The sequence below is a fragment of the Citrobacter amalonaticus genome (genome assembly GCF_037053465.1).
Classification (GTDB): domain Bacteria; phylum Pseudomonadota; class Gammaproteobacteria; order Enterobacterales; family Enterobacteriaceae; genus Citrobacter_A; species Citrobacter_A amalonaticus_H.
The window spans coordinates 115343-576715 of the sequence record NZ_JBALIF010000001.1 but is presented as its reverse complement, the minus strand read 5'-3'; the positions used below and the strand labels follow the sequence as shown (position 1 = coordinate 576715).

At 52.7% G+C, this 461373-nt stretch carries 416 protein-coding genes, 2 tRNA genes, 1 other RNA gene, 3 pseudogenes, 2 riboswitches and 1 other annotated feature (2 of these 425 only partly in view); of the genes and pseudogenes, 203 read left to right on the top strand and 219 right to left on the bottom strand.

The features are described 5' to 3' along the window. On the bottom strand, positions 1-556 hold the start of the coding sequence (gene dgt, locus WB371_RS02650; protein ID WP_336218569.1) for a dGTPase. It extends 962 nt beyond the left edge of the window; only the first 556 of its 1518 coding nucleotides appear in the window; it begins with the start codon at positions 554-556; the stop codon falls past the left edge of the window. Between the two features lie 82 nt (positions 557-638). Here dgt and mtnN point away from each other — a divergent pair, with 82 nt between their 5' ends. The 3 genes from mtnN to WB371_RS02635 are packed head-to-tail and all read left to right on the top strand — an operon-like array spanning position 639 to position 2790. Further along, positions 639-1337 (top strand): 5'-methylthioadenosine/S-adenosylhomocysteine nucleosidase, encoded by a 699-nt coding sequence (gene mtnN, locus WB371_RS02645; RefSeq protein ID WP_336218568.1) that lies wholly within the window; start codon positions 639-641, stop codon positions 1335-1337. Then, positions 1330-2130 carry a vitamin B12 ABC transporter substrate-binding protein BtuF gene (gene btuF / locus WB371_RS02640; protein ID WP_336218567.1) on the top strand — a complete coding sequence of 267 codons (801 nt, stop codon included), beginning with the start codon at positions 1330-1332 and terminating at the stop codon, positions 2128-2130. Before mtnN ends, btuF begins: the two co-directional genes overlap by 8 nt. Before the next feature lie 36 nt (positions 2131-2166). Beyond that, entirely contained in the window at positions 2167-2790 is a 624-nt protein-coding gene (locus WB371_RS02635; RefSeq protein ID WP_336218566.1) for a TRIC cation channel family protein, read from the top strand. 368 nt (positions 2791-3158) lie between these two features. On the opposite strand, the gene erpA is transcribed toward WB371_RS02635, so the two are convergent. Genes erpA through clcA form a run of 3 tightly spaced genes read right to left on the bottom strand, consistent with a single transcriptional unit; the run spans position 3159 to position 5006 of the window. Further along, entirely contained in the window at positions 3159-3503 is a 345-nt protein-coding gene (gene erpA, locus WB371_RS02630; RefSeq protein WP_336218565.1) for an iron-sulfur cluster insertion protein ErpA, read from the bottom strand. Next, positions 3500-3550, bottom strand: coding sequence for a small protein YadW (gene yadW / locus WB371_RS23770; RefSeq protein WP_350396263.1), 51 nt, complete (start codon positions 3548-3550; stop codon positions 3500-3502). The genes erpA and yadW overlap by 4 nt, the downstream gene beginning before the upstream one ends. A 34-nt stretch (positions 3551-3584) precedes the next feature. Next, positions 3585-5006: a H(+)/Cl(-) exchange transporter ClcA gene (clcA, locus tag WB371_RS02625; protein WP_336218564.1), complete on the bottom strand. Its 1422-nt coding sequence runs from the start codon at positions 5004-5006 to the stop codon at positions 3585-3587. 168 nt (positions 5007-5174) lie between these two features. Here clcA and hemL point away from each other — a divergent pair, with 168 nt between their 5' ends. Next, positions 5175-6455: a glutamate-1-semialdehyde 2,1-aminomutase gene (hemL, locus tag WB371_RS02620; RefSeq protein ID WP_336218563.1), complete on the top strand. Its 1281-nt coding sequence runs from the start codon at positions 5175-5177 to the stop codon at positions 6453-6455. Between the two features lie 111 nt (positions 6456-6566). Here hemL and fhuB read toward each other — a convergent pair whose 3' ends face one another. From fhuB to hrpB, 6 genes are all read right to left on the bottom strand, one after another. Further along, a complete protein-coding gene (fhuB, locus tag WB371_RS02615) occupies positions 6567-8549 on the bottom strand; it encodes a Fe(3+)-hydroxamate ABC transporter permease FhuB (RefSeq protein ID WP_336218562.1) in 1983 nt (660 codons plus the stop codon). Then, positions 8546-9433, bottom strand: a complete 888-nt coding sequence (gene fhuD / locus WB371_RS02610) for a Fe(3+)-hydroxamate ABC transporter substrate-binding protein FhuD (RefSeq protein WP_336218561.1) — start codon at positions 9431-9433, stop codon at positions 8546-8548. Before fhuD ends, fhuB begins: the two co-directional genes overlap by 4 nt. Further along, entirely contained in the window at positions 9433-10230 is a 798-nt protein-coding gene (gene fhuC / locus WB371_RS02605) for a Fe3+-hydroxamate ABC transporter ATP-binding protein FhuC (protein ID WP_336218560.1), read from the bottom strand. Before fhuC ends, fhuD begins: the two co-directional genes overlap by 1 nt. Before the next feature lie 47 nt (positions 10231-10277). Beyond that, entirely contained in the window at positions 10278-12530 is a 2253-nt protein-coding gene (gene fhuA, locus WB371_RS02600; protein WP_336218559.1) for a ferrichrome porin FhuA, read from the bottom strand. 283 nt (positions 12531-12813) lie between these two features. After that, entirely contained in the window at positions 12814-15345 is a 2532-nt protein-coding gene (gene mrcB, locus WB371_RS02595) for a bifunctional glycosyl transferase/transpeptidase (RefSeq protein WP_336218558.1), read from the bottom strand. Positions 15346-15433: 88 nt separating this feature from the next. After that, positions 15434-17863 (bottom strand): ATP-dependent helicase HrpB, encoded by a 2430-nt coding sequence (gene hrpB, locus WB371_RS02590; protein WP_336218557.1) that lies wholly within the window; start codon positions 17861-17863, stop codon positions 15434-15436. A gap of 73 nt (positions 17864-17936) precedes the next feature. Here hrpB and thpR point away from each other — a divergent pair, with 73 nt between their 5' ends. From thpR to panD, 9 genes are all read left to right on the top strand, one after another. Next, positions 17937-18467, top strand: a complete 531-nt coding sequence (thpR, locus tag WB371_RS02585; protein ID WP_336218556.1) for an RNA 2',3'-cyclic phosphodiesterase — start codon at positions 17937-17939, stop codon at positions 18465-18467. 16 nt (positions 18468-18483) lie between these two features. Then, positions 18484-19212 carry a DNA/RNA nuclease SfsA gene (gene sfsA, locus WB371_RS02580; protein ID WP_336218555.1) on the top strand — a complete coding sequence of 243 codons (729 nt, stop codon included), beginning with the start codon at positions 18484-18486 and terminating at the stop codon, positions 19210-19212. 153 nt (positions 19213-19365) lie between these two features. Continuing rightward, positions 19366-19821: an RNA polymerase-binding protein DksA gene (dksA, locus tag WB371_RS02575; protein WP_003829221.1), complete on the top strand. Its 456-nt coding sequence runs from the start codon at positions 19366-19368 to the stop codon at positions 19819-19821. Between the two features lie 72 nt (positions 19822-19893). Further along, entirely contained in the window at positions 19894-20790 is an 897-nt protein-coding gene (gluQRS, locus tag WB371_RS02570) for a tRNA glutamyl-Q(34) synthetase GluQRS (RefSeq protein ID WP_336218554.1), read from the top strand. Positions 20791-20870: 80 nt separating this feature from the next. Further along, positions 20871-22268 (top strand): polynucleotide adenylyltransferase PcnB, encoded by a 1398-nt coding sequence (gene pcnB, locus WB371_RS02565; protein WP_336218620.1) that lies wholly within the window; start codon positions 20871-20873, stop codon positions 22266-22268. Then, positions 22265-22744: a 2-amino-4-hydroxy-6-hydroxymethyldihydropteridine diphosphokinase gene (gene folK / locus WB371_RS02560; protein WP_336218553.1), complete on the top strand. Its 480-nt coding sequence runs from the start codon at positions 22265-22267 to the stop codon at positions 22742-22744. Before pcnB ends, folK begins: the two co-directional genes overlap by 4 nt. A gap of 119 nt (positions 22745-22863) precedes the next feature. Beyond that, complete coding sequence (gene panB / locus WB371_RS02555; protein WP_336218552.1) at positions 22864-23655, top strand: 3-methyl-2-oxobutanoate hydroxymethyltransferase; 792 nt, start codon at positions 22864-22866, stop codon at positions 23653-23655. A gap of 11 nt (positions 23656-23666) precedes the next feature. Beyond that, complete coding sequence (panC, locus tag WB371_RS02550; protein WP_336218551.1) at positions 23667-24521, top strand: pantoate--beta-alanine ligase; 855 nt, start codon at positions 23667-23669, stop codon at positions 24519-24521. Positions 24522-24617: 96 nt separating this feature from the next. Next, positions 24618-24998, top strand: a complete 381-nt coding sequence (gene panD / locus WB371_RS02545) for an aspartate 1-decarboxylase (protein WP_042323756.1) — start codon at positions 24618-24620, stop codon at positions 24996-24998. A 6-nt stretch (positions 24999-25004) separates the two neighbouring features. Here panD and WB371_RS02540 read toward each other — a convergent pair whose 3' ends face one another. The 4 genes from WB371_RS02540 to WB371_RS02525 all read right to left on the bottom strand — a co-directional run bounded on the left by WB371_RS02540 (position 25005) and on the right by WB371_RS02525 (position 28535). Beyond that, positions 25005-26231, bottom strand: a complete 1227-nt coding sequence (locus WB371_RS02540; RefSeq protein ID WP_336218550.1) for a polysaccharide deacetylase family protein — start codon at positions 26229-26231, stop codon at positions 25005-25007. 64 nt (positions 26232-26295) lie between these two features. Beyond that, entirely contained in the window at positions 26296-26736 is a 441-nt protein-coding gene (locus tag WB371_RS02535) for a PTS sugar transporter subunit IIA (protein ID WP_336218549.1), read from the bottom strand. A gap of 105 nt (positions 26737-26841) precedes the next feature. Next, entirely contained in the window at positions 26842-27612 is a 771-nt protein-coding gene (locus WB371_RS02530) for an ABC transporter permease (RefSeq protein ID WP_336218548.1), read from the bottom strand. Further along, positions 27609-28535, bottom strand: coding sequence for an ABC transporter ATP-binding protein (locus WB371_RS02525; protein ID WP_336218547.1), 927 nt, complete (start codon positions 28533-28535; stop codon positions 27609-27611). The genes WB371_RS02530 and WB371_RS02525 overlap by 4 nt, the downstream gene beginning before the upstream one ends. 108 nt (positions 28536-28643) lie before the next feature. Here WB371_RS02525 and can point away from each other — a divergent pair, with 108 nt between their 5' ends. Next, a complete protein-coding gene (gene can, locus WB371_RS02520) occupies positions 28644-29306 on the top strand; it encodes a carbonate dehydratase (RefSeq protein ID WP_336218546.1) in 663 nt (220 codons plus the stop codon). Positions 29307-29371: 65 nt separating this feature from the next. Here the strand turns inward: can and hpt are convergent, their stop codons facing one another. After that, positions 29372-29908, bottom strand: coding sequence for a hypoxanthine phosphoribosyltransferase (hpt, locus tag WB371_RS02515; protein WP_336218545.1), 537 nt, complete (start codon positions 29906-29908; stop codon positions 29372-29374). Between the two features lie 205 nt (positions 29909-30113). Here hpt and WB371_RS02510 point away from each other — a divergent pair, with 205 nt between their 5' ends. Next, on the top strand, positions 30114-32504 hold the full coding sequence (locus WB371_RS02510; RefSeq protein WP_336218544.1) for a pyrroloquinoline quinone-dependent dehydrogenase: 2391 nt from the start codon (positions 30114-30116) through the stop codon (positions 32502-32504). 109 nt (positions 32505-32613) lie between these two features. On the opposite strand, the gene cueO is transcribed toward WB371_RS02510, so the two are convergent. Next, positions 32614-34173, bottom strand: coding sequence for a multicopper oxidase CueO (cueO, locus tag WB371_RS02505; protein WP_336218543.1), 1560 nt, complete (start codon positions 34171-34173; stop codon positions 32614-32616). A 165-nt stretch (positions 34174-34338) separates the two neighbouring features. Between cueO and WB371_RS02500 the strand changes: the two genes are divergently transcribed. The 3 genes from WB371_RS02500 to speD all read left to right on the top strand — a co-directional run bounded on the left by WB371_RS02500 (position 34339) and on the right by speD (position 36465). Next, positions 34339-34686, top strand: coding sequence for a YacC family pilotin-like protein (locus WB371_RS02500; protein WP_012134034.1), 348 nt, complete (start codon positions 34339-34341; stop codon positions 34684-34686). A 102-nt stretch (positions 34687-34788) separates the two neighbouring features. Next, positions 34789-35655 carry a polyamine aminopropyltransferase gene (speE, locus tag WB371_RS02495; RefSeq protein WP_336218542.1) on the top strand — a complete coding sequence of 289 codons (867 nt, stop codon included), beginning with the start codon at positions 34789-34791 and terminating at the stop codon, positions 35653-35655. 15 nt (positions 35656-35670) lie between these two features. Continuing rightward, positions 35671-36465, top strand: a complete 795-nt coding sequence (gene speD, locus WB371_RS02490; protein ID WP_336218541.1) for an adenosylmethionine decarboxylase — start codon at positions 35671-35673, stop codon at positions 36463-36465. Between the two features lie 41 nt (positions 36466-36506). On the opposite strand, the gene WB371_RS02485 is transcribed toward speD, so the two are convergent. The 7 genes from WB371_RS02485 to acnB all read right to left on the bottom strand — a co-directional run bounded on the left by WB371_RS02485 (position 36507) and on the right by acnB (position 44080). Further along, entirely contained in the window at positions 36507-36755 is a 249-nt protein-coding gene (locus WB371_RS02485; protein ID WP_336218540.1) for a YmjA family protein, read from the bottom strand. 37 nt (positions 36756-36792) lie between these two features. Beyond that, complete coding sequence (locus WB371_RS02480; RefSeq protein WP_336218539.1) at positions 36793-37560, bottom strand: DeoR/GlpR family DNA-binding transcription regulator; 768 nt, start codon at positions 37558-37560, stop codon at positions 36793-36795. A 9-nt stretch (positions 37561-37569) separates the two neighbouring features. Next, the gene (locus WB371_RS02475; protein WP_336218538.1) at positions 37570-38553 is read right to left on the bottom strand and encodes a D-threonate 4-phosphate dehydrogenase; all 984 of its coding nucleotides are present in this window, start codon (positions 38551-38553) and stop codon (positions 37570-37572) included. Next, a complete protein-coding gene (gene dtnK / locus WB371_RS02470) occupies positions 38543-39814 on the bottom strand; it encodes a D-threonate kinase (RefSeq protein WP_336218537.1) in 1272 nt (423 codons plus the stop codon). The genes WB371_RS02475 and dtnK overlap by 11 nt, the downstream gene beginning before the upstream one ends. Next, positions 39811-40764 carry a 2-keto-3-deoxygluconate permease 1 gene (locus tag WB371_RS02465; protein ID WP_336218536.1) on the bottom strand — a complete coding sequence of 318 codons (954 nt, stop codon included), beginning with the start codon at positions 40762-40764 and terminating at the stop codon, positions 39811-39813. The genes dtnK and WB371_RS02465 overlap by 4 nt, the downstream gene beginning before the upstream one ends. A 181-nt stretch (positions 40765-40945) precedes the next feature. Continuing rightward, a complete protein-coding gene (yacL, locus tag WB371_RS02460) occupies positions 40946-41308 on the bottom strand; it encodes a protein YacL (protein ID WP_336218535.1) in 363 nt (120 codons plus the stop codon). 174 nt (positions 41309-41482) lie between these two features. After that, positions 41483-44080: a bifunctional aconitate hydratase 2/2-methylisocitrate dehydratase gene (gene acnB, locus WB371_RS02455; protein WP_336218534.1), complete on the bottom strand. Its 2598-nt coding sequence runs from the start codon at positions 44078-44080 to the stop codon at positions 41483-41485. Between the two features lie 398 nt (positions 44081-44478). On the opposite strand from acnB, the gene WB371_RS02450 reads away from it, so the two are divergent. Together WB371_RS02450 and WB371_RS02445 are read left to right on the top strand one after the other, a co-directional pair. Then, complete coding sequence (locus tag WB371_RS02450) at positions 44479-46098, top strand: DUF3300 domain-containing protein (protein ID WP_336218533.1); 1620 nt, start codon at positions 44479-44481, stop codon at positions 46096-46098. 12 nt (positions 46099-46110) lie between these two features. Beyond that, a complete protein-coding gene (locus tag WB371_RS02445; protein WP_336218532.1) occupies positions 46111-46902 on the top strand; it encodes a DUF2950 family protein in 792 nt (263 codons plus the stop codon). Between the two features lie 59 nt (positions 46903-46961). On the opposite strand, the gene lpdA is transcribed toward WB371_RS02445, so the two are convergent. From lpdA to pdhR, 4 genes are all read right to left on the bottom strand, one after another. Beyond that, on the bottom strand, positions 46962-48386 hold the full coding sequence (gene lpdA, locus WB371_RS02440) for a dihydrolipoyl dehydrogenase (RefSeq protein WP_336218619.1): 1425 nt from the start codon (positions 48384-48386) through the stop codon (positions 46962-46964). A gap of 176 nt (positions 48387-48562) precedes the next feature. Beyond that, the gene (gene aceF / locus WB371_RS02435; protein ID WP_336218531.1) at positions 48563-50452 is read right to left on the bottom strand and encodes a pyruvate dehydrogenase complex dihydrolipoyllysine-residue acetyltransferase; all 1890 of its coding nucleotides are present in this window, start codon (positions 50450-50452) and stop codon (positions 48563-48565) included. A 14-nt stretch (positions 50453-50466) separates the two neighbouring features. Further along, entirely contained in the window at positions 50467-53130 is a 2664-nt protein-coding gene (aceE, locus tag WB371_RS02430) for a pyruvate dehydrogenase (acetyl-transferring), homodimeric type (RefSeq protein WP_336218530.1), read from the bottom strand. 162 nt (positions 53131-53292) lie between these two features. Next, the gene (gene pdhR / locus WB371_RS02425; RefSeq protein WP_336218529.1) at positions 53293-54057 is read right to left on the bottom strand and encodes a pyruvate dehydrogenase complex transcriptional repressor PdhR; all 765 of its coding nucleotides are present in this window, start codon (positions 54055-54057) and stop codon (positions 53293-53295) included. A gap of 596 nt (positions 54058-54653) precedes the next feature. On the opposite strand from pdhR, the gene aroP reads away from it, so the two are divergent. The 3 genes from aroP to WB371_RS02410 all read left to right on the top strand — a co-directional run bounded on the left by aroP (position 54654) and on the right by WB371_RS02410 (position 58546). After that, positions 54654-56024: an aromatic amino acid transporter AroP gene (aroP, locus tag WB371_RS02420; protein WP_336218528.1), complete on the top strand. Its 1371-nt coding sequence runs from the start codon at positions 54654-54656 to the stop codon at positions 56022-56024. A gap of 166 nt (positions 56025-56190) precedes the next feature. Beyond that, the gene (locus WB371_RS02415; protein WP_336218527.1) at positions 56191-57603 is read left to right on the top strand and encodes an MFS transporter; all 1413 of its coding nucleotides are present in this window, start codon (positions 56191-56193) and stop codon (positions 57601-57603) included. Next, positions 57596-58546, top strand: a complete 951-nt coding sequence (locus WB371_RS02410) for a family 43 glycosylhydrolase (protein ID WP_336218526.1) — start codon at positions 57596-57598, stop codon at positions 58544-58546. The genes WB371_RS02415 and WB371_RS02410 overlap by 8 nt, the downstream gene beginning before the upstream one ends. A gap of 18 nt (positions 58547-58564) precedes the next feature. On the opposite strand, the gene ampE is transcribed toward WB371_RS02410, so the two are convergent. Both ampE and ampD read right to left on the bottom strand, forming a co-directional pair. Further along, positions 58565-59419, bottom strand: a complete 855-nt coding sequence (ampE, locus tag WB371_RS02405; RefSeq protein ID WP_336218525.1) for a beta-lactamase regulator AmpE — start codon at positions 59417-59419, stop codon at positions 58565-58567. Beyond that, entirely contained in the window at positions 59416-59979 is a 564-nt protein-coding gene (ampD, locus tag WB371_RS02400; protein WP_336218524.1) for a 1,6-anhydro-N-acetylmuramyl-L-alanine amidase AmpD, read from the bottom strand. The genes ampE and ampD overlap by 4 nt, the downstream gene beginning before the upstream one ends. An 87-nt stretch (positions 59980-60066) precedes the next feature. Here ampD and nadC point away from each other — a divergent pair, with 87 nt between their 5' ends. From nadC to WB371_RS02390, 3 genes are all read left to right on the top strand, one after another. Beyond that, the gene (gene nadC / locus WB371_RS02395; protein ID WP_336218523.1) at positions 60067-60960 is read left to right on the top strand and encodes a carboxylating nicotinate-nucleotide diphosphorylase; all 894 of its coding nucleotides are present in this window, start codon (positions 60067-60069) and stop codon (positions 60958-60960) included. A 205-nt stretch (positions 60961-61165) separates the two neighbouring features. Next, positions 61166-61294 (top strand): prepilin-type N-terminal cleavage/methylation domain-containing protein, encoded by a 129-nt coding sequence (locus WB371_RS23765; protein WP_420704025.1) that lies wholly within the window; start codon positions 61166-61168, stop codon positions 61292-61294. A gap of 274 nt (positions 61295-61568) precedes the next feature. Then, positions 61569-63566 carry a DUF262 domain-containing HNH endonuclease family protein gene (locus WB371_RS02390; RefSeq protein ID WP_336218522.1) on the top strand — a complete coding sequence of 666 codons (1998 nt, stop codon included), beginning with the start codon at positions 61569-61571 and terminating at the stop codon, positions 63564-63566. A gap of 42 nt (positions 63567-63608) precedes the next feature. Here WB371_RS02390 and WB371_RS02385 read toward each other — a convergent pair whose 3' ends face one another. From WB371_RS02385 to WB371_RS02365, 5 genes are all read right to left on the bottom strand, one after another. Beyond that, complete coding sequence (locus WB371_RS02385; RefSeq protein ID WP_336218521.1) at positions 63609-64181, bottom strand: recombinase family protein; 573 nt, start codon at positions 64179-64181, stop codon at positions 63609-63611. A gap of 376 nt (positions 64182-64557) precedes the next feature. Further along, positions 64558-65433 (bottom strand): hypothetical protein, encoded by an 876-nt coding sequence (locus WB371_RS02380; protein ID WP_336218520.1) that lies wholly within the window; start codon positions 65431-65433, stop codon positions 64558-64560. A 291-nt stretch (positions 65434-65724) separates the two neighbouring features. Beyond that, positions 65725-66081, bottom strand: coding sequence for a hypothetical protein (locus tag WB371_RS02375; RefSeq protein ID WP_420704024.1), 357 nt, complete (start codon positions 66079-66081; stop codon positions 65725-65727). 23 nt (positions 66082-66104) lie between these two features. Continuing rightward, positions 66105-66671: a hypothetical protein gene (locus WB371_RS02370; RefSeq protein WP_336218519.1), complete on the bottom strand. Its 567-nt coding sequence runs from the start codon at positions 66669-66671 to the stop codon at positions 66105-66107. A 20-nt stretch (positions 66672-66691) separates the two neighbouring features. Next, positions 66692-66952: a helix-turn-helix transcriptional regulator gene (locus tag WB371_RS02365; RefSeq protein WP_336218518.1), complete on the bottom strand. Its 261-nt coding sequence runs from the start codon at positions 66950-66952 to the stop codon at positions 66692-66694. 102 nt (positions 66953-67054) lie between these two features. Here WB371_RS02365 and WB371_RS02360 point away from each other — a divergent pair, with 102 nt between their 5' ends. After that, positions 67055-67669: an XRE family transcriptional regulator gene (locus WB371_RS02360; protein WP_336218517.1), complete on the top strand. Its 615-nt coding sequence runs from the start codon at positions 67055-67057 to the stop codon at positions 67667-67669. Positions 67670-67878: 209 nt separating this feature from the next. Here WB371_RS02360 and WB371_RS02355 read toward each other — a convergent pair whose 3' ends face one another. After that, positions 67879-68376, bottom strand: a complete 498-nt coding sequence (locus WB371_RS02355; protein WP_336218516.1) for a hypothetical protein — start codon at positions 68374-68376, stop codon at positions 67879-67881. 932 nt (positions 68377-69308) lie between these two features. Further along, complete coding sequence (locus WB371_RS02350) at positions 69309-70871, bottom strand: recombinase zinc beta ribbon domain-containing protein (RefSeq protein ID WP_336218515.1); 1563 nt, start codon at positions 70869-70871, stop codon at positions 69309-69311. Positions 70872-70912: 41 nt separating this feature from the next. Between WB371_RS02350 and ppdD the strand changes: the two genes are divergently transcribed. From ppdD to hofC, 3 genes are read left to right on the top strand one after another with little or no spacing between them, the layout of a single operon-like run. Further along, positions 70913-71314 (top strand): prepilin peptidase-dependent pilin, encoded by a 402-nt coding sequence (gene ppdD / locus WB371_RS02345; protein WP_336218514.1) that lies wholly within the window; start codon positions 70913-70915, stop codon positions 71312-71314. A gap of 9 nt (positions 71315-71323) precedes the next feature. Then, positions 71324-72709, top strand: coding sequence for a type II secretion system protein GspE (gene gspE / locus WB371_RS02340; RefSeq protein WP_336218513.1), 1386 nt, complete (start codon positions 71324-71326; stop codon positions 72707-72709). Beyond that, positions 72699-73901, top strand: a complete 1203-nt coding sequence (hofC, locus tag WB371_RS02335; protein ID WP_336218512.1) for a protein transport protein HofC — start codon at positions 72699-72701, stop codon at positions 73899-73901. The genes gspE and hofC overlap by 11 nt, the downstream gene beginning before the upstream one ends. A 64-nt stretch (positions 73902-73965) precedes the next feature. On the opposite strand, the gene WB371_RS02330 is transcribed toward hofC, so the two are convergent. Further along, positions 73966-75009, bottom strand: coding sequence for a GMP reductase (locus WB371_RS02330; protein ID WP_336218511.1), 1044 nt, complete (start codon positions 75007-75009; stop codon positions 73966-73968). A gap of 225 nt (positions 75010-75234) precedes the next feature. Here WB371_RS02330 and coaE point away from each other — a divergent pair, with 225 nt between their 5' ends. From coaE to yacG, 3 genes are read left to right on the top strand one after another with little or no spacing between them, the layout of a single operon-like run. Then, positions 75235-75855: a dephospho-CoA kinase gene (coaE, locus tag WB371_RS02325; RefSeq protein ID WP_336218510.1), complete on the top strand. Its 621-nt coding sequence runs from the start codon at positions 75235-75237 to the stop codon at positions 75853-75855. After that, positions 75855-76598: a cell division protein ZapD gene (zapD, locus tag WB371_RS02320; protein WP_336218509.1), complete on the top strand. Its 744-nt coding sequence runs from the start codon at positions 75855-75857 to the stop codon at positions 76596-76598. Before coaE ends, zapD begins: the two co-directional genes overlap by 1 nt. A gap of 9 nt (positions 76599-76607) precedes the next feature. Next, complete coding sequence (gene yacG, locus WB371_RS02315) at positions 76608-76802, top strand: DNA gyrase inhibitor YacG (RefSeq protein WP_336218508.1); 195 nt, start codon at positions 76608-76610, stop codon at positions 76800-76802. A 51-nt stretch (positions 76803-76853) separates the two neighbouring features. On the opposite strand, the gene mutT is transcribed toward yacG, so the two are convergent. From mutT to leuO, 23 genes are all read right to left on the bottom strand, one after another. Further along, complete coding sequence (gene mutT, locus WB371_RS02310; RefSeq protein ID WP_336218507.1) at positions 76854-77246, bottom strand: 8-oxo-dGTP diphosphatase MutT; 393 nt, start codon at positions 77244-77246, stop codon at positions 76854-76856. A 59-nt stretch (positions 77247-77305) separates the two neighbouring features. Then, positions 77306-80011: a preprotein translocase subunit SecA gene (gene secA / locus WB371_RS02305; RefSeq protein WP_336218506.1), complete on the bottom strand. Its 2706-nt coding sequence runs from the start codon at positions 80009-80011 to the stop codon at positions 77306-77308. A gap of 64 nt (positions 80012-80075) precedes the next feature. Beyond that, the gene (gene secM / locus WB371_RS02300; RefSeq protein ID WP_336218505.1) at positions 80076-80582 is read right to left on the bottom strand and encodes a secA translation cis-regulator SecM; all 507 of its coding nucleotides are present in this window, start codon (positions 80580-80582) and stop codon (positions 80076-80078) included. A 275-nt stretch (positions 80583-80857) separates the two neighbouring features. Beyond that, positions 80858-81775 carry a UDP-3-O-acyl-N-acetylglucosamine deacetylase gene (gene lpxC, locus WB371_RS02295; protein ID WP_336218504.1) on the bottom strand — a complete coding sequence of 306 codons (918 nt, stop codon included), beginning with the start codon at positions 81773-81775 and terminating at the stop codon, positions 80858-80860. Between the two features lie 100 nt (positions 81776-81875). Beyond that, positions 81876-83027 carry a cell division protein FtsZ gene (gene ftsZ, locus WB371_RS02290; RefSeq protein WP_336218503.1) on the bottom strand — a complete coding sequence of 384 codons (1152 nt, stop codon included), beginning with the start codon at positions 83025-83027 and terminating at the stop codon, positions 81876-81878. A 62-nt stretch (positions 83028-83089) separates the two neighbouring features. Next, positions 83090-84352, bottom strand: coding sequence for a cell division protein FtsA (gene ftsA, locus WB371_RS02285; protein ID WP_003018755.1), 1263 nt, complete (start codon positions 84350-84352; stop codon positions 83090-83092). Then, positions 84349-85179 (bottom strand): cell division protein FtsQ, encoded by an 831-nt coding sequence (ftsQ, locus tag WB371_RS02280; protein ID WP_336218502.1) that lies wholly within the window; start codon positions 85177-85179, stop codon positions 84349-84351. Before ftsQ ends, ftsA begins: the two co-directional genes overlap by 4 nt. 1 nt (position 85180) lies before the next feature. Next, positions 85181-86101: a D-alanine--D-alanine ligase gene (locus WB371_RS02275; protein ID WP_336218501.1), complete on the bottom strand. Its 921-nt coding sequence runs from the start codon at positions 86099-86101 to the stop codon at positions 85181-85183. Beyond that, the gene (gene murC, locus WB371_RS02270) at positions 86094-87569 is read right to left on the bottom strand and encodes a UDP-N-acetylmuramate--L-alanine ligase (protein WP_336218500.1); all 1476 of its coding nucleotides are present in this window, start codon (positions 87567-87569) and stop codon (positions 86094-86096) included. Before murC ends, WB371_RS02275 begins: the two co-directional genes overlap by 8 nt. A gap of 54 nt (positions 87570-87623) precedes the next feature. Further along, entirely contained in the window at positions 87624-88691 is a 1068-nt protein-coding gene (gene murG, locus WB371_RS02265) for an undecaprenyldiphospho-muramoylpentapeptide beta-N-acetylglucosaminyltransferase (RefSeq protein ID WP_336218499.1), read from the bottom strand. Next, positions 88688-89932 carry a cell division protein FtsW gene (ftsW, locus tag WB371_RS02260; RefSeq protein ID WP_336218498.1) on the bottom strand — a complete coding sequence of 415 codons (1245 nt, stop codon included), beginning with the start codon at positions 89930-89932 and terminating at the stop codon, positions 88688-88690. The genes murG and ftsW overlap by 4 nt, the downstream gene beginning before the upstream one ends. After that, positions 89932-91248 carry a UDP-N-acetylmuramoyl-L-alanine--D-glutamate ligase gene (gene murD / locus WB371_RS02255; RefSeq protein ID WP_336218497.1) on the bottom strand — a complete coding sequence of 439 codons (1317 nt, stop codon included), beginning with the start codon at positions 91246-91248 and terminating at the stop codon, positions 89932-89934. The genes ftsW and murD overlap by 1 nt, the downstream gene beginning before the upstream one ends. 2 nt (positions 91249-91250) lie before the next feature. After that, on the bottom strand, positions 91251-92333 hold the full coding sequence (mraY, locus tag WB371_RS02250; protein ID WP_336218496.1) for a phospho-N-acetylmuramoyl-pentapeptide-transferase: 1083 nt from the start codon (positions 92331-92333) through the stop codon (positions 91251-91253). Beyond that, on the bottom strand, positions 92327-93685 hold the full coding sequence (murF, locus tag WB371_RS02245) for a UDP-N-acetylmuramoyl-tripeptide--D-alanyl-D-alanine ligase (protein ID WP_336218495.1): 1359 nt from the start codon (positions 93683-93685) through the stop codon (positions 92327-92329). The genes mraY and murF overlap by 7 nt, the downstream gene beginning before the upstream one ends. After that, positions 93682-95169 carry a UDP-N-acetylmuramoyl-L-alanyl-D-glutamate--2,6-diaminopimelate ligase gene (gene murE, locus WB371_RS02240; RefSeq protein ID WP_336218494.1) on the bottom strand — a complete coding sequence of 496 codons (1488 nt, stop codon included), beginning with the start codon at positions 95167-95169 and terminating at the stop codon, positions 93682-93684. Before murE ends, murF begins: the two co-directional genes overlap by 4 nt. Then, positions 95156-96922 carry a peptidoglycan glycosyltransferase FtsI gene (gene ftsI / locus WB371_RS02235; protein WP_336218493.1) on the bottom strand — a complete coding sequence of 589 codons (1767 nt, stop codon included), beginning with the start codon at positions 96920-96922 and terminating at the stop codon, positions 95156-95158. Before ftsI ends, murE begins: the two co-directional genes overlap by 14 nt. A 15-nt stretch (positions 96923-96937) precedes the next feature. Beyond that, positions 96938-97303, bottom strand: coding sequence for a cell division protein FtsL (gene ftsL, locus WB371_RS02230; RefSeq protein ID WP_336218492.1), 366 nt, complete (start codon positions 97301-97303; stop codon positions 96938-96940). Continuing rightward, positions 97300-98241: a 16S rRNA (cytosine(1402)-N(4))-methyltransferase RsmH gene (gene rsmH / locus WB371_RS02225; RefSeq protein WP_336218491.1), complete on the bottom strand. Its 942-nt coding sequence runs from the start codon at positions 98239-98241 to the stop codon at positions 97300-97302. The genes ftsL and rsmH overlap by 4 nt, the downstream gene beginning before the upstream one ends. Before the next feature lies 1 nt (position 98242). Next, positions 98243-98701 (bottom strand): division/cell wall cluster transcriptional repressor MraZ, encoded by a 459-nt coding sequence (gene mraZ, locus WB371_RS02220; protein WP_336218490.1) that lies wholly within the window; start codon positions 98699-98701, stop codon positions 98243-98245. A 604-nt stretch (positions 98702-99305) separates the two neighbouring features. After that, positions 99306-100313 carry a catabolite repressor/activator gene (gene cra, locus WB371_RS02215; protein WP_336218489.1) on the bottom strand — a complete coding sequence of 336 codons (1008 nt, stop codon included), beginning with the start codon at positions 100311-100313 and terminating at the stop codon, positions 99306-99308. A 183-nt stretch (positions 100314-100496) separates the two neighbouring features. Continuing rightward, positions 100497-100988, bottom strand: coding sequence for an acetolactate synthase small subunit (gene ilvN, locus WB371_RS02210; RefSeq protein WP_336218488.1), 492 nt, complete (start codon positions 100986-100988; stop codon positions 100497-100499). A 2-nt stretch (positions 100989-100990) separates the two neighbouring features. Beyond that, a complete protein-coding gene (ilvI, locus tag WB371_RS02205; protein ID WP_336218487.1) occupies positions 100991-102715 on the bottom strand; it encodes an acetolactate synthase 3 large subunit in 1725 nt (574 codons plus the stop codon). Positions 102716-103034: 319 nt separating this feature from the next. Further along, entirely contained in the window at positions 103035-103985 is a 951-nt protein-coding gene (gene leuO / locus WB371_RS02200; protein WP_336218486.1) for a transcriptional regulator LeuO, read from the bottom strand. Between the two features lie 468 nt (positions 103986-104453). Here leuO and WB371_RS02195 point away from each other — a divergent pair, with 468 nt between their 5' ends. The 6 genes from WB371_RS02195 (at position 104454) to leuD (ending at position 109507) form a co-directional block, all read left to right on the top strand. Further along, positions 104454-104615: a hypothetical protein gene (locus WB371_RS02195; RefSeq protein ID WP_336218485.1), complete on the top strand. Its 162-nt coding sequence runs from the start codon at positions 104454-104456 to the stop codon at positions 104613-104615. A gap of 32 nt (positions 104616-104647) precedes the next feature. Beyond that, a complete protein-coding gene (leuL, locus tag WB371_RS02190) occupies positions 104648-104734 on the top strand; it encodes a leu operon leader peptide (RefSeq protein ID WP_042323878.1) in 87 nt (28 codons plus the stop codon). 91 nt (positions 104735-104825) lie between these two features. After that, a complete protein-coding gene (gene leuA, locus WB371_RS02185; protein ID WP_336218484.1) occupies positions 104826-106397 on the top strand; it encodes a 2-isopropylmalate synthase in 1572 nt (523 codons plus the stop codon). Beyond that, on the top strand, positions 106397-107488 hold the full coding sequence (gene leuB / locus WB371_RS02180; RefSeq protein WP_336218483.1) for a 3-isopropylmalate dehydrogenase: 1092 nt from the start codon (positions 106397-106399) through the stop codon (positions 107486-107488). Before leuA ends, leuB begins: the two co-directional genes overlap by 1 nt. A 2-nt stretch (positions 107489-107490) precedes the next feature. After that, a complete protein-coding gene (leuC, locus tag WB371_RS02175) occupies positions 107491-108891 on the top strand; it encodes a 3-isopropylmalate dehydratase large subunit (RefSeq protein WP_336218482.1) in 1401 nt (466 codons plus the stop codon). A gap of 10 nt (positions 108892-108901) precedes the next feature. Next, on the top strand, positions 108902-109507 hold the full coding sequence (gene leuD / locus WB371_RS02170) for a 3-isopropylmalate dehydratase small subunit (protein WP_336218481.1): 606 nt from the start codon (positions 108902-108904) through the stop codon (positions 109505-109507). A gap of 85 nt (positions 109508-109592) precedes the next feature. On the opposite strand, the gene WB371_RS02165 is transcribed toward leuD, so the two are convergent. Next, positions 109593-110771 carry a sugar efflux transporter gene (locus WB371_RS02165; RefSeq protein ID WP_336218480.1) on the bottom strand — a complete coding sequence of 393 codons (1179 nt, stop codon included), beginning with the start codon at positions 110769-110771 and terminating at the stop codon, positions 109593-109595. Between the two features lie 116 nt (positions 110772-110887). Beyond that, entirely contained in the window at positions 110888-111010 is a 123-nt protein-coding gene (sgrT, locus tag WB371_RS02160; protein ID WP_336218479.1) for a glucose uptake inhibitor SgrT, read from the bottom strand. 102 nt (positions 111011-111112) lie between these two features. Here sgrT and sgrR point away from each other — a divergent pair, with 102 nt between their 5' ends. The 4 genes from sgrR to thiQ all read left to right on the top strand — a co-directional run bounded on the left by sgrR (position 111113) and on the right by thiQ (position 116376). Beyond that, positions 111113-112768, top strand: coding sequence for an HTH-type transcriptional regulator SgrR (sgrR, locus tag WB371_RS02155; RefSeq protein ID WP_336218478.1), 1656 nt, complete (start codon positions 111113-111115; stop codon positions 112766-112768). A 219-nt stretch (positions 112769-112987) separates the two neighbouring features. After that, positions 112988-113091: riboswitch (TPP riboswitch) on the top strand. Between the two features lie 33 nt (positions 113092-113124). Next, positions 113125-114108 carry a thiamine ABC transporter substrate binding subunit gene (gene thiB / locus WB371_RS02150; protein WP_336218477.1) on the top strand — a complete coding sequence of 328 codons (984 nt, stop codon included), beginning with the start codon at positions 113125-113127 and terminating at the stop codon, positions 114106-114108. Next, positions 114084-115694: a thiamine/thiamine pyrophosphate ABC transporter permease ThiP gene (thiP, locus tag WB371_RS02145; RefSeq protein WP_336218476.1), complete on the top strand. Its 1611-nt coding sequence runs from the start codon at positions 114084-114086 to the stop codon at positions 115692-115694. Before thiB ends, thiP begins: the two co-directional genes overlap by 25 nt. Next, positions 115678-116376, top strand: a complete 699-nt coding sequence (gene thiQ / locus WB371_RS02140) for a thiamine ABC transporter ATP-binding protein ThiQ (RefSeq protein ID WP_336218475.1) — start codon at positions 115678-115680, stop codon at positions 116374-116376. The genes thiP and thiQ overlap by 17 nt, the downstream gene beginning before the upstream one ends. Before the next feature lie 90 nt (positions 116377-116466). On the opposite strand, the gene WB371_RS02135 is transcribed toward thiQ, so the two are convergent. Together WB371_RS02135 and araC are read right to left on the bottom strand one after the other, a co-directional pair. After that, positions 116467-117234 carry a DedA family protein gene (locus WB371_RS02135; RefSeq protein WP_336218474.1) on the bottom strand — a complete coding sequence of 256 codons (768 nt, stop codon included), beginning with the start codon at positions 117232-117234 and terminating at the stop codon, positions 116467-116469. An 85-nt stretch (positions 117235-117319) separates the two neighbouring features. Beyond that, on the bottom strand, positions 117320-118198 hold the full coding sequence (gene araC, locus WB371_RS02130; protein WP_336218473.1) for an arabinose operon transcriptional regulator AraC: 879 nt from the start codon (positions 118196-118198) through the stop codon (positions 117320-117322). A gap of 339 nt (positions 118199-118537) precedes the next feature. Between araC and araB the strand changes: the two genes are divergently transcribed. The 6 genes from araB (at position 118538) to rluA (ending at position 128689) form a co-directional block, all read left to right on the top strand. Continuing rightward, positions 118538-120247: a ribulokinase gene (gene araB / locus WB371_RS02125; RefSeq protein WP_336218472.1), complete on the top strand. Its 1710-nt coding sequence runs from the start codon at positions 118538-118540 to the stop codon at positions 120245-120247. 10 nt (positions 120248-120257) lie between these two features. After that, complete coding sequence (gene araA, locus WB371_RS02120) at positions 120258-121760, top strand: L-arabinose isomerase (protein ID WP_336218471.1); 1503 nt, start codon at positions 120258-120260, stop codon at positions 121758-121760. An 86-nt stretch (positions 121761-121846) separates the two neighbouring features. Beyond that, positions 121847-122542 (top strand): L-ribulose-5-phosphate 4-epimerase, encoded by a 696-nt coding sequence (gene araD, locus WB371_RS02115; protein WP_336218470.1) that lies wholly within the window; start codon positions 121847-121849, stop codon positions 122540-122542. 83 nt (positions 122543-122625) lie between these two features. Next, positions 122626-124977: a DNA polymerase II gene (gene polB / locus WB371_RS02110; protein WP_336218469.1), complete on the top strand. Its 2352-nt coding sequence runs from the start codon at positions 122626-122628 to the stop codon at positions 124975-124977. Positions 124978-125111: 134 nt separating this feature from the next. Continuing rightward, a complete protein-coding gene (rapA, locus tag WB371_RS02105) occupies positions 125112-128018 on the top strand; it encodes an RNA polymerase-associated protein RapA (protein ID WP_336218468.1) in 2907 nt (968 codons plus the stop codon). Between the two features lie 11 nt (positions 128019-128029). Beyond that, positions 128030-128689, top strand: a complete 660-nt coding sequence (rluA, locus tag WB371_RS02100) for a bifunctional tRNA pseudouridine(32) synthase/23S rRNA pseudouridine(746) synthase RluA (RefSeq protein ID WP_336218467.1) — start codon at positions 128030-128032, stop codon at positions 128687-128689. A gap of 91 nt (positions 128690-128780) precedes the next feature. On the opposite strand, the gene djlA is transcribed toward rluA, so the two are convergent. Then, entirely contained in the window at positions 128781-129599 is an 819-nt protein-coding gene (gene djlA / locus WB371_RS02095; protein WP_336218466.1) for a co-chaperone DjlA, read from the bottom strand. Positions 129600-129854: 255 nt separating this feature from the next. Here djlA and lptD point away from each other — a divergent pair, with 255 nt between their 5' ends. Genes lptD through apaH form a run of 6 tightly spaced genes read left to right on the top strand, consistent with a single transcriptional unit; the run spans position 129855 to position 136595 of the window. After that, positions 129855-132209 (top strand): LPS assembly protein LptD, encoded by a 2355-nt coding sequence (gene lptD / locus WB371_RS02090; protein ID WP_336218465.1) that lies wholly within the window; start codon positions 129855-129857, stop codon positions 132207-132209. A gap of 53 nt (positions 132210-132262) precedes the next feature. Continuing rightward, a complete protein-coding gene (surA, locus tag WB371_RS02085; RefSeq protein ID WP_336218464.1) occupies positions 132263-133549 on the top strand; it encodes a peptidylprolyl isomerase SurA in 1287 nt (428 codons plus the stop codon). After that, positions 133549-134538, top strand: coding sequence for a 4-hydroxythreonine-4-phosphate dehydrogenase PdxA (pdxA, locus tag WB371_RS02080; RefSeq protein WP_336218463.1), 990 nt, complete (start codon positions 133549-133551; stop codon positions 134536-134538). The genes surA and pdxA overlap by 1 nt, the downstream gene beginning before the upstream one ends. Then, complete coding sequence (gene rsmA, locus WB371_RS02075) at positions 134535-135356, top strand: 16S rRNA (adenine(1518)-N(6)/adenine(1519)-N(6))-dimethyltransferase RsmA (protein WP_336218462.1); 822 nt, start codon at positions 134535-134537, stop codon at positions 135354-135356. The genes pdxA and rsmA overlap by 4 nt, the downstream gene beginning before the upstream one ends. A gap of 2 nt (positions 135357-135358) precedes the next feature. Next, complete coding sequence (gene apaG, locus WB371_RS02070; RefSeq protein ID WP_336218461.1) at positions 135359-135736, top strand: Co2+/Mg2+ efflux protein ApaG; 378 nt, start codon at positions 135359-135361, stop codon at positions 135734-135736. Between the two features lie 10 nt (positions 135737-135746). Then, positions 135747-136595: a bis(5'-nucleosyl)-tetraphosphatase (symmetrical) ApaH gene (apaH, locus tag WB371_RS02065; RefSeq protein WP_336218460.1), complete on the top strand. Its 849-nt coding sequence runs from the start codon at positions 135747-135749 to the stop codon at positions 136593-136595. 89 nt (positions 136596-136684) lie between these two features. On the opposite strand, the gene folA is transcribed toward apaH, so the two are convergent. From folA to WB371_RS02020, 9 genes are all read right to left on the bottom strand, one after another. Further along, a complete protein-coding gene (gene folA / locus WB371_RS02060; protein WP_000624381.1) occupies positions 136685-137164 on the bottom strand; it encodes a type 3 dihydrofolate reductase in 480 nt (159 codons plus the stop codon). A gap of 197 nt (positions 137165-137361) precedes the next feature. Next, complete coding sequence (kefC, locus tag WB371_RS02055; RefSeq protein WP_336218459.1) at positions 137362-139224, bottom strand: glutathione-regulated potassium-efflux system protein KefC; 1863 nt, start codon at positions 139222-139224, stop codon at positions 137362-137364. Next, positions 139217-139747 (bottom strand): glutathione-regulated potassium-efflux system oxidoreductase KefF, encoded by a 531-nt coding sequence (gene kefF / locus WB371_RS02050; protein WP_336218458.1) that lies wholly within the window; start codon positions 139745-139747, stop codon positions 139217-139219. The genes kefC and kefF overlap by 8 nt, the downstream gene beginning before the upstream one ends. A 103-nt stretch (positions 139748-139850) precedes the next feature. After that, positions 139851-140084, bottom strand: a complete 234-nt coding sequence (locus WB371_RS02045; protein ID WP_336218457.1) for a YgdI/YgdR family lipoprotein — start codon at positions 140082-140084, stop codon at positions 139851-139853. 102 nt (positions 140085-140186) lie between these two features. Further along, the gene (locus tag WB371_RS02040; RefSeq protein ID WP_336218456.1) at positions 140187-141518 is read right to left on the bottom strand and encodes an MFS transporter; all 1332 of its coding nucleotides are present in this window, start codon (positions 141516-141518) and stop codon (positions 140187-140189) included. Between the two features lie 356 nt (positions 141519-141874). Next, complete coding sequence (fixX, locus tag WB371_RS02035) at positions 141875-142162, bottom strand: ferredoxin-like protein FixX (protein WP_336218455.1); 288 nt, start codon at positions 142160-142162, stop codon at positions 141875-141877. Next, positions 142159-143445 (bottom strand): FAD-dependent oxidoreductase, encoded by a 1287-nt coding sequence (locus tag WB371_RS02030; protein ID WP_336218454.1) that lies wholly within the window; start codon positions 143443-143445, stop codon positions 142159-142161. The genes fixX and WB371_RS02030 overlap by 4 nt, the downstream gene beginning before the upstream one ends. Positions 143446-143469: 24 nt before the next feature. Next, the gene (locus WB371_RS02025; RefSeq protein ID WP_336218453.1) at positions 143470-144411 is read right to left on the bottom strand and encodes an electron transfer flavoprotein subunit alpha/FixB family protein; all 942 of its coding nucleotides are present in this window, start codon (positions 144409-144411) and stop codon (positions 143470-143472) included. 12 nt (positions 144412-144423) lie between these two features. Further along, positions 144424-145197 (bottom strand): electron transfer flavoprotein FixA, encoded by a 774-nt coding sequence (locus tag WB371_RS02020; RefSeq protein WP_336218452.1) that lies wholly within the window; start codon positions 145195-145197, stop codon positions 144424-144426. A gap of 478 nt (positions 145198-145675) precedes the next feature. Here WB371_RS02020 and caiT point away from each other — a divergent pair, with 478 nt between their 5' ends. The 6 genes from caiT (at position 145676) to caiE (ending at position 153126) form a co-directional block, all read left to right on the top strand. Beyond that, the gene (caiT, locus tag WB371_RS02015; RefSeq protein WP_336218451.1) at positions 145676-147193 is read left to right on the top strand and encodes an L-carnitine/gamma-butyrobetaine antiporter; all 1518 of its coding nucleotides are present in this window, start codon (positions 145676-145678) and stop codon (positions 147191-147193) included. Positions 147194-147221: 28 nt separating this feature from the next. Next, positions 147222-148364, top strand: a complete 1143-nt coding sequence (caiA, locus tag WB371_RS02010) for a crotonobetainyl-CoA dehydrogenase (protein WP_336218617.1) — start codon at positions 147222-147224, stop codon at positions 148362-148364. Between the two features lie 336 nt (positions 148365-148700). Continuing rightward, positions 148701-149918 carry an L-carnitine CoA-transferase gene (gene caiB, locus WB371_RS02005; RefSeq protein ID WP_336218450.1) on the top strand — a complete coding sequence of 406 codons (1218 nt, stop codon included), beginning with the start codon at positions 148701-148703 and terminating at the stop codon, positions 149916-149918. Between the two features lie 63 nt (positions 149919-149981). Then, positions 149982-151535, top strand: a complete 1554-nt coding sequence (caiC, locus tag WB371_RS02000; protein WP_336218449.1) for a crotonobetaine/carnitine-CoA ligase — start codon at positions 149982-149984, stop codon at positions 151533-151535. A 51-nt stretch (positions 151536-151586) separates the two neighbouring features. Beyond that, on the top strand, positions 151587-152372 hold the full coding sequence (gene caiD, locus WB371_RS01995) for a crotonobetainyl-CoA hydratase (protein WP_336218448.1): 786 nt from the start codon (positions 151587-151589) through the stop codon (positions 152370-152372). A gap of 157 nt (positions 152373-152529) precedes the next feature. Beyond that, complete coding sequence (caiE, locus tag WB371_RS01990; protein WP_336218447.1) at positions 152530-153126, top strand: carnitine operon protein CaiE; 597 nt, start codon at positions 152530-152532, stop codon at positions 153124-153126. Positions 153127-153195: 69 nt separating this feature from the next. Here the strand turns inward: caiE and caiF are convergent, their stop codons facing one another. From caiF to WB371_RS01965, 5 genes are all read right to left on the bottom strand, one after another. Continuing rightward, the gene (gene caiF, locus WB371_RS01985; RefSeq protein ID WP_336218446.1) at positions 153196-153585 is read right to left on the bottom strand and encodes a carnitine metabolism transcriptional regulator CaiF; all 390 of its coding nucleotides are present in this window, start codon (positions 153583-153585) and stop codon (positions 153196-153198) included. Positions 153586-153834: 249 nt separating this feature from the next. Beyond that, positions 153835-157059 (bottom strand): carbamoyl-phosphate synthase large subunit, encoded by a 3225-nt coding sequence (gene carB / locus WB371_RS01980; protein ID WP_336218445.1) that lies wholly within the window; start codon positions 157057-157059, stop codon positions 153835-153837. Between the two features lie 18 nt (positions 157060-157077). Next, positions 157078-158226: a glutamine-hydrolyzing carbamoyl-phosphate synthase small subunit gene (carA, locus tag WB371_RS01975; protein WP_336218444.1), complete on the bottom strand. Its 1149-nt coding sequence runs from the start codon at positions 158224-158226 to the stop codon at positions 157078-157080. Positions 158227-158683: 457 nt separating this feature from the next. Further along, positions 158684-159505, bottom strand: a complete 822-nt coding sequence (gene dapB, locus WB371_RS01970) for a 4-hydroxy-tetrahydrodipicolinate reductase (RefSeq protein WP_336218443.1) — start codon at positions 159503-159505, stop codon at positions 158684-158686. A gap of 133 nt (positions 159506-159638) precedes the next feature. Continuing rightward, positions 159639-160646 carry a LacI family DNA-binding transcriptional regulator gene (locus WB371_RS01965; protein ID WP_336218442.1) on the bottom strand — a complete coding sequence of 336 codons (1008 nt, stop codon included), beginning with the start codon at positions 160644-160646 and terminating at the stop codon, positions 159639-159641. Positions 160647-160834: 188 nt separating this feature from the next. Here WB371_RS01965 and WB371_RS01960 point away from each other — a divergent pair, with 188 nt between their 5' ends. The 5 genes from WB371_RS01960 to WB371_RS01940 are packed head-to-tail and all read left to right on the top strand — an operon-like array spanning position 160835 to position 165145. Continuing rightward, on the top strand, positions 160835-162580 hold the full coding sequence (locus WB371_RS01960; protein ID WP_336218441.1) for a class I mannose-6-phosphate isomerase: 1746 nt from the start codon (positions 160835-160837) through the stop codon (positions 162578-162580). 4 nt (positions 162581-162584) lie between these two features. Then, positions 162585-163013, top strand: coding sequence for a PTS fructose transporter subunit IIA (locus WB371_RS01955; protein WP_336218440.1), 429 nt, complete (start codon positions 162585-162587; stop codon positions 163011-163013). 11 nt (positions 163014-163024) lie between these two features. Continuing rightward, entirely contained in the window at positions 163025-163519 is a 495-nt protein-coding gene (locus WB371_RS01950; RefSeq protein WP_336218439.1) for a PTS sugar transporter subunit IIB, read from the top strand. A 10-nt stretch (positions 163520-163529) separates the two neighbouring features. Then, a complete protein-coding gene (locus tag WB371_RS01945) occupies positions 163530-164327 on the top strand; it encodes a PTS sugar transporter subunit IIC (RefSeq protein ID WP_336218438.1) in 798 nt (265 codons plus the stop codon). Continuing rightward, positions 164327-165145 (top strand): PTS system mannose/fructose/sorbose family transporter subunit IID, encoded by an 819-nt coding sequence (locus WB371_RS01940; protein WP_336218437.1) that lies wholly within the window; start codon positions 164327-164329, stop codon positions 165143-165145. The genes WB371_RS01945 and WB371_RS01940 overlap by 1 nt, the downstream gene beginning before the upstream one ends. Positions 165146-165301: 156 nt before the next feature. On the opposite strand, the gene WB371_RS01935 is transcribed toward WB371_RS01940, so the two are convergent. The 3 genes from WB371_RS01935 to rihC all read right to left on the bottom strand — a co-directional run bounded on the left by WB371_RS01935 (position 165302) and on the right by rihC (position 167656). After that, entirely contained in the window at positions 165302-166084 is a 783-nt protein-coding gene (locus WB371_RS01935) for a glucose-6-phosphate isomerase family protein (RefSeq protein ID WP_336218436.1), read from the bottom strand. After that, positions 166077-166640: a glucose-6-phosphate isomerase family protein gene (locus WB371_RS01930; RefSeq protein ID WP_336218435.1), complete on the bottom strand. Its 564-nt coding sequence runs from the start codon at positions 166638-166640 to the stop codon at positions 166077-166079. Before WB371_RS01930 ends, WB371_RS01935 begins: the two co-directional genes overlap by 8 nt. 98 nt (positions 166641-166738) lie before the next feature. Beyond that, positions 166739-167656: a ribonucleoside hydrolase RihC gene (gene rihC / locus WB371_RS01925; protein ID WP_336218434.1), complete on the bottom strand. Its 918-nt coding sequence runs from the start codon at positions 167654-167656 to the stop codon at positions 166739-166741. Positions 167657-167750: 94 nt separating this feature from the next. Here rihC and WB371_RS01920 point away from each other — a divergent pair, with 94 nt between their 5' ends. From WB371_RS01920 to WB371_RS01895, 6 genes are all read left to right on the top strand, one after another. Then, on the top strand, positions 167751-168482 hold the full coding sequence (locus tag WB371_RS01920; RefSeq protein ID WP_336218433.1) for a FadR/GntR family transcriptional regulator: 732 nt from the start codon (positions 167751-167753) through the stop codon (positions 168480-168482). Positions 168483-168581: 99 nt separating this feature from the next. After that, positions 168582-169484, top strand: a complete 903-nt coding sequence (locus WB371_RS01915) for a 2-dehydro-3-deoxygalactonokinase (protein WP_336218432.1) — start codon at positions 168582-168584, stop codon at positions 169482-169484. After that, positions 169481-170155, top strand: a complete 675-nt coding sequence (locus WB371_RS01910) for a 2-dehydro-3-deoxy-6-phosphogalactonate aldolase (RefSeq protein ID WP_336218431.1) — start codon at positions 169481-169483, stop codon at positions 170153-170155. The genes WB371_RS01915 and WB371_RS01910 overlap by 4 nt, the downstream gene beginning before the upstream one ends. A 42-nt stretch (positions 170156-170197) precedes the next feature. Beyond that, positions 170198-171559, top strand: a complete 1362-nt coding sequence (locus WB371_RS01905; RefSeq protein ID WP_336218430.1) for an MFS transporter — start codon at positions 170198-170200, stop codon at positions 171557-171559. Between the two features lie 20 nt (positions 171560-171579). Then, positions 171580-173292, top strand: coding sequence for a dihydroxy-acid dehydratase (gene ilvD, locus WB371_RS01900; RefSeq protein WP_336218429.1), 1713 nt, complete (start codon positions 171580-171582; stop codon positions 173290-173292). Then, on the top strand, positions 173289-174197 hold the full coding sequence (locus WB371_RS01895) for a dihydrodipicolinate synthase family protein (RefSeq protein ID WP_336218428.1): 909 nt from the start codon (positions 173289-173291) through the stop codon (positions 174195-174197). Before ilvD ends, WB371_RS01895 begins: the two co-directional genes overlap by 4 nt. Before the next feature lie 31 nt (positions 174198-174228). On the opposite strand, the gene ispH is transcribed toward WB371_RS01895, so the two are convergent. The 6 genes and pseudogenes from ispH to WB371_RS01865 all read right to left on the bottom strand — a co-directional run. Further along, a complete protein-coding gene (gene ispH, locus WB371_RS01890) occupies positions 174229-175179 on the bottom strand; it encodes a 4-hydroxy-3-methylbut-2-enyl diphosphate reductase (protein ID WP_336218427.1) in 951 nt (316 codons plus the stop codon). Between the two features lies 1 nt (position 175180). Then, positions 175181-175630, bottom strand: coding sequence for an FKBP-type peptidyl-prolyl cis-trans isomerase (gene fkpB / locus WB371_RS01885; protein WP_336218426.1), 450 nt, complete (start codon positions 175628-175630; stop codon positions 175181-175183). 114 nt (positions 175631-175744) lie between these two features. After that, positions 175745-176233, bottom strand: a complete 489-nt coding sequence (lspA, locus tag WB371_RS01880) for a signal peptidase II (RefSeq protein ID WP_336218425.1) — start codon at positions 176231-176233, stop codon at positions 175745-175747. Continuing rightward, on the bottom strand, positions 176233-179049 hold the full coding sequence (gene ileS, locus WB371_RS01875) for an isoleucine--tRNA ligase (protein WP_336218424.1): 2817 nt from the start codon (positions 179047-179049) through the stop codon (positions 176233-176235). The genes lspA and ileS overlap by 1 nt, the downstream gene beginning before the upstream one ends. Before the next feature lie 34 nt (positions 179050-179083). Continuing rightward, positions 179084-180022, bottom strand: coding sequence for a bifunctional riboflavin kinase/FAD synthetase (ribF, locus tag WB371_RS01870; protein WP_336218423.1), 939 nt, complete (start codon positions 180020-180022; stop codon positions 179084-179086). Between the two features lie 7 nt (positions 180023-180029). After that, positions 180030-180231 (bottom strand): annotated as a pseudogene (locus WB371_RS01865) (DUF2575 domain-containing protein); the annotation flags it as partial. A 108-nt stretch (positions 180232-180339) separates the two neighbouring features. On the opposite strand from WB371_RS01865, the gene rpsT reads away from it, so the two are divergent. After that, positions 180340-180603: a 30S ribosomal protein S20 gene (gene rpsT, locus WB371_RS01860; protein ID WP_002887965.1), complete on the top strand. Its 264-nt coding sequence runs from the start codon at positions 180340-180342 to the stop codon at positions 180601-180603. A 59-nt stretch (positions 180604-180662) separates the two neighbouring features. Here rpsT and nhaR read toward each other — a convergent pair whose 3' ends face one another. The 4 genes from nhaR to dnaK form a co-directional block, all read right to left on the bottom strand. Further along, positions 180663-181562, bottom strand: a complete 900-nt coding sequence (nhaR, locus tag WB371_RS01855; protein ID WP_336218422.1) for a transcriptional activator NhaR — start codon at positions 181560-181562, stop codon at positions 180663-180665. A 66-nt stretch (positions 181563-181628) separates the two neighbouring features. Beyond that, positions 181629-182795 carry a Na+/H+ antiporter NhaA gene (nhaA, locus tag WB371_RS01850; protein ID WP_336218421.1) on the bottom strand — a complete coding sequence of 389 codons (1167 nt, stop codon included), beginning with the start codon at positions 182793-182795 and terminating at the stop codon, positions 181629-181631. Between the two features lie 177 nt (positions 182796-182972). Further along, the gene (dnaJ, locus tag WB371_RS01845) at positions 182973-184103 is read right to left on the bottom strand and encodes a molecular chaperone DnaJ (RefSeq protein ID WP_336218420.1); all 1131 of its coding nucleotides are present in this window, start codon (positions 184101-184103) and stop codon (positions 182973-182975) included. Positions 184104-184190: 87 nt separating this feature from the next. Continuing rightward, positions 184191-186107, bottom strand: coding sequence for a molecular chaperone DnaK (dnaK, locus tag WB371_RS01840; RefSeq protein ID WP_336218419.1), 1917 nt, complete (start codon positions 186105-186107; stop codon positions 184191-184193). A gap of 355 nt (positions 186108-186462) precedes the next feature. On the opposite strand from dnaK, the gene satP reads away from it, so the two are divergent. Beyond that, positions 186463-187029 carry an acetate uptake transporter gene (gene satP, locus WB371_RS01835; RefSeq protein ID WP_336218418.1) on the top strand — a complete coding sequence of 189 codons (567 nt, stop codon included), beginning with the start codon at positions 186463-186465 and terminating at the stop codon, positions 187027-187029. A 208-nt stretch (positions 187030-187237) separates the two neighbouring features. On the opposite strand, the gene mog is transcribed toward satP, so the two are convergent. Together mog and tal are read right to left on the bottom strand one after the other, a co-directional pair. After that, the gene (mog, locus tag WB371_RS01830) at positions 187238-187825 is read right to left on the bottom strand and encodes a molybdopterin adenylyltransferase (protein ID WP_336218417.1); all 588 of its coding nucleotides are present in this window, start codon (positions 187823-187825) and stop codon (positions 187238-187240) included. A gap of 119 nt (positions 187826-187944) precedes the next feature. Beyond that, a complete protein-coding gene (gene tal / locus WB371_RS01825) occupies positions 187945-188898 on the bottom strand; it encodes a transaldolase (protein WP_336218416.1) in 954 nt (317 codons plus the stop codon). Positions 188899-189178: 280 nt separating this feature from the next. Here tal and WB371_RS01820 point away from each other — a divergent pair, with 280 nt between their 5' ends. Continuing rightward, complete coding sequence (locus WB371_RS01820) at positions 189179-190609, top strand: sodium:alanine symporter family protein (protein WP_336218415.1); 1431 nt, start codon at positions 189179-189181, stop codon at positions 190607-190609. Positions 190610-190678: 69 nt separating this feature from the next. After that, positions 190679-191452: a peroxide stress protein YaaA gene (gene yaaA, locus WB371_RS01815; RefSeq protein WP_336218414.1), complete on the top strand. Its 774-nt coding sequence runs from the start codon at positions 190679-190681 to the stop codon at positions 191450-191452. 96 nt (positions 191453-191548) lie between these two features. Here yaaA and thrC read toward each other — a convergent pair whose 3' ends face one another. The 6 genes from thrC to yjjY form a co-directional block, all read right to left on the bottom strand. Beyond that, complete coding sequence (thrC, locus tag WB371_RS01810) at positions 191549-192832, bottom strand: threonine synthase (RefSeq protein ID WP_336218413.1); 1284 nt, start codon at positions 192830-192832, stop codon at positions 191549-191551. A 3-nt stretch (positions 192833-192835) separates the two neighbouring features. Continuing rightward, entirely contained in the window at positions 192836-193765 is a 930-nt protein-coding gene (thrB, locus tag WB371_RS01805) for a homoserine kinase (protein ID WP_336218412.1), read from the bottom strand. A gap of 1 nt (position 193766) precedes the next feature. Next, positions 193767-196229: a bifunctional aspartate kinase/homoserine dehydrogenase I gene (thrA, locus tag WB371_RS01800; RefSeq protein ID WP_336218411.1), complete on the bottom strand. Its 2463-nt coding sequence runs from the start codon at positions 196227-196229 to the stop codon at positions 193767-193769. Positions 196230-196254: 25 nt separating this feature from the next. Beyond that, positions 196255-196374, bottom strand: a sequence feature (Thr leader region). Beyond that, positions 196310-196375, bottom strand: a complete 66-nt coding sequence (gene thrL, locus WB371_RS01795) for a thr operon leader peptide (protein ID WP_222699670.1) — start codon at positions 196373-196375, stop codon at positions 196310-196312. (Overlaps the previous feature by 65 nt.) A gap of 211 nt (positions 196376-196586) precedes the next feature. Further along, positions 196587-197273: a tRNA/rRNA methyltransferase gene (locus WB371_RS01790; protein WP_336218410.1), complete on the bottom strand. Its 687-nt coding sequence runs from the start codon at positions 197271-197273 to the stop codon at positions 196587-196589. A 398-nt stretch (positions 197274-197671) separates the two neighbouring features. After that, a complete protein-coding gene (gene yjjY, locus WB371_RS01785) occupies positions 197672-197812 on the bottom strand; it encodes a protein YjjY (protein WP_001303782.1) in 141 nt (46 codons plus the stop codon). Positions 197813-197907: 95 nt separating this feature from the next. On the opposite strand from yjjY, the gene arcA reads away from it, so the two are divergent. Beyond that, positions 197908-198624 carry a two-component system response regulator ArcA gene (arcA, locus tag WB371_RS01780; protein WP_001194359.1) on the top strand — a complete coding sequence of 239 codons (717 nt, stop codon included), beginning with the start codon at positions 197908-197910 and terminating at the stop codon, positions 198622-198624. A gap of 66 nt (positions 198625-198690) precedes the next feature. On the opposite strand, the gene creD is transcribed toward arcA, so the two are convergent. The 4 genes from creD to creA are packed head-to-tail and all read right to left on the bottom strand — an operon-like array spanning position 198691 to position 202704. Further along, entirely contained in the window at positions 198691-200046 is a 1356-nt protein-coding gene (gene creD / locus WB371_RS01775; RefSeq protein ID WP_336218409.1) for a cell envelope integrity protein CreD, read from the bottom strand. A gap of 58 nt (positions 200047-200104) precedes the next feature. Beyond that, positions 200105-201529 (bottom strand): two-component system sensor histidine kinase CreC, encoded by a 1425-nt coding sequence (gene creC, locus WB371_RS01770; RefSeq protein WP_336218408.1) that lies wholly within the window; start codon positions 201527-201529, stop codon positions 200105-200107. Continuing rightward, positions 201529-202218: a two-component system response regulator CreB gene (creB, locus tag WB371_RS01765; protein ID WP_336218407.1), complete on the bottom strand. Its 690-nt coding sequence runs from the start codon at positions 202216-202218 to the stop codon at positions 201529-201531. The genes creC and creB overlap by 1 nt, the downstream gene beginning before the upstream one ends. 12 nt (positions 202219-202230) lie before the next feature. Continuing rightward, positions 202231-202704 (bottom strand): protein CreA, encoded by a 474-nt coding sequence (creA, locus tag WB371_RS01760; RefSeq protein ID WP_336218406.1) that lies wholly within the window; start codon positions 202702-202704, stop codon positions 202231-202233. Positions 202705-202915: 211 nt separating this feature from the next. Between creA and robA the strand changes: the two genes are divergently transcribed. Next, entirely contained in the window at positions 202916-203785 is an 870-nt protein-coding gene (gene robA / locus WB371_RS01755; protein WP_336218405.1) for an MDR efflux pump AcrAB transcriptional activator RobA, read from the top strand. Here robA and gpmB read toward each other — a convergent pair. Beyond that, positions 203782-204429: a 2,3-diphosphoglycerate-dependent phosphoglycerate mutase GpmB gene (gene gpmB, locus WB371_RS01750; RefSeq protein WP_336218404.1), complete on the bottom strand. Its 648-nt coding sequence runs from the start codon at positions 204427-204429 to the stop codon at positions 203782-203784. The genes robA and gpmB overlap by 4 nt on opposite strands. 49 nt (positions 204430-204478) lie before the next feature. On the opposite strand from gpmB, the gene yjjX reads away from it, so the two are divergent. After that, positions 204479-204994, top strand: a complete 516-nt coding sequence (gene yjjX / locus WB371_RS01745) for an inosine/xanthosine triphosphatase (RefSeq protein ID WP_336218403.1) — start codon at positions 204479-204481, stop codon at positions 204992-204994. An 87-nt stretch (positions 204995-205081) separates the two neighbouring features. On the opposite strand, the gene trpR is transcribed toward yjjX, so the two are convergent. Together trpR and sltY are read right to left on the bottom strand one after the other, a co-directional pair. Further along, on the bottom strand, positions 205082-205408 hold the full coding sequence (gene trpR, locus WB371_RS01740) for a trp operon repressor (RefSeq protein ID WP_336218402.1): 327 nt from the start codon (positions 205406-205408) through the stop codon (positions 205082-205084). Positions 205409-205464: 56 nt separating this feature from the next. Further along, the gene (gene sltY / locus WB371_RS01735; protein ID WP_336218401.1) at positions 205465-207402 is read right to left on the bottom strand and encodes a murein transglycosylase; all 1938 of its coding nucleotides are present in this window, start codon (positions 207400-207402) and stop codon (positions 205465-205467) included. A 211-nt stretch (positions 207403-207613) separates the two neighbouring features. Here sltY and ettA point away from each other — a divergent pair, with 211 nt between their 5' ends. Then, on the top strand, positions 207614-209281 hold the full coding sequence (gene ettA / locus WB371_RS01730) for an energy-dependent translational throttle protein EttA (RefSeq protein ID WP_336218400.1): 1668 nt from the start codon (positions 207614-207616) through the stop codon (positions 209279-209281). A 196-nt stretch (positions 209282-209477) separates the two neighbouring features. On the opposite strand, the gene WB371_RS01725 is transcribed toward ettA, so the two are convergent. From WB371_RS01725 to WB371_RS01690, 8 genes are all read right to left on the bottom strand, one after another. Further along, positions 209478-210218, bottom strand: coding sequence for an oxidative stress defense protein (locus tag WB371_RS01725; protein WP_336218399.1), 741 nt, complete (start codon positions 210216-210218; stop codon positions 209478-209480). Positions 210219-210334: 116 nt separating this feature from the next. Continuing rightward, complete coding sequence (gene argO, locus WB371_RS01720; protein WP_336218616.1) at positions 210335-210970, bottom strand: arginine exporter ArgO; 636 nt, start codon at positions 210968-210970, stop codon at positions 210335-210337. 151 nt (positions 210971-211121) lie between these two features. After that, positions 211122-211982, bottom strand: a complete 861-nt coding sequence (locus tag WB371_RS01715; RefSeq protein WP_336218398.1) for a small-conductance mechanosensitive channel MscS — start codon at positions 211980-211982, stop codon at positions 211122-211124. A 122-nt stretch (positions 211983-212104) separates the two neighbouring features. Further along, on the bottom strand, positions 212105-213043 hold the full coding sequence (gene allS, locus WB371_RS01710; protein WP_336218397.1) for an HTH-type transcriptional activator AllS: 939 nt from the start codon (positions 213041-213043) through the stop codon (positions 212105-212107). After that, positions 213000-213827, bottom strand: coding sequence for a DUF2877 domain-containing protein (locus tag WB371_RS01705; RefSeq protein WP_336218396.1), 828 nt, complete (start codon positions 213825-213827; stop codon positions 213000-213002). Before WB371_RS01705 ends, allS begins: the two co-directional genes overlap by 44 nt. A gap of 100 nt (positions 213828-213927) precedes the next feature. Further along, positions 213928-215190, bottom strand: coding sequence for a DUF1116 domain-containing protein (locus tag WB371_RS01700; RefSeq protein WP_336218395.1), 1263 nt, complete (start codon positions 215188-215190; stop codon positions 213928-213930). A gap of 15 nt (positions 215191-215205) precedes the next feature. Then, entirely contained in the window at positions 215206-216867 is a 1662-nt protein-coding gene (locus tag WB371_RS01695) for an acyl-CoA synthetase FdrA (protein WP_336218394.1), read from the bottom strand. Between the two features lie 12 nt (positions 216868-216879). Further along, positions 216880-218103, bottom strand: a complete 1224-nt coding sequence (locus tag WB371_RS01690; RefSeq protein WP_336218393.1) for an MFS transporter — start codon at positions 218101-218103, stop codon at positions 216880-216882. 325 nt (positions 218104-218428) lie between these two features. On the opposite strand from WB371_RS01690, the gene WB371_RS01685 reads away from it, so the two are divergent. Beyond that, positions 218429-219334, top strand: coding sequence for a carbamate kinase (locus WB371_RS01685; protein ID WP_336218392.1), 906 nt, complete (start codon positions 218429-218431; stop codon positions 219332-219334). A 45-nt stretch (positions 219335-219379) separates the two neighbouring features. Here the strand turns inward: WB371_RS01685 and WB371_RS01680 are convergent, their stop codons facing one another. The 12 genes from WB371_RS01680 to tkt form a co-directional block, all read right to left on the bottom strand. Beyond that, the gene (locus WB371_RS01680) at positions 219380-220603 is read right to left on the bottom strand and encodes an amidohydrolase family protein (protein ID WP_336218391.1); all 1224 of its coding nucleotides are present in this window, start codon (positions 220601-220603) and stop codon (positions 219380-219382) included. 12 nt (positions 220604-220615) lie between these two features. After that, complete coding sequence (locus tag WB371_RS01675) at positions 220616-221947, bottom strand: hypothetical protein (protein ID WP_336218390.1); 1332 nt, start codon at positions 221945-221947, stop codon at positions 220616-220618. Positions 221948-222383: 436 nt separating this feature from the next. After that, complete coding sequence (gene fbaA / locus WB371_RS01670; protein WP_336218389.1) at positions 222384-223463, bottom strand: class II fructose-bisphosphate aldolase; 1080 nt, start codon at positions 223461-223463, stop codon at positions 222384-222386. A 90-nt stretch (positions 223464-223553) separates the two neighbouring features. Beyond that, positions 223554-224717, bottom strand: a complete 1164-nt coding sequence (gene pgk / locus WB371_RS01665) for a phosphoglycerate kinase (RefSeq protein ID WP_336218388.1) — start codon at positions 224715-224717, stop codon at positions 223554-223556. Positions 224718-224759: 42 nt separating this feature from the next. After that, positions 224760-225788 carry an erythrose-4-phosphate dehydrogenase gene (gene epd, locus WB371_RS01660; RefSeq protein WP_336218387.1) on the bottom strand — a complete coding sequence of 343 codons (1029 nt, stop codon included), beginning with the start codon at positions 225786-225788 and terminating at the stop codon, positions 224760-224762. Positions 225789-226075: 287 nt separating this feature from the next. Further along, a complete protein-coding gene (locus WB371_RS01655) occupies positions 226076-226786 on the bottom strand; it encodes a nucleoside/nucleotide kinase family protein (protein WP_336218386.1) in 711 nt (236 codons plus the stop codon). Next, entirely contained in the window at positions 226783-227292 is a 510-nt protein-coding gene (locus WB371_RS01650; RefSeq protein WP_336218385.1) for an MltR family transcriptional regulator, read from the bottom strand. The genes WB371_RS01655 and WB371_RS01650 overlap by 4 nt, the downstream gene beginning before the upstream one ends. Positions 227293-227307: 15 nt before the next feature. Beyond that, positions 227308-228279, bottom strand: coding sequence for a class II fructose-bisphosphatase (glpX, locus tag WB371_RS01645; RefSeq protein WP_336218384.1), 972 nt, complete (start codon positions 228277-228279; stop codon positions 227308-227310). Next, on the bottom strand, positions 228276-229553 hold the full coding sequence (locus tag WB371_RS01640) for a zinc-binding dehydrogenase (protein WP_336218383.1): 1278 nt from the start codon (positions 229551-229553) through the stop codon (positions 228276-228278). The genes glpX and WB371_RS01640 overlap by 4 nt, the downstream gene beginning before the upstream one ends. A gap of 16 nt (positions 229554-229569) precedes the next feature. Continuing rightward, positions 229570-230949: a PTS mannitol transporter subunit IICB gene (locus WB371_RS01635; protein ID WP_336218382.1), complete on the bottom strand. Its 1380-nt coding sequence runs from the start codon at positions 230947-230949 to the stop codon at positions 229570-229572. Between the two features lie 27 nt (positions 230950-230976). Next, a complete protein-coding gene (gene cmtB / locus WB371_RS01630; protein WP_336218381.1) occupies positions 230977-231420 on the bottom strand; it encodes a PTS mannitol transporter subunit IIA in 444 nt (147 codons plus the stop codon). Positions 231421-231734: 314 nt separating this feature from the next. Then, a complete protein-coding gene (tkt, locus tag WB371_RS01625) occupies positions 231735-233726 on the bottom strand; it encodes a transketolase (protein ID WP_336218380.1) in 1992 nt (663 codons plus the stop codon). Between the two features lie 278 nt (positions 233727-234004). Between tkt and WB371_RS01620 the strand changes: the two genes are divergently transcribed. Then, positions 234005-234763, top strand: coding sequence for a M48 family metallopeptidase (locus WB371_RS01620; protein WP_336218379.1), 759 nt, complete (start codon positions 234005-234007; stop codon positions 234761-234763). 139 nt (positions 234764-234902) lie between these two features. Here the strand turns inward: WB371_RS01620 and speB are convergent, their stop codons facing one another. The 5 genes from speB to WB371_RS01595 form a co-directional block, all read right to left on the bottom strand. Next, a complete protein-coding gene (gene speB, locus WB371_RS01615) occupies positions 234903-235823 on the bottom strand; it encodes an agmatinase (RefSeq protein ID WP_003027056.1) in 921 nt (306 codons plus the stop codon). A 143-nt stretch (positions 235824-235966) separates the two neighbouring features. Then, the gene (gene speA / locus WB371_RS01610; RefSeq protein WP_336218378.1) at positions 235967-237943 is read right to left on the bottom strand and encodes a biosynthetic arginine decarboxylase; all 1977 of its coding nucleotides are present in this window, start codon (positions 237941-237943) and stop codon (positions 235967-235969) included. An 8-nt stretch (positions 237944-237951) separates the two neighbouring features. Then, the gene (yqgB, locus tag WB371_RS01605; RefSeq protein WP_336218615.1) at positions 237952-238083 is read right to left on the bottom strand and encodes an acid stress response protein YqgB; all 132 of its coding nucleotides are present in this window, start codon (positions 238081-238083) and stop codon (positions 237952-237954) included. A 93-nt stretch (positions 238084-238176) separates the two neighbouring features. Further along, entirely contained in the window at positions 238177-238320 is a 144-nt protein-coding gene (locus tag WB371_RS01600; protein WP_336218377.1) for a hypothetical protein, read from the bottom strand. Positions 238321-238374: 54 nt separating this feature from the next. After that, positions 238375-238599 (bottom strand): hypothetical protein, encoded by a 225-nt coding sequence (locus tag WB371_RS01595; protein ID WP_336218376.1) that lies wholly within the window; start codon positions 238597-238599, stop codon positions 238375-238377. A 138-nt stretch (positions 238600-238737) separates the two neighbouring features. Here WB371_RS01595 and metK point away from each other — a divergent pair, with 138 nt between their 5' ends. From metK to ruvX, 8 genes are all read left to right on the top strand, one after another. Then, on the top strand, positions 238738-239892 hold the full coding sequence (gene metK, locus WB371_RS01590; RefSeq protein ID WP_336218375.1) for a methionine adenosyltransferase: 1155 nt from the start codon (positions 238738-238740) through the stop codon (positions 239890-239892). Between the two features lie 365 nt (positions 239893-240257). Continuing rightward, positions 240258-241652 (top strand): galactose/proton symporter, encoded by a 1395-nt coding sequence (gene galP / locus WB371_RS01585; protein WP_336218374.1) that lies wholly within the window; start codon positions 240258-240260, stop codon positions 241650-241652. Between the two features lie 74 nt (positions 241653-241726). After that, positions 241727-242227 carry a SprT family zinc-dependent metalloprotease gene (locus WB371_RS01580; protein WP_336218373.1) on the top strand — a complete coding sequence of 167 codons (501 nt, stop codon included), beginning with the start codon at positions 241727-241729 and terminating at the stop codon, positions 242225-242227. 88 nt (positions 242228-242315) lie between these two features. Next, on the top strand, positions 242316-243023 hold the full coding sequence (gene endA / locus WB371_RS01575) for a deoxyribonuclease I (RefSeq protein WP_336218372.1): 708 nt from the start codon (positions 242316-242318) through the stop codon (positions 243021-243023). A 78-nt stretch (positions 243024-243101) separates the two neighbouring features. Beyond that, a complete protein-coding gene (gene rsmE, locus WB371_RS01570; protein ID WP_336218371.1) occupies positions 243102-243833 on the top strand; it encodes a 16S rRNA (uracil(1498)-N(3))-methyltransferase in 732 nt (243 codons plus the stop codon). A 12-nt stretch (positions 243834-243845) separates the two neighbouring features. After that, a complete protein-coding gene (gene gshB, locus WB371_RS01565) occupies positions 243846-244793 on the top strand; it encodes a glutathione synthase (protein WP_336218370.1) in 948 nt (315 codons plus the stop codon). Positions 244794-244983: 190 nt separating this feature from the next. Then, positions 244984-245547 (top strand): YqgE/AlgH family protein, encoded by a 564-nt coding sequence (locus WB371_RS01560; RefSeq protein WP_336218369.1) that lies wholly within the window; start codon positions 244984-244986, stop codon positions 245545-245547. Continuing rightward, on the top strand, positions 245547-245963 hold the full coding sequence (gene ruvX / locus WB371_RS01555) for a Holliday junction resolvase RuvX (protein ID WP_336218368.1): 417 nt from the start codon (positions 245547-245549) through the stop codon (positions 245961-245963). Before WB371_RS01560 ends, ruvX begins: the two co-directional genes overlap by 1 nt. Positions 245964-245975: 12 nt before the next feature. Here ruvX and WB371_RS01550 read toward each other — a convergent pair whose 3' ends face one another. After that, positions 245976-246956, bottom strand: coding sequence for a type IV pilus twitching motility protein PilT (locus tag WB371_RS01550; RefSeq protein ID WP_336218367.1), 981 nt, complete (start codon positions 246954-246956; stop codon positions 245976-245978). Positions 246957-246973: 17 nt separating this feature from the next. Here WB371_RS01550 and WB371_RS01545 point away from each other — a divergent pair, with 17 nt between their 5' ends. Genes WB371_RS01545 through hemW form a run of 5 tightly spaced genes read left to right on the top strand, consistent with a single transcriptional unit; the run spans position 246974 to position 250280 of the window. Next, positions 246974-247678 (top strand): YggS family pyridoxal phosphate-dependent enzyme, encoded by a 705-nt coding sequence (locus WB371_RS01545; protein ID WP_336218366.1) that lies wholly within the window; start codon positions 246974-246976, stop codon positions 247676-247678. An 18-nt stretch (positions 247679-247696) separates the two neighbouring features. After that, complete coding sequence (locus tag WB371_RS01540) at positions 247697-248263, top strand: YggT family protein (protein ID WP_336218365.1); 567 nt, start codon at positions 247697-247699, stop codon at positions 248261-248263. Next, positions 248260-248550 (top strand): DUF167 family protein YggU, encoded by a 291-nt coding sequence (gene yggU / locus WB371_RS01535; protein ID WP_044255664.1) that lies wholly within the window; start codon positions 248260-248262, stop codon positions 248548-248550. Before WB371_RS01540 ends, yggU begins: the two co-directional genes overlap by 4 nt. A 7-nt stretch (positions 248551-248557) precedes the next feature. Further along, the gene (locus WB371_RS01530) at positions 248558-249151 is read left to right on the top strand and encodes an XTP/dITP diphosphatase (protein ID WP_336218364.1); all 594 of its coding nucleotides are present in this window, start codon (positions 248558-248560) and stop codon (positions 249149-249151) included. Continuing rightward, positions 249144-250280, top strand: a complete 1137-nt coding sequence (hemW, locus tag WB371_RS01525) for a radical SAM family heme chaperone HemW (protein ID WP_336218363.1) — start codon at positions 249144-249146, stop codon at positions 250278-250280. Before WB371_RS01530 ends, hemW begins: the two co-directional genes overlap by 8 nt. Positions 250281-250410: 130 nt before the next feature. Here the strand turns inward: hemW and ansB are convergent, their stop codons facing one another. From ansB to trmB, 4 genes are all read right to left on the bottom strand, one after another. Continuing rightward, complete coding sequence (gene ansB, locus WB371_RS01520) at positions 250411-251457, bottom strand: L-asparaginase 2 (protein WP_336218362.1); 1047 nt, start codon at positions 251455-251457, stop codon at positions 250411-250413. 189 nt (positions 251458-251646) lie between these two features. Then, positions 251647-252366, bottom strand: a complete 720-nt coding sequence (locus WB371_RS01515) for a DUF2884 domain-containing protein (RefSeq protein ID WP_336218361.1) — start codon at positions 252364-252366, stop codon at positions 251647-251649. 52 nt (positions 252367-252418) lie between these two features. After that, positions 252419-252745 (bottom strand): YggL family protein, encoded by a 327-nt coding sequence (locus tag WB371_RS01510; RefSeq protein ID WP_336218360.1) that lies wholly within the window; start codon positions 252743-252745, stop codon positions 252419-252421. Then, positions 252745-253464, bottom strand: a complete 720-nt coding sequence (trmB, locus tag WB371_RS01505) for a tRNA (guanosine(46)-N7)-methyltransferase TrmB (protein ID WP_336218359.1) — start codon at positions 253462-253464, stop codon at positions 252745-252747. The genes WB371_RS01510 and trmB overlap by 1 nt, the downstream gene beginning before the upstream one ends. 162 nt (positions 253465-253626) lie before the next feature. Between trmB and mutY the strand changes: the two genes are divergently transcribed. From mutY to WB371_RS01485, 4 genes are all read left to right on the top strand, one after another. Then, positions 253627-254679: an A/G-specific adenine glycosylase gene (mutY, locus tag WB371_RS01500; protein WP_336218358.1), complete on the top strand. Its 1053-nt coding sequence runs from the start codon at positions 253627-253629 to the stop codon at positions 254677-254679. Positions 254680-254706: 27 nt separating this feature from the next. Then, positions 254707-254979, top strand: a complete 273-nt coding sequence (locus tag WB371_RS01495; RefSeq protein WP_336218357.1) for an oxidative damage protection protein — start codon at positions 254707-254709, stop codon at positions 254977-254979. A 178-nt stretch (positions 254980-255157) separates the two neighbouring features. Next, positions 255158-256240: a membrane-bound lytic murein transglycosylase MltC gene (mltC, locus tag WB371_RS01490; RefSeq protein ID WP_336218614.1), complete on the top strand. Its 1083-nt coding sequence runs from the start codon at positions 255158-255160 to the stop codon at positions 256238-256240. A 210-nt stretch (positions 256241-256450) separates the two neighbouring features. After that, positions 256451-257707 carry a nucleoside permease gene (locus tag WB371_RS01485; RefSeq protein ID WP_336218356.1) on the top strand — a complete coding sequence of 419 codons (1257 nt, stop codon included), beginning with the start codon at positions 256451-256453 and terminating at the stop codon, positions 257705-257707. An 87-nt stretch (positions 257708-257794) separates the two neighbouring features. Here WB371_RS01485 and WB371_RS01480 read toward each other — a convergent pair whose 3' ends face one another. Continuing rightward, positions 257795-259930 (bottom strand): ornithine decarboxylase, encoded by a 2136-nt coding sequence (locus WB371_RS01480; RefSeq protein WP_336218355.1) that lies wholly within the window; start codon positions 259928-259930, stop codon positions 257795-257797. 635 nt (positions 259931-260565) lie between these two features. Between WB371_RS01480 and WB371_RS01475 the strand changes: the two genes are divergently transcribed. From WB371_RS01475 to fucR, 5 genes are all read left to right on the top strand, one after another. After that, positions 260566-260641: transfer RNA gene (locus tag WB371_RS01475), tRNA-Phe, on the top strand. A 608-nt stretch (positions 260642-261249) separates the two neighbouring features. Beyond that, a complete protein-coding gene (locus WB371_RS01470; protein WP_336218354.1) occupies positions 261250-265710 on the top strand; it encodes an autotransporter outer membrane beta-barrel domain-containing protein in 4461 nt (1486 codons plus the stop codon). 485 nt (positions 265711-266195) lie between these two features. Then, positions 266196-267545 (top strand): glycoside-pentoside-hexuronide (GPH):cation symporter, encoded by a 1350-nt coding sequence (locus tag WB371_RS01465; RefSeq protein WP_336218353.1) that lies wholly within the window; start codon positions 266196-266198, stop codon positions 267543-267545. Positions 267546-267550: 5 nt separating this feature from the next. Next, positions 267551-270199 carry a GH116 family glycosyl-hydrolase gene (locus WB371_RS01460; protein ID WP_336218352.1) on the top strand — a complete coding sequence of 883 codons (2649 nt, stop codon included), beginning with the start codon at positions 267551-267553 and terminating at the stop codon, positions 270197-270199. A gap of 127 nt (positions 270200-270326) precedes the next feature. Then, positions 270327-271073 (top strand): L-fucose operon activator, encoded by a 747-nt coding sequence (gene fucR / locus WB371_RS01455; protein ID WP_336218351.1) that lies wholly within the window; start codon positions 270327-270329, stop codon positions 271071-271073. Positions 271074-271115: 42 nt separating this feature from the next. Here the strand turns inward: fucR and gss are convergent, their stop codons facing one another. Next, positions 271116-272975: a bifunctional glutathionylspermidine amidase/synthase gene (gene gss / locus WB371_RS01450; RefSeq protein ID WP_336218350.1), complete on the bottom strand. Its 1860-nt coding sequence runs from the start codon at positions 272973-272975 to the stop codon at positions 271116-271118. 194 nt (positions 272976-273169) lie between these two features. Here gss and yghU point away from each other — a divergent pair, with 194 nt between their 5' ends. Next, positions 273170-274036 (top strand): glutathione-dependent disulfide-bond oxidoreductase, encoded by an 867-nt coding sequence (gene yghU / locus WB371_RS01445; protein ID WP_336218349.1) that lies wholly within the window; start codon positions 273170-273172, stop codon positions 274034-274036. A gap of 39 nt (positions 274037-274075) precedes the next feature. On the opposite strand, the gene hybG is transcribed toward yghU, so the two are convergent. The 10 genes from hybG to WB371_RS01395 form a co-directional block, all read right to left on the bottom strand. Further along, positions 274076-274321 carry a hydrogenase maturation factor HybG gene (hybG, locus tag WB371_RS01440; RefSeq protein ID WP_336218348.1) on the bottom strand — a complete coding sequence of 82 codons (246 nt, stop codon included), beginning with the start codon at positions 274319-274321 and terminating at the stop codon, positions 274076-274078. 30 nt (positions 274322-274351) lie between these two features. Beyond that, positions 274352-274693: a hydrogenase maturation nickel metallochaperone HypA gene (hypA, locus tag WB371_RS01435; RefSeq protein WP_336218347.1), complete on the bottom strand. Its 342-nt coding sequence runs from the start codon at positions 274691-274693 to the stop codon at positions 274352-274354. Next, entirely contained in the window at positions 274686-275174 is a 489-nt protein-coding gene (hybE, locus tag WB371_RS01430; protein WP_336218346.1) for a hydrogenase-2 assembly chaperone, read from the bottom strand. Before hybE ends, hypA begins: the two co-directional genes overlap by 8 nt. Further along, positions 275167-275661 (bottom strand): HyaD/HybD family hydrogenase maturation endopeptidase, encoded by a 495-nt coding sequence (locus WB371_RS01425; RefSeq protein ID WP_336218345.1) that lies wholly within the window; start codon positions 275659-275661, stop codon positions 275167-275169. The genes hybE and WB371_RS01425 overlap by 8 nt, the downstream gene beginning before the upstream one ends. After that, complete coding sequence (gene hybC, locus WB371_RS01420) at positions 275661-277364, bottom strand: hydrogenase 2 large subunit (RefSeq protein WP_336218344.1); 1704 nt, start codon at positions 277362-277364, stop codon at positions 275661-275663. Before hybC ends, WB371_RS01425 begins: the two co-directional genes overlap by 1 nt. After that, a complete protein-coding gene (gene hybB, locus WB371_RS01415; protein ID WP_336218343.1) occupies positions 277361-278539 on the bottom strand; it encodes a Ni/Fe-hydrogenase cytochrome b subunit in 1179 nt (392 codons plus the stop codon). Before hybB ends, hybC begins: the two co-directional genes overlap by 4 nt. Further along, complete coding sequence (hybA, locus tag WB371_RS01410) at positions 278529-279515, bottom strand: hydrogenase 2 operon protein HybA (RefSeq protein ID WP_336218342.1); 987 nt, start codon at positions 279513-279515, stop codon at positions 278529-278531. The genes hybB and hybA overlap by 11 nt, the downstream gene beginning before the upstream one ends. Positions 279516-279517: 2 nt before the next feature. Continuing rightward, positions 279518-280636: a hydrogenase 2 small subunit gene (gene hybO / locus WB371_RS01405; protein WP_336218341.1), complete on the bottom strand. Its 1119-nt coding sequence runs from the start codon at positions 280634-280636 to the stop codon at positions 279518-279520. Positions 280637-281018: 382 nt separating this feature from the next. Then, positions 281019-282653 carry a methyl-accepting chemotaxis protein gene (locus tag WB371_RS01400; protein WP_336218340.1) on the bottom strand — a complete coding sequence of 545 codons (1635 nt, stop codon included), beginning with the start codon at positions 282651-282653 and terminating at the stop codon, positions 281019-281021. A 189-nt stretch (positions 282654-282842) separates the two neighbouring features. Next, entirely contained in the window at positions 282843-283346 is a 504-nt protein-coding gene (locus WB371_RS01395) for an ESA_00282 family adhesion-associated protein (RefSeq protein ID WP_336218339.1), read from the bottom strand. 104 nt (positions 283347-283450) lie between these two features. Between WB371_RS01395 and WB371_RS01390 the strand changes: the two genes are divergently transcribed. Next, the gene (locus tag WB371_RS01390) at positions 283451-283855 is read left to right on the top strand and encodes a hypothetical protein (protein ID WP_336218338.1); all 405 of its coding nucleotides are present in this window, start codon (positions 283451-283453) and stop codon (positions 283853-283855) included. Next, on the top strand, positions 283855-284280 hold the full coding sequence (locus tag WB371_RS01385) for a cytoplasmic protein (protein WP_336218613.1): 426 nt from the start codon (positions 283855-283857) through the stop codon (positions 284278-284280). The genes WB371_RS01390 and WB371_RS01385 overlap by 1 nt, the downstream gene beginning before the upstream one ends. Positions 284281-284343: 63 nt before the next feature. On the opposite strand, the gene exbD is transcribed toward WB371_RS01385, so the two are convergent. Both exbD and exbB read right to left on the bottom strand, forming a co-directional pair. Continuing rightward, positions 284344-284769 carry a TonB system transport protein ExbD gene (exbD, locus tag WB371_RS01380; RefSeq protein ID WP_336218337.1) on the bottom strand — a complete coding sequence of 142 codons (426 nt, stop codon included), beginning with the start codon at positions 284767-284769 and terminating at the stop codon, positions 284344-284346. A 6-nt stretch (positions 284770-284775) separates the two neighbouring features. After that, positions 284776-285510 carry a tol-pal system-associated acyl-CoA thioesterase gene (exbB, locus tag WB371_RS01375; RefSeq protein WP_336218336.1) on the bottom strand — a complete coding sequence of 245 codons (735 nt, stop codon included), beginning with the start codon at positions 285508-285510 and terminating at the stop codon, positions 284776-284778. Positions 285511-285759: 249 nt separating this feature from the next. Between exbB and metC the strand changes: the two genes are divergently transcribed. Together metC and yghB are read left to right on the top strand one after the other, a co-directional pair. After that, complete coding sequence (gene metC / locus WB371_RS01370) at positions 285760-286947, top strand: cystathionine beta-lyase (protein ID WP_336218335.1); 1188 nt, start codon at positions 285760-285762, stop codon at positions 286945-286947. A 139-nt stretch (positions 286948-287086) separates the two neighbouring features. Then, positions 287087-287746, top strand: a complete 660-nt coding sequence (gene yghB, locus WB371_RS01365) for a DedA family general envelope maintenance protein YghB (protein WP_336218334.1) — start codon at positions 287087-287089, stop codon at positions 287744-287746. A 51-nt stretch (positions 287747-287797) separates the two neighbouring features. Here the strand turns inward: yghB and WB371_RS01360 are convergent, their stop codons facing one another. After that, positions 287798-288697 (bottom strand): AraC family transcriptional regulator, encoded by a 900-nt coding sequence (locus WB371_RS01360; RefSeq protein WP_336218333.1) that lies wholly within the window; start codon positions 288695-288697, stop codon positions 287798-287800. A 192-nt stretch (positions 288698-288889) separates the two neighbouring features. Here WB371_RS01360 and yqhD point away from each other — a divergent pair, with 192 nt between their 5' ends. From yqhD to WB371_RS01345, 3 genes are all read left to right on the top strand, one after another. Next, positions 288890-290053, top strand: a complete 1164-nt coding sequence (yqhD, locus tag WB371_RS01355) for an alcohol dehydrogenase (RefSeq protein ID WP_336218332.1) — start codon at positions 288890-288892, stop codon at positions 290051-290053. 104 nt (positions 290054-290157) lie between these two features. Then, positions 290158-290985 carry a 2,5-didehydrogluconate reductase DkgA gene (gene dkgA / locus WB371_RS01350; RefSeq protein WP_336218331.1) on the top strand — a complete coding sequence of 276 codons (828 nt, stop codon included), beginning with the start codon at positions 290158-290160 and terminating at the stop codon, positions 290983-290985. A gap of 187 nt (positions 290986-291172) precedes the next feature. Further along, a complete protein-coding gene (locus WB371_RS01345) occupies positions 291173-292627 on the top strand; it encodes a DASS family sodium-coupled anion symporter (protein WP_420704023.1) in 1455 nt (484 codons plus the stop codon). A gap of 83 nt (positions 292628-292710) precedes the next feature. Here the strand turns inward: WB371_RS01345 and WB371_RS01340 are convergent, their stop codons facing one another. Next, a complete protein-coding gene (locus WB371_RS01340; RefSeq protein ID WP_336218330.1) occupies positions 292711-294882 on the bottom strand; it encodes a YgiQ family radical SAM protein in 2172 nt (723 codons plus the stop codon). A 200-nt stretch (positions 294883-295082) separates the two neighbouring features. Between WB371_RS01340 and WB371_RS01335 the strand changes: the two genes are divergently transcribed. After that, positions 295083-296558, top strand: coding sequence for a TrkH family potassium uptake protein (locus WB371_RS01335; protein ID WP_336218329.1), 1476 nt, complete (start codon positions 295083-295085; stop codon positions 296556-296558). A gap of 16 nt (positions 296559-296574) precedes the next feature. Here WB371_RS01335 and ftsP read toward each other — a convergent pair whose 3' ends face one another. From ftsP to WB371_RS01315, 4 genes are all read right to left on the bottom strand, one after another. Further along, positions 296575-297987: a cell division protein FtsP gene (ftsP, locus tag WB371_RS01330; RefSeq protein ID WP_336218328.1), complete on the bottom strand. Its 1413-nt coding sequence runs from the start codon at positions 297985-297987 to the stop codon at positions 296575-296577. Between the two features lie 67 nt (positions 297988-298054). Next, on the bottom strand, positions 298055-298792 hold the full coding sequence (plsC, locus tag WB371_RS01325) for a 1-acylglycerol-3-phosphate O-acyltransferase (protein ID WP_336218327.1): 738 nt from the start codon (positions 298790-298792) through the stop codon (positions 298055-298057). 258 nt (positions 298793-299050) lie between these two features. Continuing rightward, positions 299051-301309, bottom strand: a complete 2259-nt coding sequence (gene parC / locus WB371_RS01320) for a DNA topoisomerase IV subunit A (protein ID WP_336218326.1) — start codon at positions 301307-301309, stop codon at positions 299051-299053. Between the two features lie 130 nt (positions 301310-301439). After that, positions 301440-301838, bottom strand: coding sequence for a YgiW/YdeI family stress tolerance OB fold protein (locus WB371_RS01315; RefSeq protein ID WP_336218325.1), 399 nt, complete (start codon positions 301836-301838; stop codon positions 301440-301442). Positions 301839-301991: 153 nt separating this feature from the next. On the opposite strand from WB371_RS01315, the gene qseB reads away from it, so the two are divergent. The 4 genes from qseB to WB371_RS01295 all read left to right on the top strand — a co-directional run bounded on the left by qseB (position 301992) and on the right by WB371_RS01295 (position 305029). Then, entirely contained in the window at positions 301992-302657 is a 666-nt protein-coding gene (gene qseB / locus WB371_RS01310) for a quorum sensing response regulator transcription factor QseB (RefSeq protein ID WP_336218324.1), read from the top strand. Next, positions 302654-303997 (top strand): quorum sensing histidine kinase QseC, encoded by a 1344-nt coding sequence (qseC, locus tag WB371_RS01305; RefSeq protein ID WP_336218323.1) that lies wholly within the window; start codon positions 302654-302656, stop codon positions 303995-303997. Before qseB ends, qseC begins: the two co-directional genes overlap by 4 nt. A 105-nt stretch (positions 303998-304102) precedes the next feature. Continuing rightward, positions 304103-304684: an NAD(P)H-dependent oxidoreductase gene (locus WB371_RS01300; protein ID WP_336218322.1), complete on the top strand. Its 582-nt coding sequence runs from the start codon at positions 304103-304105 to the stop codon at positions 304682-304684. A gap of 30 nt (positions 304685-304714) precedes the next feature. Further along, positions 304715-305029, top strand: coding sequence for a putative quinol monooxygenase (locus tag WB371_RS01295; protein ID WP_336218321.1), 315 nt, complete (start codon positions 304715-304717; stop codon positions 305027-305029). Positions 305030-305082: 53 nt separating this feature from the next. Here WB371_RS01295 and WB371_RS01290 read toward each other — a convergent pair whose 3' ends face one another. From WB371_RS01290 to nudF, 6 genes are all read right to left on the bottom strand, one after another. Then, entirely contained in the window at positions 305083-306267 is a 1185-nt protein-coding gene (locus tag WB371_RS01290; protein ID WP_336218320.1) for a PLP-dependent aminotransferase family protein, read from the bottom strand. A 103-nt stretch (positions 306268-306370) separates the two neighbouring features. Beyond that, on the bottom strand, positions 306371-308263 hold the full coding sequence (gene parE, locus WB371_RS01285) for a DNA topoisomerase IV subunit B (protein ID WP_336218319.1): 1893 nt from the start codon (positions 308261-308263) through the stop codon (positions 306371-306373). A gap of 27 nt (positions 308264-308290) precedes the next feature. Beyond that, the gene (gene yqiA, locus WB371_RS01280) at positions 308291-308872 is read right to left on the bottom strand and encodes an esterase YqiA (protein ID WP_336218318.1); all 582 of its coding nucleotides are present in this window, start codon (positions 308870-308872) and stop codon (positions 308291-308293) included. Beyond that, positions 308872-309699 carry a 3',5'-cyclic-AMP phosphodiesterase gene (cpdA, locus tag WB371_RS01275; protein WP_336218317.1) on the bottom strand — a complete coding sequence of 276 codons (828 nt, stop codon included), beginning with the start codon at positions 309697-309699 and terminating at the stop codon, positions 308872-308874. Before cpdA ends, yqiA begins: the two co-directional genes overlap by 1 nt. Before the next feature lie 24 nt (positions 309700-309723). Continuing rightward, entirely contained in the window at positions 309724-310146 is a 423-nt protein-coding gene (locus tag WB371_RS01270; RefSeq protein ID WP_042324260.1) for a DUF1249 family protein, read from the bottom strand. After that, positions 310143-310775 carry an ADP-ribose diphosphatase gene (gene nudF, locus WB371_RS01265; protein ID WP_336218316.1) on the bottom strand — a complete coding sequence of 211 codons (633 nt, stop codon included), beginning with the start codon at positions 310773-310775 and terminating at the stop codon, positions 310143-310145. Before nudF ends, WB371_RS01270 begins: the two co-directional genes overlap by 4 nt. Positions 310776-310979: 204 nt before the next feature. On the opposite strand from nudF, the gene tolC reads away from it, so the two are divergent. The 3 genes from tolC to WB371_RS01250 all read left to right on the top strand — a co-directional run bounded on the left by tolC (position 310980) and on the right by WB371_RS01250 (position 314504). After that, positions 310980-312461, top strand: coding sequence for an outer membrane channel protein TolC (gene tolC / locus WB371_RS01260; protein WP_336218315.1), 1482 nt, complete (start codon positions 310980-310982; stop codon positions 312459-312461). 208 nt (positions 312462-312669) lie between these two features. After that, positions 312670-313338, top strand: coding sequence for a DUF1190 family protein (locus WB371_RS01255; protein ID WP_336218314.1), 669 nt, complete (start codon positions 312670-312672; stop codon positions 313336-313338). Between the two features lie 5 nt (positions 313339-313343). Then, positions 313344-314504, top strand: coding sequence for a glutathionylspermidine synthase family protein (locus WB371_RS01250; protein ID WP_336218313.1), 1161 nt, complete (start codon positions 313344-313346; stop codon positions 314502-314504). 138 nt (positions 314505-314642) lie between these two features. Here the strand turns inward: WB371_RS01250 and ygiD are convergent, their stop codons facing one another. Next, complete coding sequence (gene ygiD / locus WB371_RS01245) at positions 314643-315431, bottom strand: 4,5-DOPA dioxygenase extradiol (RefSeq protein ID WP_336218312.1); 789 nt, start codon at positions 315429-315431, stop codon at positions 314643-314645. A 132-nt stretch (positions 315432-315563) separates the two neighbouring features. Here ygiD and zupT point away from each other — a divergent pair, with 132 nt between their 5' ends. Then, positions 315564-316337: a zinc transporter ZupT gene (gene zupT / locus WB371_RS01240; protein ID WP_336218311.1), complete on the top strand. Its 774-nt coding sequence runs from the start codon at positions 315564-315566 to the stop codon at positions 316335-316337. Positions 316338-316356: 19 nt separating this feature from the next. Here zupT and WB371_RS01235 read toward each other — a convergent pair whose 3' ends face one another. Further along, positions 316357-316533, bottom strand: coding sequence for a hypothetical protein (locus WB371_RS01235; RefSeq protein WP_336218310.1), 177 nt, complete (start codon positions 316531-316533; stop codon positions 316357-316359). Between the two features lie 212 nt (positions 316534-316745). Beyond that, positions 316746-317399, bottom strand: a complete 654-nt coding sequence (ribB, locus tag WB371_RS01230; RefSeq protein ID WP_336218309.1) for a 3,4-dihydroxy-2-butanone-4-phosphate synthase — start codon at positions 317397-317399, stop codon at positions 316746-316748. 106 nt (positions 317400-317505) lie between these two features. Beyond that, a riboswitch (FMN riboswitch) is annotated at positions 317506-317777 on the bottom strand. Between the two features lie 132 nt (positions 317778-317909). Here ribB and ubiK point away from each other — a divergent pair. Next, positions 317910-318206 (top strand): ubiquinone biosynthesis accessory factor UbiK, encoded by a 297-nt coding sequence (gene ubiK, locus WB371_RS01225; protein WP_336218308.1) that lies wholly within the window; start codon positions 317910-317912, stop codon positions 318204-318206. Positions 318207-318238: 32 nt separating this feature from the next. Here the strand turns inward: ubiK and glgS are convergent, their stop codons facing one another. After that, positions 318239-318445, bottom strand: coding sequence for a cell surface composition regulator GlgS (gene glgS / locus WB371_RS01220; RefSeq protein WP_336218307.1), 207 nt, complete (start codon positions 318443-318445; stop codon positions 318239-318241). Positions 318446-318705: 260 nt separating this feature from the next. Here glgS and WB371_RS01215 point away from each other — a divergent pair, with 260 nt between their 5' ends. Both WB371_RS01215 and WB371_RS01210 read left to right on the top strand, forming a co-directional pair. Continuing rightward, positions 318706-319335: an OB-fold-containig protein gene (locus WB371_RS01215; protein ID WP_336218612.1), complete on the top strand. Its 630-nt coding sequence runs from the start codon at positions 318706-318708 to the stop codon at positions 319333-319335. A 22-nt stretch (positions 319336-319357) separates the two neighbouring features. Continuing rightward, complete coding sequence (locus WB371_RS01210) at positions 319358-321019, top strand: flotillin family protein (RefSeq protein WP_336218306.1); 1662 nt, start codon at positions 319358-319360, stop codon at positions 321017-321019. Positions 321020-321075: 56 nt separating this feature from the next. On the opposite strand, the gene hldE is transcribed toward WB371_RS01210, so the two are convergent. From hldE to WB371_RS01195, 3 genes are all read right to left on the bottom strand, one after another. Next, entirely contained in the window at positions 321076-322509 is a 1434-nt protein-coding gene (hldE, locus tag WB371_RS01205; RefSeq protein ID WP_336218305.1) for a bifunctional D-glycero-beta-D-manno-heptose-7-phosphate kinase/D-glycero-beta-D-manno-heptose 1-phosphate adenylyltransferase HldE, read from the bottom strand. A 50-nt stretch (positions 322510-322559) separates the two neighbouring features. After that, entirely contained in the window at positions 322560-325385 is a 2826-nt protein-coding gene (gene glnE / locus WB371_RS01200; protein WP_336218304.1) for a bifunctional [glutamate--ammonia ligase]-adenylyl-L-tyrosine phosphorylase/[glutamate--ammonia-ligase] adenylyltransferase, read from the bottom strand. Positions 325386-325492: 107 nt separating this feature from the next. Then, the gene (locus tag WB371_RS01195; RefSeq protein ID WP_336218303.1) at positions 325493-326794 is read right to left on the bottom strand and encodes an inorganic triphosphatase; all 1302 of its coding nucleotides are present in this window, start codon (positions 326792-326794) and stop codon (positions 325493-325495) included. 240 nt (positions 326795-327034) lie between these two features. Between WB371_RS01195 and WB371_RS01190 the strand changes: the two genes are divergently transcribed. Then, on the top strand, positions 327035-327655 hold the full coding sequence (locus tag WB371_RS01190; RefSeq protein WP_336218302.1) for a TIGR04211 family SH3 domain-containing protein: 621 nt from the start codon (positions 327035-327037) through the stop codon (positions 327653-327655). 65 nt (positions 327656-327720) lie between these two features. Then, complete coding sequence (locus WB371_RS01185) at positions 327721-328962, top strand: multifunctional CCA addition/repair protein (protein WP_336218301.1); 1242 nt, start codon at positions 327721-327723, stop codon at positions 328960-328962. Between the two features lie 73 nt (positions 328963-329035). On the opposite strand, the gene bacA is transcribed toward WB371_RS01185, so the two are convergent. Together bacA and folB are read right to left on the bottom strand one after the other, a co-directional pair. Beyond that, complete coding sequence (bacA, locus tag WB371_RS01180) at positions 329036-329857, bottom strand: undecaprenyl-diphosphate phosphatase (RefSeq protein ID WP_336218300.1); 822 nt, start codon at positions 329855-329857, stop codon at positions 329036-329038. 99 nt (positions 329858-329956) lie between these two features. Beyond that, positions 329957-330322: a bifunctional dihydroneopterin aldolase/7,8-dihydroneopterin epimerase gene (gene folB / locus WB371_RS01175; protein WP_336218299.1), complete on the bottom strand. Its 366-nt coding sequence runs from the start codon at positions 330320-330322 to the stop codon at positions 329957-329959. A gap of 106 nt (positions 330323-330428) precedes the next feature. Between folB and plsY the strand changes: the two genes are divergently transcribed. Continuing rightward, entirely contained in the window at positions 330429-331046 is a 618-nt protein-coding gene (plsY, locus tag WB371_RS01170; protein ID WP_336218298.1) for a glycerol-3-phosphate 1-O-acyltransferase PlsY, read from the top strand. 92 nt (positions 331047-331138) lie between these two features. Here plsY and ttdR read toward each other — a convergent pair whose 3' ends face one another. Further along, the gene (gene ttdR, locus WB371_RS01165; RefSeq protein WP_336218297.1) at positions 331139-332071 is read right to left on the bottom strand and encodes an L-tartrate utilization transcriptional activator TtdR; all 933 of its coding nucleotides are present in this window, start codon (positions 332069-332071) and stop codon (positions 331139-331141) included. A gap of 215 nt (positions 332072-332286) precedes the next feature. On the opposite strand from ttdR, the gene ttdA reads away from it, so the two are divergent. The 10 genes from ttdA (at position 332287) to ureG (ending at position 340362) form a co-directional block, all read left to right on the top strand. Then, complete coding sequence (gene ttdA / locus WB371_RS01160) at positions 332287-333195, top strand: L(+)-tartrate dehydratase subunit alpha (RefSeq protein ID WP_336218611.1); 909 nt, start codon at positions 332287-332289, stop codon at positions 333193-333195. Continuing rightward, positions 333192-333797 (top strand): L(+)-tartrate dehydratase subunit beta, encoded by a 606-nt coding sequence (ttdB, locus tag WB371_RS01155; RefSeq protein WP_042324302.1) that lies wholly within the window; start codon positions 333192-333194, stop codon positions 333795-333797. The genes ttdA and ttdB overlap by 4 nt, the downstream gene beginning before the upstream one ends. 48 nt (positions 333798-333845) lie before the next feature. Next, positions 333846-335309, top strand: a complete 1464-nt coding sequence (locus tag WB371_RS01150; RefSeq protein WP_336218296.1) for an anion permease — start codon at positions 333846-333848, stop codon at positions 335307-335309. A gap of 121 nt (positions 335310-335430) precedes the next feature. Further along, positions 335431-336255, top strand: coding sequence for an urease accessory protein UreD (locus WB371_RS01145; RefSeq protein WP_336218610.1), 825 nt, complete (start codon positions 335431-335433; stop codon positions 336253-336255). Between the two features lie 9 nt (positions 336256-336264). Further along, positions 336265-336567, top strand: coding sequence for an urease subunit gamma (locus tag WB371_RS01140; RefSeq protein ID WP_192479208.1), 303 nt, complete (start codon positions 336265-336267; stop codon positions 336565-336567). Between the two features lie 9 nt (positions 336568-336576). After that, entirely contained in the window at positions 336577-336897 is a 321-nt protein-coding gene (locus WB371_RS01135) for an urease subunit beta (protein WP_336218295.1), read from the top strand. Beyond that, positions 336890-338593 carry an urease subunit alpha gene (gene ureC, locus WB371_RS01130; protein ID WP_336218294.1) on the top strand — a complete coding sequence of 568 codons (1704 nt, stop codon included), beginning with the start codon at positions 336890-336892 and terminating at the stop codon, positions 338591-338593. The genes WB371_RS01135 and ureC overlap by 8 nt, the downstream gene beginning before the upstream one ends. A 9-nt stretch (positions 338594-338602) precedes the next feature. Next, positions 338603-339061 (top strand): urease accessory protein UreE, encoded by a 459-nt coding sequence (gene ureE, locus WB371_RS01125; protein WP_336218293.1) that lies wholly within the window; start codon positions 338603-338605, stop codon positions 339059-339061. Then, positions 339061-339735 (top strand): urease accessory protein UreF, encoded by a 675-nt coding sequence (locus tag WB371_RS01120; RefSeq protein ID WP_336218292.1) that lies wholly within the window; start codon positions 339061-339063, stop codon positions 339733-339735. Before ureE ends, WB371_RS01120 begins: the two co-directional genes overlap by 1 nt. A 9-nt stretch (positions 339736-339744) precedes the next feature. Further along, the gene (ureG, locus tag WB371_RS01115) at positions 339745-340362 is read left to right on the top strand and encodes an urease accessory protein UreG (RefSeq protein ID WP_336218291.1); all 618 of its coding nucleotides are present in this window, start codon (positions 339745-339747) and stop codon (positions 340360-340362) included. A 123-nt stretch (positions 340363-340485) separates the two neighbouring features. On the opposite strand, the gene tsaD is transcribed toward ureG, so the two are convergent. Next, positions 340486-341499: a tRNA (adenosine(37)-N6)-threonylcarbamoyltransferase complex transferase subunit TsaD gene (tsaD, locus tag WB371_RS01110; protein ID WP_336218290.1), complete on the bottom strand. Its 1014-nt coding sequence runs from the start codon at positions 341497-341499 to the stop codon at positions 340486-340488. 227 nt (positions 341500-341726) lie between these two features. On the opposite strand from tsaD, the gene rpsU reads away from it, so the two are divergent. The 3 genes from rpsU to rpoD all read left to right on the top strand — a co-directional run bounded on the left by rpsU (position 341727) and on the right by rpoD (position 345938). Next, positions 341727-341942, top strand: a complete 216-nt coding sequence (rpsU, locus tag WB371_RS01105) for a 30S ribosomal protein S21 (RefSeq protein ID WP_001144069.1) — start codon at positions 341727-341729, stop codon at positions 341940-341942. Positions 341943-342178: 236 nt separating this feature from the next. Beyond that, positions 342179-343924 carry a DNA primase gene (gene dnaG / locus WB371_RS01100; RefSeq protein WP_336218289.1) on the top strand — a complete coding sequence of 582 codons (1746 nt, stop codon included), beginning with the start codon at positions 342179-342181 and terminating at the stop codon, positions 343922-343924. Between the two features lie 166 nt (positions 343925-344090). Next, entirely contained in the window at positions 344091-345938 is a 1848-nt protein-coding gene (rpoD, locus tag WB371_RS01095) for an RNA polymerase sigma factor RpoD (protein WP_336218288.1), read from the top strand. 46 nt (positions 345939-345984) lie between these two features. Here the strand turns inward: rpoD and mug are convergent, their stop codons facing one another. Continuing rightward, complete coding sequence (gene mug / locus WB371_RS01090) at positions 345985-346491, bottom strand: G/U mismatch-specific DNA glycosylase (RefSeq protein ID WP_336218287.1); 507 nt, start codon at positions 346489-346491, stop codon at positions 345985-345987. 126 nt (positions 346492-346617) lie between these two features. On the opposite strand from mug, the gene WB371_RS01085 reads away from it, so the two are divergent. After that, a tRNA-Ile gene (locus WB371_RS01085) sits at positions 346618-346693 on the top strand. A 90-nt stretch (positions 346694-346783) separates the two neighbouring features. Here the strand turns inward: WB371_RS01085 and WB371_RS01080 are convergent. Beyond that, positions 346784-347710 (bottom strand): LysR family transcriptional regulator, encoded by a 927-nt coding sequence (locus WB371_RS01080; protein WP_336218286.1) that lies wholly within the window; start codon positions 347708-347710, stop codon positions 346784-346786. Between the two features lie 159 nt (positions 347711-347869). Between WB371_RS01080 and WB371_RS01075 the strand changes: the two genes are divergently transcribed. The 12 genes from WB371_RS01075 (at position 347870) to WB371_RS01020 (ending at position 361315) form a co-directional block, all read left to right on the top strand. Beyond that, positions 347870-348958, top strand: a complete 1089-nt coding sequence (locus WB371_RS01075) for a 4-oxalomesaconate tautomerase (protein ID WP_336218285.1) — start codon at positions 347870-347872, stop codon at positions 348956-348958. Positions 348959-349050: 92 nt separating this feature from the next. Further along, a complete protein-coding gene (locus WB371_RS01070; RefSeq protein WP_336218284.1) occupies positions 349051-350298 on the top strand; it encodes an MFS transporter in 1248 nt (415 codons plus the stop codon). A 68-nt stretch (positions 350299-350366) separates the two neighbouring features. After that, complete coding sequence (locus WB371_RS01065) at positions 350367-351230, top strand: fumarylacetoacetate hydrolase family protein (RefSeq protein ID WP_336218283.1); 864 nt, start codon at positions 350367-350369, stop codon at positions 351228-351230. A 56-nt stretch (positions 351231-351286) separates the two neighbouring features. After that, positions 351287-352360: a [citrate (pro-3S)-lyase] ligase gene (gene citC / locus WB371_RS01060; protein WP_336218282.1), complete on the top strand. Its 1074-nt coding sequence runs from the start codon at positions 351287-351289 to the stop codon at positions 352358-352360. Between the two features lie 24 nt (positions 352361-352384). After that, positions 352385-352675: a citrate lyase acyl carrier protein gene (gene citD, locus WB371_RS01055; protein ID WP_336218281.1), complete on the top strand. Its 291-nt coding sequence runs from the start codon at positions 352385-352387 to the stop codon at positions 352673-352675. Beyond that, positions 352675-353550, top strand: a complete 876-nt coding sequence (citE, locus tag WB371_RS01050; RefSeq protein ID WP_336218280.1) for a citrate (pro-3S)-lyase subunit beta — start codon at positions 352675-352677, stop codon at positions 353548-353550. The genes citD and citE overlap by 1 nt, the downstream gene beginning before the upstream one ends. A 33-nt stretch (positions 353551-353583) precedes the next feature. Then, positions 353584-355104, top strand: a complete 1521-nt coding sequence (citF, locus tag WB371_RS01045; RefSeq protein WP_336218279.1) for a citrate lyase subunit alpha — start codon at positions 353584-353586, stop codon at positions 355102-355104. After that, the gene (gene citX / locus WB371_RS01040) at positions 355101-355649 is read left to right on the top strand and encodes a citrate lyase holo-[acyl-carrier protein] synthase (RefSeq protein WP_336218278.1); all 549 of its coding nucleotides are present in this window, start codon (positions 355101-355103) and stop codon (positions 355647-355649) included. Before citF ends, citX begins: the two co-directional genes overlap by 4 nt. Then, positions 355624-356496 (top strand): triphosphoribosyl-dephospho-CoA synthase CitG, encoded by an 873-nt coding sequence (gene citG, locus WB371_RS01035; RefSeq protein WP_336218277.1) that lies wholly within the window; start codon positions 355624-355626, stop codon positions 356494-356496. Before citX ends, citG begins: the two co-directional genes overlap by 26 nt. Before the next feature lie 32 nt (positions 356497-356528). After that, positions 356529-357101 carry an alpha/beta hydrolase gene (locus WB371_RS01030; RefSeq protein ID WP_336218276.1) on the top strand — a complete coding sequence of 191 codons (573 nt, stop codon included), beginning with the start codon at positions 356529-356531 and terminating at the stop codon, positions 357099-357101. A gap of 64 nt (positions 357102-357165) precedes the next feature. Next, a complete protein-coding gene (locus tag WB371_RS01025) occupies positions 357166-359775 on the top strand; it encodes a bifunctional aconitate hydratase 2/2-methylisocitrate dehydratase (RefSeq protein WP_336218275.1) in 2610 nt (869 codons plus the stop codon). 103 nt (positions 359776-359878) lie between these two features. Then, positions 359879-361315 carry an anion permease gene (locus WB371_RS01020; RefSeq protein WP_336218274.1) on the top strand — a complete coding sequence of 479 codons (1437 nt, stop codon included), beginning with the start codon at positions 359879-359881 and terminating at the stop codon, positions 361313-361315. A 60-nt stretch (positions 361316-361375) separates the two neighbouring features. Here WB371_RS01020 and WB371_RS01015 read toward each other — a convergent pair whose 3' ends face one another. Both WB371_RS01015 and WB371_RS01010 read right to left on the bottom strand, forming a co-directional pair. Next, a complete protein-coding gene (locus WB371_RS01015; RefSeq protein WP_336218273.1) occupies positions 361376-362485 on the bottom strand; it encodes a hypothetical protein in 1110 nt (369 codons plus the stop codon). Positions 362486-362531: 46 nt separating this feature from the next. Then, a complete protein-coding gene (locus tag WB371_RS01010) occupies positions 362532-363842 on the bottom strand; it encodes an MFS transporter (RefSeq protein ID WP_336218272.1) in 1311 nt (436 codons plus the stop codon). 221 nt (positions 363843-364063) lie between these two features. Here WB371_RS01010 and WB371_RS01005 point away from each other — a divergent pair, with 221 nt between their 5' ends. Further along, positions 364064-365998 carry a glycoside hydrolase family 2 protein gene (locus WB371_RS01005; protein ID WP_336218271.1) on the top strand — a complete coding sequence of 645 codons (1935 nt, stop codon included), beginning with the start codon at positions 364064-364066 and terminating at the stop codon, positions 365996-365998. Here WB371_RS01005 and WB371_RS01000 read toward each other — a convergent pair. The 3 genes from WB371_RS01000 to WB371_RS00990 all read right to left on the bottom strand — a co-directional run bounded on the left by WB371_RS01000 (position 365995) and on the right by WB371_RS00990 (position 368971). Further along, positions 365995-367575 carry a hypothetical protein gene (locus WB371_RS01000; RefSeq protein ID WP_336218270.1) on the bottom strand — a complete coding sequence of 527 codons (1581 nt, stop codon included), beginning with the start codon at positions 367573-367575 and terminating at the stop codon, positions 365995-365997. The two genes, WB371_RS01005 and WB371_RS01000, sit on opposite strands and share 4 nt — an antisense overlap. A gap of 203 nt (positions 367576-367778) precedes the next feature. Then, positions 367779-368093 carry a DUF1889 family protein gene (locus WB371_RS00995; protein ID WP_336218269.1) on the bottom strand — a complete coding sequence of 105 codons (315 nt, stop codon included), beginning with the start codon at positions 368091-368093 and terminating at the stop codon, positions 367779-367781. Between the two features lie 110 nt (positions 368094-368203). Then, complete coding sequence (locus tag WB371_RS00990; protein ID WP_336218268.1) at positions 368204-368971, bottom strand: siderophore-interacting protein; 768 nt, start codon at positions 368969-368971, stop codon at positions 368204-368206. Between the two features lie 226 nt (positions 368972-369197). On the opposite strand from WB371_RS00990, the gene WB371_RS00985 reads away from it, so the two are divergent. Then, positions 369198-369749 (top strand): PadR family transcriptional regulator, encoded by a 552-nt coding sequence (locus WB371_RS00985; RefSeq protein WP_336218267.1) that lies wholly within the window; start codon positions 369198-369200, stop codon positions 369747-369749. 34 nt (positions 369750-369783) lie between these two features. Here WB371_RS00985 and WB371_RS00980 read toward each other — a convergent pair whose 3' ends face one another. Continuing rightward, entirely contained in the window at positions 369784-371304 is a 1521-nt protein-coding gene (locus WB371_RS00980) for a methyl-accepting chemotaxis protein (RefSeq protein WP_336218266.1), read from the bottom strand. Positions 371305-371734: 430 nt separating this feature from the next. Between WB371_RS00980 and ygjG the strand changes: the two genes are divergently transcribed. Further along, on the top strand, positions 371735-373114 hold the full coding sequence (gene ygjG / locus WB371_RS00975) for a putrescine aminotransferase (RefSeq protein ID WP_336218265.1): 1380 nt from the start codon (positions 371735-371737) through the stop codon (positions 373112-373114). 43 nt (positions 373115-373157) lie between these two features. Here the strand turns inward: ygjG and WB371_RS00970 are convergent, their stop codons facing one another. Next, a complete protein-coding gene (locus WB371_RS00970) occupies positions 373158-373490 on the bottom strand; it encodes a tRNA-binding protein (protein WP_336218264.1) in 333 nt (110 codons plus the stop codon). A 214-nt stretch (positions 373491-373704) separates the two neighbouring features. On the opposite strand from WB371_RS00970, the gene ebgR reads away from it, so the two are divergent. The 6 genes from ebgR to WB371_RS00940 all read left to right on the top strand — a co-directional run bounded on the left by ebgR (position 373705) and on the right by WB371_RS00940 (position 385776). After that, a complete protein-coding gene (gene ebgR, locus WB371_RS00965; protein WP_336218263.1) occupies positions 373705-374688 on the top strand; it encodes a transcriptional regulator EbgR in 984 nt (327 codons plus the stop codon). Between the two features lie 430 nt (positions 374689-375118). Then, complete coding sequence (locus tag WB371_RS00960; RefSeq protein ID WP_336218262.1) at positions 375119-378274, top strand: glycoside hydrolase family 2 TIM barrel-domain containing protein; 3156 nt, start codon at positions 375119-375121, stop codon at positions 378272-378274. Between the two features lie 94 nt (positions 378275-378368). Continuing rightward, positions 378369-379868, top strand: a complete 1500-nt coding sequence (locus WB371_RS00955; protein ID WP_336218261.1) for an APC family permease — start codon at positions 378369-378371, stop codon at positions 379866-379868. A gap of 84 nt (positions 379869-379952) precedes the next feature. Beyond that, a complete protein-coding gene (gene ygjJ, locus WB371_RS00950; RefSeq protein WP_336218260.1) occupies positions 379953-381080 on the top strand; it encodes a protein YgjJ in 1128 nt (375 codons plus the stop codon). A 144-nt stretch (positions 381081-381224) separates the two neighbouring features. Then, complete coding sequence (gene ygjK / locus WB371_RS00945; protein WP_336218259.1) at positions 381225-383576, top strand: alpha-glucosidase; 2352 nt, start codon at positions 381225-381227, stop codon at positions 383574-383576. Positions 383577-383757: 181 nt separating this feature from the next. Beyond that, entirely contained in the window at positions 383758-385776 is a 2019-nt protein-coding gene (locus tag WB371_RS00940; RefSeq protein WP_336218258.1) for an NADPH-dependent 2,4-dienoyl-CoA reductase, read from the top strand. 124 nt (positions 385777-385900) lie between these two features. Here the strand turns inward: WB371_RS00940 and rlmG are convergent, their stop codons facing one another. Continuing rightward, the gene (rlmG, locus tag WB371_RS00935) at positions 385901-387037 is read right to left on the bottom strand and encodes a 23S rRNA (guanine(1835)-N(2))-methyltransferase RlmG (RefSeq protein WP_336218257.1); all 1137 of its coding nucleotides are present in this window, start codon (positions 387035-387037) and stop codon (positions 385901-385903) included. Between the two features lie 86 nt (positions 387038-387123). Here rlmG and WB371_RS00930 point away from each other — a divergent pair, with 86 nt between their 5' ends. The 4 genes from WB371_RS00930 (at position 387124) to sstT (ending at position 391429) form a co-directional block, all read left to right on the top strand. Next, entirely contained in the window at positions 387124-387627 is a 504-nt protein-coding gene (locus WB371_RS00930; RefSeq protein ID WP_336218256.1) for a M48 family metallopeptidase, read from the top strand. Between the two features lie 69 nt (positions 387628-387696). Beyond that, the gene (locus WB371_RS00925; protein ID WP_336218255.1) at positions 387697-388695 is read left to right on the top strand and encodes a Gfo/Idh/MocA family oxidoreductase; all 999 of its coding nucleotides are present in this window, start codon (positions 387697-387699) and stop codon (positions 388693-388695) included. A gap of 270 nt (positions 388696-388965) precedes the next feature. Next, positions 388966-389931, top strand: a complete 966-nt coding sequence (locus tag WB371_RS00920; RefSeq protein ID WP_336218254.1) for a TerC family protein — start codon at positions 388966-388968, stop codon at positions 389929-389931. A 253-nt stretch (positions 389932-390184) separates the two neighbouring features. Next, positions 390185-391429, top strand: a complete 1245-nt coding sequence (sstT, locus tag WB371_RS00915; protein WP_336218253.1) for a serine/threonine transporter SstT — start codon at positions 390185-390187, stop codon at positions 391427-391429. 80 nt (positions 391430-391509) lie between these two features. On the opposite strand, the gene WB371_RS00910 is transcribed toward sstT, so the two are convergent. Then, complete coding sequence (locus WB371_RS00910; RefSeq protein WP_336218252.1) at positions 391510-392997, bottom strand: altronate dehydratase family protein; 1488 nt, start codon at positions 392995-392997, stop codon at positions 391510-391512. A 14-nt stretch (positions 392998-393011) separates the two neighbouring features. Then, positions 393012-394424, bottom strand: coding sequence for a glucuronate isomerase (gene uxaC / locus WB371_RS00905; protein WP_336218251.1), 1413 nt, complete (start codon positions 394422-394424; stop codon positions 393012-393014). Between the two features lie 475 nt (positions 394425-394899). On the opposite strand from uxaC, the gene exuT reads away from it, so the two are divergent. The 12 genes from exuT to WB371_RS00845 all read left to right on the top strand — a co-directional run bounded on the left by exuT (position 394900) and on the right by WB371_RS00845 (position 402836). Further along, positions 394900-396201 (top strand): hexuronate transporter ExuT, encoded by a 1302-nt coding sequence (gene exuT / locus WB371_RS00900; protein WP_336218250.1) that lies wholly within the window; start codon positions 394900-394902, stop codon positions 396199-396201. Positions 396202-396332: 131 nt separating this feature from the next. Further along, a complete protein-coding gene (gene exuR, locus WB371_RS00895; protein WP_336218249.1) occupies positions 396333-397109 on the top strand; it encodes a transcriptional regulator ExuR in 777 nt (258 codons plus the stop codon). A 337-nt stretch (positions 397110-397446) separates the two neighbouring features. Beyond that, on the top strand, positions 397447-398109 hold the full coding sequence (yqjA, locus tag WB371_RS00890) for a DedA family general envelope maintenance protein YqjA (protein ID WP_336218248.1): 663 nt from the start codon (positions 397447-397449) through the stop codon (positions 398107-398109). A gap of 17 nt (positions 398110-398126) precedes the next feature. Beyond that, positions 398127-398495 carry an EnvZ/OmpR regulon moderator MzrA gene (gene mzrA / locus WB371_RS00885; RefSeq protein ID WP_336218609.1) on the top strand — a complete coding sequence of 123 codons (369 nt, stop codon included), beginning with the start codon at positions 398127-398129 and terminating at the stop codon, positions 398493-398495. A 149-nt stretch (positions 398496-398644) separates the two neighbouring features. Continuing rightward, complete coding sequence (locus WB371_RS00880) at positions 398645-399013, top strand: DUF1090 domain-containing protein (RefSeq protein WP_336218247.1); 369 nt, start codon at positions 398645-398647, stop codon at positions 399011-399013. 33 nt (positions 399014-399046) lie between these two features. After that, the gene (locus WB371_RS00875) at positions 399047-399352 is read left to right on the top strand and encodes a YqjD family protein (RefSeq protein ID WP_336218246.1); all 306 of its coding nucleotides are present in this window, start codon (positions 399047-399049) and stop codon (positions 399350-399352) included. 2 nt (positions 399353-399354) lie between these two features. Further along, positions 399355-399759 carry a phage holin family protein gene (locus WB371_RS00870; protein WP_336218245.1) on the top strand — a complete coding sequence of 135 codons (405 nt, stop codon included), beginning with the start codon at positions 399355-399357 and terminating at the stop codon, positions 399757-399759. Continuing rightward, the gene (locus WB371_RS00865) at positions 399749-400042 is read left to right on the top strand and encodes a YqjK-like family protein (RefSeq protein ID WP_336218244.1); all 294 of its coding nucleotides are present in this window, start codon (positions 399749-399751) and stop codon (positions 400040-400042) included. The genes WB371_RS00870 and WB371_RS00865 overlap by 11 nt, the downstream gene beginning before the upstream one ends. A gap of 275 nt (positions 400043-400317) precedes the next feature. After that, on the top strand, positions 400318-400710 hold the full coding sequence (locus tag WB371_RS00860; RefSeq protein ID WP_336218243.1) for a DoxX family protein: 393 nt from the start codon (positions 400318-400320) through the stop codon (positions 400708-400710). 68 nt (positions 400711-400778) lie between these two features. After that, positions 400779-401765, top strand: coding sequence for a glutathione S-transferase family protein (locus tag WB371_RS00855; protein ID WP_336218242.1), 987 nt, complete (start codon positions 400779-400781; stop codon positions 401763-401765). A 125-nt stretch (positions 401766-401890) separates the two neighbouring features. Then, the gene (locus tag WB371_RS00850) at positions 401891-402256 is read left to right on the top strand and encodes a DUF805 domain-containing protein (protein WP_336218241.1); all 366 of its coding nucleotides are present in this window, start codon (positions 401891-401893) and stop codon (positions 402254-402256) included. A 220-nt stretch (positions 402257-402476) separates the two neighbouring features. Further along, on the top strand, positions 402477-402836 hold the full coding sequence (locus tag WB371_RS00845) for a DUF805 domain-containing protein (protein ID WP_336218240.1): 360 nt from the start codon (positions 402477-402479) through the stop codon (positions 402834-402836). Positions 402837-402894: 58 nt separating this feature from the next. Here the strand turns inward: WB371_RS00845 and yhaJ are convergent, their stop codons facing one another. Continuing rightward, the gene (yhaJ, locus tag WB371_RS00840; RefSeq protein WP_336218239.1) at positions 402895-403791 is read right to left on the bottom strand and encodes a DNA-binding transcriptional regulator YhaJ; all 897 of its coding nucleotides are present in this window, start codon (positions 403789-403791) and stop codon (positions 402895-402897) included. A 104-nt stretch (positions 403792-403895) separates the two neighbouring features. On the opposite strand from yhaJ, the gene WB371_RS00835 reads away from it, so the two are divergent. Further along, the gene (locus WB371_RS00835) at positions 403896-404597 is read left to right on the top strand and encodes a pirin family protein (protein WP_336218238.1); all 702 of its coding nucleotides are present in this window, start codon (positions 403896-403898) and stop codon (positions 404595-404597) included. A gap of 76 nt (positions 404598-404673) precedes the next feature. Here the strand turns inward: WB371_RS00835 and WB371_RS00830 are convergent, their stop codons facing one another. From WB371_RS00830 to WB371_RS00810, 5 genes are all read right to left on the bottom strand, one after another. Then, positions 404674-405222 carry a fimbrial protein gene (locus WB371_RS00830; protein WP_336218237.1) on the bottom strand — a complete coding sequence of 183 codons (549 nt, stop codon included), beginning with the start codon at positions 405220-405222 and terminating at the stop codon, positions 404674-404676. A 9-nt stretch (positions 405223-405231) separates the two neighbouring features. Beyond that, positions 405232-406299 (bottom strand): fimbrial protein, encoded by a 1068-nt coding sequence (locus tag WB371_RS00825; RefSeq protein WP_336218236.1) that lies wholly within the window; start codon positions 406297-406299, stop codon positions 405232-405234. Then, positions 406296-408929 (bottom strand): fimbria/pilus outer membrane usher protein, encoded by a 2634-nt coding sequence (locus tag WB371_RS00820; protein ID WP_336218235.1) that lies wholly within the window; start codon positions 408927-408929, stop codon positions 406296-406298. Before WB371_RS00820 ends, WB371_RS00825 begins: the two co-directional genes overlap by 4 nt. A 37-nt stretch (positions 408930-408966) precedes the next feature. Then, positions 408967-409671: a molecular chaperone gene (locus tag WB371_RS00815; protein WP_336218234.1), complete on the bottom strand. Its 705-nt coding sequence runs from the start codon at positions 409669-409671 to the stop codon at positions 408967-408969. Between the two features lie 129 nt (positions 409672-409800). After that, on the bottom strand, positions 409801-410322 hold the full coding sequence (locus tag WB371_RS00810; RefSeq protein ID WP_336218233.1) for a fimbrial protein: 522 nt from the start codon (positions 410320-410322) through the stop codon (positions 409801-409803). 759 nt (positions 410323-411081) lie between these two features. Between WB371_RS00810 and WB371_RS00805 the strand changes: the two are divergent. Together WB371_RS00805 and WB371_RS00800 are read left to right on the top strand one after the other, a co-directional pair. Beyond that, a pseudogene (locus tag WB371_RS00805) lies at positions 411082-411243 on the top strand (pirin family protein); the annotation flags it as partial. A gap of 20 nt (positions 411244-411263) precedes the next feature. Continuing rightward, the gene (locus WB371_RS00800; protein ID WP_336218232.1) at positions 411264-411425 is read left to right on the top strand and encodes a hypothetical protein; all 162 of its coding nucleotides are present in this window, start codon (positions 411264-411266) and stop codon (positions 411423-411425) included. 197 nt (positions 411426-411622) lie between these two features. On the opposite strand, the gene WB371_RS00795 is transcribed toward WB371_RS00800, so the two are convergent. The 12 genes from WB371_RS00795 to garL all read right to left on the bottom strand — a co-directional run bounded on the left by WB371_RS00795 (position 411623) and on the right by garL (position 427326). After that, positions 411623-412933, bottom strand: coding sequence for a serine dehydratase subunit alpha family protein (locus WB371_RS00795; RefSeq protein ID WP_336218231.1), 1311 nt, complete (start codon positions 412931-412933; stop codon positions 411623-411625). A 21-nt stretch (positions 412934-412954) separates the two neighbouring features. Continuing rightward, on the bottom strand, positions 412955-414286 hold the full coding sequence (locus WB371_RS00790; RefSeq protein ID WP_336218230.1) for a hypothetical protein: 1332 nt from the start codon (positions 414284-414286) through the stop codon (positions 412955-412957). A gap of 396 nt (positions 414287-414682) precedes the next feature. Beyond that, positions 414683-416047: an L-serine ammonia-lyase gene (gene tdcG / locus WB371_RS00785; protein WP_336218229.1), complete on the bottom strand. Its 1365-nt coding sequence runs from the start codon at positions 416045-416047 to the stop codon at positions 414683-414685. Between the two features lie 87 nt (positions 416048-416134). Next, positions 416135-418429 carry a formate C-acetyltransferase gene (gene pflB, locus WB371_RS00780; protein ID WP_336218228.1) on the bottom strand — a complete coding sequence of 765 codons (2295 nt, stop codon included), beginning with the start codon at positions 418427-418429 and terminating at the stop codon, positions 416135-416137. A gap of 33 nt (positions 418430-418462) precedes the next feature. Continuing rightward, on the bottom strand, positions 418463-419671 hold the full coding sequence (tdcD, locus tag WB371_RS00775; protein WP_336218227.1) for a propionate kinase: 1209 nt from the start codon (positions 419669-419671) through the stop codon (positions 418463-418465). Positions 419672-419702: 31 nt separating this feature from the next. After that, a complete protein-coding gene (tdcC, locus tag WB371_RS00770; protein WP_336218226.1) occupies positions 419703-421034 on the bottom strand; it encodes a threonine/serine transporter TdcC in 1332 nt (443 codons plus the stop codon). A gap of 33 nt (positions 421035-421067) precedes the next feature. Continuing rightward, positions 421068-422057 carry a bifunctional threonine ammonia-lyase/L-serine ammonia-lyase TdcB gene (tdcB, locus tag WB371_RS00765; RefSeq protein ID WP_336218225.1) on the bottom strand — a complete coding sequence of 330 codons (990 nt, stop codon included), beginning with the start codon at positions 422055-422057 and terminating at the stop codon, positions 421068-421070. 100 nt (positions 422058-422157) lie between these two features. Then, positions 422158-423096 carry a transcriptional regulator TdcA gene (gene tdcA / locus WB371_RS00760; protein WP_336218224.1) on the bottom strand — a complete coding sequence of 313 codons (939 nt, stop codon included), beginning with the start codon at positions 423094-423096 and terminating at the stop codon, positions 422158-422160. Between the two features lie 887 nt (positions 423097-423983). Next, positions 423984-424360, bottom strand: an RNA gene (gene rnpB / locus WB371_RS00755) — RNase P RNA component class A. A 32-nt stretch (positions 424361-424392) separates the two neighbouring features. After that, a complete protein-coding gene (garK, locus tag WB371_RS00750; protein ID WP_336218223.1) occupies positions 424393-425538 on the bottom strand; it encodes a glycerate 2-kinase in 1146 nt (381 codons plus the stop codon). Positions 425539-425635: 97 nt separating this feature from the next. Then, positions 425636-426526 (bottom strand): 2-hydroxy-3-oxopropionate reductase, encoded by an 891-nt coding sequence (gene garR / locus WB371_RS00745; RefSeq protein ID WP_336218222.1) that lies wholly within the window; start codon positions 426524-426526, stop codon positions 425636-425638. 29 nt (positions 426527-426555) lie between these two features. Then, positions 426556-427326 (bottom strand): 2-dehydro-3-deoxyglucarate aldolase, encoded by a 771-nt coding sequence (garL, locus tag WB371_RS00740; protein ID WP_336218221.1) that lies wholly within the window; start codon positions 427324-427326, stop codon positions 426556-426558. A 554-nt stretch (positions 427327-427880) separates the two neighbouring features. On the opposite strand from garL, the gene garD reads away from it, so the two are divergent. Then, positions 427881-429452 (top strand): galactarate dehydratase, encoded by a 1572-nt coding sequence (gene garD, locus WB371_RS00735; protein WP_336218220.1) that lies wholly within the window; start codon positions 427881-427883, stop codon positions 429450-429452. A 53-nt stretch (positions 429453-429505) separates the two neighbouring features. On the opposite strand, the gene WB371_RS00730 is transcribed toward garD, so the two are convergent. Beyond that, positions 429506-430315: a DeoR family transcriptional regulator gene (locus tag WB371_RS00730; RefSeq protein WP_336218219.1), complete on the bottom strand. Its 810-nt coding sequence runs from the start codon at positions 430313-430315 to the stop codon at positions 429506-429508. A 268-nt stretch (positions 430316-430583) separates the two neighbouring features. Here WB371_RS00730 and kbaZ point away from each other — a divergent pair, with 268 nt between their 5' ends. The 12 genes from kbaZ (at position 430584) to WB371_RS00670 (ending at position 441024) form a co-directional block, all read left to right on the top strand. Further along, on the top strand, positions 430584-431861 hold the full coding sequence (kbaZ, locus tag WB371_RS00725) for a tagatose-bisphosphate aldolase subunit KbaZ (protein ID WP_336218608.1): 1278 nt from the start codon (positions 430584-430586) through the stop codon (positions 431859-431861). A 19-nt stretch (positions 431862-431880) separates the two neighbouring features. Further along, positions 431881-432354 carry a PTS N-acetylgalactosamine transporter subunit IIB gene (gene agaV, locus WB371_RS00720; protein ID WP_336218218.1) on the top strand — a complete coding sequence of 158 codons (474 nt, stop codon included), beginning with the start codon at positions 431881-431883 and terminating at the stop codon, positions 432352-432354. 10 nt (positions 432355-432364) lie between these two features. Further along, positions 432365-433144: a PTS N-acetylgalactosamine transporter subunit IIC gene (agaW, locus tag WB371_RS00715; RefSeq protein WP_336218217.1), complete on the top strand. Its 780-nt coding sequence runs from the start codon at positions 432365-432367 to the stop codon at positions 433142-433144. Then, the gene (agaE, locus tag WB371_RS00710; RefSeq protein ID WP_336218216.1) at positions 433134-434012 is read left to right on the top strand and encodes a PTS N-acetylgalactosamine transporter subunit IID; all 879 of its coding nucleotides are present in this window, start codon (positions 433134-433136) and stop codon (positions 434010-434012) included. Before agaW ends, agaE begins: the two co-directional genes overlap by 11 nt. A gap of 16 nt (positions 434013-434028) precedes the next feature. Next, positions 434029-434463, top strand: a complete 435-nt coding sequence (agaF, locus tag WB371_RS00705) for a PTS galactosamine/N-acetylgalactosamine transporter subunit IIA (protein ID WP_336218215.1) — start codon at positions 434029-434031, stop codon at positions 434461-434463. Beyond that, positions 434460-435593, top strand: coding sequence for an N-acetylglucosamine-6-phosphate deacetylase (gene nagA / locus WB371_RS00700; protein WP_336218214.1), 1134 nt, complete (start codon positions 434460-434462; stop codon positions 435591-435593). The genes agaF and nagA overlap by 4 nt, the downstream gene beginning before the upstream one ends. A gap of 299 nt (positions 435594-435892) precedes the next feature. Further along, positions 435893-437047: an SIS domain-containing protein gene (locus tag WB371_RS00695; protein WP_336218213.1), complete on the top strand. Its 1155-nt coding sequence runs from the start codon at positions 435893-435895 to the stop codon at positions 437045-437047. Positions 437048-437059: 12 nt separating this feature from the next. Beyond that, positions 437060-437935, top strand: a complete 876-nt coding sequence (gene kbaY, locus WB371_RS00690; protein WP_336218212.1) for a tagatose-bisphosphate aldolase subunit KbaY — start codon at positions 437060-437062, stop codon at positions 437933-437935. Between the two features lie 198 nt (positions 437936-438133). Then, the gene (agaB, locus tag WB371_RS00685) at positions 438134-438610 is read left to right on the top strand and encodes a PTS galactosamine transporter subunit IIB (protein WP_336218211.1); all 477 of its coding nucleotides are present in this window, start codon (positions 438134-438136) and stop codon (positions 438608-438610) included. Between the two features lie 54 nt (positions 438611-438664). Next, on the top strand, positions 438665-439471 hold the full coding sequence (gene agaC / locus WB371_RS00680; RefSeq protein ID WP_336218210.1) for a PTS galactosamine transporter subunit IIC: 807 nt from the start codon (positions 438665-438667) through the stop codon (positions 439469-439471). After that, positions 439461-440252, top strand: a complete 792-nt coding sequence (gene agaD, locus WB371_RS00675) for a PTS galactosamine transporter subunit IID (protein WP_336218209.1) — start codon at positions 439461-439463, stop codon at positions 440250-440252. Before agaC ends, agaD begins: the two co-directional genes overlap by 11 nt. A 52-nt stretch (positions 440253-440304) precedes the next feature. Then, positions 440305-441024 carry a galactosamine-6-phosphate isomerase gene (locus WB371_RS00670; protein WP_336218208.1) on the top strand — a complete coding sequence of 240 codons (720 nt, stop codon included), beginning with the start codon at positions 440305-440307 and terminating at the stop codon, positions 441022-441024. A gap of 49 nt (positions 441025-441073) precedes the next feature. Here WB371_RS00670 and rsmI read toward each other — a convergent pair whose 3' ends face one another. Beyond that, a complete protein-coding gene (gene rsmI / locus WB371_RS00665; protein ID WP_336218207.1) occupies positions 441074-441937 on the bottom strand; it encodes a 16S rRNA (cytidine(1402)-2'-O)-methyltransferase in 864 nt (287 codons plus the stop codon). A 64-nt stretch (positions 441938-442001) separates the two neighbouring features. Between rsmI and WB371_RS00660 the strand changes: the two genes are divergently transcribed. Genes WB371_RS00660 through dolP form a run of 4 tightly spaced genes read left to right on the top strand, consistent with a single transcriptional unit; the run spans position 442002 to position 445588 of the window. Beyond that, the gene (locus WB371_RS00660; RefSeq protein ID WP_336218206.1) at positions 442002-444038 is read left to right on the top strand and encodes a penicillin-binding protein activator; all 2037 of its coding nucleotides are present in this window, start codon (positions 442002-442004) and stop codon (positions 444036-444038) included. Beyond that, entirely contained in the window at positions 443996-444391 is a 396-nt protein-coding gene (locus WB371_RS00655) for a YraN family protein (protein ID WP_336218205.1), read from the top strand. The genes WB371_RS00660 and WB371_RS00655 overlap by 43 nt, the downstream gene beginning before the upstream one ends. A 21-nt stretch (positions 444392-444412) precedes the next feature. After that, entirely contained in the window at positions 444413-445003 is a 591-nt protein-coding gene (gene diaA / locus WB371_RS00650) for a DnaA initiator-associating protein DiaA (protein WP_000893481.1), read from the top strand. A gap of 9 nt (positions 445004-445012) precedes the next feature. After that, entirely contained in the window at positions 445013-445588 is a 576-nt protein-coding gene (dolP, locus tag WB371_RS00645) for a division/outer membrane stress-associated lipid-binding lipoprotein (protein WP_336218204.1), read from the top strand. A 141-nt stretch (positions 445589-445729) separates the two neighbouring features. Here the strand turns inward: dolP and WB371_RS00640 are convergent, their stop codons facing one another. After that, the gene (locus tag WB371_RS00640) at positions 445730-446767 is read right to left on the bottom strand and encodes a permease (protein ID WP_336218203.1); all 1038 of its coding nucleotides are present in this window, start codon (positions 446765-446767) and stop codon (positions 445730-445732) included. Positions 446768-446836: 69 nt separating this feature from the next. Next, positions 446837-447478, bottom strand: coding sequence for an NAD(P)H-binding protein (locus WB371_RS00635; RefSeq protein WP_336218202.1), 642 nt, complete (start codon positions 447476-447478; stop codon positions 446837-446839). 128 nt (positions 447479-447606) lie between these two features. On the opposite strand from WB371_RS00635, the pseudogene WB371_RS00630 reads away from it, so the two are divergent. After that, positions 447607-447728, top strand: a pseudogene (locus WB371_RS00630) (protease); the annotation flags it as partial. Positions 447729-447731: 3 nt separating this feature from the next. Here WB371_RS00630 and WB371_RS00625 read toward each other — a convergent pair. Further along, positions 447732-448175, bottom strand: coding sequence for a YhbP family protein (locus WB371_RS00625; protein ID WP_336218201.1), 444 nt, complete (start codon positions 448173-448175; stop codon positions 447732-447734). A 52-nt stretch (positions 448176-448227) separates the two neighbouring features. Here WB371_RS00625 and WB371_RS00620 point away from each other — a divergent pair, with 52 nt between their 5' ends. Further along, complete coding sequence (locus WB371_RS00620) at positions 448228-448530, top strand: GIY-YIG nuclease family protein (protein WP_336218607.1); 303 nt, start codon at positions 448228-448230, stop codon at positions 448528-448530. On the opposite strand, the gene WB371_RS00615 is transcribed toward WB371_RS00620, so the two are convergent. Further along, complete coding sequence (locus WB371_RS00615; protein WP_336218200.1) at positions 448517-449020, bottom strand: N-acetyltransferase; 504 nt, start codon at positions 449018-449020, stop codon at positions 448517-448519. The genes WB371_RS00620 and WB371_RS00615 overlap by 14 nt on opposite strands. Beyond that, positions 449014-449538, bottom strand: a complete 525-nt coding sequence (ubiT, locus tag WB371_RS00610; protein ID WP_336218199.1) for a ubiquinone anaerobic biosynthesis accessory factor UbiT — start codon at positions 449536-449538, stop codon at positions 449014-449016. The genes WB371_RS00615 and ubiT overlap by 7 nt, the downstream gene beginning before the upstream one ends. A 219-nt stretch (positions 449539-449757) precedes the next feature. Between ubiT and ubiU the strand changes: the two genes are divergently transcribed. The 3 genes from ubiU to WB371_RS00595 all read left to right on the top strand — a co-directional run bounded on the left by ubiU (position 449758) and on the right by WB371_RS00595 (position 452819). Further along, a complete protein-coding gene (gene ubiU / locus WB371_RS00605; RefSeq protein WP_336218198.1) occupies positions 449758-450753 on the top strand; it encodes a ubiquinone anaerobic biosynthesis protein UbiU in 996 nt (331 codons plus the stop codon). 8 nt (positions 450754-450761) lie between these two features. After that, entirely contained in the window at positions 450762-451640 is an 879-nt protein-coding gene (locus WB371_RS00600; protein WP_420704022.1) for a U32 family peptidase, read from the top strand. 171 nt (positions 451641-451811) lie between these two features. Then, positions 451812-452819, top strand: coding sequence for a luciferase-like monooxygenase (locus WB371_RS00595; protein WP_336218196.1), 1008 nt, complete (start codon positions 451812-451814; stop codon positions 452817-452819). Positions 452820-452908: 89 nt separating this feature from the next. Here WB371_RS00595 and mtr read toward each other — a convergent pair whose 3' ends face one another. From mtr to rbfA, 8 genes are all read right to left on the bottom strand, one after another. Continuing rightward, positions 452909-454153 (bottom strand): tryptophan permease, encoded by a 1245-nt coding sequence (gene mtr / locus WB371_RS00590; RefSeq protein WP_336218195.1) that lies wholly within the window; start codon positions 454151-454153, stop codon positions 452909-452911. A gap of 144 nt (positions 454154-454297) precedes the next feature. Further along, on the bottom strand, positions 454298-456172 hold the full coding sequence (gene deaD / locus WB371_RS00585) for an ATP-dependent RNA helicase DeaD (protein WP_336218194.1): 1875 nt from the start codon (positions 456170-456172) through the stop codon (positions 454298-454300). After that, positions 456165-456245: a protein YrbN gene (gene yrbN / locus WB371_RS00580; protein ID WP_010723222.1), complete on the bottom strand. Its 81-nt coding sequence runs from the start codon at positions 456243-456245 to the stop codon at positions 456165-456167. Before yrbN ends, deaD begins: the two co-directional genes overlap by 8 nt. 105 nt (positions 456246-456350) lie before the next feature. Further along, positions 456351-457235, bottom strand: a complete 885-nt coding sequence (nlpI, locus tag WB371_RS00575) for a lipoprotein NlpI (RefSeq protein ID WP_336218193.1) — start codon at positions 457233-457235, stop codon at positions 456351-456353. A 110-nt stretch (positions 457236-457345) separates the two neighbouring features. After that, positions 457346-459481, bottom strand: coding sequence for a polyribonucleotide nucleotidyltransferase (pnp, locus tag WB371_RS00570; RefSeq protein ID WP_336218192.1), 2136 nt, complete (start codon positions 459479-459481; stop codon positions 457346-457348). A gap of 246 nt (positions 459482-459727) precedes the next feature. Next, positions 459728-459997: a 30S ribosomal protein S15 gene (gene rpsO / locus WB371_RS00565; RefSeq protein WP_000059465.1), complete on the bottom strand. Its 270-nt coding sequence runs from the start codon at positions 459995-459997 to the stop codon at positions 459728-459730. 149 nt (positions 459998-460146) lie between these two features. Further along, positions 460147-461091 carry a tRNA pseudouridine(55) synthase TruB gene (gene truB, locus WB371_RS00560; RefSeq protein WP_336218191.1) on the bottom strand — a complete coding sequence of 315 codons (945 nt, stop codon included), beginning with the start codon at positions 461089-461091 and terminating at the stop codon, positions 460147-460149. Then, positions 461091-461373, bottom strand: the 3' portion of a protein-coding gene (rbfA, locus tag WB371_RS00555) for a 30S ribosome-binding factor RbfA (protein ID WP_001040201.1). 119 nt of this gene lie beyond the right edge of the window; 283 of the gene's 402 nt are visible here — the last part of the coding sequence; its start codon lies off the right edge, out of view; it ends in the stop codon at positions 461091-461093. Before rbfA ends, truB begins: the two co-directional genes overlap by 1 nt.

The following is a 461373-nucleotide window of genomic DNA, read 5'->3' as shown; positions in this document are numbered from 1 at the left end:
TCCCTTCAAAATGACACAAATCCTGGCGCACTTTACGGCGAAGCTCGTTAAGCGACTCTTCCCCCTCACGCAGACGGAGCGTGGCCACACTACAGCGGTCTTCGGTTAACGGCTGACTTTCCGCATCGCCCGGATGCAAGCGCTGCCGAAACCAGTCATTGATCGCCGCCTCGCCAAAATGGCCGAACGGCGGGTTGCCGATGTCATGCATCAGGCAGGACATTTCGACAATGCTCTCAAACGGTCCCGTTAACTCATCAAGGCCGTATGTTTCCAGCAGCTTCATCTCTTTGAGGCGGCTTAAGACTTCTTTAGCGATATAGCGACCAACCTGTTGAACTTCCAGGGAATGCGTGAGACGCGTGCGCACTGCGGCATTTCGTTCGAGAGGAAAGACCTGGGTCTTTTGTTGCAGACGACGAATCGCCGGAGAGTTGATAATACGCCCCCGGTCACTTTCAAAAATGCGCAGGATCTCATGCTCGGTTTTGACACCCTGCGGTGAACGAAAACGACGGTGCCAGTTTATTTTTTTCCGGAAATCAATCTGTGACATGTCCTCTCCCGCGTGAGAATGCACTTCACCTTAAGCGCATGATAGACTATGCCTTTAAATCTCACCTCGCGCGAGTAAATCTATGAAAATCGGCATCATTGGTGCAATGGAAGAAGAGGTCACGCTACTGCGTGACAAAATCGAAAACCGTCAAACAATCGCCCTGGGCGGTTGCGAAATTTACACCGGTCAACTTAACGGAACCGATGTTGCGCTGCTGAAATCCGGTATTGGTAAAGTGGCGGCGGCGCTGGGCGCGACGCTGTTACTTGAACGCTGCAAACCGGACGTCATTATTAACACTGGCTCAGCGGGTGGCCTCGCGTCGACGCTGAAAGTGGGTGATATTGTGGTTTCTGATGAAGTACGTTACCACGACGCTGACGTCACCGCATTTGGCTACGAATTTGGTCAGCTTCCGGGCTGCCCGGCTGGTTTTAAAGCCGATGACAAACTGATTGCCGCAGCTGAATCCTGCATTGCGCAACTGAATCTGAACGCGGTGCGTGGGCTGATCGTCAGCGGCGACGCCTTCATTAACGGTTCCGTGGGGCTGGCGAAAATCCGCCATAACTTCCCACAGGCTATTGCGGTTGAAATGGAAGCCACGGCGATTGCCCACGTTTGTCATAACTTCAAGGTACCGTTTGTGGTGGTCAGGGCGATCTCTGACGTCGCCGATCAGCAGTCACATCTGAGTTTTGACGAGTTCCTGGCCGTTGCCGCAAAACAGTCCACGCTGATGGTGGAAACACTGGTACAGAAACTGGCGCATGGTTAATGTTTTTTCCAGGGCGCTTGTCGCCCTGTTGACCATCCTCCCGGTGTGGCTGTATGCCGCACCACGCGTCATTTCCCTTTCGCCTGCCAATACAGAACTTGCCTTTGCCGCCGGGATCACCCCCGTTGGCGTCAGCAGTTATTCAGATTACCCCCCGCAAGCGCAGAACATTGAACAGGTTTCCACCTGGCAAGGCATGAATCTGGAACGGATTGTGGCGCTAAAGCCAGATCTGGTGCTCGCCTGGCGCGGTGGAAACGCGGAACGGCAGGTTAACCAACTCACATCATTAGGAATTGAGGTGATGTGGGTCGATGCGGTAACCATTGAACAAATCGCCGAAACGTTGCAGAAACTGGCCGCCTGGAGTCCACAGCCAGAAACCGCGCAACGCGCCGCGCAAACCCTGCTGGACGACTTTTCACAGCTAAAATCGCAATATGCGGGCAAACCGAAAAAACGTGTTTTTTTGCAGTTTGGCACCAATCCTCCGTTTACCAGCGGAAAAGGGTCAATTCAAAACGAAGTTCTTGAGCTGTGCGGTGGAGAGAACATCTTTGCCGCCAGTCGGGTCCCCTGGCCGCAGGTGAGTCGTGAACAGGTCCTGGCACGCGCGCCGCAGGCTATTGTCATCGCCGGAGGTTCGGATGAAACTCTCAAAATTCAACAATTCTGGGGTAATCAGCTAAAAATTCCGGTTATTCCGCTCAACAGTGACTGGTTTGAACGCGCCAGCCCGCGTATTATCCTCGCCGCAAAACAACTCTGTTATGCGCTTTCACAGGTGAATTAGCATCCGCCCCACCCGGTTTGTTGTGAGGATTTTAGAATGCTCGTCTATTGGCTGGATATTGTAGGTACAGCGGTATTTGCCATCTCTGGCGTGTTGCTGGCTGGAAAACTTCGCATGGACCCGTTTGGCGTGCTGGTGCTCGGCATTGTTACTGCCGTGGGCGGCGGGACGATCCGTGATATGGCGCTCGATAACGGCCCTGTTTTCTGGGTAAAAGATCCTACCGATCTGGTGGTGGCGATGATCACCAGCATGTTGACGATCCTGCTGGTTCGCCAGCCACGACGTTTGCCCAAATGGATGTTGCCCGTGCTGGACGCTGTCGGCCTGGCGGTCTTTGTCGGCATTGGCGTGAACAAAGCGTTTATTGCCGGAACCGGGCCGCTGGTCGCCATCTGTATGGGCGTCATCACCGGTGTGGGCGGCGGTATTATCCGCGATGTACTGGCGCGTGAAATCCCGATGATCCTGCGAACAGAAATCTATGCGACGGCCTGTATTATCGGCGGGATCGTTCACGCCACCGCGCATTACACCTTCGCAATGCCGTTAGAAGCCGCCAGTATGATGGGAATGATAGTAACGCTGGTGATACGCCTTGCGGCGATCCGCTGGCATCTCAAGCTACCGACGTTTGCGTTGGATGAGAATGGTCATTGAGGTGATTTTGCCCGATGGCGCTGCACTTATCGGGCCTACAACAGAATAACGCCGTAGGCCGGATAAGGCATTTATGTCGCCATCCGGCATGACAGACAGCACTCCGATGCTGAAAGAAGAGAATGACCGGTGACGTGATTTTGCCCGATGGCGCTACGCTTATCGGGCCTACAACAGAACAACGCCGTAGGCCGGATAAGGCATTTATGCCGCCATCCGGCATGACAGACAGCACTCAGATGCTGAAAGAAGAGAATGACCGGTGACGTGATTTTGCCCGATGGCGCTACGCTTATCGGGCCTACAACAGAATAACGCCGTAGGCCGGATAAGGCATTTATGCCGCCATCCGGCATGACAGACAGCACTCAGATGCTGAAAGAGGAACCACACCCGCAGGTGCTTTTCGCATTCGGGTTAGTGACTACGAAGCGAGAACCTTCCAGGCCTTCGGTGTAGTCAACAGAACCACCGACCAGATACTGAAGGCTCATTGGGTCAACCACCAGGCCAACGCCCTGTTTCTCAATGGTCATATCGCCTTCGTTGACCTGATCATCAAAGGTAAAACCATACTGGAAACCGCTGCAACCGCCACCGGTGATATAGACACGCAGTTTCAGGTTCGGATTTTCTTCGTCTGCGATCAGGCTTTTTACTTTATTGGCTGCTGCGTCAGTAAATTGCAGTGGCAGCGCTACGTCATCACTCATATTTTTGCTCCAAACGACATCGGCAATTGGGCAAATTCTGACCCAATACTCGTGTCATTATCTAATACCCTGGTATTTCATTCAAGTATTCTCGCCCGCGGTCGTCGCCTGACTTTTTGCCGCCTGCTCCGCTTCCTGTTTCGCCAGCGTACGCGCAAGAATCGTGGAGTATAGCGGTTTGCCGCCAAGGAACTGGGCTAATAGTGTTGCGCCAAGACAGGTAATGATCATTGGCAAAATGAGCTGATAGTTATCGGTCATTTCCAGCACCAACAAAATGCCGGTTAACGGCGCACGCACAGAGGCAGCTAACAGCGCCCCCATTCCGGCAATAGCAAACGTCCCGGCTTCAAGCTGATAATGCGGAAAGCAGGCGGTCGCCGCCATACCAAATGCGGTACCCAGCAGTGTTCCCAGCGCCAGCATCGGGGCGAAAATCCCCCCCGGCGCACCGGAAGAGAAACAGAGCAGCGTGGTGATCACTCGCGCGATAAAGATAAATAACAGCAGCCCCACACTAAAGTTGCCTGCAGCGGCAATCGGAATCAGGTTAAAGCCTCCGCCCGCCGCCGCTGGTTCAATCAGTCCCAGAATGCCGCACAGTCCGCCAATCGCCCCGCCCATCAGCACCCATTTGGTGATATTACCGTGGTGAAAACGCTGGAACATATCCTGAGTACCCAGCACCAGCTTATTGAAAAACGGCCCCACGCAGCCAAAAATCATGCCGAGGATCAGATAGAGCCACAGTGTATTCAATGGCGCATTAGAGAGTTTTCCCACCTCAATGATCGGCGACTCACCGTTGCAGATGCGAAACACAATACTCGACATAATCACGCCGGTAAAAACGGCTTTGATGGAAATGAGGTTATAGCGAAACTGCGGACGCATCTCTTCGAGAATGAACAGTATGCCTGCCAGCGGTGCATTAAAGGCGGCGGAAAGCCCTGCCGCCGCGCCGGTCGCCAGCAGGGTGTGCCGTGCTTCGGCGCTGCGCATTCGGAAGATATCCAGCACCATGCGGCCAATATTGCCGCCAATTTGCACCGTCGGGCCTTCGCGACCTAACACCATCCCCGCCCCCAGCGTGCCCATCCCGCCGATGAACTTAACCGGTAACACGCGCCACCAGCGAACGGGACGCAGCTCTTCCAGCGCGCCTTCAATCTCCGGTATTCCCGACCCGCCCGCCTCCGGCGCAAATTTGCGCACCAGAAAATAGCCGACCATCGCCAGTAATGCAGAGAGAATAAACGCCAGCGGCCAGAGCAAAAGCGGATGGTCAGCCACATTTACCAGTGCGCCTATGCGCTGGTTCTGTACCCAACTCACCGCTTTTTCGAACGCCACGCCCGCCAGACCGGTGAGCGTTCCTACCACTGCCGCCATGAATAAGATCGCCAGCGGCGTTTTGTCACGCTCCAGCAGCCGACGAATTTGATCCCTGCGCCGTAAGCGCACAATTTGCTGTGCTTCAAAAGAGGGCGTTTCTGTGTTCATCAGATGATCATTAATTGGTAATACAAATGCAGAAGCGGCATTGTACTCGCCTCCTCCCCGAAAATCCCCTGCAAATCGTCATGTTTCAAATGCGCAAAACTTTCATAACCTTCGCTGAATAACTAGAATAGCGGGCATTCTCTTTTTCTACGAACCAGGAACCCATCCATGAGTAAGTCCGAAAACCTCTACAGCGCGGCACGCGAGCTCATCCCCGGCGGCGTTAACTCTCCTGTTCGCGCCTTTACCGGTGTAGGAGGGACGCCACTGTTCATCGAAAAAGCAGACGGCGCCTTTTTGTATGATGTCGATGGCAAAGCCTATATCGATTATGTCGGCTCCTGGGGTCCAATGGTACTGGGTCACAATCATCCGGCAATCCGTAACGCGGTAATCGAAGCCGCCGAACGAGGCCTGAGCTTCGGTGCGCCAACCGAGATGGAAGTCAAAATGGCGGAACTGGTCACCGAACTGGTGCCAACCATGGATATGGTGCGAATGGTGAACTCCGGTACGGAAGCGACGATGAGCGCCATTCGTCTGGCGCGCGGCTTCACCGGACGCGATAAGATCATCAAGTTTGAAGGGTGCTACCACGGTCATGCGGACTGCCTGTTAGTGAAAGCGGGTTCCGGCGCGTTAACGCTGGGCCAGCCAAACTCTCCGGGCGTTCCTGCTGATTTCGCAAAACACACCCTGACCTGCACCTATAACGATCTCAACTCTGTGCGTGCGGCGTTCGAACAGTTCCCACAGGAGATCGCCTGTATCATCGTTGAGCCGGTGGCGGGCAACATGAACTGCATCCCGCCGTTGCCGGAATTCCTGCCAGGCCTGCGCGCGCTGTGCGATGAATTCGGTGCCTTGCTGATTATTGATGAAGTGATGACCGGTTTTCGTGTGGCGCTGGCGGGCGCGCAAGACTACTACGGTGTGGTGCCTGACCTGACCTGCCTGGGTAAAATCATCGGCGGCGGTATGCCTGTCGGCGCATTCGGCGGTCGTCGTGACGTTATGGACGCGCTGGCACCAACCGGTCCGGTCTATCAGGCAGGAACCCTGTCCGGCAACCCGATTGCAATGGCGGCCGGTTTTGCCTGTCTGACCGAGGTCGCGCAGCCAGGTATCCACGAAACGCTGAATGAACTGACAACACGTCTGGCGGAAGGTTTGCTGGAAGCGGCACAGGAAGCGACTATTCCGCTGGTTGTTAACAATGTTGGCGGCATGTTCGGTATCTTCTTCACCGATGCGAAAACGGTGACCTGTTACCAGGACGTGATGGCCTGCGACGTGGAACGCTTTAAGCGCTTCTTCCATATGATGCTGGATGAAGGCGTCTATCTTGCACCCTCCGCGTTTGAAGCGGGCTTTATGTCCGTGGCGCACAGCATGGAAGATATCAATAACACCATCGACGCCGCACGTCGGGTGTTTGCGAAGCTGTAACCGAGTACGTTTTAAACCGTAGGCCGGGTAAGGCGAAGCCGCCACCCGGCTTTTTTATTGCCGGATAGCGACGTGAAGCGTCTTATCCGGCCTACACAAAAAACAACCGAATCAACGACTCTGCTTGCGCAGCAGATAAATAAAGTACGGCGCGCCGATAAACGTCGAGAGGATCCCCGCCGGAATTTGATACGGGAACAGCAGCATCCGTCCGCACCAGTCGGCAAAAATCAGTAATAATCCCCCCGCCAGCGCCGACATCACAATATGCGGCATCGTTCGACGAAAACCTAGCATCCGCGCGATATGCGGCGCCATCAGCCCCACGAAACTCAGCGGCCCAATGGTCATTGTGGCGGCGGCGGTGAGGCTGGCTGCCAGCAACAGCAGGCCAACCCGCGACGGCGTTAGCGCCATGCCGATTGCGCGTGCGGTCTCTCCGCCCAGCGGCAAAATCGTCAGCCAGCGACGGCACAACGGCGTGATCGACAGCAGAATCACCATCACAATCCCGGTACGCCACACCTGCTCAGGCGTGGCATTGTAGGTTGAACCGGAGATCCAGGTCAGCACCCCAGCCATACGCGGATCGCCACTGGCCTGCAACATCATCAGCAACATAGTGAACGCCGTGCTGAGCGCCATCCCGGCAAGCAGCATGCGATGGGGGGAAAATCCCCCACGCCCGGCGGCGATCAGAATGATTAACAGCGTAGCGGCGGCGCCGAGGCTTCCGGCAGGCAGCAGCCAGCCAAACGCATTTCCCGGCACCAGAAACAGCATCAGCACAACGCCAAACGCCGCACCGGAACTGATCCCCAGCACTTCGGGACTCGCCATTGGGTTGCCGGACAGACGCTGAATAATACAGCCCGAAACCGCCAGCATCACCCCGGCAATCATGGCTGTCAGGATGCGAGGCCAGCGCCAGGGCAACAATTCTTCCAGTTGTACTCCACTGGCCCAGTTCCAGCCCTGCGCGTCACGTCCAAACGACAGCGCAACGCCGATACCGACAAGCAAAAGCACGCCGCCCAACAGGGCATAACTCAGCACATGCCGGCGCTCTGTCGCCACACGATCGCTGACGTTCATATCGGGCGCGCTCATGCTCCGTAAACGCGGTAACAACCACAGCAGAAGCGGCGCGCCGATCAACGCCGTTACCGAACCGGTGGACACTTCCATCCACACCCGGCTCAACCAGAGAATGACCTGATCGGAAAGCCAGAGGATGAGCGCCCCAATCAGCGGCGCCAGCATCAGCCGCGCCAACAACCGGCGGGCGCCGAGCATTTTCGCCAGCAGCGGCGCGAAAAGCCCAATGAAACCGATAATGCCTACCACGTTCACCATCAGCGCGCTCAGCACAATCGCCAGCGTCAGCGCCGCCAGCCGCGCCAAAGATAATGCCAGCCCTAAGTTGCGCGCCACGCCATCATCCAGCCCCATCAGGGTCAGCGGGCGCAGCAGGAGCAAGGTGAGCATCACGCCGCCCAACAGTTGCGGCCACAGACGTTGTACGCCGCTCCAGTCGGTTTGCGTCAGCGTCCCGGTGCTCCACAAGAACATGCTTTGCAACTGATCGTGATGAAAGATAACCAGTAGCTGATTGATGGCCCCGCAATAGAGGCTCACCACCAGACCGGCGAGGATCAGCGTGACCGGTGAAAGACGCTTTCCCCACGCAACGCCAAACACCAGCGCACCGACAATACAGGCTCCGGCAAGAGCGGCAAACTGCCCTGCCAGTACGCCAGGAACCGCCCATAGCGTCGTGACCGTCATCCCTAATTGCGCCCCGGTCGCCACGCCCAGCGTGGTCGGTTCCGCCAGCGGGTTACGCAATACCTGCTGAAACAGCACGCCGACCAGACCCAGCCCGGCCCCAACCAGCAGCGAAATCACCAGACGAGGAAGAAGACTGTAATGAAAAACCATCTGTTCGATGACGTCGATATCGGGGGACCACGTAGCCTGTGACCATTGGTTACGCGACAGCGCAAGGGAAAAGTTCATCCAGGTCAGGCCAGCGGCGATAATCAACAGCAACACCAGCAGTGACGCCGGGAAGCGGGCAATACGTTGAGTCACGCTTTGCCTCCCAACGCATTATCCAGAATGCGCACAAAATTCATGGCCGATAACGTCGCGCCGTAAAACCACACCGCCGGAACGCGCTGAAAACGGCCCTCGCGCACGAACGGCATCGCCTGCCAGAGCGGTGTCGCCATCAGCGCGGCCATCTCTTTATTATTACCATGATCAAAACAGAGCACATCGGCATCTTTGTAAGCGGCCAGACGATCGATTCCCACCACCGTACTGCCCCAGAAGTTGGTTTCACCCTGCCAGGCATTGTGAATACCGTACTCGTCCAGCACCTCCTGAAACAGGCAGTTCGAACCAAAAACCAGCATATGGCGAGGATCAAGCAGGGAGAGCAATAGCAGCGGGCGATCGCCGCGCTGGACAAAGCGAGGCTTCCGGCTGGCAATAAACTGATCGTATTGCGCCAAATGCCGCCCGGCTGCCGGTGTCAGATCCAATATCTGCGCCATCTCGATCAACGACTGGCGGGCGACCGCTAACGGCTTTTTGCCGTCGCTAAAGTTGAATCCGCACCCCGGCGCAATGCGCGCAAGCGTTTCAGGGGATGGACCGTATCCCGCCGACCAGAACATGTACGAGGGTTTCATCTCGGTCAGCAGTTCAAGATTGGGTTCGGTACGGAGCCCGACATCAATCACCGACGCAGGCAGCGAGGGTTCGTTCACCCACAAGCGGTAGTTAGGAATGTCCGCGACGCCATAAGGCGTCACGCCAAGCGCCAGCAGCAGTTCCACCGGCAGCCATTCCAGCGCCACGATACGCTGCGGATCGACAGCCGCGCGCGCGGGTTTCATCTGCCAGAGCAGCGGCGAGAGAGCCATCGCCGTTAATAACCGGCGACGTGTCAGGTGGTGTAATCCGCTCATTAATAGACAAAACTCACGGGAGCGGACCCCGCCGGATGCGGCAGGATCCCCATCGGAATACCATAAATCAGCTCCAGGGTTTCGCTGCGCATAAGCGCTGCGGGCGTGCCCTGGGCAATCATTTCACCGCCGCGCAGCGCGACCAGATAGTCACAGTAGCGGGCAGCCATGTTGATATCATGCAGCACGGCGATCACCGTCAGGCCACGCTCCTGGCTGAGGCGATGAATCAACGCCAGGACATCCACCTGATGGGCGATATCCAGCGCCGACGTCGGCTCATCTAACAGCAGACAGCGGCTGTCCTGGGCTACCAGCATCGCAATCCACGCACGCTGACGTTCACCGCCGGAGAGACTGTCAACCAGACGATGCGCCAGCGGCTTTAGCCCGACCAGCGCAATGGCCTCTTCCACTTTTTCTCTGTCCGCTACGCCAAAACGTCCCAACGCCCCGTGCCACGGATAGCGACCAATCGCCACCAGTTCGCGTACGGTCATCCCTTCCGCCGGCGGCAACTGTTGCGGCAAATAGGCCACTTTACGGGCAAAGGCTTTGCTGCTCCATGTATCCAGCGGCTGTGAGTCCAGCAGGATCTCCCCTTCTGACGGCGGCTGATGGCGACCCAACATTTTTAGCAACGTGGATTTACCCGAACCGTTGTGACCAATAAGACCTGTCACTTTACCGACCGGAAAGGTTAACGACAGAGGATGCAAAAGCGTGCGACCGGGCACACGAAAGGAGACATCACGCAGTGCAAACGTGGTATCGGGATGAGAGGTCTGTTCCTGCATAGCGGCCAACTTGTAAAACGGGCACGCAAAGCGTGCCCAAAGAGAAATTAGAAACGGAAGGTTGCAGTTGCAACGACCTGACGTTCCGCGCCCCAGAAGCAGCCATAGGTGTTAAAGCAACTGGCGACATATTCACGGTCAAACAGGTTGTTCACATGCAGCGCAACGTTGGAGCCCGCCATGCCCAGACGCGCCAGATCGTAGCGAACCAGCGCATCCACCAGGGTGTAACTACCGACTTTAAAGGAGTTCGCCGGATCGCCATAGCTGGAACTGGTATAGCGAACGCCGGTTCCCAGGGTCAGGCCGGAGAGCGGGCCGTCAAACATCGTGTAATCCCCCCACAGTGACGCCATATGTTTTGGCACCTGCGCCGGGGTGTTGCCTTTGTAGTTGGTGTCGGTGGTGTATTCCGCATCCGTATAGGTGTAGGAACCGACCACGTTTACGCTGGCAGACAGCGCCGCTTTCGCTTCCACTTCCACGCCGCGTGAACGAATCTCACCGCCTTCAACCGAGAAGAACGAACCGTTAGGATCCGCCATCAGGTTGTTGGTTTTGGTCAACTGATAGACCGCGCCAGTGATGACAACTGGACGATCGTTCGGGACATATTTCACGCCCGCTTCGTACTGTTTGCCTTTCGACGGCGCGAAAATATTCCCGCTGGCGCCCGTTTGCGAAGCCGGTTCAAACGATTCGCTGTAGCTGAAATACGGTGTTACGCCGTTATCGAACAGATAGTTGACACCGCCACGCCAGGTGAACTCGTTATCATCACGCGAATCCTGAATGTCTGAAACGCGGTTCAGCGAATCCTGTTGCGCCCAGTCGTAACGCCCGCCCAGCGTCACCAGCACCTTGTCCCATTGCATCTGATCCTGCACATACAGACCTGTTTGCTTCTGTTTGTTCAGCACCTGATAAGCCCCTGACGGTCCAGGGCGTGAGCCAAAATCAAAGTCGCTGCGGTCAAGGTTGTAGATGTCAGACGGCGCAACAGAGCCCGCATAACCAAACCAGGAATCGATATCGTTACGCATACGCATAAAGTCAACGCCGGTCAGCAGGGTGTGATCGACTGCGCTGGTCGCGAATTTGCTTTGTAGCTGCGTGTCGACAGAGAAGTTCTGCAATTTTTCGTTATCAATGACGTACTGACGGGTCAGCGTGTGGTTCCAATCAGACTGCGGAATGCCAGCGCAAGGGCTGGTGCCCGGATTGCCCGAATAGAGCGGATCGGAGCACATACCGTAACCGTAGACGCTGTTCTGCGAAACCTTGTTTTCCGCATAACGCAGGTTCTGACGCACGGTGAAAGTGTCGTTGAATTCGTGGTCGAAACTGTAACCGACCATCTTCTCATTACGTGAGTAGGTATTGTTGTCCGCGCCTTCGTTGAAGTCGGTCGGCAAACGCTTCCCGTTTGGCAGCGTGCTGACGGTTCCTTCTTTCGGCAGCCAGCCGTAGTAACCGGTCTCCGGTTCGTTCTGGAAATAGGAGAGGAACGTGAAGTTCGTTTTGTCATCCGGACGCCAGCTAAAAGAAGGGGCGATGGCGTAACGCTGTTCTTCCGCGCCCTGCTGCTGCGCATTCGCTGAACGCGCCAGGCCGGTTAAGCGATAAGAATAAACACCGTCATCATCCAGCGCATCGCTGAAATCAAAGCCGGTCTGGAACAGGCTGTCAGTGCCCATTTTGAACTGAACTTCTTTCAGCGGTTCCGTGGTCGGGCGCTTGCTGACCATATTCAACAGGCCGCCGGGGTTGCTCTTACCGTAAAGCACAGACACCGGACCACGCATGACTTCCGCGCGCTCCAGCATGTAAGGGTCGATCACCGCATCGTTATAGAAGTTGCCCTGCATCTTCAGACCGTTCAGGTAGTTATTCTGACTCTGGCCGTCTGCTGCAAAACCGCGAATGATCAGGTAATCATAGGTATTAGACGCACCACGCGTGCCGACCGCCACACCAGGCGTATAGCTGAGCGCTTCTTTCACCGACTTAGGCTGGTGCAGCGCCATCTCTTCGGCGGTGACAACAGAAATAGACTGGGGAACCTTTTGAATAGGGGTATCCGTTTTGGTCGCAGTCGCTGACTGACGTGCCGCGATGGTCGCTGCCGGGCCCCACGCACTTTCCTGTGGCGCTGGTGCAGCGGTTACGGTAATCGTATCTTCTTTTTTCGGTTCAACCGCAGCCTGTGCGTAGACAGACATGCCGCTAACCGCTGTGGCTACGACGACGGCGAGTTTACGCAACGAGTGTTTTGGCTGAGCAGTTTTTTGACGCGCCATTGGTATATCTCTGATGGAAAGTGAATGATAACGTAAACGAGAATTATTATTATGACGGCAGCATAATATTCGAAACGCTGGCGCGATAGCAAGCAATACGCATCCCCACCAAAACTAAGGGGTTAAGAATTATCCAGATGAAAAGAAAGGGTTAATAAAGTGGTGTGAAATGTTTTTGGGGGGAATCGCCGGATGGCGGCGAAAACGCCTTATCCAGCCTACCAACCCAATATCTGCATGAGTCCTGTAGGCCGGATAAGCGAAGCGCCATCCGGCACGGCTGTTAGTTACCGCCAAACATGTCTTTAATCCAGCCAGCAACCCCGTCGCTCTCTTTCTTCTCTTCCTTCGGCGGCTGCTGTTGCTGCTGCTGCGGTTGTTGAGAAGACTGGTCAAACGGATTTCCGGTCGGCTGCTGCATCATTTGCCCTTGCTGGCAGAGTGAATCCGGGTCTGAAGTCCAGACCGGCAATGTGCGCATACCGCCGCTGCAAACAAAGTTGCCGTCATAGTCGACGCCCATCTGCGCAATATCTTCCGGCGGCGTTAGCGTCAGCGGCGTTGGCGTCTGGTTAGCCAGATAACGCTGATAAATCGACATCGCCCCGCTCGCACCATACAGCTTCGTCGGCTGGTTGTTATCGCGACCCACCCAGGTGATGGTCACCTGACTGCCATCGATACCGGCAAACCAGGTATCGACGTTGTTGTTCGTGGTCCCGGTTTTACCCGCCAGATTCAGATTCGGATACTTCGCGCCAAGTTGACGGCCAGTACCGCGCTGCACAACCTGCTGCATCGTCCACAGCGTCATATAGGCCGCCTGAGCCGGTACCGCACGCTCCGCCTGCGGGAAGCTCTGGTACAAGACGGAGCCATCTTCCGCAATCACTGAACGCAATGCGGAAAGCGGCGCACGGTTACCGCCGCTGGCGATCGTCTGGAACGCCTGCGCCACTTCGATTGGCGTCAGGTTCAGCGCCCCGAGCAGCATGGCGGGAACTGGATTCAGTTGATCTTTCGGCACCCCCAGTTTCAGCCAGGTATCGGTGACGGCTGGTAAGCCGAGCGCCATCCCCAGATTGACCGTCGGTACGTTCATGGAGCGCGTCAACGCATCCACTAACATGACTTTTCCGCTTTCGCTGTAGCGACGGTCATCGTTCTGCGGCGACCACACCTGGCCGTTTGGCTGGCGCAGCGCAATCGGCGCATCCGCAATCCAGGTGTTCAGGCGATAGATTTTCGGCTGGCTAAGCGCGGTCAGATAGGTCGCCGGTTTTGCCAGAGAACCAATCGAACGACGCGCCTGCATCGCGCGGTTATAGCCCGCAAATTGCGGCTCTGCGCCACCCACCATCGCACGCACTTCGCCACTAAAGCGGTCAACAACCACAATCGCGGTTTCCAGATCGCTCAGCTTGCGCTGTTTTTTCAGCTCCGGTATCCCGTCAACGGCGGCTTTCTCTGCGGCATCCTGCGCCACGGAGTCGAAAGTGGTGAAAATCTTCACACCGGAAAGATCTTTCACTTTATCGCCCAGCTTCGCCTGCAACTCCTGACGCACCATCTGCATAAACGCTGGCTGCGGTGAAATCACCCCACCGCGCGGCTGCACGCCCAACGGACGCGCGCTAAGCATGTCATACAGTTCCTGGTCGATGACCTGCTGCTGTTGCAACAGACGCAGCACCAGGTTACGGCGTTCAAGCGCCAGTTTCGGGTTCCGCCACGGGTTGTAAATCGACGCCCCTTTCACCATCCCCACCAGCAGCGCCTGCTGGTCGAGGCTCAGTTCTTCCACCGGACGGCCAAAGTAATAGAGGCTCGCCAGCGGGAAACCGCGAATTTCGTTGTCCCCGCTCTGACCGAGGTACACCTCGTTCATATACAGTTCAAGGATCCGGTCTTTGCTGTAACGCGCATCCATCAACAGCGCCATGTAGGCTTCGTTGGCCTTACGCCAGTAGGAGCGTTCGCTGGAGAGGAACAGGTTTTTCACCAGCTGTTGCGTCAGGGTACTTGCCCCTTGCACCGTGCGTCCGGCGGTCAGGTTCGCCAGCACCGCACGACCAATGGAGTACAGACTCACCCCATCATGCTCATAGAAATGACGGTCTTCGGTTGCCAGCAGCGTGTCGACCAGCAGATCCGGGAAGCCACTGCGCGGAACGAACAGCCGCTGTTCGCCGTTAGGCGACGAGAGCATGGTGATAAGACGCGGATCGAGACGGAAGAAACCGAACTGGCGGTTATTATCCATATTAACGATGGTGTCCAGACGACCGCTGTCGAACGTCAGACGCGCACGCACCTGCCCCTCTTTACTGTCCGGGAAGTCAAAGGGACGGCGGATCATCTCAATGCTGTTGGCCTGAACGGTAAACTCGCCAGGACGCGTCATCTTGCTGACCTGCCGGTACTGCGTAGCTTCCAGCAGTTTCACCATTTCGTTTTTGCTGACCGGCATTTCCGGTTCGAGGTTGACCATCCGGCCATACACCGCTGCCGGTAACTGCCAGACCTTGCCATCAATACGGCTCCGGATTTTTTGATCCAGGTAGACGCCGTAAATAGCGAGCAGTACCGCAAAAACAATCGCAATTTTCAGCAGCAGCCACAACCAGCCGCGCTTACCACGAGGCTTACGCCCTTTGCCTTTACCTTTACGCGGCATCGGTTCTTCATCCTCATAGTCATCATCATAATCATCGTCGTACTCATCATCTCTGAGCTGGCGACGACTCACCTTTTGTTTCACCGGACGCGTGGGTTTCCCTTTGCGTCCTATTGGCTCGCGGTCATTCCCGGCCATGCTTTTTCTCCGCAACATTCAGGCGCAAGGGCCTGATTCTCTTTTCTTCCGTCAGAAGACAGAAGAAGAAATCTCTCAATTATCTGGCTTACGAGTACTTTTTAGTCCGCCGCGTCGGCGCACTGTTCGCCGGATCGTCCGGCCAGACATGTTTGGGATAACGCCCTTTCATCTCTTTTTGCACTTCACGGTAAGAGCCTTGCCAGAAAGCGCTCAAATCCCGGGTGATCTGCAACGGTCGCTGCGCGGGGGATAACAGCTCCAGTACCAGCGGCACACGGCCTTCGGCAATGGTCGGCGTGGTGGCCTCACCAAACATTTCCTGCATTCTGACCGCCAGTGCGGGCGGGTTATCGTCATGATAACGAATGGCTATCCGGCTTCCCGTCGGCACAGTGTAATGTGTGGGTAGCGAACTCACCAGCCGTTGCTGTTGTGAATAATTCAGTAATCCACTCAATGCCTGGTGAATGTCCAGCGATTTCAGGCCGCGCAATGAGTGTACGCCAGCCATGTGCGGCAACAACCAGTTTTCCAGCGTCGCCAGCAATGACCGTTCGTCCACCGCAGGCCAGTCATACTCCGGCAGCCATTTCGCTGCACAGTGCAGGCGGATCCGGAGCTGTTGTGCCGCTGGCGTCCAGTTGAGCACGCTCAGCCCTTTATCGCGAATACCGTTGAGCATCGCCTGATGTAACTCATCTTCGGACGGTTTTGCCAGCGGCTGCACGCTGACGGTCAGTTCACCAATCCGCTTTCTGCGCCACGCTTTCAGCGTCCCCTGCGCCTCATCCCACTCAATGGTATCAGACTGCCGGAGCAGTTCAGGGCAGTGCTGGACAAGCGTGTCGATGTCTACAGGCTGTGCCAGCAGAATTCGCGCATCCGGTGACGCGCTCCCCTGTAACAACAAAGGCGCAATCAACCATTCATGCCGCCCCAGCGCATCGTCCGCGTCCAGCGCCGCACCCATGCCATTCGCCAACTGATAACGACCGTCCTGGTTGCGTCGCCGCGCGATGCGGTCGGCAAATCCCCGGGCAAGCAGCGGGGTAATACGTGATGCATCCACCTCGCCGTGATGTCTGTTCAGCCGTTTGAGAAGCTGCTGCCGCCGTTGCTGCCAGCCCGGATGATGGCGTGAAAACGCCACACTGAGAGCGGTATTGCCCATTCTCGGCGGCTCTTCCAGCATCGCCGCCAGCATTGCCGCCGTGGCCGCATCATCAGGCGTCGATGCGCTAACTAACATCGCGGCCAGGCGCGGATCGTTACCCAGCGCCGCCATTTTTTGTCCTGTGGCACTGAGCCGTTCACCGTCCAGCGCCCCGAGCATCCGCAATAGCCGTTTTGCCGCGTCTATGTTAACGGCAGGAGGAAGATCCAGCCAGGTTAACTGCGTGGGATCGAGACATCCCCATTGCATCAACTCCATCAGCAAACCGGAGAGATCGCTTTGCAACATCTCAGGATCGCCCTGCGCGGGCGCACGTTCCGCCTGCTCTTTCGCAATCAAATGCAGACAGATACCGGCTTCCAGACGTCCGGCGCGACCGGCGCGCTGGGTCATTGAGGCCTGGCTGATGCGCTGAGTGATAAGCCGGGTTAACCCGGTACGTGCATCAAACCGGGCGACGCGTTCCTGGGCGCAATCAACCACCAGTCGAATACCTTCGATGGTCAGGCTGGTCTCGGCAATATTGGTTGCCAGCACAACTTTACGCATCCCTTGCGGAGCCGGAAGAATCGCGCTGCGCTGCTCGTTCAGCGACAGGGCTCCATACAGCGGACATAACAACACATCGCTGCCGACTCGCGTACTTAACTGCTCCTGTACACGCAAAATTTCCCCAACGCCCGGTAAAAACAGCAGCAGCGAGCCGGATTCTTTTCGTAACAGTTCCGCCGTCGCGACCGCCACCGCCTCCTCGAAACGCAATTGCGGCGCCAGCGGCTGATAGCGGCGCTCGACAGGAAATGCCCGCCCTTCGGAAATCACCACTGGCGCATCCGGCAGGCATTGTTGCAGGCGTTCGTTGTCCAGCGTGGCGGACATGATCAGCAGCTTCAGGTCATCACGTAAACCTTGCTGCACATCCAGCAGCAGCGCCAGCGCAAGATCGGCCTGCAAACTGCGTTCATGAAATTCATCGAGGATCACAAGCCCTACGCCACTGAGTTCAGCATCGCGCTGGATCATACGGGTCAACACCCCTTCGGTAACCACTTCGAGCCTTGTTGCCGGCCCGACGCAGGACTGCGCGCGCATCCGGTAGCCCACCGTCTCGCCGGGCTTTTCATTGAGAAGCTCCGCGAGCCGCTGCGCCACGTTTCGCGCCGCCAGGCGGCGGGGTTCCAGCAGGATAATCCGTCCTTTAATACTTTTATGCGTCAGAAATTGCAGCGGCAGCCAGGTTGATTTACCGGCACCGGTTGGCGCGCTCAACAGAACCTGCGGCGCAGAATCCAGGGCAGTAAGCAATTCAGGCAGTACGGCGGCTACAGGTAATGACGTCACAAATGGCTCCGGAGGGTTAACATTCTTCGCGCTGCATTGTAGCATCGCGTTAATTCATAACCGAGTACCTGTGATGTCTGAGCCAAACCGGTTGTTCTTTGCCATTGATTTGCCCGCCACGGTGCGCGAGCAAATCATCTTATGGCGGGCAGCGCATTTTCCTCCACAAGCGGGACGCCCCGTCGCGGCGGACAACCTGCATTTAACGCTGGCATTTTTAGGTGAAGTGAGCGCCGACAAACAAAAGGCGCTCTCTACGCTCGCCGGACGCATTCGTCAGCCCGGATTTACGCTCACGCTGGATGATGCGGGACAATGGCTACGCTCTCGCGTGGTCTGGCTTGGGATGCGACAGTCCCCGCGCGGACTTCTGCAACTGGCTAACATGCTGCGGGCCCAGGCGGCGCGCAGCGGCTGTTATCAGAGTCCACAACCGTTTCATCCCCACATTACGCTCCTGCGCGATGCCAGCCACGCCGTGGCTATCCCGCCGCCCGGTTTTTGCTGGTCATTTCCGGTCACGGAATTCGCGCTTTATGCCTCGACGTTTACCCGCGGCCGCACGCGATACACGGAACTTCAGCGCTGGACGCTGACTGAATAAATAAAGGAAAAAAGTGATGCAGTTTACCCCGCCACTTCAGCGCGCCACGCTGGTTCAGCGCTATAAACGCTTTTTAGCCGATGTGATCACACCGGATGGAACCGAACTTACCCTGCATTGCCCGAACACCGGAGCGATGACCGGTTGTGCAACGCCTGGCGATACGGTCTGGTATTCGACATCAGACAATATGAAAAGGAAATATCCGCACACATGGGAATTAACGCAAACCCAGAATGGCGCGTTAATTTGTGTGAATACATTATGGGCGAACAGACTGACAAAAGAGGCCCTTGAACAGGGCCGGATTTCAGAACTTTCAGGCTATTCCACCCTTAAAAGCGAAGTAAAATACGGCGCCGAACGGAGTCGCATTGATTTTATGTTACAGGCAGATTCACGGCCTGACTGCTATATTGAAGTGAAATCGGTAACGCTGGCGGAAAAGGATTTTGGTTATTTTCCCGATGCCATCACTGAACGAGGTCAGAAACATCTTCGGGAATTGATGAGCGTAGCGGCTGAAGGCAAACGCGCGGTCATTTTCTTTGCCGTTTTGCACTCTGCCATTACACGGTTTTCACCCGCGCGCCATATTGACGCGAAATATGCGCAACTATTGATCGAAGCACAGCGTAAGGGGGTAGAAATTCTGATTTATAAAGCGGAACTTTCTGCCGAAGGTATGACTCTGACAGAGCCATTACCTATGACTTTATCGTGTTGTAAACAAGTGGTTATTTAGTATTCTGGTCGCGTGCGCAAATACGCTTTTCCTCACAGGGTTGTCAAGTGTTACGTTTAGTTAATTGCTATCCGGAAAAGCATCTGCTATTTATAGCGACCTGATTTTTCCCCCGAACATGGGGATCGATAGTGCGTGTTAAGGAGAAGCAACATGCAAGAAGGGCAAAACCGTAAAACATCGTCCCTGAGTATTCTCGCCATCGCTGGGGTGGAGCCGTACCAGGAGAAACCGGGCGAAGAGTACATGAACGAAGCCCAGCTGTCGCACTTCAGGCGTATTCTTGAAGCATGGCGTAATCAACTTAGGGATGAAGTCGATCGCACCGTTACTCATATGCAGGACGAAGCTGCAAACTTCCCGGATCCGGTAGACCGTGCCGCACAGGAAGAAGAGTTCAGCCTTGAACTGCGTAACCGTGACCGTGAGCGCAAACTGATCAAAAAGATCGAGAAAACGCTGAAGAAGGTTGAAGACGAAGATTTCGGCTACTGCGAATCCTGCGGTGTGGAAATTGGTATTCGTCGCCTGGAAGCGCGTCCAACAGCCGATCTGTGCATCGACTGTAAAACGTTGGCTGAAATTCGCGAAAAACAAATGGCGGGCTAAGCCCCTCTGTTTGATCACGTTTACACCAGGCGGGGGCTTCCCCGCCTTTTCATTTTTATTTTTTCCGCAACGATGACTGACACACGCTATATTGGCCGATTCGCCCCTTCCCCTTCCGGTGAACTGCATTTTGGTTCGCTGATTGCCGCGCTGGGCAGTTACTTACAGGCTCGCGCCTGCCAGGGTATCTGGCGAGTACGTATTGAAGATATCGATCCCCCTCGTGAAGTTCCCGGTGCCGCTGACACCATTCTGCGTCAACTGGAACATTACGGCCTGCACTGGGATGGCGACATTTTATGGCAATCTCAGCGCCATGATGCCTATCGCGACGCGCTCGCCTGGCTTTACGATCGCGGACTGAGTTACTACTGCACCTGCACCCGCGCGCGGATTCAGAGCATTGGCGGGATTTATGATAGACACTGCCGCGTGTTGCATAACGGCCCCGCGCACGCCGCCGTTCGCATTAAACAACAGCATCCCGTAACCGTATTTAACGATAGGCTGCGCGGCGATATTCAGGCTGATGAGCGACTGGCCAGAGAAGATTTTATTATTCATCGACGCGACGGCCTGTTCGCCTATAACCTGGCGGTGGTGGTGGATGACCATTTCCAGGGCGTGAGCGAAATCGTACGCGGCGCCGATTTGATTGAACCAACGGTACGACAAATTTCGCTGTATCGGCAGTTTGGCTGGACGCCGCCGGACTATATTCATTTGCCGCTGGCACTCAATGCGCAGGGCGCTAAACTTTCCAAACAGAATCATGCGCCAGCCTTGCCGAAAGGCGATCCGCGCCCTGTCCTGACGGACGCGCTACGTTTTCTCGGCCAACAGACCGATTTCCCGTGGCAGGAGATGCGTGTTGAAGAGATTCTGGCATCAGCCGTTGCCAACTGGACGCTTTCGACGGTGCCCGACTCGGCGATTGTAAATCCGGCATTCTCAAATACGTCGTGCTGAGCTATGATTAGCCGCTATTTTTACGCAGCACATGATTTGAACTGAATTCTGAATATTGTTTGACACTACCGAGGTGCACTATTTTTACCCGAGTCGCTAATTTTTGCCGCAAGGTGCTAAGCCGCGAGGAGAGCGAGGCCGAAATTGCCGTCGCCCGTCCACATATGACGGTCATCCCGCGCGAGCAGCACGCTATTTCTCGCAAAGATATCAGTGAAAACGCCCTGAAGGTAATGTACAGGCTCAATAAAGCGGGCTATGAAGCCTGGCTGGTTGGCGGTGGCGTCCGCGACCTTCTTCTCGGCAAGAAACCTAAAGACTTTGACGTCACGACCAATGCGACGCCGGATCAGGTTCGTAAACTGTTCCGTAACTGCCGTCTTGTGGGCCGCCGTTTCCGTCTGGCGCACGTCATGTTTGGTCCGGAAATTATTGAAGTCGCCACCTTTCGCGGTCACCACGAAGGCAGCGAAAGCGATCGTACCACGTCCCAGCGCGGACAAAACGGTATGTTACTGCGCGACAACATTTTCGGTTCTATTGAAGAAGACGCCCAGCGCCGCGACTTTACTATCAACAGCCTTTATTACAGCGTCGCCGACTTCACCGTTCGCGATTATGTTGGCGGCATGCAGGATCTGAAAGACGGCGTGATCCGTCTGATTGGCAATCCTGAAACCCGCTACCGTGAAGATCCGGTCCGCATGCTGCGCGCCGTACGTTTCGCAGCAAAACTCGATATGCGGATCAGCCCGGAAACGGCAGAGCCCATTCCACGTCTGGCGACATTACTCAACGACGTTCCGCCTGCACGCCTGTTTGAAGAGTCCCTGAAGCTGTTGCAGGCTGGTTACGGCTACGAAACCTACCTCAAACTGCGTGAGTACAGCCTGTTCCAGCCGCTGTTCCCGACCATCACCCGCTATTTCACCGAAAACGGCGACAGCCCGATGGAACGCATCATCGCGCAGGTGCTGAAGAATACCGATAACCGCATTCATAACGATATGCGCGTTAACCCGGCGTTCCTGTTTGCGGCGATGTTCTGGTATCCGCTGCTGGAAATGGCGCAGAAAATCGCGCAGGAGAGCGGTCTGGCGTACTACGACGCTTTCGCACTGGCAATGAACGACGTGCTGGATGAAGCCTGCCGTTCACTGGCGATCCCAAAACGCCTGACCTCGCTGACGCGTGATATCTGGCAATTGCAGTTGCGTATGTCCCGTCGCCAGGGTAAACGCGCCTGGAAGCTGATGGAGCATCCGAAATTCCGTGCCGCCTATGACTTACTCGCCCTGCGCGCGGAAGTGGAAAACAACCCGGAACTGCAACGCCTGGCAAAATGGTGGGGCGAATTCCAGGTTTCCGCGCCGCCAGAGCAGAAAGGTATGTTAAGCGAACTGGATGAAGAACCCTCACCGCGTCGTCGCCATCGTCGTCCACGCAAACGCGCGCCGCGTCGTGAAGGAACCGCATGACACAGGTTTATATCGCGCTCGGCAGCAATCAGGCCTCTCCTCTGGAGCAGGTCAATGCTGCTATTAAAGCGATAGGCGAGATCCCGGAAAGCCGGATCGTCGCGGTGTCATCTTTTTATCGAACCCCGCCGCTCGGCCCACAGGATCAGCCCGATTACCTGAATGCCGCCGTTGCGCTGGAAACCACGCTTGAGCCCGAAGCATTGCTCGACCACACCCAGCACATCGAACGCCAGCAAGGCCGGGTGCGTAAAGCTGAACGCTGGGGACCGCGCACATTAGATCTGGATATCATGCTGTTTGGCGACCGTGTTATTTGCAGCGAGCGGTTGACCGTCCCGCACTATGACATGAAAAATCGTGGCTTTATGCTCTGGCCGCTGTTTGAAATTGCGCCCGAACTTCACTTCCCTGACGGCGTTTCGCTGCAACACATTCTGGCCGATCTTGGCGCAGAACAACCCGCCCGCTGGTAATTTTCCCCTCTGATTTCACGTTTTCGGCTTTCACGTCAGACCGTGGCTTAAAACCATTGCCCCAGTGAATATGGCTGTTAGAATGCCGGTAAATATGACGTTCACCATCAGGAAATGTTATGAAACCGACCACCATCTCGTTGTTGCAGAAGTGCAAACAAGAGAAAAAACGCTTCGCCACCATTACAGCTTATGACTATAGCTTCGCTAAATTGTTTGCCGATGAAGGTATCAACGTGATGCTGGTGGGTGACTCTCTGGGGATGACCGTGCAAGGGCATGACTCCACTCTACCGGTTAGCGTGGAAGATATTGCGTACCACACGCGAGCAGTGCGTCGCGGCGCACCCAATTGCCTGCTGCTCGCCGATTTGCCGTTTATGGCTTACGCGACGCCGGAACAGGCCTTTGAAAATTCGGCTATCGTTATGCGCGCAGGCGCCAACATGGTGAAGATTGAAGGCGGCGCCTGGCTCGTGGAGACCGTCAAAATGCTCACCGAACGCGCAGTGCCGGTCTGCGGTCATCTCGGGTTAACCCCGCAATCCGTCAATATCTTTGGTGGCTATAAGATTCAGGGGCGCGGCGATGCCGGACAGGTTTTGCTGGACGATGCGCTGGCACTGGAAGCCGCTGGCGCGCAGCTCATCGTACTGGAATGCGTACCGGTTGAACTGGCGAAACGCGTCACCGATGCGCTCTCTATTCCGGTTATCGGCATCGGCGCGGGCAACGTCACTGACGGGCAAATCTTAGTGATGCACGACGCCTTTGGTATTACCGGCGGTCATATTCCGAAATTTGCCAAAAATTTCCTTACAGAAGCAGGCGACATGCGCGCCGCGGTACGGCAGTATATTGCTGAGGTTGAGTCCGGCATCTATCCGGGCGAAGAACACAGTTTCCATTAAGGAGTCTTGTTGTGCTGATTATTGAAACCCTGCTGCTGCTGCGCCAGCATATCCGCAGAGCCCGCCAGGAAGGCAAGCGTATTGCACTGGTGCCCACCATGGGCAACCTGCATGACGGTCACATGAAGCTGGTTGATGAAGCCAAAGCCCGCGCTGACATCGTGGTGGTAAGTATCTTCGTTAACCCAATGCAGTTTGACCGCCCGGACGATCTGGCCCGTTACCCGCGCACGTTGCAGGAAGATTGCGAAAAACTGAACAAGCGTAAAGTGGATCTCGTCTTTGCCCCCGCGCCCGACCAAATCTATCCCCACGGCACCGAAGGCCAGACTTACGTAGATGTTCCCGGCCTCTCAACGATGCTGGAAGGCGCCAGCCGCCCGGGCCATTTCCGTGGTGTTTCAACCATCGTCAGCAAACTGTTCAATCTGGTTCAACCGGACATCGCCTGCTTTGGCGAGAAAGATTTCCAGCAACTGGCGCTGATCCGCAAAATGGTGGCTGATATGGGCTACGACATTGAAATCGTCGGCGTCCCGATTATTCGCGCCAAAGACGGTTTAGCCCTGAGTTCACGAAACGGATATCTGAGCGCAGAACAACGCAAAATCGCCCCTGGCCTGTACAAAGTGATGCGTCGAATCGGTGAAAAATTGCAGGCCGGTGAGCGCGAGCTGGAAGAGATGATTGCCCTTGCGGAGCAGGAGTTAACGGAAAAAGGTTTCCGTCCTGATGACATTCAGATTCGCGATGCCGATACGCTGCTGGAGCTCACCGAAAGCAGCCAGCGCGCCGTTATTCTGGTTGCCGCATGGCTGGGCCAGGCACGTTTGATCGATAATCAGACGGTGGCGTTAACCCAGTAGACAGGGGTTAAAAATCGGGCAATACTGCCTGAGAAATTTCTCAAAGCTGGCGAGATGTGCCAGCTTCGTACACGATCAGAGTTTAAGGTAGACGTTATGATTCGCACTATGTTGCAGGGCAAACTCCACCGCGTGAAAGTGACTCAGGCGGACCTGCACTATGAAGGTTCCTGCGCCATCGATCAGGATTTTCTGGACGCAGCCGGAATTCTGGAAAATGAAGCCATTGATATCTGGAACGTAAGCAACGGCAAACGCTTCTCCACTTACGCGATTGCTGCCGAGCGCGGCTCCAGAATCATCTCCGTCAACGGCGCAGCGGCACACTGTGCCAGCGTAGGCGACATTGTGATTATCGCCAGCTTTGTCACCATGTCTGATGAAGAAGCGCGTCGCTGGCAGCCGAAGGTCGCTTACTTCGAAGGCGACAATGAAATGAAACGGACCGCAAAAGCGATTCCGGTTCAGGTTGCCTAAGCCCCCCTACCCCTGCGGCTGATTACTGATCAGCCGCGACATGGTCTCCAGCGAATCCGTTCTTAAAATATACAACCGTTTCAGTAAAAACGGATTATCCCCCGGCTTCACCTTTCCTTTCACCGTCGTCACCGCCAGGTGAAATCCTGCTTCTTCTGCGGCGTTGACTGCCGTCGCGTTATAACCGCCAAACGGATAAGAGAGATAAAGTACGTGCGGATTAAACTGGGCCAGCGCACGCCGGGAACGCTTAAAATCAAACAGAATATTGTGATGACTGCGACTGAGCAGAATCGGCCTGTGATAGCCATCCACCCGATGTAAAAAGTGCGTATGGGACTGAAAATCAAACACATCACGAATGCCGTTAAGCTCTGAAACGCTCATAAACTGCAGCGATTTTGGGTCCCATTTCTGCGGATGGCCTTTAATTCGTGACGAAATAATAAACGCGGTGGCTTTCATTCCATACTGTTTGAGTACGGGATAGGCATAGCGGCTCACCGATTTCAGCCCGTCATCAAAAGTAATCACCACGGCGCGCGCGGGCAGATTCATTTTGTTGCGCACATAACCTTCCAGTTGATACATCGTCAGCGTGGCGTAACCGCGATCCCGCAGCCAGGTCATCTGGTTGTTGAAGGCGCGAACGGAGGTGGTGGTGGAAGTATGGCGAAAGCGCGTGTTCTCTTCATCGCGCAGGATATGATGATAGGTCAGCACCGGCAAACCACGGTCTTCCTGCGCATCCAGCGCGCTAACCCAGGCCAGCCTGTCGCCAATTTGAATCTGATACCAGGTTTGATTCAGCCTGTCTTTGAGCTTGTTGATAATGGGATAACGCAGGTTATCCGCCAGTACGCCAAATGGCGCACTACCGACATTCGGCGCGTTGTACACCGGGGTGTCTTGCCAGGTGACCAGATTCTGATTGCTCAGCGGTTTATTCAGATCGCCCAGCGTGTCTTCAACACGTTGCTTCCCCTGGACAGGTTCCAGATGGCCTTTATCGATAAACCCGGTGCCGAAACCAAATTTGAATTCATAGTAATCGGCCGCCACCGGCGTGACAGAAATGATCTGCCCGGCGCGAATATTCCCCACGGTGACCATGTTATCGCCAATTTGCGCCCAAATAGCCGCATCTTCCGTGGTTTGCATATAACGGGCAGGCAACGCTGCGCTGGCAACTGAGGAGAGGAACAGTAGCAGCGAAAAGAGATATTTCATCATCGACAATAACCGGGGCAAGAAGCAACGCAGGGATTGTATCAATTCACCACATTAATAAGAAAGATTAATACTCGTACAAATCGTGCAGCAGAACAAAAGGCGGGTTTTTCTGTTGTTGATGCCAAAGGCTGGTGACTTCTGGCCCACCAAGCGCAACGATGCGATCGCGAAACGCCGGGCTACTCATAGATTCACGTGATGCAATCATCTGCTCAAGTAATGCGTCATTAATGCCAGAGATCACTTCACACTGCGGGTGTTTATGACTCAGCAATGATGCCACACGATAGGGTGCTGCCCCTTGCAGATCGGTCAGAAAGATAACGCCGTCACCGGAATCGGTGGCGTGCAACGCGTCGCACATCATGCGACTCAGCATATTCGCGCTCAATCCGCGCCAAAAATTCACCGCCCGGCATTGCGCCAGCGGGCCGTGATTTTTTTCCAGCAGGCTCAGCAGCTCCTCAGCCTTATCGTCGTGACAAGTAATGACCCAACCCAGCATTGCTCACCTCATTAGCAGGCAAGTAGTTTATCAAGGTGACAAAAAAGAATGATGACACTGGTCAACAATCGTCCTCTCCCCTTGCAAGGGAGAGGAATGACAGGATTAGCTACGCAGCCCGCGTCCACGCTGGATCAGCGACCAGCACAGCAGATAGAACGCCACGATAAACACCACCAGCACGCCGAAGGTGGTCACCAGCGGCACATCATGAATACCGAGGAAACCGTAACGGAAGCCGCTAATCATGTACACGATCGGGTTGAGTTGCGATAACCCCTGCCAGAACGGCGGCAGCAGCGTCAGCGAGTAAAACACACCGCCAAGATAGGTCAGCGGCGTCAGCACAAAGGTCGGGATCAGGCTGATATCATCAAACGTTTTGGCAAAAACCGCGTTCAACAGACCGGCCAGTGAGAACAGAATAGCCGTCAGCAATAACGTCAGCGCAACAAACACCCACGAATGTACCTGGAATGGCACAAAGAACAGCGAAATCGCCGTCACCAGCACCCCGACACACAATCCCCGCGCCACGCCGCCTCCGACAAATCCGGCAATAATCACGTGCGTCGGCACCGGTGCGACCAGTAACTCTTCAATGTTGCGCTGGAACTTCGCACTAAAGAACGATGAAGCGACGTTGGCGTACGCGTTGGTGATTACCGCCATCATGATCAGACCCGGCACGATAAATTGCATATAGCTAAAGCCGTGCATCTCGCCAATACGGGAGCCAATCAGGTTACCGAAGATAATAAAATAGAGCGTCATGGTGATGACGGGCGGCACCAGTGTCTGCACCCAGATCCGCATAAAGCGGTTGATTTCTTTCGCCCAGATGCTTTTTAGCGCGACCCAGTAAAGCTGCATCATGCGCGATCTCCTTGTTTTTCATGAACCAGTGACACAAACAGCTCCTCAAGACGGTTCGCTTTGTTACGCATACTCAGCACCTGGATGCCCTGCTCGCTTAACTGGCTGAACACGCTGTTGATCCCCTGCTCACGCAGGACTTCCACTTCCAGAGTTGACGTATCGACCAGCCGATACTGGTAGCCATTAAGCTTAGGCAGCGGGCTTTTCGCCGCTAAATCGAGGATAAAGGTTTCAGATTTCAGCTTAGAAAGCAGATTTTTCATTGAGGTGTTTTCGACCAGCTCGCCGTGCTGAATAATCCCGATATTCCGACAGAGCATTTCTGCCTCTTCCAGATAGTGGGTTGTCAGAATAATCGTGGTGCCTTTGTCGTTTAAATCCTTCAAAAAACCCCACATTGAGCGGCGAAGTTCAATATCCACCCCTGCGGTCGGTTCATCGAGGATCAGTAATTTCGGCTCATGCATCAGCGCACGGGCAATCATCAGGCGACGTTTCATCCCCCCGGATAACATCCGCGCACGTTCATTGCGTTTTTCCCACAGATCGAGCTGTTTTAAATACTTTTCGCTGCGCGCAATCGCCTCTTTACGTTCCACGCCGTAATAACCCGCCTGATTGACCACAATCTGCTGCACGGTCTCAAACGGGTTAAAGTTAAATTCCTGTGGCACCAGTCCAAGCTGGCGTTTGGCATTAACGACATCTTTTTCCAGATCGTAGCCAAAAACGCTGACACGCCCGGATGATTTGTTCACCAGCGAGCTGATAATGCCAATCGTGGTCGATTTTCCGGCCCCGTTCGGTCCCAGAAGTGCATAAAAATCACCCGCTTCGACTTGCAAATCTATCCCCCGAAGCGCCTGTACGCCACCCGGATAGGTTTTTTTAAGTTGTTGAAGTTCCAGTGCAATGGTCATAAATTTCTGCTTACCTTACGTTCTGACACTTTATATGTGGTTTTAATAATCCCGGAGTTGCCCTATATTAGCCCAACGCACTTATTTGGTTACAGGTCGTTAACCTCCATGAAAGACATAGATACACTCATCAGTAACAATGCACTATGGTCAAAAATGCTGGTGGAAGAGGATCCCGGATTTTTTGAGAAACTGGCGCAAGCGCAAAAACCGCGCTTTCTATGGATTGGATGTTCCGACAGTCGCGTTCCCGCAGAACGTTTAACCGGTCTCGAACCGGGCGAATTATTTGTCCACCGCAACGTGGCCAACCTGGTTATCCACACCGATCTCAACTGCCTCTCCGTTGTTCAGTATGCCGTTGATGTCCTCGAAGTTGAACACATTATTATCTGTGGTCACTACGGCTGTGGTGGCGTACAGGCGGCGGTAGACAACCCGGAGCTGGGACTGATCGACAACTGGCTTCTGCATATCCGTGATATCTGGTTCAAACATAGCTCATTGCTTGGCGAAATGCCGCAGGAGCGTCGTATGGACACGCTGTGTGAACTGAACGTCATGGAACAGGTGTATAACCTGGGTCACTCCACCATCATGCAGTCCGCGTGGAAACGCGGTCAGAAAGTGACTATCCACGGCTGGGCCTACGGGATCCACGATGGCCTGTTGCGCGATCTGGAAGTGACCGCGACCAGTCGCGCCACCCTGGAACAGCGCTATCGCCAGGGTGTTTCAAATCTCAGCCAGAAACACATCAACCACAAATAAAAATCCCCGGTACATCGCCGGGGAAATGACTGTGCAAAACCGGGAGCTTCCCGGTTTTTTTACGCTCACTCGTCCAGCAGGACCACTTTGCCAACATACGGCAGATGGCGATAATGCTGGGCGTAATCAATCCCGTATCCCACCACAAACTCATCCGGAATCGAGAAACCAACGTATTCCACCGGCACATTCACTTCGCGACGGGATGGTTTATCGAGCAGCGTACAAATCGCCAAAGATTTCGGTTCACGCAGGCTCAGAATTTCACGGACTTTCGACAACGTATTACCGGAGTCAATAATGTCTTCCACAATCAGCACGTCTTTGCCGCGAATATCTTCGTCGAGATCCTTGAGAATTTTCACATCACGGGTGGTGGACATGCCGCTACCGTAGCTGGAGGCGGTCATAAAATCGACTTCATGAGATACCTGCACTTCACGACACAGGTCCGCCATAAACATGAATGAACCACGCAGCAGACCGACCAGCACCATGTCACTGCCGCTGTCTTTATAACGCTCAGTAATCTGACGACCCAGTTCGGCAATACGCGCTTTGATCTCCGCTTCGGGGATCATGACTTCTACAGTATGTTTCATATCTCTAACCATATGATTTAAAAACAAATCACTCCATGCCTGCTCTTACCAGGACAGCATCGAAGCGCAAGGCACGCAGTATACCAGTAAAAGTATTTATTCGCGGCATCTCTTAATAAAGCTCATTTTGTGATTACGATCACACTTGTTAAATCCTATAATTAATTGCTACTAAAAAATTAACAAATTGAGATGGTGTATTTTTATGGCAGATAACAACGTTCGTTCGCCACGACTCCTCGTGACGCTAACGGCCCTCTTCGCCGCGCTTTGCGGGCTATATCTCTTGATCGGTGGAGGCTGGCTGGTCGCTGTTGGCGGCTCCTGGTACTACCCGATTGCCGGTCTTGTCATGCTGGGTGTCGCTTTCCTGCTCTGGCGCAGTAAGCGCTCCGCGCTGTGGCTTTATGCCGCGCTGCTACTTGCCACCATGATATGGGGCGTCTGGGAAGTCGGTTTCGACTTTTGGGCGCTGACGCCGCGCAGCGACATCCTGGTCTTCTTCGGCATCTGGCTGATTTTACCGTTTGTCTGGCATCGCCTGATTGTCCCTTCAGGTGGCGCAGTGGCAGCCCTGGTGGTTGCACTGCTCATCAGCGGCGGGATCCTGACCTGGGCGGGCTTCAATGATCCACAGGAAATCAACGGTACGCTGAGCGCTGATGCCACTCCGGCAGAAGCGATCTCAACAATCTCCGATAATGACTGGCCGGCGTATGGCCGCAATCAGGAAGGCCAACGCTTCTCGCCGCTAAAGCAGATCAACGCCGATAACGTTCACAATCTGAAAGAAGCGTGGGTGTTCCGCACCGGCGACCTGAAGCAGCCAAACGATCCGGGTGAAATCACCAACGAAGTGACCCCCATTAAAGTGGGCGATACGTTGTATCTTTGCACGGCGCACCAGCGTCTGTTCGCCCTGGATGCGGCCACCGGGAAAGAGAAGTGGCATTTTGATCCGCAGCTTAATACCAACACCAGCTTCCAGCATGTCACCTGTCGCGGCGTGTCGTATCATGAAGCGAAAGCCGATAACGCCTCTCCGGAGGTGATTGCCGACTGTCCGCGCCGAATCATTCTGCCGGTCAACGACGGTCGTCTGTTTGCGCTGAATGCGCAAACCGGTAAGCTGTGCGAAACCTTTGCCAACAAAGGCATCCTGAATCTTCAGACCAACATGCCGGACACAACGCCGGGGCTGTATGAACCGACGTCGCCGCCAATCATCACCGATACCACCATTGTGATTGCCGGTTCGGTCACGGATAACTTCTCAACACGTGAAACCTCCGGTGTGATTCGTGGTTTTGATGTGAACAACGGTAAACTGCTGTGGGCCTTCGATCCGGGCGCAAAAGACCCGAATGCGATCCCTTCCGATGAGCACACCTTTACCTTTAACTCCCCCAACTCCTGGGCGCCAGCAGCCTATGACGCGAAACTGGATCTGGTTTATCTGCCGATGGGCGTGACCACGCCGGATATCTGGGGGGGCAACCGGACGCCAGAGCAGGAACGTTATGCCAGTTCGATTGTGGCGTTGAACGCCACCACCGGTAAGCTTGCCTGGAGCTACCAGACCGTTCACCACGATCTGTGGGATATGGATATGCCGTCCCAGCCTACGCTGGCGGACATTACCGTTAAAGGTGAAAAAGTCCCGGTCATCTATGCGCCGGCGAAAACCGGTAACATCTTTGTTCTCGACCGTCGTAACGGTGAACTGGTTGTCCCGGCACCAGAAAAACCAGTACCGCAAGGTGCTGCAAAGGGCGATTATGTCAGCAAAACGCAGCCCTTCTCTGACCTGAGCTTCCGTCCGAAGAAAGACCTGACCGGTGCGGATATGTGGGGGGCCACCATGTTCGACCAACTGGTGTGCCGTGTAATGTTCCATCAGTTGCGTTATGAAGGCATCTTTACCCCGCCGTCTGAGCAGGGCACGCTGGTGTTCCCGGGCAACCTCGGTATGTTCGAATGGGGCGGTATTTCGGTTGACCCAAACCGTCAGGTGGCGATTGCCAACCCGATGGCGCTGCCGTTTGTATCGAAACTGATCCCGCGTGGTCCTGGTAACCCGATGGAGCAGCCGAAAGACGCCAGGGGTTCCGGCACCGAGTCCGGTATTCAGCCGCAATACGGCGTACCGTTTGGCGTGACGCTGAACCCGTTCCTTTCTCCGTTTGGTCTGCCATGTAAACAACCGGCCTGGGGTTACATCTCCGCACTGGATCTGAAAACCAACCAGGTCGTCTGGAAAAAACGGATCGGTACACCACAGGATAGCATGCCGTTCCCGATGCCTGTACCGGTGCCATTTAATATGGGGATGCCGATGCTGGGCGGTCCGATCTCCACGGCGGGTAATGTACTGTTTATTGCCGCGACGGCAGATAACTACCTGCGCGCCTACAACATGACCAATGGTGAGAAACTGTGGCAGGGCCGTCTGCCTGCGGGCGGACAAGCCACGCCAATGACCTATGAAGTTAACGGCAAACAGTATGTTGTGATTTCGGCCGGGGGCCACGGCTCATTTGGCACGAAGATGGGCGACTATATTGTCGCGTATGCGTTACCGGACGACGCGAAGTAATCATAATGCCCGGTGAGATCCGGGCATGTTGCCGGATGGCGGCTACGCCTTATCCGGCCTGCAAAGATGCATAAACCCAGGCCGGGCAAGCGAAGCGCCCCCGGCTTTTTTATACCGTAAATCCTAACATCATCCCGGTATCTTCATGTTCCAGCAGATGGCAGTGCGCCATGTACATCTGCTCCTTCGGTGCATCGTGTTCAAATTTCACTAACACTTCGCTGACGCTGCCTTCCACCCGCACGGTATCTTTCCAGCCCGCACGATGCGCCGCTGGCGGTTTGCCATTCTCAGAAAGGATCCGGAACTGCGTGCCATGAATATGGAACGGATGCAGCATCATGTCACCGACACCTGATATCACCCAGCGCTCATACTGTCCTTTATTCGCCGCAAACATCGGCGTATTCATATCGAAAGCGACACCGTTAATTTTATTGGCATTGTGGAAATCAAATTGACCGCCGTGGCTCATGTTGCCCATATCACCGTGGTTCATGTGGCCCATATGTCCCTGCATCTGCCCGTGATTCATTCCCGCCATCGCCTGATCGCCATACTTTTTCATCAGCATCTGCATACCCATCATGTCGAGCATTGGGTCCATCGACAGTTGCAACTGACGTGTGGTCAGCCCGTCAAGCGAAGGCAACGCGGGCATTGACGTCAGGGTGTCCGGCAGAGTCCCGGAGGCGTTCACCGCAATCGGCTGAATTCGCAGAACCGGCTGCGGCTTATCAAACGGCGCAATCGCCATTCCCATCTGACTGACGGGCAATGTCAGCAGATCGAACGGTTTACCGTCACTGATATCCACCAGCACCTCGAAGCGTTCGCCCATCAGCATCGGCAATTCGTCCACTTTCACCGGCTCTGCCAGCAGCCCGCCATCGCTGGCGACAACGTACAGCGGACGCTTATCGCTGGTGGCGAAATTGAGTGAGCGGGCGTTACAACCATTAAGCAAACGCAGTCGCAGCCAGCCACGCGGTGCCGCATGCTGAGGATAAATCGCCCCGTTAGTCAACAAGGTGTCACCAAACCAGCCCACCGCGGCGGTCATCACATCAAGCTGGTAATCGATCTGTCCGGCGCTGTTAAAGCGTTTGTCCTGTACCACAACCGGGATATCGTCAATGCCCCACTGCTTTGGCAGCAGCAATTTATGCATCTCTTCATCTTCGATAATCACCAGCCCTGCCAGCCCCATCGCCACCTGATGCCCGGTTTTGCCGTGCTGATGCGGGTGGAACCAGCAGGTTGCCGCTCTCTGCTGTGGCGTAAAAGTGACAGTGCGTTTTCCTCCCGCCGGAATAATGCCCTGCGGCCCACCGTCCACTTCGCCGGGCACTTCCAGGCCATGCCAGTGCAACGTCGTCTCTTCGTTAAGCTGGTTCTGAATATCTACCGTCACCGCTTTACCGCGTTGCAGTCTCAGGGCGGGGCCAAGGAGATTACCGTTATAGCCCCAGGTGGTGGCCGTTTTTCCGGCGAACATTGTCTGTCCTGCCGCCACTCTCAGTGAAATACGGTTACGCGCATCGGCGCTGAGAAGTTCGGGTACCGCTAACTTAGGGCGTTCAGCGGCAAAAACGGCGCGGCTCCAGAGCGGTAAGGCTGACGACAGCCCCAGGGCGACCGAATATTTTAAGAAATCACGACGTTGCATAATCACTTCCTTATTCTGCTGCAGGCGAAATAAAGCCAATTCTTGAGCATAGACCCTCCCCTTACGGCAAGGTCAAGGCCACACTATCACTAAATAAATAATAAAAGTCGTCGCTTCGCCCACAGTATGCTAACGTTTACTTTCCGTGACGCAGTGGTAGAAGCAATGAAGACGTTTTTCAGAACCGTATTGTTCGGCAGCCTGATGGCCGTATGCGCAAACAGTTATGCGCTCAGTGAATCTGAAGCCGAAGATATGGCCGATTTGACGGCCGTTTTTGTCTTTCTGAAAAATGACTGCGGCTACCAGAATTTACCCAACGGGCAGATTCGTCGCGCACTGGTCTTTTTTGCTCAGCAAAACCAGTGGGACCTCAGTAATTACGACTCTTTCGATATGAAATCCCTCGGTGAAGACAGTTATCGCGATTTAAGCGGTATTGGGATCCCTGTCGCCAAAAAATGCAAAGCGCTGGCGCGCGATTCCCTGAGCCTGCTGGCCTACGTCAAATAATCTCCCGTCCATATTGCCGAAATAATGACCGTGCATCATCGGTCATTGTTAGCTATGATGTTGCGCCCTTTTTTACGGGTGTTAACAAAGGAGGCATCACCCATGGCCGAAAAACCCCAGTGGCATGAAACGCTACACGACCAGTTTGGGCAGTACTTTGCCGTCGATAACGTTCTCTATCATGAGAAAACCGACCATCAGGATCTCATCATTTTTGAAAACGCCGCGTTTGGCCGCGTGATGGCGCTGGACGGCGTGGTTCAGACCACCGAGCGCGATGAGTTTATCTATCATGAAATGATGACCCACGTTCCGCTCATGGCCCACGGTCACGCGAAACATGTGCTGATCATCGGCGGCGGCGACGGCGCGATGCTGCGGGAAGTCACCCGCCATAAAAACGTTGGAACCATCACCATGGTGGAAATCGACGCGGGCGTGGTCTCATTCTGCCGCCAGTATCTGCCCAACCACAACGCAGGTAGCTATGACGATCCGCGCTTTACGCTGGTGATCGACGATGGCGTCAACTTCGTCAATCAGACGCCGAAAACCTTTGATGTGATCATCTCCGATTGCACCGATCCCATCGGTCCCGGGGAAAGCCTGTTCACCTCTGCTTTTTACGAAGGCTGCAAGCGCTGCCTGAATCCGGGAGGGATTTTTGTCGCCCAGAATGGCGTCTGCTTCCTGCAACAGGACGAAGCCCTCGACAGTCATCGCAAACTGAGCCACTACTTTGGCGACGTGGGTTTTTACCAGGCGGCAATCCCCACCTACTACGGCGGGATTATGACCTTCGCGTGGGCGACGGATAATGAAGCCCTGCGCCATCTGTCGACTGAAATCATTCAGGCGCGTTTTCACGCCGCCAGCCTGACGTGCCGCTATTACAATCCGGCTATCCACACGGCAGCTTTTGCCTTACCCCAGTATCTGCAAGACGCGCTGGCAACACCGTCGTCCTAAGGAGAAGATAAAAAATTGAAAAAACTGAAACTGCATGGCTTTAACAACCTGACCAAAAGTCTGAGTTTTTGTATTTACGATATCTGCTATGCCAAAACCGCCGAAGAGCGCGACGGATACATCGCCTATATCGACGAACTCTACAACGCCAACCGTCTGACCGAAATCCTGTCAGAAACCTGCTCCATCATTGGCGCCAATATCCTGAACATCGCCCGCCAGGATTATGAACCTCAGGGCGCCAGCGTCACCATTCTGGTAAGCGAAGAACCTGTCGATCCGCAGCTTATTGATAAAACCGAACACCCCGGCCCGCTACCGGAAACGGTGGTCGCCCATCTTGATAAGAGCCATATTTGCGTCCATACCTATCCGGAAAGCCATCCGGAGGGCGGATTGTGTACCTTCCGCGCCGATATTGAGGTCTCAACCTGCGGCGTGATTTCCCCGCTGAAAGCGTTAAATTACCTGATTCATCAGTTAGAGTCCGATATTGTGACCATTGATTATCGCGTGCGTGGATTCACCCGGGATATCAACGGGATGAAGCACTTTATTGATCATGAGATTAATTCCATTCAGAATTTCATGTCTGAGGATATGAAGTCGCTGTATGACATGGTCGATGTGAACGTCTATCAGGAAAATATCTTCCATACCAAAATGTTGCTTAAAGAGTTCGACCTTAAGCACTACATGTTCCATACCAAACCGGAAGATCTGACGGAAGCCGAGCGCAAAGAGATTACGGCTGCGCTGTGGAAAGAGATGCGAGAAATTTATTACGGGCGCAATATTCCGGCCGTTTAAACACGTTTCAGGAGCGCTTCGGCGCTCCTGTACAGCCAGAATTACGCTTCATTCCCCCACCGGTTGAGGAATTCTGCGATATCATCAATACGCTGCGGATCAATCCCGGCGTCGGCGGCCATCTCTTTTTGCGCCTCTTCGCTGATCTCTTCATTATTCATCAATCGGGCGATCAATAACTGGAAGTAGTGCGCCAGAGATTCACGTTCAGAGTCGTTGACGGGTTCGGCGCTTTCTGTCGAATACTCATCCACAATGTCATAATATTTCAGCGGTATTTCATTTCCCATCACTTGTCTCCAGGGATTATCCCAACGTCTTACGATTTTATTCTGGTTGCACCAGCGCCAACGCGACAGCGTGGGTTTTCAGTTCGGCCTGCACGTCCGGCGGTAAGTTAACATCGGTAATCACGTCGGTAAAGCGACTGAGCGGCGCCACATTAAACAGCGAATGCGCACCGTATTTGCTGCTGTCGGCCAGTAATACCTTACGCTGGGCGTTGGCGATAATTTCCTGCTTCAGCCCCGCTTTGTCTTCCGTCGGCGTGGTCACGCCCTTTTCCATACTCCAGGTGTTGCAGCTCATAAATGCGATATCGGGGTAAACGCTGCGCAACATCTTGCGGCCAAATTCGCCGATGCACGACTGGCTACTGTCATCAATGCGCCCACCGACAATGGTCACCTCTATCTGGCGAAACTCGGATAAAAACAGGGCAATGTGCAGATCAACGGTGATCACTCTGAGCGGGAGATGGGTTAAACATTTTGCCAGTTCCAGCATGGTGGTGCCGGCATCAAGCACCACGGCATCGCCGGCATGCACCATCGAGGCGGCGAAACGCGCGATCGCCCGTTTTTCAGCAGGCGATCGCAATTGTTTCTCGTTGGTCGTCGGTTGCGCAGGTTCAAAACGCCGTAATGCCACACCGCCGTGGCTGCGACTGATCACCCCCTGTTCATCCAGTTTGATCAGATCGCGTCGGATCGTTGCCGGGGAAGCGTCAACCGCATCCACCAGTTGCTCCACGGTCACCAGCGTATGATTTTTCAAATACGCCACAATCTTATCCAGACGGTGTTGTCCTTTCATAACAGGAAATTACGCCAGTTGCATTGCCAGTTTAATCGATACGGCCATGCTCTCAGATTTTGCTTTTCCCGTCCAGGCGATATCAAACGCCGTCCCGTGATCGGCGGAAGTGCGGATAAACGGCAGCCCGGCCGTGATATTAACGCCATCATAAAAACCAAGCAATTTCAGCGGGATATGTCCCTGATCGTGGTACATCGCCACCACCATGTCATAGTGCCCTTCATAGGCCTGTAAAAACACGGTATCAGGCGGACACGGCCCGTAAACATCGATTCCCTTCGCTTTCATATTCTCAATCGCCGGTCCAACAATGCGGATCTCCTCATCACCAAACAATCCATTCTCACCAGCGTGCGGATTCACGCCCGCCACCGCAATCCGCGGACTGGCAAAGCCCACGCGCTTCAGGAAAGTGTCGGCAATGCTAATTACCGTCTCCACGCGCTGACCATTCAGGGTATCGAGAAACTTACGCAGAGCGATGTGGGTAGAAACATGAATGACTTTCAGCTTGTCGGTGTAAAGCACCATCGCGTAGTCGCGGCTTTCCGTCAGCGTCGCCAGCAGCTCGGTATGTCCGGGATAATTGTGCCCCGCCAGATGTAACGCTTCTTTGTTCAGCGGCGCAGTGGCGATGGCATGGACGTCGCCTTTCATCGCCAGTTCCGTCGCCCGTTTGACGCAACGATAAGCCAGATCGCCCGCCTGCGCCTGGACTTTCCCCGGCTCCAGGACTGCCGGCTGCGCCAGCGGTTCATCGATCACATGGATCACGCCTGGCGTGAATCGGGCATCCGCGACCTGGGTAATGGCGCGAAACGTCACACCTTCAGCCAGACCAAGCCCCTGCAGCCGTTTCAGGGTTTGCAGGCAGCCCACCACCACCAGCGGCGCGCCGCTGAGTTCGTCTTCGCAGAGCGCTTTAACAATAATTTCCGGGCCAATTCCCGCGGGGTCGCCCATCGTAATCGCGATCGTTTTAGTTACCACTGTACATCTCCTCAATAAAATAAAGCGCATCACAAAGGGTACTGTCTGAGCCGAATCCTCCTGCTTTCGTGATGACGGGCAGATCGTCAATTTCACTGTTCACAAATGTGCCGCACGGGATACAGGGCGCCACCTCATGTTGAATGCGATAACCTTCCGCGCCTAACGCACTGGCGACGGCGGTCGCAATATCCCCTCCGGTCAGGAACAGACCGCCAATCCGCGCCTGTTCAATGATGCGTAAGGTGATGGCGCCCAGCCGCTGGCTCAGCCGCTCGCCCAGCGCCTGGCGACTCATCCCGAGTTTACGACACAGCGTGTCGATCATCTGTCGGTCTTCCGCGCGTCGGCTGGTGCGTAAAATCGTATGCTGCTGACGACTGAGCAACGCACAGGCCTGCTCCACCACCGAAGCCATCTCCTGTTCAAACTGAGCAGAAGCCAACTTCGGAGCCTCAATATCGACAACCTTCGCCCGGTTCTGACACAACGCTTTATCGACCTGACGTCGCGTGGCCTCGCTCATCGATCCTGCGACCACCAGTACTGGTAGCTCCTGCTTTTCCTGCATGAACATTCTGACCGGCAGCGCATTGGCAAGTCCGGCGGCCCCCACCAGCAACGGCAACGCCTTTTGCTCGCAGATGGCCTGAGCAATCAGCGACAGATCGCGATCGTCAAGCGCATCCACCACCACCATGCATTCGCCTTCATCTGCGAAAGCAGTTAATCGCGCGCTCAATTCTCCGCGTCGGACCTCTTCAAGCGACACTTCATGCACCGGAATATCACTTTGCAACGCGACCAGTTCCGCAATGCGCGAAGAGATAATCGGTGTTTTCGGATCGCTGGCAAATTCAGTCTCCAGAAGCGGTAATCCATTGACCAGACACAATCCATTGCGGGTCGTGCGCCCTGCGGCGGGGATCGCGGCAGCAATCACCGCCAGTTTCCGGTTGGCGGCACGCATCGCCGCCGTCACCTCAGCGCCCACGTTGCCACGAAAGGTTGAGTCGATTTTTTTATACACCAGCGGCGTGATTGCGCCTGTACACCAGGGTGCTAATGCCTGTTGCACCGCCAGCGCAGCCTGCGCCGCAGGAACGGCCCGGCTCTCGGTGTTGATCACCAGTACATCGGCACGGCGCGACGGTTTTTGCGCCGGGGTGAGCATCACCTCTGTACGCGCCCCTTTTTTCGCCAGTTGCACACCGGTATCGTTAGAGCCCGTAAAATCATCGGCGATAACGATCATTTTCATGCTTTATCCTCCTGTACGGCCTGACGCGCCTGCTTTTTTGCAACCCATGAGGTCAGGACTGGCGTCAGGATCGCGGTCGTTATCACCGAAGCGGCAATCAACGGCGCAGCGGCAGCGGCAACGTCTGCCAGTGAAGGATCTGCCTGGGCAATCGCCAGCGGCGTCGCAACAGCGTTACCCGCAGTACTGGAGGCCGCCGCCCCGGCGATCCCGGAACCACCCACCAGGCGGTCAGCGCGAATGTTGAAGAAGCCGCCCACGAAGGTAGTCAGCACGCCGAGCAAAACGCCCGCCAGCCCGCCCTGCAACAGCATTTCGAGGTTAATCCCGGCGCCCAGTGCAAAGGCAAAGAAGGGGATGAGCAGTGGGCCGCCTTTGGTCAGGAAGTCGCGCATGTTGTGATCGAGGTTGCCGAGGATCATGCCGACCACCAGCGGGACCAGTACCGCCACCAGCGCCATAATGGGAATATTAGCCATCCCCGCCGCGCCCAGGGCTATCATGGTAAAGAACGGGCCGTCATTCAGGGACAAAATGGAGATGGCGCCAACGTCACGTTCATTACCGAATTCCCCCACCAGCGCCGCATAAAGCCCGCCGTTTGAGTTGCTCATCGCCGCGATAATCGCCACACCGCTTAAACCAAAGATCCCTTCCGCACCAAACAGATGCTCAACGCCCAGGCCGATAGCAATGGCAATCAACAATTTTGTCAGAGTGATCGTACCGCCCTGCAACAACGCCTGAGGCGCCGCTTTCACGCTGATCCCGGCTCCCATACACAGCAGGAATGCACCAATCAGCGGTGCCGCACCGTTTTTAAACAGAGCGGTGGTAAATCCACCGATCTCCAGCGCCTGCGGGGCAAAGGTATTAATGATGGCACCGATAACCAATGGCACGACCATCATGCCACCGGGTACGCGTTCTATTGCCTTCTTGATGTTCATGGTCTTCCCGCCTGTTGTTATGTTGTGATTAAAAAAAATCATATTGATTATATTTAATCAAATAAAGATCACAAACGCGGCCGATCACAGTTTTAAAATGATTAATAAAAATCAAACAATCATTTTTCTGCAAAAAAAAAGCCGGACGCTGTTGCCCGGCTTGATGGATGATGGATATAACTCAGGATTGACGCAGAAATTCCCGGTATGCGTTAATAACCTGAAGAAAGTCTTCCACGCCGCACAGCGACAGACTCTCTTCATCGTAGTAACTCATCCCTTCTTCCATTTCGTCGCCGGTAAACTCCAGTTGGTTGGCACGGATCATCACCTCCTCGCCGTCCATCCAGAGCGTGTATTCGTGCCCCGCCCGTTGCCAGGAACGCTCGCTGCCTTTCACCGCCTGTGCTGCCTGTTCCACTTCATCCAGCAGAGCCTGGTTTTCTTTCACTTCTTCATTAAACCAGTGCCCCACCACTTCGTGCCCCATGGACATACGCACTAAAACCCGCCCGGTAACATCGCGCAGAAATTCGTAATCCATAATGTGTTCCTCTGCTCCCGGCAATGCGCCAGTACCGCATTGCGCCTTGTGATAATTATCGCAGCCTGGGCGCAGAAAAAAAGCGGTGCGGGTATAAGGAATGGAAATAAAAATGCCCGGTGAAGCACGCTTCACCGGGCATTGATGCGTTTTTACGCAAACAGCGTTAACGCATTACACCGCCGTCTGGAAAATCACCCCGTCAGCTTTCTCGGTGTACTGAGAGAGCTTATCGAAGTTCAGATAGCGGTATGTGTCCACGGCGGTTTTATCCACCTGCGCCACATAGTTCTGGTACTCTTCCGGCGTCGGCAGTTTGCCGAGAAGCGCCGCAACGGCAGCCAGCTCCGCAGAGGCCAGATAAACGTTCGCCCCGGTGCCTAAACGGTTCGGGAAGTTACGCGTGGAGGTCGATACCACCGTCGCGCCGTCTGCGACACGCGCCTGGTTACCCATACACAGTGAACAACCCGGAATCTCGATACGCGCGCCACTCTTACCAAAGACGCTGTAATAGCCCTCTTCAGTGAGCTGTGCGGCATCCATACGGGTCGGCGGCGCCACCCACAGGCGGGTTGGCAACTGGCCTTTGTGCGCATCCAGCAGTTTTCCGGCGGCGCGGAAGTGACCGATGTTGGTCATGCACGAACCGATAAACACTTCGTCGATTTTATCGCCCTGAACATCAGAGAGCAGACGCGCGTCGTCAGGATCGTTCGGCGCACACAGGATTGGCTCTTTGATATCGGCCAGATCGATGTCGATCACCGCCGCATATTCTGCATCCGCATCGCCTTCCAGCAGTTGTGGATCCGCCAGCCATTTTTCCATCCCCTGAATACGACGCTCCAGGGTACGACGATCGCCATAGCCTTCTGCGATCATCCACTTCAACAGAACAATGTTGGAGGTCAGGTATTCAATGATTGGCTCTTTGTTCAGCTTGATGGTACATCCTGCGGCAGAGCGCTCCGCAGAGGCATCGGTCAGCTCAAAGGCCTGCTCAACTTTCAGATCCGGCAGACCTTCAATCTCCAGAATCCGACCAGAGAAGATGTTCTTCTTGCCTTTCTTCTCAACGGTCAGCAGACCTTGTTTGATGGCATACAGCGGGATGGCGTGGACCAGATCGCGCAGCGTAATGCCCGGCTGCATTTTGCCTTTAAAACGCACCAGAACGGATTCTGGCATATCCAGCGGCATCACGCCCGTCGCGGCAGCAAACGCTACCAGACCGGAGCCTGCCGGGAAGGAGATACCGATAGGGAAACGGGTATGTGAGTCACCGCCAGTACCAACAGTATCCGGCAGCAGCATACGGTTCAGCCAGGAGTGGATAACCCCATCGCCCGGACGCAGCGAAACGCCGCCACGGTTCATAATGAAGTCTGGCAGCGTGTGGTGCGTGGTCACGTCAACCGGCTTCGGATAAGCCGCAGTGTGACAGAAAGACTGCATCACCAGATCGGAAGAGAAGCCCAGGCATGCCAGGTCTTTCAGTTCGTCACGGGTCATTGGGCCTGTCGTATCTTGCGAGCCAACAGAGGTCATCTTCGGTTCGCAGTACGCGCCCGGACGGATACCAGCGACGCCGCAGGCGCGACCGACCATCTTCTGCGCCAGTGAGTAACCGCGGCTGCTTTCCGCCACGTCTTTCGCCTGACGGAAAACGTCTGAGTGCGGCAACCCCAGCGCTTCACGCGCTTTGGTGGTCAGGCCGCGACCGATGATCAGCGGAATGCGGCCACCGGCACGAACTTCATCAACCAGCACGTCGGTTTTCAGTTCAAAGCTCGCCAGCAGTTCGCCGGTCTCGTGGTTACGCACTTCGCCTTTGTACGGATAGACGTCAATCACATCACCCATATTCAGGTTTGACACGTCCACTTCGATTGGCAGTGCGCCCGCATCTTCCATGGTGTTGAAGAAGATTGGCGCAATTTTGCCACCCAGCACCAGACCGCCGCCGCGTTTGTTCGGCACGTGCGGAATGTCATCGCCCATGAACCACAGTACAGAGTTGGTGGCAGATTTGCGGGAAGAACCGGTCCCGACAACATCACCGACATAGGCCAGCGGGAAACCTTTCCTCTGAAGTGCTTCAATCTGTTTGATCGGGCCGACCACGCCCGGCTGATCCGGCTCAATACCTTCACGGGCGTTTTTCAGCATCGCTAACGCGTGCAGCGGAATATCCGGGCGGGACCATGCATCTGGTGCCGGAGAGAGATCATCGGTGTTAGTTTCACCGGTCACTTTAAAGACGGTGACGGTCATTTTTTCCGCCAGCGGCGGGCGGCTCAGGAACCATTCGGCATCGGCCCAGGACTGCATCACCTGCTTCGCGAATTCGTTACCTGCTTTGGCTTTTTCTTCTACGTCGTAGAAGTTATCGAACATCAGCAGCGTATGGGAGAGCGCTTTGGCGGCGATAGCGGCCAGTTTCGCGTCGTCCAGCGCATCGATCAGCGGATGGATGTTGTAACCACCCTGCATAGTACCGAGCAGTTCAATCGCTTTTTCAGGCGTAATCAGTGGGGAAGTCGTTTCGCCTTTAGCTACGGCAGCGAGGAAACCCGCTTTAACATAGGCGGCTTCATCGACGCCAGGGGGAACACGGTTGATCAACAGGTCTGACAGGAATTCTTCTTCGCCCGCAGGCGGGTTCTTCAGCAGCTCGACGAGTGCGGCCATTTGGGTTGCATCTAAGGGTTTGGGCACAATCCCAACAGCTGCACGTTCTGCTACGTGCTTACGGTATTCTTCTAGCACGACGGTTCTCCTCGCTCTCATTGTCATAGTGCGGCGCTTTATCGATGGGCGATTCTCTTCACGCTCCTGTGAGACAGCAGTTTGTAGGGTAAATGCCCGGTACCGCAAAGGGCAGAATAACAGGATTTTAGCGGGGTGTTAATCTGTTTACAAAAAAGCAACATAAAAAAGTGGCTGAATCGTTAAGGATGGTCTAATGCCCTTTCCGATTCCGGACCGGAGGAATTACGCGATGTTACGGCTGATCACATTATTTCGAATTCTTATAATCACTCTTCTGTAAGAATCCCAAGATTAGTCAAAAATTAAACTATCGTCTCTTTATACTTTCGTAACACTGCACCTGCGGGTGGCAGCACTTTGACTATAGCGATTTCCATGAAATCGGGAGCAAGAAAATGACGTTGCCTTTTAAACCCCATGTGCTTGCGCTGATCTGTAGCGCCGGATTACTCGCTGCTTCAGGCGTGTTGTATGTAAAAAGCCAGACACCGGAAGCCCCTGCCACTCCCTCGGTTACAGCACAACCTTCTGTACCTGTACCTGCGCCAGCGGCACCTGTTGCGAAGCCCACCTTTACCAGTGCGCAAATTGATCAGTGGGTCGCGCCGATTGCGCTGTACCCGGATCCCTTGCTCTCTCAGGTCCTGATGGCTTCGACCTATCCGGCGAATGTCGTCCAGGCCGTACAGTGGTCGCGGGATAACCCTACACAACAAGGGGATGCCGCCATTCAGGCGGTTGCCAGCCAGCCCTGGGATCCCAGCGTGAAATCGCTGGTCGCCTTTCCGCAGTTGATGTCATTGATGGGAGGAAACCCGGAGTGGGTACAAAACCTCGGTGATGCATTTCTGGCACAACCGCAGGATGTGATGGATTCAGTGCAACGTCTGCGGTTACTGGCGCAACAGACCGGCGCGCTGAAATCAACCCCGCAGCAGACTGTCACCGCCACGCCGAAAAAGAGTGTCGCGACCACGTCGTCAACCTCATCCACATCATCCAGCACGGCGTCAGCCCCGGCTTCAACGGTGATAAAAATCGAACCGGCCGATCCGCAGGTGGTGTATGTCCCGAGCTATAACCCTTCCACCGTGTATGGCACCTGGCCGAACACGGCGTATCCGCCGGTCTATCTGCCCCCCACTCCTGGCGAGCAGTTTGCGGGAAGTTTCGTGAAGGGTTTTGGCTACAGTCTTGGCGTCGCGACCACCTATGCCCTCTTCAGCAACATCGACTGGGATGATGATGACGATCATCATCATCATGACGATGACCATCACGGCGACTACGGTTATCAGCACAACGGCGATAACATCAATATCAACGTCGATAACTTCAACCGTATCTCCGGACAGAATCTGAGGGAAAAAAATCTGACCTGGCAGCACAACCCGGCTTACCGGGGCGGCGTGCCATACCAGAATGGAACAACACCGCGTTTCCACCAAACCAATGTCAGCGGCGGCCTCAGTGCGACGCAGCAGCCCGCCACAACCGCTTCCCGCGACAGCCAGCGACAGGCGGCAATGGCGCAACTGCAACAGCGCCATCCGGATGCGGCGAAAACACTGGCGCAACACCCGACCGCGACAACACGTGATGCCCAACGCAAAGCGGCCTCTCAGCAGTTGAATCAGGTTGCTCAGCGCAATAACTATCGCGGCTACGACACTGAAAACAACAACGCTCGTCGCCAGGCTGCCCAGCAAACGATGCAGAGATCGACCACGCCCGCACAGCAACAACGTCGTGAGGAGTTCAAAACCCAAGCCCAGCAGCATCCGGTTTCACAACAACAGCGAGAGGCTGTCCGTCAGCGCATTGATTCCTCGACGCCGCAACAACGCCAGGCATTCCGCCAGAACACAGCAAATGCGTTTAGCGGTAACGACAGCCGTTCTCCTGGCTGGCAATCACAGCAGCAGCGCGGGCAGGAAAGTCGTCGCCTGGGCAATGTACAACGAGGGGCTACGCACGAACGCCTGTCACAACACCACGAGTTTCACCGTCGTTAACCGGAGCCCATAATGAAAAAAATCGTCTTTAGCGCCCTCCTGCTTTCGCTTCCAGTGTTGAGCTATGCCCAGCAGATGTTTACCACGCCGGACGAAGCCGCAAACGCGTTTGCAAAAGCAGTTGCCGGAAATAACGATGCTGAGCTTGCTGTTGTGCTTGGCGATGACTGGCGACAGTTCTTACCTCCTGAGGGGGCCGACCCCGAAGCTGTCGCCCGCTTTAATCGCGACTGGAAGGTGAATCATCAGATCATCCAGCAAGGTGATGTCGCCCATCTGAACGTCGGTCAGGAGCAGTGGCAGTTGCCCATTCCCATCGTGAAAACCAATAAGGGATGGCATTTCGATATGTCTGCGGCGCAAGATGAGATCCTGACGCGGGAGATTGGTCGCAACGAATTATCGGCGATTGAGGCTATGCGCGCCTATGTAGACGCCCAGTACGATTACTGGCAGCGTAAGCAGGTTTTTGCGAAGCGGATTATCAGCCATGATGGGCAGCAGGATGGCCTGTACTGGCCGGTAAAACCGGGTGAAACACCCAGCCCATTAGGACCAGCCTTTAGCCCCGTCTCGCCGGGAGAAGGGTATCACGGCTACTATTTCCGCATTATTTCCAGTGACACTCCGAAAGGCTTTGCCCTGCTGGCATGGCCTGTAACATGGGGTGAAACGGGTGTGATGAGTTTTATGATAAGCCAGGATGACCGGGTGTATCAGGCGAACCTGGGTGAAGATACAGGACTGAAAGCCACGGCGATAGAACAGTTTACTCCCCACGCGCCCTGGAAACCCGTGGAGTAATCGCATAAAAAAAGCGGCTGTTAAGCCGCTTTTTTATTTGCCGGATGGCGCTCAGAAACTTACTTTTTCTTCGCTTTCGGGTTCGGCAGGTCGGTGATGCTACCTTCGAACACTTCAGCCGCCAGACCAACAGATTCGTGCAGCGTCGGGTGCGCGTGAATAGTCAGTGCGATATCTTCTGCGTCACAACCCATTTCGATCGCCAGACCGATTTCCCCCAGCAGCTCGCCGCCGTTGGTGCCGACAATCGCACCACCAATGACGCGGTGAGTTTCTTTGTCGAAAATCAGTTTGGTCATACCGTCTGCGCAATCGGAAGCGATAGCACGACCAGATGCCGCCCACGGGAAGGTAGCAGTTTCAAAGCTGATACCCTTCTCTTTCGCTTCTTTCTCCGTCAGACCCACCCATGCCACTTCTGGCTCAGTGTAGGCAATTGACGGGATAACTTTCGGATCGAAGTAGTGTTTCTTACCGGCGATAACTTCAGCGGCAACGTGACCTTCATGAACACCTTTGTGCGCCAGCATCGGCTGACCGACGATATCGCCGATAGCAAAGATGTGCGGCACGTTGGTGCGCAGTTGCTTGTCAACGCGGATGAAGCCACGGTCGTCCACTTCCACGCCCGCTTTACCCGCATCGAGGTTTTTACCGTTCGGCACACGACCGATTGCGACCAGCACGGCGTCATAACGCTGCGCTTCGGCAGGCGCTTTTTTGCCTTCCATGGAAACGTAAATACCGTCTTCTTTCGCTTCAACGGCAGTCACTTTGGTTTCCAGCATCAGGTTGAATTTCTTGCTGATGCGTTTGGTGAAGACTTTCACGATGTCTTTGTCAGCCGCCGGGATCACCTGGTCGAACATTTCAACCACATCAATCTCTGAACCCAGCGCGTGGTACACGGTACCCATTTCCAGACCGATGATACCGCCGCCCATAACCAGCAGACGTTTTGGTACGGATTTCAGCTCCAGCGCATCGGTGGAGTCCCAGACACGCGGATCGTCGTGGGGAATAAACGGCAACTGAATCGGACGGGAGCCCGCCGCGATAATCGCGTTGTCGAAGTTAATCACGGTTTTACCGTTTTCGCCTTCCACTTCCAGGGTGTTGGCCCCGGTAAATTTACCCAGACCGTTGACCACTTTCACTTTACGGCCTTTGGCCATACCCGCCAGACCGCCGGTCAGCTGCGTGATCACTTTTTCTTTCCAGGTACGAATTTTGTCGATATCGGTTTTCGGCTCGCCAAAAACGATACCGTGTTCAGCCAGCGCTTTGGCCTCTTCGATAACTTTTGCTACGTGCAGCAGCGCTTTAGAAGGGATACAGCCGACGTTCAGACAAACACCGCCGAGGGTGCTGTAACGTTCTACGATGACGGTCTCCAGACCTAAATCTGCGCAACGGAAGGCAGCAGAGTAACCTGCGGGGCCTGCCCCAAGTACCACGACCTGAGTTTTGATTTCAGTACTCATCATGACCTCTTAATTTATTTCCGGCGAATCCCTGGTCTTGTCGCCCATCGTCCACCGGGTCGTTCTATCCGCCCGTATCTTACAAAATTGTTAACAATTTTGAAACAACAAAACGGCAACGATTTCTCTGTAGGCCGGATAAGGCGCTCGCGCCACCATCCGGCCTGCAGTAGTACTTACATCACCAGGCGGCGAATGTCGGACAGCATATTGTTGATGATGGTAATGAAACGCGCACCATCAGCACCGTCAATCACGCGGTGGTCGAAGGAGAGAGAGATAGGCATCATCAGACGCGGTACAAACTCTTTACCGTTCCATACTGGCTCCATCGCGGACTTGGAAACACCGAGGATCGCCACTTCCGGCGCGTTCACAATCGGCGCGAAGTGGGTGGTACCCAGGCCGCCGATGCTGGAGATAGTGAAGCAACCGCCCTGCATTTCGCCAGCGGTCAGCTTACCATCACGCGCTTTTTTGGAGATGGTCGTCAGTTCACGAGACAGCTCGGTAACGCTCTTCTTGTTCACGTCTTTGAAGACCGGAACCACCAGACCATTCGGCGTATCCACCGCCACACCGATGTTGATGTATTTCTTCAGCGTCAGACGCTGGCCGTCTTCGGACAGCGAGCTGTTGAAGCGTGGCATCTGCTCAAGCGCCGCAGCAACGGCTTTCATGATGAAAACAACCGGAGTGTATTTCACATCCAGTTTACGCTTCTCAGCTTCGGCGTTCTGCTGTTTACGGAACGCTTCCAGATCGGTGATATCGGTTTTGTCGAAGTGCGTAACATGCGGGATCATCACCCAGTTACGGCTCAGGTTAGCACCAGAGATTTTCTGGATGCGACCCAGTTCCACTTCTTCGATTTCACCGAACTTGCTGAAGTCCACTTTCGGCCACGGCAACATACCCGGGATACCGCCGCCTGCTGCTGCAGCGGGAGCCGCTTCAGCACGCTTGATAGCGTCTTTCACGTAAGCCTGAACGTCTTCACGCAGGATACGACCTTTACGGCCAGTGCCCTTCACTTTCGCCAGGTTAACGCCGAACTCGCGCGCCAGACGGCGAATCAGCGGAGTTGCATGAACGTAAGCGTCGTTCTCAGCAAACTCAGATTTACCGTCCGCTTTCGCAGCCGGAGCAGCAGCGGGTTTAGCAGCCTGAGCCGGTGCAGCAACAGGGGCTGGAGCAGCAGCCGGAGCCGCTGCAGGCGCCGCGCCTTCCACTTCGAAGACCATGATCAACGAACCGGTTTTCACTTTATCGCCAGTGCTGATTTTGATCTCTTTTACGGTACCTGCGAACGGTGCCGGAACTTCCATAGAGGCTTTGTCGCCTTCTACGGTGATCAGTGATTGTTCAGCGGCCACTTTGTCGCCCACTTTCACCATCACTTCGGTCACTTCAACTTCGTCACCGCCGATGTCCGGTACGTTAACGTCTTTCGCGCCAGAGGCCGCCGGAGCCGCCGCTGCAGCAGGAGCCGCAGCCTGAGCCGGTGCAGCAGCAGGCGCTGCGCCAGCCACTTCGAAGACCATGATCAGCGAGCCGGTGGACACTTTGTCGCCGGTGTTGATTTTGATCTCTTTCACGGTGCCCGCGAACGGTGCCGGAACTTCCATAGACGCTTTATCGCCTTCCACAGTGATCAGCGACTGCTCAGCCGTCACGGTATCGCCGACTTTCACCATGATCTCAGTGACTTCAACTTCGTCGCCGCCGATATCCGGTACGTGTACTTCTTTTGCTGCCGCCGCAGCTGGCGCGGCTGCCGGAGCCGCTTCTTTTTTCTCTTCTGCCGGAGCAGGTGCAGCAGTTGCTGCACCGTCAGCGGAATCGAAAATCATGATCAATTTGCCGGTCTCGGTTTTGTCGCCAACAGAGACTTTGATCTCTTTAACAACGCCAGCCTGTGGAGACGGGACTTCCATAGAGGCTTTATCGCCTTCTACGGTGATCAGCGACTGTTCAGCTTCAACCTTGTCGCCTGGTTTGACCAGGATCTCGGTGATTTCAACTTCATCTGCCCCGATGTCCGGTACTTTGATTTCGATAGCCATTATTCTTTTACCTCTTACGCCAGACGCGGGTTAACTTTTTCTGCATCGATGTTGAATTTGGTAATTGCATCCGCAACCACTTTCTTATCGATTTCGCCACGTTTAGCCAGTTCGCCCAGTGCCGCTACAACCACGTAGGACGCATCCACTTCGAAGTGGTGACGCAGGTTTTCACGGCTGTCAGAGCGACCGAAACCGTCAGTACCCAGTACGCGGTAATCATCAGCCGGTACATAAGTACGAACCTGTTCGGCAAACAGTTTCATATAGTCAGTGGACGCCACTGCCGGCGCGTCGTTCATCACCTGAGCGATGTACGGAACGCGCGGGGTTTCCAGCGGGTGCAGCATGTTCCAGCGTTCACAATCCTGACCATCACGCGCCAGCTCAGTGAAGGAGGTCACGCTGTAGACGTCAGAACCTACACCGTAGTCTTTCGCCAGGATCTGTGCGGCTTCACGAACGTGACGCAGGATAGAACCGGAACCCAGCAACTGCACTTTACCTTTGCTACCTTCCAGGGTTTCGAGTTTGTAGATACCTTTACGGATACCTTCCTCAGCACCTTCCGGCATCGCCGGCATGTGGTAGTTTTCGTTCAGCGTGGTGATGTAGTAGTAAACGTTCTCTTGTTTCTCACCGTACATACGCTCCAGACCATCGTGCATGATGACCGCAACTTCGTACGCGTAAGACGGATCGTAGGAGATACAGTTCGGGATGGTCAGCGACTGAATATGGCTGTGACCATCTTCGTGCTGCAGACCTTCGCCGTTAAGCGTAGTACGTCCGGACGTCCCACCAATCAGGAAGCCACGCGCCTGCTGGTCACCTGCTGCCCAGCACAGGTCGCCGATACGCTGGAACCCGAACATGGAGTAGTAGATGTAGAACGGGATCATCGGCAGATCGTTAGTGCTGTAAGAGGTAGCCGCCGCCAGCCAGGAAGAACCTGCGCCCAGCTCGTTGATACCTTCCTGCAGAATCTGGCCTTTCTCGTCTTCTTTATAGTAAGCAACCTGCTCACGGTCCTGCGGGGTGTATTGCTGGCCGTTCGGGCTGTAAATACCGATCTGACGGAACAGACCTTCCATACCGAAAGTACGCGCTTCGTCAGCAATGATCGGAACCAGACGATCTTTGATCGATTTGTTCTTCAGCATCACGTTCAGAGCACGAACGAAAGCAATAGTGGTAGAGATTTCTTTGTTTTGCTCTTCCAGCAGCGCGCCGAAGTCTGCGAGGGTTGGCAATTCCAGCTTCTCAGTGAAGTTCGGCTGGCGGCTCGGCAGGTAGCCGTGCAGCGCCTGACGGCGTTCGTGCAGGTATTTGTGCTCTTCAGAACCTTCCGGGAAGGTAATGTAGGACAGTTTTTCAACCTGCTCGTCGGTGACCGGAACATTGAAACGGTCGCGGATATAGCGCACGCCGTCCATGTTCATTTTTTTCACCTGGTGAGCGATGTTTTTACCTTCGGCAGTGTCACCCATGCCATAACCTTTGATGGTATGAGCCAGGATTACGGTTGCTTTGCCTTTGGTTTCCTGCGCTTTTTTCAGTGCAGCGTAGACTTTCTTCGGATCGTGACCACCACGGTTCAGAGACCAGATCTGCTCATCAGTCCAGTCAGCCACCAGCGCGGCGGTTTCCGGGTATTTACCGAAGAAGTGCTCACGAACATACGCGCCATCTTTGGATTTGAAGGTCTGGTAATCGCCGTCAACGGTTTCGTTCATCAACTGGATCAGTTTACCGCTGGTGTCTTTACGCAGCAGTTCATCCCAACGACCGCCCCACATGACCTTAATCACGTTCCAGCCAGCACCGTCGAAGATGCCTTCCAGTTCGTTAACGATTTTGCCGTTACCGGTGACCGGGCCGTCCAGACGCTGCAGGTTACAGTTGATGATGAAGACCAGGTTGTCCAGTTTTTCACGGGTCGCGATGGTGATTGCGCCTTTGGATTCCGGCTCATCCATCTCGCCGTCACCCAGGAAAGCGTAAACGGTCTGTTTAGAGGTATCTTTCAGACCACGGTGTTCCAGATATTTCAGGAATTTAGCCTGATAGATTGCCCCGATCGGGCCCAGCCCCATAGATACGGTTGGGAACTGCCAGAATTCCGGCATCAGTTTCGGGTGCGGATAGGAAGACAGGCCATTGCCATGCACTTCCTGACGGAAGTTGTCCATCTGCTCTTCAGTCAGACGGCCTTCCAGGAAGGCGCGAGCGTAAATGCCCGGGGAGATGTGGCCCTGGAAATAAACCAGGTCGCCGCCATCCTGCTCATTGCGGGCGCGGAAGAAGTGGTTGAAGCACACATCGTAAACCGTCGCGGAAGACTGGAAGGAGGCCATGTGGCCGCCGAGCTCGAGGTCTTTTTTCGACGCACGCAGCACGGTCATGATGGCGTTCCAACGGATAGCAGAACGAATACGACGCTCCAGCTCCAGATTGCCCGGGTATTCCGGTTCATCTTCAACGGCAATAGTGTTGATGTAATTGCTCGCCCCTGCACCTGCCGCTACTTTCACCCCACCTTTGCGGGCTTCAGAAAGCAGTTGGTCGATCAGATACTGAGCGCGCTCAACACCTTCTTCACGGATGACCGATTCGATCGCCTGTAGCCAGTCGCGAGTTTCGATCGGATCCACGTCATTTGGGAAACGTTCTGACATGGGGGTATTCCTTATCTATCTAATACGTTGAGTTATCTGGAACCTGTCCCATTACGTTCTCGCCAGAGAACGCAATAAGACAGGTTCTGCGTTTAGTTGCCGCGCCTTTCATTAGCGCTTGATTTACAACATCTTCTGGCTAACTAACTGCCAGAAAAATCATTAATTCTTTCGCTGCTCCAGACGACGTAAGGCGCGTTCACGGCGGCTCTCCTCACGGCTTCTGTCTAACAGAATCTCTTCGATAAACGCCAGATGACGGTGTGATGCTTCACGCGCCTCTTCCGGCTTACCGGCAATAATCGCTTCGAAAATACGGGTGCGGTGACTGCTCACCAGCGGAAGCATCTCGCGACGCGAATAGAGCAATTCAAAGTTCTGGCGGACGTTCTGGGCCAGCATGGGCTCCATGCATCTCAGCAGATGGAGCAAAACCACATTGTGTGCCGCTTCGGTGACAGCAATTTGATACTGGAGGACGGCGTCGGACTCCACATCACGGTCACCGGATTCTTGCGCCAGTTCAATGGCATGGTGCAGTTCACGAATGCGCGTTTTGTCTTCATCGGTGCTGCGCAGCGCCGCGTAATAGGCGGCAATGCCTTCCAGCGCATGGCGCGTCTCAAGCAGGTCAAACTGGGATTCAGGATGGTCGGAGAGCAGTTCTACCAGTGGATCGCTAAAACTCTGCCACAGGCTGCTCTGAACAAAAGTGCCACCGCCCTGACGACGAAGCAGCAGACCCTTCGCTTCGAGACGTTGAATCGCCTCACGCAAGGAGGGGCGGGAGACGTCGAACTGTTTCGCCAGTTCGCGTTCCGGCGGAAGTTTTTCTCCCGGGCGTAGCGTGCCCTCAAGGATCAAAAACTCCAGCTGTTGCTCTATCACATCGGATAATTTTGGTTGGCGGATTTTGCTGTAGGCCATGATGTCCCGTCTTAAGCCATTTGCCCGGAGTCAATTGGTCTTACCAATTTCATGTCTGTGACGCTAAAGTAACAAAGTATTCACCTTCTGTCCATACAGGTTTTGATTGAAATCAGGAAACCACGCACATTTTAACAACATTACAGAAATAACGTTTCAAACATGTAACTATGCACAAATGTTAAATTTACTATCGGGGAGAGTGTTTTAACGATTATGAAACGAGGAAAAATCTTATCTGAAGCGATTCAACTGCATATCCATTCAAAATAAATCATTAAGCAGTCAATAGTTGAGATCAACGAATGTTAAACCCGGAGAGAAAGTGTATTTACAAATGCTTTCTTTTTACGCAACTCGTCATCAACCTTTCACAAAGCAGGTGCATTCCCTGCCGCATACCATTATTCTGTCCCGGACAAAAGAGTTTCGGCAACATTTCATAAATCATTACTGTAAAGATAATAATACAACAAACGGAATTGCAAACTTACACACGCATCATTGCGTAGTACTAATAATAATTACTCAAAATGGTTTGGGTCGCTGCAAGGCGCGCTGAAATCTGAAGAGTAAACCACACACGAGGTTTAAAGATGGACAGTCATCAGCACGGCGAGCAGCTAAAGCGCGGCCTTAAAAACCGCCATATCCAGCTTATCGCGCTGGGTGGCGCAATAGGAACAGGTCTGTTCCTCGGGAGCGCCTCCGTTATCCAGTCCGCCGGACCCGGTATTATTCTGGGCTACGCGATCGCGGGTTTTATTGCCTTTCTTATTATGCGTCAGTTGGGTGAAATGGTGGTTGAAGAGCCGGTTGCCGGTTCATTCAGTCACTTTGCCTATAAATACTGGGGCAGCTTTGCCGGCTTCGCATCAGGCTGGAACTATTGGGTGCTGTATGTGCTGGTCGCCATGGCAGAGCTGACCGCCGTCGGAAAATACATCCAGTTCTGGTGGCCGGAGATTCCGACATGGGCCTCCGCAGCCGTCTTCTTTGTGGTGATCAACGCCATCAACCTGACGAATGTAAAAGTATTCGGTGAGATGGAGTTCTGGTTCGCCATCATCAAAGTGATTGCGGTGGTCGCGATGATCCTGTTCGGCGGCTGGCTGTTGTTCAGCGGTAACGGCGGTCCACAGGCGACCGTGCGTAACCTGTGGGAGCAAGGCGGCTTCTTGCCTCACGGGATGACTGGGCTGGTGATGATGATGGCCATCATTATGTTCTCGTTTGGTGGACTGGAGCTGGTGGGGATCACCGCTGCAGAAGCCGATAACCCGGAGCAAAGCATCCCGAAAGCCACTAACCAGGTTATCTACCGTATTCTGATTTTCTATGTGGGCTCGCTGGCGGTTCTGCTTTCCCTGCTGCCGTGGACGCGCGTTACCGCTGATACCAGTCCGTTTGTCCTTATCTTCCACGAACTGGGCGATACCTTCGTGGCGAATGCGCTCAATATCGTCGTGCTGACGGCAGCGCTTTCCGTTTATAACAGCTGCGTGTACTGTAACAGCCGTATGCTGTTCGGCCTGGCGCAGCAGGGTAACGCACCAAAAGCGCTGCTCAACGTTGATAAGCGCGGCGTGCCGGTGAACACCATTATCGTGTCAGCGTTCGTCACCGCGCTGTGCGTACTGATCAACTATATGGCCCCCGAATCGGCGTTTGGTTTGCTGATGGCCCTGGTGGTCTCGGCCCTGGTGATTAACTGGGCGATGATCAGCCTGGCGCACATCAAGTTCCGCCGTGCTAAACAGCAGCAGGGCGTGACCACCCGTTTCCCTGCCCTGCTCTACCCGCTGGGTAACTGGATTTGCCTGCTGTTCATGGCGGGCGTGCTGGTGATTATGCTGCTCACTCCTGGAATGGCGATTTCCGTTTACCTGATCCCGGTCTGGATTGCGATCCTCGGCGTGGGTTATCTGGTTAAACAGAAAAACGGCAAAACCGTAAAAGCGCATTAACAGCCCTTCACCTCAGCACTCGCTTCGCGGGTGCTGAGCGTTTGTTACCTTCCTCACAAATTCACCTCGACAGCCGCTTTATCCATATCACCGCCCTGATACTGCAACGCAAATATCGATTAGCCAGCAAATAATTCTCTCCATACCGTCACCCGGAGAGCAGTCAATGGATAGCAACAAACTGTCAGTAAAAGAGAAGATCGGCTATGGGATGGGCGATGCAGGATGCAATATCATCTTCGGCGCCATCATGTTGTTTGTTAATTATTTTTATACCGATATTTTTGGTCTGGCGCCTGCGCTGGTCGGCGTATTACTGCTGTCCGTGCGCGTCATTGATGCCGTTACAGACCCGATTATGGGTGCCATCGCGGACCGTACCCGCAGTAAGTATGGGCGGTTTCGTCCATGGCTACTGTGGATTGCGTTCCCTTATGCGCTGTTCAGTATCCTGATGTTCACCACGCCAGAGTGGAGTTATAGCAGCAAAGTTATCTATGCCTTTGTGACCTATTTCCTGCTCTCGTTAACTTATACGGCCATCAACATTCCTTACTGCTCGTTGGGCGGCGTGATTACCAACGACCCACAAGAGCGCGTCGCCTGCCAGTCCTGGCGCTTTGTGCTGGTGGGTATCGCCACCCTGCTGCTCTCCCTGACGCTCCTGCCGATGGTCGACTGGTTTGGTGGCGATAACAAAGCCAAAGGTTATCAGATGGCGATGACCGTGCTGGCGCTGACTGGAACCTGTATGTTCCTGTTCTGCTTCTCTACCGTACGCGAGCGCGTGCGTCCGGCGGTACAGACCCATGATCAGCTGAAAAACGACCTGAAGGACGTGTGGAAGAACGACCAGTGGGTACGCATTTTGCTGCTGACCCTCTGCAACGTCTGCCCGGGCTTTATCCGCATGGCTGCCACCATGTATTACGTCACCTGGGTGATGGGCCAGAGCACCCACTTCGCCACCCTGTTTATCAGCCTGGGAGTGGTGGGCATGATGCTTGGCAGTATGCTGGCGAAAGTGCTGACCGACCGCTGGTGTAAACTGAAAGTTTTTTTCTGGACCAACATCGTGCTGGCGATTTTCTCCTGCGCGTTCTATTTCTTCGACCCTAAAGCCACCGTCACCATCGTGGTGCTCTACTTCCTGCTCAACATTCTTCACCAGATCCCGTCTCCACTGCACTGGTCGCTGATGGCTGATGTGGACGACTATGGCGAATGGAAAACCGGTAAACGCATCACCGGGATCAGCTTCTCGGGCAATATCTTCTTCCTCAAACTGGGGCTGGCGATTGCTGGCGCGATGGTGGGCTTCCTGCTCTCCTGGTATGGCTACGACGCCGGCGCGAAAGCACAAAGCGCGGATGCCATCAATGGGATCGTCCTGCTCTTTACCGTGATCCCCGGCGTAGGGTATTTGATCACTGCGGGCGTAGTGCGACTGCTGAAAGTGGATCGGGAAACCATGAAACAGATCCAGCTCGACCTGGAGAACCGCCGCGCAAACTACAGAGAACTGAACGCCTGGCAGGAAACAAGAGCCGAAACGAAAGAAGGAACGCCGCATGCATAACTGGCCTAACCCGTTTATAGAACAACGTGCTGACCCGTACATTCTGCGTCACGAAGGGCAATACTATTTTATCGCCTCCGTGCCGCAATACGACAGGCTGGCGATCCGCCGGGCAGCGTCACTGGAAGGGTTGCGCAGTGCCGATGAAGTCGTCGTATGGCGCAAACCAGAGACCGGTCCGATGAGCCAGCTTATCTGGGCACCGGAACTGCATCATATCAATGACAAGTGGTACATCTATTTTGCCGCCGCGCACACTCAGGCGCTGGACAGTCTGGGGATGTTCCAGCACCGCATGTTTGTGCTGGAGTGTGCCGATCGCGACCCGTTGACCGGTACGTGGGTTGAAAAAGGGCAGGTAAAAACCCCGTTCGACACCTTTGCGCTGGACGCCACCACCTTCGTACATCAGGGGAAACGCTGGTATCTGTGGGCGCAAAAAGCCCCGGATATCTCCGGAAACTCCAACCTCTATTTATGTGAAATGGAGAACCCGTGGACGCTGAAAGGCGAGCCGGTGATGCTCAGTAAACCGGAATATGACTGGGAATGCCGCGGTTTTTGGGTCAACGAAGGCCCGGCGGTGCTGTTCCACGACGACACTCTGTTTATCAGCTATTCCGCCAGCGCGACCGACGAGAATTACTGCATGGGGCTACTGTGGACAGAGATAAATGCCAATCCGCAAAATCCCGCGAACTGGCACAAAGCCTCGCGCCCGGTTTTCGTAACCAGCTACGAAAACCGCCAGTATGGACCAGGCCATAATAGTTTTACGCAAACGCCGGAAGGAGAAGATGTGCTGGTGTATCACGCGCGTAATTACACCGAAATTGAAGGCGACCCGCTTTATGATCCCAATCGCCATACCCGCCTGAAGCTCGTCCGCTGGCACGAAAACGGGATGCCTGATTTTGGCATCCCGCCTGCTGATACGCTGTAACCGCTACGGCGCGCGGGTTCAGACCAGCGTGCCGTAAATGGTCAGCAACGCCACGACGACGACCAAAACCAATGACGTTTTCTTCGCCATTGAGACCGCCGCTTTTGGCGTTTCTGTCTTGTCGGTATGCGGCTCGCGCGCCAGAGAGAACTGCGCCAGACGTGTGAGCACCTGATACTGCGACGTGTGCAGATCCGCCAGTGAAGCAAACCACGCGGGCAGCGCTTTTTCTCCGTGTCCGATCAGGGCATACACCACGCCCGCCAGACGTACCGGGATCCAGTCGAGGACATGAAGAATCACATCAATACCGGACTGCAAACGCTCATGCGGCGTCAGGTAGCGCGCCAGCCAGGACTGCCACGAGCGTAAGAACGCGTAGCCCACCAGCAGCACAGGTCCATATGGCCCGCCGACAATCAGCCAGAATAAAGGCGCGAGGTAGAATCGAAAGTTAATCCACAGCAATGCATTTTGCAGTTCACGCAAAAACTCACGCTCATCGCAATCCGGCGGCACGCCGTGGATCATCGTCAGCTCGCTGGCCATTGCCTTCCGGGCATGTGCATCATCGCGCGTCGCCGCGTTAAGGTAGGCGTGGTAATGCATCCGTACTTTACCCGCGCCAATGCACAACAGCCCAATCAGGATCCACGCCACGATCGTCAGCACGTTAAAGAGCAGGCCATCCAACGCGCGCAGAACGAGAAAGGCTATCGCCATCGCGACAAGCGTCATTCCCAGCGTGCGCGCCATCGAAAAGCGCTTGAGCCGCCGGAAAAAAGCTTCTAACCGGTGATCTAACTGCCAGTGTTCACCCAGCTTAAAGAGGCGCTCAACAAGCAGCACCAGTAATGTCGTAAACAGCGTCATGTCATCTCCTTATCTGACGAGACGGTGACCAGGGCGCGAAATCTTGCCCAGTCAAAAGCCGGACCGGGATCGGTTTTACGCTCAGGCGCGATATCGCAGTGTCCGGTTATATTTTCGGCAATTGCCGGGTAAAGCGTAATGAGGGCGCGCGTAACGGCAGCCAGTTGTTGGTATTGCGCATCGGTATAGGCCAACGTATCAGTGCCTTCCAGCTCAATGCCAATCGAAAAATCATTACAGCGCTCACGTCCGTGATAGTTCGACACACCGGCATGCCACGCACGCTTATCGAAAGGAACATACTGGACGATTTCGCCATCGCGACGAATCAGACAATGGGCGGAAACGCGAAGATGCGCAATTTCTGCAAAAAACGGATGGGCGTCAGGATCAATTGTTCCGGTGAATAGCGCATCAATCCACGGGCCGCCAAACTCGCCGGGCGGCAGGCTAATGTTATGCACCACCAGCAAAGAAGGAATCTCATCATCCGGGCGGCAATCGTAATGGGGAGAAGGGACACGCCGCGCCTCTACCAGCCAGCCCTTGTCTAACAACATGCAGAATCTCCTTTTGAGTGGTGCTTATAGCGGCTTCAGAGTAGCATGTTTCTACCTTATGATTCGTTAGCAATTTGGAGTTTTCTCATGCCGCCTCGCCGCTATAACCCTGACTCACGACGTGACGCGCTGTTGGAACGCATTAATCTGGATATCCCTGACGTTGTCGCCAGGGCGCTGCGTGAAGATTTAGGCGGTAACGTGGATGCCAGTAATGACATCACTGCGCAACTGTTACCGGAGAATACCCATTCTCATGCCACCGTGATCACCCGGGAAAACGGCGTTTTTTGTGGCAAGCGCTGGGTTGAAGAGGTCTTTATTCAACTGGCGGGTGACGATGTTAGTATCACCTGGCATGTTGATGATGGAGATAGCATTACAGCCAATCAGCCGTTGTTTGAACTGGACGGCCCCTCTCGCGTCTTACTCACCGGAGAACGCACAGCGCTGAACTTTGTGCAGACCCTCTCTGGCGTCGCCAGTGAAGTGCGTAGGTATGTCGGGATCCTGGCAGGCACGAAAACCCAACTGCTGGATACGCGCAAAACCCTACCGGGATTACGTACCGCGCTGAAATATGCGGTGCTCTGCGGCGGCGGCGCAAACCACCGTCTGGGGCTTTCCGATGCCTTCCTGATCAAAGAGAACCACATCATTGCTTCTGGCTCCGTGCGCCGGGCAGTAGAAAAAGCCTTCTGGCTGCATCCGGATGTGCCTGTGGAAGTGGAAGTAGAAAACCTTGATGAACTGGACGACGCGCTGAAAGCCGGTGCCGATATCATCATGCTGGACAACTTTGAAACCGATCAGATGCGTGAAGCGGTAAAACGCGTGAACGGCCAGGCGCGGCTGGAGGTTTCCGGCAACGTAACCGATGAAACTCTGCGCGAATTCGCGGAAACCGGCGTTGACTATATCTCCGTCGGCGCGCTTACCAAACACGTCCGGGCGCTCGACCTGTCGATGCGCTTTCGCTAACGTTTAACATATTGCCCGAGAGCGCGTTGCTTATCGGGCTTCCCCCCTGCCGTCAGCTAAAATCTCCGCCCCGCCTCGCAACTTCATTGTCCACCACTGCAAGCCAACAATCTTTCTCTGAACCCGCTTTCCCGAACCATTTTTTGCCTCTCGCCCCTCTTTTCCGCATTTGCCAAAGTGACGCCATTCACACAAGGAGCGCATTATGGATAAACAACGCGGATTCACCCTTATTGAACTGATGGTGATGATTAACAGCAAATTACTTTTTTCTTCGTCAGCGAAAAAGCATAACTATCTGATTAAATTGAGAATAGATATCGAAAGGATTTAAAAGTACAAAATTGCTTTCTATATTTGCTGCCCCCTCTGCTGCTATAACTGTTACTAATTTGTTAATTTTTCCTTATGGTGAGCATATCTCGCCCTAAAAACCCGATAAAGAAAATGCTCGGCTCTGAGGATTGTATATTTGGTGTAAATGATTGTATTCTCTATACATTGGTAAGACGCGAGATAACGTTTAGCTATATCCGCGATATGGTTCGAGTTGTTTTATCAAAAAGATAGCAAACAAGCCATAATCATCTGTAATATAAGGATAAAATATGGATAGCAGTTTAATTTCTGTCTCAAAAATATTCACTGAAAGACTTCTGAGAATCCCAGACTATCAGAGGGGATACGCTTGGACAGCCAAAGAGGTAAGTGACTTTTGGAATGATTTAGTTCATTTAGAAGATAATAAAAGTCACTATGTCGGAGTATTGACACTAGAAGATGTTCCTGAAAAAAACATTAATGGTTGGGTTGAGGATCACTGGATCATAAGATCGAGGAGTTATGCACCCTACTTTATTGTCGATGGTCAGCAACGCATGACTACAATCATCATTTTAATTCAAAGCATCATAGAGGAAGTGAAGAATAGAGGGGTTGATATTCAGTTAAACTATACTGACATCGAGGAAATTCAAAAAAAATTCATATTTGAAACAAAGCAAAAAAACTCACCATCTAGATCTTATATCTTTGGATATGATAAAGACAATCCTAGTTATGAATATTTAAAGCAAGAGATCTTCAAAGAGCATTCAATAAACTCATCGAAGCTTGAAAATACTATATATACACAAAACCTATCTAATGCCAAGAAGTTCTTTTCTGAGAAGATTAATCCACTGTCTATTCCAGAAATAGAAAATTTATACAAGAAAGTCACTCAGCACTTCTTATTTAATATATATTCTCTGGATGAAGAAATTGACACGTATGTTGCCTTTGAAACAATGAACAATCGAGGGAAAATATTATCCCACTTAGAATTGTTGAAAAATAGATTGATATACCTTACAACTAAATTACCAGAACCTGATGATGAAAAAGACTCCTTGAGACATGCTATCAATGAGTGTTGGAAATCAATGTATCATTTCTTAGGTAAAGATATTAAGAAACGTCTTTCTGATGATGAGTTTCTTTACCATCATTACATTTTATACTTTAAAGAACTTCCAGCGACCACTGATGATAGTGACAAATATGTTTACGAGGAAAACTTATATTATACATTAAACCACGGAGTAATATTAAGTGGCCGGGACGAACACAAACGAGTTTTGATTGATGACATATTTTCAGCTAAACCACTTACAGATAAAACCAGAAATCACGAAGTTACAGCGGAGTTTATAAGTAACTATGTAAAAAATTTGAAGCGTTCGGTTGAAACTTGGTATAACCTACATAACCCTGATGAAAGTACATATCCACCAGAGGTTCGGGAATGGTTATCACGTTTAACAAAGATTCCGTCATGGCGTAGTTGTCGTATTTTATTACTTGAACTATTGAATAATGGAAGTAGCAAAAAAAGTATTGTCGCAATACTTTCACTTGTAGAACGCCTATTATTCATTCAAACAATGTTACTTGACAGTTATCATTTTAGAAACATAAACTTAGTTGAGTTAGCTCTAAAGTTCAAGAAAGAAGGAAACACCGATAAATTAGAATCACATATCCGGATAGAGACCGATAAACTTTTGAAATATGCTCATAAAGAATTTTCTTTGAAATTCAAAGATAGTGATTTTTACAATTGGGGTGGGCTCAAATATTTCTTATACGAGTATGAATATAGTTTACAATCCACATCCAAAACCAATAGAACAAAGTTAGACTGGGATGAATTTCGAAGAAAAGAAAAAGATGTTGACTATAATACTATTGAACATATCTATCCACAAAGAGCAAGACATTCATCATGGACGGTACTCTTTGATAAGTATTCATCCAAAGACAGAAAAAAATTACGGCATACTATAGGAAACTTAGTTCCTCTTTCTCTCAAAAAAAATGCATCACTTTCAAATAGACCGTTTTTAGAGAAAGTAAGTAAAGGATTTAGATATGGTTGTTACTCAGAGAATGAAATCACCTGTTTTGACTCGTGGGGACCAAATCAAATAAAAGATAGAAGTTATCGATTACTTGCTTTTATGGATAAGCGTTGGGAGTTAGGTTTATGCCCTCCGCATATAATTAAAGATAAAGATAAAGCTAAACAATATTATTTAAATTTAATTGGCTTAAACTTCGATTAAAGACTACTGTCAGCTTGAAATATCAAGCTGACAAATTATTTTTTATGCCTTATTGTTATCTCTAGCATATAATTCCTTTTTGACGCGAAAAACTGTAGCCCTGCCGCAATCACACAACTTCGCGATCTCGTCAGGTGTATTCTTCCCAGCCCGTAACATATTGATGATTTTGCTATGAAGTTCCTTGTTCTTTTGCTTGCCCTTGTACTTCTTGGCTTCTTTAGCAAGGGCGATCCCCTCGGAGCGGCGAGATGCGATCATACCTCTTTCAAATTCTGAAACTGCTCCCATCATGGTAAGAATGAGGCGAGATTGTGGGGAGTTATCAAAGCTCATTGAATTCGCAAGAAACTTAACGGTAATCCCGCGAGCTACGAGGCTATCAATCATTTCCAATAAATCGCGGGTATTACGAGCGAGACGATCGATAGAATGAGTTATGAGCATATCACCTTCGCGGAGGTGTGAAAGCAGGTTCAACAGTTCAGGCCGTTCGCTGGTGGACTTTCCTGATTCCTTCTCTGTAATAACTTTGTCGCATTCAGGTTCCAGTACTGCCAACTGACGCTCAAGATTCTGATCCTTTGTTGAGACTCTCGCATAACCAAAAATCATTTCCCTACCCTCACCGCCGATAAGTATCATTTAAATTAACTAAATGATACAGTATCATTTAAACCCCTTCAATATATAAATGATACTAAATGAAACGAGATAAACGCGTATCGTTAGGGGGTACCCAAAAGAGATTTTTGATCGTTCGTTTTTTGTCGATACGGGGTTAGTGAAAAATTCGGTACTGAGATCTGAGTACACGGCATTTGGTCGGCGAGGTTGAACCTAATCAGACGAACGAGATTTTAAATCGTGCAGAAAAATACTGACTGTACTTTTATCTGAGTAAACGATCCCTTTAACTTTTGTGCCAGAAAAAGGGATGGCTAACTTTATATTATTTTATGCTCTTAAGGCAGGTAATCATAGCTACTTTTCAAATATTAAGCTCTTTTGATAAGCCATTAACCTTAACACTCTCAATATCTTCTTCGGATGGATGAAAGAATGGTTCAATCCCAAACAGTTTTTTTTCTCTAAGTAAAGATGAAAATTTATTCATTTCTATAAGAAATTTACTGGGTTTAGTAGAAATTCGATGTACAGGTGGTTTTTCCCCTTTTAAAACACTATGTACTGCTTCAGGTATGCTAGGATAATGTTCAATACCATAAACTATATACCTTTGACAAAACCACGCCAATCTATCGTTAGTGCTATTGTTATATTCTTTTTTATCTTCATCAACGCATAGAATATTAAATGCTTTAAAAACCTCCTTATGTATTTCTTGTGGATTAAACAGTATCCCTCTACTTTTATCTTTAAAAGGATGTGCGGCCCAACGATCTCTAATAGAAATAATCCCAGAATCCTTTATCCGATTACATAGACTATTAATATAATCAAAGTCAGATTTGAATTCTGGCGACATAGATATATCTTTCATATTAAACTTAATAAGTTCATAAAAGATATTAAAATTCAGTATGACGCTATTGACAAAAGGCTCATTGAAAGCAATAAAGGCTTTTTTTTCATCATCAGCATTCTGGAAAGCATTTGGATAATTACCTATCATATATCTAAAGCTAAGATATGAACTTCCAATATTGAACAATGAATTGTAAACTCTATCAATGCCTATTTTTTTATTCAAGAAATGCTCAATATTTTCATTGAAATAGTTTTTAGAAATATTAAAATCAGTATTACCATACTTTGACTTAAGGTAATCATCTTGAGGGGATGTATAAAATTTTATAATCAGAAAAAGTATCTCTTTCTGATTCAATGATAAATTATCAAACATAACAAATCCCTTGTAGAATCAAAAATAACAACATCTACCATAATACATAAAAATCTAACCAATTCGGTATTGTGACCGTCTATAGTATATCATTATAGTTTCAGCATACAAATAACTCTTTATAGTATATACGTTGAGTATGCTCTAGTTTAGAAAAAAATAATCTTAATCGAAAATCAGACATGTTTCTAATTTCACTACTATCAATTTAAATTGATAAAGATAATGAAACCATACTCATATTCATTACTTGAATACAGGCCGATTACACGGCCTTATTTGTAACATTAATCATTGAGAACGATCAAGTACCATGTACGCTGGCTGACACATGCTTCCACGTTCCTGTAACCAGTAGTAATCAAGATCGGCTACACGTACATTCAGTCCCGAATCCACACGGTTTATCTGTAACCGTAGCCCTATCGTATCCTTGTACGACAAACCGGATTTAACATTGTACTTGTACTTAACCCCACCTTCTTCTTCAAAAGATTTGAGATAAGGGGTGATTTGCTTCTGGATTTCTTTCAGACAAATAACTTCATTGCCAACAACAAAGGGCTTTTCAGTTTTCCCTTCTGGCGAAGTAGCCGCAATTGTGGTTAATGGGAGTAACATTAATAGTACTGATATTGTTTTCATCATTTATTCGATTCCTTGAGTGAACGTTACTGTTTCGAACAAATTTGTGTAATTGTTGAATTATGATTAAATTCAACATCAATTACCTTTATAGTATTATCATTCAGTACTGATACAAAATAATTGCTTGATGAATTCCCGTACTTCCTTGAGCCATCTGCTGCAATAGTATTAAATTTAGCCGTATCAGTACTATCTTCGATACCTGGAACAAACAGTTTAACGCTTAACTCATCATCTGTAATTGTATATTTGACAGTGGTTTTAACTTCACCATCAGAATAAAATCCTGATTTATATTTCGTACCTTGCCTTGTTTGGGTTATTACATCAAATTTATTGCATGTATAAACATTGGCCTTGGTATTTTCCGTACTGTCAACCGTTGAAGCCTCTGCATCAGTACTTTTATCTTGTGAAACAACTCCAGCACCGATTCCAATAGATACCATAAAAACAATAAAACTCATTGCTGAAGATGTAATCAACGTTCTGATCTTTCCGTGACCTTTATTTTTACTACGATTTGAAACTTTCTTATAACAAAGTACCGAAATTGTTATGCAGATAATGAAAACAATCAATCCAGACATAAATTTTCCTCAGATTTCATTTACGGTAAGTTTTTATATCGTTCAGGCCAGATTGTGCGAACAGGTACACCGATAAAATCAGAAATGATCTTTTCGCCTTTAGGCCAATGCCTTTCGAGAACGTTGTAAAGTGTTCTTTCATGTAAACCGTTGTCTCGTGAAAGCTGTGCCAAAGTCCCTCCTCTTTTCTTGATAGCTGCCAAAATATCCACTCTGTGCCAGTTCTCAGTACTGGCATTCTGATCCTTTATCTGCGATTCTACTTGGTTGTGAATACTCATAATGACCACTCATTACTAACATTGAGAACATGATTGATCATTAAAAGGAAATCGTCAATTAAAAATAAGGAACAAAGTTCCTTTTTGTGTGGTGGGTTGTGTATGGCTGGAAAAAAAGAAAGCGTTGAACAGTTCAGCGAAAGGCTAAAGTCGATCGTTCCTTCAGGTTCAGGCCGAGATTTCGCCAAAAAAGCAGGCATAGGTTACAGTACTGTCCACAACTATCTACAAGCTGTATCAAGTCCAACGCTTGAGAATCTTGTACTTCTGGCTAAAGCTGGTGGCGTGTCGGTTGAATGGCTGGCGACTGGAAAAGAGTTTTCAAAATCGGCAAACACAGACCAAACCGAAGAACTGTTAAAAATTCCTTTTATTGATGGTGATAATTTCCTTTTACTGAACGCAGATGCTTTCCCCGATTTGTTGGATAAAAGGGCAAACCTCGCCGCCCTTCGCGTTAAGACTGACGTAATGGAGCCAACGTTCACGGTTAATAGCGTCTTGCTGATAGGCCAGAACCAAAAGCTGTTACGGGATGGTAAAGTAGTTGTACTCCACAAAGAAGGAAACTACTTGTACAAGCGAGTTCAGGTAGTTCCTGATGGATACAATCTGAGCAGTGATAATCCCAAATACAGTGCGATGATCGTCAATCAGGATTCACTATCTTCCTTTGACGTTCTAGGGGAAGTGCTAGTAGTACTGAATCACCTGTAGTTTATGAGTATGTGTTGATGTAGCTGTTTAAACGTCCTCAGTGCATTTCTGAGGCGTTTTTCTATCGGTGTCATGGGTTGGCACTAGTTTTGAGCTTAATCGCTGCTAGCAGCTCCCTATGCAATTTTATGAATCGCAATCAGGAAGCTGTTTCGCGTGGTTCCCATTAGGCGAGTACTGACAATACTTTTTGATCAGAGGCAGTGATCTTACTTGGTCGCGAATTTTTCAAAAAACTTCAAACGACCTTCACCTTTGTACTGAAATCCTTTAGATTCAATAAGTTCTTTTAATTCCTTACTGATATTTCCAGTTTCTTTAATCCCGTAGACTTTACCATCAACAGTAACATTAATGATGTTTCTCTGATTCGTGCTTTTTTCAGTACCGGACTTTACCTTGCCATTTTTGATACCTAAAGACGCGAGCAAAGCAGCCTTGACTGATTCATCTAAATGCAAAATCTGCTGCTTGATATCATCAACTTTACTTGCATCAAGCTCCTTCTTGTACTCGCTTGCAACAATCGCAAGGTTTCGTGATACGCGATTTAACTGATCAATGAATACATGAGGATTATCAGTAAAAAGTTTATCAACCTCATTTTTGCAGTCAGTTAGTTTGAAGTTCTCCCCAGCAGTTCTTTCAATCAGTTTCTTGTAGTCAGCATTGTTAAGATCATGCACAACATCAGCCTTTTTACTCATTATACTTTCCTTTTGAATTACTGATTTCGTGTAAACAAACCCAACATTATCTCATTAAAAAAAGAACAACAAGAGTTTATTAACAATAACATGTGTTATATCCAATTTAAGAGTATCAAGTACTAACTGCGTTAGCACTCTCTAAAGTATGGTAAAGTACTTCGCTTGCTATCGCCGCTAGTACTTTACCATACTTACTCGCTTCTCGTCGTTTAACACGATCTATCCTGACGAGATTTGCTAAGGGATTTTCATCCCCCCACAGGGGGAATGAAGACAATAAAAAAGCACACTGATTGTGTGCTGATTCATTCTGACGATGATAGCCATCGGAATTATTGTATTGCGACTTACTCAAAATTTAGACGGATCTATACTATCCAAATTTATGAGCACGAAAGCGGGTTGCTCTGTTTCTCTCATAATCGCAGTTCATATGCAACGGTCCGTGCTTTAAACATAACACGACTTAGTACTGAGCCTATACAATCAAGCTAGTACTTGTTTCTATAAATTTTGGATAGATCTATATTATATGAAATCCATCGCATTATTCCTTACAGAAACTCCCTTAACAAATTAAAAAGGTGCGAACCTATATGTCTATCTAGAGAGTACTACTATGCTATGTGTACTCTTTTATTGTGCCGCATTGCCGTAGCTCCTGCGTTCCTTAGTATTTTGTATCGGATTAACGCTCGGGAAATTGGTACGGGTCTCATTTGCACATCGAACTGCTTGAACTTCTCAACTGCCATCTACATTTTCGATAGGATCAGGTTTTAACCATCAGTACATTAGTACTGTCAAACAGAGTTATATATCTATATTATACCACATTATTTTTTCATGTTTCATTTATTTCATAAAATCATAATGTATTTACTATCTAATTATACCATATAAGTAAAGTTTGTTTCACTAACAATAATTCAATCATTATTAATTAAGTACTCTATTGATTTTAGATCATCATTTTGCACGGCCATAAAAACAACCTCTCCCGTCTTACTATTAATTACCATAGCTTGTTTCTCATTAACGCCGACATAACTTACAACCAGCATGATAGTATCATCATAACGCTTCATTTTAATATTTTTAATAACACGTTTAACCTTTACATTAAAATCAAGCCTTAACTTTGTATTTTTAGGGTCTAGCAAATCATCAGTATATGAATCTTTTAAATCATTAAATGTTTCGTAGCCAATGTTTGACTGTTTCAGTGTAGTAATTTCGGTTCTGATCTCACTAATACGACGTTGAATGTTTTTCAGTATACGCCTATCATGAGGATCAGGTATATCTTCTTTTTCAAGATCAGCTAGAATTTCATTGCTGTAATTTTCATTTGCAACTAACTCCATTGAAAGATAGTTTATTTTAACCTGTATTTCATTATCCTCACGTCTCAGCATAGAGAAATCAAAATTCCTGAGATGTTCCAACAATGCATTCTCTACAATTTTGTACTTAAAGCCTCTCTCTTTACATTTATCTATTTTCACAAGGCTTCCACCACATCGAAAATATGTATTACCTTTTTTATCAATGCTGTTAATTTGTACATATCTTCCACAATTCATACATATGCACAAACCTGCAAATAAATTATTTGCCTTTACATTTATCTTCCCTAATGGATTTCTTTGTTTTCTTAAATCATTAACCAATTCAAACAATTCTGGTTCAACAACTATAGGATAGATAGGCATACCATCTAAAACTTTACGCCCCGTAGAATTAAATATACCAATAAGCCTCTGATCTTTAATTATTTTCATTAAGTGATGGATGGTCGGCTCCCTTTCATTTATCTGCATTCTTCTATTTTTTAGTTCATCACGAATTGCAGCAGGCCCAAATCCATCAGCATACATTTTAAAAATAAGGTTGTACTTTTCTGACTCACCTTTTTTTATTACATACTTGTTGTTTTTTACTTCAATCCATGACGGTACTCGATGCGTTAAAACAGAGGTTCCATCAATAGTATTCTTAATTCTTTCATCCCAATTTTTAATACTTAGTCGAGCTTTACGCTTACTCTCATTGTGTGCTCTCTGTAAACCACCTGAGATTATGTTAAGATCGCTGTATTGGTGATGTATCATTTCAGTTTCTACTTCATGAATATCGCACCCTGCATTAATCAGACTCAAGAATAACCCTGCGGCCCGGTTGGGTGCCGCTCGACTAAAACGGTCAAGATTTTCAATGACTAACACTGAGTTAGTGATCTTTTTTTGTAACACATCATCTATAAAGGTTTTCAGTACAGAACCATCTTCGATATTTTTTCCGCTATATGCAGATACACCTTCGGCATACAACCAAGTTATATCCCCCAACTCATAGCCACGGCTATGTTGAGAATCATCGTATGCAGCAACGTAATCTCGCAGCATTGCTTGCTGTCTCGACATGCCATAACCATCTTTAGCTTGTCCTCTCGAGCTGACGCGAGCATAGCAATACACTGCTTTTTTCATTTTATTTTCCCAAAGATCATAACAGTAAAAAGCAGTATATCATGGTCGTGATTGGCATCATCGCTATTCTCAGCGCTATCGGCATTCCCGCCTATCAAAACTACCTGCGCAAAGCGGCGCTGACTGACATGCTGCAAACCTTTGTCCCCTACCGCACCGCCATTGAACTGTGCGCGCTGGAACACGGCGGAACAGATACCTGTGACGCCGGGGTCAACGGTATTCCATCCGTAACGACGACACGCTACGTCTCAGGAATAAGTGTTCAGAACGGGGCTGTCACGCTGACCGGACAAGAAAGCCTCAACGGACTCAGCGTCAGCCTGACCCCTGGATGGGATAGTGCGAACGGTATTACAGGCTGGACGCGTAGTTGCGACATCCAAAACGACAGCGCGCTAAAACAGGCCTGCGAAGACGTTTTTCGTTTTGATGCCAACTAAGGACATGCGATGAACAACACGCAGCTCACTGCGCTATGCGAGCGTTATCAGGGAATATTGCTCGATGCGAGCCTCGACGCAATTCATATTGCCGTTGAAGATGCCCCTTCTCACGAACTGCTGGACGCCCTGCATTTCGCCACCACCCGACGCATTGAGATTGACTGCTGGACGCGACAGCAAATGGAGGCTCACCAGCATCAGTCCCGGCAAACACACCCGGCAGTCGTTCAGGACACCGGTCTTAGCGCCGCAGCGTTGCTGGATAAAATACTACAGAGTGCCCTCACGAAACGCGCCTCTGACATTCATATTGAACCCGCTGAACAGCATGTTCGACTGCGCCTGCGGGTAGATGGTGTACTGCACAGTTTGCCCGATATCCCCAAAGAGACAGGGATAGCGCTGACGGCACGCCTGAAGGTGTTAAGCCATCTGGATATTGCGGAACACCGTCTGCCCCAGGACGGGCAGTTCACCGTTGAGCTGAACGGCGCGGATATCTCATTTCGTATCGCCACGCTTCCCTGTCGCCACGGCGAAAAGGTGGTGCTTCGGTTACTGCATCAGGTGAACCAGGCGCTGGATGTGTCTTCGCTGGGGATGCATAACACGCAACGTTCAGCCTTCCTTCACGCCCTGCAGCAACCCCAGGGACTGATTCTGGTCACCGGTCCAACGGGAAGCGGTAAAACGGTCACCCTTTACAGCGCATTGCAGACACGAAACGCACCTGAAGTGAATTTGTGTAGCGTCGAGGATCCCGTGGAAATTCCTCTGGAGGGAATAAATCAGACGCAAATCCATCCACGGGCCGGACTAACCTTTCAGGGTGTCTTGCGCGCGCTGTTGCGCCAGGATCCGGATGTCATCATGGTGGGTGAAATCCGTGACGGTGAAACCGCCGAAATTGCGATTAAGGCGGCGCAGACCGGGCATCTGGTGCTCTCAACACTGCATACTAACTCCACCTGTGAAGCGCTGGTGCGCTTGCAGCAAATGGGCGTGGCGCGCTGGATGCTCTCTTCTGCGTTAACGCTTGTGGTGGCGCAACGTCTGGTCAGAAAACTGTGCCCGTATTGTCGGCATCTTGCCGAAGACCCGATTCGTCTGCCGCCGACATTGTTTCCCACACCGCTTCCTCACTGGCAAGCGCCCGGCTGCGAACATTGTTACCACGGATTTTATGGGCGCACAGCGTTGTTTGAGCTTCTTTCGATCACGCCAGAATTACGTCAACACATCGCTGGCAATGCCTCTGCTGAAGCGCTGGAAATGCAGGCCAGACAGGCGGGAATGAGCACGCTTTTTGAAAGTGGCTGCCGTGCCGTCGACGAAGGACTGACAACCTTTGAAGAAGTCGTACGAATTCTGGGCATGCCGAATGACAGCTAACAGACTGTGGTACTGGCAGGGAATGTGTCACGATGGACAGCCCGGTGAGGGAACCGTCTGGGCTGCCAACAGACTCATGCTGATAAAGACGCTGGAGCAACGCCAGGTCATACCTTTGCGCGTGAGATCTCTGCCTGTAAAACGATCGCTCTGGCGTGGAGATAAATGTGCGGAAGTGATCCACCAGCTTGCGACGCTGCTAAAGGCAGGCTTAACCCTTTCCGAAGGGCTGGAGCTACTGGCAGGTCAGCAATCCAGTAAACAATGGCAAGCGCTGTTAGGTAGCCTTGCCCGTGAACTGGCACATGGCACCCCGCTCTCCGACGCACTGGCTCTGTGGCCCGAGGTTTTTCCCCCTCTGTATCAGGCGATGATACGTACCGGAGAATTAACCGGGAAGCTGGATGAGTGTTGCTTTGAACTCGCCCGCCAACAGAAGGCACAAAAACAGTTAACCGATAAGGTCAAAAAGGCGCTGCGATACCCTGTCATTATTTTAACGATGGCACTAATGGTGGTGCTGGCAATGCTCCATTTCGTTTTGCCAGAATTTGCCGCTATTTACCGCACGTTTAACACGCCACTGCCCGCACTCACCCAGGGGATTATCGCCTTATCCGACTGGAGTAAAAGCTGGGGTTGGTTAATCGCTCTGATGGTTATCGCGCTGATAGTGACAAACGGCCTGCTGAGACAAAATCCCTCCTGGCGCATTCTGTGCCAGCGGGGATTACTTCATCTCCCGGTGATGGGCCGGTTGCTCAGAGGCCAGAAACTCACGCAAATTTTTACCATCCTTGCGCTGACGCAGTCGGCGGGGATCGCCTTTTTACCGGCGCTTGAAAGCGTTAAAGAGACCATCCAGTGCCCCTATTGGGCGCTACGTCTGGCTCAGGTACAGCAGGACATCAGTACCGGCGTTCCCATCTGGCAGGCGCTGAAAAATGCGCAAGAATTCAGCCCACTGTGTTTGCAATTAGTGAGGACTGGCGAGGCTTCCGGTTCGCTGGATGTCATGCTACATAACCTTGCCCGTCATCATGATGACAATACGCAGGCGATGGCGGATAACCTGGCGGCACTCCTCGAACCTGCTCTGTTGGTCATTACAGGCGTCATTATCGGTACACTGGTGGTCGCCATGTATTTACCGATATTTCATCTGGGAGATGCAATGAGTGGTGCAGGATGACGACAGCGAAAAAGGCAAAGTACATAAGCGAGACTGGCGCTATATTCAGCGCCAGTCCGGGTGATTACAGGCTGTTGAAAACGCGGTTTTCTTGTTCCTGAACGCGAATGAAGGTCGTGCGTTTGGTCAGCTCTTTCAGACGTGAAGCGCCAACGTAAGTACAGGCTGAGCGCAGGCCACCGAGGATATCACGTGCAGTGTTATCTACCGGGCCACGCAGCGGCAACTTAACGGTTTTACCTTCTGCTGCGCGGTACTGCGCAACACCGCCCACGTGGCGGGTCATGGCGGATTCGGAACTCATGCCGTAGAACAACATGAATTTTTCACCGTTCTCTTCAACGATCTTACCGCCACTCTCTTCATGACCAGCGAGCATACCGCCGAGCATGACGAAATCTGCGCCACCACCGAATGCTTTCGCCACATCGCCCGGCATGGTACAACCGCCATCGCTGACAATCATACCGCCCAGACCGTGCGCGGCATCAGCACATTCGATAACGGCTGAGAGTTGCGGGTAACCCACACCGGTTTTCACGCGCGTGGTACACACGGAGCCGGGACCAATCCCCACTTTCACGATATCTGCGCCAGAGAGAACCAGTTCTTCACACATTTCACCGGTCACGACGTTACCGGCACAAATGGTTTTCGTCGGCCAGGCCTGGCGAGCTTTCGACACGAACTGAACGAAGTGCTCTGAGTAGCCGTTTGCAACGTCGATACAGACAAAGTTCAGCGCCGGATCCAGCGCCAGAATCTGTTGCGTCTTCTCAAAATCCGCGTCAGACGTACCGGTAGAAACCATGACATGCTTCAGCACTTTTGCCGATGCGCCGCCAATAAAAGCAGCCCAGTCTTCTACGGTATAATGCTTATGAACAGCGGTCAGAATGTCGAAAGAGGCAAGAGCCGTCGCCATTTCGAAGGTTCCAACGGTATCCATGTTTGCCGCAATGATGGGAACGCCGGACCAGGTCTGACCTGAGTGTTTGAAGGTAAACTGACGTTCCAGCTCAACATCGGAACGACTTTTCAGAGTAGAACGTTTGGGGCGGATAAGAACGTCTTTAAAACCTAACTTCAGATCTTCTTCAATACGCATGTGCGGATTCCTGGGGTTAAGGGCTATTAGTATGAGAGCGCAACTCCAGTGACGTTATCATACGCACTAATCAATGCCGCGCAAGACTGCGAAATTCTCTTTTTTTACGCTACAATCCCATAAATTTACCTGGAAAACGGCAGGTTATCCCTAAGACGCCGTTACCAGCGTACATTCAACTTTCAACGAATTGATTATCATAGTGAATTTCCGGGATCCGAAATTATGCGGTATACAGTAGCCTTAACGGGCGGCATTGGCAGTGGTAAAAGCACCGTTGCAAACGCCTTTGCTGAACTCGGGATTCAGATTATTGATGCGGATATTATTGCTCGCCAGGTTGTTGAACCCGGCAAGCCAGCGCTTCATGCTATTGCGGAACATTTTGGCCCTGAACTCATTGCCGAAGACGGCACGCTACAACGCCGGGTACTTCGCGAACGGATTTTTGCCCATCCCGAAGAGAAGACCTGGTTAAATGCGCTGCTTCATCCGCTTATTCAGCAGGAAACCCAACGCCAGTTTGAGCAGGCAACATCTGCATATGTTCTGTGGGTTGTGCCGTTACTGGTGGAGAATGGACTCAATAGCAAAGCTAACCGCGTGCTCGTGGTGGATGTCACACCCGAAACGCAGCTTTTTCGAACCATGCAGCGCGACGATGTCACGCGCGCACATGTTGAACAGATTCTCGCTGCTCAGGCAACGCGTGAAGCACGCCTTGCGGTAGCAGACGATGTTATTGATAATAATGGCACTCCGGAGTCCATCATCCCGGATGTCAAACGCCTGCACGCGCGTTATCTACAACTTGCGTCGCAGTTTGTCTCACAGGGAAAACCGTAATGCACACCCAGGTCCTTTTTGAACACCCTCTCAATGAGAAGATGCGTACATGGCTGCGCATTGAGTTTTTGATCCAACAACTCTCTGCTAACCTGCCAATCGCCAGTCATGCAGATGCTCTGCATTTTTTCCGTAATGCCGGAGACTTACTGGACGTTTTCGAACGAGGCGAAGTGCGTACAGAGTTACTCAAAGAGCTTGAGCGTCAGCAGCGTAAGCTACAGGCCTGGATGGAAGTACCGGGTGTCGACCAGAGCCGCATTGACGCGCTTCGCCAGCAGTTAAAAACGGCGGGCAGTATTTTGATTTCCGCACCGCGTATAGGGCAATTTCTGCGAGAAGACAGGCTGATTGCCCTGGTCCGCCAGCGTCTGAGCATTCCAGGAGGCTGCTGCAGTTTTGATCTGCCGACGCTGCATATCTGGTTGCATATGCCGCAAGCTCAGCGCGATACACAGGTCGATAGCTGGCTTGCCAGCCTCAATCCACTCAACCAGGCCCTGACGCTGATCCTGGATTTAATTCGCAATTCTGCCCCATTTCGTAAACAAACAAGTCTGAACGGTTTTTATCAGGATAACGGTGAAGATGCCGATTTACTGCGTCTGCAGTTGCCCCTAAATGACCAGCTTTATCCACAAATATCAGGACATAAAAGCCGTTTTGCTATCCGTTTTATGCCGCTTGATAGCGACAATGGCGTGGTGCCTGAACGCCTTGATTTCGAACTGGCCTGCTGTTAAGGAGCAAACATGTCAGAGACAATCACCGTAAACTGCCCGACCTGTGGCAAGACGGTTGTATGGGGGGAAGTGAGCCCATTCCGCCCCTTCTGTTCAAAACGTTGCCAGTTGATCGATTTGGGTGAATGGGCCGCAGAAGAGAAACGTATTCCCAGCAGTGGCGATCTCTCAGAAAGCGACGACTGGAGCGAAGAGAAAGAGTAGATTGCCTCAACGTAATCGTGTGGGCCGGATGAGGCGAAACCGCTATTCGGCCTACAGTGTCTGTTTTAACTTCGCAATCACGGGCTCATTGGCGGGAGGAAAATCTTCCGCATCCAGCGCATCAGCCGCAATCCATGTCCCCGGTTGACCTTCTTTCCCCCACGGCTCACCTTCCCAGCTTTCAACCAGCCAGAACCACAGCGTGACGTGCCTGTCGGGAAACCGGTATTCCAGCTTTTCAAACAGCGTGGCATTGACGGGCACAATTCCGACTTCTTCCTGTAACTCCCGGCTTAAAGCCTGCTCCGGCGTTTCACCCGCTTCGATCTTTCCTCCGGGAAACTCCAGTTTATTCGCCATATGTGCATCCGCCGCACGCTGGGTAATAAAAATTTCGTGGTGTTGATTCCGGATGATCCCGACGGCGATTTGCAGTGTTTTCATATTATTGACCCCATAAAAAAGGCGCAGTCCCCTGCGCCTTATTGTCTTTCTGTCAGACCTTAGCTCAGACGGCCATGGCACTGTTTGTATTTTTTACCGGATCCACATGGGCACGGATCGTTACGACCGACCTTACGCTCTCCCGTTTGTGCGGCCAGATCCGCTGCCGCAGCAGTATCGTCATCCTGGTGGCTAAGCTGCTGCATCTGCGCTAAACGTTCAGCTTCTTCGCGACGTTGCTGTTCCATCGCTTCCACCTCTTCCGGCATACGCACCTGCACTTTGCTCAGCGTACTGATCACTTCGTATTTCAGCGATTCCAGCATAGAGGCAAACATGGCGAAGGATTCACGCTTATATTCCTGCTTCGGATCTTTCTGCGCATAACCACGCAGGTGGATGCCCTGACGCAGGTAATCCATCGCGGCCAGGTGCTCTTTCCACAAGGAATCAAGCGTTTGCAGCATGACGCCTTTCTCGAAGTGACGCATCATCTCTGCGCCAACCACCTCTTCTTTACGCTGATACACTTCGATGGCCTGCGCCAGAATACGTTCACGCAGCGTCTCTTCATGCAGTTCTGGCTCTTTATCCAGCCATTCTGCAATCGGCATATCCAGATCGAAGTCGTTTTTCAGGCGTTCTTGCAGACCCGGCACATCCCACATTTCTTCCAGAGATTGCGGCGGAATGTAGGCATCAATAGTCGCTTTAAATACGTCTTCACGAATGCTGTTGATGGTTTCACTAACGTCACTTACGTCCAGCAGTTCGTTACGCTGAGTGTAAATTGCGCGACGCTGATCGTTAGCCACATCATCATATTCCAGCAGTTGCTTACGAATATCGAAGTTACGGCTTTCGACTTTACGCTGTGCGTTGGCAATCGCTTTGGTGACCCAGGGGTGCTCAATGGCTTCGCCCTGTTTCATACCAAGCTTACGCATCATGCCGGAGACACGGTCAGAGGCAAAAATACGCATCAGCGCATCTTCCATCGACAGGTAGAAACGGGAAGAACCCGCATCGCCCTGACGACCAGAACGACCACGCAACTGGTTATCAATACGACGGGATTCGTGACGTTCCGTACCAATGATATGCAGACCACCGGATGCCAGCACCGCTTCATGACGAACCTGCCAGTCGGCTTTAATCTGTGCGATTTGCTCTGGCGTTGGGTTTTCCAGCTCCGCCACTTCAGCCTGCCAGCTACCACCCAGCACGATATCCGTACCACGACCCGCCATGTTAGTCGCGATGGTAACAGCCGCCGGATAGCCTGCCTGAGCAACAATAGCGGCTTCGTTGGCGTGGAATTTGGCGTTCAGCACGTTGTGCTTAATTCCCGCTTTGGTCAGCTCGTTAGAAACGACCTCTGATTTTTCGATAGAGATAGTCCCCACCAGCACTGGCTGGCCATTCGCGGTACGCTCTTTAATATCTTCAATGATGGCCTGAATTTTTTCCGCTTCGGTCATATAGACCAGATCCGGCATGTCCTTACGGATCATCGGACGGTTGGTCGGCACCACCACGGTGTCCAGTTTATAGATTGAGCTGAATTCAAACGCTTCGGTATCCGCTGTACCGGTCATACCGGCCAGCTTTTCATATAAGCGGAAGTAGTTCTGGAAAGTAATGGAAGCCAGGGTCTGGTTCTCGTTCTGAATTTCCACCCCTTCTTTCGCTTCAACAGCCTGGTGCAGACCGTCAGACCAACGACGCCCCTGCATGGTTCGGCCGGTGTGTTCATCAACGATGATAACTTCACCGTCTTTCACGATGTAATCAACATCGCGAGTAAACAGCGCGTGAGCACGCAGCGCCGCGGTAACGTGGTGCATCAGCATAATGTTGCCCGGAGAGTACAGAGACTCGCCTTCATCCATAATGCCTTCTTTCACCAGCAACTCTTCAATCAGTACAAGGCCGCGTTCGGTCAGGTTTACCTGGCGCGCCTTTTCATCCACAGAGAAGTGACCTTCACCCTGGAAGGTATCAGAGTCTTCTTTCTCCTGGCGAATCAGATGCGGAATGATTTTGTTCACTTTTTTGTACATTTCCGAGCTGTCTTCAGCCGGGCCGGAAATGATCAGCGGGGTACGTGCTTCATCGATCAGAATGGAGTCGACCTCATCCACCAGCGCATAATGCAGTTTACGCTGAACACGCTCTTCAGGACTGAACGCCATGTTATCGCGCAGGTAGTCAAAGCCGTACTCGTTGTTAGTACCGTAAGTGATGTCAGCCGCATAAGCTTCGCGCTTGGCTGGCGCAGGCATACCGGGCAGGTTGATACCGACGGTCATCCCGAGAAATTCAAACAGCGGACGGTTGTTTTCGGCGTCACGTTGCGCCAGGTAGTCGTTCACCGTAACCACGTGAACACCTTTTCCGCTCAGCGCGTTCAGGTAAGCGGGCAGCGTAGCGGTCAGGGTTTTACCTTCACCGGTACGCATTTCCGCGATGCAGCGATCGTTGAGGACCATACCGCCGAGTAACTGAACGTCAAAGTGACGCATCCCAAACACACGTTTACTGGCTTCACGGACCACGGCGAAAGCTTCTGGGATCAGGTTTTCTACCCTTTCTCCTTTTTCAATACGTGCGCGGAATTCATTCGTTTTCGCTTTCAGTTCGTCATCGGAGAGTTTTTCCATCTCCGGTTCCATGGCATTGATCACCGCAACCGCTTTACGCATACGACGCAACGTACGATCGTTACGGCTACCGAATACTTTTGTTAATAATTTGATTAGCATAATAAAATCTCAAACGCCCCGCGATGTGGGGTCAAAATAATAAAAAGTTGAAGGTTGTTTTAGCTTAGCTGAGGCGTTGAGGGCCAGCACGGATTCCCTGCGCCTGACTGATCCAGGCGGAAACGGTGAATACGGCCTGCGGCGTGAAATGTGAATAAGTTACCCGTGGCGCTATGGCAGAGGGAGAGCCTTGCTGAGTCAGCATCGCGCTGAGTGTGTTCAGTAAGGCTAAATGATGTGCCTCAAGTGGCAACGGCTCATCTGCAACCGGCAACGCCTGTGGTGCCATTGCGAAAGAAAGATGACGAATGACCGTACGTATAGCATGCTGATGCCAGTAGTCGACGGTAAAGGTCGGGCGACGGTTGGTCGCTTCAAGCAAAACAAACTGGCTGAAAGCTACGTTGACGCTTTGATCGTGCCTGCTTGATGCCGCTTTTGCGGGTGTATTGGGTTCAGCAGCATTGCTGAGCGCAGGCAGGCCAAAACTCGCCGCGACCATCCCTAATAAGAGATGCGGCCAGAAGTAGCGTCTACCAAACTGTCGCCAGCGCGTCAGTATTCCACTCACGTTATTGCCATCCCAAAACAATTATTCAAACGTTTTTTGCGCACAAATCTTATCATTAATGCGCAGGCTCTACAGCAGTATTGATGAGAAGTTGCGGATAAAAATGCTCAAGAAAACAGCGTTCGCACGCCCTGTAATAACAGTATGGCAGTTTGCGCGACAATAAGTCTGTTTTAGCGAAGAGATATAAAAATAAAAGCCCAAAAAAAAGACTGGTTACCTGGCCGGAGAGAGTGCCAGATGAACCAGTCGATTTTATGCGACGATGAGTGTCGTTATGCCAGTACGGTCGAAGGCGCTTTGAAAGCCAGCGGCAGTTCTGCGTCGTCCTGGAAGGTCACATATTCCCAGGCTTCCTGTTTTGCCAGGACAGCCTGCAACAATTTGTTATTCAGTGCATGACCGGATTTGTAGGCGGTAAATGCACCAATAATGTTGTGACCACACATGAACAAGTCACCGATAGCATCAAGCATTTTGTGACGAACGAATTCATCTTCAAAACGCAGGCCGTCTTCGTTCAGTACGCGATAATCGTCAACAACGATGGCACAATCGAAGCTACCGCCCAGGCACAGGCCACGGGACTGCAGATATTCGATATCACGCATGAAACCAAACGTACGCGCGCGGCTAATCTGGCGCATAAACGCGTCAGCAGAGAAGTTCATCGCATAGCGTTGTGTGCTGGAGTCAATGGCCGGATGGTTAAAGTCGATGGTGAAATCCAACGTAAAACCATTGTACGGTTTGAACTCGGCCCACTTGTCGCCATCTTCGACACGTACAGTCTCTTTGATGCGTACAAATTTCTTCGCACAGCTCAGCTCTTCAATACCTGCATCAAGCAGCAGATAGACGAAAGGAGCGGCACTGCCGTCCATGATCGGGATTTCCGGAGCATCGACTTCGATAACAATGTTATCAATGCCCAAACCTGCCAGCGCCGCGTTAAGGTGCTCGACGGTTGAAATCCGTACATCATGCTCGTTGACCAGACACGTACAGAGCATGGTATCACGCACAGATTTGGCATCGGCCGGGAAATCTACCGGTGGATTCAAGTCGGTGCGACGATAGATGACCCCGGTATTGGCCGGCGCAGGGCGTAAGGTCAGGGTGACTTTCTTGCCGGTATGCAAACCGACGCCAGTCGCCTGAACGATACGTTTAAGTGTCCTTTGTTTGATCATCGTATAATCTCGCCAAATTACCTATCCAACCGAAGTGTACTATACATTCGGTGGGCCAGTTTAGCACAAAGAGCCTCGAATCCCAAATTCCAGCCAATTCTTAATCAGCTTGCTTACGCAGGAATGCAGGAATATCCAGATAATCCGGCTCTTTCGCGGTTTGCGGCGTGTTGTCATTCACCACTTTCGCAGCAGGTTTCTGCTCTTGCGTCAGCGGTGCCATGCCGTGCTGCTGGTAACGATCCATCACAGGCTGCTGCACCTGCTTGTTGGTGACCAGCGTGATTTCAGGACGTTTGTCCATACCGATACCGGTAGCTACCACAGTAACACGCAGCTCGTCGTTCATATCCGGATCGAGAGAAGTACCGATAACCACGGTCGCATTATCCGATGCAAAAGCACGGATGGTGTTACCCACAGTTTCAAACTCATCCAGACGCAGGTCGAAGCCCGCCGTGATGTTGACCAGTACGCCACGCGCGCCAGACAGATCGATATCTTCCAGCAGTGGAGAAGAGATCGCCATTTCAGCCGCTTCTTCCGCACGGTCTTCACCGCTCGCCACGCCAGAGCCCATCATCGCGTAACCCATTTCGGACATCACGGTGCGTACGTCTGCAAAGTCGACGTTCATCAGACCCGGGCGGGTAATCAGTTCCGCGATACCCTGCACCGCGCCTTTCAGCACGTCGTTCGCCGCGCCAAACGCGTCAAGCAGGGAGATACCACGACCCAGCACTTTCAGCAGTTTGTCGTTCGGGATAGTGATCAGCGAGTCCACATGCTTGGACAACTCAGTGATCCCCTGCTCCGCGAAAGCCATACGCTTCTTACCTTCAAAATTGAAAGGTTTAGTCACAACGGCTACGGTCAGGATACCTAAATCTTTAGCGACTTCCGCAACCACCGGCGCTGCACCGGTTCCGGTACCGCCGCCCATGCCTGCTGCGATAAACACCATGTCTGCGCCGTCAAGCGCTGCACGCAGTGCTTCACGATCTTCATCCGCGGCATTGCGACCGACTTCCGGGTTCGCCCCAGCTCCCAGACCTTTGGTAATACCGCTACCAATCTGGATAGTCTGCCCAACCGCCGTCTTGCGCAATGCCTGAGCGTCGGTATTTACCGCGAAGAATTCAACACCCTCAATGCGCTCGCGCACCATGTGTTCAACGGCATTACCGCCGCCGCCACCGACGCCGATGACTTTAATCACCGCGTCGTTGGTCAGTTCCATAGGTTCAAACATAGTTTCTCTCTCCGTTGTGCCTGTCGCCTGAGGCCGTAATTTTCGCCGGTCTCATAAAAAAATTAAAACTCTTTTCGCAGCCAGCTATTCAGACGTTTAATCCAAGAGCCAACTGAAGCCGTAACACGCTTCTCTACTTCAGCTTCACCACTCAAATGGGACTCTTTCCCGTAGTGAAGCAGCCCCACCGCCGTTGAGTAATACGGCTCCTGAGCGTAATCCGTCAGACCGGTAATATTCAGCGGCGCACCAATACGCACTTGCGTATGGAACACCCGCTGGGCACAGGCGGCAAGACCTTCAATTTGCGCCGCGCCACCGGTCAGTACAATCCCCGCCGCCAGATGATGTTTCACACCCTGCTGGCGAAGCTGTTCCTGTAATTGCAATATCTCTTCGTTGACCAGGTTGAGCAGCTCGGTATAACGCGGCTCAATGACCTCTGCCAGCGTCTGACGTTGCAGACTGCGCGGTGGACGACCACCCACGCTTGGCACTTCAACGCTTTCATCTTTCCCGACGATGGATCCCAGGGCGCAACCATGGCGAACTTTAATCGCTTCCGCATCGCTCGGCGGCGTACCGAATGCATACGCAATGTCGCTGGTGACCACATTCCCTGCATAAGGGATCACTTTCGTATGGCGCAAAGCCCCGCCAGTATATACGGCGATGTCCATTGTACCACCACCGATATCCACTACGCAGACCCCCAGCTCACGTTCATCTTCCGTCAATACGGAATAACTGGCCGCCAGTCCGGCAAATATCAGTTGGTCAACTTTCAGGCCACAACGTTCAACGGCTTTAACAATGTTTTTAGCCATATCGTTGTGGCAGGTGATCAAATGCACTTTTGCCTGCATACGAACACCGGAAAGACCGACCGGGTTTTTGATCCCTTCCTGATAGTCAATCGCATATTCCTGCGGGATCACGTGCAACACCCGGTGCTCATCGCGAACGCGAACGGATTTCGCGGTATGCACGACGTTTTCTACGTCTTCCTGAGTCACTTCTTCTTCGGAAATCGGCACCATGCCAATTTCATTCTGACAGCTAATATGTTTGCCCGAAAGCGCCAGATACACTGACGATATTTGGCAATCCGCCATCAGTTCAGCCTGGTCAATGGCACGCTGTACGCATTTCACCACCGATTCGAGGTCGTTGACCCCGCCTTTATCCATACCCCGGGACGGGCAACTGCCCACGCCAATGATATTGACCATACCGTCGGGCAGAACTTCCCCTACTAAAGCGGCTACCTTCGCGGTGCCAATCTCCAGTCCAACTACCAGTTTTCTGTCCGTCGCCTTGATCATTGTTGTTCTGCCTGTGCCTGATTCTGTTGCTGATTAGATTCCTCAGGAGGTAAGGGTGCCCACCCTACTGCCGCGCCTGAGTCATAACGCAAATCAACGTAGCTAATCCGTTTGCCATCGGTTTGCGCCTGCTGCTGTAAAACCGGGTAAAGTTCTACAAAGCGAGCTAAACGTTTCATCGTGTCGCCCCTGCCAAGGTTGAGCTTAATGTCGTTATTGAGCGTCAACTGCCAGGATCGACGTGCGGTCATCGCCGCTTCCTTCAGGGTAAACCTGTCCTTTGCCAGCATCTGTCCCATGTCGTGATAGCCTTGCAACACTTCACTCGCGCTGCCTTCAGGGCCGTACAACATGGGCAGCACCTGCTTACCGATTCGATCGGTCGGCACACTGAAGGTGTTACCTTCGGCATCCACCATGTGCTGATCATTCCAACGTGCAATCGGCACATATTCAACCAGATGAATCTTCAATTCATCCGGCCACTGCTTTCTGACGCTGGCCTGTTTGATCCACGGCAAGCGTTCAATCTGGCTCTGGATGATATTCACATCCTGGGTCATGAAGGTGCCAGGTGCGCCCAGCGCCAGAATTGACTGGCGGATATCATCATTCTTTGTGTAATGACGCTCACCGGTTAACACCAGTTTTGACAACGGTAAACGTTGCGCATCTTCCATCCAGCCTAACACCACCCAGCCGCTGACCAACACGGTACACAGCACCGTTAGCAGGAATAAAATTCCTGCAAGACGCGTTCCATTATTACGACGTGAGGAAGAAATCTCTTCTTCACTGTTTCGCGTGTTCAGCGCAGCCTGCGACATATCAGTCCGCCAACTCCAGAATTCGAACCACCAACTGCGAGAAACTCATCCCCGCCTGACGCGCCGCCATCGGCACCAGGCTATGGCTGGTCATACCCGGCGAGGTATTCGCTTCCAGCAGATAAAACTGTCCATCGCTATCCAGCATGACATCAATGCGCCCCCATCCTTGACATCCCAGGGTTGTCCATGCTTTCAGTACTAATGCCCGTAAAATGTCCTCTTGCTCGTTTTCCAGACCTGAAGGACAGAAATACTGTGTCTCATCAGACAGATACTTCGCTTCATAATCATAGAAGGTTCCAGCGGGTTGGATACGAATTGACGGTAAAATTTCTTCACCGAGTATCGCAACCGTAAATTCCGGACCGCTGAGCCATTTCTCAATCAGTACTTCTTCATCATGCTGAAAAGCGAGAACTAAAGCATCCTGTAAAGCATCATATTCTGACACTTTCGACATGCCGACGCTGGAACCTTCACGGCTTGGCTTCACAATCAGCGGCAAACCCAGCGCAGAAATCTGCGTAAGCAGTTCTTTGTTCAGCCCTTTTTCGAACTGAGCGCGGGTCATTGCGACCCATGGCGCGACGGGTAAACCCGCCCCCTGCCACAGCAGCTTGCTGCGCAGTTTATCCATGGAGATCGCCGACGCCATCACACCGCTGCCGGTATAGGGCAGGCCAATCAGCTCCAGAAGCCCCTGCAATGTGCCATCTTCACCGCCGCGACCATGAAGTGCGATAAATACTTTCTGAAAGCCCATCGACTTCAGTAACGTAACATCGACCTCTTTTGGATCAATGGCATGCGCATCCACACCGCCTTCACGTAACCCGGCCAGCACAGCCGCACCGGAATTCAGTGATACATCACGTTCAGCGGAGGTACCGCCCAGCAGGACCGCGATTTTATCAGCCATGTTGCTCGTCCTCCTGAATTTGCGGTTTCAGTTTGATTTCAGCTAAGGAACGCGCGATTTTGCCAATATTTCCCGCCCCTTGTACCAGAATCAAATCATTGCCGGTTAATACCGGTGCCAGCATTTCTGCAACCTGGGCCGGATCAGACACCAGAATCGGGTCAATTTTACCGCGACCACGAATGGTGCGACACAGCGAACGGCTATCCGCTCCCGGAATCGGCGCTTCGCCCGCGGCGTAAACATCGAGCATCAACAACGTATCAACCTGCGTCAGCACGTTGGCGAAATCGTCATACAGGTCGCGAGTTCGCGTAAAACGGTGTGGTTGAAACAGCATGACCAGATTCTTATCCGGCCACCCCGCCCGCGCCGCTTTGATGGTCGCGTCCACTTCTGTTGGGTGATGACCATAATCATCCACCAGCATCGCCGTACCTGCTTTACCGTTAACAGGCTCAAGCGGGTATTCACCGAGGAAATCAAAACGACGCCCCGTTCCCTGGAAACTCTCCAGCGCACGCAGGATCGCATCATCTGCAATGCCCTCTTCCGTTGCGACTGCAACCGCCGCCGCCGCATTCAGCGCGTTATGACGACCAGGCGCATTCAGCGTCACGCGCAGATCGGCCATCCCCTGACGCAGCAGAGTGAAATGCCCCTGCGGACCTATCTGCTGATAATCTTCCACGCGAACATCCGCATCATCGCTGAAACCGTACGTTGTGGTCTGACGCCCCACGCGCGGCAATAGTTCGCGGATCACCGGATCGTCAACACACATCACTGCACGACCATAAAACGGCAGGTTGTGCAGGAAGTTAATAAACGTCTGTTTTAAATTCTCGAAGTCGCCATGGTAAGTATCCATATGGTCGGCTTCGATGTTGGTGACAATCGCCACCATCGGCTGCAGATGCAGGAACGACGCGTCGCTCTCATCCGCTTCGGCAATTAAATAACGGCTATGACCCAGACGCGCATGCACGCCAGCCGCCTTCACCAGACCGCCGTTAACGAAGGTTGGATCCAGACCCGCTTCTGCGTAGATGCTGGAAACCATTGCTGTAGTGGTCGTTTTACCGTGCGTTCCGGCAATCGCGATACCGTGACGAAAACGCATCAACTCCGCCAGCATCTCCGCGCGACGAATCACCGGAATTCGCGCTTCATGGGCCGCCACAATCTCCGGGTTATCGGCAGAAATGGCACTGGAGACAACCACCACACTCGCATCGCGCACGTTTTCCGGGCGATGGTTAAAATAAATCGTTGCCCCCAGATTCGTCAGTTGCTGCGTCACCGGGTTTGGCGCTAAATCGGAACCACTGATCTGATAGCCTTCATTGGCCAGAACTTCGGCAATACCGCCCATCCCGGCACCACCGATGCCGACAAAGTGAATGTGCCGAACGCGACGCATTTCGGGCACGATGGAACGCAGTTTTGCCAGTTGTTGTGTATTCATTCTTTACGCCATTAACTTCAAAAATATCCTGCGATGCAAAAGGCACCGCCACAATTACGCCCGGGCAGCCCGGCTTACTTCTGTTGCAACACGCTCGGTGGCATCCGGAATCGATGCAGCGCGGGCACGTTCTGCCATGGTTAATAAACTTTCTCGCGACCACCCGGACAGGGTGCTGGCGACGGCATCCACAGTAAACTGCGGCTGCTCAAGAATTTTGGCTGCGCCCGCTTTTTCCAGCGGCAGCGCATTCCAGTACTGCTGTCGGTCTTTATGCTGAAACGGCACAAACAGCGCGGGTAAACCGGCTGCAGCGATTTCACTCACTGTCAATGCGCCAGAGCGACAGACCACGACATCCGCCCAGGCATAAGCTGCGGCCATGTCATCAATAAATTCAGTTACCTTATGCTGCGGTTGCCCCGCCTCGGCATACGCCTGCTCAACCATCTGCTGTGCGCCTTTCCCGCTTTGATGCCAGATAGTCACAGCATCGCCAAGTCGAGCGGCAACCTGCGGCAGGGTAAGATTCAGCACGCGAGCGCCCTGCGACCCTCCGACCACCAGTACGCGAATCGGACCTTCGCGTCCGGCCAGACGATCCTGCGGCAGCGGCAGTGCCAGTACATCGGTCCGTACCGGATTGCCAACCACTTCCGCATTGGGAAACGCGCCAGGAAACGCCTGCATCACCGTTGTTGCAATTTTCGCCAGCCATTTGTTAGTTAATCCGGCAATACCATTTTGTTCATGCAGAACAACCGGAATACCCAAAGACCAGGCCGCAAGACCGCCTGGCCCGGATACATAGCCGCCCATTCCTAACACCACGTCGGGCTTAAAGCTTTTCATGATCGCGCGCGCCTGACGCCAGGCGTTAAAGATGCGCAACGGGGCCGCCAACAGCGCTTTCACACCTTTACCGCGCAACCCGGAAATACGGATGAAATCAATGCCAATTCCATGCTTTGGTACTAAATCCGCTTCCATACGGTCTGCGGTGCCGAGCCAGCGAACTTCCCAGCCCTGAGCCATTAAATGGTGCGCAACCGCCAGTCCCGGGAACACATGTCCGCCGGTACCGCCTGCCATCACCATTAACCGCTTCGCTTGACCACTCATCGTGAACCTCGTGTAAACGCCTGTGCTTTCTCCAGACGCGTTTCATAATCAATTCGCAACAACAGCATGATGGCCGTCGACATAATCAACAAACTTGAGCCACCATAACTGATGAGCGGCAGCGTCAGACCTTTTGTTGGCAGCATACCTGCCGCCGCGCCGACGTTCACCAGTGCCTGAAAACTAAACCAAATACCGATGGAACAGGCCAAAAATCCGGAAAAACGGTGATCGATATCCAGCGCTTTCCGGCCAATCGACATCGCGCGAAAAGCGACGAAGAATACCATTAAAAGTGCCAATACCACACCGATATAACCCAGTTCTTCGCCAATGATGGCGAAGATAAAGTCCGTATGTGCTTCCGGCAGGTACTCCAGTTTTTGTACCGAGTTACCCAATCCTTGCCCCCACATTTCACCGCGACCAAATGCCATCAGCGATTGGGTGAGCTGATAACCGCTTCCGAACGGATCTTCCCACGGGTTCCAGAACGAGGTAACGCGGCGAATACGGTACGGCTCAGCGAGGATCAGCAGTACGACCGCTGAAATCCCCATGCCGATAATGGCGATAAACTGCCACAACTTCGCTCCGGCCAGAAACAGCATCGCCAGCGTGGTCACGAAAAGCACCACCACCGTACCGAGGTCTGGCTGCGCCAGCAGCAAAATCGCCAGTACCAGAATCACACCCATTGGCTTTAAAAAGCCGCGCAGGTTATTACGAACTTCGTCAACCTTACGCACCAGGTAGTTCGCGAGATAACAAAACAGCGACAGCTTGGTAAATTCCGCGGGCTGAATACGCAGAGGACCGAGTGCTATCCAACGAGACGCCCCGTTTACCGAACTCCCCACCACCAGCACGATCAACAACATGACGATCGATGCGATCAGCATCGTGGTGCTGTACTTCTGCCAGAACTCCATAGGCAGACGCAGCGTGATCATCGCCAGACAAAATGCCAGAAATATATAGAGCGCATCACGTTTGGCAAACAGGAACGGATCGCCCGCCAGCCGTTGTCCTACGGGCATTGACGCCGATGTCACCATGACAAAACCGATCGCCGCGAGGCCCAGAGTCAGCCACAGCAGCACGCGATCGTACATGATCAGACTGTCGGAATCTTTATCCCGCGAGCCCATCACCCAGCCTTTCAGCGCCGTAAAGATCCAGCCCAGGACACCAAATCCCGGCAGGCGCGGCAATCTCAGGCGAGGGAGAGATAAACGCATCAACCCAACTCCTTCGCCAGACGGGTAAATACGTCACCCCGTTGCTCAAAATTCTTAAACTGATCGAGACTGGCGCAGGCCGGCGATAACAACACCATATCGCCTGGTTTCACGCGCGGCGCTATCAAACGCATTGCCTCTTCCATCGTCCCGGTTTGTTCTGCGATTTCCGGGCGCAGCGCCGCCAGTTGTGCGCCATCGCGACCAAAACAGTACAAACGCACACGATCGCCTGCCAGATAACGGCTCAGTGAGGAGAAGTCCGCCGATTTACCATCGCCACCCAGCAGCAGGTGCAGCGTCCCGTCAACATGCAACCCATTCAGCGCCGCTTCCGTGCTGCCCACGTTGGTCGCTTTCGAGTCGTTAATCCAGCGCACACCGTTGTGATCCAACGCTAACTGGAAGCGATGTGCCAGGCCGGTGAATGTCGTTAACGCTTTCAGACTGCTCGCGCGCGGTAAGCCTACGGCATCCGCCAGCGCCAGCGCCGCCAGGGCGTTAGTGTAGTTATGTTGACCGGAGAGCTTCATCTCTTTCACGTTCAGGACTTTCTCTCCCTTCACCCGCAGCCAGGTTTCACCCTGCTGACGGTTCAGGTGGTAGTCACCCATGTTGACGCCAAAGCTCACACAGCGCTCATCGGCACCGCGAACCGGCATGGTTAACGCGTCATCGGCATTCACCACGCAAACTTTCGCGTTTTCATAAACACGCAGTTTGGCCGCGCGATACTGCTGTAAACCAAACGGATACCTGTCCATATGATCTTCGGTGACGTTAAGAATGGTGGCGGCTGCCGCCTGCAAACTGAACGTGGTTTCCAGTTGGAAGCTGGAAAGTTCCAGCACATACAGTTCGCGCTCATCATCCAGTAACATCAGCGCAGGAAGGCCAATGTTGCCGCCAACGCCAACGTTCACGCCTGCCGATTTCGCCATTTCACCGACCAGCGTCGTCACGGTGCTTTTCCCGTTAGACCCGGTAATCGCCACAATCGGCGCCTGCGCTTCACGACAGAACAACTCGATATCACCCACAATTTCAACGCCCGCCTCTGCTGCCGCGCTCAGCGACGGATGCGCGAGGGCGATACCAGGGCTTGCCACAATCAGATCCGCCGTCATCAGCCAGTCATTATTGAGACTGCCAACATGGCGCTCCACCGCTTCAGGTAATTTATCCAGGCCGGGCGGTGTCGCACGGGTGTCCATCACACGAGGGGTAACGCCGCGGGCCAGGAAAAAGTCCACGCATGAAAGTCCGGTGAGTCCCAGACCGATAATGACGACGTTTTTACCCTGGTAATCAGCCATGATTAACGTACCTTCAGCGTTGCCAGACCAATCAGGACCAGCATCAGCGAAATAATCCAGAAACGCACAATCACGCGCGGTTCCGGCCAACCTTTCAGTTCATAGTGGTGATGAATTGGCGCCATACGGAAGATGCGCTGACCGCGCAGCTTGAAGGAGCCGACCTGAAGAATGACCGACAGGGTTTCCACCACAAATACACCGCCCATGATCACCAGCAGGAACTCCTGGCGCAGCAATACGGCGATAATACCGAGCGCGCCACCCAGCGCCAGCGACCCGACATCGCCCATGAAGACCTGCGCCGGATAGGTGTTAAACCACAGGAAGCCTAATCCCGCGCCCACAATCGCCGTACAGACGATCACCAGTTCACCGGCATGGCGTAAATAGGGAATATGCAAGTAGCTGGCAAAATTCATGTTACCGGTCGCCCATGCGACCAGCGCAAAACCTGCCGCCACAAAAACGGTGGGCATGATTGCCAGACCGTCCAGGCCATCGGTCAGGTTTACCGCATTGCCGGTACCGACAATCACGAAGTAGGCCAACAGCACATAGAACAGCCCCAGTTGCGGCATGACATCTTTGAAGAACGGCACCACCAGTTCGGTAGCCGGCGTGTCTTTCCCGGCGAGATACAGCGCAAAAGCAACACCCAGCGCAATGACCGACATCCAGAAGTATTTCCAGCGTGCGATAAGCCCCTTAGTGTCTTTACGAACTACTTTGCGATAGTCATCGACGAAGCCGATAATGCCGTAACCAATCAGTACCACCAGCACGCACCAGACGTACGGGTTTGACGGATAGGCCCACAGCAAAACGGAAATAACGATTGCCGTGAGGATCATGATCCCACCCATCGTCGGCGTGCCGCGCTTGCTGAAATGAGACTCCGGGCCGTCGTTACGCACGACCTGACCAAAAGAGAGCTTTTGTAAGCGGGCGATCATGCGCGGGCCCATCCACAAGGAGATGAACAACGCGGTCAGCAGGCTGACAATGGCGCGAAACGTCAGATAGGAAAAGACGTTAAAGCCGGAATAATATTTGACCAAATGTTCGGCCAGCCAAACTAACATGATCCTTTCTCCTGTAATGCGCGTACTACCTCTTCCATGGCGGCACTACGTGAACCCTTCACTAAAATAGTCATAATCTGTTGCTCTGCGATCAGTGTCTTAAGACGGGCAATCAATGCGGTTTTATCCACGAAATGTTCGCCGACGCCGCTCGCGTCGCTGATTGCTTTGCTCAGTTTCCCGACACTCAGTACACCGTTGATCCCTGCCGCTTTTGCCGCTTCACCCACCTGTACATGGCAGGCTTCACTTTCCGTTCCCAGTTCGGCCATATCACCGACCACCAGTACCCGGTAGCCCGGCATTTCAGACAACACCTGAACTGCGGCGGTCATTGAACCGACGTTGGCGTTATAGGAGTCATCCAGCAGCAGTTGGTTTTCTGTCAACTGAATCGGGAACAGCCGCCCCGGTACCGCTTTCAAGTTCGCAAGACCGTTTTTAATGGCTTCTGGCGTCGCGCCAACCGCCATCGACAGCGCGGCAGCCGCCAGCGCATTAGCAATATTGTGACGCCCCGGCAAGGGCAGCACTACATCAATGCTTCCGCCTGGCGTCTGTAACGAAAACTCGGTGCCGTGCGAGGTCACATGCACGTTGGTCGCCGTGAAATCACTGTTGGCAGCGTTAGGTGAAAAGCGCCAGACCTTGCGATCGCCAATAATGCCTTGCCAGTTCAGCCAGTCATTATTGTCAGCATTCATAATGGCGATGCCGTTTTCAGGCAACCCGGTATAAATCTCACCTTTCGCTTTCGCCACTCCCGCCAGAGAGCCGAAACCTTCCAGATGCGCCGCCGCCAGGTTATTAACCAGCGCCGCTTCCGGGCGCGTCAGGCTAACAGTCCAGGCGATTTCCCCTTGATGATTGGCACCCAGTTCAATGACGGCAAAGTCATCATCACGAGTTAAGCGCAACAGCGTCATCGGCACGCCGATATCGTTGTTAAGATTTCCCGCGGTGTAGAGCGTTTTGCCACACTGGCTGAGGATCGCCGCCGTCATCTCTTTTACCGAGGTTTTACCCGACGATCCGGTGAGCGCCACTACGCGCGCCGGAACCTGAGCGCGAACCCACGCGGCCAGTTCGCCGAATGCCAGACGGGTGTCTTTCACAATCACCTGCGGCAAATCGATAGCCAGCGGACGACTAACCAGCAGTGCGCCCGCCCCGCCCGCTTTTGCCTGCTCGACAAAATCGTGAGCATCAAATCGCTCACCTTTCAGCGCCACAAACAGGCAGCCCGGCGTCAACTTACGCGTATCCGTGGTGACCGCATCCAGCGTCAGATCGTTTCCTTTCAGTTCCCCACCGAGAATTTCGGCGAGTTGGCTGAGCGTTACGCTAATCATGCGATAACCCCCAGCAGACGCGCTGCGGTGACACGGTCTGAATAGTCAAGACGCTGCGAGCCGACAATCTGATAATCCTCGTGGCCTTTACCCGCCACCAGTACAACGTCGTTCGCTTTCGCCTGCATAATGGCATTGGTTACCGCTTCGGCCCGGCCTTCCATCACTTTCGCCCGACCCGCATCAATCATCCCCGCCAGAATGTCGTCGATAATGGCGCGAGGTTCTTCCGTGCGCGGGTTGTCGTCCGTCACAACCACGACATCAGCAAACTCTTCAGCAATCGCCCCCATCAGTGGGCGCTTACCTTTATCGCGATCGCCGCCGCAACCGAAGACGCACCAGAGTTGTCCGGTGCAGTGCAGACGCGCCGCCTGCAACGCTTTTTCCAGCGCATCAGGAGTATGAGCGTAATCAACCACCACGGTGGTTTTACCCGGCGCGCTAAAAACTTCCATGCGACCGCAAACCGGCTGCAAACGCGCAGCGGTTTTCAGCAAATCAGCCAGCGGATATCCGAGCGCCAGCAGCGTTGCCAGCGCCAGTAACAGGTTACTGACGTTAAACGCCCCCATCAGGCGGCTTTCAATTTCACCTTCACCCCAACTGGACGCAAAACGAATGGTCGCGCCGCTGTCGTGATAGTTCACCTCAACCGCCTTCAGCCAGCGACCGTGACAGTTAGGGTTGATATGATCTTCCATTGAGACGGCAACCGCATCCGGCAGATTTGCCAGCCAACGGCGACCGACTTCGTCGTCGGCATTGATAATCGCCTGACCACAATGGTGCGTGGAGAAAAGCAGCCATTTCGCCGCTTCGTAATGCTCCATGTCGCCGTGATAATCCAGATGATCACGGCTTAAATTGGTAAACACCGAGGCAGCAAATTTCAGCGCTGCCACGCGATGCTGCACCAGACCGTGGGAAGAGACTTCCATCGCACATAATGTCGCGCCCTGATCGGCCAGTCCCGCCAGCACCTGCTGTACGTCAACGGCCGAGCCGGTGGTATTTTCCGTTGGGATCACTTTACCGAGCAGGCCGTTGCCTACCGTTCCCATCACTGCGCTGGTTTCACCGAGCAGTTGGCTCCATTGCGCCAGCAGTTGAGTGGTGGTGGTTTTCCCGTTAGTGCCGGTCACACCGATCAGACGCATTTTGTCAGATGGCTCGTGATAAAAGCGGCCCGCCAGTGCCGATAAACGTTCGTTAAGCTGGCTGAGATAGATAACCGGGACACCGTGCATTTCACGCACTTCGCCGTCGGTTGCCTCATCTTTAGCCTCTGCAATAATGGCAGCCACACCTTGCGCTATCGCCTGCGGGATATATCGACGCCCGTCCGCCTGATGACCCACCACTGCCACAAAGAGATCGCCCGATGCAGCCACACGGCTGTCGAGTGTCATCTCTCGCAGTTCTCGCGCGGGTAAACCTGATACCCACGGAGCAAGAAGGTCGCGCAAATTACGATCTGCCACCTGTTCCCTCGCCTTGATTAATTACGAATTCACTTTTTTCGCCCGTTGCCAGCGCATCCGGTTCAATGTTCATGGTGCGCAGTACGCCGCCCATGATGGCACCAAACACCGGTGCGGAAACGGCGCCGCCGTAGTATTTACCCGCCTGCGGATCGTTGATAACAACAACCAGCGCGAAGCGCGGCTGACTCGCAGGCGCAACGCCTGCGGTATAAGCAATATATTTGTTGATGTAGCGCCCGTCTGGGCCCACTTTTTTCGCCGTACCGGTTTTAATGGCGATGCGATAGCCTTTGATTGCCGCTTTCACGCCGCCACCGCCCGGCAGCGCGACGCTTTCCATCATGTGCACCACGGTTCGAACCGTTGCTTCCGGGAAAATACGTTCACCGGGAACCGGTGGATCCACTTTGGTTATCGACAGCGGACGATAAACGCCATAGCTGCCAATTGTTGCGTAGACACGCGCTAACTGTAACGGGGTTACCATTAGCCCGTAGCCGAAAGAGAAGGTGGCCCTCTCTATGTCAGACCACCGTTGTTTTTGAGGATATAAGCCACTGCGTTCTCCGACCAACCCCAAATTGGTCGCTTTTCCTAGCCCAAAACGTGAGTAAGTATCTACTAACGCTGAGGACGGCATCGCTAACGCCAGCTTAGAAACACCGACGTTACTCGACTTCTGTAAAACCCCGGTCAGGGTCAATTCGCTGTAGCGCGCCACGTCTTTGATTTCGTGACCGTTAATTCGATAAGGAACGGTATTGAGGACGGTATTTTCGCGCACCACGCCGCGCTGCAGCGCGGTCATCACCACCATTGGTTTGACGGTGGAACCCGGCTCAAAAACGTCGGTAATGGTGCGGTTACGCATCGCGTCTTTCGGCGTTCCGCTCAGGTTGTTCGGGTTGTAGGAAGGGCTGTTCGCCATCGCCAACACTTCACCGGTATTCACATCTACCAGAACCGCGCTTCCGGATTCCGCTTTGTTAAAGGCGACGGCATTGTTCAGTTCACGATAAACCAGCGCCTGCAGACGTTCGTCAATACTCAACGCGAGGTTGTGCGCCGCCTGGCTATCGGTGGAAGAAATATCCTCGATAACGCGACCATAGCGGTCTTTACGCACGATACGTTCACCCGGCTGGCCGGTGAGCCATTTATCAAAGCTCTTCTCAACGCCTTCGATACCCTGGCTATCAACGTTGGTAAAGCCAATGAGGTGAGCGGTTACTTCGCCTGAAGGGTAGTAACGGCGCGATTCTTCGCGCAGATGAATCCCCGGCAGCTTCAGCTTTTTAATGTAATCCGCCATGTCCGGATTTAACTGACGCGCCAGATAGATAAAACGTCCTTTCGGGTTGGCATTGATGCGGGCAGCCAGTTGATCAAGAGGAATGTTTAGCGCAGTGGAGAGCGCTCTCCAGCGATCGCCCACACTCACACCGCCTGCGTCATGCACTTCTTTCGGGTCTGCCCAAATCGCTTTAACCGGTACGCTGACCGCCAACGGACGTCCCGAACGATCGGTAATCATTCCACGCGAGGTCGCCACTTCCTGCACACGCAGCGAACGCATGTCGCCCTGACGCACCAGCATGTCCGGTGCAATAATCTGCAACCAGGCGACCCGGCCCAGCAGGAAACCCAGCGCCAGTAAAATGCAGCCGCACAGCAACGCAAAACGCCAACTGACAAAGTTGGCCTGTTCTTCCTGACGTTTTGGTTTTAGCGTTTTTGCCGCTGCTTTCATGCGTCGCGTTTATCCTTATTTTTGCACTACGATATTTTCTTGTGAGGGATCAACATGCTGCATTTGCAGCTTCTCCGTTGCGATCCGTTCCACCCGGCTATGATCCCCGAGCGCATTCTCTTCAAGGATCAGGTTGCGCCACTCGATATCCAGCGCATCACGCTCCAGAACCAGTTGTTCGCGTTGCGCGGTCAGTAACCGCGTATGGTGCGTGGTTGTTACCACCGTCACCGCCGTCACAATGATGCAAATGAACAGGCAGAGTGGCAGTTTCCCAAATCGCAATAGATCGTCACCGATCACGCCAGGCAAAGCATGGCGCTCGTTGCTTCCAATCGATCCTTTCACTTTGCTTAGGGCTTCTGTCACTCTGCTGATCATGCGTTCGTCCTCTCTGCGATACGCAGAACTGAACTACGGGCACGAGGATTCTCTGCAACCTCTTCTTCACCCGGCATCAACTTGCCTAATGCTCGTAACTCACGGCCACCTAATTTTTTGAGCTGCTGTTCTGTCATTGGTAATCCCGCCGGGACCTGCGGACCGCGGCTTTGCTCACGCATAAAGCGCTTTACAATACGGTCTTCAAGCGAGTGGAAACTGATGATGGAAAGCCGCCCCCCCGGGGCCAGTACGCTGAGCGAGCTTTTTAGCGCCTGCTCTATCTCCTCCAGTTCACTGTTTACCCATATGCGCACCGCCTGGAAGGTACGGGTCGCGGGATGTTTGAATTTGTCTTTCACCGGGGTTGCCGCAGCGACCACTTCCGCCAGCTCTTTGGTGCGGGTCATGGGCTGTTCGCGGTTGCGCTCAACGATGGCGCGGGCAATACGCTTAGCAAAGCGTTCTTCGCCAAAGGTTTTCAGTACCCAGGCGATATCGGCTTCTTCTGCAGTTTGCAGCCATTCTGCGGCTGACTGACCGCGCGTGGGATCCATACGCATATCCAGCGGGCCGTCGCGCATAAAGGAGAAACCGCGTTCAGCATCGTCAAGCTGCGGTGAGGAGACGCCAAGATCGAGAAGAATCCCGTCGATCTTGCCAGTAAGTTCACGCTCGCCGACATAGTCAGCCAGCGCGGAGAAAGGTCCATGAATGATGGAGAAGCGCGGATCATTGATAGTCCGGGCGACAGCGATCGCCTGCGGATCGCGATCGATTGCCAGCAAACGTCCCTCTTCGCCGAGCTGCGAGAGAATAAGACGCGAGTGACCACCGCGACCAAAGGTCCCATCAATGTAGATACCATCAGGACGAATGTTCAGACCGTTTACGGCCTCGTCCAGTAGCACCGTGGTATGTTTAAAATTTTCCATCATCTTATAGAGACAAGTCCTGCAGGCGTTCCGACAACGTTTCGGACGCGCTCTGCTCTGCGTCGATATCTTCCTTGACCTGTTGATACCAGGTCGTTTCATCCCACAGCTCAAACTTATTGAACTGTCCAACCAGCATCACTTCTTTCGTCAGCCCGGCATGTTGCCGAAGGACAGGCGCGACCAGCAAGCGCCCGGCGCTGTCCATCTGACATTCGCTGGCATGCCCCAACAGCAAGCGCTGTACGCGGCGCTCTACCGGGTTCATGCTCGACAGACGCGATAATTTTTGCTCGATAATTTCCCATTCAGGCAGGGGGTAAAGCAGCAGGCACGGGTGATGGATGTCAATGGTACACACCATTTGACCGGTAGCGCTCTCGATCAGTTGATCCCGGTAACGGGTAGGCACAGACAAGCGCCCTTTACTGTCGAGATTGACTAACGTTGCCCCCCGGAACATGCCAGTCTCCCCCCTCATTACCACTTTGCCCCACAAATTCCCACTTAAAGGAGTTTACGGAGCGGAGGAAAAGCTTGTCAAGCGAGTCACAACGCTTACCAGAGTAAAAAACCCAATGTTTACGGCTAATATCAGCGTTGATTAAATTCCGTCCAACGAGCGAAGCAAATTAACGTCATGAATAGTTGTAAGAAAAAATGCTCAAAACTCTTCACCGTTTTAAAACGATTAAATATTCTCGAAAGAAAATATAAAGTGTCAGTTTGCGACGCGAGCGGCATTTTAGGACATATTGCATCACGAATACAGCCCCGTTTATGTCTGCAAAATCCAGCGTGCCGACAAGCCAGCAGAGAGTTTCACGGCACAAGGAGAAAAGTGTTTGTTAATTCGGCAATTCAAGACAAGCCTGTAACAAAATAATACAAACCTAACCTGTCATGAGCGATCAATAACAGAGGCGCTGGCTGTTTCGTTTAAAAAGCCTTATTTCAGTAGTATTGAGATAAATCTAAGGAATAATCTTAATTCTGATGAGGGTATTGTAGAGAGGTGGAATTTAGCTGCGCCAAAAGACCCGCCTTCTGGCGCAGAATTCGGAAATTTACCAGGAGCGGCTCAATACGCCCCGACGATACAGATTACGTTTTATGCGTGTTAAGCCCGGTTTTGGCTTACGCGGCTCATCCAGACTTGCAAGGACGATCTCCAGCACACGCTCAGCCACATCGCGATGGCGCTGTGCCACCGCAAGTACCGGGCATTGCAGGAAATCCAGCAGTTCGTTGTCACCAAAGGTGGCAATGGCCAGATCGGAAGGCAGCTTACCCTCCCGGCGCAGCGTCACATCCATTACGCCCTGCAGCAGTGCGAACGACGTGGTGAACAAAGCTTGCGGCATCGGATTCGTTTCCAGCCATTTTTCAAAGAGCTGCGCCGCGGCTTCGCGTTCATAGCTGTTGGCATACAAGAAATGTACTTCGCGTGGGTCATCTTTCCAGGCGGTACGGAAGCCTTGCTCACGCAAGAAACTCACGGATAACTCCGGCAACGCCCCCAGATAAAGTACGGTGTCAGCCGGGAACTTGCGTAATTCTGCCGCCAGCATTTCGGCATCGTCCTGATCGGCACCGACGACGCTGGTGAAATGCTCGCGGTCTAACGCGCGATCCAGCGCCACAATGGGGAAAGAGTCATTGGCCCAACGTTGATAGAACGGATGCTCGGGCGGCAGTGAAGTGGAAACAATAATGGCATCCACCTGACGTTGTAAAAGGTGTTCAATACAACGCATTTCGTTATCTGGCTGATCTTCAGAACAGGCAATCAACAACTGATAACCACGTTGACGCGCCTGACGCTCAAGATAATTCGCAATGCGGGTATAGCTCGTGTTCTCCAGATCCGGGATCACCAGACCGATAGAACGTGTGCGTCCAGCACGAAGCCCGGCAGCCACAGCATTCGGGTGGTAATTATGCTCACGTACCACCGCCATGACTTTTTCGACAGTCTTGTCGCTCACGCGATATTGCTTCGCTTTTCCGTTTATCACGTAGCTTGCTGTCGTCCGCGAGACACCCGCCAGCCGAGCGATTTCATCCAGTTTCACAATTGCCCCTTGCGTAAAATGTACAAACCATAACCATTGTAACGGCATGGATTAAAACCGGTAACATCTAAACGCAGAATAGTCACTGCGGCAACCGCTTTTATTGTGGGTCACCACGAGTTTCGCAAAAAAACCCAACCTGTTGCCGCGAGATCGCGCACAGGCCGGGTTACGCCCTGCATATTAGCGCATTATTTTGTCGCCACGGGAAAGCCCTACGACACCGGAACGGGCCACTTCAACAATTTTGGCAACCTCACGCAAGGTCGCCAGAAACGCGTCCAGCTTGTCGCTGGTCCCTGCCAGTTGGACGGTATAAAGCGTCGGCGTGACGTCGATGATCTGTCCACGGAAAATTTCCGTATTGCGTTTCACCTCTTCGCGCCCATATCCACTGGCCTGGATCTTCACCAGCATAATTTCGCGCTCGACGTGAGCGCCGTGGCCAAGTTCGCTCACCCGCAGTACGTCCACCAGTTTGTGCAGTTGCTTTTCAATCTGCTCCAGCACTTTTTCATCGCCCACTGTCTGGATGGTCATGCGTGACAGCGTCGGATCGTCCGTTGGCGCAACGGTCAGGCTCTCGATGTTATAACCGCGCTGAGCAAAGAGGCCGATCACGCGCGACAGCGCACCGGATTCGTTCTCCAGCAATACTGATAATATCCGGCGCATAATCAGGTCCTCTCCGTTTTACTTAACCACATTTCATCCATCCCACCACCGCGAATCTGCATGGGATAAACGTGTTCGCTGCCATCGACAGTGACATCGACAAACACCAGACGACCTTTTTGCACTTGCTCCAGTGCCTCACGCAATTGACTTTCCAGCTCATCGGGATGGGATATCTGAATACCCACATGCCCGTAGGCTTCCGCCAGACGAACGAAGTCAGGCAACGACTGCATATAGGATTGAGAATGACGGCCGGAATAGATCATGTCCTGCCACTGTTTCACCATCCCGAGATAGCGGTTGTTGAGGTTCAGCACCAGCACCGGCAGTTCATATTGCAATGCCGTTGAGAGTTCCTGAATGTTCATCTGAATACTTCCATCCCCCGTCACGCAAACGACCGTTTCATCCGGCAGCGCCATTTTCACCCCCAACGCTGCAGGCAGGCCAAAGCCCATCGTGCCAAGCCCACCGGAGTTAATCCAACGACGAGGCTTATCGAATGGATAATAAAGTGCGGCAAACATCTGATGCTGTCCCACATCCGACGTCACGTAAGCGTCACCGTGGGTCAAACGCCAGATTGTCTCGATCACTGCCTGCGGTTTGATATTCTCGCTATGGGTGTCATATTTCAGACACTGACGAGCGCGCCAGTGCTCAATCTGCTGCCACCAGTCACGAATATCATCCAGCGGTTGCTGAGCTGTTTCCTGCGGCAACAACTCCAGCATCTGATCCAGAACCAGACGAGCATCACCGACAATAGGGATATCCGCGGTCACCGTTTTAGAGATGGAGGTAGGGTCGATATCGATATGCAACACCGTCGCATTGGGGCAGTACTTAGCCAGATTATTCGTTGTGCGATCGTCAAAGCGCACGCCAACAGCAAAAATCACGTCAGCGTTATGCATTGTCATGTTGGCTTCATAAGTGCCATGCATCCCCAACATTCCCAATGACTGGCGATGGGTGGCGGGAAATGCGCCCAACCCCATCAGCGAGGAAACCACCGGAAGATTAAGTGTTTCGATAGTCTGACGCAGTTGTTCATGACAACCCGCCGTCACCGCCCCGCCGCCGACATAAACAACCGGTTTTTTTGCGGCAACCAGGGTTTGCAGGGCGCGTTTTATCTGTCCTTTATGGCCCGTCGTGGTTGGATTATAAGAGCGCATACTGACCGATTCCGGCCAGGAATAAGGCAATTTTTTGCCTGGATTGAGAATGTCCTTTGGCAGATCCACGACCACCGGTCCCGGACGGCCGCTTGCCGCCAGCCAGAAGGCCTTTTTCAGAACCTGCGGAATATCTTCAGTCTGCTTAACCAGAAAGCTGTGTTTCACAACCGGGCGGGAAATCCCCACCATGTCGCACTCCTGAAAGGCGTCATAACCTATCAGTGACGTCGCAACCTGCCCCGACAGAATCACAAGCGGGATTGAATCCATATAGGCGGTCGCAATGCCAGTGATCGCATTAGTTGCGCCCGGCCCGGAGGTTACCAACACAACGCCCACCTCACCGGTCGCACGCGCCAGACCATCAGCCATATGCACGGCGGCCTGTTCATGGCGAACCAGTATGTGATCGATACCGCCAACGGTATGCAACGCATCATAAATATCGAGGACTGCGCCCCCGGGATAACCGAATACCTGCTTAACGCCCTGATCGATAAGCGATCGAACGACCATCTCGGCTCCAGATAACATCTCCATGGCTTGCCTCACTGAATGACGAATAACGATGTATAAAACACATTAACCGCTCACCAGGATGCAGGCAATTCAGAGAAGAGGCGGACTATGCCGGAAAATAAGAACAAATGAGAAGGCGGAGGCGAAGAAACGGCGAATTACACTGAGTTTGACCCACTCGTCGATAATTAATTGTCTGAAAATGAGAACTTACAGCGAATCATCAATTTTTTACGAATAAGAAGCGAATAGCCGCAACAGCAATTCAGCATAAAATTTCATAAAATTGAATATAAAAAGAATAAACCAGATGTTTCCATCCGGTTTATTTCATCGATACTTAACGCTTGCAGACGGAGACTAATAACTCTTCCATCCATTGATGTCCTTTATCCCGACCAGCGGCCTCATGCCAGGAGAGATAACAGGTTCTGCTATTAAGTTTTAAAGGTAAAGGTAATACCTGTAAATCCAGAGAAGTCGCGAATTCGTCTGCCAGCCAGCGTGGGGCAATCGCCACTAAATGCGTCTGTGAAACAACATTGAGAACGCTGATTAATGCCATTCCCTGATAAGCTATACACGCTTGTGTATCTGGCGTGTCGTACCATGGCTGGCTGAATGAAGCGAAGCGGTCGAGTGAGACAACAGCATGTTGCTCATTATAAACATCGCTTTCCAGTAACGGACCATTAATACGTGGATGTTTACGACTGGCTACCAGCACCATTTCATCATTAAACAAGGGAACACTGGTAAATTCGGGACGGCGAAACTCTTCATAACTAATGACGAACTCCGTCTCCTGATAACGTAATTGGTGCTCGATATTTTTATTTAACGATGATTTAAATACAACGTGAATATTGGGCGCGATTTTCTCAACGCTATTATAGATTAACGAAGTCAAATCGTTATCCAGCGGACTACACACACATAAATGAAATACGCGCTCACTGCTTGCAGGTTCAAAACCCGAACCCGGTAATTCATTCTGCACTAATTGTAGCGCCTGGCGAACCGATCCAAACAGCTGATAAGCCCGGGCTGTGGGCTGAATCCCTCGCCCATAACGGACAAATAATTCGTCATTGAACATCACTTTAAGACGCGCAACCGCGTTACTGACGGCGGGTTGAGACATCCCAAGCACGTGTGCAGCACGAGTAATGTTCTGCTCCTGCATGACTGCATCAAACACTGTCAATAAATTAAGATCGACCATACGAAGCTGCGGTTTTTCCATCTCTAAATGATGGGAGGTAGGCTTATCTACATTGACTTCTGACATACTGATTAACTCCACTGTCACACTGAACTCCCTTTTCTTGCTGGAACGCAGAGAAATAATCTCAAGAAATATGATTTACCATGTATATAAAACAAGAAAAAGAGTAGCAATTGAATTTAAGAAAACATAAAGGTGCCAGACGAAATGTGTAAAAAACTGGCGGCAGCGTAATGTGACGACCCTCACAGCACGTTTAATCCTAAAGTTTTAATGACGATTGCAATATAAACATAAGCACAACAAATAGACAATCATATACCGAGCCAATAATAGCCAAAATTTTTATTGAATATTTATATCATTTATACATCACCACTTAACATTAGTTAATCACTAGTATCATCTACATCTATATTCACTAATTCACAAAAATGACAATCTCATTTAAATCATACAGATAATAAAAGTATTACGCTCATGGCGCAGATTGAAGCCCTGTCGCTAATGGCAAGGGAAAGATGTTAAATTATGTCAAATAATGAAATACCAGAAACAGTCATCATGTTTTTATATGGAACAGGTGGAATGATTCAGCACAATAAGCTAAAAACACCTGTCTTTTTCGCTCAGCCCATGAGGGTGATTTCAAAGCATGGGGTTGACATCAGCCTGCGTATCCAGTACCACTAAAAGCATATCGCATTCGCCTGGAGTTGATTTTAATGATTCGTATCGCTCGCTTTAACGGTCTACTACTACTAAACGCATCTTCGTTGCGCGGTAGACTGGTGAGCGGCATTCAGCATTAAGTCAGCATCCAGTTAGATAAAAAAACCCGCGCCATTGCGCGGGTTTTTTTATGCTCGATGCAAGGCGCCCTAAAGACCAAGGACCTAAACCATGAGCCAGCAAGTCATTATTTTTGATACTACTTTACGCGACGGGGAACAGGCATTACAGGCAAGCCTGAGTGTAAAAGAAAAACTGCAGATTGCGCTGGCCCTTGAGCGTATGGGTGTAGACGTAATGGAGGTCGGGTTCCCGGTCTCTTCTCCCGGTGACTTTGAGTCAGTACAGACCATTGCCCGCCAGGTCAAAAACAGCCGCGTCTGTGCGTTGGCCCGCTGTGTGGAAAAAGATATCGACGTCGCGGCAGAATCGTTAAAAGTTGCTGAAGCATTCCGGATCCATACTTTTATTGCCACCTCCCCCATGCATATCGCCACCAAGTTACGCAGCACGCTGGATGAAGTCATTGAACGCGCTGTCTATATGGTGAAACGCGCCCGAAATTATACCGACGACGTTGAGTTCTCTTGCGAAGACGCGGGTCGCACCCCCATCGCCGATCTGGCACGTGTGGTAGAAGCCGCGATTAATGCCGGCGCAAAAACCATCAACATCCCGGACACCGTTGGCTACACCATGCCCTTCGAGTTCGCGGGTATCATCTCAGGTCTGTATGAGCGCGTCCCAAACATTGATAAAGCGATTATTTCCGTCCATACCCATGACGACTTAGGTCTGGGTGTCGGCAACGCGCTGGCGGCCGTGCATGCCGGTGCGCGTCAGGTCGAAGGCGCGATGAACGGTATTGGTGAGCGTGCCGGTAACTGTTCACTGGAAGAAGTGATTATGGCGATCAAAGTGCGCCAGGACATCCTGAACGTTAACACCCGCATCAATCACCAGGAGATCTGGCGCACCAGCCAGTTAGTCAGCCAGATCTGCAATATGCCGATCCCTGCGAACAAAGCGATTGTCGGTAGCGGCGCCTTTGCCCACTCCTCCGGTATTCACCAGGACGGCGTGCTGAAGAACCGCGAAAACTACGAAATCATGACGCCAGAATCCATCGGTCTGAATCAGGTACAACTGAACCTGACCTCCCGCTCCGGGCGTGCTGCGGTGAAACATCGTATGGATGAGATGGGCTATAAAGAAAGTGAATACAACCTGGACAACCTGTACGACGCCTTCCTGAAGCTGGCGGATAAAAAAGGCCAGGTGTTTGATTATGACCTGGAAGCGCTGGCATTTATTAACAAACAGCAGGAAGAGCCCGAACATTTCCGTCTGGATTACTTCAGCGTCCAGTCCGGCTCCAACGATATCGCCACCGCCTCCGTCAAACTGGCCTGCGGCAGTGACGTCAAAGCTGAAGCCGCCAACGGCAATGGACCGGTCGACGCAATTTACCAGGCCATCAACCGCATTACGGATTACAACATTGAACTGGTGAAATATGGCCTGTCCGCAAAAGGACATGGTAAAGACGCGCTGGGTCAGGTGGATATCGTTGCTAACTACAACGGACGTCGCTTCCACGGCGTCGGTCTGGCGACCGATATTGTGGAATCCTCCGCCAAAGCGATGGTTCACGTACTGAACAACATCTGGCGCGCCGAAGAAGTCGAAAAAGAATTGCAACGCAAAGCTCAGAACAACGAGAACAACAAGGAAACCGTGTGATGTCGAAGAATTACCATATTGCTGTTTTGCCGGGTGACGGTATTGGACCGGAAGTGATGGCGCAAGCCCTGAAGGTCCTGGAAGCGATTCGCAACCGATTTAACATGCGCATTACCACCAGTCAGTACGATGTGGGCGGTGCGGCGATCGACAATCACGGTCAGCCGCTGCCTCCGGCGACAGTTGAAGGCTGTGAACACGCCGATGCCGTGCTGTTTGGCTCCGTGGGCGGCCCCAAATGGGAACATTTGCCGCCGGACAGTCAACCAGAACGCGGGGCGCTGTTGCCACTGCGTAAGCATTTCAAACTGTTCAGCAACCTGCGCCCGGCAAAACTGTATCAAGGGCTGGAAGCGTTCTGCCCGCTGCGCGCCGACATTGCCGCGAACGGTTTCGACATCCTGTGCGTCCGTGAACTGACCGGTGGGATCTACTTCGGTCAGCCTAAAGGGCGCGAAGGCAGCGGCCAGTATGAAAAAGCATTTGATACCGAGGTGTATCACCGTTTCGAAATTGAACGAATTGCACGCATCGCGTTTGAGTCGGCACGTAAGCGCCGCCGTAAAGTGACCTCCATCGACAAAGCGAACGTTCTGCAATCCTCTATTTTATGGCGGCAGATCGTCAATGAAATCGCCCAGGAATACCCGGACGTTGAGCTGGCGCACATGTATATCGACAACGCCACCATGCAGTTAATTAAAGATCCCTCGCAGTTTGACGTTTTGCTGTGTTCCAACCTGTTTGGCGACATTCTGTCGGACGAGTGCGCGATGATCACCGGCTCCATGGGGATGCTGCCTTCCGCCAGCCTGAATGAACAAGGTTTTGGGCTGTATGAACCGGCGGGTGGCTCCGCGCCGGATATCGCCGGCAAGAATATTGCGAACCCGATTGCGCAAATTTTGTCGCTGGCGCTGCTGCTGCGCTACAGCCTGGATGCCGAAGATGCGGCCTCCGCCATTGAAAGCGCCGTTAACCGCGCATTAGAAGAAGGTATCCGCACCGGTGATTTGGCCCGTGGCGCTGCCGCAGTCAGTACCGATGAGATGGGCGACATTATTGCCCGTTATGTCGCAGAAGGGGTGTAATCATGGCGAAAACGTTATACGAAAAATTGTTTGATGCTCACGTCGTCTATGAAGCGCAAAACGAAACTCCGCTGCTGTATATCGACCGGCATCTGGTGCATGAAGTAACGTCTCCGCAGGCGTTTGACGGCCTGCGAGCGCACGGTCGTCCGGTTCGCCAGCCGGGTAAAACCTTTGCCACGATGGATCACAACGTCTCCACGCAGACTAAAGACATCAACGCCTCTGGCGAAATGGCACGTATCCAGATGCAGGAACTGATCAAAAACTGCAATGAATTTGGCGTCGAACTGTACGATCTGAACCATCCGTATCAGGGGATTGTTCACGTCATGGGGCCGGAACAAGGCATCACCCTGCCGGGAATGACCATTGTCTGCGGCGACTCGCATACGGCGACCCACGGCGCGTTCGGCGCGCTGGCGTTCGGTATTGGCACATCGGAAGTGGAACACGTACTGGCGACCCAGACCCTGAAACAGGGCCGCGCGAAAACCATGAAGATTGAAGTCAACGGCACCGCCGCGCCGGGGATCACCGCGAAAGACATCGTGCTGGCGATCATTGGCAAAACCGGTAGCGCGGGCGGCACCGGTCACGTCGTCGAATTTTGCGGCGATGCTATCCGTGCGCTGAGCATGGAAGGCCGCATGACCCTGTGCAATATGGCTATTGAGATGGGCGCGAAAGCGGGACTGGTCGCACCGGATGAGACAACCTTCAACTATGTGAAAGGCCGTCTGCACGCGCCGAAAGGCAACAATTTTGACGATGCCGTGGCGTACTGGAAAACCTTAAAAACCGATGATGGCGCCATCTTTGATACCGTGGTGACGTTACAGGCAGAAGAGATTGCGCCGCAGGTGACCTGGGGCACCAACCCAGGCCAGGTTATCTCCGTGACTGACAATATTCCCGATCCGGCCTCATTTACCGATCCCGTTGAGCGTGCCAGCGCCGAAAAAGCCTTAGCCTATATGGGCCTGAAACCAGGCATTCCATTAACCGAAGTGGCGATCGACAAAGTGTTTATCGGTTCCTGCACCAATTCACGTATTGAAGATTTACGCGCCGCCGCAGAAGTTGCCAAAGGGCGTAAGGTCGCACCTGGCGTTCAGGCGCTGGTGGTGCCGGGCTCCGGTCCGGTGAAAGCGCAGGCTGAAGCAGAAGGTCTGGATAAGATCTTTATTGAAGCCGGATTCGAGTGGCGTTTACCAGGTTGCTCTATGTGTCTGGCCATGAACAACGATCGACTGAATCCGGGCGAGCGTTGCGCCTCCACCAGCAACCGTAACTTTGAGGGCCGTCAGGGCCGCGGTGGACGAACCCATCTGGTCAGCCCGGCGATGGCCGCCGCTGCCGCCGTTAGCGGTCATTTTGCCGACATTCGCAGCATCAAATAAGGAGACCACCATGGCAGAAAAATTTACCCAACATAAAGGCCTGGTTGTCCCGCTGGATGCCGCCAACGTCGATACAGACGCCATTATTCCGAAGCAGTTTTTGCAGAAGGTCACCCGTACCGGTTTTGGCGCTCATCTGTTTAACGACTGGCGCTTCCTGGACGAAAAAGGCCAGCAACCCAATCCGGAATTCGTGCTGAATTTCCCAGAATATAAAGGCGCGTCGATTCTGCTGGCGCGGGAAAACTTTGGCTGTGGCTCTTCACGTGAGCACGCGCCGTGGGCGCTGACCGACTACGGCTTCAAAGTGGTGATAGCGCCGAGCTTCGCGGACATTTTCTACGGCAACAGCTTTAACAACCAGTTACTGCCGGTGAAACTGAGCGATGATGAAGTGGATGAGCTGTTTACGCTGGTGCAGGCAAATCCGGGAATTCACTTTGAAGTGGATCTGGAAGCGCAGGTGGTAAAAGCCGGTGATAAGTCTTACAGCTTTAAGATCGACGACTTCCGCCGCCACTGCATGCTGAACGGTCTGGACAGCATTGGGTTGACGTTGCAGCATGAAAATGCCATTGCGGCATATGAAGAGAAACAACCGGCGTTTATGCGCTAAACCCGCAATGCCGGATGCGCTGCGCTTATCCGGCCTACGGATTTCTGTAGGTCGGATAAGGCGTTAGCCGCCATCCTGCAATCCATCAAACGTCTTTCACCCGCCCGGTCATCACCAGCGTCACCACAGAAATTGCCGCGATCACCCAGTACACCGCAAAGTGACCGTAGCTTTGCGCGACCGCTCCCTGAATCACCCCGGCTAAAATCACGCCCGTCGAAATACTGTTAGTAAAAAGCGTTGTCGCCGAACCCGCCCTTCCCGGCATCAAATCCTGGAACCAGAGCATGCCAATCCCGGCAATAATTCCAATAAACACGGCATTGAACAGTTGCAGGATAAGCAGCGCCGTATGGCTATGAAAGAAAATCAGCCCCAGGTAAAACAACACGCCAGCCGCAACGGCTGTCACCATCATCCGGCGCTTGCCGAAATGCTTCACGTAGTAACCCGCGACGATCATCGCCGGGATTTCCAGCCCTGCCGCTGTCCCCATCAGGATCCCGGCAAGCTTATCCGGTAACCCGAGTTCAGTGCTGATCCATAACGGCATATCGATAATGTACATGGTGTTGCAGGTCCACATCAGCGTGGAAGCGATAAACAGCATACGGACGTTTTTATCCTGCCAGCCGCTCACCTGACTGACCGGGACATCCGCCGGTTGCTCCACGCGGGCGACGGATGGCAGCATAAAAGCAATCAATAGAAAACTTACCGCAAAAATCGCCGCGGCAATTGAAAACATCACCGTGAAGCCATAATTGAGCGCCAGCATAAATGCCAGCGGCGGGCCAATCACCCACGCCAGCGAGAGCTGCGCACGCATCACTGAACTAAACATCACCACTTCACGCGCCGAGCTGTCGGCATATTCTCGCGCCAGAGCGAACAGTTGCGGCATCGCCGTATTTGCCAGCGACGCGAGCAGCACGCCGCAGGTGATGAGGGTTAAATAGTGACGATTAAAGGCAAACAGCATCGCGTTGCCAATCGCCATCAGGCAACAAAACATAATGAGCTTGCGACGATCGCCCTGGTTGTCAGAACGTTTTGCCAGCGTAAGACTGACGCCAATCCCGGCAATGGCGTTGATGGTATAAAACAGCCCAACCCAGAAAGGTTGCGCACCTACCTCACGACTGAGAAACAGGCTGAGGGTCGGCGCCTGTAGCGCTCCGGCAACACCCATCATAAAAGCGACCAGCATAAACGCCGCGTAAACGCCATTGAGACGTCGTCCCATCGTCATTAACCAGAGCATAACCATCCTTTATCAGCGCAATGGAAAAGAAAAAAGCCAGCAGATAATACCTGCTGGCGCGGCGATTAACACCAATACTCAGTCACACATGATGTCTGCAATTCGGAAATCCGAGGTCAGGCTGTCACCTCCCACTGCATCAGTTCTTCAAGCATCTTTAAGCGCTGCGGTGCGCTCAGGCAAGCCAACCAGGACAATCTTTCTGTCGCGGTAAAGTACTGCACGTAAAACTGACGCATAGATGACCTCTTCATATTCACCTCTTCGCTTCATCGGATGCAATTATTGGCTTAATATAGGGAAAATAAAATTGCTGAGTTTTTCGCAGGAGTTCCTCTTTTATGTCTTCTGGCCGTCTGCAACAACAGTTCATCCGCTTGTGGCAATGCTGCGACGGAAAAACGCAGGACACCACGCTGAACGAACTGGCGGATCTGCTGAGCTGCTCGCGCCGCCACATGCGTACGCTGCTCAATACCATGCAGGAACGCGGCTGGCTGACGTGGGAAGCGGAAGTGGGACGGGGAAAACGTTCGCGCCTGACCTTTCTGTATACCGGGCTGGCACTCCAGCAGCAGCGCGCGGAAGACCTGCTGGAGCAGGACAGAATCGATCAACTGGTGCAACTCGTCGGCGATAAAACGGCCGTTCGCCAGATGCTGGTCTCTCATCTGGGCCGCAGTTTCCGCCAGGGCCGCCACATCCTGCGCGTGCTCTACTACCGGCCAATGCAAAACCTGCTGCCGGGCACGGCGCTGCGTCGCTCAGAGACCCATATCGCCCGCCAAATCTTCAGCGCGCTGACCCGTGTAAAAGAGGAAAATGGGGAACTGGAAGCAGATATCGCCCACCACTGGCAACAAATTTCGCCCTTACACTGGCGGTTTTTCCTGCGCCCCGGGATCCATTTTCATCACGGTCGCGAACTGGAGATGGACGATGTGGTGTCGTCACTGACGCGTATTAATGCCTTACCGCTCTACTCGCATATCAGCGAGATTGTCTCCCCCACGCCCTGGACGCTGGATATTCATCTTTCACAGCCCGATCGCTGGCTGCCGTGGCTGTTGGGCCAGGTTCCGGCGATGATCCTCCCGCGCGAATGGGAAACCCTGAATAATTTCTCCAGCCAGCCCATTGGTACCGGCCCGTACGCGGTAATGCGCAACACGCGTAATCAGCTAAAAATCCACGCCTTTGACGATTTCTTTGGCTATCGGGCATTGATTGATGAGGTAAACGTCTGGGTACTGCCGGATGCTGGCGATGAACCGAACGGCGGTTTGACGCTGAAAGGACCAACAGAAGACGAAAAGGCCATTGAGAGTCGGCTGGAAGAGGGCTGTTACTATCTGCTGTTCGACGCCCGAACCCATCGAGGCGCTAATCAGGAAGTCAGGGAGTGGGCCAGTCGCGTATTGTCGCCCAGCAATCTGCTCTACTACGCCGATGAACACTATCAGCGCCACTGGTTCCCGGCTTACGGTTTGTTGCCCCGTTGGCACCACGCGCGACCCGGCCGGGGCGAAAAACCTGCCGGGCTGGAGACGCTCACGCTGACCTATTATCGCGATCACATCGAACACCAGGTTATTGCTCAGATCATGAGTCAGTTACTGGCTGAGCATCAGGTGTCGCTGGAAATCCAGGAGATCGACTACGATCAATGGCACGCCGGGGAAATAGAGAGCGATATCTGGTTAAACAGCGCCAACTTCACGCTGCCACTGGATTTTTCCTTATTCGCGCATCTCTGTGAAGTCCCGCTGCTGCAACACTGTATTCCGCTGGACTGGGAAGCCGATGCCGCACGCTGGCGCACCGGTGAGATGAATCTGGCTGCGTGGTGCCAGCAACTTCTCGCCAGTAAAGCGATTGTGCCACTCATCCACCACTGGCTGATTATTCAGGGACAGCGCAGTATGCGCGGCCTGCGTATGAATACCCTCGGCTGGTTCGACTTCAAATCCGCATGGTTTGCGCCGCCGGATCCATGATTGCCGCAAAGCGGCAAAATCACTACACTAACGCCGTTCTCAACGGGGTGCTAATTAAACATACACAAAATCATTCAAGCGGCATCAAGACGGCAAGCGAGTGACAAATTCGTCAGGAACGAATTTGACCAGCCGTAGGCTGGCCTGCGGTGAGAGACAGGATGTCTCTCATTTATCCCCAGGAGCATAGAACACTATGTGACTGGGGTGAGCGAACGCAGCCAACACAGAGGCTGCTTGAATGATGAAGTGTATGGGCTGAGAAAATACCCGTCGAACCTGATCCGGATAACGCCGGCGAAGGGATTTGAGGCTACCGCTCAAAATCCTTTGCCACCCATCTATTGAGGTGCAAAGTGTTAAAAAAATGTCTTCCCCTTTTACTCCTGTGCGCAGCGCCTGCCTTCGCCAAACCGGTCCTCACGGTCTATACCTACGACTCGTTCACTGCGGACTGGGGTCCTGGTCCCACGGTGAAAAAAGCCTTTGAAGCTGACTGTAACTGTGAGCTGAAACTGGTGGCGCTGGAAGATGGTGTCTCCCTGCTTAACCGACTGCGTATGGAAGGGAAAAACAGCAAGGCCGACATCGTACTGGGGCTGGATAACAACCTGCTGGACGCCGCGACCCAGACAAAACTGTTCGCGAAAAGCGGTGTATCTAATGACGCCGTTAACGTCCCGGGCGGCTGGAAAAACGACACCTTTGTTCCGTTTGATTACGGCTACTTCGCTTTTGTGTATGACAAAAACAAACTCAAAAATCCGCCGAAGAGCCTGAAAGAACTGGTCGAGAGCGATCAGAAGTGGCGGGTTATTTATCAGGATCCCCGCACCAGTACGCCTGGGCTTGGGCTGATGCTGTGGATGCAGAAAGTCTATGGCGATAACGCACCGCAGGCATGGCAGAAGCTGGCGGCAAAAACCGTCACGGTGACCAAAGGCTGGAGTGAAGCCTATGGCCTGTTCCTGAAGGGCGAAAGCGATCTGGTGCTAAGCTACACTACCTCTCCGGCTTATCATCTCATCGAAGAGAAAAAGGATAACTATGCTGCCGCTAACTTTAGCGAAGGCCATTATCTGCAAGTGGAAGTTGCTGCCCGAACCGCCGCCAGTAAGCAACCTGAGCTGGCAGAAAAATTCCTCAAGTTCATGGTTTCTCCGGCATTTCAGAAGGCTATCCCCACCGGCAACTGGATGTACCCGGTCACTGAAGTCACTCTGCCCGCCGGATTTGAAACACTGAGCAAACCCACGACCACTCTGGAGTTTACGCCAGCAGAAGTGGCCGCACAGCGCCAAACCTGGATTAGCCAATGGCAACGCGCCGTCAGCCGTTAATACCTGGCTGGCTAATTCCCGGTCTTTCCGCCGCCACGCTGATGGTGGCGGTAGCGCTGGCTGCTTTTCTGGCTTTGTGGCTGAACGCGCCGCAGGCGGCATGGTCCTCGTTGTGGCAGGACAGTTACCTGTGGCATGTCGTGCGTTTTTCCTTCTGGCAGGCATTTTTGTCTGCGGTGCTTTCGGTCATCCCCGCCATCTTTCTTGCGCGCGCGCTGTATCGCCGCCGCTTTCCGGGGCGTCTGGCGCTGCTGCGACTGTGCGCCATGACGCTGATTTTACCGGTACTGGTTGCGGTGTTTGGCATTCTCAGCGTTTATGGACGCCAGGGCTGGCTCGCCTCGCTCTGGCACTTACTGGGGCTGGAGTGGACCTTCTCGCCTTACGGCCTTCAGGGGATTTTGCTCGCCCATGTCTTTTTTAACCTGCCCATGGCCAGCCGCCTGCTGTTACAGTCGCTGGAAAACATCCCCGGCGAACAGCGCCAGCTTGCCGCTCAGTTAGGTATCCGTGGCTGGCACTTTTTCCGCTTTGTCGAGTGGCCCTGGCTGCGTCGTCAGATCCTCCCGGTCGCGGCGCTGATATTTATGCTCTGCTTTGCCAGCTTTGCCACCGTCCTCTCACTGGGTGGTGGGCCGCAGGCAACGACGATTGAACTGGCGATTTATCAGGCGCTGAATTTTGACTACGATCCCGCCCGCGCCGCCATGCTGGCGCTGATCCAGATGATATGTTGTCTGGCGCTGGTGCTTCTGAGCCAGCGGCTGAGTAAAGCCCTCTCTCCTGGCACCACGCTGGTTCAGGGCTGGCGCGATCCTGACGATCGTCTGCACAGTCGTCTCATTGACGTTCTGCTGATTATCCTCGCGTTACTGCTGTTACTCCCGCCGCTGCTGGCGGTGGTTGTCGATGGGGTGAATCGCCATCTGCTGGACGTGCTTGCACAGCCTGTTTTGTGGCAGGCGGTGTGGACCTCAGTGCGCATCGCATTGGCGGCCGGTCTGCTGTGCGTGATCCTGACTGTGATGCTGTTGTGGAGTAGCCGCGAGCTGCGCGCCCGTCAGCATCTGTTGGCCGGACAAGCGCTTGAACTGAGCGGGATGCTGATTCTGGCGATGCCCGGCATTGTTCTCGCCACCGGTTTTTTCCTGTTGCTTAACAACAGCGTTGGACTGCCGGAATCTGCTGACGGCATCGTGATTTTTACCAATGCGCTGATGGCGATTCCCTACGCCCTGAAGGTGCTGGAAAACCCGATGCGCGATATCACTTCTCGCTACACGATGTTGTGTCAGTCGCTGGGTATTGAGGGCTGGCGGCGGTTAAAAGTGGTTGAACTGCGCGCACTGAAACGCCCGTTGGCGCAGGCGCTGGCCTTTGCCTGTGTCCTGTCTGTCGGCGATTTTGGCGTGGTGGCACTGTTCGGCAACGATGATTTCCGCACATTGCCGTTTTATTTGTATCAACAAATTGGTTCCTATCGCAGTCAGGACGGCGCGGTCACCGCGCTGTTACTGCTGATGCTGTGCTTTCTCTTATTCACCGTCATTGAGAAGTTACCGGGGCGTAATGTTAACACTGACTGATATCACCTGGCTTTATCACCATCTGCCTATGCGCTTCACGCTCTCTGTAGAACGTGGTGAGCAGGTCGCCATTCTGGGGCCGAGCGGAGCGGGGAAAAGCACATTGCTGAATTTAATCGCCGGTTTTCTCTCGCCCGCCAGCGGTGCTCTGCGGATCGAAGGGGACGATCACACCCGCACCCCACCGTCACGGCGACCGGTTTCGATGCTGTTTCAGGAAAACAATCTGTTCAGCCATTTAAGCGTTGAGCAAAACATCGGCCTGGGGTTAGATCCGGGACTGAAATTAAGCACCGAACAGAAAGAGAAACGCCGACATATCGCGCAACAAATGGGGATCGAGACGTTGATGGCCCGCCTTCCCGGCGAGCTTTCCGGCGGTCAGCGCCAGCGTGTAGCACTGGCGCGTTGTCTGGTGCGCGAACAACCGGTCCTGCTGCTCGACGAACCCTTTTCAGCCCTCGACCCCGCGTTACGCCAGGAGATGCTGACCCTGGTAAGCGATATCTGCCACGCCCGGCAGTTGACGCTACTGATGGTTTCTCACAGTGTCGTAGATGCAGCGCGCATCGCCCCGCGCTCAGTGGTCGTCGCCGATGGTCGCATCGCGTGGCAGGGTAAAACGGATGAATTGCTGAGTGGCAGAGCCAGCGCTTCAGCGCTGCTGGGAATAAAAAAATAATGGGTTGCCGGATGGCGGCTTTGCCTTATCCGGCCTACAGACAGGAATCCACCCAGGCCGGATAAGCGTAAACGCCATCCGGCAGAACTATCAGTAACCCACCACTTTTTGCAGAATATCGAGATACACTGGCATTAGCGGATGCCGGAGCAATGTCACCAGCGCGACGATCCCTATCCCCAGCACCACCGGCGCCAGCCAGAGCAGACGACCTTTTGGCAGGTAGTGCGTTAAGCGGTCCGTCGCGGCTTTTCCACTACGCCACAGACGCCAGCACAACCAACCACCGAACCACAACAGGATGGCTGTCGCCAGCAAAAGCCACTTAAACTCGCCGCTTTGCATCCCCGAAGGGATATCGATCGCTGCCCCTGCCAGAATCCCCGGCAGAAAGTAAAATGGCGGCCAGAGCAGGCAACCAATGATGTTGGGCGTGATGAATTTCGCCACCGGCAAATCCAGCATACCGGCCACCATTGGCACCAGAGGGCGCGTAGGGCCAACAAAACGCCCCACCAGGATGGTGAACATGCTGTGTTGATGCAGGGCGTGCTCGGTTTTATCCAGCAGCGCCTTGTTCTTCTTGAGAAACGACCAGCGATGCAGCGGCTTTTTAAAGCGCCAGCCCAGCCAGAACGAAATCCAGTCACCCAGCAAGCAGCCGACAATCCCCGCCAGCCATGCATGCCAGAAGTTGAGTTCCCCGCTGCCTATCAGAGCGCCGAGCCCGGCCATCAGGACCGTGCCCGGGAGAATCAAACCCACCAGCGCCAGCGATTCCAGGAAAGCGACCAGCGCCACGGCAATCAACGCGTACATGGCGGACTGGAGAATAAAGTGTTCCAGAAATGCTTGCATAAGGTGTCCGTCAGTTTTACGAAACAGGGATTCTGCTGACCCATCCCTGCCTCGTCAAGCTGCCAATCATCTGAATAGTTACAGGTTATGACATCTTCATGGACACATCATTCACTTTTTCTTCACAACCGGCGCGGAACTCGCTCGGACTGGCGCCGGTGCATTTTTTAAAAACGCGCGAAAAATAGAGCTGGTCGTCAAAGCCGACGTTGCGCCCGACGGTGGCGATCGGCATGCGTGTCGTGCTGAGTAACAGCTTGGCCTGACTGATGCGTTGGTCCTCGCGCCAGCTTAAAACGCTAATCCCCAGTTGCTGGCGGAACAGGTGTGACAAACGCGACGGCGACAGACAGACGTGCTGCGCGACGCTGGCAATATCAAAATGGCTGTCCGCCAGATGGTCGCTGATATACTGGCAGGCATCGCGTACGCGGTTATCCATCGGCGGATGCAGCGACTCATTAATCGCCTCCATTCGGCGCAACAGCAACTGTTCCAGCAGGTTAATCGCCAGCAGCTCGGAATAGCGTCCTTCTCCTTGCCCGGCACTAATAATCTGGCCAAAAAGATCGTTAAAGTGCGGCTGGTGGGCCTCATCCGGCCGGAAGAACCCCGTCTGCGCAAAAATAGCGGGCCAGGCCAGCCACTCCTGCCAGTAAGCGCGAGGCCGAAAGTAGACCCACTGGTGATACCACTGGCTGGCGTCAGGATGACGACCATAGTGATGAACTTCCCCTGGCGGGAACAGCAAAATATCACCAGGCCGACAGACAAACTGTTTGCCGTGATTATTGATAATCCCCTCACCACGAATGGTGAGGTTAAGAATATAACCTTTCATCCCCAGCGGTCTGTCGATAAAGAAATCCAGATAGCCGTTGGCGTCAATCGGCGTTAAACCCGCGACCAGATGGGCGTTAAACGAATACCCCGGCAGAAGGGGATCATTTTGCGGTTCAGCCATAATTTCACAGCTCCCGAGGTTCATTAAGGAAACAAATTGTCCATATTAAATAACCTGTCATCGTTTGTGCCTTGCCTCGCCGGGACGCCAGCTCTGGCGAACCACCAACCCCGCTTGCGAAAAGCATTTTGTAACAAAACAGCGCAGCGGTAGCGACAAAAACGGGTAACAAAAGTGTCTATAACTACGGCAGAAATGTCCACATTGATTATTTGCACGGCGTCACACTTTCCAATGTCACAGCATTTTAGTCCATAAGATTAGCGGATCCTCCCTGACGGTTTTTATCCCCACTCACTACTGTTTCTCCATACCCGTATTTCTGGATGGAGAAAGACGATGGCAATTGCAATTGGCCTCGATTTTGGCAGTGACTCCGTGCGTGCGCTGGCGGTGGAGTGTGCCTCCGGTGAAGAGATCGCCACCAGCGTAGAATGGTATCCGCGCTGGCAGGAAGGACGTTACTGTGATGGTCCGAACAACCGGTTCCGCCATCATCCCCGCGACTACATCGAATCGATGGAAGCCGCGCTAAAAAGCGTACTGGCTGAACTGAACGCGGCTCAACGAGCGGACGTCGTCGGGATTGGCGTCGACAGTACGGGTTCAACGCCAGCCCCCATTGACGCTGATGGCAATGTACTGGCGCTCAGAGAAGAGTTCGCGGAAAACCCCAACGCGATGTTTGTGTTGTGGAAAGATCACACCGCGGTGGAAGAAGCCGAAGCGATCACCCGCCTGTGCCACACACCCGGAAAAGTTGACTACTCCCGTTTCATCGGCGGCATTTATTCCAGCGAATGGTTCTGGGCGAAAATTCTCCATGTGACCCGTGAGGACAGCGCTGTCGCCCAGGCGGCGGCCTCCTGGATTGAGCTATGCGATTGGGTGCCCGCCCTGCTTTCCGGCACCACGCGACCACAGGATATCCGCCGGGGTCGTTGCAGCGCCGGGCATAAATCGCTGTGGCATGAAAGCTGGGGCGGCCTACCGCCTGCCCGTTTCTTTGATGAACTCGATCCCATCATTAACCAGCATTTGGCTTATCCCCTGTTTACGGAAACCTTTACCGCCGATTTGCCGGTGGGAACACTTTGCGCTGAGTGGGCGCAGCGCCTGGGTCTGCCAGAAAGCGTGGTGATTTCCGGTGGCGCATTTGACTGCCATATGGGGGCCGTTGGCGCAGGTGCGCAGCCAAACGCATTGGTGAAAGTCATAGGCACCTCAACCTGCGATATCCTGATTGCCGATAAACAGAGCGTCGGCGAGCGTGCAGTAAAAGGGATTTGTGGTCAGGTCGATGGCAGCGTTGTGCCTGATTTTATCGGGCTGGAGGCGGGTCAGTCTGCCTTTGGCGACATCTATGCCTGGTTTGGCCGCATCCTCGGCTGGCCTCTGGAACAGCTTGCCGCGCAGCATCCGGAGCTGAAAGAACAGCTTAAAGCCAGCCAGAAACAACTGCTGCCCGCACTCACCGACGCCTGGGCGAAAAACCCGTCGCTGGATCATCTGCCGGTCGTGCTTGACTGGTTTAACGGCCGCCGCACGCCGAACGCCAACCAGCGTCTGAAAGGCGTGATTACAGATCTGAACCTTGCCACTGATGCCCCGGCGCTGTTTGGCGGACTGATCGCCGCGACCGCCTTTGGCGCGCGCGCCATCATGGAGTGCTTCACCGAACAAGGCATTGCCGTCAACAACGTGATGGCGCTGGGGGGCATCGCCCGTAAAAACAAGGTCATTATGCAGGCCTGCTGCGACGTGCTAAACCGCCCGCTGCAAATCGTGGCCTCCGATCAGTGTTGTGCGCTGGGCGCGGCAATTTTCGCGGCGGTCGCTGCGAAGGTGCATGCGGATATCCCGACGGCACAACAAAAAATGGCCAGTGCAGTGGAAAACACGCTGCAACCCCGCCCCGAACAGGCTCAACGTTTCGAACAACTTTATCGCCGCTATCAACAGTGGGCAGTAAGCGCTGAGCAACATTATCTCCCGACTGCCGCCCCGGTAAATAAAGCACCGGCTGACCAGGCAACCCTGACTCACTAAGGACACGACAATGACTATTTTTGATAACTATGAAGTGTGGTTTGTAATCGGCAGCCAGCATCTGTATGGCCCCAAGACCTTGCGTCAGGTAACCCAACATGCAGAGCACGTCGTCAAGGCGCTGAACACCGAAGCGAAACTGCCCTGTAAACTGGTGCTAAAACCGCTGGGCACCTCGCCCGATGAGATAACCGCCATCTGCCGTGACGCAAACTACGACGATCGCTGCGCGGGTATGGTGGTCTGGTTGCACACCTTCTCTCCGGCCAAAATGTGGATCAACGGGCTGACGATCCTCAATAAGCCGCTGCTGCAATTCCACACTCAGTTCAACGCCGCCCTGCCATGGGACAGCATCGATATGGACTTTATGAACCTGAACCAGACCGCGCACGGCGGCCGCGAGTTCGGCTTCATTGGCGCCCGTATGCGCCAGCAGCATGCGGTGGTTACCGGTCACTGGCAGGATCACCAGGCGCATGCGCGTATCGGTTCCTGGATGCGTCAGGCCGTGTCTAAACTGGATACCCGTCATCTGAAAGTGTGTCGCTTTGGCGACAACATGCGCGAAGTGGCGGTGACCGACGGTGATAAAGTCGCCGCGCAGATTAAATTTGGCTTCTCCGTCAATACCTGGGCGGTCGGCGATCTGGTGCAGGTGGTGAATGCCGTCAGCGACGGTGACATCAACGCCCTGATTGACGAATACGAAAGCAGTTACACCCTGACTGCCGCGACGCAGGTTCATGGCGAAAAACGCCAGAACGTACTCGAAGCAGCGCGCATTGAGTTGGGGATGAAGCGTTTCCTGGAACAGGGCGGCTTCCACGCGTTCACCACCACCTTCGAAGATTTACACGGCCTGAAACAGCTTCCTGGACTGGCGGTACAACGTCTGATGCAGCAGGGCTACGGCTTTGCGGGTGAAGGCGACTGGAAAACTGCCGCTCTGCTTCGCATCATGAAGGTGATGTCAACCGGTCTGCAGGGCGGCACCTCTTTTATGGAGGATTACACCTACCACTTCGAGAAGGGTAACGATCTGGTACTGGGTTCCCATATGCTGGAAGTGTGCCCGTCGATCGCAGCAGAAGAAAAACCGATCCTCGACGTACAGCATCTCGGCATTGGCGGGAAAGACGCTCCCGCTCGCCTGATCTTCAACACCCAAACCGGCCCGGCGGTTGTCGCGAGTCTGATCGATCTCGGCGATCGCTATCGTCTGCTGGTCAACTGCATCGACACCGTGAAAACCCCGCACGCATTGCCGAAACTGCCGGTCGCCAACGCGCTGTGGAAAGCCCAGCCGGATCTACCCACCGCCTCTGAAGCGTGGATCCTGGCCGGTGGCGCGCACCACACCGTCTTCAGCCATGCGCTGAACCTGGACGATATGCGCCAGTTCGCCGAGATGCACGATATCGAAATCACCGTCATTGATAACGATACCCGCCTGCCCGCCTTTAAAGACGCGCTGCGCTGGAACGAAGTCTATTACGGTTCAAAACGCTAAGCCCTGAATGCCCGGTGGCACTGCGTTTACCGGGCCTACGGTTCTGTAGGCCGGATAAGCGAAGCGCCATCCGGCGGGAGACAACAATGTTAGACGATCTCAAACGTCAGGTGTTAGAAGCCAATCTGGCACTGCCAAAACATAACCTGGTCACGCTCACCTGGGGCAACGTCAGCGCGGTTGACCGCGAGCGCGGCGTCTTTGTTATCAAACCGTCCGGCGTCGATTACAGCGTAATGACCGCAGAAGATATGGTGGTAGTCAGTCTCGAAACGGGTGAAGTGATTGAAGGAACTAAAAAGCCGTCATCCGATACCCCGACCCATCGCTTGCTGTACCAGGCGTTCCCTTCCATTGGCGGCATTGTGCACACCCATTCACGTCATGCCACCATCTGGGCGCAGGCCGGGCAGTCCATTCCGGCAACGGGCACCACGCACGCCGACTATTTCTATGGCGCTATTCCCTGCACCCGCAAAATGACTAACCACGAGATCAACGGCGAATATGAGTGGGAAACCGGTAAGGTGATCGTCGAAACCTTTAAGACGCATGAGATCGACGCCGCCCAAATGCCAGGGGTGCTGGTGCATTCGCACGGCCCCTTCGCGTGGGGGAAAAATGCTGAGGATGCCGTGCATAACGCCATCGTTTTAGAAGAAGTAGCCTATATGGGCATTTTCTGTCGCCAGCTCGCGCCGCACTTGCCGGATATGCAGCAGACGCTGTTGGATAAACACTATTTGCGTAAGCATGGGGCGAAAGCCTATTACGGGCAATAATCCGGCCAAAGACTGTATAAAACCCCAGCAATACTCTCTAAACCAGGCTATAATCAGGCCTGGTTTTTTCTTGGGATAAAGGTGTGGCGCAGGCAGGTTTTATCTTAACCCGACACTGGCGGGATACCTCGCAGGGAACGGAAGTCTCATTCTGGCTGGCGACAGACAGCGGCCCTTTGCAGGTCACGCTTGCGCCACAGGAGTCCGTGGCGTTTATCCCCACAGCGCAAACGCCGCGCGTCACCTCACTGTTAAGTAATGAGAACGGTTTTCGCCTGACCCCGCTCAACCTCAAAGATTTCCACCGCCAGCCCGTTTCGGGTCTTTACTGTCGCTCGCACCGCCAGTTGATGCGCCTGGAAAAGCTGTTGCGCGAAAATGGCGTGACAGTGTACGAAGGCGATGTCCGCCCGCCCGAACGCTACCTGATGGAGCGCTTTATCACCTCGCCGGTGTGGGTCGAAGGCGAAACACGCGATGGCGCAATCATCAATGCGCGGTTAAAACCTCATCCCGATTATCGCCCGCCGCTCAAATGGCTTTCTCTGGACATCGAAACCACCCGCCACGGCGAGCTGTACTGCATTGGGCTTGAAGGCTGCGGACAGCGCGTGGTGTACATGCTGGGTCCGGAGAATGGCGATGCATCCGCGCTCGATTTCCAGCTTGAGTATGTTAACAGCCGCCCGCAACTGCTGGAAAAGCTCAACGAATGGATTACCCGCCACGATCCTGACGTCATCATCGGCTGGAACCTGGTGCAGTTCGATCTGCGCGTGCTGCAAAAACACGCCGAACGCTACCGCATCCCGCTGCGTTTTGGTCGTGATAACAGTGAGCTGGAATGGCGTGAGCATGGCTTTAAAAACGGTGTTTTTTTCGCTCAGGCGAAAGGACGGCTGATTATCGATGGCATTGAAGCGCTGAAATCCGCCTTCTGGAATTTCTCGTCGTTCTCGCTGGAGACCGTCTCACAGGAGCTGCTGGGGGAAGGTAAATCGATTGATAATCCGTGGGATCGCATGGATGAAATTGACAGACGCTTTGCGCAAGACAAACCTGCGCTTGCCACCTATAACCTGAAAGATTGCGAACTGGTTACGCGGATCTTTCATAAAACCGAGATCATGCCATTTCTGCTGGAACGCGCGACGGTCAATGGGTTACCTGTCGATCGCCACGGCGGATCGGTTGCCGCGTTCGGTCATCTCTATTTTCCGCGTATGCATCGCGCCGGATATGTCGCGCCAAATCTGGGTGAAGTACCGCCGCACGCCAGCCCTGGCGGTTATGTGATGGATTCGCGTCCGGGTTTATATGATTCAGTTCTGGTGCTGGATTATAAAAGCCTCTACCCCTCAATCATTCGCACCTTTTTAATCGATCCGGTGGGTCTGGTGGAGGGGATGGCACAGCCGGATCCTGTGCACAGTACCGAAGGATTTCTCGATGCCTGGTTCTCACGAGAAAAACACTGCCTGCCGGAGATCGTCACGAATATCTGGCATGGACGAGACAACGCCAAACGGCACGGCAACAAACCGCTTTCTCAGGCGCTCAAAATCATCATGAACGCCTTCTACGGCGTACTCGGCACCTCGGCCTGCCGCTTCTTCGATCCGCGACTTGCCTCATCAATCACCATGCGCGGTCACGCGATTATGCGCCAGACCAAAGCGCTGATCGAAGCACAAGGCTATGACGTTATTTACGGCGACACCGACTCGACTTTTGTCTGGCTGAAGCGCGCTCACAGCGAAGAGGAAGCGGCAAAGATCGGACGCGCATTAGTGGAACACGTCAACACCTGGTGGGCGCAATCACTGCAAGCGCAGGATCTCACCAGCGCCCTGGAACTGGAGTTTGAAACCCATTTCTGTCGTTTTCTGATGCCAACAATTCGCGGCGCCGATACGGGCAGCAAAAAACGTTACGCAGGCCTGATTCAGGAAGGTGACAAGCAACGGATGGTGTTTAAAGGCCTGGAAACCGTGCGCACCGACTGGACGCCGCTGGCCCAACAGTTTCAGCAAGAATTGTATCTGCGTATTTTTCGTAACGAACCGTATCAGGATTACGTTCGCGACACCATTGCGCAACTGATGGCCGGGGAGCTGGACGATCGCCTCGTTTATCGCAAGCGCCTGCGCCGCCCGTTGAGTGAGTATCAGCGTAACGTACCACCACACGTGCGCGCGGCGCGCCTCGCTGACGAAGAGAATATGAAGCGAGGACGCCCGGCACAGTATCAGAACCGGGGCACCATTAAATATGTCTGGACCCTGAACGGCCCGGAACCGCTGGATTATCAACATTCCGCCCTGGACTACGAACACTATCTGACGCGCCAGCTCCAGCCCGTCGCGGAAGGAATCCTTCCCTTCATTGATGATAATTTTGCTACACTACTGACGGGCCAATTAGGGTTATTTTGACACGTGACGAATCCGTCGCCATCCATTACCATAGCGCCCTTTCCATTCCTGGACCCCATTTACCTTGCTGCCACTTGTTAACTCTGGCAGTGGGGGGTTATTGCCTGCAATTAAAGATATAGAGCCGAAGATATATGCCTTTTACACTTGGTCAACGCTGGATCAGCGATACAGAAAGCGAACTGGGACTTGGAACCGTCGTCGCAATGGATGCGCGCACCGTCACTTTACTTTTCCCCTCTACCGGTGAAAACCGTCTGTATGCGCGCAGTGACTCCCCCGTGACCCGCGTAATGTTCAATCCTGGCGACACCATTACCAGCCATGAAGGCTGGCAACTGCAAATCGATGAAGTAAAAGAAGAAAACGGTTTGCTTGCCTATATTGGTACACGTCTTGATACCGAAGAAACCGGCGTGACGCTGCGCGAAGTGTTGCTCGACAGCAAGCTGGCATTCAGTAAACCGCAGGATCGTCTGTTTGCCGGTCAGATTGACCGCATGGACCGTTTTGCACTGCGCTACCGGGCGCGTAAATTTCAGAGCGAACAGTACCGTATGCCGTGGAGCGGCCTGCGCGGACAGCGCACCAGCCTGATCCCTCACCAGCTTAATATTGCTCACGATGTGGGCCGACGTCATGCGCCGCGCGTACTGCTGGCTGATGAAGTCGGTCTGGGTAAAACCATTGAAGCGGGGATGATCCTGCATCAACAACTGCTTTCGGGTGCAGCGGAACGCGTGCTGATTATCGTGCCGGAAACCCTGCAGCATCAGTGGCTGGTTGAAATGCTACGCCGCTTCAACCTGCGTTTCTCACTGTTTGACGACGAACGTTACGCCGAAGCCCAGCATGATGCCCTGAACCCGTTTGAAACCGAGCAACTGGTCATCTGTTCACTGGATTTCGCGCGCCGTAATAAACAGCGTCTGGAGCATCTGTGTGATGCACAATGGGACCTGCTGGTTGTCGATGAAGCGCATCACCTGGTCTGGAGCGAAGACGCGCCGAGCCGCGAATATCTGGCAATTGAACAACTGGCCGAACACGTGCCAGGCGTACTGTTGCTGACCGCAACCCCGGAACAACTGGGTATGGAAAGCCACTTTGCGCGTCTGCGTCTGCTGGACCCCAACCGTTTCCACGATTTCGCGCAATTTGTTGAAGAGCAGAAAAACTACCGTCCGGTTGCCGATGCGGTGGCGATGCTGTTGGCGGGGAACAAACTCAGCAACGAAGAGCTCAACATGCTGGGTGAACTGATTGGCGAACAGGACATCGAACCGCTGCTACAAACCGCGAACAGCGATCGCGATGGCGCCCAGAATGCGCGTCAGGAACTGGTTTCCATGCTGATGGACCGTCACGGTACCAGCCGCGTATTGTTCCGTAATACCCGTAATGGCGTTAAAGGTTTCCCGAAACGCGAACTGCACACCATCAAGCTGCCGCTGCCGACCCAGTATCAGACGGCGATTAAAGTGTCCGGCATTATGGGAGCACGCAAAAGCGCGGAAGACAGAGCGCGCGATATGCTCTATCCGGAACAGATTTATCAGGAATTTGAAGGTGAGACCGGCACATGGTGGAACTTCGATCCGCGTGTTGAGTGGCTGATGGGCTACCTGACCAGCCATCGCTCACAGAAAGTTCTGGTGATCTGCGCGAAAGCAACGACCGCTCTGCAACTGGAGCAGGTGTTGCGCGAACGCGAAGGTATTCGCGCCGCCGTATTCCATGAAGGGATGTCGATTATTGAACGCGACCGCGCGGCGGCCTGGTTTGGAGAAGAAGACAGCGGCGCGCAGGTGCTGTTGTGTTCAGAAATCGGCTCAGAAGGGCGTAACTTCCAGTTTGCCAGCAACCTGGTCATGTTTGATCTGCCGTTTAACCCGGACCTGCTGGAGCAACGTATTGGCCGTCTTGACCGTATCGGCCAGGCGCACGATATTCAAATCCACGTCCCTTATTTAGAGAAAACAGCGCAGTCGGTGCTGGTTCGCTGGTATCACGAAGGTCTGGATGCGTTTGAACACACCTGCCCGACCGGTCGCGCCATTTATGACACCGTCTACAGCAACCTGATCAACTATCTGGCGACCCCGGAAGAGACGGACGGTTTTGATGATCTCATTAAAACCTGTCGCGAACAGCATGAAGCGTTAAAAGCGCAACTGGAACAGGGCCGCGACCGCCTGCTGGAGATTCACTCCAACGGCGGAGAAAAAGCGCAGCGACTGGCCGACAGCATTGAAGAGCAGGATGACGATACCAGCCTGATTGCCTTTGCCATGAACCTGTTTGATATCGTCGGCATTAACCAGGACGATCGCGGTGAAAACCTGATCGTGCTGACGCCGTCCGATCATATGCTGGTTCCGGATTTCCCGGGTCTGCCGGAAGATGGTTGCACGATTACTTTTGAGCGTGATGTGGCGCTTTCGCGCGAAGATGCCCAGTTTATTACCTGGGAACACCCGCTGATTCGCAACGGTCTGGATCTGATCCTCTCCGGCGACACCGGCAGTAGCACTATTTCACTGCTGAAGAACAAAGCGTTGCCGGTGGGTACGCTGCTGCTGGAGCTGGTGTATGTGGTGGAAGCGCAGGCGCCGAAGCAACTTCAGCTTAACCGCTTCCTGCCGCCGACGCCGGTCCGTATGCTGCTGGATAAAAACGGTAACAACCTCGCGGCCCAGGTGGAATTTGAAACCTTTAACCGCCAGTTAAGCGCCGTTAACCGCCACACCGGTAGCAAACTGGTCAACGCGGTGCAGCAGGATGTTCATGCGATTTTGCAATTGGGTGAGGCGCAGGTTGAGAAATCGGCTCGCGCATTAATTGACGCCGCGCGAAATGAAGCGGATGAAAAACTGTCTGCTGAACTGTCGCGTCTGGAAGCACTGCGCGCCGTTAACCCGAATATCCGCGATGACGAACTGGCGGCGATTGAGAGCAACCGTCAGCAGGTACTGGAAAGCCTGAACCAGGCGGGATGGCGTCTGGACGCCCTGCGTCTGATCGTCGTTACGCATCAATAACGGAGCCCGAAATGGGAATGGAACACTATAATCCACCGCAGGAGCCCTGGCTGGTTATCCTGTACCAGGATGAACATATCATCGTGGTTAACAAGCCCAGCGGTTTGTTGTCGGTACCGGGCCGTCTTGAGGAACACAAAGACAGCGTGATGACGCGTATTCAGCGCGACTATCCGCAGGCGGAATCGGTGCATCGCCTGGATATGGCCACCAGCGGTGTGATTGTAGTGGCGCTCACCAAAGCCGCAGAACGAGAGTTGAAGCGTCAGTTTCGTGAACGTGAGCCGAAAAAACAGTACGTCGCGCGGGTATGGGGACATCCCGCGCCCGCTGAGGGACTGGTGGATTTACCGCTCATTTGTGACTGGCCGAATCGTCCGAAGCAGAAAGTGTGTCATGAAACCGGCAAAGCGGCGCAGACGGAATATGAGGTCATTGAATTTGCCGCGGATAACACCGCACGCGTGGTGTTAAAGCCGATTACCGGGCGTTCACATCAACTGCGCGTCCATATGCTGGCGACAGGCCACCCGATTCTGGGTGACCGTTTTTATGCGCCGCCGGAAGCGCTGGCGATGGCGCCACGGCTGTTGCTGCATGCCGAAATGTTGACTATCACCCATCCCGCTTACGGTAACAGTATGACCTTTAAAGCCCCGGCGGATTTTTAACAATCTTGCCTGATGGCGCTACGCTTATCAGGCCTACGATTGGGTGTTGTAGGCCGGATAAGACGCTTTGCGTCGCCATCCGGCAACACCATCATTTAAACCCTTTTTGCTCTTTAATTAGCTCGTACGCTTTTTGAATTTCCTGCGCTTTTTGCTTCGCCATTTCCATCATTTCTGGCGGCAGACCTTTTGCGACCAGTTTGTCCGGATGGTGCTCGCTCATCAGCTTACGGTAAGCGCGTTTAATGGTTGTCGCATCATCGCTCTGTTTTACCCCCAGAACATTACAGGCATCTTCCAGCGTTGGGCCACGCTGTGCCTGCTGCCAGGCACCACCGCTGCCGGATTGCTGTTGATAGCCGCCGCCAAACTGCGCGCCCCCTTGCATCATTCGCAAGAACTGGTCGAACTGAGTACGGGAAATCCCCAACTCTTCGGCAATGACATACAGCACTTCACGCTCGTTGGGATGGAGCGAACCATCCGCAAAGGCTGCCTGAATCTGGATCTCCAGAAACATGCGGATGAGATCGAACCGACCAAAGCAGACGCTACGGAATTGACGCATTTTTTCACGCAGCGGGTAATTGTCTGATTTTCCGACGCGGAACGCGTTTTGTGCAGCGGATCGCGATTCGCCATGCAAGTTCATACGGTCCATCAATACATTGGCAACATGGATGTCAGCCTCGGTAACGCGCCCTTTTGATTTCGTTAAGTGCCCCATCACCTCGAAGGTTGTGGCAAAAAACAGAGCCTGACGCTCTCGCTGGTTGGCAAACCATGCCATTTTTCGGCTGCGGGCTTTGTCAAACATATGGCCAATTAACAGCCCCAGAACCACGCCCCAAAAGCCGCCGCCCATGATCAGCGCGACAGCCACACCAATTATTTTTCCCCAGTACTGCATAGACTCCCCAATATTTCCCACGCCCGGTGAGGATACGTCCCACAAAAATAAGCGGCTTTTACCACGCTTACGGCTACGGTCAATTGTGGGACATAGCCTATAATTTGCATTATCATACCTGTCATTCACAGCCGTGACTAACACCACCGACGCTATAGCGGCAGGATTAACACTAGCGCTACGAACATGAGTAAGTTAGGCTGTGGCGGTTTGTCACGCGCGACGCTACTGATGATGGAACAATAAATACAACGTATGAAAAAACGTATTCCCACTCTCCTGGCCACCATGATTGCCACAGCCCTTTACAGTCAACAGGGTCTGGCGGCCAGTCTCGCCTCACAATGTATGTTGGGCGTACCCAGCTATGACCGTCCTCTGGTGCAGGGCGAGACAAATCAACTCCCTGTGACCATTAATGCCGATCACGCAAAAGGGAATTACCCTGATGACGCGGTGTTTACCGGGAATGTGGATATCATGCAGGGGAACAGCCGCCTGCAAGCCGATGAGGTTCAGCTTCATCAGAAAGAGGCGCAGGGTCAGCCTGAGCCCGTCCGTACCGTAGATGCCCTCGGCAACGTCCACTACGACGACAACCAGGTGATCCTGAAAGGGCCGAAGGGCTGGGCAAACCTGAACACCAAAGATACGAATATCTGGGAAGGTGATTACCAGATGGTAGGTCGTCAGGGCCGCGGGAAAGCCGATCTGATGAAACAACGCGGTGAGAACCGCTATACCATTCTTGAAAACGGGAGTTTCACCTCCTGTCTGCCGGGTTCTGACACCTGGAGCGTTGTCGGTAGCGAAGTGATCCATGACCGCGAAGAGCAGGTTGCGGAAATCTGGAATGCCCGCTTTAAGCTGGGTCCGGTTCCGGTCTTTTATAGCCCGTATCTGCAATTACCCGTTGGCGATAAGCGCCGCTCCGGTTTCCTGATCCCTAACGCCAAGTACACGTCAAAGAACTACTTTGAGTTCTATCTGCCGTATTACTGGAACATCGCGCCTAACATGGATGCGACTATTACGCCGCATTACATGCATCGTCGTGGCGGCATCATGTGGGAGAACGAGTTCCGTTATCTGACGCAGGCGGGTGCGGGGCTGATGGAATTTGATTATCTGAATTCCGACCGCGTCTATGACGATGAACATCCGAACGATAGCAATTCACGCCGCTGGTTATTTTACTGGCAACATGCGGGCGTGTTGGATCAGGTGTGGCGCTTCAATGTCGACTACACCAAGGTCAGCGATTCCAGCTACTTTAATGATTTCGATAATAAGTATGGTTCCAGTACCGACGGCTACGCCACGCAGAAATTCAGCGTCGGTTACGCGGTACAGAACTTTGACGCCACGGTTTCAACGAAGCAGTTCCAGGTCTTCAGCGATCAGAATATCAGCAGCTATTCCGCAGAACCGCAGTTAGACGTTAACGTCTACCAGAACGATGTGGGTCCGTTTGATACCCGCATTTATGGTCAGGCCGTGCATTTCGTCAATACCAAGGACAATATGCCGGAAGCAACGCGTCTGCATCTTGAGCCGACCATCAACCTGCCGCTGTCGAACCAGTGGGGCAGTCTGAATACCGAAGCAAAACTACTGGCAACCCATTATCAGCAGACCAATCTGAAATGGTATAACGCCAACAATGCAACAGAACTTGATGATTCAGCCAACCGCGTGATGCCGCAGTTTAAAGTCGACGGGAAGATGGTATTTGAGCGCGACATGAATATGCTCGCGCCAGGTTATACCCAGACGCTGGAACCGCGCGCGCAGTATCTGTATGTGCCATATCGCGATCAGAGCAAGATTTATAACTACGACTCCTCTCTGCTGCAATCGGACTATACCGGTCTGTTCCGCGATCGTACCTACGGCGGCCTGGACCGCATTGCGTCAGCAAACCAGGTTACGACCGGCGTCACATCTCGCGTTTATGATGACGCAGCCGTTGAACGTTTTAACGTTTCTGTAGGTCAAATCTACTATTTCACGGAGTCTCGCACTGGCGATGACAACATCAAATGGGAGAATGATGACAAAACGGGTTCACTGGTGTGGGCGGGCGATACCTACTGGCGAATTTCAGAACGTTGGGGTCTGCGCGGTGGTATTCAGTACGATACCCGACTGGATAGCGTAGCGACCAGCAGCTCCAGTATTGAATACCGTCGAGATGAAGATCGCCTGGTGCAGTTGAACTACCGTTACGCCAGCCCGGAATATATTCAGGCCACGTTGCCGTCGTACTATTCCACCGTTGAGCAGTACAAAAACGGGATCAACCAGGTGGGCGCCGTCGCCAGTTGGCCGATTGCCGACCGCTGGTCCATTGTCGGTGCTTACTACTACGATACCAACGTGAACAAACCCGCCGACCAGATGTTAGGCGTGCAGTACAACTCCTGCTGTTATGCCATTCGCGTCGGTTACGAGCGTAAGCTGAACGGCTGGGAGAGCGAGAAAGAACACGCGATATATGACAACGTGATTGGCTTTAATATCGAACTTCGTGGCCTGAGCTCTAACTACGGCCTCGGCACGAAAGAGATGTTGCGGTCCAACATTTTGCCGTATCAAAGCTCTTTGTGATCTGATTGATTTACCACGTAATCCGCAGTGCGGTTAATTGAAATGGAAAAAGTATGAAGAACTGGAAAACGCTGCTTCTCGGTATCGCCATGATCGCGAATACCAGTTTCGCTGCCCCGCAGGTAGTCGATAAAGTCGCAGCCGTCGTAAATAACGGTGTCGTACTGGAAAGCGATGTAGATGGCCTGATGCAGTCCGTTAAAATGAACGCTAACCAGGCAGGTCAACAACTTCCGGACGACGCCACGCTGCGTCACCAGATCCTGGAACGTCTGATTATGGATCAAATTGTCCTGCAAATGGGTCAGAAAATGGGCGTCAAAATCTCTGACGAACAGCTTGACCAGGCAATTGCCAATATTGCTAAGCAGAACAACATGACGCTCGATCAGATGCGCAGCCGTCTGGCTTACGATGGTCTGAACTATTCGACCTATCGCAACCAGATCCGCAAAGAGATGATCATCTCTGAAGTGCGTAACAACGAAGTGCGCCGCCGCGTGACGATCCTGCCGCAGGAAGTCGATGCGCTGGCGCAGCAGGTTGGCAATCAGAATGATGCCAGCACAGAACTCAACCTGAGTCACATCCTGATCCCGCTGCCGGAAAACCCAACCTCTGACCAGGTGAACGAAGCGGAAACCCAGGCCCGTTCTATCGTCGATCAAGCCCGTAAAGGCAGCGACTTCGGTAAGCTGGCGATTACCTACTCTGCTGATCAGCAGGCGCTGAAAGGCGGTCAAATGGGCTGGGGTCGTATTCAGGAACTGCCTGGCATCTTTGCCCAGGCCCTGAGCACCGCGAAAAAAGGCGACATTGTCGGTCCTGTTCGTTCCGGTGTTGGCTTCCATATCCTGAAAGTGAACGATATGCGTGGTCAGAGCCAGAATATTTCGGTCACCGAAGTTCACGCTCGCCACATCCTGCTGAAACCGTCGCCGATCATGACCGATGAGCAGGCGCGTCAGAAGCTTGAACAGATTGCAGCGGATATTAAGAGTGGCAAAACCACCTTTGCTGCCGCAGCGAAAGAGTTCTCTCAGGATCCGGGTTCTGCCAACCAGGGCGGCGATCTGGGTTGGGCCGCAGCAGACATTTTCGATCCGGCGTTCCGCGATGCATTAACCCGCATGAGCAAAGGCCAGTTGAGCGCCCCGGTACACTCTTCCTTCGGTTGGCATCTGATCGAACTGCTGGACACGCGTAACGTGGATAAAACCGATGCGGCCCAGAAAGACAGAGCTTACCGTATGCTGATGAACCGTAAGTTCTCGGAAGAAGCGGCAACCTGGATGCAGGAACAACGCGCCAGCGCTTACGTTAAAATCCTGAGCAATTAATGACGGTTACCCAACGCGTTGTGATCACTCCCGGCGAACCCGCCGGGATTGGTCCGGATCTCGTCATCGAGCTTGCCCAGCGCGACTGGCCGGTTGAACTGGTCGTCTGTGCTGACGCTACGTTATTAACAGAGCGGGCAGCGATGCTCGGTCTCCCCCTCACACTGCTCCCTTACACGCCACAACACCCTGCAATGCCGCAAGCCGCCGGAACGCTGACGCTGCTGCCGGTTACGTTACGCGCCCCTGCCGCTCCCGGTCAGCTTGCTGTAGAAAACGGTGAATATGTGGTGCAAACGCTGGCGCGCGCCTGCGACGGTTGTCTGAACAATGAGTTCGCCGCATTGATTACCGGTCCTGTGCACAAAGGCGTGATCAATGACGCAGGCGTGCCCTTCACCGGTCACACAGAGTTTTTTGAAGCGCGCGCGCAGGCAAAAAAAGTGGTGATGATGCTGGCAACCGAGGAGTTGCGTGTGGCGCTGGCGACCACACATCTGCCACTGCGTGACATCGCGGATGCGATTACCCCTGCACTGCTGCATGAAGTGATCGGTATCCTGCATCACGATCTGCGTACCAAATTTGGGATCGTCGAGCCGCGTGTGCTGGTCTGTGGTCTGAACCCGCACGCAGGGGAAGGGGGTCACATGGGCACCGAGGAGATTGATACGATCATTCCGGTGCTCGATACACTACGTGCGCAGGGGATGCAATTAATCGGCCCGCTACCGGCTGACACCCTGTTTCAGCCTAAATACCTGCAACAGGCGGACGCCGTGCTGGCGATGTACCACGATCAGGGCCTCCCCGTGCTAAAATACCAGGGATTTGGTCGCGGTGTGAATATCACGCTGGGCCTGCCCTTTATTCGTACTTCGGTCGATCACGGTACTGCTCTTGAACTGGCAGGCCGAGGAGAAGCCGATGTCGGCAGTTTTATTACGGCGCTTAATCTCGCCATCAAAATGATTGTTAATACCCAATGAATAATCGAGTCCATCAGGGCCACTTAGCCCGTAAACGCTTCGGGCAAAACTTTCTCAACGATCAGTTTGTGATCGACAGCATCGTCTCTGCCATTAACCCGCAGAAAGGTCAGGCAATGGTCGAAATCGGCCCAGGTCTGGCAGCATTGACGGAACCGGTAGGCGAACGCCTGGACGCGCTAACGGTCATTGAACTTGACCGCGATCTGGCTGCGCGTCTGCAAACGCATCCCTTCCTGGGGCCAAAGCTGACCATTTATCAGCAGGATGCTATGACCATGAATTTCGGCGAATTGTCGGAAAAGATGGGGCAACCGCTGCGCGTGTTCGGTAACCTGCCGTATAACATTTCTACACCGCTGATGTTCCACCTGTTTAGCTATACTGATGCCATTGCCGATATGCACTTTATGTTGCAAAAAGAGGTGGTTAATCGTCTGGTTGCAGGCCCCAACAGTAAAGCGTATGGTCGATTAAGTGTGATGGCGCAATATTATTGCAACGTGATCCCGGTGCTTGAAGTCCCGCCGACGGCCTTCACGCCGCCGCCAAAAGTGGATTCTGCCGTCGTGCGCCTGGTTCCACACAAAGTAATGCCGTATCCCGTGAAGGATATTCGTGTGTTGAGCCGTATCACCACAGAAGCATTCAACCAGCGTCGTAAAACGATTCGTAATAGTCTCGGCAATCTGTTCAGCGTTGAGGTTCTGATGGAACTGGGTATTGACCCGGCAATGCGAGCGGAAAATATCTCTGTCGCGCAGTACTGCCAGATGGCGAACTATCTGTCAGAAAACGCGCCATCAAAGGAGAGCTAAGTATGATCAATTCGCCCCGAGTGTGTGTTCAGGTACAAAGCGTCTACATTGAAGCGCAATCCTCACCTGAAGATGAACGTTACGTTTTTGCCTATACCGTAACTATCCGCAATTTGGGGCGAGCGCCAGTGCAGTTACTGGGACGCTACTGGCTGATTACCAATGGTCATGGCCGAGAAACCGAAGTCCAGGGCGAAGGTGTGGTTGGCGTGCAGCCGCACATTGCCCCTGGCGAAGAGTATCAGTACACCAGCGGAGCGGTTATTGAAACACCGCTGGGCACCATGCAGGGTCACTACGAAATGATTGATGAGAATGGCGTCGCCTTTACCATCGACATTCCGGTTTTCCGACTCGCCGTCTCCACTCTTATTCATTAAAACAATAGCTATGGCAACATACCTTATTGGCGACGTTCATGGTTGCTACGATGAACTGATCGCATTGCTACATCAGGTTAATTTTAACGCCGAAAACGATACCCTCTGGCTTACCGGTGACCTGGTCGCCCGTGGTCCTGGCTCTCTTGACGTGCTGCGCTATGTGAAATCTCTGGGCGACTGCGTGCGCCTGGTGCTTGGTAATCACGATCTGCATCTGCTGGCGGTGTTTGCCGGTATCAGCCGTAATAAACCGAAAGACCGGCTGAGTCCGTTGCTGGAGGCGCCAGACGCTGACGAACTGCTCAACTGGCTGCGTCGTCAGCCGCTACTGCAGGTTGATGAAGAGAAGAAGCTGGTGATGGCACATGCGGGAATTACGCCGCAGTGGGATCTGCAAACCGCCCAGGAGTGCGCACGCGATGTTGAAGCGGTGCTGTCGAGCGACTCTTATCCTTTCTTCCTCGATGCTATGTACGGTGATATGCCCAATAACTGGTCGCCAGAACTGACCGGGCTGGCACGCCTGCGTTTTATTACCAACGCCTTTACCCGGATGCGTTACTGCTTCCCGAACGGCCAACTGGATATGTACAGCAAAGAGTCCCCGGAGGATGCGCCTGCGCCGTTGAAGCCCTGGTTTGCCATTCCAGGCCCGGTCAGTGAAGCGTATAGCATCGTGTTTGGTCACTGGGCATCGCTGGAAGGGAAAGGTACGCCGGAAGGAATTTATGCGCTGGATACGGGTTGCTGCTGGGGCGGGGCGTTAACCTGCTTGCGGTGGGAAGATAAGCAGTATTTTATCCAACCGTCGAACCGTCAGATAGATTTAGGTGAAGGCGAAGCGGTTAACGCGTAATCTTTTCGCCGGATGGCGCTGCGCTTATCCGGCCTACGTTGGTTTTGGAGGCCTGATAAAGCGTTACGCCGCCATCAGGCACTCATCGCTTAGCGACGCTCCAGAATTTCGAAGCAATAGCTGTGCGAGTTCTGCGCATCAGCGTCGTGAAACTCGCTGAACACCGATTCCCAGTCATCTGGCTCATAGTCAGGGAAATGCGTATCCCCTTCCACTTCGGCATCGATGTGCGTCAGATACAGTTTCTGCGCTTTTGGCAGGAACTGCTCATACACACGTCCGCCGCCGATGACCATGATTTCAGGCACATCGCCACAGGCCGCTATCGCCTCGTCGACAGATTTCACCCACTGTACGCGATCGTCGGTGCCTGGCTGGCTGCTGATCACGATGTTTTTACGCCCCGGCAGCGGGCGACCAATGGATTCCCAGGTATGGCGCCCCATCACGACAGGCTTATTTAACGTATTACGTTTAAACCAGGCGAGATCGGCAGGCAGATTCCACGGCATGGCATTTTCCATACCAATAACGCGATCTACCGCTAACGCAGCAATCAGACTGATCATTGAATATTTCCCGGATACAAAAAAATTGTCGCCACTATACGGAAAGAGCAATCTTTCGTCGACTGACGAAAAGAGGATGAGCACGAAAATTTTCCGTTCTGCTGGCGAGTCCACGTCTTCCTCCTGGACTCCCGGCGTTACAGTTGTGCAAAAACAACCCGTTAGCAGTAAAGTTTGCAGTACATCACATTTTTTACCTATGCTGACGGTTTGGCGTCCGGCTCATCGGTCACGTCGCCCGTGTGCTTGCCTTCTTCCGTCCCCTGCCAGCCATGACGCTGAATTAACGACAGATGTTCACGGTCTTCGGTGATGATTTCACTCAACATCGCGCTGGTGCGTTTATACACCGCCGCACGGGAGGTTGCATCGTTCTCGCCCCTCGCCATCTCTTCCACCATCTGGGTATTAAAGCGACGGAACAGATCGGCACGCTCGCGGGCTTCATAGCGTCCAAGTCCGAGACTTTCGAGGGCCAGACGCCCGGTTTTCAACGCGCCTTCAAACGTTTCACGTTCCGGATGTTCTACCCCCGCCTGACGCAGACGAATGTAATGATCAACATCCCGCGCACGGGCAATGATTTGCAGGTTCGGAAAATGATCTTTCACCATTTCCGTCAGATCCAGGCTGGTATGCGGGTCATCGATGGCGTTGATCAGCACTTCGGCTTTCGCCGCCCCGGCAGATTCCAGCAGATCCATTCGCGTCGCATCCCCGTAAAACACCTTCATCCCAAATTTGCGCAGCGTCTCGATGTGGTCCGGATCGTGATCGAGAACCACCATTTTCACGCCGCTCGATAACAGTAAACGCCCGGTGATCTGCCCGAAGCGACCAAACCCGGCAATGATCACCCGCGGTTGCTCTTCATCAATCTCATCCGCTTCTCGCGCTTCACCGGTCGCCGATTTCTCCAGGCGAGTCAGGATCACCAGCAAAATCGGCGTCGCCGCCATCGACAGAGCCACCGCCAGCGTCAACGACTTTGCCCATTCCGGATCGAGCACATTGGCCATTTGCGCCGCGCCGAAGACCACAAACGCGAACTCACTCCCCTGCCCCAGCAGTACCGCAAACCAGCGACGCTGTTTATTCGGCACCTGTAAAGGACGAGCAATCAGCCACAGCATCCCGGTTTTAATAACCAGAAAGCCCAGCAGCAAAATGACGATTCGCAAGGGATTATCGATAAGCGTACCGAAGTCGATAGACATCCCAACGCCGATGAAAAACAGCCCCAGGAGCAGGCCTTTGAACGGCTCAATGTCGCTTTCCAGCGCGTGACGATACTCTGAACTTGCCAGTAATACCCCCGCCAGGAACGCCCCCATCGCCATTGATAAACCGACCTCTTCAAGCAGCAGCCCAAAACCAAACACCAGAAACAGCGCCACGGCGCTGAACACTTCGCGTAAGCCCGAGCGCGCCACAAAACGCAGTGCCGGACGGGTCACATAGCGACCCAGCAGGACCACCAGCACCAGCGCGCCAGCCACTTTCAACGCCGACAGCGCAAACGCCCCCAGCGTCGTGGATGCCCCGCTCGCCGCCAGCAGAGGGATCATCGCCACCAGCGGAATTGCCGCGATATCCTGGAACAACAGCACAGCAAAGGCGCTACGCCCCATCTGCGACACGGTCAGGTTGCGCTCATTCATTGCCTGCATGGCAATCGCCGTGGAGGAGAGCGCCAGCGTCATACCAATCAGTTCCGCGACCTGCCAGCGCAGGCCGAGGAACATACAAAACAGGCCAATCAGACTGCCGCAGACCACCATCTGCAACGCGCCACCGCCAAACACTGAGGCGCGCAGTTTCCACAGCCGCTGCGGATCCAGTTCAAGGCCAATAACAAACAGCATCAGCACCACACCGATTTCGGCAAAGTGCAGAATAGATTCAGCGTCGGTCACCAGACGCAATCCCCATGGCCCGATAATGCATCCGGCAATGAGGTAACCCAGCACGGATCCCAGCCCCAGCCGAACGGCAATCGGCACAATCAACGCCGCAGACCCCAGATAAATCAGCGCCTGTATCAGCGTATGGCTATCCATTGTGCGTCTCCTGCCATTCCATCAGTCGTTGCTTGTAGTGACGCGCCTGTGCCTGGAGCGTTTCGTCATCGCAAATAAAGGTACAGTGCATCGCAAACGGCGGCAGCCAGTTGAGACCACAGTAAAGCGCCGTGGCCTGAAGCGGTTGTGAAAGCACGTCAAAACCCGGATGTGCGCCGATGTCGAAATGGCTTTCCCCCCCGCCGGTGGTTACCGCCCACATGAGCTGTTTACCACGCAGGGCAGTTCCGCCGTGACCATAGGCCCAGCCATGGGAAAGGACTTTATCCATCCACAATTTGAGTAAAGGGGGAACGCTGTACCACTGCATGGGATGCTGCCAGATAATCAGATCAGCACGCGAAAGCGCCTCTTGTTCTGCAGCGATATCGATATTGAAGTCAGGATAGAGTTGATAGAGCGAACGGATTTCTACGCCTTCCAGCGTCCTTGCCTGCTCAAGCATCCGTTTATTCGCATGCGAATGCTGCGGATAAGGATGCGCATAAATAATAAGGATCATGATTAGCCTGTTATTTTACTGCTCTGTTTTATAAAAGAGTGTAGTCAGTAATCTAACAGGCTAATAGTGAATATTATTGAGTGTATGAATAGAGAAAATTGAACTAGTTATCCAGTTCGCTCATGTTTTTCACCTGGTCGCGGTTAATTTGCTCTGTCTGACCCGTTTCCGCATTTTTGTAGGAGACCAGACTGGTATCGTCATCTACCTGCGGCTTACCGTCGGTCACGATGGTCCTGCCATCCGTCGTGCGGACGGCCTGATTAGAGGAGCAACCCGCAACGGTGAAGAGAGTGGCTGTGGCAAAAATAGACGCGATTAACAGTTTCTTTTGCATGGTGTTCTCCCTGCTTTTCAGTCGTTTTCAGTGATAGACACGTTAACTGTAGACTAACTGACTGACTGCGAAGGAAAATACAGAACACTCTGAACGGCGAACTCAACACAACGGCTTCCTGCGAATCGTCATACTGCTGGTCTGGGTCAGCGTTAAGCCACGCGTTTCCGGCGCGAAAGCAATAGACACCAGCAGCCCGACCAATGAGATCCCCGCCCCCATCAACATGACATGATTGATGCCATATTGGGTAATGAAGATCGGCAGCGCCCAGGTGGAGAGGATAGTACCGATGCGGCTTAAAGACATGATCACACCAACGGCAGAGGCACGAATGTCCGTTGGGAACAGTTCGTTCGGATAGAGCCATTGCAGGTTACCCGGCCCGCCGGAAAAAAACGCGTACACCGCGAATGCCGTCACCACCAGCCAGATGCCCATTTCCGGGATTAGCCCCAGCACCGCCAGCGCCAGCGTCATCATTACAAAACTGCCAATCAACAGTGGCCGCCGTCCCGCGCTGTTCAGCCAGAACATTGGCGGAATACAGCCCAACATAAAGAACAGGCTGATCACCACATTTCCCAGCGCTGCACTTTTCCCGGCACCCAGTCCCAACAGGCCGACAATCTGCGGCCCGAAGGTGTAAATGGCAAACATCGGAATCACCTGACAGGTCCAGATGGCGGCGACGAACAGGACAAACGGAAAGTGGCGACGATTAAACAACTGTAAAAAACGCGTCTCCTGCGCCGGTTCTTCATCGAACGCCACCGGCTCGCCAAACAGCTTAATCATCATCTCTTCACACTCTTTCACCCGGCCTTTACGCAACAGCCAGCGCGGTGATTCAGGTAAATCAAAGCGGCCAATCAGGATCAAAAGACAGGGAATAGCCGCACTGCCCAGCATCCAGCGCCAGCCGCCCTCAACGTCATACAGCCAGTAACCGACCAGATCGGCGCAGGTCGCGCCGACGTACCACATCGCCGCAATAAAGCTTATTGAAAAGGCGCGCTGGCGGGTGCTGGAAAACTCAGTGATCATTGAGGTGGCAATGGGGTAATCCGCGCCAATGACCACGCCAATCAGCACACGCATTACCAGCAGTTCAACGGGTGAAGAGACAAACATGGTCGCTATCGAAATCACCCCAATGGCGATGATATCGATGAGAAACATTTTGCGCCGTCCCACTTTGTCCGAGATATAGCCAAACAAAGAGGTGCCGACAAACAGACCCGCCAGCGTGCCCGCCCCCAGCAGTCCTATCCAGTCGGCATCCAGTTGCAGCGCGGGTGTGAGTTGTTCCAGCGCGACGCCAATCATTACCAGCACATAACCGTCCAGAAATGGCCCGCCGCTTCCCCACAGCATGATCCTGCGGTGAATAGAGGAGAACTGCATGTCATCAAAGTTTCTGGGCTGTTGCATGACGATGTCCTGTTTGATTTACCTTTATGCCTGATGGCGCGATGCTTATCAGGCCTACATACGTTGCCTCCAGGCCTGCGTACGTTACCTTTGCTCCTGCGTAGGCCGGATAAGGCGCAGCCGTCATCCGCCTACCGCCTGATGGCGCGATGCTTATCAGGCCTACGTACTTTGCCTCCAGGCCTGCGTACGTTACCTTCGGTCCTGCGTAGGCCGGATAAGGCGTAACCGTCATCCGCCTACCGCCTGATGGCGCGATGCTTATCAGGCCTACATACGTTGCCTCCAGGCCTGCGTACGTTACCTTTGGTCCCTGCGTAGGCCGGATAAGGCGCAGCCGTCATCCGGCAGCAGGTTTAGCCATAACGAAATTCCACACCAAAGGTGCCGCGCGGGTACTCCCATTTCTCCAGCGCCGTATCGAGTCCCAGGATCCGACAGGTTCCGCACTCCAGACATCCGGCGTAATCAAAGCGCACGCTGCCGTCATCCTGCTTTTTGTACAGTCCGGCAGGACACGCTTTAATCAGTACCTCCAGCACCTGCTTATCCGGTGCGGTTTTCAAAATGATGTGCGGATTCTCTTCATCGACATTGAATTTGTTAACGCCCAGTTTGACGTCCACATTGACGGTAGAAGTCATAATACGGTCACTCCTTTAATGCCATCTTTCATCAGATTGATAAAACCCACCTTCTTCGCGTGGCGCAGAATTTTCTTACGCACAGGAACCGGTGCGCTGCCATCGACGGTAAAAAGATCGCGCGCGATCCCAACCACCATTTCCGGGTAGCGGGTAAACATGCGAGGGTTATCGAGAAACGCTGGCAGTCGTTGATACATGCGCATATCCCGCATCGGGCCGTCGTCCAGGTGTTGGCGATACTCCGCCAGCCCCTGACGGCTGAAGTCGTTGCGTTGCATGGCAGAGAGCACCGTTTTCGCCGCCGCTTCACCTGCGGCCACCGCGAGATCCATTCCGCGAATGGTAAAACCGAGGTTCATACACATCCCCGCGGCGTCACCGGCAATCAGAACCCCGTCGCCCACCAGCTCAGGCTGCATGTTCATCCCGGCTTCCGGAACGACGTGCGCGGCGTACTCCACCAATTTGCCGCCCGCAATCAGCGGCGCGACGGCCGGATGCTGTTTAAAATCCTCCAGCATTTGCGGAACCGATTTTTTCGCCTCTTGCAGATGATGAAGACCGCACACCAGCCCCAGTGACAGTGTATTTTCATTGGTATACAGGAAGCCGCCGCCCATCAGACCATCTGTCGGTGAACCGGCGAACAGACAGGCTGCTCCTTCGTTTCCCTGCAACTGGAAACGATCCTCAATCACCGACTTCGGCAGTTCGATCAGCTCTTTGACACCCACTGCCACATGCGCGGCCTGCACGCGTTTCGCCATCCCCAGTTTTTCGGCCAGCAGAGAGTTGACGCCACCGGCGAGGATCACCACTTTCGATTCGATGATGTCACCGTCGGCTTCCACGCCAACAACCTTGCCCTCTCGCTGGACAATGTTATCCACGCGGATCCCGGTGATAAGCTGCGCCCCGGCTTCTTCCGCCTGCTCCATCAGCCAGGCGTCGAATTTGCTGCGCAATACCGAATAAGAGACCTGCGAAGGACCAGCCTGTTCGCCGTTGAGATAGTCCATCGTCATCGCCCCGTTTTCGGTCATAAAGGCGAGCTTTTCATGGGTAATAACGCGTTCAACAGGCGCCTGCTCAGCAAAGCCCGGAATAATGCGCTCCAGGCTGTGGGCGTAAATACGCCCACCGGTGACATTCTTCGCGCCAGCGGAATTTCCGCGTTCAATTACCAGCACCTGCGCCCCTTCACGAGCGAGCACCAGCGCTGCGACGGATCCCGCAAGCCCAGCCCCGACGATGATGGCATCAAAGATATCTTCGGACATACATACTCCCTGCCAGGTAATGGGTTAGCGCGCCAGTGTGGTCGTCAGCGCAGGAAGGATCTTCAGCGCATCACCGACAATGCCGTAATCCGCGTACTGGAAGATCGGCGCATTTTTATCTTTGTTGATGGCAAAAATGGTCTGCGCACCGTTTGCCCCGACCATATGCTGGATCTGCCCGGAGATACCTACCGCCAGATACAGTTCCGGTTTGAGCATCAGGTTCGAGATCCCGACGTAGCGCTCATGCTCCATCCACTTCTCGTTTTCAGCCACCGGACGAGAGCAGGCCAGTTCTGCGCCAATGGCCTGACACAGAGCCTCCGCCAGCGAGATGTTCTCTTTGCTGCCGATACCGCGACCCACACTGACCACCAGACGGGCTTTGTCGAGATCAACGCTGTTGCTCTGACGCGCCTGAGTCGCTGTGCGTGTAACGGAGATTGCCGGCGCCTGCCAGGCCACGGTGTGTGTCTCAGCGCTGCGTGAACTATCCGGCGGTAACGCCTCAAAGGTGCCGCTGCTCAATGTCAGTACGGCAAACGACGAACGAATAGTCTCTTCGCCGATGGCCAGACCGCCATACACCATGTGTTTGACCGTTGCACGTCCGTCCTGCGAAGTGATGCCGCTGACGTCATTAGAGACCGCAGCCCCCAGGCGATAGCCCAGTTTTGCCGCCAACAGTTTGCCACGACGCGTGCCAGGCAACAGCACCAGACCAGAATCTGCGTGTTGACGAATCGTCTGCGCCATCGCATCCGCATACTCTTCCACCATGCGATCGTCAGGTTTGCCGCTTAATTGCCATATGTGATTCGCGCCCAACTGAATCGCCGCGGTGGCCTCGTCGGCGCTTTGTACAAACGCATTAACCTGTTCACCTAAACTCTGCGCGCCGCCCATCAGTTCCGGCAGGCGAGATGCGGTATCGCTGAATACCCAGACGCTGGAAAACTTGCTCATAACATCCCCTTCTTAATTAATGACTTTGCGCAGGCTATCGGCAAACGCCGCGATCTGGTCTTCACCATCGCCTTCAATCACAACGCGCTGGCGTTCACGCTGTTTCGGCGCAGCCACCCTTTGTGTGGACCCGGCGTCCCCGGCGGTGAAACCAATATCGGCAGCCGACCAGACCTGCACCGGTTTTTTCGCTGCCCCAAGAATGGCTTTCATGGACGGAATTTGCGGGGAGTTAATATCGGTAGAAACAGCCACAACGGCAGGAAGAGGAATACTGAGCGTTTCAATTTCATCTTCCAGCTCACGTTCAACCGTCAGTGTGCTTTCCGTCAGTGAGAGGATTTTGCTCACACCGTTGATGGCAGGAATCTTCAGCGTTTCCCCCACCAGCAGACTGACCTGCTGGGCATAGAGATCGGAAGAACCATCGCCGCAAAGGATCAGGTTAAAACCCACCTTTTGTACGGCAGCGGCAAGAGCGGCGGCAGTTTGCTGCGGTAAGGCGTGCTCGAAAGCATCGTCAATGACGACCACCAGCTCGTCCGGGCCGCGGGAAAGCACATCTTTGCGCCCTTTCGCATTGGTTAAGGCTTTGCCCCCGACACTCAGGGCGATCACCTGTGCATCGCTGGTCTGTTGCTTCAGTTGGCAGGCTGCTTCTATTGCATTCAGATCGTATTGGCTGATTTTCCCATCCGCTTTGCTGAAATCTAATGAACCGTCTGCGTGATTAACGACAATATCCTGTTCATCAGGTACGCACTTGTAACAAGTAATTATCTTCATTGCATCTCCAGAAATCATGAAGGAAACGTATTTATATCGGCGGCGCTAAATACAGATATCACGCTCTTTAATTCGGAAATAAAACCATAATCACCAATATTGAAAATGTCACACACTGATATTCGCAACTTTCAATATTGTTAACCCTCTCACCAATATTGAAAAAATGCATTTGTCAGAAAATATTTTCAATAGTGTTTTGCGGATCACCAATATTGAATGCCAAACGGTATGAAAAACGCCGGTAAAACACTCAACACAATGAATTAAAAGTAATTTATAACTTTTTTATCGCCAAAAACACCCGGTATAAAAGTGTGACGAAGATTACAGAACGCCGCAAAATGAATACCCATTATGAGTTACTCGCCAACGCGTTCTGAGAGTAAAGAGGTATCAACAAATATTTAATAAAAATAAACAAAAATAAAACAAACCGGGACGCAAAATAAATTTCGTTTCACACTGGAATTCACTCATGAAAAATGAAAAGAGAAAGTCTGGAATTGAGCCAAAGGTATTTTTTCCACCTTTAATCATCGTCGGAATACTTTGCTGGCTAACGGTTCGCGATCTTGATGCAGCGAACGTTGTTATTAATGCGGTCTTTAGTTATGTCACCAATGTCTGGGGATGGGCATTTGAGTGGTATATGGTCATTATGCTTATTGGCTGGTTCTGGCTGGTATTTGGTCCCTATGCGAAAAAGCGATTAGGTAACGAGAAACCGGAGTTCAGCACCGCCAGTTGGATCTTCATGATGTTCGCTTCCTGTACCTCAGCCGCCGTGCTGTTCTGGGGATCGATCGAGATCTACTACTACATCTCCACGCCGCCGTTCGCGCTGGCGCCGGGCTCAACGCCAGCAAAAGAGATGGGTCTGGCCTACAGCCTGTTCCACTGGGGACCGCTGCCGTGGGCAACTTACAGCTTCCTTTCCGTGGCCTTTGCCTACTTCTTCTTTGTACGCAAAATGGACGTTATTCGCCCAAGTTCAACATTGGTTCCCCTGGTTGGCGAAAAACATGCGAAAGGGTTATTCGGCACTATCGTTGATAACTTCTATCTGGTGGCGCTGATCTTCGCGATGGGTACGAGTCTGGGTCTGGCGACACCGCTGGTCACAGAGTGTATGCAGTGGTTGTTTGGCATTCCGCACACCCTGCAACTGGATGCAATCATCATCACCTGCTGGATTATTTTAAACGCCATTTGCGTGGCCTGCGGCCTGCAAAAAGGGGTCAGAATCGCCAGTGATGTGCGCAGCTATCTGAGCTTCCTGATGATCGGCTGGGTGTTCATCGTCAGCGGCGCCAGCTTCATCATGAACTACTTCACCGACTCCGTCGGGATGCTGCTGATGTACCTGCCACGCATGCTGTTCTATACCGACGCCATCGGCAAAGGCGGTTTCCCTCAGGGCTGGACCGTTTTCTACTGGGCGTGGTGGGTCATTTACGCTATTCAGATGAGTATCTTCCTGGCACGTATCTCTCGGGGTCGTACAGTGCGTGAACTCTGTTTCGGGATGGTGCTGGGTCTGACGGCCTCCACCTGGATCCTGTGGACCGTTCTCGGCAGTAACACCCTGCTGTTGATGGATAAGAACATCATCAACATTCCGCAACTGATTGAACAGCATGGCGTGGCGCGCGCGATTATCGAAACCTGGGCCGCCCTGCCGCTCAGCACCGCCACGATGTGGGGATTCTTTATCCTCTGCTTTATTGCCACCGTCACACTGATTAACGCTTGCTCTTACACCCTGGCGATGTCGACCTGCCGTGAAGTGCGTGATGGCGAAGAGCCACCGCTGCTGGTGCGTATTGGCTGGTCCATTCTGGTAGGCATCATCGGTATTGTCCTGTTGGCGCTCGGTGGCCTGAAGCCTATACAAACGGCGATTATCGCCGGCGGTTGCCCGCTGTTCTTCGTCAACATCATGGTGACGCTCTCCTTTATCAAAGACGCCAAAGTGCACTGGAAAGATAAGTAAATTTAACCCCTACAGAAGAGGCTGGATGATGGATTTCAATTTAAATGACGAACAGGAACTGTTTGTTGCCGGTATTCGTGAACTGATGGCCAGTGAAAACTGGGAAGCCTATTTTGCCGAGTGCGATCGCGACAGCGTCTATCCGGAGCGTTTCGTAAAAGCGCTGGCCGATATGGGGATCGATAGCCTGCTGATCCCGGAAGAGCATGGCGGTCTGGAAGCCGGATTCGTCACCGTGGCTGCCGTCTGGATGGAGCTGGGACGTCTCGGCGCGCCTACTTACGTGCTCTATCAACTGCCGGGCGGCTTTAACACCTTCCTGCGTGAAGGAACCCAGGAACAGATTGACAAAATTATGGCCTTCCAGGGCACTGGTAAACAAATGTGGAACTCAGCCATCACTGAACCGGGCGCAGGATCGGATGTGGGCAGTTTAAAAACCACCTATACCCGTAAAAATGGTAAGGTTTATCTGAATGGTAGTAAGTGTTTTATCACCAGTAGCGCCTACACGCCTTATATCGTGGTGATGGCAAGAGACGGCGCGTCCCCGGATAAACCGATTTTTACCGAATGGTTTGTCGACATGAGCAAACCTGGCATCAAGGTAAACAAACTTGAGAAGCTGGGATTGCGCATGGACAGTTGCTGTGAAATCAACTTTGACGATGTCGAACTGGACGAAAAAGACATGTTCGGTCGGGAAGGTAATGGCTTTAACCGCGTAAAAGAAGAGTTCGATCACGAACGTTTCCTGGTAGCCCTCACCAACTACGGAACAGCAATGTGCGCCTTTGAAGACGCGGCGCGCTATGCCAATCAGCGCGTGCAATTTGGCGAAACCATCGGTCGTTTCCAGTTAATTCAGGAAAAATTCGCCCATATGGCGATCAAATTAAACTCCATGAAAAACATGCTGCTGGAAGCCGCGTGGAAAGCCGATAACGGCACTATCACCTCCGGTGATGCCGCGATGTGTAAATACTTCTGCGCTAACGCGGCGTTTGAAGTGGTGGACAGCGCGATGCAGGTTCTGGGCGGCGTGGGGATCGCGGGTAATCACCGTATCACCCGTTTCTGGCGCGATCTGCGCGTTGACCGCGTATCAGGCGGCTCTGATGAAATGCAGATCCTGACGCTCGGCCGCGCCGTGCTGAAGCAATACCGTTAATCGGTAATGTCGGATGACGGCGTAACCGCCTTATCCGACCTACACCGGACCTATGTTTTGTAGGCCTGATAAGACGCCCCGGCGTCGCCATCAGGCATTGTCGGATGACGGCGTAACCGCCTTATCCGACCTCACCGGACCTATGTTTTGTAGGCCTGATAAGACGCCCCGGCGTCGCCATCAGGCATTGCCGGATGACGGCGTAACCGCCTTATCCGGCCTACACCGGACCTATGTTTTGTAGGCCTGATAAGACGCCCCGGCGTCGCCATCAGGCATTGCCGGTATGACGGCGTAACCGCCTTATCCGGCCTACAAATTTATCAGGAGTATTTTATGGATCGTCTACCAATGCCTGCTTTTGGGCCGCTTGCCGGGCTACGGGTTGTCTTCTCCGGGATCGAAATCGCCGGGCCGTTCGCCGGACAAATGTTTGCCGAATGGGGTGCCGAGGTTATCTGGATCGAAAACGTCGCCTGGGCCGATACCATTCGCGTTCAGCCGAACTATCCCCAACTGTCACGCCGCAACCTGCATGCCCTCTCGTTGAACATATTTAAAGATGAAGGACGGGAAGCGTTTCTGAAACTGATGGAAACCACCGATATCTTCATTGAAGCCAGTAAAGGTCCGGCATTTGCCCGCCGGGGCATTACCGATGAAGTCCTGTGGCAACATAATCCGAAACTGGTGATTGCTCACCTGTCCGGTTTTGGCCAGTACGGCACCGAGGAGTACACCAATCTTCCGGCTTATAACACCATCGCCCAGGCCTTCAGCGGCTATCTGATCCAAAACGGCGATGTGGATCAGCCTATGCCCGCGTTCCCTTACACCGCCGACTATTTCTCCGGTATGACGGCCACGACGGCTGCGCTTGCGGCGTTATATAAAGTGCGTGAAACCGGCAAAGGCGAAAGTATCGATGTTGCAATGTACGAAGTGATGCTGCACATGGGTCAGTACTTCATGATGGATTACTTCAACGGTGGTGAAATTTGTCCGCGAATGACCAAAGGTAAAGACCCCTACTATGCCGGTTGTGGACTGTATAAATGTGCCGATGGTTATATCGTGATGGAGCTGGTTGGAATTACCCAGGTCACCGAATGTTTTAAAGACATCGGCCTGGCGCACATTCTCGGCACGCCGGAAGTGCCTGAGGGGACACAACTGATTCACCGCGTCGAGTGCCCATACGGACCGCTGGTCGAAGAAAAACTGGATGCGTGGCTGGGCGCGCGCACCATCGCGGAAGTCCAGGCGCGCTTTGCCGAGCTGAATATCGCCTGCGCCAAAGTGCTGACCATTCCTGAGCTGGAAGGCAACCCGCAATATGTTGCCCGAGAATCTATCACTCAGTGGCAAACCCTGGACGGCCGCACCTGTAAAGGGCCTAACATCATGCCGAAATTCAAAAACAATCCAGGGAAAATCTGGCGCGGCATGCCGTCACACGGTATGGATACCGCCGCCATTCTGAAAAATATCGGATACAACGAAGCAGACATTCAGGAGCTGGTCAGTAAAGGTCTGGCCAAAGTTGAGGACTAGACGCGATGCGCTGACCGGTTCGTCCGGTTAGCGCTATCGCCCGTAAAAATGGACAGAGGTGCAATGGATATCGTTGGCGGACAACATTTACGTCAGATGTGGGACGATCTGGCCGAAGTATACGGCAGCAAAACGGCGCTGATTTGCGAATCCAGTGAAGGCGAGGTTCGTCAGTTCAGTTATGCCTCGCTCAATGAGGAAATAAATCGTACGGCGAATCTTTTCCATACACTGGGCATTCGCAAAGGCGATAAGGTCGCCCTCCATCTGGATAATTGCCCGGAGTTTTTCTTTTGCTGGTTTGGTCTGGCAAAAATCGGCGCGGTCATGGTGCCGGTTAATGCCCGGCTGCTGCGCGAAGAAAGCGCGTGGATCCTGCAAAACAGCCACGTGCAACTGCTGGTCACCAGCGCCGCTTTTTATCCGATGTATCGGCAGATTCAACAGGAAGACGATACGCTGCTTAATCACATCTGCCTGATTGGTAAAGAGCTTCCCGTTGCGGATGGTGTGAGTCATTTTACACCGCTGAAGGACCAACAGCCGGTGACGTTGTGCTATACCCCGCCGCTGTCCACTGACGATACCGCCGAGATCCTGTTTACCTCCGGCACCACGTCCAGGCCAAAAGGGGTGGTTATTACCCATTACAACCTGCGTTTTGCTGGCTATTACTCCTCCTGGCAATGTGCTCTGCGTGATGACGATATCTACCTGACGGTGATGCCTGCGTTCCATATCGACTGCCAGTGTACTGCCGCCATGGCGGCGTTTTCAGTGGGTGCGACCTTTGTGCTGATTGAGAAGTACAGCGCCCGCGCCTTCTGGGAACAGATCCGCAAATACCGCGCGACCGTCACTGAATGTATTCCGATGATGATAAGAACGCTGATGGTTCAACCCGCATCACCGCTGGACAGAGAGCACCGTCTGCGCGAGGTAATGTACTACCTCAATCTGTCGGTGCAGGAAAAGGACGCATTCCTTGAGCGCTTCGGTGTTCGTCTGCTGACCTCCTACGGCATGACGGAAACCATCGTCGGCATTATCGGCGATCGGCCTGGCGATAAACGGCGCTGGCCCTCCATCGGGCGTCCTGGCTTTTGCTATGAAGCGGAAATCCGTGATGAGCAAAACCGCGCGCTGCCCGCCGGTGAAATCGGTGAGATCTGCATCAAAGGCATACCGGGAAAAACAATCTTCAAAGAGTATTACGCCAGGCCCGACGCCACCGCCAAAGCGCTCGAACCGACGGGATGGTTACATACCGGCGATTCCGGTTATTGCGATGAGGAAGGCTTTTTCTATTTTGTCGATCGCCGCTGCAACATGATTAAGCGCGGGGGTGAAAACGTCTCCTGTGTGGAACTGGAAAATATTATTTCGGCGCACCCCAAAATTCAGGACATCGTCGTTATTGGTATTCACGATTCCATTCGCGACGAAGCCATCAAAGCCTTTGTGGTGCTCAATGAAGGAGAAACGCTTAGTGAAGAGGAGTTTTTCAGTTTCTGCGAACAGAATATGGCGAAATTTAAAGTCCCCTCATATATGGAGATTAGAACAGACCTGCCCCGAAACTGTTCAGGAAAAATAATCAAAAAAAATCTGAAATAACCCAACAGGCAGGAAGATTCCTGCCAGACACCCTATTTCTGGAGATGAACCATGAGTGAATCTTTACATTTAACCCGCAACGGCCCGATTCTGGAAATTACGCTGGATCGCCCTAAAGCAAATGCCATTGACGCAAAAACCAGCTTTCAGATGGGCGAGGTTTTTCTTAATTTCCGTGACGATCCTGAATTACGCGTGGCGATCATCACCGGTGCCGGCGAGAAGTTTTTTTCCGCTGGCTGGGATTTAAAAGCGGCGGCAGAAGGTGAAGCGCCGGATGCGGATTTCGGCCCCGGTGGGTTTGCCGGTCTGACCGAAATTTTCAATCTCGATAAGCCGGTGATTGCCGCCGTTAACGGCTACGCCTTCGGCGGTGGTTTTGAACTGGCGCTGGCCGCCGATTTGATTGTTTGTGCCGATAACGCAAGTTTTGCTTTGCCAGAAGCAAAACTCGGTATTGTGCCAGACAGCGGCGGCGTCCTGCGTCTGCCTAAAATATTGCCGCCCGCCGTCGTTAACGAAATGGTGATGACCGGCAGACGCATGAACGCCGACGAGGCGCTGCGCTGGGGGATCGTTAACCGCGTGGTCAGCCAGGGCGAACTGATGACCAGCGCACGTGAACTGGCGCAACAACTGGTGAACAGCGCACCGCTGGCGATCGCCGCCCTGAAAGAAATTTACCGTACAACCAGCGAAATGCCGGTGGAAGAAGGCTATCGCTTCATCCGCAGCGGCGTCCTGAAACACTATCCCGCCGTGTTGCATTCCGAAGATGCACTCGAAGGGCCGCAGGCGTTCGCAGAAAAGCGCGATCCGGTCTGGAAGGGACGGTAATGGTAATGCCTGATGGCGCTGCGCTTATCAGGCCTACGAATAGCCTCCTCCCGTAGGCCGGATTAGGCGTTTATGCCGCCATCCGGCAAATATGCGCACTCCCGTAGGCCGGATAAGGCGTTACGCCGCCATCCGGCAAAAGAATTAAGGAATGACAATGAGTGTCTACGCCTTTGAAGGCCTGATTCCCGTGGTACACCCCGAGGCGTATGTACATCCCAGCGCCGTACTGATTGGCGATGTGATCGTAGGGGCTGGCGTCTACGTCGGCCCGCTCGCGTCACTGCGCGGCGACTATGGACGCCTGATCCTTGAAGCGGGGTCCAACCTCCAGGATGGCTGCATCATGCACGGCTATTGCGATATGGATACGGTGGTTCGCGAAAACGGGCACATTGGGCACGGCGCAATCCTGCACGGCTGCGTGATTGGCCGGGACGCGCTGGTGGGGATGAACAGCGTGATCATGGATGGCGCGGTCATTGGCGATGAAAGTATTGTCGCGGCCATGAGCTTTGTTAAAGCCGGTTTTGTCGGCGCTGCACGGCAGATGTTGATCGGCACGCCCGCCCGCGTTGTCCGGGACGTCACCGAGCAGGAACTGCACTGGAAGCGGCTGAATACGAAGGAATATCAGGATCTTGCCGTACGCTGTCGGGCATCACTACGGGAAACACTACCGCTGACGGAAGTTGAAGAAAACCGGCCGCGCCTGAAAGGTACAACAGAGGTGAAACCGAAAGCATCTTCGTGAATATGCCGGATAGCGCTAACGCTTATCCGGCCTGTGAGTCAATCGCCATCCGGGATTGTTACATTGATATTAGCGGCGCATACTTTTTGACAGCATCATCTGCCATTTCTGCTCGCGATTCAGTTCGGATGGCGGCACCACGGACATACGTGGTGGCTTGCTGATCATTTTCTCCTGCGCGCTATGCCCCAGACGGGCATACAATTGCGGATCGATGCGCGTCACCCTTACCAGACGCTGGCACTGGCATCCCCGCCCTTCCAGTTGATTAGGAATGGTCTTAGTCTCACAATTTATTTCCCCGACCTCCGAGAGAATATAGGAGACGGTATTGATCGCTTTGCAGTGATCCATATTAAAGTGCTTCGCAATCTCTTTCGCACTGACCCAGCGATTCTCTGCCAAAACCCAATCAGCAATCAGCAGGTAAAGCGGTTTTTCAACATATTTTTCACACATAAGCACACCATTTCACAAATTAAAAATCTTGCTATGTCCTGTTCTAGAAATAGAAAACAAGACCATATTGAAATTGTGGGTATAGGGGATAGTATGCAACTAAATGGCGAATGAGTGTGATCTAAATCGTGCTTATTACATTGAAATGAATGCAATTTAACATTAATCCGCCTGAAATGAACGAAGCGCATAAAAAAACGGCTCCGTTTCCGGAACCGTTTTTATCTCTTGAGGTGAAATTCTTACCTCTTATTTTTTAATTTGCGCGTGCATTTCCTGTACGGAAATCACTTTTTCCGTCGCATCCGCATTCAGCGCCATCGCTGTGGCAAAACCACCGTTCAGCGTGGTGTCGTAGTGTACTTTGTACTGTAATGCACTACGGCGAATCACCCTGGAGTCTTCGATAGCGCGACGACCGGCAGTGGTGTTGATGATGTAGGTGTATTCGCCATTCTTGATACGGTCCTGAATGTGCGGACGACCTTCATGCACTTTATTCACCAGACGCGGGTTGATACCGGCTTCACCCAGCACAATGGCGGTGCCGTGGGTCGCATCCAGCTCAAAGCCCTGTTTCAGCAACTTCGCCGCGAGGTCAACCACGCGCTCTTTGTCACCCTCACGTACAGAGAGCAGCGCGCGTCCCTGTTTCTTCATGGTGGAATTGCTGCCCAGTTGCGCTTTCGCGAAGGCTTCCGCAAAAGTTCGACCCACGCCCATCACTTCCCCGGTGGAGCGCATTTCCGGCCCTAACAGCGGGTCAACGCCCGGGAACTTGTTGAACGGCAGAACCACCTCTTTCACCGAGTAGTACGGCGGGATGATTTCTTTGGTCACACCCTGCTCGGCCAGCGATTTACCGGCCATCACCCGCGCCGCCACTTTCGCCAGCGGTACGCCGGTCGCTTTGGAGACAAACGGGACGGTACGCGCCGCGCGCGGGTTAACTTCAATCAGGTAGACTTCGTTATCTTTCACCGCAAACTGAACGTTCATCAGACCACGAACCTGCAATTCGAAGGCCAGTTTCTGCACCTGCTGGCGCATCACATCCTGAATTTCCTGGCTCAGGGTGTAGGCTGGCAGAGAACAGGCTGAGTCACCCGAGTGGACGCCCGCCTGTTCGATGTGTTCCATGATGCCGCCAATCAGCACCATTTCACCGTCGCAGATCGCATCCACATCCACTTCTACCGCGTCATCCAGGAAGCGGTCGAGCAGAACCGGTGCGTCGTTGGAAACACTCACCGCAGTCTGGAAGTAGCGGCGAAGGTCGGCTTCATCGTAGACAATTTCCATCGCCCGACCGCCCAGCACGTAAGACGGGCGCACCACCAGCGGGTAACCAATCTCTTTCGCTTTTTCGACGGCCTGTTCGATGGCGGTCACGGTGGCGTTAGCGGGTTGTTTCAGCTTCAGACGGTCAACCGCGTGCTGGAAGCGCTCGCGGTCTTCCGCACGGTCAATCGCATCCGGACTGGTGCCGATAACAGGAACGCCAGCCGCTTCCAGCGCCCGCGCCAGTTTCAGCGGCGTCTGGCCGCCGTACTGCACGATTACGCCTTTCGGCTTCTCGATGCGCACGATTTCCAGCACGTCTTCCAGGGTGACCGGCTCGAAGTAGAGGCGGTCAGAGGTGTCATAGTCGGTGGAGACCGTTTCCGGGTTACAGTTGACCATGATGGTCTCAAAACCGTCTTCGCGCAGCGCCAGCGAAGCGTGTACGCAGCAGTAGTCGAATTCGATCCCCTGACCGATACGGTTTGGACCGCCGCCGAGAACCATAATTTTGTCGCGGTCAACGGACGGGTTCGCTTCGCACTCATCTTCATAGGTGGAGTACATGTAGGCGGTGTCGGTGGCGAATTCTGCCGCACAGGTATCCACACGCTTGTAGACCGGGTGCAGGTCGTACTGGTCACGCAGTTTACGGATTTCCGCTTCACGCACGCCAGCCAGTTTTGCCAGACGCGCATCGGCGAAACCTTTGCGCTTCAACTGGCGCAGGAAGTCAGGGGTCAGGCCGTTAATACCCAGCTCCGCCACTTTCTCTTCCAGACGCACCAGCTCTTCAATTTGTACCAGGAACCAACGGTCAATGTTGGTCAGATTAAATACGCCGTCGACGGACAGGCCCGCACGGAACGCGTCAGCGATATACCAGATACGCTCTGCGCCCGCGTCTTTCAGCTCGCGGCGGATTTTGGTCAGCGCTTCCGGATCGTCCAGGCTCACTTTCGGGTCAAAGCCAGTTGCGCCCACTTCCAGGCCGCGCAGCGCTTTCTGCAAGGATTCCTGCTGGGTGCGACCAATCGCCATCACTTCGCCCACCGATTTCATCTGGGTGGTCAGACGGTCGTTGGCACCGACGAATTTTTCGAAGTTAAAGCGTGGAATTTTAGTGACTACGTAGTCGATGGACGGCTCGAACGACGCCGGCGTGCGACCGCCGGTGATGTCGTTCATCAGTTCATCGAGGGTGTAACCGACCGCCAGTTTCGCCGCCACTTTCGCAATCGGGAAACCGGTGGCTTTCGAGGCCAGAGCAGACGAACGGGACACGCGCGGGTTCATTTCGATCACAATCAGGCGACCGTTTTTCGGGTTGACCGCGAACTGAACGTTAGAACCGCCGGTTTCTACGCCAATTTCACGCAGTACCGCCATCGAGGCGTTACGCATGATTTGGTACTCTTTGTCGGTCAACGTCTGGGCTGGCGCAACGGTGATGGAGTCACCGGTGTGAATACCCATGGCGTCGAAGTTTTCGATGGAGCAGACGATGATGCAGTTGTCGTTTTTATCACGCACCACTTCCATCTCGTACTCTTTCCAGCCGATCAGTGATTCATCAATCAGCAGTTCATTGGTTGGGGAGAGATCCAGACCACGAGTACAAATTTCTTCAAACTCTTCACGGTTGTAAGCGATACCGCCACCGGTGCCGCCCATGGTAAAGGACGGACGGATAATGCACGGATAACCGACGTCAGCCGCTACCGCCAGCGCCTCTTCCATCGTATGGGCGATACCCGAACGCGCGGTGTCGAGACCAATTTTCTTCATCGCGATATCGAAGCGACGGCGGTCTTCAGCTTTATCAATTGCGTCGGCGGTCGCACCAATCATGGTGACGCCGAATTCTTCCAGTACACCCTGACGTTCAAGCTCCAGCGCGCAGTTCAACGCCGTCTGACCGCCCATGGTCGGCAACACCGCATCCGGACGCTCTTTTTCGATAATTTTGCGCACCACTTCCCAGTGAATCGGCTCGATGTAGGTCGCATCGGCCATCTCCGGATCGGTCATGATGGTCGCCGGGTTGGAGTTCACGAGAATGACGCGGTACCCCTCTTCACGCAGCGCCTTACACGCCTGCGCGCCGGAGTAGTCAAACTCACACGCCTGACCGATAACAATCGGACCCGCGCCCAGAATCAGGATACTTTTTATGTCTGTACGTTTTGGCATGGCTCTCTTAACTCCTGATTATTTCGCGGACTGACGGTAGTGCTCAATTAACTCGATAAAGTGGTCGAACAATGGCGCAGCATCGTGTGGACCCGGGCTTGCTTCGGGGTGCCCCTGGAAGCTGAATGCCGGTTTGTCGGTGCGATGAATCCCCTGCAGGGTGCCATCAAACAGCGATTTGTGGGTCACGCGCAGGTTGGCAGGCATTGACGCTTCATCCACTGCAAAGCCGTGGTTTTGCGCCGTAATCATCACGGTATTGTTATCGATGTCTTTAACCGGGTGGTTACCGCCGTGGTGACCGAACTTCATCTTCACGGTTTTCGCCCCGCTCGCCAGCGCCAGCAGTTGATGGCCCAGGCAGATGCCGAACACCGGAATATCGGTTTCGAGGAATTTCTGAATCGCGTCGATAGCGTAATCGCACGGCGCCGGGTCACCAGGACCGTTAGAGAGGAAGATGCCATCCGGATTCATCTTCAGCACCTCTTCCGCAGAGGTTTTGGCCGGAACTACCGTCAGGCGGCAGCCTCTGTCCACCAGCATACGCAGGATGTTGCGCTTGGCGCCAAAGTCGTAGGCGACAACGTGGAACGGCAGATCATCTTCTTTTTTCGCTTCCGGCAGGTCGCCCGCCAGCGTCCAGCTCCCCTGCGCCCAGCTATAAGATTCCGCCGTCGTCACTTCTTTCGCCAGATCCATTCCATTCAGACCCGGGAACGCTTTCGCTTTTTCCAGCGCCAGTGCGGCATCCGGGTTATCCCCCGCGATAATGCACCCGTTTTGCGCCCCTTTCTCACGCAGCAGGCGCGTCAGTTTGCGGGTATCGATATCGGCAATCGCCACAATGTTATGGCGCTTGAGGTAAGAAGAGAGGTCCTCGGTGTTGCGGAAGTTGCTGGCAATAAGCGGCAGGTCACGAATGACGAGGCCTTGCGCATGAACCTGGGAGGATTCTTCATCGGCGGCATTGGTGCCGACATTGCCGATATGGGGATAAGTAAGAGTAACGATTTGGCGGGAATAGGAAGGATCAGTGAGGATTTCTTGATAACCGGTCATTGAAGTATTGAAAACGACTTCCCCAACCGCCGAACCTGTTGCCCCTATGGCCCGACCGTGAAACTGGGTTCCGTCTTCCAGAACCAATAGCGCTGACTTAATCAAAACACCCTCCAGAGAATATTCACTCACTTTATTTGCATATTAATTCATTATTATGGCATGAATCAATGCAAATTTGCTTACCCGTGGATTTCTGGCAAACGGCGGCATTCTGGAGATAAGGCCGGTAAAAGTCAACTTAAAGGCGGTATTTTTTATATTCTTTTGCGACTCAGGATGAAATCATCGGATTTAACAGGCAAAAAGATCATCTAACCATGGCAGGAAATCGCTTGCGTGCAGAATTATGTGTAAAAACAAGTCTTGCGCGTCGTAAAAGTGGACCAGATGGTCAAAATTTACATTATCGCAACCAAAAACGGCAGGAACATTATATATTTTTAGTATCTTAATAAAAAAACAGAACCAAACAGTAAAAATAAAAGGGCAATCAAAAAATTGCCCTATGTAATCAATGCATTGAGATTACAATAACCACATCACGAAGGGTAATAACTGACTATAAATTGTTGAGATCAAGCACATCTCGCATATCAAAAAGACCATTTCGCTTCGTACTCACCCAAAGCGCCGATCTTACCGCACCATTGGCGAAAGTCATGCGACTGGACGCTTTATGAGTGATTTCGACACGCTCGCCGATATCCGCAAACATGGCGGTATGTTCGCCCACGATGTCCCCGGCGCGCACCGTCGCAAAACCAATGGTTCCCGGAACGCGCTCGCCGGTATATCCTTCGCGACTGTAAACGGCGCACTCTTTTAGATCTTTATCCAGGGCATGCGCAATGGCCTCGCCCATCGCCAGCGCGGTGCCTGATGGCGCATCCACTTTATGCCGGTGGTGCGCCTCAATGATTTCGATATCGGTGTAATCGCCCATGACCTTCGCCGCTTTCTCCAGCAGCTTGAGCATCACATTGACGCCCACGCTAAAGTTCGCCGCAAACACAATCCCAATATCCTGGGCGGCATCGCGAATCGCCTGTTTACCTGCGTCGTCAAAACCCGTGGTGCCAATGATCATGCCTTTGCCATGCTGACGACAAAACGCCAGATGATTCAGCGTGCCTTCCGGACGGGTGAAATCGATAAAGACGTCGAAATCCGCTTTTACCGCCTCAAGACTGCTTCGCACGGTAACGCCCGTCTTACCTGCCCCCGCCAGTTCCCCGGCATCGCTGCCCAGCAGTGACGATCCTTCGCGCTCCAGCGCCGCACCAAGTGCAATGCCGTCCATCTGGAGTGCTGCCTGAATTAACTGGCGGCCCATACGGCCACCCGCGCCCGCTATCGCGACACGGATCTGTGCATCATGCATAGTTATTCTCTTACGTTAAAATGATGTAAACCGTTTCCAGATTACCCAGCCAGTGACAAGGCTGTCATCTGAAAACGTCGATAATTAGAATTTAATGATAAACAGGGAGAGATATCAGTAAAAGGCATGACGATCAGCAAAAACCGCATGACTCTCTGACCACCAGCGCCGGCGGCAAAATAATGCGTTTCGGCGGCTCATCGTTTCCCTGAATTCGGCTGTAAAGCAACTCACCGGCCTTTCTGCCTATCTCTTTTGCCGCGACCGACACGGTAGTCAGCGCCGGCTGGACCAGCGCAGCTTCGGTAATATCATCAAACCCCACCAGCGCAAAATCACGTCCTGGCTCACGGCCCATTTTGCGAAGCGCCTGCATGACCCCAAGCGCGACAATATCCTGATAACACACGGCGGCGGTAATTTGCGGGTTATCCCGCAGCAATGCTTCCGCGACTTTCGCGCCGTCAATCTGGCTTGCCTGCGCGGCGACAATCCAGTCCGGGTTTGGTGAAATGCCCCGTTCCAGCAGCGTGCTGGTAAAGCCGCCGATTCGCTGCGCCCGACTTCCTGAATTCGGACTGCCGCCGATGAAAGCGATATTTTTATGCCCCATGTTGACTAAATGCGTCGTGGCCATTTGCGTGCCAAGAAAATTATCGGTCCCAACAAAATCAAAATCCGGATCGCTGAGCGGGCGAACGACCATAATGGCGGGAATATTGCGCCGCTTCAGGGCGTCAAAGAAGGTGCGGGGCGTTTCTCTCGCGGCGCACAACACCATTCCACAGGCGTTATTGCGCATCAGCGAGTCGACAAATTTTTGCTGGCGTTCGCCGGACTCTTCGCTGTTTGCCAGGAACAACAGCAGGTCATGTCGCTCCATCTCATGACTGAGACCCGCGGTCATCTCACCGTAAAAGGGGTTCGTAATATCATGCAGCAGCAGGCCAACCTGATTACTGCTACGGTTACGCAAATTCGCCGCCGTCTGGTTGTAGACATAGCCGGATTCATCCAGCGCCTTGAGTACGCGTTCTCGCGTTGCCGGCGAAATCCGTCCCCGGTTGCGAAGCACCATTGACACCGTCGCTGTCGAAACGCCCGCACGTTGCGCCACCTGCGCCAACGTTATTGTCGTCATCTGCTTCTCCTGATTGCACACAAGGTTAATCGAATAACCTTGTCAGTGCGTTTTTACCTGTGACTGGTATCACACCAGCGCACATTCTGGCCCCTGACTTTCTAATTATGGCGGGTTAATCGCGTTAACCACCCTATAAAAATAAGGTTAATCGATTAATCTTTATAAAGCCAACACGGAGAGAAAAAATGCCTACAACCTACAATAAACACCCTGAAGTCCACGTTCAGGGCTATGACAACCAGGCCTGGCAGGGCTGGGAATCTGTCTTTTCTGTTCTTAACGCCAGGCTGACGGGATCCGCTAAAACGGTATTGATTGTCGATTGTTATCCGGGCGTCCGGCTTGATGAGCTGGAACAACAGCTCATCGGACGATTGCAGACCTCTCTGGTCGTGAATATTGAAACAGCCCGTCGTGATGAGCAGGCGCTGCACGCGTTACTGGCGCGTAATCTGACTAACGATCGCGTTTTCGGCGTCCTCTCCTGCCACCATCTCGATGAGTTTTTTGATGCCGACAAACTCCAGCAAATCCGCCAGAAAATTGAGGCAGTAACCGACGGCCTCGTCATCGTGTATGGCTCCGGCGCGGCGCTGGCGCATCCTGGCGATGTGCTGGTTTATGCTGATCTACCGCGCTGGGAAATTCAACAACGTATGCGCCATGACGGTATGGCTAACTGGGGGGCAGATAACCAGGATGAAGATATTCTGCGTCGTTACAAACGCGCGTTTTTCATCGAATGGCGTGTCTTTGACAGGCACAAAACCCCGCTGCTCAAACGGGCGGATTATTTGCTGGATACCACCGTGGGCAATGCCCCGGCCATGGTCAGCGGCGAGGCGCTGCGTGCCGGGCTGCAACAAACCACCACGCAACCGTTTCGCGTCGCCCCTTTCTTCGATCCGGGGATTTGGGGCGGGCAATGGATGAAACAACGATTTGATCTCGATCCCTCAGCGCCCAATTACGCATGGTGTTTTGATTGCGTGCCCGAGGAAAACAGCCTGTTACTGCGTTTTGGCGCGGTGCGGATCGAGATCCCCTCTCAGGACCTGGTGCTGTTGCATCCGCGCCCTCTGCTGGGCGAAAAAGTTCACGCCCGCTTTGGCGCGGAATTCCCGATCCGTTTTGATTTTCTCGACACCATTGGCGGACAGAACCTGAGTTTTCAGGTTCATCCGCTCACCGAGTACATCCAGCAGCAGTTCGGGATGCACTATACCCAGGATGAGAGCTACTACATTCTGGATGCCGACCCCAATGCTGTGGTGTACCTGGGGACAAAAACCGGGATACAGCCCCAGGAGATGTTGAACGATCTCCATGCGGCCGCGCGAGGGGAAAAGACCTTTGATGATGCGCGCTTCGTCAATCAGATCCCGGCACGTAAACACGATCACTTCCTCATCCCTGCCGGGACGGTACATTGTTCAGGTGCGGGCACGATGGTGCTTGAGATCAGCGCGACGCCCTACATTTTCACCTTCAAGCTGTGGGACTGGGGACGCGTGGGTCTGGACGGTCTTCCCAGACCCGTGCATTTGCACCACGGCGAACAGGTTATCGACTGGCAGCGCGACACGCAATGGGTTCACGACAACCTGGTTAATCGTATCGAGCCCGTTGCCGAAGGCGAAGGCTGGCGGGAAGAGAGAACCGGGATGCACGAACGTGAGTTTATCGAAACTCGTCGTCACTGGTTTACCGGATCCGTTACGCACCACACCCACGGCGGCGTTAACGTTCTGAACCTGGTGGAAGGCGAGGAAGCGGTTGTTGAGAGTCCGAGCGGCGCGTTTGCTCCCTTTATCGTTCACTATGCCGAGACATTTATTATTCCTGCGGCAGTGGGTGAATACCGTATTTCGCCTTCCGGTAAGGGTGTTGGCCAGCAACTCGCCACAATAAAAGCCTGGGTAAGAGGATAAGCCGATGATTAATGTGATTGTTGCAACCCACGGCCCCCTGGCAAATGCCCTGCTCACCAGCAGCAAAATGGTGTATGGCGATTTACCGCATGTTTATACCGTTACGCTCAGCGAGCAGGCAGGCATTGAAGGGTTTAAGGCAGACTTTTCGCGGGTGCTGAAACACGCGGGAGAAGACGCGGACGGCGTACTGGTCCTGTGTGACATGCAAAGCGGTACGCCCTGGAACGTGGCCTGTCACCATGCGTTTTCAACTGAAACGCAGCCGCCAGTGGCGGTGCTGGCTGGCGTGAATTTCCCCATGCTACTGCAAAGCGAAGAGATTTGTTCTTTGACGAGCGTTCATGCCGCCGCCGATGCGCTACTGGCATTAACGCTTCCCACGCTGATGAAAGCCGCCCCGGTTTTATCCGCTCAGTCAGATGATTTTTAAAGGAAACCACGATGAGTATTTCTTTTGTACGTATCGATGACCGCGTAATCCACGGGCAGCTCGTCACACGCTGGGCCAAAGAGCTGCCCTGCGACGGCATCGTCGCGATTGACGACGCCGTCGCGGCCGATCCGCTGCTTTCCTCGGTGATGAAGGGGGCCGTTCAGGACACAAAAGTGTGGCTCTTTGACACCGCAACGGCCATTGAAAAATTACCGAAAGTGATCGCCAGTGAAAAACGCTACTTCGTGATCGGCAAATCGCCCGTCACGTTGCAGCGGCTCGAAGAAGCGGGCATCAGTTTGCAAAACAGCAACGGCAAGATCAACGTTGGCCCGATGAGCGCCCGTGCGGATACCCGAACGATTGGTCCCAATCAGTCGGTGAATAGCGAGGAGATCGCCGCTTTCGACTGGTTGACCCGGCGCGGACATCAGGTGGAATTCCGCCTGGTGCCGGATGCCAGTTACTACAGTTGGCAAGATGCATGCCAGAAGCTGAAATAAGGAGCGCACCATGTTTATTGAAGCCACGCTGATTGGCATTCTCTGCTACCTCGGCGCCCTCAGCAGTCCCTGGTTACTGGGGCTCACCGGCGGCTGGTATCTGATAACCCGACCGCTGGTCTCCGGTATGCTGGTCGGCATCATTTTAGGCGATATGAAAACCGGGATTATGATAGGCGTCGCGGTTCAGGCCGTATACATTGCGATGGTCACACCCGGCGGCTCAATGCCTGCCGATCTTAACTTCGTCGCTTATCCCGCCATCGCGCTGGGTATCCTTTCAGGAAAAGAACCAGAGGTTGCAGTGGCGCTGGCGGCGACTATCGGCATCGCCGGAACCATTTTGTTCAACGCGATGATGGTACTGAACTCGTTCTGGAACCACCGGGCCGACGTAGCGCTGGATCGTGGCGACGAGCGCGGTATTTATCTTAATAGCGCCATCTGGCCGCAGGCCACCAACTTCATTTTGCGGTTCGTACCAACGTTTATCGCCGTCTATTTCGGCGCACAGTACATCAGCGGCTTTATGGACAGTCTGCCGAAGATAGTATTGTCAACGATGAACGTGCTGGGCGGCATCCTGCCCGCCGTGGGGATCGCCATTCTGCTTAAGCAGATCATCAAAAACTACACCATGCTGATCTACTTTCTGGTCGGCTTTGTGTGCATCGTCTTTTTAAAGCTCAACATGGTCGCGCTGGTGATCGTCGGTTCGTTACTGGCGCTCATCCACTATAACTACAAACCGGAGCCACAGACCGCCGCAGGCAGCAAACCGGTTGCTGATGATGAGGATGAATTCTGATGGAAGAACGTACCCTGACCCGTAAAGATCTGCGCCGCTGTTGGCGTGCGTGGATGATGCACAACCTGTCGTCAATGAGTTTTGAACGTCTGGAGTCATTCGGTTTTTGTCTGAGCATGCTGCCAGTAGCGAAAAAGCTCTATCCTGACATCGGGCAGCGCACAGAAATGCTGCGCCGTCACGCCTCCTTCTACAATACCGAACCGCAGATTGGCGCGATCGTCAACGGGATGGCGTTGGGGCTGGAAGAGAAAAAAGCCAACGGCGAACCAATTGACGGCGAGACGATCAACACCCTGAAAGTTGGCCTGATGGGACCGATTGCCGGGATCGGCGACTCGATGATCCCGGGGATGCTCATTCCTATCCTGCTCAGTATCGGTATGGCGCTGGCGGCAGGCGGCAGTATTCTCGGCCCGCTGTTTTATACTGTCGCGTGGCTGGCGATCATTATTCCTGGCTCATGGTTCCTGTTCCTGAAAGGTTACCGGATGGGGTCAGGCTCCGTGGAAATGCTGGTAAGCAGTAAATCAGCAAAGCTGCGCGAAGCGTTATCCCTGTTGGGTGTATTTGTGATGGGCGGCGTAGCGGCAAGCTACGTGAAGCTGGGAACCGGCCTCGAATTCATTACCAAAGATGGGGTGAACATTCATGTCCAGCAAATGCTGGATGGGATTTTCCCGCAGCTTTTACCGCTGAGTGTGGTGCTGGGCACCTGGTATCTAATGGCAAAACGCGGCGTTTCGCCGGTGAAAGCGATGCTGTTGTTGCTCGTCCTCGCAGCAGTGGGCGTCGCCAGTGGTTTGTTTGCTGGCTAATACAGAACGAGAAACCGGGGCACTGCCCCGGTGAGCTGGCTGAGAAACCACACCATGCCTGATGGCGCTTCGCTTATCAGTCCTACGGTCAGGTGCTAATTGTAGGTCTGGTAAGCAAAGCGCCACCCGACAGGAAGGCAGGTACAATCAGTTTTGCTATGGATGGAAATTACACCATAACTCTGCGGTTTTATCCGGCCGTGAAATAAACTGAAAACGCGCCGGGTCTTCAATAAATTGCTGATAAATCGGCGCTGTCGTAATGCCAAACTCGCTGTATTGACGGGGGGTCACCGCCTGAAGCCGTCCGGGTATGTAGTGTGGATTGTGCTGCCAGATAATATTTCGCCCTTGCAGTAACGGATACCACGCCAGCCCTTTGTGAGCGCGCACCGCGTCATATTCAAAACCATATTCACGGTCGCACCATGCGCCGAAGGTTAAAGGCGTATCGGGGTCGGCTGAGATCGTTGCATGTCCCCAGCCCGGCGGAACCAGCACTTTCTCGCCGGGTCCCGCAATCACTGCAAAGCAGCGCCCGGGATCGTCCTCGACATACTCCTGCATATAGATAATCGCCTTCCCTTGCCAGATTTCATAAAGCTCAGGCGGAGACCAGCCGCTGTGCTGACTGATTCGATGGACGTGCCCCTGGCTGCGAACCGGTTCTTCACCCAGTTGGCCCGCCGCATAGGTGACCACCCCAAACAACAGCATTCGCTTTTTCAGCTCCTCGCGATCCTGAAGACGCGCGACATCCATTGCGATGGCGTAAACCTCCTCCGGTCCATCACAAAGCGGATCGCGCAGTGACGCGCGAATCTGATCGAGTCGACGAATTTCGGGCATTGGCCCTGTCACATCATCGCCATAACTAAATCCTGGCGGATGCTGATGCACGGTCATATCCAGACCATAAGGATGCACGGAGTCAGCCATTCTGAACCTCCCTTACCTCAATATTCTGGTTATTTGCGAAAACCCGCAGCCGAAAGCCGTTTGCCAGGGCAGCATAATCATGCCCGGCAGCAGCGGGCCACACCGCCAGCGCAGAAAGCACCTCAGCCCCCGTGTTAATTAAACGGTGCGCCGTAAAGCCCGGGATGATATGGACAGAACCGGCAAAGACCTTTTCAAATCTCGCGACGCCCTGCTCGTCCTGCAACAGCAAAAGCCCCGTTCCACGCAGACCGAAATAGACTTCGCCCTGTTCGCGACGGGCGTGAAAATGTCCGCGGGTCATAAAATATTCGCCGCCGACGCAGCCCGGATAAAGATGGGTGACGCCAGTATACAGTTCACCTTCTGTCGGAGAGGTGTTGAGCATCTCCACGTCATAGACGACCTGTTCGCCCGGCAGCATCCGACGGGATGGCTCATCGGCAAAAACGCCTGCGAGATCCACGATTCGCGTTGATTTACGTAATACCGGGCTATCAGCAAATGCGCCGCTCGCCCAGTCCACTTGTGGTGGCTGGATAAAAGGAAGATTCATATGTGTCTCCGGCCCGAGGAGAACAACCTCATTAAAATAGCAGATTAATCGATTAACCTGCTATTTCTCTCGACGTGTTGTGGGCGGTATCACACTCTTTACGGAGCCAGCGCCAGCACCTCTGCGACCCACTGCTGAAAACCGGCAACATTGATATCCAGCGCAACCTGCGCATTTGCTGGTTTATTCATGCGCCCCTCAATATCCACCACGGTGGTCCCGGCGGTATATTCTCCCTGAGTTTCAACGGCGACAAAGCACGGTTTGACGGTAAACAGATCCGGGCGCACCAGCCAGGCAATAGCGCAGAGATCGTGCATGCGCACGCCAGTACGCATTGTCCCGCTGCGATAGTGGCTGAACAGCGCGTGCAGCATCTTCCCGGTGCGATTCAGCGTGGGAAGCGTTGCCAGATAGTCCGGGGTTAGCATGGCCTGATTGGTGACATCCAGCCCACACATCACAATCTCAATTCCGCTTCGGAACACGCGGGCAGCCGCCTCAGGATCAACGGCGATATTGAATTCGGCGTTAGGGGTAAAATTCCCTCTTCCCGCCGATCCTCCCATGATCACCAGACGCCGAATATTGAAGGTACATTCCGGATAGTGCATTAACAACAGCGCAATATTCGTCAGCGGGCCAATCGCCACCAGCGTGATCGGTTCCGGGGCGCTCATCAGCGCATCACGCAGGGCGATAAATGCCGGTTTTGCCAGCGGCTGTCGGTCATGTTCGACAAAATCATAACCTTCCATGCCGGATTCGCCGTGAACATAAGCCGCGTCGCGTAGCGAACGCAACAGCGGTGTAGCCGCCCCCTGCGCGAGGGGAATATTCGCATTCCAGAAATGCAGCAGTTGCAGGGCGTTACGGGTCGTTTTCTCCACGGAGACATTACCGGCGACCGTGGTCATCAGTTGCAGATCGAGCTGAGGGGCAAACAGCGCGGCGGCAATCGCCGCGGCATCATCAATGCCCGGGTCGGTGTCGAGAAAAACAGGCAGGCGTTCCATAAGTGATTCTTCCTCCAGTCCTTATTAGCAAATTGACCGTCGATTAGCTTACTATGTAGGGCATGACTGTGAACGTATTTAGCCGAGAATTGCAATGAAAGTCCCACAGGCCAGTATTTCAGAAACGGTAACTCAACATCTTGCAGGCCGTATCCTGCGCGGTGAACTCGCGCCGGGGACTTCGCTGCCGGGTGAAAATGAACTGGCGGCTGAGTATGCTGTTTCGCGCACCTCCATTCGCAATGCGCTGGCCGTGCTTGCCGCCAAAGGATTGATCTCTATTCAGGCTAAAAAACGCAGTACGATCACCGGTCGTGACCAGTGGAGCCTGCTCGATCTTGATGTGCTGAACTGGCTCTCTCAGGGTCATGTCGATGCGAAACTGGTAGAACAGTTGATGATCACCCGTCTCATTTTCGAACCCAACGTCGCAACGCTTGCCGCAACGAACGCAACTGGACACGACCTTGCAGCGCTGGAAGATGCGCTGGCCTTGATGCGTCGTGGGCAAATAAACGCAGAACGTGAATCGTTTGAAGAAGGCGACATGGCATTCCATCAGGCGCTTCTGCGCGCGGCGCATAACCCATTTCTGTTGGCATTAGGTAATGCCTTAAGCGCCGCGATGGTCCTTTCATTCCGTGAAACGCTGGAAGAGGACGTGCGCCAGACCAAAACCGCCATTGATGAGCACCATCGGCTGTTTGAAGCCATTCGCCTGCGCAACGCCGATGAAGCTCGCCAGCATATGCGTTCAATTCTCCTCAATGCCGCGCAAAAAAGCATTTGGCAGGAGCGCCCCGCTTTCATCGACAGCATTCTCTGATCCTTTTCTGACCTAATTTCGATCAATCTCACAGATTGCGGTTATCTTTTGCTCTACGATTCTTGTATTACAAGATTAACATTGTTGTATTACTTGAATATGAAAAGAGACTGGATTGCCGTTGACTGGGGTACGACCAATTTTCGTGCCTTTCTGATGAATGAAAACCGTGTCATTGCCCGTACATCCGCGCCCTGCGGTCTGTTGACTGTCGAGAACACCGCGTTCGCCGCCACGCTTCACCAGCAGTTACAGCCCTGGATCAACGATGTGGGGGCGGTGCCGGTACTGATGGCCGGAATGGTGGGATCGCAACAGGGATGGCAGCAGGTGCCTTACGTTCCTCTTCCCGCCGGTGTGCAGAGTGTGCTGGCCGGGATACAACCTGTAGAAACGCCATGGGGCAGCCAGGCGTGGATCACGCCGGGTGTAAGCGGTCAAAGCGCATGGGATCAACCGGACGTCATGCGCGGTGAAGAGATCCAGTTACTGGGCCTTAACGCCCTCCATCCCGCGCCGGAACACTATGCGCTGTTACCTGGCACGCACAGTAAACACGCGCAGATGAAAAACGGCTGCATCACGGCATTTTCAACATTGATGACAGGTGAACTCTTTTCCGTACTGAGTGAGCACTCGCTGTTAGGCCGTGCGCTGCCGCCGCAGCAGGAAGATCAACGCAGTTTTCTCGCGGGCGTTGCTGCCGCGCAACGCCCGGTTCCGTTCAGCCACCTGATTTTCGCCGCCCGAACCCGGCGTTTATCGGGAGAGATCGCCGCCGAACATGTGCACAGTTTTCTTTCAGGTCTGTTGATTGGCGACGAACTCTCCTCGTTGCCAACAGGACAACGCGCCTGGATTGTTGGCTCGCCCTCGCTTGCCGCACGCTACCAACTGGCGGCCACCGTGATTGATATCTCACTTACCACAGTAAATGGCGATGACTGCTTCCTCCAGGGGCTGGCGTTGCTTCGTTCACATCTTCAGGAGCTGACTTCATGAATCACTCTTCCTTTTTTGAACACTGGCGTCAGGAGCCATTACCCCTGATTGCCATTCTGCGCGGCATCACACCGGCTGAAGCCGCCGATGCCGCGCAAATCCTGATCTCCGCCGGATTTCGCTGGATTGAAGTTCCCCTTAATAGCCCATCGCCGCTGGATTCCATCAGGATCATGCGCGACGTCGCAGGCGATCGCGCCCGGATTGGCGCGGGCACCGTGTTGACGCCTGCGCAGGTTGATCGGGTGGCCGATTGCGGCGGGCAACTGATCGTTTCACCTGAGTGCAATCCTGATGTTATCCGTCGTACCCGGGAACGCGGTCTGGTGAGCTTGCCCGGCGTGATGACGCCAACGGAAGCGTTTACCGCCATCAATGCCGGAGCCAGCGCACTCAAGATGTTTCCTGCTGAGTTTCTCACCCCGGAATTAATGAAAGCGTTTCGTACCGTGCTGCCGCCGGATGTCGCGTGTCTGCCGGTCGGCGGGATCCGCCCGGACAGCCAGCAATTGCAACGATACCTGCAAAACGGCGCCAACGGATTTGGCTTAGGGAACGGTATTTATCAGGCCGGGATAAGCCGTGACGAACTCCAGCTCCGTGCCAAAGCGTGGTGCCGCGCCTGGGAGGGAGTCCCTCACTCGCCTGTTGCACTTTCGGACAGAACTTAACCGCCCTGGCGGCTGATTAATGATTCATACGAGACAATAAAAATGAAAACATCCACCGTCGTTGAAAATGCCGTTTACAGCAAAGTTACCCGTAGACTGATCCCGTTTCTGATCCTTTGTTACTTTTTTGCCTATCTTGACCGCGTCAACGTAGGCTTCGCCAAACTGCATATGCAGGATGCGCTCAATTTTAGCGACACAGTTTACGGACTGGGGGCGGGGATTTTCTTTATCGGCTACTTCCTGTTTGAACTGCCCAGCAATCTGTTGATGCAACGTTTCGGACCCCGTTTCTGGATCGCACGCATTATGGCGACCTGGGCCGTACTTTCGGCAGGAATGATGTTTGTTACCACCCCGACCCAGTTTTATGTCATTCGTTTTCTGCTTGGCGTCGCGGAGGCCGGTTTCTTTCCGGGCATCGTTTTTTATCTCACGCTGTGGTTTCCATCCTGGCGTTCTGCACGCACGCTGGGGTTATTTATCCTGGTGACGCCACTCTCCACTATAATCGGCAGCCCGCTTTCCGGTCTGATCCTTAAAACGTTCGAAGAGGTTGGCGGCCTGCATAACTGGCAGTGGCTGTTCCTGGTCGAAGCGCTACCCTCCTTCCTGCTGACATTTGTTGTGTTGCGTTACCTGGATAACGACGTAAGTTCAGCAAAATGGCTAAATGGCGCCGAAAAACAGGTGATTCTCGACGATATGGCGAAAGACGCCTTAAATCGTGCGCAACGTGCCAGCGGAAAGGTCGATACTTCCCTTGGCGCCATGTTCAAAAACGGTTATGTCTGGCTGCTGGCGCTGATCTTCTTTAGCTTCAATATTGGCTACTACGGCATTAACTTCTGGTTGCCCTCAATCATTAAAAGCTCCGGTATCAGTGATGATTTCCAGATTGGCTTACTCGCCGCCCTCCCCTATGTCTTTGGCGCAGTATTCATGGTCTGGAACAGCCGCCACTCTGATTTGAAACAGGAGCGCCGCTGGCATATCGCCATTCCCGCCATCATTGGCTGTGTGGGATTGACGCTGAGTGCATATTGCAGCGGTTCCACCTTCTGGATGATGACCTGGATCTGTCTGGCCATGTCCGGAACGCTGGCGTTAATCCCCACTTATATCAGCCTGCCAGGCGCGATGCTCTCAGGAACGGCAGCGGCGGCTGGCATTGCTATGGTGAATTCCGTCGGCAACCTCGCTGGTTTCTTTGGTCCAACGGTTCTTGGCTGGCTAAAGGACACCACGGGAAGCACCGATTCCGGGCTCTACATCCTTGCCGGTTTTCTCCTTCTGTGCGCGCCACTGATTTTGACGATACCGGCCAGGCTTGCCAATCCCTCGCGACAAGACGCCTCACAGGAAACCACCGTTCAGACCGACAACGACCATCTGTTTAATTAATGATTGTGAAAGAGACGATTATGAAGAGTGAATGTGGAGGATGTGCCCATTGCGGCACGCATTTCAGCCCAATCCTCGAGGGTGACGATGGCGCACTGAAACGCGCCCTGTACAAATCCATGGGCCATACGGACGAGCAATTGCGCCGTCCGGTCATTGCGGTAGTGAATAGCTACACCAACGCCACCGCAGGACACGCGAACCTTAACGAGCTCACCGCCCATGTCCTCAAAGGCATTGATGAGGCGGGCGGCATCGGCATGGTATTTGGCACCATCGCCCCTTGCGATGGTATTGCCGAAGGACATTTGGGAATGCGCTACATTCTCGCCGCACGTGAAGTGATCACCATGTCCATTGAAAGCATGATGCGCGCCCACCGTTTCGACGGCATGGTGTTGCTTGGTTCCTGCGACAAAATCGTGCCCGCGATGTTAATGGCCGCCGCACGCCTCGACGTCCCTGCCATCATGGTCAACGGCGGGCCTATGTATCCGGCCGAATACAAAGGGAAGCACTGGGACGGCAACATCGTCACGGAAGCCATCGGCTGGAAAAAACGTGGCGAGATTGACGAGGCCGAGTTTGCGCATATTGAAAATATTGCTGAACCGGGGCCGGGTTCCTGCACCATGTATGGCACGGCTAACACCATGTGCAGTATCGCTGAAGTCTTAGGGATGAGCCTGCCGGGCAGCAGCATGTTGCCCGCCATCTCTGAAGAAAGACGCCTCTGCGCTTACCAGACGGGCAAACAGGCGGTGACGCTGGTTCGCGAAGGCATTAACGCCCGCAAAATTATCACTGCAGAGGCGATTCACAACGCGATGGTTTATCTGCTGGCAACGGGCGGTTCAACCAATGCCATTCTGCATCTGCAGGCGATTCATTATGAAGCGGAACTCGGGCACCTGCCGCTGTCGGCATTTGATGAATTAAGCCATCACGTCCCGCTGGTCGCCTCGCTCTATCCGGCATCCGAGTACGACATGATTGATTTCTGGGAGGCGGGGGGCGTTCCCGCCGTGGAGCATGAAATCGCTGCGCTGATGAAGCCAAACGCCTTGACCGTCGTGGGTAAAACCAAGGGCGAACTCTTACAACAAGGGCATCGCTCGTCGCGACCGGAAGTGATTCATACGCTGGCTATTCCGGTTCGTAACGAGGCGGGGGTCGCCGTTCTGCACGGTAATTTATCGCCGCTGGGCTGTGTGGTAAAACCGGCTGCCGTGCCGGAAAACCTGATGAAATTCAGCGGCCCGGCGGTAGTATTCAACAGCGAACAGGAGTCAGTTGATGCGATCATGTCTGGCGAGATCCAGCCCGGTAGCGTCCTGGTCTTACGCTACGAAGGGCCAAAAGGCGGTCCGGGTATGCCGGAGATGTATAAACCAATGAAATGCCTGGAAGGGATGGGCTTATCTGACCGTTGCGCGCTGATCACCGACGGACGTTTTTCCGGCTCCAACCGTGGCCTGTTTGTCGGGCATATATCACCGGAAGCAACCGAAGGCGGCGCGCTGGGACTGGTAGAAAATGGCGACACCATCAGCATTGATATTCCAGCGCGTACCTTAACGCTGCATGTTGCAGAAGATATCCTGACTGCACGTCGCACATGCTGGCAGCCGGTGAAAAAAGAGGTACCTCGTGGATTTCTGCGTCTTTACCGGCGCTGGGCGTTACCTGCCGCACAAGGCGCTGTGCTGGCTGACCGGGAGGAGATGGAATGAGTGCCCCCTACACAGCAGCCGATATTTGCGGCGTTAATCCGATCGTTGCGATGCCCTTCACTTCGCAAGGCGAAATCGATGAGCTTAGTTTTGTGCGCCTGTTGGAACATCTCGCCAGCACCGGCGCTCACGGCGTTACGCTGTTTGGCATCGCCAGCGAGTTTCCTAAACTGGATGATTACGAGCGAGACAGACTGTCGCAACTCTTCATCAGCACGCTGGCTGGGGGATCACTGTATCGCGCGATGTCTGTTACCGATCACAGCACTGAACTTGCGGTCAAACGCGCCCGCCGTTACAGCGCGCTGGGTGCTGATGCGTTGATGTTACTGCCGCCGTTCTTTCTCTCGCCCAGCCCCCAGGCGGTTCAGGCGCATATCTCGGCTGTACTGGAAGCGGTTGATATTCCGGTAATGGTGCAATATGCGCCAGGGGAAACCGGACTGCCAATTCCCCCACAACAGCTTGCGGAAGTGGCTGAACGCTTTCCACACGCCGTCTTTAAAATTGAGTGTAATCCGCCGGTAGAGTACACGCGGGAGTTTTTGCGCTACGCACCACAGGCCAGCGTACTGAACGGTTATGCCGGGCTTTACATGTTAAAAATGCTTGAGGCGGGCGGCAAAGGCGTGATGCCAGGCTGTTCATTCAGCGAAGTTTATGTGCAGATTTACCGCCACTGGCAGGCCGGGGAATATCACCAGGCACAGACGCTCCACCAACGCTTATTGCCCTTTATCCAGCGCTGGATGAGCCACTGCGAATACATTATCCAGGTGGAAAAAACGCTACTGATGGCACGCGGCATTATTGCCACGGACTATTGCCGTCATCCGGGGTGGGCGTTAACAGATGCAGATCGCGTAGTGATTGATGATTTCCGTCAGGCGTTCGATTTACGCTGACGCCATTAAAAAAGGGGGCCAGCCCCCTTTTTTACTCGACTTCTCGAACATCGACACGCAGTTCTTTTGGAACCTCGAACACAATATTCTCTTCACGCCCTTCCAGCGGAATGGCTTCACCGCCGCCTAGCGCCTGCAAACGCGCGATCACGTTTTGCACCAGGATATCCGGCGCAGAAGCCCCCGCGGTGACACCGACGCATTTCGCCTCTTTCACCCAGGCTTCCTGAATATCGGTCGCGTCATCAATCAGAAACGCTGTTTTTCCCATCCGCTGCGCCAGTTCAGCCAGACGGTTGGAGTTCGACGAGTTTTTTGAGCCGACCACCAGCACCACATCCGCCTGTTCCGCCAGCGCGCGAACCGCCTCCTGACGATTAGTGGTGGCGTAGCAAATATCATCTTTGCGCGGCCCGACAATTTTCGGGAAACGCTGGCGTAAAGCATCAATCACATCCGACGTATCATCAACGGAGAGCGTGGTTTGCGTCATGAAGGAAAGCTTACCTTCGTTTTTCACATTCAGCGTCCAGACATCATCCGGAGATTCGACCAGGTACATGCCCCCTTCGGGGTTACTGTACTGGCCCATCGTGCCTTCCACTTCCGGGTGCCCGGCATGACCAATCAGGATCGACTCTTCACCACGGCGGCTGGCGCGCGCCACTTCCATATGCACTTTGGTTACCAGCGGACAGGTCGCGTCAAAGACGGTGAGATCGCGGCTTTTCGCCTCGTTACGTACCGCCTGAGAAACGCCGTGAGCGGAGAAGATCAGGATTGCGCCATCCGGCACTTCACTGATTTGTTCGATAAAAATAGCCCCGCGCTCACGCAGGCTGTCGACCACATAGCGGTTGTGTACCACTTCGTGGCGAACATAAATAGGCGCGCCGTAAATGGCCAGCGCGTTTTCAACAATGCTGATAGCGCGGTCTACACCTGCGCAAAAGCCGCGCGGGTTGGCCAACAGGATCTGCATGTTACGCCTCCAGTGCCGGATCGACTTCCAGCACTTCAATATCAAAATGAACGGTATGCCCGGCCAGCGGATGGTTGAAATCGACAGTGATCGAGTCACCGTTGATTTCGCGGATCACACCAGGCATCTCACTGCCGTCCATTGCGGTAAAGAGCATAATCGCCCCGATTTCAGGTTCGCCTGCGTCCATAAATTCACGGCGGGAGAAATACTGGATCAGGTCCGGGCTCGGGACACCAAACGCGGCGTCAGGCTCCAGGGAAAAGGCTTTTTTCTCACCCTCTTTCAGCCCAAGAAGCTGCTGCTCAAGACCTTCAGACAGCGAGGTATCGCCAAGACGAAACAGGGCCGGTTTGCCGTTATTGCGGGTGGATTCAGCCGTGGAGCCGTCATCCAGTTTCAACGTGAAGTGAACGAGAACCGCGCTGTTGCTCTGTACGGATTTAGACATGCAAATTGCTCACGTGTTTCGCCGTCTTGTTTGCCCGATGGCGCATACGCTTATCGGGCCTACAGAAAGCAAATTTTTGTAGGCCGGGTAAGCGAAACGCCACCCGGCATTTTATTACGCCTGCTTTTTCGGCAGGAAGCCTTCCAGCACAATCATCGCCGCACCGAGACAGATCGCACTATCGGCGAGGTTAAACGTAGCAAAGTGCCAGTCCCCGACGTAGAAATCGATCATATCGACCACGAAGCCGTGCCACAGACGGTCGAACAGATTCCCCAGCGCGCCGCCAATGATCAAGGCATAGGCGATGTTATTGAGCTTCTGTGTCGCTTTGGAACGGTACATCATCACCGTCAGAATGACACAGATGCCAATTGCGATACCGGCAAAAAACCAGCGCTGCCAGCCGCCGCTGTCGGCGAGGAAGCTGAACGCCGCGCCATAGTTACGCGCATAATGCAGATTAAGCGACGGGAACAGCGGCACCGTATCCCCCAGAGCAAAATTCTGGAGGATCAGGTATTTGCTGCCCAGATCGATAATCAGCACGACTACCACCAGCCACAGCCAGCGTAGCCCTGTTGAACAAAGAGGCTTAGTCATCAGGCAAACTTACGTTTTTCGCCGTCACCGGCGACGTTGCTGACACAGCGGCCGCAAATTTCTGCGTGTTCCGCTACCATGCCGACATCGGTCGTGTAATGCCAGCAACGCGGGCATTTATCACCTTCGGCTTTACTCAGGGCAACTTTCAGCCCTTTGAGCAGTTCGCTCTGCTGAGCGTCAGCAGAAGCGCCGGCATAGTCAGCGACTTTCGCGCCTGAGGTCAACAGGACAAATCGCAATTCATCGCCCAGTGCCGTCAGTTTCGCTGCCAGTTCAGGTTCCGCGTACAGGGTCACTGCCGCTTCCAGAGAACCGCCCACTTTCTTATCCGCACGCGCCTGTTCGATAACTTTGTTCACTTCGCCGCGAACTTTTAGCAGTTCGTCCCAGAAGCTATCGTTCATTGCTTCAGTATCAGCCAGACCGAACAGGCCTTCATACCATTCGCCAGTGAAAACATATTTTTCACGGTCGCCCGGCAGGTAACTCCAGATTTCATCTGCGGTGAAGGACATGATCGGCGCCATCCAGCGTACCAGCGCTTCCGCAATGTGGTACAGCGCAGTCTGGCAGCTACGGCGCGCTACACTGTCTGCTTTCGCGGTGTACTGACGATCTTTGATGATATCAAGATAGAACGAGCCCATTTCGACGGAGCAGAAACGCATCAGGCGCTGGACCACTTCGTGGAAATCATAGCTTTCGTAAGCGTTCAGGATATCTTCTTGCGCCGCTTTCGCGCAGCCCACCGCCCAGCGGTCCAGTACGACCATCTCTTCCGGTTTCACCATGTCTGTGGCCGGATTAAACCCGTTCAGGTTCGCCAGCAGGAAGCGCGCGGTGTTACGGATACGACGATAGCTGTCGGCTGCACGTTTGAGGATTTCGTCCGAAACGGCCATTTCGCCGGTGTAATCGGTCGAAGCCACCCACAGACGCAAAATATCCGCCCCCAGTTTGTTCATCACATCCTGCGGCGAAACGGTGTTGCCGATGGATTTGGACATCTTGCGACCCTGACCATCAACGGTAAAGCCGTGGGTCAGCACCTGGCGATATGGCGCTTTGCCTTTCATCGCGGTGGAGATCATCAGTGAAGACATAAACCAGCCGCGATGCTGGTCGGAACCTTCCAGATACATGTCCGCCGCATGACCGGCGAATTCCGGACGCACGTCGACAACGGACGCGTGCGTTGAGCCCGAATCAAACCAGACGTCCAGCGTATCCGGCACTTTCACGTATTGATCGGCGTCATCACCCAGAATGTCTCTCGGGTCGAGATCCCACCAGGCCTGAATACCGTCAACTTCAACGCGTTTGGCAACTTCTTCCATCAGTTCGATGGCGCGCGGGTGCAGCTCTTCAGTGTCTTTGTGAACGAACAGAGACATCGGCACGCCCCAGGTACGCTGACGGGAGATACACCAGTCAGGACGGTTGGCGACCATCGATTCAATGCGCGCCTGGCCCCAGTCCGGGATCCACTGCACGCCTTTGATCTCTTTCAGCGACTGCTCACGCAGACCTTTCTGATCCATGCTGATGAACCACTGCGGGGTCGCACGGAAGATGATCGGCGTCTTGTGCCGCCAGCAGCACGGATAGCTATGCTGCATTTTCTCAACGTGCAGCAGTGCGCCTTTTTCACGCAGCAGCTCCACGATCGCATCGTTCGCTTTAAAGACATTCACGCCATCCAGCGTCGGATACGTGCCAGGCAGATAGGCGCCGTCCGGCCCCACCGGGTTGGCAATCTCCAGACCGTATTTCAGGCTGATCGTGTAATCGTCAGGACCGTGACCACCGGCAGTGTGTACCGCACCAGTACCGGCATCCAGCGTCACGTGGTCGCCCAGGATCGCCGGAACATCGAAGTCCAGGAACGGGTGTTTGAAACGCAGCAGTTCAAGCGCGTCACCTTTTACGGTGCCCAGTACAGCGTAATCGGTGATATTCGCGCGTTTAAGCACGCTCTCAACCAGATCTTTTGCGAGGATCAGCGCCTGACCGTCAATCTGCACCAGCGCATATTCGAACTCACCGGAGAGGGAGATCGCACGGTTTGCAGGCAGCGTCCACGGCGTGGTCGTCCAGATAACCAGAGAGACCGGGCCGTTAACGGAAGTCACGCCGAATTTGGCTTTTACCGCCTCCTGATCGACAGCCTGGAAGGCAACATCAATAGAAGGCGAGGTCTTGTCGTAATACTCAACTTCCGCTTCCGCCAGCGCAGAACGGCAGTCAACGCACCAGTGCACTGGCTTCGCGCCTTTATGCAGGTGACCGTTGCCGATGATTTTGCCCAACGCACGGATGATGTTGGCTTCGGTTTTGAAGTCCATCGTCAGATACGGGTGAGACCAGTCGCCCAGTACGCCCAGACGGATAAAATCTTTGCGCTGACCGTCAACCTGCGCTGCGGCATATTCACGGCACTTCGCGCGGAATTCAGCGGCAGTAAATTTCTCACCCGGCTTACCGAATTCCTGCTCAACTTTTAGTTCGATCGGCAGACCATGACAATCCCAGCCAGGAACGTAAGGCGAGTCATATCCCGCGAGTCCTTTGGACTTCACGATAATGTCTTTCAGAATCTTGTTAACCGAGTGACCAATATGAATGCTGCCATTCGCATAAGGAGGGCCATCATGCAGAATGAAGGTTTTTTTGCCTTTTTTGGCCGCACGAATGATGCCGTACAGGTCATCATCAGTCCAACGCGCCAGCATTCCCGGTTCGCGTTTGGCGAGATCGCCACGCATCGGGAACCCTGTTTCCGGCAAATTCAGGGTTGATTTATAGTCACTCATCAGATTCTCAGTTCCGTATTTATCACGAAGGCATTTAAGCCGGTTTTGATAGCCCAAAAAAATCACGGGCAGTTAATTCATCTCGCGCAATTTGCGCTTTTAGCTCATCCAGCGAAGCGAATCGCTGTTCATTGCGTATTTTTTTACGCAGCACTACATCGATATGGCGACCATAGAGGTCCATTGCAACATCCAGCAAATGCACTTCTAACTGCTGGCGCACGCCCGAAACCGTCGGACGGGTGCCGATGTTCGCCACGCCGGGCAATGGCTTCTCGCCAAGCCCCATCACTTCTACCGCATAGACCCCTTTGACCGGGGATACCTGACGACGCAGCGGTAAATTTGCCGTCGGGAAACCAATGGTGCGTCCGAGCTCATCACCGTGGACAACACGGCCAGAGATAGTAAACGGATGACCTAACAGGCTTTCTGCGAGCGCCAGATTGTCCTGGGCAAGCGCCTGGCGCACAGCGGTGCTGCTGATACGCACCCCGCCTTCACAGAAGGTTTGGGTACTGGTGACATCAAAGCCATATTCCACGCCAGCCTTCTGTAATAACAAGAAATCGCCCGCGCGGCTAGCGCCAAAGCGGAAATCATCGCCCACCGCGAGAAATTGCACCCCAAGGCGCTTCACCAGCAGATCGCTGATAAAGGTCTGCGCCGTCAGCGCGGCAAAACGGCGGTCGAATCGAACGCAAAGCACATAATCCACGCCGCATTGCGCAAGATAACGCAGTTTTTCACGCAGACGGGTCAGACGCGCCGGTGCTTTCTCCGTCGCAAACAGTTCGAGCGGCTGCGGTTCAAAAATCATCACCATTACCGGTAAGCCACGCCTGCGCCCTTCTTCCTGCAAACCTTGCAGCAGCGCGCGATGACCACGGTGTACGCCGTCGAAATTACCAATAGTCAGCACACACCCGTGCGGGGCCTGACTGAGATTATGTATGCCGCGTATCAGCTTCATGTCTGGCTCAAAACAGTGAAAATCGCCAAAGTATACCTTGTACGGCGGTCAAGGTTAACCGACGATTGATGCAGCGAAACATAAAGCAGATGGATTTCATTACCCTGAGGCAAATACTGACGGGGCAATTCAATTTTTATCGCTGAAAAGCTGTATTCACAACCCGCAAGCTGGTAGAATCCTGCGCCATCACTACGTAACGAGCGCCGAGAGAGTAACGGCGCTTATTTGCACAAATCCATTGACAAAAGAAGGCTAAAAGGGCATATTCCTCGGCCTTTGAATTGTCCATATAGAACACATTTGGGAGTTGGACCTTGGCTAATATCAAATCAGCTAAGAAGCGCGCCGTTCAGTCTGAAAAGGCTCGTAAGCACAACGCAAGCCGTCGCTCTATGATGCGTACTTTCATCAAGAAAGTATACGCAGCTATCGAAGCTGGCGACAAAGCTGCTGCACAGAAAGCATTTAACGAAATGCAACCGATCGTGGACCGTCAGGCTGCTAAAGGTCTGATCCACAAAAACAAAGCTGCACGTCATAAGGCTAACCTGACTGCACAGATCAACAAACTGGCTTAATCGCCCGTTCGTTGTCGCTTTGTGAAAAACCCGCGCAAGCGGGTTTTTTTATGTCTGAACTATTTGTTCACTGGCGCAAACAGCGCCGAATAGTTTGCATTACAGATACGTTGCACCGCCGGATGCTGGATCATTCTTTCCGCAAATATGGCATGGTATTCCTCCATCACATTCTCCACACGTCCAATCTCGACGACCGATTCATCGGCGTAAAAATCATGAGCATAGAGCGAGGGAGCGACAAAAATGGCGTTATGTGTGGCGCCAAACGCTTTCATCAGCGCCGCATCATCAAATTCCCCGAGGATTTCCACCTTCAATCCCTGCGAGTTAAACCAGTTCAGCAGCTTACGTCCTAACATAGAGCGTCTGCCGGGGATCAACAGGCGCCGCTCCTCAAGGCAAGCCGGGAAGGGTTTTTCCGGTAACGGCTGGGTACACCAGAAGCTGACGCTGCACTCACCAATCTTCACCGAAAACAGCCCTTCCTGCTGTGTCGAATCAATCGGGCAGTCTGAGATAATCATGTCCAGCTTATGCTGGCTGAGCTGTTCGAGCAGCATTTCGTGGGTCGATTCAAAACAGCGCAGGTGGATTTGCTCACCTTCTACCACAGCCGCATCTAATACGTTGCTCACCAGCCGTTTTGACAACGCGTCCGCCACGCCAACGTCAAAGAGCAGGTTGGACTCTTTGCGGTAGTTCACAATATCCAGCATCTCCTGGCTTAGGGTAAACATTTTATCCGCATAGCGAAAAACCAGTTCACCAAGTTCGCTGGGCTCCAGCCCACGCCCCTTTCGCTTGAACAATTTGCCCTGCAGGCGTTCCTCAAGCGCTTTAATCTGACCAGTGATGGTCTGCGGCGTTAAGTACAGCGCCTCCGCTGCACCCACTACAGATCCCTCTTTATAAACGTGCCAGAAGTAATAAAGATGGTTGTAGTTAATATGAGACATACTTTCTCTTCCTGATAAATGTCACAAAGGGGCGCCAGAACGGGCTCCCCTGTTATCTCGCCCTAATTAAATTGACGGGCGTAAACGCGCGCGCAGCCAGCCATAACCAATCACTGCCGACAGCAAGGAACCAATCAGGATCCCCAGCTTCGCCCAGTTAATCAGCGCCGGATCCACGCTGCCAAAGGCCAGGCTGGCAATAAAGATCGACATCGTAAAGCCGATACCGCACAGAATGCCGACCGCCATGATTTGTGAGAACGTCGTCCCCTGCGGCAGTTGCGCCAGTTTCAGACGCAGCGCCAGCCAGCAAAACAGACTGATCCCCAGAGGCTTACCAATCAGCAGGCCCGCGATAATGCCGAGCGGCAGAATCGAGGTCAGCCCGTCAATCGTCACGCCCTGCAGGGAGACGCCCGCGTTAGCAAAAGCGAACAGCGGCAAAATTAGATACGCCACCCACGGATGCAGCACATGTTCCAGGCGTTTTGCCGGGGAACGCCCATGCTTCTCTTTAAGCGGAATAAAGAACCCGACGATAACACCCGCCAGCGTGGCATGGACGCCGGATTTCAGCACCGCTGTCCACAGTATTGCGCCGACCAGGATATACACGCCCGTACGCCGTACACCACACAGATTCAGCAGCGCCAGAATCACAATCGCAAACGCCGCAACGCCCAGTGAAACCATCGACAGGTCGTTGGTATAGAACAGCGCGATAATCACAATCGCACCGAGATCGTCAATTATCGCCAACGCCATCAGGAAAATTTTCAGTGCCAGCGGAACCCGGCTGCCAAGCAGAGCCAGCACGCCGAGCGCAAAGGCGATATCCGTCGCCGCCGGGATCGCCCACCCTTCACGGGTAATCGGATCGGCATAGTTGAAGGCCAGATACAGCAACGCTGGCACAATCATGCCGCCAATGGCAGCAATCACCGGGAACGCCGCCTGTCGCAAACTGGCCAGAGAGCCCTGCATCAGCTCGCGCTTCACCTCAAGACCAATCAACAGGAAAAACACCGCCATCAGGGCATCGTTAATCCATAACAGCATGTTTTTATTGATCTCAAGCGCGCCGACGCGCAACTGAACCGGCGTATCCAGGAAAGCGTGATACCATCCACTGGTCACGCCCATATTGGCCATCAGCATGGCCATTGCAGCGGCGATGATAAGAATGATGCCCCCGGAGGCATCGCTGCTAAAGAATCGGTGCAGATGTTTCACTTTTTATTCTCTCAATCGGGTGAATACTTCGTAATAACTATCATACTCCGCATGAATCTTCGTTAAAATTAGATTATTTATGATGAACAGATCGAATATAACGAACAATAAAGAAAACAAAAAAGCCTGAGATCTCGCAATCCCAGGCTTTTGTTTTGGCGAATCGGCTTAACCCGATTAACGGGTCAAATCGTCAAAGAACTTTTTCACGCCGTCAAAGAAGCTCTTGGAGCGCGGGCTGTTCTTCTCTCCCGTCGGGCCGCCAAAGCTATCCTGCAAATCTTTAAGCAACTGTTTCTGCTTGTCGTTCAGACCGACCGGCGTTTCGACAACGACACGGCAAAGCAAATCGCCCTGCGCACCACCACGTACAGATTTCACGCCTTTGCCGCGCATACGGAACAGTTTTCCGGTCTGCGTTTCGCCGGGCACTTTCAGGTTCACTCGTCCATCCAGCGTCGGAACTTCAATCTCACCGCCCAGCGCCGCCATCGCAAAGTTGATCGGTACTTCACAGTACAGGTTGTTGCCTTCACGTTCGAAGATAGGATGCTGTTTCACCTGTACCTGAACGTACAAATCCCCTGCCGGTGCGCCGTGCTCGCCCGCTTCACCTTCACCTGACAGACGAATGCGGTCGCCCGTATCCACACCTGCCGGAATTTTTACCGACAGCGTTTTGCTCTTCTCTACACGACCATGACCGTGGCACTTGTTGCACGGATCTTTGATTAGCGTACCGCGCCCCTGACAGTGCGGACAGGTCTGCTGCACGGCAAAGAAGCCCTGGCGCATCTGCACCTGACCGGAGCCATGACAGGTCGGACAGGTCTGCGGCTGAGTTCCCGCTTTCGCGCCACTGCCGTGGCAAACGTCGCACTCTTCCAGCGTTGGAATGCGGATCTCTTTGGTCACGCCACGTACGGCTTCTTCCAGAGTGAGATCCATGTTGTAACGTAAATCGGCCCCACGCGCAGCACGTTGACGACCCCGACCACCGCCGAAGATATCGCCAAAAACGTCACCAAAGATATCGCTGAAGTCAGCGCCGCCACCAAAACCGCCGCCGCCCATGCCACCCTGCTCAAATGCAGCGTGACCGTACTGGTCGTAGGCCGCGCGTTTTTGCGAGTCGGTCAGAACTTCATACGCTTCTTTGATCTCTTTAAATTTCGCTTCGGCCTCTTTATCGCCCTGGTTGCGGTCCGGGTGATATTTCATGGCCAGGCGCTTATAAGCCTTTTTGATTTCACGCTCTTCCGCTGATTTGGAAACGCCTAAAATCTCGTAATAATCTTTCTTTGCCATTGGTTTTTTTCAGCCCCTTAACATGCGAGCACGGGCGGAGAGGAAACCTCTTCGCCCGTGCCGATTAATTACCCTGCATCAGGGCGATTATTTTTTGTCTTTCACTTCTTCAAACTCAGCGTCGACAACATCGTCATCTTTCGCGTTGTTTGCGGAAGCATCAGCGCCACCCGCTTGCTGCTGTGCGTGCTGCTGCTGTGCGATTTCCATCAGTTTCTGGGAAACCTGGGCCAACTCCTGCATTTTCGCTTCAATAGCCGCTTTGTCTTCGCCTTTCAGCGCGGTTTCCAGTGCAGTCAGCGCAGACTCGATAGCGGTTTTGTCGTCAGCCGGCAACTGGTCGCCTGCTTCTTCAACCTGCTTACGGGTGCTGTGCAGCAGATGGTCGCCCTGGTTGCGGGTCTGTACCAGCTCTTCGAACTTACGGTCAGACTCGGCGTTCGCTTCTGCTTCACGAACCATTTTCTGAATTTCTTCTTCATTTAGGCCGGAAGATGCCTTGATGGTGATCTTCTGCTCTTTACCGCTGTTTTTGTCTTTCGCGGAAACGTGCAGGATACCGTCAGCATCGATATCGAAGGTCACTTCGATCTGCGGCATGCCGCGCGGTGCCGGGTTGATACCATCCAGGTTGAACTGACCCAGAGATTTGTTATCAGACGCACGTTTACGTTCACCCTGCAGCACATGGATAGTTACCGCAGACTGGTTGTCTTCAGCGGTAGAGAACACCTGGCTGTGCTTGGTCGGGATAGTGGTGTTTTTGTTGATCAGTGCAGTCATCACGCCGCCCATGGTTTCGATACCCAGAGACAGCGGGGTAACGTCCAGCAGCAGTACGTCTTTTACATCACCGGTCAGTACACCGCCCTGAACGGCAGCACCGATAGCCACTGCTTCATCCGGGTTAACGTCTTTACGCGGTTCTTTACCAAAGAACTCAGCCACTTTCTTCTGCACCATTGGCATACGCGTCTGACCACCGACAAGAATCACGTCGTTGATATCAGAAACAGACAGGCCAGCGTCCTGCAAAGCGACTTTCAGCGGCTCGATGGAACGGTTAACCAGATCTTCAACCAGGCTTTCCAGTTTCGCGCGCGTTACTTTGATGTTCATGTGTTTCGGACCGGTGGCATCTGCGGTGATGTACGGCAGGTTCACGTCGGTCTGCTGAGCAGAAGAAAGCTCGATTTTCGCTTTTTCTGCCGCTTCTTTCAGGCGCTGCATCGCCAGCGGATCGTTACGCAGGTCGATGCCCTGATCTTTCTTAAATTCTTCAACCAGATAGTTGATCATACGGCTGTCGAAGTCTTCACCACCCAGGTGGGTATCACCGTTGGTTGCCAGAACTTCGAAGGTTTTTTCGCCATCAACTTCGTCGATTTCGATAATAGAGATATCGAAAGTACCGCCACCGAGGTCATAAACCGCGATAGTACGGTTGCCGACTTCTTTGTCCAGACCATATGCCAGCGCAGCAGCCGTCGGTTCGTTGATGATACGTTTCACTTCCAGACCTGCGATACGGCCCGCGTCTTTGGTTGCCTGACGCTGAGCATCGTTAAAGTAAGCCGGTACAGTGATAACCGCTTCAGTTACCGGTTCACCCAGGTAATCTTCAGCCGTTTTCTTCATTTTCTTCAGCACTTCTGCCGAGATCTGCGGCGGAGCCATTTTCTGGCCTTTCACATCAAGCCATGCGTCGCCGTTGTCGGCGCCGATGATTTTGTACGGCATGATGGAAACATCGCGCTGAACTTCTTCGTCCTGGAAGCGGCGACCAATCAGGCGTTTAATCGCAAACAGGGTGTTTTGCGGGTTTGTCACTGCCTGACGTTTAGCCGGCTGACCAACCAGGGTTTCACCATCCTGGGTATAAGCAATAATAGAAGGCGTGGTGCGATCGCCCTCGGCGTTCTCCAGCACACGTGCCTGAGTCCCATCCATAATCGCTACACAAGAGTTGGTCGTACCCAGGTCGATACCAATAATTTTACCCATCTAAACGTCTCCACTAAAAATTCGGTCATCATGTGGTTGTGAGTCTGTAATAAGGGCGAAACGTGCGGTTTCAACTACCCTGATTCGTTTTTTTTCAGACTCACCACTGCGGTTGACTACTAAGTGGGGTCGTAACCCACTTCATCAAGGGGGGAATGAAAAAAATTTTTGCTTTTGTTGAAATAAAGCTGCCCGAACAAGTTGTGATAACGATCACGATAAAATTTCTCTCTTTTCCCGCGTCCAGATCATAGACAGCCACCTCGCCCCTGATTATTATGCCGCGCCCCGAACGGCGTCCTGCTTTCACGGGGAAACTATTTCACCATTCAATCAATGATGATTTTGAGGATTTATGGGCAACACTAAGTTGGCTAACCCGGCACCGCTGGGCCTGATGGGCTTCGGCATGACCACCATTCTGCTTAACCTGCATAACGCCGGTTTTTTCGCCCTGGACGGTATTATTCTTGCGATGGGTATTTTCTACGGCGGGATCGCGCAAATTTTTGCCGGTCTGCTGGAATATAAGAAAGGCAACACCTTCGGGTTAACCGCATTCACCTCTTACGGCTCCTTCTGGCTGACGCTGGTGGCTATCCTGCTGATGCCGAAAATGGGTCTGACTGAGGCGCCGAACGCGCAGTTCCTCGGCGCGTATCTCGGTCTGTGGGGTGTGTTCACGCTGTTTATGTTCTTCGGTACACTGACAGGCGCGCGCGCACTGCAGTTCGTCTTCCTGAGTCTGACGGTTCTGTTTGCCCTGCTGGCAGTTGGTAACATCGCGGGTAACGCAGCCGTGATTCATTTTGCCGGCTGGATTGGCCTGGTGTGTGGCGCGAGCGCTATTTACCTGGCGATGGGTGAAGTGCTGAACGAACAGTTTGGCCGCACTATCCTGCCGATTGGTGAAAAGCACTGATCATCCGTATCCCCCCGCATCGGGGGGATATTTTTTACTGTGATAGCTCTGTATGCAGCGTCGAATCGCGGTAATACCCATTCTGTCACAACCGAATCCCCCTAATCCCATCAGCCCCTATAGCAGGCACAACTGCCGGGAATACGCCCGGCCGGGAATACCTCACCGGGTACCGCAGCAAAAAGACGAAGATGATGAAGTCTTAAACTCAGTCAGTTGTATCGCGACGTGCGTTTTTAGGGCGAAAAGATGCTACGATTTCCGGCGCAGTTTCGACATATGGCCCTTCAAGAAGCTGTATACAATACGGTACGCTTGCAAAGATTCCTGCCACAACGACATTCCCCTCTGCATCTTTTACCCCCTCCAGGGTTTCTTTAATCGATTTCGGCTGGCCGGGTAAATTGAGGATTAACGCCTGCTTGCGGATCACCCCTACCTGACGGGACAGAATCGCTGTAGGGACAAAATGCAGGCTAATCTGGCGCATCTGTTCGCCAAAACCGGGCATCTGGCGATCGGCAACCGCGAGGGTGGCATCGGGAGTCACATCGCGGCGCGCAGGACCGGTGCCTCCGGTAGTCAGCACCAAATGACAGCTCATCTCGTCCACCAGTTCACACAGCGTTTGCTCAATAATGGCCTGTTCGTCAGGAATCAGGCGCGTCTGCACCTCAAAAGGGGTGGTCAGCGCTGCGGATAACCACTCTTCCAGAGCCGGGATACCTTTATCCTGATAGACACCGCTGGAAGCGCGGTCAGAAATGGAAACTAAGCCAATACGTAAGGTGTTCATGATTATTCCGTTTAAACAGTCTCGTTAACCAGAATGATACACTGCGAAAGGAAGGACAGACAGAGGTCAGAAGAGGTAGCGTGACCGGCAAACCGCCCACGCTACGAAGACAGAAATGATTACAGCAGATCGCCGATCATTTTTTCGAGTTTTTCCTGGTCGACAGCAAACTTACGGATACCGTCCGCCAGTTTGTCTACCGCCATTGGATCCTGGTTATGCTGCCACAGGAACTCAGACTCAGTGATACGTTCCGGACGGGCTTTCACTTCGCCAGAGAAAGAGAGTTTGCGCTCGATAGCGCCTTCGCTTTCCGCCAGCTCTTTCAGCAGTGCCGGAGCGATGGTCAGGCGGTCACAGCCAGCCAGCTCAAGGATTTCACCGACGTTGCGGAAGCTTGCGCCCATCACAACGGTCTCGTAACCGTGCTGTTTGTAGTACTCGTAGATTTCCGTTACGGAAACCACACCCGGATCTTCTGCCGGCGCATACTCTTTCTTGTCGGTATTGGCTTTATACCAGTCAAGAATACGACCCACAAACGGGGAGATCAGGAACACGCCCGCTTCAGCACATGCGCGCGCCTGTGCGAAGGAGAACAGCAGCGTCAGGTTACAGTTAATGCCTTCTTTTTCCAGTTGCTCCGCCGCGCGAATGCCCTGCCAGGTTGAAGCCAGTTTGATCAGAATACGATCGTTGCTGATACCGGCATCGTTATACAACTTAATGATGCGCTTCGCTTTGGCGATAGAGGCCTCGGTGTCATAGGACAGGCGAGCATCCACTTCTGTGGAGATACGACCCGGAACCAGTTTCAGGATCTCCAGACCGATATTCACGGCCAGTTTGTCGGTCGCGTCCACAATCTGTTGTGCGCGATCGCTGCTCTGCTGTTTCGCCCAGGCAACAGCATCGTCAATCAACTTACGGTATTCCGGGATCTGCGCTGCGTTAAGAATGAGAGAAGGGTTGGTTGTGGCATCCTGCGGCTGATACAGCTTCATTGCCGCGATGTCTCCGGTGTCGGCCACCACGGTGGTGAACTGACGAAGGGAGGTCAATTTGTCCGTCATGATAGTGTGTCTCTTTAAACAGCTTGTTAGGGGGATGTAACCGGTCTGCCCTGATGATAACACGACGCAGTGACAGCGCAACCGCAGACAATACAGTTAACGGTTTACAGCACCTGCGGGAAAAAACTGATTGGCCTTGATGTGACACGCCATTCGTGGTCTCTCTCATGTATGATACAGAGTCGCTACCGATTGCCAGACTGCGTATATACTCATCAACAATAAGTAGCGCTTACACAGGGTGTGTTTTAGCTTACCGGCAGCAACAAGAGGGATGTTAATGCCTGACTTTTTCACGTTTATCAATGATGTGCTCTGGGGATCGGTGATGATCTACCTGCTCTTCGGTGCAGGGTGCTGGTTTACCTGGCGCACAGGGTTCGTGCAATTTCGCTATATTCGCCAGTTTGGCAGAAGTCTTAAAAACAGCATCAACCCGCAACCTGGCGGGTTAACTTCCTTTCAGTCGCTCTGCACCAGCCTTGCCGCGCGTATCGGTAGCGGCAACATGGCGGGCGTGGCGCTGGCGATTACCGCAGGCGGACCCGGGGCGGTTTTCTGGATGTGGGTCACCGCAGTGATTGGCATGGCGACATCCTTTGCTGAATGCTCTCTTTCACAACTCTACAAAGAGCGCGATCGCCACGGACAATTTCGCGGTGGCCCTGCGTGGTATATGGCGCGCGGTTTAGGCATGCGCTGGATGGGGGTGTTGTTCGCCATCTTCCTGCTCATCGCCTACGGACTGGTTTTCAATAGCGTCCAGGCCAACTCCGTCTCCCGCGCGATGAAATTCGCTTTCGATTTTCCGCCGGTTATCACCGGCATTGTGATGGCGTTTGCGGCCCTGCTGGTTATCATTCGGGGAATTAAAGCCGTTGCACGGATGATGCAGTGGTTCGTTCCCGTAATGGCGCTGCTCTGGGTCACTACCAGCCTGGTCGTTTGTCTGCTCAACGTTGAACAACTGCCTGAAGTCATTATTTCCATCGTTAAAAGCGCATTCGGCTGGCAAGAGGCGGCAGGCGGCGTGGCGGGATACACACTGAGCCAGGCGATAACCAGCGGTTTTCAACGCAGCATGTTCTCTAACGAGGCGGGGATGGGGTCTACGCCCAACGCGGCAGCAGCAGCGGCATCCTGGCCCCCCCACCCTGCGGCACAAGGCATTGTGCAAATGATCGGCATTTTTATCGACACCATGATCATCTGTAGCGCAACCGCCATGCTGGTTTTACTGGCGGGAAATGGCACCACCTATGCGCCAATGGAAGGCATTCAACTGGTGCAAAAAGCGATGAACGCGTTAATAGGCGGTTGGGGTGCCGCATTTGTCGCGATCATCGTGATTATGTTCGCCTTCAGCTCCATCGTGGTGAATTACATTTATGCGGAAAACAATCTGTACTTTCTGAACCTGGACAACAAGCGGGCAATCTGGGCATTGCGTATCGCCACCTGCTCAACCGTGATTGCCGGGACGTTGCTCAGCTTCCCGCTATTGTGGCAACTGGCCGATATTATTATGGCCTGCATGGCAATCACTAACCTGACGGCGATCCTGCTGTTGTCGCCGGTGGTTCATACTCTCGCCAGCGACTATTTGCGCCAACGAAAACTGGGAGTTCGCCCGGTGTTTGATCCGTTGCGCTATCCGGATATTGAACAGCAACTGGCCCCTGATGCCTGGGACGACCTCACGCAAGACTAATCACAACTATCGATCAACTCTGTCGCGTTTTTTGCTACAGTCGCAGTAAATTTCCTGCAAGGACTGGATATGCTGATTCTGATTTCACCTGCAAAAACGCTCGACTACCAGAGCCCGCTGGCGACGACGCGCCATACGCTGCCTGAACTGCTGGACCACTCCCAGCAGTTGATTCATGTGGCGCGCAAACTCTCCGCTCCTCAAATTGGTAAGCTGATGGGCATCAGCGACAAGCTCGCCGATCTGAACGCCACCCGCTTTCACGACTGGCAGCCGGACTTCACGCCGGAAAATGCGCGTCAGGCCATTCTCGCGTTTAAAGGGGATGTGTATACCGGCTTACAAGCTGAAACGTTCAGCGAAGCCGATTTCAATTTTGCGCAGCAGCATTTGCGTATGCTTTCAGGGCTTTACGGCGTGTTGCGTCCACTGGATCTGATGCAGCCTTATCGTCTGGAAATGGGGATTCGCCTGGAAAACGCCAAAGGGAAGGATCTGTATCAATTCTGGGGCGACATTATTACCGATAAGCTTAACGAAGCGCTTGCCGCGCAGGGCGATCGGGTGGTGATTAACCTTGCGTCGGATGAATACTTTAAATCCGTGAAGCCGGAAAAACTGAATGCCGAGTTGATTAAGCCTGTTTTCCTCGACGAAAAGAACGGTAAGTTTAAGGTCATTAGCTTTTATGCCAAAAAAGCACGCGGCCTGATGAGCCGTTACATCATCGAAAATCGCCTGACAACGCCTGAACAGCTCACCGGCTTTAACAGCGAAGGCTACGCCTTTGATGAAGCGGCCTCCGGGAATGGCGAACTGGTGTTTAAGCGTCACGAACAGTAATGCATAATCCGCCGGATATCGGCTACGCCTTATCCGGCCTGCCCATCGGTACCTTCTTACGAGCCCGGCAAGCGATAACGTCACCGGGCACGATGCTTAACACGTCATCATCAGCTTACGCAATGCAGCAAAATCCGCTGGCAGATGATGTGAAAGCAGCGGCAAATCCGCACGCTCTGCCAGCTCTTTTGGCAATTCCAGCGTTTCATTCAGAATGGCTTCCACACTCTCTTTAAACTTCGCCGGATGCGCAGTGCCGAGGAACAGACCGTATTCCCCCGGATTAAGCTGATCGCGCAAAGCGCGATACGCCACCGCCGCGTGCGGTTCAGAGGTGTACCCTTTCGCTTTTAACTCACGCATCGTTTCCTGCGTGGTTTCATCATCCACCGCCGCATAACCCAGCTCACTCAGACGCCAGATTTTACGCCGGAACAACTCTTCCACACGCGGCCAGTTGTTAGGCTGACTGACATCCATCGCGTTAGACAACGTCGCCTGGGTCGCTTTTGGCGCCCATTCGCCACCTTCCAGGAAACGCGGCACCGTATCGTTGACGTTAGTGGCAGCGATAAAGCGTTTCACCGGCAGGCCAAGAGATTTCGCCAGCAGACCCGCAGTCAGGTCACCAAAGTTTCCGCTGGGAACCGAGACAACCAGTTGATTACGGGCTTCCTGCGGCAACTGCGCAACTGCTTCAAAGTAATAGCAAATCTGCGCCAGCAGACGGCTGATATTAATTGAATTCGCGGAGTTCAGCCCCAGTGCCGCTTTCAGTTCTTCATCGTCAAACGCCTGTTTAACCAGCGCCTGGCAGGCATCAAAATCGCCGTCGATCGCGACGGTTTCAATGTTGCCGCCCAGGGTACAGAACAGTTTTTCCTGCAACGGACTGATCTTGCCATTTGGATAGAGGATCACGACGCGCACATTCGGCAGACCATAAAAAGCATGGGCAACAGCCGCACCGGTATCTCCGGAGGTTGCCGTCAGAATGGTCACCGGTTTGTCACCGCTGATATGGGTCAGCATCTGCGCCATAAAACGGCCACCGAAATCTTTGAATGCCAGCGTCGGACCGTGAAACAGCTCCAGGCATCCCACGTCGCTTTCCACCTGGGCGACCGGCGCCGGGAAGGCAAACGCAGCGCGTACGCGCTCTTCGAGGATCTCTTGCGGGATTTCGTCGCCAATAAATGCGGAAAGGATTTTCGCGCTACGGCTCACGAAGTCCAGGTTGAGCATCTCATCAACCTCGGTCAGGTTGAATTCCGGCAGATCGTGGGGGAAAAAGAGCCCCTGATTTTTGCCAAGCCCTTGCGTGACGGCCTGTGCAAAACTGACCTGTTCGTTGTGATCTTTAAGATTGTAGAGTTTCATCAATTATCCCAATACTCGTGCGCCCGCCGTGTCCAGCCGGCAAATATGAACAAAGCCTTCCTGATTTTGCAGGTAGTGATTTCCCAACCAATCCGCTACGCGCTGCGCCGTATCGGGTTTATCGCAGAGCGCAAACAGCGTCGGCCCGGAACCCGAAATACCGCTCGCCAGCGCGCCAGTTTCCGCAACGGCCTGGCGTGCCTGGGCAAACCCTGGTAACAGACGTTCGCGATAGGGTTCAGCTATCACATCTTTCATCAGTTTCGCCGCCAGCCCAGGCTGACGGGAATAACAGGCGTGAATAAATCCAGCCAGGTGCCGCCCGTGGGCAATGCAATCCTGGCGACGGTATTGCGCAGGGAGAATCGCCCGCGCTTCCGCCGTGGAGACCTTAATGCCTGGATAAGCCAGCACCCATAGCCACTCATCAAAGCCTGGCACCTGCTGACTGATAATGCCGTTTTCTTCGATCATCAGTTGCATACCGCCGAGGAAGCACGGAGCGACGTTATCGTAGTGAACGCTGCCGGAGATACGCCCTTCCAGTTCCCCCATGATAGCCAACAGGCGCGTATCGTTCAGAGGCTTGCCGCAGTGCTCATTCATTGCCACCAGCGCGGCAACCACGGAGCAGGCGCTGGAACCTAACCCGGAACCAATCGGCATGTTCTTTTCGAGCGTCATCGCCACCGGAATGGTTTTACCCAGCTCCTGGCAAAAACGCTCCCAGCACTGATAGACAATGTTTTCACGCGGTTCTGGCGGCAGTTTATCGGCAAAACGCCCCAGATTATTCAGACTGAAGCTGCCAGCCGCCTCAACGGTGACCACATCGCCCAGAAGTGAGCCGTCAACTGGCGTCACTGCCGCCCCGAGCACATCGAATCCAACGCTCATATTGGCACTGGAAGCTGGGGCATAAACTTTAACCATCTTAGACTCCTAACTTCCATGAGAGGGTACGCAACAGGTCGGCAAATACCCCAGCCGCCGTGACGTCGTTGCCTGCGCCATAGCCACGAAGCACCAGCGGCAGAGGCTGATAATAGTGGCTATAGAAAGCCAGCGCGTTTTCGCCGTTTTTCACTTTATATAGCGGATCGTTACCGTCTACTTCAGCAATTTTCACCCGACACACGCCGTCCTCTTCAATGTTGCCAACATAGCGCAATACTTTGCCCTCATCACGGGCTTTCGCCACGCGGGCAGCAAAGGCATCGTCAAGCTGTGACAAGTTCGCCATGAACGCCGACACGTCTCCGGAATCGTCAAATTCCCCAGGCAGAACCGGCTCAATGACAATGTCAGAAAGCTCCAGTTCACGTCCGGTTTCACGGGCCAGAATAAGCAGCTTACGCGCGACATCCATTCCGGAAAGATCGTCACGTGGATCCGGCTCGGTATAGCCCATTTCACGCGCGATGCGGGTCGCTTCAGAGAGGCTCATCCCTTCATCAAGCTTACCGAAAATAAACGACAGCGAACCTGACAAAATACCGGAGAATTTCTGCAGTTCGTCACCGGCGTTTAGCAGGTTTTGCAGGTTTTCGATTACCGGCAGGCCCGCACCGACGTTGGTGTCGTAGAGGAATTTACGGCGTGATTTTGCCGCAGCAAAACGCAGTTGATGGTAGTAATCCATCGACGAGGTGTTCGCCTTTTTGTTCGGCGTAACCACGTGGAAACCTTCACGCAGGAAGTCTGCATATTGGTCGGCTACCGCCTGGCTGGACGTACAATCGACAATCACCGGGTTCAGGAGATGGTATTCCTTCACCAGACGAATTAAGCGCCCGAGGTTGAATGGCTCTTTCGCTTCCGCCAGTTCCGCCTGCCAGTTTTCCAGATTCAGGCCGTGGACATGGGTCAACAACGCCCGGGAATTCGCTACGCCACACACGCGCAGATCAATATGTTTATTTTTAAGCCAGGTTTGCTGACGTTTGAGCTGTTCCAGCAACGCGCCACCGACACCGCCCACGCCAATCACAAACACCTCAATGACCTGATCGGTATTGAACAGCATCTGATGCGTGACGCGAACGCCCGTGGTGGCATCGTCATTATTAACAACTACGGAGATTGAACGTTCGGAAGAGCCTTGCGCAATCGCCACAATATTGATGTTGGCTCGCGCCAGCGCAGCAAAGAACTTCGCTGAAATGCCCCGCAGCGTGCGCATACCATCGCCCACCACGGAGATGATCGCCAGGCGCTCGGTCACCGCCAGTGGTTCCAGCAATCCCTCTTTCAGTTCAAGATAGAACTCATCCTGCAAAGCGCGCTGGGCGCGTGCGCAGTCCGCCTGCGGCACACAAAAACTGATGCTGTATTCAGAAGAAGACTGGGTTATCAAAACAACGGAAATCCCGGCCCGGGACATTACCGCAAAGACGCGAGCCGCCATCCCCACCATCCCTTTCATGCCAGGACCAGAGACGTTGAACATCGCCATGTTATTCAGGTTTGAAATCCCCTTCACCGGCAGATCGTCTTCATCACGACTGGCGCCAATCAGCGTACCGGGTGCCTGAGGATTACCGGTGTTCTTAATTAGGCAAGGGATCTGGAACTGAGCGATGGGGGTGATGGTACGGGGATGAAGCACTTTAGCGCCGAAATAGGAGAGTTCCATTGCTTCCTGATACGACATCGACTTCAGCAACCTGGCATCTGGCACCTGACGAGGGTCGCAGGTATAGACGCCGTCGACGTCAGTCCAGATCTCGCAACAATCGGCACGTAAACAGGCAGCCAGAACCGCTGCGGAGTAGTCAGAACCATTGCGTCCCAGCACCACCAGCTCGCCTTTATCGTTACCCGCGGTGAAGCCCGCCATCAGCACCATGTGATCGGCAGGAATGCGCCCGGCGGCGATGCGACGAGTCGATTCAGCGATATCAACGGTGGATTCGAGGTAGTGCCCCACCGCAAGTAGTTTTTCGACCGGATCAATGACGGTAACCTGATGACCACGCGCTTCCAGTAGACCCGCCATGATGGCGATAGACATCTTTTCACCGCGGCAAATGAGCGCGGCGTTAATGCTGTCCGGGCACTGCCCGAGCAGGCTGATACCATGCAAAACATGTTTGATTTGAGCGAATTCCTGCTCCACGAACACTTTCAACTGTGCCAGCGGGAAGCCGGGCTGAGCGTCGGCAAGTCCGGTCAGAAGTTCGGAGAAAATACGTTCGGCATCGCTGATATTGGGTAGGGCATCCTGACCTCCGATGGTCTTTTCAATCATCGCCACCAGATGGTTGGTAATTTTGGCGGGGGCAGAAAGAACGGTCGCTACCTGCCCCTGCCTGGCATTGCTTTCCAGAATATCGGCAACCCGCAGAAAACGTTCTGCATTTGCCACTGATGTACCGCCGAACTTCAACACTCGCATGGTTGTTACCTCGTTACCTTTGGTCGAAAAAAAAGCCCGCACTGTTCGGTGCGGGCTTTTTTCTGTGTTTCCTGTACGCGTCAGCCCGCACCGTTACCTGTGGTAATGGTGATGGTTGTGGTAATGATGGTGCTGATGCGTTTCATGGATGTTGTGTACTCTGTAATTTTTATTGTCTGTCCTGTATCCCTATATTGGTTAAAGTATCTCGTGACCTAAGTCAATAAATTTTGCATTACTCACGGAGCGAAACCGGTTCATGTACTGCTGCATAGCCCATTACTTTCGCCCAATGTCAGCGGTCACCACCTCTTGATTTCAGAGTTATTAACCAAAAATAAAGAATCATATAACATTTTATTTTGTGATATTTTTTTCGATATCATGGACTAAACGATGCAACATTGCCGTGTCTCGCTGCCCCAACAGCCCTAAACGTTGTTGCAACCAGTCGACCAGTTTGACGTCATCTGCGACATCCAAAGAAGCCAGTAACGTCATGACGCGAGATCGTAATGCTTGTAACTGAAATTCGTCAGATGCATCGACCTCTTTAGCAGGTTGTTGCATTAAACTTGCTAATTGATAACAGTAAACCATCACCGCCTGCCCCAGATTTAGCGAAGGATAATCAGCAACCATCGGCACTCCGGTCAGCACATCCGCCAGCTCCAGTTCGTCGTTCGTTAATCCGGAATCTTCTCGACCAAACACCAGCGCCGCATGATTCATCCAGGCCGATTTTTCTTCCAGAATCGGAACCAGTTCGGCTGGCGTGGCGTAGTAATGAAACCTGGCGCGGCTGCGCGCTGTGGTGGCGATAGTAAAATCCACATCGGAAAGGGCCGCCGCCAGCGTCGGAAAAACAACAATATTATCAATAATATCGCCCGATCCGTGTGCGACCCAACGGGTGGCGGGCTCATGATGCGCTTCGCTGTCGACGATACGTAATTGCGTAAATCCCATGGTTTTCATGGCACGCGCTGCCGCGCCGATATTTTCCGCCCTGGCGGGAGCGACAAGAATAATGGTTATGCGCATTTTTTTACTCTTTATGCTTGTCCGCGAATAATAATGTGAGCTTTGTCAAGATATTACGCGGCGCGAATTTACAAAATTTTAACGAAAATCACTGAAAAACCATTTCACGTTTTATAAAAGGCGCTAAACTATTCCCTGAGTTTACTACTGCTTTTTATGTTAACAGAAACAGTATATCCATCTGTTTATCTGAGGTAATTTGATTTAAAATGAATCTCATCTATTGGATTCGCCGTGTTAATTAGTTATCTTCTGCAACTAGTTGGATTATTGCAATTTTGTGATGAACGCTAGCATTTAGATACGATGATTTCATCAAACTGTTAACGTGCTACAATTGAACTTGATATATGTCAACGAAGCGTAGTTTTATTGGGTGTCCGGTACGTCTTAGCCTGTTATGTTGCTGTTAAAATGGTTAGGATGACAGCCGTTTTTGACACTGTCGGGTCCTGAGGGAAAGTACCCACGACCAAGCTAATGATGTTGTTGACGTTGATGGAAAGTGCATCAAGAACGCAATTACGTACTTTAGTCATGTTACGCCGATCATGTTAATTTGCGACATGCATCAGGCAGGTCAGGGACTTTTGTACTTCCTGTTTCGATTTAGTTGGCAATTTAGGTAGCAAACATGCAGACCCCGCACATTCTTATCGTTGAAGACGAGTTGGTAACACGCAACACGTTGAAAAGTATTTTCGAAGCGGAAGGCTATGATGTATTCGAAGCGACAGATGGCGCGGAAATGCATCAGATCCTCTCTGAATATGACATCAACCTGGTGATCATGGATATCAACCTGCCAGGGAAGAACGGTCTTCTGCTGGCGCGTGAACTGCGCGAGCAGGCTAACGTTGCGCTGATGTTCCTGACTGGCCGTGATAACGAAGTCGATAAAATTCTCGGCCTCGAAATCGGTGCAGACGACTACATCACCAAGCCGTTCAACCCACGCGAATTGACTATCCGTGCCCGCAACCTGCTGTCCCGTACCATGAATCTGGGTACTGTCAGCGAAGAGCGCCGCAGCGTTGAAAGCTACAAGTTCAACGGCTGGGAGCTGGATATCAACAGCCGCTCGCTGATTGGTCCTGATGGCGAACAGTACAAGCTGCCACGCAGCGAGTTCCGCGCCATGCTTCACTTCTGCGAGAACCCGGGTAAGATCCAGTCTCGTGCCGAACTGCTGAAAAAAATGACCGGCCGTGAGCTGAAGCCGCATGACCGCACTGTTGATGTGACCATCCGTCGAATCCGTAAGCATTTCGAATCGACGCCGGACACGCCGGAAATCATCGCCACTATTCATGGTGAAGGTTACCGTTTCTGTGGCGATCTGCAGGATTAATCGGGTTACCACCGTCAAAAAACGGCGCTCAGTGCGCCGTTTTTTATTGCCTCTCTTCAGCCGATTCTACTTCCACAAGCGTAAAGACTCATCCTCTGTTGCGGGCACTGAAGGTGATGCTGTTTTGGTACGAGAAAACGCATACCAGTCAAGATGACGCGTCAGGAACATTACGCCGCCAAGCGCCAACAGCAATACTCCTGTTCCCAACAACAGGGCGCTGTCTTCGGAACGAAGCAGAACCCACATCACGCCATCCAGCGCCAGTAAAGCAAACGTGAAGGCCACACTACTCCGCCAGCCTTTCAGGACGGCCTGAAGATAAACCCCATTCATCAACGCCCCCACCAGACTGGCAACAATCCATGCCAGCGTGAAACCGATATGTTCCGAGAGCGCCAGGAGCAGCAGATAAAACATCACCAGCGACAGCCCCACCAACAGATACTGCATCGGGTGAAGTTTTGTCCCCGTTAAGGTTTCAAACACGAAGAATGCCATAAACGTTAAGGTGATCAGCAAAATGGCGTATTTTGTCGCCCTGTCCGTCAGTTGGTATTGATCGGCTGGGGTGGCAACCGCAACGCTGAACGACGGAAGGTTATACCAGCCATCCTTTTGCGCTGCCGCGAACCGATCGCCCAGATTGTTTGCAAACCAACTGCTTTGCCACTGCGCCTGAAATCCTGACGCGCTGATTTCACGCTTGCCTGGTAAAAAGTCACCAAGGAAATTCGGATGCGGCCAGTTACTGGTCAGCGTCATTTCACTGCTGCGACCTACCGGAACAACAGAGAACGACCCCGTACCACTTAAATTCACCGACATCGACAACGCCACATCTCGTTTCGCCCATTGCGCATCGGGAAGCGGGATATGGACCCCTTCCCCACTTCCGGTTAAGCCTGTACCCGGTTCAACGGCCAGCGCAGTCCCATTCACCTTCGGGGCTTTTACCACGCCAATACCACGCGCATCGCCTACGCCAACCACAATAAACGGCTGTCCCATCGTCACGTTGGGTCGCTCCAGTTCGCGCAGTCTGGCGACATCAAATTCGGCTTTCAGCGCCACATCTGTCTGCCAGACCTGTCCCTGGTAGATACCAATTTTTCTCGCCTCAACGTTCTGATTTCCCTCAACCATTAGCGATTCGGGTAGCCAGAAGTGGATATAACTGCGCTTATGCTCCACCGGTTTCTCATTTTCCAGCACGGTGTATAACTCGGTCACGGGCACTGCAATCAGTGGACCGACGATTTTTTGTGGGCCACTGGTACTCTGGCGAATAGCATCTTCCACGGTATCGCGGTAATCAGCACGCTCGACAATAATCTGTCGCACCATCATCAGTGGGATCAACAGCAACACAATCGCGCCACCTAAGGTGACGATTTTCCAGAACAGGGGGGATTTCAACATAGCGTTCTCCTTATGCAATACCCGCAGAATAAGCACGCTATGTGGGGGGAATTTGAAGTTATGTGAAGTGACGGTGAAGTGTTAACGTAGCCTCTACACCGCCTTCCGGTCGGTTACGCAGTTCTGTGTGTCCTTTCAGTAGCCGCGCCACTTCACTGACGAATGCCAGTCCAAGACCACTGCTTTTCTGGCCATTCTCTCTCGGCAATGAGTAAAAACGGTCAAATATCTGCGGTAACGCATAATCAGGAATGCCCGTACCGGTATCGGTAATCGTCAACGTTACTCTCTCTGCGTGTGCCGTTGCGCTCAGGGTAACCGTTCCGCCTTGCGGCGTGAAATCAATGGCGTTATCCAGAAGATTACCCAGCGCCTGTTCCAGCAAAGCAGGTTCTGCACTGACGCTCAACGCCGAAGGGATTATCGCCAGCGCAATCTCCTTGGTCGCCAGTTGGATAGCTCGCGCTTCACTGATTTGCGCAAACAAGGCATCGACATCAACCGGGGAGAGCGCAATCTCCTGACGATTTTCCAGCCGCGCCTGGCGCAACAACGTTTCAACGAGTATCTGCATCCGCGCGTTCTGGCTGAGAATATTGTCGGTAAAGCGTTTAACGACGTCCGGAGGTGGACTTTCCCGGAGGATTTCTGCGGCTCCGCGGATGGCCGCCAGTGGGCTTTTCAGTTCATGAGTCAGGGCGTAAACGTACTGTTCAATATAATTTTTGCCCTCCAGTCTCAGGCGCATACTCTCCAGCGCCTGAGCGAGTTTGCGCAACTCACTGCTTCCCAGTTCCGGTAATGGCGTTGGCCGGTTTTCAGTCACCGAATCCGCGTAGCGCGTCAGGCGGGCAATCGAGCGGTTAATCCACCAGACCATACCCGCGCCAATGATCAACGCGATACCGAGCAGAATCGCGCTGGCCCAGAGGATTCGGCGTTCACTGCGTTTAATGACCGGTGCCATAGCCGCATTAGGTTTACCGACACTCAGTACGCCAATGATCTTTCCCCCATCGGTAATCGGTGCTGCAACGTACATCACGGAGCTTTCCGGATCGCTTGGATCCTGCGGCGTACTGCGCGCGCCATATTGCCCACGCAGCGTTAACCAGACATCGTTCCAGCGTGAGTAGTCCTGCCCTTGCGCTTTGTTCGCGGAATCAAACACGACTTTGCCCTGCACATCGGTCATGTAGACATGGTACTCGTTACGAACCTTATTGATGCCGCCGATATTGGCGCGAAACGGACGGTTATGCAGTTGCGTAAACGCCTGGGCGAGCTGCCCCTGTGCCGGATTGCCTGACAGGAGATCGTCACGCGCCAGCGCCGCCAGTAGCGTGGCGGTATCGATAAGGGTGCCTTCGGTTGCGCGGCGTACGCCAGGTTTGATCTCCTGAACAAAAATTGAGAGAACAAACCACGCGGCAACGGCGACAATCAGGAAATAGCCCAGCAGCAAACGCATGCCGATACGCATCAGAGACTCCTCAGGCTGTAGCCCATCCCACGATGCGTGTTGACAGGGGAGAGATCCGGGTTGATAGCGCGGAGTTTAGCGCGCAGGGTTTTGATATGCGTATCAACCGTCCGGTCAAAGGTGTCCTGTGCATCGGCCCAGACGATATCCATCAGTTGCTGTCGCGAATAAACGCGACCAGGGGAGGACAGCAATGTTTTCAGCAGCAAAAATTCATAGCGGGTGAGAGACAAAGGCGTACCAAACCAGCTCACTTCAGCCGCCAGCTCATTAAGCTCAAAATGGCCGATTTTGACAACGGGCGGCGGCGCGGAGAACTTCTTCACCCGGCGTAACAGCGTGCGCACCCGGGCGCACACTTCCCGCGGGGAAAACGGTTTGGCGACATAATCATCCGCACCAATTTCCAGTCCCAGCAGGCGGTCTACTTCGTCACTGCGTGCCGTCAGAAAAAGGATGGGTAACGCCGGATGACGTTCCAGCAGGCGGCGGCATAACTCAAAACCACTGATATCCGGCAAACCGACATCCAGGATCGCCACATCCGGGCACTGATGGCGCGATTGCTCCAGCGCAGGCAACCCGCGCGCGAAGGCCTGAACGCTAAAGCCCTCCTGCTGAAGCATATAAATCAGGGTATCCGCGATACCCTGTTCATCTTCTACCAGCCACACTGACACCTGCTGCATAATGCGTCCCTGTTATTGGCGCCACGGCATGATTGGCACAGCGCTGATTGCATTTTTAGGTGACCCCTCAACAACCTTGTCAGAGTAAGCCAGATAGGCCAGCGCGTTACGTTTGGCATCGTAAAAACGCACCACCTGTAAGGATTTAAAAACCAGCGAGGTGCGTTTCTTAAAGACGACCTCGCCCTCTGCTTTACCGCTTTTGATCCGGTCGCTCAGGACGATCGGGCCCACCTGTTGACAGGAGATAGCGGCATCGGAGGTATCCTCTGCCAGCCCAAGCCCACCTTTAATCCCGCCAGTTTTGGCGCGGCTGACATAACAGGTCACGTTTTTAACATCAGGATCGTCGAACGCTTCGACGATAATCTTATGATCCGGCCCCAATACTTTAAACACCGTATCAACAGACCCAATTTGTTCCGCATGTGCCAGTTGTCCCAGCATTAAGAGAACAGCAGAAAGGACTAAACTCTTGTATTTCATATTGTTACCATTTTTAAGATTCGCGCGGTGTAATTATTCAACATTGTAAAATAAACTGTTTACAGATCACAGGATTACAATAATCACGCTTTATGTTGTCCAAAAAAAGCATTAATGCACAAATAAAACACTGAATGCTAAAACAGCAAAAAATGCTATTATCCAATTATCTGATGTCAGATGCTCGTAGTTGAAAGGATGAGGATATTTTATGGATCAGGCCGGCATTATTCGCGACCTCTTAATCTGGCTGGAAGGTCATTTGGATCAGCCTCTGTCGCTTGACAATGTGGCGGCAAAAGCGGGTTATTCCAAGTGGCATCTGCAAAGAATGTTTAAGGACGTGACAGGCCATGCAATTGGCGCCTATATCCGTGCGCGACGTTTGTCGAAATCCGCTGTTGCGCTGCGGCTGACCGCTCGTCCGATTCTGGATATCGCCCTCCAGTACCGCTTCGACTCGCAACAGACTTTCACCCGCGCGTTTAAAAAACAGTTTGCCCAGACGCCCGCGCTTTATCGTCGCTCACCAGAATGGAGCGCATTCGGTATTCGCCCTCCTTTGCGTCTGGGTGAGTTTACGATGCCTGAGCATAAGTTTGTCACGCTGGAAGATACACGTCTGCTTGGCGTCACCCAGAGTTATTCATGTTCACTTGAGCAAATCTCCGATTTTCGCCACGAGATGCGCATCCAGTTCTGGCGCGATTTTCTCATCAACGCGCCGACCATTCCGCCAGTGCTTTACGGTTTGAATGAAACGCATCCCAGCCTTGAGAGAGATGATGAGCAGGAGGTGTTTTACACCACCGCGTTACCTCAGGAACAGGCCGATGGCTATGTGCAATCGGCACACCCCGTGCTGCTACAGGGTGGAGAATATGTGATGTTTACCTACGACGGGTTGGGAACGGGCGTTCAGGAGTTTATTCTGACCGTTTACGGTACCTGCATGCCGATGCTAAACCTGACGCGCCGCAAAGGTCAGGATATCGAGCGATACTACCCGGCTGAAGATGCCAAAACCGGTGACCGCCCGATCAACCTGCGCTGCGAATTCCTGATTCCGATTCGCCGTTAACGCTGTAACTCATCCAGGGCAGGGGCGTCCAGATGCGAAATGTCCCCTGCCGTTTCCACAACCCATCCCGGCGCCAGCCACAGGCTTTCCTGATAATCCACCCGCGAAATCGAGCAGTTACGCAAACGCAAACGGCGTTCCGCATACGCCGGAAGCCCCAGAATCGTACTGACCAGACAACCCAACGCGATGCCGTGACTGACTAACAGCGGACGACTTCCTTGCGGTAGATCCAGACACGCGGCAAGCGCCCCATGAACACGATCGCCCAGCTCCTGCATCGACTCCCCTTCGGGAATACGCCCGTCAACAGTCCCGTTGACAAGCTGACGACGCCAGTTCTCTTCCTCTTCCGTCAGGGTATCGATATGGCGTTTTTCCAGCACGCCCATATGTAATTCACGCAGGCGAGCGTCAAAAGTGATATCACAACCACAGGCCTGAGCGATGATTTCAGCGGTGCGACGGGTTCGACCCAGATCGCTGCTGATCACATGGGTGATGCCGAGACTTTTCGCACGCTCCCCCACCTGTATAGCTTGCTGCTCACCTTTAGCGGTCAGCGGACTGTCGGACTGGCCTTGAATGCGTCGCTCGGCGTTCCACTGCGTTTCACCGTGGCGAACAAGGTATACCTGTAACATGCTTTTTTTCCGTATACTGCGATGAGTTTTTTCAAAATCGAGCTTAATTATGCACCATGTTGTCTCAGCCACCACCAATCCCGCCAAAATTCAGGCGATTCTGCAGGCATTTACCGAGATCTTCGGTGAAGGATCCTGCCATATTGAGTCTGTGATCGTCGATAGCGGTGTACCGGAACAGCCCTTTGGAAGTGCTGAAACGCGTGCTGGCGCACGGAATCGGGTCGAAAATGCCCGTCGTGCGCAGCCAGATGCAGATTTTTGGGTGGCCATCGAAGCGGGTATTGATGAAGGTGCGACCTTCAGTTGGGTAGTCATCGAAAGCGCCGACCAGCGCGGTGAAGCACGTTCTGCGACCTTGCCGCTTCCTGTGACGATTCTTGAAAAAGTCAGCCAGGGCGAAGCGCTTGGTCCAGTGATGTCGCAGTACACGGGCATCGATGAGATTGGGCGAAAAGAAGGGGCGATTGGCGTATTTACCGCCGGGAAACTGACGCGTGCCAGCGTCTACCACCAGGCGGTAATTCTGGCATTAAGCCCGTTTCATAATGCGATTTACCAATAATGTGATCCTGATTGCCGGATGACGGCTTCGCCTTATCCGACCTACAACGGGCATCATCGCTTTGTAGGCCTGATAAGCACAGCGCCATCAGGCACTCTTCAGCAGTGCCGCTTCCAGCCACTGACGCAACTCAACGGGTGCTGACTTCAGGCTGTTAGACCCTCGGGTGATCGTAGCGATCCCTGCACCCAGCTCGTTTTTGAGTTCACGCTGGCTCATTTCACCCCGTAACAGCTCTTCAATAATACGCACACGCGTGCCCAATGCTTCACGCTCATCCGGCGTCAGCATCAGTTGTAGCAGCGGGAGATGCAAATCCTCTGCATAAGACTGGCGGAGCAACTCCACAAAACGAAGCCACTCCTGATTGCGTTGTTCGGCCATGGCCGATGAATAAGGGGATTGCTGGGTCATGTTATGCCGCCGTTTGTACTCTTGAACGAGTACAAATCATAACATAACCCATCTGATTAATAACGTCTCTGCCACTCAGAATCGCTCATCAGGGTATCTTTCTGCCCCAGAAAATAGCGATAGTAAGCGTCGTAAGCCAGCACGTTCTTCACATAGCCACGCGTTTCCGAGAACGGAATGCTCTCAACAAACGCCACGGCATCGATGCGTCCGGCGCTATTGCCAAGCCAGGTGCGCACGCGCCCCGGTCCGGCGTTATAGGCCGCTGACGAGAAAATCCGGTTATTGCCGAACTGCTGATAGACGTACTGCAGGTAGCTGGTGCCGATGTTGATATTGGTATCCGGATCCAGTAACTGATTCGGACTGCTGTAACCGGGTATAGAGAACATCTTCACCGTATGTGTCGCGGTCCCTGGCATAATCTGCATCAGCCCGCTGGCCCCCACCGGTGATTTCACTTTCGGATTCCAGGCGCTCTCCTGACGCGCGATCGCCATCGCATAACTCTGCGGGATCTCTTTATCGCGGGTATAGCGATTAAACAGATCGTTGTACGCCAGCGGGAAACGCTCCTCCAGATGATCCCAGAGTTTGCCGGCGATGGTCGCCTGCACGCTCAGATCCCACCACTGCTTATTAAATGCATAACGCGCCAGTTGCGCCTGCTCGGTCGTCGTACGGCTGGTGACCAGATTTGCCCATTCGCTGCGGGCAGTGTTATCCATATTCCAGTACATCAGTTCACGAACACGGGCCATTTCCGGCCCCTGAGTCAATGCGTTATCCACATTGTCAGGCGCTTTATCAATCTTCAGAACGTACTCTTCTCCCAGACGCTGCGCGGCGGCCATGGGGTAGAAGCCACGCTGCTGCATCAGCGCGTGCAGGATCTCTTTTGCTTCCGCTTCGCGTCCTCGTTCCAGCAACAAATCGGCCTGCCAGTAGCGCCATTCGTCTTTCTCTTTCGCCTCCATTGGCAGACGCGCCAGCCAGGTGTTCAGGCCCCGGCGATCGCCCGTACCAAGCGCCATTCGCACCCGGCGTTCCACAAGCGTTGTGGATTGCGAACGCATAATCGCATCGTCACGCCATTTCGCCTGCTCGTCCGTTACATCATTTCCCATTAACCGCCAGGCGACGATATCACGGAGTTCCTGGGTTTGGTCCTCATTCAGTTGCTGCGCCTGCACCAGCGAGGGGATCATCAGACGCGCGTTCTCCGCATCCTGTCGGGCGACGCAGGCAAAGGCGATAGCCGCCATCTGACGGGTGAAATCAGTGGCACCGGTGGTCCGTGCAAAGGTCATAACACTGTTCGGATCGTTCGCCAGTTTTATAACCGCTGAGGCGATAGTCTGGTACTCCGTGGGCATCTGCCCGGCCAGCACCGTCACCAGTCCGGTATTTCCTGCTTTCATCGCCAGGCGAATCCGCTCCAGATAAGACAGCGGATCCTGAGAGCCCGACGCACGCCAGACGCTGAACAGTCTGTCACAAGCATTCGGCTGACTTTTCCCGGTTAGCCACAACTCTTTTGCCCCCTGCCAGGCCTCTTCTGCCTGTCCGGTGTTCCACTTCGCGTAATAGTAATTGCACTGGGCTTCGGTCGTTCTCGGCTTTTCGGGGCTAAACGCAAGCAATCCACGCCAGTCTTCACGTCGCGCCAGTTCGTTAACAAAGCGAGACTCCAGAGTACGCGCTGGCGGCAATGTAGGATTAGCACGCACAAAGTTGGTGACCGTGATGGTCGGCTGATTCATCAAATCATCGGTAATTTGACGATATTCCAGATAGGGATATAAGGGGTAATCCTTCAGGCCCGGCATCATTTGTGCAACAACGTCCATCTGACGGTTGTCCCAGGCCTGCTTAATCTGTGCGTAACGGTTACGCTGCTCATCCAGTGAATCGGCTCGCGCGGCCTGGCTTAACGTCAGCACACACACTCCGGCAGCCAGAAGACGCCAGGTAAATCGTTGGGCTTTATCCACAAGCTCTTCCTCTAAATAAGATACGTCATTGCAGCCTCATGCCGCCTAATGATTTTATGCTAACCAGTCATTGTCATTTACGCCACGTCGTGAACACTTTTTTACTTTTACTGAGACCAGGATCTGCTGGCTGGGCTTAAGGAGGGAAAAAGGCTACACTTCGCCTCTGAAAACACTAACTCATCATGATAAATATAGAGGCGAGTCCAACGTGGCCCAATTCGTTTATACCATGCATCGTGTCGGCAAAGTCGTTCCGCCGAAACGTCATATTTTAAAAAACATCTCGCTGAGCTTCTTCCCTGGCGCAAAAATCGGCGTACTGGGCCTTAACGGTGCCGGTAAGTCTACTCTGCTGCGTATCATGGCTGGCATCGATAAAGATATCGAAGGTGAAGCCCGTCCGCAGCCTGGCATCAAAATTGGTTACCTGCCGCAGGAACCTCAGCTTAATCCTGAACACACCGTTCGCGAATCTGTCGAAGAAGCCGTGGCGGAAGTCGTCAACGCGCTGAAAGGTCTGGATGAAGTGTACGCAAAGTACGCTGAACCGGATGCGGACTTCGATAAACTCGCCGCCCAACAGGGCAAGTTTGAAGAGATCATTCAGGCGCATGATGGTCATAACCTGAATGTACAACTGGAACGCGCCGCTGACGCCCTGCGTCTGCCAGACTGGGAGGCAAAAATCGCCACCCTCTCCGGGGGGGAACGCCGCCGCGTCGCGTTATGTCGCCTGCTGCTTGAAAAACCCGATATGCTGCTGCTCGACGAACCGACCAACCACCTGGATGCGGAATCCGTGGCCTGGCTGGAGCGCTTCCTGCACGACTTCGAAGGCACCGTGGTGGCAATTACCCACGACCGTTACTTCCTCGATAACGTCGCGGGCTGGATCCTTGAGCTTGACCGTGGTGAAGGTATTCCGTGGGAAGGCAACTACTCCTCCTGGCTTGAGCAGAAAGATCAGCGTCTGGCGCAGGAAGCGTCTCAGGAAGCGGCTCGTCGTAAATCTATTGAGAAAGAGCTGGAGTGGGTGCGTCAGGGTGCGAAAGGCCGTCAGTCAAAGGGCAAAGCCCGTCTGGCGCGCTTTGAGGAACTGAACAACACCGAATACCAGAAGCGTAACGAAACCAACGAACTGTTTATCCCACCGGGACCGCGTCTGGGCGATAAAGTTGTTGAAGTCAGCCATCTGTGCAAGTCATACGGCGATCGCGTACTGATTGACGATCTGAGCTTCTCCGTACCGAAAGGCGCCATCGTCGGTATTATCGGTCCGAACGGCGCGGGTAAATCCACGCTGTTCCGTATGATGTCCGGTCAGGAACAGCCCGACAGCGGTACTATCACGCTGGGTGAAACCGTCAAGCTGGCCTCTGTCGACCAGTTCCGTGACGCCATGGATAACAGCAAAACCGTCTGGGAAGAAGTGTCCGGCGGGCTGGATATCATGAAGATCGGCAACACCGAAATGCCAAGCCGCGCTTACGTTGGCCGCTTTAACTTTAAAGGTGTTGATCAGGGCAAACGCGTGGGCGAACTGTCCGGTGGTGAGCGTGGCCGTCTGCATCTGGCAAAACTGTTACAGGTTGGCGGCAATATGCTGCTGCTCGATGAACCCACCAACGACCTGGATATCGAAACTCTGCGTGCGCTGGAAAACGCCCTGCTGGAGTTCCCGGGTTGCGCAATGGTTATCTCGCACGACCGCTGGTTCCTGGACCGTATCGCTACCCATATTCTGGACTACCAGGATGAAGGGAAAGTGGAATTCTTCGAAGGTAACTTCACCGAATACGAAGAGTATAAGAAACGCACGCTGGGCGCGGACGCGCTGGAGCCGAAGCGTATCAAGTACAAGCGTATTTCAAAGTAATTGTTAGTCATGCCGGATGGCGGCGAAAACGCCTTATCCGGCCTACAGGACGCGTATCTGTAGGCCGGACAAGCGCCGCGTCATCCGGCATTTTCGATTATTGCGCTTTAGCCGTGGTAGGCCCGATAAGCGCAGCGCCATCGGGCAAACTGCCGGAGGACGTCGTAAGCGTCTTATCCGGCCTACGGGATAGATTTTACTGCGCTTTAGCCGTTGCCGGTTGCTGATCCGCCGCAGGTTCCAGTTGGAACACCACATCGACCTGATCGTCAAACTGAATCGCCGCCTGCTCATACGTTTCCTGAGCAGAAACCGGTGCCGCATCGGCTTTCATCATCCGCACCATCGGGCCTGGCTGATAGTTCGAGACATGGTAGCGCACGCTGTAAACCGGACCGAGCTTGCTGTTAAAACCGGCTGCCAGCTCCTGTGCCTGGTGAATCGCATCCTCGATCGCCGCTTTACGCGCTTTGTCTTTATAAGCATCCGGTTGTGCGACGCCTAACGATACGGAACGAATTTCATTCAATCCCGCCTTCAGCGCGCCGTCCAGCAGCGGGTTAAGCTTATCCAGTTGACGCAGCGTCACTTCCACGGTACGTACCGCGCGATACCCTTTCAGAATACTTTTACCGTTCTGGTAGTCATAATCAGGTTGGGTGCGCAGATTGGCAGAGCTGATATCTTTCTTCGCGATCTGGTTTTGCTCCAGGAAAGAAAGGTACTGCGCCACGCGCTCATCGGCCTGTTTCTTCGCCGTCGCCGCATCTTTCGCCGCGACGTTAACTTCAATCGCCAGCGTAGCGATATCCGGCGCTGCATCCACGCTTGCCGTTCCGGAAGTCACGATGTGCGGTCCGTCAGGCAATTCACCAGCCTGCACCGACATTGCACTCAATCCCACTAATGCCGCCAGGGCCATCACTTTGAACTTCACTGTCGTTCCTCCATGTTACATAAGTTGCCCTGAATTTTAGGGCGCATGCAGGCAAGCTTAGCGCGAATTATGGTGATGTCCATAAGACAACCCTTAGAGCTTACCTAATCAGGCACTTAGTTGAACAAAGCGTGAACATGCGCAACCCCTTCTTTTGCCAGTTGAAAAGCGATAAACCACATCACCGCCCCCACCAGCGTATTGATGATTCGCTGCGCTTTCGCCGTCCGTAAACGCGGCGCAAGCCATGCCGCCAGCAATGCCAGCCCGAAGAACCACAAGAAGGAAGCGCTGACGGTACCGAGTGCAAACCAGCGTTTGGGTTCCACGTCCAGTTGTCCGCCAAGACTGCCCAGCACAACGAAAGTATCCAGATAGACATGCGGATTCAGCCACGTGACGGCCAGCATCGTGGCGATAATTTTCCAGCGCCCCTGCTTCATCACTTCCGCGCTGGCCAGCTCCAGATTGCTGCTCATCGCCGTTTTTAATGCGCCAAACCCGTACCACAATAAAAAGGCCACGCCGCCCCAGGTCACCAGCGCCATCAACCACGGCGACTGCATCAACAGGGCGCTGCCGCCAAAAATTCCGGCGCAAATCAGCACCAGATCGCTTATGGCACACAGCAGCGCAATCATGATGTGGTACTGGCGACGAATCCCCTGGTTCATGACGAACGCATTTTGTGGGCCAAGCGGAAGTATCATGGCAGCGCCAAGCGCAAGCCCTTGAAAATAGTACGATATCACAGTCATTATCCCAAACAATGTCTCTTAAGCGCAGACTATAGCGCGGGGACATTATTAGCGGAAATTGAAAGTTTTAATCGGGTATTAGTCAGGTTAATAATGTGAGAGGAAAAGGCCGGACCATGATATCCGGCCTGACAGGAAGGCTGCGTTATTCCGCCGCGCTCTCTTTTACGCGTTTAAAATTCACATCCATCTGCGGATACGGGAAGCTGATACCGGCGGCGTCAAACTCACGCTTAATGCGCTCCAGCACGTCCCAGTAAACATTCTGCAGATCGCCGCTGTTGCTCCAGACGCGGACCACGAAGTTAATGGATGACGCGCCCAGTTCATTCAGACGCACCGTCATTTCGCGATCTTTCAGGATGCGGTCTTCCGACTCGATAATGCGGGTGAGGATCTGTTTCACCTTATCAATATCAGAGTCATACGCCACGCTGATCATAAACTCATTGCGACGCACCGGTTCGCGGGAGAAGTTAATGATGTTGCCGGCAATGATTTTACCGTTCGGGACGACAACGATTTTGCCATCCACGGTACGCATGGTGGTGGAGAAAATCTGCACGTTAAGCACCGTACCTGCAACGCCGCCCAGGTCAACGTACTCACCAGCACGGAATGGACGGAACATCACCAGCAAGACGCCGGCGGCAAGGTTAGACAGCGACCCTTGCAACGCCAGACCAACCGCCAGACCCGCGGCACCGAGAACCGCAATCACCGACGCGGTCTGCACGCCCACGCGCCCCAGCGCAGCAATCAGCGTGAAGGCGATAATCCCGTAGCGCACCAGCGCAGAGAGAAAATCGGCGACCGTTGCATCAATATGACGCGCCAGCATCAGGCGGTTAACCGTATTCGAGACCAGACGCGCAACAATCATCCCGACAATTATAATGGCAATCGCCGCAACGATGTTGACGGCATAACTCAACAGCAATGCCTGGTTGCGGACCAGCCAGGTTCCCGCACCGTTGATGCTGTCGACAACATTCAAATCTTCCATTTAATGTTCCTTGGTCATAACAAATCAGAGCAAATGAGATCAATCTCACGAAAATACCTTGTTAAAGGTAAACAAAAATAGATGAATACGCCATTTCCGTTAGATCTCTATTCTGGACATTGCTACTTTTGCTGCTCTGCGGGGCGATCGACCATGCGCAGAAATCCCTCCACCAGTGAATGTTTCTGCCTGAAAATATCAGCAATCTCACTAACCACTTTTCCACTTCCGGCATTCTTCCATGCAACAGACAGTGGCGACGGCTGGCGCGGGTTAACCACCGAACGCGCCACCAGCGCGCCGGACTCCACGTAAGGTCGACACAGACGTTCAGGCAAAAAGCCGACGCCCAAACCGCTTAAATGACAAGCCAGCTTGGTGCTCAGATCCGGAACCTTAATTTCCTTTTGTCCGCTTAACAACCAGGCCACTCGCCGGGTCAAGGTGCGCGAAGTATCCTCAATATTGATGGCGGGATAGCGGCGCAGCATATCATCGGAGAGCACCATTGCAGGATGGCTGGCTAACGGGTGATTCTGCGCCACCACAAACTGCCAGCTAATGTCCCCCAACGGCAGCAGCGAAATGTTATTCGACAAAGACTCTGAACCGGTCACACCAATCGCCAGTTGGAAATCGTCATACAGCAGCGAATCCCACACGCCCATATAAACCTGGCGGGAAATCTGAAAACGGGTGAAAGGAAACTGCTGATGCAGCCACGTCAGTAAATCGGCCGTCGTCTGCGGTTGGTACAGTAAATTGTTCACAACGATATTGACCTGGCGTTCAACGCCAGCATTGATTTGCTGAAGCTCATCCGGCATAGCATCCAGCCAGTTGAGCCACTGGCGGCAATGCTCAAGCAGATGCTGACCAGCCAGCGTGAGGCTGACAGAACGGGTGGTGCGTAAAAAAAGCTGCGTTCCCACCTGCTCTTCCAGCGTTTTGATGCGGTAGCTGATAGCGGCAGGCGTTTTATGCAGCGAACTGGCTGCCCGGGAAAAGCTCTCGGTCTCAGCCACCCGAATAAATGTGCGTATCGTTTCCTGATCGAGCATGCAATCCCCTTGAGTCAACCGTCCGTAACCAATGCTGCGCCAGCGCGATGCCTGATACGATGTCAGCACCGGACGTGTGCCCGACGGCAAGCAGGCGACGAAGTCCCCGGTCTGCGTCTTGTCCGGTTTGTAAATCACACATCACACGTAATACTGGCGTAGAAAACTCGCCCAGTCGGGCACTATTAAGATAGCTACAGCTTACCGAAGTTGTCAGCAAGGCAAGTTGATCCGCCGGGGGTAAAAAACGGTGAACCGGCATCCCTGTCGCCACAAAGACCGCCAGCATTCCCGTCAACATATCGTCGCCGCTGGGCGTCAGTCCCGGGCCTCGCCCAATAAGCCAACGCCAGTCAGGAGTGAAGCCAGCTCCCCAGCGGTTTAGCCCGGCAATGATTTCCGCATAACACGTCATCGTGTTGAGCGGTTGATTAAGCGCCCCGCCCAGACCACTTTGCTGAAAATAAGAAGAAAGATCGACAGGCGCGATGGCCGCAGCCCTCACACGCAATTTGAGTTCACGGCGAGCGTGAAGCGCCACGCCCTGCCCACTCAACCGACTCCCCAATTTGTGCAAGCGCGAAACTGCGTTCATACGAGAAAATGACGAATGACTGAGCAGGAGGCCGGTCGGCCCCATACCTTTCCCGTAGCGGTACAGCGTCAGTAATTCGCCATTCGCGTGGATGAAATTGATCGCCTGCGAGAAGCGACTGTGCAACGTCCACTCACCGTCAGGAAGTCGGTAAAGTCCTGCACAGGCCAGCGCATTGAAGGTGACCATGGTTTGCTCCAATATGCCGGATGGCGGTTTCGCCTTATCCGGCCTACAACCGATGCCCGTCTGTAGGCCCGGTAAGCGCAAGCGCCACCGGGCAATTTAACTACGCGGTGATGTGATGTTCCTCCGCCAGCGCCTCCAGCGCTTTTTCAAAGCAGAGCAGCGGGGCGCGAACTGTCCCGGCACCCACCTGACCAATTCCCGCTTCACGGTGTGCAATACCGGTATTGATCAGCGGCGTAATCCCTGTCTCCACAACACGGCGAATATCCAGTCCCAGACATGCGCCTTTGAAATCCCAGGACGGGATCTGGAATAACGGGTTGTTCGCGAGGTAAATTTCCGCCATCTCTTCGGAGGTCTCCAGTGCCGCGCCCATACCGCCAGCGCCGACAAAACGCGTCACGCCGGGTGCGGCAATCATTGCCGCGCCGCCGATGCCCAGCGTCTCGGTAATGGCGCTGTCGCCAATATCCGGGTTGGCATCTGCCTGACTGTAACCGGTAAAGAACAAGCCCTGCGGCGTATTTACCGGCGCGGTAAACCAGCGATCGCCCGTACCACTGACACGAATACCAAAATCACGGCCATTACGCGTCATTGCCGTCACGATAGAGCCTGCTTTAATCACCGCCGCCGCATCCATCACCGCTTTGCTGTAAGCCATCGCCAGGTTGAGGAAGAACTGATCGGTGACGCTCAGGAATTGCAGTACTTCAATGATTTCCGCTTTCGGACGATCCAGGCCCGCAATTACCGGCGATAAGGTACGCAACAGCAGCGACGATGCGGCGATATTACGCTGGTGAAACTCATCTCCCATAGTAATGGCCTGCGCCATCATTGCCGTCAGGTCAACGCCATTCTCCATGTGGGACAGGGCATCCTGTAACACCGGCGCCAGCGTATCTCGCATCCAGCGCAGACGCGTCTGCACATCCTCGCCGTATGCGCCAAAGCGCATGACCTTGCCGATCCCTTCGTTCAGGTTGCAGCAGGACTGATTGCCGTGCACAACATCACGCACCACCAGCACAGGCATATTGGCCGAGGTAATCCCGCCCATCGGCCCCACGGCCCCCACATGATGACACGGGACAAACTCCACTTCCCCCCGGTTCAGTAGCGCCACCGCCTCGTCTTCGCTGGCCGCCCACCCCTCATACAGCGATGCGCCAATACAGGCACCGCGCATAGGCCCTGTCATTTCTTCCCAGGCAATAGGTGGACCAGCATGCAGTAATTTACGTCCAGAGGACAATTCCGCCACGGCCTCTTTTGCCGGGCAAACAGCAACCCAGTGCGGGCGAGCGGCTTTAATTCGTTCAATAATGGCTTCGTTGGCCTGTGCAATTGATGAATACATATCGGTACCTCTGAATTAATGTAACTGCTTAAGTAAACTGGCGAGACGCGCATTGCCACCGGCAATCGGCGCCCATTGATAGTGCACAACCGGCGTACCGCTGCTTTGCAGATCCAGCGCGAAGCTACGCAGCCCGGCATTGATCACCTGTACACCATCCAGTAAAGGGTTATGCTCAACTGAAGACATGGCGTCCTGATGGCGCGTCAGGCTGATGGCAAGCAGTACAGCCTCTTCGAGAGTCTCCACGACGGCGATACCCTCTGCACGCAGGATGTCAATTTGTTCGCTGCGCCCCTGCGGATCAGCATCGGTGCCCGTCATGGTGGCGATAGTCACCAGTGGCGCGCTCCGCTGGGCGCGAACCTTTTTAATCGCCTCAACAACGGCACCCGCCGGATCAGTACAGGCGCCATAGCCCAGCACCACATCCAGCAGCAGGACTCCCACTTCCGGCATCGCGGCCAGTTTTTCGATTTCAATACTGCGGGTGGTCGGGTCGATCATCGGGTGTGGTCGCCCTAACGTGTAGCTGTCGTCACCAAGATCAACAATGCGATGGCCTTGCGCGTCGAGCATGACGCCTGCGGCGTGGCTTTCACTCACCGGAACGCCCAGCCCGGCAGAGAGCAACATCGCCGCCTCTGCGGCAAGCGTGCCGCCGGCATACAGGCCGTAAATGCCTTTTCCTGCCACTTCTGGTTGTACATTGCGCTGCTGTGCCACGCGCATCAGAAGAACCGCCAGTTGCGCGGCATCAGAGAGCGAATTTGCCAGCCAGACATTTCCGTCACGCCGTTGTTCAGGTTTGTTCCCCAGAAACAGTGCGACCACCGGTTTGCCGACCTTCTGCATCGCGTTGATGATGCGGGTTCTGACCTGCGGCGCAGGGGGTTTGGACACAAACGCGATCACGCGTGTCGCTTCATCTGCCGCAAGCATTTCCAGTGCCGTTAATGCGCTGATGCCGCCAACGTCTGCGCTCAGATCACGACCGCCCAGACCAATGGCATGGCTGATCCCCTGCTGGTGTAGCGCAATTTGTGACGTCACTTCCTGAATACCAGTACCTGACGCCCCAATCACGCCAATTCCCCCTTTCGGCAATACGTTGGCAAAAGCCAGTGGGCTACCGGCAATCATCGCCGTACCGCAGTCGGGTCCCATGACGATCAGTCCCTTCTCACGCGCCAGCGTTTTTAGTTCGACTTCCTGCTCCAGCGGCACGTTATCGGAGAACATCATCACGTTCTTCCCGGCAAGCAGCCCCTCTTGCGCAACAGAAGCCGCATATTCTCCGGCCACCGATACCAACAGCAGATTGGCCTGCGGCAGTTTCTGGCACGCGCTCTCCCAGCGGCGCGCCTTTTGCAGTTGTTGTGAACTGCCAGACGCACTGGCAATAGCGCTCAACTCTTTTTCCAGTTGCTCACGGATAACGTCAAGGATGCCAGGCTGTTCGTGACGGGTTCGCACCGCCACACAGATATCGTTCGGCGTGGCGTTGGCAAAATCGTCATGCCAGAAGCCGGTAGAATCGAGCATGGCTTTATTCGCAGGCGTTCCCATCATGACGGAAACCTGATCGACTTCCGGTCGCTCACTTAATTTGCGGGAAATAATCATCAGGCTGACGGAGTCCTGAAAACTTCCCTTTTTAATAAAGGCGTAAATCATTACCGCTACCTCTTATGTACGTTGTTCTTTCAAAAACAGCATGGCTACCAGGCCAATCCCCAACAAAATGGCGGAAACATAAAAACTGGATGCAAGGCTACCAGTGATGTCACGCGCCGCACCGGCAATAATGGGAGCAAGAATGGAAGAGCTCATGCCGATAAAATTAAATAAACCAAACGCGGTGCTGTAATTGTTTTCATCAACGCTGTCGGCAACCAGCGCAACCAATACCGGGTCCAGTGCCAGTTTGCCGACCAGACCGTAAACACACAGGGCGACAATGACGCCTGTCATATTCGGCATCCAGATAATGGACAGCATACTGAGGATCGCCACCGGGACGAGGAACATAATTAACGGCTTGCGCTTACCCAATTTGTCAGACAGGCTGGAGAATAACAGTGCGCCGGGAATAGAGATCCACGCAACCAGCGAAGAAATAAACCCGGTTTCACTACCGGCAATTCCGCGCTCATTTTGCAGATAATAGGGAAGCCAGGTCAGAATAACGAAGAAACCAAACAGGCTACAGAACACCATAATATAAGTCAGGATGAGATTTCGGTTTTTCAGCAGATCGCTGAAGTTCCCTTTTTTCACCGGCTGGCCTTCGCTATCCGCGGTGCGTTTCTTCTCTTTGACAAACAGCCAAATCGCCACGCCAATCAACACAGACGGAACGGCCATAGCATAAAACGGCATACGCCATGAATGTCCCTGATCGTAGACCAGCCAGCTTGATGACATGAGTCCTAGCGCAATACCAAAGGCCATGCCGCTGTTGATAATTGCGCTGCCCAGCGAGCGGTATTTCTTAGGGATTTGTTCGGATGACAGACCGTATTGCGGGCCGTAATAGGTCCCTTCCCCGGCACCTGTCACTACGCGAGCAAACAGCAACGTATACCAGGTCTTCGCCCAACCAGTAACCGCAGTAAAAACACCAAAAAGAATAAATCCGGGCACAAGGACTTTTTTCTTCCCAATCTTGTCGCCTAAAATACCGGCGGGAACTTGTAATAATGCATAAGAGAAATAAAATACGGAATTAAGAATACCTAATTGTGTGCCCGTTAAACCAAACTCTTTTTCCAGCTCCCCCATCACCGGGTTCAATATTGTCCGGTCGGCATACATAAAAATCCATCCCAGCCAGAACAGGAAAACTGTCACCCACCAGGCTGGAATTCCTTTTTTCCTGGTGACCCCGGTCACTTCATATGATTCAGACATAAGTAATCTCCCGGTAATATTTACCGTTTACCACCTCAGTGCATCTGACGATTGATGAGGCTTGATGTTTTAACTACCCTCACCCTATCGGACCGGTAAATCATTTCGTTTGAGCAACATCACACAAAATCTATTGTTATAAATTCCTGAGGATTAACCTCTTCATCATTAAAAAAAGTCTAATAATCATTTTTTAAATAATTTATAAAAAACAATCGCAATTCATGAGTTATTTTTTCTGGTAAATGAGTTGTCGAATAAGTCACATTATAAAAAATCGGTAACGCTATTTTGACCTCGATATATTTTTCACATTGAGGTCAAAATGAAAAAGAAACTGGTCATTGCGCTGGGTGGTAATGCGTTATTACAGCGGGGAGAAATACTGAGCGCGGAAAATCAACAGCGAAGTATTCAGATTTTTGCGCAGATGGTGGCATCGCTTGCCCGTGATTATCAGTTGGTGATTGTTCACGGTAACGGGCCTCAGGTGGGATTGCTGGCGTTGCAGAATGCAGCGTACACGGACGCTCCCGCCTGGCCGCTGGACATTCTGGTTGCTGAAAGCCAGGGAATGATCGGCGTCGCTATCGCCCAGGCGCTGACGAAAAACGCAGGCAGCACGCCAGTCACAACACTGATGACGCGCGTCGTGGTTGATCCACAGGATGCGGCTTTTACCGCACCGGGCAAGTACATTGGCCCCGTGTACCAGCCAGAGCAACAGGCTGAGCTGGAAAAGCGTTATGGCTGGACAATGAAGGCGGATGGGCAATACATTCGTCGGGTGGTCCCCTCTCCTGTACCACAAGCTATCCTCGACAGCGAGGCAATCCAGACGTTAATGGAAGCGGGGCATACCGTGATCTGCTGTGGCGGCGGTGGCGTGCCGGTGGTCCCACACAAAGAAGGATACCAGGGGGTCGAAGCGGTGATCGATAAAGACCTCACCGCAGCGGTACTGGCAAACGCTATCAATGCCGATCACTTACTGATCCTGACCGATGCCGACGCCGTTTATGAACACTGGGGAACGCCACAGGCACGTGCATTACGACACGTCACGACAGATGAACTGGCACCCTTTGCCGCGCCGGATGGCGCGATGGGACCAAAGGCTGCGGCGGTCATCCAGTTTGTGAAACAGACGGGGAATTGCGCCTTTATCGGCGCGCTCAAGGATGCGCCACAAATTCTGGCTGGCGAAAAAGGGACGTTAGTGAATTGCTAGCAAAGAAGCCACCTGCATTGCAGGTGGCTTTAGCGGAAGAATCAATTAGAAGAAAACGGATTTATGGCATGTCGCTGTCGCAACCACATTTCCTCTCTTAAGCACCATTAATCGCGTAGGCCGATCGAGAATAACATCAGCCACTTTCCTGGTATCCAACAGAACTAAATCAGCATCTTTACCCACTTCAAGGCCATAATTCTTTAACCCCAACGCCCTGGCCGGGTTCGTTGTTAACATAGGGATGACGGTAGCCTGATCGTCAGCGCCGCCCAAATGGCAGGCAGGTAGCGCCAGTTGAGCGATATCCAGCAGATCCCCCGATCCATACGGTGTAAACGCATTGCGGATATTATTCGTCGCCAGGCACACGTTAACCCCTCCATCACGCAATGCCCTGAGCGGAGTCACCGCACGACGTACATTGTATGCATCATTGCGAGCCCCCATATGGAGATCGGTGGCAGGCAGGCACATCACACTGATTCCTGCGCTTCGGATCAAGGCAATAATCTCATCGCGTTTTATGGGAGGGAGTGCCGCCAGACTCGTTAAATGTCCGACACTCACTCGTCCCTGATACCCTTCCTGGATTGTTTTGCGAGCCAAATATTCAATTGTCATATTATCCGCGTTGTCGGCAAAATCCTGGTGAAAATCGAGATCTTTATCGAATTCTTTCGCCAGCTTAAAAACGTAGTCAATATGCTCAGTTGCTGGTATATCGTTATACGGGATCCCCCCGACAACATCAGCGCCTTTCCTCATGGCCTCGGCCATCATATTCTTCATGCCATCAAGTTTTAAAATACCTTCCTGTGGGAAAGCGACAACCTGAATATCGATAATATCTTTAAACTTATCCCGAAGTTCCAGTACCACGTCAAAACCGGTAAATCCCTGCGAGGGGTCGAATTCAGCATGCGCCCGGACATGCGTGCTGCCTGCCTGAACTAACGCACGTAGCACCTGAGTAGAACGTTCAAGAATATCCTCACGCGTAAATGTCGGTTTCAGCGCCGCGGTGACGGCAATCGCTTCTTTCAACGTCCCGGTGCGATTAGCTTTGCGGTTCATAATATAAGCCTTTTCAAGATGTAAATGGCTCTCTACAAATCCGGGAAGCAGGACCTTTCCATTACCTTGCACCTCCTGTTTTGTGGGAACAGTAATAGACGGTGCAATTTCAACGATCTTGCCATTTTTAATCGCAACATCAACCCATGGTGAATTATCTTTAATATTGACCTGACGAAAGATTAAGTCCATGACGCGTTCCTTCTAGACAAAAGATGAGAGAAGCAGAAGTAAAAGAGTACAACCACCGACGTAAGGTAAATTACCGCGTGAAACATTAATAATGGGGACCTGGAATCCATAGGAGAGCGCTTGCATAGTTATATTAACCAGACTTAACTGGCTACCAAACCCAACCCCAATGGCAACCATCCCAATCTGAATTGGGGTAAAACCTAACGCCACGGTTACAGGAAGAACGAGAGTTAAAATAGAACCCACATAGGCGCCCGCCGGAACACCAATTAAAAAACCCGCAAGGACTGCGACGGGAACAACAATGCCTGAGGGGGCACTCTGTACAACGCCTGCAATCGTAGTAAATGCTCCGGTTTCGCCGATAATATTAATAAATGTGAGGAACAAGCCGACAGAGAATAAACGAGTGAGAATATATTGTGAGCCATCAACCATAGCGGCGACAGATTGATTCAGGTCGAGATGGCTGCAAAAGTAAATCAGCGCAATGGTCACGATGGTATAAAGCAAAGGGCCAAACAGTGGCGTGCCAATAAGCTCATTCACCATTGGTCCGGCAATAACTGCAAACAGTAAGAAAATGGCTGGAATAGTCAGACGCCATAATTGAGCATTACTCATGCCCCTCATTTCATCAGTCTCTTCAGTGGTAAACAGTGTCTTACGACGACGAGTACCGATAAAGGCAATGATGATACCAATCGCGCAAAATACCAGCCAATAGGGGCGCATCACTGCGACATACTCACCCACTGGTGTGTGGGATAAGCCAGAGACGATACTCGATTCCAGCGAAGCCGGCGAGGTAGTAAACGACGCTGCCGTTGCAATAGACATCCCCGCGATAACCTGAGGAATAACGCCAACAGCCGCAAATGCCAAAGGAGCAACCACCATGGCACTACCACCACCAATACCGGACATATATGTCGCAGCGGCCTGCAATATCACTATGAACGCACCAATGAACTCGATTCGCCCACCTATTTTACGTCGAACCAGGGTTAATGCCGCTGTATATCCCCCAGCTTTAAATACCGCCGTCGCAACTGCTGAATTTAAGATAGGAACGGTAATAGCTAACATCTTAGGCACGGTATCGAGCATCATTTTACTGGTGCCAGCAATACCAATTTGTCCTAATATCATTGCCGCCACGCCACCCGCCAGCGCGGCAATCAACATATCAACTTGTAAAAACAACAATCCCAGAATAAGAAACAGAGGAATAACTGTTACAATTTTGTAAAACCCAGTGCCGGGCTGACCTTGTGCAATACTGGATAAAAGAAAACACAAGGCTATGGCAATAAAAATGCCAACCGTTTTTTTACTCATATAATCTCCGTTCAAACAATAAAAACGCTAAATATAAGAAGAGCTCGCTAAAGCTTTTTATCCTGTTGAACACTAAAAATTCTAATTTTCGTTCAGCAGCATACTCCTGTATTAAAGACGCATGGATATTGATGATTATCACAAACGGGAATTACATAAAAAATTCACACAATCATCCAGAGATTAAATAAAAACATTAACAAGCGAACGGTGATAACTGAAAAGCCCTAATAATAATTCAATAGTCTTTACGTTCTCACGAACTCAAGAGAATAATAATAATGTGGAATTGTATTGTATTATTATGAATGACCTTATTGGGATGCACATGCCCTGTCACTCATGAAATTGTTGCAGCGCTTATGAGGGGAAGCGAAGGTAAAAAGAATAAAAAAAGCCCCGGTCTAATGACCAGGGCTTCAATGGCTAAAAGAAATTACAGAACGTCAACCGCGTTCAGTTCTTTGAAAGCCTGTTCCAGACGTGCGATCATGGAAGTCTGGCCAGCACGCAGCCATACGCGCGGATCGTAGTATTTCTTGTTCGGCTGATCTTCGCCTTTCGGGTTGCCCAGCTGACCCTGCAGATACGCTTCGTTATCTTTGTAATACTTCAGAACACCTTCCCAGGTTGCCCATTGGGTATCGGTATCGATGTTCATTTTGATTACGCCGTAGCTTACGGAATCTTTGATTTCCTTAGCAGTAGAACCGGAACCACCGTGGAACACAAAGTTCAGGCTGTTGTGCGGCAGGTTGTGTTTCTTAGAAACATAATCCTGAGAATCGCGCAGAATGGTCGGAGTCAGAACCACGTTACCCGGCTTATAAACGCCGTGTACGTTACCGAAGGAAGCAGCGATGGTGAAACGCGGGCTGATTTTGCTCAGTTCAGTGTAAGCGTAATCAACGTCTTCCGGCTGGGTGTACAGTGCAGAAGCGTCCATGTGGCTGTTGTCCACGCCGTCTTCTTCGCCGCCGGTGCAGCCCAGTTCGATTTCCAGGGTCATGCCCATTTTGGACATACGCGCCAGGTATTTGGAGCAGATTTCGATGTTCTCTTCCAGGGACTCTTCAGACAGATCGATCATGTGAGAAGAGAACAGTGGCTTACCGGTTGCCGCGAAGTGTTTTTCACCTGCGTCCAGCAGACCGTCGATCCACGGCAGCAGTTTCTTCGCGCAGTGGTCAGTGTGCAGGATAACCGGAACACCGTAATGCTCAGCCATCTGGTGTACGTGATGCGCACCAGAGATTGCACCCATAATAGCAGCACCCTGAGGAACGTCAGTTTTCACACCTTTACCGGCGATGAACGCAGCGCCACCGTTGGAGAACTGGACGATGACCGGTGCTTTAACTTTTGCAGCAGTTTCCAGAACGGCGTTGATGGAGTCGGTACCCACGCAGTTAACTGCTGGCAGAGCGAAGTTGTTTTCTTTTGCTACCTGGAAAACTTTCTGTACGTCATCACCGGTGATCACGCCAGGTTTTACGAAATCAAAAATTTTAGACATGTTACGAGTCCTGTATCTTCGGCCTTGGAAAGGGGTGCGTGCCACTAAAGCGCGCTGAAAAGTGGGCAGGTTTCCCTGCCCATAAGTGTCTTACTTCTTAGCGCGCTCTTCGAGCATCGCTACAGCAGGCAGAACTTTACCTTCCACGAATTCGAGGAATGCGCCGCCGCCAGTGGAGATGTAGGAGATTTTGTCAGCAATACCGAACAGGTCGATTGCCGCCAGTGTGTCGCCGCCGCCTGCGATAGAGAATGCTTTGCTGTCGGCAATCGCGTTAGCCACGATTTCAGTCCCTTTACGGAAGTTCGGGAATTCAAACACACCAACCGGGCCGTTCCACAGAATGGTTTTCGCATTCTTCAGGATTTCAGCCAGCTGCTGAGCAGAAGCATCGCCGATATCCAGGATCTGCTCGTCTTCTTTCACATCGTTTACCGATTTCAGCGTCGCCGCCGCGGTTTCGGAGAACTCAGTCGCCACGCGAACGTCAGTCGGAACCGGGATATCGCAAGTGGTCAGCAGACGTTTTGCTTCGTCAACCAGGTCAGCTTCGTACAGGGATTTACCCACGTTGTGGCCCTGAGCAGCGACGAAGGTGTTCGCGATGCCGCCGCCGACGATCAGCTGGTCAGCGATTTTAGACAGGGAATCCAGAACGGTCAGTTTGGTAGAGACTTTAGAGCCACCCACGATAGCGACCATCGGGCGAGCCGGTTCTTTCAGCGCTTTACCCAGCGCGTCCAGTTCGGCTGCCAGCAGCGGGCCAGCACACGCTACATCAGCAAATTTGCCGATACCGTGAGTGGAAGCCTGCGCACGGTGGGCAGTACCGAAAGCATCCATGACGAACACGTCGCACAGCGCAGCGTATTTTTTAGACAGCACTTCGTCGTCTTTCTTTTCGCCTTTATTGAAGCGAACGTTTTCCAGAACCACCAGTTCACCCGCCGCCACGTCAACGCCGTCAAGGTAATCTTTTACCAGGCGAACCGGGCTGGACAGTTTGTCTTTCAGGTAGTTAACCACCGGCAGCAGAGAGAATTCTTCGTTGTACTCGCCTTCGGTAGGACGACCCAGGTGAGAAGTGACCATCACTTTAGCACCCTGTTTCAGGGCCAGCTCGATGGTCGGCAGAGAAGCGCGGATACGCGCATCGCTGGTCACTTTCCCTTCTTTAACGGGTACGTTCAGATCCGCACGGATAAAAACACGTTTTCCCGCAAGATCCAGATCGGTCATCTTGATTACAGACATGGTGAATCCTCTCGTTGATTCTTGATAAAGTTTTCAGACGCGTTAAGCATCCTGGTTGAAACCTTTTGCAGCCATCGCTAACGTGGTGTCGAGCATTCTGTTCGCGAAGCCCCATTCATTATCGCACCAGACCAGAGTTTTAATCAGGTGCGCACCACTGACCCGCGTTTGAGTGCCATCAACAATGGCGCTGTGTGGGTCGTGATTAAAATCTACTGAGACCAACGGTAATTCCGTATAGTCAACTATATCATGAAATGCACCTTGTGCCGCTTTTTGCAGCAACTGGTTGACTTCATTAGCTTTAACCGGTTTCTTCACCGTAACACTTAAGTCAATTGCCGTGACGTTGATCGTCGGCACACGCACCGCAATCGCCTCAAAGCGATCGTTGAACTGCGGGAAGATACGGGTGATACCCGCCGCCAGTTTTGTATCGACCGGAATGATCGACTGGCTCGCCGCACGCGTGCGTCGCAGATCGGGATGATACGCATCAATCACCTGCTGATCGTGCATCGCAGAGTGAATTGTCGTCACTGTACCGGACTCAATGCCATAAGCATCATCCAATAATTTGATCACGGGGATAATACAATTCGTGGTACAGGAGGCATTAGAGACTATGCGATGGTCCGCACGCAGTTGATCCTGATTGACGCCAAACACGACAGTGGCATCGAGATCGTTGCTGCCAGGATGTGAAAAGAGCACTTTCTTTGCGCCAGCGGCGATATGCGCCTCGCCGTGTTCGCGATTACCGTAAACGCCCGTACAATCCAGCACGATATCGACGCCAAGCTCTCGCCAGGGCAGCGCGCTAAGCGTGGGCTCATGCAAAATGCGAATCGCGTCGTCGCCGACAATAAGCTGTTCGCGCTCCTGGCGAACATCCCATGCAAAACGTCCATGGCTGGTGTCATACTTCAATAAATGCGCCATGCCTGCGGCATCCGCCAGTTCATTGATTGCCACCACGGTGATTTCCGCCCGACGTCCGGATTCATATAAAGCGCGAACCACATTACGTCCGATGCGACCAAAGCCATTAATCGCTACGCGTACGGTCATAGATCTCCTGCAAGGCTATCCCGATTCAGATGTGGCTGACAGAGTAATCCAGCGCATCGCTGAGGGAAACCTTACCTGTCGCAAACAGCGACTGATTGATTATTTGTCGAACATTTAATCGACTGAAACGCTTCAGCTAGAATAAGCGAAACGGGGAATAAAAGGAATGATTGTCCAGACGATTAAGCCAGCTATATGACCTGCGTCACATTTTACCGCCACCTCACGGCGCTAATTATTCCAGTATGGCGTAATAATCATCACGCCATAACTGGAATAATTTATCATCATGCAAGGCGGTATTCGCCGGAGGCGCTCATCTCCAGCAGCAGGTCGGCAGGTCGGCTTTGGCGCAGTACACGCTCAACGTTCGGTCCGTCCGTGCGAGCATAAAACGCATCGGCATCAGCCTGAGAAAGTCCCCCCGCCAGTTTGCGATTAACCAGTCGGTCTCGCAGTGCATCGGCTGGCGCCCGGATGAACACGGAATAGTCGCAAAACTTCGCCAGCGCCTTCCATCTTTCGTCATCCAGAAGAAGCCAGTTTCCTTCGACGATCACAATCGGTGCCTTCACCGTGATGGCGTCCTCCACAGGATCGTGTTTTTGCCGGTCATATTGTGGCCAATGGCTTTCCCCTTCTCTCACCTGTCGCAGGTTTTGCGCCAGCTTATCGACATCAAAGGTTTCCGGTGCGCCTTTGCGGGCTCGCAGGCCATGGTTATCCAGCCAGGCGTTATAGTGATGAAAACCATCCATTGGTAATGTCTGAATCTCTGGTAGCGCGGGATCCTGACGCGAGAGAAATTCCCAGAAGGTGGTCAGCGTCGATTTCCCCGTACCGGGCGGGGCGCTGAGAAAAACCAGAGTACGGGGTTGCGCCTTTGCAATATGTATTTTTGCCAGTTGCTGTAAAAACGGTTTATGAACGTTCTCGATCTCATCATCCCGGTAACACGCATCAACCGCTAACCCATTAACCATTAATCCGATTTTCACGGTGCTAATTCCTTCAAAATGGCCGTCACCGCCAGCGTCATTGCCGTCTTAACCATCCTGGTAAAACGCACCTCAGACCACGCGGCGAAGTCGGCAAATTTCATCGACTCCAGCGCGCTATATAAGGTCGAATTCCGGGTGATGCTGTTGATGTTGCTGATAAAATCCCAGGTGATGTCATCGGCAAAACCGGGGATCTCATTCTGCTCGTTCAGGTACTGATAAAAATGCGAAAATTGGGTAATGTCGGCGTAGAGCCATTTATCCATCTTTCCCAACGCATAAATCAGACGAAGCGCAACGTCGATATCATCAAGCGGCCCACTCTGGGCGAGTAACGGTTTCACTGCATATTCCACGATCTCGTCATCGTTATCGACAAACAGCGACGGCAGAAAACGCTTAATGCCCTGTAGCAAAATGTGATGTGCCGTGGTCATAAACGAAAGTAGGTTATCCTGAGCATCCAGTTGCTCAAGCACATCGTCTTCTGTCAGCGTCGTCATTCGTCTTCCGATCAATCACCATGAATGCAGAGAGTCTATTATATTACACGTTCGATCCGCGCCGCCGATAAGTAAAGTTTGCGTGCGCACACCGTTCGCAACCTGCTGGATGCCATTAACAAGATCGCCGCCAGTGACCCCTGTCGCGCTAAAGAGGATGTCGTTACCCGCAACCAGTTCGTCAAGCGTATAAACACGGTTAACCTCAACCCCCATTTCAGCACAGCGTCGACGCTCCTGGGAGGCGATGATCCGGTGCGCTTCGCTATCCCCTTTCGCGTCACAAAAATCGATCAATTCTGCCTGCATATCGCCGCCAAGGGCTTTGACCGCACAGGCAGAGATCACCCCTTCCGGCGCACCGCCAATGGTATACATCAGGTCATAGGGGTTGTCCTGCAAACAGGCCAGCACGCTGGCGGCCACGTCGCCGTCAGGCAACGCAAACACTTTCACCCCCAGTTGCATCGCCTCGTGGATAGCCGGGTGATGGCGCGGTTTATCCAACGTCACCATTCGCAGTCGCTCAAGCGGCTTCCCCAGCGCCTGCGCCACATTACGCAAATTCTCACTCAGCGGTAGCGCCAGATTTATCGCCCCTTTCGCCTGCGGGTTAACTACCAGCTTTTTCATATACATATCAGGAGCGTGAAGAAGGCTTCCTCGCGGAGCAAAAGCCATAACCGCCAGCGCATTACTTTGCCCCATTGCAACCATTCGCGTGCCTTCGATGGGATCAACGGCGATATCAACTTCCGGCCCGAGCCCCGTTCCTACCTCCTCGCCGATCCACAACATTGGCGCGTGATCGATTTCACCTTCACCAATCACGATGCGCCCGCGAATCGGTATCTCATTCAGCGCTGTTCGCATCGCCGTAACCGCCAGGCCGTCTATACGATTTTTGTCACCGCAACCGGTTTGCGGCCAGGCAGCCAGCGCTGCCTGTTCCGTAACGCGAAATAGCGGCCATGTCAGAGAGATCATGCCGCCGCCTCCCCGATATCAACACCGAATTGCGCCAGCAGATATCGCTCCGCCTTTTCGTTCCAGATGCCGTGCGTCTCTTCAACCAGACGAGCCAGTTCCCTGAATAACGGATCGGTTTTGCCCTTTTCAGCAAAATCGGCAATCGCAGTCAATGGCATAGTGACGCCGTTATAGATCAGCTTTTTGCCTCCCGGAATATCCGGCAGATTAAGAACCGTATCCGGTACTGCATCAAGACCGCCGATATGGGTCACCATAAACGAAGGCTGCAACTGGCCGGTCGCACTCAGGGCAATGGCCTCTTCCATGTCCTGCGTTGAACCGCCGGATGTCCCGACGATATGCGTACTGTTGTAGTGCACATTGTAAAAATTAAACGGCACTTTAAATCGGCTGTCCGTGGGGCCGGCGAAGAAGTTCAGGCAGCCGTCCTCCGCAAGAAGGTCGTCAGCCAGTTCAACGACAGCAGGCACCGCGGCATAGACAAAAACGTCATCAAACCCGGCATCACCGGTGAACTGGCGAAGCTGAGTCGCGGGAGCCGCCATACCCGAGGTATTCACATAGATAAGCTCGATCCCTTTACGTGCCGCTACTTCAACCGGCAGCAGCTTTTTAGCCTGCGCCAGACGAGCGTCATCAATATCCACCACCACCACACGCGAGGGCTGAATCCCGCCGTTAATGGCATAGTCGATAGCGCCAATCCCCATCGGCCCCGCACAGGCTAAAAGCGCAATATTACCGCCGGGTTTAATCCCCATCCGGTGCTCATAGACATAAGGGGTCGTATGATAATTCGCTTTATAGGCGCCAATAATGCAGCACATCGGTTCCGCCAGAGAGGCGGCAGCAAAATAAGCACCGTGATAGGGTAAAACACAGCCCAGATTAATGGCTATCTCCGGAATAATCATATATGTGGCGTTACCGCCAAAATATTCGTAGCTGTAACCTGCGGAATAACCGCTTGGCAATCCCATCGCCGGTTGTAATACAAAACGCTGACCTTTTTTATATTTACCGGTGAGATTTTTTCCCACCTCGACAATAATGCCAGCGCATTCATGCCCGGTGATTACCGGATGATTTTCCAGATCGTCCGGTACGCGTTTGTGTTCACTGCCCAATGTTGCCGCTTTCCAGGTGGATAAACACACGCTGTCGGATATGACGCTGACTAAAAGCTCATTATCTGTTATCTCAGGCAATTCAAATTCGCGGATACGCACATCCCGCTTGCCATATATTGCAGCCACTTTCGTTTTCATATTTACTCCAGAAAACCTAATTCGACGTCAAATGATTAAATAAATCGTCCAGCAGCGGATCCCCGATATAGTTCTTAATGAGAACCAAAGGTTGCTCACTAATGCGCTTAACACGGCCTTCAAGACTCGCGTGGGTCACAATAATATCGGCATCGTCCGGTACATTTTCGATTGCGTAATGCTTAACATCGACTGACAGACCCGCCTTTTCGAGACGCTTCCGGAAGGTGGTGGCCCCCATCGCACTCGATCCCATTCCTGCATCACAAACGAAGGCAATACGTTTCACATCACGATAGGAAAACTTACCTTCCTGCTTCATGGCTTTGACCGTTTTAGCCGAATCACCAAAGGTATCTTCGGTTTCCGCTTCGCCCTTTTTTTCCATCTTCAGGATGAAAGAGGTAATAACAAACGTCACCAGCGTGCCCGCCGCTACGCCTGCAATGGTCGCCATGAAAGAGCCTTTGGGCGTTAATGCCAGATAAGCGAAAATCGACCCCGGGCTAGGACCGGCAACCAGTCCGCCGCCAAGCAGGTTAAACACCCACGTTCCGCTCATACCGCCGGCAATCATGCCAATCAGGGTCAGCGGCTTCATCAGCACATACGGGAAATACAGCTCATGGATCCCGCCCAGGAAATGGATAATCATCGCCCCTGGCGCAGAGCGCTTCGCCATTCCCGTACCAAAGAAGGTAAACGCCAGCAATAACCCCAGACCCGGACCCGGATTCGAGGCCACCATAAAGAAGATGGACTTTCCTGTCTCAGACGCCTGCTGCATTCCCAGTGGATAGTAGACCCCCTGATCGATCGCGTTATTCAGAAAGAGGATTTTCGCCGGTTCATTAATCAGTGACAGCAGCGGCAGATAACCCGCATGCACTAACGACTCAATACACTCTTTCACAAAATTGTTGGCAATCAGCACCGCCGGGCCAATCACTTCAAATCCCAGCAGACACAGAATCATCCCGGCAATGCCCAGCGAGAAGTTATTTACAACCATCTCGAAACCAGCCGGGATGCGCTTGTCCAGGAGTCGATCAATGTGTTTAATCACCCACCCGCCAAGCGGTCCCATGATCATTGAACCGAGGAACATCGGGATATCCGCGCCAACAATGACCCCAATCGTTCCGATTCCACCCATTACCGCACCACGCTTGCCGCCCACCAGATGTCCACCGGTTGAACCAATCATTACAGGCAATAAGTAGGTAATCATGGGGCCAACAATTTTGGCGAAATGCTCATTGGGCATCCATCCTGTCGGAATAAATAACGCAGTAATAAAACCCCAGGCAATAAAAGCGCCGATATTAGGGATGACCATTGCAGTCAAAAAGCCCCCAAAAGCCTGGACCTTTGCACGAGCAGACTTGTGTTCCATAAAAATATCCTGTAGAGGAGAAAATAATTATGCGCTGGCAATAATATCCGCAAGCTGTTTTTCTGAGTTAGCGGCTAATAATGCCGCCAGGTTTTCCTCTTCACATAATAGTTCGCTTAATGCCTGGATAGCGCCGATATGTGAATCGGCATTTGCTGCCGATAAACCGATTAATAATTTTACGGGTTCATCGACTTCAACAAAATGGACTTCTTGTTTGAGTAGCGTTAATGACATTCCCGTTTTTAGCGCGCCATATTCCGGGCGTGCATGTGGCATTGCCACACCGGGAGCCAGAATATAATAAGGGCCATTATTGACAGTGGAATCTTTAATGGCCTGAATATAATTCGCAGTGATATAGTGATGAGAAAGCAGCGACGCCATTGAAAAATCAATTGCCTCCTGCCAGTTCTTTGCTGCCGGTTTTATTGAAATAGATGACGCCGGAAAATAATCAATTAACCGCATATACGATCCTTATTTTAATTTTAGGGTACAACGTATCGTCAGAAACAAAATACTCGTGCGGTGAAATTAAAGCAATTGAGGGGAAAAAGCGGGCATTCAAAATCCAGGATTTTGCAAAGCGTTTAAAAACAATCAATTAATAATGATTGTATAAAAAGCAACAGTATATTTGTGATGGTTATTGCAAATATAGAAAATAGTTAATTATTCATTTTGTGATGGACATCGACAAAAACACCTTGTTCTGACGAAAATAATTAATCCCGAGATGAAAACGGGCCGCTAAAGCGACCCGTTTTGTACCGTAATGGGAATTACAGCAGTGCTTTCGCTTTCGCCACAACGTTGTCGACGGTGAAGCCGAACTCTTCGAACAGCAGTTCTGCCGGAGCAGATTCACCGAAGGTGGTCATGCCGACGATCGCGCCGTTCAGACCCACGTATTTGAACCAGTAATCCGCGATACCGGCTTCCACAGCGACGCGAGCGGTCACCGCTTTCGGCAGTACGGATTCACGGTAAGCGGCATCCTGCTTGTCGAACGCGTCAGTAGACGGCATGGAGACCACGCGCGCTTTCACGCCTTCGGCAGTCAGTTTTTCCCATGCAGCCACCGCCAGTTCAACTTCAGAACCGGTCGCGATGAAGATCAGTTCAGGCTGGCCTGCACAATCTTTCAGGACATAGCCACCGCGCGCGATGTTTGCCAGTTGCTCTTCAGTACGTTCCTGCTGCGCCAGATTCTGACGGGAGAGGATCAGCGCGGTAGGACCGTCCTGACGCTCAACACCGTATTTCCACGCCACGGCGGATTCAACCTGGTCACACGGACGCCATGTGCTCATATTTGGTGTCACACGCAGTGAAGCCACCTGTTCTACTGGCTGGTGAGTCGGACCGTCTTCGCCCAGACCAATGGAGTCGTGGGTATAAACCATCACCTGACGCTGTTTCATCAGCGCAGCCATACGCACCGCGTTACGGGCATATTCCACGAACATCAGGAAGGTTGAGGTGTATGGCAGGAAACCACCGTGCAGAGAAATACCGTTAGCGATCGCGGTCATACCGAATTCACGTACGCCGTAATGGATGTAGTTACCGGCAGTATCTTCGTTGATGGCTTTCGAACCCGACCACAGGGTCAGGTTAGACGGCGCGAGGTCTGCAGAACCGCCGAGGAACTCAGGCAACAGCGGGCCGAAAGCTTCGATAGCGTTCTGAGACGCTTTACGGCTGGCGATTTTTGCCGGATTAGCCTGCAGCTTAGCGATAAACTCTTTCGCTTTCGCGTCGAAATCAGCCGGCATTTCACCTTTCATACGACGGGTGAATTCTGCGGCTTCCTGCGGGAACGCTTTCGCGTAAGCAGCGAATTTCTCATTCCAGGCAGACTCTTTCGCCTGGCCTGCTTCTTTCGCATCCCACTGAGCATAGATTTCAGACGGGATTTCAAACGGCGCGTATTTCCAGCCCAGTTTTTCTCGGGTCAGAGCGATCTCTGCATCGCCCAGCGGCGCACCGTGGGAGTCATGAGTACCCGCTTTGTTCGGGGAACCGAAGCCGATGATGGTTTTGCACATCAGCAGGGACGGCTTGTCAGTGACGGCACGCGCTTCTTCTACTGCACGTTTGATCGCGTCAGCATCGTGACCATCCACACCACGCACCACGTGCCAGCCGTAGGCTTCGAAACGTTTAGCGGTATCATCAGTGAACCAGCCTTCAACGTGACCATCGATTGAGATACCGTTGTCATCGTAGAATGCAACCAGTTTGCCCAGCTTCAGCGTACCGGCGAGAGAACATACCTCGTGAGAAATACCTTCCATCATGCAACCATCACCCATGAACGCGTAGGTGTAGTGGTTTACGATGTCATGACCTGGACGGTTGAACTGCGCGGCCAGCGTTTTTTCAGCGATAGCCATACCGACGGCGTTAGCAATACCCTGACCCAGCGGGCCGGTCGTGGTTTCTACACCTGCGGTGTAACCCACTTCCGGGTGACCCGGCGTTTTGGAGTGCAACTGACGGAAGTTCTGCAGTTCAGACATCGGCAGATCGTAGCCGGTGAGGTGCAGCAGGCTATAAATCAGCATGGAGCCGTGGCCGTTGGACAGCACAAAGCGATCGCGATCGGCCCAGGACGGGTTAGTCGGGTTGTGGTTCAGGAAATCACGCCACAGGACTTCGGCAATGTCAGCCATGCCCATAGGGGCGCCCGGGTGACCGGATTTGGCTTTCTGTACTGCGTCCATGCTCAGCGCACGAATAGCATTGGCAAGCTCTTTACGTGAGGACATTTTGACTCCAGATCGGATGATGAAGGCCATGCCCGTAACGACTTGACGACAGCGCGTTTTGGGCTACGCCGGAAAAAAGTGCCAACAATGTAACCCAAGCCGCGTGTCATGTACATGGAGCATCCTTTTGCCGCTTCAGAAATCTCTGGATCATGCTCGCATGTTGCGCAATCTGCTCGCCCGCTTGTTGTTCTTTTCTTTATACTTAGCCCGGGCGCTGATTAATCTGCATAAGGCGCACTTTTAGAACAATCCTCATTTCGTGTGGAAGAAAAAACATGAAGATTCGCGCGTTACTGCTTGCTATGGGTATGGCGACGGTGCTGACCGGTTGCCAGAATATGAACTCCAATGGACTACTCTCTTCAGGCGCTGAAGCTTTTCAGGCCTACAGCCTGAGCGATGCTCAGGTCGTCGCGTTAAGCAACCAGGCCTGCACGGAAATGGATGGTAAAGCGACCATCGCACCCGCCAGCAGTGAGTATGCGAAACGCCTGAGTAAAATCGCCACGGCGCTTGGCGATAACATCAACGGACAGGCGGTAAACTACAAGGTCTATATGGCAAAAGACGTCAATGCCTTCGCGATGGCGAACGGCTGCATCCGCGTCTATAGCGGCCTGATGGACATGATGACAGATAACGAAGTTGAAGCAGTGATTGGTCATGAGATGGGCCACGTCGCACTCGGCCACGTGAAGAAAGGCATGCAGGTAGCGCTGGGAACGAACGCCGTTCGCGCCGCCGCCGCATCGGCAGGCGGGATTGTCGGCAGCCTGTCACAGTCTCAGCTCGGCGATCTGGGTGAGAAGCTGGTGAACTCCCAATTCTCCCAGCGTCAGGAATCGGAAGCTGATGATTACTCGTACGATCTGTTGCGCAAACGCGGTATCAGTCCGGCAGGTCTTGCCACCAGCTTCGAAAAACTGGCCAAACTGGAAAAAGGTCGCCAAAGCTCCATGTTTGACGATCACCCGGCTTCCGCCGAACGCGCGCAGCATATTCGCGATCGCATGAGCGCAGACGGGATCAAGTAACCATTGAACAGTGCCGGATGACGGCGTGAACGCCTTATCCGGCCTACAGAGCAACAAATTTAGTCCGGTGATCGGGCGTTATTGGCGAAATGGTAGGCCGGATAAGATGCGTTAGCATCGCCATCCGGCACTTAGCCCGTTACTCGCCTTTCTTCGCCGCCTGGATATAGAGCATCTCCAGTGCCAGCGTTGCCGCCGCCAGCGCGGTAATCTCAGACTGATCGTAAGCCGGAGCCACTTCGACCACATCCATCCCGACGATGTTCAGATCTTTCAGACCACGTACCAGCTTGATCGCGCGATCGGAAGTCAGACCACCAATCACCGGCGTACCAGTGCCTGGTGCAAACGCCGGATCCAGGCAGTCGATATCAAAGGTCAGGTACACAGGCATATCACCGACTATCTGCTTCACCTGCGCGATGATGTCATCAACACTGCGATCGTTTACCTGGCATGCATCCAGCACAGTGAAGCCATTGTCTTTATCGAACTCCGTGCGAATACCAATCTGTACAGAGTGATTCGGGTCGATCAGACCTTCGTTTGGCGCAGTATAGAACATGGTGCCATGATCAAATTCGCAGCCATTCGCATAAGTATCGGTATGAGCGTCAAAGTGAACCAGCGCCATTTTGCCAAAGTGTTTCGCGTGCGCACGCAGCAGCGGGAGGGTGACGAAGTGGTCGCCGCCAAAGGAGAGCATGCGCTTACCGGCAGAAAGCAGTTTCTCAGCATGCGCCTGTAATTTTTCACTCATCTCACGCGCGTCGCCAAAGGCGTATACCAGATCGCCGCAGTCCACCACGTTCAGGCGCTCGCGCATATCGAAGTTCCACGGGAAGCGGTTGTGCTCCCAGGCCAGGTTAGTGGAAACCTGACGGATCGCCGCCGGACCATGACGACCGCCCGCACGGCCAGACGTTGCCATATCAAACGGCACGCCGGTGATCACCCAGTCAGCGTCGCTGTCGTAAGGCATGAAGTTCATCGGCAGACGCAAAAAACCAAATGCGTTAGATACCAGGGAGTTATCGTATTGATGACCTAAGGTGCTCATGGCAAAAACCTCATATTCGTCGATATAAAAAAACCCTCCCGCGTCGTTAGGCCCGACGAGAAAGGGTTTGATTCGTAAACACACTAATTAGCTAAATTATCGCTGCTTAATTGCCCAGGTTCAAGTCGCCCAGGCATCAGCTATTACTCGTCTTCGAGATAGGTATATCCGTACAGGCCTGCTTCAAACTCTTCGAGGAACTGCTGTTGCAGCGCATCGTCAAGCCCGGTCTGTTTTACCTGATCGCGGAAGTGCGTCAGCAAGGTATTCGGATCCAACTGCACGTATTGCAGCATATCCGCCACGGTATCCCCTTCGTCAGACAGCTCAATTTCCACGCTGCCGTCCGGGAAGACAAACACGTCAACCGCTTCGGTGTCACCGAACAGGTTATGCATGTTGCCGAGGATCTCCTGATACGCGCCAACCATGAAGAAACCGAGCATCGGCGGGTTTTCAGGGTCGTATTCCGGCATCGGCATGGTGGTCGCGATACCGTCGCCATCAATGTAGTGATCGATAGCGCCGTCAGAATCACAGGTAATGTCCAGTAAGACCGCACGACGCTCAGGCACCTGATCCAGCCCTTCCAGCGGCAGAACCGGGAACAACTGATCGATCCCCCACGCATCCGGCATCGACTGGAACAGCGAGAAATTGACGTACATTTTGTCCGCCATACGCTCCTGCAATTCATCAATGATCGGGCGGTGCGCACGGTTTTGCGGATCCAGTTGTTTCTGCACTTCGTGGCACATGCTCAGGTAAAGCTGTTCCGCCCACGCGCGTTCCTGCAGACTGAACGTACCGGATGAGTAACCGATATGAATGTCGTGCAGATCCATCTGGCTGTCGTGTAACCACTCGCGCAGCGAACGACGGGTACCCGGTTCGTGCATCTCCTGCCAGGTTTCCCACATGCTTTGCAGGGCACGCGGCGCGTCGTCAGCAGGAGCGACAGGCACGGTGTACTCATTACGCTCGACGCCGATGATGTTAGACACCAGCACCGTATGGTGTGCGGTTACGGCACGACCAGACTCGGTGATCACCGTCGGATGCGGGAGACCGTTCTCTTCACAGGCATCGCCAATCGCCCAGATGATGTTGTTGGCGTATTCATTCAGACCGTAGTTCACCGAGCAGTCCGACTGCGAGCGGGTTCCTTCGTAGTCCACGCCCAGACCGCCGCCCACGTCAAAGCACTGGATGTTCACGCCCAGCTTATGCAGCTCAACATAGAAACGGGCGGATTCACGTACGCCGGTGGCGATGTCGCGAATGTTCGCCATTTGCGAACCGAGGTGGAAATGCAGCAGTTGCAGACTGTCCAGACGCCCGGCGTCGCGCAGCGTTTCCACCAGTTGCAGAACCTGCGTTGCCGCCAGACCGAATTTGGATTTCTCGCCGCCGGAAGACTGCCATTTACCGGAGCCTTGCGACGCCAGACGCGCACGCACGCCCAGACGCGGAATGACGTTCAGACGTTCAGCTTCGTCCAGCACAATAGCGATTTCCGACATCTTCTCGATCACCAGATAGACCTTGTGGCCCATCTTCTCGCCAATCAATGCCAGACGGATATATTCGCGATCTTTATAGCCGTTACACACAATCACAGAGCGGGTCATACCGGCATGCGCCAGCACCGCCATCAGCTCCGCCTTGGAACCGGCTTCCAGTCCCAGCGGTTCGCCAGAATGGATTAAGGATTCGATCACGCGACGATGCTGGTTCACCTTGATGGGATAAACCAGGAAATAGTCACCGTTATAGCCATACGACTCACGCGCACGTTTAAATGCGGCGTTAATGGAACGCAGGCGGTGTTGCAGGATCTGCGGGAAGCAGAACAGCGCGGGCAAGCGTTGCCCCTGCGCTTCGCGTGCTTTCACCAGTTTGGCGAGATCGACGCGCGCTTGGGGTACGTCAGGATCCGGGCACACGCTGATGTGGCCCAGTTCGTTGACGTCATAGTAGTTATTGCCCCACCAGGCAATATTGTAAGTACGCAGCATCTTGCTGGCTTCCTGGGAGCTCATTGCAACCTCCTGCATGGAGCGTAGTACACCCTGTTCGCCTGCTGACGAAGGCGAACCCAAAGACATGTCGTCAGACATAGCGAACCTCAAATTTTAGTAACAAGTGTAAAACAGTTGACTACTATCGCAATCCGAAGAGGCGATAACAACCCATAAACAGTCGGATTTTCCAGCACATAGTGCTGATACTCCGCCTGCGCGACTGGTTTCTTTTTCATATCATTATAAAACACGCAACCGAACTTACGTTTGACGGTTCGGCGAAACCACGAGAAAACTCTTGTTTGCACAAGAGCGCCCTTGTTCAGTCCTCAGTGCCTGTTACCGGCTCTGGAGTCCTGAGAAGCGCCGAAATGGGTATAACATCGGCAGGTATGCAAAGCAGAGATGCAGATTGCGGGGGACATGCGCACACCAGAACGGTGCGACAAATTCAGCAGAATACAACGGTTCATTATTTCGTATCACCTCCACGGTCGCTCCTCCCGGAACAAACCCATAAGCCAACGCTAACGTTTTAACCCGGCTGGAAGTGGCAACACGAAGAAAACGTCGTGTGCTTTTTGTATGAGCCGCGTGCCGCGTTTTATACCGGGATGAAGGCCAAAAAGCAAAATATAAATGCGCAGAACGTCAGCATTATCTGTAAAAATTTTTGCGCGTGTTTTCAACACAGTGAGAGCTGATTCAAAAAAAACTGGAAATCGGGTGAAGAAGTAACCTAAAATAGCCATCCAGATGTTAATCCATCCATACTGATTAACACTCAGACTGCCAGTGTCACTAACCTGCAGGCCTTGGTAGAATGCTCTGCTTTGGCGATCCCACACGACAGTTTGAGCTAACCAAATTCTCCTTAGGTGAAATAAAACATGGCAAAACACCTTTTTACGTCCGAGTCCGTATCAGAAGGGCATCCTGACAAAATCGCTGACCAAATCTCTGATGCCGTACTGGATGCCATCCTGGAACAGGATCCGAAAGCGCGCGTCGCGTGTGAAACCTACGTGAAGACCGGCATGGTGTTGGTTGGCGGTGAAATCACCACCAGCGCATGGGTTGATATCGAAGAGATCACCCGTAACACCGTGCGCGAAATTGGTTATGTACATTCCGACATGGGCTTTGATGCCAACTCTTGTGCGGTGCTGAGTGCCATTGGTAAACAGTCCCCGGATATCAACCAGGGCGTTGACCGCGCCGATCCGCTGGAACAAGGCGCGGGCGACCAGGGCCTGATGTTTGGCTATGCCACAAATGAAACCGACGTGCTGATGCCAGCGCCTGTCACCTACGCACACCGTCTGGTGCAGCGTCAGGCAGAAGTGCGTAAAAACGGCACGCTGCCGTGGCTGCGTCCGGATGCGAAAAGTCAGGTCACCTTCCAGTACGACGACGGCAAAATTGTCGGCATTGACGCAGTCGTGCTCTCCACACAGCATGCTGAGGATATCGATCAGAAATCCCTGCAGGAAGCAGTGATGGAAGAGATCATCAAGCCGGTGCTGCCAACGGAATGGCTGACCTCCGCGACGAAGTTCTTCATCAACCCGACCGGTCGTTTTGTTATCGGCGGCCCGATGGGTGACTGTGGTCTGACCGGTCGTAAGATCATCGTTGATACCTACGGCGGCATGGCACGTCACGGTGGCGGCGCGTTCTCTGGTAAAGATCCATCAAAAGTTGACCGTTCCGCTGCCTACGCGGCGCGTTACGTCGCGAAAAACATCGTTGCCGCAGGCCTGGCTGACCGCTGTGAAATTCAGGTTTCTTATGCGATCGGCGTGGCTGAACCGACATCCATTATGGTGGAAACCTTCGGGACGGAGAAAGTCCCTTCCGAGCAACTGACTCTGTTGGTTCGCGAGTTCTTCGATCTGCGTCCTTATGGCCTGATTCAGATGCTGGATCTGCTGCACCCCATCTACAAAGAGACTGCGGCTTACGGTCACTTTGGTCGCGAACATTTCCCATGGGAAAAAACCGACAAAGCGCAGGTTCTGCGTGATGCAGCCGGTTTGAAATAATCGACTGACATCGGTTTCTAAGGCCAGCCTCGCGCTGGCCTTTTTTATTTGTCCCCACTCAACATCCCACAATAGCTCATCAACTGAAACCGTTTACACCGCATTTTTACTGTATCAGTTTCAGATTAATCGCTTTGCACGTTCTGCATTCATCTGCTGTTACATTTTATTTCAGTTAACTCTGAATCATGAGCAAATGCGCTCTATATCAATATAACTACTCTATAATTTTCAATTGATTAATAGACATGCGGAGAAAATGTCAGTGTAACCGATTACACTAACGTGATAACAATCACATCTTTTTGTGATGCCGTCACCTACCCTAATTATCAACAAAACTAATAACCCAACCGGAGGGCATAATGCCTGACAATAAAAAACAGGGGCGTTCAAACAAAGCCATGACATTTTTTGTCTGCTTCCTTGCAGCCCTGGCAGGATTACTTTTTGGCCTGGATATCGGCGTTATCGCGGGTGCGTTACCCTTCATCACCGATGAGTTCCAGATTTCTGCACACACCCAGGAATGGGTGGTCAGCTCCATGATGTTCGGTGCGGCGGTCGGCGCCGTGGGCAGTGGCTGGCTCTCCTTCAGGCTCGGGCGCAAGAAAAGCCTGATGATCGGCGCGATTTTGTTTGTCGCAGGCTCGCTGTTTTCCGCCGCGGCGCCAAACGTCGAAGTATTGATCCTTTCTCGTGTCTTGTTGGGTCTGGCTGTGGGCGTCGCCTCTTACACTGCGCCGCTGTATCTGTCCGAGATCGCGCCAGAGAAAATCCGTGGCAGCATGATCTCCATGTACCAGTTGATGATCACCATCGGGATCCTCGGCGCCTATCTTTCCGATACCGCCTTCAGCTACAGCGGCGCGTGGCGCTGGATGCTGGGTGTGATTATCATCCCGGCGATTCTGCTGCTGATAGGCGTGTTCTTTTTGCCGGACAGCCCGCGCTGGTTCGCCGCGAAACGCCGCTTTGTCGATGCCGAACGCGTGTTGCTGCGCCTGCGCGATACCAGCGCGGAAGCGAAACGTGAGTTAGATGAGATCCGCGAAAGTCTGCAGGTAAAACAGAGCGGCTGGACGCTGTTTAAAGAGAACAGCAACTTCCGCCGTGCGGTATTCCTGGGCGTGCTTTTACAGGTGATGCAACAATTCACCGGGATGAACGTCATCATGTACTACGCGCCGAAAATCTTTGAGATGGCGGGTTATACCAACACTTCTGAGCAGATGTGGGGCACCGTGATTGTCGGTTTGACTAACGTGCTCGCCACCTTCATTGCAATCGGTCTGGTTGACCGTTGGGGCCGTAAACCGACGCTGACGCTGGGCTTTCTGGTGATGGCCTCCGGAATGGGGATTCTGGGAACGATGATGCACGTCGGTATTCATTCAGCGTCCGCACAATACTTCGCTATCGCCATGCTGCTGATGTTTATCGTCGGTTTTGCCATGAGCGCAGGTCCGCTGATTTGGGTGCTGTGTTCTGAAATCCAGCCGCTGAAAGGCCGCGATTTTGGCATCACCTGCTCGACCGCCACCAACTGGATCGCCAACATGATCGTCGGCGCGACGTTCCTGACCATGCTGCAAAACCTGGGCAATGCTAACACCTTCTGGGTCTACGCCGGTCTGAACGTGCTGTTTATTCTGCTGACGCTGTGGCTGGTGCCGGAAACCAAGCACGTCTCGCTGGAACATATTGAACGTAACCTGATGAAAGGCCGCAAACTGCGCGAAATCGGCGCACACGATTAATCTTCGCTAAGCGTCCTCTGTGGAGGACGCCTCCCTCTTGCAGTCCCGCCCCCATCGCACTATCCTCTGCCGTTATGAAAAGCCCCCGTCTCCCTATCGCCATCCAGCAAGCCGTTATGCGCAGCCTGCGGGAAAACCTCGCCCAGGCCAACCTGAAGCTTGGCCGCGACTATCCGCAACCCAAACTCGTTTATCAGCAACGTGGCACATCAGCCGGCACCGCCTGGCTGGAGAGCTACGAGATCCGGCTCAATCCGGTGTTACTTATGGAAAACGTAGACGCGTTTATCAACGAAGTCGTGCCGCACGAACTGGCGCATCTGCTGGTATGGAAGCGATTTGGCCGGGTGGCCCCGCACGGTAAGGAGTGGAAGTGGATGATGGAGAGCGTACTGGGCGTTCCCGCAAGGCGCACGCATCAGTTTGAACTGCAGTCGGTGCGTAGCCCAACTTTTCCTTATCGTTGTCAGTGTCAGGAACATCAACTGACTATCCGTCGCCACAATCGCGTTGTACGCGGTGAGGCCACCTATCGCTGCGTACATTGCGGTGAACCCCTGATGCCCGTTAAATAAGAACTATCAGGAACATTCCCGAGCTGACTGATTGCATCACACAACAACTTTCGCTACGTTGCGGGCTCGTTTTGATACGGAGTTCGTGATGTACCGTTCTCTTTCTTTTACTGCCGCCCTTTTTGCGACAGTCATTTCAGGCCAGGCGTTGGCTGCAGGTATTAACAATTTTTCCCAGGCGAAAAAAGCAGGCGTCAAGGTAAACGCCGATGTTCCTGGCGACTTCTACTGTGGATGTAAAATCGACTGGCAGGGGAAAAAAGGCGTCGTCGATCTCGCTTCCTGCGGCTATAAAGTGCGTAAGAACGAAAATCGTGCCAGCCGAATCGAATGGGAACATGTGGTTCCGGCATGGCAATTTGGCCACCAGCGCCAGTGCTGGCAGGACGGTGGACGGAAAAACTGCGCCAAAGATCCGCTCTATCGCAAAATGGAAAGCGACATGCACAATCTGCAACCCGCCGTCGGTGAGGTCAATGGCGATCGCGGCAACTTCATGTACAGCCAGTGGAACGGCGGTGAAGGCCAGTACGGACAGTGTGCAATGAAGGTTGATTTCAAAGAAAAGGTTGCCGAACCGCCAGCCCGCGCCCGCGGTGCGATTGCGCGGACCTACTTTTATATGCGCGACCAGTACAACCTGACGCTTTCCCGTCAGCAAACCCAACTGTTTAACGCCTGGAACAAGAAGTATCCGGTCACCGACTGGGAATGCGAACGTGACGAACGTATTGCGAAGATACAGGGAAACCACAACCCTTACGTCCAACGCGCTTGCCAGGCGCAAAAGAGCTAACCTACACTAGCGGGATCCTTGATTAACCCCTTACCCACGCGCTAACGTTGCGTGGGGAGATGACGCGGATTGTTAACTATGCGTATTCCCCGCATTTATCACCCTGAACCCATTACGTCCGGCAGCCAGATTTCCCTGAGCGAAGACGCCGCCAACCATATTGGACGCGTCCTGCGTATGGGGCCAGGGCAGGCGCTGCAACTGTTTGATGGCAGCAATCAGGTTTTTGACGCAGAGATCATTCACGCCAGCAAAAAAAGCGTGGACGTCAGCGTGCTTCGTGGTGAAACAGACGATCGTGAATCGCCGCTGCACATTCATCTTGGCCAGGTGATGTCGCGTGGTGAAAAGATGGAATTCACTATTCAGAAATCGATTGAACTGGGTGTAAGCCTCATTACGCCACTTTTTTCTGAGCGCTGCGGCGTTAAACTTGACAGTGAACGTCTGGGCAAGAAGCTACAGCAGTGGCAGAAAATCGCCATTGCCGCCTGCGAACAGTGTGGCCGTAACCGGGTGCCGGAAATTCGCCCGGCAATGGATCTGGAAGCCTGGTGTGCCGAACAGGATAAGGGGCTGAAACTGAACCTCCATCCCCGGGCCCGCGACAGCATTAACACATTGCCGCTGCCGGTTGAGCGCGTTCGTCTGCTGATTGGCCCGGAGGGTGGACTGTCGGCAGACGAAATTGCCATGACCGCACGCTATCAGTTTACTGATATTCTGTTAGGACCTCGCGTTCTGCGTACTGAGACAACTGCGCTCACCGCCATTACCGCGCTACAGGTGCGTTTTGGCGATCTGGGCTAACGGAGAAGAATAATGATCAAGCTCGGCATCGTGATGGATCCCATCGCAAGCATCAACATCAAGAAAGATTCCAGCTTCGCTATGCTGCTGGAAGCGCAACGTCGTGGTTATGAACTTCATTATATGGAGATGGCCGATCTTTATCTGATTAACGGTGAAGCCCGCGCCCGTACGCGTACCCTGAGCGTCGAGCAGAATTATGACAAATGGTACGAGTTTACCGGCGAGCAGGATCTGCCGCTGGACGCACTCGACGTCATTCTGATGCGTAAAGATCCGCCGTTTGATACCGAATTCATCTACGCCACCTACATTCTGGAACGTGCGGAAGAAAAAGGCACACTGATCGTCAACAAACCGCAAAGCCTGCGCGACTGTAACGAAAAGCTGTTTACCGCCTGGTTCTCCGACCTGACCCCGGAAACGCTGGTCACCCGCAACAAAGCGCAACTGAAAGCATTCTGGCAAAAGCACAGTGACATCATCCTCAAGCCGCTGGACGGCATGGGCGGCGCGTCTATTTTCCGCGTCAAAGAGGGTGACCCGAATCTCGGCGTCATTGCAGAAACGCTCACTGAACATGGCACCCGCTACTGCATGGCGCAGAACTATCTACCCGCCATAAAAGATGGCGACAAACGTGTACTGGTGGTGGATGGCGAACCGGTTCCGTACTGCCTTGCGCGCATTCCACAAGGGGGAGAAACCCGTGGCAACTTAGCCGCAGGCGGTCGTGGCGAACCGCGCCCGTTGACGGAAAGCGACTGGGACATCGCCCGTCGTATCGGGCCGACGCTGAAAGCAAAAGGCCTGATTTTTGTCGGCCTTGATATCATCGGCGATCGTCTGACCGAAATTAACGTCACCAGCCCAACCTGCATTCGCGAAATTGAAGCCGAATTCCCGATCTCCATTACCGGGATGCTGATGGATGCCATCGAGGCACGTTTGCAGAAGTAAGCTGTTTGCTGGATGACGACATCCGGCCTGCCTTTGCAGGCCTGATAAGCGCAGCGCCATCAGGCATTAAGACACCGATGCCGGATGGCGACGCAAGCGTCTTATCCGGCCTACGGTAGTGACATCCGTGCGCTTTACCCACATACTGACCCCTGTTGCTTTTTTGAACCAGGAAACAGAACCTCTGACAATGAATTTACAGCATCACTTTCTTATTGCCATGCCTGCTCTCCAGGATCCGATTTTCCGCCGTTCCGTAGTGTACATTTGCGAACATAATGACGATGGCGCAATGGGGATTATTGTGAATAAACCGCTGGAGAATCTCCAGATTGAAGGGATTCTGGAAAAACTGAAAATCACGCCTGAACCGCGCGACCCGGCGATCCGTCTGGATAAAGCGGTGATGCTTGGCGGCCCGCTGGCGGAAGATCGTGGGTTTATCCTGCACACGCCGCCGTCACGTTTTTCCTCCAGTATCCGTATCTCTGATAACACCGTTATCACCACATCCCGTGACGTCCTCGAAACGTTAGGCACCAATGACCAGCCTTCTGACGTATTGGTCGCGCTCGGCTATTCCTCCTGGGAAAAGGGGCAACTGGAACAGGAATTGCTGGATAACGCCTGGCTGACAGCCCCTGCCGATCTCAATATTCTGTTTAAAACGCCGATTGCCGACCGCTGGCGTGACGCCGCCAGACTGATTGGCATCGACATTCTGACCATGCCCGGCGTGGCGGGACATGCCTGATGAGTGAAACATTACTGGCCTTTGACTTTGGCACCAAAAGCATTGGCGTAGCGATTGGTCAGCGGGTAACCGGGACCGCACGCGCGCTACCTGCAATAAAAGCGCAGGACGGTACGCCTGACTGGAACCTGATCGAACGCCTGATTAAAGAGTGGCAGCCTGATGAAATTATCGTAGGACTGCCCCTGAATATGGACGGTACCGAGCAACCGCTTACCGCCCGCGCGCGCAAGTTTGCCAACCGCATTCACGGTCGCTTTGGCGTCACCGTTACGCTGCATGATGAACGTCTCAGTACCGTTGAAGCGCGCGCAGGGCTGTTCGAGCACGGCGGCTATCGGGCGCTGAATAAAGGGAAGATTGATTCCGCTTCCGCCGTCGTCATTCTCGAAAGCTACTTCGAACAGGGTTACTGACCCATCACTTTCTTAAAGCCTTCCTTGCGCCTGCCGCTGTTGCAGGCTTTGGGCAAAGGTCATCATCCCCATCTGCTGTCCTGTCTGAATCACGTGGGGCAACTGATGGGACTTTCCTTCCCGAATCAAATTCCCCGCCGCCGGGGTATTAATCAGCAGCTCAAACAGCGCGATGCGTCCCTCCTGTTTATCAGGCTCCAGTTTTTGCGACAGCACAGCGCGCAGGCTGCCGGCCAGTTGGCTTCGGACCGGGTCTTTTTCCTGCGCCGGAAATGTGTCGATCAGTCGTTCGATCGCCTGCGCCGCCCCCCGCGTATGCAGCGTTGCCAGCACCAGATGCCCCGTTTCTGCGGCGGTCAACGCCAGGCGAATGGTTTCGCTGTCGCGTAACTCGCCGAGCAGAATCACATCCGGATCCTCACGCAACGCGGCGCGTAAACCCGCCGCAAACGACATGCAATGTAATCCCACCTCGCGCTGTTGGATCAGGCAACGCTCGCTGGCGTAGACATATTCAATCGGATCTTCCAGCGTCAGAACATGACCATCCACATGTTGATTCAACCACGCCACCATCGCCGCCAGCGTGGTCGATTTACCGCTGCCCGTCGCGCCAGTAACTAAAATCAAACCGTTGTCACTGCCAAGCAGCTCAGGCAACACCGGGGGCGCGTCCAGGCTTTCCAGCGTCGGACACTGCGTCGGCAATAGCCGTAGCGCCAGCGAAATCCCCTGCCGCTGGCGAAATGCGCTCGCCCGCAAACGCAGGTTATCGACAAGCGAAACGGCAAAATCGAGTTGTCCGTGCTGTCGTAACGTTGCCTGTTGCCCTTCATCCAGCCAGTGCGCCAGTAGTCCATCAACATCCGATACCGTGAAAGGTGCGCTTTCCATGCGTCCCCGTTTTCGCCAGCGCGCGGGCCACGCATTGCTTAGGTGTAGATCCGAGACATTATGCTTTACACTAAGGGCCACTATTTCTTCCATATTCATACATACATCCTCGGAAAATGAACGATATCGCGCATAACCTGGCACAGGTCCGGGACAAAATCTCAGCCGCCGCATCGCGTTGCGGGCGCGCTTGCGAAGAAGTTACATTGCTTGCAGTGAGCAAAACCAAACCTGCGAGCGCCATCGAAGAAGCCATCAATGCAGGCCAGCATGCCTTTGGCGAGAATTATGTGCAGGAAGGGGTCGAAAAAATTCGCCACTTTCGCGAGAAAGGCGTGAAAGGATTGCAATGGCATTTTATTGGGCCGTTGCAGTCCAATAAAAGCCGTCTGGTGGCAGAACACTTTGACTGGTGCCATACCGTTGATCGCCTGCGCATTGCCACCCGCCTGAGCGAACAGCGCCCGGCGGATATGTCGCCGCTAAATGTACTCATTCAAATCAACATCAGCGATGAGAACAGCAAGTCAGGGATCCCGCTCGCGGATCTGGATGCGCTTGCCGCGGAAGTCGCCAAATTACCCCATCTTCGTCTGCGGGGTCTGATGGCGATCCCCGCGCCTGAGTCAGATTATGTAAGGCAGTTTGAAGTTGCCCGCCAAATGGCGGTAGCATTTACCGGGCTGAAAACGCGCTATCCTGAGGTCGATACCCTGTCTCTGGGGATGTCAGATGATATGGAAGCCGCTATTGCGGCTGGTAGCACAATGGTACGTATCGGCACCGCCATTTTTGGTGCTCGTGATTACACAAAAAATTAAAGAAATCTAAGGAACGCAATGAATACGTTGACCTTCTTGCTCTCAACGGTAATTGAGTTGTACACCATGGTGCTGTTATTGCGCGTGTGGATGCAATGGGCTCGCTGTGACTTTTATAACCCTTTCTCCCAGTTTGTGGTGAAAGTGACGCAACCGATTATTGGGCCGCTGCGTCGTATCATTCCGCCGATGGGGCCGATCGATAGCGCGTCGCTGCTGGTCGCGTTTATCCTCAGCTTTATCAAAGCCATTGTGCTGTTTAAAGTGGTGACATTCCTGCCAATCGTCTGGATCGCTGCGGTGCTGATTGTGCTTAAAACCATTGGCCTGCTGATCTTCTGGGTTCTGCTGGTAATGGCCATCATGAGCTGGGTGAGCCAGGGCCGTAGCCCTGTTGAGTTCGTGCTGATGCAACTGGCCGATCCGCTGCTGCGCCCTATTCGCCGAATTCTTCCGGGCATGGGCGGCATCGACTTCTCTCCGATGATCCTCGTCCTGCTGCTGTATGTGATTAATATGGGCATTGGCGAGCTGCTACAGGCAACCGGTAATATGCTGCTGCCGGGGCTGTGGATGGCGCTATGAGTGCCGTAACACGCTGCGATGACGGGCTGGTTTTACGGCTCTACATTCAGCCCAAAGCCAGCCGTGACAGCATTGTGGGTTTACATGGCGACGAACTGAAAGTCGCCATTACCGCGCCGCCGGTAGACGGCCAGGCGAACAGTCATCTGGTGAAGTTTCTCGGTAAGCAGTTCCGCGTGGCAAAGAGCCAGGTCGTTATTGAAAAGGGCGAACTTGGCCGCCACAAACAGGTTAAAATCATTCATCCGCAACAGATCCCGCCCGAAGTCGCGGCGTTAACTGATTAGGTATCCTATGCAAAAAGTTGTCCTCGCAACCGGCAATGCCGGTAAAGTGCGTGAGCTTGCGTCGCTGCTCAGCGATTTCGGGCTTGATGTGGTAGCGCAAACGGATCTCGGCGTTGATTCCGCCGAAGAAACCGGGCTGACCTTTATTGAAAATGCGATCCTGAAAGCGCGCCATGCCGCACAAGAGACGGGCTTACCGGCTATTGCTGACGATTCAGGCCTGGCCGTTGATGTGCTGGGCGGCGCACCAGGGATTTACTCCGCGCGCTATTCAGGCGAAGACGCCACGGACCAGAAGAATCTCGAAAAGCTGCTGGATACGCTAAAAGATGTGCCGGACGATCGGCGTCAGGCGCGTTTTCACTGCGTGCTGGTCTATCTGCGTCACGCCGACGATCCCACACCGCTTGTGTGTCACGGTACCTGGCCGGGTGTGATCACCCGTGCGCCGTCAGGTAACGGCGGCTTTGGCTATGACCCTATTTTCTTCGTCCCTTCGGAAGGCAAAACCGCCGCCGAACTGACCCGCGAAGAGAAAAGCGCGATCTCACACCGTGGACAGGCGCTGAAGCTGCTGCTGGACGCCTTACGTCATGGTTAAGCTGCCACCGCTGAGTCTTTATATTCACATTCCGTGGTGCGTGCAGAAATGCCCGTACTGTGACTTCAACTCGCACACGTTGAAAGGTGAAGTCCCACACGATGATTACGTCCAGCATCTGCTGAGCGATCTCGACGCGGACGTTGCGTATGCGCAGGACCGTGAAGTGAAGACCATTTTTATCGGTGGCGGTACGCCGAGCCTGCTTTCCGGCCCGGCGATGCAAATGCTGCTGGATGGCGTGCGTTCGCGCCTGAAACTGGCTGCGGATGCAGAAATTACAATGGAAGCGAACCCGGGCACCGTGGAAGCCGATCGCTTTGTCGACTATCAACGCGCCGGGGTGAACCGTATCTCCATCGGCGTGCAGAGTTTTAGCGAACCAAAGCTGAAACGGCTTGGGCGTATTCACGGCCCGGAAGAAGCCAGACGCGCCGCGAAACTCGCCAGCGGGTTAGGCCTTCGTAGCTTTAATCTCGATCTGATGCACGGCCTGCCGGATCAATCGCTGGGCGACGCGCTGGACGACCTGCGCCAGGCCATTGCGCTCAACCCTCCGCACCTCTCGTGGTATCAGTTGACGATTGAGCCCAACACGCTGTTTGGCTCGCGGCCGCCTGTCTTACCGGATGATGACGCGCTGTGGGATATTTTTGAGCAAGGTCACCAGTTGTTAACCGCCGCCGGTTATCAACAGTACGAAACCTCTGCGTATGCCAGACCGGGCTACCAGTGTCAGCACAACCTGAACTACTGGCGCTTTGGCGATTATCTGGGCATTGGCTGCGGCGCGCACGGCAAAGTGACATTCCCCGATGGCCGCATTCTGCGCACCACCAAAACGCGTCATCCGCGCGGGTATATGGAGGGGCGTTATCTGGAAAGCCAGCGCGATGTGGAGCAGGCCGATAAGCCGTTTGAATTCTTTATGAACCGATTCCGTCTGCTGGAAGCGGCACCGCGTGCTGAATTTACGCAGTATACGGGGTTGTCAGAAACGGTGATTCGTCAGCCACTTGATGACGCCATCGCCCAGGGGTATCTGACCGAGTGCGAGGCGTATTGGCAGATTACCCAGCACGGTAAACTGTTTTTAAACTCGCTGCTTGAGCTGTTTCTCGCCGAGTAAAGTCATCAATGTGCGCCGTCATCCGGCAAGCTGCCTGATGGCGATGCGCTTATCAGGCCTACAGAAGATGTCCCACCGTAGGCCGGATAAGGCCTTGCGCCGTCATCCGGCAAACCGCTACCGTCAGTAATTAATACTGATTAAACATCGTCTGGATCTGTTGCGGATCTTTGGTCTGGGTTAACGCCAGTTGCAACAGGACACGCGCCTTCTGCGGGTTCAGTGTGCCAGAGGCGACAAAACCGTACTTCGCATCATCGATTTCCGCATCCTGAGTGGTTGAACCGGTCGGAACACGGGAAGAACGAACCACTACCGTTCCTTTATGTGCTGCAGTCGCCAGCGTATCAAAGACTGTTTTATACAGGTTGCCGTTACCCACACCTGCGCTCACGATCCCCGCGTAACCCGCATCCACCAGCGCTTTAGCCGGAAGATCCGACGCATTTGCATAGTTATACACGATCCCCACTTTCGGCAGTTCGGTCAGTTTAGAGACATCGAAAGGCGTGGAGGTCGTGTGCTTACGCGCCGGCGTGCGCTGATAATCGATTTTGCCGTTATGGATGTAGCCCAGCGGACCGTAGTTAACGGATTTGAAGGTCGCCACATCGGTGGTGTTGGTTTTGGTGACATCACGTCCATCCAGCACGGTATCGTTCATCACCACCAGCACACCGCGGTTAGCCGACGCCTTGTCTGCCGCAGTCACCACCGCGTTATAGAGGTTGAACGGACCGTCTGCGCTCATCCCCGTGGACGGACGCATAGCCCCAACCAGCACCACTGGCTTGTTGCATTTTACGGTCAGATCGAGGAAGTAGGCCGTCTCTTCCATGGTGTCAGTGCCGTGCGTAATCACGAAACCATCAGTACTGTCACACTCGGTATTGATCTTCTTCGCCAGGGTTAACCAGACGTCGTCGTTCATATCCTGGGAACCAATATTGACGACCTGCTCGCCTTTAACGTTCGCGATATCCTTAAGTTGAGGAACGGCCTTGACCAGATTCTCCACCCCGACTTTACCTGCCGTATAGTTGGATTTGGTTGCGGAATCACCGCCGCCGGCAATCGTCCCGCCCGTCGCTAAAATAGTGACGTTCGGTAAAGCAAGCGCAGCACCGCTGAACCCCATCACCAGTGCTGCCAGTGCCGTTTTCCTGAAAAACTCCATGTTATTTCTCCGGTTACGTGAATTTGCCGCATTATCCCAATGCCAGAGATGAATAATGTGATTTCATCCAATTAACCAGACAAATGTATTTTTGAGATTGTTAAATTTAGAGGTGGATATCAAAACGAAGCAGAAAGGCAAAACAAAATGACACAGAGACGATCTGTGCCATTGTTTTATAAGAAAAGTTTATTTCAGGGTGCTGACCAGCGCTTTGCGGCTATCTTCGAGGGTAACAACGCGACTGCATACGTCTTTACCGAACTGCTGGAAATCTTTTTCCTGATTCTTCCACTCGGTCTGAATCGCCGATTGCAAGCCGCCGAGACTGCCAAGCACGCCCTGTAGCGGATTTCCGCCGCCTTTGAGGACCGCTTTCGCGCCCATCTCATTGATGCTGTCCTGCAAAATACCGCCCATCGCCTGATTCACCAGTTGCTGGCCGTCGGCGCGAACCTGATCGATAGCCTTGTAATGGAAGGTCAGACCGTCAGTGCGATGTTCGATAATCCGGTTCATCTGCTCTTTCAACTGGGCATCCAGTTTGGTCAGACGACCCCGCATGTTGCTGCTCTCACCCACTTCTTTGGCAATGATTTTATCCAGCGCCGCACGACCTTTCTCTACCCGGTTACGGGCGCCTTCGTCGATCCACGGCAGCGCGCTGCGCAGTTCGCCCTGGTAATCTTTCGCCTGCTCACGCTGTGCCGCGCTCAGGGTATATTGCTTGCCGTTGTACATCACATTGCCATCCGGCGTGATCACCAGATTGCCGTTTTCACCTTTCACCTGCACCGTTTGCGGGCTCAGAATCACATCGTCACGCGGCGTGACGCTGCACTGATAATCGGCATGAGCGGCCATCGCGGTGACTGAAAGCGCTGCCGCCAGCAGGGTTTTGCGCATCATAACTTTCCCTCAAGACAAATCGGGCCAGCATTTGCTGGCCCCGTATGCTTTGTTAGTCCCACCAAACGTCGAAAAGTTCGCTGGTGCGCACTTCTTCAAGTTTGTGCTCTTCCAGCCACTTACGCACAATCGCCTGATGTTCTTCAGTGCACTTGCCAATCTCCTGCATGCAGATCAGACCTTCCCAGGCCAGATAACCGCTGCCATCAAAGGCCAGCTTGTTTGGTTCAATAACGTCATTGATGAAGTCGTCAACGACCTGATCAACCTGTTCGCCAGTTGTGCCTTCCGGGAAACGCCATGCCACCGAAAATCCTAACTCCTGGAATTCGTCGATGTGCATTTTTTTACGCAGACGACGGCTACGGTTCTTTGCCATTATTTCACCCTCTCGAACATTAAGTCCCATACGCCGTGACCAAGACGATGGCCACGTTGTTCAAATTTGGTTACCGGGCGCGATTGTGGGCGCGGTACATAATCGTGACTCTCTGACAGGTTTTTGTACCCGTCAATGGAGGACATCACTTCAAGCATGTGCTCTGCATAGGCTTCCCAGTCGGTCGCCATGTGGAACACGCCGCCCAGTTTTAGTTTGCTTTTCACCAGTTCTGCAAACGGCACCTGAACGATACGGCGTTTATTATGACGCGCTTTATGCCACGGGTCAGGGAAAAAGAGCTGAACCATGGATAAAGAATTGTCAGGAATCATTTTGTGCAGCACTTCGACCGCGTCATGGCACATCACGCGCAGGTTCTCAACGCCCTCTTCATGGGCAGACGCCAGGCACGCGCCCACGCCCGGGGAGTGGACTTCAATACCGAGAAAATTTTGCTCCGGGCACGCTTTCGCCATCGTCACCAGCGACGCCCCCATACCAAAGCCAATCTCAAGCGTAACCGGCCCTTCACGGCCAAACAGTGCGGCGAAATCCACCTGCTCTTCGCTGAATTCAACGCCCATCACCGGCCAGTAGTTTTCCAGCGCGTGCTCCTGCCCTTTGGTCAGTCGCCCCTGGCGACGAACAAAACTACGAATCCGGCGCAGTGGACGGCCGTTTTCATCAAATTCCGGTGAGATGACGTCGTTTTTCATAAAAGTTAAGTCTGCTTGTGATTGAGGTCTGAAAACGGGCATTATCCAAAGTTAGTTGCCGGATGCAAGTAAAGGAAGAGGTTGCGCTGCGGAAAGTTCCGGTTTACACCCTGTTGCCTCTGTGCTGCAATCTTGCCCCCAACAATGATGAATTCGGTGACCATGCAAGCGTCTCAATTTTCAGCCCAGGTTCTGGACTGGTACGATAAATACGGGCGGAAAACCCTGCCCTGGCAAATTGATAAGACGCCTTACAAAGTATGGCTCTCGGAAGTGATGCTGCAACAGACGCAGGTCACAACGGTTATCCCCTACTTTGAACGGTTTATGGCGCATTTCCCAACGGTAACCGATCTCGCCAACGCCCCGCTGGACGAGGTGCTTCACCTGTGGACAGGACTCGGTTATTACGCCCGGGCGCGCAATCTGCACAAGGCCGCCCAGCAGGTTGCCACGCGACATAACGGCGTATTCCCGGAAACGTTTGATGAAGTCGCCGCCCTGCCCGGCGTCGGGCGTTCAACCGCCGGTGCGGTACTCTCTCTCTCGCTGGATAAACCTTTTCCGATTCTCGATGGCAACGTCAAACGTGTGCTGGCACGCTGCTATGCTGTTAGCGGCTGGCCGGGCAAAAAAGAGGTCGAGAAACGGCTCTGGGATCTGAGCGAACAGGTTACCCCGGTGAACGGTGTGGCGCGTTTCAACCAGGCGATGATGGATTTAGGCGCGATGGTTTGCACGCGCTCTAAACCCAAATGTTCGCTGTGTCCTTTGCAGAATGGCTGTGTCGCCTCAGCCAACGACAGTTGGTCACGCTATCCTGGCAAGAAACCCAAACAGACACTGCCAGAGCGGACGGGATATTTTCTGCTGCTACAACATGAGGATGAGGTTCTGCTGACGCAGCGCCCGCCCAGCGGATTGTGGGGAGGGTTATTCTGCTTCCCACAGTTCGCCAGTGAAGAGGAATTACGGGAATGGCTGGCGCAACGGCATGTTAACGCTGATAATTTGACCCAACTTAACGCGTTTCGCCATACGTTCAGCCATTTCCATTTGGATATTGTGCCTATGTGGCTTCCTGTGTTCTCAGGCGCTTCATGCATGGATGAAGGCCATGCGCTCTGGTATAACTTAGCGCAACCGCCATCCGTTGGCCTGGCGGCTCCGGTGGAGCGTTTATTACAGCAGTTACGTACCGGTGCCCCCGTTTAACGCACCGGACGATAAAGAGGATTTGTTATGAGCAGAACGATTTTTTGCACTTTCCTGCAACGTGAAGCAGAAGGCCAGGATTTCCAGCTTTACCCGGGCGAACTGGGCAAACGCATTTATAACGAGATTTCGAAAGAGGCGTGGGCGCAGTGGCAGCACAAGCAGACCATGCTTATCAACGAAAAGAAACTCAATATGATGAACGTCGAGCACCGTAAACTGCTGGAACAGGAGATGATTAACTTCCTGTTTGAAGGTAAAGATGTGCATATCGAAGGTTATACACCGGAAGGTCAATAACGCCTGTAGCGCTAATTTTCCAGGCCCGATAAGCGCTGTGCCATCGGGCAATGCAACGAAGCCGGAGGCGGCGTAAACGCCTTGTCCGGCCTACGCGGGCTCGATCCGTAGATCGCGCAATGATTACGCCATCCGGCAAAATGGCACAACAACAAACACAACATGCACTCCCGGAATGATGAAAAAATTTCTCGCGCTTGCCGTTATTGTGCCGTTGCTCATCTCCTGCTCCAGCTCGACTAAAAAAGGCGATTCTTACAACGAGGACTGGGTCAAGGATACCAACGGCTTTGATATTTTAATGGGGCAGTTTGCCCATAATATTGAAAATCTGTGGGGCTATCAGGAAGTGCTGATTGCCGGTCCGAAGGACTATGTAAAGTACACCGATCAGTACCAGACCCGCAGCCATATCAACTTTGACGACGGTACCCTCACCGTTGAAACTATCGCCGGGACAGAACCCGCTGCGCATCTGCGGCGCGCCATCATTAAAACCTTGCTGATGGGCGATGACCCCGGTTCTGTCGACCTTTACTCGGATGTCGATGATATTCAGATTTCCCGAGAACCCTTCCTCTACGGTCAGGTGCTGGATCACACCGGTCAGCCGATCCGCTGGGAAGGGCGTGCCACGCAGTTCGCCGATTATCTGCTGAAGACGCGCCTGAAAAGCCGCAGTAACGGGATTCGCATGATCTTCAGCGTGACGATTAACCTGGTGCCGAATCACCTGGATAAGCGGGCGCATAAATACCTCGGAATGGTACGCAAAGCGTCGCATAAATACGGCGTCGATGAGTCATTGATTCTGGCGATTATGCAGACGGAATCATCCTTCAACCCGTACGCGGTGAGTCGCTCCGACGCGCTGGGCCTGATGCAGGTGGTTCAGCATACCGCTGGTAAAGATGTTTATCGTTCCCAGGGGCGTTCCGGTATACCGAGCCGCAGTGAATTGTTTGATCCTGCCAGTAACATTGATACCGGCACTGCGTATCTGGCGATGCTTAGCAACGTCTATTTAGGCGGTATTGATAATCCAACCTCACGCCGTTATGCGGTGATCACGGCCTATAATGGCGGAGCGGGCAGCGTCCTGCGCGTCTTCTCAAATGATAAAATTCAGGCAGCGAATATCATCAACAGCATGACGCCAGGGGATGTGTATCAGACGTTAACCACGCGTCACCCTTCGGCTGAATCACGCCGTTATCTGTATAAAGTGAATTCTGCACAAAAATCTTATCGTCGGAAGTAATCTTCAGCCCCATTCAGCGGGTTTTCTCGCTGAATGGGGTCTAAAAGCGTTAACCCCGTCACCTTTTCGCATTGCAAAAAGATATTGTTTGCAAATATTTGTCACAGGTAACAAAAAATCACCGGCAGTCATTGATAAAATCACATCATATTGCAACGGCGTTTGTGCCAATCGGAACATCCATCCGCATTCTGATGTGAGGAAATTAACATGAATCTTAAGCTGCAGCTGAAAATACTCTCCTTTCTGCAGTTCTGCCTGTGGGGAAGTTGGCTGACCACCCTCGGCTCCTATATGTTCGTCACCCTCAAATTTGACGGTGCGTCCATTGGTGCCGTTTATAGTTCTCTCGGGATCGCGGCGGTTCTGATGCCGACGCTGCTAGGGATCGTGGCGGACAAATGGCTAAGTGCAAAATGGGTGTACGCCATTTGTCACGCAGTCGGTGCGGTGACGCTGTTTATCGCCGCCGAAGTCACGACGCCCGGGGCGATGTTCTTTGTGATCCTGCTTAACTCGCTGGCGTATATGCCAACGCTGGGGCTTATTAACACCATTTCCTATTACCGTTTGCAGAACGCAGGTATGGACATTGTTACCGATTTCCCGCCAATTCGTATCTGGGGCACCATCGGTTTCATCGCCGCCATGTGGGCAGTAAGCTTCTCCGGTTTCGAATTGAGCCATATGCAACTGTATATCGGCGCGGCGCTCTCTGTGGTGCTGGTGCTGTTTACGTTGACCCTACCGCACATTCCGGTGGCGAATCAGCAGAAAGATCAGAGCTGGACGGAAATGCTGGGCCTGAATGCCTTCGCCCTGTTTAAAAACAAGCGTATGGCAATCTTCTTCATCTTCTCGATGATGCTGGGCGCAGAGCTGCAGATCACCAACATGTTTGGTAATACCTTCCTGCACAGCTTTGATAACAATCCGATGTTCTCCGGCAGCTTTATCGTTGAGCACGCGTCGGTGATGATGTCGATTTCACAGATCTCCGAAACGCTGTTCATTCTGACCATTCCGTTCTTCCTGAGCCGCTACGGTATCAAGAACGTGATGTTGATCAGTATCGTTGCGTGGATGCTGCGTTTTGGCCTGTTTGCTTACGGCGACCCAACCCCGTTTGGCACTGTGCTGCTGGTTCTGTCGATGATTGTGTACGGCTGCGCCTTCGACTTCTTCAACATCTCAGGTTCGGTGTTCGTTGAGAAAGAGGTTCCCTCGGAAATTCGCGCCAGTGCGCAGGGCATGTTCCTGATGATGACCAACGGCTTCGGTTGTATCCTCGGCGGTGTGGTGAGCGGGAAAGTGGTGGAACATTACACGCTGAACGGTATCACCGACTGGCAGACCGTATGGCTGATTTTTGCCGGTTATTCGCTGGTTCTGGCCTTTGCCTTCGTGGCGATGTTTAAGTACAAACACGTTCGCGTTCCTGCCGGTACGCAGCCAGTCGCACATTAATCTCCTGCCGGATGGCGCTTGCGCTTATCCGGCTACACCGTACACCAGGCCGGATAAGCGCAAGCGCCATCCGGCCTTCGTCATCGATTACTTCAAAACATACCCGTACAGCCGCTTAATCCCGTCCGTATCTGTTTCACTGTAAACGCCCTGTAGCTCCGGTGAGAAGCCAGGCAACATATTGACCCCCTCTTCCAGCGCCAGGAAATAACGCTGCACCGCACCGCCCCAGACTTCGCCGGGTACAACGCACAGCACGCCCGGAGGATATGGCAATGCCCCCTCCGCCGCGATACGCCCATTCGCATCACGTATACGCACCAGTTCAACATCACCGCGAATAAAAGCACTGTTGGCGTCCTGCGGATTCATTACCACTGGCGGTAAACTGTCCTGACGGAACATCGCTTTTTGCAGATCCTTTACGTCAAAACTGACGTAAAGGTCATGCATCTCCTGGCACAGTTCGCGCAGCGTGTAGCCGCGATAACGCACCGGATATTTATTGAAGATGGTCGGCAGCACGTCAGCAAGCGGCGTGTCATCTTCAATGTGCTGTTCGAACTGCGCCAGCATCGCCACCAGGTGCGCCATCTTGTCGGCGCTTTCCGCAGGAGTCAGCAGGAACAGAATCGAGTTGAGGTCGCATTTCTCCGGTACGATGCCGTTTTCACGCAGGTAGTGCGCCAGGATGGTCGCCGGGATACCAAAATCGGTGTAGCGCCCGGTTTGTGCGTCAATGCCCAGCGTGGTGAGCAACAGCTTACACGGGTCAACAAAGTATTGGTCGTCGGCATACCCCTCAAATCCGTGCCACTTCGCCCCTGGTTCAAAACTGAAGAAGCGCCGCTCGCGGGCAATCACCTCCGTGGGGTACGACTGCCACGCCTTCCCGTCAACGACCGGAGGGATAAACGGTTGCAACAGCTTACAGCTTGCCAGGATAGCCTTACGCGCCTCAATCCCCAGCATCACGCATTCGGCCCACAGACGTCGACCGCTCTCACCTTCATGAATTTTGGCGTTCACATCCAGTGCGGCAAACAGCGGATAAAAAGGGCTGGTAGAAGCATGCAGCATGAAGGCGTTGTTCAGCCGCTTGTGCGGGCAAAAACGCGCCTGTCCGCGAATGTGATTATCTTTCTTGTGGATCTGCGAGGTCTGCGAGAAACCCGCCTGCTGTTTATGCACCGACTGGGTGACGAATATTCCCGGATCGTTTTCATTTAGTTCCAGCAGCAGCGGCGACCCCTCGGCCATCATTGGAATAAACTGTTCATAGCCGACCCAGGCGGAATCAAACAGGATGTAATCACAAAGATGCCCTATTTTATCGATCACCTGGCGGGCGTTGTAGATTGTGCCGTCATACGTCCCCAACTGGATAATCGCCAGCCGGAAAGGACGCTGTAGCTCCGCCTTCTCTGCCGCCACTTTACGGATCTGGTTTCGCAGGTACGCTTCATCAAAGCAGTGCTCGTCAATCCCACCGATAAAACCAAACGGATTGCGTGCCGCTTCCAGGTATACAGGCGTCGCGCCTGCCTGAATCAGCGCACCGTGATGATTTGACTTGTGGTTATTGCGATCAAAGAGCACCAGATCGCCGCGTGTCAGTAACGCATTCGTCACCACTTTATTCGCCGCCGAAGTGCCGTTGAGAACAAAATAGGTCTTATCGGCATGGAAGACTTTAGCGGCGAATTTCTGCGCATGTTTGGCGGATCCTTCGTGGATCAATAGATCGCCCAGCTTCACATCAGCATTGCACATATCTGCACGAAAAACGTTTTCACCAAAGAAATCATAGAAATGACGCCCGGCAGGATGTTTTTTAAAGAATGCGCCGTGTTGATGGCCAGGACAGGCAAACGTGCTGTTCCCCATTCCCACATACTGCGTCAGCGTGTCGTAAAACGGCGGCAGGAGATCGTCTTCATACAGACACGCGGCAGATTCCACCTCCAGCCACTCCTGTGCATTGCCGCTGATGACAGCCGTCACATCGGCGGGCTGGTCGATTTTCTCTTCGGTGAGAATAAATACCGGCAGATGAAAACCCGTGCGTTTTAGCAACGCCAGGATGCCGCTTCGACTGTCGGAAACGGTAATGACAACCGCTGCGACGTCGGTAAAGTCGGTACTGTCCAGCGCCACAACGCCACGGTAAGTAGATAAACGTGAGACCAGTTCACTACTGGCGGCAATGTTCATTGATTTCATAAGCGCAAAAACCCGTTTCGGGAGAGTGAAAGTCCCGGACAAAGCACTATGCCTTGCCCCACGAGATGTTGGGTCAAACTGGTCACCAGCTCCGACCGCCAGACATCAGTAAAAGCAGACAGCCTCTGATTTTACTGTTGTCCTGCGATGAGCATGCGTTGCCCTCACCGCATGGTGAGGAAAGAGAGAAAATGGGTAAGAAGGCGCGCGCCTCGCGCTAAGCGGCGATGCTGAAGATGATGTGAAAGTGTGGCGTTCATCTCATGCAATCCCAGGATGACTGGAGAAAATTCGCGCAATCATGGCACCTTTAAACAGGAGGGGCAAGATCTAATTCTTATGCACACCTGTTGCGGTAAAACAACACGGAAAATGAGAATCAGGGCATAATAATGCAATCAGACCAAATAAGTATCAGGAGCTTACGTGATAATTAGTCCCTTTATAAAGGCCAGCGCCGTACTGGTGGGTGGCGTTACACACCAACGATGATGGCGCTTTCCACCGCCTGGAGCGCATTTTTCGCCTGAGAATGTGTGCAATAACAGCAAAGTGGTGATAGATTGTGCAGTCTGCGTTGATTTGAAGAAATTTCGTTGACGAAGCGAGGCGGATCGGTTTTAATGCGCCCCGTTGCCCGGATAGCTCAGTCGGTAGAGCAGGGGATTGAAAATCCCCGTGTCCTTGGTTCGATTCCGAGTCCGGGCACCACTATTTAGTTTCATGGCGTCTCTATGAGTCCTGAAACGTTAAAAAATCAGCAAGTTAAAGAAGCCCGATGGTATTCAACAATGCCATCGGGCTTTTTAGTATCTATAGTTTTTAGGGGCCTGTCGGTTCGATAAACTCTGGCAACATGATATTGGTCAGTGGATATGAAAAGCGTTGTTTGTAGATTTCCCCGAGATGTTGATTTTGTGAAGGTAAATCTGCTGTTTTTTTAGCCTATCCTCTCTATTGTTAAAGGCGGTATTCCTCTGGCGTCATGTTATTCCGCAACTCATTGACTTAGTCTATATTTAATAAAAAATAAATTAACCCCGATTATTAATAATGGCCCATCTTTAGCTCAGGTGTGAATTATGTCAAAACAGCACCTGAAATTTAAGCCAATATAATTTAGTCTATTTAGACTTTGACTTAATTTTAGTCCTGATTAATACATATAACTGATGATTTTCTTGATCAGGCTTAAGGTGTTTAGAACCGTTTTTATCTAAAAAATAGTGCAATGCCTGCCCCCCGTAGATTGAACGATCGCATTGTCTGCTATATAGATAATTAACTTCTTGAATATCTGGATTTAAAAGGGAATTTAAATGAATAAAAGCTATAATATTGTCTGGAATCCGGCAAGAAGCATGTACATGGTCACCTCCGAACTCGCGCGGGGAAGTTGCCGTGTCCACAGTCAGCGATGGACTGCGGGGTTAGCCCTGGGCGCTATTTTTTCATTCATGAATACCGCCTGTGCCACTGAAATTGGCCCTCAAACGGGAGCCAGCATTACTTTGCACGATGGCGATACGGTCACTTCAACTACCGGCGGCATCGGTATCGCCAGTACCACGGCTGGCGGCAGCGGAGTCCAAATCAACGGTAAAGCAGTGATTAATATCACTGGCACTACAGACTCCACTGGCATCATGCTGCGCAATGGCACTAACAATGATCTCGGCACCGGGACACAAATTAATGTCACAGGTACTTCACCATATTATATTGAAAGTACTGGGATTTATGTCAACAATGACACTACAGGGGCCGATACGAATATAACTGCCAGCCAGCTCCAGATTAATGTGAGTAACGGAAGTGGCAGCGCTTATGGTATTGACGACTCGTCATACCATAATTCAGTTGACCTGGGAACGGGAAGCTCCGTTACGGTCAAAACAACCAGCGGTTATGCCACCGGGATCGCTACGAGAGGCAGTACTTTCAGTATGGATGGCGGCTTCGTTCAGGTCACTTCTAATACAGGGTACGTCACAGGTGTCAATATAGATGCCGCAACACCTGGGCTGGCAAGTGGCCAGCCGGTCACAACCCCCGCCATCACAACGCTGGATAACAGCCGAATTAAGGTCAGTACCAGCGGCAGCGGAGCCGGTCTTAATGTTAATGGCCGTGGGCTGGTCAGCGGCGATCATCTGACCGTGAATGCCTCCGGGAGCGGCACGATAAATAGCGTTAGGCTAGCTGGTGGTGTTCTTGATCTCGGTTCGGGCAGCTACCTTACCGATGACAGCCTGGGTGAAACCATCCGGATGTCCGGCGGCGTGCTGAACGCCGACTCGCTGACGCTGACCACAGCACAAAGTACTGGATTGTTCGCCTCCGGAGCATATGAGTCTACGGTGGCTAACATTGGCGAAGGAAGTGTTATTGACGGTAGAAATGCCACTGGCGTCACCAGTGGTATTCGTGCCGCAGCGGTCAACGGTCTGACCAGCCTGGTTAACTTCAAAGGCACCGAACAAAACCGTAATGCCATTTATGCGGTTAACGGTTATGGCGCCTCGGCGCAGCTTTCCGGCGGTATCATCAATCTCGCCAACACCGATATCACCATGACCTGCAATGACAACAGCAGCACGTATGGACTGTGGGCTATGGCGGGTGGACATATTACAGGTGAAAACCTGAATATTGACATGACAGGCACCGGGAAAAATGGCTATGGCGTCGCCGTTTCGCTGGGGGGCTCGATTGATCTGAGCGGCAATACCACCATTACTACCCGCAGTGGCGGCGCCGCTATCTGGATCCCGAATGGCATCGTTGATGGTAAAGAGATCAACAGCGGCACGATTACCGGCAGCGGGATAATGAATATCACGGGCGGTATCATCAATAATGGCAAAGGAACGATTGATCTCACGATGGATGCGGGTTCTTCCTTTACCGGGGCGACCGCCATCAATGCCGCGCTGGGTGTGGATTCCGTATTAAATCTGACACTGGCCGATCGCAGCCAGTGGGCGCTACGCGGCGCCTCTTCATTAAGCACGCTCGATAACGCCGGGACAATGACGTTTGCCAGAGGCAGTTCGCTGAATGCTAACAAACTGACCCTGGAAAGCAGCAGCGAACTGGATGTGGCGCCGACTGCACTGGCCCAGGGTCCGCTGATTACCGGCGGCGATATCACTCTTGCCGGCACGCTCAACATTACCGGGCTGGATACTCTCACCTCTGATGTGCAGCAACAGCAGTTGCAACAGGTTACCCTGATTGATGCTGATACGGCGATTAAGGGGGATTTTGATAATCTGTCGGTATCCGCGGCGGGTGTGCCAGACTATCTTACCGTCGGGGGGCGGGTGAATACCGCCGATAACACGAAGTATGACCTCGGCGTCGGCCTGAGCTGGTACGCGGACGGTGCATTAACCAGCAGCCCGGCACACGGCACTTTCACGCTGGAGGCGGGCAAATCGTTTGAAGTGACACAGGCACTTATTGACGTGGCGGCGCAACCTGCCACCGGCTGGGATGGCAAAACGCTGACCAAAAAAGGCGCGGGCACGTTAATTCTTTCCGGTGACAACACTTACAGCGGCGGTTCAGTGATTGAAGACGGCACCCTGCTGGCAACCAGCCTTAACGCCCTGGGCAGTGGCGATATCAGCAACAGCGGCCTGTTAACACTGGACGCTGGCGGGCAGTTTGCGCTCAGCCAGAATCTCACCACTCACGGCGGCGGCACCACACAGATTGCGACGGACAGTTCCTTGCAGGTGGGCACACTGACGCAGGAGAGCAACAGTACGCTGGATGTGCAGATAGATTTATCCTCAGCTGATCCGATGATCACCGCGCAGCAGGCAAATCTCGACGGCGCGCTGAATATTTCCGGGATTTCCGGCGAGATTAACCGCGATGGAAAAACGGTCACGATCATTGATGCTGACCAGGATATCAACGGGGATTTTGATACTCTGACTGTCGCCGGCACCCCCGCCGTTCAAGTGGATTTCCTGACCATCGAAGGGCGCGTCAGCCGGACCGACGCAACGCAGTATAATCTGACACTGGGACTGAGCTGGTATGCCGACAGCAGCAACGCCCTTGCTCCGGCACATGGCACATTTACCCTCAATAATCCCGACGGCAGTTTCAAACTGGGTACTGCCCTGGTGGATGTTGCCCCCAGCCCGACCACCGGCTGGGATGGCAAATCGCTGACCAAAAAAGGCGCCGGGACGCTGATCCTGACGGCGAAGAATACTTACAGCGGCACCACCGATATACAGGCGGGCACGCTGTGGCTGAGCAGCACAGGCGTGATTGGCGCAGCAGGCAGCCAGCAAGCGGTGAATGTAGCTCAGGGAGCGACTTTTGGCGGCGATAACGGTACCGTCAACGGCAACATCAATAACCAGGGCGAGCTGCGTTTTAACAACCTACTGACCGTTAATGGCAACGTCACCAACAGCGGCAGTCTGGTCAGCGGCGATCGGCCCGGCTCCACCGGCCCGGTAAGCAGCACACCCGGTAACACACTGTTGGTCAACGGTAATTATACCAGCACGGGGGGGACCCTGACACTTAACACTCAGTTGGGTGATGACAACTCGCCAACCGATAAACTGGTCGTCACGGGCAACACGGCGGGGAATACCACGCTGTATATTAACAACGCGGGAGGAGAAGGAGCGGATACCGACCAGGGCATCGAAGTGGTGGATGTCGGAGGCCAGTCCGACGGCACTTTTACTCAGGGCAATCGGGTGCAGATTGGCGCGTATGAATATCGCCTGTATGACGACGGCGGCGACTGGTACCTGCGTTCCAAAACCGATGATAACGGTGATGGTGGCAACGATACGCCGCAGTACAGTCCGGATACAGGGGCTTATCTTGGCAACCAGTGGATGGCGCGCAGTTTGCAAATGCAGACGCTCTATGATCGTGAAGGCAGCCAGTTCCGGACTGAGGATGGCAATGTCTGGGCGCGCTTCAAAGCGGGTAAGGCAGAGTCCCAGGCTGCGGGTGGCGGCATTGATATCAATAACAATTATTCGCAGTTCCAGCTCGGTGGCGCTGTCGCCGCGTGGAGCGATGACGTGCGGAGTCTGACGGCTGGTGTGATGGGCAGTTACATCAACGCCGATACTGACAGTACCGCCAGCCGTGGTGCCGACGGCAGCCAGTTTTCAGCAAAAGGTAACGTGGACGGCTACAGTCTTGGCCTCTATGCCACCTGGTTTGCCGATGCGAAAAACCACCGTGGCGCATACATCGACAGCTGGTATCAGTACGGTATCTACAACAATAGCGTGGATAACGGCGAACTGGGCGACACGCATTATGATTCCAGGGCCAGTGCCGTCTCGCTGGAAACGGGTTATCGCTATGATATTGCATTGCAAAATGGTAACACCATTAGCCTGACGCCACAGGGACAAATCATCTGGCAGAACTATACTGCCGACAGTGTGAATAACGCCAGCGATGTGCATATCAGAGGCCAAAACGGTGACAGTTGGAATTCGCGTCTCGGTCTGCGTGTGGACGGCAAATTGCCCAAAGACAACGGCACTATCCAGCCGTTTGTTGAAGCTAACTGGCTGTATACCTCAGACGATACGGCAGCAGTCTTCGACAATGCAAAGGTGGCGATGGAACTCCCTTCCAGTCGCGTCGAGCTGAAAGCGGGTATCCAGGCGAATATCAACAAACAGTGGAGCATCACCGCTCAGGCGGCGGGACAGAAGGGCCGGGACGACTACAGCGATCTGAACGGTAGCCTGAATCTGCGCTATAGCTGGTAATGCGCTGGACTATCCCCACTACCTCATGGCGTTATCTCTAAAGCGCCTGATTCAACATATCAACTAAGCGTTCAATGCCGGAGTGGTGAATCACCACCCGGCAGGCAAGTCAGGTATGTTTTTCCCTTTGTTCCTCGCAACACAGGATAAATAACGCCAAAACACGCAGAACCTCTCCCACCGCCAGCGATGAAGATTGCGACTCACGCTGCTTCATTATCATCATTAAAAATGTACTGATCGTTCCTGATACACATCCGGTTATTTGCGTATTTAAGTAACTCATACCTATCAGGTTCACCAGCAATTATGGTTGTTTGAGAAGACTAATGAGTCAAACGGTCATAACTATTGACTTCGTATGTGTATCTGTATCGTCAAAAAAGCAGCGAATTATGATGATTCTCACAAAAGGAATGACACTATTTTTTATGTCAACACGCTTTAGCTAGCCTCAAACATAAATTTTCAGAGAGGGCTTCGTAATGGATAGCGGACAAAGTGAAAAACTGAGGTTAAAAACAGTTGTAAGTTATACATTAGGCGGCATCGCTGATAATACCATTTTCGTTATGATTGTAACGTTTTTGATGCTGTATTATACAGATACAGTAGGTATTCCTGCTGCTACCGTTGCGACGATATTTTTAATCACTCGCATCTGGGACACGTTTTCAGACTTGATTTGGGGATGGATCTTCGATAATACCCGGACACGATGGGGAAAATTCCGCCCGTGGTTGCTTTTTGGTGGTATAGCCTGCGCGCTATCCTTAATTGCAACCTATTCTGTCCCGGCTCTTTCAATGACGGGGAAAATTGCCTGGGTATATCTGACTTACTTTATGTTAAGCACGTCTTATACCTCATTTGACGTGCCTTATTGGGCGCTCTCAACGGTTCTGACCCGTGATTCCGATGCACGTAACAGACTGGTGTTTATTACCAGAACAGCCGCTATGTGCGGGCAATGGTTAGCCAGCCTGATTACATTGCCGTTACTGGCTCTGATGTCAAACTCATGGAGCAGGGTGTCAGTTATTTATGCTCTCTTCATTTTGATTTGCGCAATCATTAATTTCATGAATACCAGGGAAATTAAGACGGCGGAACATACATCTCCACACCATTCGCCAAAAGTCTATGGCGAACTACTGACAAAAAATAGGCCGCTGATTATTTTGATGTCTTTTTGGTTTATCTTTAACCTGGTCATTTCGTCCCGCGTTGGCTTCGGGTTGTATTACTTCAAGTACATTTTCAATAGCGAAACGGCGATGGCGTCCTATCTTGGGCTATCTACATTTCTGGCATTGATTGGCGCGGTTGTGACTGCGCCTTTATCGCATAAACTTGGGAAACTGAATTTGTGTCGATTAACCTCAGTCCTTTTAGGTCTGACCTGCATTATTCTCTTTTTTCAAAAAAATAGCACTGCATCATCTGGAGTGTTATTACAAAGTTTACCCAGTTTTTTCCTCGGTATGCTAGGCGTGGTTTTGGGTGCAATGCTACCTGACACCGTCGCCTGGCACGAGTATACGGAGAAAAAATGTGTTGAGGGAATGATATTTTCACTCAATTTATTTCAGCTAAAATTATCAGGCGCTATTGGCGGTTCCGCTACGGGCTATATTCTGGCGTTTGTGAATTATGTTCCTAATGCACAACAGGGAGCATTTACTCTCAATGGCATTAATGCATCATTCACGCTGATTCCAGGCATCCTTTTTCTGCTTTCCACATTCATTCTGGCATTTTACGATCTCTCTGAACGTCGGAACAAGGAAGTCTCTCTTGAATTAAAATTACGTGACGGCAGTGCAAGAGGATAAATATAATGACTCATTATCACGGCGACAACACCAAAGAAATTCGCTTCCCACTTGGCGGAATTGGCAGTGGGAATATTAATTTGTCAGGGAATGGTCATCTGGTCGACTGGGAAATTTTTAACCATCCAGATAAAGGTCGCCATAACGGTTATTCTCATTTTGCCATTAAAGCTGAACGTGATGGTCAGGTGCTGGATGCCAGATTATTGCAGGGAGACTATCTGGGGAACGCCTCGGGGAATATGCTACTACGCGATCGCCTGCGAAAAAAACACACCGGATTTGGCTGCGGTCCTGATAGTGAAATGATGGCAGGAATGCCACATTTCACCGAAACAAATTTCAACGGTGAGTTTCCTTTTGCTGAAATGAACTTTCATGATGCACGGTTCCCCGGCGAGGTGAAGCTAATTGCCTGGAGTCCGTTTATTCCAGGAAACGAAGCGGACTCTTCCCTGCCGCTGGCCTGTATGGAATGGGAAATCACCAACACCACACAACAGGAGCTGAATTACACACTGAGTTGTTCTCTGCAAAATATGCTGGCCGAATCAGGCACCATGAATCGTTATTCCCACAAAGGCAATCAACATATTATCTCGCTGACGCAGTCGCAATGGCGTCCAGAGGATCCTCGTTACGGCGAACTCGCCATGGCAACGAACAGTGAAAATATCAGCTACCAGGAATACTGGTTTCGTGGAAGTTGGTTCGACAGCTTGTCGATTTTCTGGCGGGATTTTTGTCAACCCGGCTCGTTATTGAACAGACACTACCAAACAGAAGGAAAAGCAGGGCAGGATTGTGCAACGCTCGCAGCCCATTACCGTATTGCGCCTGGCGAGACCAAACGCATCACATTCTATCTGAGTTGGTATATGCCGGTGACCTGGAACTACTGGCAGAAATGGTATGACAAGGAGAATTTTGGCCTTGTTCAGTACGAAAACTACAATGGCGAAAGAACCTGGCGAAATTACTACGCTACGCAGTTTGACAGTTCAGTCGATGTCCTGGCTTATGCTTTTAACAATGCCGATCGTCTGCGGAGTACCAGCCGTAAATTTCATCACGCCCTCCATCACTCCTCCCTCCCCCCCATGCTGTTGGACGCAATCTCCGCTAATCTGGCGGTGCTAAAATCCCCTACCTGTCTGCGGCTGGAAGAGGGGAGCTTTTACGGCTGGGAAGGCAGTCTGGATGAGATTGGCTGTTGCGAAGGTTCATGTGTCCATGTCTGGAACTATGCACAGGCGCTGGCATTTCTGTTTCCGCGCTTGTCGCGAAGCCAGCGTGCTCTTAATCAGCGCTATAACCTTCGCGCGTCCGGAAGCCTCAGTTTTCGTTTGATGTTGCCTTTAGGAAGCCCGGCGTTTGATTTTCGCGCCTGCGCGGATGGACAGTTTGGCGAGATTATCAATATCTATCGTGACTGGCTTATTTGCGGAGATAAATCATGGTTGCAGGGAAAATGGCCTGCCATTGAGAGCATGCTCACTTTTGCCTGGAGCCCGGAAAATGAGGATTTGTGGGACCCTGCAGCCCAGGGCATTTTGACTGGTCGTCAACATCATACGCTGGACATGGAGTTATTTGGCCCTAATCCATGGCTGACCGGAATATATCTGACAGCTTTACAGGCCAGTGTTTTGATCGCGCAGACGCTGGGTTATGAAGAACAAGCCGCTCATTGGAAACAGATCCTGCGAAATGGAATGTCCCAACTGGATAAACTGTTTTTTAACGGTGACTACTACCAGCAAAAAATTAACCTCGCGGATAAAAACCTGTTAGCTCCCTATTTTCAGGAACATGAAAAAACCTGGAATAATGAGTCTGGCAATATTTATGATTTCTACTGGAACGATGAGCGTCAGCAGATCAAATATCAGTTGGGCGAAGGCTGCCATATCGATCAGTTGATGGGCCAGTGGCTGGCAGAATTGTGCAATATGCCACCCATTTTTCCACAAAATCATGTCAGAAAAGCACTTAAGACCATCCATAAGCATAATTTCTTGTCGATGAGAGAACACACCAATCCGTGCCGGAGTTTTGCAATGAATGACGAGAAAGGAACAAGCATCTGCGCCTGGCCCGGTGAAAAACCACAAATACCGATTCCCTATGCAGAGGAGATGATGACGGGGTTTGAGTATCAGGTTGCAGCACATATGATCGCCAATGGCCTTATCTCAGAAGGTATCGAGCTGGTTGAAAGCATTCGTGAACGTTTCAACGGCAATAATCGCAACCCCTGGAACGAATTTGAATGCGGGAGTAATTATGCGCGATCGCTGGCGAGCTACGGCCTACTGATCGCCTGGAGCGGCTTTCGTTTTAATATGGACAGGCACGAAATCGCTTTCAACCCGGTCAATAAAAGCCAACGTGAGCACGCCTTTTTCTGGTCTTTGGACAGCGGCTGGGGAACCATTCATTTTGCACCAGACGGTGTTACCCTGACAGTGCTGGAAGGAAAGCTTGATCTCATGCGCATAGGACTGGTGCTGCCGCAGCCGCCAATTTCGCTCTGGCACGGTGACACACCCGTGCTGGAGTGGCGCTATGACGGCAACACTATCACACTGGGTGATATACTCTCTGTGATTGAAAAACACCCGCTCCACATCGCGGTAAACATTGCTGAGTAGATACCTGACCTGACAGCATAAAGAGTTCAAAATACACAGCCCTGGGCGCATCTTTCGGGAAGCGGCCAGGTGCGTTTTCTGTTCAGCTTTAAGGTGTTCGCAACAGCATCACGAAGAGAGCAGGATCATGAAAACAGCAAGACAGAAAGCGATGATTGCGCTGTTAATTCAACATCAAAGCCTGACAACGGACGCCCTGTCGAGTCTGCTGAATGTCAGTAAAGGAACCATACGCCGCGACTTAACGGAGCTGCAGGCGCATGGCCAGGTACTGCGCAGTTATGGTCGTGCAAAATCTCTTCATCGCGGCGATCGGGACAGCGGAGACGATTTTCGCACCCGAATCAAAAGCCATTACGCCCATAAACGCACTATCGCACAAGAGGCCCTGGCATGGATCGAAGAAGGAATGGTTATCGCCCTCGATGCCAGTTCTACCTGCTGGTATCTGGCGCGCCAACTCCCGGATTGCAATATCAACGTCTTTACTAACAGCCATCTCGTCTGTCTTGAACTGGGCAAGCGCAAGAATATTCAGCTCATCAGCTCCGGCGGATTACTGCAGCGCAAATACGGCTGCTACGTGAATCCCACATTGCTCTCGCAAGTTAAATCACTGGAGATTGATCTGTTTATTTTCTCCTGCGAAGGGATAGATAAAAATGGCGAGCTTTGGGAATCCAATGTCTATAATGCCGATTTTAAATCACTGCTGCTTAAGCGAGCCCAGCAAACTATTTTGCTCACCGATAAAAGTAAATTTAACCGCTCAAGCGAAATCACCATTGGTAATCTGAGAGAAGTCACCCAGGTGATTTCAGATGCCAGGGATAACAATACCCACTTTTACAACCGAAAGATCGGTCCCGCATAAAGGTCGCAGAGTATCGGCAGCGCATGGCGCGCTGCCATGCGCCTACTCCTTCACCACAATCAGCGGTTCGATATCGCTCTCTTTCTTAATCACCAACGATTCATCACCGCGCAAACAGGTGCCGCCGTAGTTTCCGCCGACGGTAAAAGTGCAAACCTGAATATATTTACCGGCGACGTTTGGCAGGCACCAAAGCTGCTGATAAATGTTCTTCTGCTCGGCAAATTTGCCGCTGGTTTTATCCAGCAACTCTTCCTGATGGCTGACCAGATCGATATTGCTACCACAGCGACCGGCAATCGGCTTCACCGCATAACCGGTTTGCACCAGTTCATCATTGACGACAAAGTCGGTATCCAGCAGATAACGGTGATGTGGAAAGAGTTGCCACAGGATTGGCAGGATCGCTTTGTTACCCGGGATCACCGTCCACAGCGGTTCAAAGACCAACACTTCCGGGCGCAGCAACACATCAATCAGCCGCACGTCCTGATGGGTATGTCCGGTACGAATTGGCACCGCGGCATATTCCGTTTCACTGACTTCGCGTATCTGCTCGATCGCGGTTTCCCACGCCCAGGTTTTCCAGACGCAGTTGACCAACCGTCCATCACCGTCAATCAACTGACCGGCATCATCCCAGCGCAGTTCATCCAGACCGCGTAATATCTTGCTTTCAAACCCGGCCTGATGCAGCGCCTGCTGCATAAACTGCGCGTGATAGTTCTCCTCGATATCCTTATCCTGCATGATATGCACGAAAGGACGCGCGTGGCTGTGCTTCCAGGCCCCTGCCAGCTCATTGATTAAGCCTTCCGCCGGGTTATGGCCTTTCCCGGTATAACCCTGCTCCGCCCAACGCTCAAGAATCAACCCCGCTTCGGTATGACATGACGCGGAATCGGCGTTGTATTCGTACACCTTTAGTCCACGCTCATCCATACAGAAATCCATACGACCGGTGATCATATGGTGGCGGCGACGCAGCCAGGAGAGACGCAAACGCGGCCAGAGGATTTTAGGAATATCGAACAGCGCCAGCAGGTTATCGTCTTTCAGCACCTTGTCCGTGGCGTGCAGATACATCAGATGCAATTCGTTGGTCGCTTTAATCAGCTCCTGTTCGGCACTCTCTGTAATGGTGAAATACTGATACGGATCCTGATTGATCACATGACCATTCGCCATAACATAGGCTTTTTGCAGCGGATCCTGTTCATTCAACCATTTCCCGCCAAACTGGCCTTTTTCTTCCAGTCTTGCGCCGCGGATAGTCAGTGAATCATTGGCGATCTCCGGCTGAGGCAGACTGTGCTCCGTATCGTCGGTCTGGATCATCCAGCCCAGAATGGTGGTGTCGTCGAAGGTGTCTTTCAGGGTATAGCAGCCATTCTCCACCACCATCTCCAGCTCGCGCGTCCATTGCTGGCCGGGAGGAAGCGGCGTGTGAATCACGTTCTGCTCGGCAATGCGGATTTTGTTTTCCAGCAGTTGCGTGATGATGGCGACATGGCCAGTGTCTTTAAATTCACCGCCTTTTTGCCAAATCAGCAACGCGCCAGCGACCGGCGCACGGGGTGAACCATTCGGAAACGCCTGCAACGGCAAAATGTTGTCATTCACTACTTCGCGCAGAAAGCGCAGCGAGAAGATCTCCCACGCCATGCCGACGTCCGTAAACACAGCGCCATAATTCAGGAAGAGAAAACGGCGGGCGAATTCAACACACTGCCATTTGTGGCCCATATATTCGTTGTCGATGTAACTGCGAAACGCGGCGTCATCGTCATAGTCCCGTGGGTCGAGGGAGCTGTAATCTGAAGAATAGATCGCTACACCACCGGGGGCATAGCCTAACAATGTCCCGAACGGGGCATCCTGACGGGTTGTTCCTATGCTCATGCACTTCACCTCAAAACAATATCGCTGAGCAGCTTTGCTTACCTGCCCAACATCGCTCACTATCATACACCTCAACGCAACGGGAGCGCGCGCAATGGCCAAAAATAGCCAGCCGTTAATGTGCCAATCTGTTAAATGCCTGGGCAGCGACCTGCTACACTGCTTCAACACCACCACTCAGAAGGCAGGTCAACATGTCAGATAATACTTATCAGCCCGCGAAAGTCTGGACGTGGGAAAAATCCAACGGCGGCGCGTTCGCTAACATCAACCGTCCGATCTCCGGTCCGACTCACGATAAAACGTTGCCCGTCGGCAAACACCCGCTTCAACTCTATTCGCTCGGGACGCCGAACGGCCAGAAGGTGACGATCATGTTGGAAGAGCTACTGGCTCAGGGCGTGAAGGGCGCCGAATATGATGCCTGGCTGATCCGTATTGGCGAAGGCGATCAATTCTCCAGTGGCTTTGTTGAGGTGAACCCAAATTCGAAGATCCCGGCGCTGCGCGATCATTCGCAAAACCCGCCGGTTCGTGTTTTCGAATCGGGATCAATCCTGCTCTATCTGGCAGAAAAATTTGGCTATTTTCTACCGCAAGACCTGGCGAAACGCACAGAGACGCTGAACTGGCTGTTCTGGCTTCAGGGGGCGGCGCCTTTCCTCGGCGGCGGATTCGGCCACTTTTATCACTATGCGCCAGTGAAGATTGAGTACGCGATCAATCGCTTTACGATGGAAGCCAAGCGTCTGCTGGACGTACTGGATAAACAACTGGCGAACAACGATTTCGTGGCGGGAGAGGAATATACGATTGCGGATATGGCGATCTGGCCGTGGTTTGGCAACGTAGTGCTGGGCAATGTGTACGACGCGGCAGAATTTCTTGATGCGGGTAGCTACAAAAACGTGCAACGCTGGGCGAAAGCCGTCGCGGAACGCCCGGCTGTCAAACGCGGTCGCATCGTGAACCGCACCAGTGGGCCGCTGAACGAACAGCTTCATGAGCGTCATGAAGCCAGCGACTTCGGGACAAACACCGAAGACAAGCGTCAGGCTTAACGTGAAAAATGCCGGATATCCTCTGTCCGGCATTTAACATCAGGCGCTGGTGACGTACTCCATACGGCGCAGCGCGTCCAGAGTGGCTTTAGCTTCGTCTTCATCGATGATGCTCATCGCAAAACCCACATGCACCAACACCCACTGTCCGACCAGTTCCGCAGGATGGCCTTCGCAAATCAGCGCAATGTTCACATCACGCTTAATGCCGCACACTTCTACCTGCGCAAGCTGATGAATATCTTCACCGACGGCCAGAACCTGACCCGGAACGCCTATACACATATCTGACTCCGCCCCATATCACATCATGGGTTATTCAACTTCAATGCTTTTTACTGTTAGCGAGTCGCCGGTATCAACCCGCAAACGGTCGCCATGACAACGCGGACACTGCGCATCGTGCCGGAGAATCTCAACCGCCTGGCTGCAATCCCAGCACCATGCCTGCGCCGGTTTGTAGTCGATGTGCAATTCGCAGCCCTGCGCCACAGTTCCCTGGCAAACAATGTCAAAACTAAAACGCACGGCGCTCTCTTCGACACAGGAAAGCGCGCCAATCTCCAGCCAGACGCCGGTGACGCGCTGTACACCATGCTGCTCCGCCTGCTGTTGAATGATTTCAACCGCACTCTGGCAAAGCGACAGCTCATGCATTCTCGCTGCTCCGACGCCCAAACAGCAGGGCGCGACGACTAGTCTGCGGCGCATCCGGGTTGCTGACGGGCAGTGACAGCAGCATCCGCGCACAGTCATCAGCCAGGCGAACGCCCTCTTGTGCCGACAGGCTGCGGTTGAGCGGCGACATCAGCGAGCAGGAAAGGTACTGCGATACGCCGTCCAGCTCCCCCACCGTGTAGGTCATCTCACCGTACGGCAGACGCAGCCCGAGCTTTTCGCTAACTTTGCGCACCGGCCAGAGCTGGTCTGGCCCGGGGAAAATCAGCGCACTCAGCATCCACGGCGTAATCACACACCCCGTCCATTGCCCTTCAAACAGCGTAAAGTCAGAGACATACACGGGCATGTCAGGATGCAGAAACGACAGATCGTGCATCGAACGTTGCGCAATTTCTTCAAACGCGGCCTGCACCTGCGCCTTCGGGGCCGTCTGGAACCCGGTAATCTCCTCAGACATGGGCACTCTCCCGCGCAATGGCTTCCACACCGGATTCACGCAACGCAGCCAGAACCTGCTCAAGCGCAGGTTCAATCATGGCTTCGACCGTCGGCGTTAAGCCGATATTCGGCTCCAGCGATTCCGGGATCACGCCAACCAGCGTCAGCTTTTTCGGGAATTCACCGGTAAAGCGCAGGGCCGACAAGACGTCGGCCAGGCCCAACTGATGCGGGGAGATTTTGTTGGTAAACAGCGCCGGCACCTCATCATCCCGCAGGATCATGAGTGTGCCTGGTGCATTTTTTCTCGACACAATGGCGTCCGCGATGATCAGATGATCCCGGTTCGCCATGTCGCCAAGAAGCTCCATTCCCGCCGTGCCGCCATCAAGGATCTCAACGAAATCCGGCAATTCGTAGCGCTGTTCTAACGCTTCAACGATACGAACGCCGATGGCTTCATCGGTCAGCAAAATATTGCCGACCCCTAAGACTAAAATCCGCATTACAGAACCTTCACAGAGACAACTTCGTTCCCGTCAGCGTCGACAACGTGCACCGCACACGCCATGCAGGGGTCGAAGGAGTGAATAGTACGTACCACTTCCAGCGGCTTTTCCGGATCGGCAATCGGCGTACCTACCAGTGACTGTTCGTACGGACCCACGTCATCATTGAAGTTACGCGGACCGGAGTTCCAGGTTGACGGTACAACCGCCTGGTAGTTGCTGATAATGCCGTCTTTGATCACCATCCAGTGAGAAAGCATACCGCGCGGCGCTTCGAGGAAGCCGACGCCTTTAAACTCGCCCGTCGCCGGAATATTCGGTTTCACGAACGTGGTATGGTCGCCTTTGCCGATATTGGCGATCAGCGCACTGTACTGGTTCTGCAGAATAACCTGCAGTTCACAGCAGTGAACGGTACGGCCGATAATACGCCCCAGCGTGGAATGAAGTTGCGCCACTTCCAGCGTTTTACCGGTCAGCTTCTGATAAATCGCAATGATTTCATTCAGCTTCGCTTTTGTAGGCTCACGTCCGGCCGCCAGTTTAACCAGCATGTTCGCCAGCGGACCGACTTCGACGGTTTTGCCGTAGAAGGTCGGGGATTTCACCCACGAGTATTTGCCGTCGTCAGACCAACCGTTATATTCCGGAATGGTTGTTCCTTCCCACGGTGCTTGCGGAGCTTCGTCTTTATACCAGGCGTGCTTCGCGCTCTCCTGAATCCCTTTGATCAGATACTCATCGGAGTGAGAGGAGATCGGACGATAAGTCGACAGATCCGCATTTTCGATATAGCCGCCCGGGAACAGGAAGCTGCCGTTTTTACCGTCAGTCGGGTATTCAGGCGCGGCCAGATAGTTCACCGCTCCTTTACCCCGCTCCAGCCATTCCGGATAGAACGCTGCAATAACCGCGGTATCCACCTTGTAAACCTGCTCAACAAAGTCGCTCAGCTTGTCGATGAAGGACTTGATGTACATCAGACGTTCCAGGTTCAGTACGCCCAGTCCATCGAGGTTGATAGGGTTCGCCACGCCACCCACCGCCAGGTTCTGAATGTGCGGTGATTTACCGCCCAGCAGCGCCACAACACGGTTCGCATCGCGCTGGCACTCCAGCGCCTGCAGGTAGTGAGCTACCGCGATCAGGTTCACTTCCGGCGGCAGTTTCATCGCCGGGTGTCCCCAGTAACCATTGGCGAAAATGCCCAACTGACCGCTGGCAACCAGGTCTTTGATCTTGTTCTGAACTTTCGTGAACTCTTCTGCGCTGTTCAGATGCCAGCTCGACACACCGTTCAGCAGGGCTGAGGCTTTCGCCGGATCGGCTTTCAGTGCAGAAGTGATATCCACCCAGTCCAGCGCAGAAAGCTGATAGAAGTGAACGATATGGTCATGGGTCGTGTGCGCCGACAGAATGATGTTACGGATATACTGCGCGTTTACCGGCACATCAATGTTAAGCGCGCTTTCCGCTGCACGAACCGAGGCGATAGCGTGCGTTGTTGTACACACGCCGCAAATACGCTGCACAATCATCCAGGCATCACGCGGATCGCGGTTCTTCACGATCTCTTCCATGCCACGCCACATGGTGCCGGAAGCCCATGCTTTCGATACAACGCCGTTTTCGATTTCGCAATCGATGCGTAAGTGCCCCTCAATACGGGTTACGGGATCAATAGTAATTCTCTGGCTCATGCTTTGCTCGCCTCATGACGATTGTGATCGTTTTGTTTTAAAGGAGGAAGTATCGGCAGTAGACGAATGAGTACGATGTAAGCGCAAATCTCAATAGCCACAAAACCAATAGAAATCAACAGTTCTTCCCAGGTTGGGAAGTAGTGGTAGCCACCGCCTGGGTTAAACGCCACCAGCGAATAGGACAGACGCCATGTTGCACACCCCAGCAGCGCGCTGAGCGCAGACAGGTACAACATACGTGAGTCATTGCGCAGTTTCGCAACGCGCAGCACCACCAGTGGGAAGACCATCAGCACGACTTCAAGCCAGAACATGGCTGAATAGAAATCGCCAGCAAAGGCATACGACAGCTTGTCCCGGTAGATCAGTTCACCAAAACGCAGCACCACGAAAATCGCCAGCAGGACGCTTATCGTGTTCGTCAGTTTGATGAACAGGCTCTTCTCATCGGGCCCGTTACCTTTCAGGCCAGCCTGAACCAGTGAACCCTCAAAGATAACGATTGAGAAACCCATGATAAAGGCGGTCAACACCGAGAACAGCGGCAGCATTTCATAGCTTTGCCACAGCGGATGCACTTTGTAACCCGCAGAGATCATCAGCGAGCCCATTGAGGACTGGTGCATCGTCGGCAGCAGCGCGCCCAGTGCGATAATAAAGAACATCAGTTTGTTCAGGCGTTTTAGCGACACCTTCCAGCCCAGACGTTCAAACAGCGCAGGGGCAAATTCCAGTGCCATCACCCCGATGTAGATGGTCATACAGACCGCCGTCTCGAACAGAACCGAGTTCACGTTGAAGTGACCCGGAATGTAGAAGTACGGCAGGTTCCAGTAACGACCTACGTCGATGGTGATTGACAAGCCACCCAACGAGTAACCAAACAGACTCGCCAGCAGCGCCGGACGCACCAGCGGATGGTATTGTCCCCGATTGAAAACGTACACCGCCCACGCCAGCGCCCAACCGCCACAGGCAAAGCCGGTACCGATCAACAGGTCGAAGGCAATCCAGACCCCCCACGGGAAGCCGCCGTTCAGATCGGAGACTGACCCCAATCCAAACACCAGACGCTTCACGATCAGGAGCATACACAGGATGATTAACGGTCCGAAGATGATGACCGGTTTACTGATGATTTTGCCGCCCAGCGGTTTAGGATCATGACTCATGATCGTCTCCTCCGTCGTGATGGTCGTTTTTGGTGTTACGACGAACCAGCACGGTCAAGCCCGCGAGCACGGCCAGTGGTAGCATCATGCCTTTATACAGGGTGTGTTGAACATGTTCGGAACGCGCGCCGGTTGACAGTTCAGCCAGTTGCGGCAGATCCAGATTCTCGTAAGGAACGCCAGTCAATACCATCACCTGAGTACCGCCGCCTTCGTGCTCACCGTAAAGATGCGGATAGTACTTTGGTACGGTGTGCAGATAGGTATCACCTGCTTTCACGGTTTGACGCGGGTAGTGGTATTCGCTGCCGGGTTTCAGCGCCAGACGTTTTTTCGCCTCGGCCATCAGCTCTTCACGCGTACCAAAAATGACCGCGCCTGCAGGACACACTTCAACACAGCCCGGCAGACCGCCCTTATCGAGACGTTCAACGCCTTTCTGGTTACACAGTTCACATTTATGAAGCGCACCAAATGGGTTGTTGTAGTCATACTTCGGCACATTGTATGGACAGGCAACCATGCAGTAACGGCAGCCGGTACAGACGTCTTTGTTGTAATGAACGATGCCGGTTTTCGGATCTTTTTTCAGCGCGGAAACCGGGCAGACGGAGACGCAGTTGGGATCGACGCAGTGCATACATTGTTTCTTAATGTAGGCATAGCCGTTCTCTTCCTGATCTTTGTTCACCCCCGTACCACTACGCCACACCTGAATGATGTTATTGGTGTACGGCGAGAGCTTATCGTTGTTCGACCAGGTCTGTTCCCCTTCCGGGTTACGCGTCGGGAAGTTGATATCCTGACACTTGGTTACACAGGCCTGGCAGCCTACGCACAGCGTCGAGTCATACAACATCCCCAGAGAACCGGGGATTGGCGGACGGTTTTCTGCAGCCGCATGGCTGATAGACGGCGCAGCGCCTAACAGCAACGCCCCACCAGAGGCTGCTTTGATAAAGTTACGTCTGTTCACGGTTATTCTCCCCGTGAGTCAGCGTTATCTTTCTTTTGCTGACGCCCCAGTTCACGCACCGCCATCACGCTGACGCCGGCAACCAGGCCAACAACGCCGCCAAGTAGCCCGATAGCACCCGCAGAGACGCTGCCGCCCTCTTTCATATTCACATCAGGTTTTTCGGAGCGCGGTGTCTGGTTTTCCACATGCGCGAGTTGGTGAATCCCTTTATGGAAACCGATACCTTCTTCGTTACACCCGTAGCAAGGGTGACCAATCGCCACCGGCCACACGCCACCGACGTCACAGAATTGCAGCGTGGAGCAGTTACCCCAGGTTTCTGGTCCTTTACAGCCGAGATGGTAGAGGCACCAGCCTTCGCGATGTCCGGCATCGCCAAACTCTTTGGCAAAACGGCCGGCATCGAAGTGCGGGCGGCGTTCGCAGTGTTCGTGAATCAGGCGGCCATAGGCGAAGGTCGGACGGTTTTTCGCATCCAGCTTTGGTGGCTTACCGTAAGTAATAATGTGAGCGACTGTCGCCAGGAAGTTATGCGGGTTCGGCGGGCAGCCAGGAATGTTGATGACGGTTTTACCCGGCAGCACTTCCTGCAAACCAACCGCACCTGTCGGGTTGACACCGGCAGCGGCAACGCCGCCCCAGGCAGAACAGGAACCGATAGCGATAATCGCCGCCGCACCTTCTGCCGCTTTGCGGATATGATCCACAATCGGCTCGCCGGCAACCATGCAATAAATACCGTTATCTTTTAGGGGGATGGAACCATCAACAACCAACACATACTGCCCTTTGTACTTTTCAAGCGCGTTGTGTTTGTTCTCTTCAACCTGGTGGCCGAAGGCAGCGGAAAGCACCTCATGATATTCCAGAGAGATAGTATCCAGAACGAGGTTTTCTACCGTGGGGTGAGTTGCGCGAAGCAGGGATTCAGTACAGCCCGTACACTCCTGTGCACCAATCCAGACAACGGGAGGGCGCTGCGGACGGGATACTGATTCGGCTATTTCGGCGGCGGCTTTGCTACTTAACCCCATGGTGGCGGCGAGTGCTGCACAAAGCTTCATGAAATCACGACGGTTTACGCCATGAGAATTGATGAGAGTGTTATCTCCAGTCATTTTATTGTTATTCCGTTGCGAAGACCTGGCTCTTATTTTGCATCAACTGCAAAAACGTAACTGCGATCGATGCGCCATTTACCACACTTTCTTTATGGTTATGTGGTTTATAATACTGCGCGGGAATACTAAAACGAAGGGAATAGCTGCTAGTGTAAGTAATTAAAGCAAGATAATACCCCCTTCAGATCAACCTTCGGGTCGATAACTGCCATCAAGCGGCAAGATATTTCATCCAGACGAAAATCCGCCACAGTGCGGGCGCCGTTGGCCCGCATGGCGTTTACTTCTCCATACCAGTTGACTATTCATGGCCGCTTCTTAATGGCTATATAAGCCATTTAGCAAAGACCTTCGTGTTTATTGACGATTTTATTGCGCCTTAGAAAGCCACCCACTCATCCGTTGACGCGGCAGGACGTTGTTGAGCCTCAGGCGCGGCACGGTTAACCGGAAGGGCAGCCGTATCGTTTTGCGACAACCGGAACTGCTGTACGGAACGTTGTAATGCTTCGGTTTGCCTTTCCAGCGCAGCCGCCGCCGCAGAGACCTGTTCCACCAGCGCGGCGTTTTGCTGCGTCACGCCATCCATCTGGGTAATCGCAACGCCCACCTGTGAGATCCCTTTACTCTGCTCTTCCGACGCCGAGGCGATCTGTTTCATGATGGTGTCCACCTCCGACACACCACGCAGAAGCGCTTCCATGGTGGTTCCCGTATCTTTCACCAGTTCGGCGCCGTGGTCGACGCGACGAACAGATTCAGCAATCAGCGTTTCAATTTCTTTCGCGGCGTTTGCGCTCCGGCTCGCCAGATTACGCACTTCGCCTGCGACAACGGCAAATCCGCGCCCTTGTTCGCCAGCACGTGCGGCTTCTACCGCCGCGTTCAATGCAAGAATGTTGGTCTGGAAAGCGATACTGTTAATGACTGTGGTGATTTCCGCAATTTGCTTTGAACTGGCAGAAATCCCGTCCATGGTCGCAACCACCTCAGATACCAGTGAGCCGCCTTTACCTGCCGTGCGCGATGCCGCGTCAGTGAGCTGGCTGGCCTGACGCGCATTTTCCGCATTCAGTTTTACCGTTGCGGTAAGTTGCTCCATACTCGCGGCGGTCTCTTCCAGCGCGGCGGCCTGCTCTTCTGTTCGTGACGAAAGATCGTTATTCCCACTGGAAATTTCTGTGGCGCCGCGCCAGATATTGTCGCTACCGGAACGAATCGCACTGACCGCGTCACGCAGGCTGTCCTGCATGGCGCGTAATAAAGGCACCAGTTGACCGACACAGTTGCGGCCAATTTCATCTATTGGCTGACTAAGATCGCCCTGAGCAATTTGACGGAATTGCTGGCGGATCCTTGCCAGCGGTTTTACCAGCATGGCCACCAGATAACGATCGGTAAAGAAAAGGATGGCGATCCCCAGAATGACGGCGCTAATGATCAGTATGCGGATGACCGACGTTTTGCCGTCAACCATCACGCGAGTTTGATCCAGCATCACGCCAGCGGCTTTGTTAAAGCGCTCCGCACTGGCGCCAAATGCCCGGCTCAGCGCGGGCGTGACATTGGTCGCCTGCTCGCGCCAGGCGCTCTGCGTCCCCTGCTGTGCCAGTTGCATCTGGGGCATGACGCCTTTGTCGAGCAGCGCCTGCCAGCTCGCCAGTACAGCGGCAGAAACCTCAGGATCCATCGGGCCCGGTGACAACGTTTTCATCTCTTGCAGCTTTTTGCTCATGTTATCGAGCGCCTGCTGAACGGGAGCAAAATCCGGTGTGCCGCCACTGGCTTTCAGTTCCATTGCGCGGCTGAGCCGGGTCACAAAGCGGAAATACTGATCGTTACCCTGACTGAGCACCGTCATCTGATGCACAAGGTGACGATCGACTTCGTTGCCCTCAGCGACGCGGGAAAGAGACCAGGTACTGTACAGCCCGACGCTCACCCACATTAAACAAAAAACACCGAGGATGGTGAGCATGACTGCCCGGATGGTAAAATTTCGAAGTATTTGCATAGAGTTTCCTTGCCATTAGAGATACGTCGCGCGCAAGCGGCGTCTTAATCTCGTTATCGGCAAAAAATGAAGAATATATACTCCTGTTTCGAGATTTTACCGTGCCGGGTAGCGACCCATGCAGCCCGGCCTGTTCAGTCACGGGTTAGCTGTCGGGATAGTTCATCACAATCCACGACAGGTCGCCCCTCAAATATCATCAGGCTTAATCCAGGGACGCTGAAACTCAGGCCACACCAGCGCAACCAGTGACGGATAGGCCTCTACGCTAAATTCCCGAAAACACTGGCGTAAATTCAGCACGTCGAGATCGGAATGGGGCACTTTTTCGCCATTGAGACAGCGTTTTTTTATCGTATCGTAGTATTTATAGACCGCAGAATTGAGATCGCTACAGCGACGCTGTGCATCAAATAAACCTGGCGTGTCATTCAGTTGCGCCATTGTCATGCGTTTTATAGTTGCGTGAAGGAAATCAATATATTCGTGATTGACGCGCCAGTACCATATCGGTGTAATAGCGTTCATAAGTGTGGAAAAATGATCCTCCCCCTCTTCTTTGGTTAAGGGCGTTGAGGGGGCTGCAGAAACATAATTATCACTATTACGCGGTTTATTCACTGCACGCATTAAAAAAAGTACACACGCTGTCAGCAATAGCAGGGTAATGACAGAATAAAAAATACTGTTCATAGAATGACTCCATTTTTTTTGATTCTAAAATTCCCGCATGGTATTGTCAACGCGACCTGTCGAATAAAACTAACTATACGATTGATAATAAAGGATATTATAACATGCTTCCCGAGCATCTTGTCCCAGCACGTTTTCATCTGGCTCAAGGCCAGACTGAGGACACCGCAGAAAATAATGAAAATTTCACTCAGGGAAAGAAAAAACTCAGCGATTATGAAGCCGATATATTAATTAGCGCGGCGCCGGGTGGACAATCCAAAAATATGTTGCTTGAAGAGCATGACCGCCACTTTAAGGAACGCCTGTATCGGGTGGCAAAAATCGAGACCTTCGCCAGACTGATTAACGCATTACAGGCCGAAGGAGATATCGACGCCCAATCCTTAAGTAAAATAATGCGCGAAACAACCGAAAATATTAATGAGAACGGTAATGAAATTTGGCTTAATTTAATTACCCGCGAGAAAAACACACCTCTTTTCTATTCTCTGGACGACGAACAATGATTAAAGATGTTGAAGATAATAACGTCTATTTGGCTTTAGATGAGCATAAAAGCGATCAATTCATCTTAAAGCAAAATCTTGCCGCGCTTATCGCCAGTAAAAATGCCCTGCTTGAAAGTGTGGCGCAAGAGGTGACATCCATTCCGGCAGCGCTGGTACGTCTGAAATGGCAGAACCGTCGCGAAATGTATGCGCTTCAGGTTAAAGAAGAGATTTATGGCGCGGTCATTGGCACTATCATCAAACGTAACCCGGAACTGCGTGACAAGATGATGGCGCGTCTGGAGAGCACCTGGCAGCATTTACTGGCTCGCGAAACCGCAACGCTGAGGCTGACGCGTAAGCTTGCCGAAGGGAATTACCGCACCATCAATATCACCACGGTCGCGCTCAATGAGCATCTGGAGCAAAACGAGAGGCAATAAAAAACCGGGTCGCGACGACGCTTACCCGGTCTTTATCATCATCAAACCCACAGGCTTTACCGGCTATTTCGCTTTCGCGACCTCTTCGCCAACCAGACCAACCTTCAGATAACCCGCCTGATGCAGCGTATCCATCACCTTCATCACGGTTTCATAATCGACGGTTTTATCCGCACGGAAGAAGATGGTGGTGTCTTTCTTACCATCCGTCAGCGCATTCAGCTGTGCCACCATGGTTTCGTCCGTCACAGGATCGTTACCAATGAACATGCTGTTGTCCGCTTTGACCGATAAATAAACCGGTTTTTCCGGACGCGGTTGTGGCGTACTGGTAGACGCTGGCAGGTTGACCTTCACATCCACTGTCGCCAGCGGCGCGGCCACCATAAAGATGATCAGCAGAACCAACATAACATCGATAAACGGCGTCACGTTGATTTCATGCATTTCGCCGTTATCGTCCAGATTTTCATTAAGACGCATTGCCATGAAACATTACCCTACGCGTAATTTCTGCGCGCCACGCACCGGATGAGCGGAGGCACTCGCATCCAGATCCAGGTCACGGCTTTGCAGTAACAGCACCTGTGCCGCCACATCACCCAGCATCGCTTTAAGACCGCCAATCTGGCGGGCGAAGACATTATAGATAACCACGGCAGGAATAGCGGCGACCAGACCAATGGCGGTCGCCAACAGCGCTTCTGCGATACCCGGCGCCACAACGGCGAGGTTGGTGGTTTGCGATTGCGCGATACCGATGAAGCTGTTCATGATGCCCCAGACCGTACCGAACAGACCGACAAACGGTGAAATCGCCCCGATAGTCGCCAGGTAGCCATTCCCGCGGCCCATATGACGTCCTGCCGCTGCAACGCGACGCTCCAGACGAAAACCGGTACGTTCCTTAATCCCTTCGTTGTCTTCACTACCCTGAGACAGTTCCAGTTCATTTTGCGCTTCGTTGAGCAACTGGGTGCTTAAACTATTGGCGCCAAAGTTGGCTGCGATGTCGCTTGCCTGATCCAGAGAGCGGGCGTCTGCCAGCAGTTGCTGTTCGCGCTTAAGTCGACGCTTCAGCGAAAAGAACTCAACGCTCTTACTGAAGAAGATAGCCCAGGTGACTACTGACGCCAGAATCAGACCAATCATCACGCACTTAACGACGATATCGGCGTGCTGATACATACCCCAGACGGAAAGATCCGTCTGCATCAAATTATTCCCCACTCTGTATCTCCAGGACGCAAATCACAAAATCTGAGCATAATAATATCAAAATGACGTTGAATTGATAGTCGTTCTCATTACTATTTGCATGGTGCCGCACCTTTGGTCTCTTTTCCTTGCGCTTACGCAGTAAAACATCACGAAAGGCAATTTTGAAAAAATATTGTGCTTTATCCCGTTTACCGGGATGCGCATTTTTCCAGTCATGATAGTTTAGACGTCCAGACGTATAAAAACAGGAAACACAACATGGCAGATAAGCAACTGGAAACCAAACTGGTCAACGCGGGACGCAGTAAAAAATACACGTTGGGTTCAGTGAACAGCGTCATTCAGCGTGCCTCCTCGCTGGTCTTTGAAACGGTTGAAGCCAAAAAACACGCCACCCGCCATCGCGCCAACGGCGAATTGTTTTATGGCCGTCGCGGTACATTAACCCATTTCTCGCTGCAGGAAGCGATGTGCGAACTGGAAGGCGGAGCGGGCTGCGCGCTTTTCCCTTGCGGTGCCGCAGCCGTTGCAAATACAATTCTGGCCTTTGTCGAACAGGGCGACCACGTCCTGATGACTAACACGGCCTATGAACCTAGCCAGGATTTCTGCACCCAAATTCTCGGCAAACTGGGCGTAACCACCGGCTGGTTCGATCCGCTGGTCGGGGCTGACATTGTTAAACATATTCAGCCCAACACCAAAGTCGTCTTTCTTGAGTCGCCAGGCTCAGTGACCATGGAAGTACACGATGTGCCCGCCATTGTCGCGGCTGTCCGACGCGTTGCGCCAGAAGCCGTCATCATGATCGACAACACCTGGGCGGCGGGTGTGCTGTTTAAAGCACTCGATTTCGGCGTTGATATTTCGATTCAGGCAGGGACCAAGTACCTGACAGGACACTCCGATGCGATGGCCGGCACCGCCGTGTCTAACGCTCGCTGCTGGGATCAATTACGTGAAAATGCTTATCTGATGGGGCAAATGGTGGATGCTGACACCGCCTACATGACCAGCCGTGGACTGCGTACGCTGGGTGTGCGTTTGCGTCAACATCAGGAAAGCAGTCTGAAGGTTGCCGAATGGCTGGCTGCCCATCCCCAGGTCGCGCGAGTAAACCATCCGGCGCTTCCTGGCAGTAAAGGACACGAATTCTGGAAACGTGACTTTACGGGCAGCAGCGGTTTGTTCTCCTTCGTGCTGAATAAAAAGCTAAGTAATACAGAGCTATCCGCTTATCTTGATCACTTCAGCCTCTTCAGCATGGCCTATTCGTGGGGCGGCTTTGAATCGCTGATTCTGGCTAATCAACCTGAACACATTGCGGAGATTCGCCCGGAAGGAACAGTGGATTTCAGTGGGACGCTGATTCGACTGCATATTGGTTTAGAAAATGTTGATGATCTGATTGCAGATTTAGCCGCCGGATTTTCCCGCCTCGTGTAAAATTGACGTCAATGGACCTCTGTGCAGATATTTTGGGGAAAGTTGTCTGCATTAGTTGCGCCCAGGATCAAGTCATTCTGGGCCATTCAGGAGTACAATAGTCTCATTAAGGCTTAAACGCTGTTCCACAGGAAAGTCCATGGCTGTTATCCAAGATATTATCGCTGCGCTCTGGCAACATGATTTTGCCGCGCTGGCGGACCCACACGTTGTTAGCGTCGTCTACTTCGTGATGTTTACCACACTGTTTTTAGAAAACGGCCTGCTACCGGCCTCATTTTTACCTGGCGATAGCCTGCTGTTATTAGCGGGCGCACTTGTCGCGCAGGGCGTAATGAGCTTTGTTCCTACCCTGATCATTCTGACAACGGCAGCCAGTCTGGGCTGCTGGCTGAGCTATATCCAGGGGCGCTGGCTGGGTAACACGCGAACGGTCAAAGGCTGGCTGGCGCAACTGCCGGTGAAATATCACCAGCGCGCGACCTGTATGTTCGATCGCCACGGACTGCTGGCGCTGCTGGCGGGACGTTTTCTGGCCTTCGTGCGTACCCTGCTGCCAACCATGGCGGGAATTTCCGGGCTTTCCAACCGTCGCTTTCAGTTTTTCAACTGGTTAAGTGGTTTGCTGTGGGTGGGAGTAGTCACCAGCTTCGGTTATGCGCTCAGCATGATCCCGTTTGTGAAGCGCCACGAAGATCAGGTCATGACCTTCCTGATGATCCTGCCCATTTTCCTGCTGGCTGCCGGTTTGATCGGTACGTTAGTTGTAGTTATCAAGAAGAAATACTGCAGCGCCTGATAAACACTCAGCCGGATGGCGCCTCGCGCTTCCGGCCAGTGCTTATCAACGTTAACTCCCTTGCATGGCACGAATACGTGCCGCATCCTCTCCCGGCGTCACGCCGAAATAGCGTTTAAATTCACGGCTGAACTGCGATGCGCTTTCATACCCGACCCGCATTGCCGCCGCGCTGGCTTTCATGCCATCGTGAATGATCATCATCCGCGCCTTGTGCAGACGATACGTTTTCAGATACTGCAACGGCGAAGTGCTGGTGACTGACTTAAAATTATGATGGAACGCCGAGACGCTCATGTTGGCTTCCGCCGCCAGTTGCTCGACATTGAGGTTTTCGGTGTACTTATTTTCAATACGCTTCAGCACGCGGCTAATCAGGCTGAAATGGGTCTGACGACTGACTAATGCCAGCAGCGCGCCGCCACGCGGCCCGGTCAACACGTGATAGAGGATCTCGCGGATAATCTGTTTCCCCAGAATCCGCGCATCCAGCGGTCGCTCCATCACATCGAGCAGACGTTCCGCTGCGCAGAGGATCTCTTCTGAGAGCGTTGCTGAATTGATACCACTCGCGGCCATCGACGGTTGAAAACGTTCGTCTTCGCCAATGTCCATCAACAGTTCCTGCAGTTGCAGGATATCCACACTGAGACGCAATCCGGCGAGAGGCACCTCCGGGGTCGCATAGGTTTCACACTCGAAGGGTAAAGGTACGGTCAGGAGCAGGTACTGGTTGGCGTCATAATGGAATACCCGCTCATTGATATAACCAATTTTATGACCGGAAAAGAGAAATATGATGCCGGGATCGTACATCACCGGCGTACGCACCCCGGGCTCCGTACCGTACAACAGACGGATGTCCGGCAGCAGTTCACTGAGCTTGTTCTTATTATTTTTCAATTGCTTAATTTTTTCTGTTAGTAACAAGCAAATCGCTTCACGGTTCATGACGGGCTATTTTCTCAACGAATGATGACGTATTGATTGTGCGAAAATTTTACGTTTTTCTCCAGCATTCTGGAGAAATGGGCAAGACATTGGCAGAAATGAGCATTGAGAGGATGGCCGCTCGCGACCACAATGTTCTCCATCAGGCAGACTTCGCCTGCCCTCTTTTTTACCCACATAAGGGAACGAGCAATGAATAACTTTAATCTGCATACCCCGACTCGCATTCTGTTTGGTAAAGGCGCGATTGCTGAACTGCGCGACCAGATCCCGCAAGACGCTCGCGTACTGGTAACCTATGGCGGCGGCAGCGTCAAAAAGACCGGCGTACTGGCTCAGGTTCAGGACGCGCTGAAAGGCCTGGACGTGCGCGAATTCGGCGGCATTGAACCCAACCCGTCTTACGAGACGTTAATGAACGCGGTCAAAATTGCCCGTGACGATAAAATCACCTTCCTGCTGGCGGTCGGCGGCGGTTCTGTGCTTGATGGCACCAAATTTATCGCTGCGGCTGCCCACTATGCCGACGGCGTTGATCCGTGGCACATCCTGCAAACCAGCGGCAGTGATATCAAAAGCGCGATCCCGATGGGCTCGGTGCTGACGCTGCCGGCGACCGGTTCTGAGTCGAATAAAGGCGCAGTGATCTCCCGTAAAACCACGGGTGACAAACAGGCGTTCCATTCTCCGTACGTTCAGCCGGTCTTTGCGGTGCTCGATCCGGTTTACACTTACACCCTACCGCCACGTCAGGTAGCGAACGGCGTGGTGGATGCGTTTGTCCATACCGTTGAGCAGTACGTCACCTACCCGGTCGATGCCAAAATTCAGGATCGTTTCGCAGAAGGCATCCTGTTGACGCTGATTGAAGACGGTCCGAAAGCGCTGCAAGAACCTGAAAATTACGCGGTGCGTGCCAACGTGATGTGGGCGGCAACGCAGGCGCTGAACGGTCTGATTGGCGCGGGTGTGCCGCAGGACTGGGCAACCCATATGCTGGGTCACGAGCTGACCGCCATGCACGGTCTGGATCACGCCCAAACACTGGCGGTGGTTCTTCCTGCCCTGTGGAATGAAAAACGAGATACCAAACGCGCCAAACTGCTGCAGTATGCCGAACGCGTATGGAACATTACTGACGGTTCTGACGATCAGCGCATCGACGCAGCCATTGCGGCGACACGTAATTTCTTCGAACAACTGGGGGTGCCAACTCGCCTGTCTGGTTACGGCCTGGACGGCAGTTCAATCCCGGCGCTGCTGGCGAAACTGGAAGAGCATGGCATGACGCAACTGGGTGAACATAAAGACATTACCCTGGATGTCAGCCGCCGCATTTACGAAGCCGCCCGCTAAGCTTTTTTCACCTCTGGCTTTCGTTTTTGGGCATTTCGTCCAGACTTAAGTCACCCACATCACCGGGGGCTTCCCTCCGGTGATGAGCAAATGAAGGAGGAATAATGGCAAACCCAACCGTAATTAAGCTTCAGGATGGCAACGTAATGCCCCAACTGGGGTTAGGCGTATGGAAAGCCGGTAACGACGAGGTCGTCTCCGCCATTCATAAAGCACTGGAAGTCGGTTACCGGTCTATCGATACCGCTGCCGCTTACAAAAATGAGGACGGCGTTGGCCACGCATTAGCCAGCGCGGGTCTTCCCCGCGATGAGCTGTTCATCACCACCAAACTGTGGAATGACGATCAGAAACGTCCCCGCGACGCATTGATGGAAAGTCTGGAAAAACTCCAGCTCGATTACCTCGATCTGTACCTGATGCACTGGCCGGTTCCGGCAATCGATCACTATGTGGCCGCCTGGGAGGGCATGATCGATCTGCAAAAAGAGGGACTGATTAAAAGCATTGGCGTATGTAACTTCCAGGTCAACCATCTCCAGCGCCTGATTGATGAAACGGGCGTCACGCCAGTGATCAACCAGATCGAACTGCATCCGCTGATGCAACAGCGCCAGCTCCACGCGTGGAATGCGACGCATAAAATTCAGACGGAATCCTGGAGCCCGCTGGCACAGGGCGGCGAGGGCGTGTTCGATCAGAAAATCATCCGCTCCCTGGCAGACAAATACGGAAAAACGCCGGCACAGATTGTCATCCGCTGGCATCTGGATAACGGTCTGGTGGTGATTCCGAAATCCGTCACGCCATCGCGCATCGCGGAAAACTTTGACGTCTGGGATTTCCGCCTCGACAAAGACGAATTAGGTGAAATTGCGAAACTCGATCAGGGCAAACGCTTAGGTCCCGACCCAGACCAGTTTGGCGGCTAATTCCCTTCTCTCATGCCCGGCGTCCCGTCGGGCTTTCTTATTGAAACATTCAGAAACAATTGATACACATTATCCGGTGTATTTTCCCCGACTCTCCATGCAGCATTATCTCCATATAACCTTATAATTATCAATGGTTATTATGCTTTAGCACCAAACCATACTCAATATCTATAGGTGTCAAATCGTGGCGGAAAATAAACCTCAAGGCGTCAAATGGCTCCCATTAATTCTAATTATTATTATTGCAGCCGGACTCTGGCAACTCACCCCACCCACCGGGTTAAGTGCCCCAGCCTGGCATTCGGCAATAATCTTCGTTGCCACGATTGCCTCCATTGTCGCGAAAGTCTTACCGATCGGCGCAGTGGGCATTATCGGGATCACCGTTTTTGCCCTCGCCTATGCCGCAGGGGATAAAACCGCCAGCGGAGCGATTACAACCGCCCTGAGCGAATTAAACAGTTCGCTTATCTGGCTTATCGTCGTCGCGTTTATGATCGCCAGGGGCTTTATCAAAACCGGGCTGGGTCGGCGTATCGCTTTGCAAATGATCCGCCTGCTGGGAAAAAGAACGTTGGGACTCGCCTACGGTCTGGCCTTTGCCGATCTGATCCTCTCCCCGGCCATGCCCAGTAATACAGCCCGCTGCGGCGGCGTTATCTATCCGATTGCGGATTCACTGGCGCGCAGTTTCGATTCTCGCCCGGAAGACGAGTCACGGAGTAAAATTGGCACCTTTCTGATTACCTGCATCGGTAACGTCAACGATGTTACCGCCGCCCTGTTTATGACGGGTTATACCGGCAACCTGCTGGCAGTAAAGCTTGCAGCAAACGCTGGAGTGACGCTGACATGGGGCAGTTGGTTCATGGCTGCACTGTTGCCCTGTCTCGTGTCACTGCTGATGGTTCCCCTGCTGGTTTACTGGCTGACTCGCCCGGAAATCAAACATACTCCTGATGCCCCACAACTGGCACGCAACGAACTCGCGCAAATGGGACGCATGTCACGTGGCGAGTGGCTCATGCTGGGCACCGTCGGCGTACTGCTGATTCTGTGGATTTTTGGCGATGTACTGGGCGTGGATGCTACGACAGCGTCATTCGTGGGTCTCTCCATTCTGCTGTTGAGCGGTGTCCTGAGTTGGGAAGATGTCAAAAGTGAGAAAGGCGCATGGGACACACTTATCTGGTTTGCCGCGCTGTTGATGATGGCGAACCAGTTGAAAAAACTGGGCTTCACCACCTGGTTTGGCAATCTGATTGGTGACAGCCTTGCCAGCACCATGCATGGCACAAGCTGGGTGATTGTCCTGTTATTACTGAATGCGGCCTATTTCTATACCCACTACTTCTTTGCCAGCGGCAATGCGCAGATCGCCGCACTGTATGCTGTTTTTCTTGGTGTGGGGCTGCACCTGAATATTCCGGCTGCGCCAACAGCGCTGATGCTGGCCTTCACCAGCAGTCTGTATTGTTCGCTGACCCAGTATACCCACGCTCGCGGCCCCATTTTATTTGGCGCCGGATACGTGCCAACGGGCGTCTGGTGGCGGACAGGTTTCGTCATTAGCCTCTTTAATCAGGCGGTGTTTTTGATCGTCGGTCTGGCGTGGTGGAAAGCGTTAGGGTTGTATTAAGACAAAAAAAGCGGCCAAAGTAGCCTGAATTCCTGATATGCAGATAAAGGCCCGGTCGGTCCAAAATGACCGGGCCTTTAATGTTAACGTCCCGCCACTTTACCGCGTTTTTTATTGGCAGCAGGCGTCTGGCGTTGATGCGCCACCGGCGTATGTTTGGTCAATGCCGGACGGGTATGGCGATTCTGCCGACGCGCTTCACGCATCTCTTCCAGCGTCGGTGCCGGCACCAGACATTCGCGGCGTCCACCTATCAGGTGTTTTTTACCCATCTCTTCCAGCGCCTGGCGGATCAGCGGCCAGTTAGCCGGATCGTGATAACGCAGTAAGGCTTTATGCAGACGTCGCTGCTTATCGCCCTTCGGCACCACCACATCTTCACTCTTATAACCAATTTTACCCAGCGGGTTTTTGCCGGTGTAATACATGGTTGTCGAGTTTGCCAGCGGCGATGGGTAGAAGTTTTGTACCTGATCGAGACGGAAACGATGTTTCTTCAGCCACAGCGCCAGGTTCACCATATCTTCGTCGCGCGTTCCAGGGTGCGCGGAAATGAAATACGGGATCAGATACTGCTCTTTGCCTGCCTGTTTCGAATAGAGATCGAACAACTCTTTAAAGCGGTCATAGCTCCCCATGCCCGGCTTCATCATCTTCGACAGCGGCCCCTCTTCCGTATGCTCCGGCGCAATCTTCAGATAGCCACCCACATGGTGCGTCGCCAGTTCTTTGATATAGCGCGGATCTTCCACGGCAATGTCGTAACGCACCCCGGAGGCGATCAGGATCTTCTTGATACCTTTCAGATCGCGCGCGCGACGGTACAGATTGATCGTCGGCTCGTGGTTGGTATCCATATGCGGGCAAATATCCGGATAAACGCACGACAGGCGGCGGCAGGTCTGTTCCGCGCGCGGTGACTTACAGCGCAGCATATACATGTTGGCTGTTGGTCCGCCGAGATCGGAGATCACTCCGGTAAAGCCAGGAACCGTGTCGCGGATTGCTTCAATCTCATTGATGATCGAATCTTCTGAGCGGCTCTGAATAATGCGCCCTTCATGTTCGGTGATCGAACAGAACGAACAGCCGCCGAAGCAGCCGCGCATGATGTTGATCGAAAAGCGGATCATCTCGTAAGCCGGAATGCGGCTGTTACCATAGGCCGGGTGTGGTACACGCTTGTACGGCAAGGCAAAAACGCTGTCCATCTCTTCGGTTGAAAGCGGGATCGCCGGCGGATTAATCCAGATATAGCGATCGCCATGCTTTTGCATCAGCGCGCGCGCACAACCCGGGTTGGTTTCATGATGCAGGATACGCGAGGCGTGGGCGTACAGCACTTTATCGCCCTTCACTTTTTCGAAAGACGGCAGCAGAACGTAGGTTTTTTCCCACGGTTTTGGACGCGGCGGCTGCACGGTAACGGCTTTCGCCTCCTGCTTTTTCGGTGCGACCGGTTTGTTGTCAGCGCACGGCAAATCTTCACCATACGGATGCGGGATTGGGTCGATTTTTCCCGGCGTGTCCAGGCGCGTCGAATCGACACCGCTCCAGCCAGGCAGCGCTTCTTTCACCATAATGGCGGTGTTACGCACATCGCGGATTTGGTCGATGGTTTCGCCCATCGCCAGTCGGTGCGCCACTTCCACCAGCGGACGCTCGCCGTTGCCGAACATCAGCATGTCGGCTTTGGAATCCACCAGCACCGAACGGCGCACAGTATCCGACCAGTAATCATAATGCGCGGTACGGCGCAGACTGGCTTCGATCCCTCCGAGGATCACCGGCACGTCTTTCCAGGCCTCTTTACAGCGTTGGGTATAGACAAGCGTGGCGCGATCCGGGCGTTTGCCCGCCACGTTATCCGGGGTGTAAGCATCGTCATGGCGCAGGCGGCGATCGGCGGTATAGCGGTTAATCATCGAGTCCATGTTGCCGGCAGTGACGCCGAAGAACAGGTTCGGCTTGCCCAGACGCATAAAATCGTCTTTGCTGTTCCAGTCCGGCTGGGCGATAATCCCCACGCGAAAGCCCTGCGCTTCCAGCATACGGCCGCAAATTGCCATGCCAAAGCTGGGATGATCAACGTATGCATCGCCGGTAACCAGAATGATGTCGCAGCTATCCCAGCCAAGTTGGTCCATTTCGTCGCGTGACATCGGCAAAAACGGTGCCGGGCCAAAACAGGCCGCCCAGTACTGAGGCCAGGAGAAGAGATCTCTGTCTGGCTGGATCAGGGATATTGCGCTCATAGTGCTTCCAGAATTGGTAAAAAAATAATCAAAGGCCGGGGATTATACGCTGTATGTCGGCAAGAAATGAAGTGCAGTCTGAGCCAGACGAGTAGAAAGATTTAATAAGTTGTTAAATTTTACTACGCTCATTTTGAGAGATCATTATTAACGCCATGCCGACCAGTTGAAGTCACTCTTTATCGGCGGGGGATTATTCATTGCGACTCAACGATTCACTGCATATTTCTCAGTTACGGGTTGTTGTTCACCTTTGTGGATTTTTGGTTCTTCTTTACAGCTTTTCCATGCTGCCACCGATGGCCATCGCTTTGTTGAATAAAGAGCGGAGCTTTTTCGCTTTTTTTAGCACATTCATGACGTTCTTTACCCTCGGAGGCGGCGCCTGGCTGGCCACCAGGCATGCGGGTATTCAACTTCGAACCCGGGATGGCTTCGTCATTATCGTTCTGTTCTGGCTGCTGTTTTCGCTTATCAGCGCGATGCCAATGTGGATGGACGATAGCTTAAATCTCTCCTTTGCCGATGCGTTGTTTGAAGGGGTTTCAGGCATAACCACCACCGGCGCAACCGTGATTGACAACGTCAGCGCCTTGCCGAAATCGTATCTTTATTATCGGGCCCAGCTCAATTTTATTGGCGGCCTGGGGGTTATTGTCCTCGCCGTGGCGGTGTTACCGCTGCTGGGTATCGGCGGCATGAAGCTGTATCAGTCTGAAATGCCGGGTCCCTTTAAAGAAGAACGCCTTACGCCGAGGCTGGCTGATACCGCACGTACGCTATGGCTAACCTATGTCGTTTTAGGTCTTATCTGTACTCTGGCTTATTGGGTTGCCGGGATGTCGTTTTTCGACGCCTTATGCCACGGGCTGTCTACAGTCTCTCTCGGCGGATTTTCTACCCGCAGTGAGAGCATCGGCTTTTATAACAGCCACGCTATTGAGCTGGTCGCCGGGCTGTTTTCACTGCTGTCGGCGTTTAACTTCACCCTCTGGTACGTTGCTATCGTGAAACGCACCTTCAAGCCCTTTCGTCGTAATGCCGAATTGCGTTTCTTTCTGCTTATTGCGCTGGTTGTCACCCTCATCGCTACCTGGCAGGTGTGGCGGGCGGGCATGTACGGAATAACGGACAGTCTGGTGCATGCCTTTTTTCTCGCCAGTTCCATGCTGACAGATAATGGCCTCTCGACCGCGGATTACGCACAGTGGCCCTCGCACACGATCTTCATGCTGCTCAGCGCCAGTTTTTTCGGCGGTTGTGTGGGTTCGACCTGCGGGGGGATTAAGATGTTGCGCTTTTTGATTATGTTCAAGCAGTGCCGTCAGGAGTTACACCAGCTCGCCCATCCTCGTGCTCTACTAAATATCAAAGTGGGTAACAGCGTAGTAAACGACCGCGTGGTTCGTTCGGTATGGAGCTTTTTCTTTCTCTACGTTTTATTTACCAGCTTTTTTATCTGGGCGCTCAATCTGATGGGCTACGATCTCTTCTCCTCATTCGCCACCGTCGCCGCCTGCATAAATAATATGGGGCTGGGATTTGGCGTCACCGCAACGACGTTTGGTACATTGAATGAGGAGGCAAAGCTGCTGATGTGCGCGGCGATGATCATGGGGCGTCTGGAGATTTACCCCATTCTGATCCTATTCTCACGCATGTTCTGGCGGGCATGACGGAAACTCCGGCGCATTACGGCGCAGGATTCACCAGAATCTGGCCGATGGAACCCCGGTCCGCCATTTCCAGCGTCTGGCTGTTGAAGTAGAACGGGAAATGCGCCCAGGACGGCTGTCCGTAATACACCAGCAGTTCCACTTGTCCATCCACCCAGACGGTGTCTTTCCAGCCGCGATCTTCCGGGAAGGGCATCGCGCCATTGACGTTTCGCACGAGAAACGACACCCCTTCGATGTGGAATGACTGCGGCATATCGGCACGCACCGTCCAGCGCTCCCAGGAGCCTTGCTGGGCGGTCACATCAATGCGGCTCACATCCCACAATTGTCCGTTAATGCCCGGGTCGTCGCCGAGGCTGATATCACGACTGCGAATTGGCGTGCCGCTCAGGATTTCGCCCGGTAGCAGACGCATCGGCAGATTGTCAGTCACCAGCGGCAACAGGCCAGTGGGGCGCAGCGTCAGCACCAGCGTGGAAACCAGAATGCTCGACGGCTCAAAGAAACCGCGGATCCGGTCGACAATGCTTGCCGCTTCGCCACAGGTAATCGACACTTCATCGCCGTTGGTCATATCGACGAGGATTTCACGGCGCTCGCCTGGGGCCAGCGACAGTTGCTTCACCGAAACTGGCGCAGGTAAAAAGCCCTGATCGCCTGAAATCACATGCAGCGCACGGCCATCGCTCATCTGTAACTGATAACGGCGCGAATTTGAGGCGTTCAGCAAACGCAGACGTACCCAACCCCGGGAGACGTCCACGTAAGGACTTTGCGCGCCGTTGACCAACAGCGTATCGCCGACAAAGCCGCCGCTGCCAGGCTCGCTGTACTCCGGCGACCCAAAGTTATCCAGCCGCTTATCCTGAATAATAATCGGGAAGTCGTCGACGCCGTAATGGTTGGGAATCGGCAGTGATTTACTGACGTCGTCTTCCACCAGCCACATCCCGGCAAGACCGTTATAAACCTGCTGAGCGGTTCGGTTTGGCGTATTAGCGTGATACCACAAGGTGGCGGCGCTCTGGCGGATAGGCAATACAGGCGCCCAGTCCGCGTTTGGCGACATCATCCGCGCCGGACCGCCCATCAACGGCCCAGGCACCTGTAAACCAGCGATGGTCATCGAGACGTTCTCGGCCAGACGGTTACTGTAAATCAGCTTAACGTCATCCCCTTTCCAGACGCGGATCGTCGGTCCCAGGTAACGCCCGTTAATGCCCCACACTGGCGCGCGCGTGCCCGGGGTAAATGACCAGTGCGTACGTTGCAGCGTCATGAACAGCGGCTGGCCCCGACGTGACTCCAGCAGTGGCGGAACGGGCAGCGGCTGTTGCTGACCGGCAGCATGGGCCCTCAGCGGAACGGCACCTGCACAGAGTGCAATTCCCGATGCCTGAATAAACTGACGCCGACTGAGTGACATATAAGCTCCATGTAAAACTGGCTAAATAACGCGCGAGAAATCATTTCCCACAATACTGACGGACAACTCAAACTTTGCCAGCGGCTTCCCGTTCGGCAACTTCTTTGTCGAGTTCAGCAATCTTTTGTTCCATTAGCGAACGGCAATGGGCGGCCAGTTCACGCACCTGATCTTTGCCATACTGACTGACATCCACAGGCGGCAGCATCTCGACAATCACCAGACCATTCTTAAGACGGTTGAGTTTAATTTTATTCGAGGTGTTGGAAACGCACACAGGAATAATCGGGACGCCAGCAGCAATCGCGGCATGAAACGCGCCGGTTTTAAAGGGCAGCAGACCGCGTCCACGGCTACGGGTGCCTTCCGGAAACATCCAGATAGAAATACGGCGCTTTTTAAAATGGTTCACCACTTCAGCAATGGTGCCGTGCGCCTTCGCCCGGTTGTTACGGTCGATAAGCAGGTTCCCGGTCAGCCAGTAGAGTTGGCCAAAAAACGGGATCCACAGCAGGCTTTTCTTCCCGACCGTCACCGTTGGCGGCTGAACGATATTCGCGGCCGTCACCATATCGTAGTTATTTTGATGGTTAGCGATATAGATAGCGTTGCCATAGCTTTCGGCATCCGCAGGTTTGCGGCACTCCACCTTCAGACCGAACAACGGCGCCAGACGACCAAACATGTGGCCGAAGGTAGCAACATGTTTTGGGTTACGCGGGCTGAACAGGCAGTAAACAGAGCCGAAAACACAAACCAGAATGGAGTAAATAACAGTAATAATAAATCGAAAAATAAATAGCATAACAACCTCTGAAGGCCTAAGAGCCCGGGATTCTACGTCACCTGCTGTCAGCAGGTTAGGGTATTGTTAATGTGGCTCTCTGGAAAACTGTATTGTTAATCGCTACTCACGAATAAACAACGGTTTTACGGGAAAATTTACTGTCATCCGGCAGGAACGAAGGCACGTCCCTTGTGGACGGGAACGTCTTATCCGGTCCACAATGGGCATCTGCGTAGGCCGGATAAGGCAAAGCCGCCATCCGGCATTTCACGCAAATTACTCTTCGCTGTCACCCTGAGCGGCGGAGCGCGGCGAATCAATGTCGATACGATCGATTCGTTGCAGGCCGCGCATCAATGTGCCACGACGACCACGTTCACCGCTCACTTTCTGCAACTCTTCAGGACGCAGTTTGATCTTACGTTTACCCACGTGAATGGTGAGCGTACTTTGCGGCGGCAGAACGTACAATAACGCCAGCGCATCTTCGCCACGCGCCGCTTCCGCAGAAGGGATGTTGATGATCTTGTTCCCTTTGCCTTTCGACAACTGCGGCAGATCGCTTACCGGGAACATCAGCATGCGCCCGGCCTGTGTAATAGCCAGTAGCATGTCCGTTTCATCTTCAATCACCACCGGCGGCATGACGTGGGCATTTTCCGGAAGCGTAATCAACGTCTTACCGGCACGGTTACGCGCCACCAGATCGCTGAAGGTACAGACAAAACCGTAACCCGCATCCGACGCCATCAGCAGTTTCTGCTCATCGCCTTCCATCAGCATATGCTCAACGGTCGCCCCCGGCGGCAACGTCAGCTTACCGGTCAACGGTTCGCCCTGACCGCGCGCCGACGGCAGCGTTATCGGGTCAATGGCGTAGCTGCGTCCGGTGGTATCAATAAATACCACCGGCTGATTGCTCTTACCTTTCACCGCCGCTTTAAAGCTATCGCCAGCCTTATAGTTCAACCCCTGAGCGTCAATATCGTGGCCTTTGGCGCTACGTACCCAGCCCATCTGCGACAACACGATGGTAACTGGCTCAGACGGCAGCATGTCGTGTTCGCTCATCGCTTTCGCTTCTTCACGCTCATGCAGCGGCGAACGGCGGTCATCACCATAGGCATCGGAATCCGCCTGCAGCTCTTTTTTCAGCAGCGTATTCATTTTGCGCTCAGACGCGAGAATGCCCTGAAGCTGATCGCGTTCTTTTGCCAGCTCATCCTGCTCGCCGCGGATCTTCATCTCTTCCAGTTTGGCGAGATGGCGCAGTTTCAGTTCGAGAATCGCCTCAGCCTGCGTTTCGGTGATGCCAAAACGCGACATCAGCGCCGGCCTGGGTTCATCTTCCGTCCGGATTATCTCAATCACTTCGTCGATGTTGAGAAACGCCACCAGCAAACCTTCGAGGATATGCAGGCGTTTAAGGACTTTTTCCAGACGATAGTTCAGACGGCGGCGTACCGTATCACGACGGAACGCCAGCCATTCAGTGAGGATCTCCAGCAGGTTTTTCACCGCCGGACGACCGTCCAGACCAATCATGTTGAGGTTAATACGATAGCTCTTTTCCAGATCGGTCGTGGCGAACAGGTGATTCATCACCTGCTCCATATCCACGCGATTGGAACGCGGCACGACCACCAGACGAGTCGGGTTTTCGTGATCGGATTCGTCACGCAGATCGTCAACCATGGGCAGCTTTTTATTGCGCATCTGCGCCGCGATTTGCTCCAGCACGCGCGCGCCGGAAACCTGGTGCGGCAGCGCGGTAATTACCACCGCGCCGTCTTCTTTCTTCCACACCGCGCGCATGCGCACGGATCCGCGTCCGTTTTCATAAATCTTACGAATTTCGGCGCGAGAGGTAATGATTTCCGCTTCGGTAGGAAAATCCGGCCCCTGGACAATATCTAACAACTGATCCAGCGAGGTTTTCGGCTCTTCAATCAGGGTAATAGCGGCTTTCGCCACTTCACGCAGGTTGTGCGGCGGAATATCCGTCGCCATACCCACTGCGATACCGGTTGTACCGTTCAGCAGGATATTCGGCAAACGCGCAGGCAGCATCTTCGGCTCCTGCATCGTTCCGTCAAAGTTTGGCACCCAGTCCGCGGTTCCCTGTCCGAGTTCGCCCAGCAGCACTTCGGCGTATTTTGACAAACGGGATTCGGTATAACGCATCGCCGCGAACGATTTCGGATCGTCCGGTGCCCCCCAGTTTCCCTGTCCATCCACCAGTGGATAGCGGTAAGAGAACGGCTGCGCCATCAGCACCATGGCTTCATAGCAGGCGCTGTCGCCATGCGGATGGTATTTACCCAGCACGTCACCGACGGTACGGGCAGATTTCTTAAATTTGGCGCTGGCATTCAGCCCCAGCTCTGACATCGCATACACGATGCGGCGCTGAACGGGTTTCAGACCATCACCAATAAACGGCAACGCCCGGTCCATGATGACGTACATGGAATAGTTCAGATAGGCGTTTTCCGTGAATTCATGCAGCGCAAGGCGCTCTGCCATATCGCTCATTTATCGTGATTCCTCAACTGTAAGCCCGCCAGATACCCGGTATCTTTTCAGGCAATATTGCCGCAGATACTACCTTATCTCACGCGTTGAGTCACAAAGAAAAGGGCCGCGAACGCGGCCCTGATGGGGATTATTTATTCACTTTATTGATTTGCTTCACGTCGATTTCAACGGAATTCCAGTCTTTGTCCACTTCGCCCTGAATTTCAACGGTATCCTGCGGGGTGACCGTCACGCCATTCCAGCGTTTATGATCGATATCGACATTGATAGTGCCCGTTGCGTCTTTAAACAGGTAGAGATCATCGGACAGACGTTTAACGATGTTGCCACGCAGCGTCACCCACGTATCATCACGCATGGATTTCGCACTTTCTACCGTTGCGCTGCTGCCGTTAGGTCCGACAAAGCCGCCGTTCTGCGTTTGCGTTTGTGTCTCAGTCGGGCCGGAAAATCCACCCTGTTGCGCTGCCAAAGCCGGTGTTGAACAAAGCGCCATAACAGTAATAATTGCAGCCAGTTTCTTCATGATTTTTTTCTCCCTTTGATGTGATTACCCCTTCATTAAACACGGCAATTCTTAACGAGTTCTTAAGGCAAAAAAAAGTATTGTTTTTGCTGTACATCACCGGTGACATCAGGGTTTACTTGCCTTTATTACGGCTGACGCAGGGATGAAAACATGCGAATTTTACTGGTTGAAGACGATACGTTAATTGGCGACGGTATTAAAACAGGATTGAGTAAAATGGGTTTTAGCGTCGACTGGTTTACCGACGGTCGTCAGGGGAAAGAAGCGCTCTACAGCGCCCCTTACGATGCGGTGATCCTCGACCTCACGCTTCCGGGAATGGACGGTCGTGACATCCTGCGCGACTGGCGCGAACAGGGAAAACGAGAACCGGTGCTGATCCTCACGGCCCGCGATGCGCTGGCCGAACGCGTTGAGGGACTTCGCCTCGGCGCGGATGATTACCTGTGTAAACCTTTCGCCCTGATTGAAGTCGCCGCCAGACTGGAAGCGCTGATGCGCCGCGCCAACGGCCAGGCCAGCAGCGAACTGCGCCACGGGCAAGTAACCTTAAATCCAGCCAATCTGGTCGCGACGCTGGCGGGCGAACCCTTAGCGCTAAAACCCAAAGAATTTGCGCTTCTGGAATTGCTCATGCGCAATGCCGGGCGCGTGCTGCCGCGCAAACTCATTGAAGAGAAGCTGTATAACTGGGACGAAGAGGTCACCAGTAATGCTGTTGAAGTTCACGTTCATCATCTGCGACGCAAACTGGGCAGCGACTTCATTCGCACCGTTCACGGTATCGGCTATACGCTCGGCGAGGTAGCACAGTGACTCGGCGACTTAGCCTGCGCGTCAGGCTGACCCTTATTTTTCTGATTCTGGCGGCAATCACCTGGGCGGCATCCAGTTTTGTGGCCTGGAAAAAAACCACCGACAAGGTTGATGAACTGTTTGATACCCAACTGATGCTCTTCGCCAAGCGGCTGATTACGCTTGATATCAATGAACTGAATGCGACTGAGCGGATGGCGCATACGCCGAAAAAATTCAAACACGGTCACGTCGATGATGATGCATTAACCTTCGCCGTCTATACCACCGACGGCAAGATGGTGCTCCATGACGGTGACAACGGTCAGGACATCCCCTACAGCTACCGCCGGGAAGGATTTGATAACGGGAAGCTCAACGACGATAACGATCTGTGGCGTTTTATCTGGCTCACGTCAGCCGATGGCAAATATCGCATCGTGGTCGGTCAGGAGTGGGAATACCGTGAAGATATGGCGCTGGCGATTGTAACAGCCCAGTTAGTCCCGTGGCTTATCGCCCTGCCGCTGATGTTACTAATTTTGATTATACTGCTGCACCGGGAACTCCTGCCGCTGAAAAAGCTGGCGCAGGCGTTACGCTTACGCGACCCGGAGTCCAGCGAACCGCTCAGTTCGCAAGGGGTGCCAAGCGAAGTCCGCCCCTTAGTGGAATCCCTTAACCAGCTCTTTAGCCGTACTCATAACATGATGGTGCGCGAGCGCCGTTTTACGTCAGATGCCGCCCATGAACTGCGCAGCCCGCTCGCGGCGCTGAAAGTGCAGACCGAGGTGGCGCAACTGTCTGGCGATGACCCGCAGGCTCGTGAGAAGGCGTTGCTTCAGATGCACGCGGGGATCGAGCGCGCCACCCGGCTTGTTGACCAGCTCCTGACGCTCTCCCGTCTTGACTCGCTGGACAACTTGCAGGATGTGGCGACACTTTCGCTTGCAGACGTTCTCCAGTCCGCCGTGATGGATATCTGGCAACCCGCCCGCCAGGCGCAAATCGACGTGCGTTTGCAGATCAATGCGCAGAATGTGACGCGCACCGGGCAGCCGCTGCTGCTGAGTCTGCTGGTGCGTAATCTGCTGGATAATGCCATCCGTTACAGCCCGAAAGGTAGCGTGGTTTATGTCACCCTTGATGCGAATCGTTTTACTGTCCGGGATAACGGTCCTGGCGTCACACCTGAAGCGATGGCCCACATTGGCGAACGGTTTTATCGCCCACCAGGCCAGCAGGTGACCGGCAGTGGCCTGGGCTTGTCGATCGTCCGACGTATCGCCGCCCTGCACGGTATGACGGCCTCATTCGGTAATGCGCCAGAGGGCGGTTTTAGCGCCACCGTGCAGTGGTAGCGACCATTATTGCAGTATGCGCAAAAGACTTTGCACATTTTGCTAATTTCACCGTACCGTCCGTTGGCGTAAAATTGGCCGCAAACGCATTCTCCGGAGAAAAAAATGAGCAACATCCTGATTATCAACGGCGCAAAAAAATTCGCCCACTCCAATGGTCAACTGAATGACACGTTGACAGAAGTCGCAGACGGTACGCTGCGCGATCTCGGACACAGCGTCAGAATCGTCCGTGCGGATGGCGAATACGACGTGAAAGACGAAGTGCAGAACTTCGTTTGGGCTGATGTGGTGATCTGGCAGATGCCCGGCTGGTGGATGGGGGCGCCGTGGACCGTGAAAAAATACATTGATGATGTGTTTACGGAAGGTCACGGCACGTTATACGCCAGCGATGGCCGTACCCGTTCAGACGCCTCGAAAAAATACGGTTCCGGCGGCCTGGTTCAGAGAAAAAAATATATGCTTTCTCTGACCTGGAACGCCCCAATGGAAGCGTTCACCGAGAAAGATCAGTTCTTCCACGGCGTAGGCGTAGATGGCGTTTATTTGCCGTTCCATAAGGCGAACCAGTTCCTCGGAATGGAAGCGCTGCCAACCTTTATCACCAATGACGTCATCAAAATGCCGGATGTTCCGCGCTCCATTGCAGAATATCGCGAGCATCTGAACGCGATTTTTGGTTAACTGGTCATCTGGAATTAGAAGGAGTTAACCATGCTTACCGTCATTGCTGAAATCCGCACTCGTCCAGGTCAACATCACCGTCAGGCGGTGCTGGATCAGTTTGCGAAAATCGTTCCAACCGTGCTGAAAGAAGAAGGCTGCCACGGCTACGCGCCGATGGTGGATCATGCGGCTAACGTGAGTTTTCAGACCACAGCGCCAGATTCAATCGTGATGATTGAACAGTGGGAAAGCATCGCGCATCTTGAAGCGCACCTGCAGACCCCGCATATGAAAGCTTACAGCGAAGCCGTTAAAGGCGATGTGCTGGAAATGAGTATTCGTATTCTGGAATCGGGTATTTAAGCGTACCGCATAGCGCCGGGTCGACAAGCGATGCCTGACCCGGCAAAGCGCTGTCAGGGCAGCGCTTTTTTCAGTCTCCGCACGGCTTCTTCAAGTTCATCCGCCGTCGGGGTGGCGAAAGACATACGCAGCGTCCGTTTGTCCGGACGATCGCTGTAGAAAAACTCTCCCGGAACAAAGACCACTTTTTCCTGCAAGGTGCGCGAGAGCCATACCGTGGTATCAAAATCGTAACGGAACGAGCCCCACAGGAACATCCCGCCCTGCGGCATATGGAAAGCGATATGCTCGCCCAGTTCGCTACGCATTGCATCCGCAAGGACATTGCACTTCTCGCGGTAGGCCTGACGTATTAACTGAATCTGTTCCGCCAGACGCCCTAATGACAGATAACTGGCCGCCATCGCCTGGGAGTGCGCACTGGTATGCAAATCAGTCGCCTGTTTAACGATGGTCGCTTTTTGCCGGATCCACTCAGGTAAAACCACCCAACCGACACGCAACCCGGGCGCCAGAATTTTGGAGAAGGTTGAAGTGTAAATCACGTGTTCCGGACAACCGGCGTCTTCGGCGTGCTGAAAAAGCGTTTTATAGGTCTTGTCGGTAAAATTGATCTCGCCATAGGGATCATCTTCGATGATGACAAAATCATGCTGCTTCGCGAGTTGAACCAGCTTCTGCCGGCGGGCATCACTCAGAACGACGCCGCCAGGGTTACCAAAGGTCGGCACGATGTACACGACTTTGATCGTGTGGCGTTGTAACAAGACTTCCAGCTCGTCAACGATCATGCCGTCTTTATCGGTTCCGACAGACAATATATCGGCCTGAGACAACTGCAAAACCTGTAATGCGGCAAGGTAGGTCGGGCGTTCGACCACCACTTTATCACCCGGATTGACCAGCGTTCTTGCCAGAATATCCAGTGACTGCTGGGAACCATTGGTCACCAGAATCGCCTCCGGTGACGCCTGGATGCCACGTCCCCGGCATAGCTGGCTGATTGCCTCGCGCAGAGGCGGGAAACCTTCACTCAGACCATACTGGAACGCGTCCAGAAACTGCGTTTCCATCATTGTGCGTGTGGCGATTTCCAGACCGGCCTTATCAAACAGTTCCGGGCTGGGAATACCGCCGCCCAGCGAAATCACCCCGGGCATTTTGCTGTGTTTGAGTAATTCCCGAATCGCAGAGGGTTTAAGGGCATCAACGCTCTTAGCCAGATGTGTGTTGTTCATCGTGTTTCCTTGTTATGTTTTTGGCGTCCATCCCCGGCAACGTGCCACAATCTGTCGACATAGCCGGAAGAGCGCATAAACGCCCACGCCGGCTAACAGATGATTACCCGTCGATATCCGCGAGATCGCCTTTTTCTTGCAGCCAGTTACGACGGTCTTCGGAACGTTTCTTCGCCAGCAGCATATCCATCATCGCATTGGTACGCTGATCGTCTTCATCGTCGATAATGAGCTGGACTAAACGGCGGGTGTTGGGATCAAGCGTGGTTTCCCGCAACTGCATCGGGTTCATTTCACCCAGCCCTTTAAAGCGCTGTACGTTCGGCTTGCCTTTCTTACGCTTCAACTGTTCCAGTACGCCCGCTTTCTCTTCTTCCGTCAGCGCGTAATACACTTCTTTGCCCAGATCGATACGGTATAACGGCGGCAGGGCGACATAGACGTGTCCGTGCTTCACCAGCGTGCGGAAATGCTTCACAAACAGCGCGCAAAGCAGCGTGGCAATGTGCAAACCATCGGAGTCCGCATCCGCGAGAATACAGATCTTGCCGTAGCGTAGCTGGCTCAGGTCGTCGCTGTCCGGATCGATACCGATCGCCACAGAAATATCGTGGACTTCCTGCGAGGCCAGGACTTCATCCGAAGAGACTTCCCAGGTATTCAGGATCTTACCCTTAAGCGGCATGATCGCCTGATATTCACGGTCGCGCGCCTGTTTCGCAGAGCCGCCCGCCGAGTCCCCTTCCACGAGGAACAGTTCCGTACGATTGAGATCCTGGGCGGTACAGTCCGCCAGTTTTCCCGGCAGTGCCGGCCCGCTGGTCAGCTTTTTACGTACCACTTTCTTCGCCGCACGCAGTCGACGCTGAGCGCTGGAAATCACCATTTCCGCCAGCAGTTCCGCAGACTGCACGTTCTGGTTCAGCCACAGACTAAAGGCATCTTTCACCACGCCAGAAACAAATGCCGCGCACTGACGCGAAGAGAGACGCTCTTTGGTCTGCCCGGCGAACTGCGGATCCTGCATTTTGACCGACAGCACATAAGCGCAGCGATCCCAGATATCTTCTGCCGAGAGCTTCACGCCACGTGGCAAAATGTTGCGGTATTCGCAGAACTCGCGCATCGCGTCGAGCAGCCCCTGACGCAGGCCGTTAACGTGCGTCCCGCCCTGCATCGTTGGGATCAGGTTAACGTAGCTTTCAGTCAACAGTTCGCCGCCTTCCGGCAGCCACAGCAGCGCCCAGTCAACGGCTTCGGTATCACCGGCAAAATTGCCGATGAACGGTTTTTCAGGCAGCGTTGGCAGACCATTGACCGCTTCGCCCAGATAGTCGTTCAGACCATCCTGATAGCACCAGCGCTGTTCGCTATTGTTGACTTCATCTTTAAAGGTGATTTCCACGCCAGGACACAGCACGGCTTTGGCTTTTAGCACGTGCGTCAGGCGGGAGACGGAAAAACGTGGACTATCGAAAAAAGTTTCGTCCGGCCAGAAATGAACGCTGGTGCCGGTGTTGCGCTTACCGCATGTCCCGACAACCTGCAGATCCTGCACCTTCTCGCCGTTCTCAAAGGCAATGTTATATATCTGCCCATCACGACGCACATTCACTTCAACGCGCTTCGACAAGGCGTTGACCACTGAGATGCCCACGCCATGCAGACCACCCGAGAACTGGTAGTTCTTGTTCGAGAACTTCCCGCCCGCATGCAGTCGACAAAGGATCAGTTCCACCGCGGGAACGCCCTCTTCCGGGTGAATATCCACAGGCATCCCGCGACCATCATCAATGACTTCGAGCGATTGATCGGCGTGCAGAATGACATCCACACGTTTTGCGTGGCCTGCCAGTGCTTCATCCACACTGTTATCAATCACTTCCTGCCCAAGATGGTTGGGGCGGGTCGTATCCGTGTACATCCCTGGGCGACGGCGTACCGGCTCAAGCCCAGTGAGTACCTCAATGGCATCAGCGTTATAAGTTTGCGTCATGGTTTCAATAGCAGTTCGAAAAGATTGTCAGCAACTGTGCAGTCCAAGGAAATCGACAATCGGGTTGAAATAATCTTCAAAGCCCGTAAATGCATGGTTTCCGCCTTCAATAACAGTCTGGCGGCAAGAGGCGTAATACGCCACTGCCTGGCGGTAATCCAGCACTTCATCACCCGTCTGTTGCAGCAACCAGATTAAATCCGGCGCTTCCAGCGGGTCAATCTGCATGACTTTAAGATCGTAAATATGGCGTGACTCTAGCACATATTGCTGCCCCGTGTAGGGGTTCTCGTTCTGACCCAGATAGTCGGTCAGGAGTTCAAACGGCCGAACCGCTGGGTTTACCACAACGGCGGGTAGCATAAAGCACTGCGACAACCAGGTGGCGTAATATCCGCCTAAAGAAGACCCCACCACGCCCAGCGGCGCGCCGCCGTGTTCCAGCACGATAGATTCCAGCATTTCTGCCGCCTCGGCCGGATAGGGCGGCAGTTGAGGCACAATCATCTCGACCTGCGGATGCTGTTCATTCAGCCAGTTTTTCAACAGGCAGGCTTTCGCGGAACGGGGCGAACTATTAAAGCCGTGGAGATAAAGGAGCGTAGACATCAGTAGCCTTCAGACGCAGTATCAGGTCGGAATTCGGAGCCCTGTAAACGACAGACTTCCGTTTTCAACGTCCCGTCGGCAAACAGCTCCAGCGTGCGCCAGCCCGGCCCGATAGTATCCAGGGTAAAGTTTGCGCAATGGGGTTTAAACTGTACGCAGGTTGAGGGGGTCGCCAGCAAACGGCGGCCATTCCAGTCGAGATCGAGCTCCTGATGAATGTGCCCGCACAGCAGATGCTTCACGCGTGGGAAGTTCACCAGGATGTTATCAAGTTCCGCCGCGTTGCGCAGACTGTGTTGATCCAGCCAGCTACATCCTGCGGGCATCGGGTGATGATGCAGAAGCAGCAGCGTGTGGCGTTCAGGCGCTTCGGCCAGTTTACGCTCCAGCCATTCAAGCTGGAATTCACTGAGTTCACCGTGGGGCACGCCGAAAACCTGACTGTCCAACAGCAGGATTTGCCACTGGTCGCCAATAATGATCCGTTTTGCAGGGGAGATCCCCGCCTCTTGCAGCGCGCTGTACATCGCCGGCTGAAAATCATGGTTGCCAGGCAACCAGACACAGGGCGCACGAAAACTTGCGATACCTTCAGCAAAATGCTGATAGGCCGCAGCGGTTTGATCCTGCGCTAAATCGCCTGTCGCCACGATCAGATCGTATTCCTGCCTGTCGGCATGAATCGCATTCAACACGGCCTGGTAGCTTTCCCAGGTGTTTACGCCCAACAGCGTTTCGTGCTTTTCGGCAAACAGGTGAGTATCAGTAATTTGTAAGATCCTGACCCTGGCCTCACCAGCCAGAGGAAGGTTTAACAGGCTTTCCAAATGGTGTCCTTAGGTTTCACGACGCTAGTAAACCGGAATCGCCATCGCTCCATGTGCTAAACAGTATCGCAGCCAGTCGGCCAGAAACTGATTAATTTGATGCTTTTCGTCGCGTTGATGCAACTTTTTATTTGGATAATCATACCGTGCTTTGAAGCGAAAGATCTGCTGACTTGAACACACTTCGGCGACCATCGCGTCATGATAAAGCCGAACCGTCAGCGATGGCAGGCTCCAGTAGGTGATGGTCGGCGCGGTCTGCTCGATCGTCACCAGCGTCGTATATCGGGTCGATTCAACAATCGTTAGCCGATATTGTGCGTTACCCACCTGATAACTTACCGTTTCGCCGGGTGCATCATTACGAGGCAACAGGCGGCGTAATTGCGAAAAGTTGGTTTCGCACAGTCGCATCATTTCAGGGAAGTCAGGTGTATAGCGCTTCATTTTTTCCACTCGTGTATTAACTCTTTATAGTGCAGTTGCAGCCATTGCAGAGCAATGACAGCCGCTGCGTTATCAATTTTCCCCTCTTCTACCCAACGATAAGCCTGTTCCCGACTTACCACATGAACCCGAATATCTTCGTTTTCATCTGCCAGACCGTGAATCCCGTTCGCGGTCGTGGCGTCCACTTCACCCACCATTATTGACGAGCGCTCGCTGGTTCCGCCAGGGCTTGCCAGATAACTGAGCACCGGTTTGGTGCGCTTAACCTGAATGCCAGCCTCTTCGTACGCTTCACGGCGAGCCACATCCTCGACGGTTTCACCCTCTTCGATCATTCCGGCCACCAACTCAAGAAGCCACGGAGTGTCACTGGTGTCATATGCCGCAATGCGCACCTGTTCAATCAGCACCACTTCATCCCGCTCAGGGTCAAAGGGTAGCAAGACTGCAGCGTGACCGCGCTCAAAAATTTCTCTGCGCACTTCCTGGCTCATTTCCCCGTTGAATAAACGGTGGCGGAAGCGGTAGAGATCCAGCGAAAAAAAACCGCGATAAAGCGTTTCTCGTGCAATAATTTCTACATCGTTTTTGGAGAAAGTTACTGGCGAATTGCTTGATTTGCGCATTGTGCCCTCCTGTACCAATAATGATTTAAATGTGAAATTCAAGGGCGTTTGACTGCTGTTTCATCGACCTTGTGGTAAATTGGTGCAAATTAACGCCTCATGGCACATAACGCCAACATTTTGCAGTGGCGGATTCTGCTAGAATCAGTAATTATTTTTAAAATTTGATCAGCGCTAAATACTGCTTCACAACAAGGAATGCAAATGAAGAAATTGCTCCCCATCCTTATCGGCCTGAGCCTGTCGGGGTTCAGCACACTGAGCCAGGCAGAGAACCTGATGCAGGTTTATCAGCAAGCACGCCTGAGCAACCCTGAATTGCGTAAATCCGCCGCCGATCGCGATGCTGCATTCGAAAAAATCAACGAAGCACGTAGTCCTTTACTGCCTCAACTGGGCTTAGGTGCCGATTACACCTACAGCAACGGCTACCGCGATGCAAACGGTTTGAACTCGAACGCCACCAGCGCCTCGCTGCAATTAACGCAGACCCTTTTCGATATGTCGAAATGGCGTGCGCTGACGCTGCAGGAAAAAGCCGCCGGGATTCAGGATGTGACCTTCCAGACGGATCAGCAAACGTTGATCCTCAACACCGCCAGCGCCTATTTCAAAGTGCTGAACGCCATTGACGTTCTCTCTTACACCCAGGCGCAGAAAGAGGCGATCTATCGTCAGTTGGATCAAACTACCCAGCGCTTCAATGTGGGTCTGGTGGCGATCACTGACGTGCAAAACGCCCGTTCACAATACGATACCGTGCTGGCGAACGAAGTCACCGCCCGTAACGATCTCGATAACGCGGTAGAAGGACTGCGTCAGGTTACCGGCAATTATTACCCGGAACTGGCGTCACTGAACGTCGACAGCTTTAAAACCGATAAGCCGCAGGCGGTAAATGCGCTGCTGAAAGAAGCCGAAAACCGCAACCTGACGCTGTTACAGGCGCGTCTGAGCCAGGACCTGGCTCGCGAGCAGATTCGTCAGGCGCAGGATGGTCATCTGCCAACGCTGGATTTAACCGCCTCTACCGGTGTGTCTGACACCTCATACAGCGGTTCTAAAACCCATGGCGCCACAGGTTCACAGTATGACGACAGCAATATGGGCCAGAACAAAGTGGGCCTGAGCTTCTCCCTGCCGATTTATCAGGGCGGAATGGTCAACTCGCAGGTAAAACAGGCGCAATACAACTTTGTTGGCGCCAGCGAGCAACTGGAAAGCGCGCACCGTAGCGTCGTTCAGACCGTACGTTCGTCCTTCAATAACATCAACGCGTCCATCAGTAGCATTAACGCCTATAAACAGGCGGTAGTTTCTGCCCAGAGTTCTCTGGATGCAATGGAAGCCGGTTATTCCGTGGGGACGCGTACCATCGTTGACGTGCTGGATGCAACCACTACGCTGTATAACGCCAAGCAACAATTGGCGAATGCGCGTTATAACTACCTGATCAACCAACTGAATATTAAGTCTGCATTGGGTACGTTGAACGAGCAGGATCTGGTGGCGCTCAACAATACGCTGGGCAAACCGATTTCCACCTCACCGGAAAGCGTGGCGCCGGAAACGCCGAATCAGGATGCTAACGCTGATGGCTACGCGGCTAATGCGCCAGCACCGGCCACACAGCCTGCCTCCACGCGTTCAACTCGTAGCAACGGCACTAACCCATTCCGTAACTAAACGTTGCCCGATGGCGTTTTCGCTTATCGGGCCTACGCGTCTGTAGGCCCGATAAGTCTTAGCCACTATCCGGTATAAAACCGCGACCAAACGTAAGGCAACGTAAAGATCCCACCATATAGCCGCATTCCTGGCTCTTCTCGCTTCATTTTCAACCACTCATCCTCTATCCTGAGCAGTAATTACCACTGGGTCCTGGAAGACGAAAATGAAACGGACAAAATCCATACATCACGCATCGTTCCGCAAAAGCTGGAGCGCACGCCATCTGACGCCTGTGGCGTTAGCCGTTACCGCCGTGTTTATGCTGGCGGGTTGTGAAAAAAGTGACGAAACGGTATCGCTGTATCAAAACGCGGATGACTGCTCGGCAGCCAATCCGGGGAAAAGTGCGGAATGTACTACCGCATTCAATAACGCGCTGAAAGAAGCGGAACGTACTGCACCGAAATACGCCACGCGCGAAGATTGTGTCGCCGAGTTTGGTGAAGGTCAGTGCCAGCAGACACCTGCACAGGCAGGCATGGCCCCGGAAAATCAGGCTCAGGCCCAGTCCAGCGGCAGTTTCTGGATGCCCCTGATGGCGGGTTACATGATGGGCCGTATGATGGGCGGTGGCGCCGGTTTTGCGCAGCAACCGCTGTTCAGCTCGAAAAACCCGGCCAGCCCGGCCTACGGTAAATACACCGACGCAAGCGGTAAAAACTACGGTGCCGCACAGCCAGGCCGTACGATGACGGTTCCTAAAACCGCCATGGCACCCAAGCCTGCAACCACCTCTACCGTGACCCGCGGAGGCTTCGGTGAATCTGTTGCGAAACAGAGCACCATGCAACGTAGCGCCAGCGGCACCTCCACGCGCTCAATGGGCGGCTGATACACATGGAAAGAGTCAGCATTACCGAACGCCCGGACTGGCGTGATAAAGCCACTGAATACGGTTTCAATTTTCACACCATGTATGGCGAGCCGTACTGGTGTGAAGATGCCTATTACAAACTGACGCTGGCACAGGTTGAAAAACTGGAAGACGTCACCGCCGAGCTGCACCAGATGTGCCTCAACGTGGTCGAAAAGGTGATCGCCAGCGACGAGCTGATGACCAAATTCCGGATTCCAAAACACACCTGGGGTTTCGTCCGCCAGTCCTGGCAGACGCATCAGCCGTCACTCTACTCACGTCTGGATCTGGCGTGGGATGGCACAGGCGAACCGAAGCTGCTGGAGAACAACGCCGATACGCCAACCTCGCTGTATGAAGCGGCATTCTTCCAGTGGATCTGGCTGGAAGATCAACTGAATGCGGGCAACCTGCCGCAAGGTAGCGACCAGTTTAACAGCCTGCAGGAAAAGCTTATTGAGCGCTTCGCTGAGCTACGTGAGCAGTACGGTTTCCAGCTTCTGCATTTAACCTGCTGCCGTGATACCGTTGAAGATCGCGGCACCATTCAGTACTTGCAGGATTGCGCGGCAGAGGCCGAAATCGCCACTGAATTCCTTTTTATCGAAGATATTGGCCTGGGCGAGAAAGGCCAGTTTACCGATCTCCAGGATCAGGTGATTGCCAACCTGTTCAAGCTCTATCCGTGGGAGTTTATGCTGCGCGAGATGTTCTCCACTAAACTCGAAGACGCTGGCGTGCGTTGGCTGGAGCCGGCCTGGAAGAGCATTATTTCTAACAAGGCGCTGCTGCCGCTACTGTGGGAGATGTTCCCGAACCATCCGAATCTGCTTCCCGCCTATTTTGCCGAAGACGACTTTCCGCCGATGGACAAATACGTTGTGAAACCGATCTTCTCGCGTGAAGGCGCGAACGTTTCTATCATCGAGAACGGTAAAACGATCGAAGCAGTAGAAGGCCCTTACGGCGAAGAAGGTATGATCGTGCAGCAGTTCCATCCGTTGCCGAAGTTTGGCGACAGCTATATGTTGATCGGTAGCTGGTTGATCAACGATCAGCCTGCCGGGATCGGTATTCGCGAAGACAGAGCGCTGATCACTCAGGATCTGTCCCGCTTCTACCCGCATATTTTTGTCGAGTAATATGGCACTCTTACGTAGGCCTGATAAGACACTTTGTGTCGCCATCAGGCAATAGAGCCTTGCCGGGTGGCGACTCCGCCTTACCCGGCACAGGAGACGCATTGTAGGTCCGATAAGCGTCGCGCCATCGGGCATCCATCATCCCACCTGTACCGACAACATACTCAGACTACCCATCTCAATCCCGTCGACCGGGATCGTCACAGGTTCTTTACCATCCCACGCGCCCAAAACGTACAGCAGCGGCAGATAGTGATCCGGCGTTGGGTTCGACAGCGAACCGCCTTCATGATCGAGATAGTTAACCAGCGGGTGCTGCTCAACCGGTCCCTGCCAGCTCAGGTTCGCTTTAACAAAATCATTGAATGATGTCGCCCAGGGATAGGGGCTATTATCGCCGTGCCAGCGCGCTGTACGCAGGTTATGCACGACGTTGCCGCTAGCCACCAGCATGATGCCTTCGTCACGCAGTGCCGCCAGCTTACGGCCCATCTCAAAATGCCAGGCCGCCGGTTTAGTGCTATCAATACTCAGTTGCACCATTGGGATATCGGCATTCGGGTACATCTTGATCAATACGCCCCATGAGCCGTGGTCAAAACCCCAGGCCTCTTTGTCGAGGGTAACCGGCACCGGAGAAAGCAAATCAACCAGATGCTGCGCCAGTTCAGGAGAGCCTGGGGCCGGGTAGTGCGTGTCGTACAACGCCTGCGGGAAGCCGCCAAAATCATGAATGGTCTTTGGCGCTTCCATTGCGGTGACGCCAGTCCCTCGCGTGTACCAGTGTGCAGACACCACCACAATCGCTTTTGGGCGTGGCAGAGTCTCCCCAAGCTGCTGCCAGGCCCGGGTATAGAGGTTATCTTCCAGAACGTTCATCGGGCTGCCATGGCCCAAAAACAATGCTGGCATACGGATTGAAGACATGATGATATCCTTACTCAGGGAGTCATTTTAATCGTCTTACGATACGCTTTTTCAGTGAATGAAGAACTCTGATAACCATGATGATGATCATCAGTTATTTTGAAGGTCAGTAAGCTGTATAAGGAGTCATTGATGTCAGTACCTTTAATCCTGACCTTGCTGGCGGGCGCCGCCACGTTTATTGGCGCGTTTCTTGGTGTGCTGGGACAAAAACCGTCTAATCGTCTGCTGGCATTTTCACTCGGATTTGCCGCCGGGATCATGCTGCTGATCTCCCTGATGGAGATGCTGCCTGCCGCGCTGGGCACAAAAGGGATGTCGCCTCTGCTTGGCTACGGCATGTTTATCATTGGCTTGCTCGGTTATTTTGGTCTGGATCGTCTTCTTCCCCATGCTCACCCTCAGGATCTGGTACAAAAAAGACAACAACCGCTACCAGGCTCAATCAAACGAACCGCCATCCTGCTGACGCTTGGGATCAGTTTGCATAACTTCCCGGAAGGGATTGCCACTTACGTAACCGCAAGCAGTAACCTGGAACTGGGTTTCGGCATCGCGCTGGCCGTCGCCCTGCACAATATTCCTGAAGGTCTGGCGGTGGCCGGCCCGGTCTATGCCGCAACAGGTTCCAAACGCACTGCCGTCTTCTGGGCGGGCATTTCAGGTATGGCGGAAATACTGGGCGGTGTGCTGGCGTGGCTGATCCTCGGCAGCCTGGTTTCCCCCATCGTCATGGCGGCCATTATGGCGGCCGTTGCGGGCATTATGGTCGCATTGTCGGTAGATGAACTGATGCCGCTGGCAAAAGAGATTGATCCCAATAACAACCCCAGCTATGGCGTTCTGTGTGGAATGTCGGTGATGGGGCTGAGTCTTGTCGTGCTTCAGGCAATGGGGATCGGGTAACGGAGAGGGCAGGAAGTGATTATTCCTGCTCTTTTGTCATAACGCGTTCTTCACCATCACGGCGCAGTAATTTATTGCGGATCTCAAGTAACGCATCGCGGTCTTGCCGAAACGCTTTACAGTAACGCTTCATATGGCAAACATAACCGGCCACCACCAGAACAATCAAGACAATCCAGTACCAGGCAATAAACATCCTTTCACCCTTAAAAATTAACATTAACAGATATTTAGCGTTAAAATTTAACATACCTATTATGAGGTAGATTTATATACTGGCACAGTATGAATTTGAAAAGATGATTTCGATCATACAGAAAAAGATTGGGTATTTATTAGCCGACAGGATGTCAAAAAAAGGAAATAGTGCCGGATAAGGTGCTTACACCGCTATCCGGCAAAGCAGGATTAGCTGGCTTTACGTTCGTGCGCCTGACGGTAAGCCACCAGATCTTCGATCGTTACCACAGCCATATTGTGTTTACCTGCAAATTCGATGCACTCCGGCGCACGCGCCATAGTGCCATCATCATTGGTCAGTTCACACAGCACGCCTGCAGGTTTGAACCCTGCCAGCGTCACCAGATCGATTGTCGCTTCGGTATGCCCACCACGGGTCAGTACCCCACCCGCCTGAGCGCGCAGCGGGAAGACATGTCCCGGACGGTTCAGATCGGAGGGTTTTGCGCCATCGGCAATCGCCGCGCGGACGGTGGTGATACGATCGGCAGCAGAAACGCCTGTGGTCACGCCTTCAGCCGCTTCAATGGTCACGGTAAAACCGGTGCCATAAGCGCTGGTGTTATTTTCCACCATCATCGGCAAATCGAGTTGTTTACGACGATCTTCGGTGATGCACAGACACACAATACCGCTACCGTGACGGATGGTCAGCGCCATCTGCTCAACGGTCATGGTCTCTGCCGGGAAAATCATATCGCCTTCATTTTCACGATCTTCGTCGTCCAGCACCATCACACCGCGGCCTTCGCGCAGCGCAGACAGAGCGTGTTCAACACGTTCAAAAGGCGTACCAAAAGAGGAAAGTAGCGTCTGATTCATGGTAATAAAACCTCACTAAAATTATGGTTACCAGAATCAGGGCAGTCTTAGGAGTACCGTCTAAGCGGCAAAAAAATAACGTGAGCGGGTCCATGCCCGACTGGATCGTTACTCTCTCCCATCCGGACTTTAACCGTCGGCCCCGGAATTACACCGGATCTGCTGACCTTCAAATTTGCATCTGAAGCGCTCGCGGGCTTTCAACTTTTCCTTCATCTTTCACGCTGCTGCTGCGTTGGCTGTCTTCGCTCATCCCAGTCACATAGTTATCTATGTTCGTGGGAATTCGCTCAGTTGCCGCCTTGCCGCAACGCGAAATCTTTTGGATACTGTTGATTTACCGCCGGTGGGGAATTTCGCCCCGCCCTGAGAATAAGCGGATTAACTATAACGCTATTAATTACCTTCATCAACGCCTTTGCTCGTCTTAGCTTCACACAATTCTGGTTTATGCCTGTGCCCGTTCGCACTACAATAGGCAACAACACGTACCAGTTCAGGGAAACCACAATGATTGACCCGAAAAAAATTGAGCAGATTGCTCGTCAGGTTCACGAGTCGATGCCGAAAGGGATCCGCGAGTTTGGGGAAGACGTCGAGAAGAAAATTCGTCAAACGCTGCAGTCACAGCTGACCCGTCTGGATCTGGTAAGCCGTGAAGAGTTTGATGTACAGACTCAGGTTTTGCTGCGTACCCGTGAAAAGCTGGCGCTGCTTGAGCAGCGTCTGAGCGAGCTGGAAGCGCGTCAAACCACGGAGGAAGTCAAACCTGCGACTGCCATCCCGCCGGTAGAACCGCAAGCGTAAAACAACAACGGGCCGCAAGGCCCGTTGTTTGATTAGTGTTCCACTTCTAGCTTTCTGGCTTGAATCGCCTGCTGGCAGTAATGCGCGTAGCGTTTGCAAAACCAGTCGCGGTGCTCCTCATCCATATTGCCGGTAACGGCCTGGATATCCACAGGGCGACCTTCGGCCTGCATTCTGGCAAAACTCCGCGCCAGGAAATCGAAATTGTTCATCGAATAAACAGTGTTGTTCATCAGCATACCCTCCAGTTATCGAATCTCTGTTAAGGCCATATGCTTTTCTGATTTCAGTATTTACCGGGAAGCGAAGTTATTCTGTACATAATGTGCGTAAACCCACTGCGCGGGTTCACAGTTTCTTACGAAATCTAAGAGGGGAATGAGCCTCTTTTCGGATTTTAGGTCAAGGGGGCGCATGCTATTTTAACGTCATGTAAAAGTAAGAGGTAAAACCCTTACTTTTGACACTATCAGGGAATGTAGTCGCAGGAGGAAGAAAGTTGGTTTTGTTCACGGATTATAACGGCCCCTACCTCTTTGCTATTTCATTTGTACTGCTGATTGGCCTACTGGAAATCATCTCTCTTATTTTCGGGCATTTCCTTTCAGGCGTGCTTGATGCCCACCTCGAACATTACGATGCCCTGACCTCCGGCAATATCGGCCAGGCGCTTCATTATCTCAACATCGGGCGGATCCCAGCGCTGATCGTGCTGTGCTTATTCGCGGGTTTCTTTGGGCTCTTCGGTATCCTTCTTCAGCATGGCTGGGTCACGCTGTGGCAAGCCCCGCTCAACAATCTGCTGCTCGCACCGGTGAGCTTTATTCTTGCGGTTTTCGCTGTGCATTACAGTGGAAAAATCATTGCACCCTGGCTACCACGGGATGAAACCACCGCCCTCCCGGAAAATGAGTTTATCGGCAGCATGGCGATGATTACCGGACATTCCGCGAGTGCCGGAACCCCATGTGAAGGCAAATTTACCGATAAGTTCGGGCAGACCCACTATGTGCTGCTGGAGCCTGAAGCAGGCAAAGAGTTCAAAAAAGGAGACAAGGTACTGATCATCTGCCGACTCTCCGCAACGCGTTACCTGGCCGAGCTCAACCCCTGGCCGGATGTTTTATAATCTTATACAGAGGGATCTATAGATGGATGATGTATTTGGCAAGTTACCTTCATGGATGTTTACTACCATTGTTGCGGTGGTTGTCTTTTTAATTATCGGGATTATTTTTGCCCGCCTGTACCGCCGCGCGTCTGCTGAACAGGCGTTTGTACGTACTGGCCTTGGCGGGCAAAAAGTGGTGATGAGCGGCGGCGCAATTGTGTTGCCTATTTTTCACGAAATGATCCCCATCAACATGAACACCCTCAAACTTGAGGTAAGCCGCTCCACCGCCGACAGCCTGATTACCAAAGACCGCATGCGTGTTGATGTTGTGGTAGCGTTCTTTGTCCGGGTTAAACCGTCCGCTGAGGGTATTGCCACCGCAGCGCAAACCCTGGGACAACGCACGCTATCGCCGGAAGATCTGCGTATGTTGGTTGAAGATAAGTTCGTCGATGCCCTGCGCGCTACTGCGGCGCAGATGACCATGCATGAACTGCAGGATACGCGCGAAAACTTCGTTCAGGGCGTACAGAATACCGTCGCGGAAGACCTGTCCAAAAACGGCCTGGAACTGGAGAGCGTGTCACTCACCAACTTTAACCAGACCGCGAAAGAGCATTTCAACCCCAACAACGCCTTTGATGCCGAGGGTCTAACCAAGCTGACCCAGGAAACGGAGCGTCGTCGTCGCGAACGTAACGAAGTCGAACAGGATGTAGAAGTTGCTGTTCGTGAGAAAAATCGTGATGCGCTGTCGCGCAAGCTGGAGATCGAGCAGCAGGAAGCCTTCATGACGCTCGAACAGGAACAGCAGGTGAAAACCCGCACGGCTGAGCAAAACGCCAAAATTGCCGCTTTTGAAGCCGAACGTCACCGTGAAGCTGAACAGACACGTATTTTTGCCGAACGCCAGATTCAGGAAACAGAAATCGAGCGTGAGCAGGCGGTGCGTTCAAGAAAAGTCGAGGCCGAGCGTGAAGTTCGCATCAAAGAGATCGAACAGCAGCAGGCTACGGAGATCGCCAACCAGACCAAGTCTATCGCCATTGCCGCCAAGTCTGAACAACAGTCCCAGGCTGAAGCACGTGCGAACGATGCGCTGGCTGAAGCTGTTCGCGCCCAGCAGAACGTAGAAACGACTCGTCAGACCGCAGAAGCGGATCGTGCCAAGCAGGTGGCGCTGATTGCCGCCGCGCAGGAAGCGGAAACACAGGCCGTTGAGTTGACCGTTCGCGCGAAAGCGGAGAAAGAGGCGGCGGAATTGCAGGCAGCCGCAATTGTTGAGCTGGCTGAAGCAACGCGGAAAAAAGGACTTGCGGAGGCAGAAGCGCAACGCGCGCTGAACGATGCCATCAACGTGCTTTCCAACGAACAGACCAGCCTGAAATTTAAACTGGCGCTGCTGCAGTCCCTGCCAGCGGTCATTGAGAAATCCGTTGAGCCGATGAAGTCTATCGATGGGATCAAGATTATTCAGGTGGATGGTCTCAATCGCGGTGGCGCAGTCGGTGAAGTGACCGCAAATAACGTAAACGGTGGGAATCTGGCGGAGCAGGCATTATCCGCAGCCCTTGCCTATCGCACACAAGCGCCGCTAATTGACTCACTGTTAAATGAAATTGGCTTGTCCGGTGGTTCGCTGTCGGCGCTTGCCGAGCCGCTGAAAGCAGTGGAAAGCAGCGCTACCACTGAAGAATAAACCTTAAAAATGCCGGATAAGGTGTCCACACCGCTATCCGGCAAACTTCTCAACTGTTATTTATCGCTGTCTTTCTGGATCTTCTTGATGATATTGGTTGTTGAGCAGCCATCTTCGAAGTTCAGCACCAGTACTTCTCCGCCGTTCGCCCACACTTCTTTGCTGCCCGCAATATCTTCCGGCTTATAGTCGCCACCTTTTACCAACAGATCGGGCAGAATGCCGGCTATCAGACGCTGCGGCGTATCTTCTTCAAAAGAGACGACCCAGTCGACAGATTCCAGCGCGCCCAACACGATCATACGCTGTTCCAGCGGGTTGACCGGGCGCGTTTCCCCTTTCAGACGTTTGGTCGAAGCATCGCTGTTCACCGCGACGATTAAACGATCGCCGAGCTTACGCGCATTCGCGAGGTAGGAGACGTGACCGGCATGCAGAATGTCAAACACCCCGTTGGTCATGACGACTTTCTCACCACGCTTACGGGCGCTGGCAACAGCCTGCTTCAGCTCGTCTTCGGTCATCACGCCAAAGCCGGTTTCCGCACGACCGCGTACCGCGTTTTCCAGTTCGATTGGCGACACCGTGGAGGTTCCCAGCTTACCAACCACAACACCCGCTGCCGCGTTGGCAAAGAAGCAGGCCTCCTCCAGAGAATTCCCCGCAGCCAGCGTCGCGGCCAGTACGCCAATCACCGTATCGCCCGCACCAGTCACGTCATACACTTCCTGCGCCTGCGTCGGCATATGCAGCGGCGCTTTGCCCGGTTGCAACAGCGTCATCCCCTGCTCGGAACGGGTGACCAGCAACGCGGAAAGCTCGAAATCGGCAATCAGCTTCATGCCGCGCTCAACAATCTCTTCTTCGCTTTTGCATTTCCCTGCCACTGCCTCGAATTCTGACAGATTTGGCGTCAGCAACGTTGCACCACGGTAGCGCTCAAAATCAGTCCCCTTCGGGTCGATCAGCACAGGCACACCGGCTTTACGCGCCAGGGCGATCATCTGCTGGACGCTGGCCAGTGCGCCTTTGGCATAGTCAGACAGTACCAGCGCGCCAATTGAACTCAGCGCCTGGTTGATGCGCTCATGCAGCGGCTGTGGATCTACGCCTTCAAAGCCTTCTTCAAAATCCAGGCGGATCAACTGCTGGTTACGCGAAAGCACGCGCAGCTTGGTGATAGTGGGATGAGTGGGAACAGAAACGAAGTCGCATTTCACGTTCACCTCTGCCAGCGTTTTGCTGAGCGCACGTGCGGCGTCGTCGATACCGGTCAGACCGACCAGGCGCGAATTGGCGCCCAGGGAAGCAATGTTCATCGCCACGTTCGCTGCACCGCCAGGACGTTCCTCGATGGTATCCACTTTCACCACCGGTACTGGCGCTTCCGGCGAAATACGGCTGGTCGGGCCGTACCAGTAACGGTCCAGCATCACATCCCCAACAACCAAGACTCCTGCACGTTCAAACTCTGGCAGCGTTACTTTCATTCCTGTCTCCTGAGAGATTCAAAATTTGCGCGCGATAATAGCACACTTCATCAGGCAACCAGCCACTTCTGCCAGCTTGCCCCGACCTGCGTACATTCCGCCTCAAAACACGTTTGCGCCACATGGCCTGGCTGTTCCTGTAAGGCCAGATGATGCAGTGCATCACGCAGCGTGGTATAGGCGTGGGTCAACGCCATCGCCTCCTGCTCATCCATGATGTCGTTTTGCGCTAACAGTTCCAGTATGCGCACATTATCCGACCAGCGTGTCAGTTTGGGTTTGTCATGGGCATAGCGCAGCACCAGATACTGCGCGATGAACTCAATATCGGTAATACCGCCTTCATCTGCTTTGATATCAAAGCGATCGCGATGCTTATTGCCCAAATGGGCACGCATTTTTTCGCGCATTTCGCGCACTTCGGTCTGCAACGTTTTGCCGTCACGCGGCAACGTCATGATATCGCGGCGTACCGCATCAAACTGAGCGGTTAACAACGGATCGCCATAGACCACGCGGGCGCGCACCAGCGCCTGATGTTCCCACGTCCAGGCCTCATTTTTCTGATAATCCGCAAAGGCTTCGGTGGAGGTGACCAGCATCCCCGCAGCCCCTGACGGGCGCAGACGCGCATCCACTTCATACAGAATGCCGGAAGAGGTACGGGTGCTGAACAGATGCATAATCCGCTGCGCCAGCCGCAGGTAGAACTGGCGCCCATCAATTTCCCGTTCGCCATCGGTCATCACGTCAATGGGGCAGTCATGCAGGAAAATCAGGTCCAGATCGGAACTATAACCCAGCTCCCAGCCGCCCAGCTTGCCGTAACCGACCACCGCAAAGCCGCGCCCTTCCCGTTCAGCCAGATGCTTTGGCCGCCCGTAGCGCGCCACCATCTGCAGCCACGCCTGCTGCACGACGGCATCAATCATCGCTTCCGCAAGCCAGGTCAGATGATCGCTGACTTTCATTACCGGCAGCGTGCCGGCGATGTCGGCAGCAGCAATACGCAACAACTGTGTTTGCTTGAACTGACGCAGCGCTTCCAACTGTTGTTCTTCATCGTCTTCAGGAACGCGCAGCAGATACTGACGTAGTTCGTCGCGATAGGCGTCGGTTGCCGTCGGTTGGTAGAGCGTATTCGGGTCGAGCAGTTCATCCAGTAACAGCGGATAACGCGCCAGTTGGCTCGCGACCATCGGCGATGCCGCACAGAGCGAGATCAGATGTTTCAGCGCACCGGGGAATTCACTCAGCAGCTCAAGATAGGTGGTGCGCGTGACGATGCCCACCAGCAGCGGCGTAATACGCGACAGCGGCACGCTGGGCTCCGGACGCGAACAAACATCGCTCAGCAGGTGCGGCATCAGATGGTCGAGTACCTGGCGTCCACGCGGCCCAATGGTGCGTTTGTCCACTTCTTTACGGAAATCGGCAATCAGCGCCAGCACGTGCAGACGATCGTCATCCGTAAGATGGGACAACACGGGCGGCGTATCATCCTCCTGCAATGCGTCCTGCCACAGTTCGCGCCACTGTTCAGACAGCGCGTCTTCCTGCGTTTCAGCGTCATCATCACCAATCAGTTCGTTAAACACCCGGCGCACATTCGCCATGTGTGCATCCAGCACGTCGGTCAACTGCGACCAGTCATCAGCGTGCATTCCCCATGCCAGGCGCGCCCGGTTCAGCTCATCGCCCGGCAGCGTCTGGGTTTGTTCATCGTTGATGCTTTGCAGCAGATTTTCCAGACGGCGCAGGAAAAGATAAGCCGAACGCAGTTGTTGCGTGTCGTTTTCCGGTAAAAGATGCAATGCGGCGATGGCGTTTAACGTTGGCAGCAGAGAACGTGATTGCAGGGATGGCTCACGCCCGCCGCGAATCAACTGAAACACCTGCACGATAAATTCGATTTCACGAATACCGCCCGCGCCGAGCTTGATGTTGTCTTTCAGACCCCGGCGACGCACTTCCCGCGCAATCATCCCCTTCATATTTCTCAGGGACTGGATCACGCTAAAGTCGATATAGCGACGGAAAACGAAGGGCCGCAGCATGGCGCGCAGTTCATCAACATACTGACCGTCGGTCTCGCCCATGATTCGCGCCTTGACCATCGCGTAACGCTCCCAGTCGCGCCCCTGCTCCTGGTAATAATCTTCCAGCGCCGCAAAGCTCAACACCAGCGGACCGCTGTCGCCAAACGGACGCAGCCGCATATCCACCCGATAGACGAACCCATCCTGCGTGGGCTGATCCAGTACTTTGATCAACCTCTGCCCCATGCGGGTGAAAAACTGTGCGTTATCGAGTTCACGACGTCCGCCCTGCGTCGCGCCGTGCTCCGGCCAGGCAAAGATCAGATCGATATCCGAGGAGAAATTCAGCTCACCGCCCCCCAGCTTGCCCATCCCTAAAATTAGCAGAGGTTGCGGAACGCCCTGTAGGTTACACGGCGTTCCCCATTCACGGCAGCAGGCCTCGTACAGCCAGTCACGCGCCCCGACAATCAATGTCTCGGCCAGATGGCTTAACTGTTGCAAAATGTCGGTGTCTTGCACCAGCGACAGCGCCTGTGCCCAGGCAATGCGCACCATCACGCGACGGCGAAAAAGACGCAATTCATGCATCAGCGCCGCTTCATCGTTCACCGTTGCCAACGCTGCCTGCAACCATGCGCCATAGTGTTGCCACTCATCAGCCTGCGGCGGTGCGCTTTCCAGCTCAGCCAGCCATTCGGGATGCGCAGTCACGCTGTCCTGCACAAAATCACTGAATGTAAGTACTGACTTCGCTTGTACACCCGATGCGGATTCAGGCAACTGCTCTGCAATGGTTTGCCAGTGCTGCTGTAACGGAGAAGAAAGCGGCTTCATTAAAAGGTTCCTTGTAACGTTGCCGGATGGCGGCATGCCACCTTATCCGACCTACATAATATGTCGATCCGTAGGCCTGATAAGCGCGGCGCCATCAGGCACGCCAGTTATCGTTTTCCGCTGTGCAACCAGAATGGTTCCTGGTTGTTCGCCTCATTGCGGAAATGTTCAATTTCAATATGTTGACCGGTGGCAATGGCATGAAGCAACCCTTGCCAGTTCTCCAGCCAGGCCTGAACCACCGCCGCATCGTAATACCCTGCCAGCAGCAAAACGGTGTCAATATCGCGACGTAAACGCGGCAACTGATCGCGATACTTGTCGCCCAACGGCTGACCAAACACACTTTTCAGTTCCGCCGCGGTACGGGACAGATGGATATCGGCGAAGCGCTTGAAAGAGTCAGCCATTTTTCCCTGCGCCTTCGCATCGAGGAACGGTTGCCAGGCTTTGGTCACCAGCCACTCGGTCAGCGCCAGTTTCGCCATCGCCGTTTGCGTGGTGTATACCGCCGTCACAGCAGAAACCGCTGATGCAATAGTAGCCTCCGACTGTGTCAGTAGATCTCGTAAGTGAGCGCTCGCTTTACGCGGAACAATACCGCCAAACAGCATCAGGGTGTGACGCACCAGGCCCATTGCGGCCAGAACGTCCTGCTTTGCCTTTTCGTTGCCGCGAATCCACAGTTCCTCATGGTACTGCCACTGTGCCAGCGCCAGCTCCAGAGACGCTTCCAGCCCTTGCTCTACGCAGGCTTTCGCGGGCGCTTTCAGTACCACGGTCGGTTTGATTTCGCGCGGGACATTCCCCTGCGCCAGATGATAACCGCGCGCCGCCTTGCTCAGGCTGCCCTGTCGCAGGCCCGTCTGGTTGACTAACTGGTTCGCCAGCTTCAGCACCGCCCGGGTCTCGCCGCGCAGCAGTTCCAGCTCCAGCTCACAAATGGGCTCTGCAAACTCACCGGCTTTCACTTCACCCCGATCGAGGGCGATTTCAATCTGACTGCCGTCGACATCCAGCAGCCATTTTTCACGCTCAAAATCGGTACGAAACAGCGGCTGCACGCGCGAGGCAAGGCCGACCGGCAGTTCACCGTCGGGCCACACTTCAGAGGGAAACTGCGCCAGATCGAGCGAAGGTTCATTCAGCGGGACGTTGTATTCCGGACGCTGATGCAAACCGCCGGTCACGCGTCCGGCAATTTTCATGGTCATCTCATAGCGGCCTTTATCCCCGCGAATACGCAACCCCATATCATGCTTACGCAACCAGTTATCTTCCGTTTCGTAGTAGATATTCAGTAACTGACCGGGCGCGTGATGCTCGCCCCCAAGCGTATTCAGATGGTCACGCAATGCATCAACCGCCTCGTGATTGACGATAAATTTTAATTCTATTTCCTGAGCCATGGGCGTGTACTTACCGGTTATGTCACATAAGAGAGAATCACGGCGAACTTACAGTGATCTTTTTTGTCAGTAGATAGTATTTTGCGCCAAATTGCCATGCAACGAGCAATTTGACGGGCGTAAAAGTTTGCAGTAGCGGTTAAGCGGACACAGAAGATTCCGATTGATGTCGAATGCTTTGCGTAGAGACACTGATGCCACTACTATCGTTCCTCTTTTTATGACAATAACGACAGCCTGATGCCAAAATTACGCCTGATTGGATTAACTTTACTCGCACTTAGCGCCACTGCCGTCTCTCATGCCGAAGAAAAGCGCTATGTCTCTGATGAACTGAACACCTGGGTCCGCAGTGGGCCAGGGGATAATTATCGCCTCGTCGGCACCGTCAACGCCGGCGAAGAAGTCACGCTGTTACAAACCGACGCCAACACCAATTACGCGCAGGTCAAAGACAGTACCGGGCGCACCGCCTGGATCCCGCTAAAAGAACTGAACAGTACGCCAAGCCTACGCACCCGCGTACCCGACCTGGAAAACCAGGTGAAGACGCTCACTGAAAAGCTCAACAATATCGACACCACGTGGAACCAGCGTACGGCTGAAATGCAGCAGAAAGTGTCGCAGAGCGACAGCGTGATTAACGGGCTGAAAGAAGAGAACCAGAAGCTGAAAAACGAGCTGATTGTGGCGCAGAAGAAAGTCAGCGCCGCGAATTTGCAGCTTGATGATAAGCAACGCACCATCATCATGCAGTGGTTCATGTATGGCGGTGGCGTGCTGGGGCTTGGCCTGCTCCTGGGCCTGATTCTGCCGCATATGATCCCAAGCCGGAAACGCAAAGACCGCTGGATGAACTAAATCGCCTTCTCCGCCACACTGTCATATGATTAAAGGATTGTATTTCTCAGGAGAGGTGGAGTGGCGTGAAGATTTATCTGGTCGGTGGTGCAGTTCGGGACAGGTTGTTAGGGCTACCGGTTAAAGATAAAGATTGGGTGGTGGTTGGCGCCACACCGCAGCAGATGCTTGACGCGGGCTACCAGCAGGTAGGCCGCGATTTTCCTGTTTTTCTCCATCCGCAAACCCACGAAGAGTATGCCCTGGCGCGGACCGAGCGTAAGTCTGGTTCGGGCTATACCGGATTCACCTGTTATGCCGCGCCGGATGTCACCCTGGAAGAAGATCTCCAGCGTCGTGACCTGACCATTAACGCCCTGGCGCAAGATGATGACGGTAACATTGTCGATCCGTATTGCGGACGCCGCGATCTGGAGCGTCGTCTGCTGCGCCACGTCTCGCCAGCCTTCAGTGAAGATCCGCTGCGCGTTCTGCGCGTGGCGCGCTTTGCCGCCCGTTACGCCCATCTGAGTTTTCGCATTGCGGATGAAACCATGGCGCTGATGCGAGAAATGACGCACGCTGGCGAACTGGAACATCTGATCGCAGAGCGAGTGTGGAAAGAGACCGAAAACGCGCTCACTACCCGCAATCCACAGGTCTATTTTCAGGTTTTACGTGACTGCGGCGCCCTGCGGGTACTGTTTCCGGAAGTGGATGCGCTGTTTGGCGTCCCCGCGCCGGCAAAATGGCATCCGGAAATTGATACCGGGATTCACACCCTGATGACGCTGTCGATGGCGGCGCTGCTCAGCCCGGCGGTTGATGTACGTTTCGCCACGCTGTGCCACGATCTCGGCAAAGGACTGACGCCGCCGGAACTCTGGCCGCGTCACCACGGTCACGGTCCGGCAGGCGTCCGGCTGGTTGATCAGCTTTGCCAGCGACTGCGCGTGCCAAATGACATTCGTGACTTAGCCAAACTGGTGGCGGAGTTCCACGACCTCATTCATACCTTCCCGATACTGCAACCCAAAACCATCGTGAAACTGTTTGATTCGATCGACGCCTGGCGTAAACCCCAGCGCGTGGAGCAAATCGCGCTCACCAGTGAAGCCGACGTGCGCGGACGGACAGGGTTTGAAGCCGCGGATTATCCGCAAGGGCGTTTGTTACGTGAAGCGTGGGAAGTCGCACAATCGGTCCCCACCCGAGACGTTGTCGAGGCCGGATTTAAAGGCATTGAGATTCGCGAAGAGTTGACCCGCCGCCGGATTGCAGCGGTAGCCCACTGGAAAGAGACCCGTTTACCGAAAGCGGTCAGTTAAGCGTGAATGCCGGATGGCCTACGGACGTAGGCCGGATAACGCGTTTACGCCGCCATCCGGCATCAAAGGTCCGTCAGAAAAACACCACGTACACCGCAGCAGCGACGATAAAACGGTAGATCGCAAACGGAATGAACGAAATACGTTTAATCAATTGCAGGAACGTTTTGATAGCCACCAGCGCAACCACAAAGGCAGTGACGAAACCGACGGCAAACATTGGAATATCCGCCGCCGTCAGGAACGACCAGCTTTTGTAGAGATCCAATGCGGTAGCGCCCATCATCATCGGCACCGCCAGCAGGAACGAGAATTCAGACGCGGCGTAACGGCTAACACCCATCAACATCCCGCCTGAAATGGTCGCACCGGAACGGGAAAAGCCCGGCCATAGCGCCAGACACTGGAAACAACCAATCATAAACGCCTGGCGATAAGTCATATCATCGAGGCCTGGCGCACGTGGTTCTTTGGGTTTCAGACACTCTGCGGCAATCAGCAGCAAACCGCCCACGACCAGCGCGTACATCACGTTAACCGGGTTGAACAGTGATTTAATCGTATCGTGGAAAACCAGCCCCAGCACGACGGCCGGTATCATGCCAAGCAGAATGTGGATAAGCGTTAAACGGCCTTTGCTTTCTCCTTCATGCTGTAGCGGACGACCAAAATGGATGCCAATCAGGCTGAAAAGGCGTCGCCAGAACATCACGACGACGGCAAGAATCGATCCCAGTTGGATTACCACCTCAAAGGTCTTTGCCGTGTCACCCTCGAATCCCAGCAGGTGGCCCACTATGATCATGTGACCGGTGCTGGAAACGGGCAAAAACTCTGTCAATCCTTCGACCACACCCAAAATTGCCGCTATCAGCAGCGAGTGCATATCGCTCATCAATAAACCCCTAAATAGAAAAAAGAAAAATCTACTGCACAAAAAGATCCCACTTTAGGACTCTTTTATATCCGTTTGGTTTAACGATTATGAAGATAATTATTTTTCTTTCAGATTATTGCTACGCTCAATGATAACGCCCACGTTTGCCGCCCGTGCCACCGCACCTGGCTTACTGAGTTTGATGCGAACCCACGGAGAGTGAAAACGGGTTAACAGCAGCTCCGCCACCTCTTCCGCGACACGTTCCACCAGCGCAAAGCGCCCGCCTTCCACATGGCGGATAACCGTTTCGGCAATATCCGCGTAGCTCAGACAATCGGCCACATCGTCGCTTTTTGCTGACTGACGGTTATCCCATGCCATTTCGATATCGAACACCAGTTTCTGTTCGATAGTCTGTTCCCAGTCGTAAACACCAATGGTGGTGATTACCGAAAGTTGCTCTATAAATACAATATCCATCACGACCTGCCTGCTTTTTGGCTAACCCGGATACCACTTCCGGCGAAATATGCGTATTATCCACAGAAGTAGCGTTTTACACGACATTTTCAAAACGGAACAGCTTATGAGTGCAATCGCGCCTGGAATGATCCTCTTCGCGTACCTCTGCGGCTCCATTTCCAGTGCCATTCTGGTCTGCCGCATTGCTGGCTTGCCCGACCCGCGTAGCAGCGGTTCCGGTAACCCTGGCGCGACCAATGTGTTACGAATCGGTGGCAAGGGAGCAGCCGTAGCGGTCCTGATTTTCGACGTCCTGAAAGGGATGTTGCCCGTCTGGGGTGCGTATGCGCTTGGCGTTAGCCCGTTCTGGTTGGGTCTTATCGCCATCGCTGCCTGTCTGGGGCATATCTGGCCAGTCTTCTTCGGTTTCAAAGGCGGGAAAGGCGTGGCGACAGCCTTTGGCGCTATCGCCCCTATCGGCTGGGATCTCACCGGCGTGATGGCGGGTACCTGGTTGCTCACCGTCCTGTTGAGCGGTTACTCATCGCTGGGGGCCATCGTCAGCGCCCTGATCGCCCCGTTCTACGTCTGGTGGTTCAAACCGCAGTTTACCTTCCCGGTCTCTATGTTGTCCTGCCTGATTTTGTTGCGTCATCATGACAATATTCAGCGCCTGTGGCGCCGCCAGGAGAGCAAAATCTGGACCAGACTGCGTAAGAAACGAGAGAAAGATTCGCCGTAGTTTTTTTGCACTACACCGTAGGCCTGATAAGGCGGTGCCGCCATCAGGCGCACACGCATCGTCGGATGGCGGCGCAAAGCGCCTTATCCGGTCTAAAGCGCCTGAAAACCTTCGTCCGGCTTACCTAAACGCTGCTGGCACCATTTCGCCAGAAACTCCACGCAAACCCTGAGCTTCACGCTGCGATACAGTGGTTCCTGATAGACCGCCCAGATATTGGCGCTCTGCGCATATTCCGGCAACACCCGCACCAGCTTGCCGCTCGCCAGAAACGGCTGCACATCCCACTCTGAACGCAACATGATACCTTTGCCTTCCAGCGCCCATTGCAGAACCACTTCACCGCTATTGGAAGAGAGATGCCCGCTCACTTTGACCGATTTTTTCGTCGTGCCATTTCCCAGTTCCCATATTCCGTGGGTCATATCACGCTCTTTGGTCACCAGACAATCATGGTGACTTAATTCCTGCAACGTTTTGGGTTCAGGATATTTTTGTAAATATTCCGGGGAGGCACACAATATTCTTTTATTCTTTGTTAACAAATGCGCAATATAATAGTCCGGGATCTCATCGTTAATGCGAATATCGAGATCGATATTATCCTGAACCAAATCAATTTGCCGATCGAAGAGTTCAAAATGGACCTGTAACTCAGGATAGTTGCGCATCAGTTCAGTAATCGCGGGCGCAATGTGGCTACGGCCAAATCCGAAGCTACAACCAATACGAATCATCCCTTCCGGGCGCGTTTTGATTTGCGTCACGTCGTCAATCAGGCGCTGATATTGTGTCAGGATCACCAGCGCCTGTTCATAACAGCGCTGACCGCTTTCCGTCAGCGCTACTCCGCGCGCCGAGCGGTTAAGCAGCGTGGTAGCGAGCGTGGTTTCCAGAATCTGAATCCGCTTCGTCACAAATGCGGGCGTTTGTCCGAGGGCGCATGCTGCGGCGCTAAAACTGCCCGTATGGACGATTTCCACCAGCACCTGAAGGTCCTTGGCTAAGGGCCAGTTTTTGAGCATTTTTCGGGTTATCCATGATAATTGATACCTGAATTGTAATTCGCAATCTCAGGTTAATCTCTGCCCTTGCTCAATTTTCATTATCTTTCTTCAGCATCATTCACGAACTGTTAATTACATATACACAGTGGCAAATAATATAAAACCACACTTTCAGTGGTAGCTTGTGAGGGAGAATTTATTTCCAGACAAATAAAAGAACTGGAGTTGACATGATGAGCAATAAAAATAATCACAATGCGGTTAATACGCTGACGGAAATAGTCGCCAATTTTACTGCCATGATTTCCACACGCATGCCCGACGATGTGGTGGATAAATTAAAACAGCTACGGGATGCCGAAACCTCAAAAATGGGGCAAATCATCTACCACACGATGTTCGACAACATGCAGAAGGCTATCGATCTTAACCGTCCGGCCTGCCAGGACACCGGTGAGATCATGTTCTTCGTCAAGGTCGGTTCCCGTTTCCCGCTGTTGGGTGAGTTACAGGGCATTCTCAAGCAAGCGGTGGAAGACGCCACGGTGAAAGCGCCGCTGCGCCACAATGCGGTAGAGATTTTTGACGAAGTGAATACCGGTAAAAACACCGGAAGCGGCGTACCATGGGTGACGTGGGATATCGTCCCTGATGGCGAAGACGCGGAAATTGAAGTCTATATGGCCGGTGGCGGCTGCACGCTGCCGGGGCGCGCTAAAGTGCTGATGCCTTCTGAAGGTTACGAAGGCGTTGTGAAATTCGTCTTTGAAAACATCTCGACGCTGGCCGTCAACGCCTGCCCGCCGGTGCTGGTCGGCGTGGGGATTGCCACCTCCGTTGAAACCGCCGCCGTGCTGTCGCGTAAAGCGGTGCTGCGGCCGATCGGCACCCGCCATCCGAATCCCAAAGCGGCAGAGCTCGAACTGCGTCTGGAAGAGGGGCTGAACCGGCTGGGCATTGGCCCGCAGGGGCTCACTGGCAACAGTTCCGTGATGGGCGTGCATATCGAATCCGCCGCACGTCACCCCTCGACCATTGGCGTCGCCGTCTCCACCGGCTGCTGGGCGCATCGTCGCGGTACGCTGCTGGTCCATTCTGACCTCTCCTTCGAAAACCTGTCTCACACCCGGAGCGCGTTATGAAAAAGATCCTCACAACCCCGATCAAAGCCGAAGACCTGGAAGACATCCGCGTAGGCGATGTGATCTACCTGACCGGCACGCTGGTGACCTGTCGCGATGTCTGCCACCGCCGCCTGATCGAACTGAAGCGCCCGATTCCCTACGACCTCAACGGCAAAGCGATTTTCCATGCCGGGCCGATCGTGCGTAAGAACGGTGAAAAATGGGAGATGGTTTCCGTCGGCCCGACCACCAGCATGCGTATGGAAGCCTTTGAAAAAGAGTTCATTGAGCAGACGGGCGTCAAACTGGTGGTGGGTAAAGGCGGCATGGGGCCGCTAACGGAAGAGGGTTGCCAGAAATTCAAGGCGCTGCACGTAATCTTCCCGGCAGGCTGCGCGGTGCTGGCAGCCACCCAGGTGGAAGAGATCGAAGAGGTGCACTGGATGGAGCTCGGGATGCCGGAATCACTGTGGGTTTGCCGGGTGAAAGAATTCGGTCCGCTGATTGTCTCTATCGACACCCACGGCAACAACCTGATCGCCGAAAATAAAAAACAGTTCGCCGAACGTCGTGGCCCCATCGTCGACGAAATCTGCGAACACGTGCATTACATCAAATAACCCTTCCGGAGAGGCCTGTGCCTCTCCCTCTTTCGCAGGGATACGACAATGGCACCTTTGTCTGGTTGGTGGCGATATCTGGCTCCGCTGGTGATCATCGCCATTATTGCTGTTTTGCCCGTCCCCACCGGTCTTGAGAGCCACACCTGGCTCTACTTTGCGGTCTTTACCGGCGTCATCGTGGGACTCATTCTGGAACCTGTGCCCGGCGCAGTCGTGGCGATGATTGGGATATCAATTATCGCGGTTCTCTCGCCGTGGCTTTTGTTCAGCCCGGAACAACTCGCCCAGGACGGATTTAAATTTACCGCCAAAGCGCTCTCGTGGGCGGTTTCTGGTTTTTCTAACTCGGTGATCTGGCTGATTTTCGCCGCCTTTATGTTTGGCACCGGGTATGAAAAAACCGGCCTTGGTCGACGCATTGCGCTGATGCTGGTGAAAAAAATGGGGCACCGCACGCTATTTCTTGGCTACGCGGTGATGTTCTCCGAGCTGATCCTTGCCCCTGTTACACCGTCTAACTCCGCACGCGGCGCAGGGATCATCTACCCGATTATCCGCAATCTGCCGCCGCTTTATAATTCACAACCCAACGATCCCAGCGCCCGCTCCATTGGCTCTTATATTATGTGGATGGGGATCACCGCCGACTGCGTGACCAGCGCCATTTTCCTGACGGCGATGGCGCCGAACCTGCTGTTGATTGGCCTGATGAAGACCGCGTCCCATACGGCACTGAGCTGGGGAGACTGGTTCTTAGGCATGCTGCCGCTGAGCATTTTGCTGGTTCTGCTGGTGCCGTGGCTCGCCTATGTGTTGTATCCGCCTGTGCTGAAGTCGGGCGATCAGGTACCGCGCTGGGCGGAGTCGGAACTCAAGGAGATGGGGCCGCTCTGCTCGCGTGAGAAAAAGATGCTGGTGCTGATGGTCGGCGCCCTGGTGCTGTGGATCTTCGGTGGAGACTACATTGATGCGGCTATGGTCGGTTACAGCGTCGTCGCCCTGATGCTGGTGCTGCGCATCATCTCCTGGGATGACATCATCAGTAATAAATCAGCGTGGAACGTCTTCTTCTGGCTGGCCTCGCTTATTACCCTCGCAACCGGACTGAACAACACCGGCTTTATCACCTGGTTTGGCAAACTGCTGGCCAGCGGGTTGAGCGGCTACTCACCGGTAATGGTGATGATCGCGCTGATCGTGGTGTTCTGGCTGCTGCGTTACTTCTTTGCCAGCGCAACGGCCTACACTTCCGCGCTGGCGCCGATGATGATCGCAGCCGCACTGGCGATGCCAGAAATCCCCTTACCGGTATTCTGCCTGATGGTGGGTGCGGCTATTGGTCTGGGCAGCATTCTCACCCCGTATGCAACCGGCCCAAGCCCTATCTACTATGGCAGCGGTTATCTGCCGACCGTCGATTACTGGCGGCTGGGGGCAATTTTCGGCCTGATTTTCCTGGTGCTGCTGCTGGCAACCGGGCTTATCTGGATGCCTCTCGTTTTGCTTTAACCCCGTTGGGGCGGCAGGGCTGTCGCCCCTTTTTTCATAAGCGTCTCATATGACCGCTTTCCCGCTGTGCTGAGGCATACTTTTACTATGCAAACACCCTCACGCTCATAAGGGAAACGCTCTGGAAACCGTTGCGCACAAGACACCGACACGGGGCTGGCAGGCCGAACTCGACCTGCGGTTTAGCCATACCGCGCACAAAACGGTACTCACCCACGCACGCCATGTGGGTCCCCTGACAGTTCAACGACCGTTTTACCCTGAAGAAGAGGTTTGCCATCTCTACCTCCTCCATCCGCCCGGCGGCATTGTCGGCGGCGATGAGCTGCAAATTTCCGTCACGCTGGACGAAAACAGCCACGTATTAATCACCATGCCCGGTGCGGGTAAGTTTTATCGTAGCGCAGGCCCGCAGGCGCGCCTGCATCAGACGTTCACGCTGGCCCCAAACGCAACGCTGGAATGGCTGCCGCAGGATACGATCCTGTTCCCCGGCGCGAACGCCGCTCTACGCAGCGTATTTCATCTCACCGCTGAAAGCCGTCTTCTGGGCTGGGATCTGCTCTGCTTCGGGCGACCGGTTATGCAAGAGACGTTCAGCCACGGCACGCTGCATAACCGTCTGGAGATCTGGCGCGACGGGCAGCCGCTGCTCATTGAACGCCTGACGCTGAGGGATGGGGATCTCAAGGCCATCGCCAGCCAGCCGTGGTGCGGCACTCTGCTCTGCTATCCGGCCACGGAACAGATGCTCGACGGGGCGCGGGAATGTCTGGCTCCGCTCGGTGATTACGCCGGGGCAACGCTCGTCGACTCGCTGCTGACGGTTCGTTTTCTGGCTGACGACAACCTGATTGTTCAGCGCGCCATGCGCGAAATCTGGCAGTTTTTACGCCCGCTGTTAACCCAAAAGCCACCGCACCCGCCGCGCATCTGGCAAACCTGAGAGACGCCTATGGAACTGACCCCCAGAGAAAAAGACAAGCTGTTGCTCTTTACCGCCGCGCTGGTCGCTGAACGCCGACTGACCCGCGGTCTGAAACTAAACTACCCGGAATCGGTGGCGCTCATCAGCGCCTTCATCATGGAAGGGGCGCGCGACGGCAAAAGCGTTGCCTCGTTAATGGAAGAGGGCCGCCACGTGCTGAACCGTGAGCAGGTGATGGAAGGCGTTCCTGAGATGATCCCGGATATCCAGGTAGAAGCGACCTTTCCGGACGGTTCGAAGCTGGTTACCGTCCACAGTCCGATCGTCTAAGGAGCAACCATGATTCCAGGTGAATACCGGATCGCAGCGGGAGACATTGCGATTAACACAGGGCGCGAAACGCGCACGATCGTGGTGGAGAACCATGGCGATCGTCCCATTCAGGTGGGATCGCACTACCACTTTTACGAGGTCAACCCGGCGCTCCGTTTTTCCCGTGAAGCCGCTCGTGGCTTTCGCCTGAACATTCCGTCAGGGACCGCGGTACGTTTTGAACCGGGACAAAAGCGCGAGATTGAGCTGGTACGCGTCGCGGGCGCACAGCGTATTTTTGGCTTTCGCGGCGACGTCATGGGCGCGCTGGAGGTAAAACATGGCTGAGATTTCCCGGCAGGCTTACGCCGACATGTTCGGCCCGACCACTGGCGATAAAGTGCGTCTGGCGGACACGGATCTGTGGATCGAAGTAGAAAACGATCTCACTACCTACGGTGAAGAGGTGAAATTCGGCGGCGGCAAAGTGATCCGCGACGGCATGGGCCAGGGGCAGATGCCGTCTCAGGAATGTGTGGATCTGGTGATTACCAACGCGCTGATCGTCGATCACTGGGGGATCGTCAAAGCGGATATCGGCATTAAAGACGGCCGGATTTTTGCCATAGGCAAAGCCGGAAATCCGGATATTCAGCCTGACGTGACGATTCCGATCGGCGTTGCCACCGAAGCGATCGCCGGCGAAGGCAAGATCGTGACGGCGGGCGGCGTGGATACCCATATTCACTGGATCTGTCCACAGCAGGCGGAAGAGGCGCTGGTCTCTGGCGTGACGACAATGATTGGCGGCGGCACCGGACCGGCTGCTGGCACCAATGCCACCACCTGTACACCGGGACCGTGGTACATTGCCAGGATGTTGCAGGCAGCGGATACGCTGCCCGTCAATATCGGCCTGCTGGGCAAAGGCAATGGCTCCAGTCCTGATGCGCTGCGCGAGCAGGTCATTGCGGGTGCCATTGGCCTGAAAATCCATGAAGACTGGGGCGCGACGCCTGCGGCTATCGACTGCGCGCTGACCGTGGCAGACGAGATGGATATTCAGGTGGCGCTGCATAGCGACACGTTAAACGAATCGGGTTTTGTCGAGGATACGCTGGCGGCGATTGGCGATCGCACCATCCACACCTTTCACACCGAAGGGGCGGGCGGCGGACATGCGCCGGATATCATCACCGCCTGCGCATATGCCAATATTCTGCCCTCCTCCACCAACCCGACGTTACCCTATACCGTTAATACCATTGATGAGCATCTCGACATGCTGATGGTCTGCCATCATCTGGATCCGGATATCGCCGAAGATGTGGCCTTTGCCGAATCGCGAATTCGTCGGGAGACCATCGCCGCCGAAGACGTGCTGCATGATATTGGCGCGTTTTCGCTGACCTCATCGGATTCACAGGCCATGGGGCGCGTGGGGGAAGTGATCCTGCGAACCTGGCAGGTGGCGCACCGGATGAAGGTACAACGCGGACCGTTAGCGGAAGAGACGGGGGATAACGATAATCTGCGCGTGAAGCGCTATATCGCCAAGTACACCATCAACCCGGCACTGACCCACGGTATCGCTCACGAAGTGGGTTCCATTGAAGCCGGAAAGCTGGCGGACCTGGTGCTCTGGTCTCCCGCTTTTTTCGGCGTGAAACCGGCCACCATCATCAAAGGCGGGATGATCGCCTGCGCGCCGATGGGGGACATCAACGCCTCCATCCCCACGCCGCAGCCCGTGCATTACCGCATGATGTTTGGCGCGCTCGGCGCGGCGCGTCATCATTCACGGCTGACCTTTCTGTCGCAGGCAGCGATCGAAAACGGCGTCGCACAGCAACTCAATTTGCAAAGCCAAACCGCCGTGGTGAGAGGCTGTCGGACGGTGAAAAAAGCCGACATGATCCACAACAGCCTGCAGCCCAATATCACCGTGGATGCGCAGACTTATGAGGTCCGTATCCACGGCGAGCTGATTACCAGTGAACCCGCTGACGTTCTGCCAATGGCACAACGTTACTTTTTATTTTGAGGAACCGAGATGCTGCTACTAACGCAACGCGTTGAAAATCCGGAGCATAAAACCGCGACCTTGACGTTGCCGATAGATATTCGCGTGAAAAGCCGGGCAAAGGTACAACTGAATGACGGGCGTGAGGCGGGCCTGATGCTACCCCGTGGTCTGCTGTTGCGCGGCGGGGATTGCCTGAGCACTGAGGACGGCGCCGAGGTGGTGGAAATTATCGCCGCCTGCGAAGCGGTCTCGGTGGTGCGCTGCGCCGATCCCTTCCTGCTCGCTAAAGCCTGCTATCACCTCGGTAATCGCCACGTCCCGCTGCAAATTCTGCCGGACGAACTGCGCTATCACCACGATCATGTACTGGACACGATGCTGCGCCAGTTCGATTTACAGGTGACGTTTGCCCATCTGCCGTTTGAACCAGAGGCCGGGGCGTATGCCAGTGAATCACACGGCCATCATCACAGCCATGCGCACTGATGCGTGACGCCCGACAGCAGTTACGCCTGTTGCAGCTCGCCAGCAGCAGCCTGCCGGTAGGATCGTTTACCTGGTCCCAGGGGCTGGAATGGGCGGTCGAAACCGGCTGGGCGAACAGCGTGGAGACGTTCGCGCACTGGCAAACCCAACAGATGGAAAATAATTTTTTTACCGTCGACCTGCCGCTGTTCGCCCGTCTGTATCGCGCCTGCGAGCAGGACGATATTGAGGCTGCACGCCGCTGGACGGCTTGTCTTCTGGCCTGCAGGGAAACCCGCGAACTGCGGGAAGAAGAGCGTAGCCGTGGCGTAGCATTCACCCGACTGGTGATCGACTGGCAGCCAGAGTGCCCGCAGCCATGGCGCACGCTTTTTGCTGACAGTCAGCTCTGCGGTATGGCCTGGCTGGGCGTGCAGTGGCGCATTCCGCTGCACGACCTGGCGTTAACGCTCGGCTATAGCTGGATTGAAAGCGCCGTAATGGCTGGCGTTAAGCTGGTGCCTTTTGGCCAGCAGGCAGCACAGCGACTGATTATTTCACTTTGCGATCGTTACGCGCAGGGCATGGCACAGGCACTCGAATGCCCGGATGACAATATCGGCTCCGCAACACCGCTTGCCGCCATCGCCTCTGCCCGCCACGAAACCCTATACTGCCGTTTATTTCGCTCCTGAGGAGAGACAATGAGTGAGTACAAACATCCCCTGCGCGTAGGCGTAGGCGGCCCGGTCGGTTCGGGTAAAACCGCCCTGCTGGAAGCGCTTTGCAAAGCCATGCGCGAGACATATCAACTGGCGGTCGTGACCAACGATATCTACACCAAAGAAGATCAGCGCATTCTCACTGAATCAGGCGCGCTGGCGCCGGAGCGCATTGTCGGCGTGGAAACCGGCGGCTGCCCGCATACCGCTATTCGCGAAGATGCCTCGATGAATCTGGCGGCGGTGGAAGCGTTAAGTGAAAAATTCGGCAATCTGGATCTGATTTTTGTCGAGAGCGGCGGCGACAACCTGAGCGCCACCTTCAGCCCGGAACTGGCGGATCTGACGATCTATGTAATCGATGTTGCCGAAGGGGAAAAGATCCCGCGCAAAGGCGGGCCGGGGATCACCAAATCAGATTTTCTGGTGATCAACAAAACCGATCTCGCCCCCTATGTCGGCGCGTCGCTGGAGGTGATGGAACGCGACACGCTGCGTATGCGTGGCGAGCGGCCGTGGACGTTTAGCAATTTGAAATCGGGTGAGGGTCTGGCGACGATTATTGCGTTTCTGGAAGACAGAGGCATGTTGCGGGTGTAGTGCGGTGTATTGCCGGGTGGCGGCTTCGCCTGACCCGGCCTACAGTCTTGTCGATTCGATAAACGCAGAGAATAGATTCGTAGGCCCGGTAAGCGTAGCGCCACAAGGCAGGACAAACAGCACTTAAGCAGCAGGCAGCTCCGCCAGCGGCCAGCGTGGGCGTACGGTCACACCGAGATCTGCCGTCGCGCCGGCTTTAAAGCGCACCATTCCGGCGTAAGCAATCATTGCTCCGTTATCGGTGCAAAATTCCGGACGGGCATAGAACACCTCGCCCCGGCGTTTTTGCATCATTTCCGCCAGCTTCGCGCGAAGCGTGCGGTTGGCGCTAACGCCGCCCGCCATCACCAGACGCTTAAATCCAGTCTGATCCAGCGCGCGTTTGCATTTGATCATCAGCGTGTCCACCACCGCGTCTTCAAACGCCCGGGCGATATCGGCACGGGTTTGCTCATCGTCGCCGTTGTTGCGGATAGTATTCGCGGCAAAAGTTTTCAGTCCGGAGAAGCTGAAATCCAGCCCCGGACGATCGGTCATGGGACGAGGAAACACAAAGCGCCCGGCGGTGCCTTGCGAGGCCATTTTCGACAGCATCGGGCCACCAGGATAATCGAGCCCCAGCAGTTTGGCGGTCTTATCGAACGCTTCACCGGCGGCATCATCAATTGACTCGCCAAGTAGTTCATACTGTCCGATACCCGTCACACTAATAAGTTGGGTATGTCCTCCCGACACCAGCAGCGCGACGAACGGAAATGCCGGTGGGTTATCTTCCAGCATCGGCGCCAGCAGATGCCCTTCCATATGATGTACAGGGATAGCCGGAACATTCCATGCAAACGCCAGTGAACGTCCAACAGTCGCCCCCACCAACAGCGCACCGACCAGACCCGGCCCTGCGGTATAGGCAACCGCATCTACCTCGTGTGCGCTCAACCCCGCCTCTTTCAGCGCCGCCTGGATAAGGGGCACCGTTTTGCGAACATGATCGCGGGAGGCCAGTTCCGGCACCACGCCGCCGTAGTCAGCATGTAATTTCACCTGACTATACAATTGGTTGGCTAACAGACCTTTTTCGTCGTCGTAAATGGCGATGCCGGTTTCATCGCAGGATGTTTCAATTCCCAGTACACGCATGACTTGTTTTTACCTCACTTTATTACCGCGCAGTGTAGGTCGAATGCGGGGAGATGTATACCCTCGCCCCCGATTTCGTGTATACTCTTCCCCCTTATAAAAGTCCCTTTCAAAATCGCATCGGTGCTTTACAAAGCAGCAGCAATTGCAGTAAAATTCCGCACCATTTTGAAATAAGCTGGCGCTGATGCCAGCGGCAAACCGAATTTATTAAAGGTGAGAGTTACATGCCGGTAATTAAAGTACGTGAAAACGAGCCGTTCGACGTAGCACTGCGTCGCTTCAAACGTTCCTGCGAGAAAGCAGGCGTTCTGGCGGAAGTTCGTCGTCGTGAGTTCTATGAAAAACCGACTACCGAACGTAAACGCGCTAAAGCTTCTGCTGTGAAACGTCACGCGAAGAAACTGGCTCGCGAAAACGCACGCCGCACTCGTCTGTACTAATCTCTGTCGGGGGCGAATGCTCTCGATTCAGACCGAGTTGTTGTTGTAAGGCCGTGCTTCCGGAAGGAATGCGCGGCTTATTTTCGTTTATGCATTGGCATATACACAAAATCATTCAGGATGCATCAAGGCGGCAAGAGAGTGAAGCCCCGGAGCTTACACAAGTAAGTGACAGGGGTGAGCGAGCGCAGCCAACACAGATGCAGCCTGAAGGATGAAGTGTATAAAAGGGGCATATGGCTGGACGAATCCCACGCGTATTTATCAATGACCTGCTGGCGCGAACCGACATCGTCGATCTCATCGACGCGAGGGTAAAGCTGAAAAAGCAGGGCAAGAATTATCATGCGTGCTGTCCGTTCCATAACGAAAAAACCCCCTCTTTCACCGTAAACGGTGAAAAACAGTTTTATCACTGCTTTGGATGTGGCGCGCACGGCAACGCTATCGACTTCCTGATGAACTACGACAAGCTTGAGTTCGTGGAAACGGTCGAAGAACTGGCGGCCATGCACAACCTTGAAGTCCCGTTTGAAGCAGGTACAGGCCCCAGCCAGATAGAGCGCCATCAGCGGCAAAGTCTTTATCAACTGATGGACGGTCTGAACACGTTTTATCAGCAATCTCTGATGCAACCCGCCGCTACCCCTGCGCGCCAGTATCTGGAAAAGCGAGGACTCAGTAGTGACGTGATCGCGCGTTTTGCTATTGGCTTTGCGCCCCCCGGCTGGGACAACGTCCTGAAACGGTTTGGCGGCAATAGTGAAAATCGTCAGTCACTGGTGGATGCGGGTATGTTGGTCACCAACGATCAGGGACGCAGTTACGATCGCTTCCGCGAACGGGTGATGTTTCCCATCCGCGACAAGCGTGGTCGGGTAATCGGGTTTGGTGGTCGCGTGTTGGGCGACGCGCTGCCAAAGTACCTTAACTCGCCGGAAACCGATATTTTTCATAAAGGTCGCCAGCTTTACGGCCTTTATGAAGCGCAGCAGGATAACGCCGATCCACAACGTCTGTTGGTCGTGGAAGGTTATATGGATGTGGTGGCGCTGGCGCAATACGGCATTAACTATGCCGTAGCCTCACTGGGAACGTCGACCACAGCGGATCACATCCAGCTCCTGTTTCGTGCGACAAACAATGTGATTTGCTGTTATGACGGCGATCGGGCTGGACGAGACGCGGCCTGGCGTGCGCTGGAAACGGCACTGCCTTATATGACCGATGGTCGTCAGCTACGCTTTATGTTTTTACCTGACGGCGAAGACCCCGATACGCTGGTGCGTAAAGAGGGAAAAGAGGCGTTCGAGGCCCGGATGGAGCAAGCTCTGCCGCTCTCCGCGTTTCTCTTTAATAGCCTGCTGCCGCAGGTGGACCTGAGCACCCCGGATGGGCGCGCGCAGCTCAGTACGCTGGCGCTACCGCTGATCACTCAGGTGCCAGGTGAGACGTTACGCATTTATCTGCGACAGGAATTGGGCAACAAACTGGGCATCCTCGATGACAGCCAGCTTGAACGATTAATGCCTAAATTGTCCGAAAGTGGCGCTTCTCGCCCCACCCCGCAGCTAAAACGCACGACCATGCGTATACTGATAGGACTGCTGGTGCAAAACCCGGAGCTGGCGCCTCTGGTGCCGCCGCTGAGCGGTCTGGACCAAAACAAGCTGCCCGGACTTGGCTTATTTACGGAACTGGTCAACACGTGTTTGTCCCAGCCAGGTCTGACCACCGGGCAACTTTTAGAACACTATCGTGGCACAAATGATGCGGCCACCCTTGAAAAATTGTCGATGTGGGACGATATAGCAGATAAGGATATTGCTGAAAAAACCTTCACCGACTCACTCAACCATATGTTTGATTCGATGCTTGAGCTGCGCCAGGAAGAGCTCATCGCTCGCGAGCGCACACACGGTTTAAGCAGCGAAGAACGCCGGGAGCTCTGGACGCTGAACCAGGAACTGGCAAGAAAATAAGTGAAAGATAAAGTATTTAACGGCTTAAGTGCCGAATAGCGATCGGGAAGCCCCCGACAGCCGCACTGAGAGGCAGCGGCACAAATATAAGTACGCCCTCGCTTTAAATGTTGGCAGCACCGGCTTGCTGACTCAAATCAAACGAATTAAGTGTGGATACCGTCTTATGGAGCAAAACCCGCAGTCACAGCTCAAGCTTCTTGTCACCCGTGGTAAGGAGCAAGGCTATCTGACCTATGCCGAGGTCAATGACCATCTGCCGGAAGATATCGTCGATTCAGATCAGATCGAAGATATCATCCAAATGATCAACGACATGGGTATTCAGGTGATGGAAGAAGCACCGGATGCCGATGATCTGCTGCTTGCTGAAAACACCACCAGTACCGACGAAGACGCAGAAGAAGCGGCGGCGCAAGTTCTGTCCAGCGTAGAGTCTGAAATCGGTCGTACCACTGACCCGGTTCGCATGTACATGCGAGAAATGGGTACGGTTGAACTGTTGACCCGCGAAGGCGAAATCGACATCGCAAAACGCATCGAAGACGGGATCAACCAGGTTCAGTGCTCCGTTGCTGAATATCCGGAAGCGATCACTTATCTGCTTGAACAGTACGATCGCGTTGAAGCTGAAGAAGCTCGTCTCTCCGATCTGATCACCGGTTTTGTCGATCCGAATGCGGAAGAAGAAATGGCCCCTACCGCCACTCATGTTGGTTCTGAGCTGTCTCAGGAAGACATGGATGACGATGAGGATGAAGACGAAGAAGACGGCGATGACGACAGCAGCGACGATGACAACAGCATCGACCCTGAGCTGGCGCGCGAAAAATTTGGCGAACTGCGTACGCAGTACGAAGTCACCCGTGACACCATTAAAGCCAAAGGCCGTAGTCACGCCGATGCGCAGGCCGAGATTCTGAAGCTATCCGAAGTGTTCAAGCAGTTCCGTCTGGTACCGAAGCAATTCGACTACCTCGTGAACAGCATGCGCGTCATGATGGACAGGGTTCGCACTCAGGAACGTCTGATCATGAAACTCTGCGTTGAACAGAGCAAAATGCCGAAGAAGAACTTCATTACGCTGTTCACCGGCAACGAAACCAGCGAAACCTGGTTCAACGCGGCTATCGCGATGAACAAACCGTGGTCCGAGAAGCTGCACGATGTGGCAGACGATGTTCACCGCGGCCTGCAGAAGCTGAAACAGATTGAAGAAGAGACCGGCCTGACCATCGAACAGGTTAAAGATATCAACCGTCGTATGTCCATCGGCGAAGCGAAAGCGCGTCGTGCGAAGAAAGAGATGGTTGAAGCAAACTTACGTCTGGTTATCTCTATCGCCAAGAAATATACCAACCGTGGTTTGCAGTTCCTGGATCTGATCCAGGAAGGCAACATCGGTCTGATGAAAGCGGTGGACAAATTTGAATATCGCCGCGGTTACAAATTCTCCACCTACGCCACCTGGTGGATCCGTCAGGCAATTACCCGCTCTATCGCGGATCAGGCGCGCACCATCCGTATTCCTGTGCATATGATTGAGACGATCAACAAACTCAACCGTATCTCTCGCCAGATGCTGCAGGAGATGGGCCGCGAGCCGACGCCGGAAGAACTGGCTGAACGCATGCTGATGCCGGAAGACAAAATCCGTAAAGTGCTGAAGATCGCCAAAGAGCCGATCTCCATGGAAACCCCGATCGGTGACGATGAAGATTCGCATCTGGGGGATTTCATTGAGGATACCACTCTCGAACTGCCGCTGGATTCTGCAACAACGGAAAGCCTGCGTGCGGCAACGCACGACGTGCTGGCCGGGCTGACCGCGCGTGAAGCGAAAGTCCTGCGTATGCGTTTTGGTATCGACATGAATACCGACCACACGCTGGAAGAAGTGGGTAAACAGTTCGACGTTACCCGCGAGCGTATCCGTCAGATCGAAGCGAAGGCGCTGCGTAAACTGCGCCACCCGAGCCGTTCTGAAGTACTGCGTAGCTTCCTGGACGATTAATCCCGTCGCATAAACAGCAAACGCCACCTTCCCGGTGGCGTTTTTTTTACATTCCGCGCACAATCAGCGCCTCATCCAGTTCCCTGAAGGCTTCCACCAGTTTATCCAGCGTAATACGACTTAATCCGCTGGTATTCGGCAATACCCACACCTGCGTTTCGCCAATCGTTATGCTCTGCTTTCCCCACTGTACGCCACGCTGACTAAAACCTTGCTCGAACGCCTGTTTACCTAAAATCGCCAGGGCATGCGGTTGGTAATCTTCAATTTTTTCAATCAACTGACGACCACCGTCGTGCAATTCCTTACGCGAAACTTCATTGGCCTGCACCGTGGGTCTGTCGACCAGTTTGGTCACGCCACAGCGAAAATCCAGCAAGTGCTCTGCCTCTTGCGGTTTAAGCTGGCGATCGGTAAAACCGGCCTGATGAATCACTTTCCAGAACCGATTGGCCGGATGCGCAAACGGAAAACCTGTTCCGGCAGAAGAAAGCCCCGGATTGATGCCGCAGAACACCACCCGCAACCCCGGCGCTAAAATGTCCTTAACCATGATGACTCCACTACATAACATCGTAGGGAAAAGTATAACGGATTGAAAATACGTTGTTTAATAAAACAGCATCCGTACGGTTATGTCTGGATTGCGCGCGGGAGTTACTTTATAATTCACCGCCACGGCCCCTTAGCTCAGTGGTTAGAGCAGGCGACTCATAATCGCTTGGTCGCTGGTTCAAGTCCAGCAGGGGCCACCAGACAGCACAAGGGCTGGCGAGAAATCGCCAGCCCTTTTGTTTTTCCGGGGATATTTTGTGAGTCACTCAAATACAAAGTGAAACAGTGGATTAGGTTGTAAACTTTCCAATCCATGGGCTATTTGCGTCCTGGGACCAAAGTTGTAGAAGCATCTCTCTGAACTTTTCGGCCGCCGGATTCAGCGCCGTCTCTCTGCGCTGAACGAGCCCTAACGTTCGACGAATAACGGGTTCAACCAGCGGGCGGCTGACAAGGATATGATGCTCATCCGTTGGCATTGCCAGACTGGGAACCACCGCAACGCCAAGTCCGGCCTCCACCATGCCAAGCGATGTCGACAGATGCCTGACTTCATAAAACCAGTTGGGCTTCCACTCCACACCCTCAAATGCCTGGTCAATTAACGACCGATTACCGCTTGAACGTCTTACGCCAATAAGTCTTAAATTAACCAGATCTTCCCAAAGAACCAACGATTTTTGCGCCAACTCATGATCACGCCGGCAAGCCAAAACGAAAGGTTCGTTCACCAGGGGGGTAAAATCGATATTGGGATGTGTGATGTTTATCATATTTATGCCGAAATCAGCATCGCCGTTTAATACTGCTTCAAGGCAATCACTTGCACTGTGCTCCAGGATTCGAATACGTATATTGGGATAATGGTGGTTAAAATCTCTTATAACGGAAGGCAGAAAATAAAAGGCGGCTGTAGGCAGGCAAGATAATGTGATGACACCGCTCTGGTGTGTAGCCATTTCCTTAATGCTCAGGATCGAGCTTTCATAGAAATCGATTAAATTCTTTGCCTTAGGTAAAAACTCTCTTCCAACCGCGGTGAGTTTTACATTTCGGGTTGACCGTTCGAATAAGGCCGTTCCCAGGCTCTCTTCAAGCTTTTTAATTCTGCGTGTTAATGCAGGCTGCGAGATATGTAGAAAATGTGAAGCCCTTGTGAAACATCCGATTTCTGCAATCTTAACAAATGCTTGTATACCTTGTAACTCATGCTGCATGAGATTTCACTCCTGGGCACACCGTGTCATTCTCACACTAACTCAACGCCTATTAATACGCAAAGCGTATTAATCCTTCGTTTTTTGACATTAGAGTTATTTATTAGGTTATGAAATCCTGATGTCGTTCTAACTACCAGGCGAAATTGAGAAAACAAAATGCTAAAAATTCCTTGCGTACTGATGCGTGGTGGTACTTCCAAAGGCCCGGTTATTCTGGCCAGCGATTTACCAACAAAAATTGAGGAGCGTGATGCACTGCTGCTTGGCCTGATGGGCGCAGGCCATGAACTCGAAATTGATGGTATTGGTGGGGGAAGCCCGCAGACCAGCAAGGTGGCGATCGTGAGTCCATCAGACAGCCCTGATGCAGATGTCGATTATTTGTTCGCACAAGTTATGGTCAATGAGCGCCGTGTCGATACAACACCGAACTGCGGAAATATGTTGTGCGCAGTAGGCCCTTTTGCGATTGAAAAAGGCCTTGTGAAAGCAAAAAGCCCCGTAACAACAGTACGTATTCGTAATCTCAACACCGGTACGCTGGTTGATGCCGAAGTGCAGACGCCAGATTTTTATGTCAATTATGAAGGCGATACGCACATTGACGGCGTCCCTGGCACCGCTGCACCGGTGGGTCTGACATTTCTGAACTCGGCGGGGTGCAAGACAGGAAAATTGCTGCCCACCGGTAACGTGGTTGACCTCTTTGATGGTGTAGAAGTGACCTGCATCGATATGGCAATGCCGATGGTATTGATGGATGCCGCGCAGATGGGAAAAACCGGCGGCGAAACGCCGGCAGAGCTTGAAGCGGATCGGGCATTTATGATGCGACTGGAGCACATTCGCCGCCAGGCCGGTGCTGCGATGGGATTTGGCGATGTCACCGATAAAGTGATCCCCAAACCGGTTCTGCTAAGTAAACCGTGCGCGGGTGGTACGATCAGAGTGCGCTACTTTATGCCGCACAACTGCCATAAGTCACTGGCAATTACCGGATCGATTGGTATTTCAACGGCCACCCTTATTGAAAACTCTGTGGCGTATAAGATTATTTCAGAACAACCCAAAGCCCCTTATACCAATATCGTTAATATTGAACATCCAAGCGGGAAGATCTCTGTCTCATTGCTAAAAGAGGGAAATGAGGTCGAGAAAACTCGCGCGGCAGTTATTCGAACTTGCAGAAAACTTTTTGAAGGCACTGTTTGCGTTCCGGAACATTTTTTAACAGAAGTTGTTTAAAAGTATTTCACTATCGCAACCAACAATACAATACCCTTAGCTCCCTGGAGCTACTGTACTCTGTACTTAAAAAAAATAATATTGAGGATATTATGTCTATAACAAATGCGATAAATAATCTGAACGGTCCGGATCCGGCGAAGATCAGTACCTATATTCGTGTCATCCTGGCGCTGGCGTTATCTGGACTGGCTGAATTAGCTTCTCTTTTCTTTATTCAACCGCTATTGCCGATTCTGGCTGTTGAATATGATGTTCCGGTCAGCCAGGTGAGTATTATTCTCTCTGCTGAAACGGCGCTTCTGGCTATTGGACTTTTATTTACCGGCACGTTATCCGACCACTATGGCCGAAAAAAACTTATCATTGTCTCTCTGCTGTTAGGCGGCTTCCTGACCCTGCTGTGTCCGCTGGTCGAATCCTGGGCAATGCTGGTTGCTTTGCGTGCAGTTATCGGACTTGCTCTCAGCGGTATTGCCGCTGCGGCAACGGCTTATATCAGTGAAGAAGTCGCGCCTGTGGTGGCAGGCGTTGTCACTGGCTATTTTGTCTTCGGTAATTCGATGGGCGGAATGTCCGGGCGTATTATTGCCAGTCAGTTAATTGAACATATTTCAATAAATACCATTTTCTACGGCTTTGCTGTCAGCCTGATTGTTGTGGCGATTCTGGTAAACGTCCTGCTGCCTGCATCTAAAAAATTTACCCCTACGCAAAACCTGAACGTACTGCGTGTAGTAAAAGGTGGCGCAGCACATTTTAAAAATAAAAAACTGGCTCTGGCCTTTGTTATCAGCTTCATCATTTTTGGGGTATTTACGTCCCTTTATAATTACCTGGCTTTCTTCCTGAAAGGCGAACCTTTCCATATTTCCCCGGCCAATGCTGGCCTGCTATCGTTTAGCTTCGCACTGAGTTTCTTTACCGCACCTCAGGCGGGCCGTCTGTCTGCCAAATACGGCAGCATGAACGTACTGCGGGTACTGTTCATCCTGATGGCGCTGGGTATGCTGCTGACGCTGACGCCGAACGTTGTCACCTTTATTATTGGTTCGGTTATCTTCACCGGTTGCTTCTTTGGGTGTCACTCCATCGGCCTGAGCTGGGTCAGCAAGAACGCAGCCCAGTCGCGTGGTCAGGCCGTAGCCCTGTATCTGTTCTTCTACTACATGGGGGGCTCGGTTATCGGTTTTGTGAACGGTTTCATATTCCATACCATGGGCTGGCAGGGGATGACAGCGTTCATCATCGCTTTACTTGGTGTGGGTGCCATTGTCGCAACCTATTTAGCCTCCGGCGAAAGAAAAGCGCTGATCACCGCTGAATCTTTAAATAATTAACTGGTCGTTCACGCCGCATCTGAGTGGCGTGAACAAAAAAATACGAAAGAGATAAAACAGGTTTCATTATGAAATTAGCAAGCTACTGCCATCGCGATCGTAAAAGCTTCGGCATTTTTACGGAAAACGGCATTATTGATCTTGGCAATAAAATTGGTCATAAATATCCAACACTGAAAGATCTCCTTAAGTGGGATGCCATTGACGTCGCCAGGCAGTATATTGATGACCACGCTGACATCATGGCTGAGGATATTACCTTTCTGCCCGTCATTGAAGCGCCAGGTAAAATATTCTGCGTGGGCATGAATTATGCTGATAAACGTAAAGAGTTTGCTGAAACTAATAACGCACCAACCCTGTTTGTGCGCTTTCCTGACTCGCAAACCGGCCATGGAACACCCGTTGTTAAACCCTCCTTATCAAACGAATTTGATTATGAAGGAGAATTGGCCGTTATTATTGGTAAGCCTGGGAACAATATTGATGTGAGCAACGCCCTTACCCATGTTGCCGGTTACAGTTGCTATATGGATGGTTCAGTGCGCGACTGGCAGCACGCCTGGTTTACGGCAGGCAAAAACTGGCGTCAGACGGGAGCATTCGGTCCTTATATGACAACCGTTGATGAAATTCCTGATCCACATACCCTCTCTATCCAGACATATCTGAATGGCATGTTAGTTCAGAATGATTCGACGGCCAGTATGATCCATAAAGTCGCTGACCTGATTAGCTATATCAGTACCTTCACCACTCTCAGTGCGGGTGATGTCATTATCACTGGTTCACCTGGCGGCGTCGGGAAAAAACGCACACCGCCTCTTTTTATGCACGAAGGCGATCGGGTCGAAGTCGTAATCGAAAATATCGGACGCTTAACGAATACGATTGTGGAATCTCAGCCTCAGCGAGACTTGCTGGCTTCGTAATAACCAGCAGAACGGACAACCTCGTCGAAATAAAAGATATTTTCAGGAGAAATAAGATGCATACCGACCAGCCGCTAGCATTCGAAACAGTTGAAACTAGCAATGGCGCTCTAAAAGAGGAGATTGCTCTCTTTTTAAAGCGTAATGGATTGGGCATAGATGAAGATATCGAGCAATTTGTTATTGCACGTTGTGACCGACGTCTGGTTGCCTGTGCTGGTCTTGCGGGTAATACGCTAAAATGCATAGCGGTCGAGAGAGAATGGCGTGGAACCGCCCTGGGACTGAAAATCATCCATGAAGCGGAATTGCAGTCTATTCAGAACGGAGAACATCAACTTTTTCTCCTGACCCATCCGAAGAATGTTAAGTCATTTCAGGGAGGCGGATTTTATCCCCTGGTGACCCTCGATAATCGTGCGGCCCTGATGGAAAATACGCCAGTGGGCATCCATCGTTACTGCCGACAACTGCGCAATCATCATCTGGTGATGGCCGAAAATGTCGGGGGAATTGTCATGAATGCCAATCCATTCACATTAGGTCACCAGTACCTGATTGAGCAGGCTGCAAAAGCATGTGACTGGCTGCACGTTTTTGTCGTCGAAGAGGACTTGTCCACGTTTTCCTTTCGGGAACGCTTCGCCATGGTTCAGGATGGTTCGCGTCATTTACCTAATATTACTGTTCATCCTGGTTCAAAATATATTATTTCTCGCGGGACCTTTCCTGGCTATTTTCTCAAAGAAAAGCAAATCGTTAATGAAGTGTATGCTGCCATTGATTTGATGATGTTCCGACGTTACATCGCGCCAGCCTTAAATATTAACCAGCGTTTTGTTGGCACAGAACCATTTTGCAAAGTGACAGCACAATATAACTGCGCAATGCACCACTGGCTGGAAGATGAAAAGACAATGGCAGCAGCCAGTATCAAAGTTAACGAGATTAAGAGAATGACCGATGATAATAATTTTCCGATATCAGCCTCCGCAGTCAGAAAATTATTAGACAAAGGAGATATTCAGGCTGTTAAGAGCAGAGTGCCAACAACCACGATGCCTTATTTGTATAAATGTCTACCAGAAAATCAATCTACACAGCCGGATCCAGAACTGGCAGGTGCTTAATAAATAATTGTTCAGGAAGTGAATATGAAAATAGTTAATACGGCAATGACCGGGACGCTGGAGTCAAGCGACCTGATTGTCAAAGTTAGCCCCTGTGAGGACGGGTTGGATGTCATCATTAACAGTGAAGTATACAAACAATTTGGCGAACAAATTACTGCGGTTGTGAAGGAAACGCTTTCCACATTTAACATTACGCAGGGCCAAATTATCGTTGAGGATAAAGGTGCGCTGGACTGTGTTATCCGGGCCAGAATGCAGGCAGCCATCCTCCGGGGAACAGACAGCAAAGAAATTGTGTGGGATAAATTATAATGAAGAAATTACGTCGCAGTATGCTTTTTTTGCCTGGTTCTAGCGCCGCCATGCTTTCGACTGCCTATATTTATAAACCAGACTCAATCATGTTTGATCTTGAGGATGCGGTATCGTTAAAAGAGAAAGATAGCGCGCGACTGCTGGTCTTTCATGCCTTACAGCATCCCATGTATAAAAATATTGAAACGGTTGTCAGGATTAACCCGCTAAATACCCCCTTTGGCTTAAAAGATCTTGAGGCCGCAGTTCGGGCGGGCGCTGACGTTATTCGCTTACCCAAAACGGATACACCGGAAGATATTTACCAGCTTGAGCGTGAAATCGTCCGCATTGAAGAAAGTTGCAATCGCCCGGTCGGATCGACGCAATTAATGGCGGCGATTGAATCTGCTGTAGGCGTTATTAATGCCGTGGCTATCGCTAAATCATCTAAACGCTTAATGGGAATTGCGCTGGCGGCGTTTGATTATGTGATGGATATGCAAACAGAACGTGGAGACGGCACTGAGCTGTTTTATGCGCGTTGCGCGGTATTACATGCCGCTCGCGGAGCGGGTATCGATGCTTTTGATGTGGTTTATGCGGACATTAACGATGAAGCGGGTTTTTTAAAAGAAGTCGATTTAATTAAGCGTATGGGCTTCAACGGCAAGTCACTGATCAATCCGCGGCAAATCGATGTTTTACATAATGCCTATGCCCCCACTCAGGAAGAAGTTGATTATGCAGAACGTGTCATCGCAGCCGCCGAGGAAGGCGAGCGTAATGGGCTTGGGGTGATTTCACTGAACGGAAAAATGATTGATGCGCCGATCATTAACCATGCCCGTGTGGTTATTGACCGTAAAAATGCCTCCGGCGTTCGTCAGTAATCTCCATTCACCCTCCAGCAACAGGATTAAACGATGAGTCATTTAGCTGAAGCACTTCATAACATCTCCGGTAGCCAGCATAACTATGAGCTGTTTACCGGCGCCAATACGCATACCCCCTATCTCGTTGATCCCCGTGAAAAATATCAACGCAAACTTTTCGACACCGTAGATGACGTTTTAGCCCGCTGTGATTTGCATGATGGCATGACCGTTTCATTTCATCACGCCTTTCGCGAGGGGGATAAAGTGATTAATTACGTGATGGCCAGGCTGGCGGAAAAAGGCTTAAAGGGATTGACGCTGGCATCAAGCTCGCTGATGACCTGCAACGCGCCACTGATTGAACATATTAAAAATGGTGTGATTACCAAAATCTACACATCAGGCATGCGCGGAGAATTAGCCGATGCGATTTCACATGGGCTGATGGAAGAACCCGTGCAGATCCACTCGCATGGCGGCAGGGTCAATTTGATTGAGAAAGGTGAAATTACTATTGATGTCGCCTTTTTGGCTGTCTCCTGCTGCGATGAGTATGGTAATGCCAGCGGCAGCGGCGGCAAATCCCGGTGTGGTTCGCTGGGCTACGCCATGGTCGATGCAAAATATGCCAAAAAGGTGGTGTTGCTGACGGAAAGTATTGAACCGTTTCCCTATATGCCAGCCAGCATTGTTCAGGATCAGGTTGATTACATTGTCAAAATCGACAGCGTGGGCGATCCGGCAAAAATCAGCGTAGGTGCCGCTCGCGTAACCAGCAATCCGCGTGAATTGATGATTGCGCGCTCAGCCGCCGATGTGATTGAGCATTCAGGGTATTTCCGTGATGGCTTTTCACTGCAAACCGGTTCCGGTGCCGCCTCGACGGCCTGCACGCGATTTCTGGAATCGCGCATGCGCAAAAAGAATATTGTTGCGCGATTTGCCTTAGGTGGCATTACCGGCAGCATTGTGGATCTGCATGAAAAAGGACTCATCACCAAACTGCTGGACACACAGAGCTTTGATGGTGCCGCAGGTGCTTCGCTTGCGAAAAACCCCAACCATGTTGAAATCTCAACCAGCGTTTATGCCAACCCTGCCGCTAAAGCAGCCTGCTGCGATCGTGTTGATATTGTCATTTTAAGCGCGCTGGAAATTGACACGGATTTCAATGTCAATGTACTGACCGGTTCCGATGGCGTCATGCGCGGCGCTTCCGGCGGGCATTGCGATGTTGCGGCAGCCGCAAATTTAACCATCGTGGTCGCACCGCTGATTCGCAGCCGTATTCCTACCGTCGTCAGGCACGTCACCACCCGCGTTACCCCGGGTGAAAGCATAGACGTACTGGTCACAGACCATGGTATTGCGGTGAATCCTGCCCGCCCGGAAGTCAAAGAGAAGCTGATTGCCGCCGGTTTACCGGTTGTTGATATCGAGACCCTCTACCAGAGCGCGCTGGTGATTTCTGGCGAACCTAAACCTATCGAGTTTACCTCCCGCATCGTCGGCGTTGTGCGCTATCGCGATGGGAGCGTCATTGATGTGGTAAGGCAGGTGAAAGAATGATCCGCGAAACATCAAAAGCATCATGTGCGGCCCTCACGCTTGAGGATGTCCTTAAAGCCAGAGAAGCGCGCGCCAGTCTGCAACAAGAGTGGCTACTCGGGTTCGGGCAGCCGATGATTTCAACCACGCTCGTCTGGCCAGGAGAGGTGAAAGATACTCCCCTGGCCCGCCAGGTAATGGCAGAGGCGAAGGAAGCTCTTAATCAGTTGCTGCAAAAACATCGATGGGAAGTCTCCAGACATGAAATCCGTTTCCGGCCGACCGGGCCAGAGGCGTTCTGGTCCATATCCGCACCTGCCTGGATGATAAAACATGTCACGGCGCATCTGGAAGATAACCATCCGCTCGGCCGTTTGTGGGACATCGATGTATTTTGCCCTACATCGGGCCTAATTAAGCGCAGTGCAATACATCAGCCTATGCGCAGGTGCTTCATCTGTGATGAACCTGCTCATGTCTGCTCGCGTATGCGCCGCCATTCTCCGAATGAACTTGCGCAAGTGATTGAGGATTTAACCTATGACTACTTTAGCCGCCAGCGTTAAGCAAGCTGAGCAGTCACAGAGCATCGCCTGGCTGTCCGCTGAAGCGATGTACCGGGAGGTGAAATTAACACCTAAGCCGGGACTGGTTGATAGCGACAATAATGGCGCACATCGTGATATGACTATCACGCACTTCATGGCCAGCATTCACGCCATCACGCCCTGGTTTCCCCGTTTTTATGAGCAAGGAAAAACCACCGCGAATTTGCCCGCCCCTCAAACTCTGCTGGCGATAAGGCCAACAGGTCTTGCCTGCGAACAAGCGATGTTCAAGGCCACAGGCGGCATAAATACGCATAAAGGCGGGATTTTTTCACTTGGCCTTCTGTGCGCCGCCGCAGGTCGTCTGTTTAAACAAAACAGAACGCTCAGCCAGAGCAACCTGTGCCGGGAAACCAGTGCGATGTGTGCGGGTCTGGTTGACCATGAACTTCGCAAAACCGGGCAGGCAAAAACCAAAGGTGAGCAGATTTTTCAAACGCTTGGACTGACCGGAGCGCGGGGCGAGGTGGAGAATGGATTTGTCACCGTCAGGCAGTACGGACTGCCGCAGTGGGAAAAATCGTTACGGGAAGGGTTATCTCAACAGGATGCGTTACTGAAGATGTTACTGGCCCTGATGGCCACCAATCCTGATACCAATGTGGTTTTCCGCGGGGGACCCGAAGGCCTGAAGTATGTGCAGCGGTATGCAAAAAGAGTGCTCAGCATAAAAAACTTGTCAGGTGAAAAGCTTCGAAAAGCGTTGATGAATATGGATAACGCATTGACTGAAAAGAATATTAGCCCTGGCGGTAGTGCGGACCTCCTGGCCGTTGGTTGGGTACTTTCGCATTATCCGGCCTGATGGGTGGCATTGAATGTAGAGAGGGCAACGTTATGACTACGCAACGTCTGGAACAACTGAGTGAAAGGTTCACGATCATTCTGGTGCCAGGCCTGAGAGACAGTGATGAGTATCACTGGCAAAGTTGCTGGGGTCGTCGTTTTCCTTTCTGGAAACGGATTAGCCAGCGGAACTGGCTGGAGCCTGATATCGACGCCTGGATCTGCGCAATCCGTCGCGAGTTAGCCTCCTGTCACCTGCCTGCGATTCTGGTTGGACACAGTTTTGGCGCGCTTGCCTCATGTCGTCTGGTTCAGACGTACAGAATGAATGTCGCGGGTATTGTCATGGTTGCGCCTGCAGAGCCTTCGCTCTTCGAACTGGACGAGAAGGTACTCCCGGAGAAATTGCAAACATCCAGCATCATGTTCGTGAGTCGAAACGATCCGTTAATGTCTTTTAAACGTGCGCAGTTTTGGGCCGAATGCTGGGGCGCACGCGTCGTTGATATCGGTGACGCTGGGCATATTAATACAGAATCCGGATTCGGGGAGTGGGAATATGGCCTCGAACAACTGGCGGAATTTAGTGAAGGCCTGAGGCACGAAAATAAAAACCAGGTTTAACAAAAAGTAATTTATCTCTTACATGATCACAATTCAGATAAATAATATCTGATCCGGAGAGCATATGTTAAAAGCTTATAACAAGCATGTACAAGAACGTGCGTTAAAAAATATTCCGCCTAAACCTTTAACCGCAGAGCAAACGGAAGCGTTAATTGCCTCTCTGGTTAGCGGGGAAAGTGAGGATAAAAACACGCTTATTGAACTGCTGACGCATCGTGTCCCGCCGGGAGTCGATCCTGCGGCGAAACTGAAAGCAGATTTCCTTTACCAGCAAATCAAAGAAGAAAACCCGGCGAATATTATTGCCCCTGGCCAGGCAATTGAACTGCTGGGAACTATGCAGGGTGGATATAATATCCAGCCGCTTATCGATTTACTGGATAATCCGAAATGGGCCAGAAGTGCGGCGGAACAATTAAGTACAACACTTCTTATTTTTGATAAATTTAACGATGTTGAAGAAAAAGCGAAACAAGGGAATGTCTGGGCACAAAACGTCATTCAGTCATGGGCAAATGCCGAATGGTTTCTACGCAGCCCGAAGCTACCTGAAAAAATAACGCTTAAAGTATTTAAAGTCACAGGGGAAACCAATACGGATGATTTGTCACCGGCTCCTGAAGCATGGTCACGTCCTGATATTCCTCTTCATGCGCTGTCCATGCTGAGTAATCCGCGAGATGGCGTGACCCCGGATGAACCCGGATGCCGCGGGCCAATTCAGCAACTTGAGCAGCTAAAGGAAGAAGGCTACCCGCTGGTCTACGTCGGGGATGTTGTTGGTACTGGTTCTTCGCGCAAATCCGCAACTAACTCCCTGTTATGGCATCTGGGGAACGACATTTCATGGGTGCCGAATAAGCGAAACGGAGGATTTGTTTTCGGCGGAAATATTGCGCCTATTTTCTTCAATACGCTTGAGGATTCTGGCGCGCTTCCGATAGAAATGGATGTTTCCGGGCTATCAACGGGAATGCTGATTGATCTCTGGCCTTACGAGGGTGAAATTCGCGAAAACGACAGCCAACGACACATCACCTCATTTTCTTTGAAAACGGATGTGCTGCTTGATGAAGTACGTGCCGGGGGACGTATTCCGTTGATCATCGGCAGAAGTCTGACAGCAAGGGCGCGTGAATCGCTGGGACTTCCTCCTTCTGATGCTTTCCGTCAGCCAAAAGCACCTGCGCCTTCATCGGTCGGCTTTACGCTGGCGCAGAAAATAGTCGGAAGAGCGTGCGGTGTTGAAGGGGTCCGCCCGGGGCAGTACTGCGAACCGAAAGTATCAACGGTGGGTTCTCAGGATACCACCGGAGGAATGACGCGCGATGAGCTTACCGATCTGGCCTGCCTGAGCTTTTCGGCTGATTTGGTTATGCAGTCTTTTTGCCATACTTCGGCTTATCCAAAACCAGTCGATGTGAAGCTACATGAAACACTGCCTGATTTTATCAGCAGCCGGAACGGTATTGCACTGAAGCCGGGTGATGGCATCATCCATTCCTGGCTAAACCGTATGCTTGTCCCGGATACGGTAGGAACCGGGGCCGACTCTCATACGCGTTTCCCTTTGGGGATCTCTTTCCCGGGAGGGTCCGGACTGGTCGCGTTTGCCGCGGCAACCGGAATTATGCCGCTGGATATGCCGGAGTCTGTGTTGGTCCGTTTTACAGGAGAGATGCAAAAAGGGATTACCTTACGCGATCTGGTTCATGCCATTCCGTTTTATGCCATCAGGCAAGGTCTGTTGACCGTTGAGAAAAAAAACAAAATCAATATTTTCTCCGGCCGTATCCTGGAAATCGAGGGGCTTGGCATGCTCAAAGCGGAGCAGGCTTTCGAGTTGGCCGATGCCTCCGCAGAACGTTCTGCCGCTGCATGCGTACTTCGCCTTGAAGAAGAAAACGTCGCGGAATACTTGCGCTCCAATGTTGCCCTGCTGCGCTGGATGATACGTCAGGGCTACGAAAACGCAGTGACGCTTGAGCGGCGCATTGCTGAAATTGAAGCCTGGCTAGCTAATCCGTCGCTTTTGGTTGCCGATGAAAACGCTGAGTACGCCGCCGTGATTGACATCGATCTGACTGAAATTACCGAACCCATTGTTTGCGCACCGAATGATCCGGATGACGCCCGTCTGCTATCCGAGGTAGCGCGTTCGCCGATAGAAGAAGTGTTTATTGGTTCCTGCATGACGAATATTGGTCATTTCCGCGCCGCGGGTAAAATTATTTCAGATTCCAGTGAAATACCGGTAAGACTCTGGCTGGCGCCGCCGACAAAAATGGATGCGCAACAGCTTTCAAGCGAGGGATACTTCAATAAGTTTATTAAATCCGGCGCCAGAATTGAACCCGCCGGATGCTCGCTGTGTATGGGGAATCAGGCACGTGTTCGGCAAGGCAGTCATGTCGTATCCACATCAACCCGAAATTTTCCCCATCGTCTGGGGACCGACGCTAAGGTCTTCCTGGCTTCAGCCGAACTGAGCGCTGTGGCAGCGATTATTGGGAAAATGCCGACGGTTGAACAATATTTCTGGCATATGGATAAAATTAATGACACCCGCGATGATACCTATCGCTATTTAAACTTTGATCGATTACCTGAATATCAATCAACGGCTAATGAGCAGGATGTTATTAAAACGTTCGCCGTTAAGAATATTTAACTTTTTTTAATTAAACAATAGCTGAAGAACCATTGTACAGCAGAGGCTTTTTTATCTCTGAAGCTTCTGCTGCCAACGGAATGGCTTGTCGCTGAGGTGACACATGTTGAAATCAAAAAAGCAAAAAATAGCGCTTCTTATTTTAATAATATTATTATTCATGATCATTCCTCCGCCAGAAGGATTGACAAAGGAAGCATGGATACTGGCAGGTATTTATCTTGCATCCATTGTCGGACTGGTAAGTAAACCTTACCCTGAACCCGTCATTATGCTTATTGCGGTGGCGTTGTCATGTATCGCGCTGGCAAGCTTCAACGACTCCCTCGTTAAACCAATGGATGTCCTGCGCGGTTATTCGTCAGGAACAACATGGCTTGTCTTTAGTGCATTTACCTTAAGCGCTGCGTTTGTGACAACCGGGTTGGGGAAACGTCTGGCATACTGGTTTATATTAAAATTCGGCGGCACGACACTGCGACTGGGATATGTCACCGCGCTGTTGGACTTAATTCTGTCCCCGGCTACCCCCTCGAATACAGCGCGCGCAGGCGGAGTGGTATTTCCTATTATTAACAGCATTGCTCTGGCGTTGGGTTCAACGCCAAATGAAAGTCCGTGTAAGGCTGGTCGTTACCTTATGGTGAATGTGTATATGGTAACGAAAACGACAAGTTATATGTTCTTAACCGGATTTGCAGGAAACGCTTTAGCGCTACAATTAATTTCGGATATTTTTCATATCCAGATAAGCTGGGTTGGCTGGGCGCTGGCGGCAGTACCTGTGGGGTTATTGATGTTAGCGGTTATCCCCTGGATAGGTTACAAAATCACGCGTCCTGAATTAAAGAAGTTAGACAATGTTCAAATCGCCACTGCGGGTCTGAATGAACTCGGGCCGATTAGCGGAAAAGAGAAAGGTCTTGCTGTTGTGTTCATTTCCGCTTTACTGGGATGGATTTTCTCACGCTATCTGGGACTTAACGAATCCGCTGTTGCAGTGATCGCGATGGTCGGAGCCCTTGTTTTTAATATTATTTGCTGGAACGATGTTCTGCAAAATAAGGGCGGCTGGAATACCTTGATCTGGTATGGCGGTATTATTGGACTCAGCGCCACCTTGAGTAAAGAAGGCTTTTTCAAATGGCTGGCGGCCTTTATGTCTGATCACCTTGGTTTCTTGGGCGCAGGTAACAGTACAATTGTGATGATCGTCTTTTTAAGCATCGTAGTTCGTTATTTGTTCGCTTCAGGAGGCGCTTATGTGGCAGCCATGGTTCCTGTATTTGCAACGGTAGGTCTCGTGACCGGAACAGCCCCTGTACTCCTGGCTTTAGCCATTCTGTTCTCTAACTCTTATGGTGGATGTATCACACATTATGGTGGCGCAGCCGGGCCCATTATTTTTGCTGCGGGGTATAACGATATTAAGTCATGGTGGATTGTCGGTACTATCGTTGCTTTATTGACATTTATTGTTCACATGGCGGTAGGTATTCCATGGTGGGGCTTCTTAATTCAACATAACATACTTTCATAACGCGATAACAGTGGCTCAATTTGAGCCACTTTCCCTAATGTTTTATATTCAACCGCTCTATCAGGCTGATTTTTTAAAGTAACCGATGCCAATCGTTTTTCTGAAACGCCACGACTGCCATTTTGGCCATAAAACGTCTGAAATCATCGCGATGGCAATCCAGCGGAACCAGGTAGCGAATGTATTACTTAACCCCTGTGGTTCTTTATATCCTTTAACCCAACCATCGTATCCCCGTTCACCAAGCAGTGTGTCAGGGAAGCCGCCATCCGCATTCTGAAAATCGAGGAGTTTGACAAGCATATTACGCAGCCAGTATTCAATTTCATCTTTGCGATAAGGACAGCGCGAATGCCCATGGGCCAGAATATCGATAATATCAACATCAATACAGCTACTGCGTACCGCCACAGGCTGTTCCAGGCAACGGCTCATCGACTGGTTGAAATGAGGAATAGTCTCGTCAAGGGCATAGAAGATATGCAGGTTATGCGTCGCCCCACAAAGTGCGAACAGCAATGCCTCCTGACTGAATTGTTGTCCAGGCCCCCAGAATCCGGAGTAAGGCTCACTCTGCTGGTTATGCCAGAAGATCATATCCTGCAGGCGCTGGCTTGCCGCGCCTTCCGGGTGACGCTGCTGTTCGAGAAGCAGGAAACTTCCGAGGTTAACGATATTGTTTCCTTCCAGCCAGGGATCTCGCATATCGCGCTGTCCTAACCATGCCCGGAAATACAGGGGATCGAGGAATGGCGCTAAAAAGGGCAGTTCAAGGCGATCTAACTGTTCCAGAACCTCTAACGCCCCCATACAGTAATTTGTCGCGTGGAAACGCATATATTGACGTGTTTCTTCAATATCAGGGCGTTTCCATGTTTCATCCCACTTCATGCCCGGTAAAAGGAAATAACCATCATCGTGTTGGTGGCTTAAAATCCAGTCAGCCAGTAATTTTTTTTCCTCTATTTTATCACCTAATAACACGCGGGCCATCGTTCCATCATAGGTTCCTGATAATAACATTTGCGGCCATTTTTCTGGTTGATGATACTCGCTGACACGCAATACCCCAGGCGTCTTCCCGGCTACGCTCATGCTATTCAGCCAGTTAATACTCATTTCTTTAGCTTGTAAAATACGTTCTTGTAAAAGACTGTCTGTTAACTTCATAATATAACCTGTGTTTAAGATTAATTATTAATTTGAGGTTTCATAATCATTTCAATTTTGCCGCCGACATCGTCGGGGTTAAAAAATGCATAATGACAAAACCCAAAAGATAAGCAAAACCGCCCATAAGAAATATTGACCAATAACTTCCTGTCGCCTGTAAGATATGTCCGGTAGCCTGTGCAAAAAGTATTGAGCCAATTGAACCAATCAGACAGCCAATACCGACAACAGCCCCAACAGCTTCTTTCGGAAACATATCCGAAACACTGGTATAAAGATTTACTGACCATCCCTGATGAGCAGCTACTGCAAGACCGATGAGAATAACGGCGACCCACAAATTAGAAGCAGCAGAGACGAGCAAGATAGGCAATACACAAATCGCACACAATAGTAGTGTCAATTTACGTGCCTTATTTACGGCCATTCCCCGGTTGATCAACCATGCAGGTAAGTATCCTCCGGCCAGTCCTCCTATTGTCGCCAGAATATTTATCAGAACCAGCGGTGTCGCCATGTGTGCCATATCAATACCGCGACTGTCGTGTAACCATTTAGGCAACCAGAACAGGAAGAACCAGAAAATCGGGTCGGTCAGGAATTTGCACATCGCAAATGCCCAGGTCTGGCGATATTTTAATAAGCCAATCCAGCTCACTTTGCCTGCTATTGCTGGCGCGGGACTCAAACTTTCATCCTGATGGATCCAGTCCAGTTCCTCTTCATTAACTTTTTTTACTTTTTCTGGTTTTCCGTATAAAAACAGCCAGAAAACAATCCAGATAAAACCTACCGCGCCAGTAACAATAAAAGCTTCACGCCAGCCCCATTGTAACGCAATCCATGGAATAATAATCGGTGCAAAAATATTCCCGACATTTGAACCTGAATTGAAAATACCGGTCGCAAACGCACGTTCTCTCTTGGGAAACCATTCAGCAGCAACCTTTACCGCTGATGGAAAGTTAGCGCTTTCGCCAATCCCCAGAAAAATCCTTGCATAAATAAACCCCGTTACCGTGCTCACTGCACCATGGGCTATGGCTGCAAGGCTCCATATGGCCAGCGCGACGGGTAAGATGAGACGGGCGCCATAAAGGTCAACAATTCTGCCACATATTAATAAACCCACTGCATAGGCTGCCTGAAAGGCAGTAACAATATTGCCATATTCAATTTCTGTCCAGCCAATGTCTTTTTGTAGCATTGGCGCTAAAAGTCCTAAAATAGAACGGTCAAGGTTATTAATGGTGACTGAGAAAAAGAGCAAAGCACAAATTGTCCATCGATAACGACTTCTTGTTAATTGTGACTTCGTTGTTTGTTCATTAATACTGTGTTGTAGCTGACCCATATTATTTCCTCTCCATATCTGTGCCATACAGAATGTGATTCTTTCATGCCGCTACAGTGTAAGTATCTTTAGTATCTGACAGACAACCTACAAAAATGAAACTGAGATCTTAACGTTCATTCGTTTTTTATTTGCTAGTAAAATCACCTTTTTTGCCGAGTAATGTGATGGAGATCACTTCAATACAAAAACAAATTTGAAGTTCATCACAATTAATTTTGATGTTTTTTGAACTTCATCACAATTGTTGTTTATTCAACACCCGCACAGATCCGAATTCTGTCTTCTCTAACCTGCCTGTATTTCCGATCCGCTATTCTTCGCTCAACTTTTCTTTAAGAGGAATGGCTATGCTGGAAAAATCTGACCTGGCAGATAATGCGGTTGAATGTCTGCACAACGAACACTACGATCGTGCTTATAATTTGCAAAATCTTAACTTTCAGACGCTGATTTTTACCGGTGGACGCCCGCGCGAAAGTCTGAATGGCGACTGGCACTTCACGCTTGACCTTCATGATACGGGGTTAAGGCAAAAATGGTTCTTAATGCAAAAGCAGGATGCTGAAACACGTAAAGATCCCTATGATTACGATCCTTATTCAGGTCAGACGGTGCCTGTCCCCAGTTGCTGGCAAATGTTGAAGGATAAATGGTTTTATTTTGAGGGTAGCGCATGGTATACCCGTGAAATCGAGTACACCAGGTGGGATCAGGATGAGCGCGTATTTTTACGGATAGGCGCAGCAAATTACGATTGCAAAATATTTCTCAATCATCAGTTTATTGGTAATCACTACGGTGGATCGACCCCTTTCTGCGCTGAGCTAAGCGCACACATAAAAACCGGAAATAATGTCTTAATGATCTGTGTAAATAACACACGGACAACGGATCGACTTCCGTTACGAAATAATGACTGGTTTAACTATGGCGGTATTTATCGCGAGATAGATCTTATCCGAACCCCGCAAAGCTATATTCATGATCTGTTTATCTATCTTGTCCCGGATGGCAACTATAACCGCATTGCAGCGCGCATAACGGTAGACGGGTTTGCGACAGAAGTGACTGTTACGATCCCCGAACTCGGGATTGATCAGATATTGCCAGTTGTGGAAGGCCAGGCCGAAGCTATTTTTTCCCGTAGTCCACAGCTATGGTCTCCGGACAATCCTAAACGCTATAAAGTTAAAGTCACGCTGGGACATGACTGCGTTGAAGATGACGTCGGATTTCGCCAGATTGAAGTGGTGGGAACCGATATTCGTCTGAACGGCAAATCCCTCTATCTGCGCGGCGTTAACTGCCATGAAGATGATTTATTCGTTGGGAAGGTTGCCAGCGAGGACGATATACGTCAGCGTTTTCGTGATGCCAAAGCACTGAATTGCAATTATATGCGGCTGGCACATTACCCTCATCACGAACTGACGGCACGCATTGCTGATGAAGAAGGGATATTGCTGTGGGAAGAAATTCCCAACTATTGGGCGATCGATTTTACAAATCCGTCGACACAACGGGATGCGCATAACCAGCTTATGGAGCTTATCCTGCGCGATCGAAACCGCGCCAGCGTCATTATCTGGTCGGTTGGGAATGAGAATGCGGATACGGATGAACGTTTAAATTTCATGACATCGTTAGTGAATGCGGCACGTGATGCCGACCCCAGTCGCCTGATCTCTGCTGCCTGCCTCGTCAACCATGCAAAAATGAAGATTGAGGACAGATTGACAGACTTCCTCGATATCATAGGGTTAAATGAATACTACGGGTGGTATGAAGAGAATTTTGATGACTTAATTGTGCTTGGCAAGAACTCATCCCCCACTAAGCCCGTTGTCATCACAGAGACTGGTGCCGAAGGCGTTCTCAGCGAACACGCTCCCAAAACGGGCCCGTTCTCTGAGCATTACATGGCCGAGGTTTATCGCAAACAAACCGAGTATCTGCCAAAACTCACCTATGTTCGCGGCTTTACCCCCTGGCTGCTGTATGACTATCGTACAGAACGCCGGCAAAACCCCTGGCAGCAAGGCTTCAACTGTAAAGGTTTAATCACCGCAGATAAAAAAACCCGCAAAGCCGCGTTTTATGTTTTGCGGGATTTTTATGAAACGCTCAAAAAAGCCGATCCATCGTCTCATTAATCATGCTTAAGGCTTTCCGCCAGGGATAACAACCTGGCGGGATCAAATAACATCGCCAGATAATGAGGTTGCTGTTGTTCTTCTTTATCCAGCCACTCGCCGATACGATTTGCCAGTTGGTAAAGGTTATTTATTTGCTTATCGAATTCAAAATGAGAAATGCCACTCACACGACCATAGCGTTCCCGCATGAGTTTCATCGCGACGCCCTTCGCAACCTCATCAAATAACGTGGTATACCACGGCACTCTGTCCCAGACTCGCCTGAATAAGTCCCTTTTATCCTCAGGAATATGGGTCTGTTGTAAAAGAAAATGGAGCTGACTACGCGTCGTTTGCGCCAGAAAAAAAGCGCGCTGTTTTTCCAGTAACATCAATTGATATTGCATGAGCCCGGTGTTGGGATCGTCTGGCGGGAAAAGCGTCGAAACAGAAAAATCATCCGAACGACGAGAATGGAGTTGTAATAGTTTAACAGCCTGCTCATACGTCTTTGGCACCTGGCTGTAATGATGCAAAACATGTCCCAGAATGTATGGCGTTTTTTTCATCCATTCATGGCTGCTGATATACAGTTGATGGAAAGCATCCAGCTCCGATTTATCGACTTTGTGCTCCAGCATATCGGTAAGCCAGCAGTGAAATGCCTGCTTTTCTGACATGCCCACTTCACGGCCAAACATTGCCAGACCATGTAAATTGATTGAATTAACCGAATTGATGAGAGAACTGTTGGAAATCCACTCCCAGCTTAAGCGGCCTGAAACAGCCTCCAGGAGGTCTCCGGTGGTATTTTCCACCCAACTTAAACGCCCCTTGATTTCTTCCAGTAAGTAACAGGGGAGCAATGTCCAGCCATATTCCAGCCCCCATAAATCAAATTCAATCCATTTGATTCGGTCTTCCAGTTGCATCAGGAGCGGATTCGTTGCAAACCCCGGTCGATAACCGTCAGGAACCACTTTTAATGACACCCGAACATCTCCCGGAAGTACCTGTAAAGCGTTAAGAAGTTGCCATGATGCAGCCTCGTCATCGATGTAGTCTCTCAGTACTAATTTCTTTCCAAGACTCCGTAATATTTGATAAAGATAAGGAAGAGTCGAGGACCAATTGGCCCGATAAGGAAGATGTTTAGGGAGCGTGACAATAACACCATCAATAGCCGGTAGCTGACTTAACGCTTCAGTAATGGTTTGCTGATAAAATTTTTTCCAGAACGCTTCGTCTGCAAGGCTATTTTCAATCAGCGTATATTCCGGAAATTTTTCCTGAAGTTTTCCACCGGATGGAAACGCTTCTCCCTGCAACCAGATTCGAATGCCATTTATATTACACGCGCGGCATACTCTTTGAATGTAGAGAGTTTTTTCTCGCTGCTCGCATATCAAATTCTCTTTTCCATGTTGACAATAGTCAGATGGATAGGCCAGTAAGGCAAATAAGTCTTGTTGATGAATGACAAGCCCGTTAAAACCATCACGTTTCATTACATCGATGACTTGTTGCAAATGCGGCCAGTGCCAGATAAGAGAGGAATTTACTTCGAGTAACCGCAGGGGAGTCAAGGCATACATTAAAACAATCCCATAATTTACTATTATTTAATTTCTCTGTTAAAACAGAAGGTTACTCTATCCGATATGCTATTGCGTTAGTCGTTTCTTTCCGCGTGGCTTAAATTTCTAAAAAAGTGAGCGGCGATATAACCCATATAAACATCTGGTTATAAAGTAGATGCTCTCATATCAACGGCGAGAGCATCATACTTGTATTCAGTTCAGACGTGTTCAGCGTTAACCAGCTCCTGAAGCTGTTCACGCATATACAGTGAAAAATACTCCGGGTCTCTGATCAGCACCCTCTCCCCGGCTGCAAACTTCTCAGCCCAGCCGACCAATTTTTGCGTAAATCCAGGGTTCCACCCCTCCCGCTCACCGCGGGCCGTAATGTCTGCAACGCTCGCCGGGCAACCTAATTCTTTCAAATACTTCAAAATCCCTTTTGCCGTGCTTTCATCCATTGGTTCCGGAGAGGCGGCAGAGGTGTTCATACCGTTGATGAAATCTAATGCTTTATCAATGACTGCTGGCATAACTTTTATCCTTAAAATTAACCACGTAAAACACAAGACTACCCTATGACCTTAAACCCATTTCAGCGGCAATGAAATCATTAAATGTCATTGTCCCGACGTCGCTCACTTTACTTGTTATGCCAGTAAGCAGCAGCGCGCACTAACTGCGGATCAAACGGTCCCTGTTCGAAACGACTGCTGAGATTTTTTACCACCTTCCCTTCTCCGGTGATCCAGATGAAGTAATCTTTTTCCGGCACATCAATCTGCGCCAGTCGTGCCGCAACCGCCTGCTCGTCGTGGTTAAACCACTCAATAGCAAAACTGTCCAGATGTGCGAGGTAGTCCTGATATGCCGGATCGGCGACGCTCACCAGCGCAGTGACCGCCGGTTTTACCGGCATGCGGCTCAGCGCGTCAAGGCGGCGACGCAGCGCTGGCATGCCGGATTCATCACAGACATAGAGCTGAAAACCATACTCTTGCGGAACCACAAGCGAACCGCGCGGTCCGGCAATGCTCAGCGTGTCGCCCTCGCGTGCCTGCATTGCCCAGCGACTCGCCACCCCGCCATCATGAATAAAGAAATCCAGCGCCAGTTCATGGCGAACGTCGTCATAAAGTGGTGTGTAATCACGGGACGCCGGGCGCGCGCCTTCCCCCCAGACAATGCCCTCATCCGTTACCGTTGGCGGAACAAACTGGCTTCCGGGTTGTGGGAAAAAGACCTTGGTGTGATCGTCAAAACCGCGTGAGCTAAAGCCGTCCAGCGCGTCGCCACCAAGAACAATACGTTGAAAACCGGTGCCGATACGTTCCACGCGCAGAACAGTAAGTTCGCGAAAGCGCAGTTCATTGCGCACGCGCTGAGGGTAACGTGAAGTTTTATCCGTCATTTTTAGCCTTAATGTGATAATCAGATATATCTAAATATTTTCTTTAAATGATAATGATTGTTAATTGAGAGGATTGCAAGTGATTTTTGATAGGATTGATGTTTTAGTGAATAAGTTATTTTTATTATTTAATTTCATTAATTTATGAAAATATTGCAACCATGACTTGCTAAAAAAATGATATTAGATATAAATTAGATATATCTAAATAAATCAGGAAAACATCATGCGGCATCATCATGAAGGTTGCGGTAAAGGCGAAGGGCATCAACACGCGGGTTGCGAACATCGTCATGGCAGAGGCGGCGGTCGTCGCCAGCGCTTTTTCGGTCACGGCGAGTTACGCCTGGTTGTCCTGGATATCCTCTCCCACGAGGCCAGCCACGGTTATGAGCTGATCAAAGCCATTGAGACACTGACGCAAGGAAACTATACGCCGAGCCCTGGCGTCATCTATCCAACGCTCGATTTTCTCCAGGATCAGGGCTTTATCACAATCAGCGAAGAAGACGGCGGGCGTAAAAAAATCACCCTCACCGCATCAGGCGCACAGTGGCTGGAAGAGAATCGCGAGCATCTGAGCCATATTCAGGAACGCGTAAAAGCGCGTAACGTTGGCTTTGAGCTGCGCAAGAACCCACAGATGAAGCGGGCTCTGGAAAATTTTAAAGCGGTGCTGGATTTGAGAGTGAACCAGGGAGAGCTCAGCGACGCGCAGTTGAAAAAGATCATTGGCGTGATCGACCGCGCGGCACTGGAAATCACCCAGCTTGATTAAGCGGATATGCGCTTACAGGGTAAAACACCGGAGATCAGTGCAGTACCGTCACGGCATCTTCCAGGCGGCTGGCGCGGTGTTTGACCATTGCGGACACCTGAGCGCTCTCTTCAACCAGCTCCGCGTTCTTCTGCGTGATGGCGTTCAGTTCATCTACCGCGCGGGTCAGGCTGGTTAAACCGTCTGCCTGCTCCAGCGTAGAGTGGCTGATCTGCGCAATTAACTGGGTGACGTTTTGTACCTGAGAGACGATATCATCCATCGTGCGCCCCGCCGCATGTACCTGCTGAGAACCTGACTGGACTTTATCCGCGCTGGCGTCGATTAACTTACGGATATCGTTCGCCGCACTGGCGCTGCGACTCGCAAGATGGCGCACCTCGCCGGCCACGACAGCAAATCCTTTCCCCTGTTCGCCCGCTCTGGCCGCTTCTACGGCGGCATTCAGTGCCAGAATGTTGGTCTGGAAAGCGATATCGTTTATTAACGTCGTGATCGTTCCGATGCGCTGCGTACTGTTTGCGATATCATCCATAGTTTTAATTACGGTATCCATCGCCTCTCCGCCCTGCGTCGCCGCACTGCTGGCGGCAATGGAGAGCTTATCCGCCGCAGATGCGGTTTCTGAGTTTTGTTTTACCGAAGCCGCCATCTGATTCATTGTGGTGACCGTCTGCTGCACGTTATCAACCGTCTGCCGGGTGTGCTTATTCAGATCGTCATTGCCTTTCGCCAGCGTTTCACTGCCGTTTCTGACGCTCGACACCTGACTTGAAACATCGTTGATTAACCAGCGGCACATCAACCCCAGTTGGCCGACAGCGCGTAGCGTCAGGCCCAGCTCGTCGCTGCGGTTGAGATGTGCAACGCTGTTACGCTCCCCGGTGGCGACTTTCAGCGCCTGCTTCGCCACGTTCTCAATGGGACGGACAATCTGCCACTCAAACGCCCACATCCCCATTAACATAACCAGCAAACTCATCAGTTGCGCCTGCCAGGATGCGCCGGTGGCGTACAGTGTTGCCGCCAGTACCGCGTAGATCAGCGCCATCACACAGCGAGCCCGCCAGCGAACCGGCATGCCCGGGAGCTTCCCGAGCCAGCCTTTGCGCACCACCAGTCCTTTGTGGATCCGCCGGGTGCAACGCCCTTCATTCAACGCTTTATATAAAGGTTCCACAGCGGCAATCTCCGTGTCCGTCGCGCGGGTACGGATCGACATGTAACCCGTCACGCGACCTTCACGCACCATCGGCACAGCATTTGCCCGCACCCAGTAGTGATCGCCATTTTTACGGCGGTTTTTAACGACGCCGCTCCATGGCTCGCCCTGTTGCAGGGTGTACCACATATCGGCAAAAGCCGCTTTTGGCATATCAGGATGGCGCACCAGGTTATGCGGTTGCGCCAGTAATTCGTTAAGCGCGTAACCGCTAATATTAACGAATGTATCGTTGGCGTGAGTGATGTAACTGTTGAGATCGGTCGTAGACATGAGGGTCGTATCGTCATCCAGCGGGGTATTTTGCTGGGTAACGTAGCGCTGAGAAGACATAATCGCGTCCTGTGCAGGTTATCTGGTTGTTAATTTCTTGTCAGATGTTATTTCGGCGCTAGCGAATTTATCTTTAGATGTTAAATTTGATTTAGATCGCAATTTGCGATTAAACCTTATCATTTGTACGAATTATAATTGATTGAATTTTAATACTTTCATGCTGAAACTATAAAATCCTGTCAGATAACACGCACGATTAACGAACAAATTCTGCACCGTTTCAGCCCCATCGCCCCCTTCTGCGCCACTCCCCCTAACGCCTGGCGCTGCACAGAAGTGCATCAATTGTTAACAAATGAGATTAAATGTTGCACAGCAACTGTTCTTCCTGGTGTTTATCCCGATTTTCAGCAAAGCCGCCGGGATGGCGCAATCCCTGCAATACTTAAATCGGTATCATGTGATACGCGAGCCCCGGGAGCATATTTTGAACAGGTTACCTTCCAGCGCATCGGCTTTGGCCTGCAGCGCACACGCACTGAATCTCATAGAGAAGCGAACGCTTGATCATGAGGAGATGAAAGCACTTAACCGAGAGGTGATTGATTACTTTAAAGAGCATGTGAATCCAGGGTTTTTAGAGTATCGCAAATCTGTTACCGCCGGCGGGGATTACGGAGCCGTAGAGTGGCAAGCGGGAGGTCTGAATACGCTTGTCGACACCCAGGGACAGGAGTTTGTCGACTGCCTGGGAGGTTTTGGTATTTTCAACGTGGGGCACCGTAATCCAGTTGTGGTTTCCGCCGTACAGAATCAACTTGCGAAACAACCCCTGCATAGTCAGGAATTACTTGACCCTCTTCGGGCCATGCTGGCAAAAACCCTTGCCGCCCTGGCGCCCGGAAAACTGAAATACAGCTTCTTTTGCAACAGTGGTACCGAATCGGTCGAAGCGGCGCTGAAACTGGCGAAAGCTTACCAGTCGCCACGAGGCAAATTTACCTTTATCGCCACCAGCGGCGCCTTCCACGGTAAGTCGCTGGGCGCACTGTCCGCCACCGCCAAATCGACCTTCCGCAAACCGTTTATGCCGTTGCTACCGGGCTTCCGTCATGTGCCGTTCGGCAATATTGAGGCCATGCGCACCGCGCTCAGCGAGTGCAAGAAAACCGGGGATGATGTGGCGGCGGTGATTCTGGAACCGATCCAGGGTGAAGGCGGCGTGATCCTGCCGCCGCAGGGTTATCTTACTGCCGTGCGTAAACTCTGCGACGAGTTTGGCGCGCTGATGATCCTCGATGAAGTCCAGACAGGCATGGGACGTACCGGCAAGATGTTCGCCTGCGAGCATGAGAACGTGCAGCCCGATATTCTCTGTCTGGCAAAAGCGCTGGGTGGCGGCGTGATGCCTGTCGGCGCGACCATCGCCACCGAAGAGGTCTTTTCGGTATTGTTCGATAATCCGTTCCTGCACACCACCACCTTTGGCGGTAACCCGTTGGCCTGTGCGGCCGCGCTGGCGACCATCAATGTGCTGCTGGAGCAGAATCTGCCCGCGCAGGCGGAGCAGAAAGGCGATATGTTGCTCGACGGATTCCGTCAACTGGCGCGGGAGTATCCCGATCTGGTGCAGGATGCGCGAGGGAAAGGAATGCTCATGGCTATTGAGTTTGTCGACAATGAAGTCGGCTACCGGTTTGCCAGCGAGATGTTCCGCCAGCGGGTGCTGGTGGCCGGAACGCTCAACAACGCAAAAACGATCCGTATCGAACCGCCCTTAACGCTGACCATCGAGCAGTGTGAACTGGTATTGAAAGCGGCGCGTAAAGCGCTGGCAGCGCTGAGGGTCAGCGTCGAAGAGGTGTAAACTCAACGCCGGGTGACGCTTTGCTTACCCGGCATTATTTTGTCTATACGATCCGTACTCCCGCGGGCATTAAACGCTCCGGCGTGAGCAGAACGCTTTCGTCCCCGTCATCCGTCTCTGCGCAAAGCAACATACACTCCGACGTTTCACCTCGCATTTTGGCCTTTTGGAGATTGCACAGCACGACCACTGTTTTTCCCCGCAGTTCATCCTCACAGTAGTAAGGCACAAGGCTGGTCACGGTTTGTAGTGTTCGCTCACCGACATTCACCTGCACAATATACAGTTTATCGGCATTCTCATGACGTTTTACGTCAACGATCTTCCCGACACGCATCTCCAGACGAGAAAAATCCTCAAATGTTACTGTTTCCATATACCCTCCAAGTAAAATTTTACTAAATAATAGCAAGGTAATTTTATTACCATGCTCTTAGAAACAGGAAAATGATGAACAGATCACACTCTTCAGTACTGTCTCCCCCCCGACTGAGTCAAAAAAACCGATGTTATTTACTGAAAACAGATGAATAGATAAGCACTTCCTTTACAATGGAAAAGCATCTCCGGGATAAGTCGAAAGGGTAATCATGGCAACACTTAAAGATATCGCAAATGAAGCAGGCGTATCACTGGCAACAGTGTCCCGGGTATTAAACGATGATCCCACGCTGAATGTAAAAGAAGAGACAAAGCACCGCATTCTGGAGATCGCAGAAAAGCTGGAGTACAAAACGAGCAGCGCCCGTAGGAATCAGAGCGGTACCGTAAGCCTGCAGCACATCCTCGCAATCTACAGTTATCAGCAAGAACTGGAAATTAACGATCCTTACTATCTGGCAATTCGCCACGGCATTGAAACACAGTGCGAAAAGCTGGGAATTGAGTTGACCAACTGCTATCTCAATAACGCCCTGCCAGAAGTCAAAAAAGCCGTCGGCGTGCTGATCGTTGGCAAACCGTCCACCGCACGACGTGAGGCCGCACTGCAACTCTCAGAGAATATTTGCTTTATTGATTTTCACGAACCTGGCGGCAAGTTTGATTCCGTCGATATCGATTTAGTGCGCATTTCGAAGGAGATAGTCGACTTTTTCATTGAGAACGGTGCCACACGTATCAGTTATATTGGCGGAGAAGACGAACCCGGCAAGGCCGATATTCGTGAATCTGTCTTTACGGAATACGGTCGATTGAAAGGCGTTGTATCTGAAAAAGATATCTGGCGCGGCGACTTCTCCAGTGCTTCAGGTTATCAGCTCGCAAAAAAAATGCTGGCCCGGGGCGATTGTCCGAATGCGCTTTTTGTCGCATCCGATTCTATTGCCATCGGGGTGTTACGGGCTATCCACGAACATGGTCTGGCAATCCCACAAGATATCTCGCTTATCAGCATTAATGATATCCCGACTGCACGCTTCACCTTCCCTCCACTGTCCACTGTGCGCATCCACTCAGAACTGATGGGCAGTCAGGGCGTCAATCTGGTCGTCGAAAGAGCCCGCGACAGCCGTACGCTGCCGCTACACGTGTTTGTCCCCAGCGAACTGAAATTGCGCGGTACCACTCGCTAATTGCCTGTCTCTGCAGGATAACTGCGTGTCGTTATCCTGTCAGCCTAATCCCCCTCTAAATACATCGCTTGTGTTCTCCTTCTGTGTTTTCGTGATCAAGTTAAAGCAAATCAAATTTTCCCATTTTATTTAGTTAAATTTTTACTAAAATGATTTTCATCCCCTCAAAACGACGGTGAGGCTAAACGGCAAAGCTCAGGCAAGAGGAAGAACGAAGGTTTTTGACAGCCTGGCGTGATGGCGTAAGGGGAATTGAAAACATCAGCAATCTTAGACCCGGCATAACCCACTCACACGGAAACAGATATCAGAAAGCTAAATATCGATGCTTCACATAAGCCAAAGTGATGAGTGAAAGAACAGACACAGCCGATTTAAGACTGTCTGAGGATGGCGTAGATAAGACTGGATTAATATCAGGAGAAACATAATGAGCGCAGTTGTTTCTGATCGACAACATATTATTGATTTATATAAAGAGAATGATCACGTTCCAGCGGTCATTGAAGATCATCGCATTAATGGTATAAATAAAGAGAAACCGCGTCCGTTTGCGTTTCCCTTCGCCTCCACGTGGCAGGCTATTAGCAATGCCCCAAAGAAAGCATGCAATTACCTTTCGCTCAATGGACTTTGGCGATTTCACTGTGCGATAAATCCGGCGTCACGCCCAAAAAACTTTTATCAGGAAGATTATGATTTTTCTGACTGGGATACTATCCGGGTTCCCGGGAACTGGGAAGCTCAGGGTTTTGATAAAGCCATTTATATTGATGAGCGTTTTCCATTTACCACACAGTGGCCCGAAGTACCGCGTGACTATAATCCCGTCGGCTCCTATCGCCGTACTTTTCATTTAGATCATAGCTGGTTTGAAAAAGAACTTTTTTTGCATTTGGGTGGTGCCAGAACAGCGACCTTTATCTGGATTAACGGTCAGCGTGTCGGATATACGCAAAACGCAAAATGCCCCGCTGAATTTAATATCACATCGTTTATCAGGGAAGGTGAAAATAGTATCGCGCTGGAAATCTATCGCTGGTCTAACGCCAGCTATGTTGAAAAACAGGATATGCTCGATATGTCAGGTCTGGAGCGTGAAGTTTTTATTTATGCAACAGCCAAAACGCGCATTTACGATTTCCACTGTCAACCCGAGGTGAATGCCCCATTCACTCAGGGAACGCTAAACGTCAGTGTGGATTTGGAACACTATGATAACCTTTCAACTGAACTGATATTGCGTCTGGAATTACTGGATGATGCGAAGAATTTCGCCTCTATTGTGCAAAAACAGACGCAGTTCCAGAAGACCGGTACATCGCAGCAATTCCATTTTACCAGTCAGGTTGATTCGCCTCGGTTATGGAGCGCAGAGACCCCGAATCTCTATACGCTACTGCTCACACTGACGGATACCGCCGGAACTATACTGGAAACCACCAGTCATAAAATCGGTTTTCGCCATATTGAGATCATCAACGGTCAGCTCACTGTTAATGGTCAGGCGATAAAAATCAAAGGGGTTAATCGCCACGAATTGCATCCGACATTAGGGCATGTTCCCACTGAGGAGAATATGCTTACTGACATTCGGTTGATGAAAGAACATAACATCAACGCCGTGCGTACAAGTCACTTCCCCTGTCATTCCCGTTGGTATCAGCTTTGCGATGAATTTGGCATTTATGTCGTTGATGAGGCAAATATCGAATCCCATCCACTGGCTTTGAAACCAGAAACACAAATTGGCGATACCCCTTCCTGGCTTCCGGTTCATCTGGATCGTGTTCAGTCGATGGTAGAACGCGATAAAAACCACGCCTGCGTGATTATCTGGTCGATGGGGAATGAGGCCGGAACGGGACACATTTTTGAAACGCTTTATCAATGGATAAAAGAAAAAGATCCAAGCCGACCGGTACAATACGAACCGGCAGGGGAAAAATATTATAGCGATATCGTTTGTCCGATGTATCCCACCCTCGAGCGTCTGGAACACTTCGCTCAGCAAAATCACGATCGTCCGATGATTATGATTGAGTACGCCCATGCCATGGGTAACTCAGTAGGTATTCTGAGTGACTACTGGAATATTATCGATCGTTATCCCACCTTGCAGGGGGGATTTATTTGGGAATGGATGGATCATGCTCTGGAACTGACTAACGAGCGCGGGCAAAAATATTGGGGATATGGAAAAGATTATCATCCCGATAAACCCAGCGACGGTAACTTCATGAACGATGGTTTAATTGCTGCTGACCGGACGCCACATCCGCACATGGCCGAAGTGAAGAAAGTTTATCAACCCGTTCGCTTCCATGCTGTAGATCCCGTAACGGGCCATTTTGCCGTTGAAAACCGCTATGATTTTATCAGTCTGGAACATCTTGATATTCAATATCGTATCACTGCCGATGGCAAGGACGTCACACATGGGACTCTGGGGGCGCTTTCAATTCCTGCGGGGAAAAAGCAAAGTATACGAATTCCGCTCAGCAAGCTCCCCATGGAGGACGGCAAAGAGTATCACCTCACTTTAAGCGCAGTGACTCGATATGAAGAATCGTTTATTGGTGAGAATTATGAGCTTGCCTGGGAACAATTTGCATTAACCACCAGAGCAGTACATCAACCCGCTGATTTCTCCGGCGCTCCTACACTCGAAAAAACAGAAACGGCTGAAGAAATGACCATCAAGGGCGTCAATTTTTCGCTGACCTTTAGCCGCAAAAATGGCGAAATGACTCGTTTTTGTGTTGAGGATAAAAACCTGATCCGTTCTGGTTTAGCGCCCAACTTCTGGCGCGGATTAACCGATAATGATCTGGGCGCAAAAATCCATGAACGCGCCACTGCCTGGAAAACTGCAGGAAAAGAGCGAGTCCTGTCGGCGTTTACTGTTGAACAACCCTCACAAAATGTCATTCAGTTGACGACAGATTTCTCGTTGCCATCGGTAGCCAGTCGCTATGTACTGAAATACACCATTCATGCGAACGGCGAAATACGCATTGAAAACATCTTTATCCCTGAGACGCCCAGCTCAGCACTCATTCCACGCATCGGAACACAACTCATTCTGCCCGCTGAGTTTAGCTATATTCAGTGGTATGGACGCGGACCCGGCGAAACCTATGCTGACAGAAAAGGGGCGAAAGTCGGGATCTACGGAGGAACGACCTGGTCACAATTCCACGCTTATCCTCGTCCACAGGAAAGCGGTAATAAAACCGATGTCCGCTGGGTACGCGTAGTTAATCAGGAAGGTATAGGTCTTGAAGCACTTGCCGAAGAACAGCTTTTAAATACCAGCGCCTGGCCTTTTGCCGCCGACGAACTCGATTTTATCGCCGATAAGGAGAGCGACAGCGCGTCAGGATTAACACCTCTGTCGCGCAAACATGGCATCGATGTACAACCCGGTGATATTACCACATGGAACATCGATCTGGCACAAATGGGAACCGGTGGACAAAATTCATGGGGTTCATTACCTCCTGAAGAATACCAGCTTCCTGTTAAACAGTATTGCTATGTCTTTTATTTGCGACCGGTACGTCCTGACGCAGTAAAAAAATAGTAAGCAATATGTAGTGAATGTCATTTCACTGACATTCACTACACTATCACAATAATTAAATTTGCACGTACGATGTTACGTGAAGGGAATGGTTATGTCTGAAAAATCCGATGCACGATATCAGATGTCATTAATAACATTTTTGTTTTTCTCCATTGCCGGTGGCGGTTTTGTGCTTAAAGGCGTGGTCAGTCAGTATACTGACTGGGGAAACAACTCATGGCTACTTTACGCTTTTGCTTCATTGCTTTACGCAATCCCTTATACCTTTATGATCATCGAACTTTCATCCATTAAGAAACTCCGTGAATCCGAAAGTGGATATCAAACATGGTTGAATTTAATTTTAGGTAAAAAATTAGGCTTTATAGCCGGTTTCTTTTATTTCTATGTCAATATATTTTACTTTGTTGATCTCTTACCCAATATTATTACCTACTTTATTTACACTTGTACCAGCGATGTTGCCTGGGTTACTCAGTTGACAAGCCAGACATGGTTTAAACCAGTGATCAGCATTACATCTATTATTCTCTTCTGGATCGCGACCTGGGTATCCATGAAGGGGCCAAAATGGTTATCCCGCGCGTTGTCATTCTCCGGATACGCCGGGTTTGCCCTAACAATGCTCTTTATTGTATCGGCGGTGTATAAACTCTCTTCTGGCAGCGTCACGTTTAATGGAACCGTCATTGCCCCAGAATATATGCAACATATTGATTTATCTTGGTCAAAAGTGGCATCAATGTCATGGGCTTTACAATCATTAGGAGGGCTTGAAGCCTTAGCTGCCTATAAGCGTAACATTCGCGGTGGCGATCGTAATTTCCGTCTTGGCTTAGTGCTCAACGTATTCATCTTTTCAACCATCATCATCATTTCTTCGCTGTTGTTAAACTTCATCTTGCCAGCGGAACAGGCAGCGAATCTTGGTTTACTGTCGGCGATTTATGTTGCCTTCCAGCAATTGGGGTTTCCTGTGTGGTGGACCAACGTTATCGCCCTGTTTCTGATGATTACCACGCTGTGCGGTTCACTTATGCTGTGGACTGCCGCACCGGTAAAAATGTTATTTGTTGATGCGCCTAAGGGAATTTTTGGTAATAAGTTATCCGAGGTCAACAGTGAAGGAACGCCTGTTAACGCGCTAAAAATACAGGGGATTATCGTAACCGTTATCATCATTCTTTTTATGCTGGGCCAGTTTAACTCTGAGATGAATACTATTCTGGTGGCGGTGAAAAATCTTGATGGTGGTGCAGCTACTATCCCGGTGCTCTTTATGTTGGCCGGTTACGTAAAACTCAGATACCTTCCCAACAATCCAGATTATGCACGCGATTTCCATTTTCTGGGTACCGGTCGTTTCTGGGCATTACTCTCCGTCGTTCCGATGATCATTATTTTTGCCGCCTCAACAATTGCTGCTCTGGTGCCTGGTCCTGAGGACTGGGATGCAAATTTCACAGGCTCATTAATTCAAATCATCCTTGGGCCGGTTAGTATCATCGCTGTGTTCTATTATTGCAGTCTGATGTTTAATCGCTGGCGTGTTAAAAACCCCGACGACCATTCATTATTTAATAAAATTTAGAGTAATTATTTATTGAGCAGCGAAACGTTCCGTTTTGCTGCTCAATACTGGCAAAAATTATTCTTTGCTCTAATGGAATAGAAAATGAAATTCAACATTAATGCATGTAAGGCACTGATAGTGTTCTCCCTTTGTTATTCTTTACACTTGTCAGCAGAAGAAGCCGCTCCGCATATTGCTGTCGCACCGCCCGCGATGCATGACGATACCAAAATACCTGAAATGGTCGAGACATCGGCAGGGCCCGCAATGTCTAAGCCCTCCTCAGGTCCTTCATTTCATTTTTATGGCGAGATGGGGCTTGGCGGTTATTCGGCACTGGAAGGCGATTATAAACACAAATATGAAGATGGAACCTATATTGAAGGCGGTGTAGAGGGTCTGTATGACCACTGGTTCGGACTGGTATATGGTGAAGGCTGGACCGTACAAGCGGACCATCATGGTAACGCCTGGGTTCCCGGTCATAGTTGGGGCGGCTTTGAAGGTGGCATCAATCGGTTTTGGGGCGGCTATCGAACGGATGATAAGACAGAAATTATTCTGAGTCTGCGTAACGACTCTTCGTTAGACGACCTGCAATATTGGGCTGACTTTACGCCAGAATTTGGTTATGAGATCCCCAATACTCGCGATATTACCACCGCGATCAAAGTGCAAAATCTGAGTGGCGATTTTCGCTATAGCGTCATTGCAACACCCGCTGGCCATACAAATGAAAGTAAAGCCTGGCTACATTTTGGGAAATATGATCGTTACTCGGATAAATACACTTATCCCGCGATGATGAATGGTTATATCCAGTATGACCTGATGAAAGATGTCACCTGGACGGGAGGTACAGAAATCACCGATGGCACTGGGCAGCTATTTGTAACCGGTGTCCTGACGCCAAATTTCGGTGCCCGTGTCTGGCATCATACCGGGCGCGGGGAAGGACTGGGTAATTCCGGAACGGAGACGGGTGCAATGGTAAGCGCCATGTATGAAGCCTTTAAAGGATTCTACCTCTCTAGCGCATACAGCTATGCACAACACAATCTGGATAACGACCCAGATACCACCACGTCCTATGCACAATTCGGTATTTGGTATGAGTATTACGGCGGTAAATTCGCCACCGCTTTCGACAGCAGATTCAACCTGGGAAACAGTACCGATGACTCGGATAACAAGATATTTCTGATGCAGTATTATTACTGGGGTCATTAACTTTCACTTTTTATTTCAAGCTACATGTTAATTTGCGACCCTCTCCTGCCATTGCCGCTGGGAGAGAATAAACTCGCCACTTTAATGCAGCACAAAATCTATTGGATATATTTCACAGTGAATGTGAAAAGGAGTTTCATTTTTATGAAAGCATTTTATTTATTAACCCCACTGGCTTGTGCACTATTATTCAGTCTATCGGCACAGGCCGTTACCACTACGGATTATAAAGACGTGATCGATCGCCACGGTGCGCCACAATATATGCGTGATGCTGATAGCGATCATCATCAACGCTTCAACCCATTTTTCGATCTTGGTTCCTGGCACGGACACTTACTACCAGACGGACCCAATACGATGGGCGGCTTTCCGGGCGTGGCCCTGTTGACCGAAGAGTACATCAACTTTATGGCAACCAACTTTGATCGGCTGACGGTGTATCAGAATGGAAAAAAAGTCTCTTTCACCTTGCAAGCCTTCAGTATCCCCGGCGCACTGGTACAAAAGCTCATCTCACCTGATGTACAAGTAGAAATGACGTTACGTTTTGCCAGCCACCATACCTCATTACTGGAGACGAGAATTACCAGCACGACATCTCTCGATCTGATGTGGGATGGTGAACTGTTGAATAAGGTGGAAGCGGAGAACGGCAAAGCAACCTCAGATAAAACCGTTGACCAACAGTATCCAGATTATCATCGTAAAATTACTCCCACTCATGATGGTCTGAAAGTCACTTTCGGCAAGGTTCGTTCAACGTGGGATCTGCTCACCTCTGGCGAATCGGAATATCAGATTCACAAATCACTGCCGATGAAAACGACCGTAAAGGGCCTTAGCTTCGTTAGCAAAGCGCATATCAACGGATCGACCACCTTCTACACCACCTATTCTCACTTATTGACCGCGCTGGAGGTAAGCAAAGAGCAGGCGCAAATCCGCGATATTCTGGCTCGCCCTTCTTCTTACATACTCGCCTCACAGCAGCGATGGGACACCTATCTGCAAAAAGGACTAAATAATCCGGCAGCCACGCCTGAACAAACCCGTGTGGCCGTGAAGGCGATAGAAACGCTGACAGGCAACTGGCGAGCCCCGGAAGGGGCTGTGCAACATAACACCGTCACACCCTCGGTCACTGCTCGCTGGTTCTCCGGTAACCAAACTTACGCATGGGATAGCTGGAAAATTGCCTTTGCGATGGTGCACTTCAATCCAGAAATTGCGAAAGACAGTATTCGCGCACTCTTTGACTGGCAAATCCAGCCTAACGATCCGGTACGTCCGCAGGATGCCGGCATGATCCTGGATCTGGTTACCTGGAACAAAATTCCCGAGCGTGGTGGCGATGGCGGCAACTGGAACGAACGTAACACCAAACCGAGCCTGGCAGCCTGGTCTGTGATGGAAGTCTACAACGTCACCCAGGATAAAGCCTGGCTTGAAGAGATGTATCCGAAACTGGTGGCCTATCACGACTGGTGGCTGCGTAATCGCGACCATAACGGTAACGGTGTACCGGAATATGGTGCCACACGCGATAAAGCTCACAATACCCCCAGCGGTGAAATGCTGTTTACAGTGAAAAAGGATGGCAAAGAAGAGACGCTATCCGGCCTGCAAAACTATGCAGAGTGGGTCAAAAAAGGCCAGTATGACAGTCTGACGATTCCGGCACAGGAAGCTGCGGGTTGGGAATCTGGCCGTGACGATGCAGCCGTATTTGGTTTCATTGATAAAAATCAGCTGGATAAATATGTTGCTAAAGGTGGAAAACGCAGTGACTGGGCGGTCAGCTTTGCAGAAAATCGAAACCAAAAGGGCGAACTCATCGGCTACTCTTTGCTTCAAGAATCAGTCGATCAGGCTAGCTACATGTATAGCGACAACCACTATCTGGCAGAGATGGCCGCTCTTCTCGGCAAAACGGGCGACGCTGAGCATTACAGGTCTCTGGCAAAAAAACTGGCCGATTACATCAATACCTGCATGTTCGACACCACCAGTGGTTTCTACTATGACGTACGCATCGAAGAAAAACCGTTGGCAAATGGATGCGCGGGAAAACCGATTGTTGAACGAGGAAAAGGGCCAGAAGGTTGGTCACCGTTGTTCAATGGGGCTGCAACGCAAGTTCACGCCGACGAGGTTGTGAAGATCATGCTCGATCCAAAAGAATTCAACACGTTCGTCCCGCTAGGCACTGCCGCGCTGAGCAACCCGGCGTTTGGGGCAGATATCTACTGGCGCGGGCGAGTGTGGGTGGATCAATTCTGGTTCGGGTTAAAGGGTATGGAACGTTATGGTTACCGGGATGAAGCGTTAACGCTGGCGGAGACTTTCTTTAAACACGCCCGAGGATTAACCACCGACGGGCCGATTCAGGAAAACTACAACCCACTGACTGGTGCGCAGCAAGGCGCACCAAACTTCTCCTGGAGCGCAGCACACCTGTATATGCTGTACAACGACTTCTTCAAAAAGCAGTAATCTGAACATTGGCTGGAAAATTCAATATCCCGTTTTCCAGCCGATGAATGCCCCCAACTCTGGGGGCTTTTTTTGAATCCCATCACAATCATCGCATTCCCCTTTTCCCTTTTCTGCGCCGATAGCTAAATTAGTAACTCATCCGACCACATAACAATAATTTTACATACTGGACAATCTTATGAGCTATCCGTCGCTGTTCGCCCCGCTCGATCTCGGCTTTACTCAGCTTAAAAATCGCGTGCTGATGGGTTCGATGCACACCGGGCTGGAAGAGTATCCTGATGGTGCAGAGCGGCTGGCCGCCTTCTACGCCGAACGCGCACGGCATGGCGTCGCGCTGATTGTGACAGGCGGTATCGCCCCTGCGCCTTCTGGTGTTGGGATGGAAGGCGGCGCGATGCTCAATGACGCCCGACAGGTCGCGCATCACCGTGTGATTACCGATGCGGTTCACCAGGAAGGCGGGAAAATTGCGCTACAAATTCTCCATACCGGACGCTACAGCTATCAACCGCGACTGGTCGCGCCCTCGGCTATTCAGGCGCCCATCAACCGCTTTACCCCGCATGCCCTGAGTCACGAAGAAATTCTGCAACTGATTGAAGACTTCGCCCACTGCGCTCAACTGGCGCGGGAAGCAGGCTATGACGGCGTTGAGGTGATGGGATCCGAAGGGTATTTGATCAACGAATTCCTCGCCCTGCGTACCAACCAGCGTGACGATGAATGGGGCGGCGATTACGCCAACCGGATGCGCTTTGCGGTTGACGTCGTGCGTGCCGTACGCCAGCGGGTAGGCCAGGATTTTATTATTATCTACCGCCTGTCGATGCTCGATTTGGTAGAGAAAGGCGGAACTTTCGCAGAAACCGTGCAACTGGCGCAGGCCATCGAAGCCGCAGGTGCAACACTGATTAATACCGGGATCGGCTGGCACGAAGCGCGCATTCCCACCATCGCCACACCGGTGCCACGCGGTGCCTTTAGCTGGGTGACGCGTAAATTGAAAGGGCATGTTTCCCTGCCGCTGGTCACCACCAACCGCATTAACGATCCGCAAGTTGCCGATGAGATTCTGGCTCGCGGTGACGCGGATATGGTGTCGATGGCGCGCCCGTTCCTTGCTGATGCCGAACTGTTATCGAAGGCGCAGTCAGGGCGTGCGGATGAGATAAACACCTGCATCGGTTGTAATCAGGCCTGTCTGGATCAGATTTTCGTCGGCAAAGTCACGTCGTGCCTGGTGAATCCCCGTGCCTGCCACGAAACCAAAATGCCCATTGTCCCGGCAGTGCAGATTAAAAATCTGGCAGTGGTTGGGGCGGGTCCGGCGGGGCTGGCTTTTGCCATCAATGCGGCGGCGCGCGGACATCACGTCACCCTCTTCGATGCGCAGGGTGAGATCGGCGGGCAGTTCAATATCGCCAAACAGATCCCCGGCAAAGAGGAATTTTATGAAACGCTGCGCTATTACCGCCGGATGATCGACGTCACTGGCGTCACGCTGAAACTGAACCATTACGTGACAGCCGACGATCTCCTGGCGTTCGACGACGTGATCCTCGCCAGTGGGATCGAACCTCGTCGGCCGCCCATCGACGGCATCGACCATCCAATGGTATTAACCTATCTCGATGTGCTGCGCGATAAAGCGCCGATCGGAAATCGGGTGGCGATTGTGGGCTGTGGCGGGATCGGCTTTGATACGGCGATGTATCTGAGCCAGCCAGGCGAACCCACCAGCCAGAGTATTGCCGATTTCTGTGTGGAATGGGGCATCGACACGAGTTTGCAACAGGCGGGGGGATTACGCCCGGAAGGGCCACACCTGGCTCGCAGCCCGCGCCAGATTGTGATGCTTCAGCGTAAAGCGAGTAAACCGGGCGAGGGACTGGGAAAAACCACCGGCTGGATCCATCGCACGACCCTGCTTTCGCGCGGCGTGAAGATGCTCCCGTCCGTGAGCTATCAGAAAATCGACGATGCAGGATTGCATGTGCTGATCGGCGGCGAAGCGCAAACGCTGGAAGTTGATAACGTGATTATCTGCGCCGGACAAGAACCACGACGGGAACTGGCCGAACCGCTACAGGCGGCGGGGAAAACGGTGCATCTGATTGGCGGTTGCGATGTGGCGATGGAACTGGATGCCCGCCGGGCAATCGCCCAGGGAACCCGTCTGGCGTTGGCAATTTAAGCCCAGTTGCCCGATGGCGCTGCGCTTATCGGGCCTACACCTTCTGTATTTCCAATGACGCTGCGCGTATCAGGCACACAAATCGTAGGCCGGATAAGGCGAAGCCGCCATCCGGCACGCGCGATTATCGTCGACGCCCCAGTTTCACCGCTTTAAGCACCACAAACTTGTTGTTGGTGGCAATGGTGACGCAGTTGCCAAAAATCTTCTTCAGCTTGTGGAAGTAGTCAAGGTGACGGTTGGCGACAATGTATAACTCACCATTAATCTTCAGGCAGCGACGGGCATGGTGGAACATTTCCCAGGCGATGTTATCCGTCAGCGCGTGTTTCTGGTGAAACGGCGGGTTGCACAATACCGCATTGAAACGGAAAGGCTCAACCCCGGACAGCGCGTTGTTAATCATAAACTCGCAGCGATCGAGCGCTTCAGGCAGATTGGTTTCCACATTAAGACGGCTTGAGGCCACCGCCATCGGCGATTCATCAACAAAGACCACGTTGGCCTGCGGATTTTTTTCCAGCAGCGTCAAGCCAATCACGCCATTACCGCAGCCGAGATCGACAATCTCCCCTTCCAGATTTTCCGGCAGATGCTGCATAAAAAAGCGGGCGCCAATATCCAGCCCGGTGCGGGAGAAGACGTTGGCATGGTTATGGATGGTCCAGTCGGTGCCTTCCAGTTTCCAGCTCAGCGTCTCTGGCGCGTCCGCCAGCGCCGGTTCGCTGAAGGTACAGTTGATAAGGCGCGCCTTTTTCCACGCCAGCGTGGTGGTCGTTGGCCCCAGCACTTTTTCGAACAGTTCCAGCGTGGAGGTATGGATATCCCGCGCCTTTGCGCCTGCGATAATACGGGTTTGCGGGTTCACGACTTTACGCAGCGCCCGCAACTGTTGCTCAAGCAAGGCCAGCGTTTTTGGCACTTTGATCAGCACCACGCCCGGTGCCTGTGGATATTCCGCCGTGCTGTCGAGGAACTTAACGCTGGACTCTGCGATGTCGTTATGGCGCAGGTTTTCCCGTGTCGCCAGTTCGCTTAAATACGAATCGCCAATGCTGTACGGCGTATGTTCTGCCAGCGCGCAGCTCAACGCGCCAAAGGTATCATTGAGGATCAGCACCGGGCCGCGAATTTCCGTGTCGTCCAACTGTTGCAGCAGATACTCATCCGCCGCTTCCCACGCCAGCAGTGGGTTAACGTCATCCGTTTCCGGGAAACGTTTTAGTGTCAGTGAACGGAAACCGTTGTCTGTGTGGCTCATCGGCCCTCCTGAATGGTAAAGTTTTGGCGTATCCCGTAAAAGGGTGCGTGAGTATACCTCAATTTTGTTGATTGGCGTGGACAGAGATGAACGAACTGAACTACCTCCAGGGCTATCCGGAAAACCTGATTTCGCAGGTTCGCACGCTGATTGCCGAACAGCGTCTGGGCGCGGTGCTCGAAAAGCGCTATCCCGGCACGCATGATTTCGCAACGGATAAAGCGCTCTGGCAATACACCCAGGATTTGAAAAGTCAGTTCCTGCGCAATGCGCCGCCTGTCAATAAAGTGATGTATGACAACAAGATCCACGTGCTGAAAAATGCGCTCGGTCTGCACACGGCGGTATCTCGCGTTCAGGGCGGTAAGCTGAAAGCAAAAGCCGAAATCCGCGTCGCGACAGTGTTTCGCAACGCGCCGGAACCCTTTTTACGGATGATCGTCGTACATGAACTGGCGCATCTGAAAGAAAAGGAGCACAACAAGGCGTTTTACCAGCTTTGCTGCCATATGGAGCCGCAATACCATCAACTGGAATTTGATACGCGCCTGTGGTTAACGCAGTTGTCGTTAAAGGAAACTGCGCAGTAGCGCACTGGCTTTGTCATGAAGGCGTGCTAAATTGACCAAAGATTCCCTTTATGGAGCCAGAAGGCGTTTATGATACGTTTCGCTGTGATTGGCACAAACTGGATCACCCGCCAGTTTGTGGATGCCGCCCATGAGACCGGCAAATATAAGTTAACCGCAGTCTATTCCCGCAGCCTCGAACAGGCGCAAACCTTCGCCAATGATTATCTCGTCGAACATCTGTTTACCTCGCTGGAGGCGATGGCGCAAAGCGATGCGATCGACGCCGTCTACATTGCCAGCCCGAACTCGCTGCACTTTCCTCAGACTCAACTGTTTCTCAGCCATAAAAAACATGTAATCTGTGAGAAGCCGCTGGCCTCGAATCTGACGGAAGTGGAAGCCGCCATCGCCTGCGCGCGGGAAAATCAGGTGGTGCTTTACGAAGCATTCAAAACCGCCAGCCTGCCTAATTTTTTACTTCTGCAACAGTCGCTACCAAAAGTCGGGAAATTACGCAAAGTGTTCCTCAATTACTGCCAGTACTCGTCGCGTTATCAGCGCTATCTTGACGGCGAAAACCCGAACACCTTTAACCCGGCCTTTTCCAATGGCTCGATCATGGACATCGGGTATTACTGTCTGGCCTCCGCCGTCGCGCTGTGGGGCGAGCCGCATCGCGTACACGCCTCCGCCAGCCTGCTGGAGAGCGGCGTCGATGCCCACGGCGTGGTGGTGATGGACTACGGTGATTTCAGCGTGACTCTTCAGCATTCCAAAGTCAGTGATTCGGTTATTGATAGCGAAATTCAGGGCGAAGCCGGTTCGCTGGTCATTGAAAAACTCTCTGAATGCCAGAAAGTCTGCTTCGTTCCTCGCGGCGGGAAAACCCAGGACCTCACGCAACCTCAGCACATCAATACTATGCTGTATGAGGCAGCGGCGTTTGCAGAACTGGTGGACGCCAATGAAGTGAATCACCCGGGACTGTCGAACAGTCGGATCACGGCAAAACTGCTGACGGAGATCCGTCGCCAGACCGGCGTCACTTTCCCGGCAGACGATGTGAGCCGCACGACGACTGCGTAAAACATTGTAAAACAGATGTTACAGGCCATTGACGAAATGCGTGGCCTGTCATATTTTGTTACCTGCAAAGGGGAGTAACTTCATTGTCGGTCGATCGTCATTACGATGTGTGAAAAACCACATCCGGTCACCGGGCAACGAAAAAGGAATGCGCTAACGCATTCTTTTTTTGTTGTAAGTGAGACCTTGCCGGAAGGCGAGGTCTATGCATAAAAAGCAACGGCTGACGTCTTCCGACGTTGGCCGTTTTTTTATGTGTAAGGAATGTTTATGAATACTGTCGGCACACCGTTGTTATGGGGCGGATTCGCAGTCGTTGTGGTGATTATGCTGGCTATCGACCTCTTTCTTCAGGGGCGTCGTGGCGCGCATACGATGACCATGAAGCAAGCGGCAGCCTGGTCCCTGGTCTGGGTGACCCTCTCGTTATTGTTTAATGCTGCATTCTGGTGGTATCTCGTCCAGACCGAAGGCCGCGCCGTTGCCGATCCGCAGGCGCTGGCGTTTCTCACCGGTTATCTGATCGAAAAATCGCTCGCCGTCGATAACGTCTTCGTCTGGCTGATGCTGTTTAGCTATTTCTCCGTCCCTCCAGCCCTGCAACGGCGGGTATTGGTATACGGCGTCCTGGGTGCCATCATTCTGCGTACCATCATGATTTTTGCCGGGACCTGGCTGATTACCCAGTTTGAATGGATGCTGTATGTGTTTGGCGCGTTCCTGTTGTTTACCGGCGTGAAAATGGCGCTGGCGAAAGAGGACGAGTCAGGCATCGGCGATAAACCGCTGGTGCGCTGGCTGCGTGGACACCTGCGTATGACCGACACCATTGAGAGCGAGCATTTCTTCGTGCGTAAGAACGGCCTGTTGTACGTTACGCCGTTGATGCTGGTTCTGATTCTGGTGGAACTGAGTGACGTGATCTTTGCCGTCGACAGTATCCCGGCCATCTTTGCCGTGACCACCGATCCGTTTATCGTTCTGACGTCAAACCTGTTCGCCATTCTGGGCCTGCGCGCGATGTACTTCCTGTTGGCGGGCGTGGCGGAGCGTTTCTCAATGCTGAAGTACGGCCTGGCGGTGATTCTGGTGTTTATCGGCATCAAGATGCTGATCGTCGATTTTTACCATATCCCGATCGCTATCTCGCTGGGCGTGGTGTTTGGTATCCTGGTCGTGACGCTGCTGATCAACGCGTGGGTTAACTACCAGCACGACAAAAAGCAACAGGCGTAAGCCTGATATGCCGGGTGACGCTAACGCGTCCCCGGCTTTACACGACATTCTGCATCTCTGTTCTGTTGAACATGTCACAATATTGTTATTGATAAGTTATAAAATATGACCGCATCATAAAATCCAGCATATTTCGCTTCCCGAAGCGTCATCTTTCCTTATACTCAACCAGGCAAACACTTTGTTACATCCAGAAAGATGCGTCCATAGAACGCGCGAAGGATGAGCAACAACACAATCAAAGGAAAACTTAATGACTACGCAACGTTCACCGGGGCTGCTACAACGTTTGGCCCAGGGAAGCCTGGTAAAACAAATTTTGGTGGGTCTTGTTCTTGGGATATTACTGGCCTGGATTTCTAAACCTGCGGCGGAAGCTGTCGGTTTGTTGGGAACATTGTTCGTCGGCGCGTTAAAAGCCGTCGCGCCGGTGCTGGTGCTGATGCTGGTAATGGCCTCTATCGCTAACCATCAGCACGGTCAAAAAACCAGTATTCGTCCGATTCTGTTTTTGTATCTGCTGGGAACCTTTTCCGCCGCGCTCGCCGCCGTTGTCTTTAGCTTCGCATTTCCTTCAACGCTACATTTGTCCAGTAGCGCAAATGATATCGTTCCGCCGTCAGGGATCGTAGAAGTTCTGCGTGGTCTGCTGATGAGTATGGTATCGAACCCGATTAATGCCTTACTGAACGCCAACTATATCGGCATTCTGGTCTGGGCAGTGGGACTGGGTTTTGCCCTGCGTCACGGCAACGAAACCACCAAAAATCTGATTAATGACATGTCCAATGCCGTTACCTTTATGGTGAAACTGGTGATTCGTTTTGCGCCAATCGGTATTTTTGGCCTGGTCGCCTCCACGCTGGCAACCACCGGTTTCTCAACCCTGTGGGGCTACGCGCAGCTGCTGATCGTGCTGATTGGTTGTATGTTACTGGTGGCGCTGGTGATTAACCCGCTGCTGGTTTTCTGGAAGATCCGTCGCAACCCGTATCCGCTGGTCTTTGCCTGCCTGCGCGAAAGCGGCGTTTATGCCTTCTTCACCCGCAGCTCTGCGGCGAATATTCCGGTGAATATGGCGCTGTGTGAAAAGCTGAATCTGGATCGCGATACCTATTCGGTTTCGATCCCCCTGGGAGCGACCATCAATATGGCGGGCGCGGCGATCACGATTACGGTATTGACGCTGGCTGCAGTGCATACGCTAGGCGTTCCTGTGGACCTGCCCACCGCGCTGCTGCTGAGCGTCGTCGCCTCTCTGTGCGCCTGTGGCGCATCGGGTGTCGCTGGTGGTTCACTGCTGCTGATCCCGCTGGCTTGTAATATGTTCGGTATTCCGAACGATATCGCCATGCAGGTGGTTGCCGTTGGCTTTATTATCGGCGTGCTACAGGATTCCTGTGAAACAGCGCTGAACTCATCGACAGACGTGCTGTTTACTGCGGCAGCGTGCCAGGCTGAAGACGAGCGTCTGGCCAATAACGCCCTGCGTAATTAACAAAAATGCCCGGTGGCGTTACCGCTACCGGGCCGACATACTCGCGGTCGGGTGAGCGTTAGCGCCACCCGACACCACATTTACAGCGTGACACCACTCTTAAAGATAGCCAGTTCGCGGAAATCATTGCGCTCATTGCAGGTCTGTTTACCGTTGGCAAACGCCACGATGCTATCAACAAATTCATTCAGCAACTGCGGCATCGCTTTGCCGTGGATCAACTGCCCGGCGTCAAAGTCTATCCAGTGTTTTTTCTTCGCAGCCAGCTCACTGTTTGTGGCGATTTTTACCGTCGGCACGAAGCCGCCGTAAGGGGTGCCCCGACCGGTGCTAAAAAGCACCATATGACAGCCCGCGCCTGCCAGCGCACTGGTGGCAACCGCATCATTACCCGGCGCGCTCAGCAAATTCAGACCATGCGTTTTCAACCGCTCACCGTAGCGCAGTACGTCCACCACCTGGCTGGAACCGGCTTTCTGCGTACAGCCCAACGATTTATCCTCCAGCGTGGTGATACCGCCGGCTTTATTACCCGGTGAGGGATTCTCGTAAATCGGTTGGTTATGGGCAATAAAGTACTGCTTGAAGTCATTGACCATAGTTACCAGCTTGCCGAATGTCTCTTCATCACGGCAGTGGCTCATCAACAGTTGCTCTGCGCCGAACATCTCCGGCACCTCCGTCAGCACCGTGGTGCCGCCGTTGGCAATCATATAATCGGAGAAACGCCCGAGCATCGGGTTGGCGGTGATCCCGGAAAGCCCGTCGGAGCCGCCACACTCCAGGCCAAACTTCAGCTCGCTCAGTTTACCCGGCTCGCGTTTGTCATGACGCATCACCTCATAAAGTTGATACAGATGCTCAAGCCCGGCTTCCACTTCATCGTCCTGATGCTGGCAGATCATGAAATGTACGCGCTCAGGATCGAACGCTCCCAGCGTTTCACGAAAAGCATCGACCTGGTTATTTTCACAACCCAGACCAATCACCAGCACCGCCCCGGCGTTCGGGTGACGCACCATGTTCTGTAGCATGGTGCGGGTATTGATGTGATCGTCGCCGAGCTGTGAACAACCGTAGGTGTGACTGAACAGAAAGACGCCGTCCGTCCCTTCTGCATCATGGGTCTCTTTCAGGAAGCGGCTCTGGATTTGACGAGCAATACCGTTGACGCACCCCACCGTGGGCAGGATCCAGAGTTCATTTCGCACGCCAACATCCCCGTTGGCACGACGGTAGATCTGCACATCCCGATCGGCAGGTTGCGCAGGAAGATCCTGAAAATCAGGTTGATAGCGATATTCATCCACATCGCTCAGATTCGTGCGGGTGTTGTGAGCGTGAATATGTTCACCCGCCACAATATCTGCCAGCGCATGGCCAATGGGCTGTCCATACTTGATGACATATGCCCCTTTCGCTATGTCACATAAAGCAAATTTATGTCCACGGGCGACATCCTGACGAAGCGTAACGCTGTGGTTATCCACGGTAACGTCGCTACCCTGCGCCAAATCCGCCAGTGCTACCGCAACGTTATCCTGTGCATGGATTTTGATGTATTGCATATCAACCCCGGACCTTAGTTCAGTTCAATGGCGAAGTAATCACGCGCATTGTTAAAGCAAATGTTTTTCACCATCTCGCCCAGTAGTTGAATATCTGCCGGCGCTTCACCGGCCTGCACCCAGCGGCCTATCATCTGGCACAGAATGCGGCGGAAGTACTCATGACGGGTATAAGAAAGGAAACTGCGGCTGTCGGTCAGCATACCGACAAAGCGGCTCAGCAGACCAAGCTGCGCCAGTTGCGTCATCTGACGTTCCATACCGTCTTTCTGATCGTTGAACCACCAGCCGGAACCAAACTGCATCTTGCCCGGCATTCCTTCACCCTGGAAGTTACCGATCATGGTTCCCAGCACTTCGTTATCACGCGGGTTCAGGCAGTAGAGAATGGTTTTCGGCAGCAGGTTTTCTTCGTTCTGTTTACTGAGCAGTTTTGATAACTCTTCAGCAATCGGACGGTCGTTAATGGAATCAAAGCCCACGTCTGGTCCCAGCAGTTTGAACTGGCGCTGATTGTTATTACGCAGTGCGCCAATGTGATACTGCTGTACCCAACCGCGACGTGTATATTCAGCGCCCAGGAAGACCAGCACGGCCGTTTTAAACTGCGCCACTTCGCGCTCGTTCAGCGTCTCACCCGCCAGACGGCGCGCCAGAATACTGTCCAGTTCAGCGTCCGTGGATTCAGCGAACAATACGACATCCAGCGCGTGGTCAGACACTTTACAACCGTGCGCCGCAAAGTGATCCAGACGTTTCGTCAGCGCGCTTTGCAGATCGGCAAAACGCCGGATATCGGTATCAGACACTTCACCGAGCTTCGCCATATAGTCGCCGAATGTCGCCTGTTCAATATTGAATGCTTTATCCGGACGCCAGCTCGGCAGCACTTTAATGGTGAAGCTGCTGTCTTTTGCAACCGTGGCGTGGTGCTCCAGAGAATCGATCGGATCGTCAGTGGTGCCGACCATTTTCACGTTCATCTGCTGCATGATGCCACGCGCGGAGAAAGCGTCCTGCGCCAGCAATTCATTGCACTGGTTCCAGATTTCGTCGGCAGTGGTCGGAGAAAGCAGCTTACCGGTCACGCCAAACGGACGGCGCAGCTCAAGGTGCGTCCAGTGGTAAAGCGGGTTACCAATGGTATGCGGTACGGTCGCCGCCCACGCGTCAAACTTTTCACGATCGGAAGCATCGCCGGTACACAGGCGCTCGGCAACGCCGTTAGTACGCATGGCGCGCCATTTGTAATGGTCGCCTTTCAGCCAGATGTCATACAGGTTCTTGAATCGGTAGTCTTCCGCGATTTGCTGCGGCGGCAGATGGCAGTGGTAATCGAAGATAGGCTGGTCTTTGGCGTAATCATGATAGAGACGGCGGGCAAATTCAGTATCGAGTAGAAAATCTTCGGTCATAAACGGGGTCATTATCGTCTTCCTCTTTGCGAGTGCGTCAGATGGCTTATGTAGCGATGCTGACAAAGTTATCACACCAATTTCCAGCAACCGAAGATATTTTCGTGAGATAGATCAATAAATGCGGACAAATTATTTACCTTGAAAGTGGTAAACCCCGTCCCAGGGCGCGCTATCTCTGGCGTGGCGCCATCTCAATAATGCCCACACGAAGATTCCTACATTTGTGATGGTACTCACCCTTTAAAGCTGTATGACAAGTTATCTTTCTGCCGTCGCGATACATAAGCCGACGGAATGCAAAATTACCGATGATTCGTCATCGGATTAACCGGTACGGAAACCGAATGAGCACAATTAATTTATGGCAACGTTCGGGCGGGCGTACCGGCTTTTTTTTGGGTTCCCCGTCGTAAACAGCATCCTCTGCCCCAGGCAGGAAGATGACCGCGATCCTTGCGGAAATAACAAAACGATGAGGTTTTACATGCGTAAAATTAAAGGGTTACGTTGGTACATGATCGCACTGGTGACGCTTGGCACCGTGCTGGGTTACCTGACACGTAACACTGTAGCGGCAGCTGCGCCGACTCTGATGGAAGAGTTGCACATCTCCACTCAACAGTATTCCTATATCATCGCAGCCTATTCTGCTGCTTACACAGTCATGCAACCTGTTGCTGGCTATGTGCTGGACGTGCTGGGTACGAAAGTGGGTTATGCAATGTTTGCCGTGCTGTGGGCTGTCTTCTGTGGCGCAACCGCGCTGGCTGGAAGCTGGGGAGGCCTGGCGCTGGCGCGTGGTGCGGTCGGTGCGGCTGAAGCGGCGATGATCCCGGCGGGTCTGAAAGCCAGTTCTGAATGGTTCCCGGCAAAAGAGCGCTCTATCGCCGTCGGCTATTTCAACGTGGGTTCGTCTATCGGCGCGATGATTGCGCCGCCGCTGGTTGTCTGGGCTATCGTGATGCATAGCTGGCAGATGGCGTTCATCATCTCTGGCGCTCTGAGCTTCATCTGGGCAATGGCCTGGCTTATCTTCTACAAACACCCACGCGATCAGAAAAAACTGACGAATGAAGAACGCGATTACATCATTAATGGTCAGGAAGCACAGCATCAGACCAACAGCGGGAAGAAAATGTCACCGCTGCAAATCCTGCGTAACCGCCAGTTCTGGGGTATCGCGCTGCCGCGCTTCCTTGCGGAACCCGCCTGGGGGACCTTTAACGCCTGGATCCCGCTGTTTATGTTTAAAGTCTATGGCTTTAACCTGAAAGAAATCGCGATGTTCGCCTGGATGCCAATGCTGTTTGCCGATCTGGGGTGCATTATTGGAGGTTACTTACCGCCCCTGTTCCAGCGCTGGTTTGGCGTTAACCTGATTGTTTCCCGTAAGATGGTCGTCACGCTGGGTGCCGTGCTGATGATAGGCCCTGGCATGATCGGTTTGTTCACCAGCCCTTACATCGCCATTATGCTGCTGTGTATCGGTGGTTTTGCTCACCAGGCACTGTCCGGCGCACTGATTACGCTCTCTTCTGATGTCTTTGGTCGTAATGAAGTGGCAACGGCAAACGGTCTGACCGGCATGTCCGCCTGGCTGGCAAGTACGCTGTTTGCTCTGGTCGTGGGCGCGCTTGCTGATACTATCGGTTTCAGCCCGCTGTTTGCCGTGCTGGCTGTCTTCGACCTGCTGGGTGCGCTGGTCATCTGGACGGTACTTAAAAATAAACCCGCCAGCGACATTGCGCTCGATCCACAAATCAATAAACCGGCAACGCAAAGTTAGTTTGATAACGGACGACGGTAAAAACGAAAAAGCCGCCTCAATACTGGCGGCTTTTTCATGTCTGTCTGTGGAGCGAGACTCGCGAAAGTGGTATAACAAATAGAGTCTGCCGTATCATGCCTGGAGCGCATATGGAAATCACTGAACCACGACGTTTGTATCAACAACTTGCTGCTGATTTAAAAGATCGCATCGAACAGGGCGTCTATCTGGTTGGAGACAAACTGCCTGCTGAACGATTTATTGCCGATGAAAAAAATGTCAGCCGTACTGTGGTTCGTGAAGCCATCATTATGCTGGAAGTGGAAGGGTTTGTTGAGGTTCGCAAAGGTTCCGGCATTCACGTGATTTCGAATCAGCCACGCTACCAGCAGGCCACTGATGAATCGCTGGAATTTGCCAACTATGGTCCTTTTGAACTCCTGCAGGCGCGTCAGCTTATCGAAAGCAACATTGCAGAGTTTGCCGCAACGCAGGTGACCAAGCAGGACATCATGAAACTGATGGAGATCCAGGAGAATGCACGTAACGAAAAATGTTTCCGCGACTCCGAATGGGATCTGCAGTTTCACATTCAGGTTGCATTAGCCACGCAGAATTCCGCGCTTGCCGCAATCGTGGAAAAAATGTGGACGCAGCGCAGCCATAACCCTTACTGGAAGAAACTGCACGAGCATATTGATTCACGCACCGTAGACAACTGGTGTGACGATCACGATCAGATCCTGAAAGCGCTCATTCGCAAAGACCCGAACGCAGCGAAACTGGCGATGTGGCAGCACCTCGAAAACACCAAAATCATGTTGTTCAATGAAACCAGTGACGATTTCGAATTTAATGCCGACCGTTATCTTTTTGCTGAAAATCCAGTGGTTCACCTCGATACAGCGGCGAATGCGGCAAAATAAGGTTTCTCGATTCGACAGGCGCGCCGCTGCGCCTGTCAGTAAGCGAAAGGTATAAAGTGTCAGCCTGTGTAAATCCTCTCGCCACCCTCCTTTGTGTTCAGCAAAATCAGACGACATGGACATGCAATTTGTATAACGAACTTCGTTGACCTTTGTTACAATTAGATGCAAATCGAATTTATGTTTGTCAGTGCTTGCTTACTTCACAATTTTACAGGGAATAGTTCAGGCCGCGGCTTTGCGCCGTCCGCTCACCATGCAAAAACTATTAAAAATGATGCGGCGTAGCAAACTCCTGAAACCGGCGTGACGTTAACCGATTAACCAGGAATACTGAATGGAACTTTTGACCCATTTACTGCATGCCCTTTGGGCGCAGGATTTTGAAACTCTGGCCAATCCTCACATGATTGGCATGCTCTATTTTGTTTTATTTATGATTTTGTTCCTGGAAAACGGGTTGCTGCCCGCCGCTTTTTTACCCGGTGACAGCTTGCTGGTGTTGGTCGGCGTGCTGATCGCCAAAGGTGCGATGGGCTTTCCGCAAACTATTTTACTGTTAACGACGGCAGCCAGCCTGGGTTGCTGGCTGAGTTATATTCAGGGCCGGTGGCTGGGGAATACCCGACTCGTACAGAACTGGTTATCACATCTGCCTGCCCATTATCACCAACGCGCCCACCATTTGTTTCATAAACATGGGCTTTCGGCACTGCTCATTGGTCGTTTTATCGCCTTTGTTCGTACCCTCTTACCCACCATCGCCGGGTTATCCGGCCTGAACAATGCGCGTTTTCAGTTTTTTAACTGGATGAGCGGGTTGCTGTGGGTGCTGATTTTAACCTCGTTGGGCTACCTGCTGGGAAAAACCCCGGTATTTCTGAAATACGAAGATCAGTTGATGTCATGCCTGATGCTGCTGCCCGTGGTTTTGCTGGTGTTCGGCCTGGCGGGTTCACTGATCGTGTTATGGAAAAAGAAATACGGGAATCGAGGATAAGGATGCTGAAAACCCGCATGACGCTTAAACAACTGGCCTGGAGCACCACGTTTCTGGTGGCGCTGGGGACGATGTTGTTAGTCTGGTCAGCTATTCGCCAGCAGGAATCGACGCTCGCTATTCGTGCTGTCCATCAGGGTGCGAGCGTGCCGGACGGTTTTTCTGTCTGGCATCATCTCGACGCCAACGGCATTCGTTTTAAAAGCATTACGCCGCAGGAAGACACGCTGCTCATCACCTTCGATTCCAGCGCTCAGAGTGCCGCCGCAAAAGCGGTGCTCGACAAAACGCTTCCGCAGGGTTATATCATCGCTCAACAGGATAGTGACAGCCAGGCCGTTCAATGGTTGTCACGTTTACGCGACGCCACTCCTCGGGTAGGGTAATCTCCAGGAATCCGAATCATATCACCCACTTTGGTGATCTCGTCGATTAATGTCTATGATTAATGAGGCGTCAGGTTGACTCTGTCGCGTTATCATCTGGAGCATCGTCCCTGAATGTATGGGGACGAGTCACAATGGAAGGTTCAAGAATGAAATACCGCATCGCTTTAGCTATTACCCTTTTCACTCTCAGTGCCGGCAGCTACGCTAATACGCTCTGCCAGGAAAAAGAGCAGGATATACAACGGGAAATCAGCTACGCCGAGAAACACAACAATCAGAACCGTATCAATGGGCTGAAAAAAGCGCTCAGTGAAGTCAGGGCTAATTGCACTGACAGCAAACTGCGCGCCAGCCATCAGAAAAAAATTACCGAGCAAAAAGAAGAGATTGCCGAACGTCAACGCGATCTCGCCGAAGCGAAGCAAAAAGGCGATGCGGACAAAATTGCCAAACGCGAGCGGAAGCTGGCGGAAGCTCAGTCAGAGCTGAAAGAGCTTGAAGCTCGCGAATACTAAGCATCAGTAGCACTTACTCACCTGGAGAAAACTATGTCGAAAGATACTACATCGGAACATCTGCGCGCTGAGTTGAAATCCCTGGCCGATACGCTGGAAGAGGTATTAAGTTCCTCTGGCGATAAATCGAAAGAAGAATTGAGTAAGATCCGCAGTAAAGCTGAACGGGCGCTGAAAGAGAGCCGCTATCGCCTCGGCGAAACTGGCGACGCTATTGCCAGACAAACGCGTGAAGCCGCTGCGCGTGCAGACGACTACGTACGCGAAAATCCGTGGACCGGCGTCGGTATTGGCGCTGCGGTAGGCGTCGTGCTGGGCGTTCTGCTGTCGCGTCGCTAATTATGGCGGATCCTCATCACGCACAAGGCCCTGGTAAAAGCGTTCTGGGCATCGGGCAGCGTATTGTCACGATCCTCGTTGAGATGGTGGAAACCCGGCTGCGTCTGGCAGTGGTTGAGCTTGAAGAAGAAAAAGCCAACCTCTTCCAGCTTTTGCTAATGCTGGGGCTGACCATGCTCTTCGCGGCATTTGGTTTGATGAGCCTGATGGTGCTCGTCATCTGGGCCGTCGATCCGCAGTACCGCCTCAACGCGATGATTGCCACCACGGTTGTTTTACTGCTTCTGGCGCTGATTGGCGGAATATGGACGCTGCGTAAAGCGCGGCGCTCCACAATACTACGCCACACTCGCCACGAGCTGGCGAATGACCGGCAATTGCTGGAGGAGGAAAGCCATGAGCGGTAAAGTCGAGCGTGAACAACGTAAGGCCCGACTGCTTGGGGAGATCCAACAGCAACGGCTGGATCTTTCGGCCAGTCGCCGTGACTGGCTGGAAGCCACAGGGGCTTACGATCGCGGCTGGAATACTCTGCTGAGTTTGCGCTCCTGGGCGCTGGTCGGCAGCAGCGTCATGGCGGTCTGGACGATTCGTCATCCTAATCTGCTCGTTCGCTGGGCCAGACGAGGGCTCGGTATCTGGAGCGCATGGCGTCTGGTTAAAAAGACGCTACGTTCATCGGTTGCCTGATGGCGCTTTTCTTATCCGACCCTCGTACTCAATATGTAGGCCGGATAAGGCGTAGCCGCCATCCGGCAACTGTACCGGGAGCGCTTCGCTTACCCGATCTTCCATTCCGCCCCACCACCAAATCAAATTTTTTGAAAAATATTAACAGTTTTCCTAGCTAACAATTGTCATTCGCCACGTTTATTATCCTCTCCATCGACAGCAATGACGCGGAACTCCGCGAAATTGCACTAAAAAACAACAGCAGTAGCTTGAGTGGTTCTCTGGAGAGTAAAATGAAAAAATTAGAAGATGTTGGTGTACTGGTAGCGCGTATTCTGATGCCGATCCTGTTTATTACCGCAGGTTGGGGAAAAATCACCGGTTACGCGGGTACCCAGCAGTACATGGAAGCAATGGGCGTGCCGGGCTTCATGTTGCCACTGGTTATTCTGCTGGAGTTTGGCGGCGGTCTGGCGATTCTGTTCGGTTTCCTGACTCGCACCACCGCGCTGTTTACCGCGGGCTTCACAATCCTGACCGCGTTCCTCTTCCACAGCAACTTTGCGGAAGGCGTGAACTCGCTGATGTTCATGAAAAACCTGACCATCGCTGGCGGTTATCTGCTGCTGGGCATCACGGGACCGGGCGCATTCAGTATCGACCGCGTCCTGAATAAAAAATGGTAAGCGCACTATAATGAATGCAAAAAACGAGGAGGCTATCTCCTCGTTTTGCTATCTGAAGGAGAGAAATCATGGGGCAACTGATCGATGGCGTCTGGCATGACACCTGGTATGACACCAAATCCACCGGGGGAAAATTTCAACGTTCAGAATCGGTATTCCGCAACTGGCTCACCGCGGATGGCGAACCCGGTCCTTCCGGTAAAGGCGGCTTCGCAGCAGAGAAAGACCGCTATCACCTGTATGTTTCACTCGCCTGTCCGTGGGCGCACCGCACGCTGATATTACGTAAACTCAAAGGGCTGGAGCCGTTTATCTCTGTATCTGTCGTAAATCCGCTGATGCTGGAAAATGGCTGGACCTTTGACGATAACTTCCCCGCCGCGACGGGCGACACCTTATACCAGCACGAATTTCTCTATCAGCTTTATCTGCACGCCGATCCCCATTATTCCGGTCGTGTGACCGTTCCGGTGCTATGGGATAAAAAGAATCATACGATTGTCAGCAACGAATCCGCAGAGATCATCCGCATGTTCAATACTGCGTTTGATGCGTTGGGTGCAAAAGCCGGTGACTACTACCCTCCTGAATTGCGCAGTAAAATTGATGAACTGAACGGCTGGATTTATGACACCGTTAACAATGGTGTTTATAAAGCCGGTTTCGCCACCAGCCAGCAGGCTTATGATGACGCCGTAGAAAAGGTCTTCACCTCGCTGGCGCGAATTGAGCAGCTCCTCGGGAAACATCGCTATCTCACAGGCGATCGGTTAACGGAAGCGGATATTCGGCTGTGGACGACCCTGATCCGTTTTGATCCGGTTTATGTCACACATTTCAAATGCGACAAGCATCGCATCAGTGACTACCCCAACCTTTATGGTTTTCTGTGCGATCTTTATCAGATGCCGGGCATCGCGGAAACGGTCAACATTGAGCACATTCGCAACCACTATTTCCGCAGCCATAAGACGATCAACCCAACGGGCATCATTTCCATTGGCCCGAAGGAGGATCTTAACGAACCGCACGGGCGTGACAGCCGTTTCGCCTGATTGACACAGGCACCCTTATGGGTGCCTTGCTAATTCATTCTTCAAATATTTACCCCTTAATCATTCACAGCTATTCTTATTTTGATTGCTTTAAAAACAAGTGATTGTCACAGATTGAGGCGAAAATGGACTGGTATCTAAAGGTTTTAAAAAATTACATCGGTTTCGGCGGCCGCGCCCGTCGTAAAGAGTACTGGATGTTTATTCTGGTCAACGTCATCCTGACATTCGTTCTCGGCGTTCTGGACAAGATGCTTGGCTGGCAGCGTGCCGGAGGAGAAGGGATACTGACGACCCTTTACGGGATCCTTATCTTCTTACCCTGGTGGGCGGTACAATTCCGCCGCCTCCACGACACCGACCGATCCGCCTGGTGGCTGTTGCTGTTGTTGATCCCTGTTATCGGTTGGTTGGTGATTCTTATCTTTAACTGTCAGGATGGCACGCCCGGCGAAAATCGTTTCGGACCCAGCCCGAAATCTTTATCGTGAGAATGTACAAAGGCAGAGTAATACTCTGCTTTTTTACTGTTTGCCGAAAAACATTTCCCACACGCTTTTCGTAAATTCATTAACATGCAAAACATATCATTTAAAACTATTAATATTGGCTATATTCTATTGAAATTTTCTTAAACATTCAGAATACAAATGACCTTTATTAAATATCATGCTATATTTCGCCAACTTTTTTAGCTAATAAGGATATTATATGAATTGGTATTTGAGTGTTTTAAAAAACTATACGGGTTTCTCTGGACGTGCGCGCAGAAAAGAATACTGGATGTTCATTCTGATCAACATGATCATCAGTGCCATTCTGAATGTAATCCAGGCTGTTATCGGTATGGAAACGCCATATATCACCTTGATTTACAGCCTGGGCGTTCTGTTACCGAGCATCGCGGTGGCGATTCGTCGTCTACATGATACCGATCGTTCTGGTTGGTGGTTATTGATCAGCCTGATTCCTATTATCGGCACCATTGTTATCATCGTATTTCTGTGCCAGAACGGTACTTCTGGTAACAACCGTTTTGGAAATGATCCGAAGCAAAACGAGATTAATTAATGATGTTTCGGGGCAATCCATTTGCCCCGATATTTACTTTACCCGATATAAAACGTGCTTATTTCCCGATAAATAATTTTGGTATTTCACGCAGGCACCAGGCCTTTGCTTCCCCCATACTGTCACGCCGCCAGGCCATAATAATATCGACCTCACGGGTCGATTCCGGACTAACGACACGCAGTCGCCCTTGCTCAATATCCTGTTCCACCAGCGGATAAGGCATTGTCGCGACACCTAATCCGGCCAGTAATGCCTGACGCTTGTCTTCAATAGTACTGACGGTCAGACGCGGCTGTTTATCCAGCAACTGAACGGTTAATACTGGACGTTCTCGGGCGGTATCAGCTACCGCAACCCCGCGATATTTCACGCGCGTCACTTCGGACAGCGGTTCCGGCTCCTGATGAATCGGGTGATCCGGCGCGGCAACATAGACATTCATCAGGGTATAGAGCTTACGGGAGTTAATTTCAGACGATGAGCGAAAGTGCATGTCCGGCGCGATCACAATATCCGCCCTGCCCTGCTCCAGTCGTTCCCACGCTCCCGCCAGCACTTCGGTGATCACCGAAAGCTGCGTATTGGCTTTCACAGCCAGTTTGTCGATCAGCGGGAAAAAGGCCGGAGTCGGCACCAGCGCTTCCTTCACAATTGTCAGATGCGTTTCCCAGCCCCGCGCCAGCGCTTCGGCATCGGTGGTCAGTTTATCAGCCGCTTCCAGCAGAACGCGTCCTCTTTCCAGCAGCATGCGGCCTACGTTGGTGAATTTTGTGCGATGACCGGATCGGTCAAACAACACCACATCCAGTTCTTCTTCCAGCTTCTGCATGGTGTAACTGAGCGCAGACGGTACGCGCCCAAGCTCATCCGCCGCAGCGGCAAAGCTACCTCGACGATCTATCGCGTCCATTACGCGTAACGCTTCAAGCGTTAATGCCCTCTCTTTAGCCATAGCGTTCTCATTCAGGAAATTTGAACATACCGGGCAGAATATCTGGCTAACAATGCAGCGTCCAGCCCCTTAACATAAAAGGAAGTAAAGAGAGGTCAAGAATTATGATTACTACGCGAACAGCCAAACAATGCGGTCAAGCAGACTACGGATGGTTGCAGTCCCGCTACACCTTCTCCTTTGGACACTATTTCGACCCGAAACTGCTGGGCTATGCGTCATTACGCGTGCTCAATCAGGAAGTGCTGGCACCTGACGCCGCCTTCCAGCCGCGCACGTATCCCAAGGTGGATATTTTAAACCTGATCCTGGAAGGGATTGCCGAATACCGCGACAGTGATGGCAACCATGTGCAGGTGAAAGCGGGTGAAGCCCTGCTGCTCGCTACGCAGCCGGGAATCAGTTACAGCGAACATAACATCAGTAAAGATAAACCACTGACGCGTATGCAGCTCTGGCTCGACGCCTGCCCGGAGCGTGAAAACGCGTTAGTGCAAAAGACGACGCTGCAAAAGAGTAAACAGCAACTGCTCGCCTCACCGGATGGTGAAAACGGCAGTCTGCAACTGCGCCAACAGGTCTGGGTGCACCATATCGAGCTGGAGCAAGGCGAGTCATTGCGCTTTCAGTTGCATGGCCCGCGCGCTTATCTGCAGTCGATTCACGGTACGTTTCATGCCGTGACGCATGATGAAGTTCGTGAGGCGCTGACCTGCGGCGATGGTGCCTTTATTCGTGATGAAGCTAACATAACGCTCGTGGCCGATACGCCATTGCGTGCTTTGCTGATAGATTTGCCGGTGTAGCTTTCTTATAAACACCATGGGCCATAATATAATGTTTATAACTCACGCCCCTTAATAATAAATTAAGGGGTTTTGATTAAGGGTAGTTCAGCGTAAATTGTGCCGTCGCATTGGCAGAGCCTGCGTTTATTTCTGAACGCCCCACAAGTGCCTGATATTGTGCTGTAAACTTCAGTTCATTATCACCAGCGACTAACGAATTCACCGCTGAAGCCGTACCAAGAGAAATCTTGGTACCATCGCTTTCATTAATTCTGACTGCAACACCTTTCGCCACATTAACATCAGTATCGAGCGCAAGCAGCGTTGAATCACTTGCTGTGGTACCACTAAATGTTACGGTGGCCTTTAAACTCGCGCCGTCCGGGCAATTCAAATCAATAGTAAATGGCACTGCTGTAGAAACATCACCAGCATCACCAAAGTACATTGTTGGGATATCACCAAGTATAACATCCATATTTTTTGAAAGGGAAGCGACTTCACATGCACCTGCAACAACTGTACCACGAAAATTAATTGGCAAGTCATCCGCCAGCACCATCTTCATAGATAGAAAACAGAGACCTTCAGTTAATATTACCGCAACCATAACTTTACGGAATGCGTAATGAGAAAAAAACATATCGCCCCCTTACTCAATATTAGTGGTGATAGTTGCAGCAGCAGTAAATACTCCGAGTTCAGGAGCATTTCCAGTTGTATTGACTGGATAACTCTGAAATGAAGTAGTGCCCGTTTGTGATTGATAATCAAATGAACTTGCTAATTTACCACTATTTGGTGTAATAATTACACCATTCATATCTTCAATATGGATTCCAATATCTGATTTATCAGTACTAATACTATCTGGATCAGAGGAAGACGCAGTACCTTTGAACGTAAAGCTAATTTTCACACCATCGGTAATATTTGTGCAGATATAGGCCAGATCAGTGACTTTTTTAGTAAATCCGTCAGGCACCGCACCTTTTGTTTTCAGAGCTGAATTAATAATCGTATCGTAATCAATATTAATAACTTGTCCATCATTAATTTCGCAGGATTGAGGAACAGTCATACTCCCAGACAAATAAACCTGAGAGATAGGTGTTGAAGAATAAGAGTTGACCGTCTTCGTCGCAAACAAACTTGCAACTAAAGTTTGAGGGAAATCAATTTTCCCCACAAATGGCTTAGCAATATAAAGAGATATTTTACCTTTTGAACCAGAATTCGCAGTACTGATTACTGTATTACATACCTTATCCGGAGATAAATTATCAATATTTTCAAAAGGCACATCAAAATATTTATTCTGCCCACCGATAAATATGGCTACATGTACACCAACTTCATCCACACTCCCCATTTTATAATAGTTTTTACCAGCAACAGTTGTAAGTAGACTGAGATCCGTCGTAGCTTTAAATTTTCTGGATATTGAGGAATTGGAATCACAATCGCATTTCATACTATATGTTGTTCCTAAATCCCACCCTGTTACTGAATCAAACACTTGCCCCGCTTTATTTGTACTCGGATCGGCATCGGTATAATTAAATGTTGAGTTAAATTGGTATGGCGTACCACTGGGAGGGGTACACCAGTTCGTATATGCCCATGCAAAATTACCGGACATGGCAAAAATAAACAGCGCCATAGGTAATTTCATCACCCATGAAAGAAGTGATATTGTCTGATCTTTATGAGGTTTCATTTTGCTTCACAGTCCACATTAATTTGTTGTATACCGACTAAATTTTTCTCAGAAATATCTGGTAATGTAAAACTCGCCAAACATTGTTGATTGGATTTTGCGCCCCACTGTGCCATTAATTTACCTTGCTGTGGAACACCGCTTAAGTAAACTAATCCATCATCACCGACAATACCTACATTTTCACTGTCATTTTCAAGTGATACAAAAGCGCCAAAAGGAACGGGTTGTGGACCATGTTTGAGCTGCATTAATACACGCTTTCCAACATTAGTCTTAAAATCAGCCAAAACAACAGCGCCAGCAGTGGGAACGACACTTGTCACGTTATCTTTTAAATCTACGTCTTCATCTAATGTTTCCGGATCTAATGCGATACGTGAGCGACGATATGGACTTAAGTAAGGAACAATGGCATACCCTCGCCAGTCAGTACTGACCCCTGTGTTTGACTGAACAACTGTATTCGCCGCGCCTGGCGCACGGACAAGCGCAACAGATGTCATATCGCCTGATAATGGTTGACCAAACGTTATTCCATTTTTATGCGCAATGATAGCCCCATCGACACCGTAATTTATTTGGTGTGATGTTTGATCATAGTTATATCCTGTAGAGACTTCGCCATAGGCTCCCCGATAGTCAGAACTTATTGCCCCACTATTTCCTTCTCCCTGATTACCATACCCTTGAGATATATTGTATGACAAATTATTTCTTTCAAGCATCGTTCCACTAACACTGGTCTGATTATATGTTCGCCCCTGGGAGTCATGTGTTGTACTGTTAGAAATATATCCCCCAGGTAACCAGCGACCTAATGGCATACTCACGCTGAGTGCATACATTTTGTTATCATCAGCATCACTACCTGCAAATTGACTGTAAGAATAAGACAATGTCCAGCTTATGCTATTCCAGGAGTTACTATAACCAAGTGTAAAGTTGCGCTCATGATCGCCACTTTTCCAATAATCTTGTTGGTAACCGGAAATTGAGAATGAGCCCCAATCACCTCCCATGAGGTTTTGCGATAAATCTATTTGAAATTTACTTCGCTTGTTGTTACGGAAATTATAAAAATCATCATCATCATCATTATTTAAAGACATTGCTTCATTAAAGCTGTAATAGCCTTTAGTTGAATAACGATAACCAGCAAGCGTTACAGTGGAATCTGTTGCAGCAATATCCTTAGAATACTGAAAGCGATAGGACTGACCTTGTTTTTCTTTTTCCGTATCATTAATAGAGTATTTAACATGCGCCTGCGTCACATCAACAGAAACAGCACCGGCCTCCCCCATTCCAAGTCCAACACCAGTAGCTACAGCCTGATATTTCTCTGCTGCCTGAATCCCTGCATAAACAGTGACATTGGTTGTCAGGCCATAAAGTAACGTTGCTTGTGCAAAATTAGGTTCAGAAACATGACTATCAGATGAACGGTATTTACCCGTCGAAAGCGCATATTTTAATCTTCCTACGCGTTGCATAACAGGTACGTTAGAAAAGGGCTGAACAAACGTTCGCTCAGATCCATCTGCTTCTTTAATAGTTACCAGCAGATCACCACTTGCCGCTGTTGGGTAAAGATCGTTAATGACAAAGGCGCCTGGCGAAACATACGTTTGGTATATAATTGAATTATTCTGTTTGATCGTAACCTGAGCATTGCTGCTGGCAATCCCACGGATTGTTGGTGCAAAACCCTTTTGGCTGTCTGGTAACATGTTATCGTCAGATGCTATCTGAACGCCACGAAACTGGATACTGTCGAATATGTCAGAAGGGGTATAAGTATCACCACCTACAAAATTTCCCGTTATAGAAGGCAGAGAGCGCTCAACATAAGTATTGATTGAATCCCAGGAGCGAGTTACCTTATCCTCAGTTCCAGAATGATTATTGTAACTCCATGTACTATAGTTTCTTAAGCGCCATTCTGCTAAGTTCAACCCACTGTGTAAATTCAAGAAATAGCTGTCATCTTTGATGTTACCAGCTTTAACTTTTGAGTTAGCACCTGTAAAGCTGTAATTCAACAACAGAGCGGTCAAGCCTTCATCCCAATATTGAGGGTCAATACTGCCCTGAGCAATATTCATCATTGCCGCTTGTGGGACAGAAATATTTAATGTCAGACGAGAAAAGTCAAAATTTGTCTCAGCCTGAGGAAAATATTTTGAAAGATCGGTAATAATTTCGTTTACTGGTAGAGCACTCAATTCCTTAGAGTTAGAAATTCTCACGCCCCAATCTTCAAGCATTTTTGGTGTAAGTTCAGGAGTGAGCTCTTTTTTAGAATTAAAAATAAATTTAATATCTTCAGTGGTTTTTATTTCACCGTTTAGATAGACATCTACCCTATAAATACCTGGAGACTGTTGACCATTTTCTGAAAATTGAGAGAGGTCAACTGGAGTAGATAATGGATTATCAATTTCGAGCGCATTAATATTGAAGGTTTCGGTCGCTTTACTATTCCTGGAAAGAAATCCAAGAATCATAATGATAGCAACATAGGCAAGTTTTAAATTGCTTTTGGGGCAAGTCAATTTACTGTTTTTACTTTTCCACAGTTTCGCCTGCTCGCTTGAACTTTTCAATTTATTACTACCAGTTATCATTATTTTGCCTTAAACATTTTCACATGGGCGATGAGTTTTATAAATGGGATGTCGTGACAGGGCTTGCCCCACCATAATCATTAATAACTTGCCATGTAATATCATGACCGATAGCCCCTACGGGTATTAAGTATTGTGCTGTTCCTTTCGGTGGCACAACAATATTTGTCGTCGTTACTGGTTTGTTCCCAACATTCAAGGAAAAGAATGTTATAAAATATGGAGTTGGGTTCGTAACGGTTAACTCATTGCCTGCCTGATGGAACATAATTTTCTTATAATCATCCATCTCTGGCGATTCTATCCCCTCGGGGCGATAAATAAGTTTAATTCGTGTTTTTACAGAAATCTGCAATACATTTTTAGTTTCTTTTGATGATGCAGGGATTGATTTAACATTAACCCAATATAATGACTCACGATCTTGTGGCAAAGATGGAGAGGTGAGAATGATTCGCACCATATTTTCTTTACCAGCATCCAACCGAAATACTGGTGGTGTAATAACAAAAGGTGGTTTCACTGGATTCTTGACAGTGCCTTCCGGTCCATCATTATCTGCCCAGGTCTGGATAAGGTAGGGAGAAGTGGAATCTTTATTTTTAATTCCTAATGAAGTTTCTCGTTTATGACCATCGTATACGACGCGCGTGCCGCTAACCAACACGCCAGCCATAGCACAATTGCAGCAAAGAGTTATTATCAATAAACTCACTGTTTTTAAGACATTCACTCGTCTCATTTTTTACTTCCCTGAAACAGTATTATCATACAGCTCATTATTAGCTAATATCTCTTCGTTACTGATTATAAAGTAACGAAGAGTAAACAATTTTAAGCTTTAAATTTATGGTGAGTTGAATACTCAAGTTTACTGATAATTAATAGTAAACTCACTGGTGCCGTCTGCGGTACCTGCACCTACTGTTGCAGCAGTGGCAACATAGCGACCAATAAATTCAAGAGAAGCAGAGCCATCTGCCGCAACGTTATATTTCGGCGATGATGTATGCAAATCGATAGGGACTCCATTCGAGTCAGAAATCTCAATACCAACTTTCGTTGCCGTCATCCCGGAATCAAGTTTTAATAATTTCGTATTGTCTGAATCATTTATGCCATCAAATTTAAAAGCAATCTGTTTGACCGTTGCTGGACAGTCAGTGACATTAATTGTAAATTTTGTAGGCGTGGATTTATCCCCTGCGGCAGAAAATGATGCGGCAGCAATATCGCCAAGTATCACTGTCTGATTTTTTGAGTTAGTATCTACAGTACAGGCTTCATTGATAATATTACCTTTAAAATGAATTGTACCATCAGAAGCGAGAACTACGTTACCGAAGCTAACAACTCCCCCAATAAGAAGAATTGGCAATAATATTTTTTTCATTTTTACCTCAAATTAAATCAATACCTATAATTTATAAATATGTTTTAATCATCAATATATTTTCAGGATGATTATGTCACATATTATATTATTAATTACCGGTTATTCGTTATATACAAAGATGAGCAATGTATATTATTTGCGCATTAAAAATCTTAACTGATTCCCGATAATAAAGAAACACACAAAGTAATATTTCTTTATATAAATGAGATAAGTAAGTCCAAAAATGGATCAGCTAAACGTTTTATGCTTCCATCGTTAAATGGAAATTACAATCACATGCTTTGTGTTACATAACAAACAAAAACATTACAGCTCTATTCAAAATAAAAAATATAACTGATTGATTGATAATTAAATAATATATATTATTAATATGTTGAAATACAAATCACTATAGCTGTCGGAATATTATTTACGAATCAAATAATTCACCCAATCACATAAGTGGAATAACAATTTCGCAGAGTTTATTTTTGATATCAATTCTATTACTTCGAAGTAGCAAAAATCTGCAATCGTTAACAGATTAACTATTTCTGTAAAATTAAAGAGGACTTAGCCCAGTAAGGGAAATTTACTCGTTGAACTATCAATAACTGATTAAAGGGTCAAAATGACACCCTGAAATTTATCCCTCACCCTGTACGAAACATGAAAACTTTAGAATGTTTAAGTAATAATCGAGCACTAAGTAGAACGGCTTAACCAGTTATGCAAGCAGTTAGCGGATTGGCCGGGAGCATTCTTCCATGATCTTATCTGCAGTCGATTCACGGTACGTTTCATGCTGTGACGCATGATGAAGTTCGTGAGGCGCTGACCTGCGGCGACGGCGCCTTTATTCGTGATGAAGCTAACATTACGCTCGTTGCCGATACGCCATTGCGTGCTTTGCTGATAGATTTGCCGGTATAGCCCGGTGAATGGAGTGGCATATGAGTAAGAAAGTGAAAAAGCAGGTTTCGGCAATCAAATCCGAAGCTGCACAGACGCCTCCCGCACCTTGTGCTTTTGGCTTCGAGGAGATGTTGACTGAGCTGGAAGCGATTGTATCCGATGCAGAAGTTCGGCTGGCCGAAGAAGACGAAGCCGCCTGAGGGCCTGTTGCCGGATGGCGGCTGACGCCTTATCCGGCCTACAGACTATAAACATATTTTACCGTAGGCCCGATAAGCCTGCGCCATCGGGCATTTCAGGTCTTGCCGGATGGCGGCTGACGCCTTATCCGGCCTACAGGCTATAAACATATTTTACCGTAAGCCCGATAAGCGCCATCGGGCACTCGGACGTCCCGTTAATGTGCTTTGCGGGACATGATCTCGATAATCTGTTTGTCCGTTTGCTGCATGGAATGACACGCCAGCGCGCACAGATTCGCAATCGAGTGTTCCACATCGTTCGCGACAATCCCTTCATTGCCCGTCACCGCGGTGTCGTCCAGCGCCATCAGCACCGCCTTCCATGCCGCCGAAGCACTGGTTGAGACTTTCATTGCACAACTGTTTGATGCGCCATCGCAAATCATTCCGCTTACATCGCCGATCATGCTACTGATCGCCATCGAAATGGTCCTGTAGCGCCCGTCCACCAGCCATGCCATTCCAGCTGCTGCCCCCATTGCCGCGGTTGTCGCCGCACACAACGCCGACAGACGCGGAAGCTGATGATGGATATAGATAGCGCTCAGATGAGAAAGCATCAGCGCACGGGCCAGTTTCTCGTCATCGGTGCCAAAATGTTCCGCCACCACCATCACCGGCACCGTGGCGGTGATCCCCTGATTGCCCGACCCCGAATTACTCATGGCGGGCAGCGTTGCGCCCCCCATGCGCGCATCCGATGCCGCGCTGGTACGAATGAGGATCGCCGTCGAGAGATCGTCGGCCAGCAGCCCACGCGCGCACTGCTTCTCCAGCGTTGCGCCGATATGCAACCCCCAGGTTCCCCGTAACCCCTCCTGAGACAACGCGCCGTTAAGCCGCGCCGCGTCGAGGATGAAACGAATATCCTCAAACGCCACGGTGTTCACAAACGTGAGGATCTCTTCCAGGGAGGTCTCTGAGAGCACAGCCAGCGGTGATGCCTGCTCTTCTCCGCTCTCATTGACCTCGCGGGAAAACGTAACGCCGGCCTGTGTTTCGATACGCACGATATGAGTATGCCCCCCCACAATGGTGACGCACGCCCAGCCATCCTTGCTGTAAACCTTCGCCCGGGAAAAGAGGATATCGTCGCAGGGTTGCTGCAACATCACCGAGACTTTCTCCGCTTTCAGCATCGCTTTCGCCTCAGCAATCGCCTGCGCGGAAGCATCTTTCAGCACTTCCAGTCCGGCGCTGGGATTTCCCCCCAGCGCGCCCAGCGCGGCGGCGATAGGCAGCCCGACCATACCCGTTCCCGGTACCGTCACGCCCAGTCCGTTTTTCATCAGATTGGGTGACACCCAGGCGTCGATTCGTTCCACCGCACCCTTCAGTTCGGAGGCTGCCACGGCGGCAGCCAGCGCCAGGGAAATCGGCTCCGTACAGCCTAAAGCGGGTTTCACCTCCTCCTGTACTGCGCAGATGAAACGCTGCCACAACGGATTTTTTATAGTCTCAGACATAACAACAACCTTCAGGATAAATCAGGAAAAAGCCAGGAACGGAGAGACGCACAGCAGCAAACCGGTGACGATAATCAGATACAGCGATGCCCCTTTGTATTTGTGCAGTGCAGGAACTTTGTAGACCAGCCAGGCCGGGATAAGACATCCCACCATGCCGAATATTGGGCTACAGATGGACGTAAAACTCAGTACCGGCGCGTTGAGCACAATGGCGCTCCAGGCCAGTAAGATGGCAAACAGCATGATGCCGCGCTGCACCAATGTTTCATTGATCTTCTCGGCAGGCATTTTACGGCGCAGGATATTCATCACGATCCCCTGGGTCGCTTCGCGAAAACCTAAGTAGACCCCGAAAAACGCCGTCATTACCGCAAAAATATTGAGGATCACACTGACCACTTTCACCCAACCGGCACCCGCGCCGCTAATAAACTGAGCGGCGATCGCCAGAGCGGAGATATTCTGCTCGTAAGCTTTAACCGCTTCATCGTGCCCCATCGCCAGCGTAAAGGAGACGGCATAAAAGAAAACGGTAACGAACAGAATGCCGAAAGCGATATTCATGGCGCGTAGCGCTTTGTGACGCGCGACTTCAATGGATTTCTCGCGTGAGCGATAAGAGATCACCATCGGACTCAGGGTCTGGATAAACAGGATCGAGGTCAGGGTAAACGGCAGCGTGATAATCGCGTTTTTCACCAGCAGCGCCATCGGCGGCAGTGCGCCAATATTGTGCAGATGCCACATGCCAACCATCGATACACCCAGCGCCGCCACCACCAGCAGTTTAGTCAGCACCATACCGGTTGAAATTTTGAATAACAGTTTCTCACCGCGCGACGAGATAGCGACAAGGATGCAGATCAGCACCAGACCATAAAACGGGCTGTCAGACAACAATCCCTCGGTCACGCCAAACGTATGCAAATAAGAGGCGCTGTCGTTGGTGATAGCGGTGGAGTAGACGAACATCCAGATAACGAGCATCACGAAGTACAGCGCGCCTAACAGGATGCCCCAGTTTTTCCCCAGATACCCGCTGATAACGCTGGGATAATCTTTGCATTCCGGGGATTCTGCCAGCGTGTTGATAAACAGTCGTTGAAACAGATACATCGCGGGATAACCGATAATTGAGGAGAGCAAAAAGACCCACAACCCCATCAAACCAACCTGAACCGGGAGAAAAACAATCCCCGCGCCAATTGCCATCCCGATACTCATGATCACCCAGCCGGTGTCAGTACTGTCAAATTTAATCGCTTCCCGCCACTCACTCTCTGTCATGCCGGCGCGCCGCGCCGGGGCGCTGGCGTCAAGAATGACACTACTGTTCGTTGCCGTTTCCATAAAATTCTCGCTTAGTCTGTAGAGTACATTTTTTTATTTTTGTCGTGCCGCATCAGGGCGATACGCGGTACGGGATAAGCAGGCGAGTTGTTAGAATGGGAAAAAGCATACGCCCAGGCGCAGAGAAAAACTTCACAAATAATCCCTTATATTTTTGCTGTGTTAATAAAAATTTTCTCTTTAAATATTAAATAATGGTTTTATTTTCTTAATTTGAAGGAGATCACAACAAAAAAGCACACCGAAGTGTGCTTTTAGATGGCTGACAATGGAGGAAATGCCCGATGGCGCAAGCTTATCGGGCCTACGGAATCCAGGCCTGGTGCGCCGATGATAAAGCATGGTTGTAGGCCGGATAAGGCGACAGCCGCCATCCGGCAAGCTTTCTGGCGCTCGCTAACTGCACACCACTTTGATTGCCAGGCCGCCGCGCGAGGTTTCCCGGTATTTTGCGTTCATGTCCTTACCGGTTTCATACATGGTATCGATCACCTTATCCAGCGAAACGCGGGGTTCAGACGTACGGCGCATAGCCATTCGCGCGGCATTGACCGCTTTAACCGCGTTGATCGCGTTACGTTCAATACACGGGATCTGTACCTGTCCTGCCACCGGATCGCACGTTAAGCCGAGGTTATGTTCCATGGCTATTTCCGCCGCAATACAAACCTGCACCGGACTGCCGCCCAACAATTCGGTCAACCCTGCCGCTGCCATTGAACAGGCGACGCCAATTTCCCCCTGACAGCCCACTTCGGCCCCGGAAATTGACGCATTCATTTTGTACAGTGCCCCAATCGCCCCGGCCGCCAGCAGATAGCGGGCAATCGAATTGGCATTCACTGGACGCCGGAATTTATCGTAATAGGCCAGCACCGCCGGAATAATGCCGCATGCGCCGTTGGTTGGCGCCGTCACCACACGCCCGCCCGCGGCATTCTCTTCACTGACGGCGAGGGCAAACATGTTAATCCAGTCGATCACATTCATTGGGTCGCTGGAAAGACTGTCGCTGGAGACCAGCAAACGGCGCAACGCCACCGCGCGACGCGGCACATTCAGTGGGCCAGGCAAAACACCTTCGGTGTTCATACCGCGTTCAATACCCGCGAGCATCACGTCCCAGATACGGGCAAAACCGGCATCAATGTCCGCTTTACTGCGCAGCGCCAGTTCGTTTTGCATCATCAACCCGGAGATTGAGAGTCCGTTGCGCTCACACAGTTTCAGCAGTTCGCTGGCGGAATGAAAATCATACGGGACAGGAGTTTCTACGTCGTGTACCTGACCAAAGTGTTCTTCGTCGACGATAAACCCGCCGCCAATGGAGTAGTAGATTTTACTCAGAATCGGCGTCTGGTTTTCCCAGGCAGTGATCCGCATTCCGTTTTCGTGGCGCGCCAGGGTTTCTTCATGAAAAACAATGCTGTCAGCCACGGGGAAATCAACGACGTGTGTGCCTCCGGCAACTGGCAGACGCGCGGTGCGGGTGACGTCTTCAATAAACGCCGGGATAGCGTCAATGTTGACATTCTGTGGGCTATTTCCGGCCAGCCCCATGATGATAGCAGTATCGGTCACATGGCCTTTTCCGGTCAGCGACAGCGAACCATACAGATCAACCGTCAACCGCGTCGCGCGCGTCAAATTGCCGTTACTTATCAGTTGATCGATAAAACATTTTCCTGCATTCATCGGCCCCACGGTGTGGGAACTGGAAGGGCCAATGCCTGGTTTAAATATATCGAATGCGCTAATCATATTGATACCCTCGGACTGCCGTTGTATGGAGGCCAGGTTTTCACACGCATGATGAATCGGGGCGATCTGCTGACCGCCCCGCTAACGTTACATCGCCTGGGTGAACGTACGTGAAATCACGTCCTGCTGCTGCTCGCGGGTAAGCGCGTTAAAGCGCACAGCGTAACCGGAAACACGGATCGTCAGGTTCGGGTAGTTTTCCGGATGCTCAATCGCATCCAGCAACATCTCCCGGTTCATCACGTTGACGTTGAGGTGCTGCCCGCCTTCCACATGCGCTTCATGGTGGAAATAACCGTCCAGCAACCCGACCAGGTTGGTTTTCCGCACCGGATCCTCTTTGCCCAGCGCTGCAGGCACAATCGAGAAGGTGTACGAAATCCCGTCTTTCGCATAGGTGAACGGCAGCTTCGCCACGGAGGTCAGCGAGGCAACGGCACCTTTGCGGTCACGGCCATGCATCGGGTTAGCACCCGGCGCGAATGGTGTTCCGGCGCGGCGTCCGTCCGGCGTGTTCCCGGTTTTCTGCCCATACACCACGTTGGAGGTGATGGTCAGAATCGACTGCGTCGGCACCGCGTTGCGGTAGGTCGGCAGCACTTTAATTTTCTTCATAAAGCGCTCAACCAGATCGCAGGCAATGCTGTCCACACGCTCATCGTTGTTTCCGTACTGCGGGTATTCCCCCTCAATGACGAAATCAACCGCCAGCCCGTTATGGTCGCGCACGGGTTTCACCTTCGCGTATTTAATGGCAGAGAGAGAATCCGCCGCCACCGACAGTCCGGCGATACCGCACGCCATCGTGCGATAGACGTCGCGATCGTGCAGCGCCATCAGCGAGGCTTCATAGCTGTACTTGTCGTGCATATAGTGGATGATATTCAGCGCACTGATGTACTGCACCGCCAGCCAGTCCATAAAGTGATCCAGACTGTCCATCACGGTGTTGTAATCCAGCACCTCATCCATCAGCGGCGCGGCTTTCGGCCCCACCTGAATTTTCAGCTTCTCGTCCACCCCACCGTTGATCGCATACAGCAAGGTTTTGGCGAGGTTGGCGCGGGCACCGAAGAACTGCATCTGCTTGCCGATCACCATCGGGCTTACGCAGCAGGCAATCGCGTAGTCGTCACTGTTAAAATCGCTGCGCATCAGATCGTCGTTTTCATATTGCAGCGACGAGGTGACGATGGAGACCTGAGCGGCATACTTTTTGAAGGCAATCGGCAGCGCTTCAGACCACAACACGGTCAGGTTTGGTTCAGGCGCCGGCCCCATGGTGTGCAGGGTATGCAAATAACGGAAACTGTTTTTCGTCACCAGCGTACGGCCATCCAGCCCCATCCCGCCGATCACTTCAGTCGCCCAGATCGGATCGCCGGAGAATAATGTGTCGAATTCCGGCGTACGCAGGAAGCGCACCATCCGGATCTTCATGATGAAGTGGTCGATCAGTTCCTGCGCCTGTTGCTCGGTCAGGATCCCGGCGTTCAAGTCACGCTCAATGTAGATATCGAGGAATGTCGCGGTGCGGCCCAGCGACATCGCGCCGCCGTTTTGTGACTTCACCGCTGCCAGATAAGCGAAGTAGACCCACTGTACTGCCTCCTGCGCGTTACGCGCCGGACGAGAAATATCACAGCCATATTTCGCCGCCATCTCCTGCATTTGCAGCAGCGCGCGACGGTGTTCAGCCAACTCTTCGCGCAGGCGAATCGTGGCTTCCAGATTCTGCCCCCATTCCAGATTCGACTGGAGATCGGCAAACTGCAGTTCACGCTCACGAACCAGATAGCGGATGCCATACAGCGCCACGCGGCGGTAATCGCCGATTATGCGTCCACGTCCATAACCGTCCGGTAAACCGGTCAATACGCCGGATTTCCGGCAGCGCAGCATATCCGGGGAATAGGCGTCAAATACCCCCTGATTGTGGGTTTTACGCAGTTCAGTGAACAGATATTCAAAGTTCGGATCCATTTCACGACCATAAGCGTCGAACGAGCTTTTGATCATATTGATGCCGCCAAATGGATGCAGCGCGCGCTTCAGCGGTTTATCCGTTTGCAGACCGACAATTTTTTCCAGTTGCTGATCAATGTAACCCGCGTCATGTGCGGTAATGGTAGTGGCGATGTTGGTATCAAAATCCACCGGCGCATGGGTCGCGTTTTCGATACGAATACCCGCCATCACCTTTTCCCATAATGCGGTGGTCGCAGGCGTCGCCTCAGCGAGGAAAGATTCATCCCCTTCATAAGGCGTGTAGTTGTGCTGAATAAAATCACGGACATTAATTTCATCTTTCCAGTCCGTACCTTTAAAGCCAAGCCAGGCTTCGGCATACAGCATATCGCTGGTATCGATATCTACCTTCATGAAAAATAATCTCTCTACAGAACAACGAATAAATTATGCGTATTCCACAGGCGCGTTAATTCGCCCTAACAGAATCGCATCGAGCGCAATCATTTTTTCTTCATTTGTCGGGATCACGGCGCAAATAACCCTGGCGTCATGGGTGGAAATAATGCGTTCGCCATGAGAATTCGACAGGTTATTTCGCTCACTATCGATATTCACCCCCAACACAGCCAGATGCTCAATCACCAGACGACGAATTAAGACTGAGTTTTCGCCAATGCCTCCGGTGAAAATAATGCCGTCCAGACGGTGTAACGAGGCGGCATGCCCGGCGATATGGCGGGCAATCCGGTGAACAAAGGTTTTAATCGCCAGTTGTGCGCGTTCATGCCCCTCATGCCAGGCTTTTTCCAGCACCCGTAGATCCGATGACAGGCCAGAAATACCCAGCAGGCCAGACTCTTTGTTCACGACCCGTTCCAGATCACCCAGGCTCTGGTTGGTTTCACTGGCCACCCACGCCATTGCGCCGAAATCGACGTCGCCACTGCGCGTGCCCATCATCAGACCTTCCAGCGGCGTCATTCCCATGGACGTGTCCACGCTTTGCCCATTGCGGACCGCGCAAATTGACGCGCCGTTACCGAGATGGGCAATCACCAGACCGGAATCCTGTTCCGACAACGCAAGTAACTCATGGGCGCGTTGAGAAACGTAACGGTGCGACGTTCCGTGGAAACCGTAGCGCCGAACGCCCAACTCCTCGAAATACTTCCACGGCAGACCATACAGATACGCCTCTGGCGCCATGGTCTGGTGGAAGCTGGTATCAAAGACCGCCACCTGCATCACCCCCGGAAACAGATGCTGTGCAGACTCAATGCCGCTCAGGTTGGCATAATTATGTAATGGGGCCAGCGGTGAAACCCGGCGGATATTGTCAATCACCTCGTCAGTAATAATCGCTGACGCGGTAAAGATATTTCCGCCGTGGGCGATACGGTGACCAATTAAGGCCACGCTGTCGTTTAAATTGCGTTTTTCCAGTTCAAATGCTATCGCCTTTAATGCGCCTTCGTAGCTGTGGTGAGCCAGCGGTGCTGGCTCGCCTCCATTTACCGATAAGAACGCATTTTCCGAATTAATACCGTCTGCAATTCCCGCCATTAATACATCGCAGTTATTTGCATCCAGCACTGAAAACTTAATTGAAGACGATCCACAATTAATCACCAGAACTACCGGAAACTCATTCATTTCACTACTCCGCTCATCCTGAGCTTAAGGATTAAAACAGTTTGTATACGATGTTCAGGATGGTCAGCAGACCGATCACGGTGACAAACACGTTATCCAGACGCCCACGGTATTTCGCCAGTGATGGCGCTTTACGAATGGCGTACATTGGCAGCAGGCACAGCAGCGAGGCAATAATTGGCGCGCCCATCGCTTCAATCAGATCCAGAATGTTCGGGTTGGCGTAGGCAACAATCCAGGTAGAGCCCATGATGAAAATCATGCTGATGGTGTTGAGCTTACCCATCGAGACTTTGGTTTTATCGCCTTTATAACCAAACTTCAGCACCAGACCGTTCAGCCCTTCCAGCGTCCCCAGATAGTGACCAAAGAACGACTTAAAGATGGCGACCAGCGCGATGATAGACGCGCCATATTCCAGAATGATAGCGAAGGTCGATTTGGTGCCCGACAGAGAGGCAAAGTGGTTCGCCAGATAAGAGAGCACCGGAATGTTCTGCGCTTTCGCATCCGCCATGTTTGCCGGAGAGAGCGTGAACAGGCAGCTAAAGGCAAAGAACATCACCACAGCCACCATCAGCATGCTGGCGCGAGAGATAATCTGGGAGCATTTCTGCTCAGTGAAGTCACGACCATAATCTTTCTCATACTCTTCACGTTTAGAAACCACGAACGAAGAGACGATAGGTGAGAAGTTAAATGAGAACACCATGATGGAAATACCCAGCCACACCGTAACCAGAATGCCATCGTGACCGGTGAGCGCGATATTACTGAGATCAACCTGATCAATGACCGCAGAGTTCCAGTAAGGGATCAGCGACAGAGAGATCAGCACCAGGCTTGCTATGAACGGCCACACCAGGTAGCTCATCACTTTAACCATCAGGTCTTTACCAAACCAGATAACGAATGCCATCAGCAACAGCAGGAACAGCGCGACAAAACCGCGGTTCAGTGCCGGCATCTGCAACTGGTTTTCCCAGAAGGTCATGAAAGTGTTGGTAATGGTAACGCCATAAATCCACAACAGCGGACAAATCGCGAAAAAGTAGAGGAACGTGATCACCACGCCACCCGTTTTACCAAAGTGCTCTTCGACCGTTTCTGTGATGTTGCCCGACGGATTTGACCCGGACAGACACAGGCGCGCCAGCGCGCGGTGGCAATAAAAGGCGATAGGGTACGCCAGTACCAGCATCAGAAGAATGGGGATCAAACCGCCAAATCCCGCGCGGATGGGGAAGAACAGCACCCCGGCGCCGATGGCAGTACCAAATAAACCCAGTGTCCAGGTGGTGTCCGATTTACGCCAGGACGACTGTTTTGTCTGGCTGGATACAATGCTATCAGTAGTACTCATATCCTATCCTCAACGAAAAGATTAATAGCCGGATTACGCGTCAGCTAAACCCGTAATTTGCGATACACGAGAAAGATCGATATTGCCGCCAGAAATAATGCTGACCGTTTTTCTGTTCTGAATATAGCTATCTAATTTCCCGCTTAATAAAGCAGCACATGCCAGCGCACCAGCACCTTCAGTCACAACTTTATTGCGCTGAATTAACGCAATCATGCTGTCGCGAATTTCGTCTTCGCTCACCAGGACAATGTCATCCACTAATTCACGAACGATTTCGTATGTTAATTTACCCGGGCGGGAAACATCACAACCATCCGCCAGGGTGCCGGTCGTTCGGTGCGTGGTTATTTCTCCTGCCTGATAAGACGCCGCCATACCGTGAACGTTTTCAGACTGTACGCCAATGACTTTAATCGTCGGGTTAATTGATTTGATGGCAATGGCGATACCGGCAATTAAACCGCCGCCACCGATAGGGACAATGACATTATCGACATCATAAAGGTCTTCCATAATTTCCAGACCGATGGTGCCCTGACCGGCAATGACTTTCGGATCATCATATGGCGGAATAAAAATACGCCCTTCGGTTTCAACGATTTCGCTGACCTTAGCGATAGTGTCGTTGAAGTTGTCTCCATGCAGCACGACTTCCGCTGAGTAGTCGCAGGTTGCGGCCACTTTCGACTTCGGCGCGCCTTTTGGCATCACCACTTTGCCATCAATGCCAAGCATGGCGCAGGAAAGTGAAACCCCTTGCGCGTGGTTACCCGCAGAACAGGCCACGACGCCTTTACGTTTTTCCGCATCCGTCAGCGAGCTGAGTTTGTTAAACGCGCCACGAATTTTAAATGAACCGGTACGCTGCATATTTTCAAACTTAAGGAATATTTCCCCTTTGCAACGCTCACTAAAATAGTTTGAGCGAGGCATACCCGTTTTATATATTTTCCCCGCCAGTCTTTTTTTTGCTTCGAGGATATCATCAATGGCAACCGGGAGATCGTAAGTAATGTGCATTGTAACCTCTTACCTGGATAGTAAAGTAATAGATAGCCGTTACCAGCGCCTGATAATAAGCGCGATGGCATTTATATTGGATTAAATAAAATTTAATCAGCTAGTTGATTTCAATTAATTGCTTTCGCCTGCAACCCTTATAGGATGAATACTCTTTGGCTAATTCAACCAAAATAGATGCTGCCTTTTTAATACGATAATTTTTTGACCATATCGCGGCATAACGTGCAATGGGTAGCGATTCTTCCACTGAGAGAGTAATAAACTGGTTTGACCCAAAGGGCGCGGTCATGTCACACGGAATGACGGTCAGAAAATTAGCATTGAGAACAAGATTATAAATGGTGACAACGGAGTCGGTTTTAACAATGTTTTCAATGCTAATGCCGTTTCTTTGCAGGGTGGTGAGAAGTTCGCTGTAGTAGCCCATATTGGTTTGTGGCAACACCCACTGTTCGTTTTGTAACGATTCCAGCGAGGTGGTGCCGGTGCATGTTCGGGACTTATTCGCCACCAGAACAAACTCTGATTCAAACAGCGGCTCAACGTGAAGATCCTGCAACTTCATTTCATCGCTGAGTGTGCCGATAGCAAAGTCCAGGCGTCCGTCACGAATCGCTGGCAAAAATGAGGAGAGTTGCGCCTCATACATAGAAACCTGCGATTTCGGGTAAACCTCTTTGAACTTCTGAATCATGTCGGACATAAAGGTAAAACCAATCAGCGAAGGAAACCCGAATGAGACATCCACCACCGCGTTGTCGGTCATGCTGTTCATCTCATTCACCATGTTTTTCATCTCGCGGGTGATGGATTCAGACCAGGAGAGTAAAACCTGCCCGGCATGGGTTAAGGTGACACCGGTATTTTTTCGCACCACCAACTCAACGCCGAAATAACCTTCAATATCGTTAATGATTTTACTGACTGCTGGTTGAGTTAACCCTAATTCTTTTGCAGCAGAACCGATAGAACCGCTTCTGATCACTTCCTGAAAGACCACCAATTGCTGTGTTTTAGGGAGAGTAAACGTATTCATATTGACCTGCGTTAATAAATTTGTTGACGGCGTGGAGTGTAACAAAATACGTAGAGAAGGATATGTGCGACCACTCACAAATTGCCTGACCCTATATTTTAAGAGGTTATTTTCAAATGAATAAATCCTTACATATCAATTCATTAAATAAATACAATGTAACATTAGCCTGATTTTTGTCAAAAAAAGAGGGGGGGATAACCATATTTTATGGCGATAACACGCCATATTTTTTCGTTAATTTAACAAAAGAGGAATGGTGATATTTCAAGCAATTATCGTGCAATTAACGGTCAAAATAGCCATTAAATTTTAAATGTAATTTATCAAATATAATGATATTTAAATCATAAGCCTGGTTAAATAATGGCATATGTCACGTTTTTTAGCCTTATATGTTTATAAATAAACATTGAATTTATCAAAAGTTAAATATAAACACACAAACAATTATCATTAACAACAATATATTAACACAGGATCATGCGTGTTTTACAGTGCGTAATTTTGTGAAGTCGATCGATTTGCTTTCATTTATTTTGGCATTAATGTACATGGCAGCGTTTTGTGTTGCGTGTCACATAACGAGAAATTCCTTATTTCCGGGTAAGATAAAAACCATGCCGGATGGCGATGCTTACGCATCTTATCCGGCCTGGAAAATCGTCGTACTCGTTGACTTGATACTCGTAGGCCTGATAAGCGCAGCGCCATCAGGCAATTTATTCAGCCCCTGCAAAAGCAAAAACCCGCCGGAGCGGGTTTCTGTACAAAGTGGTGAAGCTGACCGGTAAGCCGCTTTCTTTTGGGTATAGCGTCGTGGACAGTCACTTCCCTTACTGCCCCTGCAAAAGCAAAAACCCGCCGGAGCGGGTTTCTACGTAAAGTGGTGAAGCTGACCGATAAGCCGGGTTCTGTCGTGGACAGTCATTCATCTAGGCCAGCAATCGCTCACTGGCTCAAGCAGCCTACCCGGGTTCAGTACGGGCCGTACCTTATGAACCCCTATTTGGCCTTGCTCCGGGTGGAGTTTACCGTGCCACGGACTGTTACCAGCCGCGCGGTGCGCTCTTACCGCACCCTTTCACCCTTACCTGATCCCACTTGCGTGGGCCATCGGCGGTTTGCTCTCTGTTGCACTGGTCGTGGGTTTCCCCCCCAGGCGTTACCTGGCACCCTGCCCTATGGAGCCCGGACTTTCCTCCCCTCCGCCCGTCTCCCCCGAAAGGGACGACGACGAAGCGGCGACTGTCTGGTCAGCTTCGGCGCGAAGTATAGAGGGTTTGCACGCCCTTGTCACCCCGCACTGCGCATTCCCACCGCCAGCGTTGCCGCAATGTTTCGCGATGCCCGGTAAATGTTGTCAAACGCGCCGCGAAACGCGTCCTCCAGTGTGCCAATGCTGGTTAACACGCTGAATACCGCATCGATACCGTAATGATGTACTACGCCGACATCGCGCGTCAGGCTGCCCGCAATCCCAATCACCGGTTTGTGATATTTCTTCGCCACCTGCGCCACACCCACCGGCACTTTGCCGTGAATGCTCTGGCTATCGATACGTCCTTCCCCGGTGACCACCAGCGTACAGTCGTGAATATGCTCTTCCAGGTTAAGCGCCTGCGTGACGATCTCAATACCGCTCTTCAGCTCTGCATTGAGAAATGCCATCAGCGCCGCCCCCATTCCGCCAGCCGCGCCTGCACCGGGCACGTTTCTCACATCAACACCCAGCGATTTTTTAATGATGTCGGCGTAGTGCGCCAGATTGCGATCGAGTTCCAGGATCTGCGCCTCTGTCGCCCCTTTTTGCGGACCAAAGATCCGCGACGCCCCCTGTTCACCCACCAGCGGATTAGTCACGTCACATGCGACACGAATTGAACAGTTTTTTAAGCGCGGATCCAGGCCCGAGATGTCGATGTTGTTGAGACTGTTCAGGCTGCCGCCGCCGTACCCCATCCCGGTGCCATTGGCATCACATAGCTTCGCGCCCAGAGCCTGCACCATGCCAGCACCGCCGTCATTGGTGGCGCTACCGCCAATGCCGATAATTATATTGCTCGCGCCGCCGTCCAGCGCCTGCAGGATAAGCTCTCCAGTGCCACGCGATGTGGTAATCAGCGGATTGCGTTTTTCGGGAGGAACCCGCGCCAGGCCGCTGGCCGCCGCCATTTCAATAAATGCCGTCTTCCCATCTCCCGACATGCCCCAACAGGCATTCACTTTTTCGCCCAGCGGTCCGGTCACCCATGCGGAATGTTCAGCTCCCTGTGTGGCGGCAATCATGGCCTCAACCGTCCCCTCACCGCCATCGGCGACCGGTACGGAAACATAGTGCGCATCGGGGAAAATTTCCCGAAAGCCTTTTTCTATCGCCTGAGCTACCTCAGCGGCTGAAAGGCTTTCTTTATAAGAGTCTGGGGCGATTACGATTTTCATAGTGGTAGCCTGTTACTGCACATCGCCGGATGGCGTTTCACTTATCCGGTCAGGGATCCAGGCCCGGATCGCAACGCGCCATCCGGGCACAACGTCATTAGCGAGTGACTTCCACTTTCGCCAGTTTTTCGTAGTAGCACGCCAGTGCGCTGTGATCGGCCGTTCCCAGACCATCCGCACGCAGCGCCTGCATCATCTCCATGACCGCCGCAGTCAGGGGGAGCTGCGCGCCAACACCGTGAGACGTATCCAGCGCGTTCGCCAGATCTTTAATATGCAGGTCGATACGGAAACCCGGCTTGAAATTACGATCCATCACCATCGGCGCTTTCGCATCCAGTACAGTGCTTCCCGCCAGACCGCCGCGAATAGCCTGGTAAACCAGATCCGGGTTGACGCCCGCTTTGGTTGCCAGGGTCAATGCTTCCGACATCGCCGCAATGTTCAACGCTACAATCACCTGGTTTGCCAGCTTAGTGACGTTACCCGCGCCGATGTCACCGGTATGCACGACAGAACCGGCCATCGCTTTCAGCAAATCGTAATACTTATCGAAAATCGCTTTTTCACCGCCCACCATCACCGACAGCGTACCGTCGATCGCTTTCGGCTCACCGCCGCTGACAGGCGCGTCCAACATATCGATGCCCCTGGCTTTCAGCGCGTCGCTGATCTCACGGCTCGCCAGCGGCGCAATGGAGCTCATGTCAATCAGCACAGTGCCCGGCTTCGCCCCTTCAATAATGCCGCCTTCGCCCAGGGCCACGTCTTTCACGTGCGGCGAGTTCGGCAACATAGTGATAATCACATCGCACTGTTCGGCAATCGCTTTTGGGGTTGAGGCGGTTTCTGCGCCTGCCGCAATAATTTCAGCGATCGCGTCAGGGTTACGGTCAGAAACCACCAACGAGTAACCTGCCTTAAGGAGGTTTTTACTCATTGGTTTACCCATGATCCCCAGGCCAATAAAACCAACTTTCATCGTCATATCCATTATCTCTCTTGTTTCGGTGGTGGTTATTTCTTAAAGGAATCGGCCAGTTTCTGTGTGGCGGAACGGAACACGCCCAGATCGCTGCCAACCGCAACAAACGTTGCGCCCCATTCCAGATAACGACGCGCATCGGCGTCGACAGGGGCAAGAATGCCGCACGGTTTGCCATGGGCTTTCGCGCGGGCAAAAATGTGCTGAATGGCTTTCTGAACCTCAGGATGAGAGGCGTTTCCAAGGTGACCTAATGCCGCCGCCAGATCGCTCGGGCCGACGAAAATGCCGTCTACCCCCTCCGTCGCGGCAATGGCGTCGACGTTATCGACCCCCTGCTGGCTCTCGATCTGAACCAGAATGGTGATGTTCTTGTTGGACTGGGCGAAATAGTCCGGCACGGTGCCAAACATGTTGGCGCGATGCGAGACAGATACTCCCCGGATCCCTTCAGGTGGATATCGCGTTGACGCGACAGCGTTCACTGCCTCTTCTTCCGTTTCAACAAACGGGATAAGGAAGTTGTAAAAACCAATATCCAGCAGACGCTTGATAATCACCGGCTCATTGGTTGGTACGCGTACCACCGGCGCGCTGGCGCTGCCTTTCAGCGCCATCAACTGCGGAATAAAGGTGGAGACATCGTTGGGCGCGTGTTCACCATCCAGCACCAGCCAGTCGAAACCTGCCAGTCCTAAGACTTCAGTGCTTATAGGGCTTGCCAAAGCGGACCAGCAGCCAATCTGGACCTGATGCGCAGCCAGCGCCGCCTTGAATTTGTTCGGGAAGATGTCGTTATTCATTACTTTTACCTTGTCTCTTAACCGTTAATTTTTCAGCCGTTCCCAACGTTTACTGTCACCGCATTTCCGTTGCTGCACATTGTCCGGTCTGCGTCGTGAGTGGTCATAACAATAAACGTCAACAACTGCATTCAATAACAGGGTTGCTTTCCTTTATCTATTCTTCATCCGTATTCAGAAAACAATATATTTCATTCAGGATCGCAAACAGCTATTTTGTTATTTATTAACATCCGCTCATTAATATAAAGGCTTGCGTATCTCGTGACTCAGTATAATCAGATAGCCTTCATTAGGCATTGTGCAAATGCTCATTAAAAATAATTAATTTGAATATTATTTTGAGCATGTGCATACAACGCTGGGCGCTAATGCACAGATTTACGCTTTAGATCCCCTGCTGGTGGGCCATTCACCATGACGAGAGATCTTGATCACATTCTTAGTTTTAAACTCCTGACATTCTTATTTCACCGCAGGGAATCATTATTTAAATAATACGATTCGTCGAAGCTTAATATATTCACACCATCCCGGCAGGAGAATACTGGACAATGGGCAATATCGACATCAGACAAGAATCGCCGAGCGCATTCTATATAAAGGTCCACGACACAGATAACGTGGCGATAATTGTTAATGACAATGGCTTGAAAGCCGGGACGCGTTTTCCGGATGGACTGGAACTGATTGAGCATATTCCGCAAGGCCACAAAGTTGCGCTGGTGGATATTCCACTTCACGGCGAAATCGTGCGTTATGGCGAAGTGATCGGCTACGCCGTGCGCGACATTGCGCGCGGAAGCTGGATTGATGAGTCGATGGTCGAACTGCCGAAAGCGCCGCCGTTACAAACGCTCCCTCTGGCGACCAAAGTACCGGAACCTCTGCCGCCGCTGGAAGGCTACACCTTTGAAGGTTACCGTAACGCCGATGGCAGCGTCGGTACCAAAAACCTGCTTGGTATTACCACCAGCGTACACTGCGTGGCAGGCGTGGTCGATTATGTCGTGAAAATCATTGAGCGCGATCTGCTGCCAAAGTATCCGCACGTTGATGGTGTGGTTGGCCTTAATCACCTGTATGGCTGCGGCGTGGCAATTAACGCTCCGGCTGCGGTTGTGCCAATCCGTACCATTCATAACATCTCACTGAATCCTAACTTCGGTGGCGAAGTGATGGTCATTGGCTTGGGTTGCGAAAAACTGCAGCCAGAACGCCTGCTGGAAGGCACTGATGATGTGCAAAGTATTCCGCCAGACAGCGCCAGTATTATCAGTCTTCAGGATGAAAAACATGTGGGTTTCCGCTCTATGGTGGAGGATATTTTGCAGGTTGCCGAGCGCCATCTGGCAAAACTAAACCTTCGCCAGCGTGAAACCTGCCCGGCCTCTGAACTGGTCGTCGGGATGCAGTGCGGCGGTAGCGACGCGTTTTCTGGCGTCACAGCAAACCCGGCGGTTGGTTACGCGTCGGACCTGCTGGTGCGCTGCGGCGCAACGGTGATGTTCTCCGAAGTGACCGAAGTCCGTGATGCGATCCACCTGTTAACGCCGCGAGCCATTAATAAAGAGGTGGGCAAACGCCTGCTGGAAGAGATGGCCTGGTACGATAACTATCTTGATATGGGTAAAACCGACCGGAGCGCCAACCCGTCCCCGGGAAACAAAAAAGGCGGTCTGGCGAACGTCGTCGAAAAAGCGCTGGGATCGATTGCCAAATCCGGGAAAAGCGCGATCGTCGAAGTGCTCTCCCCGGGCCAGCGCCCGACGAAACGTGGCCTGATTTACGCCGCAACGCCAGCGAGCGATTTCGTGTGTGGTACGCAACAGGTCGCTTCCGGGATCACCGTTCAGGTGTTCACCACCGGGCGCGGAACGCCATATGGCCTGATGGCTGTTCCGGTGATCAAGATGGCGACGCGTACCGAACTGGCAAACCGCTGGTACGATTTAATGGATATCAACGCCGGCACCATCGCGACAGGTGAAGAGACCATTGAGGAGGTCGGCCAGAAGCTGTTCGCGTTTATTCTCGATGTCGCCAGCGGCCGCAAGAAAACCTTCTCCGACCAATGGGGGCTGCACAACCAGTTGGCGGTGTTCAACCCTGCGCCGGTGACCTGATAGTAAAAAGGCCGGATAAACATCCGCTTATCCGGCCCTTTCAGAAAATAGCGTTACACACGCACGAGAACCACTTCAACACCGCTCTTACGTAGCCCTTCCAGACTTTCCGGCAGAATGTTTTCGTCGACAATAATCATATCAATGTGCTGGGTATCAATGATTTTATGCAGACTTGAGCGGTTGAATTTGCTGGAATCAGTGACCACGATAATCCGATCCGCTACTTCACACATCCGGCGATTCAGTCGTGCTTCGTCCTCATTATGGGTACTCACGCCACGTTCCAGATCAATGGCGTCAACGCCAAGAAACAGCATGTCGAAGTGGTAATTCTGCAACGATTGCTCGGCCTGATCGCCATAAAAGGACTGCGACTGGCGGCGCAGATGACCGCCAGTCATCAGCAATTCCACCCCCTCGGCTTCGAGTAACGCATTTGCAACGTTCATACCATTGGTCATCGCAATCACGTCTGTATGCTGTCGCATCATTCGCGCAATCTCATACGTCGTGGTGCCGGAGTCCAGAATCACCCGATGCCCGGGCTTGATCAACTCCGCCGCCGCCCGGGCGATATTGCGTTTCACTCCCGTGTTCAGTGAGCTTTTATCTTCGACGGAGGGCTCCACGCCGGGCGTTGTGCTGTCACATATCAATGCGCCGCCATAGGCCCGAACGGCAATCCCTTGCTTTTCCAGAAAGGCCAGATCGTTGCGGATCGTTACCGTGGAAACGCCAAACAATCCTGAAAGATCATTTACCTGTACGCTTCCCTGCTGTCGCAACCGCTGGATGATCTGCTCACGCCTTTCACTGGTGCCTGTCACCCGTTTCTCTCCAGAAGAGTCGGTGTTGCTCATAAGAAATCCTTTGGCTAATTCTTTCGTTTCATTTCGTTTTGCCTATTAACGCCTTTCTATTACCGGAATGCAAGTCGAAAAAAGCCAAGCTGACGGTCAAAACCACTTGCTGAATGCTTTCATTATGTTTCTTTTGTGAAACAGATCGGAAAACCATTATCTTTCGTTTTATTTTCATAAGACCATGATGCAGTATCAAGCGAAACAAAACGAAAGGCACAAGTCACGATTATCTGACCTGGAGAGGAAAGTGAAACATCTGACTGAAATGGTGGAGCAACATAAACACGGGAAGGCGAACGGGATTTATGCCGTTTGTTCCGCACATCCACTGGTACTGGAAGCCGCACTACGCTATGCGCAGGCAAGCCACTCGCCGCTACTGATTGAGGCGACCTCGAATCAGGTGGATCAGTTTGGTGGCTACACGGGGATGACCCCGGCCGATTTCCGCCGCTTTGTCTGTCACATGGCCGAATCACTCGGTTTTCCACAAGATCAGTTGATTCTTGGTGGTGATCACCTCGGCCCCAACCGCTGGCAAAACCTTCCCGCAGAACCCGCCATGGCCAATGCCGACGAACTGATCAGAAGCTATGTCACGGCAGGGTTTAAAAAGATTCACCTGGATTGCAGCATGTCCTGTCAGGGCGATCCGATTCCTTTAACAGATGCCATCGTCGCAGAACGCGCCGCACGTCTGGCGAAAATCGCCGAAGAGACCTGCATAGCCCATTTTGGTGAGTCAGATCTGGTCTACGTGATTGGCACCGAAGTACCGGTTCCGGGTGGCGCGCATGAAACATTAACGGCGCTGGCAGTGACCACGCCCGACGCGGCTCGTGCCACGCTCGAAGCTCATCGACACGCCTTTGAAAAACAGGGGTTAGCCGCCATCTGGCCCCGCATCATCGCCCTGGTTGTCCAGCCTGGCGTTGAATTCGACCATACCCACATCATCGATTACCAGCCGCAGAAAGCTGTCGCGTTGAGCAAGATGGTGGAAGCGTATGACACGCTGGTTTTTGAAGCACACTCCACGGATTACCAAACGCCGCAATCGCTGCGCCAGTTAGTGAAAGATCATTTCGCCATTCTGAAAGTTGGCCCGGCGCTGACCTTCGCGCTGCGTGAAGCGCTGTTTTCGCTGGCCGCCATTGAAGAAGAGTTACTCCCGGCGAAAGCCTGTTCCGATCTGCGTCATGTGCTGGAAAGCGTAATGCTCGACCGCCCGGAATACTGGCAGAGCCACTACCACGGTGACGGTAACACCCGTCGTCTGGCGCGAGGATACAGCTATTCCGACCGTGTTCGTTACTACTGGCCGGACAGCCAGATTGACGAGGCATTCGAAAGGCTGGTGCGCAATCTGGCCGATGACCCGATTCCGTTACCGCTTATCAGTCAGTACTTACCATTGCAGTACGTAAAAGTGCGCGAGGGAGATCTCAGTGCCACGCCACGGGAACTCATCATCAGCCATATTCAGGACATACTGCAGCAGTACCACGCCGCCTGTCAGGGCGTTACATCCCATAACGGATAACAACAAAGAGGAAAACGCAATGCCAAATATTGTACTTAGCCGTATCGACGAAAGGCTCATTCATGGTCAGGTCGGCGTGCAGTGGGTCGGGTTTGCCGGAGCCAATCTGGTGCTGGTCGCCAACGATGAAGTGGCGGAAGACACCGTACAACAGAACCTGATGGAAATGGTTCTGGCAGAAGGAATTGCCGTGCGTTTTTGGTCCCTGCAAAAAGTGATCGACAACATTCATCGCGCCGCTGACCGACAGAAAATTTTGCTGGTCTGCAAATCACCCGCCGATTTCCTCAGGCTGGTTGAAGGTGGCGTCCCGGTCACGCGAATCAACGTAGGAAACATGCATTACGCCAATGGCAAACAGCAGATCGCCAAAACGGTTTCAGTCGATGCGGCCGATATCACCGCGTTTAACGGCCTGAAAGCCGCCGGGGTGGAATGCTTTGTTCAGGGCGTTCCAACGGAACCTGCGCAGGATCTCTTTAAACTCATCTGAGGCCTTCACCATGGAAATTAGTCTGTTACAGGCTTTTGCATTAGGTATCCTCGCCTTCATTGCTGGCCTGGATATGTTCAACGGATTAACACACATGCACCGCCCCGTGGTGCTCGGGCCGCTGGTCGGCCTGATTCTGGGCGATCTGCATACCGGTATTTTAACAGGCGGTACGCTGGAACTGGTGTGGATGGGACTGGCGCCGCTGGCTGGCGCACAGCCGCCTAACGTGATTATCGGCACTATTGTAGGAACAACCTTTGCGATTACCACAGGCGTGAAGCCTGATGTCGCCGTGGGTGTCGCCGTGCCGTTCGCTGTAGCAGTACAAATGGGAATTACTTTCCTGTTCTCTGTCATGTCCGGCGTGATGTCCCGCTGCGATCGCATGGCGGCAAATGCTGACACCGCAGGCATTGAACGGGTCAACTACCTGGCGTTACTGGCACTGGGGATCTTCTATTTTCTGTGTGCGTTCCTGCCGATTTACTTCGGTGCAGAGCACGCGAAAGCGGCCATCGATGTGCTGCCGGAGCGTCTGATTGACGGTCTCGGCGTGGCGGGCGGCATCATGCCAGCCATCGGCTTTGCCGTACTGCTGAAAATCATGATGAAAAATGTCTATATCCCCTACTTCATTATCGGCTTTGTTGGCGCGGCCTGGCTCAAGCTGCCGGTACTGGCTATTGCTGCTGCGGCGCTGGCGATGGCACTGATTGACCTGTTGCGTAAATCCCCGGAACCGACTCAACCTGCGGCACAGAAAGAGGAATTCGAAGATGGCATCTAATCAACATACTCTGCCGACCACTTCCGACAGTGAAGATACGCTGCTTTCCGGCGTAAATGAGAACATCTATGAAGACCAGAGCATAGGTGCAGAGCTGACCAAAAAAGACATTAACCGTGTGGCCTGGCGCTCCATGCTTTTGCAGGCATCCTTTAACTACGAACGTATGCAGGCTTCCGGCTGGTTGTACGGACTGTTGCCGGCGCTGAAAAAAATCCACACCAACAAACGTGACCTGGCGCGCGCCATGAAAGGCCACATGGGTTTCTTCAACACCCATCCTTTCCTGGTAACGTTTGTCATCGGCATTATTCTGGCGATGGAGCGTTCAAAGCAGGACGTCAACAGTATTCAGAGCACAAAAATTGCCGTCGGCGCGCCGCTTGGCGGCATTGGCGATGCGATGTTCTGGCTGACATTGCTGCCGATTTGCGGCGGCATTGGGGCCAGTCTGGCCTTACAGGGTTCCATACTGGGCGCAGTGGTGTTTATTGTGCTGTTTAACGTGGTCCATCTGGGTCTGCGTTTTGGCCTCGCACACTATGCTTATCGTATGGGGGTCGCCGCCATTCCACTTATCAAGGCCAACACCAAAAAAGTGGGCCATGCGGCGTCTATCGTCGGGATGACGGTCATTGGCGCGCTGGTGGCAACCTATGTCCGCCTTAGCACCACGCTCGAAATCAAGGCAGGGGACGCGGTAGTGAAGTTGCAGGCTGATGTTATCGATAAACTGATGCCCGCGTTTTTACCGCTGGTCTATACCCTGACGATGTTCTGGTTAGTACGCCGCGGCTGGAGTCCGTTACGCCTCATCGGTATCACCGTGGTACTGGGCGTTGTCGGCAAATTCTGTCACTTCCTGTAAAGCAAAGAGGTCTTTGATGTTAGGTATTATTTTGACGGGGCATGGCGGGTTTGCCAGCGGCATGGAAAAAGCGATGAAACAGATCCTCGGCGAGCAGCCGCAGTTTATCGCCATCGACTTTCCGGAAACCTCCACCACCGCACTGCTTACCACGCAGCTTGAGCAGGCGGTTGAACAACTGGACGGTGAAGACGATATCGTTTTTCTGACCGATCTGCTCGGTGGGACGCCGTTTCGTGTGGCGTCAACGCTGGCAATGCTGAAACCCGGCCGTGAAGTGATCACCGGCACCAACCTGCAACTCCTGCTGGAGATGGCGCTTGAACGCGAAGGACTCAGCAGTGAAGCGTTTCGTGTGCAGGCGCTGGAATGCGGGCATCGCGGCCTGACCAGCCTGGTCGATGAGCTGGGGCGCTGTCGCGAAGAGCATCCCATTGAGGAAGGGATATGACACAAATTCTGCGTGCCAGACGACTGCTCACGGAACAGGGCTGGCTGGACGATCACCAGTTATGTGTTGAAAACGGTGCTATCACCGCAATCGACCCCATTCCTGCAGGGGTAAGCGTGCGCGACGCAGAGTTATTGTGTCCGGCCTATATTGACATCCACGTCCACGGCGGCGCGGGGGTCGATGTGATGGACGACGTGCCGGATGCCCTCGATAAACTGGCGATGCATAAAGCACGTGAAGGCGTCGCCAGTTGGCTTCCTACCACCGTCACTGCACCGCTGGAGGCGATTAAACGCACGCTGGAACGTATCGCGCAACGCTGTCATGCGGGTGGTCCAGGTGCGCAGGTGCTGGGAAGCTATCTTGAGGGACCATACTTCACGCCGCAGAACAAAGGCGCTCACCCTCCGGAACTGTTCCGGGAACTGGAGATTGCTGAACTGGATGAGTTAATTGCCCTTTCCCGCCATACGCTTCGCGTGGTCGCACTGGCACCGGAAAAAACCGGCGCATTGCAGGCCATTCATCACCTAAGGCAACAGGACGTACGGGTGATGCTGGGACATAGCGCGGCGACCTGGGTGCAAACTCGCGCTGCCTTTGACGCGGGCGCAGACGGATTAGTGCATTGCTACAACGGCATGACCGGGTTGCATCACCGGGAACCCGGAATGGTCGGGGCAGGACTCACCGATCCGCGAGCCTGGCTGGAGCTTATCGCTGACGGTCATCACGTCCATCCCGCCGCAATGAAACTCTGTTGCTGCTGTGCAAAAGAGAGACTGGTGCTGATCACCGACGCCATGCAGGCCGCCGGAATGCCAGACGGAAGCTACTCGTTGTGTGGTGAAAAGGTTGAAATGCAAGGTGGGATCGTCAGAACTGCATCTGGTGGACTGGCAGGTAGTACGCTAACCGTAGATGCTGCAGTGCGTAATATGGTTGAACTTACGGGGACGGCGCCCGAGGACGCGATCCACATGGCCTCGCTCCACCCCGCTCGTTTGCTGGGTATTGATCATCAACTCGGCTCGTTAAAGGTCGGTAAACGCGCCAGTATGATCGCGCTCGACAGTGGACTACATCTCCAGCGGATCTGGATTCAGGGTCAACCCCTCCCCCTTTGACTCTGTCATCTTATCACTTTCGGCCTTCGGTGATACACCGAAGGTCTTTCTTTTCCTTTCGATTCAGAAAACCCTTATGCCATGCTGTTTCTTGCGAAGCATTACATATCAATAAGATAAATGCCAGGCATGAATAACCGATCACAATTTTCGTTTTATTTCATTTTATACAATTGAAGTTTCGATGTCTTTCCTATAGATTTTGATCAAGCGATCATGTGAACAAGTGAAACGAAACGAAAGATAGCGACATTTTGCCAGCGTCTGATGTGGAATTCACAAGACTAAGGACTTACGTTATGTCAGAAACCTATACCACCGCAGCGTCAACAACCGGAACCTGGACAGAAGAAGAGATCCGCCAGCAACCAGGCAGTTGGATCCGCTCGCTGAGAAATATCGACATGCTCAGAAGCGCGCTCGATAACTTTCTCGCGCCATTACTGCGTAAAAACGATCTGCGGATCGTCCTGACCGGGGCGGGAACATCGGCGTTTATTGGTGAGATTATTTCGCCCTGGCTGTCCCATCACACCGGGAAAAATATCAGCGCGGTACCGACGACCGATCTGGTTACCAATCCGATGGACTATCTGAACCCGGCGCATCCGCTACTGCTGGTCTCTTTCGCCCGTTCCGGCAACAGCCCGGAGAGCGTTGCCGCCGTCGAACTGGCAAACCAGTTCGTTCCCGAGTGTTATCACCTTTCCATCACCTGCAATGAAGCAGGGAGTCTGTACCAGAACGCCGCGGCGAGCGATAACGCCTTTGCCCTGCTGATGCCATCAGAAACACACGATCGCGGCTTTGCGATGACCAGCAGTATTACCACCATGATGGCCAGTTGCCTGGCCGTTTTTGCCCCGGATCGCTTTAACAGCCAGAGCTTTCGGGATGTCGCTGACCGTTGTCAGGCCATCATCACGTCACTCGGTGATTTCAGCCAGGGCGTGTTTGGCAATGGCGACTGGAAGCGGATCGTTTATCTCGGCAGTGGCGGTTTGCAGGGCGCAGCGCGGGAATCGGCGTTGAAAGTACTGGAGTTAACGGCCGGTAAAATGGCGGCGTTTTACGACTCCCCGACCGGTTTTCGTCATGGACCGAAATCACTGGTGGATAACGAAACGCTGATCGTCGTGTGTATCTCCAGCCATCCTTACACGCGACAGTACGATCTCGATCTGCTGGCGGAACTGCGTCGCGATGGTCAGGCAATGCGCGTCGTCGCTGTTGCGGCTGAAAGCGATGCACTGATTGAAGCGGGCCCGCATATTCTGCTGCCGCCAGCGCGTCATTTCCTCGATACCGAACTGGCTTTCTGCTACCTGATGTACGCCCAGGTTTTTGCCCTTACGCAGTCTATTGCCGTCGGGAATACGCCGGATAACCCTTCCGCCAGTGGCACCGTTAACCGCGTGGTGCAGGGCGTCGTCATTCACCCCTGGCAGGCATAAGAGGAACCCATCATGAGCATTATTTCCACGAAGTATCTCCTGCTGGATGCCCAGACAAATGGTTATGCCGTTCCGGCCTTTAATATTCATAATGCCGAGACGATTCAGGCGATCCTCGAAGTGTGTAGCGAAATGCAATCACCGGTGATCCTCGCCGGAACGCCGGGCACGTTTAAACATATTGCGCTGGAAGAGTTGTACGCACTGTGTACGGCTTATTCCACAAGCTACGGCATGCCGCTGGCGCTGCATCTCGATCATCACGAGTCGCTGGACGACATTCGCCACAAGGTGAACGCGGGTGTCCGCAGCGCCATGATCGACGGCAGCCACTTTCCCTTTGACGAGAACGTGAAGCTGGTGAAATCGGTCGTCGATTTTTGTCACGCGCGCGATTGCAGCGTTGAAGCGGAGTTGGGCCGTCTTGGTGGCGTTGAAGATGACATGAGCGTGGATGCAGAAAGTGCTTTCCTCACCGACCCACAGGAAGCGAAACGCTTTGTCGCATTGACCGGCGTGGACAGCCTCGCGGTCGCCATTGGCACCGCTCATGGGCTTTACACCAAAAAACCGAAAATTGACTTCCAGCGTCTGGCTGAAATCCGCGAAGTGGTGGATGTTCCACTGGTGCTGCATGGCGCAAGCGATGTGCCTGATGAATACGTCCGCCGCACCATTGAACTGGGCGTGTGTAAGGTGAATGTCGCGACAGAGCTGAAAATTGCTTTCGCTGATGCCGTGAAAGCCTGGTTTGCTGACAATCCTCAGGGCAACGATCCACGTTATTACATGCGTGTCGGCATGGATGCAATGAAAGAGGTAGTAAGAAGCAAAATCACTGTTTGCGGTTCGGCCAACAAACTCTTGGCCGATCGCGACTTAAAGTAAACAGATCGGCATTCAGTATCATTAATCCAAAGCGTTATCTAATAAATATCAGGTAGCGCTTTCTTACCCGATAGCAGAGGAGGATAAATCGATTACATTACGCTGAATAACGTTATGAATTATATGAATGCGATGCGGTAAGAATAATATATTTCAATCATTTCAGTCATTCAATTATTTTATGGTGAGGATTTACGTATGGGCAGTCCTAATATCTTATTAACCCGTATTGATAACCGATTAGTACATGGTCAGGTAGGTGTCACCTGGACATCGACAATCGGCGCCAATCTGCTAGTCGTTGTGGATGATGATGTCGCTCAGGATGAGATTCAACAGAAATTAATGGGCATTACCGCGGAAACCTACGGCTTTGGTATCCGATTCTTTTCCATAGAAAAAACCATCAACGTCATTGGTAAAGCTGCGCCACACCAGAAAATATTCCTGATTTGCCGTACCCCGCACACCGTCAGAAAGTTACTTGAGGGCGGCATTACACTCAACGATGTAAACGTCGGCAATATGCATTTCTCTGAAGGTAAAAAACAGATCAGCAGCAAGGTGTATGTTGACGCACAGGATCTTGAAGATCTGCATTTCATTAAAGAACACGGCGTGAACCTCTTTATTCAGGATGTCCCTGGCGATCAAAAAGAATCGATCCCGGCGTGAATAGCAGGTCAACATTTTCATCGTAAAGGGATTTATTGATTTGAGGTGCTAAAAATGCATGAAATAACGCTCCTGCAGGGAATATCCCTGGCGGCATTAGTCTTTTTTCTGGGAATCGATTTTTGGCTGGAAGCTCTGTTTTTATTCCGCCCCATTATTGTTTGTACGCTCACCGGCGCCATCCTGGGTGATATTCATATCGGTTTGATTACAGGCGGTTTGACTGAACTGGCCTTTGCCGGTCTGACTCCGGCGGGAGGCGTGCAGCCGCCCAACCCCATCATGGCGGGACTGATGACCACGGTTATTGCCTGGTCTACCGGTGTGGATGCCAAAACCGCCATCGGCCTCGGCTTGCCGTTCAGCCTGCTGATGCAATACGTCATCCTGTTCTTCTATTCCGCCTTTTCACTGTTTATGTCCAGGGCCGATGGCTACGCAAAAGAGGCAAATACCCGCGCTTTTGCCCGTCTGAACTGGCTGACAACGCTGATTGTCGCCTGTTCTTACGCCATTATCGCCTTTCTCTGTACTTATCTGGCGCAGGGTGCCATGCAAGCGTTAGTGAAAGCGATGCCCGCCTGGCTCACGCATGGCTTCGAAGTCGCAGGGGGCATTTTGCCTGCCGTGGGTTTTGGTTTGCTACTGCGGGTGATGTTCAAAGCGCAATACATTCCTTATCTGATCGCCGGTTTCCTCTTTGTTTGCTACATCCAGGTCAACAACCTTCTCCCGGTCGCCGTGTTGGGTGCAGGCTTCGCAGTATATGAATTCTTCAATGCCAAAGCGAAACAACAGGCACAGCCCCAACCTGTCGCCCATAAAAATGATGATGAAGAGGATTACAGCAATGGGATCTGAAATCAGTAAAAAAGACATTACCCGTCTGGGTTTTCGTTCCTCCCTTTTACAGGCGAGCTTTAACTATGAAAGGATGCAGGCGGGCGGCTTCACCTGGGCGATGCTGCCGGTTCTGAAAAAAATCTATAAGGATGATAAGCCTGGCCTGAGCGCGGCGATGAAAGATCATCTGGAGTTCATCAATACTCACCCGAACCTGGTCGGTTTTCTGATGGGGTTGTTGATCTCCATGGAAGAAAAAGGTGAAAACCGCGACACCATTAAAGGTCTGAAAGTAGCGTTGTTTGGCCCTATCGCCGGGATCGGCGACGCCATTTTTTGGTTCACGCTGTTACCCATTATGGCGGGTATCTGCTCCTCTTTTGCCAGCCAGGGAAACTTACTGGGGCCAGTCCTGTTTTTTGCCGTTTATCTGATGATCTTTTTCCTGCGTGTCGGCTGGACGCACGTCGGCTATTCGGTCGGGGTCAAAGCGATTGATAAGGTAAGGGAAAACTCACAGATGATCGCCCGTTCCGCGACGATCCTCGGGATCACGGTCATCGGTGGTCTGATCGCCTCCTATGTACATATCAATGTCGTGACCTCTTTTGCCATCGACAGTACCCATAGCGTGGCGCTGCAAAAAGACTTCTTTGATAAGGTTTTCCCGAACATTTTGCCGATGGGATACACGCTGTTGATGTACTACCTGCTGCGAGTGAAAAAAGCCCACCCGGTCCTGCTCATTGGCGTGACCTTCGTGCTTTCTATTATCTCTTCCGCATTGGGCATTTTGTAAACCGAACGGGGGTAATGCACCTTTGCCCCCGTGCCAAAAGGACGACGGAAAAATGCAATACATACACTACTGCGACCACTATGACGCACTCAGCGATCGTGCCAGCGAACATCTGATTCGCATCATAGAAAACAAGCCTGACGCAACTATCTGCCTTGCGACGGGCGCAACACCGGAACTCACCTACCGCTTTTTTGTTGAGAAAGTACAACAACGTAGTGTTGATCTCCGGCATGTGAGCTTTGTGAAGCTGGATGAGTGGGTGGGGATCCCATTACATACGCCAGGAACCTGCGAAGCATTTCTGCAGCAACACATCATGCAACCGCTCGGCCTGCGAGCGGAACAGTTGATCGGTTTTCAGTCAGAACACATTGATGAAAAAGAGTGCGAACGTGTGACGGAGTTGATTGCCAGTCGGGGCGGCCTCGATTTATGTGTTCTGGGCCTGGGTAAAAATGGTCATCTGGGGCTTAATGAGCCGGGAACAGCGCTGGAGCCGCTGTGCCATATTAGCCATCTCGATGAGCAAACGCGTCACCATGATATGCTGAAAACAGCCGGTCGTCCCGTGACGCACGGTATTACTCTGGGCCTGAAAGATATATTGAACGCAAAAGAAATTTTGCTGCTGATTGCCGGAGAAGGAAAAAACGCTGCTGTCGAAAAGTATCTCACCGCAACCGTCACGACGACGATTCCGGCCTCGTTTTTATGGCTGCATGACAATACGACATGCTTACTGGATGGCTCGCGTTATTCTGATCGGTAACAACTCATCTCAACTGACACGCTGCCACTTTGCAGCGTGTCTGCTGAATTTACTCTCCCTGCTGCTCCAGCGCATATTTGTACAGGGCGTTCTTCTTCACGCCGTGAATTTCCGCCGCCAGCGCCGCCGCTTTCTTCAACGGCAACTCGGCCTGTAACAGCGCAAGGGTGCGCAGGGCATCGGCAGGGAGTTCATCTTCCTGCGCCTTGTGGCCTTCAATAATCAGCACCATCTCGCCTTTACGACGGTTTTCATCCTCTTTCACCCACGCCAGCAGTTCACCGACCGGCGCACCGTGAATGGTCTCCCAGGTTTTGGTCAGCTCACGCGCCAGCACCACGTAGCGGGACTCCCCCCACACCGCAACCATATCCTCCAGGCTGTCCAATAGACGATGCGTGGACTCATAAAAGATCAGCGTGCGCGGTTCGGCTTCGATGGCTTTCAGCGCATCGCGACGGCCTTTTGATTTAGCCGGGAGGAAACCTTCATAGCAGAAGCGATCGGAAGGCAACCCCGCCGCACTTAATGCCGCAATCGCCGCACAAGGACCTGGCAGCGGCACCACGCGGATGCCGTTTTCCCGACAGGTACGCACCAGGTGATAACCCGGATCGTTAATCAGCGGAGTTCCGGCATCAGAGACCAGCGCAATGTTTTGCCCTTCTTTCAGCTTCGCCACCAGCGTTTCCGCTTTTTGTTGCTCGTTATGGTCATGCAGGGCGAATAATCGGGCATTGATAGCAAAGTGCTGCAACAGCAAGCCGGTGTGACGGGTGTCTTCAGCGGCAATTAAATCAACAGTTTGTAACACTTCGAGCGCACGTTGGGTAATATCAGCCAAATTCCCGATAGGAGTAGGTACAATAAAGAGCTGGCCGTGAGAATTCTCCGCCGATTCGTGTTGTTTCATTGTGTCGTCCGTATTGCCGATTTAATATTGAGCATTGCGTATAAAAAATATCACTGGATACAGTATGGTACCCTTAACATTCTCTCGTTTAAACGCCGCGCGCTGTCTGCCTGTTGTTCTGGCAGCCCTGATTTTCGCCGGCTGTGGCACCCGCACCCAGGCCCCCGATCAGAGCACTGCTCATATGCAGGGTAGCGCGCAGGCGGATTCCGGCTTCTATTTGCAGCAGATGCAGCAAAGCGCAAATGATAGCAAGACCAACTGGCAATTACTCGCCATTCGTGCACTGCTGAAAGAAGGCAAAAATCAGCAGGCTGTTGAACTGTTTAATCAGCTTCCGCAGGATCTGAATGACACACAACGCCGGGAACAGGCGTTGCTGTCAGCGGAAATAAAAATCGCTCAGCAGGATTATGCAGGCGCACTCATTGAGTTGGGCAATATTGACGTCGCCGCGCTGGATAAAAACCAGCAAATCCGCTTCTGGCAAATGGGCATCACCGCTGAGCAAGGTCGTCCTTCTCTGGCCCTGCTTCGCGCCCTGATCGCTCAGGAACCGCTGCTTGAGGCGAAAGAGAAACAAGCCAATATCGACGCCACCTGGCAAGCCCTGTCGTCAATGACGCCGGAAGCGGCTAAGGCGCTGGTGATCAATGCCGACGAAAACGTCTTGCAGGGCTGGCTGGATTTGCAACGCGTCTGGTTTGACAACCGGAACGATCCGGACATGATGAAAGCGGGCATTGCCGACTGGCAAAAACGCTATCCGCAAAACCCTGGCGCAAAAATGCTGCCATCCCAACTGACCAACGTACAGAGCTTTAAACCGGCGTCGGCCAGCAAAATTGCCCTGTTATTGCCACTCAATGGTCAGGCCGCGGTGTTTGGCCGGACAATTCAACAGGGCTTTGAAGCCGCCAAAAATCTCGGCACCCAGCCTGTTGCTGCACAACCTGCCGCACAGCCAGCCACGGTCGACACGCCTCAACCACAGACAACCGATGGCGTCGCCAACCCGTCTCAGGCTGCTGTGAGTGATTTAACTGAGGGAGAACAGACTGCCCCCGTCAGCGCGCCGCAGTCAGCCTCCGCACAACCCGCAACGACAAGTGTGGCGGCAAATCCCTCCGCAGAGCTGAAAATTTATGACACCAGCGCCCAGCCGCTCGATCAGATCCTGAAGCAGGTTCAGCAGGACGGCGCGAGCATTGTGGTTGGCCCGCTGCTGAAAAATAACGTTGATGAACTGGTCAAGAGCAACACCCCGCTGAACGTGCTGGCGCTAAACCAGCCGGAATCTGTGCAGAATCGAGCGAACATCTGTTATTTCGCCCTCTCACCGGAAGATGAAGCCCGCGATGCCGCGCGCCACATCCATGAGCAGGGCAAACAGTCGCCGCTGTTGCTGATCCCGCGCAGCACGCTTGGCGATCGCGTTGCTAATGCCTTTGCTGAAGAGTGGCAGAAACTGGGCGGCGGTACGGTATTGCAGCAGAAATTTGGCTCGACCGCAGAGCTGCGCATGGGCGTCAATGGTGGCTCCGGCATTGCACTAACCGGTAGCCCGGTGGCGGCAAGCACGTCGTCTCAACCTGGCGTCACAATTGGCAATTTAACTATCCCGGCTCCGCCAACGGACGCACAAATTAGCGGGAATGGCGGTCGTGTGGATGCCGTGTATATTCTGGCAACACCGAATGAAATCGCCTTCATTAAACCGATGATTGCCATGCGCAACGGCAGCCAGAGCGGTGCGACTTTGTACGCCAGTTCCCGTAGCGCCCAGGGCATAGCAGGCCCGGATTTCCGCCTGGAAATGGAAGGCTTACAGTACAGTGAAATCCCAATGCTGGCAGGCGCAAACCCATCTCTGATGCAGCAGGCGCTCGGCGCGGTGCGTAATGACTATTCGCTGGCGCGCATGTATGCGATGGGGGTTGATGCATGGTCGCTGGCGAACCACTTCTCCCAGATGCGTCAGGTTAATGGCTTCGAAATCAATGGCAACACCGGCGCATTGACCGCCAGTCAGGATTGTGTGATTAACAGGAAGTTATCATGGCTCCAGTATCAGCAAGGGCAGGTCGTCCCCGCGAGTTAACGAGCAAACAGGCCGGTGACGCATGGGAAACCATCGCGCGCCGGTTTCTGGAGAGCAAGGGACTGCATTTTATCGCCGCTAACGTGCGTGAACGTGGCGGTGAGATTGATTTAATCATGCGTGAGGGTAAAACGACCGTCTTTATCGAGGTCCGCTTCCGACGCTCTGCTGCGTTCGGCGGTGCCGCTGCCAGTGTGACGCACAGCAAGCAACGCAAATTATTACAGGCTGCCCACTTGTGGCTCGCGCGCCACAATGGGAGTTTTGATACTGTGGATTGCCGGTTCGATGTGTTAGCCTTCACCGGAAATGATGTTGAGTGGTTGAGGAATGCGTTCACTGACTGCTCATAATTGAAGCTCTTAAGGATTAGCGTGTTAGAAAGAATTAAGGTCTGCTTTACCGAAAGCATTCAGACACAAATTGCAGCGGCAGAAGCCCTTCCGGATGCTATCTCCCGCGCCGCCATGACGCTGGTTCACTCACTGCTTAATGGCAACAAAATTCTCTGTTGTGGTAATGGGACATCCGCAGCCAACGCACAGCATTTTGCTGCCAGTATGATCAACCGTTTTGAAACCGAACGTCCTAGTTTACCGGCGATTGCACTAAATACGGATAATGTGGTCTTAACGGCGATTGCTAACGATCGTCTGCATGACGAAGTTTATGCAAAACAGGTTCGGGCGCTGGGCCATGCGGGCGATGTCTTACTGGCCATTTCGACGCGCGGCAACAGTCGCGATATTGTCAAGGCCGTGGAAGCTGCCGTTACACGGGACATGACGATTGTGGCATTAACCGGGTACGACGGGGGAGAACTGGCTGGATTGTTAGGGCCACAGGATGTTGAGATCCGCATCCCTTCGCACCACAGCGCGCGCATTCAGGAGATGCATATGCTGACGGTAAACTGTCTGTGCGACCTGATCGATAATACGCTTTTCCCTCACCAGGATGATTAAGGAGTACACATGAAGGCTTTATCGCCAATCGCAGTCCTTATTTCTGCACTGCTTTTACAAGGTTGCGTGGCCGCCGCCGTTGTCGGTACCGCTGCCGTTGGTACCAAAGCAGCGACAGACCCACGTAGCGTAGGCACCCAGGTGGATGATGGAACCCTGGAATTGCGTGTCAACAGCGCGCTGTCGAAAGATGCGCAAATCAAGAAAGAAGCGCGAATTAACGTGACGGCTTATCAGGGTAAGGTGTTGCTGGTCGGTCAGTCACCGAACAGTGAACTCTCCTCGCGGGCGAAACAGATAGCAATGGGCGTGGACGGAACGACAGAGGTCTATAACGAAATTCGTCAGGGCCAGCCGATTGGCCTGGGCACCGCCTCCACCGATACCTGGATCACTACCAAAGTGCGCTCTCAGTTGCTGACCAGCGACCAGGTGAAATCGTCAAATGTGAAGGTGACTACCGAGAACGGTGAGGTATTCCTGCTGGGTCTGGTGACTGAACGCGAAGCGAAAGCAGCGTCGGATATCGCCAGCCGGGTCAGCGGCGTGAAACGCGTAACCACCGCGTTTACGTTTATCAAGTAAGTTGTGTGCCGGATGACGGCGTAAACGCCTTATCCGGCCTACAGAATATATAACCTTAGGCCGGGCAAGCGAAGCGCCCCCGGCATTCCACAGAACGTACCTCCACAGGCCGGGCAAGCGAAGCGCCCCGGCATTCCTGTTTTATATCAACGCAACACTTCCCACAATCACACCCGAAACCGCCACCAGCGCACCGGTCAACCATAGCGCTTTTGCCGGGAATGCTTTGCGCAGCATAATCAATGACGGCAAACTGACGGCAGGCAACGTCATCAGCAACGCCAACGCAGGCGCGGTGCCCATACCTGCCAGCATCATCGTTTGCACAATCGGGATTTCTGCCGCCGTCGGGATCACAAACAGGCAGCCCGCTACCGCCAGCGCAACCACCCACAGCAGACTGTTATCTATCGCCCCGTCAGCATGCGGGAACAACCAGACGCGCGCGGCCCCCAGCACCACTACCGCCAGAATGTAGACCGGAATGGTACTCCAGAACAGCGCCCACAACGCCTTGCCCCAGCGAACAAAGAAACCGCCCTCAGCCTCCGGTTGGGCGATATCGACAGGCACTTCCGTTTGCGGCGACTCTTTCACCCATTTTTGCACCAGCGTCGCCACCACCAGCACCATCGCCAGCCCCGCCACCAGACGAATTGCCGCGAAATGCCAGCCGAGGACAAATCCCATAAATACCAGCGTTGCCGGGTTTAGCAGAGGATTCCCCATCCAGAATGCCAGCGCACCGCCCATCGAGACCTGCTGGCGGCGCATCCCGGCAGCCACAGGCGCGGCGCAACAGGTACACATCATGCCGGGCAATGAAAAGAGCGTTCCAAACAGCGTGCCGCGAAAACGCGACTGTCCGAGCGTGCGCAGTAACCAGTCGCGCGGGAGCAGCACCTGAATCAATGAACCCAGAATAACGCCCAGTACCGCCGCCTTCCAGACCGCCAGAAAATAGACCATCGTGTACTCCCAGGCCGCCCGCCAGGGGTTCGCATCTGCCTGCGCCAGAATGGACTTGCCGATACTGTGTGTTTCTGCGGCCGTAAAGGCTTTACCGTAATACGGCTGCCATTTTACATACCAAAGACCGACGATAACGACGAGAAAGAAAAGCGCGGGTTTCCACCATTGAAACGGTGTTGCCGCCTGAGACGAAGACTGACCAGCCATAGCATTCCCCAGGGAGTGTTAGAGTATTTTGCCGGGGCATACTACGCCTTTGGGAAATGTTTGGAAATGCTAGATTGACGCCGCTTTCTCCCGCAACTGAGACGAAGTCAGGATAGTCACCCCGTCATGCTCAGGTGCCAGCGCTTCTGCCAGCATCGCTTGCGCCACATCCCGCGCATCAATTGACTTCCAGTTTCCCGGCAGCAGCCGAAACAGCGGCGCGAACAACGTTTCATTCATCCGGTGTTTTGCCCGATCGCCGAGCAGCATCGACGGACGTACGATCGTCAGTTTTGGCCAGTGCTGGGCAATCAACGCGTCTTCCATTTCCCCTTTTACGCGGTTGTAGAAAAAGGGCGAACGGGCGTTGGCTCCCATAGCGCTCACCACCAGCATATGCTGCGCGCCAAGACGACGACCGGTCAACGCGGTGTCCACCACCAGCGTGTAATCCGCGTGGATAAATGCCTCTTTGCTGCCCGCTTCACGTCGGGTTGTTCCCAGACAGCAGAAAACGATATCAACAGGATCGGTAACCTGCGCCAGCGCATCGGTCAGTTGCGGATCGTGGGGATTGTAGACGCCGGGCATATCCGCCAGTGGACGCCGCGTGGGGGCGGCAATCGAATGGATCTTCGGTTCATTGAGCAACATTCTCAACAGATGTCCTCCAACCAATCCCGTTGCCCCGGTAATCAGTACCTGACTCATTCTCGCTCCTCTACAGAATTGTCCGCCTTGCGCTCTCAGCCTCATCGACCAGGCTTATTCGTTCACAGAGTAATTATCCTTGATCATCGGGAAATTGCCTCATCCAAAGCCAGTACAGCGGAGGAATCATGAGTAAAAAGGTAGCCGTATTAATCACTGACGAGTTTGAAGATTCAGAATTCACCTCACCGGCGGCCACTCACCGGATTATCTGCGCGGCGACGATCGTTTCGTCACGTTTACTCGCGAGAGGCTACACATTCTCAGTGCCTGAGTGACGTAACCAGTGTCGTTTTTTTCCGAAGCCCAGCGTGTTGTCAGTGAATTTGATTTCGTCTAACCGAATCTCCCACACCGGCGCTGACAGCGCCCTGGCGACCGCAAATCGGCGTTGATAGGCCTGTCGGGCTGCGTCACTTTCTTCCCCCGCCAGTTGACGAATTTCACCAGTAAACTGCACGCCGCGAATCAGCGCCACCGTCTTCGGCTGGCCGTTGACCGTCCCGGCAACCAGTGCTCGCGGGCCTGACATTTGCGCATGACGCGTTTTTTCCTCCGTCAGCACATAAAAAACGACCTTTTGTGCGTCATAAATATAAAACGCATTCGCGCACCATAATTCCCCGTCGCGATGCACGCACCAGGTGACAACATGTTGTTTCGCCAGCCAACGACTGATAGCGGTGAGTGTTTCCATCTCGGTTCTCTTTTATACTGGATGCCAGAAACGTAACACGCCGAAGGTCATGATGACACCCTGGTATCTTTATCTGATTCGTACTGCCGACAATGCCCTTTACACCGGGATCACCACTGATGTGGCGCGCCGCTATCAGCAGCATCAATCGGGCAAAGGCGCAAAAGCGCTGCGGGGAAAGGGGGAATTGACGCTGGCGTTTTCCGCCCCGGTGGGCGATCGCTCACTGGCGCTTCGGGCTGAATACCGGGTCAAAAAGCTCACCAAGCGCCAGAAAGAGCGGCTTGTCGCTGAAGGCGAAGGGTTTGCAGCCTTGCTGAACGATCTGCAAACCCCGGCGCTTAAAAGCGATTAAAGTGATCGTGATATTCAACCAGTCCGGTCACGCCGTTTAAGGCATCATCGGCTAAACGATGTACCTGAAAGGCGCTTTCGGTTCCCGGCCAGCGGCAATGCAGATCGTAATGGGCGGCCAGTTCAAAGCCGAAACGGCTGTAAAGCGCCGGATCGCCCAGCGTGACCACTGCGGCATAACCAAATTCATTCAGCGAATCCAGTCCTTCATAGACCAACTGGCGCGCCAGTCCTTGTCCACGATAGTTTTCATCAACCGCCAGTGGCGCCATGCCGACCCATTGCAGATCTTCACCCTGCACGTCAACGGGGCTGAATGCCACATATCCCACCACCTGACCTTCATCGTCGGTGGCGACCAGACCGAGCGTCAGAAAACCATCTTCACGCAAATCGTGAACCAGTTTTGCTTCCGCATCGCTTTCGAATGAGCGACGCAACAGGGCATCAATGCCGGGCGCGTCAATGGGAATTTCTACTCGAATCAGCATGGTTCACCTACCGATGTCTGTTTGGTTTCTGGCAAGGGTTTCATGCCCGCCTCAACAAAATCAGCCAGTTGCAGCAGCATGACGCGCAACGCTTTTGGCATCTGCTCCAGTTCAATGGCATCCATCAGGTTTTTTACATACAACCCTAGCTCGGTATCCCCTTCAATCACCAGGCGACGCTGGAAAAAGAGAGTATCCGGATCCTGTTTACGCGCCGCGATCATCAACAGATCGCTGGCGTCAGCACTGAAACTCACGTCGGCCTGTGCATTCTGGCTGACAATCAGTTTGTCGTTCTCTACCGAGGTATACCATCTCAGGCCGATATCACGAACCGTAATGCTTAGCCAACGGCCGTCGAGAAACTCCAGCTCCCCATCTGCCAGCGCCTGACGAAATTGCCAGCTCAGGACCTGTTCCAGAACCTGGCGCTGCAACGCAAAGGGCGTCAGCTTAACCGGCACACTCAACAGAGACGGACCAAAATGTACTAAGCGTGAACGCAGTTTATCTAACACGAGCTTTACTCCCTGTTTCAGTTGTCCTGTTATTCTGCCATATCAGATAAACGACATAGCGGCGTAAATCAACAATTCGATGTGAAATCGTTACCTCTTTATTGGTGTTACCAATACGACTTTAACTGCCTTAAATCAAAAATTGTCGCAGCAAGGTTAACTAAAATCCCTGTTCGTTAACAATATGCGTCCCAGGCGGCGCAATCTTCAGGATAAGTTATGGAGCTGCTCTGCCCTGCCGGAAACCTCCCGGCGCTTAAGGCGGCCATTGAGAACGGCGCTGATGCCGTTTATATCGGGCTTAAAGATGACACCAACGCCCGCCACTTCGCCGGCCTTAATTTTACCGAGAAGAAATTGCAGGAAGCGGTGAGTTTTGTCCATCAACACCGCCGCAAATTGCACATCGCCATTAACACTTTTGCGCATCCGGATGGTTATGCCCGCTGGCAGCGTGCGGTGGATATGGCGGCGCAACTGGGTGCAGATGCGCTGATTCTCGCCGATCTCGCCATGCTTGAGTATGCCGCGAGCCGTTATCCGCACATTGAGCGTCATGTCTCTGTGCAGGCATCGGCCACCAATGAAGAAGCGATCCAGTTTTATCACCGCAATTTTGATGTCGCCCGCGTCGTTCTGCCGCGTGTGCTCTCGATCCACCAGGTAAAACAACTGGCTCGCGTAACGCCAGTCCCCCTGGAGGTTTTTGCTTTCGGAAGCCTGTGCATCATGGCGGAAGGCCGCTGCTACCTCTCTTCATACCTGACCGGCGAATCACCCAACACCGTTGGCGCCTGTTCGCCTGCCCGCTTTGTGCGCTGGCAGCAAACCCCGCAGGGGCTGGAATCACGGCTCAATGAAGTACTGATCGATCGTTATCAGGACGGGGAAAACGCCGGTTATCCGACGTTGTGCAAAGGTCGCTATCTGGTTGACGGCGAGCGTTATCACGCGCTGGAAGAACCCACCAGTCTCAATACGCTGGAACTGCTGCCGGAACTGCTGGCGGCGAATATTGCCTCGGTGAAAATCGAAGGCCGTCAGCGCAGCCCGGCCTATGTCAGCCAGGTGGCGAAAGTGTGGCGTCAGGCAATCGACCGCTGCATTGCCGATCCGCAAAACTATGCGCCGCAGGCAGCCTGGATGGAGACGCTCGGCGCGATGTCCGAAGGCACCCAGACAACGCTTGGCGCGTATCACCGTAAATGGCAGTGAGAGAAGCAATGAAATATTCCTTAGGACCGGTGCTCTACTACTGGCCGAAAGAGACGCTTGAAGCGTTTTACCAGCAGGCCGCCAGCAGCAGCGCGGATGTTATCTATCTTGGCGAAGCGGTGTGCAGCAAGCGTCGGGCTACCAAAGTCGGCGACTGGCTGGATATGGCGAAAGGGCTTGCCACCAGCGGTAAGCAGGTCGTGCTTTCGACGCTGGCGCTGGTCCAGGCATCCTCCGAGCTGAGTGAACTCAAACGTTACGTGGAAAATGGCGACTTTTTGCTGGAAGCCAGCGATCTCGGCGTGGTGAACATGTGCGCCGACCGCAAACTGCCGTTTGTTGCCGGACACGCCCTGAACTGCTACAACGCCGTAACGCTGCGACTGTTGCTTAAACAGGGCATGGTGCGCTGGTGTATGCCGGTTGAACTTTCCCGCGACTGGCTAGTCAATCTTCTCAACCAGTGCGATGAGCTGGGCATTCGCCAGCAGTTTGAAGTGGAAGTCCTGAGCTACGGGTATCTGCCGCTGGCTTATTCCGCCCGCTGCTTTACCGCCCGCTCGGAAGACCGGCCGAAAGATGAATGCGAAACCTGCTGCATCAAATACCCGAACGGCCGTGACGTGCTATCCCAGGAAAATCAGCAGGTGTTCGTTCTCAATGGTATACAGACCATGAGCGGCTATATCTACAATCTGGGCAACGAACTGACGTCAATGCAGGGGCTGGTGGATATCGTGCGTCTGTCACCGTTGGGAACTGAGACATTCGACATGCTCGACGCCTTCCGCGCAAACGAAACGGGACACGCTCCGTTGCCGCTCGCCGCGCACAGTGACTGTAACGGTTACTGGAAACGTCTGGCAGGTCTTGAGTTACAGCCCTGATAACCTCGCCGGATAGCGGCATGATGCCTTATCCGGCCTGTCGTAGGCCTGATAAGCGAAGCGCCATCAGGCATTTCTCTTCGTCTCACCTTATAAAGCTCACTTTGTTAACAACATTAACTAATCTTTAATGCAGTATGCAGAAATTAGCCGGTAACAAAGTGAGCCGTTATGACTGACAAAACCATTCCTTTCTCAGTGCTGGATCTGGCGCCGATCCCAGCAGGATCCTCAGCAAAAGAGGCGTTCTCGCACTCGCTGGATCTCGCTCGCCTCGCGGAAAAACGAGGCTATCACCGCTATTGGCTGGCGGAACATCACAATATGACCGGGATCGCCAGCGCGGCAACCTCTGTGCTGATTGGCTATCTGGCGGCAAACACCCGGACGTTACATCTGGGTTCCGGCGGCGTGATGCTTCCCAACCATTCGCCGCTGGTGATCGCCGAGCAGTTCGGTACGCTGAATACCCTCTATCCGGGGCGCATTGATCTCGGTTTAGGACGCGCGCCGGGTAGCGATCAGCCCACGATGCGGGCGCTGCGCCGCCATATGAGCGGCGATGTTGATAACTTCCCCCGAGATGTTGCTGAACTGGTGGACTGGTTTGACGCCCGCGATCCTCATCCGCAGGTGCGCCCGGTGCCGGGCTATGGCGAGAAGATCCCGGTATGGCTGTTAGGCTCCAGCCTTTATAGCGCACAGCTTGCCGCACAGCTCGGCCTGCCGTTCGCCTTTGCCTCGCATTTCGCTCCGGATATGCTTTTCCAGGCACTGCATCTGTACCGCACGCAGTTCAAACCGTCCGCGCGCCTGGAAAAACCGTACGCCATGGTGTGCATTAATATTATTGCCGCCGACAGCAACCGTGATGCGGAGTATCTGTTCACCTCAATGCAGCAGGCATTCGTGAAACTGCGCCGTGGCGAAACCGGTCAACTGCCCGCGCCGATTCAAAATATGGAGCCGTTCTGGTCGCCCTCTGAGCAGTATGGCGTGCAGCAGGCGCTGAGCATGTCGTTAGTGGGGGATAAAGCCAAAGTGCGCCACGGGCTGGAGTCTATTCTGCGGGAAACCCAGGCGGACGAGATCATGGTTAACGGGCAGATTTTTGACCACCAGGCGCGCCTGCATTCGTTTGAACTGGCGATGGATGTGAAGGAAGAGTTGTTGGGGTAGTTTTGTCATTTGCCGGATGGCGGCTTCGCCTTATCCGGCCTACGCGATCCCTGTAGGCCCGGTAAGCGTAGCGCCACCGGGCAAAATAATTACTGATACACCGGCAGCAGGTTAAAGCTCGACAGGATATGTACCAGCGCGTTACCCACGCCGAAAACCAGAATCAGCACAATCATCGGCTTGCCACCCCAGACGCGGAATTTCGGGCTACCGAAACGCTGACGAGATTTACGCGCTAACAGTGCCGGTACAATCGCCGCCCAGATAGTCGCCGCCAGTCCTGCATAACCAATGGCATACAGGAATCCGTTCGGCCACAGCAGACCGCCGACCATGGGCGGAATGAAGGTAAACAGTGCGGTTTTAAAACGCCCCATCGCCGAATCATCAAAGCCAAACAGGTCTGCCAGGTAGTCAAACAACCCCAGCGTAACCCCGAGGAATGAACTCGCCACCGCAAAGTTGGAGAACACAACCAGCAGCAGATCCAGACTGCGGCTGTTCAGCACGCCGCTCAACGCCTGTACCAGCACATCAATATTGCCGCCCTTCTGCGCAATACCGATAAATTCTGGACGCGGAATGTTCCCCATTGTCCCCAGCAACCAGATCGTATAGAGCACCAGCGCCAACAGCGTACCGTAGACCAGACACTTCACAATGGTACGCGGGTCTTTACCGTAGTATTTCATCAGGCTTGGAACATTACCGTGATAGCCAAACGACGCGAGACAGAACGGCAGTGTCATCAGCAGGTACGGGGTATAAGAAGCGTTACTTTCCGCGACATTAAACAGCGTTGTCGGCGTGACGTGTCCGAGCAAGCTACCGAACGTCAGGAAGAAGGTTATCACCTTTGCCCCCAGCACAATCGCCGTCATACGGCTGACCGCTCTGGTGCTCAACCACACGACAAACGCCACCAGCAGCGCAAAACCAAATCCTGCGGCGCGCGCGGGTACATTCAGTGACATCTCACTAAAAGTATGGTGGAGAATCGAACCGCTCGCCGAAATATAGGCATAGGTCAGGATATAGAGGACAAAGGCAATTGAGATGCCGTTGACCACGTTCCAGCCTCTGCCCAGCAGGTCTTTAGTAATGGTGTCAAAACTCGCCCCAATGCGGTAGTTCAGGTTGGCTTCGAGGATCATCAGTCCGGAATGCAGCATGCAAAACCAGGTAAACACCAGCGCCGCCATTGACCAGAAAAACCAGCTACCAGCCATCACCACTGGCAGGGAAAACATGCCTGCGCCGATAATAGTGCCGCCGATGATCACCACGCCGCCAAGCAGCGAAGGTGATGTCTGGGTGGTGGTTAGTGTTGCCATGTAGCGATTTCTCCAGCGAATAATGTTGTGACCGCAGTTTAGTGTGTTGCACTGTACCAGTACAATAGTACAAATGAAATAAAAAAAGCCCCGATAATTTTCATCGGGGCTGTATTTATTACTTTACGTCAATGCGCGCGAGATTTACGCGTCACGGCGACGGCTGGTGCCTTCTTCACGACGCGGGGCGCGGCCTTCACGGCGTTCGCCGCTGAAACGACGTCCATCACCACGGCCACCTTCACGACGCTCACCGCCGAAACCACGACCGCCTTCACGACGCTCGCCACCGAAGCTGCGACCACCGCCACGACGTTCAGTGTGCGGCTGCGCATCGCCCAGCAGTTGCATGTTCATCGGCTTGTTCAGGATACGCGTGCGCGTAAAGTGCTGCAGAACTTCACCCGGCATACCTTTCGGCAGCTCAATAGTGGAGTGTGAAGCGAACAGTTTGATATTACCAATGTAGCGGCTGCTGATGTCGCCTTCGTTGGCGATCGCGCCAACGATGTGACGAACTTCCACACCATCATCACGGCCCACTTCGATACGGTACAACTGCATATCGCCAACATCACGACGCTCACGACGCGGACGCTCTTCACGATCACCACGCGGGCCACGATCGTTACGATCGCGCGGACCACGATCATCACGATCACGGAACTCACGTTTCGGACGCATCGGCGCATCTGGCGGAACAATCAGAGCACGTTCGCCCTGAGCCATCTTCAGCAGAGCGGCAGCCAGAGTTTCGATATCCAGTTCTTCGTCTTCCGCTGTCGGTTGCAGTTTCGCCAGCAGCGCACGGTACTGATCCAGATCGCTGCTTTCCAGTTGCTGCTGAACTTTCGCCGCGAATTTTTCCAGGCGACGTTTGCCCAGCAGTTCTGCGTTCGGCAGTTCAACTTCCGGAATGGTCAGCTTCATAGTGCGTTCGATGTTACGCAACAGACGACGCTCGCGGTTTTCGACAAACAGCAGCGCACGGCCCGCACGACCCGCACGACCGGTACGGCCAATACGGTGAACGTAGGACTCGGAGTCCATCGGAATATCGTAGTTAACCACCAGGCTGATACGCTCAACGTCCAGGCCACGGGCCGCAACGTCGGTCGCAATCAGGATATCCAGACGACCATCTTTCAGACGTTCCAGAGTCTGCTCACGCAGCGCCTGGTTCATGTCGCCGTTCAGCGCGGCGCTGTTATAACCGCTACGCTCCAGCGCTTCCGCCACTTCCAGAGTCGCGTTTTTGGTACGCACGAAGATAATCGCCGCATCAAAATCTTCCGCTTCCAGGAAACGCACCAGCGCTTCGTTTTTACGCATGCCCCAGACAGTCCAGTAGCTCTGGCTGATGTCCGGACGGGTAGTCACGCTCGACTGAATGCGTACTTCCTGCGGCTCTTTCATAAAGCGGCGGGTAATGCGACGAATTGCTTCCGGCATGGTGGCAGAGAACAGAGCGGTCTGATGACCTTCCGGGATCTGCGCCATGATGGTTTCAACGTCTTCGATGAAGCCCATACGCAGCATTTCATCGGCTTCGTCCAGCACCAGACCGCTCAGGCGAGACAGGTCCAGGGTACCGCGTTTTAAGTGATCAAGCAGACGTCCCGGCGTACCGACGACAATCTGTGGCCCTTGACGCAGGGCACGTAACTGCACGTCATAACGCTGACCACCGTACAGGGCAACCACGTTCACGCCGCGCATATGTTTAGAGAAATCCGTCATAGCTTCAGCCACCTGAACCGCCAGTTCGCGGGTCGGTGCCAGCACCAGGATCTGAGGTGCCTTCAGCTCAGGATCAAGATTGTTGAGCAGCGGTAAAGAGAACGCTGCCGTTTTGCCGCTACCGGTCTGGGCCATACCCAGAACATCGCGACCGCCCAGCAGATGCGGAATGCACTCTGCCTGGATTGGAGATGGTTTTTCGTAACCCAGATCGTTAAGGGCTTCAAGGATAGGAGCCTTCAGGCCCAGATCTGCAAAAGTGGTTTCGAATTCAGCCATGTAGTACGTGTGCCTCAAAATTAATGGCGGCCAGTCTACATAACTCATCATGAAATTGATCTGCAATTTTCATTGAAAAGTGTGAACCGGCTCAAAGTAGGTGTATTAACGAACAACAACGCCCTCACCCGTGAAGGTGATGGCAATCAAAAAGATTACGGGCTGATATGTTCGTCAGCTATTGCTGGTCCGATTCTGCCAGGTCATCTTGGTCCTGGCCCTGGAGCGATAATTCCAACAATGCGTATCGGTGCTCAACAAAGTTATGAACGTTGTTAGCCACCGCCAGTTTGAACAATGCCATAGCACTGTCCAAATCCCCCAGACTTAGGTAGTACTTACCTAAATAGAAGTTGGTTTCACTGAGATGCTCAGCGAGCGAGGTGTTATCCGTTGCGTCCGCCTTGAGCCTTTCCATCAGCGTTGCTTCGCTGATGTTGCCCAGGTAGAACTCGACAATGTTCCATCCCCATTGCTCTTTATCCGATTTATCGAAGCGCTGTTTCAGCGCAACTTTCGCCTGTTTCTCATCGAGCTTCTGCTCAGCGAGATAAAGCCACAGGCTGCGGAAAGGATCATTGGGATCGTCTTGATAAAACGCCAGCAGATCATCTTGCGCTAACTTGTCACGACCGCCGTAATACAATGCGATACCGCGATTCAAGTGCGCGTAGTTGTAAGTTGGATCAAGCTCAAGTACAGAATCAAACGCTTCATAGGCAGCATCAAAATTGCCTGCCTGCGTTAAATAAATGCCTAAGTAATTGAATACTTCAGGCATATCGGGTCGGATTGCCAACGCTTGTGAAAAATCATTTCGCGCTAATGCCCTCAGACCGAGACTATCATACAACACTCCGCGCTCATATAAAAGCTGTGCGCGTTCGTCATCGGTTAAAGCCCGACTGGCAAGAATTTGTTCCATGCGTGCCAGAATCACTTCCTGCTGCAAAGTCGGTTGCAATGGTACTGCGAGGACCTCACTTTTACGCCAGGCGGAGTTACTGCATCCTGCCAGCGTGAGTGCTGTCGCAACGAAACACCAGCGCAAAAAAGGCTTCATTTCCCACTCCCGAAGACAACGATAAACTGAACGTCCTGTTCCCCGGTTGCTAACAAGGCGTCCTGCCAGGTTAAAAGCCCTCCGCAAACGCGGAGGGCAAAATAGCAACCTTACTCGCCCTGCTCTGCTACCGGAGCTTCCGGTGCAGCGGCTGGTTGAGATTGCTCAGTGGCTTCTTTAATGCTCAGACGCACACGGCCCTGGCGATCAACTTCCAGAACTTTAACCGGCACTTCCTGACCCATCTGCAGGTAATCAGTCACTTTCTCAACGCGCTTGTCTGCGATCTGAGAAATGTGAACCAGACCTTCTTTACCACCGCCAATGGCAACGAACGCGCCAAAGTCAACGATACGAGTCACTTTACCATTGTAGATGCGGCCCACTTCGATCTCTGCAGTGATCTCTTCGATGCGACGGATAGCGTATTTCGCTTTCTCGCCATCGGTCGCCGCGATCTTCACAGTACCGTCATCTTCGATTTCGATGGTGGTGCCAGTTTCTTCGGTCAGCGCACGGATCACAGAACCGCCCTTACCGATCACGTCTTTGATCTTGTCCGGATTGATCTTGATGGTGTGGATACGCGGAGCGAACTGAGAGATATCGCCGCGCGGCGCGTTGATAGCCTGTTCCATCACGCCCAGGATATGCAGACGCGCGCCTTTAGCCTGATTCAGTGCAACCTGCATAATCTCTTTGGTGATACCTTCAATTTTGATATCCATCTGCAGAGCAGAGATACCGTCGCGGGAACCCGCCACTTTGAAGTCCATATCACCCAGGTGATCTTCGTCGCCCAAGATGTCAGACAGAACGACAAAGTTGTCGCCTTCTTTCACCAGACCCATTGCAATACCAGCAACAGCGGCTTTGATCGGCACACCCGCGTCCATCAGCGCCAGAGAGGCGCCACAGACGGAAGCCATGGAGGAAGAACCGTTAGATTCGGTGATTTCAGAAACCACACGAACGGTATACGGGAATTTGTCCATTTCCGGCATAACAGCCAGAACACCGCGCTTCGCCAGACGACCGTGACCGATTTCACGACGTTTCGGAGAACCGACCATGCCGGTTTCGCCCACAGAGTACGGAGGGAAGTTGTAGTGGAACAGGAAGCTGTCAGTACGCTCGCCCATCAGTTCATCAAGAACCTGTGCGTCACGTGCGGTACCCAGCGTTGCAGTAACCAGCGCCTGCGTTTCGCCACGGGTGAACAGCGCGGAACCGTGAGTACGCGGCAGAACGCCAGTACGCACGTCCAGACCACGGATCATGTCTTTTTCACGACCATCGATACGCGGCTCGCCTGCCAGGACGCGGCTACGAACAACGTTTTTCTCGATCGCGTGCAGGATTTCACCCAGTTCGTTAGCGTCCAGGGTTTCATCTTCTGCAACCAGCGTGGCGATGGTTTCAGATTTGATCACGTCAACCTGAGCATAACGCTCTTGTTTGTCGGTGATACGATAAGCATCGCTCAGACGCGCTTCTGCGAGTGCTGCAACGCGCGCGTTCAGCGCTTCGTTGACAGCTTCCGGCTGCCAGTCCCAACGCGGTTTACCGGCTTCTTTCACCAGATCGTTGATCGCCTGGATAACCACCTGCTGCTGTTCGTGACCGAACACGACAGCGCCCAGCATCTGATCTTCGCTCAGCAGTTCCGCTTCGGATTCAACCATCAGCACCGCTGCTTCAGTACCGGCAACCACCAGATCCAGCTTGCTTTCTTTCAGTTCGTCCTGAGTCGGGTTCAGTACGTACTGGTCATTGATATAACCGACACGTGCGGCACCGATCGGGCCGTTGAACGGAATACCAGACAGAGACAACGCGGCAGAAGCACCGATCATCGCCACGATATCCGGGTTAACCTGCGGGTTAACGGAAACAACGGTCGCGATAACCTGTACTTCGTTTACGAAACCTTCCGGGAACAGCGGACGAACCGGGCGGTCAATCAGACGCGCGATCAGGGTTTCGCCTTCGCTTGGGCGGCCTTCACGACGGAAGAAGCTTCCCGGGATACGACCAGCAGCATAGGTACGCTCCTGATAGTTAACGGTCAGCGGGAAAAAGTCCTGGCCCGGCTTCGCTTTTTTCTGACCCACAACGGTAACGAATACCGCGGTGTCGTCCATGCTAACCATTACTGCGGCAGTAGCCTGGCGGGCCATCATGCCAGTTTCCAGCGTAACGGTATGCTGACCGTACTGGAATTTACGAACGATCGGATTGAGCAAAATAATATCCTTTCTTGTTTTTTGGTGATGCAATGCTGAATCACCGTTAATACCCGATCTTCTGCGCATCCTCGCGACTAATGACAACCCTAACCCATATGATATTGGGTAAAGCCTCTCATTAGCCGCGCGAACCTCTGCGACGGAAGATCATTCATAGCAACAATACAATAGTTTCCCGTGAATTGCTGCCATCTGCTTGAAAAAAGGGGCCATGAAGGCCCCCTTTTTTGAAACTCGCAAGAATTAGCGACGCAGACCCAGACGCTCGATCAGCGCGGTGTAGCGTGCAACATCTTTACGCTTCAGGTAATCGAGCAGTTTACGACGCTGAGAAACCATACGCAGCAGACCACGACGGCTGTGGTGATCTTTTTTGTGCTCTGCAAAGTGACCCTGCAGGTGGTTAATCTGTGCAGTCAACAGAGCAACCTGAACATCGGTAGAACCGGTGTCGTTTGCGTCACGACCAAACTCAGAAACGATTTTAGCTGTAGCTTCAGTACTTAGAGACATTATAAAACTCCAAAGTATTAAGAATGAAAGGACGCCGATCTCTAATTCAGCGGTCCCAGTGTACGTTGCATGATGTGTTAAAACATTCACGCGACGTTAAGCGGCAGTATTCTACTCGTAGCGTCTTCTTATCGCAAGACGAACCCGTGCTATGCTGGATATTCAACCACTAATCGACGAGGCGCTACGCGACCTTCGTCATCGATCTCACCCATGCCGATAAACTTAGCGTCATCGCCTTCCGTAACGCGAACCAGCCCTTCCAGCGGCGCGCCGCTGGTACGAACCGGATTGCCATTTTTAAAATAAACAGAAGAGGTTAACGGCAGATTTACCACAGGGTAGTCCGAAGCCGGACTGTCCATTGGCATCAGCAAAGGATCCAGTAATTGCGCCGCGGGAATCCCCTGCTCCTCAGCCTGATCAACCAGTTCACGCAGACGATCCAGCGTGACCATACGATCCACCGGATATTTGCTGACCGTCAGGCGCCGCAGGAAGATCACGTGCGCACCGCATCCCAACGCTTCACCCAGATCGTCAATGATGGTGCGAATATACGTCCCTTTCGAGCAGTGAACTTCCAGTTCAAGCTCATCGCCTTCATGGCGAATAAACTGTAGCTCATAGACGGTAATTGGCCGGGCTTCGCGCGGCACTTCAATGCCCTGACGCGCATATTCGTACAGTTTTTTCCCCTGATACTTCAACGCCGAATACATCGACGGAATCTGCTCGATGTCTCCCCGGAAGGTATCGAGTGCTGCAGCGAGTTGTTCGGGAGTGAAAGTAACAGGACTTTCCTGCACGATTTGCCCATCGGCATCAGAGGTGTCAGTACGTTGACCCAAACGCGCAATCACCCGATAACGCTTATCGGAATCCAGCAGGTACTGCGAAAATTTTGTCGCTTCTCCGAGACAAACTGGCAGCATGCCTGTTGCCAACGGATCCAGCGCTCCGGTATGCCCGGCGCGATTGGCGTTATAGATGCGTTTTACTTTTTGCAGGACGTCATTGCTGGACATGCCCTGCGGCTTGTCCAGCAACAGGACACCGTGAATGTCGCGACCACGACGACGAGGACGACTCATTAGTCCTCCTTGCTGTCGTCCGGGTTGACACGACGTTCTTCGTCATGTTTAACCACGTTGGTCACCAGATTCGACATCCGCATCCCTTCCACCAGCGAGTTATCGTAGAAGAAGGTCAGCTCCGGAACGATACGCAGGCGCATCGCTTTTCCCAACAGGCTGCGGATGAATCCGGAGGCTTCCTGTAACGCTTTGATGCCCGCTTTTACCGCGTCTTCATCTTTATCATTCAGGAAGGTGACATACACTTTGGCATACGCCAGATCGCGAGACATTTCGACA

Coding starts and splice junctions, on each gene's coding strand:
- garK (WP_336218223.1), bottom strand. CDS start 425,538: ATGAAAATCGTAATCGCCCCAGACTCTTATAAAGAAAGCCTTTCAGCC.
- WB371_RS01005 (WP_336218271.1), top strand. CDS start 364,064: ATGTTTTTTGAACTTCATCACAATTGTTGTTTATTCAACACCCGCACA.
- fixX (WP_336218455.1), bottom strand. CDS start 142,162: ATGACTTCTACCGTCAATGTGGACGTCAAACTGGGCGTTAACAAATTC.
- WB371_RS00625 (WP_336218201.1), bottom strand. CDS start 448,175: ATGGAAACACTCACCGCTATCAGTCGTTGGCTGGCGAAACAACATGTT.
- folB (WP_336218299.1), bottom strand. CDS start 330,322: ATGGATATTGTATTTATAGAGCAACTTTCGGTAATCACCACCATTGGT.
- WB371_RS01015 (WP_336218273.1), bottom strand. CDS start 362,485: ATGAAGTTAACAGACAGTCTTTTACAAGAACGTATTTTACAAGCTAAA.
- ubiU (WP_336218198.1), top strand. CDS start 449,758: ATGGAGCTGCTCTGCCCTGCCGGAAACCTCCCGGCGCTTAAGGCGGCC.
- fhuD (WP_336218561.1), bottom strand. CDS start 9,433: ATGAGCGGATTACACCACCTGACACGTCGCCGGTTATTAACGGCGATG.
- garD (WP_336218220.1), top strand. CDS start 427,881: ATGGGCAATATCGACATCAGACAAGAATCGCCGAGCGCATTCTATATA.
- ureC (WP_336218294.1), top strand. CDS start 336,890: ATGGCTGAGATTTCCCGGCAGGCTTACGCCGACATGTTCGGCCCGACC.
- caiB (WP_336218450.1), top strand. CDS start 148,701: ATGGATCGTCTACCAATGCCTGCTTTTGGGCCGCTTGCCGGGCTACGG.
- WB371_RS01250 (WP_336218313.1), top strand. CDS start 313,344: ATGGAAAGAGTCAGCATTACCGAACGCCCGGACTGGCGTGATAAAGCC.
- satP (WP_336218418.1), top strand. CDS start 186,463: ATGGGCAACACTAAGTTGGCTAACCCGGCACCGCTGGGCCTGATGGGC.
- WB371_RS00845 (WP_336218240.1), top strand. CDS start 402,477: ATGAATTGGTATTTGAGTGTTTTAAAAAACTATACGGGTTTCTCTGGA.
- WB371_RS01510 (WP_336218360.1), bottom strand. CDS start 252,745: ATGGCAAAGAACCGTAGCCGTCGTCTGCGTAAAAAAATGCACATCGAC.
- hybE (WP_336218346.1), bottom strand. CDS start 275,174: ATGTCTGAGGAGATTACCGGGTTCCAGACGGCCCCGAAGGCGCAGGTG.
- WB371_RS01070 (WP_336218284.1), top strand. CDS start 349,051: ATGTCTATAACAAATGCGATAAATAATCTGAACGGTCCGGATCCGGCG.
- leuL (WP_042323878.1), top strand. CDS start 104,648: ATGATTCGTATCGCTCGCTTTAACGGTCTACTACTACTAAACGCATCT.
- rihC (WP_336218434.1), bottom strand. CDS start 167,656: ATGGAACGCCTGCCTGTTTTTCTCGACACCGACCCGGGCATTGATGAT.
- WB371_RS01560 (WP_336218369.1), top strand. CDS start 244,984: ATGAATTTACAGCATCACTTTCTTATTGCCATGCCTGCTCTCCAGGAT.
- ftsA (WP_003018755.1), bottom strand. CDS start 84,352: ATGATCAAGGCGACGGACAGAAAACTGGTAGTTGGACTGGAGATTGGC.
- hybO (WP_336218341.1), bottom strand. CDS start 280,636: ATGACTGGAGATAACACTCTCATCAATTCTCATGGCGTAAACCGTCGT.
- rluA (WP_336218467.1), top strand. CDS start 128,030: ATGGGAATGGAACACTATAATCCACCGCAGGAGCCCTGGCTGGTTATC.
- WB371_RS00880 (WP_336218247.1), top strand. CDS start 398,645: ATGAAATACCGCATCGCTTTAGCTATTACCCTTTTCACTCTCAGTGCC.
- erpA (WP_336218565.1), bottom strand. CDS start 3,503: ATGAGTGATGACGTAGCGCTGCCACTGCAATTTACTGACGCAGCAGCC.
- WB371_RS01915 (WP_336218432.1), top strand. CDS start 168,582: ATGAAAAGAGACTGGATTGCCGTTGACTGGGGTACGACCAATTTTCGT.
- WB371_RS00825 (WP_336218236.1), bottom strand. CDS start 406,299: ATGAAACCTCATAAAGATCAGACAATATCACTTCTTTCATGGGTGATG.
- hemL (WP_336218563.1), top strand. CDS start 5,175: ATGAGTAAGTCCGAAAACCTCTACAGCGCGGCACGCGAGCTCATCCCC.
- WB371_RS02480 (WP_336218539.1), bottom strand. CDS start 37,560: ATGAAAGGACAACACCGTCTGGATAAGATTGTGGCGTATTTGAAAAAT.
- yacG (WP_336218508.1), top strand. CDS start 76,608: ATGTCAGAGACAATCACCGTAAACTGCCCGACCTGTGGCAAGACGGTT.
- dapB (WP_336218443.1), bottom strand. CDS start 159,505: ATGCATGATGCACAGATCCGTGTCGCGATAGCGGGCGCGGGTGGCCGT.
- WB371_RS00940 (WP_336218258.1), top strand. CDS start 383,758: ATGAGCTATCCGTCGCTGTTCGCCCCGCTCGATCTCGGCTTTACTCAG.
- WB371_RS01695 (WP_336218394.1), bottom strand. CDS start 216,867: ATGATTTACGCCTTTATTAAAAAGGGAAGTTTTCAGGACTCCGTCAGC.
- apaG (WP_336218461.1), top strand. CDS start 135,359: ATGATCAATTCGCCCCGAGTGTGTGTTCAGGTACAAAGCGTCTACATT.
- WB371_RS01400 (WP_336218340.1), bottom strand. CDS start 282,653: ATGCAAATACTTCGAAATTTTACCATCCGGGCAGTCATGCTCACCATC.
- WB371_RS01025 (WP_336218275.1), top strand. CDS start 357,166: ATGTTAAAAGCTTATAACAAGCATGTACAAGAACGTGCGTTAAAAAAT.
- leuA (WP_336218484.1), top strand. CDS start 104,826: ATGAGCCAGCAAGTCATTATTTTTGATACTACTTTACGCGACGGGGAA.
- hybC (WP_336218344.1), bottom strand. CDS start 277,364: ATGAGCCAGAGAATTACTATTGATCCCGTAACCCGTATTGAGGGGCAC.
- WB371_RS02535 (WP_336218549.1), bottom strand. CDS start 26,736: ATGCTGGGTTGGGTCATTACTTGTCACGACGATAAGGCTGAGGAGCTG.
- WB371_RS02045 (WP_336218457.1), bottom strand. CDS start 140,084: ATGCAAAAGAAACTGTTAATCGCGTCTATTTTTGCCACAGCCACTCTC.
- zupT (WP_336218311.1), top strand. CDS start 315,564: ATGTCAGTACCTTTAATCCTGACCTTGCTGGCGGGCGCCGCCACGTTT.
- caiD (WP_336218448.1), top strand. CDS start 151,587: ATGAGTGAATCTTTACATTTAACCCGCAACGGCCCGATTCTGGAAATT.
- rapA (WP_336218468.1), top strand. CDS start 125,112: ATGCCTTTTACACTTGGTCAACGCTGGATCAGCGATACAGAAAGCGAA.
- ygiD (WP_336218312.1), bottom strand. CDS start 315,431: ATGTCTTCAATCCGTATGCCAGCATTGTTTTTGGGCCATGGCAGCCCG.
- ttdB (WP_042324302.1), top strand. CDS start 333,192: ATGAAAAAGATCCTCACAACCCCGATCAAAGCCGAAGACCTGGAAGAC.
- WB371_RS01580 (WP_336218373.1), top strand. CDS start 241,727: ATGAAAAGCCCCCGTCTCCCTATCGCCATCCAGCAAGCCGTTATGCGC.
- WB371_RS01020 (WP_336218274.1), top strand. CDS start 359,879: ATGTTGAAATCAAAAAAGCAAAAAATAGCGCTTCTTATTTTAATAATA.
- fucR (WP_336218351.1), top strand. CDS start 270,327: ATGAAAACAGCAAGACAGAAAGCGATGATTGCGCTGTTAATTCAACAT.
- WB371_RS00660 (WP_336218206.1), top strand. CDS start 442,002: ATGGTACCCTTAACATTCTCTCGTTTAAACGCCGCGCGCTGTCTGCCT.
- WB371_RS01080 (WP_336218286.1), bottom strand. CDS start 347,710: ATGCAGCATGAGTTACAAGGTATACAAGCATTTGTTAAGATTGCAGAA.
- speB (WP_003027056.1), bottom strand. CDS start 235,823: ATGAGCACCTTAGGTCATCAATACGATAACTCCCTGGTATCTAACGCA.
- WB371_RS02450 (WP_336218533.1), top strand. CDS start 44,479: ATGACGTTGCCTTTTAAACCCCATGTGCTTGCGCTGATCTGTAGCGCC.
- WB371_RS00920 (WP_336218254.1), top strand. CDS start 388,966: ATGAATACTGTCGGCACACCGTTGTTATGGGGCGGATTCGCAGTCGTT.
- ruvX (WP_336218368.1), top strand. CDS start 245,547: ATGAGTGAAACATTACTGGCCTTTGACTTTGGCACCAAAAGCATTGGC.
- sgrR (WP_336218478.1), top strand. CDS start 111,113: ATGTCTTCTGGCCGTCTGCAACAACAGTTCATCCGCTTGTGGCAATGC.
- ampE (WP_336218525.1), bottom strand. CDS start 59,419: ATGACGCTGTTTACGACATTACTGGTGCTGCTTGTTGAGCGCCTCTTT.
- mtnN (WP_336218568.1), top strand. CDS start 639: ATGAAAATCGGCATCATTGGTGCAATGGAAGAAGAGGTCACGCTACTG.
- panD (WP_042323756.1), top strand. CDS start 24,618: ATGATTCGCACTATGTTGCAGGGCAAACTCCACCGCGTGAAAGTGACT.
- hldE (WP_336218305.1), bottom strand. CDS start 322,509: ATGAAAGTAACGCTGCCAGAGTTTGAACGTGCAGGAGTCTTGGTTGTT.
- WB371_RS01235 (WP_336218310.1), bottom strand. CDS start 316,533: ATGTTTATTGCCTGGTACTGGATTGTCTTGATTGTTCTGGTGGTGGCC.
- WB371_RS00795 (WP_336218231.1), bottom strand. CDS start 412,933: ATGTCTGAGACTATAAAAAATCCGTTGTGGCAGCGTTTCATCTGCGCA.
- WB371_RS00830 (WP_336218237.1), bottom strand. CDS start 405,222: ATGTTTTTTTCTCATTACGCATTCCGTAAAGTTATGGTTGCGGTAATA.
- ttdR (WP_336218297.1), bottom strand. CDS start 332,071: ATGCTCAAAAACTGGCCCTTAGCCAAGGACCTTCAGGTGCTGGTGGAA.
- WB371_RS00835 (WP_336218238.1), top strand. CDS start 403,896: ATGATTACTACGCGAACAGCCAAACAATGCGGTCAAGCAGACTACGGA.
- tdcA (WP_336218224.1), bottom strand. CDS start 423,096: ATGAATACGTTTACTCTCCCTAAAACACAGCAATTGGTGGTCTTTCAG.
- nadC (WP_336218523.1), top strand. CDS start 60,067: ATGCCGCCTCGCCGCTATAACCCTGACTCACGACGTGACGCGCTGTTG.
- exbD (WP_336218337.1), bottom strand. CDS start 284,769: ATGGCAATGCGTCTTAATGAAAATCTGGACGATAACGGCGAAATGCAT.
- ftsQ (WP_336218502.1), bottom strand. CDS start 85,179: ATGTCGCAGGCTGCGCTGAACACGCGAAACAGTGAAGAAGAGATTTCT.
- apaH (WP_336218460.1), top strand. CDS start 135,747: ATGGCAACATACCTTATTGGCGACGTTCATGGTTGCTACGATGAACTG.
- citC (WP_336218282.1), top strand. CDS start 351,287: ATGCATACCGACCAGCCGCTAGCATTCGAAACAGTTGAAACTAGCAAT.
- hybG (WP_336218348.1), bottom strand. CDS start 274,321: ATGTGTATAGGCGTTCCGGGTCAGGTTCTGGCCGTCGGTGAAGATATT.
- plsY (WP_336218298.1), top strand. CDS start 330,429: ATGAGTGCAATCGCGCCTGGAATGATCCTCTTCGCGTACCTCTGCGGC.
- WB371_RS00790 (WP_336218230.1), bottom strand. CDS start 414,286: ATGGAAACGGCAACGAACAGTAGTGTCATTCTTGACGCCAGCGCCCCG.
- WB371_RS01700 (WP_336218395.1), bottom strand. CDS start 215,190: ATGTATTCATCAATTGCACAGGCCAACGAAGCCATTATTGAACGAATT.
- ftsL (WP_336218492.1), bottom strand. CDS start 97,303: ATGATCAGCAGAGTGACAGAAGCCCTAAGCAAAGTGAAAGGATCGATT.
- metC (WP_336218335.1), top strand. CDS start 285,760: ATGGCAGATAAGCAACTGGAAACCAAACTGGTCAACGCGGGACGCAGT.
- WB371_RS01895 (WP_336218428.1), top strand. CDS start 173,289: ATGAGTGCCCCCTACACAGCAGCCGATATTTGCGGCGTTAATCCGATC.
- cmtB (WP_336218381.1), bottom strand. CDS start 231,420: ATGCGGTTAATTGATTATTTTCCGGCGTCATCTATTTCAATAAAACCG.
- epd (WP_336218387.1), bottom strand. CDS start 225,788: ATGACCGTACGCGTAGCGATTAATGGCTTTGGTCGCATCGGACGTAAT.
- ilvI (WP_336218487.1), bottom strand. CDS start 102,715: ATGGAGATGTTATCTGGAGCCGAGATGGTCGTTCGATCGCTTATCGAT.
- WB371_RS01075 (WP_336218285.1), top strand. CDS start 347,870: ATGCTAAAAATTCCTTGCGTACTGATGCGTGGTGGTACTTCCAAAGGC.
- aceE (WP_336218530.1), bottom strand. CDS start 53,130: ATGTCAGAACGTTTCCCAAATGACGTGGATCCGATCGAAACTCGCGAC.
- hpt (WP_336218545.1), bottom strand. CDS start 29,908: ATGAAACATACTGTAGAAGTCATGATCCCCGAAGCGGAGATCAAAGCG.
- WB371_RS01470 (WP_336218354.1), top strand. CDS start 261,250: ATGAATAAAAGCTATAATATTGTCTGGAATCCGGCAAGAAGCATGTAC.
- leuD (WP_336218481.1), top strand. CDS start 108,902: ATGGCAGAAAAATTTACCCAACATAAAGGCCTGGTTGTCCCGCTGGAT.
- gpmB (WP_336218404.1), bottom strand. CDS start 204,429: ATGTTACAGGTATACCTTGTTCGCCACGGTGAAACGCAGTGGAACGCC.
- pgk (WP_336218388.1), bottom strand. CDS start 224,717: ATGTCTGTAATCAAGATGACCGATCTGGATCTTGCGGGAAAACGTGTT.
- WB371_RS01255 (WP_336218314.1), top strand. CDS start 312,670: ATGAAACGGACAAAATCCATACATCACGCATCGTTCCGCAAAAGCTGG.
- WB371_RS02020 (WP_336218452.1), bottom strand. CDS start 145,197: ATGAAGATAATTACTTGTTACAAGTGCGTACCTGATGAACAGGATATT.
- citE (WP_336218280.1), top strand. CDS start 352,675: ATGAAGAAATTACGTCGCAGTATGCTTTTTTTGCCTGGTTCTAGCGCC.
- yrbN (WP_010723222.1), bottom strand. CDS start 456,245: ATGAAAATTGCAGATCAATTTCATGATGAGTTATGTAGACTGGCCGCC.
- WB371_RS01550 (WP_336218367.1), bottom strand. CDS start 246,956: ATGAATATGGAAGAAATAGTGGCCCTTAGTGTAAAGCATAATGTCTCG.
- folK (WP_336218553.1), top strand. CDS start 22,265: ATGACACAGGTTTATATCGCGCTCGGCAGCAATCAGGCCTCTCCTCTG.
- tal (WP_336218416.1), bottom strand. CDS start 188,898: ATGACGGACAAATTGACCTCCCTTCGTCAGTTCACCACCGTGGTGGCC.
- WB371_RS01675 (WP_336218390.1), bottom strand. CDS start 221,947: ATGAGTAAAAAAACGGTTGGCATTTTTATTGCCATAGCCTTGTGTTTT.
- zapD (WP_336218509.1), top strand. CDS start 75,855: ATGCACACCCAGGTCCTTTTTGAACACCCTCTCAATGAGAAGATGCGT.
- truB (WP_336218191.1), bottom strand. CDS start 461,091: ATGAGTCGTCCTCGTCGTCGTGGTCGCGACATTCACGGTGTCCTGTTG.
- leuB (WP_336218483.1), top strand. CDS start 106,397: ATGTCGAAGAATTACCATATTGCTGTTTTGCCGGGTGACGGTATTGGA.
- WB371_RS00960 (WP_336218262.1), top strand. CDS start 375,119: ATGAGCGCAGTTGTTTCTGATCGACAACATATTATTGATTTATATAAA.
- thrB (WP_336218412.1), bottom strand. CDS start 193,765: ATGGTTAAAGTTTATGCCCCAGCTTCCAGTGCCAATATGAGCGTTGGA.
- WB371_RS01790 (WP_336218410.1), bottom strand. CDS start 197,273: ATGCGCATAACCATTATTCTTGTCGCTCCCGCCAGGGCGGAAAATATC.
- yjjX (WP_336218403.1), top strand. CDS start 204,479: ATGCACCATGTTGTCTCAGCCACCACCAATCCCGCCAAAATTCAGGCG.
- exuT (WP_336218250.1), top strand. CDS start 394,900: ATGCGTAAAATTAAAGGGTTACGTTGGTACATGATCGCACTGGTGACG.
- ttdA (WP_336218611.1), top strand. CDS start 332,287: ATGAGCAATAAAAATAATCACAATGCGGTTAATACGCTGACGGAAATA.
- can (WP_336218546.1), top strand. CDS start 28,644: ATGAAAGACATAGATACACTCATCAGTAACAATGCACTATGGTCAAAA.
- ftsP (WP_336218328.1), bottom strand. CDS start 297,987: ATGTCACTCAGTCGGCGTCAGTTTATTCAGGCATCGGGAATTGCACTC.
- arcA (WP_001194359.1), top strand. CDS start 197,908: ATGCAGACCCCGCACATTCTTATCGTTGAAGACGAGTTGGTAACACGC.
- allS (WP_336218397.1), bottom strand. CDS start 213,043: ATGCTCGATCAGGAAACGATACGCACATTTATTCGGGTGGCTGAGACC.
- tdcD (WP_336218227.1), bottom strand. CDS start 419,671: ATGAATGAGTTTCCGGTAGTTCTGGTGATTAATTGTGGATCGTCTTCA.
- agaW (WP_336218217.1), top strand. CDS start 432,365: ATGGAAATTAGTCTGTTACAGGCTTTTGCATTAGGTATCCTCGCCTTC.
- tkt (WP_336218380.1), bottom strand. CDS start 233,726: ATGTCCTCACGTAAAGAGCTTGCCAATGCTATTCGTGCGCTGAGCATG.
- bacA (WP_336218300.1), bottom strand. CDS start 329,857: ATGAGCGATATGCACTCGCTGCTGATAGCGGCAATTTTGGGTGTGGTC.
- WB371_RS01360 (WP_336218333.1), bottom strand. CDS start 288,697: ATGAACCGTGAAGCGATTTGCTTGTTACTAACAGAAAAAATTAAGCAA.
- WB371_RS01315 (WP_336218325.1), bottom strand. CDS start 301,838: ATGAAGAAACTGGCTGCAATTATTACTGTTATGGCGCTTTGTTCAACA.
- yjjY (WP_001303782.1), bottom strand. CDS start 197,812: ATGACTAAAGTACGTAATTGCGTTCTTGATGCACTTTCCATCAACGTC.
- WB371_RS01000 (WP_336218270.1), bottom strand. CDS start 367,575: ATGTATGCCTTGACTCCCCTGCGGTTACTCGAAGTAAATTCCTCTCTT.
- cueO (WP_336218543.1), bottom strand. CDS start 34,173: ATGCAACGTCGTGATTTCTTAAAATATTCGGTCGCCCTGGGGCTGTCG.
- WB371_RS01460 (WP_336218352.1), top strand. CDS start 267,551: ATGACTCATTATCACGGCGACAACACCAAAGAAATTCGCTTCCCACTT.
- WB371_RS00810 (WP_336218233.1), bottom strand. CDS start 410,322: ATGAAAAAAATATTATTGCCAATTCTTCTTATTGGGGGAGTTGTTAGC.
- WB371_RS01030 (WP_336218276.1), top strand. CDS start 356,529: ATGACTACGCAACGTCTGGAACAACTGAGTGAAAGGTTCACGATCATT.
- citX (WP_336218278.1), top strand. CDS start 355,101: ATGATCCGCGAAACATCAAAAGCATCATGTGCGGCCCTCACGCTTGAG.
- WB371_RS00695 (WP_336218213.1), top strand. CDS start 435,893: ATGTCAGAAACCTATACCACCGCAGCGTCAACAACCGGAACCTGGACA.
- WB371_RS00600 (WP_420704022.1), top strand. CDS start 450,762: ATGAAATATTCCTTAGGACCGGTGCTCTACTACTGGCCGAAAGAGACG.
- WB371_RS00635 (WP_336218202.1), bottom strand. CDS start 447,478: ATGAGTCAGGTACTGATTACCGGGGCAACGGGATTGGTTGGAGGACAT.
- WB371_RS01965 (WP_336218442.1), bottom strand. CDS start 160,646: ATGACGACAATAACGTTGGCGCAGGTGGCGCAACGTGCGGGCGTTTCG.
- WB371_RS01190 (WP_336218302.1), top strand. CDS start 327,035: ATGCCAAAATTACGCCTGATTGGATTAACTTTACTCGCACTTAGCGCC.
- WB371_RS00655 (WP_336218205.1), top strand. CDS start 443,996: ATGGCTCCAGTATCAGCAAGGGCAGGTCGTCCCCGCGAGTTAACGAGC.
- WB371_RS01820 (WP_336218415.1), top strand. CDS start 189,179: ATGCCTGACTTTTTCACGTTTATCAATGATGTGCTCTGGGGATCGGTG.
- WB371_RS01920 (WP_336218433.1), top strand. CDS start 167,751: ATGAAAGTCCCACAGGCCAGTATTTCAGAAACGGTAACTCAACATCTT.
- ureG (WP_336218291.1), top strand. CDS start 339,745: ATGAGTGAGTACAAACATCCCCTGCGCGTAGGCGTAGGCGGCCCGGTC.
- WB371_RS01495 (WP_336218357.1), top strand. CDS start 254,707: ATGAGCAGAACGATTTTTTGCACTTTCCTGCAACGTGAAGCAGAAGGC.
- rsmA (WP_336218462.1), top strand. CDS start 134,535: ATGAATAATCGAGTCCATCAGGGCCACTTAGCCCGTAAACGCTTCGGG.
- ilvN (WP_336218488.1), bottom strand. CDS start 100,988: ATGCGCCGGATATTATCAGTATTGCTGGAGAACGAATCCGGTGCGCTG.
- secA (WP_336218506.1), bottom strand. CDS start 80,011: ATGCTAATCAAATTATTAACAAAAGTATTCGGTAGCCGTAACGATCGT.
- glgS (WP_336218307.1), bottom strand. CDS start 318,445: ATGCTGATGAACAACACTGTTTATTCGATGAACAATTTCGATTTCCTG.
- WB371_RS02500 (WP_012134034.1), top strand. CDS start 34,339: ATGAAGACGTTTTTCAGAACCGTATTGTTCGGCAGCCTGATGGCCGTA.
- gluQRS (WP_336218554.1), top strand. CDS start 19,894: ATGACTGACACACGCTATATTGGCCGATTCGCCCCTTCCCCTTCCGGT.
- WB371_RS01910 (WP_336218431.1), top strand. CDS start 169,481: ATGAATCACTCTTCCTTTTTTGAACACTGGCGTCAGGAGCCATTACCC.
- WB371_RS01690 (WP_336218393.1), bottom strand. CDS start 218,103: ATGTCTGAATCATATGAAGTGACCGGGGTCACCAGGAAAAAAGGAATT.
- WB371_RS00815 (WP_336218234.1), bottom strand. CDS start 409,671: ATGAGACGAGTGAATGTCTTAAAAACAGTGAGTTTATTGATAATAACT.
- thrA (WP_336218411.1), bottom strand. CDS start 196,229: ATGCGAGTGTTGAAGTTCGGCGGTACATCAGTGGCAAATGCAGAACGT.
- WB371_RS01515 (WP_336218361.1), bottom strand. CDS start 252,366: ATGATGCGCAAAACCCTGCTGGCGGCAGCGCTTTCAGTCACCGCGATG.
- WB371_RS01955 (WP_336218440.1), top strand. CDS start 162,585: ATGATTAATGTGATTGTTGCAACCCACGGCCCCCTGGCAAATGCCCTG.
- tolC (WP_336218315.1), top strand. CDS start 310,980: ATGAAGAAATTGCTCCCCATCCTTATCGGCCTGAGCCTGTCGGGGTTC.
- WB371_RS01930 (WP_336218435.1), bottom strand. CDS start 166,640: ATGAATCTTCCTTTTATCCAGCCACCACAAGTGGACTGGGCGAGCGGC.
- ureE (WP_336218293.1), top strand. CDS start 338,603: ATGCTGCTACTAACGCAACGCGTTGAAAATCCGGAGCATAAAACCGCG.
- djlA (WP_336218466.1), bottom strand. CDS start 129,599: ATGCAGTACTGGGGAAAAATAATTGGTGTGGCTGTCGCGCTGATCATG.
- mtr (WP_336218195.1), bottom strand. CDS start 454,153: ATGGCAACACTAACCACCACCCAGACATCACCTTCGCTGCTTGGCGGC.
- WB371_RS00850 (WP_336218241.1), top strand. CDS start 401,891: ATGGACTGGTATCTAAAGGTTTTAAAAAATTACATCGGTTTCGGCGGC.
- WB371_RS02135 (WP_336218474.1), bottom strand. CDS start 117,234: ATGCAAGCATTTCTGGAACACTTTATTCTCCAGTCCGCCATGTACGCG.
- WB371_RS01390 (WP_336218338.1), top strand. CDS start 283,451: ATGCTTCCCGAGCATCTTGTCCCAGCACGTTTTCATCTGGCTCAAGGC.
- surA (WP_336218464.1), top strand. CDS start 132,263: ATGAAGAACTGGAAAACGCTGCTTCTCGGTATCGCCATGATCGCGAAT.
- WB371_RS02165 (WP_336218480.1), bottom strand. CDS start 110,771: ATGCTCTGGTTAATGACGATGGGACGACGTCTCAATGGCGTTTACGCG.
- WB371_RS00990 (WP_336218268.1), bottom strand. CDS start 368,971: ATGACGGATAAAACTTCACGTTACCCTCAGCGCGTGCGCAATGAACTG.
- WB371_RS02445 (WP_336218532.1), top strand. CDS start 46,111: ATGAAAAAAATCGTCTTTAGCGCCCTCCTGCTTTCGCTTCCAGTGTTG.
- WB371_RS01960 (WP_336218441.1), top strand. CDS start 160,835: ATGCCTACAACCTACAATAAACACCCTGAAGTCCACGTTCAGGGCTAT.
- WB371_RS01715 (WP_336218398.1), bottom strand. CDS start 211,982: ATGGAAGATTTGAATGTTGTCGACAGCATCAACGGTGCGGGAACCTGG.
- rsmI (WP_336218207.1), bottom strand. CDS start 441,937: ATGAAACAACACGAATCGGCGGAGAATTCTCACGGCCAGCTCTTTATT.
- WB371_RS01140 (WP_192479208.1), top strand. CDS start 336,265: ATGGAACTGACCCCCAGAGAAAAAGACAAGCTGTTGCTCTTTACCGCC.
- mug (WP_336218287.1), bottom strand. CDS start 346,491: ATGGTTAAGGACATTTTAGCGCCGGGGTTGCGGGTGGTGTTCTGCGGC.
- nlpI (WP_336218193.1), bottom strand. CDS start 457,235: ATGAAGCCTTTTTTGCGCTGGTGTTTCGTTGCGACAGCACTCACGCTG.
- endA (WP_336218372.1), top strand. CDS start 242,316: ATGTACCGTTCTCTTTCTTTTACTGCCGCCCTTTTTGCGACAGTCATT.
- lptD (WP_336218465.1), top strand. CDS start 129,855: ATGAAAAAACGTATTCCCACTCTCCTGGCCACCATGATTGCCACAGCC.
- WB371_RS01950 (WP_336218439.1), top strand. CDS start 163,025: ATGAGTATTTCTTTTGTACGTATCGATGACCGCGTAATCCACGGGCAG.
- WB371_RS00930 (WP_336218256.1), top strand. CDS start 387,124: ATGAACGAACTGAACTACCTCCAGGGCTATCCGGAAAACCTGATTTCG.
- agaF (WP_336218215.1), top strand. CDS start 434,029: ATGTTAGGTATTATTTTGACGGGGCATGGCGGGTTTGCCAGCGGCATG.
- yqjA (WP_336218248.1), top strand. CDS start 397,447: ATGGAACTTTTGACCCATTTACTGCATGCCCTTTGGGCGCAGGATTTT.
- WB371_RS02360 (WP_336218517.1), top strand. CDS start 67,055: ATGGCTGGAAAAAAAGAAAGCGTTGAACAGTTCAGCGAAAGGCTAAAG.
- WB371_RS02485 (WP_336218540.1), bottom strand. CDS start 36,755: ATGGGAAATGAAATACCGCTGAAATATTATGACATTGTGGATGAGTAT.
- WB371_RS00595 (WP_336218196.1), top strand. CDS start 451,812: ATGACTGACAAAACCATTCCTTTCTCAGTGCTGGATCTGGCGCCGATC.
- WB371_RS00860 (WP_336218243.1), top strand. CDS start 400,318: ATGAAAAAATTAGAAGATGTTGGTGTACTGGTAGCGCGTATTCTGATG.
- agaC (WP_336218210.1), top strand. CDS start 438,665: ATGCATGAAATAACGCTCCTGCAGGGAATATCCCTGGCGGCATTAGTC.
- WB371_RS01395 (WP_336218339.1), bottom strand. CDS start 283,346: ATGAACAGTATTTTTTATTCTGTCATTACCCTGCTATTGCTGACAGCG.
- WB371_RS00615 (WP_336218200.1), bottom strand. CDS start 449,020: ATGCTGATTCGAGTAGAAATTCCCATTGACGCGCCCGGCATTGATGCC.
- parE (WP_336218319.1), bottom strand. CDS start 308,263: ATGACGCAAACTTATAACGCTGATGCCATTGAGGTACTCACTGGGCTT.
- WB371_RS01935 (WP_336218436.1), bottom strand. CDS start 166,084: ATGGCTGACTCCGTGCATCCTTATGGTCTGGATATGACCGTGCATCAG.
- agaV (WP_336218218.1), top strand. CDS start 431,881: ATGCCAAATATTGTACTTAGCCGTATCGACGAAAGGCTCATTCATGGT.
- parC (WP_336218326.1), bottom strand. CDS start 301,309: ATGAGCGATATGGCAGAGCGCCTTGCGCTGCATGAATTCACGGAAAAC.
- WB371_RS01010 (WP_336218272.1), bottom strand. CDS start 363,842: ATGGGTCAGCTACAACACAGTATTAATGAACAAACAACGAAGTCACAA.
- thiP (WP_336218476.1), top strand. CDS start 114,084: ATGGCAACGCGCCGTCAGCCGTTAATACCTGGCTGGCTAATTCCCGGT.
- WB371_RS01425 (WP_336218345.1), bottom strand. CDS start 275,661: ATGCGGATTTTAGTCTTAGGGGTCGGCAATATTTTGCTGACCGATGAA.
- WB371_RS01620 (WP_336218379.1), top strand. CDS start 234,005: ATGAAGATTCGCGCGTTACTGCTTGCTATGGGTATGGCGACGGTGCTG.
- ubiK (WP_336218308.1), top strand. CDS start 317,910: ATGATTGACCCGAAAAAAATTGAGCAGATTGCTCGTCAGGTTCACGAG.
- citG (WP_336218277.1), top strand. CDS start 355,624: ATGACTACTTTAGCCGCCAGCGTTAAGCAAGCTGAGCAGTCACAGAGC.
- WB371_RS02390 (WP_336218522.1), top strand. CDS start 61,569: ATGGATAGCAGTTTAATTTCTGTCTCAAAAATATTCACTGAAAGACTT.
- WB371_RS02350 (WP_336218515.1), bottom strand. CDS start 70,871: ATGAAAAAAGCAGTGTATTGCTATGCTCGCGTCAGCTCGAGAGGACAA.
- pflB (WP_336218228.1), bottom strand. CDS start 418,429: ATGAAGGTAGATATCGATACCAGCGATATGCTGTATGCCGAAGCCTGG.
- mutY (WP_336218358.1), top strand. CDS start 253,627: ATGCAAGCGTCTCAATTTTCAGCCCAGGTTCTGGACTGGTACGATAAA.
- araA (WP_336218471.1), top strand. CDS start 120,258: ATGACTATTTTTGATAACTATGAAGTGTGGTTTGTAATCGGCAGCCAG.
- creD (WP_336218409.1), bottom strand. CDS start 200,046: ATGTTGAAATCCCCCCTGTTCTGGAAAATCGTCACCTTAGGTGGCGCG.
- WB371_RS00820 (WP_336218235.1), bottom strand. CDS start 408,929: ATGATAACTGGTAGTAATAAATTGAAAAGTTCAAGCGAGCAGGCGAAA.
- pdxA (WP_336218463.1), top strand. CDS start 133,549: ATGACGGTTACCCAACGCGTTGTGATCACTCCCGGCGAACCCGCCGGG.
- yghB (WP_336218334.1), top strand. CDS start 287,087: ATGGCTGTTATCCAAGATATTATCGCTGCGCTCTGGCAACATGATTTT.
- WB371_RS01135 (WP_336218295.1), top strand. CDS start 336,577: ATGATTCCAGGTGAATACCGGATCGCAGCGGGAGACATTGCGATTAAC.
- WB371_RS00970 (WP_336218264.1), bottom strand. CDS start 373,490: ATGGAAACAGTAACATTTGAGGATTTTTCTCGTCTGGAGATGCGTGTC.
- ftsI (WP_336218493.1), bottom strand. CDS start 96,922: ATGAAAGCAGCGGCAAAAACGCTAAAACCAAAACGTCAGGAAGAACAG.
- sfsA (WP_336218555.1), top strand. CDS start 18,484: ATGCAGTTTACCCCGCCACTTCAGCGCGCCACGCTGGTTCAGCGCTAT.
- agaB (WP_336218211.1), top strand. CDS start 438,134: ATGGGCAGTCCTAATATCTTATTAACCCGTATTGATAACCGATTAGTA.
- WB371_RS02530 (WP_336218548.1), bottom strand. CDS start 27,612: ATGATGCAGCTTTACTGGGTCGCGCTAAAAAGCATCTGGGCGAAAGAA.
- WB371_RS02410 (WP_336218526.1), top strand. CDS start 57,596: ATGCATAACTGGCCTAACCCGTTTATAGAACAACGTGCTGACCCGTAC.
- ftsW (WP_336218498.1), bottom strand. CDS start 89,932: ATGCGTTTATCTCTCCCTCGCCTGAGATTGCCGCGCCTGCCGGGATTT.
- WB371_RS01595 (WP_336218376.1), bottom strand. CDS start 238,599: ATGGCTATTTTAGGTTACTTCTTCACCCGATTTCCAGTTTTTTTTGAA.
- yqhD (WP_336218332.1), top strand. CDS start 288,890: ATGAATAACTTTAATCTGCATACCCCGACTCGCATTCTGTTTGGTAAA.
- WB371_RS00870 (WP_336218245.1), top strand. CDS start 399,355: ATGGCGGATCCTCATCACGCACAAGGCCCTGGTAAAAGCGTTCTGGGC.
- WB371_RS00925 (WP_336218255.1), top strand. CDS start 387,697: ATGATACGTTTCGCTGTGATTGGCACAAACTGGATCACCCGCCAGTTT.
- ansB (WP_336218362.1), bottom strand. CDS start 251,457: ATGGAGTTTTTCAGGAAAACGGCACTGGCAGCACTGGTGATGGGGTTC.
- nagA (WP_336218214.1), top strand. CDS start 434,460: ATGACACAAATTCTGCGTGCCAGACGACTGCTCACGGAACAGGGCTGG.
- WB371_RS01600 (WP_336218377.1), bottom strand. CDS start 238,320: ATGAACCGTTGTATTCTGCTGAATTTGTCGCACCGTTCTGGTGTGCGC.
- sgrT (WP_336218479.1), bottom strand. CDS start 111,010: ATGCGTCAGTTTTACGTGCAGTACTTTACCGCGACAGAAAGATTGTCC.
- rsmE (WP_336218371.1), top strand. CDS start 243,102: ATGCGTATTCCCCGCATTTATCACCCTGAACCCATTACGTCCGGCAGC.
- WB371_RS01680 (WP_336218391.1), bottom strand. CDS start 220,603: ATGGACTTAATCTTTCGTCAGGTCAATATTAAAGATAATTCACCATGG.
- dnaK (WP_336218419.1), bottom strand. CDS start 186,107: ATGGGTAAAATTATTGGTATCGACCTGGGTACGACCAACTCTTGTGTA.
- WB371_RS01480 (WP_336218355.1), bottom strand. CDS start 259,930: ATGAAATCAATGAACATTGCCGCCAGTAGTGAACTGGTCTCACGTTTA.
- WB371_RS00875 (WP_336218246.1), top strand. CDS start 399,047: ATGTCGAAAGATACTACATCGGAACATCTGCGCGCTGAGTTGAAATCC.
- WB371_RS02635 (WP_336218566.1), top strand. CDS start 2,167: ATGCTCGTCTATTGGCTGGATATTGTAGGTACAGCGGTATTTGCCATC.
- coaE (WP_336218510.1), top strand. CDS start 75,235: ATGCGGTATACAGTAGCCTTAACGGGCGGCATTGGCAGTGGTAAAAGC.
- tsaD (WP_336218290.1), bottom strand. CDS start 341,499: ATGCGTGTACTGGGAATTGAAACATCCTGCGATGAAACCGGCATCGCC.
- ampD (WP_336218524.1), bottom strand. CDS start 59,979: ATGTTGTTAGACAAGGGCTGGCTGGTAGAGGCGCGGCGTGTCCCTTCT.
- creB (WP_336218407.1), bottom strand. CDS start 202,218: ATGCAGCAGGTGTCAGTGTGGCTGGTAGAAGATGAACAGGGTATCGCG.
- WB371_RS00855 (WP_336218242.1), top strand. CDS start 400,779: ATGGGGCAACTGATCGATGGCGTCTGGCATGACACCTGGTATGACACC.
- WB371_RS00865 (WP_336218244.1), top strand. CDS start 399,749: ATGAGCGGTAAAGTCGAGCGTGAACAACGTAAGGCCCGACTGCTTGGG.
- creC (WP_336218408.1), bottom strand. CDS start 201,529: ATGCGTATCGGCATGCGTTTGCTGCTGGGCTATTTCCTGATTGTCGCC.
- WB371_RS02525 (WP_336218547.1), bottom strand. CDS start 28,535: ATGACCATTGCACTGGAACTTCAACAACTTAAAAAAACCTATCCGGGT.
- dnaJ (WP_336218420.1), bottom strand. CDS start 184,103: ATGGCAAAGAAAGATTATTACGAGATTTTAGGCGTTTCCAAATCAGCG.
- WB371_RS00910 (WP_336218252.1), bottom strand. CDS start 392,997: ATGCAATACATCAAAATCCATGCACAGGATAACGTTGCGGTAGCACTG.
- WB371_RS01290 (WP_336218320.1), bottom strand. CDS start 306,267: ATGAACAACACACATCTGGCTAAGAGCGTTGATGCCCTTAAACCCTCT.
- WB371_RS02355 (WP_336218516.1), bottom strand. CDS start 68,376: ATGAGTAAAAAGGCTGATGTTGTGCATGATCTTAACAATGCTGACTAC.
- nhaR (WP_336218422.1), bottom strand. CDS start 181,562: ATGTCTCATATTAACTACAACCATCTTTATTACTTCTGGCACGTTTAT.
- kbaY (WP_336218212.1), top strand. CDS start 437,060: ATGAGCATTATTTCCACGAAGTATCTCCTGCTGGATGCCCAGACAAAT.
- WB371_RS01540 (WP_336218365.1), top strand. CDS start 247,697: ATGAATACGTTGACCTTCTTGCTCTCAACGGTAATTGAGTTGTACACC.
- yggU (WP_044255664.1), top strand. CDS start 248,260: ATGAGTGCCGTAACACGCTGCGATGACGGGCTGGTTTTACGGCTCTAC.
- mog (WP_336218417.1), bottom strand. CDS start 187,825: ATGAACACCTTACGTATTGGCTTAGTTTCCATTTCTGACCGCGCTTCC.
- WB371_RS02465 (WP_336218536.1), bottom strand. CDS start 40,764: ATGAACATCAAGAAGGCAATAGAACGCGTACCCGGTGGCATGATGGTC.
- WB371_RS00640 (WP_336218203.1), bottom strand. CDS start 446,767: ATGGCTGGTCAGTCTTCGTCTCAGGCGGCAACACCGTTTCAATGGTGG.
- gspE (WP_336218513.1), top strand. CDS start 71,324: ATGAACAACACGCAGCTCACTGCGCTATGCGAGCGTTATCAGGGAATA.
- araD (WP_336218470.1), top strand. CDS start 121,847: ATGTTAGACGATCTCAAACGTCAGGTGTTAGAAGCCAATCTGGCACTG.
- dksA (WP_003829221.1), top strand. CDS start 19,366: ATGCAAGAAGGGCAAAACCGTAAAACATCGTCCCTGAGTATTCTCGCC.
- carB (WP_336218445.1), bottom strand. CDS start 157,059: ATGCCAAAACGTACAGACATAAAAAGTATCCTGATTCTGGGCGCGGGT.
- robA (WP_336218405.1), top strand. CDS start 202,916: ATGGATCAGGCCGGCATTATTCGCGACCTCTTAATCTGGCTGGAAGGT.
- dolP (WP_336218204.1), top strand. CDS start 445,013: ATGAAGGCTTTATCGCCAATCGCAGTCCTTATTTCTGCACTGCTTTTA.
- kefF (WP_336218458.1), bottom strand. CDS start 139,747: ATGATCCTTATTATTTATGCGCATCCTTATCCGCAGCATTCGCATGCG.
- pdhR (WP_336218529.1), bottom strand. CDS start 54,057: ATGGCCTACAGCAAAATCCGCCAACCAAAATTATCCGATGTGATAGAG.
- mutT (WP_336218507.1), bottom strand. CDS start 77,246: ATGAAAACACTGCAAATCGCCGTCGGGATCATCCGGAATCAACACCAC.
- WB371_RS02510 (WP_336218544.1), top strand. CDS start 30,114: ATGGCAGATAACAACGTTCGTTCGCCACGACTCCTCGTGACGCTAACG.
- ribB (WP_336218309.1), bottom strand. CDS start 317,399: ATGAATCAGACGCTACTTTCCTCTTTTGGTACGCCTTTTGAACGTGTT.
- WB371_RS00955 (WP_336218261.1), top strand. CDS start 378,369: ATGTCTGAAAAATCCGATGCACGATATCAGATGTCATTAATAACATTT.
- hofC (WP_336218512.1), top strand. CDS start 72,699: ATGACAGCTAACAGACTGTGGTACTGGCAGGGAATGTGTCACGATGGA.
- araC (WP_336218473.1), bottom strand. CDS start 118,198: ATGGCTGAACCGCAAAATGATCCCCTTCTGCCGGGGTATTCGTTTAAC.
- deaD (WP_336218194.1), bottom strand. CDS start 456,172: ATGGCTGAATTCGAAACCACTTTTGCAGATCTGGGCCTGAAGGCTCCT.
- tdcC (WP_336218226.1), bottom strand. CDS start 421,034: ATGAGTACTACTGATAGCATTGTATCCAGCCAGACAAAACAGTCGTCC.
- WB371_RS00730 (WP_336218219.1), bottom strand. CDS start 430,315: ATGAGCAACACCGACTCTTCTGGAGAGAAACGGGTGACAGGCACCAGT.
- panB (WP_336218552.1), top strand. CDS start 22,864: ATGAAACCGACCACCATCTCGTTGTTGCAGAAGTGCAAACAAGAGAAA.
- WB371_RS00985 (WP_336218267.1), top strand. CDS start 369,198: ATGCGGCATCATCATGAAGGTTGCGGTAAAGGCGAAGGGCATCAACAC.
- WB371_RS02375 (WP_420704024.1), bottom strand. CDS start 66,081: ATGATGAAAACAATATCAGTACTATTAATGTTACTCCCATTAACCACA.
- mraZ (WP_336218490.1), bottom strand. CDS start 98,701: ATGTTCCGGGGGGCAACGTTAGTCAATCTCGACAGTAAAGGGCGCTTG.
- clcA (WP_336218564.1), bottom strand. CDS start 5,006: ATGAACACAGAAACGCCCTCTTTTGAAGCACAGCAAATTGTGCGCTTA.
- murG (WP_336218499.1), bottom strand. CDS start 88,691: ATGAGTGGTCAAGCGAAGCGGTTAATGGTGATGGCAGGCGGTACCGGC.
- ftsZ (WP_336218503.1), bottom strand. CDS start 83,027: ATGTTTGAACCTATGGAACTGACCAACGACGCGGTGATTAAAGTCATC.
- WB371_RS01270 (WP_042324260.1), bottom strand. CDS start 310,146: ATGAAGCGCTATACACCTGACTTCCCTGAAATGATGCGACTGTGCGAA.
- gss (WP_336218350.1), bottom strand. CDS start 272,975: ATGAGCATAGGAACAACCCGTCAGGATGCCCCGTTCGGGACATTGTTA.
- ebgR (WP_336218263.1), top strand. CDS start 373,705: ATGGCAACACTTAAAGATATCGCAAATGAAGCAGGCGTATCACTGGCA.
- WB371_RS01650 (WP_336218385.1), bottom strand. CDS start 227,292: ATGACGACGCTGACAGAAGACGATGTGCTTGAGCAACTGGATGCTCAG.
- murC (WP_336218500.1), bottom strand. CDS start 87,569: ATGAATACACAACAACTGGCAAAACTGCGTTCCATCGTGCCCGAAATG.
- dtnK (WP_336218537.1), bottom strand. CDS start 39,814: ATGAAAATGATCGTTATCGCCGATGATTTTACGGGCTCTAACGATACC.
- WB371_RS01300 (WP_336218322.1), top strand. CDS start 304,103: ATGAGCAACATCCTGATTATCAACGGCGCAAAAAAATTCGCCCACTCC.
- WB371_RS01685 (WP_336218392.1), top strand. CDS start 218,429: ATGAAAAAGAAACTGGTCATTGCGCTGGGTGGTAATGCGTTATTACAG.
- rlmG (WP_336218257.1), bottom strand. CDS start 387,037: ATGAGCCACACAGACAACGGTTTCCGTTCACTGACACTAAAACGTTTC.
- creA (WP_336218406.1), bottom strand. CDS start 202,704: ATGAAATACAAGAGTTTAGTCCTTTCTGCTGTTCTCTTAATGCTGGGA.
- WB371_RS01705 (WP_336218396.1), bottom strand. CDS start 213,827: ATGGTCACCTTCAATGCGCTGGCCTGTGCAGGACTTTACCGACTTCCT.
- murD (WP_336218497.1), bottom strand. CDS start 91,248: ATGGCTGATTACCAGGGTAAAAACGTCGTCATTATCGGTCTGGGACTC.
- yqgB (WP_336218615.1), bottom strand. CDS start 238,083: ATGAAAAAGAAACCAGTCGCGCAGGCGGAGTATCAGCACTATGTGCTG.
- rpsU (WP_001144069.1), top strand. CDS start 341,727: ATGCCGGTAATTAAAGTACGTGAAAACGAGCCGTTCGACGTAGCACTG.
- ygjJ (WP_336218260.1), top strand. CDS start 379,953: ATGAAATTCAACATTAATGCATGTAAGGCACTGATAGTGTTCTCCCTT.
- caiT (WP_336218451.1), top strand. CDS start 145,676: ATGAAAAATGAAAAGAGAAAGTCTGGAATTGAGCCAAAGGTATTTTTT.
- WB371_RS00995 (WP_336218269.1), bottom strand. CDS start 368,093: ATGCCAGCAGTCATTGATAAAGCATTAGATTTCATCAACGGTATGAAC.
- yacL (WP_336218535.1), bottom strand. CDS start 41,308: ATGGATTACGAATTTCTGCGCGATGTTACCGGGCGGGTTTTAGTGCGT.
- thiQ (WP_336218475.1), top strand. CDS start 115,678: ATGTTAACACTGACTGATATCACCTGGCTTTATCACCATCTGCCTATG.
- WB371_RS01195 (WP_336218303.1), bottom strand. CDS start 326,794: ATGGCTCAGGAAATAGAATTAAAATTTATCGTCAATCACGAGGCGGTT.
- mzrA (WP_336218609.1), top strand. CDS start 398,127: ATGACGCTTAAACAACTGGCCTGGAGCACCACGTTTCTGGTGGCGCTG.
- fhuA (WP_336218559.1), bottom strand. CDS start 12,530: ATGGCGCGTCAAAAAACTGCTCAGCCAAAACACTCGTTGCGTAAACTC.
- lpdA (WP_336218619.1), bottom strand. CDS start 48,386: ATGAGTACTGAAATCAAAACTCAGGTCGTGGTACTTGGGGCAGGCCCC.
- WB371_RS23765 (WP_420704025.1), top strand. CDS start 61,166: ATGGATAAACAACGCGGATTCACCCTTATTGAACTGATGGTGATGATT.
- uxaC (WP_336218251.1), bottom strand. CDS start 394,424: ATGACCCCGTTTATGACCGAAGATTTTCTACTCGATACTGAATTTGCC.
- WB371_RS01945 (WP_336218438.1), top strand. CDS start 163,530: ATGTTTATTGAAGCCACGCTGATTGGCATTCTCTGCTACCTCGGCGCC.
- folA (WP_000624381.1), bottom strand. CDS start 137,164: ATGATCAGTCTGATTGCTGCGTTAGCGGTAGATCGCGTTATTGGTATG.
- WB371_RS02365 (WP_336218518.1), bottom strand. CDS start 66,952: ATGAGTATTCACAACCAAGTAGAATCGCAGATAAAGGATCAGAATGCC.
- mltC (WP_336218614.1), top strand. CDS start 255,158: ATGAAAAAATTTCTCGCGCTTGCCGTTATTGTGCCGTTGCTCATCTCC.
- WB371_RS00620 (WP_336218607.1), top strand. CDS start 448,228: ATGACACCCTGGTATCTTTATCTGATTCGTACTGCCGACAATGCCCTT.
- metK (WP_336218375.1), top strand. CDS start 238,738: ATGGCAAAACACCTTTTTACGTCCGAGTCCGTATCAGAAGGGCATCCT.
- WB371_RS01120 (WP_336218292.1), top strand. CDS start 339,061: ATGCGTGACGCCCGACAGCAGTTACGCCTGTTGCAGCTCGCCAGCAGC.
- WB371_RS02195 (WP_336218485.1), top strand. CDS start 104,454: ATGTCAAATAATGAAATACCAGAAACAGTCATCATGTTTTTATATGGA.
- plsC (WP_336218327.1), bottom strand. CDS start 298,792: ATGCTATTTATTTTTCGATTTATTATTACTGTTATTTACTCCATTCTG.
- mrcB (WP_336218558.1), bottom strand. CDS start 15,345: ATGGCCGGGAATGACCGCGAGCCAATAGGACGCAAAGGGAAACCCACG.
- WB371_RS02330 (WP_336218511.1), bottom strand. CDS start 75,009: ATGCGTATTGAAGAAGATCTGAAGTTAGGTTTTAAAGACGTTCTTATC.
- trmB (WP_336218359.1), bottom strand. CDS start 253,464: ATGAAAAACGACGTCATCTCACCGGAATTTGATGAAAACGGCCGTCCA.
- ribF (WP_336218423.1), bottom strand. CDS start 180,022: ATGAAGCTGATACGCGGCATACATAATCTCAGTCAGGCCCCGCACGGG.
- thrC (WP_336218413.1), bottom strand. CDS start 192,832: ATGAAACTCTACAATCTTAAAGATCACAACGAACAGGTCAGTTTTGCA.
- araB (WP_336218472.1), top strand. CDS start 118,538: ATGGCAATTGCAATTGGCCTCGATTTTGGCAGTGACTCCGTGCGTGCG.
- glnE (WP_336218304.1), bottom strand. CDS start 325,385: ATGAAGCCGCTTTCTTCTCCGTTACAGCAGCACTGGCAAACCATTGCA.
- WB371_RS01065 (WP_336218283.1), top strand. CDS start 350,367: ATGAAATTAGCAAGCTACTGCCATCGCGATCGTAAAAGCTTCGGCATT.
- rpsO (WP_000059465.1), bottom strand. CDS start 459,997: ATGTCTCTAAGTACTGAAGCTACAGCTAAAATCGTTTCTGAGTTTGGT.
- caiC (WP_336218449.1), top strand. CDS start 149,982: ATGGATATCGTTGGCGGACAACATTTACGTCAGATGTGGGACGATCTG.
- agaE (WP_336218216.1), top strand. CDS start 433,134: ATGGCATCTAATCAACATACTCTGCCGACCACTTCCGACAGTGAAGAT.
- garR (WP_336218222.1), bottom strand. CDS start 426,526: ATGACGATGAAAGTTGGTTTTATTGGCCTGGGGATCATGGGTAAACCA.
- WB371_RS01340 (WP_336218330.1), bottom strand. CDS start 294,882: ATGAGCGCAATATCCCTGATCCAGCCAGACAGAGATCTCTTCTCCTGG.
- kbaZ (WP_336218608.1), top strand. CDS start 430,584: ATGGTGGAGCAACATAAACACGGGAAGGCGAACGGGATTTATGCCGTT.
- speE (WP_336218542.1), top strand. CDS start 34,789: ATGGCCGAAAAACCCCAGTGGCATGAAACGCTACACGACCAGTTTGGG.
- ispH (WP_336218427.1), bottom strand. CDS start 175,179: ATGCAGATCCTGTTGGCCAACCCGCGCGGCTTTTGCGCAGGTGTAGAC.
- WB371_RS02415 (WP_336218527.1), top strand. CDS start 56,191: ATGGATAGCAACAAACTGTCAGTAAAAGAGAAGATCGGCTATGGGATG.
- yghU (WP_336218349.1), top strand. CDS start 273,170: ATGTCAGATAATACTTATCAGCCCGCGAAAGTCTGGACGTGGGAAAAA.
- tdcG (WP_336218229.1), bottom strand. CDS start 416,047: ATGATTAGCGCATTCGATATATTTAAACCAGGCATTGGCCCTTCCAGT.
- leuC (WP_336218482.1), top strand. CDS start 107,491: ATGGCGAAAACGTTATACGAAAAATTGTTTGATGCTCACGTCGTCTAT.
- tdcB (WP_336218225.1), bottom strand. CDS start 422,057: ATGCACATTACTTACGATCTCCCGGTTGCCATTGATGATATCCTCGAA.
- yaaA (WP_336218414.1), top strand. CDS start 190,679: ATGCTGATTCTGATTTCACCTGCAAAAACGCTCGACTACCAGAGCCCG.
- nudF (WP_336218316.1), bottom strand. CDS start 310,775: ATGCGCAAATCAAGCAATTCGCCAGTAACTTTCTCCAAAAACGATGTA.
- WB371_RS00980 (WP_336218266.1), bottom strand. CDS start 371,304: ATGTCTTCTCAGCGCTACGTTACCCAGCAAAATACCCCGCTGGATGAC.
- WB371_RS01485 (WP_336218356.1), top strand. CDS start 256,451: ATGAATCTTAAGCTGCAGCTGAAAATACTCTCCTTTCTGCAGTTCTGC.
- ilvD (WP_336218429.1), top strand. CDS start 171,580: ATGAAGAGTGAATGTGGAGGATGTGCCCATTGCGGCACGCATTTCAGC.
- exuR (WP_336218249.1), top strand. CDS start 396,333: ATGGAAATCACTGAACCACGACGTTTGTATCAACAACTTGCTGCTGAT.
- WB371_RS02030 (WP_336218454.1), bottom strand. CDS start 143,445: ATGTCCGAAGATATCTTTGATGCCATCATCGTCGGGGCTGGGCTTGCG.
- WB371_RS01465 (WP_336218353.1), top strand. CDS start 266,196: ATGGATAGCGGACAAAGTGAAAAACTGAGGTTAAAAACAGTTGTAAGT.
- WB371_RS01940 (WP_336218437.1), top strand. CDS start 164,327: ATGGAAGAACGTACCCTGACCCGTAAAGATCTGCGCCGCTGTTGGCGT.
- garL (WP_336218221.1), bottom strand. CDS start 427,326: ATGAATAACGACATCTTCCCGAACAAATTCAAGGCGGCGCTGGCTGCG.
- WB371_RS02275 (WP_336218501.1), bottom strand. CDS start 86,101: ATGGCTGATAAAATCGCGGTCCTGCTGGGCGGTACCTCCGCTGAACGT.
- hypA (WP_336218347.1), bottom strand. CDS start 274,693: ATGCATGAGCTGTCGCTTTGCCAGAGTGCGGTTGAAATCATTCAACAG.
- murF (WP_336218495.1), bottom strand. CDS start 93,685: ATGATTAGCGTAACGCTCAGCCAACTCGCCGAAATTCTCGGTGGGGAA.
- WB371_RS02380 (WP_336218520.1), bottom strand. CDS start 65,433: ATGTTTGATAATTTATCATTGAATCAGAAAGAGATACTTTTTCTGATT.
- gshB (WP_336218370.1), top strand. CDS start 243,846: ATGATCAAGCTCGGCATCGTGATGGATCCCATCGCAAGCATCAACATC.
- yqiA (WP_336218318.1), bottom strand. CDS start 308,872: ATGTCTACGCTCCTTTATCTCCACGGCTTTAATAGTTCGCCCCGTTCC.
- trpR (WP_336218402.1), bottom strand. CDS start 205,408: ATGACCCAGCAATCCCCTTATTCATCGGCCATGGCCGAACAACGCAAT.
- lpxC (WP_336218504.1), bottom strand. CDS start 81,775: ATGATCAAACAAAGGACACTTAAACGTATCGTTCAGGCGACTGGCGTC.
- WB371_RS02385 (WP_336218521.1), bottom strand. CDS start 64,181: ATGATTTTTGGTTATGCGAGAGTCTCAACAAAGGATCAGAATCTTGAG.
- dkgA (WP_336218331.1), top strand. CDS start 290,158: ATGGCAAACCCAACCGTAATTAAGCTTCAGGATGGCAACGTAATGCCC.
- citD (WP_336218281.1), top strand. CDS start 352,385: ATGAAAATAGTTAATACGGCAATGACCGGGACGCTGGAGTCAAGCGAC.
- WB371_RS01295 (WP_336218321.1), top strand. CDS start 304,715: ATGCTTACCGTCATTGCTGAAATCCGCACTCGTCCAGGTCAACATCAC.
- ygjK (WP_336218259.1), top strand. CDS start 381,225: ATGAAAGCATTTTATTTATTAACCCCACTGGCTTGTGCACTATTATTC.
- thpR (WP_336218556.1), top strand. CDS start 17,937: ATGTCTGAGCCAAACCGGTTGTTCTTTGCCATTGATTTGCCCGCCACG.
- WB371_RS02025 (WP_336218453.1), bottom strand. CDS start 144,411: ATGAGCAAGTTTTCCAGCGTCTGGGTATTCAGCGATACCGCATCTCGC.
- qseB (WP_336218324.1), top strand. CDS start 301,992: ATGCGAATTTTACTGGTTGAAGACGATACGTTAATTGGCGACGGTATT.
- WB371_RS02540 (WP_336218550.1), bottom strand. CDS start 26,231: ATGATGAAATATCTCTTTTCGCTGCTACTGTTCCTCTCCTCAGTTGCC.
- citF (WP_336218279.1), top strand. CDS start 353,584: ATGAGTCATTTAGCTGAAGCACTTCATAACATCTCCGGTAGCCAGCAT.
- WB371_RS02040 (WP_336218456.1), bottom strand. CDS start 141,518: ATGCAACAGCCCAGAAACTTTGATGACATGCAGTTCTCCTCTATTCAC.
- WB371_RS01210 (WP_336218306.1), top strand. CDS start 319,358: ATGGATGATGTATTTGGCAAGTTACCTTCATGGATGTTTACTACCATT.
- caiE (WP_336218447.1), top strand. CDS start 152,530: ATGAGTGTCTACGCCTTTGAAGGCCTGATTCCCGTGGTACACCCCGAG.
- agaD (WP_336218209.1), top strand. CDS start 439,461: ATGGGATCTGAAATCAGTAAAAAAGACATTACCCGTCTGGGTTTTCGT.
- fhuC (WP_336218560.1), bottom strand. CDS start 10,230: ATGCAGGAACAGACCTCTCATCCCGATACCACGTTTGCACTGCGTGAT.
- ppdD (WP_336218514.1), top strand. CDS start 70,913: ATGGTCGTGATTGGCATCATCGCTATTCTCAGCGCTATCGGCATTCCC.
- WB371_RS01545 (WP_336218366.1), top strand. CDS start 246,974: ATGAACGATATCGCGCATAACCTGGCACAGGTCCGGGACAAAATCTCA.
- leuO (WP_336218486.1), bottom strand. CDS start 103,985: ATGTCAGAAGTCAATGTAGATAAGCCTACCTCCCATCATTTAGAGATG.
- galP (WP_336218374.1), top strand. CDS start 240,258: ATGCCTGACAATAAAAAACAGGGGCGTTCAAACAAAGCCATGACATTT.
- yhaJ (WP_336218239.1), bottom strand. CDS start 403,791: ATGGCTAAAGAGAGGGCATTAACGCTTGAAGCGTTACGCGTAATGGAC.
- ileS (WP_336218424.1), bottom strand. CDS start 179,049: ATGAGTGACTATAAATCAACCCTGAATTTGCCGGAAACAGGGTTCCCG.
- speA (WP_336218378.1), bottom strand. CDS start 237,943: ATGTCTGACGACATGTCTTTGGGTTCGCCTTCGTCAGCAGGCGAACAG.
- lspA (WP_336218425.1), bottom strand. CDS start 176,233: ATGACTAAGCCTCTTTGTTCAACAGGGCTACGCTGGCTGTGGCTGGTG.
- WB371_RS01905 (WP_336218430.1), top strand. CDS start 170,198: ATGAAAACATCCACCGTCGTTGAAAATGCCGTTTACAGCAAAGTTACC.
- kefC (WP_336218459.1), bottom strand. CDS start 139,224: ATGGATAGCCATACGCTGATACAGGCGCTGATTTATCTGGGGTCTGCG.
- fkpB (WP_336218426.1), bottom strand. CDS start 175,630: ATGTCTAAATCCGTACAGAGCAACAGCGCGGTTCTCGTTCACTTCACG.
- glpX (WP_336218384.1), bottom strand. CDS start 228,279: ATGATCTCTCTGACATGGCCGCTATTTCGCGTTACGGAACAGGCAGCG.
- btuF (WP_336218567.1), top strand. CDS start 1,330: ATGGTTAATGTTTTTTCCAGGGCGCTTGTCGCCCTGTTGACCATCCTC.
- caiF (WP_336218446.1), bottom strand. CDS start 153,585: ATGTGTGAAAAATATGTTGAAAAACCGCTTTACCTGCTGATTGCTGAT.
- WB371_RS01640 (WP_336218383.1), bottom strand. CDS start 229,553: ATGAAAACGAAAGTGGCTGCAATATATGGCAAGCGGGATGTGCGTATC.
- mraY (WP_336218496.1), bottom strand. CDS start 92,333: ATGTTAGTTTGGCTGGCCGAACATTTGGTCAAATATTATTCCGGCTTT.
- caiA (WP_336218617.1), top strand. CDS start 147,222: ATGGATTTCAATTTAAATGACGAACAGGAACTGTTTGTTGCCGGTATT.
- dnaG (WP_336218289.1), top strand. CDS start 342,179: ATGGCTGGACGAATCCCACGCGTATTTATCAATGACCTGCTGGCGCGA.
- rpoD (WP_336218288.1), top strand. CDS start 344,091: ATGGAGCAAAACCCGCAGTCACAGCTCAAGCTTCTTGTCACCCGTGGT.
- WB371_RS00800 (WP_336218232.1), top strand. CDS start 411,264: ATGAGTAAGAAAGTGAAAAAGCAGGTTTCGGCAATCAAATCCGAAGCT.
- hybB (WP_336218343.1), bottom strand. CDS start 278,539: ATGAGTCATGATCCTAAACCGCTGGGCGGCAAAATCATCAGTAAACCG.
- WB371_RS00670 (WP_336218208.1), top strand. CDS start 440,305: ATGCAATACATACACTACTGCGACCACTATGACGCACTCAGCGATCGT.
- aceF (WP_336218531.1), bottom strand. CDS start 50,452: ATGGCTATCGAAATCAAAGTACCGGACATCGGGGCAGATGAAGTTGAA.
- aroP (WP_336218528.1), top strand. CDS start 54,654: ATGGACAGTCATCAGCACGGCGAGCAGCTAAAGCGCGGCCTTAAAAAC.
- WB371_RS01530 (WP_336218364.1), top strand. CDS start 248,558: ATGCAAAAAGTTGTCCTCGCAACCGGCAATGCCGGTAAAGTGCGTGAG.
- WB371_RS02370 (WP_336218519.1), bottom strand. CDS start 66,671: ATGTCTGGATTGATTGTTTTCATTATCTGCATAACAATTTCGGTACTT.
- WB371_RS01150 (WP_336218296.1), top strand. CDS start 333,846: ATGGCACCTTTGTCTGGTTGGTGGCGATATCTGGCTCCGCTGGTGATC.
- fbaA (WP_336218389.1), bottom strand. CDS start 223,463: ATGTCTAAAATTTTTGATTTCGTAAAACCTGGCGTGATCACCGGTGAT.
- rsmH (WP_336218491.1), bottom strand. CDS start 98,241: ATGATGGAAAATTTTAAACATACCACGGTGCTACTGGACGAGGCCGTA.
- sstT (WP_336218253.1), top strand. CDS start 390,185: ATGACTACGCAACGTTCACCGGGGCTGCTACAACGTTTGGCCCAGGGA.
- WB371_RS01635 (WP_336218382.1), bottom strand. CDS start 230,949: ATGGAACACAAGTCTGCTCGTGCAAAGGTCCAGGCTTTTGGGGGCTTT.
- hemW (WP_336218363.1), top strand. CDS start 249,144: ATGGTTAAGCTGCCACCGCTGAGTCTTTATATTCACATTCCGTGGTGC.